Source organism: Saprospiraceae bacterium (genome assembly GCA_016713025.1).
Taxonomy (GTDB): domain Bacteria; phylum Bacteroidota; class Bacteroidia; order Chitinophagales; family Saprospiraceae; genus OLB9.
In genome coordinates, this window is the sequence record JADJPZ010000003.1 from 1 (window position 1) to 461373 (window position 461373).

The 461373-nt window shown below is 37.7% G+C and carries 346 protein-coding genes, 6 tRNA genes, 3 rRNA genes and 10 pseudogenes (1 of these 365 only partly in view); 174 read left to right on the forward strand and 191 right to left on the reverse strand.

Annotation, left to right across the window (positions count from 1 at the left end; translation table 11 throughout):
- Positions 1–416: 416 nt before the first annotated feature.
- Positions 417–554, forward strand: coding sequence for a hypothetical protein (locus IPK35_03050; GenBank protein MBK8052274.1), 138 nt, complete (start codon positions 417–419; stop codon positions 552–554).
- Positions 555–1380: 826 nt separating this feature from the next.
- Here the strand turns inward: IPK35_03050 and IPK35_03055 are convergent.
- The 12 genes and pseudogenes from IPK35_03055 to IPK35_03110 all read right to left on the reverse strand — a co-directional run bounded on the left by IPK35_03055 (position 1381) and on the right by IPK35_03110 (position 7208).
- On the reverse strand, positions 1381–1530 hold the full coding sequence (locus tag IPK35_03055) for a hypothetical protein (protein ID MBK8052275.1): 150 nt from the start codon (positions 1528–1530) through the stop codon (positions 1381–1383).
- Positions 1531–1946: 416 nt separating this feature from the next.
- Positions 1947–2534 carry a hypothetical protein gene (locus IPK35_03060; GenBank protein MBK8052276.1) on the reverse strand — a complete coding sequence of 196 codons (588 nt, stop codon included), beginning with the start codon at positions 2532–2534 and terminating at the stop codon, positions 1947–1949.
- The gene (locus IPK35_03065; protein MBK8052277.1) at positions 2458–2808 is read right to left on the reverse strand and encodes a hypothetical protein; all 351 of its coding nucleotides are present in this window, start codon (positions 2806–2808) and stop codon (positions 2458–2460) included. Before IPK35_03065 ends, IPK35_03060 begins: the two co-directional genes overlap by 77 nt.
- Positions 2738–3452 (reverse strand): annotated as a pseudogene (locus IPK35_03070) (class I SAM-dependent DNA methyltransferase). The gene IPK35_03065 and the pseudogene IPK35_03070 overlap by 71 nt, the downstream one beginning before the upstream one ends.
- A 357-nt stretch (positions 3453–3809) precedes the next feature.
- Positions 3810–4061, reverse strand: a complete 252-nt coding sequence (locus IPK35_03075; protein ID MBK8052278.1) for a hypothetical protein — start codon at positions 4059–4061, stop codon at positions 3810–3812.
- A gap of 30 nt (positions 4062–4091) precedes the next feature.
- Positions 4092–4235 (reverse strand): hypothetical protein, encoded by a 144-nt coding sequence (locus IPK35_03080; GenBank protein ID MBK8052279.1) that lies wholly within the window; start codon positions 4233–4235, stop codon positions 4092–4094.
- A gap of 19 nt (positions 4236–4254) precedes the next feature.
- Entirely contained in the window at positions 4255–4509 is a 255-nt protein-coding gene (locus IPK35_03085; protein ID MBK8052280.1) for a hypothetical protein, read from the reverse strand.
- A gap of 13 nt (positions 4510–4522) precedes the next feature.
- Positions 4523–4915: a hypothetical protein gene (locus IPK35_03090; GenBank protein MBK8052281.1), complete on the reverse strand. Its 393-nt coding sequence runs from the start codon at positions 4913–4915 to the stop codon at positions 4523–4525.
- Between the two features lie 11 nt (positions 4916–4926).
- A complete protein-coding gene (locus tag IPK35_03095; protein MBK8052282.1) occupies positions 4927–5583 on the reverse strand; it encodes an ImmA/IrrE family metallo-endopeptidase in 657 nt (218 codons plus the stop codon).
- Positions 5584–5599: 16 nt separating this feature from the next.
- The gene (locus tag IPK35_03100; protein MBK8052283.1) at positions 5600–5803 is read right to left on the reverse strand and encodes a hypothetical protein; all 204 of its coding nucleotides are present in this window, start codon (positions 5801–5803) and stop codon (positions 5600–5602) included.
- A gap of 144 nt (positions 5804–5947) precedes the next feature.
- Complete coding sequence (locus IPK35_03105) at positions 5948–6211, reverse strand: hypothetical protein (GenBank protein ID MBK8052284.1); 264 nt, start codon at positions 6209–6211, stop codon at positions 5948–5950.
- 772 nt (positions 6212–6983) lie between these two features.
- Positions 6984–7208, reverse strand: coding sequence for a hypothetical protein (locus tag IPK35_03110; protein MBK8052285.1), 225 nt, complete (start codon positions 7206–7208; stop codon positions 6984–6986).
- A 421-nt stretch (positions 7209–7629) separates the two neighbouring features.
- On the opposite strand from IPK35_03110, the gene IPK35_03115 reads away from it, so the two are divergent.
- The 6 genes from IPK35_03115 to IPK35_03140 all read left to right on the forward strand — a co-directional run bounded on the left by IPK35_03115 (position 7630) and on the right by IPK35_03140 (position 11912).
- Positions 7630–8004, forward strand: a complete 375-nt coding sequence (locus tag IPK35_03115; GenBank protein MBK8052286.1) for a helix-turn-helix transcriptional regulator — start codon at positions 7630–7632, stop codon at positions 8002–8004.
- Positions 8001–8600, forward strand: a complete 600-nt coding sequence (gene merTP / locus IPK35_03120) for a mercuric transport protein MerTP (protein MBK8052287.1) — start codon at positions 8001–8003, stop codon at positions 8598–8600. Before IPK35_03115 ends, merTP begins: the two co-directional genes overlap by 4 nt.
- Positions 8601–9226: 626 nt before the next feature.
- Complete coding sequence (locus IPK35_03125; protein ID MBK8052288.1) at positions 9227–9694, forward strand: DUF1905 domain-containing protein; 468 nt, start codon at positions 9227–9229, stop codon at positions 9692–9694.
- Positions 9687–10364 carry a DUF2461 domain-containing protein gene (locus tag IPK35_03130; GenBank protein MBK8052289.1) on the forward strand — a complete coding sequence of 226 codons (678 nt, stop codon included), beginning with the start codon at positions 9687–9689 and terminating at the stop codon, positions 10362–10364. The genes IPK35_03125 and IPK35_03130 overlap by 8 nt, the downstream gene beginning before the upstream one ends.
- Positions 10365–11179: 815 nt before the next feature.
- Complete coding sequence (locus IPK35_03135; protein MBK8052290.1) at positions 11180–11497, forward strand: hypothetical protein; 318 nt, start codon at positions 11180–11182, stop codon at positions 11495–11497.
- Between the two features lie 88 nt (positions 11498–11585).
- On the forward strand, positions 11586–11912 hold the full coding sequence (locus tag IPK35_03140; protein MBK8052291.1) for a hypothetical protein: 327 nt from the start codon (positions 11586–11588) through the stop codon (positions 11910–11912).
- A 176-nt stretch (positions 11913–12088) separates the two neighbouring features.
- Here IPK35_03140 and IPK35_03145 read toward each other — a convergent pair whose 3' ends face one another.
- From IPK35_03145 to IPK35_03155, 3 genes are read right to left on the reverse strand one after another with little or no spacing between them, the layout of a single operon-like run.
- A complete protein-coding gene (locus tag IPK35_03145) occupies positions 12089–12370 on the reverse strand; it encodes a hypothetical protein (GenBank protein ID MBK8052292.1) in 282 nt (93 codons plus the stop codon).
- Positions 12348–12611: a hypothetical protein gene (locus IPK35_03150; protein MBK8052293.1), complete on the reverse strand. Its 264-nt coding sequence runs from the start codon at positions 12609–12611 to the stop codon at positions 12348–12350. The genes IPK35_03145 and IPK35_03150 overlap by 23 nt, the downstream gene beginning before the upstream one ends.
- A gap of 59 nt (positions 12612–12670) precedes the next feature.
- The gene (locus IPK35_03155; protein ID MBK8052294.1) at positions 12671–13084 is read right to left on the reverse strand and encodes a hypothetical protein; all 414 of its coding nucleotides are present in this window, start codon (positions 13082–13084) and stop codon (positions 12671–12673) included.
- Between the two features lie 103 nt (positions 13085–13187).
- On the opposite strand from IPK35_03155, the gene IPK35_03160 reads away from it, so the two are divergent.
- Entirely contained in the window at positions 13188–13772 is a 585-nt protein-coding gene (locus tag IPK35_03160) for a hypothetical protein (protein ID MBK8052295.1), read from the forward strand.
- A gap of 511 nt (positions 13773–14283) precedes the next feature.
- Positions 14284–14481, forward strand: coding sequence for a hypothetical protein (locus tag IPK35_03165; GenBank protein ID MBK8052296.1), 198 nt, complete (start codon positions 14284–14286; stop codon positions 14479–14481).
- Between the two features lie 102 nt (positions 14482–14583).
- On the opposite strand, the pseudogene IPK35_03170 reads toward IPK35_03165, so the two are convergent.
- The 10 genes and pseudogenes from IPK35_03170 to IPK35_03215 form a co-directional block, all read right to left on the reverse strand.
- Positions 14584–15790, reverse strand: a pseudogene (locus IPK35_03170) (IS256 family transposase).
- Between the two features lie 110 nt (positions 15791–15900).
- A complete protein-coding gene (locus tag IPK35_03175; GenBank protein ID MBK8052297.1) occupies positions 15901–16539 on the reverse strand; it encodes an RteC domain-containing protein in 639 nt (212 codons plus the stop codon).
- A 311-nt stretch (positions 16540–16850) separates the two neighbouring features.
- The gene (locus IPK35_03180) at positions 16851–18110 is read right to left on the reverse strand and encodes a site-specific integrase (protein MBK8052298.1); all 1260 of its coding nucleotides are present in this window, start codon (positions 18108–18110) and stop codon (positions 16851–16853) included.
- Between the two features lie 277 nt (positions 18111–18387).
- Positions 18388–18461: transfer RNA gene (locus tag IPK35_03185), tRNA-Arg, on the reverse strand.
- Between the two features lie 106 nt (positions 18462–18567).
- Positions 18568–20025, reverse strand: coding sequence for a magnesium chelatase (locus tag IPK35_03190; protein ID MBK8052299.1), 1458 nt, complete (start codon positions 20023–20025; stop codon positions 18568–18570).
- Positions 20026–20342: 317 nt separating this feature from the next.
- Positions 20343–22082 (reverse strand): hypothetical protein, encoded by a 1740-nt coding sequence (locus IPK35_03195; GenBank protein MBK8052300.1) that lies wholly within the window; start codon positions 22080–22082, stop codon positions 20343–20345.
- Positions 22083–22670: 588 nt separating this feature from the next.
- The gene (locus tag IPK35_03200) at positions 22671–23558 is read right to left on the reverse strand and encodes a hypothetical protein (protein ID MBK8052301.1); all 888 of its coding nucleotides are present in this window, start codon (positions 23556–23558) and stop codon (positions 22671–22673) included.
- 471 nt (positions 23559–24029) lie between these two features.
- On the reverse strand, positions 24030–24173 hold the full coding sequence (locus tag IPK35_03205) for a hypothetical protein (protein ID MBK8052302.1): 144 nt from the start codon (positions 24171–24173) through the stop codon (positions 24030–24032).
- Positions 24174–24671: 498 nt separating this feature from the next.
- Entirely contained in the window at positions 24672–25865 is a 1194-nt protein-coding gene (locus IPK35_03210; protein MBK8052303.1) for an anhydro-N-acetylmuramic acid kinase, read from the reverse strand.
- A gap of 128 nt (positions 25866–25993) precedes the next feature.
- Positions 25994–26080, reverse strand: a tRNA-Leu gene (locus tag IPK35_03215).
- A gap of 239 nt (positions 26081–26319) precedes the next feature.
- Here IPK35_03215 and IPK35_03220 point away from each other — a divergent pair.
- Together IPK35_03220 and IPK35_03225 are read left to right on the forward strand one after the other, a co-directional pair.
- Entirely contained in the window at positions 26320–26835 is a 516-nt protein-coding gene (locus tag IPK35_03220; GenBank protein MBK8052304.1) for a hypothetical protein, read from the forward strand.
- An 11-nt stretch (positions 26836–26846) separates the two neighbouring features.
- The gene (locus tag IPK35_03225; protein MBK8052305.1) at positions 26847–28448 is read left to right on the forward strand and encodes a T9SS type A sorting domain-containing protein; all 1602 of its coding nucleotides are present in this window, start codon (positions 26847–26849) and stop codon (positions 28446–28448) included.
- 888 nt (positions 28449–29336) lie between these two features.
- Here the strand turns inward: IPK35_03225 and rrf are convergent.
- The 10 genes from rrf to pheS form a co-directional block, all read right to left on the reverse strand.
- Positions 29337–29445 (reverse strand): 5S ribosomal RNA (gene rrf, locus IPK35_03230).
- A gap of 145 nt (positions 29446–29590) precedes the next feature.
- A 23S ribosomal RNA gene (locus IPK35_03235) occupies positions 29591–32447 on the reverse strand.
- Between the two features lie 210 nt (positions 32448–32657).
- Positions 32658–32734: transfer RNA gene (locus tag IPK35_03240), tRNA-Ala, on the reverse strand.
- 24 nt (positions 32735–32758) lie between these two features.
- A tRNA-Ile gene (locus IPK35_03245) sits at positions 32759–32832 on the reverse strand.
- A gap of 89 nt (positions 32833–32921) precedes the next feature.
- A complete protein-coding gene (locus IPK35_03250) occupies positions 32922–33074 on the reverse strand; it encodes a hypothetical protein (GenBank protein ID MBK8052306.1) in 153 nt (50 codons plus the stop codon).
- A 14-nt stretch (positions 33075–33088) separates the two neighbouring features.
- Positions 33089–34606: ribosomal RNA gene (locus IPK35_03255) — 16S ribosomal RNA — on the reverse strand.
- The 16S, 23S and 5S rRNA genes sit together here with 2 tRNA genes alongside, the layout of an rRNA operon.
- Positions 34607–35206: 600 nt before the next feature.
- Entirely contained in the window at positions 35207–36157 is a 951-nt protein-coding gene (gene rsgA, locus IPK35_03260) for a ribosome small subunit-dependent GTPase A (GenBank protein MBK8052307.1), read from the reverse strand.
- Positions 36158–36162: 5 nt separating this feature from the next.
- Complete coding sequence (locus IPK35_03265) at positions 36163–36921, reverse strand: geranylgeranylglyceryl/heptaprenylglyceryl phosphate synthase (GenBank protein MBK8052308.1); 759 nt, start codon at positions 36919–36921, stop codon at positions 36163–36165.
- Between the two features lie 762 nt (positions 36922–37683).
- The gene (locus IPK35_03270; GenBank protein ID MBK8052309.1) at positions 37684–38559 is read right to left on the reverse strand and encodes an EamA family transporter; all 876 of its coding nucleotides are present in this window, start codon (positions 38557–38559) and stop codon (positions 37684–37686) included.
- On the reverse strand, positions 38559–39596 hold the full coding sequence (pheS, locus tag IPK35_03275; protein ID MBK8052310.1) for a phenylalanine--tRNA ligase subunit alpha: 1038 nt from the start codon (positions 39594–39596) through the stop codon (positions 38559–38561). The genes IPK35_03270 and pheS overlap by 1 nt, the downstream gene beginning before the upstream one ends.
- 420 nt (positions 39597–40016) lie before the next feature.
- Here pheS and IPK35_03280 point away from each other — a divergent pair, with 420 nt between their 5' ends.
- From IPK35_03280 to IPK35_03290, 3 genes are all read left to right on the forward strand, one after another.
- Positions 40017–40562, forward strand: a complete 546-nt coding sequence (locus IPK35_03280; protein MBK8052311.1) for a hypothetical protein — start codon at positions 40017–40019, stop codon at positions 40560–40562.
- Entirely contained in the window at positions 40525–40962 is a 438-nt protein-coding gene (locus tag IPK35_03285) for an O-antigen ligase family protein (GenBank protein ID MBK8052312.1), read from the forward strand. Before IPK35_03280 ends, IPK35_03285 begins: the two co-directional genes overlap by 38 nt.
- Positions 40963–41552: 590 nt before the next feature.
- Positions 41553–43190: an NAD+ synthase gene (locus tag IPK35_03290; protein MBK8052313.1), complete on the forward strand. Its 1638-nt coding sequence runs from the start codon at positions 41553–41555 to the stop codon at positions 43188–43190.
- Positions 43191–43259: 69 nt separating this feature from the next.
- On the opposite strand, the gene IPK35_03295 is transcribed toward IPK35_03290, so the two are convergent.
- Complete coding sequence (locus IPK35_03295; protein MBK8052314.1) at positions 43260–46001, reverse strand: insulinase family protein; 2742 nt, start codon at positions 45999–46001, stop codon at positions 43260–43262.
- A 235-nt stretch (positions 46002–46236) separates the two neighbouring features.
- Between IPK35_03295 and IPK35_03300 the strand changes: the two genes are divergently transcribed.
- The 6 genes from IPK35_03300 (at position 46237) to IPK35_03325 (ending at position 52139) form a co-directional block, all read left to right on the forward strand.
- Complete coding sequence (locus tag IPK35_03300) at positions 46237–46488, forward strand: 30S ribosomal protein S20 (protein ID MBK8052315.1); 252 nt, start codon at positions 46237–46239, stop codon at positions 46486–46488.
- A gap of 69 nt (positions 46489–46557) precedes the next feature.
- Positions 46558–47652 carry a BamA/TamA family outer membrane protein gene (locus tag IPK35_03305; GenBank protein MBK8052316.1) on the forward strand — a complete coding sequence of 365 codons (1095 nt, stop codon included), beginning with the start codon at positions 46558–46560 and terminating at the stop codon, positions 47650–47652.
- Between the two features lie 258 nt (positions 47653–47910).
- Complete coding sequence (locus tag IPK35_03310) at positions 47911–48381, forward strand: hypothetical protein (GenBank protein ID MBK8052317.1); 471 nt, start codon at positions 47911–47913, stop codon at positions 48379–48381.
- Positions 48382–48394: 13 nt separating this feature from the next.
- On the forward strand, positions 48395–48922 hold the full coding sequence (locus tag IPK35_03315; protein MBK8052318.1) for a hypothetical protein: 528 nt from the start codon (positions 48395–48397) through the stop codon (positions 48920–48922).
- 48 nt (positions 48923–48970) lie between these two features.
- The gene (locus IPK35_03320) at positions 48971–51019 is read left to right on the forward strand and encodes a tungsten formylmethanofuran dehydrogenase (GenBank protein ID MBK8052319.1); all 2049 of its coding nucleotides are present in this window, start codon (positions 48971–48973) and stop codon (positions 51017–51019) included.
- A 436-nt stretch (positions 51020–51455) separates the two neighbouring features.
- Complete coding sequence (locus tag IPK35_03325) at positions 51456–52139, forward strand: DUF2807 domain-containing protein (GenBank protein ID MBK8052320.1); 684 nt, start codon at positions 51456–51458, stop codon at positions 52137–52139.
- Between the two features lie 304 nt (positions 52140–52443).
- Here IPK35_03325 and IPK35_03330 read toward each other — a convergent pair whose 3' ends face one another.
- From IPK35_03330 to IPK35_03365, 8 genes and pseudogenes are all read right to left on the reverse strand, one after another.
- Positions 52444–53880, reverse strand: a complete 1437-nt coding sequence (locus IPK35_03330; GenBank protein ID MBK8052321.1) for a T9SS type A sorting domain-containing protein — start codon at positions 53878–53880, stop codon at positions 52444–52446.
- Between the two features lie 73 nt (positions 53881–53953).
- Positions 53954–54277 (reverse strand): hypothetical protein, encoded by a 324-nt coding sequence (locus IPK35_03335; protein ID MBK8052322.1) that lies wholly within the window; start codon positions 54275–54277, stop codon positions 53954–53956.
- Positions 54278–55284: 1007 nt separating this feature from the next.
- Positions 55285–57006, reverse strand: a complete 1722-nt coding sequence (locus IPK35_03340) for a T9SS type A sorting domain-containing protein (GenBank protein MBK8052323.1) — start codon at positions 57004–57006, stop codon at positions 55285–55287.
- 8 nt (positions 57007–57014) lie between these two features.
- The gene (locus IPK35_03345; protein ID MBK8052324.1) at positions 57015–57440 is read right to left on the reverse strand and encodes a hypothetical protein; all 426 of its coding nucleotides are present in this window, start codon (positions 57438–57440) and stop codon (positions 57015–57017) included.
- A gap of 84 nt (positions 57441–57524) precedes the next feature.
- A complete protein-coding gene (locus IPK35_03350) occupies positions 57525–58133 on the reverse strand; it encodes a T9SS type A sorting domain-containing protein (GenBank protein MBK8052325.1) in 609 nt (202 codons plus the stop codon).
- Between the two features lie 60 nt (positions 58134–58193).
- A complete protein-coding gene (locus IPK35_03355; GenBank protein MBK8052326.1) occupies positions 58194–60986 on the reverse strand; it encodes a S8 family serine peptidase in 2793 nt (930 codons plus the stop codon).
- Positions 60987–62176: 1190 nt separating this feature from the next.
- Positions 62177–62392: pseudogene (locus tag IPK35_03360) on the reverse strand (acyl-CoA dehydrogenase).
- Between the two features lie 293 nt (positions 62393–62685).
- Positions 62686–63908, reverse strand: a pseudogene (locus IPK35_03365) (acyl-CoA dehydrogenase family protein).
- Positions 63909–64058: 150 nt separating this feature from the next.
- Here IPK35_03365 and IPK35_03370 point away from each other — a divergent pair.
- Both IPK35_03370 and IPK35_03375 read left to right on the forward strand, forming a co-directional pair.
- On the forward strand, positions 64059–65201 hold the full coding sequence (locus tag IPK35_03370; protein ID MBK8052327.1) for a PQQ-dependent sugar dehydrogenase: 1143 nt from the start codon (positions 64059–64061) through the stop codon (positions 65199–65201).
- Entirely contained in the window at positions 65198–65602 is a 405-nt protein-coding gene (locus IPK35_03375) for a cytochrome c (protein MBK8052328.1), read from the forward strand. The genes IPK35_03370 and IPK35_03375 overlap by 4 nt, the downstream gene beginning before the upstream one ends.
- Positions 65603–65622: 20 nt before the next feature.
- Here the strand turns inward: IPK35_03375 and IPK35_03380 are convergent, their stop codons facing one another.
- The gene (locus IPK35_03380; GenBank protein MBK8052329.1) at positions 65623–66831 is read right to left on the reverse strand and encodes an MFS transporter; all 1209 of its coding nucleotides are present in this window, start codon (positions 66829–66831) and stop codon (positions 65623–65625) included.
- A gap of 384 nt (positions 66832–67215) precedes the next feature.
- Here IPK35_03380 and IPK35_03385 point away from each other — a divergent pair, with 384 nt between their 5' ends.
- Positions 67216–67971, forward strand: coding sequence for a triose-phosphate isomerase (locus IPK35_03385; protein ID MBK8052330.1), 756 nt, complete (start codon positions 67216–67218; stop codon positions 67969–67971).
- Positions 67972–68244: 273 nt separating this feature from the next.
- On the opposite strand, the gene rnr is transcribed toward IPK35_03385, so the two are convergent.
- On the reverse strand, positions 68245–70404 hold the full coding sequence (rnr, locus tag IPK35_03390) for a ribonuclease R (GenBank protein ID MBK8052331.1): 2160 nt from the start codon (positions 70402–70404) through the stop codon (positions 68245–68247).
- 303 nt (positions 70405–70707) lie between these two features.
- Between rnr and IPK35_03395 the strand changes: the two genes are divergently transcribed.
- The 8 genes from IPK35_03395 (at position 70708) to IPK35_03430 (ending at position 80221) form a co-directional block, all read left to right on the forward strand.
- The gene (locus IPK35_03395) at positions 70708–71775 is read left to right on the forward strand and encodes a hypothetical protein (GenBank protein MBK8052332.1); all 1068 of its coding nucleotides are present in this window, start codon (positions 70708–70710) and stop codon (positions 71773–71775) included.
- Positions 71776–72291: 516 nt separating this feature from the next.
- Complete coding sequence (locus tag IPK35_03400) at positions 72292–73653, forward strand: porin (protein MBK8052333.1); 1362 nt, start codon at positions 72292–72294, stop codon at positions 73651–73653.
- A gap of 34 nt (positions 73654–73687) precedes the next feature.
- The gene (locus IPK35_03405; GenBank protein MBK8052334.1) at positions 73688–74512 is read left to right on the forward strand and encodes a lamin tail domain-containing protein; all 825 of its coding nucleotides are present in this window, start codon (positions 73688–73690) and stop codon (positions 74510–74512) included.
- 655 nt (positions 74513–75167) lie between these two features.
- Entirely contained in the window at positions 75168–75809 is a 642-nt protein-coding gene (locus tag IPK35_03410; protein MBK8052335.1) for a hypothetical protein, read from the forward strand.
- Positions 75810–75813: 4 nt separating this feature from the next.
- Positions 75814–76284: a CYTH domain-containing protein gene (locus IPK35_03415; GenBank protein MBK8052336.1), complete on the forward strand. Its 471-nt coding sequence runs from the start codon at positions 75814–75816 to the stop codon at positions 76282–76284.
- Between the two features lie 21 nt (positions 76285–76305).
- Complete coding sequence (locus IPK35_03420; GenBank protein MBK8052337.1) at positions 76306–77070, forward strand: SdiA-regulated domain-containing protein; 765 nt, start codon at positions 76306–76308, stop codon at positions 77068–77070.
- A gap of 32 nt (positions 77071–77102) precedes the next feature.
- Complete coding sequence (locus tag IPK35_03425; protein MBK8052338.1) at positions 77103–78737, forward strand: anion permease; 1635 nt, start codon at positions 77103–77105, stop codon at positions 78735–78737.
- Positions 78738–78760: 23 nt separating this feature from the next.
- A complete protein-coding gene (locus tag IPK35_03430) occupies positions 78761–80221 on the forward strand; it encodes a hypothetical protein (protein ID MBK8052339.1) in 1461 nt (486 codons plus the stop codon).
- A gap of 280 nt (positions 80222–80501) precedes the next feature.
- Here IPK35_03430 and IPK35_03435 read toward each other — a convergent pair whose 3' ends face one another.
- Complete coding sequence (locus IPK35_03435) at positions 80502–84401, reverse strand: T9SS type A sorting domain-containing protein (protein ID MBK8052340.1); 3900 nt, start codon at positions 84399–84401, stop codon at positions 80502–80504.
- 31 nt (positions 84402–84432) lie between these two features.
- Entirely contained in the window at positions 84433–85710 is a 1278-nt protein-coding gene (locus tag IPK35_03440; protein MBK8052341.1) for a hypothetical protein, read from the reverse strand.
- 151 nt (positions 85711–85861) lie between these two features.
- On the opposite strand from IPK35_03440, the gene IPK35_03445 reads away from it, so the two are divergent.
- From IPK35_03445 to IPK35_03455, 3 genes are all read left to right on the forward strand, one after another.
- Positions 85862–86416 carry a sigma-70 family RNA polymerase sigma factor gene (locus IPK35_03445; GenBank protein MBK8052342.1) on the forward strand — a complete coding sequence of 185 codons (555 nt, stop codon included), beginning with the start codon at positions 85862–85864 and terminating at the stop codon, positions 86414–86416.
- Positions 86413–87048, forward strand: coding sequence for a hypothetical protein (locus tag IPK35_03450; GenBank protein ID MBK8052343.1), 636 nt, complete (start codon positions 86413–86415; stop codon positions 87046–87048). The genes IPK35_03445 and IPK35_03450 overlap by 4 nt, the downstream gene beginning before the upstream one ends.
- A gap of 183 nt (positions 87049–87231) precedes the next feature.
- On the forward strand, positions 87232–87729 hold the full coding sequence (locus tag IPK35_03455) for a hypothetical protein (GenBank protein MBK8052344.1): 498 nt from the start codon (positions 87232–87234) through the stop codon (positions 87727–87729).
- A 6-nt stretch (positions 87730–87735) separates the two neighbouring features.
- Here the strand turns inward: IPK35_03455 and IPK35_03460 are convergent, their stop codons facing one another.
- The 5 genes from IPK35_03460 to IPK35_03480 all read right to left on the reverse strand — a co-directional run bounded on the left by IPK35_03460 (position 87736) and on the right by IPK35_03480 (position 92669).
- A complete protein-coding gene (locus IPK35_03460; protein ID MBK8052345.1) occupies positions 87736–88293 on the reverse strand; it encodes a CHAT domain-containing protein in 558 nt (185 codons plus the stop codon).
- On the reverse strand, positions 88290–90344 hold the full coding sequence (locus IPK35_03465; GenBank protein MBK8052346.1) for a hypothetical protein: 2055 nt from the start codon (positions 90342–90344) through the stop codon (positions 88290–88292). Before IPK35_03465 ends, IPK35_03460 begins: the two co-directional genes overlap by 4 nt.
- Positions 90345–90382: 38 nt before the next feature.
- Positions 90383–91102 carry a hypothetical protein gene (locus IPK35_03470; GenBank protein MBK8052347.1) on the reverse strand — a complete coding sequence of 240 codons (720 nt, stop codon included), beginning with the start codon at positions 91100–91102 and terminating at the stop codon, positions 90383–90385.
- A gap of 188 nt (positions 91103–91290) precedes the next feature.
- The gene (locus IPK35_03475) at positions 91291–91989 is read right to left on the reverse strand and encodes a sulfite exporter TauE/SafE family protein (GenBank protein MBK8052348.1); all 699 of its coding nucleotides are present in this window, start codon (positions 91987–91989) and stop codon (positions 91291–91293) included.
- A gap of 389 nt (positions 91990–92378) precedes the next feature.
- Positions 92379–92669, reverse strand: coding sequence for a hypothetical protein (locus tag IPK35_03480; protein MBK8052349.1), 291 nt, complete (start codon positions 92667–92669; stop codon positions 92379–92381).
- Between the two features lie 492 nt (positions 92670–93161).
- On the opposite strand from IPK35_03480, the gene IPK35_03485 reads away from it, so the two are divergent.
- The 16 genes from IPK35_03485 (at position 93162) to IPK35_03560 (ending at position 112192) form a co-directional block, all read left to right on the forward strand.
- Entirely contained in the window at positions 93162–94919 is a 1758-nt protein-coding gene (locus IPK35_03485; GenBank protein MBK8052350.1) for a peptide MFS transporter, read from the forward strand.
- Between the two features lie 241 nt (positions 94920–95160).
- The gene (locus IPK35_03490; GenBank protein MBK8052351.1) at positions 95161–95610 is read left to right on the forward strand and encodes an Rrf2 family transcriptional regulator; all 450 of its coding nucleotides are present in this window, start codon (positions 95161–95163) and stop codon (positions 95608–95610) included.
- A gap of 259 nt (positions 95611–95869) precedes the next feature.
- Positions 95870–97987 (forward strand): HEPN domain-containing protein, encoded by a 2118-nt coding sequence (locus IPK35_03495; GenBank protein MBK8052352.1) that lies wholly within the window; start codon positions 95870–95872, stop codon positions 97985–97987.
- Positions 97980–98750: a uroporphyrinogen-III C-methyltransferase gene (cobA, locus tag IPK35_03500; GenBank protein ID MBK8052353.1), complete on the forward strand. Its 771-nt coding sequence runs from the start codon at positions 97980–97982 to the stop codon at positions 98748–98750. Before IPK35_03495 ends, cobA begins: the two co-directional genes overlap by 8 nt.
- 29 nt (positions 98751–98779) lie before the next feature.
- Entirely contained in the window at positions 98780–99415 is a 636-nt protein-coding gene (locus IPK35_03505) for a peroxiredoxin (protein ID MBK8052354.1), read from the forward strand.
- A gap of 6 nt (positions 99416–99421) precedes the next feature.
- Positions 99422–100897, forward strand: coding sequence for a TSUP family transporter (locus IPK35_03510; protein MBK8052355.1), 1476 nt, complete (start codon positions 99422–99424; stop codon positions 100895–100897).
- Positions 100898–100900: 3 nt separating this feature from the next.
- Positions 100901–101920 carry an NAD(P)/FAD-dependent oxidoreductase gene (locus tag IPK35_03515; protein ID MBK8052356.1) on the forward strand — a complete coding sequence of 340 codons (1020 nt, stop codon included), beginning with the start codon at positions 100901–100903 and terminating at the stop codon, positions 101918–101920.
- The gene (locus tag IPK35_03520) at positions 101920–102234 is read left to right on the forward strand and encodes a 2Fe-2S iron-sulfur cluster binding domain-containing protein (GenBank protein ID MBK8052357.1); all 315 of its coding nucleotides are present in this window, start codon (positions 101920–101922) and stop codon (positions 102232–102234) included. The genes IPK35_03515 and IPK35_03520 overlap by 1 nt, the downstream gene beginning before the upstream one ends.
- 4 nt (positions 102235–102238) lie before the next feature.
- Positions 102239–102940, forward strand: a complete 702-nt coding sequence (locus tag IPK35_03525) for a phosphoadenylyl-sulfate reductase (GenBank protein ID MBK8052358.1) — start codon at positions 102239–102241, stop codon at positions 102938–102940.
- Positions 102941–103025: 85 nt separating this feature from the next.
- The gene (locus IPK35_03530; GenBank protein MBK8052359.1) at positions 103026–103931 is read left to right on the forward strand and encodes a sulfate adenylyltransferase subunit 2; all 906 of its coding nucleotides are present in this window, start codon (positions 103026–103028) and stop codon (positions 103929–103931) included.
- Between the two features lie 295 nt (positions 103932–104226).
- Complete coding sequence (locus tag IPK35_03535; GenBank protein ID MBK8052360.1) at positions 104227–104703, forward strand: transposase; 477 nt, start codon at positions 104227–104229, stop codon at positions 104701–104703.
- A 64-nt stretch (positions 104704–104767) separates the two neighbouring features.
- A complete protein-coding gene (locus IPK35_03540; protein MBK8052361.1) occupies positions 104768–105613 on the forward strand; it encodes a transposase in 846 nt (281 codons plus the stop codon).
- A gap of 280 nt (positions 105614–105893) precedes the next feature.
- The gene (locus IPK35_03545; GenBank protein MBK8052362.1) at positions 105894–107162 is read left to right on the forward strand and encodes a GTP-binding protein; all 1269 of its coding nucleotides are present in this window, start codon (positions 105894–105896) and stop codon (positions 107160–107162) included.
- A gap of 223 nt (positions 107163–107385) precedes the next feature.
- The gene (locus tag IPK35_03550) at positions 107386–109923 is read left to right on the forward strand and encodes a TonB-dependent receptor (GenBank protein MBK8052363.1); all 2538 of its coding nucleotides are present in this window, start codon (positions 107386–107388) and stop codon (positions 109921–109923) included.
- Positions 109924–110462: 539 nt separating this feature from the next.
- Positions 110463–111530, forward strand: coding sequence for an AAA family ATPase (locus tag IPK35_03555; GenBank protein MBK8052364.1), 1068 nt, complete (start codon positions 110463–110465; stop codon positions 111528–111530).
- Positions 111527–112192 carry a DUF4276 family protein gene (locus tag IPK35_03560; protein ID MBK8052365.1) on the forward strand — a complete coding sequence of 222 codons (666 nt, stop codon included), beginning with the start codon at positions 111527–111529 and terminating at the stop codon, positions 112190–112192. The genes IPK35_03555 and IPK35_03560 overlap by 4 nt, the downstream gene beginning before the upstream one ends.
- 13 nt (positions 112193–112205) lie before the next feature.
- Here IPK35_03560 and hemB read toward each other — a convergent pair whose 3' ends face one another.
- The 11 genes from hemB to ccoS all read right to left on the reverse strand — a co-directional run bounded on the left by hemB (position 112206) and on the right by ccoS (position 122358).
- A complete protein-coding gene (hemB, locus tag IPK35_03565) occupies positions 112206–113198 on the reverse strand; it encodes a porphobilinogen synthase (protein MBK8052366.1) in 993 nt (330 codons plus the stop codon).
- A complete protein-coding gene (gene hemC / locus IPK35_03570; GenBank protein ID MBK8052367.1) occupies positions 113177–114685 on the reverse strand; it encodes a hydroxymethylbilane synthase in 1509 nt (502 codons plus the stop codon). Before hemC ends, hemB begins: the two co-directional genes overlap by 22 nt.
- Positions 114678–115871 carry a 5-aminolevulinate synthase gene (gene hemA / locus IPK35_03575; GenBank protein MBK8052368.1) on the reverse strand — a complete coding sequence of 398 codons (1194 nt, stop codon included), beginning with the start codon at positions 115869–115871 and terminating at the stop codon, positions 114678–114680. The genes hemC and hemA overlap by 8 nt, the downstream gene beginning before the upstream one ends.
- Before the next feature lie 88 nt (positions 115872–115959).
- On the reverse strand, positions 115960–116403 hold the full coding sequence (locus IPK35_03580; GenBank protein ID MBK8052369.1) for a FixH family protein: 444 nt from the start codon (positions 116401–116403) through the stop codon (positions 115960–115962).
- A 34-nt stretch (positions 116404–116437) separates the two neighbouring features.
- Positions 116438–116845: a putative toxin-antitoxin system toxin component, PIN family gene (locus tag IPK35_03585; GenBank protein ID MBK8052370.1), complete on the reverse strand. Its 408-nt coding sequence runs from the start codon at positions 116843–116845 to the stop codon at positions 116438–116440.
- Positions 116846–116847: 2 nt separating this feature from the next.
- The gene (locus tag IPK35_03590) at positions 116848–117069 is read right to left on the reverse strand and encodes a hypothetical protein (GenBank protein ID MBK8052371.1); all 222 of its coding nucleotides are present in this window, start codon (positions 117067–117069) and stop codon (positions 116848–116850) included.
- Between the two features lie 110 nt (positions 117070–117179).
- A complete protein-coding gene (ccoG, locus tag IPK35_03595) occupies positions 117180–118652 on the reverse strand; it encodes a cytochrome c oxidase accessory protein CcoG (GenBank protein ID MBK8052372.1) in 1473 nt (490 codons plus the stop codon).
- Between the two features lie 137 nt (positions 118653–118789).
- A complete protein-coding gene (locus tag IPK35_03600; protein ID MBK8052373.1) occupies positions 118790–119794 on the reverse strand; it encodes a c-type cytochrome in 1005 nt (334 codons plus the stop codon).
- A gap of 54 nt (positions 119795–119848) precedes the next feature.
- On the reverse strand, positions 119849–120013 hold the full coding sequence (locus IPK35_03605) for a hypothetical protein (protein MBK8052374.1): 165 nt from the start codon (positions 120011–120013) through the stop codon (positions 119849–119851).
- A gap of 27 nt (positions 120014–120040) precedes the next feature.
- On the reverse strand, positions 120041–122170 hold the full coding sequence (gene ccoN, locus IPK35_03610) for a cytochrome-c oxidase, cbb3-type subunit I (GenBank protein ID MBK8052375.1): 2130 nt from the start codon (positions 122168–122170) through the stop codon (positions 120041–120043).
- A 20-nt stretch (positions 122171–122190) separates the two neighbouring features.
- On the reverse strand, positions 122191–122358 hold the full coding sequence (gene ccoS, locus IPK35_03615; GenBank protein ID MBK8052376.1) for a cbb3-type cytochrome oxidase assembly protein CcoS: 168 nt from the start codon (positions 122356–122358) through the stop codon (positions 122191–122193).
- 291 nt (positions 122359–122649) lie between these two features.
- On the opposite strand from ccoS, the gene IPK35_03620 reads away from it, so the two are divergent.
- Both IPK35_03620 and IPK35_03625 read left to right on the forward strand, forming a co-directional pair.
- The gene (locus IPK35_03620) at positions 122650–124605 is read left to right on the forward strand and encodes a tetratricopeptide repeat protein (GenBank protein ID MBK8052377.1); all 1956 of its coding nucleotides are present in this window, start codon (positions 122650–122652) and stop codon (positions 124603–124605) included.
- A gap of 244 nt (positions 124606–124849) precedes the next feature.
- Complete coding sequence (locus IPK35_03625) at positions 124850–127750, forward strand: serine hydrolase (GenBank protein ID MBK8052378.1); 2901 nt, start codon at positions 124850–124852, stop codon at positions 127748–127750.
- Positions 127751–127849: 99 nt separating this feature from the next.
- Here IPK35_03625 and IPK35_03630 read toward each other — a convergent pair whose 3' ends face one another.
- Complete coding sequence (locus tag IPK35_03630) at positions 127850–128323, reverse strand: sterol desaturase family protein (protein ID MBK8052379.1); 474 nt, start codon at positions 128321–128323, stop codon at positions 127850–127852.
- Positions 128324–128442: 119 nt separating this feature from the next.
- On the reverse strand, positions 128443–130074 hold the full coding sequence (locus IPK35_03635) for a S41 family peptidase (protein MBK8052380.1): 1632 nt from the start codon (positions 130072–130074) through the stop codon (positions 128443–128445).
- 188 nt (positions 130075–130262) lie between these two features.
- Here IPK35_03635 and IPK35_03640 point away from each other — a divergent pair, with 188 nt between their 5' ends.
- The 3 genes from IPK35_03640 to IPK35_03650 are packed head-to-tail and all read left to right on the forward strand — an operon-like array spanning position 130263 to position 131753.
- Positions 130263–130745: an Lrp/AsnC ligand binding domain-containing protein gene (locus IPK35_03640; GenBank protein ID MBK8052381.1), complete on the forward strand. Its 483-nt coding sequence runs from the start codon at positions 130263–130265 to the stop codon at positions 130743–130745.
- Positions 130746–130802: 57 nt separating this feature from the next.
- On the forward strand, positions 130803–131279 hold the full coding sequence (gene tnpA / locus IPK35_03645) for an IS200/IS605 family transposase (protein ID MBK8052382.1): 477 nt from the start codon (positions 130803–130805) through the stop codon (positions 131277–131279).
- A gap of 9 nt (positions 131280–131288) precedes the next feature.
- Positions 131289–131753 (forward strand): hypothetical protein, encoded by a 465-nt coding sequence (locus IPK35_03650; GenBank protein MBK8052383.1) that lies wholly within the window; start codon positions 131289–131291, stop codon positions 131751–131753.
- Between the two features lie 7 nt (positions 131754–131760).
- Here IPK35_03650 and IPK35_03655 read toward each other — a convergent pair whose 3' ends face one another.
- Together IPK35_03655 and IPK35_03660 are read right to left on the reverse strand one after the other, a co-directional pair.
- Positions 131761–133440: a glutamine--tRNA ligase/YqeY domain fusion protein gene (locus IPK35_03655; GenBank protein MBK8052384.1), complete on the reverse strand. Its 1680-nt coding sequence runs from the start codon at positions 133438–133440 to the stop codon at positions 131761–131763.
- Positions 133441–133473: 33 nt separating this feature from the next.
- Positions 133474–135279, reverse strand: a complete 1806-nt coding sequence (locus IPK35_03660; protein MBK8052385.1) for an arginine--tRNA ligase — start codon at positions 135277–135279, stop codon at positions 133474–133476.
- A 400-nt stretch (positions 135280–135679) separates the two neighbouring features.
- Here IPK35_03660 and IPK35_03665 point away from each other — a divergent pair, with 400 nt between their 5' ends.
- The 5 genes from IPK35_03665 to IPK35_03685 all read left to right on the forward strand — a co-directional run bounded on the left by IPK35_03665 (position 135680) and on the right by IPK35_03685 (position 140588).
- Positions 135680–137071 carry a vanadium-dependent haloperoxidase gene (locus IPK35_03665; protein ID MBK8052386.1) on the forward strand — a complete coding sequence of 464 codons (1392 nt, stop codon included), beginning with the start codon at positions 135680–135682 and terminating at the stop codon, positions 137069–137071.
- 76 nt (positions 137072–137147) lie between these two features.
- Positions 137148–137624, forward strand: a complete 477-nt coding sequence (locus IPK35_03670) for a hypothetical protein (protein ID MBK8052387.1) — start codon at positions 137148–137150, stop codon at positions 137622–137624.
- A 23-nt stretch (positions 137625–137647) separates the two neighbouring features.
- A complete protein-coding gene (locus tag IPK35_03675) occupies positions 137648–137875 on the forward strand; it encodes a hypothetical protein (protein ID MBK8052388.1) in 228 nt (75 codons plus the stop codon).
- Between the two features lie 150 nt (positions 137876–138025).
- A complete protein-coding gene (locus tag IPK35_03680) occupies positions 138026–138880 on the forward strand; it encodes an acyl-CoA thioesterase II (GenBank protein ID MBK8052389.1) in 855 nt (284 codons plus the stop codon).
- A 187-nt stretch (positions 138881–139067) separates the two neighbouring features.
- A complete protein-coding gene (locus tag IPK35_03685) occupies positions 139068–140588 on the forward strand; it encodes a carboxylate-amine ligase (protein ID MBK8052390.1) in 1521 nt (506 codons plus the stop codon).
- Here the strand turns inward: IPK35_03685 and IPK35_03690 are convergent.
- The 7 genes and pseudogenes from IPK35_03690 to IPK35_03720 all read right to left on the reverse strand — a co-directional run bounded on the left by IPK35_03690 (position 140575) and on the right by IPK35_03720 (position 148071).
- A pseudogene (locus tag IPK35_03690) lies at positions 140575–141286 on the reverse strand (YebC/PmpR family DNA-binding transcriptional regulator). The gene IPK35_03685 and the pseudogene IPK35_03690 sit on opposite strands and share 14 nt — an antisense overlap.
- 103 nt (positions 141287–141389) lie before the next feature.
- Positions 141390–141475, reverse strand: a tRNA-Ser gene (locus tag IPK35_03695).
- A gap of 335 nt (positions 141476–141810) precedes the next feature.
- On the reverse strand, positions 141811–142491 hold the full coding sequence (locus IPK35_03700) for a Crp/Fnr family transcriptional regulator (protein ID MBK8052391.1): 681 nt from the start codon (positions 142489–142491) through the stop codon (positions 141811–141813).
- Between the two features lie 242 nt (positions 142492–142733).
- Entirely contained in the window at positions 142734–143714 is a 981-nt protein-coding gene (locus IPK35_03705) for a DUF4249 family protein (GenBank protein MBK8052392.1), read from the reverse strand.
- 89 nt (positions 143715–143803) lie between these two features.
- Positions 143804–146422 (reverse strand): TonB-dependent receptor, encoded by a 2619-nt coding sequence (locus tag IPK35_03710; protein MBK8052393.1) that lies wholly within the window; start codon positions 146420–146422, stop codon positions 143804–143806.
- Between the two features lie 55 nt (positions 146423–146477).
- Complete coding sequence (locus tag IPK35_03715; GenBank protein MBK8052394.1) at positions 146478–147473, reverse strand: FecR family protein; 996 nt, start codon at positions 147471–147473, stop codon at positions 146478–146480.
- A gap of 49 nt (positions 147474–147522) precedes the next feature.
- Positions 147523–148071, reverse strand: a complete 549-nt coding sequence (locus tag IPK35_03720; protein ID MBK8052395.1) for an RNA polymerase sigma-70 factor — start codon at positions 148069–148071, stop codon at positions 147523–147525.
- Positions 148072–148305: 234 nt separating this feature from the next.
- Here IPK35_03720 and IPK35_03725 point away from each other — a divergent pair.
- The 3 genes from IPK35_03725 to IPK35_03735 all read left to right on the forward strand — a co-directional run bounded on the left by IPK35_03725 (position 148306) and on the right by IPK35_03735 (position 152270).
- A tRNA-His gene (locus IPK35_03725) sits at positions 148306–148381 on the forward strand.
- 743 nt (positions 148382–149124) lie between these two features.
- Positions 149125–151752 (forward strand): family 78 glycoside hydrolase catalytic domain, encoded by a 2628-nt coding sequence (locus IPK35_03730; GenBank protein MBK8052396.1) that lies wholly within the window; start codon positions 149125–149127, stop codon positions 151750–151752.
- A 353-nt stretch (positions 151753–152105) separates the two neighbouring features.
- The gene (locus IPK35_03735) at positions 152106–152270 is read left to right on the forward strand and encodes a hypothetical protein (GenBank protein MBK8052397.1); all 165 of its coding nucleotides are present in this window, start codon (positions 152106–152108) and stop codon (positions 152268–152270) included.
- Between the two features lie 413 nt (positions 152271–152683).
- Here IPK35_03735 and IPK35_03740 read toward each other — a convergent pair whose 3' ends face one another.
- From IPK35_03740 to IPK35_03750, 3 genes are read right to left on the reverse strand one after another with little or no spacing between them, the layout of a single operon-like run.
- Complete coding sequence (locus IPK35_03740) at positions 152684–153829, reverse strand: Gfo/Idh/MocA family oxidoreductase (protein MBK8052398.1); 1146 nt, start codon at positions 153827–153829, stop codon at positions 152684–152686.
- 5 nt (positions 153830–153834) lie between these two features.
- Positions 153835–155220 (reverse strand): Gfo/Idh/MocA family oxidoreductase, encoded by a 1386-nt coding sequence (locus IPK35_03745; GenBank protein ID MBK8052399.1) that lies wholly within the window; start codon positions 155218–155220, stop codon positions 153835–153837.
- Positions 155217–156143 carry a PmoA family protein gene (locus IPK35_03750; protein MBK8052400.1) on the reverse strand — a complete coding sequence of 309 codons (927 nt, stop codon included), beginning with the start codon at positions 156141–156143 and terminating at the stop codon, positions 155217–155219. The genes IPK35_03745 and IPK35_03750 overlap by 4 nt, the downstream gene beginning before the upstream one ends.
- Positions 156144–156487: 344 nt before the next feature.
- Here IPK35_03750 and uxuA point away from each other — a divergent pair, with 344 nt between their 5' ends.
- From uxuA to IPK35_03785, 7 genes are all read left to right on the forward strand, one after another.
- Complete coding sequence (gene uxuA / locus IPK35_03755; protein MBK8052401.1) at positions 156488–157639, forward strand: mannonate dehydratase; 1152 nt, start codon at positions 156488–156490, stop codon at positions 157637–157639.
- A 53-nt stretch (positions 157640–157692) separates the two neighbouring features.
- Positions 157693–159006: a Gfo/Idh/MocA family oxidoreductase gene (locus IPK35_03760; protein MBK8052402.1), complete on the forward strand. Its 1314-nt coding sequence runs from the start codon at positions 157693–157695 to the stop codon at positions 159004–159006.
- Positions 159007–159468: 462 nt separating this feature from the next.
- Entirely contained in the window at positions 159469–160833 is a 1365-nt protein-coding gene (locus IPK35_03765) for a DUF1080 domain-containing protein (GenBank protein ID MBK8052403.1), read from the forward strand.
- Between the two features lie 55 nt (positions 160834–160888).
- Complete coding sequence (locus IPK35_03770; GenBank protein ID MBK8052404.1) at positions 160889–162244, forward strand: Gfo/Idh/MocA family oxidoreductase; 1356 nt, start codon at positions 160889–160891, stop codon at positions 162242–162244.
- Between the two features lie 66 nt (positions 162245–162310).
- Positions 162311–163132: an SDR family oxidoreductase gene (locus tag IPK35_03775; GenBank protein ID MBK8052405.1), complete on the forward strand. Its 822-nt coding sequence runs from the start codon at positions 162311–162313 to the stop codon at positions 163130–163132.
- A 346-nt stretch (positions 163133–163478) separates the two neighbouring features.
- A complete protein-coding gene (locus IPK35_03780) occupies positions 163479–165095 on the forward strand; it encodes a glycoside hydrolase 43 family protein (GenBank protein ID MBK8052406.1) in 1617 nt (538 codons plus the stop codon).
- 58 nt (positions 165096–165153) lie between these two features.
- Positions 165154–166506, forward strand: a complete 1353-nt coding sequence (locus tag IPK35_03785; protein ID MBK8052407.1) for a Gfo/Idh/MocA family oxidoreductase — start codon at positions 165154–165156, stop codon at positions 166504–166506.
- A gap of 31 nt (positions 166507–166537) precedes the next feature.
- On the opposite strand, the pseudogene IPK35_03790 reads toward IPK35_03785, so the two are convergent.
- A pseudogene (locus IPK35_03790) lies at positions 166538–167535 on the reverse strand (LacI family DNA-binding transcriptional regulator).
- A gap of 328 nt (positions 167536–167863) precedes the next feature.
- Between IPK35_03790 and IPK35_03795 the strand changes: the two are divergent.
- The 17 genes and pseudogenes from IPK35_03795 (at position 167864) to IPK35_03875 (ending at position 195594) form a co-directional block, all read left to right on the forward strand.
- Positions 167864–171046, forward strand: a complete 3183-nt coding sequence (locus IPK35_03795; protein MBK8052408.1) for a TonB-dependent receptor — start codon at positions 167864–167866, stop codon at positions 171044–171046.
- A gap of 42 nt (positions 171047–171088) precedes the next feature.
- Positions 171089–172855 (forward strand): annotated as a pseudogene (locus tag IPK35_03800) (RagB/SusD family nutrient uptake outer membrane protein).
- Positions 172856–172864: 9 nt separating this feature from the next.
- Positions 172865–175846, forward strand: a complete 2982-nt coding sequence (gene pelA / locus IPK35_03805; GenBank protein MBK8052409.1) for a pectate lyase — start codon at positions 172865–172867, stop codon at positions 175844–175846.
- A 305-nt stretch (positions 175847–176151) separates the two neighbouring features.
- The gene (locus tag IPK35_03810) at positions 176152–179085 is read left to right on the forward strand and encodes a TonB-dependent receptor (GenBank protein ID MBK8052410.1); all 2934 of its coding nucleotides are present in this window, start codon (positions 176152–176154) and stop codon (positions 179083–179085) included.
- 33 nt (positions 179086–179118) lie between these two features.
- Positions 179119–180822, forward strand: coding sequence for a RagB/SusD family nutrient uptake outer membrane protein (locus tag IPK35_03815; protein ID MBK8052411.1), 1704 nt, complete (start codon positions 179119–179121; stop codon positions 180820–180822).
- A gap of 148 nt (positions 180823–180970) precedes the next feature.
- The gene (locus IPK35_03820) at positions 180971–183295 is read left to right on the forward strand and encodes a GDSL family lipase (protein ID MBK8052412.1); all 2325 of its coding nucleotides are present in this window, start codon (positions 180971–180973) and stop codon (positions 183293–183295) included.
- Positions 183296–183309: 14 nt separating this feature from the next.
- Positions 183310–185265 carry a glycoside hydrolase family 88 protein gene (locus tag IPK35_03825; protein ID MBK8052413.1) on the forward strand — a complete coding sequence of 652 codons (1956 nt, stop codon included), beginning with the start codon at positions 183310–183312 and terminating at the stop codon, positions 185263–185265.
- 30 nt (positions 185266–185295) lie between these two features.
- Positions 185296–185727, forward strand: a complete 432-nt coding sequence (locus IPK35_03830) for a DUF4440 domain-containing protein (protein ID MBK8052414.1) — start codon at positions 185296–185298, stop codon at positions 185725–185727.
- Positions 185728–185731: 4 nt separating this feature from the next.
- A complete protein-coding gene (locus IPK35_03835; protein MBK8052415.1) occupies positions 185732–187207 on the forward strand; it encodes a tagaturonate reductase in 1476 nt (491 codons plus the stop codon).
- 1 nt (position 187208) lies between these two features.
- A complete protein-coding gene (locus IPK35_03840; GenBank protein ID MBK8052416.1) occupies positions 187209–188846 on the forward strand; it encodes an altronate dehydratase in 1638 nt (545 codons plus the stop codon).
- Positions 188847–188869: 23 nt separating this feature from the next.
- A complete protein-coding gene (gene uxaC, locus IPK35_03845; GenBank protein MBK8052417.1) occupies positions 188870–190288 on the forward strand; it encodes a glucuronate isomerase in 1419 nt (472 codons plus the stop codon).
- A 41-nt stretch (positions 190289–190329) separates the two neighbouring features.
- Positions 190330–191100, forward strand: coding sequence for an SDR family oxidoreductase (locus tag IPK35_03850; GenBank protein MBK8052418.1), 771 nt, complete (start codon positions 190330–190332; stop codon positions 191098–191100).
- A 70-nt stretch (positions 191101–191170) separates the two neighbouring features.
- Positions 191171–192001, forward strand: a complete 831-nt coding sequence (gene kduI, locus IPK35_03855; protein ID MBK8052419.1) for a 5-dehydro-4-deoxy-D-glucuronate isomerase — start codon at positions 191171–191173, stop codon at positions 191999–192001.
- A gap of 53 nt (positions 192002–192054) precedes the next feature.
- The gene (locus IPK35_03860) at positions 192055–193080 is read left to right on the forward strand and encodes a sugar kinase (GenBank protein ID MBK8052420.1); all 1026 of its coding nucleotides are present in this window, start codon (positions 192055–192057) and stop codon (positions 193078–193080) included.
- A 12-nt stretch (positions 193081–193092) separates the two neighbouring features.
- The gene (locus IPK35_03865) at positions 193093–193542 is read left to right on the forward strand and encodes a YhcH/YjgK/YiaL family protein (protein ID MBK8052421.1); all 450 of its coding nucleotides are present in this window, start codon (positions 193093–193095) and stop codon (positions 193540–193542) included.
- A gap of 24 nt (positions 193543–193566) precedes the next feature.
- Positions 193567–194229, forward strand: a complete 663-nt coding sequence (locus IPK35_03870; GenBank protein MBK8052422.1) for a bifunctional 4-hydroxy-2-oxoglutarate aldolase/2-dehydro-3-deoxy-phosphogluconate aldolase — start codon at positions 193567–193569, stop codon at positions 194227–194229.
- Positions 194230–194235: 6 nt separating this feature from the next.
- Positions 194236–195594, forward strand: coding sequence for an MFS transporter (locus IPK35_03875; protein ID MBK8052423.1), 1359 nt, complete (start codon positions 194236–194238; stop codon positions 195592–195594).
- Between the two features lie 158 nt (positions 195595–195752).
- Here the strand turns inward: IPK35_03875 and IPK35_03880 are convergent, their stop codons facing one another.
- Positions 195753–197594, reverse strand: a complete 1842-nt coding sequence (locus IPK35_03880) for a hypothetical protein (GenBank protein MBK8052424.1) — start codon at positions 197592–197594, stop codon at positions 195753–195755.
- Positions 197554–199077 carry a ThuA domain-containing protein gene (locus tag IPK35_03885; GenBank protein MBK8052425.1) on the reverse strand — a complete coding sequence of 508 codons (1524 nt, stop codon included), beginning with the start codon at positions 199075–199077 and terminating at the stop codon, positions 197554–197556. Before IPK35_03885 ends, IPK35_03880 begins: the two co-directional genes overlap by 41 nt.
- 229 nt (positions 199078–199306) lie before the next feature.
- Here IPK35_03885 and IPK35_03890 point away from each other — a divergent pair, with 229 nt between their 5' ends.
- Positions 199307–199450: a hypothetical protein gene (locus IPK35_03890; protein ID MBK8052426.1), complete on the forward strand. Its 144-nt coding sequence runs from the start codon at positions 199307–199309 to the stop codon at positions 199448–199450.
- 316 nt (positions 199451–199766) lie between these two features.
- Here the strand turns inward: IPK35_03890 and mqnC are convergent.
- The 4 genes and pseudogenes from mqnC to IPK35_03910 all read right to left on the reverse strand — a co-directional run bounded on the left by mqnC (position 199767) and on the right by IPK35_03910 (position 204801).
- Positions 199767–200917, reverse strand: a pseudogene (gene mqnC, locus IPK35_03895) (dehypoxanthine futalosine cyclase).
- 71 nt (positions 200918–200988) lie between these two features.
- On the reverse strand, positions 200989–201840 hold the full coding sequence (locus IPK35_03900; GenBank protein MBK8052427.1) for a hypothetical protein: 852 nt from the start codon (positions 201838–201840) through the stop codon (positions 200989–200991).
- A gap of 41 nt (positions 201841–201881) precedes the next feature.
- On the reverse strand, positions 201882–202664 hold the full coding sequence (locus tag IPK35_03905; GenBank protein MBK8052428.1) for a UDP-2,3-diacylglucosamine diphosphatase: 783 nt from the start codon (positions 202662–202664) through the stop codon (positions 201882–201884).
- 733 nt (positions 202665–203397) lie between these two features.
- Complete coding sequence (locus IPK35_03910) at positions 203398–204801, reverse strand: DUF3943 domain-containing protein (GenBank protein MBK8052429.1); 1404 nt, start codon at positions 204799–204801, stop codon at positions 203398–203400.
- A 173-nt stretch (positions 204802–204974) separates the two neighbouring features.
- Here IPK35_03910 and IPK35_03915 point away from each other — a divergent pair, with 173 nt between their 5' ends.
- On the forward strand, positions 204975–205886 hold the full coding sequence (locus IPK35_03915) for a YegS/Rv2252/BmrU family lipid kinase (protein ID MBK8052430.1): 912 nt from the start codon (positions 204975–204977) through the stop codon (positions 205884–205886).
- Between the two features lie 177 nt (positions 205887–206063).
- Here the strand turns inward: IPK35_03915 and IPK35_03920 are convergent, their stop codons facing one another.
- The 3 genes from IPK35_03920 to IPK35_03930 form a co-directional block, all read right to left on the reverse strand.
- The gene (locus IPK35_03920; protein MBK8052431.1) at positions 206064–207560 is read right to left on the reverse strand and encodes a hypothetical protein; all 1497 of its coding nucleotides are present in this window, start codon (positions 207558–207560) and stop codon (positions 206064–206066) included.
- Between the two features lie 528 nt (positions 207561–208088).
- A complete protein-coding gene (locus IPK35_03925) occupies positions 208089–209294 on the reverse strand; it encodes a transposase (protein MBK8052432.1) in 1206 nt (401 codons plus the stop codon).
- A gap of 17 nt (positions 209295–209311) precedes the next feature.
- Positions 209312–209737, reverse strand: a complete 426-nt coding sequence (locus tag IPK35_03930) for a transposase (GenBank protein ID MBK8052433.1) — start codon at positions 209735–209737, stop codon at positions 209312–209314.
- A gap of 1285 nt (positions 209738–211022) precedes the next feature.
- On the opposite strand from IPK35_03930, the pseudogene IPK35_03935 reads away from it, so the two are divergent.
- The 3 genes and pseudogenes from IPK35_03935 to IPK35_03945 all read left to right on the forward strand — a co-directional run bounded on the left by IPK35_03935 (position 211023) and on the right by IPK35_03945 (position 215074).
- A pseudogene (locus tag IPK35_03935) lies at positions 211023–211775 on the forward strand (isoprenyl transferase).
- 141 nt (positions 211776–211916) lie between these two features.
- Positions 211917–214469 carry a BamA/TamA family outer membrane protein gene (locus IPK35_03940; GenBank protein ID MBK8052434.1) on the forward strand — a complete coding sequence of 851 codons (2553 nt, stop codon included), beginning with the start codon at positions 211917–211919 and terminating at the stop codon, positions 214467–214469.
- Positions 214470–214567: 98 nt separating this feature from the next.
- Positions 214568–215074, forward strand: a complete 507-nt coding sequence (locus IPK35_03945; protein ID MBK8052435.1) for an OmpH family outer membrane protein — start codon at positions 214568–214570, stop codon at positions 215072–215074.
- A gap of 430 nt (positions 215075–215504) precedes the next feature.
- Here the strand turns inward: IPK35_03945 and IPK35_03950 are convergent, their stop codons facing one another.
- Positions 215505–215984 (reverse strand): nuclear transport factor 2 family protein, encoded by a 480-nt coding sequence (locus tag IPK35_03950; protein ID MBK8052436.1) that lies wholly within the window; start codon positions 215982–215984, stop codon positions 215505–215507.
- Between the two features lie 155 nt (positions 215985–216139).
- Between IPK35_03950 and ubiE the strand changes: the two genes are divergently transcribed.
- The 5 genes from ubiE (at position 216140) to IPK35_03975 (ending at position 219665) form a co-directional block, all read left to right on the forward strand.
- Positions 216140–216874, forward strand: a complete 735-nt coding sequence (gene ubiE, locus IPK35_03955; GenBank protein MBK8052437.1) for a bifunctional demethylmenaquinone methyltransferase/2-methoxy-6-polyprenyl-1,4-benzoquinol methylase UbiE — start codon at positions 216140–216142, stop codon at positions 216872–216874.
- Positions 216847–217560: a PorT family protein gene (locus IPK35_03960; GenBank protein ID MBK8052438.1), complete on the forward strand. Its 714-nt coding sequence runs from the start codon at positions 216847–216849 to the stop codon at positions 217558–217560. Before ubiE ends, IPK35_03960 begins: the two co-directional genes overlap by 28 nt.
- 173 nt (positions 217561–217733) lie before the next feature.
- Positions 217734–217961, forward strand: a complete 228-nt coding sequence (locus tag IPK35_03965; GenBank protein ID MBK8052439.1) for a DUF2188 domain-containing protein — start codon at positions 217734–217736, stop codon at positions 217959–217961.
- A gap of 3 nt (positions 217962–217964) precedes the next feature.
- Entirely contained in the window at positions 217965–218474 is a 510-nt protein-coding gene (locus IPK35_03970) for a hypothetical protein (protein MBK8052440.1), read from the forward strand.
- A gap of 81 nt (positions 218475–218555) precedes the next feature.
- Complete coding sequence (locus tag IPK35_03975) at positions 218556–219665, forward strand: IS4 family transposase (protein ID MBK8052441.1); 1110 nt, start codon at positions 218556–218558, stop codon at positions 219663–219665.
- A gap of 496 nt (positions 219666–220161) precedes the next feature.
- On the opposite strand, the gene IPK35_03980 is transcribed toward IPK35_03975, so the two are convergent.
- Positions 220162–222939 carry an LPS-assembly protein LptD gene (locus tag IPK35_03980; protein MBK8052442.1) on the reverse strand — a complete coding sequence of 926 codons (2778 nt, stop codon included), beginning with the start codon at positions 222937–222939 and terminating at the stop codon, positions 220162–220164.
- A 113-nt stretch (positions 222940–223052) separates the two neighbouring features.
- Here IPK35_03980 and IPK35_03985 point away from each other — a divergent pair, with 113 nt between their 5' ends.
- On the forward strand, positions 223053–224318 hold the full coding sequence (locus IPK35_03985; GenBank protein ID MBK8052443.1) for an N-acetylmuramoyl-L-alanine amidase: 1266 nt from the start codon (positions 223053–223055) through the stop codon (positions 224316–224318).
- 566 nt (positions 224319–224884) lie between these two features.
- Here IPK35_03985 and IPK35_03990 read toward each other — a convergent pair.
- Positions 224885–225079, reverse strand: a complete 195-nt coding sequence (locus IPK35_03990; protein ID MBK8052444.1) for a helix-turn-helix transcriptional regulator — start codon at positions 225077–225079, stop codon at positions 224885–224887.
- A gap of 109 nt (positions 225080–225188) precedes the next feature.
- Here IPK35_03990 and IPK35_03995 point away from each other — a divergent pair, with 109 nt between their 5' ends.
- Positions 225189–226298 carry a tRNA-dihydrouridine synthase gene (locus IPK35_03995; protein ID MBK8052445.1) on the forward strand — a complete coding sequence of 370 codons (1110 nt, stop codon included), beginning with the start codon at positions 225189–225191 and terminating at the stop codon, positions 226296–226298.
- Positions 226299–226310: 12 nt separating this feature from the next.
- The gene (locus IPK35_04000) at positions 226311–226799 is read left to right on the forward strand and encodes a DinB family protein (GenBank protein ID MBK8052446.1); all 489 of its coding nucleotides are present in this window, start codon (positions 226311–226313) and stop codon (positions 226797–226799) included.
- 79 nt (positions 226800–226878) lie between these two features.
- Here IPK35_04000 and IPK35_04005 read toward each other — a convergent pair whose 3' ends face one another.
- The gene (locus IPK35_04005) at positions 226879–227712 is read right to left on the reverse strand and encodes a GntR family transcriptional regulator (protein MBK8052447.1); all 834 of its coding nucleotides are present in this window, start codon (positions 227710–227712) and stop codon (positions 226879–226881) included.
- 15 nt (positions 227713–227727) lie between these two features.
- Positions 227728–229068, reverse strand: coding sequence for a signal recognition particle protein (gene ffh / locus IPK35_04010; GenBank protein ID MBK8052448.1), 1341 nt, complete (start codon positions 229066–229068; stop codon positions 227728–227730).
- A 280-nt stretch (positions 229069–229348) separates the two neighbouring features.
- On the opposite strand from ffh, the gene IPK35_04015 reads away from it, so the two are divergent.
- Entirely contained in the window at positions 229349–230389 is a 1041-nt protein-coding gene (locus tag IPK35_04015; protein MBK8052449.1) for a N(4)-(beta-N-acetylglucosaminyl)-L-asparaginase, read from the forward strand.
- A gap of 21 nt (positions 230390–230410) precedes the next feature.
- On the opposite strand, the gene IPK35_04020 is transcribed toward IPK35_04015, so the two are convergent.
- The 3 genes from IPK35_04020 to IPK35_04030 form a co-directional block, all read right to left on the reverse strand.
- Positions 230411–231991 carry an ABC transporter ATP-binding protein gene (locus tag IPK35_04020; GenBank protein ID MBK8052450.1) on the reverse strand — a complete coding sequence of 527 codons (1581 nt, stop codon included), beginning with the start codon at positions 231989–231991 and terminating at the stop codon, positions 230411–230413.
- A gap of 166 nt (positions 231992–232157) precedes the next feature.
- On the reverse strand, positions 232158–239822 hold the full coding sequence (locus IPK35_04025) for a T9SS type A sorting domain-containing protein (protein MBK8052451.1): 7665 nt from the start codon (positions 239820–239822) through the stop codon (positions 232158–232160).
- Positions 239735–243778: a DUF11 domain-containing protein gene (locus IPK35_04030; GenBank protein ID MBK8052452.1), complete on the reverse strand. Its 4044-nt coding sequence runs from the start codon at positions 243776–243778 to the stop codon at positions 239735–239737. The genes IPK35_04025 and IPK35_04030 overlap by 88 nt, the downstream gene beginning before the upstream one ends.
- Positions 243779–244120: 342 nt before the next feature.
- Here IPK35_04030 and IPK35_04035 point away from each other — a divergent pair, with 342 nt between their 5' ends.
- The 6 genes from IPK35_04035 to IPK35_04060 all read left to right on the forward strand — a co-directional run bounded on the left by IPK35_04035 (position 244121) and on the right by IPK35_04060 (position 250186).
- The gene (locus IPK35_04035) at positions 244121–245305 is read left to right on the forward strand and encodes a class I SAM-dependent rRNA methyltransferase (GenBank protein MBK8052453.1); all 1185 of its coding nucleotides are present in this window, start codon (positions 244121–244123) and stop codon (positions 245303–245305) included.
- A 136-nt stretch (positions 245306–245441) separates the two neighbouring features.
- The gene (mnmA, locus tag IPK35_04040; protein MBK8052454.1) at positions 245442–246551 is read left to right on the forward strand and encodes a tRNA 2-thiouridine(34) synthase MnmA; all 1110 of its coding nucleotides are present in this window, start codon (positions 245442–245444) and stop codon (positions 246549–246551) included.
- A 141-nt stretch (positions 246552–246692) separates the two neighbouring features.
- Positions 246693–247439: a hypothetical protein gene (locus IPK35_04045; protein MBK8052455.1), complete on the forward strand. Its 747-nt coding sequence runs from the start codon at positions 246693–246695 to the stop codon at positions 247437–247439.
- A 10-nt stretch (positions 247440–247449) separates the two neighbouring features.
- A complete protein-coding gene (locus tag IPK35_04050; protein ID MBK8052456.1) occupies positions 247450–247959 on the forward strand; it encodes a hypothetical protein in 510 nt (169 codons plus the stop codon).
- Positions 247960–248102: 143 nt separating this feature from the next.
- Positions 248103–248936 (forward strand): hypothetical protein, encoded by an 834-nt coding sequence (locus IPK35_04055; GenBank protein ID MBK8052457.1) that lies wholly within the window; start codon positions 248103–248105, stop codon positions 248934–248936.
- A gap of 338 nt (positions 248937–249274) precedes the next feature.
- Positions 249275–250186: an EamA family transporter gene (locus tag IPK35_04060; protein ID MBK8052458.1), complete on the forward strand. Its 912-nt coding sequence runs from the start codon at positions 249275–249277 to the stop codon at positions 250184–250186.
- A 207-nt stretch (positions 250187–250393) separates the two neighbouring features.
- On the opposite strand, the gene IPK35_04065 is transcribed toward IPK35_04060, so the two are convergent.
- Complete coding sequence (locus IPK35_04065) at positions 250394–254728, reverse strand: hypothetical protein (protein ID MBK8052459.1); 4335 nt, start codon at positions 254726–254728, stop codon at positions 250394–250396.
- A gap of 536 nt (positions 254729–255264) precedes the next feature.
- Between IPK35_04065 and IPK35_04070 the strand changes: the two genes are divergently transcribed.
- The 6 genes and pseudogenes from IPK35_04070 to IPK35_04095 all read left to right on the forward strand — a co-directional run bounded on the left by IPK35_04070 (position 255265) and on the right by IPK35_04095 (position 261000).
- A complete protein-coding gene (locus IPK35_04070; protein ID MBK8052460.1) occupies positions 255265–256284 on the forward strand; it encodes an SGNH/GDSL hydrolase family protein in 1020 nt (339 codons plus the stop codon).
- Positions 256285–257234: 950 nt separating this feature from the next.
- A complete protein-coding gene (locus IPK35_04075; GenBank protein ID MBK8052461.1) occupies positions 257235–257639 on the forward strand; it encodes a C10 family peptidase in 405 nt (134 codons plus the stop codon).
- A gap of 22 nt (positions 257640–257661) precedes the next feature.
- The gene (locus IPK35_04080; protein ID MBK8052462.1) at positions 257662–258126 is read left to right on the forward strand and encodes a hypothetical protein; all 465 of its coding nucleotides are present in this window, start codon (positions 257662–257664) and stop codon (positions 258124–258126) included.
- A gap of 345 nt (positions 258127–258471) precedes the next feature.
- Positions 258472–259158: a hypothetical protein gene (locus tag IPK35_04085; GenBank protein MBK8052463.1), complete on the forward strand. Its 687-nt coding sequence runs from the start codon at positions 258472–258474 to the stop codon at positions 259156–259158.
- 3 nt (positions 259159–259161) lie between these two features.
- Positions 259162–259866, forward strand: coding sequence for a hypothetical protein (locus tag IPK35_04090; protein ID MBK8052464.1), 705 nt, complete (start codon positions 259162–259164; stop codon positions 259864–259866).
- Positions 259867–260129: 263 nt separating this feature from the next.
- Positions 260130–261000, forward strand: a pseudogene (locus IPK35_04095) (SGNH/GDSL hydrolase family protein).
- Positions 261001–261400: 400 nt separating this feature from the next.
- On the opposite strand, the gene IPK35_04100 reads toward IPK35_04095, so the two are convergent.
- Both IPK35_04100 and IPK35_04105 read right to left on the reverse strand, forming a co-directional pair.
- Positions 261401–262798 carry a GIY-YIG nuclease family protein gene (locus IPK35_04100; GenBank protein ID MBK8052465.1) on the reverse strand — a complete coding sequence of 466 codons (1398 nt, stop codon included), beginning with the start codon at positions 262796–262798 and terminating at the stop codon, positions 261401–261403.
- A gap of 134 nt (positions 262799–262932) precedes the next feature.
- Positions 262933–263679: a LysM peptidoglycan-binding domain-containing protein gene (locus IPK35_04105; protein ID MBK8052466.1), complete on the reverse strand. Its 747-nt coding sequence runs from the start codon at positions 263677–263679 to the stop codon at positions 262933–262935.
- Positions 263680–263986: 307 nt separating this feature from the next.
- Between IPK35_04105 and kdsB the strand changes: the two genes are divergently transcribed.
- Positions 263987–264721, forward strand: coding sequence for a 3-deoxy-manno-octulosonate cytidylyltransferase (kdsB, locus tag IPK35_04110; GenBank protein MBK8052467.1), 735 nt, complete (start codon positions 263987–263989; stop codon positions 264719–264721).
- Here kdsB and IPK35_04115 read toward each other — a convergent pair.
- The 4 genes from IPK35_04115 to IPK35_04130 form a co-directional block, all read right to left on the reverse strand.
- Positions 264702–265184, reverse strand: a complete 483-nt coding sequence (locus IPK35_04115; GenBank protein MBK8052468.1) for a cytidine deaminase — start codon at positions 265182–265184, stop codon at positions 264702–264704. The genes kdsB and IPK35_04115 overlap by 20 nt on opposite strands.
- Before the next feature lie 75 nt (positions 265185–265259).
- On the reverse strand, positions 265260–266837 hold the full coding sequence (locus IPK35_04120; GenBank protein ID MBK8052469.1) for an L-serine ammonia-lyase, iron-sulfur-dependent, subunit alpha: 1578 nt from the start codon (positions 266835–266837) through the stop codon (positions 265260–265262).
- A gap of 16 nt (positions 266838–266853) precedes the next feature.
- Positions 266854–269091: a S9 family peptidase gene (locus tag IPK35_04125; GenBank protein ID MBK8052470.1), complete on the reverse strand. Its 2238-nt coding sequence runs from the start codon at positions 269089–269091 to the stop codon at positions 266854–266856.
- 16 nt (positions 269092–269107) lie between these two features.
- Positions 269108–271600, reverse strand: coding sequence for a glycoside hydrolase family 95 protein (locus IPK35_04130; GenBank protein ID MBK8052471.1), 2493 nt, complete (start codon positions 271598–271600; stop codon positions 269108–269110).
- A 258-nt stretch (positions 271601–271858) separates the two neighbouring features.
- Here IPK35_04130 and IPK35_04135 point away from each other — a divergent pair, with 258 nt between their 5' ends.
- From IPK35_04135 to IPK35_04155, 5 genes are all read left to right on the forward strand, one after another.
- On the forward strand, positions 271859–272269 hold the full coding sequence (locus tag IPK35_04135) for a CBS domain-containing protein (protein MBK8052472.1): 411 nt from the start codon (positions 271859–271861) through the stop codon (positions 272267–272269).
- The gene (locus tag IPK35_04140; GenBank protein ID MBK8052473.1) at positions 272262–272351 is read left to right on the forward strand and encodes a hypothetical protein; all 90 of its coding nucleotides are present in this window, start codon (positions 272262–272264) and stop codon (positions 272349–272351) included. The genes IPK35_04135 and IPK35_04140 overlap by 8 nt, the downstream gene beginning before the upstream one ends.
- A 54-nt stretch (positions 272352–272405) precedes the next feature.
- Positions 272406–272807, forward strand: a complete 402-nt coding sequence (locus IPK35_04145) for a hypothetical protein (GenBank protein MBK8052474.1) — start codon at positions 272406–272408, stop codon at positions 272805–272807.
- Between the two features lie 77 nt (positions 272808–272884).
- Positions 272885–275287: an immune inhibitor A gene (locus tag IPK35_04150; protein ID MBK8052475.1), complete on the forward strand. Its 2403-nt coding sequence runs from the start codon at positions 272885–272887 to the stop codon at positions 275285–275287.
- 286 nt (positions 275288–275573) lie between these two features.
- Positions 275574–276698, forward strand: coding sequence for an AhpC/TSA family protein (locus tag IPK35_04155; protein MBK8052476.1), 1125 nt, complete (start codon positions 275574–275576; stop codon positions 276696–276698).
- An 86-nt stretch (positions 276699–276784) separates the two neighbouring features.
- Here the strand turns inward: IPK35_04155 and IPK35_04160 are convergent, their stop codons facing one another.
- The 6 genes from IPK35_04160 to IPK35_04185 form a co-directional block, all read right to left on the reverse strand.
- A complete protein-coding gene (locus IPK35_04160; protein ID MBK8052477.1) occupies positions 276785–277045 on the reverse strand; it encodes a heavy-metal-associated domain-containing protein in 261 nt (86 codons plus the stop codon).
- Between the two features lie 272 nt (positions 277046–277317).
- Complete coding sequence (rplT, locus tag IPK35_04165) at positions 277318–277662, reverse strand: 50S ribosomal protein L20 (GenBank protein MBK8052478.1); 345 nt, start codon at positions 277660–277662, stop codon at positions 277318–277320.
- Between the two features lie 81 nt (positions 277663–277743).
- Complete coding sequence (gene rpmI, locus IPK35_04170; GenBank protein MBK8052479.1) at positions 277744–277938, reverse strand: 50S ribosomal protein L35; 195 nt, start codon at positions 277936–277938, stop codon at positions 277744–277746.
- 113 nt (positions 277939–278051) lie between these two features.
- Positions 278052–279011 (reverse strand): PorP/SprF family type IX secretion system membrane protein, encoded by a 960-nt coding sequence (locus IPK35_04175; GenBank protein ID MBK8052480.1) that lies wholly within the window; start codon positions 279009–279011, stop codon positions 278052–278054.
- A 103-nt stretch (positions 279012–279114) separates the two neighbouring features.
- On the reverse strand, positions 279115–279897 hold the full coding sequence (locus tag IPK35_04180) for an MBL fold metallo-hydrolase (GenBank protein MBK8052481.1): 783 nt from the start codon (positions 279895–279897) through the stop codon (positions 279115–279117).
- A 13-nt stretch (positions 279898–279910) separates the two neighbouring features.
- The gene (locus tag IPK35_04185; GenBank protein MBK8052482.1) at positions 279911–280201 is read right to left on the reverse strand and encodes a hypothetical protein; all 291 of its coding nucleotides are present in this window, start codon (positions 280199–280201) and stop codon (positions 279911–279913) included.
- Positions 280202–280477: 276 nt separating this feature from the next.
- On the opposite strand from IPK35_04185, the gene IPK35_04190 reads away from it, so the two are divergent.
- The 6 genes from IPK35_04190 to IPK35_04215 all read left to right on the forward strand — a co-directional run bounded on the left by IPK35_04190 (position 280478) and on the right by IPK35_04215 (position 284250).
- Complete coding sequence (locus tag IPK35_04190; protein MBK8052483.1) at positions 280478–281014, forward strand: PorT family protein; 537 nt, start codon at positions 280478–280480, stop codon at positions 281012–281014.
- A 16-nt stretch (positions 281015–281030) separates the two neighbouring features.
- Entirely contained in the window at positions 281031–281531 is a 501-nt protein-coding gene (locus tag IPK35_04195; GenBank protein ID MBK8052484.1) for a hypothetical protein, read from the forward strand.
- Positions 281528–282004 (forward strand): hypothetical protein, encoded by a 477-nt coding sequence (locus IPK35_04200; protein MBK8052485.1) that lies wholly within the window; start codon positions 281528–281530, stop codon positions 282002–282004. Before IPK35_04195 ends, IPK35_04200 begins: the two co-directional genes overlap by 4 nt.
- A complete protein-coding gene (locus tag IPK35_04205) occupies positions 281980–282459 on the forward strand; it encodes a hypothetical protein (GenBank protein ID MBK8052486.1) in 480 nt (159 codons plus the stop codon). Before IPK35_04200 ends, IPK35_04205 begins: the two co-directional genes overlap by 25 nt.
- A 176-nt stretch (positions 282460–282635) precedes the next feature.
- Positions 282636–282842 carry a CcmD family protein gene (locus IPK35_04210; protein MBK8052487.1) on the forward strand — a complete coding sequence of 69 codons (207 nt, stop codon included), beginning with the start codon at positions 282636–282638 and terminating at the stop codon, positions 282840–282842.
- The gene (locus IPK35_04215) at positions 282832–284250 is read left to right on the forward strand and encodes a Glu/Leu/Phe/Val dehydrogenase (GenBank protein MBK8052488.1); all 1419 of its coding nucleotides are present in this window, start codon (positions 282832–282834) and stop codon (positions 284248–284250) included. Before IPK35_04210 ends, IPK35_04215 begins: the two co-directional genes overlap by 11 nt.
- Positions 284251–284406: 156 nt before the next feature.
- On the opposite strand, the gene IPK35_04220 is transcribed toward IPK35_04215, so the two are convergent.
- From IPK35_04220 to IPK35_04245, 6 genes are all read right to left on the reverse strand, one after another.
- Positions 284407–284778 (reverse strand): hypothetical protein, encoded by a 372-nt coding sequence (locus tag IPK35_04220; protein ID MBK8052489.1) that lies wholly within the window; start codon positions 284776–284778, stop codon positions 284407–284409.
- A 70-nt stretch (positions 284779–284848) separates the two neighbouring features.
- Positions 284849–285574 (reverse strand): hypothetical protein, encoded by a 726-nt coding sequence (locus IPK35_04225; protein MBK8052490.1) that lies wholly within the window; start codon positions 285572–285574, stop codon positions 284849–284851.
- 17 nt (positions 285575–285591) lie between these two features.
- Positions 285592–285738, reverse strand: a complete 147-nt coding sequence (locus tag IPK35_04230) for a hypothetical protein (protein ID MBK8052491.1) — start codon at positions 285736–285738, stop codon at positions 285592–285594.
- Positions 285739–286324: 586 nt separating this feature from the next.
- Positions 286325–287311, reverse strand: a complete 987-nt coding sequence (locus IPK35_04235; protein ID MBK8052492.1) for a M23 family metallopeptidase — start codon at positions 287309–287311, stop codon at positions 286325–286327.
- 286 nt (positions 287312–287597) lie between these two features.
- Positions 287598–288923 carry a peptidoglycan DD-metalloendopeptidase family protein gene (locus IPK35_04240; GenBank protein MBK8052493.1) on the reverse strand — a complete coding sequence of 442 codons (1326 nt, stop codon included), beginning with the start codon at positions 288921–288923 and terminating at the stop codon, positions 287598–287600.
- A 114-nt stretch (positions 288924–289037) separates the two neighbouring features.
- Positions 289038–289628 (reverse strand): methyltransferase domain-containing protein, encoded by a 591-nt coding sequence (locus IPK35_04245; GenBank protein MBK8052494.1) that lies wholly within the window; start codon positions 289626–289628, stop codon positions 289038–289040.
- A gap of 310 nt (positions 289629–289938) precedes the next feature.
- On the opposite strand from IPK35_04245, the gene folP reads away from it, so the two are divergent.
- Positions 289939–290712 carry a dihydropteroate synthase gene (folP, locus tag IPK35_04250; GenBank protein MBK8052495.1) on the forward strand — a complete coding sequence of 258 codons (774 nt, stop codon included), beginning with the start codon at positions 289939–289941 and terminating at the stop codon, positions 290710–290712.
- Positions 290713–290766: 54 nt separating this feature from the next.
- Positions 290767–292653 carry a TonB-dependent receptor gene (locus tag IPK35_04255; protein MBK8052496.1) on the forward strand — a complete coding sequence of 629 codons (1887 nt, stop codon included), beginning with the start codon at positions 290767–290769 and terminating at the stop codon, positions 292651–292653.
- On the opposite strand, the gene IPK35_04260 is transcribed toward IPK35_04255, so the two are convergent.
- From IPK35_04260 to fabG, 7 genes are all read right to left on the reverse strand, one after another.
- Positions 292648–293157, reverse strand: coding sequence for a class IV adenylate cyclase (locus IPK35_04260; GenBank protein MBK8052497.1), 510 nt, complete (start codon positions 293155–293157; stop codon positions 292648–292650). The two genes, IPK35_04255 and IPK35_04260, sit on opposite strands and share 6 nt — an antisense overlap.
- Positions 293158–293224: 67 nt before the next feature.
- The gene (locus tag IPK35_04265; protein MBK8052498.1) at positions 293225–293953 is read right to left on the reverse strand and encodes a membrane or secreted protein; all 729 of its coding nucleotides are present in this window, start codon (positions 293951–293953) and stop codon (positions 293225–293227) included.
- Between the two features lie 332 nt (positions 293954–294285).
- Complete coding sequence (locus IPK35_04270; protein MBK8052499.1) at positions 294286–295041, reverse strand: rhomboid family intramembrane serine protease; 756 nt, start codon at positions 295039–295041, stop codon at positions 294286–294288.
- Between the two features lie 35 nt (positions 295042–295076).
- Positions 295077–296270 carry a glucose-1-phosphate thymidylyltransferase gene (locus IPK35_04275; protein MBK8052500.1) on the reverse strand — a complete coding sequence of 398 codons (1194 nt, stop codon included), beginning with the start codon at positions 296268–296270 and terminating at the stop codon, positions 295077–295079.
- Between the two features lie 245 nt (positions 296271–296515).
- The gene (locus IPK35_04280) at positions 296516–296773 is read right to left on the reverse strand and encodes a type B 50S ribosomal protein L31 (GenBank protein ID MBK8052501.1); all 258 of its coding nucleotides are present in this window, start codon (positions 296771–296773) and stop codon (positions 296516–296518) included.
- Between the two features lie 130 nt (positions 296774–296903).
- Entirely contained in the window at positions 296904–297284 is a 381-nt protein-coding gene (locus tag IPK35_04285) for a DUF805 domain-containing protein (protein ID MBK8052502.1), read from the reverse strand.
- A gap of 49 nt (positions 297285–297333) precedes the next feature.
- A complete protein-coding gene (gene fabG, locus IPK35_04290) occupies positions 297334–298080 on the reverse strand; it encodes a 3-oxoacyl-[acyl-carrier-protein] reductase (GenBank protein ID MBK8052503.1) in 747 nt (248 codons plus the stop codon).
- 245 nt (positions 298081–298325) lie between these two features.
- Between fabG and IPK35_04295 the strand changes: the two genes are divergently transcribed.
- Positions 298326–298715: a MerC domain-containing protein gene (locus tag IPK35_04295; GenBank protein ID MBK8052504.1), complete on the forward strand. Its 390-nt coding sequence runs from the start codon at positions 298326–298328 to the stop codon at positions 298713–298715.
- A 1112-nt stretch (positions 298716–299827) separates the two neighbouring features.
- Here IPK35_04295 and IPK35_04300 read toward each other — a convergent pair.
- On the reverse strand, positions 299828–300034 hold the full coding sequence (locus IPK35_04300) for a twin-arginine translocase TatA/TatE family subunit (protein ID MBK8052505.1): 207 nt from the start codon (positions 300032–300034) through the stop codon (positions 299828–299830).
- 175 nt (positions 300035–300209) lie between these two features.
- On the opposite strand from IPK35_04300, the gene IPK35_04305 reads away from it, so the two are divergent.
- Positions 300210–300431 (forward strand): PspC family transcriptional regulator, encoded by a 222-nt coding sequence (locus tag IPK35_04305; GenBank protein ID MBK8052506.1) that lies wholly within the window; start codon positions 300210–300212, stop codon positions 300429–300431.
- Between the two features lie 273 nt (positions 300432–300704).
- Positions 300705–301352: a hypothetical protein gene (locus tag IPK35_04310; GenBank protein ID MBK8052507.1), complete on the forward strand. Its 648-nt coding sequence runs from the start codon at positions 300705–300707 to the stop codon at positions 301350–301352.
- 1 nt (position 301353) lies between these two features.
- Here IPK35_04310 and IPK35_04315 read toward each other — a convergent pair whose 3' ends face one another.
- The 6 genes from IPK35_04315 to mscL all read right to left on the reverse strand — a co-directional run bounded on the left by IPK35_04315 (position 301354) and on the right by mscL (position 306503).
- Positions 301354–302025, reverse strand: a complete 672-nt coding sequence (locus IPK35_04315; protein ID MBK8052508.1) for a leucyl/phenylalanyl-tRNA--protein transferase — start codon at positions 302023–302025, stop codon at positions 301354–301356.
- Positions 302026–302100: 75 nt separating this feature from the next.
- Positions 302101–302406, reverse strand: coding sequence for an ATP-dependent Clp protease adaptor ClpS (locus tag IPK35_04320; protein ID MBK8052509.1), 306 nt, complete (start codon positions 302404–302406; stop codon positions 302101–302103).
- A gap of 47 nt (positions 302407–302453) precedes the next feature.
- Positions 302454–302924, reverse strand: a complete 471-nt coding sequence (locus tag IPK35_04325; GenBank protein ID MBK8052510.1) for a redoxin domain-containing protein — start codon at positions 302922–302924, stop codon at positions 302454–302456.
- A 321-nt stretch (positions 302925–303245) separates the two neighbouring features.
- Positions 303246–304727, reverse strand: coding sequence for an aldehyde dehydrogenase (NADP(+)) (locus IPK35_04330; GenBank protein ID MBK8052511.1), 1482 nt, complete (start codon positions 304725–304727; stop codon positions 303246–303248).
- A gap of 10 nt (positions 304728–304737) precedes the next feature.
- Entirely contained in the window at positions 304738–305640 is a 903-nt protein-coding gene (locus tag IPK35_04335; GenBank protein ID MBK8052512.1) for a dihydrodipicolinate synthase family protein, read from the reverse strand.
- Between the two features lie 482 nt (positions 305641–306122).
- Positions 306123–306503 (reverse strand): large-conductance mechanosensitive channel protein MscL, encoded by a 381-nt coding sequence (gene mscL, locus IPK35_04340; GenBank protein ID MBK8052513.1) that lies wholly within the window; start codon positions 306501–306503, stop codon positions 306123–306125.
- 235 nt (positions 306504–306738) lie between these two features.
- Between mscL and IPK35_04345 the strand changes: the two genes are divergently transcribed.
- Positions 306739–308127, forward strand: coding sequence for an aminopeptidase P family protein (locus IPK35_04345; GenBank protein MBK8052514.1), 1389 nt, complete (start codon positions 306739–306741; stop codon positions 308125–308127).
- Positions 308128–308167: 40 nt separating this feature from the next.
- Here the strand turns inward: IPK35_04345 and IPK35_04350 are convergent, their stop codons facing one another.
- From IPK35_04350 to IPK35_04370, 5 genes are all read right to left on the reverse strand, one after another.
- Positions 308168–308761, reverse strand: coding sequence for a hypothetical protein (locus IPK35_04350; protein ID MBK8052515.1), 594 nt, complete (start codon positions 308759–308761; stop codon positions 308168–308170).
- A 762-nt stretch (positions 308762–309523) separates the two neighbouring features.
- Positions 309524–310726, reverse strand: coding sequence for a 3-oxoadipyl-CoA thiolase (gene pcaF / locus IPK35_04355; protein ID MBK8052516.1), 1203 nt, complete (start codon positions 310724–310726; stop codon positions 309524–309526).
- Between the two features lie 557 nt (positions 310727–311283).
- Entirely contained in the window at positions 311284–317967 is a 6684-nt protein-coding gene (locus IPK35_04360) for a T9SS type A sorting domain-containing protein (GenBank protein ID MBK8052517.1), read from the reverse strand.
- Positions 317968–318538: 571 nt separating this feature from the next.
- The gene (locus IPK35_04365) at positions 318539–319087 is read right to left on the reverse strand and encodes a hypothetical protein (GenBank protein MBK8052518.1); all 549 of its coding nucleotides are present in this window, start codon (positions 319085–319087) and stop codon (positions 318539–318541) included.
- Between the two features lie 49 nt (positions 319088–319136).
- The gene (locus IPK35_04370) at positions 319137–319748 is read right to left on the reverse strand and encodes a hypothetical protein (protein ID MBK8052519.1); all 612 of its coding nucleotides are present in this window, start codon (positions 319746–319748) and stop codon (positions 319137–319139) included.
- A 473-nt stretch (positions 319749–320221) separates the two neighbouring features.
- Here IPK35_04370 and IPK35_04375 point away from each other — a divergent pair, with 473 nt between their 5' ends.
- Both IPK35_04375 and IPK35_04380 read left to right on the forward strand, forming a co-directional pair.
- Positions 320222–320449 (forward strand): hypothetical protein, encoded by a 228-nt coding sequence (locus tag IPK35_04375; GenBank protein ID MBK8052520.1) that lies wholly within the window; start codon positions 320222–320224, stop codon positions 320447–320449.
- Entirely contained in the window at positions 320395–321606 is a 1212-nt protein-coding gene (locus IPK35_04380; protein MBK8052521.1) for a transposase, read from the forward strand. Before IPK35_04375 ends, IPK35_04380 begins: the two co-directional genes overlap by 55 nt.
- A 487-nt stretch (positions 321607–322093) precedes the next feature.
- Here the strand turns inward: IPK35_04380 and ltrA (IPK35_04385) are convergent, their stop codons facing one another.
- The 8 genes from ltrA (IPK35_04385) to IPK35_04420 all read right to left on the reverse strand — a co-directional run bounded on the left by ltrA (IPK35_04385) (position 322094) and on the right by IPK35_04420 (position 333403).
- Complete coding sequence (gene ltrA / locus IPK35_04385) at positions 322094–323485, reverse strand: group II intron reverse transcriptase/maturase (protein MBK8052522.1); 1392 nt, start codon at positions 323483–323485, stop codon at positions 322094–322096.
- A gap of 539 nt (positions 323486–324024) precedes the next feature.
- Positions 324025–324315, reverse strand: a complete 291-nt coding sequence (locus IPK35_04390; protein MBK8052523.1) for a T9SS type A sorting domain-containing protein — start codon at positions 324313–324315, stop codon at positions 324025–324027.
- Complete coding sequence (locus IPK35_04395) at positions 324282–325616, reverse strand: hypothetical protein (protein ID MBK8052524.1); 1335 nt, start codon at positions 325614–325616, stop codon at positions 324282–324284. Before IPK35_04395 ends, IPK35_04390 begins: the two co-directional genes overlap by 34 nt.
- Positions 325558–328737, reverse strand: a complete 3180-nt coding sequence (locus IPK35_04400) for a hypothetical protein (protein MBK8052525.1) — start codon at positions 328735–328737, stop codon at positions 325558–325560. The genes IPK35_04395 and IPK35_04400 overlap by 59 nt, the downstream gene beginning before the upstream one ends.
- 566 nt (positions 328738–329303) lie before the next feature.
- Complete coding sequence (locus IPK35_04405; protein MBK8052526.1) at positions 329304–329729, reverse strand: T9SS type A sorting domain-containing protein; 426 nt, start codon at positions 329727–329729, stop codon at positions 329304–329306.
- A gap of 35 nt (positions 329730–329764) precedes the next feature.
- A complete protein-coding gene (locus IPK35_04410) occupies positions 329765–330181 on the reverse strand; it encodes a hypothetical protein (GenBank protein ID MBK8052527.1) in 417 nt (138 codons plus the stop codon).
- Entirely contained in the window at positions 330175–331260 is a 1086-nt protein-coding gene (locus tag IPK35_04415) for a hypothetical protein (GenBank protein MBK8052528.1), read from the reverse strand. The genes IPK35_04410 and IPK35_04415 overlap by 7 nt, the downstream gene beginning before the upstream one ends.
- Complete coding sequence (locus IPK35_04420) at positions 331241–333403, reverse strand: M36 family metallopeptidase (protein MBK8052529.1); 2163 nt, start codon at positions 333401–333403, stop codon at positions 331241–331243. Before IPK35_04420 ends, IPK35_04415 begins: the two co-directional genes overlap by 20 nt.
- Positions 333404–333413: 10 nt before the next feature.
- On the opposite strand from IPK35_04420, the gene IPK35_04425 reads away from it, so the two are divergent.
- The 3 genes from IPK35_04425 to IPK35_04435 all read left to right on the forward strand — a co-directional run bounded on the left by IPK35_04425 (position 333414) and on the right by IPK35_04435 (position 335583).
- Entirely contained in the window at positions 333414–333644 is a 231-nt protein-coding gene (locus IPK35_04425; protein MBK8052530.1) for a hypothetical protein, read from the forward strand.
- 680 nt (positions 333645–334324) lie between these two features.
- Positions 334325–334552, forward strand: a complete 228-nt coding sequence (locus tag IPK35_04430) for a hypothetical protein (GenBank protein MBK8052531.1) — start codon at positions 334325–334327, stop codon at positions 334550–334552.
- Positions 334498–335583, forward strand: coding sequence for a transposase (locus tag IPK35_04435; protein MBK8052532.1), 1086 nt, complete (start codon positions 334498–334500; stop codon positions 335581–335583). The genes IPK35_04430 and IPK35_04435 overlap by 55 nt, the downstream gene beginning before the upstream one ends.
- 399 nt (positions 335584–335982) lie before the next feature.
- On the opposite strand, the gene IPK35_04440 is transcribed toward IPK35_04435, so the two are convergent.
- The 5 genes from IPK35_04440 to ltrA (IPK35_04460) form a co-directional block, all read right to left on the reverse strand.
- A complete protein-coding gene (locus tag IPK35_04440; GenBank protein ID MBK8052533.1) occupies positions 335983–336630 on the reverse strand; it encodes a protein-L-isoaspartate(D-aspartate) O-methyltransferase in 648 nt (215 codons plus the stop codon).
- A gap of 491 nt (positions 336631–337121) precedes the next feature.
- Positions 337122–337277, reverse strand: coding sequence for a divalent cation tolerance protein CutA (gene cutA, locus IPK35_04445; GenBank protein ID MBK8052534.1), 156 nt, complete (start codon positions 337275–337277; stop codon positions 337122–337124).
- Between the two features lies 1 nt (position 337278).
- Positions 337279–338259 (reverse strand): 6-phosphofructokinase, encoded by a 981-nt coding sequence (gene pfkA / locus IPK35_04450; protein MBK8052535.1) that lies wholly within the window; start codon positions 338257–338259, stop codon positions 337279–337281.
- A gap of 190 nt (positions 338260–338449) precedes the next feature.
- Positions 338450–339301, reverse strand: coding sequence for a hypothetical protein (locus tag IPK35_04455; GenBank protein ID MBK8052536.1), 852 nt, complete (start codon positions 339299–339301; stop codon positions 338450–338452).
- A gap of 612 nt (positions 339302–339913) precedes the next feature.
- Positions 339914–341149 carry a group II intron reverse transcriptase/maturase gene (gene ltrA, locus IPK35_04460; GenBank protein MBK8052537.1) on the reverse strand — a complete coding sequence of 412 codons (1236 nt, stop codon included), beginning with the start codon at positions 341147–341149 and terminating at the stop codon, positions 339914–339916.
- 1397 nt (positions 341150–342546) lie between these two features.
- On the opposite strand from ltrA (IPK35_04460), the gene IPK35_04465 reads away from it, so the two are divergent.
- The 5 genes from IPK35_04465 to IPK35_04485 all read left to right on the forward strand — a co-directional run bounded on the left by IPK35_04465 (position 342547) and on the right by IPK35_04485 (position 354275).
- Complete coding sequence (locus IPK35_04465; GenBank protein MBK8052538.1) at positions 342547–343443, forward strand: 3-hydroxybutyryl-CoA dehydrogenase; 897 nt, start codon at positions 342547–342549, stop codon at positions 343441–343443.
- Positions 343444–343658: 215 nt separating this feature from the next.
- Positions 343659–344780: a CoA transferase gene (locus tag IPK35_04470; protein ID MBK8052539.1), complete on the forward strand. Its 1122-nt coding sequence runs from the start codon at positions 343659–343661 to the stop codon at positions 344778–344780.
- Positions 344781–344945: 165 nt separating this feature from the next.
- Positions 344946–345971 carry a PorP/SprF family type IX secretion system membrane protein gene (locus IPK35_04475; protein ID MBK8052540.1) on the forward strand — a complete coding sequence of 342 codons (1026 nt, stop codon included), beginning with the start codon at positions 344946–344948 and terminating at the stop codon, positions 345969–345971.
- Between the two features lie 16 nt (positions 345972–345987).
- Complete coding sequence (locus IPK35_04480) at positions 345988–348438, forward strand: hypothetical protein (protein ID MBK8052541.1); 2451 nt, start codon at positions 345988–345990, stop codon at positions 348436–348438.
- 62 nt (positions 348439–348500) lie between these two features.
- The gene (locus IPK35_04485; protein ID MBK8052542.1) at positions 348501–354275 is read left to right on the forward strand and encodes a gliding motility-associated C-terminal domain-containing protein; all 5775 of its coding nucleotides are present in this window, start codon (positions 348501–348503) and stop codon (positions 354273–354275) included.
- A 24-nt stretch (positions 354276–354299) separates the two neighbouring features.
- Here the strand turns inward: IPK35_04485 and IPK35_04490 are convergent, their stop codons facing one another.
- The 5 genes from IPK35_04490 to IPK35_04510 all read right to left on the reverse strand — a co-directional run bounded on the left by IPK35_04490 (position 354300) and on the right by IPK35_04510 (position 358773).
- A complete protein-coding gene (locus IPK35_04490; GenBank protein ID MBK8052543.1) occupies positions 354300–356105 on the reverse strand; it encodes a UbiD family decarboxylase in 1806 nt (601 codons plus the stop codon).
- A 36-nt stretch (positions 356106–356141) separates the two neighbouring features.
- Entirely contained in the window at positions 356142–356699 is a 558-nt protein-coding gene (locus IPK35_04495; protein ID MBK8052544.1) for a UbiX family flavin prenyltransferase, read from the reverse strand.
- Positions 356699–358024: a bifunctional folylpolyglutamate synthase/dihydrofolate synthase gene (locus IPK35_04500; protein ID MBK8052545.1), complete on the reverse strand. Its 1326-nt coding sequence runs from the start codon at positions 358022–358024 to the stop codon at positions 356699–356701. Before IPK35_04500 ends, IPK35_04495 begins: the two co-directional genes overlap by 1 nt.
- 135 nt (positions 358025–358159) lie before the next feature.
- Positions 358160–358570 (reverse strand): type II toxin-antitoxin system death-on-curing family toxin, encoded by a 411-nt coding sequence (locus tag IPK35_04505; protein MBK8052546.1) that lies wholly within the window; start codon positions 358568–358570, stop codon positions 358160–358162.
- Positions 358567–358773 (reverse strand): hypothetical protein, encoded by a 207-nt coding sequence (locus IPK35_04510; GenBank protein MBK8052547.1) that lies wholly within the window; start codon positions 358771–358773, stop codon positions 358567–358569. The genes IPK35_04505 and IPK35_04510 overlap by 4 nt, the downstream gene beginning before the upstream one ends.
- Before the next feature lie 164 nt (positions 358774–358937).
- Between IPK35_04510 and IPK35_04515 the strand changes: the two genes are divergently transcribed.
- Complete coding sequence (locus IPK35_04515) at positions 358938–361061, forward strand: M3 family metallopeptidase (protein ID MBK8052548.1); 2124 nt, start codon at positions 358938–358940, stop codon at positions 361059–361061.
- Positions 361062–361073: 12 nt separating this feature from the next.
- On the opposite strand, the gene IPK35_04520 is transcribed toward IPK35_04515, so the two are convergent.
- A complete protein-coding gene (locus tag IPK35_04520; protein ID MBK8052549.1) occupies positions 361074–362237 on the reverse strand; it encodes an exo-alpha-sialidase in 1164 nt (387 codons plus the stop codon).
- A 959-nt stretch (positions 362238–363196) separates the two neighbouring features.
- Between IPK35_04520 and IPK35_04525 the strand changes: the two genes are divergently transcribed.
- The gene (locus IPK35_04525) at positions 363197–363532 is read left to right on the forward strand and encodes a hypothetical protein (protein MBK8052550.1); all 336 of its coding nucleotides are present in this window, start codon (positions 363197–363199) and stop codon (positions 363530–363532) included.
- A gap of 2 nt (positions 363533–363534) precedes the next feature.
- On the forward strand, positions 363535–363726 hold the full coding sequence (locus IPK35_04530; GenBank protein MBK8052551.1) for a hypothetical protein: 192 nt from the start codon (positions 363535–363537) through the stop codon (positions 363724–363726).
- A 358-nt stretch (positions 363727–364084) separates the two neighbouring features.
- Here IPK35_04530 and IPK35_04535 read toward each other — a convergent pair whose 3' ends face one another.
- The 3 genes from IPK35_04535 to IPK35_04545 are packed head-to-tail and all read right to left on the reverse strand — an operon-like array spanning position 364085 to position 368377.
- On the reverse strand, positions 364085–364816 hold the full coding sequence (locus tag IPK35_04535) for a response regulator transcription factor (protein MBK8052552.1): 732 nt from the start codon (positions 364814–364816) through the stop codon (positions 364085–364087).
- 6 nt (positions 364817–364822) lie between these two features.
- On the reverse strand, positions 364823–365842 hold the full coding sequence (locus IPK35_04540; GenBank protein ID MBK8052553.1) for a histidine kinase: 1020 nt from the start codon (positions 365840–365842) through the stop codon (positions 364823–364825).
- Positions 365843–365875: 33 nt separating this feature from the next.
- Positions 365876–368377 (reverse strand): TonB-dependent receptor, encoded by a 2502-nt coding sequence (locus tag IPK35_04545; GenBank protein MBK8052554.1) that lies wholly within the window; start codon positions 368375–368377, stop codon positions 365876–365878.
- 454 nt (positions 368378–368831) lie between these two features.
- Here IPK35_04545 and IPK35_04550 point away from each other — a divergent pair, with 454 nt between their 5' ends.
- Positions 368832–369377 carry a sigma-70 family RNA polymerase sigma factor gene (locus IPK35_04550; GenBank protein MBK8052555.1) on the forward strand — a complete coding sequence of 182 codons (546 nt, stop codon included), beginning with the start codon at positions 368832–368834 and terminating at the stop codon, positions 369375–369377.
- A gap of 76 nt (positions 369378–369453) precedes the next feature.
- On the forward strand, positions 369454–369684 hold the full coding sequence (locus tag IPK35_04555) for a hypothetical protein (GenBank protein MBK8052556.1): 231 nt from the start codon (positions 369454–369456) through the stop codon (positions 369682–369684).
- 569 nt (positions 369685–370253) lie between these two features.
- Here IPK35_04555 and IPK35_04560 read toward each other — a convergent pair.
- Entirely contained in the window at positions 370254–371348 is a 1095-nt protein-coding gene (locus tag IPK35_04560; GenBank protein MBK8052557.1) for a beta-lactamase family protein, read from the reverse strand.
- A gap of 236 nt (positions 371349–371584) precedes the next feature.
- Between IPK35_04560 and IPK35_04565 the strand changes: the two genes are divergently transcribed.
- The 3 genes from IPK35_04565 (at position 371585) to IPK35_04575 (ending at position 374421) form a co-directional block, all read left to right on the forward strand.
- The gene (locus IPK35_04565) at positions 371585–372193 is read left to right on the forward strand and encodes a hypothetical protein (protein ID MBK8052558.1); all 609 of its coding nucleotides are present in this window, start codon (positions 371585–371587) and stop codon (positions 372191–372193) included.
- Positions 372194–372265: 72 nt separating this feature from the next.
- Positions 372266–372970: a response regulator transcription factor gene (locus tag IPK35_04570; GenBank protein MBK8052559.1), complete on the forward strand. Its 705-nt coding sequence runs from the start codon at positions 372266–372268 to the stop codon at positions 372968–372970.
- Between the two features lie 2 nt (positions 372971–372972).
- Positions 372973–374421 (forward strand): HAMP domain-containing histidine kinase, encoded by a 1449-nt coding sequence (locus IPK35_04575; protein ID MBK8052560.1) that lies wholly within the window; start codon positions 372973–372975, stop codon positions 374419–374421.
- 120 nt (positions 374422–374541) lie between these two features.
- Here IPK35_04575 and IPK35_04580 read toward each other — a convergent pair whose 3' ends face one another.
- The 5 genes from IPK35_04580 to IPK35_04600 form a co-directional block, all read right to left on the reverse strand.
- Positions 374542–375732 carry an ATP-binding protein gene (locus IPK35_04580; GenBank protein MBK8052561.1) on the reverse strand — a complete coding sequence of 397 codons (1191 nt, stop codon included), beginning with the start codon at positions 375730–375732 and terminating at the stop codon, positions 374542–374544.
- Positions 375733–376114: 382 nt separating this feature from the next.
- Complete coding sequence (locus IPK35_04585) at positions 376115–376489, reverse strand: hypothetical protein (GenBank protein MBK8052562.1); 375 nt, start codon at positions 376487–376489, stop codon at positions 376115–376117.
- A 3-nt stretch (positions 376490–376492) separates the two neighbouring features.
- Complete coding sequence (locus IPK35_04590; GenBank protein ID MBK8052563.1) at positions 376493–376999, reverse strand: hypothetical protein; 507 nt, start codon at positions 376997–376999, stop codon at positions 376493–376495.
- Positions 376929–377177, reverse strand: coding sequence for a hypothetical protein (locus IPK35_04595; protein ID MBK8052564.1), 249 nt, complete (start codon positions 377175–377177; stop codon positions 376929–376931). Before IPK35_04595 ends, IPK35_04590 begins: the two co-directional genes overlap by 71 nt.
- Positions 377178–378198: 1021 nt before the next feature.
- Positions 378199–378705, reverse strand: coding sequence for a fasciclin domain-containing protein (locus tag IPK35_04600; GenBank protein ID MBK8052565.1), 507 nt, complete (start codon positions 378703–378705; stop codon positions 378199–378201).
- A gap of 285 nt (positions 378706–378990) precedes the next feature.
- Here IPK35_04600 and IPK35_04605 point away from each other — a divergent pair, with 285 nt between their 5' ends.
- The 9 genes from IPK35_04605 (at position 378991) to msrA (ending at position 385730) form a co-directional block, all read left to right on the forward strand.
- Entirely contained in the window at positions 378991–379803 is an 813-nt protein-coding gene (locus tag IPK35_04605) for a hypothetical protein (protein MBK8052566.1), read from the forward strand.
- 34 nt (positions 379804–379837) lie between these two features.
- Positions 379838–380218: a hypothetical protein gene (locus IPK35_04610; GenBank protein MBK8052567.1), complete on the forward strand. Its 381-nt coding sequence runs from the start codon at positions 379838–379840 to the stop codon at positions 380216–380218.
- Positions 380219–380383: 165 nt separating this feature from the next.
- Positions 380384–380842, forward strand: a complete 459-nt coding sequence (locus tag IPK35_04615; GenBank protein MBK8052568.1) for a hypothetical protein — start codon at positions 380384–380386, stop codon at positions 380840–380842.
- 255 nt (positions 380843–381097) lie between these two features.
- A complete protein-coding gene (locus IPK35_04620) occupies positions 381098–381511 on the forward strand; it encodes a DM13 domain-containing protein (GenBank protein ID MBK8052569.1) in 414 nt (137 codons plus the stop codon).
- A gap of 39 nt (positions 381512–381550) precedes the next feature.
- Positions 381551–382069: a hypothetical protein gene (locus tag IPK35_04625; GenBank protein MBK8052570.1), complete on the forward strand. Its 519-nt coding sequence runs from the start codon at positions 381551–381553 to the stop codon at positions 382067–382069.
- Between the two features lie 11 nt (positions 382070–382080).
- On the forward strand, positions 382081–382782 hold the full coding sequence (locus IPK35_04630) for an NRDE family protein (GenBank protein ID MBK8052571.1): 702 nt from the start codon (positions 382081–382083) through the stop codon (positions 382780–382782).
- 12 nt (positions 382783–382794) lie between these two features.
- Positions 382795–383814 carry a T9SS type A sorting domain-containing protein gene (locus IPK35_04635; GenBank protein ID MBK8052572.1) on the forward strand — a complete coding sequence of 340 codons (1020 nt, stop codon included), beginning with the start codon at positions 382795–382797 and terminating at the stop codon, positions 383812–383814.
- Positions 383815–383955: 141 nt separating this feature from the next.
- Positions 383956–384660: a DUF547 domain-containing protein gene (locus IPK35_04640; GenBank protein MBK8052573.1), complete on the forward strand. Its 705-nt coding sequence runs from the start codon at positions 383956–383958 to the stop codon at positions 384658–384660.
- Between the two features lie 404 nt (positions 384661–385064).
- Complete coding sequence (msrA, locus tag IPK35_04645) at positions 385065–385730, forward strand: peptide-methionine (S)-S-oxide reductase MsrA (GenBank protein MBK8052574.1); 666 nt, start codon at positions 385065–385067, stop codon at positions 385728–385730.
- A 15-nt stretch (positions 385731–385745) separates the two neighbouring features.
- Here msrA and IPK35_04650 read toward each other — a convergent pair whose 3' ends face one another.
- Together IPK35_04650 and IPK35_04655 are read right to left on the reverse strand one after the other, a co-directional pair.
- Entirely contained in the window at positions 385746–386006 is a 261-nt protein-coding gene (locus tag IPK35_04650) for a DUF4160 domain-containing protein (GenBank protein ID MBK8052575.1), read from the reverse strand.
- Complete coding sequence (locus IPK35_04655; protein MBK8052576.1) at positions 385990–386289, reverse strand: DUF2442 domain-containing protein; 300 nt, start codon at positions 386287–386289, stop codon at positions 385990–385992. Before IPK35_04655 ends, IPK35_04650 begins: the two co-directional genes overlap by 17 nt.
- A 94-nt stretch (positions 386290–386383) precedes the next feature.
- Between IPK35_04655 and IPK35_04660 the strand changes: the two genes are divergently transcribed.
- The 6 genes from IPK35_04660 to IPK35_04685 all read left to right on the forward strand — a co-directional run bounded on the left by IPK35_04660 (position 386384) and on the right by IPK35_04685 (position 392257).
- Entirely contained in the window at positions 386384–387724 is a 1341-nt protein-coding gene (locus tag IPK35_04660) for an FAD-dependent oxidoreductase (protein MBK8052577.1), read from the forward strand.
- A 66-nt stretch (positions 387725–387790) separates the two neighbouring features.
- Complete coding sequence (locus IPK35_04665; protein MBK8052578.1) at positions 387791–388201, forward strand: type II toxin-antitoxin system Phd/YefM family antitoxin; 411 nt, start codon at positions 387791–387793, stop codon at positions 388199–388201.
- An 8-nt stretch (positions 388202–388209) separates the two neighbouring features.
- Positions 388210–388623 (forward strand): PIN domain-containing protein, encoded by a 414-nt coding sequence (locus IPK35_04670; protein ID MBK8052579.1) that lies wholly within the window; start codon positions 388210–388212, stop codon positions 388621–388623.
- A complete protein-coding gene (locus IPK35_04675) occupies positions 388623–389978 on the forward strand; it encodes a 4Fe-4S binding protein (GenBank protein MBK8052580.1) in 1356 nt (451 codons plus the stop codon). The genes IPK35_04670 and IPK35_04675 overlap by 1 nt, the downstream gene beginning before the upstream one ends.
- Positions 389979–390119: 141 nt before the next feature.
- Positions 390120–391607 (forward strand): AAA family ATPase, encoded by a 1488-nt coding sequence (locus IPK35_04680; protein MBK8052581.1) that lies wholly within the window; start codon positions 390120–390122, stop codon positions 391605–391607.
- Complete coding sequence (locus tag IPK35_04685) at positions 391604–392257, forward strand: hypothetical protein (GenBank protein MBK8052582.1); 654 nt, start codon at positions 391604–391606, stop codon at positions 392255–392257. Before IPK35_04680 ends, IPK35_04685 begins: the two co-directional genes overlap by 4 nt.
- Before the next feature lie 242 nt (positions 392258–392499).
- On the opposite strand, the gene IPK35_04690 is transcribed toward IPK35_04685, so the two are convergent.
- On the reverse strand, positions 392500–400716 hold the full coding sequence (locus tag IPK35_04690) for a DUF11 domain-containing protein (protein ID MBK8052583.1): 8217 nt from the start codon (positions 400714–400716) through the stop codon (positions 392500–392502).
- Between the two features lie 731 nt (positions 400717–401447).
- On the opposite strand from IPK35_04690, the gene IPK35_04695 reads away from it, so the two are divergent.
- From IPK35_04695 to IPK35_04705, 3 genes are read left to right on the forward strand one after another with little or no spacing between them, the layout of a single operon-like run.
- Entirely contained in the window at positions 401448–402200 is a 753-nt protein-coding gene (locus IPK35_04695; GenBank protein ID MBK8052584.1) for a tetratricopeptide repeat protein, read from the forward strand.
- A 49-nt stretch (positions 402201–402249) separates the two neighbouring features.
- On the forward strand, positions 402250–403197 hold the full coding sequence (locus IPK35_04700) for a hypothetical protein (protein ID MBK8052585.1): 948 nt from the start codon (positions 402250–402252) through the stop codon (positions 403195–403197).
- Positions 403190–403879, forward strand: coding sequence for an ATP-binding cassette domain-containing protein (locus tag IPK35_04705; protein MBK8052586.1), 690 nt, complete (start codon positions 403190–403192; stop codon positions 403877–403879). The genes IPK35_04700 and IPK35_04705 overlap by 8 nt, the downstream gene beginning before the upstream one ends.
- Before the next feature lie 560 nt (positions 403880–404439).
- On the opposite strand, the gene atpC is transcribed toward IPK35_04705, so the two are convergent.
- From atpC to IPK35_04725, 4 genes are all read right to left on the reverse strand, one after another.
- The gene (gene atpC / locus IPK35_04710) at positions 404440–404688 is read right to left on the reverse strand and encodes an ATP synthase F1 subunit epsilon (protein MBK8052587.1); all 249 of its coding nucleotides are present in this window, start codon (positions 404686–404688) and stop codon (positions 404440–404442) included.
- A 28-nt stretch (positions 404689–404716) separates the two neighbouring features.
- Positions 404717–406237, reverse strand: coding sequence for a F0F1 ATP synthase subunit beta (locus tag IPK35_04715; GenBank protein MBK8052588.1), 1521 nt, complete (start codon positions 406235–406237; stop codon positions 404717–404719).
- Positions 406238–407019: 782 nt separating this feature from the next.
- On the reverse strand, positions 407020–407481 hold the full coding sequence (gene tnpA / locus IPK35_04720) for an IS200/IS605 family transposase (protein MBK8052589.1): 462 nt from the start codon (positions 407479–407481) through the stop codon (positions 407020–407022).
- Positions 407482–408043: 562 nt separating this feature from the next.
- Positions 408044–409201, reverse strand: coding sequence for a threonine synthase (locus IPK35_04725; GenBank protein MBK8052590.1), 1158 nt, complete (start codon positions 409199–409201; stop codon positions 408044–408046).
- 290 nt (positions 409202–409491) lie between these two features.
- On the opposite strand from IPK35_04725, the gene IPK35_04730 reads away from it, so the two are divergent.
- The 4 genes from IPK35_04730 (at position 409492) to IPK35_04745 (ending at position 415241) form a co-directional block, all read left to right on the forward strand.
- Positions 409492–412620 carry a SusC/RagA family TonB-linked outer membrane protein gene (locus IPK35_04730; protein MBK8052591.1) on the forward strand — a complete coding sequence of 1043 codons (3129 nt, stop codon included), beginning with the start codon at positions 409492–409494 and terminating at the stop codon, positions 412618–412620.
- A gap of 28 nt (positions 412621–412648) precedes the next feature.
- A complete protein-coding gene (locus IPK35_04735) occupies positions 412649–414190 on the forward strand; it encodes a SusD/RagB family nutrient-binding outer membrane lipoprotein (protein MBK8052592.1) in 1542 nt (513 codons plus the stop codon).
- A gap of 15 nt (positions 414191–414205) precedes the next feature.
- The gene (locus IPK35_04740) at positions 414206–414982 is read left to right on the forward strand and encodes a DUF4397 domain-containing protein (protein ID MBK8052593.1); all 777 of its coding nucleotides are present in this window, start codon (positions 414206–414208) and stop codon (positions 414980–414982) included.
- A gap of 82 nt (positions 414983–415064) precedes the next feature.
- Positions 415065–415241: a hypothetical protein gene (locus tag IPK35_04745; GenBank protein MBK8052594.1), complete on the forward strand. Its 177-nt coding sequence runs from the start codon at positions 415065–415067 to the stop codon at positions 415239–415241.
- Between the two features lie 469 nt (positions 415242–415710).
- Here IPK35_04745 and IPK35_04750 read toward each other — a convergent pair whose 3' ends face one another.
- The 15 genes from IPK35_04750 to IPK35_04820 all read right to left on the reverse strand — a co-directional run bounded on the left by IPK35_04750 (position 415711) and on the right by IPK35_04820 (position 450591).
- Positions 415711–419337 (reverse strand): fibronectin type III domain-containing protein, encoded by a 3627-nt coding sequence (locus IPK35_04750; protein MBK8052595.1) that lies wholly within the window; start codon positions 419335–419337, stop codon positions 415711–415713.
- 389 nt (positions 419338–419726) lie between these two features.
- Positions 419727–427454 carry an HYR domain-containing protein gene (locus IPK35_04755; protein MBK8052596.1) on the reverse strand — a complete coding sequence of 2576 codons (7728 nt, stop codon included), beginning with the start codon at positions 427452–427454 and terminating at the stop codon, positions 419727–419729.
- Positions 427455–427544: 90 nt separating this feature from the next.
- Positions 427545–433574: an HYR domain-containing protein gene (locus IPK35_04760; GenBank protein MBK8052597.1), complete on the reverse strand. Its 6030-nt coding sequence runs from the start codon at positions 433572–433574 to the stop codon at positions 427545–427547.
- 14 nt (positions 433575–433588) lie between these two features.
- Positions 433589–436609 (reverse strand): carboxypeptidase regulatory-like domain-containing protein, encoded by a 3021-nt coding sequence (locus IPK35_04765; protein ID MBK8052598.1) that lies wholly within the window; start codon positions 436607–436609, stop codon positions 433589–433591.
- Positions 436610–436617: 8 nt separating this feature from the next.
- Positions 436618–438573: a hypothetical protein gene (locus IPK35_04770; protein MBK8052599.1), complete on the reverse strand. Its 1956-nt coding sequence runs from the start codon at positions 438571–438573 to the stop codon at positions 436618–436620.
- A gap of 23 nt (positions 438574–438596) precedes the next feature.
- Positions 438597–440297 carry a hypothetical protein gene (locus IPK35_04775; GenBank protein MBK8052600.1) on the reverse strand — a complete coding sequence of 567 codons (1701 nt, stop codon included), beginning with the start codon at positions 440295–440297 and terminating at the stop codon, positions 438597–438599.
- Positions 440298–440481: 184 nt separating this feature from the next.
- Positions 440482–441711 (reverse strand): MFS transporter, encoded by a 1230-nt coding sequence (locus IPK35_04780; GenBank protein MBK8052601.1) that lies wholly within the window; start codon positions 441709–441711, stop codon positions 440482–440484.
- Positions 441712–441823: 112 nt separating this feature from the next.
- Positions 441824–442945 carry an XdhC family protein gene (locus IPK35_04785; protein MBK8052602.1) on the reverse strand — a complete coding sequence of 374 codons (1122 nt, stop codon included), beginning with the start codon at positions 442943–442945 and terminating at the stop codon, positions 441824–441826.
- Between the two features lie 24 nt (positions 442946–442969).
- The gene (locus IPK35_04790; protein ID MBK8052603.1) at positions 442970–445219 is read right to left on the reverse strand and encodes a xanthine dehydrogenase family protein molybdopterin-binding subunit; all 2250 of its coding nucleotides are present in this window, start codon (positions 445217–445219) and stop codon (positions 442970–442972) included.
- 41 nt (positions 445220–445260) lie between these two features.
- Positions 445261–445719 carry a (2Fe-2S)-binding protein gene (locus tag IPK35_04795; GenBank protein MBK8052604.1) on the reverse strand — a complete coding sequence of 153 codons (459 nt, stop codon included), beginning with the start codon at positions 445717–445719 and terminating at the stop codon, positions 445261–445263.
- Between the two features lie 468 nt (positions 445720–446187).
- Positions 446188–446823 carry an O-methyltransferase gene (locus tag IPK35_04800; protein ID MBK8052605.1) on the reverse strand — a complete coding sequence of 212 codons (636 nt, stop codon included), beginning with the start codon at positions 446821–446823 and terminating at the stop codon, positions 446188–446190.
- Between the two features lie 2 nt (positions 446824–446825).
- Positions 446826–447728: a DMT family transporter gene (locus IPK35_04805; GenBank protein ID MBK8052606.1), complete on the reverse strand. Its 903-nt coding sequence runs from the start codon at positions 447726–447728 to the stop codon at positions 446826–446828.
- 350 nt (positions 447729–448078) lie between these two features.
- Positions 448079–449020 (reverse strand): hypothetical protein, encoded by a 942-nt coding sequence (locus IPK35_04810; protein ID MBK8052607.1) that lies wholly within the window; start codon positions 449018–449020, stop codon positions 448079–448081.
- 256 nt (positions 449021–449276) lie between these two features.
- Positions 449277–449624 (reverse strand): transposase, encoded by a 348-nt coding sequence (locus tag IPK35_04815; GenBank protein MBK8052608.1) that lies wholly within the window; start codon positions 449622–449624, stop codon positions 449277–449279.
- Complete coding sequence (locus tag IPK35_04820) at positions 449608–450591, reverse strand: transposase (GenBank protein MBK8052609.1); 984 nt, start codon at positions 450589–450591, stop codon at positions 449608–449610. Before IPK35_04820 ends, IPK35_04815 begins: the two co-directional genes overlap by 17 nt.
- 262 nt (positions 450592–450853) lie before the next feature.
- Between IPK35_04820 and IPK35_04825 the strand changes: the two genes are divergently transcribed.
- From IPK35_04825 to IPK35_04835, 3 genes are all read left to right on the forward strand, one after another.
- A complete protein-coding gene (locus IPK35_04825) occupies positions 450854–451795 on the forward strand; it encodes a ribose-phosphate pyrophosphokinase (GenBank protein MBK8052610.1) in 942 nt (313 codons plus the stop codon).
- Between the two features lie 116 nt (positions 451796–451911).
- On the forward strand, positions 451912–452520 hold the full coding sequence (locus IPK35_04830) for a 50S ribosomal protein L25 (GenBank protein MBK8052611.1): 609 nt from the start codon (positions 451912–451914) through the stop codon (positions 452518–452520).
- 138 nt (positions 452521–452658) lie between these two features.
- Positions 452659–455031: a GH92 family glycosyl hydrolase gene (locus IPK35_04835; protein ID MBK8052612.1), complete on the forward strand. Its 2373-nt coding sequence runs from the start codon at positions 452659–452661 to the stop codon at positions 455029–455031.
- Positions 455032–455311: 280 nt separating this feature from the next.
- Here IPK35_04835 and IPK35_04840 read toward each other — a convergent pair whose 3' ends face one another.
- The 7 genes from IPK35_04840 to IPK35_04870 form a co-directional block, all read right to left on the reverse strand.
- A complete protein-coding gene (locus IPK35_04840) occupies positions 455312–455572 on the reverse strand; it encodes a hypothetical protein (protein MBK8052613.1) in 261 nt (86 codons plus the stop codon).
- Between the two features lie 315 nt (positions 455573–455887).
- A complete protein-coding gene (locus tag IPK35_04845; protein MBK8052614.1) occupies positions 455888–456133 on the reverse strand; it encodes a hypothetical protein in 246 nt (81 codons plus the stop codon).
- 443 nt (positions 456134–456576) lie between these two features.
- Positions 456577–458220 carry an alpha-amylase gene (locus tag IPK35_04850; GenBank protein MBK8052615.1) on the reverse strand — a complete coding sequence of 548 codons (1644 nt, stop codon included), beginning with the start codon at positions 458218–458220 and terminating at the stop codon, positions 456577–456579.
- Positions 458221–458277: 57 nt separating this feature from the next.
- Positions 458278–458526 (reverse strand): membrane protein insertion efficiency factor YidD, encoded by a 249-nt coding sequence (gene yidD / locus IPK35_04855; protein ID MBK8052616.1) that lies wholly within the window; start codon positions 458524–458526, stop codon positions 458278–458280.
- Complete coding sequence (locus IPK35_04860; protein ID MBK8052617.1) at positions 458526–458984, reverse strand: peptidase E; 459 nt, start codon at positions 458982–458984, stop codon at positions 458526–458528. The genes yidD and IPK35_04860 overlap by 1 nt, the downstream gene beginning before the upstream one ends.
- A gap of 242 nt (positions 458985–459226) precedes the next feature.
- The gene (gene dnaK, locus IPK35_04865) at positions 459227–461146 is read right to left on the reverse strand and encodes a molecular chaperone DnaK (GenBank protein MBK8052618.1); all 1920 of its coding nucleotides are present in this window, start codon (positions 461144–461146) and stop codon (positions 459227–459229) included.
- A 158-nt stretch (positions 461147–461304) separates the two neighbouring features.
- On the reverse strand, positions 461305–461373 hold the 3' end of the coding sequence (locus tag IPK35_04870) for a DUF4249 family protein (protein MBK8052619.1). 927 nt of this gene lie beyond the right edge of the window; only the last 69 of its 996 coding nucleotides appear in the window; the start codon falls outside the window, past its right edge; the stop codon is at positions 461305–461307.

A 461373-nucleotide genomic window follows, 5' to 3' on the forward strand; every position in this document is an offset into this window, starting at 1 on the left:
TTATTATCATCTAAAATATCCGGAAGTATGTCTAAAATTAGATGATCAATATCCCTTTGTTGCCGATCCATATTTATCAATATATTCCAATATCATTTTTTTGTAATGATCATCTTTAAACCCTCTATTCTGATATAAATGTCCTTTTCATTTGTAACTTTGGCCAGACATAGAAATATGAAATTAGGTTTTCTACCTTCTATAAGGCCCTTACTCTTAGTAAAGTTACATCTTGTCATCTATAGGCTGATATTTGACTACTTTATCCATCAACATAATTTCATTCAATGTTAAAGCTGGCATGGATACCAATTTTCTTGCATAATTGATATCCAGTACTTTACCCGTGATCGTGACTTACATTATTATTGGTAATGTCATAATCCGGTAAAGGGAAGAACTTATTTTTTTGTATCATGAAAATTCTTTTTGATACCACTGCCGGTGGTGTCAATCATATTAAGGATGATCATAGCATTTGCCAAAATGGGTTCCTATATCTGGATTCAGGAGCATCAGCCTTGATCACTTGTTCCACGGTGACTCAGGTATAAAGTGTCCCATATTACTAAATACCAATACACCATCTTCTTTTCGACCACATTGATCTTACCATTGTACTCATAATCCTGATGAGCGATACAGTTATTCAAGGCTTCTCTGATGATGTAAGGGTCAAACTGATCTACCTCCTCAGGAAAAAGTGACCCATCCTGATATATCTATATTTTAAATTCCTTATCTTCATTCTCACAGCATCACGGCCACAATATAAATGGGCATCCAAAATGTTCATAATCTTTCTCGAGATTATCTTTATCTTTCAATATCCATGTGATATCCTGGCTTGTGCTGGATTGATAAAATGGTCCGACTCAGTTTGCCAAGAAGTAAAATAGCTGTTCTGGTAATTTTGCCCTGTATGGTTATTTTTGCTTTATTCAGAAAGGTGATATCATCCCAGCCAAGTATTTCTCAGACTCAATTTTTCGATTCTTCTCACATATTGTTTACGACCGAAATCAATGGCTTCCTTTGACAAATCATCAATGCTTTGCATCAGGAAGAATTTGAGACGACCAGTCACAAGACACATTTTGTGCCTTTATTTTATCTTCGTTCATAATCATTCAGCGCACCCAAACTTTCACCATCCCTACCATAGCAATGTCCTTTCCAAAGAAACTGGTTGTCCTTTGGAGCTGTGATTTCTAAAACAATGACATTTTTGCCATCTTTCTATTCTAATCAAGTTGACCCAAAAGAAAGCCGAGGGCTTGTATGTTGAGCCATTTCATTTTATATTCATTGAGCTCATGGTCACTGATCGACGTACCTACAATCGATTTATCATTCTTAACAATTCAAATAACACATATTCTACTTCCACACCTTTAAGTTTGCTTCATTGCTAAGTGCAGAGAAATACTGACCCAGTTTATCTTTATCATACCTGTTTTTTGCTTCTTTAAACTCTACCACTTCTGTTTCTGTGGATAGCGTCAACAAATGATCTAATATTTCTATCATTTCTTCTTCTTTAATGATTTTCCTCCGGATGCAAACAACGTACCTTTATTTTTTTCTCATCCCTCTATCATCTGCTCATACATCTTAAACAAATACTCTAGTCGCTCCTCATCACTCAAAGGGTTTGCTCCGGGTAGCATCGTTCCATGGCCAGATCATTTTGATGATGCTTCTCTCAGCCCATCGGGCATCTTGTCCGGATCATAAAGCTGTGCAAGGGTCTTTTCGCTATGTTTCTCCCGTTCTTCAAGGATGCGATAAACATGTTTTTCTAGCTCTTTTTTTGGCCGTCGGATATGTGGGGGAATGGGAAGGTATTGTATGCAATGTTCACAGAATATCTAATACGAGATTCCAATTTACCAGACACTGCTTGAGTCCAAATCATATGAATTCTTGAAGATAAAATTCCATAATCAAGATTCAGAATCATAAATTACAAAAACACCATTACTAACGATTGCTCTATTTGTTAAGAATCCAACTGGTAAAAAAAGTCTTCTTTCAGAGCTTGTCATCGGTAGAATGATGGCATCCTTTTCTTGATGTTTCCTATAAAAAAATCTATGCGGAACATTCGCGGCTTTTTTTGCATCGCGTCCGGCAGTCAAACGATAATTTTTGCATTTTTCAATTCTATCTTTTATTAAATGAATCTTTAGAGCTTCATCAATTAATGAGTCATCAATCCATAAACAAAATCTTTCAGTGCCATCAATGAAGTCCCCTCCACCAATGAAAGTCTTAATAAATTTTTTAGCCAAAGGATCATCTTTAATAAATGTCTCTTTTTCATCTTTTGTGAGTATTAAGTGACCTCCATCTATTCCACTACTACCAAGAATCATTTCCGGAAATTTTGAAATTGAGCTATTTCTTTGTGACATTATTATGGGGTTTCCTTCAATTAAATATGGACTTATACTTTTAACCATTTTCTTTCGATTGTCGCTGTAAATGTGTTTTTCTCCTATGTTTGAGTTTTGAATTCCAAGAATAAACATGTAACTCCAGCATTTCCTTTTGCATTATTCGACCATTTAAATGGTTTGAAAGCAAAAATATTTCTTGATTTTTAGAAAATACGCTAGGCCACAGTAAGCTTACTTGCTCGCCTTGACAAATTGAATTAGTTGAAACTAAAGCATATTTTGAATTGAAATTATTTATATAGTCAGAAGCTTTACAAACCAACACCCAATGTAATCTAAACGTTGAATATTCCAGAACCATTGAGAGCAAAATCCATATCCAATTTTTGTTCTTTACTTCTTTCATTAAATCCCAAATACGGTGGATTCCCTAATATATAAATCTCATCATCCTTCTCCTTTGGACACACCGCTTCCCAGTCCACTCGCACGCATTCCCATGTACGATATGGCCAGTCTCCATCAGTGGCAATGCAGGTCTCGACATCCCGAATGCCGCAAAAAATGCCTGATTCATCTGATGTTCTGCAAGCCATAGAGATAATATCGCCACCTCATGGGCAAAATCATCCAGCTCTATACCATAAAAATGACTAAGTGTGATCATAGACAGATATTCCGTACCGAGATCGAGACTACCACACCTTGATGTCCACGTAGCGCTTGTATGTCGCGTATGATCAGCATTTCCAGTTTACGCAATTCCTTGTACGCTATGATCAGAAAATTGCCACTACCACAAGCGGGGTCAAAGACCTTGATTTTGCTGATACGCAGCCTGAGCTCATTGAGCTTTTTTGAGATTTCCTTTGGCACTTCCATGCTCCGTACAGCTCATTCAGAAACAAAGGTTCGATCACCTTCATGATATTCGGCACACTCGTATAGTGCATGCCGAGACCACCTCTATGCTCAGGTGTGATCACGGCGTATCATAGAGCCAAAGATGTCCGGATTGATAGCCTTCCAGTCCAGTTCTCCCATATCTATCGCCATCTGCCGGCTACGCCTGGTAAACATAGGTGCAGCATACTGATGACGGAATAGACCACCATTTACATACGGGAAAGCATCGAGATAGGCAGGTAAGTTTTGTCTTTGCCTTTTGTCAGTATTCATGACATCCCATAGCGTGTCCAGATAGCTATGCAGATCACTACCATCTACCTGAGTATGACTACTGATGGCACCCGTAAATTGTCCTTGTTCAAAAATACCAGTATCCTCCGCAAAAAACAAAACAACATCCTGGACAAAACACATTCAGACTATGTACTTCCGCCTCCGTACCGGTAGGATTATCCTTGCTGATTTCATCATAAAACTTAGCCATTTTATCTGCAGCCCTTACGTCAGCAATAGTCTCTTCCTTACCTTCAAACTTTTCCATCCCTGCCCATGGCAAAAGAAATCAAAATGATTGATCAATTCTTTGATAGTTATATCCAGCACATCTTTAGTTTTAGTATCTAGTGCTCTGATATGAATACCATCAGTCACTACCACAAATCTGGGATCATATTTCGTCACCTTGGGGTCTGCAAGCACAGTTTCATATACACTTCCTACATCACCAGCAGATACAAACTTGTAGTACAATTTTTCTTCAGTATGATTTCTCCATCATCCTTAGACAGATTCATACCACCTTTCGAGTCTGCTGATGGTAGTCTTAGGTAGCCCATAAGCCTGCAGTAGATCAAAGACAAATCGCTCCTTGTCCAATTCCTTGATTACCTTCTCTACATTTTCCTGTATCTGAGTGATGTTCATATTTCTTATGACAGAGATCTTATCTCCTTTTATTGGATTGAGACAATAATGATGCTGCCATTGATTTAGTCAAATCATTGTATTTATCGCTTTTCAATGCATTAGATGCTTTTGTTTCCATTGCAGCACCAGTTTCCTTTTTAGTGTTGGATTGTGATATAATGGATCCTGCAAATTGTTTTGCTATCTTTGATGCACTATTATCTTTTAATACTTTACTTGCTTCAGAAGCTATGGTTTTTGATGATTGTTTCACATTTTCATTTTCAAATATTTTACGTTAAAGATTAATTACGAATAATTTTAAGTTTTACATTATCGCTATAATACAAAGCATTCAGGTCTTTTACATTGATATGTAACATATTGGCAAGTTCATCTTTTGTGTATCCCAATTCATTGATATGCAACTCAAGCATTTCCTTAAACAAAGTCGCTTTTTCTGGTGACACATTAAATTCTGCAGGTTCTTTTGTCTTATAACCTAAAGATGCCATTTGTTGCCACAAATATCTATATTGATTATCGGTCACTTGTGCCAATTCTTTTGATTTGTACAAAAGTGCACCCATAGATATTTTCCAATACCTTTTCATATTACCCAAATTCTCAAGACTAATTGTTTCAAGATCTTGTAAAAATTCGGAAGCAGGTACAAGTAATTCAGAAGCAAATTGCATGGCTTCTTTTTCTACATCACGGACTTGGGCTTTTGCTGGCCAATATGCATAACCAAATGACCCAATTCGTGTGCTAAAGTTAAACGTTGCCTATCTCCTGGCATTTTGTTGTTGATATATATGATTGGGTGTCTATCTTTAGAAATTAAACTTAGACCATCCATTTTTTCAGAACCAAAATCAAATGGAACAACAACTATCCCATTATCTTCAATAATCTTGGTTAGATTCTCTATTCTGCCTTTTGGAATTCTCCATTTTTGTCTTACCCATTTTGCTGCTGCTTTAGGTGCACCATGGACATCAACATCCCATAGTGGTAGATTAAGTTCTGGAAGCTCTACACTTGTCATTAGATTTTCTAAATTCATCCTAACGAGATTCATGCTGCCCTCTGCCTTTAGTAAATCTCTTTTTTTGATTACTATTCTTTTTCGATAATAGGATAAATTCGGTTCAAAAATATTATTTGTTTGTTCAAAAAATGACATCGGAAATTCGAGGACATTACAAATATTTGTAAAAATTTCTTCTGATGGTTTGTTTAAACCTTTTTCAATTTTTGACAACATACCCTGTGTCAATTGAATAAGATCAGCCAATTCACTTTGAGAAATACCCCTTATCTCTCTCGCCAACACAATCATTTCTGGATTTATGGATTTCATTGACTTTATATTTTATTTACTTAGTTCCTGTCTTTTTAATTTGATTATCTTTAACTTTTACTCTTTTTTGGATGGTCACTTCTTCTTCTGATCTGGATGGATTGAAATTGATAATATTCTGTTCTATGGACCCATTTAAGCCTATTTGCCACTCTAAATTATCACCAAGTTTACAAAAAATACAAATATTTTTAAGACTAGTCCAAGTTGAATCAGGCAAATATCCGGCATATAATAAAGTAGCAGCATCTGGAATCCCAGGAATTTCTATTTGATTTTTTATAGTCAGAAGTCTGTTTTGTTAAAATATTAGATGTACTATAGTCTTTATTTATCTTTTTAAATCTGATAAAGATGTTATCCTTTATTTGAATACCAAAAACTCCATTAAAATTACCACTTCTAACTTCTGAATCTCCTTCAAACATTTTTTAATTCGAGCCCTTATAAGTCCATGAATAATATTAGCCTTCTCTTTCTTGTTAAATGCGACATAATTTCCATTACTATGGTGAAAATTAATAGTGGCTAAATGGTCGTTAAACCCACTTTCAATAGCCTCTTGAATTTTTAAAAGATAAGGTTCTAAAATTATTTCCGCTTGTTGTTTTGATAATAAATGCTTCATGTAATAAAAATTAATACTGCAAAGGTAATGGATAACTTTAAATAAACTGCAAAATCGTATAAAAATATTCATATAATTGTATTAAATTTATTCATAAAATTATAAATCATTGTAATACAATAATATACAATTAATAGATTTTATTGTAATTTTATAAATTTAGGAATAAATATTACTTAAAATGCAGATAACTTTTTATCCCCCATCCTCCGGCACACCTTCTTCACTCCGTCATTCAGTCACTTCCATTTTACTTCGCTACCTGCGTCCGCTACGTTCCATTATCGCTCCTTCCATTCATTCGTTCATCAGGATAGCCTCCGGATTCCCGCAGCATACGTATCTCCGTCACTTCATTTCACCTCAGGCTATACGAATTTCGTTTCGCAGGCAGCATTAACGCATATCACAAATCCTGTACTTCGGCTAATGCTACCTTTGCTCAATCAAAAACCCTTTGTTCGTTTCATTTCGTTCCTCCTATACCCATGCTTTTCAGCTCTGCTCTTTTGCCTGCCCACAATGCTATGCTTCATATACTGCGGCTACGCCTGACTTATTTGTCGGGTGCTTGCTCCATTGCATTCCGCTGCGTTCACCCTTTTGCAGGTAAAGCGGCATACTGTCTCAGCCATAGACCATCCTGGCTCTGCCACTGACTTTGCTCATATCGTACAGCTGTACAGAGTGTGCCTAACTTTTATCCCACCCAAATACACACAGTCCAGCTGTCCGCTATCTCCGGCTCAACACTTCAGTGGCAGAGACGCAGTTACAAGTATAAGCCATATAGCGCGGTGCCGTAGCTTGGAGCTACTATATGCCACATATCTCCACCTTGCAGGTAGTATATAATGTCATATTTCTGGTCATTATGGCTCATATACTCTGTAGTACTGTGCTCCGGGATGGCGGCTATGGCTGGCAGTATTTCCGGTGCTTCCTGTGCCTGATACAGAGTGCCCATTCCGCCAGCTACATACGCACCCTGTATCATTCACCGCACCTCCTTTTATTTGTTTTGGGGGCAGCCATGCAGGGGCATCTGGTACGTACAGCCATGAATCGTTCCTCTCATTACTCCTGTACGCACCATCTGCCCCGCTGCCCCTGGTGAATTCTTACTTAAACCCGGATTATGCAATAGAACTTCGTCATGAGGGTTGAAAGTACAAGAAAATAAGTGATTTCGTGAGTGAATCATAGTCACTACTATGGTGAGTGAGGGAAATCAAGTTTACGCCTTATTTTGCAGTAATTTCAAGCCGGAATAGATTTTGTATTGCATAATCCGGGTTATAGTTTTACCACCTCTGGTGGTATGTTTTTAGTTGCATAGTCATTGCTGAAGGCTCTTTTACCTGAGAAAAATGTATTTAAGTAGTTGCTTAAATAAACAAATTGACTACCTTTGTGCTATGGACAACATTTCTTGTATTAGACAACAGGCGGACATTAAGCAAATCAACCGTTGCAAAGACCGAGTTTCAGAACTGAACGGTTCGTTTGACTATTTATCGAACGGACTTGAATTGGCGGGTAACAACGTAAGACTGAAAATCCTGTTCCTGCTTTACGAAGAGAAACAACTTTGTGTTTGCGACTTGAGTGATATTCTTGGTATGACCATTTCGGCAATTTCACAACATCTGCGAAAACTCAAAGACAGAAAACTCCTTGAAACGGAAAGGCAAGCACAAACCATTTTCTACTCATTGACCAAAGAGTATGAAAAAATGCTCAAACCGTTTTTCAAAATACTTCACGAAAACAAAATTTTAGAAACAATATGAAAACAGACAAAAAATTAATCGGTGCAGGACTTTTGACAGCATTTACTGCTTCACTTTGTTGCATCACACCAGTATTGGCTCTTGTTGCAGGGACAAGCGGACTTGCCTCTACTTTTTCGTGGCTCGAACCTGCAAGACCTTATTTTATCGGTTTGACAATTTTGGTTCTTGGTTTTGCGTGGTATCAAAAGTTAAAACCTCAAAAGCAAATTGACTGCAATTGCGAAACGGACGAAAAACCAAAATTTATTCAATCGAAAATGTTTTTAGGAATTATAACAGCATTTTCAATAGTTATGCTTGCCTTTCCTTATTATGCTCACATTTTTTATCCAAAGGCAGAAAAGCAAGTCATTGTGGTTGACAAATCAAATGTTCAGACAGTTGAGTTTTCTATTAGCGGAATGACCTGTGCAAGTTGTGAAGAACACGTAAACCACGAAGTGAATAAACTTTCTGGAATAATCAAATCAACTGCTTCATACGAAAATGAAAACGCAATTGTTGAATTTGATAACTCAAAAACGAACATTGCCGAAATTGAAAAAGCCATAAACGGAACAGGATATTCAGTAACAGACAAAAAGGAAAAATAAAATGGAAATCATATTACAATCAACAATCACTTGCCCAAACTGCGGACACAAAAAGGAAGAAACAATGCCGACAGACGCTTGCCAATATTTTTACGAATGTGAAAATTGCAAGACCGTTTTAAAACCACAGCAAGGCGACTGTTGTGTTTATTGCAGTTATGGAAGTGTAAAATGTCCGCCAATTCAACAAGACAAGAAATGCTGTTAACAAAGGCTAAGTAAATGTTTTAATAAAAACCGAACTGCAAAAATAAACCATCCCATGGCTTGGTAAAGATCAAGCCTTCCAGGCTTAGGTGTAAAAAATGGCTTGGTTGAAGTGTATGGACACTTTCCAGTTTAAGATACAGTATTATATTGGCTTTATCTTCTGTTTATTAGTTCCCCACGAACAAAAAACCTTGTTATGTCTCTAACAACCCTCTATATTTGCCATCAATAGCTATTTCGTGAAGTATTTAAAAACTTATACCATCCATTTAAAAATGAATCACATTAGCAAACTTTCCTATTTTAATAAAATTCAATATGTATTATAAATCAATTAGTTATAATTTTAAAATTGAAAATAGAGTTGAGTATAACACCTTGGTAGTGGAAAGGCTAAATAATAAAACGCGCATAAAATGGAATACTTAGTAAAGGACGAAAAACTTGAATTAAAATATCAACCAGGCAAAGGTGCTTGGACTTATCATATTCAAATTCCCAACACGAAACACATTGTTGGAAAATGGGGATCAATGAAAGTTTCAGGTACTATTGATAACTACAAAATAGAAAGTATTAACCTAGCGAAATTAGGAGACCAAGACAAGCTAATTTCTATAAATGACAAAATCAGAAAATCAATTAACAAAAGTGGTGGAGACACTGTAACTGTGACACTTTACTTGTTGACTTCAAAGGAGCAAATAACTGAGAGAGAAATTTTAGAGACATTAAAAGAATCAGGGGTATTAAAAGCGTTTAAAAAACTAACGGAAGCCGAGCGGAATGAAATGATTAGAAAAATCACCGCACTTAAATCGGAAGACGAGCAAGTTAAAATTATTTTGAAATACATTAACCAACTAAGTAAAAATAATGATTAAGCAGACATCTCTTGACTTCCTTTCAAAACTCAAACTAAACAATTCAAGGGAATGGTTTGAACAAAATAGAGACTTGTACGAAAATTACAAAAGCGACATACTTCAATTAACTGAAAATCTTTTGAAAGAATTATCAAAGATAGACCAATCAATTTTACAAGCCAACTTAGACCCTAAAAAATGCTTGACGAGAGTAAACCGAGATTTAAGATTTTCAAAAGATAAGACACCTTATAAAAACTATGTCTTAGTAGTTTTTAATAAGAATTATCCACAACCAAACAAAGCAGGATATTTTATTCATATAGAACCAGGCAATTGTTCAGTTGGTGGTGGAGTTTGGCAGACAACACCTGAATATTTAAAGAAAATTCGTCAAGAGATTGACTACTCATTTACAGACATCAACAAAATCATTACTGCCCCTGAATTTCAAAAATCATTCCCAAACGGAATACAAGGTGTTGGAAAACTTAAAAAAATGCCAGACGGATATGACGAAACTAATCCAGCAAGTGAACTTCTGAAAATGAAAGGATTTTGTACAAAAGAACCGCTTAATGACAAGATAATGACAAGTAAAGACTGTATTAAAACTGTTAGGGACTTTTTCAAAACAACAAAACCAATTATTGACTACATAAACAAAGCAATCGAGTATGACGAGTAATAGCCCATTCGCTAACATTAAGCCGTTTTGCAACAGCGGGGCTTTCGTAGTTCTATGAAACTAAAGTACTAAATTCAATCTTGTTTAGCTAATGAAGTTTAGTCCTAAAAATCCCAGCCTTCACCAAACGCCAAAATCGTTTCAGTTTAAATATTTCCCACTTTTTAGTTAACAAAAAAAAACCGATCCGCAAATCTAATGCTCTTCTGGCTTAGTAAAGTTCAAGCCCTGTGGGTTTTGATGATGAATGTCTGTTTCGTAGAAAAATTGACAGCGTCAATTTAAGACATGAACCGTGCTGCACATCAGCACGGCGTATTGGAAAGCTTTATCGGATGACATTCATCACCAAAAAACTTGACAAAGCCGCCCGCCCGCATTTTTGCTGCTTATCGGTTTTTATTTATGATATGTCATGTTTTGGGGGGGCACCACTGGACCAACAAGAAACTTCAAATAACTGCCAATCAACAAACTACATTGACTTCAGCATAATGCCTATTGATCAAAGTGAGCATTCCAAATCATATCAGCATCTCCAAATTAGCAGATCCACCAAATTAGCAAATCGGCAATTAAAGCAATTCCGCAAATACACCAAATTAGCAATTCTGCATTCCATTAAGCAGCAGTTGTAAACCCGCCCGCTTTTCTACCACACAAAACAGATACAAAGTTAGCTACGGGAACTGAAACGTGTATGGTCCACTACGTTCTCCACCATACACTTATTCATTCCCTCACGCTGTCAGGTATCCGTTAGTATGGTCTAGTTGGCTGTACACTTAGTTTTTCATTTTTATATTCCTATTATTATGAGTACAGTAGTTGCTTCAGTTCGCCGTTTTGATTATGGCTCGTTATTTACCAGTGCCACAGTATTTAATGCTAGTTGTGAGCATGTTCCTTTTGGTGAGTTCGTTCGTTCATGTGTTGCTCGTCATTTAGCTTGTGATTGGGGTGATTGTTGTCCAGATGATGCTGCCCTCAATGATGCTGCCTTGGTAGATGGTAGTCGTATTTTTTCAGTATATCATATTCCATCAGGTTTGTATGGTTTAGATAGTAAGATTTGGATTATTACAGAGTCTAGTAGAGAGTACACTACAGTTATCTTTCCATCAGAGTATTAGTCCAACATCATTAGTAGTCTTGGGTATTTTGCTCGGGACTATTTTTTTATTTCACTTATTTTTATTTCACCTATTTAATTTTATACGTATGAGATATACACATCCACTTCCTGAGCTTACATTTGAGCTTGGTAGTATAGTTTTTAGTCCTGGTATTAAAGCAGGATTATTGTCATCATCAGGATTACAGCCTTATTTAGATCATTTCCTAGAGTGTCATGCAGCTACAGATTTTGGTATTATTTCCAGAGCCATGAGATTTGATAATGTATTGGCTGCGTTGATGGATACAGTTGAGTTGACTTCGAGATTCTTCATTCATCCATCTATCTGTCCACCAGAGACAGTTGTCATTGTCACTACCCATCTGGATGAGCGTACTACCACGATCAGGTTTGTATCAGAGCAGCTTTAGGTAGTCCATTAGGTAGCCTTGGTTTTTGATCAGGGCTATCTTTTTTTTTGGCAGAATATCTTAATGGCATTTCAGCTTAATGGTATTGCAATTTTAAATTGCAATCTTAATAAACGAAAAAAGGCCCCGAACCAGCGTCCGGAGCCCAACCCATGCAAAACAAATCAAACTAAAACTCAATCTCCATCCAGTTCGTCAGAGCGTCCACGCTCTGATGCAGTATCATCAGGTTTCCTGCCTGAATCTTTACCGCTCTTTTCCTTTTTGAAGGGAAGCTCCACATTGCCAGGAAATATCTTATGCAATCCCTTCGACACGCCAAAACTGACCATCGCTCCCACACATGCCAGGATACCAGTCTTGATGATATCATGGCCATCTACGATGCCGATGAAAGCGATCAAGGTACCACCGAGTGTTCCCATCGCCTGATCACTATGATGAATTGCCATCCCCATCAGACCCTCCTTCCTTTTTTTCGCCGATGGCATCATCACTTATATTAGTAATCTGACTTACAGCTGTGGCCACACCGCCAGCTGTCACCAGGTACCCACCTAAAGTGACCACCGCAGCTGGAAGCGATACAGGTGCCGTCAACAATACCGTGCCCACACCTGCCATGATCAATCCAATATTTCGCAACACCCTAAAAAATTTGGGCGTTGGTGCCTTCGCCCTATCCATGATTTCACTCATCTTATTAATTTTTTATTTCCAGTTTTCCACCCCTGAAACACTGCATTAGCTCCTCTCTTTTAAGAGAGGCGGGGGTGAGTTTTACTAGAACTGATTTTTAAATAATGTTCCTTCTCATCACTAATTCGCAAATTCTCAATGATATAGTTCAATGCTAATCTGGAATGTTGCCCTTTGCCGTTCCCACTCAAAGAAAACACCGGAGCTATACAGCCCCGGAGTTCCTTCTGAGCATCATTGGCCACATGTACCAGGATACCTGATCTGCCTTTCACACCATCTAGTCTCAGGCACTCTCCGTGTTTTGGATGTTGAATGATGGCCACAGGATAAACTCCTTCCTGCACACACGATATATTTCGCTCATTTTTGGCCCATCTCAATTCAATACTCCGACACACTAGGATACCATTGATCAGCATCTCCCCATCAGTCCAGCCATCCCTATACAACCTTTGAAGCTCAATTACCATCTCAAATCCTTAGATTACATCGATAACTGCCAATGAATTATACCCACCATTCTTGAGAGAATACTGCGTACCATTCACTTCCTGATAAAACTCAATCTGAAGTGTGAACACATGGATACCAGTCGCCAAAGCTGGCGGAGCTGCATGCGTCAGATTGATGTCCACAGACGTGTTGTTGATCTGGATGTTCACAGAGTTGCTGATCAGCGTCTCGAACTCTCCCAACTGGAAATCCATCTTTGACCATCCCGCCTTAAACGTCACATGCGTAGATCCTGGAGCCTTCACCAAGTCCATCATTGGTACCACACCAAGGATGTCCAGCGCACCAGTAGTAGTGTTCAGAGCAAAAGTCTTGAACAAAATACCACTCAAAATCGCGCGATTGTTGAAGTTAAAACCCTTCAGCACAGCTTTACCTTCAGGAAGGTCAAACCCCTCATGGACATGTCTCTCCCCACGGTCATTAGCCGCATCCAGATTTTTCACATCCGTCATCAATCTGGTCAATCTCGACACAACCCGATTGTCACTGGCGGTCATCATTAGATTTCTCAATGCTGTTCTCAACAGCTTCCCTGCACTCGCTGACATTCCGAATTCAGCGCCATTCTCCCTCGTTCGCTGGAATGTAGGATCATTTGCGATCCTATCAGCAGAAACTCCACCTTTGGTCCTTACCAAATAACCATCAGTACTCTTGTAAAATGATAGGTCATCAAGCTTTCCCACCACCTTCAATAATCCACCTTGTTTAGCCATAATGCCACAATTTAAAAAGTTAAATAATACGACAAAGATATAGTCACATTTCCCACGTTACGCCACATTTTAATGCTCTGATATCATAAATGACAATATTTTGCATATATTATCAAACAATAACATATATCTTTAACCGTTTTTTAACATCATTTTCCCACATACAACTTACTTTTGTTCAGTAATTAAAATTCAAACCACTTACACAAAGTGTTTTTACCAACATCTGAGATTTAAATACTCGAGAAATTACACCCACCCACGAAAAACCCTCATAGCATGTATAGTTTATTTAGGATTAATTGTTTAACCTGTATAGCTATTTTAGGACGAGACACCTAGCGAGATGATGTATAGATAGTGTATAGATAGTGTATGGATAGTGTATGGATAGTGTATGACAATAGTATCACCAATTATGGCAAATAAAGTGTAGTATGAGCAAATTTTCAAGACTGATTATATACCCCAAAGATGTCTCCGCCATCACTGGTAAGAACTACAGGACTTCCTGGCTCTTATTAAATAAGATCAAAACCTACTATGGCAAGAAAGATCATCAACCCATTACGGTATTAGAATTTTGTGAATACATGGGTTTGAAAGTAGAAGATGTAATTTCAGTCATGAATTAGAGCACTTATTGTTTACCAAGGGGGAATGGCATTAGGGCTTATTGCGGTGTCTTTTTTGTTTGGAGGCTGTAAAATATTTTGTGTAAACAAAACTTCAAAGAATTATGGCTGAATCAAATTATCCTCAAAGATAATTAAAATTTCATTATGAGTAATATGCCAGTTATGAATTGGCATTGTCCATTTAACTTGAATTTGCTGAATAGCAAGATATACAGATTTCAAGGCTGCCTGATCATTTGGAAAAAGTGTTTTGGTTTTGGTAAATTTTCTGATGGCTCTGTTGAGGCCTTCAATGGTATTAGTGGTATACATAATTTTACGAATGTTAGTAGGATACTGAAACATGGGAGATAGATTTGACCAGTTTGCTTCCCAACTTTTAATGGCATAGGCATATTTAGACCCCCATTTTGCTTTAAAAGCTTCAAAAGCAATGAGAGCAGTTTCCATATTTAAAGCGGCATAAACAGTTTTTAAATCAGCCAGGAAGGCCCTTCTATCTTTCCATGGGACAAACTTCATAGAGTTTCTGATTTGATGAACGATACAAAGCTGGGATACGGTATCGGGGAAAGCAGTTTGAATGGCCTGAGTGAATCCTGTAAGATTGTCAGTGCATGCAATGAGCATCTTTTAACGCCCCTGTCTTTGAGCTCATTTAAGACAGAAAGCCAAAACGCGGCAGACTCGTTGGCGCTCATCCAGATGCCCAAAACCTTTGATCCCATTGGTTTTCAGTCCTATAACGATATAAATACTCTTGTTGATGATTTTATTATCCTGCCGGATTTTAAAACAAATACAATCCATCCAAACGATGTAATAAGTATTATCCAAGGTCTGTTTTGCCATTCCTGGATAGCCGGAATCATTTTGTTTGTAATATCTGAAACAAAGGTTTTAGAAACGTCTAAGCCATAAATTTCCTGAATTTGAGCTGTTATGTCATCGGTGCTCATACCTCTGCTGTAAAGAGATGTAATGACAGATTCTACTTTCTCAGTGGTAGTTTGGCCCTTGGGAACAATGATAGGCTCAAATTCACCGTTACGATCCCGTGGAATATCCAACTCTACCTGTCCTTGTGTAGTGCGTATCTTTTCTTATAAGACCCATTCCGGGAATTACCTGAATTAATCCCATCGGGCGAGTGTTTTGAATAGCCTAAATGATGACTTAGTTCAGCTTTTAAAAGTTCTTGAATGCCATCTTTGTAAAGGCCATTCATAACATTGTCAAAATCATTAAGAGACTTGACATCCTGAAGAAATTCAGAGAGATTAAGATTAAATTTGTTACTTTGCATAACTATTAAATTTGTTAGGTTAAAAATGTGTCTGTACTTGGTCGCACAAACATATAAGTTTTCCATCTGTGGGGGGTACCCCCCACAGATGGAAGCCTAACTCCTTGATACTAGTTTACACAATCTTTCTTACACTCCCTTTGTTTGTCTTGGAGAGCTTTCGCTTTCTTATTACAAAATCTTGCAGGGTCCTGACGTTCCATTATATCATGCGAAGTACCATCAAAATCAGTAATATTCACTTCAAAGAATAATTGAAATCGCTCATGTAATTCCTTCAACGTAACATCACCATTATTGATCACTTTTGTCTCTTTCCAACTTGTTAGCTCCTCCACATACTCAATCTGCAATCCTGTCCACTCTAATTTCCTAAAATCGGCAATCTTATCTTCTATTTGCCTACTGTCCAATTTATTATCCAAATATTTTTGCAACATATAAAGTGCTTTGATTACGGCAAAAATATTACATTTTTCCGATTTTTTGACAAACCATATATTATCTTTTTCCGCACTATCCAAACGATAGTACTTTAATTCTTCCACAATGGTCTTAGAATCGTCATGCAGACTGGTTTCAAGTTCCTTGTAATATTTCCGCTCTTTACCAATTGGTTTTTCAGACTCAAGATCCAGCAACCTTTCGTAATATATACCATACTGAAATAATTTTGGTCTTTCATTACGGTAATAATTGATCTCTTCTGCTTCAGATTGAAAGGGAAATGTGTTTTCCAGCTCAACCATCTTGGATATTTGTGATACAATGAAATTTTTCCTTTGCTTTATCGTTTCCAGACTTAATAAAGACGTATGCCCTACATCATTGCAGAATACCTCGAAGGCATTTATAACGGAATGTAGCTCTTTTAAAAGCATAGGCTATATCAATCTTCACTTAACAGGTTTAGGGTAAAACTTACGATCAATCAAAAACAAATAACGAATAAATTTCGCACCAAAGTATATCATTCTTGACTTTAACAATTACTAATCTATACAACTAAAAAAGGCAGTATGTCACCAGTACTGCCTTTTTTTTGAATAAATTTAAATCCTTATTGTGCCTTTTTTGAGTCTTCATTCTTTGGAGAAAAAAGTTTCTCACTCAGTTGGTCCATCTCAGCTCCAACTCTACTTTCTACAATCTTACCATAAATCTGTGTGGTCTTTATGCTTTTGTGGCCAAGCATTTTGCTTGTAGCTTCGAGACTCACACCATTTGTCAATAGAACAGTAGTCGCAAATGTATGCCGGGCAATGTGCGTGGTCAATGGTTTTGTAATGCCACATATATCTGCCAATTCTTTAAGATAGGTATTTAGCCTTTGATTGCTTTTCATTGGTAGAAGGCGATTCTTGCTCACACATACAGGATGCTCTTTGTACTTTTCTATAATATTTAGTGCTGGTTCTAGTAAAGGAACATTACTCACATTATCATTTTTCTGTCTAGAAGTATATATCCATTTCTTACCGTTGATGCCAGTAACTAAATGATCAGAACAAAGAAGTGAAGTATCTTTGTAGGCATATCCTGTATAACAACAGAAAACAAAACAATCTCGCACCTCACTTAATCTAGGAATAGTAATTTCCTTTTCAACAATTCGCTGCAACTCTTCAGCGGTGAGATATTCCTTTTTTGTCTCTTTGGTATGTGCCTTATAAGATGACAATACATTTTTGACTAAGTAATCATATTTTACACCATAATCAAGTACTCGACTTAGATATTGCATAAACTTGACCAGTGTATTTTGATGAAGCTTTACAATAGATTTTAGGTATATCTCATATTCCATCGCAAAAGAATATTTGATCTGATCGATCTGGATATCTGATACTTGGTATTTGTACACAAGAAAATCTAGAATCCTTCCTTTGTACAATTTATAGCGATTGAAAGTAATCTTTCCAATCCCTATTCCCACAAGGCCTTCATATTGCTGATTGTGAAGCTCACATAATTCAGAAATGGTGATGGCATGTTTTTTTGAGACTTCATCTTTACCCATTAAACGATTACGAATTTCATCAACAGTAATATCTTCCTGGTTGGCCTTCATAGTATGGAATATTTGTAGTACATCCATTTTCATAGTATCCAAATGCAGATTGATGGTGCTAACCTTTTTAGAGCTGCCTTTGACCCTGCCAAAATTGGAATCCCATTCATCAAAATTTACTTTGTGGCCAGTTCCGATGTAAGCGCGCCGACCTGACAGGTACAATTGCATCATCACAGGTGATGATCCTGAATTCTTTTTATCCGACCGAAGGATAAAACTTACCTTAAGAATTTCTAACTTTTTCATTTGTATTGCATGGTTTTAAAACGTGAAAAATTACTTTCCTGTTGCCATGCAGCGTAAAATAAGTGAAGAATTGTCGCGTATAAACATTTGCGACAGCTATTTTGGTATTTGCGACGGTCGCAAATGTGTCGCAAAATAGTATGCTTTTTGACCCTTGTCGCTGAATTGTCGCATTAAATTCAGTTTAAAAAACATCAATTTAGCAATGTATTTATTCATAACTCCTTGAAAAACAAATGCCAAACAAGAAATTCATCTTGTTTGGCATTCATAAGGGTGATCCCGACAGGATTCGAACCTGTGACCCACAGATTAGAAATCTGTTGCTCTATCCAGCTGAGCTACGGAACCGTAGATATCGGATTTCTTCAAATCGGCTGCAAATGTAGTTATTATCCAGCGATTGGAAAAGAATATTTAAAAAAATATTTTTCAAAACCTGTTATGCTGTACGTGATCAGTTATTGAGATCATTGAACATATCTGACAATGGGTCCGAAAAAGATAGGCTGTTGTCCACTATATTTTTACCTATAACTTCGGATTCAGAAAGTCCGAAAAGCACTAATTCCATCATGGGCATCAGCTCTGTTTCCTTAGGTTTATATTCTTCGGTCAATTTTTTTAATCCCGCTATATTTTCTATCTTTGTTTTAAACTCCGTATCTGAATCATCATTGAGTATTTCTATGGTATTTCCACCTGAAAACCAGGCCTTGACCACGCCATAAACATCTCTGATCTCACGTTTTAGCTTTTGGTTTGGGTCAGGAAAATAAGTTGTAAATAGTTCCTTGCAAGACTTAAATATAAGATGCATAGCTACATTATAATGTCCCTCCTGCTCTCCTTCATATACAAGTTCCACCTTGCCGGTGATGGCAGGAATGACTCCCCAGAAATCGGTAATTCTCGTAGTGGTTTTAGTTTCCCCATTCAGAAGCATCCTCCTTTCTGCCGTACTGTAAAGGTTTTCAAGAGCAGATATACTCAATCTTGCAGATACACCGCTTTTGGCATCAACGTACTCACTTTCCCTGGCATTAAAACTGATCATCTCGATCAATCTCAGATGAAGCTCGGGTACATGTATGGCTTTCTTTTGGCTTTGGTGGAGTTTTGATTCCTGAGCAGTAATAGTCATTGCTGTTTCAATCGTCCTTGGATAGTGGGTCAGTATCTGACTCTCTATCCTGTCCTTAAGCGGTGTGATGATACTGCCTCGGTTGGTATAATCTTCAGGATTGGCAGTGAATACAAAAGAAATATCCAAAGGCAATCTGACTTTAAATCCTCTGATTTGGAGGTCTCCTTCCTGAAGAATATTAAATAATGATACCTGAATCCTGGCTTGTAGATCAGGTATTTCATTGATCACAAAGATGCACCTGTGGGATCTGGGTATCAACCCGTAGTGGAGTACCCGCTCGTCAGCATATGGCAATTTTAATGTGGCTGCTTTGATAGGGTCAACATCTCCTATCAGGTCTGCTATACTCACATCCGGGGTTGCCAGTTTTTCTACATATCTATCAGACCGGTGCATCCATGAGACAGGTGCGTCGTCACCTTTTTCTGATATCAGATCTCTGGCATAGCGTGACAATGGAGCTAATGGGTCATCATTGAGCTCTGATCCTGAAACTACAGGAATATACTCATCAAGCAGTGTAGTCAGCAATCTGGCAATCCTTGTTTTCGCCTGACCTCTCAGCCCTAGTAAGATGATGTTATGACCTGATAACACTGCTCTTTCGATATCAGGCAACACGGTATCTTCAAAGCCCAAGATACTGTCGAATACTTTTTCCTTTTTCTTCAATTTCTTTATGAGGTTATCACGCATTTCTGATTTTATAGACTTGGGCTGATATCCTGAAGCTTTAAGTTGACCAATAGTTTGAATATTTTTCATTTGATTTTTTATCTATATTATTATTTTTTTTTGCTGTTATAACTGTTTCGATGAACGGCGAAGCAGTTACTACAAAGAAGGATTTATGCTAATTCCAATTTTTAATATTACCGTAAGTGTAAGAGAACACATATTATGTCAATAGGTTTTTGGAATTAAGGTAAGGTATGCTAGTTTTTTCGATCCACCTTGATACTGCTCAGACTGAATAAATGATTTTTACGGTAAAATAAATGCAAAATAAAGTAATCATTTTGCCACAATCTTTTAAATTCAAGCCCAATTCTGATTGCACCAAGCAAAAAACAAAATCTTTTTTATTTCGCTTTTTTGCCTTTTTTCTTTTTTGGTTTATACTTGATATCAAATATCTGAAAACTGTCAATTCCCGTTAATTCATATACTCTGTCATTCCATTCTTTTAATACATCCATATCCTGACCCAACTTCGTTTCTTTGTTGTATCTTGTGATCAGTGATTGCAGATCTTTCTCAGCAACTTTATATGCATTTTTCATAGCAGTCACATCACGGAGCATTTTAAGTTTTTCATCCAGATTCACCCGAATGATTTCTGCTAAATCAAATAGAATATTTTGGTAAGCCAGATTTTCTTTAGTTCGGGGCAGGTTATATTTGCTGTTTTCGATGTCCAGCGTGGTGAGCGTAGTATACAGAATAGTGTCGGCGTATTTATTGACATCAAAGTAGATAGAAATGGAAGGTTTTGATATTAAAGTGTCAGATAAAATATTTGTTACCTGATCGAGATAATTGTCTTTATTCCACACCAAAACTCCTTTTATTGCGAGTAACATGTTTTCAGAGTCCTTCTTGTCAGGAGGGTAATAGTTGGACTGAAACGCTTTCAACCATATATGTCTCACTTTGTTGAGTTGACTTAGGGTCATGGGGATCACATTTTCACACTTCCAAAAAGTACTATCATAAGGAGTGCTCAAGATACGAAAATACAACTCTTTGCTAGTATTTTCATTATTAGTATAAAAAGGCCGGTTATAGTCATAATAGTGAATGATTCCATTGTTTTTAAAATGGTTTTGTTTGACTTGTGTTTTATTGGTCATCGGATATCGGTAAGAATAACTGAAGTTGGTGAACGTCAGATTTCCCATATTCTTTTCAACATCGGAAAATCTGTAAACCAGGTCCATATCTACATCTTCAGGCCATTGGGCATTGAGAAATGGATTAAGATTAGTGCGATCTATCTGTAGTTTTAATTGTTTGACCGTCCATGTTTTGTTGCAGATCCATATTTCTCCATAAAAATGTCCTGTCGAATCTGACACGGCGGGTTCAAACTCCAGATGCAATGTATTTTCAGAATTCTGTATTCCAGGTGTAAAATGCCATAAACTATCCAAAGATTTTTCCACATAAGACAGTAGCGGATTTGAAGGCATTCTTTTGCTTCTATGTAGTGGAGAATGGATAATCATAGCGATAGAATGCCAGATATCGGGTGTGGAAGCCAAAAATCTATTAGGCGCAACAGCTGTCAGAGATTTTTCAATAATTGCTGTTCTACCGTTTTTATATTCCAATTTGAGCACTTTTGTACCCTGTACTGTGGTGTTAAAGTACAAGCCTGTCATTTCAGTATTACCCAAGACGTCTTGTGTCTCATAATAAAAATAGGCCCGACTTTGAAACAATTGTTTTTTCCTAAGCTTTTCGATGGCAGTTTTTAACTTTTCTTTTTGTTCTTCGTTTACTTCATCAGTGTCAGAGGCCAGAAATTGTTCCTCTTCCAGCATGACCACAGCACTATCCTTTATTGTGCTTACAGGCAGGAGTTTTACTGAAAACCCTATTTTTGAAAAAACCAGGGTATCATCTGAAATGACAAAGGGAATTTTGAATACACCTTCTTCATTGGTAAGAAATGTTTCTCCGGATTTCAAAGATGTCACTACGCAGTATGATATCTTTACCGAAGTTTCCTGTTCTGAAACAAATGCCACTAAAGGTCTTTGGCCAAAAACGAAGGTGAGCTGCCAAATCAGAAATAATGCAACATAGATACTCTTCATAAGCTTATAATAAATGGTCAATTACTTTGAAATTACAAAAATCCGCTAATTATTTGATACAAAAGGTGAATTTGAACTAAATATAGCCTCCTGGACTCAAAAATAGATAAAAAATCACGGAAAATTAACATTTATAATTGAAATTGAAAAGAACTATAATATTACAAATAATTATAGTGGACAGAAAATATTCTGCGAAAAATATAAAACATAATGTATTGTAAATTAAATAATTATGATGGTAAATTTTCGCATTTAATTTTCTATTTGGTATAATAATTTGATTCATACTTCACAATCAGCTTATCCATCAGATCATAATTCCTTGCTAATACTCTCTTTTTGTTAATGGGTTTATTTTTAAAAAGGTCAATATTTGAACTACTTCGAAAATAAATATTTTATGATAATCAAACGTTTTTACCATCTCCCTTGCCTAATTGGCAGGCAGGCTAAAATGGAAACGCATGATTATCAATGCAGTAGAAATCACTTTTGTTTAATTTTAATTCATCCACGACTTTTTAGGGATGATTAATATTTACATTTCATCATTAGCCATCAAGAAGCTAGTGCAGGCTTTGGTTTTTACTTCTTTTCAAATGTCCATACATCATTGTCGTATCTGAAATCTGGATGATTAGGTGTACCCCCATATTTTCCCCCAGTCATAATAATTTTATTTTTGTGGACTGTAGCAGCGATTCCACCGCGAGGAAGCCAAGGGGCTGTATGTGTTAGCCATTTTTTCCCATTATTACTAGACAAGATTTGGCTTGAAAACTGCCCATTTCGGTTGCAGCCAATTAGCCAAATTTCATTGTCAAATACTTGTGCAGAATATCCGTATATTTGTTCACCCTTTACAATCTCGTGAGATATTTTTTGCCAATTCAAAGCATCAGTTGAACTCCAGACATCATTGTCAAGCAAGTAAAGTGTATTGTTCAACATTACGACTTGACTTCCGCTTCTTTTGCCTAATGGCAGGTTTTCTTTTTGCTTTATCCAAGTAATTCCGTCTGCCGAATTCCAAATGTCGGAGAATTTATTGTCTTTGTCTTCTCCACCAATAATCCAGATTTTGTCGTCAAAGATGAATGGATGATAGAAAAATCGTTTTGGCAAATTACTTGTCTTTGAAATTGTTTCCCATTTCTTAAAGTCAGTAGTCTTAAAAATTTCAGGTTTAAACTCAAATTGTTCAATGTTGCCCTTAAAATATCCAAGCCCGTATATTGCTCCATTGAATTGAACATAGTCTAAAAATGCAAGATTGTTGATTGAGTTATAAAGAAGAGATTTTGTCCACCTTTTACCATCTGTTGAAAACCAAGTTCCGTCTGGATGAAATACCCAAATTGTATCTCTTTGGCTGAACATTTGGAAGTTATAATTCTTTCTCCATTCGGCACTATCCAATAGTTTTGTCCACACGTATGAAGTGTCAATTATCCCTTTTTCTGCTTCAAACACTTTCTCATTCTTTGGTTTGTTTTGGCAGGAAAATAGAATTAGGAATAGTAAAGAGTACATATATCTCATGTTCTAAAGTCTTTTACTGTTTGCGATGAAGTAAAGTTTGCCACTAAGTTTGGGTGTTGCCGAAGGTTGGGATTTGGATTATGTCAGGCCAATTTTAGTACATAATTTTAATAATTGAATAACCTTACAATTACTTCCTGCTGTCCAACTTTTGCAAAACCGATGTGTGTACTTTGAATGACAAATATACGAGCAAAATCATAATCATCCAACTCTTCGCAAAACAAGTAGGCTAAAGAGTGAAAGCCCGTAGGAAAAATATCCAACTGTTTGAAAGTCTGTCACTCATACGCGGGCTTAATGTCCTGAAGTTTTAGCAAGATCCAGTTATCTTAAATTGATCTATACACTGAAATGATTTGCATTCACGAACACCATAAAGAATAAGTAATACCTAAAAATCTAAAATGATAATCTATTATGACCTCCAAATACTTCAAAATCAGTCGCTTTGCTCACTTTTAGCTTCGCACCATAGTGGTGACTATGATTTGTCGCTAAAAGTGCTGATTTTCTTGTATTTGAAGCTCTCACTACGAATCTCATTTTAGATATTTAGGTAATAAGGAAAGTGGGTGATTAAACAGAAATAACCATGAATGTTGCGAAGTAAAAACGTGATACGAAATCTCATTGCATAGAGGCAGGAGAATTTAAAAACCTGACGATATCTCCATTCTATAAAATTTAATGTTTCATGTCTGACACCGCTACCAAGACTGCCCGATCTCAATTGTGAAGTATGATAGTGCTACAAGGGAAGAAACCATAAAACTGGGTGGAAAGGGTTCAGCAGGGTTTTTATGGATTGTGTTCCGAGCACAAAGGAAACTTATTTGTTGTACTTCGTTTATTATGAAAGAGATGCATGCAGGGCTGCTGAAGGGAAGATTGGTGCAGCGCCTTCAAAACTCCTTAAAAAATGGATCATAGGTACTTACGTCAACTAAATTAGATGTTCAACCATAAGATTAAAACTCGTCATCTCTTAATTCAACCCGCTTTAACTTTTATTTAAACCACAAAAATCTCTTAGAAAAATGATCATTCAGGGAACGATATTTTTCCCATACAGACAGACGGTACTCCTTCTCTGCTTCCAAAATTCACAGGGTTGCCTGCAATTGTTTCGTTGGCCAGTACAGCGAACAGCACAGCCTCTTTAGCATCACCTGATATACCCAACTCATCACACAGAGAAAATGTACACTCTGGCAACATGCACTTCATTGATGCCACCATCAGTGGATTATGCGCACCGCCGCCACTCATGTAAACTTTAAAATGGTGTGCACCGATCACATTTCTGATGGCATCAGTGATAGTTTCAGCGCTTAGTATGTTGAGCGTAGCCATGATATCTTCATGTGAGATATCAGTCAGATTTTCTTTTTCCAAAGCATCATGAACATATTGCAAATTAAACACTTCCGGTCCGGTGGTCTTTGGAAATTTTAATCTGAAGAAATAATGATCCTTTAGAGATTGTACCAGTTTATTATTGACCATACCTTTGGAAGCCATTTGAGCATTTTTATCAAATGGCAGGTTATAATTTTTTTTCATAAAAGCGTCCATCAGTGTATTGCCTGGTCCTGTATCTGTTACAAACACCTTGGAAGCATCTCCATCTCCCGGCAAATATGTAAAATTGCCAATTCCACCCATATTGAGCATAATTCGGTCTTCTCCCGGTTCTGAAAAGATGAGATAATCTCCATAAACTGCGAGCGGAGCTCCTTCACCACCGGCAGCAAGGTGTTTTTGTCTGAAATCACTTACTGTAATGATACCTGTTTTGACAGATATATGGTCACCATCGCCTATTTGCAATGTAGTATTTGGAAATCCTTCCTGCATATGCTGGTGCTTCGGGGCGTGCATGACAGTTTGACCATGACTGGCGATAAGATCTACATGTCCGTGGTCTATTTTATTTTTTTCCAAAAATTCATTGATCATCTCACCATGGAGTAAACCAATCCATTCATTGAGCATAGCCATGTAAGGAAAATTGATAGTCTCCTTGGCAAATATTTCTTTTATTCTGTTTTTTATTTCGTCTGAATAATCGGTCGTTTGAAAAGCAATAAGGCTGACTTGTGTATATCTGCCGGCTCCTGATACTTTACAGAGTGCTATATCGAGTCCATCAAGTGAGGTGCCGGACATAAGACCTATGATCATTCTGGAATCAGAAGATGCCATAGCATGCAGTTTTCTAATGTTATTATTCATAACTTTCAAATTTGTTCAAGCAAATATAATGAATTATGGATGAAATCCTGATATCGATATGGTACTTCTTAAAAAATAGAAAGGTATCCGTTATGATACCTTTCCTGTAATTATTAAATTTGCTTTAGTGGTGCCCGGAGCGGGACTTGAACCCGCACGTCCTAACGAACACATGCCCCTCAAACATGCCTGTCTACCAATTTCAGCACCCGGGCTTTTTTTCAGGCTGCAAAAATACTCTGTTTTTTCTATTTTTAAAATAATTACATTCATTATCGAAAATAAATTTTTCGCAATATAAGTTTTCATTTTTTTTTAGAAAAAATGGTACCCGGCCAATGAGCTATTAGTATGTTTACAATTAAACTTTTACTAAAACAAGCTGTCTTCTTACTTTATAATACAATATTCCATATATTTGTAAAGTTTTTATTTTTGGTAACTTCATATTATTTTGAAAAAATCATTTGTTTTTATTGGTGTATTTATTTTTCAGTCTTTGTTGATGTATAGCAAAGATAGTATCACTGTGTACATGTTTTTACTTGACGAATGCAGAATATGTCAGGAATTATCACCAGAAATGAATGCCATCTACGAAAAGTATGGGAATGCAATAGGTTTTATCGGATTATTTCCCAACTTTTCATCAAAGAAAAAAGGAATAGATGCATTTAAGAAAAAATACAACATAAAATTCAACACAAAAACAGATTACTTCAAAACTCAGGCCACTAAATTCACCGCAACCATACTTCCTGAAGTCATAGTCTACAATGAGACGACAAAAGAGATCATTTACAGAGGTAGTATCAATGACTTATTTTATTCTCCGGGAAAAAGAAGACAACATATCGCCAATCACTACCTCCGTGATGCATTGCATGCAACACTAAAAAATCAGATACCGGCTATCAGGGAAACTAAACCTGTAGGTTGTTTTATTAATTTTAACGATGCTTTAAATTAAATTTAATTATTATGTATAATAATTTTATAATCATTCTTTTGTTTGCATTTTCATCCATTTCGATCGAGGCGCAGCCCACATTTTCAAAAGATGTAGCTCCCATTATATTCAAACATTGTACTGTATGTCACCGACAAGGTGAAATAGGTCCGATGACACTCACAAACTATGAAGAAGTCAAAAACTGGGCATCGACCATCAAGTATGTCACGACAAATAAAATCATGCCTCCATGGAAGGCAGATCAATCATATTCAAGATTTGTGGATGAAAATTACTTATCATCATCACAGATCAAAACCATTTCAGATTGGGTAGATGCAGGCTCACCGGAAGGAAATCCTTCCAATACCCCCAAACTTCCCGAATTTCCTGTCAATTCATTACTAGGTACTCCGGATTTGGTTTTGCCTTTCAAAAAATCCTACATCCATAAAGGAAACGGCAAAGATGAATATCGTTATTTTGTGATTCCGACAGGACTGACTGAAAGCAAAAAAATCAAGGCTATTGAACTCCGTCCCGGCAATAAAAAAATAGTACACCATGCCCTATTTTTTGCTGACCAGACTGGAAAAGCCAGGCAATACGACGAGAAGACGCCTGAGTACGGATTTTCACCCGATGAAAATGCTGACTTTCGTGTTTTTGAAGTGATCACAAGAGAACAATACCCAGGATATGTACCCGGTCAGAAACCCAGAAACTTTCCGGATGGACTTGCTCAAATTCTTCCGGCTAATAGTGATCTGGTCATACAAATGCATTATGCACCGTGGAGTGTGGATGAAGCCGACTCTTCAACTGTAAATATATTTTTTGCCAAAGATAATGAAGTGATAGACCGTACTGTCAAGGATTACATTATGCTTCCTTTCAATTTAGTCACCGGTGCAGCAAGCTTTGTGATCCAGGCAAATCAGGTTAAAAAATTTGAAGGAGTATACTCAGTGCCTTCAGATATCAGCCTGATAGGTATATTTCCACACATGCATTTATTGGGAAAAAACTGGGAGGTATTTATAGAAAATACAGATGGGTCAAAGACAAACCTGATCAAAATCAATGACTGGGATTTCAACTGGCAAGGCGGCTACTATTTTGACAAATACAAAATAGCTAAAAAGGGCAGTAAAATCAGAGCTTTTGCTACCTATGACAATACTAAAAATAATCCTAATAATCCCAACAACCCTTTAAAACCTGTATCCTGGGGAGAAGGAACAAAGGATGAGATGTATTACCTTCCACTCTTGTACGTGCCGTATAAACAAGGTGATGAAAATGTGGTTTTTGATAATCATGTAAGTCCAACAAATCAAGTAATAGACAAAACAACCATAAAAGCATCGATACAACCAAATCTTGTAGGACGTAACAATGCGACACCTGTACACATCACCTTCGAAATGGAAAGAGGTATGCCTGCTACCATATCTATACGCAATATGATGGGACAATTGGTCAGGACTCTTCGTGACAATGAGTATTATTCACAAGGAGAACACATCGTTCATCTGGAGTCACAACACTATGCAAAAGGTATGTACTTTATCAATATCACAGCCGGACAACAGCATGTTTCGTTGCCGCTGATCATAAGTGAAGATTGATGTGTTGATAATAAATTATATAGCCGACGTATAATGATCCGGCTGATCCGGGATAACATAGCGAAAGCTTATATTTTACCTTTTGTTAATAAGTTGAAGAATAATAATTCAAGTGGTGAAAATACCTACTTCTTTTGAAATTCATTAGAATAAGTTTTACCTAAAAATCTAAAATGGTAATCTATTACGACCTCCAAATACTGTATTCTGATTTAGAAACAACATGACCATGCCGTCAGGTGTGCTGACGGTTCCTTCACTAACTTGAGCTCCCACTCAATTTTGCTGTTGCACCGTTCAGTCATATACCATAACTTGTGCCGCATTGGCGGTAGTGGTGACTACAGTATAGCTGCACACAGTATGATTTGTCGCTAAAAGTGCTGATTTTCTTGTATTTGAAGCTCTCACTACGAATCTCATTTATTCAGGATTATTATTTTTAGCGCAACTGAAATAATTTATTTTTGAATAGGATAACTCAATGATCTCGTCTATGACATAGAACAGAGTAAAGGATATACTCCATAATGTGTTGCACTGAGAGTAACCAAGGGACTGAACTGAGCTAAGTCGAATTGTGTTGTAACTGTGATAGCCTCTCTCATCCAATCAAAGGCTAGTTAGCTTCCTATCATTAAATCGGGATAAATAGACAAAATTAATATTAAATTTGTGTAATAAAGTGAAAATTTTGGGTAGCTTCAATATGACAAAGTTGGTGGTCAGAAGATACAAATCATGAAAGAAAATGGGCTTACATAAAATTTAAGCCCTACAATTTTCATTGCAAGGCTTTCATAAAAAGATTGCAATAGCACCACACGGACTACTTTTCGCACTAAAAAGGAGAGAGCCGTACAACTTTCGCTGGACGGCTCTCATCAAAAAAGGCGGTGACCTACTCTCCCACTTTCGCAGTACCATCGGCGCTGAGGGGCTTAACTTCTCTGTTCGGAATGGGAAGAGGTGGAACACCCTCGCTATAACCACCTATATCTTTAGGCTTTCTCTCACACTTATCCATGTTCCACTCCAGATAAGTATTTCCTCTATTATTTCTTTTTTCTTCTTTTCAATGACAGTATGGAGACAAAGTTTCGATTCACAGTCCGTAAAAATCTTTGCTCTTTTTTGTAAAAAAAAGGAAGCATTCAGGTAATTAGTACTACTCGGCTCCATACATCACTGCACTTCCACCTGTAGCCTATCAACGTCGTCATCTGCAACAACCCTTTTAGTCTTGCGACAATGGAATACTCATCTTGAAGTTGGCTTCGCGCTTAGATGCTTTCAGCGCTTATCCTTTCCATACATAGCTACCCAGCGGTACACCTGGCGGCATAACTGGTACACTAGAGGTATGTCCAACACGGTCCTCTCGTACTAGTGTCAGATCTTCTCAATATTCCTACGCCCACAGTAGATAGAGACCGAACTGTCTTGCGACGTTCTGAACCCAGCTCGCGTGCCACTTTAATGGGCGAACAGCCCAACCCTTGGGACCTTCTCCAGCCCCAGGATGTGACGAGCCGACATCGAGGTGCCAAACCTCCCCGTCGATGTGAGCTCTTGGGGAGATAAGCCTGTTATCCCCGGCGTACCTTTTATCCTTTGAGCGATGGCCCTTCCATACGGAACCACCGGATCACTTTAGCCGACTTTCGTCCCTGATCGACCCGTCGGTCTCCCAGTCAAGCTCCCTTATACTAATACGCTCTTCGCATGATTACCGACCATGCTGAGGGAACCTTTGCAAGCCTCCGTTACTCTTTTGGAGGCGACCACCCCAGTCAAACTACCCACCACACAATGTCTGGCGCTTGTAGCGCCATTAGAACCTAAGCATAAGAAGGGTGGTATTTCAACGGCGACTCCATCACCACTAGCGTGACAACTTCATAGTCTCCCACCTATCCTACACATCTTATACTCAAGCTCAATGTGAAGCTATAGTAAAGGTGCACGGGGTCTTTTCGTCCCACTGCGGGTAACCGGCATCTTCACCGATACTTCAATTTCACCGAGCTCATGGCTGAGACAGTGCCCAGATCGTTACACCATTCGTGCAGGTCGGAACTTACCCGACAAGGAATTTCGCTACCTTAGGACCGTTATAGTTACGGCCGCCGTTTACTGGGGCTTCAGTCAATACCTTCGCTTGCGCTAAGCACCTTCCTTAACCTTCCAGCACCGGGCAGGTGTCAGACCCTATACATCATCTTACGATTTCGCAGAGTCCTGTGTTTTTGCTAAACAGTCGCCTGGGCCTTTTCACTGCGGCTCCATTTTTACACGGAGCGCCTCTTCTCCCGAAGTTACGAGGCCATTTTGCCTAATTCCTTAGCCATGATTCACTCGAGCGCCTTAGGATACTCTCCTCGACTACCTGTGTCGGTTTACGGTACTGGCTCTGTATACCTGAAGCTTAGCGGTTTTCTTGGAAGCTTACTTGGGGACATTATCAGGGTCTTGCATGCAAAACCCTGTACTATCGTGCCTCAGATCATCGGCGGATTTGCCTACCGAATCAACTCCTACACACTTCAACGAACAATTCCGTCTGTTCGCAGTCCTTACGTGTCTCCGTCACCACATCGCAGTATACACAGGTACCGGAATATTAACCGGTTTCCCATCGGCTTCGCCTCTCGGCTACACCTTAGGCCCCGACTAACCCTGATCTGATTAGCATAGATCAAGGAAACCTTAGTCTTACGGCGGGAAGGGATCTCACCTTCCTTATCGTTACTTATGCCTACATTTTCTTTTCTAAGCTCTCCAGCTCACCTCACAGCAAACCTTCGCCGACCTTAGAATGCTCCCCTACCATCCGCCTACGGCGGATCCAGAGCTTCGGTAACTATCTTGATGCCCGATCATTTTCCGCGCAAGAACGCTCGACTAGTGAGCTGTTACGCACTCTTTAAATGAATGGCTGCTTCCAAGCCAACATCCTAGCTGTCTGTGCATTCTCACATCGTTTGTTCAACTTAGATAGTATTTGGGGACCTTAGCTGCTGGTCTGGGTTGTTTCCCTCTCGGCTATGGACCTTAGCACCCATAGCCTCACTGCCGGTGCAGTGTAATGGCATTCGGAGTTCGTCAGGGGTTGGTAGGCAGTGACGCCCCCTAGCCCTATCGGTAGCTCTACCTCCATCACACTCTCGCCGACGCTGCACCTAAATGCATTTCGGGGAGTACGAGCTATCTCCCAGTTTGATTGGCCTTTCACCCCTACCCACAAGTCATCCGAAAACTTTTCAACGTTTACCAGTTCGGTCCTCCAGTGGGAGACTATCCCACCTTCAACCTGCTCATGGGTAGATCACTAGGTTTCGCGTCTACCCCCACTAGCTCAGCCGCCCTGTTCAGACTCGCTTTCGCTCCGCCTCCGGACCTGAAGTCCTTAAACTCGCTAGTGAGGAGTAACTCGTAGGCTCATTATGCAAAGGCACGCCGTCATACGCCATAGGCGCACTCCGACCGCTTGTAAGCGCATGGTTTCAGGTTCTTTTCACTCCCTTTCTTAGGGTTCTTTTCACCTTTCCTTTACAGTACTGGTTCGCTATCGGTCTCTCAGTAGTATTTAGCCTTACCAGATGGTGCTGGCATATTCAGACAGAATTTCTCCGGTTCCGCCTTACTCTTTTCTCACTAATATATCCTTTCGTATACGGGGCTATCACCCTCTCCGGCCAACTTTCCCAAGTCGTTCCACTCTCTATATATTAGCTTTTGGGCTCCACCGCTTTCGCTCGCCACTACTTACGGTATAACTATTGTTCTCTTTTCCTCCGGTTACTTAGATGTTTCAGTTCTCCGGGTTTTCTCCCGCCTCGCGGTCGGGTTGCATATCTTCAATATGCAGGGTTGCCCCATTCGGACATCTACGGATCAACGCTCGTTTGCAACTCCCCGTAGCTTTTCGCAGCTTACCACGTCCTTCGTCGTCTCTGAGAGCCAAGGCATCCACCATACGCCCTTATTTGCTTCCTAATCTTAAAAATTATTTTCCGTCCGGAATTCTCATCCCAAACTATTTTTACACTCGTGTTTCTACTCTTTTCTTTTTCTCCAAACTTGTCAATGAACTTTTTTCCTACTCTTACAATTTCTTAACCCCAATTACTATCAAGGCAATCCAATCATAATTTCAAATTTCTTCTTTATATCGCCTCCTTCCTTCGATGGAGTCTTCTTTCTCTTTGGTGGAGGATAAGGGAGTCGAACCCTTGACCTCTAGAATGCAAATCTAGCGCTCTAGCCAGCTGAGCTAATCCCCCGCTTTGACTCTTTCTCTTTTTCTGTAGTCTCGGGCGGACTTGAACCGCCGACCCCTACATTATCAGTGTAGTGCTCTAACCAGCTGAGCTACGAGACTCTCATATTCCCACATACAAGTCGTCTCATCTTCGCTACTCTTTTTTCCTTAACGCAGCTGAGCGATCATCTATCTCCTTCTCTCTCTTTCTATCTCTTTTCTCTTCTCTCTTCTTTCTCTCTTCTCTTCTTTCTCTCTCCCCTCTTTCTCTTTATCCACCAACACGAGGATGCAATACTTAATGCCTTAATATATTCCGGTAAAAATTCTTCCAATACCTCCATATCTCTCTTCCATCTCAACGGCCTCGCTCTTAAAAGGAGGTATTCCAGCCACACCTTCCGGTACGGCTACCTTGTTACGACTTAGCCCCAGTTACTGATTTTACCTTAGATAGCTCCCCGTAAAGTCACCATCTTCAGGTACCCCCAGCTCCCATGGCTTGACGGGCGGTGTGTACAAGGTCCGGGAACGTATTCACCGCGCCATGGCTGATGCGCGATTACTAGCGATTCCACCTTCATGGAGTCGGGTTGCAGACTCCAATCCGAACTGGGACCAGCTTTTTGGGATTGGCTCCACCTCGCGGCTTGGCTACCCTCTGTACTGGCCATTGTAGCACGTGTGTCGCCCTAGGCATAAAGGCCATGATGATTTGACGTCATCCCCACCTTCCTCGCGGCTTACGCCGGCAGTCTCGCTAGAGTCCCCAACTTAATGATGGTAACTAACGATAGGGGTTGCGCTCGTTGCGGGACTTAACCCAACACCTCACGGCACGAGCTGACGACAACCATGCAGCACCTTGTTTCGTGTCCCGAAGGAAAAGCACCTTTCAGTGCCGGTCACTCACATTCTAGCCTAGGTAAGGTTCCTCGCGTATCATCGAATTAAACCACATGCTCCACCGCTTGTGCGGACCCCCCGTCAATTCCTTTGAGTTTCATCCTTGCGGACGTACTCCCCAGGTGGCTAACTTATCGCTTTCGCTTGGACGCGCAACCTCATAGCCCACACATCGAGTTAGCATCGTTTAGGGCGTGGACTACCAGGGTATCTAATCCTGTTCGCTACCCACGCTTTCGTGCCTCAGCGTCAATCAAGGCCCAGTTAGCTGCCTTCGCAATTGGTGTTCCATGACATATCTATGCATTTCACCGCTACATGTCACATTCCGCTAACCTCAACCCAATTCAAGAAAAACAGTATCAATGGCAGTTCTATCGTTAAGCGATAGGATTTCACCACTGACTTATTTTCCCGCCTGCGGACCCTTTAAACCCAATAAATCCGGATAACGCTTGGACCCTCCGTATTACCGCGGCTGCTGGCACGGAGTTAGCCGGTGCTTATTCCGCAGATACCGTCACTCCACCATAAATGATGGGTCTTCGTCTCTGCTAAAAGCAGTTTACAATCCATAGGACCTTCATCCTGCACGCGGGATGGCTGGTTCAGACTTCCGTCCATTGACCAATATTCCTTACTGCTGCCTCCCGTAGGAGTCGGGTCCGTGTCTCAGTACCCGTGTGGGGGGCCACGCTCTCACGCCCCCTATTGATCGTAGCCTTGGTAGGCCGTTACCCTACCAACTAGCTAATCAAACGCACACCCATCTCTAAGCGCCTCAGCTTTAATAATAAATCTCTATATCTATTATCACATCCGGTATTAATCCCAGTTTCCCAGGGCTATCCCAAACTTAAAGGTAGGTCATGTACGCGTTACTCACCCGTGCGCCGCTCTCAAGCCCCGAAGGACTCTACCGCTCGACTTGCATGTATTAGGCCTCCCGCTAGCGTTCATCCTGAGCCAGGATCAAACTCTCCATAGTATGATCTTTAGCGGCTCTATCTCTTCTTAAAGAAATCGCTACTTTTTTCTAATATTTTCTTAAGGTCCGTCTTAATATCTTCTTTTCAAGGGGATTCCAAATCCTCCTTACCTATATTCTCTTATTAAGTACTACTATCCAATCGTGTCAATGAACTTTTTCTTTCTATATCTATCACCTCAATCCCTTCGGATCAGGCATCTTTATATACTTACTCTATCTCCCCAAAATCCACATCCCTATTCTCTCTCTTCATCTCTTTGGGGCCGCAAAGATAATACTTATTTCCTCTATCAGCAAAATATTATCCACTTTATTTTTAAATCTTTTTCGAAATATTCAGCAGACCCCTTCAATTCTCTCTCCTCCCACTCTCATTCATCTATCATCATACCCCTTCCACAACTCCTATAATACTCCTTCTAATACTTTCCCCGCTTTTGGGAGCGCAAAGGTAAGGGGAAATTGTAATTACTGTCAAATTATTTTATATATTTTTTTCTAATATGAAAACATATTTTTTTCTATATGTATAGAAAATTTATTATAAGTGGTTTAAGTATATGATATAAGGGTATATATATCCTGAACACAATAGTCCTACACATCGCCATGTCGTTCCCAGTAGTTTTGGTCTTCCACTTCTGCTATAAGACTCAGATAAGACTGATACCTTAAATAGTTGATTTCTCCATCATTGACAGCTTTTATTATGGCACAACCAGGCTCATTTCGATGGGTACAATTTGAAAATCTGCACTTCTCAGAAATTTTAAAGAATTCTCTAAAATTATGTGCTACATCCATAATTTCAAGATGCGTGAAAGATAAAGATTTGATGCCGGGAGTATCAATGATGCTTCCACCTCCTGACAAATCATACATTTGTGCGAAAGTAGTAGTATGTTGACCTTTTCCTGAAAAATCTGATATTTCTTCTGTTTTCAGGTTCAAATCAGGCTCGATACAATTTACAAGTGTGGATTTCCCTACACCAGATTGCCCTGCCACCATAGTGGTCTTATCTTTCAGCAGTTTGGAAAGCAGATCGATTCCTTCCAAAGTGAGAGTAGACGTATGTAATACTCTATGACCTATCTTTGTATAAAGTTCATTCAAAATAGAATATTGACTAATTTCATCATCAGAATATAAATCAAATTTATTAAAAACAATAATGACAGGGATAGAATAAGGTTCAGTCATAATTAGAAACCTGTCTATAAAGCCCAATTTTAGATTAGGTTCCCGCATTGTTACAATTAATAATGCCTGATCAATGTTACTTGCAAGCAGATGGAGCTGATGTTTTTTCCTTGGTGATTGTCTTACGACGTAATTTCGTCTTGGTGAGATATGTTTAATAATGCCCTTATTGCCTCCTTCATCTGATTCCATTTCAAAATCTACTTCATCACCAACAGCAATAGGGTTAGTTAATTTTTTATCATCCAGTTTGAGTTTACCGACTGTGCGGCATTCGATGATTGCAGATTCATGAGTTTTTACATGATACCAACTACCCGTAGATTTGACAACTATACCTTTCAAATGTTTCATATTGAAGGTGATTGCTCATGGACAGCAATTGAAATTTCTTTGATCAAAGCCGGACTCTTCTCAATAGCATTGCCCACGACGATAATGTCCGCACCTGCAAGTGCATTGGCAGCAGCTTTTTCCGGTGTAGAAATACCACCTCCAACTATCAATGGAATACTGATACTACTACTTACAGCAGAAATCATAGACTCTGATACCGGAATATTTGCACCACTACCTGCATCTAAATATATTTGTTTGAGCCCCAGCATTTCTCCAGCTACTGCTGTACATAAGGCAATGTCATCCTTATTTGATGGTATAGGGTAGGTATTGCTCATATATTGTACGCTGGTCATGATACCTCCATGCACCAGGATATACCCTGTAGAGATAATTTCGAGTGGGCTGATTTTTAAGAATGGAGCCGCAACCACGTGATTTCCTATCAGTAATTCCGGATTTCTTCCGGATATCAATGACAAAAACAGGATAGCGTCTGCTTTGTAGCTTAATTGAAAAGAATTGCCCGGAAATAAAATGAGGGGAATCGGACACAGTTCTTTAATGGATTTTAGCACATGATCTAACATATCATTGACTACTAAGCTGCCACCAATAAAAAAGTAATCGACGCCGGCATCCAAAGATTGTTCAATAATATTTTGTATATTTGCCAGCCGCATTTTATCGGGATCTATCAATACTGCAAATCTTTTACTCCCTGATGATTTAGCAGCTGAAAAGCCTGTATATATATTATTGTCCTTCACTAACTATATTTGAATACTTTAAAAAAAATGTAAAACACCATTAATTTTTTAACACTACGAATCCTTTAAATTTCCCCACTCCAAATCATAATGACCAATGATCGTTTTTTGGATCGTTTTCTTTAAGGAGTAAAAATCATTTACTCTGGATGGGAGCTCAACATTCAATCATCTCCTTCCTTACCTTAAAGATGGCTTAAAAAAGGAAGAAGTTTTTTTATATTAATTATTGATTTTAGATAACTCGATAATGCCATAAGTGCCATAAAGGTAATGAATTTTTATACCTTTTATTTCAATGTCGTTTAGATAAGGAATTTTTCTTTGTTTTTACCCTATCTAAATCTTTCCCTTACAAGGGAAAGATTTCATAATGAGGCCTTAACTAAATGACATTGCTTTTATTTATTTTGGTTCAGGGGTGAATAACAAATTGCATAAATTCATATTTTCTTCCCCGCTTCCCTCATTGCTAAAGGGACGAGCCACTCAAGCTAACCACATTTTTACCGAATTATAAGAATAATAGTGAAAACGTGCAATTTGTTATACATGCTTGGTTCAGAGTACGTTTAATGGCTGTATCCCATTTTGCACTAAAATTGTTTAAACTGCCCGCTACCCTCATTCCCTAAAGAGCCTGTCAAGCTACGCTTGAGACGTCCCACCCTTTAACACTTAACTATTAGGATAATCCACTAAATTGGAAACTTAAAAATTATATAATATAGTGCAATTTTGGGATACACCCCATTTAATTTTTCAACTGTTTTTATAATACGGGTATGCTTGAGAAAACTTTTTTTCTTTAATTTCTATCCACCAAAGTCTGAAAGCCAAGGCAAATATAATAATTATCCCACCTGAAATAGCCCACCATCCTGGGTTTTCACCATATCCGATAAATACCCAAACCGGATTCAGTAGTGGTTCGAGCATAGCGATGAGTGAACTTTCGATGGCAGGTAAATACTTCTGACCATAAATGAAAAGAAAATAACCCATACCTAACTGCCCAAAACCCAAGATCATCAGATAGTTGTTTTCAATCATAGTTGGAAAAGGTGATTTGAAAAACCATGGTAAAGTGATCATACAGACCAAAATATTACCCAAAAAGACGGCTCCGGGTTGAAATTCCGGTTTATTCATTTTCTGAGTGACCAACAATCCGGTAAGGACAAGTCCACTTGCCAGGGCCAGCCAAATACCTAGCCAATTATCGGGTTTTGAAAATTGCTCTACGAAAAATAAAGCCATTCCAATAAAACATACTACTACAGTGAAAATATTTATTTTCTTGATCTTACTCCTAATCAGATATGGCTCCAGGATGAGTACGAATGCTGGAGCAGTATACTGAAGAAATATTGCATTGGCGGCTGTGGTAAGTTTTGTCGCTGTGACAAATGAAATCAACAAAGGTGCATAAAAAAAACAACTTATCAAGGACAATCTATTGAACTTAAAAAGGGATTTTCTGAATATCAAAAGAAAAATAACAGCTGCGTAAAGACTCCTGTAGAACAAAATAGTGAAAGCATCCTGTGGCAGCAATTTGATAAACAACCCACCTGTACTCCAAAGGATAGCAGCTACAATGGTAGCGAAAATTGCGTAAGTCCTTTTATTGTCCATCAAATCACACCACTGAACTGCTTTAAGAATCTGGCGTCATTTTCAAAAAGTTGTCTGATGTCCGTGATTTTAAACTGAAGCATAGCTTGTCTTTCTATACCCATACCAAAAGCAAATCCACTATATACTGTCGGATCAATACCGCAATTTCTTAAAACATTTGGATCGACCATACCACAACCCAAAATTTCAAGCCATCCTGTCCCTTTGGTAATTCTATAATCATCATCCGTCTTCAATCCCCAATAGACATCCATTTCAGCACTTGGTTCTGTAAAAGGAAAAAACGAAGGTCGAAGTCTGATATCTGTTTTTGGTCCATACATCTCTCGTGCAAAATACAAGAGAGTTTGTTTCATATCAGCAAAAGAGACACCTTTATCTATATATAATCCCTCTACCTGATGAAACTGACAGTGTGATCTGGATGAAATTGTTTCGTTCCTGTATACTCTGCCCGGCGCGATAATTCTGATCGGTGGCTTCTGAGTAGTCATAATTCTGGCCTGAACGGATGAAGTATGGGTGCGGAGCAATTCTATGGTTGAATCCTTCAAGTAAAACGTGTCCTGCATGTCTCTTGCCGGATGATCTTCAGGGGTATTCATAGCTGTAAAATTGTGCCAATCATCTTCTATTTCCCTTTCTTCAGCAATGGTGAATCCGATACGCTCAAAAATACCAATAATCCTGTTCATGACAATGGAAACCGGATGTCTGGAACCTGAAGAGAAGGGTTCACAAGGCGCTGTCATGTCAATATCAGTATTTTCATTGTCACCCATTACATTGCCCAGAGATGATTTCAATATCTCATATTTGTCTTCAGCTGACTGTTTGACATCGTTTAGTAATTGTCCAAACTCTTTCTTACGATCATTTTCTACATTTTTGATCTCGCCAAAAAGTGACTTTATTTCATTTTTTGAACCTAAATACTTTATTCGGAAGGATTCGAGATCATTCAGGTTTCCAACTTTTTCATTTTGTATATTGCTAAGGATTTCTCTCACTTTGGAAAATACATCTGCTGACATTTCGAAAATATTTTTAATCATTAAAGATGCAAAGGTAATGATTAGGTCTTAGAGTTGGGCAATTGGAGTTTATATTTTATCTTTGATTTCAAGAGCTTATTATCTTATTTTAGCAATTTTTACGGCAATGTTTGGCGAAAGTCAGAGTTGATAAAAAAATTTCAGGAGCCGCATCTGATAAACTTTATTCTATTTTGGATTTTACTCTTCCTGCTTACATTTCAAGTCGAAGGTATGAACCACTGGCCGCAAAGTGATGTGCGCTCAAGACAATTATATAACGCTGGACGTAATAAAATTTGCCACTTGGAGTCAACTGAAAAAAAATTTAAACATACTCTTATTTAGATATTTTTGAATACATGAGATAATAATCAGCTAAAACCATACTTTTGAGACTCAGAAATATTTTGGAATTTCATGCATTTACACTTTCAGGGAAAAGCAATAAAACTTCTTGAAATTACAGCTTTGGCTGGAGTGGTGCTATTGTTTTATGGATTTTTTTTCAACAGAGTGGCCAATAATTTAGGTTCGATTCTCATTGGAATTTATACCCTTGCTAAAATCAATGATAACAGGAAGCTTTTTCTTCAACCATGGATGTTATCTTTTATTTTTATCAGTGTTATACCACTTTTGAGCGATATCATCATGGAAGGATTTGAATTTTATAAGCACCGTGGCATAATGAAATTACTACTGATCCTTTATCCTGCGTTTTTTTTCTGCTTAAAACCTGACATTCAAGTCCTGCAAAGATTCATGCTTGGATTCATAATTCTCATGTTTTTTTCGTCCTGTTTCAGTCTGTTTTATTACTTTAAAGATTATGATGATATGTTCATCACATACAAGCAGTCGAGGGTGGTCCGAACGCTATCATTGGGAGATCATATCAGAATAAGTTGGGCTACAGTAGTGAGTTGTGTTATGGCGCTCTACTACATGGGAAGGTCTAAGTGATGCGATCAGGTTTTATTCTTTAAAGGCTGGTAAGGCCATCATAAATGAACATCCTTGGTTTGGAGTCGGATTCAGCAGGTTGCAAAACCAGACCAATGAATGGTTTAAAAAACAAATGCCACAAATTAGTAAAGAAAGTTACTTTCTGCCATCAAGTCAGATAGTCATCTATTGGGCTGCTGGTGGAGTCTTTTGCCTTCTGGTCTTTCTATTTCATCTTCTATATCCTTTTTTTGAAGTGAAGTTGAGAGGCAACAAGTGGTTTATGATGTTTTTTATACCTGCTGCCCTTAGTTTTACATACGAAACCCACCTTGAAGGACAATTACCCTTATTCTTTTATGGGTTTATTGTTTCTTTTTTCTGGTATCTTGGTTTAAAACCTAAAAATCTTAAATGAATTTCCTATTCCAGACCAAAATTACTGCAAAATAAGGCACTACGTTCATTTTTGACTTCGCACCATAGCGATGCTATGATTTGTCGTCAAAAATGCTTATTTTATTGTACTTTTGATCTTCATTACGGAACTCATTTTAGATATTTAGGTTAAAGATGATGATACCTCTAAAAGTATCCATGCTACTATGTAGAGAACAGTATATTCTACCCTGCCTTCGCGCGTTGACTGGCAGGCTCAATCCATCCTATAGAGCTACACTTGAGACGACCCACCCACTATCCTTCTTATTGATACGTAAATATGTTTTATATCACTTGCAATCATATCTTGATATTATCGTAAAAGTGAAATGTGTGGCAACCGGGCTCATTCACTGAGTACCAGTATATTCTCCGCGCAACCCTCATTCCCTTAAAGGGACGACCCACGCTAACAGTTAGAAAAATGTATCCCCTTCGGTAATGTCGTTTATTTTTGTCATTATCAAAAAAAGTGAAATGTGTTAAACACACAATCATGCGTTTTTCATGGTACTTATGCACAAAAAATGTAATTTCGCCCTTTGTAGTAGTTATAAATATATACAAATGAAAATAACGATAGCTCAACTCGATTATCACATAGGAAATTTTGAAGGTAATACTGCAAAAATGGTAGAAGCTATTCAGAAAGCTAAGGGCGCAGGTTCAGATATCGTTTGTTTCAGTGAGCTTGCTACCTGCGGTTATCCTCCCAGAGATTTTCTGGAATTCGATGATTTTATCAGGCTGTCAGATGAGTGCATTCAGACATTGTGCAGTCATGCTTACGATATTGCAGTGGTAGTGGGTGCACCTTCACACAATAAAAATCCGAAAGGCAAAAGTTTATTCAATTCGGTGTATTTTCTGGCCGAAGGAAAGGTTCAATTCACCCAGCACAAAACACTACTTCCTACTTATGATGTTTTTGACGAATACAGGTATTTTGAACCGGCAAATTCATGGGAGATCTTCGAATATAAAGGACGAAAAATAGCTTTGACTGTATGTGAAGATATATGGGATGTGGGAACGAATGACCCGTTGTATACTATCATTCCACTCGATGAAATGGTGAAATATAGTCCCGATTTTATCATCAATGTTTCAGCATCACCATTCAATTATGATCATGCAAAAACCAGAATTCATACTGTCAGAGCAAATGTACAACGATATGGCATCCCTATGTTTTATATTAATCATGTCGGTGCTCAGACAGAACTTATCTTTGATGGAGGCAGTATAGTGATGTCACCTGATGGCAGATTACATGATGAACTACCATATTTTGATGAATGTATAAGGCATTATGATTTGGAGGAGGTATTAATAAGTCAGAGATCTTCAGAACAACCGAAAGATAAAATAGCCCTGATACATGATGCTATTGTTGTGGGTATCAAGGATTATTTCAGGAAACTTGGTTTTAAGCAGGCAGTTTTGGGTTTGTCAGGTGGTATTGATTCAGCAGTTACTGCAGTATTGGCTGCAAGAGCATTAGGAAATCAAAATGTGAGAGTACTCCTTATGCCTTCTCAGTATTCTACGGGACATTCGGTAGATGATGCGATGGCACTTGTCAACAAACTTGATTTACCATATGATATCATAGCCATCAAGGATATTTATGACTCATTTATACAAAAACTGAGCCCTGTATTTGGGGATATGCCCTTCAATATTGCAGAAGAAAACATACAGGCAAGGGTCAGAGGAATACTTAATATGGCTGTAAGCAATAAATTCGGCCATATACTACTCAATACCACCAATAAATCAGAAATGGCTGTAGGATATGGGACATTGTACGGTGACTTATGCGGTGGACTATCTGTGATCGGCGATGTATATAAAACTGAAGTATATGAACTTGCCGCCTACATCAATAAAGATGAAGAAATAATTCCGGTTAACTCAATTATAAAACCTCCGTCGGCGGAATTGAGACCAAATCAGAAAGATAGTGACAGCCTGCCCGAATATGATATTCTGGATCCGATTTTATATCAGTATATAGAAAAGAGACAAGGTCCGCAGGATATTATAGACATGGGATATGATGCGGCACTGGTAAGAAGAATCCTACGATTGGTCAATATTAATGAATTTAAGAGATATCAAACTGCACCTGTGCTCAGAGTCAGTCCAAAAGCATTCGGAATGGGCAGAAGGATGCCAATTGTGGGAAAATATCTGAATTAAAAACTAAAAAGAATACCTCCACTTTTGGGGTGGAAGTATTCTTTTTATTGAAGGTCGTTGTTTTTAATACTATGGTTTTACAACCTTAAAAGCTTTTTCAAAGTCTCCGGCTTTGACATAAATCATTTTTTCAGGATCCAAATATTTAGCCATGACTTTATTGATATCTGAGACAGTGAGTTTCAGCATTTTTTCTTCTATAGCCTTATCCCAGGTCATATCTCTATCAAGCCTTAAGTTATTGGCCAGTTTGCCCAGTAAGGTCCTGTCCTGGGCTCTATTAACCATTTGGCCCTGCATCCATCCTGATCTTGCAGCATCCAGTTCAGCCTGGGTGAAGCCTTCGGTTCTGACTTTCTGGATTTCTTCTTTGAATGCTTTCTGTACTTTATCCCTGTTTTCGGGAGCGTAGATAGCATACCCGCCAAGATTGCCTGAATCATCGAGTGAGCTTGCATTAAAAAATGATCCTACGCCATAACTGAGACCATCTTTCTGTCTGATTCTCGTCGCAAGCCTTGAGTTGAGAAATCCGCCACCTAACATAAAATTGCCCATTACCATGGCAGGATAATCAGGGTGACTATCATTTATCTGCAAAGGCAATCCTGCTATAAACACAGCATTAGCCTTATCCGGGGTATTGATATTTTCGTCAACAGGTTTGATCTCGACATATGGATCAGTGATACGAGCATATTTTGAAGGAGATTTCCAGTTGCCAAAATATTTAGTTAGTTTAATGCTAATTTTTTGTTGTTCAAAATCTCCAACCACGGCTACCGTTGCCTCGCTGGCACCATAATTTTCTTTGTAGAATTTTTTAACATCATCCAGGGTTGTTGCTTTCATCTCGTCAATCTCTTCCTTCAGTGACTTTGGATATCTTACATCACTTTTGGGATATGGATTGGTGATGATATCAATACGGTTGAAGGCGATAGCCTGAGGTTCAGATAACTGTTCTTCCATTGAAGCTAATCTTTCATTTTTAAGCTTTTCGAACTCTTCTTTTGTGAACGCAGGATTTAAAACCATGTCACCGACCATGTCTATGACTTGCTCAAGGTTTTGATTGGTAGTTTCTATACTGAAAGTCATATTTGAAATACCGCCAAATACGCTGACGCGTGATTTTATGGCATCAAGTTTATCCTGAATCTGTTGTCGGGACATGCTCTTTGTACCTTTGTCTATCATGGCAGCTGTAAGCTGAGCTATTGATGATTTTCCTAGCAGTGAGGAAGGTGTTCCATATCTGAGAGTAATGTTGGCATTGACAGCATCACCTCTGTTTTGTTTTGGAAGCAGCGCAAATTCCATCCCTGACTTTTCTTTACCTTTGATCGTTCGCTTTTCAATATTTTCAAAGGAAGGATCAAATGTTTCTCCCTGAGCTATCAGTTCTTTGCCTTTATATGAATTGACCAATGTAGCCAGATCCGGTGCAGATGGAGTTTCTACCCTGTCTGATTTTTCTTCGGGGATGAACATTCCTATGGTTCGGTTCGAAGGTTTGAAATATTTATTAGCTGCAGTTACTACATCTTCCAGTGTTACTTTTTCTACAGCATCTCTAAATAAGAAATATAAACGCCAGTCACCCTGAGCTATATACTCACTGATATTAAGACCTACCCGATCAGATGAATTGAAGCCAAGCTCCCACTGCTTTAAAATTCTGCCACGTGCCCTCTCAAGTTCTTCTTTTGTAGGTTGATTTATTTTCAGGCTGTCAAGTGTTGCCAACATAATATTCTTGGCATCTTCCAGATTGTCTTCTTTTCTGATAGTAGTATTGATATATAAAAATCCCGGCTCCTTCAGGCTTGGAGCAAAACTCCATACATACGAAGCTTTTTTAGATTCAACTAATGACTTGTAAAGCCTCCCCGATGGTTCATTGGAAAGTAATTCATCAATGATAGTTATAGCAGCATAATCTTTGTGAGACCCAGGGCATGTGTGATAAGAACAGCTTACCACCTGTACATCTCCTGTTCTTTTTAACAATACCTGTCTTTCTCCATCCTGAATAGGCTCCTTGGTATAAGTAAGTTCTACTTTTCTTTCAGGTCGAGGTATTGGTGAAAAATATCCATCAATTAGTTTTAGAGTAGCAGCGGGATCAAATTTTCCAGTCACCGTCAATATTGCATTGTCTGGCTGATAATATTTTCTGTAAAAGGCCTGCAGTCTCTCGATCGGAACATTTTCAATGTCAGCCCTTGATCCGATAGTACTGTTACCATAGTTATGCCATAGATATGCTGTACTCAGGACGCGCTCCATTAGTACACCTGATGGATCATTTTCTCCTGATTCAAACTCATTTCTTACCACGGAGTATTCGCTGTCAAGATCTTTTTTTGCAATGAAGCTATTTATCATCCTGTCAGATTCGAGGTCGAGGGCCCATTTGAGGTTTTCTTCGGTAGCATTAAATGTTTCGTAATAGTTGGTGCGGTCATACCATGTGGTGCCGTTTGGTCTGGCTCCGCGCTCTGTAAGCTCCTGTGGTATATTTGGATGTTTGGGTGTACCTTTAAAGACAAGATGCTCCAGTAAATGTGCCATACCTGTCTCGCCATAACCTTCATGTCTTGACCCTACCATATAAGTAATATTGACAGTAATGGTAGGTTTTGACTGGTCTGGAAACAAGAGTACCTTAAGTCCGTTTTTAAGCTGATATTCAGTAATCCCTTCCACAGATGCTCCTTTGGTAATACCCGTCGGAATTGCCTGAGAAAAACCAAAATTGTACATCGCGAAAAAAATCAAAAATAGGGAAAGAAATTTGTGTTGCATGTGTAATGATTTGATGTGATTAATAATTGATTCTAAAATAAGATGTTTTCAAAACTAAATTATTTGTTAATTTAGTTTCTATAGACCGATCATTAATACAAAATTGCAATAATTTTTACACTATTTTTCCATATTGTAAAATAAGTCTTTAAAATTGTGAAAAATATTTTTTACTTCAGAATAAAAATCATAATTTTGCGCTCCATTTAAGAAATTGTATTAAACATCATAATATATGGCACAACATAAGTCATCCAAAAAGAGAATCAGACAGGACATCAAGATAAGGCTACGTAACAGATATTACAAAAAATCTGCGAGAACGTCGATTGCTAAATTAAGAGAAATGACTGATAAACAAGAGGCAACTGTATTTTTACCTAAGGTAATCAGTATGGTTGACAAACTTGCAAAGAAAAATACATGGCATAAAAACAAGGCTTCAAATCTTAAGTCTAAACTCTCAAGATACGTCAACAGCCTGTAAGCCGAAAATAATATTATACAAAATTTAAGGTGAGTACAAACCAGTACTCGCCTTTTTTGTTTTAAGGCTATGAAATTCTATCAATGTGTTTTTTTCAGTTTAATTTGTATTCCATTTTTTGGATTCGCGAGCGTAAATTTCAAGCATAATTCATCTGAAGACACTATCAAAAGGAATCAATTACTGGCATATCCTATCGTTTTTTTTCTTCCTGAGACCAAATGGGGCTTTGGTGCTGCGGGTTTGTACAATTTCCGATTTAAAAATGAATCAAAAGACTCCAATCCTTCTCAAATCCAATTTGCGGCATCATATACTCAAAACAAGCAAATCATACTAACATTTCCATTTGAACTATATTTCAACGAAAACATTTGGAAACTAAAAGGTGAAATAGCTTTTTACAAATATTCATACAAGTATTATGGCGTAGGAATACATTCTAAAGAAAATGATAAAGAGTTTTTCCTTGCAAGGTATCCGAGAGTTAAAGCAGATTTTCTCAAAAGATTTGACAAAACTTTTGTAGGAGTACGATTTCGATATGATAATATGTCCATCGTAGAGAAAGGAAACCTATTGGAAAGTAGTGGCAATACCGGAAAAGATGGTGGCGTTAATACTGGTGTGGGCTTCATAACGCAGTGGGATATCAGAGATTTTATTTACAACCCGTCAAAGGGAACCTACTTAGAAGCAGAATTGTATTTTAGCGGTAAATTTATAGGAAGTGATTTTAATTATCAGCGTTTCGCATTAGATGTAAGCAGATATTTCCGTATTGCAAACAATCACACTATGGCTGTTCAATTATATAATGCAACCATACAAGGTGACCCTATTTTTTATGAAATGTTATTTTTTGGCAGCCCCAGACTACTGAGAGGATATCAGGATCGTCGCTTTATTGATAAAAACATCCTCGTAAGTCAGTATGAATACAGATTCCCATTGTACAAACGAATTCAGGGTGTATCATTCTTATCCTTTGGTACTGTTGCTGCAAGTTATGCTGCGCTTTATTCAAATCCCTACAAATACTCCTACGGAGCAGGTCTGAGGTTTGTACTCAATAAGAAAGACAGGATAAGATTACGACTGGATTATGGTCAATCGAAAGATGAAGGAGGGTCCATGTATCTGACTATTAATGAAGCGTTTTAATGTAAGTTTAGATTAAAGCACTTTTTGATCCTGAATTCAAATAATGCATTTATTATCATTTCTTTATTATGATTTTTCATCAAGATTTGCATTTCTTTAAAAGCAGACAATACAAAGACAATACAAAGACTGAGATATCTAAGTAAAAATATTATTTTTATCATGCAGTAAAGTAGTTGTTAAAATAAAAAATGGCATACATTAGCGGCAACAAAACATCTGATTATGGCCAGCTTTCGTATACGTCCAAAATTTGAGATGACTACATCCAAAACCATGGAAGAAATCATCTCCCTTGTCAAAGCAAAACTACTCACTAATACACATCACCTGCACGGACAGGCCATGCATGATCATATCACCATCAGGGTCAATAAAGATCACAGACACTATTGGTCTCCGCAACTCAGCATTTTGATGTATAGGGAACCAGAAGATACAACTACCAGACTTGTAGGTGTTTATGGACCCATGCCTAATGTTTGGACACTTTTTACTTTAAGTTATCTGGCTATAGGAGTGCTGATTACATTTATATCCATCATAGGATTCTCTCAACGTGCATTGGGCAATGAAGCGAATATACTGTGGGCATTGCCTTTTTTGGTGATATTGGCTATCGCACTTTATTTGGTCAGCCAACTGGGACAAAAGCTCGGCGCCGCGCATACGTATCTTATACATTATTTTTTTCAGGATGCCTTAGGAGAAGAGATTCCGGAAATATAAGTGAGAAAGGAGCATGGAACATGGAGAAGGGAGAAAGGAGAAGGGAGAAGGGAGCATGAACATGGAGAAAGGATCATGGAGAAGGGAACATGGAGAAGGGAACATGGAGAAGGGAGCATGGAGAAGGGAGGATGGAGAAAGGAGAAAGGAGGATGGAGAAGGGAGAAGGGAGCATGGGGAAGGGAGAAGGGAGAAGGGAACTTGGAGAAGGGAGAAGGGAGAAGGGAACTTGGAGAAGGGAGAAGGGAACTTGGAGAAGGGAGAAGGGAACTTGGAGAAGGGAGAAGGGAACTTGGAGAAGGGAGAAGGGAACTTGGAGAAGGGAACATGGAGAAGGGAGAAAGGAGAAGGGAGAAGGGAGCATGAACATGGAGAAAGGAGAAGGGAGAAGGGAACTTGGAGGGAACATGGAGAAAAGGAGAAGGGAGAAGGGAACATGGAGAAAAGGAGAAGGGAGAAGGGAACATGGAGAAAGGAGAAGGGAGAAGGGAACATGGAGAAGGGAGAAGGGAGAAGGGAGCATGGGGAAGGGAGAATTTAATTTTTACATCCGTTTTCATTTGAGTATAAGTATTCCTATTTTTGCGGTATGAAGCCAACACTTGAAAAGGAAACTCTTTTTAGGGCATTTTCGCTGCTCTGCACCGCCAAAGCTATCACCGAGATATATGATGACCAGTTCAGGCTCGTGTCAAAGTATGTACATGCCACATCGAGAGGTCATGAAGCGATACAGATAGCTGTGGGTATGCAACTGACGCCCAAAGACTATGTGGCACCCTATTATCGGGATGATGCCATGTTGTTAGCTTTGGGAATGAGGCCGGAAGAGATCATGCTGCAGGTATTTGCAAAAATAAATGATCCCTTTTCAGGTGGTAGGGCATACTACTGCCATCCAAGTCTGCGAGACGATGACAAACCCAAAATCCCACACCAATCATCTGCCACGGGCATGCAGGCGATACCTACTACCGGAGTGGCGATGGGTATTCAATATAGGGATATCGAAGGTTTACCTCAAGAAGATGGTGCATTGGTAGTGTGTTCATTTGGTGATGCATCAGTCACAGAAGGAGAAGTAGCTGAAGCGCTCCAAATGGCTGCTCTAAAACAGTTTCCGATCCTGTACCTTGTTCAGGACAATGGCTGGGACATTTCTGCCACAGCAGAAGAAACTAGAGCTATGAATGCGTATGAGTATGTCAAAGGATTTCCGGGTATTGAAGCATATAGTATCGATGGTACGGATTTTGAAGCTTGTTATACTACTATTGAGAAAATATTTAAAGCTATCAGAAAAGAAAGAAGACCTTTTCTGCTGCATGCTACTGTACCATTGCTCAATCATCATACCTCGGGGGTAAGAAAGGAGTGGTACAGACATGATCTGGAAGTCCAAAAATTAGATGATCCTTATGATAAACTAAAATCTTCCTTGCTTGAATATGGTTTTTCACTGTCAGAAATGGAAGAAATCGAAAACAATGCTAAATCTCAAGTAAAAATAGATTTCCATAAAGCGCATGAATCAGCCGATCCGGAACCAAACGATCTGTTTACCCATGATTTTGCCCCAACACCCATCACAGCAGAGCAAGGAATCAGAGAACCAGCAGATGCTGAAGAAAAGGTGATGGTTGATTGTGCCTTGCTGGCAATACAGGAGCTGATGGAAGATCATAAAGAGTGTCTGCTATATGGTCAGGATGTCGGCAGAAGACTTGGTGGTGTATTCAGAGAGGCGGCTACACTGGCCGAAAAGTTTGGGGATCACCGAGTGTTTAATACAGCCATACAGGAAGCATTTATCGTCGGGAGCACGGTAGGGATGTCGGCCGCCGGACTCAAACCTATAGTGGAAGTACAGTTTGCAGACTATATATGGCCTGGTTTGAATCAATTATTTACGGAAGTGAGCAGGAGTTGTTACCTCTCCAATGGAAAATGGCCTGTCAGCATGATACTTCGGGTACCGATCGGAGCATATGGCAGTGGCGGACCCTTCCATAGTTCCAGTGTAGAATCTGTCCTTTGCAATATCAAGGGCATCAAAGTGGTATATCCCAGCAATGGAGCTGACCTAAAAGGGCTCTTGAAAGCAGCATATTACGATCCAAATCCCGTGGTCATGTTGGAGCACAAAGGACTTTATTGGAGTAAAGTAAAAGGTACAGAAACAGCCCGCCGCAAACCACCTGCAAAAGACTATGTTTTACCCTTGGGTAAGGGCCTGATGATCCAGGAATCAGCTCTTGTGAAAACCCAAAACTGTGTATTGATTGTCACCTATGGTATGGGTGTACATTGGGCACTTAACATTGATGATGACATTAAAGATAAAGTAGGGATTCTTGACCTCAGGACGTTGTATCCATTGGACGAAGATCTTATTTTTAGCAAATCCAAAGAGTATAGCAGAATAATCGTTCTGACTGAAGAGCCTGTCCATAATTCTTTTGCCCAGAGTATAGCAGCAAGAATTCAGGAAAACTGTTTTGAGTACTTAGATGCGCCAGTCACAACTATTGGGTCAGAAAATATGCCGGCAATACCGCTCAATGAAGTCCTTGAAAAAACTATGTTGCCCAATGCTGAAAAATTAAGTGCTGTTGTCAGAAAAATATTATCGTATTAAATGCAACCTCTCTGAAGTCATTTACGTCTTTGAATATATTGATTTTACTATAATTTTAATGGAAAGTTAAATTTTGATATGAAGTAAAGGTAGTCTCACCCCAGGGCATGACAGGTTCTTTAGGGAATGATGGTTGATGGCAGTAAAATTGGCTTTTCAAACCCCCTAAAGGCCCCTAAAGGGGAGTCCTGCGCTCTAGGATGCGGTTTTGGGGTTTTGGGGTTTTCACTTTTGGCTCCGCTACCCCTGCCCTTGAAGGGGAATCCTGCGCTTCGATTTTCAGAATTGGGTAGGTCGTCCCTTCAGGGATTGAGGGTTGCGGGAAGATATTTTGCCTTTTTGTGAATCCTCCCAACTTCATCAGCTAAAACTTTCATTAACATCGCAGTAGAACTCAATAAAATATTAATTAACCCTTTATTAAAAATTGTATCCAATGATGACAAGACTTTTTATTTTCACTTTCTCCATTTTTGTATGTGGACAGGCTATGGCCCAAAGTAAATCACTTCCTTCATTTACATCGATCTCGACGAGTGGTAGTGTGCAGGTCGAGTTGGTCAAGAGCAGTGTATCCAAAGCTGATTACACCATTCTGAAAGGCGATGAAGATGACCTGTATATCGAAGTCAAAGGCAATGAACTCTTTGTAAAAATTAAGCCGCAGGTTGGATTTTGGAATAGCTCCAATACCAAAGCCAAAGTGACTGTACATTACCAAAACCTTAATAGTATAGATTGTGCTGCGGGCTCCAGTGTAAAATCTGAATCAGAAATTGTAACGGACAATATGGATATAGAGTCTTCTTCAGGAGCGAGTTGCAGTGTAGTGATCAAAAGTACTGATTTGAGTGTGGATGCTTCATCAGGATCAAAAGTTGCTGTCTCTGGAAGTGCCAAATCTGTCAACTATGATGCTTCATCAGGTGCAAGGATTGATGCTGCCAGCCTGCTGGCTTCAGACGCTATCGCAGATGTTTCGTCAGGTGCAAGTATATCATTGTACGCAAGTAAAAAACTCAATGCAGATGCCAGTTCAGGTGGAAGCATTAAGTACAAGGGAGATCCAGAAAAAACCAATATTTCTTCAGGGATTTCAGGTAGTATCAGGTCATACTAAAAGAACATTGAATTAACATATCAAAAATCTCCAATGGTCGCAGATGGCATCTGCTATCATGTTTTTTACTTACCTGAGATTCATAAGAGATTACAAAATAATCAACATACAAAGTTAGCAAAAGTAAGGAACCAAAAAGCACATGGCAAAGAAAAATAGCGCATCACAAGTAGAACCTGCGATGTGCTATTTTTAGTACTTTGCTTACAATCAACGCATTGCAAATGCTTGATGTATGGGATCGAAGTTACAAACTTCGACCATCAGGATGGATATGACCAATAACATTAAAAAAATTTAGGAGTCATAATCTCACCCAGAGCTTCGAAAAAAATTCTTTGCCATCTTTATAAATTTTAATGACATATGTCCCTGATGTCAGGTATTGTAAATCAAACTGATGGCTGCCGTTTGCCAAATCACTTTCGACATAAACATTCTTACCTACGGTATTAAATATTCGCATTTCTACATCTGTATCAGATCCGGTTATTTCTACATGCAAATATCCGGAAGTAGAAGGATTTGAAAAAAATTTGATGGCTATAGTACTCATTTTATCCTGGTCATCTGTCCAGGAGACAGTGCCGTTGCCATCAAATTTTATCAAGTGGTTTCTGAATATTTTATCACTCAAAATATCAAATCTAGCCCCATATACAATCACTCCTCCGTCACTGGTAGCCAAAATGCCAGTAGGTGTATATCTGTATCGCGGATCCTGAGTAAAATAAACTTCCCACTGTTTGTTCAATAAAGAATCAAATTGCAAAACATAGAATCCTCTGTTTTTTCTAAAAAATACATCATCCCCTCCACCTATAAATAATCTATTTCTCTCTACGTAATCAAATACGGAATTGGGAAATCCAAAAACGCTAGCTTGCTTTAAGCCATTAGCTCTTATTCTAACGAAGGCAGTATCAAATTCCTGAAATAATACATTGTAATCTCTTAAGTAGGTATCACTAAAGCCTGCGCCTATAGAGGACCCTACTAAATATGAATTTTCTTTCCATTTTATGATTTTAACCTGATTGTCCATTGTAATATAGTTGTCTTTTTTACTGTATCCCAAATGTCTAAAATTTTGATCCAATCTGTGTAAAAAACCACTGAGACAAATATAACCATCTCGTGCAATATCTTTGACTATGGAATAGCAATGGCCGAAGTAACTTCTTTCCTTTAAATTTACCAATTGTGCATCAATATTGTAAGTCAACAAATCAATATTAAAGAACCATATTTTGGAGTTTTCTGATTCATTATGAAATCCGTTCCATGCGTTTCCTACCATCAGTAGTCTTTCTTTTTCTAATATCCCGTCCAGTAGAGCCAGATGTTGGCTATCATGCAAAGTGTCATGTTTGGCAAATGTAATATTTAGGTTAAGATCCATTTCTGTCAATGTAAAAATATTAGGTGCAGCTGATCCTAAAAGAAGTAAGCGTTCCTTAGATGGCAAATAAAATACTCTCAGCAATTGATGCTCCAATGAGCTAAAACTGAAGTTCTTTTGTTTTAATAAGAAACCTTCTTTACTTAATATTTCTATCCTACTTTCCGTTTTGGATTGATATGATATGAATAATAATCTCTGATCCATCAATTCAATCCCGCCTTTATAAATAGAATAATTTCCATCATTTTGTATCTTTTCCCACAAATAATCTACTTGCGAAAGCCCCTCCATAAGTAGTGCCAAAAGAAAGAAGACAATTTTTAGAAAGTTTTTCATGCCTATCATGTTATTAATTGAGAATATTTATTTCATTTTAAAAGGGCGGGATTTACCAATAATTAACATTTTATTAAGTACCAGGTAAAGGATCAGGATATTGATATCTCCATATTATATCTCCTATGGTCAAGGTTCCCAACCATCTCTCTTTTCTAAATGGATGTACAAGTAGAGAGCCTTGCCAACTAGTAAAATCAACCACATCTTTATTTTCATTAGTTGCTATTTGAAGGCAATTTGATTCTAATACATCAAGATAATTATTTAATTCATAAGAATCAAGACAATAAATGTCATATCCTTCTTGAGTCAAAGTTCCATCAGCAGCTTCATAATCACTACAATTAAGGTGTTCATTATCTGGTAAAGGAAAATTTATTGATTGACAGTCCATACCCAAGATTATAAAACTTAGTATTCTCTGTCACAGGTACTTCTGAAACATTGGTAGTTTCTACTCCCAACAACTGGAAATAGACCTTATGACTTACTTCCTGCCCTAAAGCGACATAGGGAGTTAGAAAAAGATAACGAATACCTTAATCAACTTTGCTAAATTTAATCTTTGTTGTTTCATTTTTGTCGTTTTTTATTTTAAATCATACTTTGGACTGAAATATGCATATGAGGATCAAATAAAATTTGAAACAATATTTTATTTAATATATTTTTATCCATCATCATTTTGGTGCATAAAATTACTATTTTTGATAACACAATATAACTTAAAAAGTAAATCATTATTATGCATACACATCAAAGTCATATTCATTCGCTAAACAGTAATCTCATCATATTGATCATTATGATTTATTGGTAATGCAAAGGTAAAAGGAAATATCTCCTTTAAGTTATGACCGGAATCACTTTAGAGTATGATTTGTTTCAGATAGATATGACACCAGTTCTCCGATGGTCGCAGATTGCATCTGCGAACCAATATCTTAAGATTCTGTGACTCAATATAAGTTGCTATAACATAATCAAAATGACAACGATAACAACAGTATCAACCGAAAAGCACATGGCAAAGAAAAATAGTGCACCACATGTAGAACCTGCGATGCGCTATTTTTAGTACTTTGCTTACAATCAACGCATTGCAAATGCTTGATGTATTGGATCGAAGTTACATTTATCTGCCTTCAGAAGGGTTAAAGTTCTCTAAAAAATATCGATGGGCTAAGACAATATATCTTAACCCATCGTAGTGACATTTTTCGTCGAACATCTATTTTATCCCTGACAAGTTTCTCCCCATCAGAACCTAATTCCACTTCAATAGACATTACAAAGGTAAAAGGTAACAATCAAATTTGTTCAAAATTCAGAAAAAAACAGACTACTTTTTGTCCATTATAACAATTTATTTGATGATCAATTATTTTTGTATATTTATGTTCAAAATGAAAATTTCACCCACTTATTACCTATTCTATAACCGTTTTCATATTCAAATACAATAATGTAAGGCCCTGATTTCCATCCACTAACATCAATTTTGATAGTTGGTTCGCTAACCACATTTCCTTGGTACACTTCTTCACCCAAAATATTAAATATAGTATAATAAATAGGATAAATATTTGCATCTCCAAAATCAATGTTCAGTAAATCAGATGTCGGATTTGGATATATTTTAGTCTGACTAACTATTCTTTCAAATTTAAGTGTAGATAATAAACATTCCTGACTCAGTGGATGCTTGTACTTCAAAATGCCTCTGTCATGGTAACATGTCAATGTTTGGATTGTACCACTTTTAAGGTCGTCCTGATATAAAAAACCAAAATTTATCGCCCCAATTCCTTCAACCCATATCATTTTACCAAACTTTTTATCCAATTCAGCATTTTCAAATTTCAGTATTAATCTTTTTTTGAAATGTCCATTTGAAAATTGTATAGAGTCCACTTGTTTTACAAAAGCTAAGCCAAGATTTTCAGGAAGTACAAACTTATCATTTTCTTTTAGAGCAAAATCATACAATAATTTTTCATACCTCCATTCTTTTAGGTGTGTAACTGAGTCAACCTGAGCGTAATACACCTGGCCTCGTTCATCCCATCTCACAGCTCTCCGATCTTTGAAGGTTTGATTTTTTTCATCACGATAATGGATTGATCTATAAAAAAAATTTCCTTTGCCAATAGCAAATAAACTAGAATCTCCCTTAAAAGTAAGCTCAGTAGACATTTGACTGCCAACCGGTGAAATGCATGAGTAATAAAATATTTTGTGCTGCATGGTAGGTTGATCATAGAAACGCAAATCAGAGTTAGTTTTAGTTATGACAAAATCATTGCAAGTATTGTCATCGAAACAGCCGATGCTGTCCAATTTTAATAAATAATAATAGTAAACAAAAGGCTCATATGTAGTCTGCACTAATCCACTGCCTAAAAAAATATTCCCATCCTTTATTCCTAAAGTACCTGCAAATCCATGAAAGGTAGCAGGCTTATTAAAATATTTATTTATCAATCCATCGCCTAGAAAATTTCTAAAAGTCCTATACCACTTTTGATTCCCTGAAATATCAAAAGCAGATAAGAAAGCTGCATTATGCAGTGCTGCTATAGAGTCCACAACACTAACTGTACTAAAAGCATATATAACATCTCCTTCTATATATAATCTACATGGATTACTACTATCTATAAGTGGCAGGTCTATTGGCGTTTTTATCTGAATTTTATTTTCTAATTTACCTTCATCGTTTACTATAGATACTGAATTAAAATTATCTGGGTAACCCTCGCCAATAGGGCGGTGAACTTTTGCAAAGTATATCTTGTTGTTTTTATCAATCACAGAGTTGGGAATAAGACCTAATCCGGACAGTTCTGTGTCTTCCCATCTCCAAATTTCCTTTTTTTGATGATTGTATTTAATAAATCCATTATAACCTTTAGCCCAAATTGAAAAATTTGGGTTGTGATATTGTCGTAGGTATTGCACTATAAGTTGGTTGTTTTTGTCTTTCTGCACGTAAATGTTAAATAGATGACCTGTGGTATTCTCGTCCCATAGAAGCCTGATGGTTTTTACCCCTGTTATTTTATTGTACCATGCTATGAATGGTATCCAGTATTCATGGTTATATTTATATCCAATATGCATATTTCCACCTATGATAATTTCATCACCAATTTCGACCACAGAATTTGCACCCCAAGCAACCCAGTATCTACTTCAAATGTAATATAGGATATATTTTCCATATATTCATCCAAGATAGCTAAGGCCGGTCTATCATTTTGATAGCCTGCGATATAAGTAGTCTTTTTATTATCACTAATTAATAATACTTTTGTACCGCCTCGCAGATTAAAATCTAAAATCTTTTTTTTACGTATTATGGCACCTTCCATGCTTATGTCTTGGATTTCCAGGTATATAGGAGTATTAATTAAAGTCCTAACATAGTTGTTTTGAAATGCCAAACTTTGAACATAACTGGAGTTTACTATACTATCAATAATATTAAAGTTTACCTGACCGCCTACATCAAGGGAGATAGCTACTAATAGAAAAACAGGAAGAGATATTTTCATTGGTTTAAATTTTAATAAACATGATTGGGGCATATACCCCAATCAAAGCTATTTTTGATTTTTTTAAAAACATATAATATAACACTATAATTTTACAAATTTTTTTACCTGTGGTTTATTGCTTCCGGATGTTTGAATAGTATAAATACCCGGTTTCAGATCCGAAATATCCATTTCATAGTAATGAGTATTAGAACCTACTAATGCCTCTTTTATCAAAATACCTTCTGCTGATATAATCATTATTTTATGATCTGTTGTTCCAGTCAATAGAGATATCCTTAATTTGGTATCAGATGGATTTGGATATAACGTAATTTCTTCGGAAATGTCAGCTTTTGATTCGGACCTTGATTCTACACCCTTATCAGGCAATGGATGTGAATGTTCAATATATTCACCAGTTATTTTGGTATAAATGCCTCTGGCATAGCCAGAAATTGGGTGCAGTTGTTGTCCAAATTTAATTAATAAGGCTTTTTTACCAGGAGTAAGTTTATAATCTTTTGGATTTTCCAGCCATTCCAAATTAATTTTCTGTGCTTGAACAAAACCTGCTTCCTTTTCGGATTTAGTATGTATCTTATCCAAAAATTTATTCGCTGTGTGATATTCGCTTTTGTTGACCAACGCACTAAAATAATCAATAGCTACATCAAAGTCTGATTCTGATTCTACAATAAAAGATTCCATTTTTTCTTTTAATTCCTTTGTATTTTGTTTGAAAATCTCCGTTCTCCTTAAAGTATTATATTAATCCTTCTTTTGTAATAGATCTGTGTTTAGTGTATTAAGTACATTCATTTTATTAGGGTCGGACACTTTAGTTTTGGCAGAAATTTCTTGATTTAAAGTTTCAATTTGACTTTTTAACTCTTTCAGTTTGTTGTAAGGCAATTCTTCTACATTACCAAAAATAAATTCATTGACATTTGATAAGGGGCGAAAACCACCACCTTCACAGAATAGAGACGCTTGAGGTTTATCATAAGATAAATTACATATTCCAAACGTTCCGGAAGGCACTTTTGTACTTGTTGGGGAAATGTTTATTTTAATTTTATAGGTAAAAATAGACCAAGGTGCGCCCCACTGATGATAGATGCGATTAAATGAAGCTATTCCACCAGTTTTTGCAAAAACATTGCCTGCTTCGGTATTAAAATCTAACTCTTGCGTTGCTCTTACACTACCAGGATAGCCTGGAGGAGCATAAAACACCACATCATGGTTTGATGGAGAAATATGACAGTTCTCTGTAAATGATAAATTTTCGTTACTCGCTTCAAAATACTGACCTATTTCACCGGATGAGTATTTATTTCTATAAAGTCTATTTTCACCCGAACCTGTAGCCAAATTTAATGAGCCAATGGTGTTGAAATTAAAGAAATTTTCGAAGATTTCAGATCTAGTTGAACCTGATTGGTAAGTGCCATAATACAAATTATTGAAGGTATTACTAATAATTTTTATTAAACCAATGTTATTACTTGCTTCAGAATGAATCCCATATAACCCTCCATTAAAAATATTATTATTTATCTCTGAGGCATTTGTTGATACAATTGTTTGAATTAAGGAGACACTCTTTGATGTAGTATTACCGTTAAATACATTATTGTTTTCGACCGAGACATTTGCATCATATGCTGTTATTCCGGTTCTCGTGTAATTATTAAAATTGTTGCCATTAAAAATAATCCCATCAGCATCCCAAATTGTAACACAATCATTTTCTGTAAAAAAATTGCAATTCAGAAATTGACTTCTTTCAACTCCAATATTCCTCATAAAAGCACAAGCTCTTCTACAATTTATAAAATTAGCATTATTTGCATAAACTAATCCCCCCCAATAATTTTGGAATTCTGGCCACGGGTAATCATTATTTAACATTTCTATTCCTTCATATGCATTGCTTATTGTTGCACCATTTATAAGTACAATTGTTCCTGCTTGATTTGATGAAGGCATAATAAACGGCGATGCAGCTTGTCCTACATTGGGGTTTCCTTCTAAATCAATACCTTGCCATTTATCACCACAATTTACAGTTAGTGTAGCCGTATTTAAAACAAGTTTTGCACCTCTTTTTACCAATATTCTGGAATTAGGATTAAACTTTATTATTGCATTGGAGTTTATTGTCAATTCAGCCCCAGCTTGAATTATTAAATTTCCTGAGATTACTTTATCTGTGTTATAAGTAGTATTTTGGCTTATATAGACATTTGTTCCTTGATAGTTTTGTGCCATTTGTACAGCAGCATAAGCATCAATTATTCCGTTGGTTATTAGTCCATTATAATGGGAAGCATTATTAGGTAGACCTGAATGAGTTGTTTTTATAATATGTTCGATATCTTGCGGTGATAGACATGGATTTACCGCCTTCATTAAAGCTACAATACCAGCGACAGAAGGCGCACCGAATGAAGTATTGCCTGAGCCAACTGCGCAAGTATTGTGTGCTTGTAGTCTTGGCACATTGACGCACAAAGCAAAAATGTCCATATTTGGTGAGAATGTATCGCCTAGAGGACCATATTCAATATAATTTCTATTTATATCTGCTTGTCCAACATATATGACACCATTTATTTGTCTAATGTTTGAATTATTATCTCCGAAGGCGGTAACTAATAGAGTGACTCCATTGTCAACCATTTCCTGTGCTTCTGATGTTGTTAATCCTGTACCAGAATAACTAATACTTATTATCTTATGCCCATCTTGGTATGCTTGCCAAATTCCAGAATTAGGATTTCCTGACGTACAGTCTGAAGCCACACAATACCCTGCAACTTTTGTAAGATTTCCAGTTCCAGCAGAACATATATTATTATTTATAATGGCTGAAACTGCTCCGGCAACCATAAACCCATGACCACATCCAACAAATATAGGATTACAATTCCCTTTTATGCTTGTAAATTTTCCTAATAAGTCAGAATGAGAATTGTTAAAAAATTGATCTACTACAGCCACAGTAATTGATGGACTTCCTTGTGTAATCATCCATGCACAGGGAACATTCATTCCTGTCAAATACCAATCACCACCACCTTGTAGTAAAGGATCATTATAACCAATTGGATTATTACAACTATTCATATCTTCATTGGTTAAGTGACATTCATTGATTTGCTTGTTTGATTTACTTTCCACAAGCGTTTCTAAAGAAATTTCATCACAAATCAATGTGACTTCATCTATAAAAGGACATAGTCTTAATTTTTCAAACAATGTTGAATATTCGTTATTATCAGATAATTCTATTCTAAATAAGTCTTTAACTCTTTTAGATTTACCATCTGGTCTATGCTGAATAATTTTTTTTACCTTATATTTCTGAAAAATATTATTTAAATTTGTGTTTTTTGTTTCTTTAGTTTTAACATTCAATGGTTTTTCCATTTCAGTTAAAGCACGATAAACAATTCCATAGCATTGTTTTGGAGTATATTCTTGAGAAAAAACCTTTTGGATAGAATTTAGCATCAGAAAGAAAAATACTATTATACTAATTATAAACTTTCTCATTTTTTTAAAATTTTAAATTTGTTAATAAATATTTTCAAAAATTACTCCCTACTTTCTTTCTGTCAAGGTGGTGTTCGGGAAATAAATCCACCTCCATAAACATATTATGGTTTGAAAAAATGAAAAAAACAAACCTATAATAAAGAAAGCCGTTATATTTGCACTTTGTATCCTCGACGATACTACGGAGAGTCTGCAGCCCCTACTAGGGCATACATAGCAGGCTCTTCTTTATTTTGGAAAGTCCTATTGAATCTTTTTCTATTTTTGTTTTGCGAAAATGAGTTTTTAAAACCTCCCTTACTCTTTGTCTTTTCACTAAGAACTTTGTAAAACTAATAGGATTACTGCCTTTTGTCTTCTACATTGTAACTCATAGCGTCTTTCTCTTGATTTTGTCCGCTATTTGTTGAGCTTGTGTCTACATATCAGATACTCCGGGGGCTTCCTTTTAGCTATGTAGAAATACACTACTTTTAGCGCATTTTTTAAGGTATTTCCGTACATTCTAACATATTTTTGCATCCCGTTGAAAAAATGCAAGATAATAATCGGCTTCTCTTTAAAGCCAATTTACTACACGGTCACAATATTTATATATGATGTGACCAACAATAACACTGTAATAAGACGAATGCAGACGCATTTATCCTATACTTATTCCAAACTTAATTCTCTCAACGGGTGCAGATATACAATACTTAGGATTTTAAATTCTCACAGTTTTCTATCTTTTACAGTATTCTAAGTAAAGTTACACAAATATACTTAATATATTTTATTCAAATGTCAATTTTTTATTATTTTACATATATTTTTACAATATATATATATATATATACGAAATCAATGTGTTATAAAAATGTACTTTAAATATTTTTTTTGATTCTCGTCTCTTAATATTCAAGAATTAGCGCATCACATGTATATGCTGCAATGTGCTGTTAATTACAATCAACGCATTGCAAATGCTTGATGTATGGGATCGAAGTTACAAACTTCGACCATCAGGGTTTGTGTCAGATATAAATGATACTATTTCGGACGCCATCATCTCTCGCTGAGATGCGCTTTATTCAATATTCTGATTTCAATCAAAGCATGAAAATGCAATATTTATATGTAGTACAGTTTTGTCCGTATCGCTCACCAGTCCTCCTACGTCGGCTTAGTGGTCGAAGGGTTTTCACCTATCCAAAAGCATTAAACCCTGTCACATCCATACCTGTGATGAGCAGATGGATATCATGTGTGCCTTCGTAAGTCACTACAGACTCCAGATTCATCATGTGGCGCATGATTGGATATTCGCCGGTGATGCCCATACCACCGTGGATTTGTCGCGCTTCTCTTGCTATCTCGAGTGCCATATTGACATTGTTTCGTTTTGCCATCGATATCTGTGATGCGCTTTATTCAATATTCTGATTTCAATCAAAGCATGAAAATGTAATATTTATAGGGTGTATTTCCTATTTTCGCTTCATATTAAAAATCACCATTTTATTATTTTGCGATTCAGGCAAGATATCTTCCTATATTGCATCGTAGCTGTAAGCTACGACGAACAAACGAAACTTGATAAGAAATCGAGCAAAGGGCGAAAAAAATGAAATGCACCCTATTTATATGTAGTACAGTTTTACCCGTATCGCTCACCAGTCCTCCTACGTCGGCTTAGTGGTCGATGGGTTTTCAGTTACCCAAAAGCATTAAATCCCGTCACATCCATGCCCGTGATGAGCAGATGGATATCATGTGTGCCTTCGTAAGTCACTACAGACTCCAGATTCATCATGTGGCGCATGATAGGATATTCGCCGGTGATGCCCATACCACCGTGGATTTGTCGCGCTTCTCTTGCTATCTCGAGTGCCATATTGACATTGTTTCGTTTTGCCATCGATATCTGTGCAGGAGTGGCTTTACCGTCATTGGCCAGTGTGCCCAGCCGCCATGCCAGTAATTGTGCTTTGGTGATTTCTGTGATCATCTCAGCAAGTTTTTTTTGAGTGAGCTGAAACTGACCTAATTTTTACCAAATTGATCTCTTTCTTTACTGTATCTTAAGGCAGAGTCATAGCAATCCAATGCCGCACCGATAGCTCCCCAGGCGATGCCATATCTTGCTTTTGACAGACATCCGAGCGGGCCTTTCAGACCTGATACATTAGGTAGTAGATTGGCTTTGGGAACACGTACATCTTCAAAGACCAGTTCGCCAGTGACTGACGCACGAAGAGACCATTTGCCATGAATCTCAGGTGCCGAAAAACCTTTCATATCCTTTTCTACTATCAGTCCTCTGATGATGCCTTCCTTGTCTTTTGCCCACACCACCGCGATATCGGCAACCGGAGAATTGGTAATCCACATCTTTGCACCATTGAGTATATATGCATCACCGTCATCCACTATATTGGTCACCATTCCTGAAGGATTGGACCCATGATCGGGTTCTGTAAGGCCAAAACATCCTATAAACTCTCCACTTCCAAGCTTAGGAAGGTATTTTTTCCTTTGCTCTTCGTTACCATACTTATAGATGGGATACATCACCAAAGACCCTTGTACAGAGGCCATAGAACGTATTCCTGAATCTCCACGTTCGAGTTCCTGCATGATGATGCCATAGGCTATCTCGTCCATACCGCCACCACCATATTCAGCAGGGAGTGATGGTCCGAATGCACCCACATCTGCCAATCCTTTGAATAAGTGAGCAGGACAGGCGGCCCTATTGGCATAATCTTCTATGATCGGGCTGACTTCCTGTTTTACCCAATCCCTGACTGCATCCCGAGCTAATAAATGATCTTCACTTAGTAACTCATCGATAGCGTAATAATCATGGTGTTCATACAAATCTGTCTTGGCTGATTTTTTAATTTCGTGGCTCATATTCAATGTTTTTTTTTGCATTATACAATACTGTAGCAAAGGTAACTTTAAGTAAGCAAATCATTGATCAAAGCATAAAAGTATCTTTCAATTTTTTTCAGATTTGGGTTAATTTAAATTTTTAAAAAAGTACATCAATTCAAAACTAAATCGCATGATAAAGCATTTTAAATGAATAAATTATTAAAACATCTTAAAATGAGATTTTGCATTTTTGTAATTCTGTTGATGTATTCATCTTGTTTTTTTGGCCAGGGTGAAGACAAAACCATAGTAACACAGGAAAAAATCAATTACAAGACTGAATTGGTAGTGCCGGAGCTTTCGATTCCCTGGGGTATGACATGGCTTCCTGACGGTAGTATGCTGATCACCGAAATCAAAGGTAAACTCATCCATTTTAAAGATGGGAAGAAGACTGAAATAAGCAATTGTCCTGAAGTTGTAGCACGGGGACAGGGCGGATTTTTGGACATAGAACTTCACCCGCAATACAAAAAAAATGGCTGGATTTATTTTACATACTCTTCGCCTGATGGTGAAGAAAAGGGTTCAAATACTGCCCTGATGAGGGCAAAACTTATAGATGGCTCCCTCACTGAAAAAGAATTGTTATATAAAGGCTCACCCAATACCGGCAGAGGTCACCACTTTGGCAGCAGGATAGTTTTTGATGATGCCGGATACGTGTATTTCACTATCGGAGATCGAGGCGAACATTTTGTCAATCCTCAGGACATCACCAAAGACGGTGGGAAAGTATATCGCCTGAAAGATGATGGAACCATACCGGCAGACAATCCATTTTACAACAACGAAAATGCTAAAAAAGCCATATGGAGTTATGGCCACAGAAATCAGCAAGGTATGGTCATCCATCCTGAAACCCGTCAGATATGGACACATGAACATGGTCCTCAGGGTGGTGATGAAATCAATATCATCGCCAAAGGTAAAAATTATGGTTGGCCTACCATCACTTATGGTATCAACTATGACAATTCGATCATCACTGAAAAAAAAGAAATGGAAGGCATGGAACAGCCGCTCTATTATTACATTCCGTCTATCGCACCAAGTGGTATGGCATTCATCAATTCGAATAAATATCCTGGTTGGAAAGGCAATCTGCTGATAGGGTCATTGAGATTTCAGTATCTGGAAAGGCTCGAAATCAAAAATGGTAAAGTGGCATATCGTGAAAAACTCATCCCCGATATGGGCAGGGTCAGAAATGTGAAAATGGGTCCGGACGGCTTCATTTATGCAGGTGTCGAAAATAAAGGTATCATCAAAATAGTACCATCAAAATGAAAATAGTCGTTGTCTCATTGATTTTTACCTTAGGTTTAGCAGGTACGTTGTCTGATGTTCAGAACCCCAAATTGGCCGAAAGCATAGAACGAGGAAAAGAAATCTATACTGACTTCTGTGTAGTTTGTCATAAAGTCAATGGAGAAGGCACTATCAAAATATTTCCGCCATTAGCTGGTTCCGATTATCTGCGAAACAATCAAAAGGAAAGTATCAAAGGCATCAAATATGGTCAAAGCGGCAAAATAAAAGTCAATGGCGTAGAATATAATGGTACTATGACTGACTTGGGATTATCCGATGAAGAAGTGGCAGATGTAATGAATTATATCAACAATTCCTGGGGAAATAAAATAAAAGAGATAGTCACACCTGAGATGGTCAAAAAAATAGGAAAATAATTATTCCTGCTATGGGTGTGTCATTGATCAAAATGTTTTAAAATCAACCTGTCCAGCCTGTAGGCCATCCCGACGCACATCAACACTAAGATAATACTGATATATCCCAGGATATTGTAATTGTGAATAGCATACTTCTCATCGCTGTATGTGATCCAACCACTGGTCAGTGTCGCAAAGCCCGAACCTAAAGACTGGACACAGGAATTGAGACTCATAAAACTTCCTCTTGACTGTGTAGTAACTGCCTGTGTGGTCATCGCCTGACCAGGTACCGTCCTTCCTGTAGCAGTGCTAAACCAAAGTGAAAATGTGATCAAAACTACAAAAAGCGGCATTGCCGGCATGTGAGTGATGAACAATATAAATCCTGTGGATATAAGGGCTGACGCAACAAATACTTGCCTTTTACCAAATCTGTCAGCAAGCTTACCGGCTATCTGTGCACTGACCAAAGCACTGAGTCCTCCGCATAAATATATCAAAGGAGTATATTCCTGAGGCACTCCTACATTGTACACCATAAAAGGATTGATGAGTGGGATAATGATAAAATGTCCCATTATCATCAGCATGCTGAAAGCAAGTGCGGTCAGTTGCGTTTCGTTTTTGAATATCAGGAAAAAATTGGTGATTCGCTGCCTGAGTGCCACAGGATGAGATAGATGTTCATTAACATTGGGAACATATCTGAGCAAAAACGGCAATAAAAAACTTCCAACAACCGCCACAACTATAAATGGAAAATACCAGTCGTAACTGTTGGCAAGAAAAAGTCCGAAAGGTACACCCACTACAGAAGCCAACGCAAAACCTCCCATCAGCATACCCATCGCCTGACCTCTCCTTTCATAAGGAACAATGTCCCCGATGATACTCAACACCTGTGCACCGATAAGACCACCAAAAATTCCGGTAACGATACGCGCCATAATCATCGTCAGATAGTCGGTGGCAAAAACACAACCAAAAGTGCCTATTAAAAAACCTGCATAAGCAAATAACAATAGTTTTTTGCGATCAAATTTATCAGCAAAAAATATTGCTCCGAAACTACTGACAAAAGCAGCCAAAGAATAACTTGAAACTATCACTGCAAACTGAGATGTCGTCAGTGACCATTTGGGCATCAGAATATTGCCCAAAGGCATCATAATCATAAAATCCAGTATATGGGTAAAATTCAATAATGCCAAAAGTGTGACCAGGATGATTTCGCTGCGTTTCAAGGGATAGATGTGTTAATAGAGCATAAATTAAATATGAAAAACAATTATAATATGAATAAGAAAATTTCGATAGAATCAGTTACTAATGATCGTCAATCAAAATACTTATTTTTTAAGATTTAGGGGCAAAACAAAAGTAGTGTAACATAAAATCATTCAATAAGTTGGTTATGTGACTATATTATACTAGACAGAAAATATTGTGCGAAAAACTTAAATCACAAGTCATTAATTTTCAAATAATTGTGATTTTTAAATTTTGCAAATCATTTTCTGTAGGGTATAATAGTATGAAGATCAAAAAATACAATTTTCCCAATTTATTTTCAATACGTACAAATAGTTTTACCTTTGTGACTTTCTAAAAATATAAATGTAAAAATCATGGCAAGAAAAAATATTGCAGCAGGTAACTGGAAAATGAATACGACCATATCTCAGGGCATCGATTTGGCACAAACCTTGGCAGATGCCGAAAGAGATAAAAATACACTCGTAATACTGGCAGTGCCGTTTACACATATATTTCCATTGCAAAAAAAGATAAAAGCAAGTTCAAAAATACAGCTTGCAGCACAGAATTGCCACCATAAGACATCCGGAGCCTACACAGGTGAAATTTCACCGGCTATGCTGGCAGACATGAAAGTACCTTATGTGGTGCTCGGTCACTCTGAAAGAAGAGAATATAATCATGAAGACAATGCACTTCTTGCAGCAAAACTCAGAGCAGCGCTTGATGCTGGACTGAAAGTCATCTTTTGTTGTGGTGAAGCTTTGGAAATAAGGAAGGCGGGAAAACATGTCGGGCATGTCAGGACACAGCTTATAGAGTCACTATTCAAGTTGGATGCTAAAGAAATGAAAAATATAGTAATAGCATATGAACCTATATGGGCAATAGGAACTGGTGAGACAGCATCACCTGCTCAAGCTCAGGAAATGCATGCAGCAATACGCAACATGTTGCAAAAAAAATATGGCAAACGAGTGGCGGACAATACCAGCATCCTATACGGTGGTTCAGTAAACGGTGGTAACGCAAAGGAACTCTTCAGTCAACCTGATGTAGATGGTGGTCTGGTAGGAGGTGCATCACTAAAAGGTCAAGAGTTTGTTCAGATTATCAATGCTTTTTGAGTAATTAGGCCTATCTAAACTTTACTACCTAAATCATACCTAAATAAGAGATTATTTTGTTATTACAGTTTTGATGAATCAAACTTAACAGTATTAGAGATCGTTGATATGAGAAGAAATCCTAAATTTATAAGAAAGTTTGAAGAATAAAAAATCAAAGAAACTATAAATTATCCCGTCTTCAGCGGGTACACAGATTTTGAGTCAACATGCCACTCAATCAAGACGGCACATCACAAAGCCAAACCTTTAATGATCATGAAATTTTAGGTGTTAGGATTCTTCCAGTTCCATATCCGTTCTTCTGCTATCCGGATCAGCGGCCTTGATTTTCACTTTTACTTTCTGACCTATGGAAAATTCTGTGCCTGAGAGTCTCGATTTTGCCCGCAATCTGCCAGCTGTAACATTAAATATTTCTCCCATACTGTCAAAAGTGACCAATCCCTCCACCTTTGTGTCAAGAAGCTCCACAAAGATGCCTTTTTCTATTATGCCTGAAACCACGCCTTCAAAAACATGACCTACATAGTTTGATATGTATAATGTCTGAAAATATTTTATGGATTCCCTTTCTGCTTCAGAAGCCTTCTTTTCCTGATCAGAAATATGTTTTGTTTTGGATTCCAGTTTCTCTTTATCTGTCCTGAATATCTCAGACAAGTTTTTGAACAGCAGTCGGTGCACCAATACATCCGAGTATCTGCGTATAGGAGACGTAAAATGAGTGTAATACTCAAATCCCAATCCATAGTGCCCTATATTATTGGATGTATACACTGCTTTTGCCATAGTACGGATGGCTAATGGTTCCAGGAGTTTAAGTACTGGATTTTCGTGCGTTGCCACCGCCAGCCTGTTGAAAGAGTCAGCGATTTGCTCAGGAGTGTCCATCCGGAATTTAAATCCCATTTCGGCCGCAAACAAAGCAAAATCAGAAAGTTTTTCAGGATTGGGCAGATCATGCACCCTGTACACAAATGGAATTTCTGGCTTTGTCTTTTTGGCTATAAATGTGGCCACCCTTTTGTTTGCCAGCAACATAAAATCTTCGACCAGCATGTGGGCATCTTTTCGTTCCTTCACCTTCATACCTGTGGGCATGCCATTTTCATCCAGAACAAACTGAACCTCATCAGATTCAAAACTGATAGATCCTTCAGCATACCTTTGCAGCCGGAGATGTTTGGCCATATGGTCCAAAGTGCGTATTTCCTTTACGAAATCTCCTTCCCCGGTTTCAATTCTTTCCTGAGCTTCTTCATAAGTAAATCTCCGGTCTGAATGTATGATGGTTTTTCCAAACCACTCTCTGATGATTTTATTATCTTTATCAAAAACAAACACTGCAGAAAAAGTCAGTTTGTCTTCATGCGGATTGAGAGAACACAAGTCATTGCTCAGCTTTTCAGGCAACATAGGACATACCCTATCCACGAGGTATACAGAAGTGCTCCTGCGGTAAGCTTCCTGATCAAGTGCTGATCCTTCTGCCAAAAAATGGGTAACATCAGCAATGTGAACTCCTACTTCGAGTTGATCATCGTCCAGCCACCTCACAGAAAGCGCATCATCAAAGTCCCTGGCTGTCAAAGGATCAATGGTAAATGTGATAATATGCCTGAAATCCCGCCTGACTGCAACAACATCATCGGTTATCTTTGAATCAACAGCATCTAATTCTCTGATGACATCTTCACCGAATTCCGGGTCAAAACCATTGGAGTATAAAATCGCCTGCATATTCATCTCCACATCAGAGATATCTTCCAGGACTTTGATCACCTTTCCCCATAGTGCTTTGTTTTGTCCACGACCCCATGAAATGATCTCAGCTACTACTCTGTCATTGTCACTACTATCCAGGATATCATCATGGTGGATCAAAATTTCAGGAAACAATCTTGCGTTATCAGGGCTCAGGATGGCATAATTATTGAAAATTCTGATATGTCCTATGATCCGGGTATGAGCCCTTTTGTCGATAGATACCACCACTCCTTCCGGCCTCCTGTGTGCTTTGCTAAGCGTAACTGAAACCGTCACTTCATCTTTGTGAAGGGCACCTTTGAGATTTCTGGCATGGACGTATATATCCTCAACTGATTCTGAATTGATGATGTATGCCGCTCCGGAGCGGGTCATGTCTACGATACCCGTATACAGGATGACATCCTCTTTCTTCTGTTTTCTGGTATTGGCTGGCTGATCCTGATATCTCTCCCATTTAAATCGGCCCTCTGAGAGTTTTACAACTTTTTTTTCTGCCACCAGTCTCAGTAATGACTGCGTGATAGAATCAGGTGGGTTGGCTACGTTTATCTTTCGGGATATCTGCGTGACATTGTAAATGATCTTTGGATTTTTTGAAAGTAGCTTTTCAATCTGGTTTCGCAGGTCTGATTCTTTAAGTTGCCTGGGTTTTCTGTTCATACCTTAAATAAGGTTTAATGGTGAATAATTTTTTAACTCTGGTGAGGAGAAAAAAATTTACAAAATTTCAAATCTCAAAATTCTAATTATCCAATAAAGATGATTTTGAAATGCTGTAAATCATTTTCTGTTTGTATATCTGTATGGAGAATAAATGTCCAAGATTATAACCTATTGTCATGCCATATAGTTCACTTTTATTTCATATAAATGGGATAGTCAGGTTGGGATAATAATTTGAATTTCGATTACTACTTTTTTTGTAATTTTGTATTTATGTTAATAAGAAAAATTGTTGGTAAAATGAAATTGAAAACTCATTTTCAACCCTGCAAATTCATCGTAGTATATTATCTTGTGATATCCTGTACTTCATTGTATAGCCAACAAAAAACCGAAATTTTTGACTTGGTGGCAAAACTGACAGCAAAATCAGAAACTGATGATAAAAAACTCCAAGCCATTTTTGATTGGGTCACTTCAAATATCAAATACGATCACAAGGCTGCTAAAACGGATATTTCTAAGTTCAAACCAATAGCTGAAATCCTTCAATCTAAAAGTGCTATTTGCACAGGTTATGCTAATATGATGAAAGAAATGTGCGCTATTTCAGGAATAGAATGTCGTGTTGTTTCTGGCTATGCTCGTAGTTCCTCTGATCAAAAAATAAGTGATGCGCCTGATCATGCATGGAATGTGGTAAAACTGGATGACAAGTTGTTTCTATTGGATGCCACATGGTCTACGCAAAAAAATGGGCCACAATATTATCTGACAGATCCGGAAGTCATGATTAAAACCCATCTACCTGCACAAAGGTGGTGGCAATTGATGAAACATCCTGTTTCATATTATGACTTTAATAATGAAAATATGGAACTCATGGATTCGCTATCTGAATATCATTTTGCAGATACTATCACAAATATTTACCAGGGAAGTCAGGTCGAAATAAAAATGAAAGAAGCAGAAGAAGCTGCATTATTTTATCCATCAGCAAAAAATAAAAGAGAATATGCTGCTGTAATCATGGAAATAGCCGGTGAAGCATCAGATGCATTGTCTTCGGTCATGGATACCACAGATATTGGATGGTTGCATGGCCGCTTTGAATATATTCTGGACCTTTGCAGGAAGTCCTCCAAACTGACCGATCTGCTACCCACACAAAAAGAGCTTTATGCAGAAGTTTTACTCAATTACACCGCTTCACTGTACAATACATCAAGAAAGCGCTCTGAGGAAAAACTAAAACACTTGGTATCAGAAGCCAAAAATGTTTTGGATAATACCCCAAATTCTTACTATACCCAGCATGCCAGACAATTATTGATTTCATATGAAGAAATTATAGGTCTCAAAAAGTAGGCTGCATCCACAAGCGGGTTTCATGACAACTGTATCCTCAAGTAGCTTCGGCTTCGTTATCACCGCCAGCTACCCCGTTTCATTTCAAAGTCGGTGGTTGAGCGCATCCGCTGTGGCGGAGGAGCCGAAACCACTTAACAAAGCTTCTTTTCGCAAAAGGGTTTCGTGACAGCTGTATCCACAAGCGCCTTCGACTACATTATAGTGGACAGAAAATATTCTGCGAAAAATTCAAATCATAATATATTGTAAGTTAAATAATTATGATTATGAATTTTCTCAATCAATTTTCTGTTTGGTATAACTTTACTTATTCACCGGTTTCAAGCAGGGATTTCAAGAAAATAAGTTCATTAACCGCTAACAAATCATACAAAAAATAAATGATAAAAGTCATAGCCTATTATATTTAATATCATTTATTGAATTTAGATTAATAGGTTACCTTTGCCATATCATCCGAATACAATGGTCTTGGGATGAAATTATCTAATTTACAAAATAAAACAAAAACACATGAGGACATTACTTTTATTGGGAGTGTTATTTTTTTCCTTAAATAATGCTTTTACACAGGAAGTTAAAGACACTGCCTTAAGATTGGACCAATATGGCAAGGTCGTAAAAAGAGTGCCATTGGGAGCAGAAGCCAGAAATGGTATACTCGTATTTGAGTCTGCTGATCAGGATTACAAACTTTGGTTTGATTTCAGGTTGAATATTGATGGGCAGGTTACATTTGGAGAAAAATTCAATGAAATCGGTGACGGTGCTTCACTACGAAGAGCCAGGTTGGCTGTTAAAGCTGATATATCAAAAAACTGGTATGGTGAGTTGGACTTGAGTTTTAATAATGCAAAATTAGAGTTAAAAGATGCTTACGTAAGTTATGATTTTCAGAATGGATTGGTGGCAAGTTTGGGTAATTTCAAACAAAGATTCTCAATGTCCAGAACTGAGTCGTCCAGATACGTCAAGTTTATGGAAAGATCTATGGCTATCAATGCCTTGTCTCCCAACCGTAGTATAGGATTAGATATGACATACGAAGGTAAACGTTTTTTTGCAGTAGGTGGTATCTTCTTTCAGGAAATAGAAGATGCTGAAAAAGCGGTCTTTGTAGAAGATAATAATAAAGATTTCGGTCGTGATCAAGGCACTGATTTATTGGCCAAATTAGTTATACAACCTTTTGGGGACAATAAAAAACAAGGTTTACACTTAGGATATACAGTATTATATCGTACACCCAAGACCGAAGTGGCTCCCGGTGAATACGGATTTGCAAGATATAGCAACAGATCTCTCAGCAATATAAACAGGAAAAAATTTCTTGACACAGACCTGATAGCTGACTTCGATCATTCAGTCAATACCAATATCGAGCTTGCTGCATATCATAAAGGTCTGAACGTTGTGTCAGAAATCTTAAGCAATCGAACTTTCCGTAAAAACAACAAAGAGTCCTTAGATTTCGGTGGATTTTATGTTCAGGCAGCATATCTTCTTTTTGGTGGTAATCAGGTTTATAATAAAGGTGAAGCTGAATTTACACAACCTAACAGAGGAAAATCCTGGGGTGACATAGAGATAGCTCTCAGATATGATTACATCACACTCAACGACAAAGATGTGTTGGGAGGATCGGGTGAAGGTATCACAGCCGGAATCAATTTTTATACCGCTAAAAATGTAAAGTTTATGCTGAACTATAGCATCATCAATCATGACCGATATGCAAGTGGCAAAGGAAAAATATTTGTGGGAGAAGATGTCACAGGAGCATTGACAAAAGATCCTAAAAAAGTTGCCAATGCTACCGGAAACGGAGGTGAAGACTATAGTCAATTGGGCGTAAGATGCGAAATAGCATTTTGATCATAATATTATTTAATATCAAAAAATTTAAAAAATGAAACTTTCATATTTGTTTATTGCAATAATGATGTCTGCGACAATCTTCAGCTCATGTGTCAAAGATGAGATATTTGACGGACCGGCATCTATTAGTGATGTTGTGGCAACACCTGCCGCACCCAAATCTACAGAACCAGTCACCGTATCTGCCAAAGTTCTTGACCTGCAGGGAATCACAAGTGTAAATTTGTTGTACAGGACAGTCACCGGAGGCGCATTTACAACTGTAGCCATGACAGCCGGTGCCAATAATACTTATCAGGGAACTATCCCGGCTTTGCCCAAGGATACTAAAGTGGGATACTATATCGATGTAAAAAACGTAAAAGGTAAAACCACTGTTAGTCCCGCAGAAGCTCCATCAAAACTGGCAGAATACACTGTCGGAGCTTCCAATGTAGTAAAATTATTTATCAACGAGGTTTTTGCAGACGGAACAAAAGATGCATCTAATCCTGACTGGGTGGAGATATACAACGATTCTGATATTCCGGTGGACATCAGTGGATATGCTTTTTACGATGAAGGGATTAAAACCAGCGCTAAGCCCAAAAGGATCCTGAATACCGGTACCATCATACCATCAAAAGGTTTTCATATTGAGAGCACCGAGTTTACGGAAGGTAAATATACGATAGAATTTGGCTTAGGAACATCGGGCGATGCCATGTACCTAGAAGATAAAAATGGGGTATTAGTAGCTTCGCTTGATTTTCTGACCATAAATCTTTCAGGTAAAAAGTCTTATGGCAGAAAACCTGACGGGTCTTCGACATTGGTCACATTTGACACACCTACCAAAGGGAAATCAAATAACTAAACTGAAATCATAAAGAGTGTCAAAGTTTTCCTGACTTTGACGCTCTTTTTTGTTTTTGGCGGGATAGTCAAGTTTCTTGATAACCAGTTTGATTGCTTATTTGTAATGCCATCTTCGTTCTGTCAAAGTCTTACCTGACTATGGCGGAATCAATTTTATGGTCTCTGACCGATAGTGAACCAAATTCTCAGGTCATGAGACCGGCAGATACCAGTCCATAAGTCAGAGACCTTTGTACAACATCATCTGATCACTTAAAGTAGTTGTAAAATGCTGATTTTAAACTGATTATGTATTGATACTGAGGCTTTAAATTTGAGTCTACTCCGAAAATAAAACACTTTTTGATCATCAACCGATTTTTACCCGAATGCTAAGGGAAACGTTTGATCAGCAATACCATAGAAATTATTTTTTTTCTTTTCATTAAAAATTTTTCGGAGTGAACTCAATTTTATAACTTGCAACTTTTCAACTTTAGTCTTAAAGCAATTAAAAACATAAATGTCAAGAAAATTAATGAATCAAGTGCTCATTAATTATTTTATCGTCAGAACCATAATCTCTTGATTTACAACTAAGAAAAATTTTAAACATACTCTAAGTCATTCATCATTTAAAAAATATTTTACATTTAACCTATAAAAAATTAATTATGAGTAAGGAAGGTTTAGCAATAGGGGAAATTTCAAAACCAAGGTTTGAATTTCGTACTTTTGGTCAGAATTTTGATAACGCAAATAAAAGAATGGCACGTCTGTCCATGCCGGTACCTGAGAAAGTATGGGAAAGACACAGTGATGAGATCTATATCTTATCCCGGACCAATGACGTCAATAATACCAAGATTCGGGATGGAAAAATGGACATAAAAACGTATGTTCAGACAGTAGATGGACTCGAACAATGGAATCCACTGATGAAAGGTGAGTTTCCGATTGCTGCCAAAGTCCTTACGGAAGAAGTATTTCCGGCTTTTATGGTTACTATGCCTTCATTGGATAAAGATGTCATCACTTATGATGAGTTTATAAGCATGATAGAGGCTCACCCTGACCTGCAGGCTGTAAAGGTACATAAAGAAAGATATGGGTATATGGTCAATAATACCATCTGCGAGACCGGTTCTGTACTGATCAACGGAGCAAGGGTCGAAACTATCAATTCTGAATCAACAGAAGTAGAAGATATCAAAAAAACCATTAATGACGTAGGACTGGCAGGTGTAGAAAATATCAATTACCTTCAGGCCATCAAGAGAGTCATCGGATTGATTAATAAACCATTAGCAAACTAACATCATGGCACAGGAAATAGAAAAAAAATTTTTAGTAAAATCAGAAGATTTTAAAAGTTTGGCAAGCAAATCTACGAGAATAACTCAAGGCTACCTTTCGTCCATCCCGGAACGCACAGTAAGAGTGAGAACAAAGGGTGATCGCGGATTTATAACCATAAAAGGTATAGGTAGTGCTTCTGGAGCATCGAGGTATGAGTGGGAGAAAGAAATCCCGGCATCAGAGGTGGAAGAACTTCTCAAAATATGTGAGCCTGGCGTCATAGACAAGACAAGATATGAAGTGAAAGCAGGCAATCACACTTTTGAAGTGGACGAATTTTATGGCGAAAACCAAGGTCTTACCGTAGCTGAAGTGGAGCTATCTTCAGAAGATGAGGGCTTTCAGAAACCCGAATGGCTTGGTGCTGAAGTGACCGGGGATACAAAGTATTACAATTCTATGTTGATGAAACATCCTTTTACAAAGTGGTAACAGGTATCAAGTGCACGTGTCATGAATTGTAAAATTATATGTATCACTTTACTGGTTTTTATTACTTCTTCGGGTTGTTTTCTGGACAATAAGATTGATCAGGGAAAAAATAACGAAATTAAAACGGAAGCTTTCAATTTGTATCAAGCCGGAATTACAGGATTTTCAGGAATCTGTCCCGGCAAGGTAAAAGATACTTTTTTGGCTGTAAGTGATAAAACAGGAATTTTTGAGATAGACAACGTCGGAAAGATCATCCGTAAATTGCCATTTTCGGGAAGTTATGATTTTGAAGGTATCACGATCAATCCGGCAACCAACGAAGTATATCTGGCTGATGAAGGTCAAATGAAGATATATAAACTCTCCAATGATGAAAAATCAATCGAACTCATCACTGATGTAAGAGTCACAGGCGGAGTTTTCAATAAAGGGATAGAAGGTCTGACCTACGGTAATGATACACTATATATAGTCAATCAGGAGTCGCCCACCATCATGATAAAATACGATCTGAAGTCGCGAAAAGAAACAGCAAGGCTGGCATTAAATTATGTCCAGTTTCTTTCAGACATTTACTATGACAGTTCCGATAAGACACTTTGGATTTCAGACAGCAAACAACAAAAATTCTTTCATACCGATCTCAATGGCAATGTCATTGCCTTCCAATCAATACCATATATCGCAAAGCCAGAAGCCATCACGGTGGATAGTGCTGCAAAAATTGCTTGGATAGGATGTGATGAAACCGGATTTTTGTACAAGGTAAAACTTGAAATCTAATAAATTATGTTCAATTCATTTAAGTCTGAGTCATGAGCACATTAGATAAGCAATCAACGTCCGGCATTCCGTTCGATCCTTTGGATATGAACAATTATAAAGTTGAAAAACTCAAAAAAGCGGATAAGGCGGGATTTGAACGAATGATGGAGATATGGGGTGGTCCTTTGGCAATCCTTGTTTTTGTGTTGATATATTTTGTAGCAGATATTACATTTCTCAATGAGATCAATACTGAAGGCCTTAAAGAGGATGCTTTAAAAAGATTTAAGGATCTGGGCAATGAAAAATTTGTCAGGATCAACTATGCCATGTTGGCCATATTTGCAGCTTCTATCATACTATGGATTACAGAAAGTGTGCCGAGTTATTTGACATCATTACTGGTGATCATAGCCATGGTACTGACCGGAGTGACCACAGAAAAGGTGGCTTATGCCCAGCTTGGGCACCCTGTGATGTGGTTGAATATCCTGTCTTTTGTGCTGGCCAGTATGCTTGTAACGACCAGAGTGGCAAAAAGATTTGCGCTGTGGTTTGTACTGAAGTTTGGTAAAAATGCTTTCGGTGTGTTTTTTAGCTTTATTATAATCAATATCGTTTTATCTATTTTTATTTCGGCAACTACTGCCAAGGCGACCATTCTATTACCGATTTTTATGGTGATAGCAGCGATATATGGTGCCACATCTGATCATAGAAATAACTTCGGACGTAATATTGTACTTCAAAATCTGTTTCAGATCAACATTGGTGCCAGTGGTTTTATCACGGGTTCCGGAGCCAATCTGCTGGCAGGTTCTCTCATCGCAGGAGCTATGGGTTGGACCATGTTTGGTTATCAGGACTGGTTTGTAGCAGCATTTCCTTTGTGTTTGATTTTTATCGTGATAGGATGGTATGTAGGTAATAAATTGATATTTCCTATGTCTGCCGATGAACAAAATCCACAGATCGAGGGCGGTATGCAAAGACTCAGCGTTGAATACCAAAATCTGGGTAAAATGACTTTCAATGAGTACAAGTCTATTGCACTGTTTGTAGTAGTATTATTGCTTTGGGCCACTGACAAGCAACATGGTATATCTCAAACCGCTGTTGCCTTCATGGGTGCTGTATTCGCCCTACTGCCCGGTATTGGTATCATAAAATGGAATGATGTGGATATACCCTGGCACTTGATGCTGTTCTCAGCCGGTGCATATACACTTGGTGCTGGACTCGAAGCCACAGACCTTCCGGCAAATCTTGTAGATGCTACATTTGATTATTTCGGTGTTTCAGGTTCAACCCCGTTTTGGGTACTGTACTTAGGATTGACTTTTTTGATGTTATTCAGTGGAATACTTTTTCAATCCAAAACCATGAGGACTTTGATTTTTGTTCCTATCGCCATCGGTATAGCTCAAAAATTCAATTATCCCATCTTAAGTCTCGCCTTCCCTGTCGCTTTGCTTATTGAGCATGTATACGTTTTACCTTTCAATAGCAAACCTTCAGCATTGTTATATACCACAAATCACTACAGCATGAGTGATTCCTTCAAGTTTGGATTTACGATGATGGTGATAAGCTGGTTTGTCATCATCCTGTGGGGAGAGACCGTATTAAAATACCTTGGCTACACCAGCAATGGCGTATTCTTGATATTTCTTAATTTTGCATAATACCTAAAAAATGATATTGGAGTGTGATAGAACAAAATGTTAAATTTCATGATAAGTTTTCAGTAGAACTAAAACTGGGATTTATAGCCCGAAAAAAGGTATTAAAAAATAATTTTACGCTTAACTTGTGGATGTTTATCCCGGAGAGTCTCGATATCAACAGATTTACCTACTCAAAAGAAGACTTTTATACTGATATCAAGTCCAATATCAGACTCATCACTCCCGTATTTCTATTGAGAGATATAGCTGAAAGAAAATGTCCCGTTTTTGAAAACCTTGAAACATCTTTTCAGCAGCTTGCTTCAGAACCCACTCGATCACACAGAGCAGAATACGAATATCAGATTAAAATGTTCTTGTCAGTGCTCAAAAGTTCTCTGCGAAGTGAAATAAATCACATATCCAATTGCAAGGAGGAAGATTTGGAATATTTGACTGCACACTTTCTTGACTATCTGCGTGGTATCACCGCGCAATACCGGTCATTGTATTTTATCATAAATGTGCCTACTATCACAAGTGAATTGATGGAATATTTCAATTACGGGGATGAATTTATGAGCAATCTGGCAGAGTCCAACACTTTTATACTGCTTAGAAATGTAAAAGGTAAGCACTACATAAAGTTTGATGATTTAAAAAATAGTTTGCTTACATACGTCGAAGAAGAGATAGAGTATAAAAAATCAAAAAACTTTCTGATAGTAGATCGGGACAATAAAAAGGAGAACACAGGCATTGTCTTCAGACTCGGGGTGCTCAAAAAATATATGGAAAGCCACTTATTTCTCAATACAGACAAACAAAAAGATGGTATCATTGCCGAACAATTATTGCTGAGTCTAGCCGCAGGTATTTCTATGGTTTTTGCTACTTTTATAGCTTTCTCCGTACAGCAGAAATATGGAAATCTTACCATGCCGCTGTTTGTGGCGTTAGTTGTCAGTTATATGCTCAAGGATCGTATCAAGGAGTATGGACGATACTATTTGGCTCACAAAATGAGTACCCGATATTTTGATCATAAGATCAGTATGAGTGTAAGTGAACGTGAAGTAGGCTGGGTAAAAGAAAGTATGGATTTTATAGATTACGGAAAGATACCGATAGCTGTACAGGAGTGCAGACAAAAATTCTCAATACTCCAGAGTATATCCAGAAAGAGCAGTGAAAAAGCTATCCTGTACAGAACACAAATGTTTATAGACCGCAATAACCTTGACGATAGCAGCAAGTATCATATCACTGGTATCAACTCGATCATAAGGTTCAACTTTACCACTTTCCTCAAAAATATGGACAATCCTGAATTTCCTATGTTTTATCCTGATAAAGAAGAAGGTTTCTTGATGGTCAAAGGACTAAAATTGTATTATATAAACCTGGTCATGGAGAAAATCTGCGAAGATCAAAATGAACTGGTCAAGTATCGTATTGCCATCAATAGGAAAGGTATTCATTCGATTGAGAAGGTGATATGAAGTTGTTTAAAATCATTGAGGTGACAACCTTAAATATCCGTACCATTTTTTCAGGTTAATCTTAAATTTTCGTACTAATCATTCAGGTAGAAGGTCTTGTTTTGAAAAATGTATCAGACAAAGATCATTTGCATGTGATGTAAATTAAGCTATGTAATAATTAATTTTTGATGGCTAATACATTTCCTATTATTGGCATGAATATGCCAGAAATTCCAAAAAAGAAAGGTGGCAAATCACCACCTTTCTTACAATCAAAACTTTTTTTGTACTTTTTTCCCTATTTAACAATGATGACTTTCCTTACAAAAGGAACATGGGACGCATGGCCTTTCAGCTGGTAGATTCCCGGCAGCAGGTGCGAAGCATCTAGCGAGTTACCTTTTAGCTCAGGAACGAATAGCATCAGTTTTCCATCAAGACTTCTGATTTCCAGATTTTTTAAGTCCTGCCCATCTGAATTAAATAAAATGATTCCGTTTGTCGGGTTGGGGAAGATGCTTACACTTTTGGCATAATATTGATCAATTGCAGAGGATGGCACCGCAATAGAAATAGTTCCTGAATTTATCTTAACAGGTGTATCTGATCCGTTTACATCCAGAAATTTTGCATTTTTGGGTGTGATACTATTTTGTATAGAGGCAGTATTATTATTAGCACCTAATATTTTGAATCGGAGTTTGTACACTACGCTGTTGTCTGTCAAAGTATTTCCTTTACTAAAATCGTCTGTTTCCCATATGAAGCCCAACTTACCGGAAGACAGTAAGGTTTGATCAAGACTCGTAGTGCCTTTTATGACTATATCATCACCAGATGGAACACTTAAAAGCTGAAGCTTGTCTGTCGGCCATTGAAGTGAAAACTGCATCACAGCCCCTTTGCTGAAATTTTTACAATTGACTTCAACAGTAATATTACTTCCTGAAGCAGCTGTCAATCCCTGAATATTCAATTCCATATCTGAAGCGCTCCTGTTTTGTGTAAAAATACCATTAAACTGCACAGCACTATGATCAAGATCGCCATATTTTACCCCGATAAAATCCTGATTGACTTTGTTTTCTGTCAGTGGATTATAACTCAGAGCATCAGGAATGGTACCTGCCAATGGATTGCCGGTCGTCGGGAAACTGTAAGATTTTGGAACAAATCGCCATGTATTTACTTTGTCGGGTAATTCTGTTATTAAGCCTTGCATAATTCTACGGAGAATAAACAAATCAGAAATGTCGATAACTTTATCACGATTCAAATCAGCTGCCAGATAAGTATAAGGGTTATTGAAAAGATTTAACCCTTGCATATGTCGTCTGAGTAAAAACAAATCTGAAATATCAATACCTCTGGAGACGGTTTCATTATGGCTTGGAGACATGGTGTAGGTCTGTTCGTTCAATATATCATCAAATTTAAAACTGCCATTTGCAGTGGATTTAGATATTTTTATTTCTTGGTTCTGATTTTTTATGTTCACTTCAATATTCTCTAAAGGCACATTGGATGATTTAGAAACAGTTCCATTAATATTGGATGTTACTACTTTTATACAGACTTCCCCAGCTGTAACATTTATGTTGAATTTTGAACCGGTGTTATCCAGAATAAAAATTTCACCTTCAAAAACTAAACTTGTCTTAGTGTTTATTTCACCATTAAGTCTTACATTCAGATTGAATAAGATAGCATCATCAGGTAAAGTTTTAGCTACATCAGCATATGTCAGCACTAATTTCTTATTAACCACCGCAAAATCAATCGATGAAAGTCCGGAGTTCGGATGGATATTACTGACACCGGTTATTTCTGCTATTTCGTTATTTCCTGAAGCAATCTTGAATTGTAAACCTGCCACATCAGAATAAGACTTTACTCGTACCGGAACTTTTAATTCTGATCCTTTTCCACCGCAAGATTGCTTATCTATCGAAACAATAGTTGAGACCGTTTTACAAACGTCAGCTTGTTGTTGGGGTTTATCACTATATAAACCCTTATTGTAAAAATTGTCCCAGTCATAGATGATATCCATCCAGTTTGTGAGGTATTTTGTTGACCTGATTCCGGAAATATTGACTTCTTTTTTCGCTTCACCATATTGTAAATTATCTATTTTGAGCTTATTTCTTTTGAACATAAAATGGCCTTGATGATCGCAGGAATGGGAACATATTTCAAAATCATAACCTGTATCTACAACAGACCTGGTACTGGGACGATTATCAACAATCTGATTGCCATATCCGGGCATACTTTGCATCCAGGCCACATACCAGAATGCTTCAGCATGTATGTAAATGTGATCCAGTGATTTGCCAAATCTATCTTGATACACGTCTTTAATCCATTTGTAATTAACTTTTTCCCAGGTTTCTTTATTAACCGGAGTTTTGGTGCCTCCTTCAGGCTTCCAATCCATGATATCACTTTCGATTAATCTTGTGTTTTGATAATCGTAATCACTGACTGCATTAGGCGGATGATGGGTATCTCCGCTTCTGCCTAATGGTCGTTCATTATTGGGTCCAACGCCAACAAAATTTTTCCAAAAGAAATTGGTATTGCCATCCTGCAGCCAATTGGCGTGAGTCAACATTGCTTCGATCTGGTGACCATGGTTATGAACAGCTTCGTTGCCTACACGAGAATAGTTATATCCATACCAAACATAAGTGTGGTTATATACAGGTAAATCATCGTTGTACCTAAAACTATTAGATACATCACCGGTTTTGGGACTTGACATATTTGATTCAGGAAAATTGATTGAAAAATTACCCACCTGAAATACCCAAAACTCTTTTACACCAAGGTTATTTACATAGTTTGACCCGTTTATTCTATCCATGGCATTGACTTGCTCTATAAAATACTTGTATTGGCCGCCATCAATTATATTCCTATTTCGAGGTATCGGTTCATAAATAAAAATGATATCAATCACTTTGTAACCAATGTAGGGATTTGCATTCGGGTTTTTATAGCCCCTAAACTTACTGCCCTCTTCAAGCATAAACTTGGCATCTTTTGCAATACCAATGATTCTTTTTTTTGTATCAGCCACTAATGTAAGATCCTCAAGAAACCATTGATCTACTTCTGTTTTGTCAAGATAAATGCCATCTTTTGTTGGAATATATGCCACCATCACAACAGGTATGAGTTTCTTATGACAGGATGCAGGAGTTAAGAGGAAGTTATCAATTTCCGAAAGTTTTTCCATTTCCTTGAATGGTTTAAGGACATTAACCTTGATTTTTACTTCAATATTTTGATATTTCCCTTTCAGAAAAGTTGTTCCGTAGTTTACTGTCTCCAAATCGCCATTGATGAGTTTGGCAACTGTAGTATCTTCAACTGTCCAGGATAATAATACATTAGGGATTTCTATCTGCTTACCATCGACTGTAGAAATCAATTTTGGAGTTTTCCACCAGTCGGCCCTATTCATATACACTTTCCAGGTCTTGAAAAGGTCAATAGATGTGGTGTCTGTTAATTGCAGATTGGTAATAGCAATATTATTTCCTTTTAAAAAATTTTCATAGATTTCATCTGCACCTCTGGCTATATTACTAATCCTGAGTTCATCGATTCGTCCTATTAGCTGATCATTTGGAATGTGACTTGAACCAATATTGAAATGAGGTGATTTAACCACTGGAAGACTATATCCCACGTTAGTTGAAGTAATAAGCAGGCCATTTTTATATAATTTTAAAGTATTGCTATCCCATGTAAATGCAAGGTGATACCACGTATTTGTTTCGTAAATATTATTGACAGTAACTGTTCTGGTCAAACCAGGTACACCAATATTAATATCCATAACCGTCCATGTACCTACACCTATGCGCAACCCGCCATCCACAGCCATTCCTAAAGCTGTGCCAGGGCCCTCAGGCCGTATCCAAAATTCATAAGTGCCTTGCTGACTATTAAAATTCCTTGTCGTATCAAACCTTAAAGTCGTGTTGTTACTGATATAAAGGGCCTGACCATGTATCCCTGTTTGATACGAGAGATTTTGCGATTGGATGGGAAGTTCGCCGTCCGCTCCCGTAACATTGTTATTAAAATTGAGCAAAAGCAAAGTATTGGCATCTTTTATGAGTGGTTGTGTGAAAGCTGATAAGTTAAGGAAAGTAATAAGGATGAAAAGTAAAAGGTGTTTCATGGCTCTTTTGTTTCAATTGATTAATAATTGGTTATCGAAAATTAGCTTGGAGTCCTGCTTTAATCATAGGTCGTACAAAGTCTTTTTGAGTATTGAATCTATCAAAACTGTCATTGAGGAATATAAAATTTAAGTCCACAAACAAGCCAAGCCCACCAATCGGTGAATGATCTGTTTTTAAAAACATTCTAATACCTAGATCATTAAATACTTGATTGTAGCCAGGAATATTAAAATTTGATCTGTAAGATTCTACATTTGTAAAAGGCTTAATCCAATTGAAATTATAGTATGTACTTAAGACATCTTTAAAGATAAAATATTCTAACCCAAACCTAGTCTGCAACCTGAAAAAGTTTAACTGCTTGTCGTTGTCTAAGTCATAAGTACTTTTTTCATGGGCGTGTATAGCATAATGTAGCCAAAATTTTCCCTGATATTTATTTTGAAATGTTGTGTTCAAACTGATATAACCAGTTCCATAAAACCCATACTTGCTGAATTCAGGTATGATAATTGAATTGACTGAAAGGGTATCTCCTTGCCCGTTACCAATGTACGCACCGATTGAATGAACCCCTTTATTATTTATCTGAGCGCTACCCAATAAGGTAACAGAAGGTTTTACTTGTTCAATGATATCGAATATTTGTGGGAGCGCTGAGATGCCTGCCTTTTTTTTTAAATCTTCATTTTTCTTATCATTTAATTTTTTTTCAGCATCATTGAGTTCAGCAATATTTGCTTTTAATCTTTGTTGTCTTGTATTAAAATTTGAAATTAGCTTTTGTACAATTGTATTGAGATTGGGGTTAGAAAACTCCAAATCTTTTAGTTGGCTAAGATCTCTTATCGCACCATTTAATTCACTGTCAAATTTATTCTTTAATAAATATGCACTTCTTAAATTTGCAGCTTCGCCATCTTTTAATGTACTTTTTAAATTAAATTCAAAAACTTGTAAGTTAATGATGGAACTCCTTATACTATCAATCTGCTTGGTTATTCTTTCAATCATTTTTGGTTTATCCTGACTGAAAAATATTCCACTGCTGATATAATTAACCAAAGAATCCCTGGCACTACTCGAGGAAGGACTAGCATTATGATATTTCGAAACAGTATCAATTTGACAAGTAAATTTTGGACAACTGTCAATGGAATCTAACGTTTGGTGAACCAATTTTATAACATTAAACTCACCGGTTTGAGCTGGTTGTGATTTACCTGTTTGAACTTTCAATGAGCATAATAATAAGATCAGAAATATAACTTTGAATAAATTTAGGGTTTGCATTCTCGTTTTCATTGAAATAAAATTTAGATTATACTCCTTTATTGGAAGATCTATCAAAAGGTAACCTCCTCCACACCAAGAATTTTTTTTCTCAAAAAATAATATTCCAATTTTATTTTATATCACAATTATATATCTTCACCCTGTCAAACCCCAAACCATCGTGCAGGATTGGATCGAAAAAATCAAAACAAACGAAAACGCAGCACTTAAGGAGATATATACCTTGTGCAGGGAGGAGTGTTTGATGTGGCTACGCAAAGACTTTGGCTGCAGTGATGAGGATGCTTTGGACATTTTTCAGGTGGCGGTGATGATATTGTATGACAATGTGATGACAGGCAAACTGTCGGTACTCACTTCCAATATTAAGACATATGTCTTCAGCATCGCCAGAAACAAAATATTGGAGTTGCAGCGGAGCCGGAAGAAGTACTCACGGGATGATGCCGTATCTATAGCTTCATCCTATGTCGTTGATGCAGAGCCCGATATGACCGAAGAGCAGTTGCTCATCAGCACCCGCTCGATCGACGAACTCGGCGACCCATGCAAAACTGTCCTGATACAATACTACATCCATGACAAAAGTATGGATGAAATCACCGCCTTGATGGGTTACAAAAACACAGACACCACCAAAAATCAAAAATACAAGTGCCTCAAAAGGTTACAAAACATCTATTTTGGTCATATACAAAAAAGTCTTGAATATTGAGAAGCGCACAGGAAGATATCACATTGCTGGATGATTACATCAAAGGACGTCTGGATGATGAAGCCAAATCAGCTTTGGAGTTGCGTCTGGCAGCTGATCCGGACCTGCTTGCAGACCTGTCAGACCTGAAAGTGCTGCAGCAGGGAATGCGGGTAAAAGCTTTGGCCGGTAAACTGGAGATGATGAGGGGATGGGAGGAGGAAGGAGTCGGAAAAGGTAGCGGGAACTGGAAAAAATGGATGATCATCATATTTTTTATGGCTGCATTGGGTTACCTTTTGTACGATGTTGCATTAAAACCAAAGAATGGAATACCGGATGCGTACCAATCTTTGTACGCAACACAATTTGACAGCAAACTGATACTTCACTCGACAAAAAGGTCAGCAGGACAACAGGATGTACTCACTCCCGTCCAAAGAAGAGCGTATGAGATGTACAGCATTCAGTTGTTTGATGATGCGATACCATTGCTGACAGACTTATGGGAGACAAAAAAAGACACGTTGGCTCTCTTTTATCTCGGAGTCAGTCAGGTGGGTGCAGGTCATACTTCCGAAGGTTTGGAAATATTAAAAAAACAAGAATTAAGAACCTATTCAGAACAAACAAATTTATTTTTTAACCACTAAAATCAGAATGAAAATGAAAAAATTAGGAATTTTTGCTTTATTTTCTATTATTTTATTAAATTATTCATGTAAAGATTGTAAACATCGAATAAAAACTGAAAAGGGTATAATTACTCCATATATAAACCCCTCCAGAGTATTACCTTCAACCTTTAAAGAAGTACTTTTCAATAATCAGTTAGTATGCCGTTTGATAGTAATTTAATTAGGTCAAAACCTGGTGTTAAAATAGAAGTATATAAATTTTATGCGTCGTTTCCAACTGGAACTTTTGATAATCAAAAGGATACGATTGAAGGTTGGTTTATAGAAGCGGTTAATACAAAAACAACAATACCTCCTCCAGATTCTGTATTCTCTGCATTAGGAGACTATGGTTGTATACCAACGTTTATTGTCAGTAATGGCAGTTTATTAAGAACAAAGTATGGCTCAATACCATTGATTGTTGCAGTGCACCCTCAATCACCAACTAATGAGCCAATTCAACCAACCTTGGAGCTTTTTCCTATTGAAAACGATGATTATATAAAGCTCAATGATTTAATAGTCAATAATCCTAAAATTAAATATGAAGGGGGATTAGATGACCCACCTTCAATCAAAAAGATGATAGTATACAAAAATAGAACTGAAAAGGCTTTATGTATTAATATTGAGCAATCTGGATGTCCCAAATAATTTGACTTAATCCTCCACATCCCAATAATTAAATACAACATCCGTCGCGCCGTTGATCATAAAATAGCGGGGAAGGGAAAACAAACCTTCCCCTTTCACATAGGATCCAAGCCCCGACTGACAGGCGGATAGCACTATTTTTTTACATCTGCTTTTGTATCGGAGCAATTCATAGCCGTACAAGCTGTCCAGACCACCCTCCGATGTTCTGAAATACAATTTAACATCGTCCTTTTCCGCACTGTTGGCGATGCCATGCAGCGCAAGATGAATGTATTGCACACTTGTATCCAGATAGGCTTGAAGAAAGTTTGCCTTTGTGGCCGTTGTTCCTGCATAGATGTCTGTGTCAGGGTATTTTGATTTCAAAGCAGTGGTTTCTTTGTAGGTACCTGGCAACTCGATGAGACGGGTTCTGTATTTTGACCTGATAGTGTTTGGATCGGAAAAGGCAAAAAGGGCAGTTTTACCATTTTTGATTTCTTCGGGAAGGAAGTCCTTCAATAACCTTATGGCCGGTAAGTGAATGATTTTATTGACTGGTCGTTCCAAAACTGCATTCAATGGAAATCTATGAAAAATACCATCCGCAATATAAAAATCGTGTTTTGAAGCTTTGACTTAACAGTTGATGGTATTAGAGATGTGATTTTTTTATTACTGATTTTACCTTCTGAGCTCTGCAATGCGGCAATCAAACTATCTACTATTTTGAATGATTGGGGTTCCAATTTCTGCCTATCTACCCATACTTCATCCTTATTGATGACTGTAAAATACCAGAGTTCTTTCGTTTCGTCTATACTTAGGATACATTGATTTTTTTTAAGCGAAGTTTTGATGTCACTGATATCTAGTTTTTCTGTAACTAATCCGTGGGTAATAAATTTTTTATTGATTTTTCCTATTTCATCCTCAAGATCATAATATTCGTCCATCAGAGTATTAAATCTTGCATTATCCCGCAATCCTTTTCTTCTTTCTTCCTTAATGGATGACCTTAGTGATATTTCCTCTTTCAAAATTTTTTCCGCAATATTGACTTGGCTTTGTGCCATTTGTTTGTCACGATAGAGTAAACTATTTTTATGCTTGTCACTATAATGTACAAATGCATGAAGGAAAGTTGTATCATTTGTTTGTTTCCACAATGTATAATTAACATCCATACCTAGTTCAAAATACTTTTGACCGCTCTCGAGATAAAACTGCAGGATGGCATTTTCATCCATCACTTTAAATTGTGCATAAATGACTTCATCCAGCCTGTTCAGAATTTTTTTTGATTTTTGTAAATCTTCTTTGCTTTGTCTGGATTTGTATTTAGCATGATATATTTCTGCACTTCTGAGTACAGCCACAAAAGGATAGGTTCTTTGGATGTTTAAATACTCCAAAAGTGCAGCGTCAGAATATTTTTCAATACCTATATTTTTAGCTATATAGTTCAATGCCTCATCATAATTTTCTGAATTTTCATCACATTGTGAAAGTAAAAAACAAAGGGTGGAAAACCGTGCAGAATGTTTGTGACCCTTTTTAAGTTCAGTATTTAAAGCAAGTTTCAGGAACGGTATAGCCTTCTCGTATTTTCCCTGAGAAGTATAATATTGCCCATACCACCGGTTCATTTCTACATAATCATTTCCTGAAAGCCGGATATTCTGATTGATTTTATCAGCTGTCGCATGCCAAAGTGAATCTTGTCCCCGAAGCATGTAGATAACTAAATAAGACTTCATCAAATTTTGATATAATTCCGGGTTCCTGTCGGGTCTGATCAATGAAAGTCCGTTTTGAATATCTTCCTCGGTGCCTTTAAAATCTCCTTCACGAAACATCATAAACGCTCGGTTGGCAAAAGCTCTTGCCATATCAGCACTATCAGCAGATGGCAGATATCTTTCAAAATCAAACATAGCATTGGCATGTCGGATAGCCAGCAGGTTTTTTCTCTTATAAGTGCAAAAGCCACAAATCTTTTTAACGCATTCCTGATATTCAGGAGTAATGACTTTTTTATCTTCAAAAGCATTTTTCGCAAGCATGATATAGTGCCACGCAGAGTCCAGATCGTTTTTCCGTTCATCAAAATATTTTGCCATTGTAAAAGCAGCTTTTCCTTTGTAATATGCAGGGATATCTGCATTTAAAATCCTTCTGAGTGTATTCAACTGCGAAAGGTTTCTTCCTGTCTTGAGTTCAAATTCTGATAATTCGACCCAAAGAAGAAAAAAATTATCCTTGCCATAACTTGTTGTCAATTCCTGATATATCGCATTTGTCCTTGAAGTATCTTTACTTAAATTGAGTATTTTAGCCTTGACGTATAATTCTTTTACCTGATCAATATTTTTGCTATCCAAAATATCAAAATACAAAGCCAAAGCCAAATCATCCTGACCAATAAATTGTAACGAATCTGATGAAAATATTTCCTGATCATCATGAATTTCAGGAACCGCTGTCAAATCATGAATTGGATTTTTCTTGAAATTTTCAGTTGTACAACCTGTAACGGAAATAATAACAAACAGAATCACAATCAACCGAAAAGCTGGGTTGTTGTGCAATGTATTACACCAGAAATTATTATCGTGCTCCAGACTTATCAAAATACAAAATTAATTTAAACATTTAAAAACCGAAAATATCATTCTGATTGGCTCTTTGCCTTTTCCTTGAAGTGCTCTCTTTTTACACGTGGAGCTAAATCCCAGCTGCGATGGTATGATTTGTACGTATTTTTCCGGCCAAACATTTTGTCCAATTTAACATTCAGATTGTGTGCGTCCATATAATTGTTGATATACTTCAGTTCTTTCTCAAGTTCATTATCTATCTGACGGATGTGCGTGATCATATTGGGCTCAACTGTAAGCCTGAACCGCCATGGTTGAGAGAAAACATATTCTTTTTGTATCCTTTTGAATTGATGATAGTAAACATCTTTCAACTCAAAGCAAGCTCTCTCCTGATCAGTGAGTATCATTTTAGGATTTTTTGACCATTCATATTCTGTCAGATTTTTTAGAAATTGAGGCTTGTCCACATATACTCTTTTTCGCTTTCTTCTTTTTTTGGTTTGAAATTTTTCATCTGGATGATACTGAATGGTATTTATCTTATCCAGAATATTTTGATAAAAATGCTCTTTATCACCATGGGCTATGTCATTTTTTAAAACAAAATAGCGTTTATATCCTCTTTGGTAAGGTTGCTCTAATTCGATAAGTGGAAGATTAAGTATTTCATCCCAAAGTTCATTTCTTCTCCTGCTCAGTTTTATTAATTTTTTTTCAAAGGAATCTTTATTTTGCTTTCTTTGAAGACGACTATTATTGATGACTTCCTGCATGTTTAATTGATCCATTTTCCCTATTTTCCTTAGTAATTCTAACAAAAATACAGAATTCTGTTAAATAATATAATACAACCCTTGAAAATTTCAGTATTTTATACTGGTTTACAGATGACTTGGGGGTTTCAAACTTACAGCACTATTAAAAATTGCAAAATAAAATGAAGAAAAAGGATATATTTTCAATTTGACAGCCTTTATCAATGACACATCACCGGATTTTTCAGCGCTTCGAAGAAGTCAAGTTCAAGGGGAAGCTTGGACATAAAACCCCTGTAAATCAGATAGACACCCATGACTAAAGTGATGATAGGGTAAAGTCGCTTTAGTGATACACGTAGTTTTTGGCTTACAGCCTGATGACCTAATGTCACGCCCATCATAGCAGGAAAGGTGCCCAATCCAAAAAAAAGCATGAATCCCATACTACCCCAGATATTGCTCAAAGAAATGGCTCCGGCGATGGCGATATATACCAGTCCGCAAGGCAAGAAACCATTGACCACACCCAGATATAGGGAAGGCACATGTGCACTCTTGCGAAGCATGCCGAACAAACGTTGACTTACAGACTGATAAAAACGGTGGAGTGTCGGCAAACCGGAGATAAGCTGGTCTGGATTAACAGAAAAGATGAAAAATAACACCATAATCACTCCTAAAACAACTGAAACAACTCTCTGAGCACCACCTAAAGCTACTGCACTACCTAAAAGTCCAAACAGCAGCCCAAGACTGATGTATCCGATAGTACGCCCTGCATTATATTGCAATGACCCAAAAAATGCAGGAAACCCTTCATTTTTTTTGCTGGTATGTACTGCCAAAGCCAATGGACCACACATGCCGATACAGTGCAGACTACCAAAAAAACCGAGTGTGAATGCTATCCAATACACAAATAAGTGTGTTTGATTATAAGAGTATTTTTAAACTTTTATCATTTGTCTCCTAGTGGCAAATTTAATTTTGTCCAGCGTTATATTTTTTGCCGTAGCTTCCGGCAGATTCAGTATGCGCTGCGAGCCGTTGTTCGCAGTTCACTCATTATTGAGTAAAGTATTTTACTCAATACTCGTCAAAGACGAGACCATTCAATCATCTTGTCCAAAAATAAATTTTCTCACTTTCGCTCAAACATAAAAATTTAAACATACTCTGAAATGATAACAGAGAGAAATCAATTTGGGTTGTGTCCTTTGTCAAATATTTAAAATAAACGCGACGATTGCATTAAGGGTAATAACGTAATCATTTGAAAGAGCGACCTGATATCTAAAGCTTTTGTTTACAATACAAACAAATAAATCAGTAATACAATTATTATAAAAAATGTAACGACAGTTTTAATCCATACACCTCTATAATATGCCCGCATTTCTAATAAAGTATTTTGATGCATAATTTCTAACTCGGCAGGTGTTTTTGTTTGATCTATATTGGTTTCTGAACTGAACGCTGATTCCTTTGAGTGGATTTTGATATGCTTATTTTTGAATCTTTCCCGATTCTGAAGCTGCATGGCTCTGTTGGCTGCCTGCCTTTTTAGCATATCAAAAACATGTCCTGCAAAGCTCATTTTTTGCTTTTTATTTATAGAAAAACAATTCATTCAAAGTTTAAGTTCCTGAAAAAGAAGTGTGTATAGCAAAATTGAAGCTAATGCATTCGTTAAAGAAAGTCATTGCTAACTTGTCCTTCGTAAGAAACAAGCCTATATGCAAAAAAATATATTTCAAAAACTGGGGTTTTCCATAATTAATAATCAAAGTGTTATGGTTAGTTAGATGGAATGGTATTTTTTTCAGTGTTCTTCTTAATAAACGGTAAAAAAGTGTTTGAATTGGGTGGGTCGTCTCAAGCGTAGCTTGACAAGCTCTTCAGGGAATGAGGGTAGCGAGGAAGAAAATATGAATTTATGGAGTTTGTTATACATACGAAAAAGATTTTATCATATTTTCTTTGACAATCTTTATTACATTTGCAATGTTAAAATCTGGCTATATATCCATTTATATATAAAAAGGCCGATCAACCCATTGTCAAACAACCATTAAATAACGTTTCATCTATGTCACCCAACACATCTTCAGGAGACTTTTTTAAGACCAATGTCCTGGGGCATCCGGCAGGTCTGTTTACCCTGTTTTTTACCGAAATGTGGGAACGGTTTTCGTTTTACGGTATGCGTGCTTTGCTCGTACTTTTTCTTACTTCCTCACTGCTGGACGAAGGTTGGGGCTGGCCCAGAGCCAATGCCCTGGCGCTGTATGGAACCTATACTTCCATGGTATATCTTACACCTATCATCGGAGGGATATTGGCTGATAAATTTCTGGGGCACAGACGAGCCATCATTATAGGTGCTACGCTGATGACACTTGGCCACGCATCTATGGCTATGGAAAGCCCGGTGTTTTTATATATGGGACTAGCTTTTCTGATTTTTGGCAATGGATTCTTTAAACCCAACATGACATCCATGGTGGCAAAACTGTACAAAGATCACCCGGAGAAAAAAGATGGTGCTTATACTATATTCTACATGGGAGTCAATTCAGGTGCTTTTCTGGGAATCATGCTGTGCGGATACATTGGCGAAAAAGTAGGCTTTTCCTGGGGTTTTGGTCTGGCAGGTATTTTTATGTTTTTCGGAATGCTGCAATTTTATTTGTCTCAAAAAATATTTGGAGATGTAGGCTTACCACCGGATAGAAATGCGGTGGCGGCTATATCCGGCTCTGCTGATGATATGTCTACAGAAGCCAATGGTGGGAAACTCAATCCTTTTACAACATTTGATCTGACATTAGTGGCGATTACAGCGATCGGTGCACTCACATGGATCATCAATGATCCTATGTCAAAAGTGTATGAATACAATCTTTTTGGCAATAGTTCTAATGCAGGTTATGTGATCCTGGGATGTTTATTGTTGTTTTTGTTTATACTTTTCAGCCGTATTTTCAGATATTCCACAGTCACCAGAGATCGGATGCTGGCCGTATTTATAATAGCTGTTTTCTATATGTTTTTCTGGGCGTCTTTTGAGCAGGCAGGTGGATCCATGACGATCTTTGCAAAGGATTATATGGACAGGTCTCTGGAGGGCAGCAGTGCTATGTTATTCAAGATATTTAATACCCTTCTGACCGTTGTTCCTTTACTTATTATTACTTACGTTTTGTGGAAACTATTCACCCAAACCTTTTCCAGATTTGCTGTGGCCAATATATTTTTAGGCACCAGTTTTGTCATCATCTGGGGCATTGTAGTATGGATGCTCATCAATGAATTTAATCAGACGAATACGGAGATTGCCGCTACCTGGTTTGGCATCCTCAACTCATTTTTTATCATAGCATTGGGGCCATTATTCTCTAAGATTTGGGAAAGCAAATACAACCCATCAGCCTCAGTAAAATACAGTATCGGACTTATGTTTCTTGGTATAGGTTTTCTGGCATTAGCTTACGGATCATCAGGCATTCCCTTAGGCGCAAAAACCGCTGCTGTAGGCATTATCTGGCTGGTGATTGCTTATTTATTTCATACGCTGGGTGAACTGTGCATCTCGCCAGTGGGTCTTTCATATGTCAGCAAACTGGTACCGGGTCGCATGATCGCGGTCACCTATGGTATATGGTATCTGGCCATAGCGGTAGGAAATAAAGTAGCCGGAACAATGGGTGGCATGATAGACAGTATTTCAGACGAGCATGGTATGTCCAATTTTTTCCTGATCTTTACATTTGTTCCTATGGCAGCGGGCGTCGTGATATTAGTATTGAGCCCGGTTTTAAAGAAACTGATGCATGGGGTGAGGTGATTTGTTATCAATCAAATATTTTCACCTAATGACAATAGTATCTCGATGCTCTTGTGATTGAAGGTCAATACAGCTTTATTATCGCAGGATCCGTCACCATAATTCCGGCATGCGTCAATTTTGTGGCGGACATCTTCGATGATTTTTTAGTGTTGTCGGTGATCCATTGACTAACTGTATAGCCACTTTAACACTGGATGAAAATAAATTGACTATATTTGCAATGAATATATCTTAGCCAATGCTTCCAAAAAAGACAAGATATGCTATAAAAGCGCTCATGGTACTTTACCCTACCTTTGAGAGTAAACGACCTATGCGTATATCTGACATTGCTGAAAATGAACATATCCCAAAAAAATTTCTCGAAGCCATACTTTTGGATATGCGCAAAATTGGTATTGTCAACAGTAAGATGGGGGCACATGGAGGTTATTATCTCTCCAAACATCCTGATGAAATTTTCCTTAGTCAGGTGATCAGATTTACAGGCGGCCCCATAGCATTGGTCCCATGTGTAAGTCTCAATTTTTATGAGAAGTGCGAAGAGTGTGCTGATGAAACTACCTGCGGCTTCAGAGATGTGATGCGGGAAGTGAGGGATGCAAGTCTGCATATCTTATCCAAAACCAGTCTTTCTGATCTGGTAAAAAGAGAAGAAAATTTGGAAAATCAAAAAAAGTCAGATTGAACTTCTGGTCATCTATTATTTAAAAGGCAGAGGTAAATTAGTATATAATCTACTAAATAGATAGAATATGTATAATAAAATGTTAAAATACTTGTACGATTCAAAAAATGGCCTTTTCTTTGCGTTAGATTCATTAAACCCATAGTTTTTATTTTTAATCTTTTTTAGAGATATAGTGTGATACAACTTTTGGTACAACACCAGAAGTTTTTTTTGACCTTGGTATAATAATCTACTAATACAATAGAATTTATAGATAATGCAAAGTTTCAGATCAGAATTAGAATTTATCCCTGCTTCCAGAAGAGTTTTGGTTGAAAAAGACTTAGTGGATCTTGAGCAGAAAATATTCAAATTCAGAAATGGTCAGATAGATGAAGAAAAATTCAGAAGTCTTCGTCTTGCCAGAGGTGTTTATGGTCAGAGACAACAAGGAGTACAAATGATCAGGATTAAAATACCTTTTGGCAGACTTAACACCAAACAACTTCGCAAAATTTCAGATATCAGCGACGAATATTCCAATGGAAATCTCCACCTCACCACCAGACAGGACATACAGATACATCATGTAAGTCTCGACCGTACTCCTGAATTGTGGGCAAAACTGGAACAAGATGATATTACACTTCGCGAAGCATGTGGCAATACAGTCAGAAATGTTACCGCATCGGCTGAGTCAGGTATTGATCCCAAGGAAGCATTTGATGTATCCAATTATGCTTATGCAGTCTTTAATTATTTTCTTCGTCAACCATTTTGTCAGGAGTTGGGCAGAAAAGTAAAAATCGCTTTTTCCAATTCTGAAGAAGACACTGCTTATACTTTTATTCATGACATTGGTTTTATTCCCAAATTAAATAGTGATGGCGGTAAAGGCTTCAAAGTGTTGATAGGCGGTGGATTAGGCGCACAACCCTTTTTGGCTCAAACAGCTTATGAATTCCTTCCTGCCGATGAAATTTTGACTTTTGTAGAAGGTGCACTTAGGGTTTTTGACAGACATGGCGAGCGCACAAGCAGACACAAAGCCAGAATGAAGTACCTCATTCAAAAAATTGGCATCGATGCTTTTAAAGAATTGGTAGTGTCAGAATCTGCTGCTATCATCCCTGTCGCAGTGGTAGATTATTTTCCGAAGGTTTTGGAAACATCTGATATAAAATCATTTGATTCTACAAGTGATTTTATTGGCTCTGGTGTTTATCAGGAATGGTTGGATACCAATACTTTTAAACAAAAGGACAACGAATTATTTGCCGTTTATGTCAAAATACAATTGGGAAATATTCCATCTTCTACTTCCAGGGTTTTGGCAGATATTGTAGAAACATTTGCAGACGAAAAAGACATCCGGATTACCATTAATCAAAACTTTATCCTTAAAAACATACATCCATCCGCACTACCTCATTTATTTGAAGCTCTTCAGCATATTGGTCTGGCTGCTTCAGGTTACGGCTCAGTAGCTGATATTACTGCATGCCCAGGTACAGATACCTGCAATCTTGCCATTTCCAATAGCACTCACATTTCGATAGCTCTTGAAGATGTCATTCGCAACGAGTATCCGCATCTTGTTCATAATAAAGATATTCTAATAAAAATCAGTGGATGTATGAATGCTTGTGGTCAACACAGTCTGGCACAAATAGGTTTTCATGGCAGCTCATTCAAAATCGGGACAAATGTGGTACCTGCTGTTCAATTGCTTCTTGGAGGTGGCAAACTCTCTGATGGTAGCGGTCGTATTTCAGATAAAATCATCAAAGTAGCTTCTAAGCGTACACCTGAAATTTTGAGATTCATTTTTGATGATATGGAACAAAATAGCCCGGATGATGAATCATTCAATGAGTATTATGATCGTGTAGGCAAAGATTATTTCTACCAATTGCTCAAACCATTGGCTGATAATGACACCTTGCAGGATGATGACTACATTGATTGGGGTGCAGATACTAAATTTCAGACAGCCATAGGCGTTGGCGAGTGTGCCGGAGTAGTAATAGATTTGGTGGCCACTTTATTTTTGGAATCAGAAGAAAAACTGGATAATGCCAGGTATGCATTGGATGAGAATCGGTATGCAGATTCTATTTATTACAGCTATGCTGCCTATGTAAACACTGCCAAAACTTTGCTACTCATCAAAGACATTAAGACAAATACCCAACATGGTATCATCAATGATTTTAGTGAACATTTTGGTAACGAATTTACAAACTTTGAAACATCTTTTAAAGAAACGGTTTTGCAGATAAACCAACACGTACCTGAAAAATCTTTTGCAACCACCTATTTGGGGCAGTCAAATGATTTTTACTCAGCAGCAAAAGCATTCAAAAACAATTTAAATCAATTAGCAAATGTATAATAAACCACCCAAAGTAAGCATAGTAGGTGCAGGTCCTGGCGATCCGGATTTATTGACCTTAAAAGCCATCAAAGCCATCAATAATGCAGATGTGATCCTATATGATGCATTGGTGAGTGACTCTATATTGGCATTGGCAAAATCTGAAACAGAATTGATTTATGTGGGTAAAAGATCAGCTCAACACGCTTACAAACAAGAAGAAATTCATGAACTTTTGGTAAAATGTGCAATGCTATTTGGTCATGTCGTCAGGCTGAAAGGTGGAGATCCGTTTGTGTTTGGACGTGGTGGAGAAGAGATGGAATATGTAAGAGATGCTGGAATAGAAGTTCAGATTATTCCAGGCATTTCAAGCTCCATTGGTGTACCGGGAAATGTAGGAATTCCGGTGACGCATCGAGGGTTGAGTGAAAGTTTTTGGGTATTAACAGCCACCAACAAAAAAGGAGAGTTGGCCAATGATATACATCTCGCTGCTCAAACCAATACTACTGCAGTAATTCTGATGGGACTAAACAAATTGGGAGAGATTGTTCAACTATATACAAATCATCACCCTTCAGATTGGCCAATTGCAGTGATTCAGGATGGCACACTACCTACCCAAAAAGTAGTTACCGGTACATTAGCAAACATAATTTCCAAAGTTCAAAATAAGGAAGTTAAGTCACCTGCGATTATCGTCGTAGGCGAAGTGGTTTCACTCTACCAAGAACCACAGTTAGCAAATTTTAGTAATGAATATCAATATCATAATTAGTAATTTTTAAACACAAAATACATTATAACATGGCATTACAATTAGGAGATTCAGTTCCAAATTTTCAGGCAGAAAGTACTGTAGGTAAAATTGACTTTTATGACTATTTGGGAAGTAGTTGGGGTGTATTGTTTTCACATCCGGCAGATTATACACCTGTATGTACAACCGAGTTAGGTTCTGTATCCAAACTTCAAAGCGAATTTGCATCCCGAAATGTAAAAACAATTGCTTTGAGTGTAGATCCTTTGGCATCTCATTTTGAATGGATCAAAGATATCAATGAAACTCAAAATACAGAAGTGACCTTCCCATTGATTGCATATCCAAATTTTGAAGTTGCCAATTTATATGGAATGATACATCCGAATGCATCCGAAAAATTTACGGTTAGGTCAGTGTTCATCATAGTACCTGATAAAAAATTGAAACTCACTTTAACTTATCCGGCTTCTACCGGAAGAAATTTTAATGAAATACTTAGAGTGATTGATTCATTACAACTCACGGCCAATTACAGTGTTGCGACTCCAGCCAACTGGAAGGATGGAGAAGATGTCATCATCATACCTGCGGTGAAAGACGAAGATATAGCAGATAAATTTCCCAAAGGATATACACGTGTGAAACCTTATTTAAGGACAACACCTCAACCCAACAGATAACCTGTTATGACACCAGGTAGCAACCATAATCACCTTTTTCCGGTGTTTCTCAAACTGGAACAAATGCATCTCTTGCTCATCGGCGGTGGAACAGTTGCATTGGAGAAACTTCATGCCATCATCCAGAATAGTCCGGCAACAAAGGTTAAAATAGTGGCTAAATCCGTCAATCCCGACATAGAAGAAATAGCTGAAACACACAACAATATTTCCATCCATCACAGGGCATATCATGTGACGGATATGGATGATGTGGATCTTGTCATTTCTGCTTTGGATGACCCTGCAGTGACTGAAACCATTAGAAATGATGCAAAAAATGCAGGTTTGCTCATCAATGCAGCTGATAAACCGTCATTATGTGATTTTTACCTTGGATCAGTTGTAAAAAAAGGTCAGTTGAAGATTGCAATCTCTACCAATGGTAAGTCGCCGACTGTAGCAAAAAGAGTAAAAGAAGTATTGAATGATTCATTTCCAGAGGAAATCAACGAGACTTTGGAAAACCTGGCAGAAGTTAAAACGTATCTCAAAGGTTCTTTCAGAGATCGCGTACTCGAGCTTAATAAAATTACAGGCAGCCTCACCGAAAAGGAGTACAACAAAAATTATTTGAAAGGACTTATTGTGAGATGGTCGGTTATTTTTGCTATCCCGGTTCTTTTTATCACTGGTTACTTTTTGGGAAATTATTTTCCGGCTGCAGAAGCAGCAGGTGTCTGGGCTTTATTTATGAGCCACCTGGACGAAAGCATCTTAATATTTATTTTGGCGGGTTTTCTGGCATCTGCTATTGATGGGGCACTAGGGATGGCATACGGTATCACTGCCACAACGGTATTATTGTCATTTGGGTTAAGTCCAGTGGCAGCTACCGCCAGTGTGCATACTTCTGAGGTATTTACCAGTGGTGTTTCGGGTTTGAGCCACCTTAAATTTGGAAATGTCAATAATAAACTTTTTAGAAATTTACTTTTTCCCGGTGTAGTAGGCGCCATTCTTGGAGCATTTTTGATATCCTATTTTGAAGAATACAACAATTTGATCAAGCCTTTAGTATCAGCGTATACACTGTTTTTAGGGGTGATCATATTGCTCAAAGCCCTGAAAAAAGACGATCAGATCAGGAGAAAAGTGAGAAGACTTTTTCCATTGGCATTTACCGGAGGTTTTCTGGATTCTGTAGGTGGTGGTGGTTGGGGGCCAATAGTGTCTTCTACACTCATAGCACAAGGCAAGGCACCGAGATACACCATAGGTTCGGTAAATCTTACTGAGTTTTTTGTTGCTCTGGCCAGTTCTATTACATTTTTTGCAATGATAGGCACGACTCATCTGAACGTAATCCTGGGGCTCATATTGGGTGGTGTAGCAGCGGCACCATTAGGCGCATTTCTGACCAGCAAAATACCTGCAAAAAGCATTATGATTTTAGTCGGCATTATAGTCATTATTTTAAGTATAAAACGAATATTTTTTTAGCACATGGCACAAACAATACAAACAGATATAGCCATCATTGGCGCAGGTCCGGTAGGATTATTTGCCATATTTGAAGCAGGACTCTTCAAAATGAGATGTCATCTGGTAGATTACCTACCACAAGCCGGCGGGCAATTGTCTGAGATATATCCTAAAAAACCCATTTACGACATTCCCGGATACCCCACAGTGCTTGCTCAGGAGTTGGTAGACAATCTGGTCAAACAAGCTGAACCTTTTGGTCCCGGATATACTTTTGGTGAGCGCATCGAGACCCTTGAAAAGAGGGATGAAAGAGATTTTTTACTGGTCACCAATCTGGGAACTTCCATAGAAGCTAAAGCTGTAGTCATTGCAGGCGGATTGGGATGTTTTGAGCCCAGAAAACCTGAAGTAGAAGGTCTGACAAAGTTTGAAAATGGAAAAGGGGTCAACTATATGATTCTGGATCCTGAAAAATATCGGGATAAAAAACTGGTCATAGCCGGTGGTGGAGACAGTGCGCTGGACTGGACGATTTTTCTGAGTGAAGTATGTGCGGAATTGACCCTGGTACACCGTAGTGAGTCATTCCGAGGAGCGCCGGATAGTGTAGACAAAGTGCTTCAACTAGCAGATGAAGGTAAGATCAATCTTCATCTGAATACCAATCTTTCCAGTGTCAGTGGCAACGGAAAGCTCAATAGTGTATCTTTATTAAATACCAAAAACAGCGAGGAAATATTGGTAGAAACGGATTATTTAGTACCACTTTTTGGTCTGAGTCCAAAGCTGGGCCCCCTTGAAAATTGGGGACTTAATATCAATAAGAATGCGATCGAAGTGAATACTGATGATTACTCCACTAATATTTCCGGCGTTTGGGCGATTGGCGATATCAATACTTATAAAAACAAGCTGAAATTAATATTGTGTGGATTTCATGAAGCAGCATTGATGAGTCATAGCGTATACCAATACATTCATCCCGGAGTAAAATACACCATGAAATATACCACTGTAAATGGGATCAATAGTTTCTGATGATACAAATAAATATACATTCGGATAACGATATAAATACATTGGAGATACCAAATGACATTGGTATCAATCTAATGGAATTGCTAAAAGCGGAAGAATATGAATCCATAGAAGGAACCTGTGGTGGAATGGCGCTTTGTGCGACCTGTCACGTCAAAGTTACAGAATCAATTCCTTCATTACCGGAACCATCAAATGATGAATTGGACATGCTCGAAACCTTGCCAATTGTCTATCATGATTCAAGACTGGCCTGTCAGATAAAACTGAATGAAGATATTCAGCAATTGAACATTGAAATCATCAAAAACTAATGTCATGGATAGAATCAGCAGTTTAAGTTCGCTGGTAGAGACCAACAATCCATTGGAAATATTAAAATCTATTGCCCAAATAAAGGGTGAAAAGATTGTCTTTTCTAGCAGTCTGAGTGCAGAAGATCAGGTGATAACGGATATGATTTTTCATAATAATCTGGATATCGAGATTTTTACACTTGATACCGGGCGGATGTTTCCGGAAACTTACCAAACCTTACAAAAAACACTTGAAAAATATCAGAAAGAGATCAAAGTATATTTTCCGGACGCTGATGAAGTAGAAGTATTGATGACAAAAAAGGGGGCGTATAGTTTTTATGATTCTCTGGAAAACAGGAAAGAATGTTGCGAAATCAGGAAAGTAAAACCATTAAAAAGAGCACTTCAAGGTAAGACCATTTGGATTACAGGTATCAGGTCTGAACATTCGCAAAACAGAACAGAAATGCAAAAATTCGAATGGGATGCAGCCAATATCATCACAAAGATTCATCCATTGCTACATTGGTCAAACGATGAAGTTTGGACATATATTAAAGCAAATAATGTTCCATATAATGTCTTACAGGACAAGGGTTTTATCAGCATAGGATGTCAACCCTGCACGAGAGCGGTGCTTGATGGTGAAGACTATAGAGCAGGCAGGTGGTGGTGGGAAGATGCATCAAAAAAAGAATGTGGACTGCATAATGTAAAATGACGAATTATGAATGACGAATTTAGAATTTGGAAAGCAATTATTAAACAATTTACTAACCTTCAACCAATAATAATTAAACTTAAACATGGCAGCATTTGATTATTTAGACCATCTGGAAGCGGAAGCCATCCACATCATGCTGGAAGTAGCAGGACAGTTTGAAAGGCCGGCACTTTTGTTTAGCGGAGGCAAGGACAGTATTTGTTTAGTCCATCTGGCGTTAAAAGCATTCAGACCAGGTAAATTTCCTTTTCCTTTGGTACATATTGATACCGGCCATAATTTTCCGGAAGCCCTTGATTTCAGAGATCAATTAGTGGATGAAATTGGTGAAAAACTGATCGTCAGAAAAGTGGAAGATACCATTCAAAAACGAAAACTGGTAGACGCATCAGGCAAGTTTCCGAGCCGAAATGCACTCCAAACCTACACCTTATTGGATACAATTGAAGAGTTTGAATTTGATGTTTGTATCGGAGGTGCAAGAAGAGATGAAGAAAAAGCAAGGGCAAAAGAAAGAATATTTTCAGTAAGGGATGACTTCGGTCAATGGAACCCTAAAAAACAAAGACCTGAAATTTGGGATATTTACAATGGCAGAATCAACAAAGGAGAAAATGTAAGGGCTTTTCCCATTTCCAACTGGACAGAACTGGATATCTGGCACTATATCGAAAGAGAAAAAATAGAACTGCCAAACATCTATTTTACGCATAACAGACAAGTGGTGCAGACGGACAATGGGCAATTGATGGCATATTCTCAATACCTGAATCTGGACAGCACCGACCTTGTGCGGGAAGGAAGGGTGAGGTACAGAACTGTAGGAGATATGACTTGTACAGCGGCTGTCGTAAGTGAGGCACATACCGTGAGAGATATCATAGAAGAAATCAAGATCGCTAAAATCAGCGAACGGGGGGCCACAAGAATGGATGATCGAATCAGCGAAGCAGCCATGGAAGACAGGAAAAAAAACGGATATTTTTAGTTTTTAGCAAAGGTCGACCATTTTAGGGGAAGAAGGTTGCTGGCAGGAGAATTGTTGCACTTCATACCCCCGACCCCTTATATGTTTGCATTTTAAAAATTAATGGTTTCAAGATAAACAAATAATTTATAACTTGGCGGTTGAAGGGGAACACCCCTTGATACTTAGATATCGTCCTTTAGTGTCCCTTTCGCCAAGCTTAATCATGAGGTATAACTTGATACATTGATATCGTATAACATAAGGGAATGTAAGGCTTGACACTTTTTTTAACACATTTTAAAGTAATTTATGTATGAAAGTTGGATTTGGAGGACTGGACGCAAGCAAAGGTTATTGTGATTTCAGTTTAATTTCGAAGGGTAATGAATTTACCAATCGCAGGATGAATTTTATTGATAATCAATCCGGTCTTGATGAACTCAAAAAAGTCTTATCACAGGCACTTTTGTCTATTGATAAAATTTATTTGGCTATTGAAAGTACCGGTGGGTATGAAAACAATTGGTATAATCAATTGGTAAGTTTTGATAAGCGAATCATCATGTTCAGGATTAATCCGTTGCGGACACATCATGAGTCAAAAAAGAATATGCATCGCAATATTAATGACGCCATCAGTAGTGAAATTATAGCTAGGCATGTATCTGAAAATTATGAGGAACTAGAGAAAGCCAAGCCTAGATCCTTACATTTTTATACTGCGAAACAGATGCACAAAACTATACAAGGATTTATTAAACAAAAAGACGAGAAATATCAACCAACTTGAGAAAGTAGTGTATAGTTGTATTCCTGGTCTTTTAACTTTTAGTAAAAATGGCATGCCAAAATACATGTATAAATTACTTCAAAAGTATCCATCAAAGGCAAAGATATTAAATGCGAAAACAGCTTCTTTGGCTAAAATCAAAGGGTTAACCATGGAGAAGGCTGAGGCCATCCAAAAAGCGGTGAAGCTAGATTCAGGGTCGGGTAATACGATACTTACTGAGCTAAATATTAAAACATTGGCCCAAACTATTAACTTATTCTCCACCCAGATCAAAGAACTTCAATCAGAGCTTGCTAAACACGGAGCCAACGACTTAGCGGATTTCTTAGTCACAATTCCTGGTTGCGGCATCGAGTCAGCAGTGTCATTAAGCATAGAAATAGAAGATATAAATCGATTTAACAGTGCCGCATCACTTTGTTGCTATTTTGGAGTACACCCAGAAAACCATACAAGTGGTGATATATCAAAGAAACCTAAAATGAGCAAAAAAGGAAGTAGTTCATATAGGGGTACAATATACATGGTAGCTAAAAATGCGATTATGTATGACCCTTATTTTAAAGAGGTATATTCAAATCAAAGAGCGAAAGGTAAGACCTATAACGATGCTTTAGGTGTAATAATGAACAAGTTAACAAGAGTGATCTATGGTATGCTTACAAACAAAGAGGCATACGATTCATCAAAACCTAAAACACAAAAAAACAAACCAGTAGACGCAGATCAGCAAATAGAGAAGTTGGAAAAAGAAACCGCAGATTATAAGGCAGAGCTAGAAAAGATGCAAAACGCACCAGTTTCTCGAAGAGCAGAAAATAAAATAAAAAAGGCAATGGAAGAGTCTCAAAACTCAATTGAAGAGTTGCGCACGAGATCAAAACCATTACCAAGAGCAAACATATAAATTTGTTTGCACTTAGTAATAAAAAAACACCGCCAAATATTATAAAATCAACGGTATAACTAAAGGGGAGACCATCGCTGAGCGACTTTTAATGAGGGAGGGTCGTCCCTTCAAGGAATGAGGGTAGCGGGCAGGGAACCTATTTGACGCCAAGCGACTTTCAATGAGCGCGGGTCGTCCCTTTAGGGATAGAGGTAAAGGGAAGGAAAAAGATTTATCTCTTAAGAAATAGAAAATAGGAAGAGAGAAAATATATATTGTTTTATAAAACCAAGAAGACATGGATATTTTAAGATTTTTTACAGCAGGAAACGTGGATGACGGTAAAAGTACACTCATCGGCAGGTTACTTTTTGACAGCAAATCCATCTCAACGGATATCATAGAAACCATCACCCGCCAGAGTAAAAACAAAGGCAAAGATACGGATTTGGACCTGGCATTGCTTACCGATGGATTGCGTGCAGAAAGAGAGCAAGGCATCACCATAGATGTTGCTTATAAGTACTTCACTACAGCCAAACGCAAATTTATCATTGCCGACACACCCGGGCATATTCAATACACACGCAACATGTTTACCGGTGCATCTACGGCTGATGTGGCTATTATTTTGATTGATATCGTCAATGGTATTACAGAACAAACCAGAAGACATTCGATCATCGCGTCAATATTGGGTATACCAAATGTACTGATTTGTATCAACAAAATGGATCTGGTAGGTTATGCTGAGAATTCATATACGGAAATTATCAATGAATATAAAAAATTTGCACAGGGGCTAAATCTTCGGAATGTAGATTTTATTCCTGTGAGTGCATTGGAAGGTGAAAATATGATCACCCACTCAGATAAATTAGCTTGGTATGAAGGTTTCCCATTGTTGCCCTATTTGGAGAATATCGAAACAATAAACCTTGATAAACAAGAAGATACAAGATTTCAGATACAATATGTCTCCAATTTTGTAGACCCAAAGACCAATGAAATAACCAGAAGATTCATAGGAAGAGTATTGTCCGGTACATATAAAAAAGGAGATTTGGTGGAAGTATTACCTGAAAAAATAACTACTTCTATCTCTGCTTTAGAAAAATACAATAAACCCGTCATTATTGCACAAAAAGGGGATATAGTTTCTATACAGCTTTCGGACGATATAGATGCCGGCAGGGGCAAAACGATCGTACCTATACATCAAAATCCAATAATGACCAATGAAATTGAAGCTAATATTTGTTGGATGGACAATACATCTTTCAGACCAGGTCAAAAACTAATCATTCAGCACCTGAGTCACACGACAAAAGCTAAAATAAGTGAAATTTTATATAAAATTAATATTCACACCAATCAACCTGACTTTGAGCACACTGACAGTATCGCTTTAAATGAAATTTGTAAAGTCACCATACGTACTGCTGAATCTATAGCAGCAGATACTTTTGATCAAAACAGAAGTACAGGAATCTTCATCCTGATTGACGAAAATACTAATAATACAGTTGCGGCAGGCACGATCTCTTCGTGTTGTCAGGAGGAATAATAGCTCCTGAAATCTTATACCAGATTTAACAAATAGTTCGGGTTATCAATTCAGGATAGAAATATATATCTGAGCCACTGCTTTATCCAAATCATACTATATATTAATCGTAAACAATTATTTTTTATATTATTAAACATTAAATTATTTTATTATGAAACATTTAAACAACTTTGATTACCAGAAATCATTTGAGACGAATTCTTTAATTCTGACATTATTAATGGTGTGTTGTTTTTGTTGTCAGATGATTGCTCAAAAGCCTGAAACTATCATCAATGCGACTTTTAGCGGAAGAGTCATTGATGAAGCAACAAAAGATCCATTGGTAGGTGCATCCATTCAGATTCAGGGTACTACACATGGAGTAATAACAGATGTTGAAGGTTATTTTTATTTCCAGACAGGACAAAAATTTCCTATTTCTTTGATTGTAAGTTATTTGGGATATAAAACAACAGAGTTTATTGCCAATTCAAATAATATTACCATTACACTAAATGAAGATATCCAACGTCTGGGTGAAGTTACCATCACATCCAGACGTAGAGAAGAGACAGCCCAGAGTGTGCCTATTCCGATCACAGTTGTGAGAGGTGTAACCATAGAAGACCAGGGTGCTTTTAACGTAAACCGGTTAAAGGAGTTGGTACCTACTGTCCAGCTGTATGCATCAAACGCAAGAAATACCACACTAAATATCAGAGGACTGGGTTCTACCTTTGGTTTGACCAATGATGGTATCGACCCTGGAGTTGGTTTTTATGTGGATGGTGTATATTATGCTCGCCCGGCAGCAACAGCACTCGATTTTATAGATATCGATCAGGTGGAAGTTCTTCGAGGGCCGCAAGGTACCTTATTTGGAAAAAATACAACAGCTGGTGCATTTAATATCACTTCCCGTACTCCGTCATTTTCACCGGATGCAAACTTTGAGTTGAGTTACGGTAATTATGGATACATACAGGCGAAAGCTTCTTTGTCCGGACCAATCAGCAAAAAATTAGCAGCTAGAGTATCATTTTCTGGTACACAAAGAGATGGTTTGTTGTATAACCCACGCACACAATTAAATATCAATGACATTAATAATATTGGGGTACGTGGTCAATTATTATATGTTCCTACAGATAAAATCAGATTTACTTTAATTGCTGATATTACAGATCAAAAACCAACAGGTTATGGATGGCCTGTGGCAAAAGTGGTAACCACCAAAAGAGCGGCTTATCGGCAATTTAATGCCATCATTGCGGATTTAGGCTATACACTTCCATACCAGAGTGCATTTGAAAGAATAGTAGATCACGATACCCCTTCAAAAGCGGATAATCAATTGGGTGGTCTTTCATTAAATGCAGATTTTAAAATTGGTAAAGGTACTTTGACATCCACCACTGCTTACAGATACTGGAAGTGGGTGCCGTTGAATGACCGTGATTATACAGGTTTGCCTTCGTTTACCATTTCATCCGGAAACTCCAAACATGACCAGGTTTCACAGGAAATCAGATATTCGGGTCAGCTAAACAATAAAATAAGTGGAGTGATTGGTGCATTTGGATTGTGGCAGGATTTAAATTCAGACCCCGTGCAGACAGAAGAAGCAGGCTCTGCACAATGGAGATTTGCTCAGAATAGTACCAGCGCACTTTGGAAAACACCTGGTTTATTTGATAATTTTGGTATCAGAACGACCAATAGGATACAGTCAGCCAGTTTAGCACTTTTTGCTCAGGCGGATTATGCTATTACCGAAAAATTGCATGTGTTGCCGGGGATCAGATACAACAAGGATACAAAAAAGGCCAATTACAGCAGAGTGAGATACGGTGGTTTGGAAACGACGGATCCTGCTCTTCTGGCTTTAAAAAATGCAGTATATACCAATCAGGCATTTAATATTGATGTAGAAGAAGACAACTTTTCAGGTCAGTTTACTTTGCAGTATAAATTCAATAATAACTTTAATATGTTTGCCACCTATTCTGTGAGTTATAAACCTGTCGGAGTAAATATTGGCGGTTTACCAACAGCAAGCGGAGAAGTTTTGATTGATTTGGCAAGGGTGAAACCTGAAACAGTATCACACTTCGAATTTGGAATCAAAACCCAACCGTCAGCAAATTCAGTTTTGAATATTGTGTTGCATAATACAGACATTAAGGACTACCAAACCCAAGTTCAAACCCCTGAACCTGGGGTTAACAGAGGTTATCTGGCAAATGCAGAAAAAGTCAGGGTGCTTGGTTTTGAAATAGATGGAAGCATCAAATTAAACCATCATATCACCTTCAACGGAGCTTTTGCTTACACTGACGGAAAGTATCTTACATTTACCAACGCCCCTGTTCCTATTGAAGAAGTGGGAGGCCCACAGGCATTTAAAGATATTTCAGGTGGTCAGTTGCCGGGGATTTCAAAATATGCGGGATCATTAGGTACTGATTTGAATACAAAAGGAACTTTTTTAGGCTTGAAGGGAAGTTATTTTGGAGGAATTGATGTGTATTACAGATCTACATTTTCTTCCAGTCCGTCACCTTCAGCCTTTTTGGATATCGAAGGATATGCTCTGCTCAATGCCAGAGCGGGTTTCAGAGCTTCAAATGGGATTTCTTTCTTTGTTTGGGGTAGAAATCTGAGCAATAAGGATTATTATGAACAACTATTGGTAGCACCGGGAAGTGCCGGCCAGATTGGTGGTGTTTTGGGTGATCCAAGGACTTACGGATTGACTTTAAGATATACGCTTTGAGATTTTTTTGAACAAAAGGAGCAGGTTTCGGCCTGCTCCTTTTATCTTATAAAAAAGGTATATGGATAATTTTGCAAGTATAAACTATTTCATTAAATCATCTAAGATAGCCAGGAGTTATCTTAAGGCTCGTTCCCTATGTAGTTTTTGTATTTTATTCATTTTATTTAATCATTTATCCGGACAGGATACCATCAAAAAAAGCTTCAATATTGATATCGAAATCAGGCCGCGAATAGAGTATTACCGTGATTATAAACAATTGGTTACAGATACTTTCACCAATGATTTTTACAATATTCAACGAAACAGACTCAATGTAATTTAAATGATATGAATAAAATGCTGTGCAGATTCTTTCTGATTATTTATTACAATTTTGTTGGGTATATTAAAAATTGATAAATGGTCAATTGAATTTGCCAGGTTTTACAAAAAAATAAAATATCCAATAGTAAGAAATAAGTATCTTTGGCATTAATTTATTTAAATCTAAACATTCAATTATATTCGGGTTGATCCCATCTAAAAAGGTAAGAATGCTTTTCAATATTAAAATTGAAGGTTTTAAGTCGATCAGAAAACTTGAACTTAATCTTAGTTCTATCAATATTCTGATTGGTGCAAATGGGGTAGGAAAATCTAATTTTATCTCATTTTTCAAACTTTTAAACAATATATATGAGCAAAGACTTCAACAATACACTTTAAAAAGTGGTGTTGATAATCTTTTATACTATGGTCGCAAAAATACAAGTGAAATTTACGGTTATTTAGCTTTTGATAATAATGGGTATTCCTTTGAGTTGTTACCATCTGATTCTGATAGTCTTTTTATTACTAAAGAAAAAAGTTATTACTATAACGCGGAGAATAACCGGTCATTTTACAATCTAAATCTTAAGGAAAGCCAGATTAAAGGATCAACCACTATCCGTGACAAATATTTGGCTGAGCATTTGGAAAGTTATAAAATTTATCATTTCCACGATACAAGTAATAATGCACCACTGAGATCTAAAGCAAATATTAATGATAATAGATATCTGAAAGAAGATGGTGCAAATTTGCCTGCATATCTTTATTATTTGCAGGAAAAACATCCTATGAATTTCAAAAGGATAGAGAGAATAATACAATCTGTTGTTCCATTTTTTGATAGATTTAATTTATCACCATCTTTATTGGAATTTGAAAAAATACAGCTCGAATGGAAAGAAAAAGAATTTCCGGACACTTATTTTAATGCATATCATTTATCTGATGGAAGTTTACGATTTATTGCTATCGTTACACTTCTCTTACAACCTAAACTACCGAATGTAATTATAATAGACGAGCCTGAATTAGGATTGCATCCAACCGCTATTAACAAACTTTCAGGTTTAATAAAATCAGCAGCTGAAAAAGGATGTCAGATAATCATTTCCACCCAATCGGTTAATTTAATTAATAATTTTGAAGCTAAAGATATTATTACAGTTGATAAGGAAGATAATCAATCTGTATTTAAACGTCTGGATGATGACTCATTAACGGGTTGGTTAAATGATTATTCTTTGGGAGAGTTATGGACAAAAAGTGTCATTAAAGGTCAACCTAAATGAAAAGAATAATAATTATAGTGGAAGGAGATACTGAAAAAGAATTTATTGATAAAGTGCTTTCTCCTTATTTTCATACTAAAGGCATCTATGCAGTTGATTGTTTTAAGATAAAACACACAAAAGGTGGATTAACAAAATATCAACATCTGAAAACCGATATCATAAACTGTATTTTCGAATCAAACGTAATTGTTACAACTTTGATAGATTATTACGCATTGCCTAAAGATTTCCCTGAATTTGAAGATTCAAAAAAAATAGTCAATAAAAGTGAAAGAATTTCATTTCTGGAAGAAGCCATAACTCATGATATTCAGAATTATAAAAAGATTGAATTCAACAATTTGATTCCTTATATACAACTTCACGAATTTGAAGCTTTAGTTTTTGCCTCATTGAACGGAATTTTAAATCTATATACTGATTCCCAAGCTAAATTTACTGAAATTAACGATATTCTCAAGCAATATACAAATCCGGAAGACATAAATGAAGGTTCAGATTCTGCGCCTTCCAAAAGATTAAGAAATCTGATACCGGGCTACAATAAAATCGTTGATGGAATTATGATTATTGAAGAAAATGGAATTGAGAATATACTAAAGAAATGTCCAAGATTCAATAGTTGGGTAAATTTTTTTATTGCCAAAGCATTAGAATGAGTATCTAAAAAGCTCACACTTCCATCCTCCCGATCCACTCCTTTGCATGTCGTGATGCATAAGAGATGATAATATCTGCGCCACTTCGTACCAAGGCAGTCCATGTCTCAATATGCCCCTTTTCTTTAACCAGAAGACCTGCATTGGCCATAAGTTCTATAGAAGCATACTCACCGGACACATGATAGGCTGCTACAGGTTTATTGGTATTCTGTTTTATAGCAAAGATGATATCATTGTACAGGGCAGCAGGTTTGACCATCAGCACATCAGCACCTTCAGCCGCGTCCCGGAAGGAACTTTCTAATGCATCATTTATATTTTGCGGGGAGATCTGATATGTTTTTCTGTTTTTTAATCCATGGCTATTGGGTGCTGAATCGCATGCATCCCTGAATGGCCCATAGTATTGTGATGAAAATTTGGAAGAATAACTCATGATACTAACATGATCCAGCTCATAATTGTCTAACATCTGCCGAATAGCCTTGATACGACCATCTGTCATATCACTGGGTGCAATGCAGTCTGCACCTGCCCTGGCCAGTTTGAGTGCATAATCAGATAACAGAGTGACAGTCGGATCATTGAGTAGACGGGTATGATCAGGGGATAGGATTCCGCAATGTCCGTGCGAGGTATAGCTGCAAAGACATAGATCACACGCCAGCCAAATATTTGATTTAAATTCGGCTTTTATTTCTTTTACTACTTTTACTGCGAAGTCAAAATTGAAATCATGGTCATATTTATCTTTTGGTACCGGAAAAAGGAGAAACTTGGTGACTCCATTCTTCATGTCGCTTTTGATCGTTTCCTTTACCGAAGTAATGGTGTCTGACCAGATGTCACCCATTCCCGGCACTGCTTTACGCTCTGTCAGATTTTGATTGACAAAAAGAGGTTGAATAAATTTTTTATAATCCAAAACAACTGTAGAAGCCAACTCACGAATATGAATATTAGCTCTCAGACGGCGTTGATTCATTGGATATTTGTTCTCCATTGTTCAAATGATTTTATGGTAGGAAATATGATGGGTTTTATGCCTGATTCAATCATCAATGTAGCTGTTTCTCCACCTGCACAGCTATGTATGACGGATGTTTTAGTAAAAGAATTGTATGTTTTAAATTGTGAGAAACTACTCCAGAATACCATATCTGCTTCTTGGATAGCCTTAATGATACCTTGGTTATTTTTCGCAATCAAATTATAGTAACCAACAGCTTTTATACCTTTTAGTTTCCACCTTTGTGCGCCGGTATGATGTGACAATATGGTAATGTCATTCAGCTTGCTTTGAATAAGAGGCATCTTAACGATTGACTCCAGATATTCAAAACCCATTCCATCTGTTGAACCTGATACCCAAATGCCTGCTTTGGCCAGATCGTACCACGTTTTGCTACCTGCAGCCCAGAAATTTTTATATTTTATGGATTGCAGAATATCTCTGTTTTGCGCGATTTTGGGATTAGCCACAAAAACATGATTGGTTGCGATTTCATGTTTTTTGTCCGACCATTGATAGTCAAAAAAATCTTTCATGACTTCATTGGTGGCAAATATATGAGTTAATCCAGACATAGATTGCGGCAGATTGGTCCATTCACTGATGGTATTTCCAGCACCATCAATACCGGCTGCATAGATGTGCTCTCCATAACGTGTAGAAATGGTGGTCACCCCGAATTTCTGACTACATCCTGATCCAAATGTTCTGGCTTTAGATTTTTCGGCAACAGCCGTTTGCATCAAAAGGTCATCAGATATTTTTTTAAGTAAGGTACAAATAGCGGCATTATCCGGCTTTCCTTCTGCTACTATCATACCCTGACATGGAGCAGGTGTACATTCTATTAGTGGCAGGATCATGATTTTTTTAGTATCCAGCAATTGCCTTAATTCCCCTTTTTTATCACCATAAGTCAACAATCTGTTCAGCCCGGCTGTAGCCAGTATGATGCCATCGTAATCCCCATTATCCAGTTTTTGGAGCCTGGTATCTACATTGCCACGTATAGATTTTGTTTCTATTTCTATTTTGTCATGCAACTGAGGCAAAGCCTTTTTCAGAAACTTAACCACCATTTCTTCACGTCTTGGCGAAGAAGTTCCTATGATGACGTTTTGTTTGTTTATTAATTTTTGGATGATATTTTCATTAAATATTGCCACGTCCCGATGGTCATTCCTTTCGATGAGTGCAAAAGCATCATGACTAAAAAAATGCTCCGAACTCATATCTTTTAGCGAGTGAACTGCAATGTCAGCTTTGCCTTCCCGGAGCTCCTGGAATATGTCCGCGGTAAAAAAGTCCATTCCGTTCAAGGAAGATAATGGCAGATCGACCAATCGGTCCCCTTTGCTGGTCATACCACGAATGACTACATCAGTTTCAGGTTTAAGTTTTATTATTTTTGACCTGACCAACTCAGCCTGTATCAGACTCAGCTTACTCGCCCTGCACACAATAGTAATCTTATCCACCAATACACTTTTTTAAACTTTGCACAAGATGATAAATCTGATCTTCATTATGTGCAGATGTGATGATGACTCTTAAGCATTCTTCACCCAGCGGAACTGTCGGATAATTAATAGGTTGAATGTAAATAGCGAAATCACGAAGCAATTGATCAGCAATAGACTTACACTTTTCAGGATTACCTACTTTAATGGGTGTTATATGTGATTGGTTAAAAGTGAATGGTATGCCTTCTTCAGTCAACAAATTCCTGAATAAATGTACCATAGTCTTCATTTTATGCACACGTTCTTTATCTTTTTTTATTAATTCAATACTAGCTTCTGCTGCATTGCAAACTGCCGGAGGCAGTGAGGTAGTGAAGATAAACCCACTGCCAAAACTGCGTACAAAATCCACCACTTCAGCAGAAGATGCTATGTATCCCCCAAAAGTTCCGATGGCTTTGGACAATGTGCCATTGATGATATCAGGCTTTATTGCAGCCAGGTCTTTAAAACTATATCCCGCATTTTTAACTCCATACATCCCCACGGCATGGACTTCATCAACATAAGTCATGGCCTTGTATTTTTGAGCTAATTCTATAATTTCGGCCACTGGAGCAACATGACCATTCATACTGTAAATGGATTCAAAAACTACAATTTTTGGCGCATAGGGGTCAGCTTTTGATATTTGATATTCCAGATCACCGATATCATTGTGCCTGAAGACAAATTTTTTATTTCCGGCTGACCGTATTCCTTCGATTAGTGATGCATGGTTCTTTTCATCAGAGAAAAAGATGAGTTCAGGTATCCTTCTCCCCAATGTTTGCAAAGTAGCGAGATTGGCCATATAGGCACTGCCAAAAAGTAAAGCTGCTTCTTTTCCGTGCCACTGGCTCAGTGTTTTTTCCAATGAAATATGAGCATTCGTAGTACCAGAGATATTACGAGTGCCACCGCTGCTCACTCCATATTTTGAACCTGACTGAACAAAAGCCTGAATGACCTCCCGATGGGTACTCATACCAAGATAATCATTGCTGCAGTAATTTACAGCTTTGACCCAGGTGCCGTCTTTATTATATTTTATAAAGGGATTACCTGCATCGTCTTTTACCTGATGCAAAAAGTGCCTGTAATTGCCATTAATCTTGAGTGCGGTCAGGTGCTGAGAAATGTGCCGGTGTATATCAAACATTTTCTGATTTATGCCAGCAAAGATATGGTAAAATAAGTTATACAGTTCGCCAAAACAAACTTTAATGCCACCTTGAACCAATAGTACCTTACAATACAATCTCCTCTTCCTGATAATACTCTTTATCTCCCTGTTGCCAGTTGATCTTGATCTTCCATCTCCCTGGCTTTACTTTATCTACAGGAAATGTGTAAGTAGCTCCTTTACCCAAATCAAAATCGTACTTGACATCTGAATATTCTGAATACGGATTGTAAAGCAAAATCTTTCCTGATGTAACTGATGATGAGTCTGTAGGAAAAGTCAAGACAACTTCTTTATTCTCTTTTTTATATTCTGACTTTACCTTTATGGCCAGATCAGCAGTATTTTGCTTTTTATTATAATGTTGCTGATAATTGATGTCTTCGTCATAATAGTTTTTTACAACAAGGCTATCATGTACCTGACTTGATTGGTACAATACAAATGCCAATGTCCCGACAAAGAGTATAAAAAATATCACCAGTCCTGTTCCCCAATTGAATTTCATAAATGTTTTTGATTTAAAGGTTATATTTAATTTGCTATTTATTGAACCGTTTTAAAAACTCTCCGGAAGAGATGTAAGAAACATTTGGAAAATCAATATGCTTTAACTCGTCAAAATGTTTATCTTCAGTTATAATATAATCAGCATTTCCTGCGACAGCACAATCGACAAACTTATTGTCATCAGGATCTTGAACAATCAAATTCCATGAATAATATGGCCTTACATAAATTAAAGATGGTAGTTCTAAAATAAATTTTAAATATTTATCTGCTATAAAAACCCCCATTTTTTTTGTAAAAACTTCTTCATATTCCAATAAAATTTCATTTGATAAGCACAAAGAAATATTTCCTGATTTCAACATCAAAAATAAAGGATGTAAAGATGATTTAGGAGAAGGACATACTAACATCACATTTGTGTCTAAAACAACCACCATTTTCATGAAGAATTCTTAATTAGATATGGTGTTCGAAAGTGTTCATTCAGTAAGCCATCAGGATGAATACCCATTTCTTCAAACTTTTCATCAACTAGTTCACTTAACTCTTTTGCGCGATATTCAAGCAAATAAGCTTTGAACTCCTTCAATTCTTTTTTACTCATTGGACTGGAAAATATTTTTAATATTTCAAGTTGAGCATTGGTCAATTTGCTTGTCATAACATAAAGTTTATTGTAAAAATAAAATGTAACGATTTTAAGTTAATAAAAAAGCCTGTGATTGCGACTTATGGCATTTTCAACAATCAACAGGCTTTATATGTTCATGATCACTTTATTGGACCAAAAAAAGTCGTCTTGACCTTAGTGACCAGCTTACCTTCTGAATATACTCCAACTACAATCTTGTTTTTACCTCCTTCAAGTTGTCCCTTTGGAATTTTGATAAAAAGAGCACCTTCGGCTTTGTTATTTTTTTCTACTGATGGACTCTTACCGCCTACTATTTCAAATGTTCCGGATGATGGTTCCAGCATTCTGAATTCCATCTTATAAGTATCATTGGTTTTATTGATCATCTGATAGTTGTACAGATTGCTTATGGTGCCATCAGCATTTTCCTGAGACAATAAACCACCGGTTCTAAGCAATAATACCTCGACATCGGATCTCAGACTAAATAAAACCACTTCCAGAATGATCAATCCCAACAATACCCCGGTATAGGCAATACTTCTTGGGTTAATCAGTTTATTCTCCTTTTTTGTGATCCCTTCTATACTATCTATACGAATCAAACCTTTAGGCCGATCAATTTTTTCCATCACTTCATCACACGCATCCATACACGCTGTACAGTTGACACACTCGAGTTGTGTGCCATTTCTGATATCTATACCTGTAGGACAGACATGAATACAAAGCTTGCAGTCTATACAATCTCCAAGTTTATTCTGCACTGAGGCTATATAATCTTCGGTAGCATCGACAGTAGCAATAGCAGCGGGTTGGGAGATGGTTTTATTTTTTTGAATTTTACCCCTTGGCTCACCCCTTACAAAATCATACGCTACTACCAGTGATTTATTATCCAGCATCACTCCCTGTAGTCTTCCGTATGGGCAAATTGTAGTACATACCTGCTCCCTCAATCTGGCAAAAACAATATAAAAAGCAAATGAAAAAATAATCATGGCAATAAATCCACCCATATGCTCAGCAACAGGCTCCTGTATGATTTTTACCACATCATCAAGTCCTATAATATAAGCCAAAAATGTATTGGAAATGAGTACAGCAATACCAAAAAATATCGCTTGTTTACTTACCCTTTTGATGATTTTGTCCGCTGTCCATGGTGCGGCATCCAGTTTTTTCTGTGCGTTGTAGTCTCCATCTATGGCATACTCTATCCTTCTGTAAACTAACTCCATAAATACAGTTTGCGGGCAAATCCACCCACAAAACAATCTTCCGAAAATAACCGTAAATAAAATGATGAAGACCAGAAGAATGAGCATTGCTATAGCAAAGAGATAAAAATCCTGTGGTCCGAAATGGATTCCAAACAAGATAAAATTGCGCTCGAGGATATTGAATAAGACAAATGGTTCGCCATTAACCTTAATAAAAGGCAGTCCAAACAAGATGATCAGAAACAAATACGATAACCAAATTCTGTAATTCGTAAATTTGCCCGATGGCTTCTTTGGATATATCCAAATCCTTTTTCCACTTTTGTCTACAGTAGAGATTTTATCTCTGAACTGCTCATCCGCCGGATTATGTATATCTGAAGACATTGAATATCAATTTATTGATGCAAATTTATGTTAAAATATTGACCCGTTTTGTAACTTTTGTTGCTTAAACAAAAAATGACAGGATGTATTGTAAACTTCCACCCTGTCATTCAACTCATATTATTCAAAAAATTTATCTATTTGGCTGGTTGAGCCACAGCTGTTGTATCTGATTTTGCAGGACTTGCCTGACCCACGGAAACAGTATCCGTTGCTGCGCCACCACCTGTAGCACCGGGCTCATACAAGTCGCCCTGAGGAGCTTTCGGATTGGCCGGATTACTTCCTTGCAATGACAAAATATAACTAGCTATTTTTTGCATAGAGCCTGGCTTTATTTGTGCTTGCCAGGAAACCATACCTTTTTCTGGCACACCATAATTAATGGTCTTAAATAAATCATTGATGCTGCCGCCATGAAGCCAGTATTTATCAGTCAAGTTCGGACCAATGGCATTACCTTCCAAATTTTCCCCGTGGCACGTTTTACAAGTATTGGCTGCAAAGAGTTCTTTCCCTTCTGCTATAGCTGCTGCATCTGTAAGCAAAGTTACAGTCTTTTCATCAACAGCATTAGCTTGAGTTGCAAGAAATTTGGCTTTTTCAGCTTCACCCATTTCCATAGCTGCTATATATTCCTGCTCCTGGCTTGGACCTTTATCAGATACATGATAGTACCATAGATATACTGCAGCCCAGATAATCGTACCATAAAACAACCATAACCACCAAGGTGGCAGCGAATTGTCCAGTTCGCGAATACCGTCATACTCATGACCCAGATCTATATCCTGCTCTTTGTCTTTTGGTACCAGATTCCAGGCTTTTTCTGATATGGTGCTCCAGATAGACCCTGATGCTGTCAGGTTTGCTTTTTCCAAACCTTCAGGACCATATTTTTCCAGAAGTTTCATCTTTTGAATTTCTATCAGTGCCCATATAAGGCTTAGACCTGCCAATATAACACCTATCAATACAAGCACTGCAAGTACCAAAAATATGTTATTGTATGCGAGATTAAATACATTTGGAGCAGCTTGAGCTCCGGCATCTTCAGCTGGCGCAGCATCCTGTGCATAGATACTTACAGCTCCTGCTAAAGTTGTGATATATAGTATGATGGTTATAAAAAGCTTCTTCATCATTTATTTTTTGTTTTGTGAATAAATTATTTAAATTCTTTTTGACTTTCAATATCAAGCGTCATCATCCAATGGAAGGCTTTCCATATGTTTTATCGCCTGTGTATCTTTTCTAAGTGCTAACCACACTCCGATAGAAAATACTGTCAAAAAAGTCAGTAAGGCGAAGATGGCCATCCAATTGAAATTGCCTGCTTCCTGTAATATATATTTTGCCATTTTTTACCTCTTTAATTTGTAAGGAGTTTATTTAGATGGTGTTTTTACCTTAATATCAGTACCCAATCGCTGCAGATAACTTATCAAAGCCACAATTTCTTTGTTTTCCAATCCTTCCTGTGAGATCTTATCTTTTGCTAAATTTTCACTAATCTTTTTGGCCTGCGCTTTCAGATCATCAACAGCTTTTTCAGCATAGCCATCAGGATATGGTGTCCCCAAAGACTGCAATGATTTGATTTTAGCTGCGGTATAGCTTGTATTAAGATCTTTTTTAAACAAGCCAGGATAAGTCGGCATGATAGAACCCGGTGCCATAGATGTAGGATCATACATATGGTTATAATGCCAGCTGTTCGAATATTTTCCACCCACTCTGTGCAGATCTGGACCTGTACGCTTACTACCCCATTGGAACGGTCGGTCGTAAATGAATTCTCCAGATTTTGAGTATTCGCCATATCTCTCTGTCTCTGATCTGAAAGGTCTCACCATCTGTGAGTGACAAGTATAACAACCTTCCCTGATATATATATCCCGACCTTCCAGCTCAAGGGGTGTATATGGTTTTACTGATGCTATTTTAGGCACATTGTTATCGATCATCATCATAGGTGCTATTTCTATCAATGTACCTATAAGTATCAAAACGGCACTAAGCAATAACATCTGAATAGGTCTCCTTTCTATCCATTTGTGCCAGTATTCATTATTATGCGCTTCGTATGTTATTCTTGCCGGAGCTGATGCCTCCTGATTAGCGATAAGGCTACCGGATTGCACTGTTTTATACAGGTTGTATATCAATACAAAGATACCTGAGAAAAACAATGTACCACCTATGGCCCTGAGCATATACATTGGTAAGATTTGTGTCACTGTTTCAAGGAAGTTTCCATACTGGAGGAAGCCATCAGGTGTAAACTGCTTCCACATCAATGATTGTGTCCATCCTGCCCAATACAGTGGAATAGCATATACCAATATACCCATCGTACCGATCCAGAAGTGAATATTTGCAAGTTTATTGGAATATAGTTTAGTGCCGTAAATTCTTGGTATCAGCCAATACAGCATACCGAAAGTCAACATACCATTCCAGCCCAAAGCACCTATATGTACGTGACCAACAGTCCAGTCAGTATAGTGCGTGATGGCATTCAATGATTTGACAGAAAGTAGTGGTCCTTCCAGTGTAGCCATACCATAAGCTGTAACAGCTACCACAAAAAACTTAAGAACAGGGTCTGTCCTCACTTTGTCCCATACACCTCTCAGTGTCAAAAGACCATTCAACATACCACCCCATGAAGGAGCGATCAGCATGATAGAAAATACTGTACCCAATGACTGTGCCCAGTCAGGAAGTGAAGTATATAATAAGTGGTGAGGTCCAGCCCATATATATATAAATATCAATGCCCAAAAGTGGATGATGGACAATTTGTATGAATAAACAGGTCTGTTTGCAGCTTTTGGCATAAAATAATACATCAATCCCAAATACGGCGTAGTAAGGAAAAATGCCACCGCATTGTGACCATACCACCATTGGATCAATGCATCCTGCACTCCCGCAAAGACTGAATACCCATGTGTAAGACTATAAGGCAGTTGCAAACTGTTTACTACGTGAAGGACAGTAACTGTGATCCATGTAGCAATATAAAACCAAATGGCTACATAAATGTGATTTTCACGTCTTTTGATAAGTGTACCAAACATATTGATACCAAACACGATCCACACAACCGCTATAGCAAGGTCTATAGGCCATATCAGCTCTGCATATTCTTTACCTGAAGTGAGACCCAATGGTAAAGTGATCGCCGCAGCCAAAATGATAAGTTGCCAGCCCCAAAAATGGATATTGGACAGTGTGTCGCTAAACATTCGGGTTTTAAGCAATCTTTGGAGAGAGTAATAGACTCCCGTAAAAATACCATTTCCTACAAACGCAAAGATCACAGCATTGGTATGAAGCGGTCTTAGCCGGCCAAAAGACAACTCGGATACACCTAAGTTGAGTGAAGGAAATACTAATTGAAAGGCAACAATGACACCCACTAACATCCCGATAACTCCGAAGATAATCGAAGCCCAGGCGAAGTTGCCTACTACCTTGTTGTCGTAACTAAATGTTTCTAAATTTGCCATAAGTCAGATTTTAAATATTATTAATTGGTTTTGTCTTCTTTGTTGATCATATCGTCATCCAAAAGTATACGAACACTGGGTGTGTATTCATCATCATACTGCCCGTCGCGTACAGCCCAGAAAAATGCCGCTAGAAATCCTCCCGCAACCACCAGACTGATGACAATTAAGTAAAGAATTACATTCATATTTTACAATTTGGGTGCAAAATAGAAAAGAGATTTTCTTTTCTTGATGATATTTGTCATCTTTTTATCTGATATTTATTACTTTTATTCAGATCTATTTTATAATATTGATAATCTGAGTATTATACATTATATTAAAAATAATTTTATATAGATAATTTTGATTTTTTTTTGATGAGTTAAATTTAAGTCATTTTTTTCATTCATTTTAGTTATAAAATACATAATCATTGAATACAAATAAATTCATTTATATATAAAAAAATATATAATATTTATACCTTTGTATTTATGAAAAGTAAAAATTCATCTCCAATGACTTCTTCTGTTAGCTTACAGAATTCATCGTCATCGTTTAATTTAAAAAAATCGTTGGGTTGGCTGGTATTTGCCATCGGATCACTCGTATATCTCAATACTATATTGCATGAATTCACACAAGATGATGCCATTGTAATATACGACAATATGTACACTACAAAAGGTGTATCAGGGCTCAAAGGTCTGTTCACAAAAGATACTTTTTACGGATTTTTTAAAGAAGAAGGAAAAGCAAAAGTCGTTTCCGGAGGAAGATACAGACCTTTTACTCCGGCCATGTTTGCTATCGAATATCAACTAGTAGGCAAAAAACCCTGGTTGGGTCATCTCATCAATATACTGTTGTATGGTTTTCTATGTATGATGATTTACAAACTTCTGCAATCTCTGATCAATTATAAAGATGCACATGAAAGAAATACATGGATGATTTTTGCTGCAACTTTATTGTACGCTACTCATCCGTTACATACTGAAGTTGTTGCCAACATTAAAGGTCGGGATGAAATCATGAGTATGCTTGGTTCCATCCTTGCACTGTATTTTCTGGTAAAAAACCATGAATCCAACAATTTCAAACATATCATTATCGCCTGCTTTTGTTTTTTTATAGCACTTCTTTCAAAAGAAAACGCCATTACTTATCTTGCAGTAGTGCCTTTAGCATTTTATTTTTTCAGAACTCTCTCGATATCAGGTGCACTGTCCAAAAGTCTTTATCTTATTGCTCCTGCGATTCTTTTTTTAATGATCAGAGCAGCCATCCTAGGTAATGATTTCGGTGGTACTCCGATGGAATTGATGAACAACCCATATCTGGAGTATGTCGATGGAGTATATAAGCCCATACCTCAGGGAGAAAAATTTGCCACTATCACTTTTACTTTGGGAAAATATATCCAATTGTTGTTATTGCCACATCCGTTGACACATGATTATTACCCAAGATACATTGATATAAAGTCATTTGGAGACTTTGATGTATTGTTAAGCCTGTTGTTGTATGGCTTTTTAATTTTTATTGCAGTTAGAGGCTTCAAAACCAGATCACTCCCAGCTTTCGCTGCCGGGTATTATTTAGTGACACTCTCTATAGTTTCCAATATCATTTTTCCTATTGGAACCAATATGTCAGAAAGATTTATGTTTATGCCGTCTTTGGGTTTTACGCTTTTATTGGCATACTTGCTAGACAGATTTATTTATTCAAAATTCGGAAAAAATGCATTTCTGGCTGCTGTAGGACTCATCATAGTATCATATTGTTTTAAGACCATCACCAGAAATAATGTATGGAAAAATGATTTTACCCTATTTACCACCGATGTAAAGACATCGACCAATAGTGCTAAGGTACTTAATGCTGCAGGAGGCGCTCTTACTACGAATGCTTTTAGCGAAAAAGATGAAAATAAAAGAAAAGAAATGCTGACACAAGCACTTCAATACCTTACTAAAGCAATCGAAATTCATCCTTTATATAAAAATGCTTATCTTATCACCGGTAATGCGCAATACCACTTGGGCGAATATGAAAAAAGTGTGGCTTCATACAGGAAGGCCTTACAGTTGGATCCCGGATATAAAGATGCTACTGTCAATATGGCTGTTGCTCTTCGTGATGCGGGCAAAATCGCCGGAGAAAAAGAAAACAATCTGGCAAAGGCTGAATTGTACCTCAACGAATCCCTAAAAATTACAACTAATGATCCTGAAACATACAGATTGATGGGCGTACTGAATGGTGTCAAAGGCAATCACGCAGAAGCTATCAAATATTTTTTGAAGGTGGCTGAAATTGATTCTTCAAATGCAAATGCTTACTTAAATCTTAGTCTTGCATATCGGAATGTGGGTGACAATGTTAGTGCTGACAAACACTTGGAAAAAGCTAAATCGTTGAATCCAAATATATTGAACCAATAACCTCAATAATCATTTTTGATGGTGCTCTGCCAGGAGTAAATGACTTTTTAATCGTATTTTATTTCAATTTTATCATTTTTTTTAGGAAATTATTTTTGATTTCACCGTTTATGAAGTAATATTGCACCGAGCTACCCCTTACAAATAGTAACCAGAAAATGCACAGCTAAATAGTTTTATTTTGGTGCATGACTAAAAACCTGATTTTTTCACTGATAAATGACATTCAATTTCATAACCTGATATGGTGCAAAAATACAATTTTGTAGAATGGTTTCTTTTCATATTTTTATTGATACCGCTTTCGGTGATCTACTCCCAATCCTACAAGGAAAGGGAGGACATTTGGGTTAGGGCCAGAATGGAGCAGATGACCCTGGAACAGAAGGTGGGACAGATATTTATGGTCAGGGCCTACTCAAAAGGCAATATTGAGGAAGACAATATTATTGCTGATTATATTAAGAAATTTCATATCGGCGGTATCTGCTTTTTTCAGGGCACACCTACAAATCAGGTAAATCTCATCAATAAGTACCAAGCGATGTCTTCAACACCCATGCTGATGGGAATAGACGGAGAATGGGGACTTGCTATGAGGTTTCCCAACGAGACTGTATCTTTTCCTAAACAAATGATGTTAGGTGCCATAAAAGATGATAAACTCATCTTCGAAATGGGTAAAGAAATAGGACGCCAATGCAAACGAGCCGGCATCAATATCAACTTTGCACCTTCCATTGATGTCAACAACAATTCCAAAAACCCCGTGATATTTGATCGATCCTTTGGTGATTCTCCTGAAAATGTAGCACAAAAAGGGCATATGTTGTGCAAAGCTATGGAAGAAGAAGGAATTCTTTCGTGCGCAAAACATTTTCCCGGCCATGGAGATACGGAGATTGATTCTCATGTGGATTTGCCATCTATCAATCATGACATAGAACGCCTTGAGAGCCTGGAGCTTTATCCGTTCAGAAGACTTACCAGCCTTGGTATCAGCGCCATGATGGTGGGACACCTGAATGTTCCCAGCCTCGAAACCCAAGCCAACAGACCTGCTACTTTATCATCTTCTATTATACAGAATTTTATACGTGATGGCATGAGTTTCAATGGACTCCTCATCACAGATGCCATGGACATGAAAGGGGTGACTAAATATTTTCCAAATGGCGTCGCAGAGGCTGAGGCTTTTCTGGCAGGCAATGACATCATTCTTGTTCCTGAAAACTTACCATTAGCCATCCGCAAAATAAAAGAATACATTTCTTCCGGAAAAATTACTACAGAAAGGTTAGACCAAAGTGTTGAAAGAATTTTGAGGGCCAAGTTTAAAGTAGGATTGAGCACTTTCAGTACCTTGCCATCTGAAGGAATTAATAACTTCCTGAAGCGAAATCAACTTGTGGCTATAAAACAAAAACTCACTGAAGCTGCTATGACTCTTGTTGCAGACCAAGAAGGTCTCGTACCTATACGTGAAACATCCGATGTTCATATCGGAACCTTAAGTATCAATAATATACAGCAAACAAAGTTTCAGAATCGAATCAGTGATTATGCAGATGCCAGACATTATCAGATCATGCCCGCACAATTTGCGACAAAATATACTCAAATGTTGCAGACATTATCGCAATTTGACCAAATTATTGTGGGCATACACACTTCCGGTAAGCTCAAAGACTTCACTTACGACATCAGCTTACCTATGATCAGTTTTCTGAAAGAATTACAAACCAGGAAAAAAGTCATATTTGTCCTCTTCGGAAGCCCGTACTTACTTAAAAAAATGGATTTTGCACATCATGTTTTGTTGGCTTATGATAATGATCACTTGACTCAGGATGTTGCTGCACAAACATTATTCGGAGTCAACGATATCAGCGGTACACTACCGGTAACTGTAAATAATATGTGGCCATCCGGACATGGGATAGACAGACGAAATATTCAGAGACTGGGATATGCAAAACCTGAAATGGTGAGTATGAGCAGTGATACTCTCAACAAAATAGATAGCATCATGGCAGAAGTTATACGACTTCAGGCTTCGCCGGGAGGCCAGATTTTGATAGCAAAAGACAATAAAATCATATTCCAGAAATCATATGGAAAACTCAGTCAGAATGGCTACTATGTTAACAATAATACCGTATATGATATTGCCTCGATCACCAAAATTCTTACTACCACATTGGCCACTATGAAATTGGTTGATGACGGAAAAATAAATATACATGACCCTCTCAAAAACTACATATATAATATTGATACTACCAATAAAGCTGATCTGGTCATCAGAGACATACTGGCACATCATGCCAGACTTCTGCCATGGATAGGCTTTTATCAAAATACTACTTTGCCAGCGAAAAGTTTTGGCTACAATCCCAATTATTATAGTGGCATCCTGCAAGACAGATACTCTGTACCGGTTGCTAAAGGTATGTTCATGAGGACTGACTACGTAGATACAATGTTCCAATCTATCTTTCAAACCAGACTCAGGGATAGCGACAATTACAGATATAGTGATCTGGGCTTTTACCTGATGCAAAAAGTCATCGAAAACAAAAGCGGAAAATCTCTGGATGCATACGCTTCTTCTTCATTTTACAAACCATTGGGATTAAAATATACTACTTTCAGGCCTTTATTAAACCACCATGAATCTATCATCGCGCCTACTGAAAATGACAATTACTTCAGAAATCAAACCCTCAAAGGTCATGTTCACGACATGGGTGCGGCCATGCTGGGTGGTGTAGCTGGACACGCAGGATTATTTTCTACTGCAAAGGAAATGGCAGTTTTGATGCAAATGTTGTTAAATAAAGGAAGCTATGGCGGTAAAAATTATATATCACCACAAACCGTAGAATTATTTACCACAAGACATTCGAGATCCACCAGAAGAGGATTGGGTTTTGATATGAAGGAATTGGCAGGTGAAAAGTTACAGAATACTTCACACCTGGCTCCGGCTTCTGTATTTGGCCATACAGGTTTTACGGGAACCGCAGCATGGGCAGACCCAAAAAACAACATAGTATATATCTTTTGTGCCAACAGAACTTATCCGGAGGTAACAATCAGACTTTCAACAAAAGAGAATATAGAATTAAAGTTCAGACCCTGATCTACAAAGCCCTTTCAGGTTATTCGGACTATATCTACCTTTGATGCTATGTGCGAATATAAACTCATATAGTAAATAAAAAATCTCCCCTGAAGCCTTTCAGGTTCCGGCAACCTTACGCTTTTTCATGTAATACTTAGGATTTACTATCAAAAGGCCAAATGACTCTCCGTCTTCCTTTTTAGTTTTTGCATGATGAGCTCCATGAGCTTTTAAGATGGCTCTGCTGTATCTGGAATCAAGCTGTCGGAACCATTTGAATCTCTGATGAATATATACATCATGTATCAAAAAATATATCAAACCATATATAGAAATGCCTATACCTATATATAGTGCCCAACGATAATCTACATATAATGTTCCCACTATATAACAAATCATACTCGGTATTGCAAAAACCAGAAAAAACAAATCATTTTTTTCAAAAAATCCTGTCTTTTCATAATGTGGTTTGTGGTGATCCTCATGCCAGATCCACAACCAGCCATGCATAAGATATTTATGAGCAGACCATGCGACAAATTCCATCACCAATACAGTGAGCAGTATGATTCCGATATTTAAAAACATTTCAATCCATTTTTGAGAATAACAAGGATTGTTGTAGTTGGTTTATGGAATGATGCAAATTAATTGATTTATGTAAAGATTTGGAAATTCTGAAAAACAATTTTTGTTGTTACAAAAGTTTATTTAAAATCAGCAGCACCTTTTTTATTTTTGATGGCTTTAATTGCTTCTGATACAAACTTATCATTTGTAAAATCGGTCGCATTCTCCTTTTTAAACAATATATTGCGTATTTGTTTTTTGATTTCAAGCTTAAAATACGGCCATAGGTCTTTACCTACTATAAGTTCGGTCTCGACATTGGCTTTTATGAAAGCATTAAGCTCATTTATACCTTTGTCAGGAAGTATCCAGGAATCAAAAGCTTTAATATCTGTTGGGATAGATGTATGATATTTTGCAGCATATCTGAATGAAAATTCCTGTAAAAAAGCAAATGCTTCCAGGTAATTTCCATTTTTATAAACACTATCCATGGCCACAAACAAATCCGGGGTGATGCCACCAGAACCTTCGACGGTACGTTTGAGTAGCAATGTAGTATACTTACCTCCATTTTTTATAAGCGTACTGTCCTTGTGGAAAAGGTCTCCGTTCTGATATCGTGAATGGAAATCATCATCATATTCATCTCTGTCGACGTAGTCTCTCTGAATGGATCTGCCTGAAGGGGTAAAATATCGGGCTACCGTCAGCCTGACAGCTCCACCGTTGTTGAGTTTGTATTGTTCCTGTACCAATCCTTTGCCAAAAGACCTTCTGCCGATCACCAAACCCCGATCCCAATCCTGAATTGCTCCGGCAATAATTTCACTTGCAGATGCTGAATTTTCATCAATAAGGACTACTACCTGATCGATTGGGAAAAATCGTTTTCCTGTGGATTTATATTCATTTTTTTTATTTGAACGCCCCTCAGTATACAACAACAATCTTTCCTTTTCTTCAAAAATCTGGCACAAAATATTGGTAGCTTCAGGCAAAAAACCTCCCGGATTATCTCTCAAATCAAGTATGATGTGTTTTGCATTGTTTTTGGAAAAGTATAACTCAACGACATCCATAAACTCTCTGTAAGTATTGTCTCCAAATCTATCTATTTTCACAAGGACAGTTTGTATATCCTTTAGATATTGAGCTGATACAGTTTTTACTTCGACCTCACCTACTGTAACATCCAAAGTAACATGAGCAGGTCCTCTCATAAAAAGTATTTTTACTTTTGTGCCGGGTTTCTGTTTTAGCAGGTTTCTTACATCAGTGTATTTTGTGTCCTTGCCTGTTACAGGATTGCCGTCTATGGAGATAATTTTATCAAAAACCCTGATTCCGGCTTTTTCTGCGGGACTATTTTTTAGTACTGCAGATACACGGACTGTATCGTCGATGATGAAATTTTCTATACCTATGCCATCATACTCACCATCCATTTGGTCATTGACAGATTCGGTTTCATCCGGAGACAAATATATTGAGTGTGGATCAAGTTCTTCAAAAACACCCTTCAAGGCAGCTGCGATCAGTTTTTCGCTGTCCACTTTATCTACATACTTGTTTTCTATAAAACGGATGAGTTCCTCTACCCTGCCCGTCATCATGAGACTGTCGACAGGATAATCCATGGTGCTTATCAATGCATTTTCGGGTTTATCATTCATTTTATACCCTATCATCATACCTATAGCTATACAAGCCGAAAGCATCAGCGGCTGTATGATTTTATATGTTCCTTTGACCTCTTGTTCCTCCATCAATGCCGATCATTATTTTATGGTAATATTTGCTACTGCATATTTCCTGCCAAAAATAAAAACATCAAAAATATTTGACTTCAAAACCCGATGATTTTAAGTGCTTTTTTCAATTTAAGCAAGAAAGCAAATCTGCTACTCGTACAAAAAATATGTTTATTTGTTTTATCTTTGTTCAAAATTGACATATGATTTCAAAAAAAAAGCATTTGGAGCTGGATGACATAGATTCAAAAATTTTGTCTATTCTGGCGAAAGATGCACGCCTTTCGTATGCTGAAATCGGAAAAAAATTGTTTATTTCCCCGGGTACTGTTCATGTCAGAATCAAAAAACTCACTGATGCAAAACTCATAAAGGCAATCAGAGCAGATCTTGACTATGGAAATCTTGGATTTGACATCACTGCATTTTTAGGTATTTACCTTGAAAAATCCAATATGTATGAAGGTGTCAAAGCTGAATTGCTCAAAATAAAAGAAGTAGTCGATGCTCATTATACTACCGGCAATTATAGCATTTTTGCCAAAATAATATGCAAAGATACCGGACATCTAAGGGATGTTCTTTCCAAAAAAATTCAGAATATCAAAGGTATTCAGCGGACAGAAACCTTCATATCACTTGAAGAAACACTGTCACGTCCACTATTTCTCACTGAAATAGATTAGGAGTAAGAGTTTAAACTTAGTTATTTTTGTTTTTCTTATTAAAAAACAACTTTATAAATGGCTAATACTTATACGCAAATACATATTCAAGTAGTTTTTGCTGTTCAAAACAGGGAATGTATTATTCTAAAATCGTGGAAGGATGAATTATATAAGTACATGACCGGCATTATACAAAATCATAATCATAAAGTTTTAGCTATAAATGGTATGCCTGACCACGTTCATATTTTGTTTGGTATGAGGCCTACGCAAGCATTGTCAGACTTAATGCAAGACATAAAAGGAGATAGTTCAAAATGGATCAATCAGAAAGGTTATATAAAAGGAAAGTTTTCGTGGCAAGAAGGTTATGGTGCTTTCTCTTACAGCAAATCACATGTAAACTCAGTTATTGATTATATCAAGAATCAGGAAAATCATCACAAGAAGAAAACATTTATAGAAGAGTATCATGATTTTTTAGAAAAATTTGATGTGGAATATGACAAAAGATATGTATTTAAACATGTAGGCTATGATATCGAGCTATAGTCTTTTATATTGTCATGTTATAGTGCCGTAGGCACAAAATATGGTAAGAAAACATTTGATTTTGTCTTTGATTCGTCCCCTACGGGACGAGACATACTGCCGTTCTGGTTTTTTACCCGTATAATATCCCTGACGAGATTAATAAGTATAGGTTATACAAATTTTGCTGCATCATCTTATAGTGCCGTAGGCACAAAATATGGTAAGAAAACATTTGATTTTGTCTTTTATTCGTCCCCTACGGGACGAGACATACTGCCGTTCTGGTTTTTTACCCGTATAATATCCCTGACGGGATTAATAAGTATAGGTTATACAAATTTTGCTGCATCATCTTATAGTGCCGTATGCACAAAATATGGTAAGAAAACATTTGATTTTATTTTTGATTCGTCCCCTACGGGACGAGAGATACCGCCGTTTTGGTTTTTTACCCGTATAATATCCCTGACGGGATTGATGATTTTTAGCTAACCGATGCCTATCCCTTTTTCACTTCTTTTGCAAAACTGTCTTTCAGCCCTACCGTCTTATTGAATACAATGTGGTCAGAAGTGCTGCTCTTATCTACACAAAAATATCCTTGTCGCAAGAATTGAAATTGCATACCTGGCTGGGCACTCATCAGGGATGATTCCATTCTGGCATTTAATACCAATTCCAATGATTTTGGATTGTAAAATGACAAAAAGTCAACATTTTGGTCTTCAGTAGGATCCGGCACTGTAAAAAGTCTGTCATACAATCTTATCTCGCAAGGTTCCGAATCTGCAATACTTACCCAATGCAAGGTGCCTTTAGGTTTGATGCCGGAGACATCTTCGCCTGATTTGCTGTCAGGATAATATGTGGCAGTAATCTCAAGTATATTTCCATCATTATCTTTAGTAACTCCTGTACAGTGCAGGATGTAAGCGTGCTTGAGCCTTACATCCGATCCGGGAGTCATTCTGAAATATTTTGGTGGGGCATTTTCCACAAAATCTTCCCGCTCTATGTACAATTCACGACTAAATAAAACATCTCTGTGTCCCGACGACGGATCTTCAGGATTGTTTTCGGCTTTGAGTATTTCTGATTGCCCTTCAGGATAATTGGTAATGATCACTTTTACAGGATCGATCACTACCATGGCCCGCAAAGCAGTCCTGTTCAATTCGTCGCGCACGCAAGATTCCAATAGGTTGATCTCAATGGTATTTTCCCTCTTGGCCACTCCGGCTTTATCACAAAATGTCCTTATGGCAGCAGGCGGGTATCCTCTCCTACGCATTCCGGATATCGTGGGCATTCTTGGATCATCCCAACCTTCCACAAATTTTTCGTTGACTAATTTCAACAATTTGCGTTTTGACGTTATCATATATTCCACATTCATTCTGGCAAATTCTATCTGCCGTGAAGGAAATATTTCGAGCTTTTCTATAAACCAGTCATAAAGTGGGCGGTGATGGATAAACTCCAGCGAACATAAGGAGTGCGTGATCCCTTCTATAGAGTCTGACTGACCGTGTGCAAAATCATACATAGGATAAATACACCAATCATCTCCTGTCCTGTGATGATGTTCTTTTTTGATTCGGTATATGACAGGATCTCTCATCAGCATATTAGGTGATGACATGTCTACATTGGCACGCAGGACTTTCGACCCGTCCGGAAATGCACCATTTTTCATTTTTTCAAAAAGCATCAGATTCTCCTCCTTACTTCTTGATTTGTAAGGGCTTTCAACACCCGGAGTGGATGGTGTTCCCTTCATTGATGCGATTTCTTCCGGAGTACTGTCATCCACGTATGCCAATCCCTTCTCAATGAGCCGGACCGCAAACTCATACAATTTATCAAAATAATCTGATGCATACAACGGCTCATCTTTCCACTCAAATCCGAGCCAATGAATATCATCCATGATAGAGTCCACATATTCGGTTTCTTCCGTAGTGGGATTGGTATCATCAAATCTGAGATTGGTCCTGCCTCCATACTTTTTAGCCGTTTCAAAATTGATACAGATGGCTTTGGCATGTCCGATATGCAGATATCCATTGGGCTCAGGCGGGAACCTTGTCAGGATCCGTCCGTCATGTTTGCCTGACTTTATGTCTTCATCAATGATTTGCTCTATAAAATGGAGAGATTCTTTCTTTTCTTCCGTCATGATTATATTATTCCTGATATTTTTTATAAAAATCTACATTCTTACCGGCATTTCTATTCCCAAAAGGTCGAAAGCTGAATATAGTACCTTCCCGACCTCATCGCTTAGTGCTATCCTGAATGCCTTTGCTTCATCTGTCTCAGCATTCAGTATGCGCACATCATGATAAAACCTGTGAAAATCCTTGGCCAAGGAGTACGCATAATTGGCTACAGAAGATGGATCATATGATGCCCCTGCTTGTTTTATTACTTCAGGAAAGGCAATTAAGTGTTTCAATAACGCCTTTTCTTGCTCACGGTGATCTTTATACCCTGTGTAATGGATCAGTGTATCATCTGCTGCTTTTCTTTTCAAAGATTGGATCCTGACATAAGCGTTTTGGATATATGGACCAGTTTGTCCCTGCATATCCACCGATTCTTTAGGATCAAAGATCATTCGCTTTTGCGGTTGCACTTTGATGATAAAAAACTTAAGTGCACCCAACCCTATTTGCTTCAATATATTCTTTTGTTCACTTTCCGATAAGACTGCGATTTCTCCTCTTTCCGCTGACATTTCACTAGCTTCGTTGATGACTTCAGCTATCAGATCATCAGCATCCACGACTGTGCCTTCGCGTGATTTCATTTTTCCGGTTGGCAAATCTATCATGCCGTAAGACAAATGAAACAGACCTTCAGCATAAGGTTCTCCCAGTCTTTTTAATATTTCAAAAAGCACTTTAAAATGATAATCCTGCTCATCTGCCACAGTATAGACCATGTTGCTGATACTGTAATCTTCATACCTTTTTTGTGCAGTACCTATATCCTGCGTGATATAAACGGCTGTTCCATCACTTCGCAGCACCACTTTTTTGTCCATACCGGCATCTTCGAGGTTTACCCAGACACTTCCATCATCTTCTTTGTAAAAGACACTTTTGCTCAGTCCTTTTTCCACAGCTTTTTTGCCCAGTAAATAAGTGTCGGACTCATAATATAGGGTATCGAAATGTACACCCAATGCTTCATAAGTCACATCAAATCCAGCGTACACCCAGGTATTCATTTTCTTCCAGAGGGCAGTGATTTCGGGGTCTTTTGCTTCCCATGCCAATAGCATTGATTTTGCCTGAGCCCCAAGTTCACTATAAGTATTGAAATAGGTATTTTTATACTCTTTAAAAAAAGCGATATTGTCCTGTCCTTCCTTTTTGCACTTTTCATATACTCCAGAAGCCAACTCTGTAAGTTGAAACTTTTCATACTCCTCCACAAATGCTTTTTCAAAGAGGACATAATAGTCTCCAACAAAATGATCTCCTTTGATACCCGTTGATTCCGGTGTCTTACCTTCTCCAAATTTTTGCCATGCGAGCATACTCTTGCATATAGCTATGCCTAAACCATTGGCTTCCAATATTTTACTGCAAGACCAACCAAGCAATATATTCCTTATGTGCCCCAGGTGAAGCGGTTTATTAGTGTTGGGAGATGAAAATTCCACCATTACTTTTTTCCCATTCGGCTCCTGATATCCCAGTCTGTCTGTCTTGCTGATACCTTCCAGTAAAGTTGTCCAAAACTCGTCCTGTAAGGTAAAATTAAGAAACCCTTGTACTATTTCGTAATCTTTAAAACTCCTTTCGTTGGCTTTCATCCATTGACCCAATAATTCTCCGATTTCCTTTGGAGATTTTTTTAAAGACTTCACTAACGGGAATATCACGAATGTAAAATCACCATTGAACTCTTTCCGGGTTTCATTGATGCTTATTTCATCTGGTGACATACTTATGTCAAAAAGAGAAAGGATGGCTTCAGAAAATTTACTTTGTATCGATTCGAGCATGAAATTGTAACTATTATCGTTTTTGAAGGTGCAAAAGTAAACAATATCCCTTTGTAAATCATACAATCAAACAGGAACTTAAAATAAGGGCCAAAAAAACCATCACTTTCCAAATTTGGATAATTGAACTATTCCTATTGTGGCGAACCTATTTCAGAATAACAAATTGATGGCAATAAGGAGTCCTTATGCAAGAATAAACAATAATTATAAGAATGCATATACAAAAAAGCAAATGCATATACATAACTATAATAATACCTTACATAGATACAAAAGAAATTGATATATTTTTCTTAACTTTTGATAGTCAAATATTTGTATATTTTAATAAACTGCGTACTTTTGCAAAGTTTTTAATAACCTAAAATAAATTATTAAAACTCTAAAATTTGTTATAATGAAATTTTATACCAAAATTCTTTTACTCTTTATATTTGCATTATCTATATCAAGTTGTAAAAAAGACATTACAGATGAAACAACTACTGCTGTAAAAACAGTAGAACAGTTTGATTTTAAAGTAGTTAGTGAATGGAATAACCTATGGATGGAAATCGAAAGACATGCTGCAGGTTACAGACCTTGTCCTACTGCCAATGCTTTAGGCTATCTGGGTTTGGCAGGATATGAAGCTTGCGTATCAGGAATGCCGGAATACAATTCGTTGGCTCCGAGATATCAGGGACTGAATGTGCCTAAAGTTTTTCCTAATCAGGAGTACCACTGGCCAACAGTGGTCAATGCTGTCAATAATTTTATGTTCAGCAGATTGCTTCCTGAAGTTGACAAAAAACTATATGCGCGTATTAAAGAATTATCTGACAAGAATGAAAAATTATTTCTTGATCAGGCTGGTCAGGAAATTTTTATAAGATCAAAAAATCACGGAGAAGCCGTAGCTGCCGTTTTTTGGGACTGGATGAAGACAGACGCAGCTACTTTTGATGGTTACAAAGACCCATTCAAAGAAAACAACTGGAGAGACAGATTGAAGCAACCAGGAGCATGGACTCCAACTGTACCAGGGCCAGGAGAAGGCATGTTTCCTTACTGGGGTAAAGGAAAAACCCTTGCCATCAAAGATGATATGAAAGTATGCAGAGATTATAAATATTATGTTGGGGAATATAGCGAAAATCCAAACTCCACGCTTTATAATCAGGCTTTGGAGGTAATGAGACAAAATACACCTTCACTTTCTTATCAGACGGAGTGGGTAGGTGAGTTTTGGAGTGACGACCTTTTAGGACTTACTTTTTCTCCACCTACAAGATTTATTGCTATAGCCAATCAGGTATATGAAAATGAAAATTGTAGCCTGGAAGAAGCAATCGTAGCTAATGCCAAAGTGGGCATGGCACTTCATGACGCAGCAATAGGATGCTGGAATTCAAAATACGTTTATAATATCGAAAGGCCTGAATCATACATCAAGAGATTGATAGATCCAACATGGGAACCAAATCTGGAAAACCCTAATACAGGTGACAAAGGCATTTCCCCTTCATTCCCTGCTTATCCGTCAGGTCACGCCACTTTTGGAGCGGCAGCATCTGAAGCTTTAGCAAGTGTATTTGGTTATTCTTATGGTATGACCGACAATTGCCACAGAAACAGATCTGAATTTTCCGGGTATCCTCGTACATTCAGCAGCTTCTTCGAAATGGCAATGGAAAATGCCTGGTCAAGGGTTCCACTTGGTGTACACTATAGAATGGATGCTGATGAAGGTGTGAGATATGGTACTGAAATAGGCAGAGTGGTAAACAGGTTGCCTTGGAAAAAATAAAAATTAGTTAGTTATAAAAAGGGTCTGTAAAATGACCCTTTTTTGTTTTGCGAAAGTTGAAATGAAAAAAAATCTTATGATAAATAAAATATTGGCTAGTACTTGCGTTGCGGTGTTGATTTTATTTGGTTGTAAAGGGGATCAACAAGCCACCAATAGAAGTGATCAGGAAATAAAGGAAACCTACGGAACAGGAGAGATTTCCAGAGTCTATACACGTATCAATGGAAAAATTGAAGGTAAAATGACAGACTACTACCCCTCAGGAGCAATAAAAGGGGAGCGATTTTTTCAAAATGATAAGCAGGATGGAAAAACAACGCTATATTATGAAAGTGGTGCTTTGAAAGAAGTTCAATACTATATCAACGGACTGAGGAATGGAGGAGATACTATATACTACGAATCGGGAAAATTACAATATGTAAGCATGTTTAAAGATGAAAAAAACAATGGTTACTTACAGAAATGGTCTGAAGACGGAGACTTGATTTATGAAGCAAAATTCCAAATGGATTCTTTAGTGGAAGTTGGCGGCAAATCCATCAAATAGCATCGTTACAGTTAAACCTAAAAATGAAAAATATACTTTTTATCAACGGCATCATAGAAGGTTTGGCAGGTTTTGTTCTCATTTTTCGGCCGCAGCTGTTACTTTCACATGCTCAACCTGACATACAAGGAGTCATTGTTGCAAAGCTGTATGGGATAATAGCTCTTTGTTTTGGTATAACATCTTATTTACTCAGCAAGATTTTCATTATCATTCTGATGTATTTAAGAGAATTGTGCTCGTCGTTATAGCGTTTCATTTTGCTGTAGGCATGTTTATGTATGGAGTATATCAACAAAATATAACGTCTCATCCTGGAGCGTCTTTATTACATACTGTTATAGCTGTGGTATTCTTAATGATATATCTTAAAAATATGCATCATTTCAAAGAAGAAACCGATGAGCCAGCTTCCTGAATTATTAGACATCCTCACTCTCACGCCAATCGAAAGGAATACTTATAAAGGGACAAGCCTGTTTATAGGAAGCCCCAATGTATATGGTGGACAAGTCCTTGCACAATCGATAGCTGCTGCTCATGAGACAATAGAAGATCATAAAGTACTTCATTCGATACATTCATACTTTATCAACCCCGGAGATAATGATAAAGACATCCATTTTAATGTACAAGTCATCAAAGACGGTCGATCATTTAACACAAGGAGAGTGGTGGCTACGCAGGAAGGTCGTGAGATTTTTATATTATTTGCTTCATACCATACACCTGAACCAGGCATAGAACATCAGGATATCATGCCTAATGTGGCAAGACCCGAGTCCCTTACATCGTTTTCTGACCTGTTTGCAGAGTTTGCGTCAAAATTTAATATAGAGCCAAGAGGGATATTTGCCCCAAACGGACCATTTATCTTTTTCCCGGTCGAGCACTACGATCCATTCAATCCCAGAATAAGGCCTGCCATAAATCATACATGGTTTAAGACAAATGGTGTCCTGCCAGATGACAATAAATTACATCAAACTACCCTCGCATATGCTTCTGATTTCAATTTATTGATCACGGCACTCTTCCCTCACGGATTATCGTTTTTTACCACGCCCATGCAAATTGCAAGTTTGGATCATGCGATGTGGTTTCACAGACCGGTCAAAACCGATGATTGGCTGCTTTATGCGGTAAACAGCAGCAACGCCAATGCGGGACGAGCGTTTTGTTCCGGAAAGATCTTCAACAAAGAAGGATTACTTGTTGCCTCCACTGCACAGGAAGGACTTATCAGAAAACTCTAGTCCTCATAATATATCTGTTTTAATAAAACAAAATTTTAATCATCAGTAAAAATGACAGTAATCATACTTCACAATGACAGAAATTCACTATTTTCGCTAAATATTATAAAAAGAGATTAAATTGCAAAGATTTTGGTGAGGGTGTCAGGTTGAATGAGTTGAAGTACTTTTAAAAATCTTAAGACCATTGTATAATCAATTACATATTGATAATTTGTTTCACAAATTGCAGGAGGAATTTGAGGAACAATATTTGTCAGTATTTCACAATGATCTGGCGCCAAAGGCGGTTGTAGTAATACCAAGTCTCACTTTGGATCATCATATTCTTTCTAAAGTCAGAGGTCATTTTTACTATGAAGAAAGGATGCTTTGTATGCTGATGCTATTGCGTATGCCTGAAACCCGCCTTACCTTCGTGACAAGTATACCGATCTCTCCACTCATTATTGATTATTACTTGCACATGCTTCCGGGCATCACGTCTCATCATGCACGCAATCGACTGACATTATTGAGCTGTTATGATGCTGGAAATATACCACTCACAGAGAAGGTACTGCGTCGCCCGAGATTGATAAGCAGGATAAAAAAAAGTATCAATAATGGTGATCCTGCCCATATTATGTTCTTTAACGTGACTGAAGCAGAAAAAGAACTGGCTGTAAAACTAAATCTACCTATCTACGGTTGTGATCCGGCACTCAACTATTTAGGTACAAAGAGTGGATCGCGAACTATTTTCAAGGAGACTGGCATACTTACACCCCATGGATTTGAAAACATTAATTCTGTTGCGGAAATAACTGATGCTATATACCAGCTGAAGATAGCAAAACCACAATTAGAGAAGGCAGTAATAAAACTGAATGATGGCTTTTCCGGAGATGGCAATGCCATTTTTTACTATATCAACGCACCATCTGACGAAGAAGAACTTAAGTCATGGATTCAAGTAAACCTTAAGAAGAATACAAAAGTAGTTGCCAAAAAACTTAAGTTTGATAGGTTCATTGAAAAAATGGAGGTAATGGGAGGCATAGTAGAAGAATTTATAAATGCAGAAACTATCACCTCTCCATCCGTTCAAGTCAGGATCAATCCCGAAGGAGAGATATGTATCATATCTACCCATGATCAGGTATTAGGAGGCGAAAGCGGACAGGTTTTTATAGGAGCTACATTCCCTGCCAAAGAAGATTATGCAGTAGAACTAAGTAAAATTTCAATAAAACTGGCCGAAAAAATGAAATCCAAAGGTGTTTTGGGCAGGTTTGGAATTGATTTTATGAGTATCAAACAGTATGGCCATTGGCAGCATTATGCTATAGAAATTAATCTGCGAAAAGGAGGAACGACGCACCCGTTTCTGATGTTACAATTTCTCACCAATGGAATGTATATACAGGATACCGGTGAATACATACTGCCTGATGGCAATAAAAGGTATTACTTTGCTACAGATAATCTGCAAAAGGAGCAGTATAAAGGAATGACACCACCTGACCTTTTGGACATAGTGATGTATTACGGACTCCACTATGATCATAAAAAGGAAGAAGGAGTCATGTTTCATCTTATTAGTGCTTTGTCACAGTTCGGAAAGCTAGGTCTAGTCAGCATAGGCAAGACTCCTGAGAGAGCCATGGCATACTATTTTAAGGTGATAGAAGTGTTGGATAAAGAGACGGAGACTAAGCAAGATTAGTGTACACAGCCTGTACATCATCATCATCCTCGAGCTTATCTATCAATTTTTCTATGTCTGTCATCTGGTCATCAGTAAATTCCACAGGTGTAGTAGGAATTCTCTGCAGATTGGCTTTTGTGATATTGATACCTTTTTCTTCAAATCCCTTAGTAAGCGATCCAAAATCGGTATAATCCGCATAGGCATAAACTGTACTCTCATCTGTTTCATAACTTTGCAGGCCATAATCTATCATCTCAAGTTCAAATTCATCCAGATCGAGATCTGCAGGCTTTTCAAATTCGACCACTGTTTTGCGGTCAAACATAAACTCAAGCGAACCCGTGGGTACCAAAGACCCACCTGTTTTATTAAAGTATGATTTTACATTTGCAACAGTTCGAGTGGTATTGTCAGTAGCACATTCTACAAAAACCAATACCCCATGAGGACCCTTTCCTTCATAATTTACCTCTGTAAAATCATCTCCATCTTTGCCGGCTGCTCTCTTTATGGCATTATCTACATTGTCCTTTGGCATATTTGCAGCTTTCGCTGCCTGAATGGCTAATCTGAGCTTTGAGTTGGTCTCTGGGTCAGGTCCGCCTTCACGAGCAGCGATAGTGATAGCTCTTGATACTTTAGGAAATACTCTGGACATAGTTGCCCATCTTTTTTTCTTTGGCGGCTCTTCGGTATTCAAATGCTCTTCCCATGATACGATTGTTTAAACTGTACTGATATCTTATAGATATAAAAAATATTCTTTTAACAAAAAAAGCATCTCATAAGGTTTACTTACAGGATGCTTTTATATTTCGGAAGAGGAGGGATTCGAACCCCCGGTACCCTTTCAGGACTCCTGTTTTCAAGACAGGTGCAATCGGCCGCTCTGCCACTCTTCCGGAACTGCTTTCTTCTAAAGCGACGCAAAAGTAACGAATTTTTTTAAAAGGAAAAAACAATTTTAAATAAAAAGAAAAAGTAGGTACACTTTTGGACCTACTTTCTTAACTAAATTTCAGGTATAACTAAATTATGAGAATACTACTAGTGGTATGTTAGTGTTGAATGACGCATCAATTATTAGTAGATTTTTCTTTTGATCAAGTCGATGGTTTCCAAAATTAACTGTAGATAAAGATGGGGTTCATCAACGAAGAGCAAATGGAAAAGATACTTTAAGTCATCCGCCAATTTACCTTAATCATAACACTATTGTTATGTTCAATTTATATAATCAGCTCAAAGCTTCAATATCTCTGATGAGTATAGATTTGCGCTTAAAATATATTTGATTGTGTTTTTTCAAATCATTCAATACTGTTGTAACTGTCTGTCTGGATGTCCCTGTAAAATTTGCTATATCTTGCTGTGTAAAATCATGTTTTAACAAAATTTCAAATCCTATCGTTTGCCCAAAAGACTGGGCATTGATTCTCAAAAACTGAATGATTCTTTCCCTGGCATCATTGAATGCCAATGACTCTAACCGGTCTTCAGTATACTTTAATTTTTTGCTTAAAAACGCTATAAGGTCTATTGAAAAATTAGAATTTCTTCTAATAAGCTCTTTGATTATGTTAATTTTAACGGCTAAGACTGTAGTGTCAACAGACATTGATATGGCATTATTGGTATGAATACTTTCTCCTGTAAAACTTTGCTCACTCAGCAATGCCTTGGGATGTAAGATCATTTTAATAACTTCTCTACCTTCAATTATATTGGATGTAACTTTTACTGAACCTTTGAGTAAAAAATAAATTTCATCACTATCTTCTCCTTGTCTGAAAACAAAATCTAATTTATTAATCACTCTCAGATCACCTTCTTCGACCAAATAACTCAATTCATTTTTTGTCAATGATGCCGCTACCGGGAAATCTTCAATAGATTCAATTATTTCTACCTGTTGCATAAAAAATGTGTGATATGGTACAATACAATGACACAATTTCAAGGTAATCCCCCTATATGAAATGTACAATATTTTACATTTTAATTTTTTCATTAATTGTGGAGTAATTGTCAACCTTAAAAGGCGAAGCTATTTTGTTCAATTACAGGCAAATAAGAGTCCTCACCGCGACTAAGGTTGCAACAAATGTTTTCATTTTCAATAAAATAAAAACTCAAACAGGCTATAAGAAAAAGGGAGTTTTATTTAAATCTGACAACTGTTTGCGTCATAGATTTGGCACTAAAAGACCCATATGCCTTCTCAGTCTTGATGTTAAAAGCTGCAATTGGAGGGGATTCATTGGTAAGAGACCCTGTGTTATTGGACATATAGTAGTTATACTCGTAGAAAGATTTTGAAGTATTTAATAAACTAAAAGCAACTTGTGATGACTCTTTATCGTCTGAAATTTCTAAAATTAATGCGATATTGTCATCCGATACACGGGAATAATCCACTAAAAACCCAGGTTTGTTTTTTAACCGTTTACAAGCCGAGTGGTCTTTAAGAAAAGATTTTACCTGATATGTATTCTTGGTTTCATTGACAGGTATGATATAAAAGTAAGACTGATTATTTACTGGTTTGGCAATTTTGATCTCGCATTCCAGTTGAGTCAAATGTTTACCATCGACGATCGACCTGATGACGTTTTTAACGATAACTGTATCTGTTTTGAGACTTTGAGGAATTGTAATCACTGGCTCACCAAGATTTTTAGTGATCCCAATACCCCTGAACTTATACTTTTCTCCTGTGACAAGTTGTAGTAATTCCCTTTTAATTACAAATTTTTTGATCGCTTTATCATATTGAAAAGGAATGCCAAAATCCTTTTCTCCTTCTGAAATTGAAAAATCAAATGTATCCGGTCTCATTATTTGGCTAGGTGATACACCTTTTGTGTCCCCGGTAAAAGTAATATCAGCAATAATGTCCTGTCCGGCAGTCATTTCGCAAACAACAAACAATTTCATAACATCACTTTCTGATTGAAGCGGAAAGTCTTCAATGCAGGAAGTAATACAAAAGGTAAAAAATGTTATGTAAAGTAAAACTCTAATAATTTTCCAAATTTTAAAGCCACAAATATGACTAAAAAATATCGAATTGTCACAATTTGTACAATTGTTTTTTATTTTTGATATCTTTATGTGAACAGAAAATATTATGTGAAAAATTTATATCATAATGTATTGTAAATTAAATAATTAGGATTACAAATTTTAGAAATCAATTTTCTCCTGTTTGGTATGAAGGTTTACTTTTATCAAATGGATATACTATAACTTACGGTAGGCAACACAGTGAGAAGACTAAACTGCCTGAATTCATACCTGCCCTCATTCTTGGGATCGCGTACGAGATCAGTATAAAAAGGATTATTGCGATTATAAGCGTTGTAAATTCCAATAAATAATTTTGTTCTACCCCACTTATAGTTGTTATATAAACTAAAACCTGCGTCCAGCCTATGGAATGGAGCAAAAGAAGCATTATTCTTTTCAGGAAAAATTACAATAGGATTTGTAGATGTATTAAAAGTTACATTCAATGGTTTTGAAAAGTAGTTTCCTGTCTGATATGTCCAATTTACCAAAAACTCAGTAAACTGTGAAATCCTGTAATTAAATGAACATTTTAAGCTGTGATTTCTGTTTAAATTGAAGGGAAAAATATTACCATTATTTAGATCAGAGAACAATCTATCAGAAATAGAGTAAGTATAATTTACATTGAATAGCGTCTTTCCATAAACTTTTTCGAAATAAGTTTCAAAACCATAAGCGTTGCCTTTTCCAACAGGTACTTCAGACTCCCAATCATTTTCTGAGCTGATATCTATATCGCTTCCTTCTTTAAAACTTGAAATATTTTTGAATGATTTATAATACACTTCTGCCCCAAAACGGAGTCCTGAATTAAGTCTGTATCCAAATGAAGTATTAAAAATCCAAGATGTTTGTGGCGCGAGTATATTGGATGAAGGGAGCCAGACATCAGCTGGTAATCCCAGTCCACTGTTGGTCAATAAATGGATAAACTGTTGCATTTTAGATGCTCCAATCTTGAAATGAACGTTTTCGCCATCTGCCAATAATGCAAACCTGGGTTGGAGAGCGCTATACATATTATCATCTGCTGAAATTAATAGTGAGTAATTTAATCCCACATTCATCTGAACACCGCTACCAAGTGAAATATTGTCTTCAGTGAATATATTGACTTCATCCCCGCCACCACCATTACTAGTTCTAAGTGAGCGCAAGTATTCCCTACTTGGTTCCTTGGAGATATCCCTTTCAGAAACTGCCAATGCCAAAGGAGCAAAACTTCTTGATTGGTAGTTGACTCCTAATTTTAATCTGTGATTGTGCGAAACCATCCAGTCAAACTCATGTTTTAATCCTGATTCATTTATTTTTGATGCATAAAGTGAAGCATTGAAAATAATAGAATCCTGATGAATTTTCTTAGTCCCAAAAAGGTTATTCTTATAACTTTCAAAGTTATAGTTGGTAGTATAAGCCACTGTTCGGGAGAAAAGTGACTTTCCCCAATCTCTGTGCAAACGAATTGAATAAAGGCTATTGCCCCAATTTATCAAATTTGTATTTTCTTCTCGTAGCTCGTCGGGTTTAGATTTGATGTCATTACTAAATTCATCATTGCTGTGAAGCGATTGTAACAAAAGCCTGGTTTTCTTATTGAGTCTGATATTCATTTTAGCATTGATGTCACCAAAAAAATAATTGGCATTTCCGACTTTGTTATTTCCTCTGTTAATCTGCTTTGTTAATTCTTTTATCCATACATCCATAAATGTGCGTCTGCAAGAAATTATAAAGCTACCTTTATCTTTGATGATAGGTCCTTCTATGGTACCACTCATAGCAATGGTACTCAAATTGGCGTTAACTTTGAGTTTCTGAAAATTTCCATCACGAGTATGAACATCTATTACTGAAGATAACCTACCGGCATATCTTGCAGGTATTCCACCTTTATACAAGCTCACACTTTTGATCGCATCAGAATTGAATACTGAAAATATTCCAAGCGCATGTCCAGTGTTATATACTGGTACATCATCAAGAAGTACAAGATTTTGATCTGCAGATCCACCGCGGATATTGAGACCGCCTATACCTTCAGCAGCTGTACTTATTCCGGATTGAGAAGCAAGATACCTGAATAAATCAGCTTCTCCCCCAAGATGGTTGGAAGACCTTATTTTGTCAATGTGAAGGTTTTGTTGATCCGCTGGTTGTTCATGCACTTCTTCCATAAGGTCGTCCAATATCACAATTTCATTCAACAGACCATCTGGCTGAAGGGTGATATTTAACATAGTATCCCTTAATGCATTGAACTCCACAATTTGAGATTTGTATCCCAGATACGTAAAATGAATCCTATGACGTTGTTTGTCTATTTTTATAGAATAATTTCCTGTTTCGTTGGTAGATGTACCCCTTTGACGGTCGTGCAAAAATACATTGGCACCTATCAGGTACTCTCCGGAAAGCTTATCTCTCACTTTACCATAAATCCTAATCTCACCGAGGGTGTATTTACTCTCGTTTTTTACAACAACTAACTGATTACCAACAATTTGGTATGTAAGGTCGTAATCATCCAGTATAACAGTCAGAATTGTTCCTATAGTTTCATTTTTTGCATTAATATTGATTTTTTTTTCTGAAGGTATCCGTGAGTCAGAAAATACAATATTCACTCCTGAGATGGAAGAAAGATCTCTTAAAACTATGTAAAGTGGTTTTTGATAAGCTGAATAGGAAATATTTATTGCATCAGGACGTACCTGTCCTTTTACAACAAATGCAAAAAAAATAAAAAAAACTACGTATGAAACGTTTCTAAACAAAGTTTCTCAGTTTATACCTATAACACACAAAGGTACAAAAACTCTGCCAAATATATTACCTACACTTCACCTTCGAAATCTTGAAGCGCTTATCTTCAATTTTTACACAATCCAACTCATAGGTGAGTTTGAGTGTAGTGATGACTTCATCCAAAGTACTGTTTTTAAGAGATCCTGATGTAAAGGTACAGTTGCTCCAATCTCTGCCTTGAGGTATTTCAAACTTTACTGCAAAAAAATCTGACACATCTTTTATTACTGCATCAAAAGGGGTCTTGGTAAATGACAAACTCTCATTTAACCATAATCCCGAATTATAAAAATTCAAGTTTTTAACATCGGAAAGTGCACCTTGCTGAACATGTACCATTTGATCGGCAATCAGCCTTTGTTGCTCATCATTATAATATACTTCAACGATGCCTTCTTTTACGTAAACGGCTTTTTCCTTTGAGTCGACGGTAAAAATAGTACCTACTACTCGTACTTCCAAACCATCTGCAATGACTGTAAGTGGTTTTTGATCGTCTTTGGCTACTTCAAAATAAGCTTTCCCTTGTAATTCTATAAGTCTGCTGTTAGATTTTTCTTTGAACTCAATTTTTGACCCTTCTTTCATCCATACTTTCGATCCATCTTCAAGTGCGGCGATCGATGATTGTTCAGAATCGTAAATCTTTCCGTTACTATTAACAATTATAAACCATGCAGCTAGTAATAAGATAAAAGATGCCGCAATGGCAAGTAAGGGGGAAAGTGAATATATTTTTGATTGGTTTTTTAATTCAATGGATGATGGAAGATCTTTAACGCCATTTAATACTTCTATTTCATTATCTAATAAGGACTTATGTCTAATTAATGCTTCTTTTGTATCAAATTTTTTTAAAGGTAAAGAAGACGATGCTGTCCAAATAGCCGAAACTTGAGAGAAAATCTTATGATTTCTGTCGTCAGCTTTGACCCAGATGTTAAATTCAGCTGCTTCTATTTCGCCCATTTCACCAGATAAGTACCGATGTATAGAAGTTAATTCACGACTATTACTCATTTCTTAAACATTTCTATATTAAAGACACAAATTAAGATTTTCACCCCTATTAGATTTCATTTTTGTTATAAATATTTTCCCTTAATACCTTTAGAGCTTTGGAAATGTGATTTTCTACAGTTTTTACAGAAATATTCAACTCTTTGGAAATATCTGAATAACTCATCTCTTCAAATCTGCTTAAGGCAAACACCAAACGGCATTTTTCAGGCAGATTACCAATTACTTTGTTTATTCTGTGTTGTAATTCATCAGCGGCGAGGTATTCTTCTGCAGTAAATCCTGTATCTATTTGCTCATTAAGCTCACTTTCATCCTCCCAATGCAAATTATTACTTCTGATATAATTTAGTGTTTTATTTCTGCAAGATCTCCTGAGATAAGCTTCCAGTGATGAGTTAATGAATATTTCATCTCTTTTACGCCAAATTTCAAAAAAAACATCCTGAACAATATCTTCCGATACAACACTATCTTTAGTAATTCTATAAACAAGATTACATAACTTTTCATAATAATTGTCATAGATGTATTCCAATGCTTTATCGGGACTGGACCACATTAACGATGAATAATCTTCAGTACTTAAAGATTTCAATATTTTGCTTTTATGCTTAGTTAGGGCACAAATATAGTAATATTGGGAAAATACTGTTATCGGAAATTTAGAATAAATTATTTTTAATTAAATATATTAATCACTCAATGCCATGTAACAGGTCTCGAGAAGCAAATTATATCATGAAAGCTAATTTAAAATTTTTATTTTTTTGACTACCCAACTTCTTTACATTAAAAGAAATTTTCTACCTTTGCGACTCCAATTTATTACGGATGCTATAGCTCAGCTGGTTAGAGCATCGGATTGTGGTTCCGAGGGCCGTGGGTTCAAGTCCCATTAGTCTCCCAACACAAAAGCGGTAAATATTTTTACCGCTTTTTTTATTCATGGTTTGACCCAATTTCTACTTGGCCATGTCGAAAAATTCCTCCAGATTTACCCATCCTAAATGTGTCCACAAGCCGACGTTTGTGGTTCCTTCATTATTGAGTGAAATCGTTCACTCAATTTGCTTTGCAACCATTCAGTCATCCTTAAAATGGAAGGACTTTTGAAGTCCCTTGAAATGATTTATCCAATAAATTTATATGCCTGTCTTTTCAACGGCTTTTTTATGGTACTTAATTTATATATGTTGTGTAATAAATTATTTGCTTAATACCTTAAAATCTATATTGTGAGTATGTTTAAACTTTTAACATTTGTCTCCAAGTTGCAAATTAAATTTAAGCCAGAGTTATATTTTTCGCCGTAACTCGTCAAGCTATACTTGAACTTTCGGGACGTTTCTATCCCAGTCAAGTCATTTTTTTACAAAATCGTCTTGACTGGTTATATTCTGTATTCGCTGCGAGCCTGACTGAATGATGCGAAGTTAAATCGTGATAGACATCAAGATTTAATGAAAGGAACCTATTAAACCTTTGATCGCATGGGCAGCTATCGCAGTTCGTTCGTTATCGAGTATAGTTGTTTACTCGATTCTCGTCATTGACAAGACCACTAAGTCATCTTTTCAAAAAATATATTTCATCACTTTCCCTTCAACATAAAAATTTAAACATATCTTTAATCATTCACCAAACCTGTATGAAAAATACAATAATCTTCTCAGCTTTTTTATTTGTTTCCTTGTGTACAAATATACAAGCTCAGCCTCTTCATCTCCGTTGTGAATTTACTAAAAATCCAATCGGTATAGATGTTACTTCCCTTCGCTTTAATTGGGAGGCTGATGTAAATGAAAAACCTGGTTTACAATCAGGATATAGAGTAATGGTGGCAACGCTTCCCGCACTATTGACAAAAGGAAAGCCGGATATATATGACTCGGGTATCACTACTTCAGAGAGTCAAGGAGTCACACTAAGCATTCCCAAATTGGTTTCGTACACCCGGTATTATTGGGTTGTTACGGTCTTTGGCAGAAATGACCACAAAGGCATGGTTTCTAAGGTGGAGTGGTTTGAAACTGCCAAATTACAGGGAAAATCAGGTTGGCAAGCGCAATGGATTACCGACGGACACGATAAAGAATTCAGACCAGCTCCTTTGTTTCGTAAAACTTTTAAGCTAAAATCTAAACCCATCTCCGCGCGGATGTACATTGCCGGTTTGGGTTATTCTTCCATTTTTTTGAATGGCTCTAAAGTGGGAGTTGGAACACTAAATCCGGGATACACGGACTATTCCAAAAGGGTGTTGTATTTAACTTATGATGTGACCAAACAACTAAGTCAAGGGTACAATGTAATAGCAACTGAATTGGGAAACGGATGGTTTAATAATCAAACCCCTACCGTTTGGAACTACAATTTAGCTCCCTGGCGAGCAAGACCACAAATGATATGTGAGCTGCATGTTAAGTATAGTGACGGAACACAAGAAATTATTTCGAGTGATAAAACATGGAAGACTTCAACAGGGGCTTTGCTGTATGACAATCTATATGTAGGGTCCACGTATGATGCCAGACTGGAACAACTTGGGTGGCATAGTAAGAATTTTGACGATACAAAGTGGAAAAGTGTTACCCTAACCAAATCTCCCGCACCCATTATTCAATCTCAAATGATGCCTGAAATAGGTGTTTCCAGAATATTTAAGCCGGTTCAAATGAGAAAGATAAACCCAAACACCTATGTCTATACGATGGGTGAAAACATAGCCGGTGTAGTTAAGCTAAAAGTAAAGGGAAAGGCAGGAACCAAAATAACCATCCGATACGGTGAGTGGCTTGATAGCATCGGAAGGTTGGATCAGTCCAATATTAATATGCATTTGCGTGGCGTGTTTCCAAATGAAAAAGTAATTCAGCGCGATGAATTCATTTTAAAAGGGAAGGGCATGGAAGTATATATACCACCTTATACCTACCATGGCTTTCAATATGTAGAAGTTACCTCAGAAGTACCTATCAACCTGAATACCAATAGTATAGAATGTGTGGTGCTTCATTCACTGGTAGATTCCATTGGAAGTTTTTCTTGCTCTAATGGGTTGTTGAATAAAATATATGACAATTGTAAGAGGTCATATCTCGCCAATTTATTTGGTATCCCGACTGACTGTCCTCATCGCGAAAAAAACGGGTGGATGGCAGATGGTTTTATGGTGCAGGAAGCAGGAATGCTAAATTATAATAGCAGGAATATTTACAGCAAGTGGGTGAATGATATGGTAGATGCACAAGAACCAAATGGAAATGTCCCCGGAGTGGTACCCACGTCTTGGAATTGGGACTCAAATTGGGCTGGACCTATATGGGATGCTGCCATATTTATTGTTCCTGATTTATTGTATACGTATTATGGTGATACAAAACCCTATGCTGCTATTTATGAAACCTGCAAAAAATATTTGGTATTTCTTGATAGTTGTAGGGATAGCAAAGGCTTGCTGACCAAAGGTTTGGGAGATTGGTTGTACTATAAATCAATAACTCCGGTTGATTTTATGACATCTTGCTACTATTATGATGATTGTATAAAAATGGCTAAAATGTGTACCTTACTCAACAAAGGTGATGCTGATTATTATCTGACTAAAGCGGATAAGATGAAGAAGAATATAAATGACATTTTTTTTAACGTTGATAGTATTTCATATGCTAATAAGACCCAACTTTCTTTTGCACTCCCACTATATATGGGTATAGTTCCTAAAGAATATGAAAAAAGACTTGCGGAAAAATTGGCAAAAACCATTCGCGATAATGATTATAGTTTAGACTTCGGTTTTATTGGAAGTGCAGTCATTCCGCAAGTCCTGTCAGATTATGGCTATAATGATGTCATGTATCAACTCATCACAAAAACCACCTTACCATCATATGGTTATTGGATCGAAAAATGGAAAGCTACATCTTTGTTTGAGGCATGGGATATCACCAAAAATATTGGTGATGCATCATTGAATCATCCATCGATGGGAAGCGTTAGTGCCTGGATGATAAAATCGCTTGCAGGCATTAATATTGCAAATAATGCCGTTGCTTTCGAAAAAATTGTCATTAAACCTTCATTTATTGATGATCTGTCATTTGTGAAAGCTTCTCATAAGTCGGTCAACGGTTTGATTGCTTCTGAATGGCAGCGAAAAGGGGCTGTCATTGAGCTAAAAGTAATTATTCCTGCCAACAGCAAAGCTTTGATTGTATTACCTTATAAGGAAATTGAAGTTAACGGGGGAAAGCATACTTTTAAAATAAAAATATAGACTTCCGCTAAATAAGTCAAATCTTTCAATTTAGAGACAGCTATTGGTGTGTGATTTCGTTTAAAAAAACCAGCGATGGTGAGTAGAGAGTAAAAAGTGCGTCTATCGCCACAGCAGAATATATTTAGGGTCTAATGAATATTTCAAAATTGACTAATTTTAGAAATTTGGTGAGCAATGGATCCGTTCAAAAAACAAGCGATAGTGAATATGAACGGAGTGAAGTGCATGGCACCAAAGGCAATGAGCCTTTGACGGAGTGAACCGCTTGCGGATGGGTAGGAAAAGTGCGTCTATCGCCAAAGTAGAACATTAAAGTTAAACGATTGATAATTAAGGCGATAGAATAATGCATGACTGAACGATCCTGTAAGCTGAACGAAGTAAAGTACAAAGTACCAAAGGCATGTGCCTTTGACGTAGAGAACCGTGAAACGGATGGGTGGGCCATGACAATGCGAGAAGTGAAGGAACCCGAAAGGGGTGGGCAGGTCGGAAATGAACATTATGACACCTAGCTGATTTAAGTTTAAATCAGTGCCTTCATTTTTGAGTGATTTCGTATCACTCAAATGCAGCGAAGCCGCACCATTCAGTTACCTTTTTTTGAACTAGCGTTTTTTGGTTACTTTTTTTCTGGGTAAGCATTCCAAAGGAATATGTGAGAGCAAAAGATGCAAAATAGTAACTGCCGCCCGCATAGGGCAAGCCAAGATCACGTGCAAATGTTTTTACAAAAACGCACAAAAAACTGCTCTCTGGCAATCCTAAATAAATTTATATTAAATTGATAATCAATAATTTAATAAGAACCCAGCCGGCCCTATTTAGCTCATGAAAATGATATTCAAGGCGATAAAAAAATGCAGGTTTGAACGATCTTGAAAGGTCGGGCATAACAATTCGAGAAGGAAGGAATCCGATTAATAAATTATCGTGACAAAACATTAGAACTATTGACTCTTTTCGCTTTTTTCTGGGCTACCAAAGCCAGTTCAGTAGCTAAAAAGCAATGATGCTGATTCATAGCCGTTTCGGTGCGGTTTATAATATCATTAACGAATAATTCACCAAAAGGCAATGGTTCCTTATTGCAATCAATATATCGGGTTTCTTTTTGATTGACTAAGTATAGGTGGTTTCCACCTTTTTGGCCAGCAATATCTACGTATTTACGCAATTCTATGTAGCCATCGGTGCCCAAAATTGTCAACCGACCATCTCCCCAGGTATTGAGTCCATCCGGAGTAAACCAATCCACTCGCACATATCCAGTTCCCTGATCGCCTTTGATCATAGCATCTCCAAAATCTTCAAATTCAGGATATGATAGATTGTTTAGATTACCTACTTGTGATGCTACGATTTCGGCTTTTGTAGACCCTGTAAAATAAAGAAATTGATCCATCTGATGTGAACCTATGTCTGTGATGATCCCACCAAAATATTTCTTGTCAAAAAACCAGTAAGGCCTCGATTTTACATTCATGCGGTGTGGTCCCAGGCCGATAGTCTGAATAACTTTACCAATAGCTCCGTCTTTTATTAAACTTCCTGCTTTTACAGTCGCCTGATTTTCATGTCGTTCGCTGTACATGATCGAATAGATGCGTTGTGTTTCTTTCTGAACAGCTCGTATCTCTTTCAATTGTTTTAAGCTGATAGCGCCAGGTTTATCCGAAAGGTAGTCTTTGCCGTGCTGCATCACTTCTATCCCCAAAGGTGCACGCTCGACCGGGATACCAGAACTTAAAACAAGCTGAATAGACGTATCTTCAAGTATTTCTCTTTTGTCTTTTGCCAATTTTGCATAAGGATATTTTTTGGCAAAAGCGTCGATTAACTCTGGTTCCTTGGCATAAAAAGAAACCAATTGACCACCACCTCGAGTCACGGCATCTACCATACCATAGATATGGGCATGATTCATGTTGATGACAGAGAAATTTATTTTAGGTTTAACTTCCACTTGTGAAAAAGGTAGATTTTTCGGAAAAGTCGTCATCAGGGTCATTCCCGTCGCAGCTTTGGCGGTGTCTTTCAAAAAACTGCGTCTGTCAAATTGTTTACTTCCCATTTTTATTACATATTTTTAGCAAAAATCTTATCCGTACCATAAGGCGCTCTCTGACTTCTGCTTAGCATTTTATTTGCTTTTTCACTATTCATAAATTTTTCTCGTTTAGGATCCCAAATCAGTTTGCCGGGAATTTTCATAGCAATATGGCTTATGAGACAAACAGAACAAGCGCGATGGGCTTTTTCGACAGGTGAAATTACCGGTGTTTTATTCACTATCCCTTCCAACCAATTCAAATGATGCTCTTCACTGACTTGCAATTTTATTTCATTGTCCTGGATGACAGAAGACAGAATTTTTGGGTCACTGGCATCAAGAGCTTTAGCACTATTTGCTATTGAGACAGGATCAGAAGCAGAAGCTACATAGTTGCCGCGTGATACAAATATCCAACCTTCTGTACCTTCGTACCTGATACCATTTGTAAACCCTCCACTTGTGTACATCGATATACCATTAGCGTATTCAGCCTTTACCATAAAATCCCCATGCACATTCCAGAGTCCTGACTTCGGAAATTGAGCTACCGCTTCTACAGAAGTGGGTCCGGTAAGTTCGGTATCCATACCCCAGGCAGCAGAGTCAAAATGATGCTGACCCCAGCCAGTGATCATACCGGAGCCATATTGTTCGAGTCGCAACCAACCAGGTCTATCATATCCTTTTTGCGGATGTACACCTATTTCAGTGTATGGTGTCATGGGTACTGACCCTACCCACATATCATAGTTTAACCCTTTAGGCACTGGCATTGGTTCTGCTTTTGGACCTGATGGATCACCTGGTAGCCCTATTTTTACCGTGTGTATTTTTCCTATTCGACCGTTGCGGACCAATTCTGCAGCAATTCTAAATTGGGCAGACGACCGCTGTTGTGTGCCCATTTGGAAGACTACGCCAGTCTTTTTTACAATATTTGCAAGTTGTCTCCCTTCTGTCAAGGTCAACGATGTAGGTTTTTGTAAATAAATGTGCTTACCGGCTAAGGCTGCTTCCATGGCTGGTTGTGAATGCCAGTGATCAGGTGTGCTTATCAATACTGCATCGATATCTTTGTTGAGTAACATCTCCCGATAGTCATCATACATTTTTGTATCCATGTATTTATCGTTGCCTGTCTTTTTAGCATAAAAACCATCTATAAGTCTTTTACCATCTTCCATTCTATCGCGATCTACATCACATGCCGCTACTATCCTGGCAACATCATGTTTTAGTGTCTCAGCCAGATCGTGATCACGAGCTATACGTCCACAACCTATCTGACCAATGTTTATCTTATTGCTAGGAGCGTTTTTCCCAAAAACATAAGATGGGACGATCGTAGGTAAAACGATACCCATGGCAGTGGCCTTTACTGCTTTATCTATAAATGTTCTCCTCTTCATTTACTATTTTTATAAATTTCAAAATGTTCTGCTATTTTTGCTTGCATCACATCACCGGAATGTACGATGACACGATATTTAAGCTTTTTGGTTTCTCCTTTTTTTATTATCGTTTCTTGATCGTTTTCAGGCCAATACATAGGTGTCGGTGAAAAAAATCCATAATCACGTGTAAACCACGGAGCAGGGTACCACGCATTGGAAGGATGTTGTATGATGGCCATTCCTTCTGTTTTATTACCGCGTTTGCCATAAAAATCTATCCAGGGTGATTTCTTACCAAAGGTACCTTTTTCATTTTTTTCACCTTCGGCATTGATCATAGTACCACCATTGGTCACTGCAAGATCAGGGTCCATCCGACCACTAAAGAGAGAATGATTCGTTTTTAAGATAGAGACATCCATTAACATTTCCATCGTAATCTCAAAATCTATCTGATAATGATCTTTGGAAGGAGCTGTTATAGTAATTTTTCGAAGATCTTTTATAGGAGCATTGGCGTTTGGTCGTCTCCAAATACATTCATTTTCTATAATTACTTTTGTACTGTCTGAAGATAAGATATCTGCTCTCAAAGATATAATTTGCCCTCTATCCAAACCTTCTTGCCAATAATTGCCACCATTGACTCTATCACATCCAAAAAACAAAGAACTATGATGTGGGTAGTTACTATTTCTCATTGATGTGACACTCCCATTGGACGGGCCATTTACAGGAAAAAAAAATGGATATTTTTCCTCATTGGAGAAAATATAACTTGTGAATAGATTATTATTGATATTGACATCAATTTTGGATTGATATTTTGTAGCTGTTATTTTGTTCTGTGCAATCATATTGACTGCGGGAATCAATATAATTATCAAAAATATTGAACAGGATAAGTAATTTTGGTTGTGGTGTACTGAGTCTTTCATGTGATATTACATTGTACAACTTTAAGTTAAATCCAGCTCGACGCTGCTACAGATAAACTAAAATTCAAAATTGATTTAATCTCAAATGGCATCATTTTTTAAAAAAAATTGATTTCAAGTGTTGACCAACTTTCATTTGGTTACAAAATCTTTTGCAAACATAACTAATAATTAATATTAGTGCAATCTATTGCCATTTTAGTCAAAAAACATTTAAATTTGTTCTTTTACAAAATTATAGTAAACAGGATGATTAATGAGAAAGAGTATGTTCAAATTTTTATGTTGGAGTGAAAGTGAGAAAATGTCTTTAAACAGATAGTATGCATTCAATGATTCAGTGTATGAGATGGTTTGGTCACCATGATACCGTCTCACTGCCAGAAATAAAACAAGCAGGTTGCGAAGGAGTAGTAAGTGCCCTGCATCAATTTAAACCCGGTGAAATTTGGCCATATGAAGCCATTTCTAAATTCAAAAGATATATCGAAAGTTTTGGATTGAGTTGGGAAGTCGTCGAAAGTTTGCCTGTCCATGATCATATCAAACTCGGATATCCTGATAGAGATGTATTGATAGACCATTATATTGAGTCATTAAAAAATCTAAGCCGAGCGGGAGTATATATCGTCACATACAACTTTATGCCGCTCTTGGATTGGTTAAGGACGGATGTAGCATACAAAAGAGAGGACGGTACTGAAATATTATATTATAAAAAACTGGATTATCAGGCTTTTGATATCCATATACTAGAACGAGAAAATGCGAATAAGGACTATAGTGCCGAAGAATTGGACAGGATTGCCGATCATTATAACTCGCTGACAGAAGAATATAAAGAAAAATTAAAAAACAATTTTCTACTTGCATTGCCGGGAGACACTCAAAATTTTACCCTAGAGTATATCCGTGAAAAAACAAAGGAATACGGCAAAGTAAGCAAAGAAAAAATGAAGGAAAATCTTCTATACTTTCTAAATCGGATTTGTCCCGTAGCGGATCAATGCAATATGAAAATGGCTATCCATCCCGACGACCCACCTTTTTCTGTTTTTGGATTGCCTAGGATCGTAAGTACCGCAGATGATTGTAAATTTTTATTGGAAGGAGCAAATTATAACAGTAATGGCCTGTGTTTTTGTACAGGGTCATTTGGTGCCAGAGCAGACAATGACCTGGTAAATATGATCCAAGCATTTGGAAATAAAATACATTTTCTCCACTTGAGAAACACAAAAAGGCTTGAAAATGGTGATTTTTATGAAGCAAATCATTTAGAAGGGGACGCTAACTTTTACCAAATTGTAAAGGCAATATTAGACATAATACATCAGGAAAATCGCAGAATTCCTATGCGGCCGGACCATGGTGCAAAAATGCTCGATGACTTGAATAAAAAATGCTACCCGGGATATTCAGCTATCGGTAGGCTCAAAGGACTTGCTGAAATCAGAGGATTGGAATATGGACTTATAGCTTTGACAAACAAATAAATTGTCAATTATAAGTTATTTACAAAACAAGATGTTTTTTTTAATATTAAAAGATGATAGAAATTAAAAAAAGGCGAAAGTTTCTCAAAGAAAGTGGAGCAGTTTTGGCAGGCTTTATGATTGTACCGAGATTCGTACTAGGTGGAACCAAAATGGATGGTACGAAATATCTTGCACCGAGTGATAAAATAAATCTTGGTCTGATAGGTGGAGGAAAGCAAGGTAGAATTTTGTCTAGTTCTTTTTTAAAGACAAAAGAAATAAGATTTGCTGCACTCAGTGAAGTATATCAGGACAAAGTAAAGGTTACAATAGACCATATAAAAGGTTTGTATGAAAAAAATCCCGATTATGGTACATACGAAGAGATTAAAATCATGAATGATTATCGTCAAATGCTGGAAGATAAAAGCATAGATGCCGTAATCATAGCAACTCCGGATCACCAACATGCAGTAATGACTATCAATGCGGCTAAGTCGGGTAAAGATATTTTTGTAGAGAAACCACTTGCTAATACCGTCAGAGAAGGAAGAGCAATGGTAGAGGCAGTAAGACTTAATAAGAGAATTGCTCAGACAGGTAGTATGCAACGATCATGGAAAGAATTCAGGCAAGCTGCGAACATAATTAGAAATGGATATTTAGGCAATATCAAATCCGTAAAAGTTAATGTAGGCTTACCACCAAAAAAGTTTGATTTACCTGGATTAGAAATTCCAAAAGGTTTGGATTGGAAAGCTTGGTTAGGGCCAAATAGTTATTCTCCTTTTCATACGGAACTGGCACCTCCTATCACCAATGATATTTATCCTGCATGGCGTGATTATATGGAGTTTTGTAATGGCAGGTTTGCTGACTGGGGCGCTCACATGTTTGATATAGTGCAATGGTCACTAAATATGGATCATTCCGGGCCGACAAAAATCCATTACCCTGATGGTAAAGACTTTCAAAATTTGACTTTCGAATATACAAATGGAGTAACCATGGCTCATGAAAAATGGGAGTGGGAAAATGCCATTCATTTTATCGGTGATGAAGGCGAAATGAAGTTAAAAAGAGGCCAGATAGAATGCTCTAATCCTCTCATATTAACCAAAGATATGTCTCAAAGTGAAAAAAATGTAATTGAAAGTGTCAATCATTATTCTGATTTTCTTAATAGCATGCGTACCCGTAATAATCCAATTGCAGACGTAGAAATAGGACATAGAACATCTACAATTTGCAGCCTGGGCGTTATTGCTTATAATCTAAAAAAATCATTAGTTTGGGATCCGACAAAAGAAACAATAGTAAACAACAAAAAAGCAAAGAAGATGCTGACCAGGAAATTAAATAAAGAATACGGAGTAAAAATTTAAAAGAAAGGCTTTTGCTTAAACGACCTGATCAAGGGCCCAAGATCCTTGATGCTATTAATAAAAAAAATTTATACCGGATATTCGGTCATTGGCAGACTCAAAAAAATTGATAAAATCAGAGTATTGCAATATGGATTTATTTGTCAGTAAACAACTAATTCTACTTTGTCACCTTCAAAAATCAAAGTCAATTACACTTTCATCAAAATGTAATGGACCCGGTAAATGTATTGGTTATTTTGGGTCATAACTGTTGGGTTAACCCAACAGTTTCCAATCAACCAGAAAGTCCGGATAATTTAACAAAGTAGAACTAAATTATCAATTTTAAGTTATTAAACTTAAAGTAAATTTGATTGCTAAAATTTGGAATTTTAATTGACACATTTTCAATGAATTAAAATCAAATTTTTTCGCAATCAAATTTCTTTTAACAATAATTATTAAGTTAAAAATATCATCATGAAATCTTTACAAGTCCTATTTTTTTTTACTGTAAGTTTGTCTTCATTTGCCCAAAATAAGGAATGGCAAAACCTGTTTAATGGCAAAGACCTGACAGGCTGGAAGGTTCTCGGTGGAACAGCCACTTATAATGTTGAAAACGGAGTCATAGTAGGTACCACAGTTGCGGGTTCGCCCAATACATTTTTAGTGACAGAAAAAGAATATGGTGACTTTATACTGGAAGCGGAAGTGATGGTGGAAGCTGCAGAAGGCAACTCAGGTATCCAGACCAGAAGTCATTTTGACCCAACTGCATCCGGTGGAAAAGGAAAAGTTTATGGCCGTCAATGTGAACTGGATCCCAGTCATCGAAGGTGGACGGGTGGTATCTATGACGAAGGTCGCAGAGACTGGTTATACCCAATAGACCTAAATGCAACAGCAAAAAATGCATACAAAAAGGACGAATACAATCACTTGAAAATTGAATGTATCGGCAATGAAATGAAAACGTGGGTCAATGGAATTCCAGCTGCTCATTTGATTGATACCTTAGACCCAATAGGATTTATAGGCTTACAGGTACATTCTGTCAATAAACCCGAATTGGTAGGCAAAAAAGTATTTTTTAAAAATATCCGCATCAAAACCAAAGGCCTTAGACCGACACCGTTTGCAGAGAATGTTTACACTGTTAATCTTGTCCCAAATCAATTAAGTTCTGCTGAGAAAAAAAGCGGATGGAGATTGCTTTTTGACGGTAAGACAAACTCAGGATGGAGAAGTGCAAAAGGAAAATCATTTCCTGAAAAAGGCTGGGAAATAAAAGATGGTATATTGTCAGTATTGAGTAGTGACGGAAGCGAATCGACCAATGGTGGTGATATTGTTACAAATGAAAAATTTTCGGCATTCGACCTATCTTTTGATTTTAATTTTACACCTGGGGCAAATAGCGGAGTAAAATATTTTGTTACTCTGGCTGAAGAGACTAAGGGATCAAACATAGGTCTTGAGTACCAGATACTGGATGATGCCCTGCACGAAGACGCTAAAATGGGTCGAGATGGCAACAGAACGCTGGCTTCATTATACGATTTGATGAAGGCTGAAAAGAATCCCAGATTTACCAAACTGGCAAGTCAATGGAATAAAGGAAGAATCATAGTGTATCCCAATGACAAAGTAGAACATTATCTGAACGGTGTCAAAGTTTTGGAATACATCAGAGGTTCAAAAGAGTACAGAGATCTGGTAGCCATCAGTAAGTATGTCATCTGGAAAAATTTTGGGGAAGCCGCCCAAGGTCACATATTATTACAAGATCACGGAAACACAGTATCTTACAGAAGTATAAAAATTAAGGAGCTGAAATGGTAATCTGATCAGGATAAAATAAGTATTTAAATCATCTTTATTAAAAATCATAAAAATCATGTCCACATCAAGACGTCAGTTTGTCAAAGAGAGCGCTATGGTAGCCGCAGGTATCTATACTTCAGTGGGATTTAGTGCCAGTAGTTATAAAAATATCATAGGAGCCAATGACCGGGTTCGTTTAGGTGTTGTCGGTTTTTCTGACAGGTTTAAACATTCTTTGCTGCCATCTTTTATGCATCATCACCAGGAGTTGAATTTTGACATTGTTGCGGTAAGTGATATATGGAAATTGCGAAGAGAAGAAGGTGTCGCACACCTTAAGGATAAATTGGGTCATGATGTCAAAGAATGTGTAAATAATGATGAGTTGTATCGTCTCAAAGATATCGATGGAGTGATCATCAGTACGGCTGACTTTCAGCATGCTATTCACACGATTGAAGCCGTCAAGGCAGGAAAGGATGCCTATGTAGAAAAGCCATTTGCAGAGACCATGGAAGACAATAGAAATGCACTTAAAGCTGTCAAAGCCAGCAAACAAATCATTCAGGTCGGATCACAAAGAAGAAGTGGCGGAAATTATACTGCTGCGGCAGAATATATTCAGTCAGGCAAGTTTGGCCCCATCACCATGGTGGAACTGACATGGAATGTCAATCAGCCTGGAAGGTGGCGCAGACCTGATCTGGTCGCTAAATGCAGAGAGCAGGACACAGACTGGAAACGATTTCTCATCAATCGTCCTTTTGAAAAATGGGATCCAAGAAAATATCTGGAATACAGATTGTTTTGGCCTTATTCATCTGGCATGCCAGGTCAGTGGATGAGCCACCAGATAGATACCGTGCACTGGTTTAGTGGACTAAAGCACCCTCGCAGTGTGGTGGCTAATGGCGGTATTTATATGTGGAAAGATGGCCGGACCAATTGGGATACCACCACTGCAGTTTTTGACTATGGGCCTAAAAATGACAAAACTTCCGGATTTCAGGTCACCTTTGCATCACGCATGCACAATGGTAATGAAAATCCTGCAGAAATCTACTTTTCAAACGGAGGTGAATTGAATCTGATGACCAATATGGTATCACCTAATGGTGGACTGGGTGAAAGACATGCTTCTGCCATGGGTATGAAGCCCAACTTGCTTTCTGAAATGAAACTTGTGGAAAAGTCAGCCAAGGTCGTTGCGTCTGCCAATACAGGCTCAGATATCCTGACCAGCAATCACATGCGAAACTTTATGGAATGTATGCGTAGTCGTGAGAATACAAATGCTCCTGTGGAGGCTGGATATTATCATTCTATAGCAACTATCATGACAAATGCCGCTGTCAGAACAGGAAAAAAAGTGACATTTGACGAAAAGAAGCAGGAAGTGATGGCAGATGGCAAAGTCTTCCATTTATAAAATGTTTAATTCTTTTAGGTTCAACTTTGTTACTATCAAATTTTTTAACCGTAAACTAAATTTAAAATGAAAGAACAAGATACTTTTTCATTAAAAGACAAGGTGATTGTTGTGACAGGTGCAACCGGAGTATTAGGACATGCATTTATAAAAGCACTTTCATCAGCCGGTGCGAAAGTAGGAGTACTGGGAAGAAATGAAGTTGTAGCAAATGAAAGGGTAAAGGAAATCGAAAAAAATGGCGGTATGGCCATAGCTTTAATTGCAGACGTACAGGATGAATCATCATTGAAAGCTTGTTGCGAAAAAATCATCAAAGCATATGGAAAAATCGATGGGCTTGTCAATGCTGCAGGTGGAAATGTACCTGAGGCTGTATTGCAGCCCGCTGATGATCTTTTTTCAATGAATATAAATGGCATGAAAAAGGCAATGGATGTCAATTTATGGGGTACAGTATTGCCTACATTGATTTTCGGAAAGAAGATAGCTGAAAATGGCGGTGGCAGCATTGTCAACATTTCTTCAGTCAGTGTGCCCAGAACATTGACAAAAGTATTGGGGTACAGTATGGGGAAATCTGCGGTGGAGTCTTTCAATAAATGGTTTGCTGTAGAGTTGGCCAACAGATATGGTGATAAAATCAGAATGAATGCATTAGTTCCCGGATTTTTCCTGACAGAACAAAACCGAACACTGCTAACCAATGCTGATGGTACTTTTACCAGCCGTGGCGAATCAGTGATCAGACAGACTCCTTTCAAACGTTTTGGGATTCCGGATGAATTGGGTGGTGCATTGGTCTGGTTATTAAGCGATTCGTCAAGGTTTGTTACCGGCACAACAATAACCGTTGATGGCGGGTTTACAGCATTTAGCGGTGTTTAAAAAATATATATTGAAGATTACGTGGGCTTGCAGAAACCAGAGGTCTTGAATTAGGGATATTGAGAAGCATAGAATAAAGAAATAAGAAGTTTGGCTTCAACTACTCAGTTTGTGGAATAAGTTTTATGCATTATGCTTATTAATTCGCCATAAAATCAGGAGTCATCATCGCTTGTATCAATATTTTACATTTTTATATTGTAATGGCAACTTGCCGGATATAAGTTAAAATGCAAACGTTCCCGTAGATTTTGGATGGAATTGAGTAGTAAAAATTATTCTATTAATGGTGTGACATATATATTTGAAGTTTCAATTTTTCAGCATCTTAACTTTCAGAATTTTGATACTTCAATTTATTCAAAGAGTCAAATATAGTTTTTTAACTGTAATCATTATACTTAGCATTACTTTATCAGCTTTTGCTCAAAAAAAAGCGTCAAATAAAGGATATCAAAATCCCATCATACATGCTGACTACAGCGATCCTGATGTAGTAAGAGTCGGAAATGATTATTATATGACGGCATCGTCATTTAATCATGTTCCAGGCCTTCCTGTTTTGCATTCAAGAGATCTTGTAAACTGGACACTTAAAGGCTATGCATTAAAAAATCTGTATCCGGAAGAGCACTTTAAAAAAGTGAGGCATGGAGGTGGCGTCTGGGCACCAAGTATCAGATTTCATCAGGGTAAATTTTATATATATTACCCAGACCCTGATTTTGGCATTTACGTCATTACCGCTCAAAATATCAATGGACCATGGTCATATCCCATACTTGTTGAATCAGGAAAAGGATTGATAGATCCCTGCCCGCTTTGGGATGATGATGGAAAAGTGTATCTGATACATGCTTATGCTGGCAGCAGAGCGTCAATAAAATCTATATTAGTACTAAAAGAAATGAATAAACAAGGTACCAAAGTCACAGGTTATCCGGTCATGATTTTTGACGGACATGATACAGATCCTACAGTTGAAGGACCTAAAATTCATAAAAGAAACGGGTATTATTACATATTTGCACCAGCAGGTGGCGTTAGCACCGGTTGGCAGCTTGTTTTGCGATCAAAGCATATCTTTGGGCCTTATGAAAGAAAGATGGTCATGCATCAGGGAAAAACCTCTATAAACGGGCCTCACCAGGGTGCGTGGGTAGATACACCATCCGGAGAAAACTGGTTTTTTCATTTTCAGGACAAAGGAGCATATGGTCGTATCGTACATCTCCAACCGTTGAAATGGGTAAATGACTGGCCTGTCATAGGCGAAGATCTGGATGGTGACGGATGTGGTGAACCAATATATACCTATGAAGTTCCAAAATCGGATCGTTCCGAAAAAATAAACAATATTCAATGCAATGATGAATTCAACTCAACAAAAATAGGAAAGCAATGGCAATGGCAAGCTAATCCGGAACAATACTGGGCAATGGCTACATCAAATGGTTTTTACAGGATGTATTCAGTACTGGATACAGCACAGCTGACCGATGTTTGGAATTATCCCAATATTTTCGGGCAAAAGTTTCCTGCCGAAAAATTTTCTGCAACTTTGAATATTGCCTTTAAACCTAGATTTAATGGAGAAAAATTCGGTTTTGTAGTATTAGGAACTGATCTTGCCTATGTTTCACTTGTGAAAAAAGAAGATGGAATTTTTATTGAGTATATACACAGAACGAATGCTGAAAAAACATGTGAAGAACGAATTTTAGACGCTCATAAATTGTCATCTGGAAGTGTAATTGTTAAAGTCGATGTAAGTAGTGGAGGACGGTGTCAGTTCAGTTTCAGCGAGGATTCAGGACAAAATTTTAAAAATTTCAATCAGATATTTACAGCAAAACCCGGAAAATGGGTAGGAGCAAAAATCGGAATGTTTATGTCCAGAAATAATATCACAAACGATGCCGGTTTTACAGATATTGATTGGTTTAGAGTGGAAACAAGATAACATATTTTTGATCACATTTACAATTATTTAATACAGCCATTTCTTAAAAAGATTCAATATGAACAGAAGAAAATTTATTCAAAATTCAACCACAGTAATGACTGCATCTGTTCTTGCAACACATAGTATCGCTAACAATACACTTTTTACTTCTTCGGGAAAAAAGAAAGTAGCACTTATCGGTACCGGGGTAAGAGGCATCTCCATGTTTGGAAAAGGTATCATGCAAAATTATACCGATTATGTTGAGATTGTAGGTCTGTGTGATATCAATCCGGGTAGATTAAAAGTTGCAGCTGATCTCATTGGAGCCAATTGCCCGACATTTACAGATATGGAAGAACTCATCAGACAGCAGAAACCAGATACGCTTATTGTCACCACAACAGATGCTGCCCATCATGAAGTTATCATCAAAGGGCTTGAAATGGGATGTAATATTATCACAGAAAAACCTCTGACAATTGATGAAAAGAAAGCTCAGGCAATAATAGACGCTGAAAGAAAATCCGGAAAGAACGTGATCGTTACCTTCAATTACAGATATCCACCTTACAGAGCCAAAATCAAAGAATTATTGATGTCCGGTATTGTAGGCAAAATACAAGCTGTAGAATTTAACTATTATCTGGACCATCAGCATTTAGTACAGTATATGCAAAGATGGCATGGACAGACCAATAAAGGAGGATCATTATGGGTACATAAGTCTACCCATCATTTTGATATGGTAAACTGGTACATCAATTCAGAACCCGAACAAGTCTTTGCATTTGCATCCTTAGAAAGGTTTGGTAAAATGGGACCTTACCGTGGAAAAAATTGCAGAAATTGTGATCATACAGATAAATGCCCTTATTACTGGGATATCAACAAGGATGAAAGTTTAAAAAGGCTCTATGCAGACAATGAGAATCATGATGGGTACATCAGAGATAATTGTGTATTCAGGGAAAATATTGATATTTATGACAAACATAGTGCCATGGTAAAATATGCAAATGGAGTTCAACTTAGTTATGTACTTACAGGACATAGTGACAATGAAGGCTACTTCATGGCTTTTGATGGTACTGAAGGAAGGCTTGAAGTTCGGGTAGGCGGACATCCTCAGAAAGACTATAATGAGCTCATTTTCATCCCTGAATCGAGATTCACGGACAGGAAGGCAGAGATCATTAAAGCAGAGCATAAACCTGGCGGACATTGGGGAGGTGACCCGATCATGATGGATAAGTTGTTTAAAAATCCGGAATCAGTAGATACTCTAGGTCAGCAAGCGGGTGTAAGAGATGGAGTCATGTCTATTTTGATCGGAATTGCTGCAAGAAAAAGTTGTAAATCAGGAAAACTGGTACATATCAAAGATTTGACTGACTTAGTACCAAAATCAATAAGAAGTACATCCTGAATACAAGATCTGTTAAAAACAAAAATATCTTCTAAGTTCTGATTACAAGTTCATTTTTTAAACTGATCGTCTGGAATGGAATTTTTCGATTTTTTGCATTAAGAATACTGAATAATAGTTCCGCTGCCTTTACGCCCATTTCGAATGCTGGTTGTACTACTGTTGAAAGCGTTGGGTTTAATAAATTGGCAGTTTTCAGGTTGGTATATCCTACTATTGTTATGTCTTCAGGCATCCCATTTTTTTATTTTTTAGGACTTCAAGACAATTCAGTGCCAATCTGTCACTGCACACAAAAAAGCTATCTGGTTTTTGAAGTTTAATAAGTTCATCGATGGTATTAAATGCCTCTTTAGGCTCGAAACCACAATATTTAATTAGGTCTTCATTGATTTCAATTCCATTATCAGTGAGCGCCGCTTTATAACCTGACAATCTTTCCCTTGTAATAGACAACACTGGTGGGCTGGTAATATGAGCTATTCGCTGTTTTCCTTTTGATATAAGGTATTCAGTTGCCTTATATGCGCCTTCAAAATTGTCTGAGACCACTTTGTAAGCATTGTCTATTGGAGGAACCCTATCAAAAAATATAATCGGAAATCCATCATCCATGGCTTGGTGAAGATGCTCAAAATCGTTTGTGTTGCTCGATAAGGACATGATCAAACCATCGGCCTTTCTGGAAAGTACATGCTGCACATTGCTGATTTCTCTTTCGTATGATTCGTGGGATTGGAATGTGACTACATGATAACCGTGTGCATATGCAACAGAGTCTATGCCATTGATGACTTCCGAAAAAAAATAATTTGCAATTTCAGGTACAATAATGCCTATAGAATGAGACTTGTTTTCTTTAAGGCTCAAAGCAATAGGATTTGGAGAGTATTTTACTGATTTTGCGTAGTTTAGTATTTTTGTTTTAGTCTCTTCATTTATTTCATAGCTATCACGCAATGCTCTGGAAACCGTAGAGGTTGAAGTGCCCAATGCTTTAGCTATATCCTTGATAGTGACTTGTGACATGTTGGATCTTGATAGAATATTAGACGTGAATAAAATGTAAATATATTTATTTCATTTGATTTATACAATGTTTGATTTAGCTTATTTGCTGATAATATCTTTGACTGATACTTTCGGCAACGTTCCCGACATCGTTTGCGTAAAAATAATCACCTTGGTTTATAAGTCATTCACTAAATAGTTATAATTTTATCGTACTAAAATTTTGAATCGTTCATTAAAAATCAGCAACTTTTATTTAATACAAAGAAAATAAAAAGTGTACATCCTTTTCAATGAATGGGTTGAAATATTTAAAGAATTTTAATTTATTTTGAATTAGTTTATTATGAGATCATTAGCCACAAGTTTGTTTTTTTTCGTATTTTTAAATATTACATTTGGGCAAAACCAGATTACGGTTTCAGGAAATGTAATTGACCAGGCCAGTAATCAACCGGTCATAGGATGTAATATTTTGGTAGAAGGTACCGGAACCGGCACAATTACAGACATCGACGGTGCATATTCACTCAAAGTGGACCCTGGCGCCACGCTCACATTTTCATATACAGGGTATAAATCACAATCTATCCAGGTATCAGGAAAAACGATCATTAATGTGTCTTTGGAAGTTGATTTTGTTACATTGGATGAAGTGGTTGTCATTGGATATCAAACGGTCAACAGGAGGGACGTAACAGGCTCAGTATCATCCATCAATTCATCACAGATAAGGGATATACCGCTTACCAATGCAGCAGAGGCGATCACCGGTCGGCTCGCAGGTGTTCAACTGGTTACATCAGAAGGTGCTCCAGGTGCTGACATCCTGGTCAGGGTAAGAGGGGGTAGTTCGATTACTCAGGATAACACACCGATATATGTTGTGGATGGAATACAGGTCGAGGACGCATTAAGATTTTTATCCCCTCAGGATATAGAAAGCATTGACGTTTTAAAAGATGCTTCGGCCACTGCCATATATGGGGCAAGAGGGGCAAACGGAGTAGTCATTATCACTACAAAATCAGGTAAAGGTGGGAGAACGTCCGTGAGCTACAATGGTGCCTTTGGACACAGAAAGATATTTAAGACACTGGATGTATTGAATCCATATGATTTCGTTCGTTGGCAATATGAACGAACACGAGGATCTATTGCCGACTCCTCAAGTTTTGCAAATCAATATGGAACATGGGCTGATTTAAACAAGTATAATAATGTAAATGAAATAAATTGGCAGGAAGAAGTTTTTGGCAGGAATGCTCCGTACCAGAATCACAATTTTAGTATAAACGGTGGTAGCCAAAATACTAATTATAACCTGAGTTTAACCTATAACAAAGAAGACGGAGTGCAGCTTGCATCATCCTTCGATAGGAAATTAATCACTTTCAAGCTCGACCATAAAGCTAATGACAAATTCAAAACAGGCTTTAACTTTAGGGTGATGCAGCAAACTATAGATGGTGCCGGCACTACAGAAAGCGGAACCAGAACCACAAACAGGTTGCGGCATTCTGTACAATACAGACCATTTAATCAGAATGAAAATCTGCCATTGGATTATTTTGATAATGAACTTTTTATTTCTTCCAATCAACTGATCAATCCTATCCAAATAATAGATGCAGAATACAGACAAGGACGAACCACAAACTTTAATACCAGTGGGTATTTACAATACAATTTTACCAAACAACTGAGTTTTAAGACTACGGTGGGTTATGATAATAATGCCCAGGTAACGGATTTTTTCTTCAGTAAGATTACATCAAGAGCGCGTAATTTTTCAACTTTGCCAGTAGCACAGGTTAATACATTTGGCAGCGGTACGATCAATAATTCAAATGTGCTGCAATACAATAATACCTTCAATAAAAAACATGATTTTAACGCGTTGATTGGCCATGAAATTTTCCAGAGAGATGTACAGTCATCGATCATCGAGACAAGATATCTGCCATCAGATATTACCGCAGACAAAGCCCTTGCCAATCTTGGGCTTGGCGCACCTCCTACAGGGGCTACTCAAGCGAGACCTATCACAAATAACCTCCCGTCAAATCGTTTGGTTTCATTTTTTGGAAGGGCCAGTTATACTTTTGACAATAAATATATCGCAACTTTTTCGCTTAGATCTGACAGGTCTTCCAAGTTTAATTATGAAAATGGATCCTTATTGTTTCCTTCAGGATCTGTGGCATGGAGGTTTTCAAATGAAAAATTTGCTGAAAACCTTAAATGGCTGAGTGATGGAAAAGTCAGAATTGGTTATGGTACAGCGGGCAACAACAGAATTGAAGACCTCCTGTTCAGACAATTGTACAATGCCAATGGAGAATATTCTTTAAACAGTGTTGTTCAACCTGGTTTTTCGCCGATTTCTCTGGCCAATGAAAATCTTAAATGGGAGAAAAACATTTCTCAAAACATAGGTTTAGACCTCGGATTTCTGGGTAACAGGATACAAGTGACTCTGGATGCTTATAAGAATAAAGGACAGGATCTGTTACTTGCTGTAGCCATACCTCCTACCACGGGTTATGCTTCTCAAATACAGAATCTTGGAACCACATCCAATAGTGGTTTAGAAATGCAGATCAACGCCAATATCATCCAGAAAAAGGACTTTAAATGGTCATCAAATTTTAATATTTCTACCAACACAAATGAAATGTTAAGTTTAGGACCTATCACCCAGCAAACCCGTAATTCCGGCTGGCAGGGATCAGATGGCACCGATGATTATTTAGTCAAAGTAGGGGATCCGGTGGGACAAATGTATGGCTTCGTGACTGATGGTTTTTACAAAATAGAAGATTTTACTTACAATGCAGCGACAGGAGTGTACACCATAAAACCCGGTATCGCAGTTAATGCTGTATATGGTACCCCTGCTCCCGGAATGCTCAAGTGGAAAGATCTGGATGGGGATGGCGTCATCACCGCTGATAAAGACAGAACTATATTAGGAAATGCTAATCCGGATTTCCTGGGTGGCTGGAATAATCAGGTGCAGTATAAAAATATTGACTTAAGCATATTTGTCAATTGGGTCGTCGGTAATGATATCTATAATGCAAACAAGATAGAAATGACCGATGGATCCTTTACCAATTTGAATATGCTGAATATTATGAAAAACAGATGGACAAATATAAATAATAATGGACAAGTTGTAACTAACCCTGAAGAGCTCGCAGCGCTTAATGTCAATGCTCAAATTTGGTCACCTGTTAGGGTGCAAAGATATTGGCTGCATTCTTGGGCAGTAGAAGATGGATCATTTCTTCGTATCAATAATCTTACACTTGGGTACACGTTTCCTAAATCTTTGCTAAGTAAAATCAGAGTTGCAAATCTCAGAATTTATGGCACCGTCAATAATCTGGCTACATTTACCAAATATACAGGATATGATCCAGATGTTAATACAAGAAGAAGTGACCCTTTGACTCAAGGTGTTGACTTTGCAGGTTATCCTCGCGCCAGAACATGGGTTACCGGTATAAATTTGAATTTTTAATTAAATGATCCGATCATTAAAAAACAAAAAATAAATTAAGGAATGAAAACAATAAAATATGTATATCGATTTTTCTTAATGACCAGTGTAATATTACTTGCTGGTTGTCGTGACTACCTTGAAGTGGAACCCCAATCACAGGTTTCCATAAGTGAAGCTTTTTCAAGCGTGGCGGATGCAAGAACATCACTTATCGGAGCTTATGATGAGTTTATGGGAGATAATGGGTATGGTATCAGAATAAATTTATATTATCCGTATGATAGTGATGAAATGATTGTCACAGGCAATATAGACAATGGCAGAAGGGGTATAGGAAGATACCAACTACTTCTTACTAACGCAGAGTTACGAAACCCCTTTTTACAATTGTACAGAGGTGTCGAAAAATCCAATTTGTGTATTGAGCAGATTCCAGTGATGAGCCTGTATACCAGTGGAAGCGATGCAGATAAAAAGGAACTCAGACGAATGCATGGAGAAGCATTGGTGCTCAGAGCTCAATATTTATTCGAACTTATCCGCAACTGGGGTGATGTTCCGGCATCATTTGAACCAGCATATAAGACCACCGACTTATTTATCCCTCAGACTGATCGGGATCAAACTTATGATAGATTGCTCAACGATTTGAAGACAGCTATTGAACTGTTGCCATGGAGGACAGAGGTGACAAGAGACGAAAGAATCACAAAAGGTGCCGCCAAGGCATTAAGAGCCAAGATTGCTCTTTTCAGAGGTGGATTTTCTCTGAGGGCAAACGGTAAGATGGAAAGAGGTGCTAATCATACACAATATTACCAGATAGCTAAAGAAGAATGCGAAGGACTAATGGCCAACAGAAGTCAACATACACTAAACCCAAAATATGAAGATATTTGGAAAAAACATTGAAGTTCCTTCCAGAGGGACCCGTGTGGTGAAATCGTTTTTGAAGTCGGAGCCGGTGGTTCCCATAGTAATTCAGATAGCAGAATGGCCAATTATAATGGGCCAAGATGTGATCCGGCTTCGAGGGTTGGAACTGGCGGTGGAGGTCTTCAGGTACTTCCGAATTATTTTTATAGTTTTGACTCAACGGATGTCAGACGTGATGTAAGTGTCACCCTGTATGCTATACCTGCCAATAATATCAAAACAACGAGGAGACTTGGTGAGTTGACTGATGGTAAATTCAGAAAAGACTGGAGAAATCCTTTACTGCCGGGTACCGCTTTGAATGTCGGATATAACTGGCCATTGATAAGATTTTCTGATGTTTTGCTCATGTTTGCAGAAGCTGAAAATGAGCTAAATGGACCTACGGCTGCAGCTATAAGTGCTTTTGAAGAAGTAAGGAAAAGATCATTGACAAATACAGGTACAACTCCGACTACAAAACAGGCATTCTTTGACGCCATTGTGAAAGAAAGATTATTGGAATTTGGTGGAGAGGGTATAAGAAAATACGATCTTATCAGATGGAATCTCCTGGAGGCTAAAATCAAAGAAACAAGATCTGTGATAGAACAAATGCGAAATGGTACCGGACCATTTACTTTTTTACCCAGGTATATGTTTTGGTCAAACAATGGGGAAGAAATCAGGTGGCATAACTCATTTTATCTTCCGACTAGTCTCACTACTGCACCTACCGGGCAGTTCAGATTGGACTGGAGGCAACACCTTACAACCAATCTCATAGATGGTATGACATTAGATAAAGGCATAGCCAGTTTTTTTGTGACCGGAAAAAGTGAACTATTTCCATATCCCCAAACGGTAATTGATTCATATCAGGGGAAATTGAAACAAAATCCCGGTTATTAAAAAATGACTTTGAGTAAATATAAATGGACCTTTCTTATTGTTTTTGTCTTTGGCATTATAACTCCATGCCGAACATCAACGGTCATAGTTTCAAAAGACGGGAAAGGCCATTTTACTTCTATTCAGGCTGCAATTGATGGCATTCCATCTGAGAGTAATTCACGCCACACTATTCTGATAAGAAGTGGAGTGTATAATGAAAAGGTGTTTATTTCAAAAAACAACATCCATCTGAAAGGTGAAAAGAAACCGTTTTTTGGCAAATCCTGGTCAAATTACCAAAACATTATAAATGGAGAGAACCAAGGAAAAGACGGTGTAATTATCATTTTTAGTCAGGCAAGGGATATACACCGATGCACCTATAATGACGATTGGGGTGCCGCAGTCATGAATGTCAAAGCAACAGACATTACCCTGGAAAACCTTACCGTTGTAAATGATTATGGGTTTCAGACCATAGAAAACAGGTATATTCCCTGCAATGATGGTACAATAAAGGAAGTGCGGCATGACGGCCATCAGTTCGCATTAAGGTGCATGCCCAATACTCAAAGATTTGAAGCCATCCATTGCAATTTTTACAGTAAAGGAGGAGATACTGTTAGTCCCTGGGATGTTGAAAACGGTACATTTTACTTTAAAAAATGTACTATGGAAGGTGGAGTTGATATGTATTGTCCCCGTGGATGGGCATATGCAGAAGATTGTCATTTTGTTTGCCATAATCTAAATGCTGCAATATGGCATGATGGCACCATGTATGAATCATCAAAAAGTGTATTCAAAAATTGTTCCTTTGAAGGTGATCCCGGATACAAATTGGGCCGATATCACAGACCCGCACAAATATTTTTAATAGGTTGCAGTTTTTCAAAGGAGATGGCCGATGCCGATATATATCAGATAAACAAAGACAGCATTCTGCAATGGGGCAAAAGGGTTTACTATTTTGATTGTAAAAGAGAAGGGGGAGATTATGCATGGCATAAAGACAATATAGACAGAAGAAATGCGCGAAAAATCAACAGGCATTGGACATTGGCTGAAAGATGGGATAAGTTTGTAATGCCCACAATATCTGTCGATTATAAAATGCCAGAAGCGTCAAATGCCATAGATTCCATTGCTGAACGTGTATTGTTTGTGCAGCGGCAAAATGGAGGTTGGCCTAAAACCCTGGACGGAAAAACACAACCGGTGCCTTATACCAAGGTATGGTCCGAAGAATTTATATCGTATGTATTCAAAAATAATAAACCCCAAGACGCCACTATAGATAATGGTGCTACAACAAGAGAGATAAACATCCTTGCTGCTGCTTATTTGAAAACAAAAAATAATAAGTATAGAGCAAGTGCTGAAAAAGGCCTTCGATATCTGCTGAAGATGCAGTATGGTAACGGAGGATTCCCTCAGTTTTTTCCGGATACTTCCGGCTACCATAAACATATCACTTATAATGATAATGCCATGGTAAATGTGCTGGAACTTTTCAAAAAAATAGAGGACAAAAAAGCACCATTTGAAGAAGTAGGACAAACTCTCTCAGAAGAAATAAGTATAGCTCTACAAAAAGGGATAGATTGCATTTTAAAAACTCAGGTAAAAACAGAAAATAAGAGGACTATTTGGGGAGCACAGCATGACAAGGATGATTTGAAACCCGCAAAAGCAAGAGTTTATGAACATCCGTCCTATGCTGTAAGCGAAAGCGCATCAATCATCAATTTTTTGATGACAATAAAAAATCCTGACTCACTGGTTCGAGCATCGATCATAGAAGGAGTTACTTTTTTGGATAAAATCAAAATTGAGAATAAATCTATCAAACCAATATTGAATGACCCCAAAGACTACGAGCTGATTAATGATGAAAAAGCTGGTCCATTGTGGGCAAGATTTTATGACATCACTACCTTGAAGCCAATTTTTAGTGGCAGGGATGGTATTATAAAATATGATGTATCTGAGATAGAAAGAGAGCGTCGTTCAAATTACAAATGGCACGGAGACTGGTGTATTGAAACCTTCACAAAATATGAGAAATGGGTCTCAAAATGGGTGAAACCATCTTCTGCAGGTTTAACTATGAAAAGAGATACCAGCTATAACCTTAATGCAGCATATAAGGAGGTATCGTCAAAAAATAAGAATATCAAAATGGCAGTCAGCAGCCATCAAAAATTTATCCTGAAATCGAATGTGGTCTACAAAGACCGTGATGGAATAACATTAAGAAATGATATTTATATCCCTTCACCTAATAAAAAAATCAATGGTCAGGCTATTATAATGATTCATGGAGGTGGCTGGAGAAGCGGTGACAAAAACATGCATGCTGATCTTTGTAAATCCTTAGCCGGTCTTGGTTACATTTGTTTTGTGCCAGAATACAGATTATCCACACATGCTTTGTACCCGGCTGCAGTGCAGGATTTGACCTGGTATGTTTCATGGGTAAAAACAAAAATTAAAGAAATATATCAGGGACCAGCAGACATTGCCATTATGGGATTTTCAGCCGGGGCACAGCTGGCATCACTCATAACGCAAAAACCTCAAATCGACAAATTCTACGAAAGCCCCGGTTCTCTTAATGATCTTAGCAGCATCAATGCCTTAATCAACCTGGACGGAATAATGGCATTTATCCATAAGGAGTCAGGAGAGGGAGATGATTCGAAAAAAAAATCTGCAGCAACACTATGGTTTGGATATGATCGCCTGCAAAATCCTGCTGTATGGAAAGAAGCATCTCCTTTGACCTATGCCGGAAAAGATTCTCCTCCTACACTTTTTATCAACAGTTCGGTAGATCGGATGCATGCAGGCAGAAAAGATTATACCGACACTCTTGATAAATATGGTATATACCATGAGATTTACGAAATAGGTGATGCCCCTCACTCATTTGTATTTTTCAATCCATGGTTTGAAAAAACGGTATCTTATATCCATCGTTTTTTGGTGAAAGTTGGTCAGGATTAACTTTTTTCAAAAGGCTTATTCATTCTATACAAGAAATTTCTATAATTGAACCTTGCTTTTATCTGTAGATTAATTTTATATAGTTATACGGAAAAATAACGCAAATATCATAATCTTCATCCGATTATTCGGCAACGTTCCCGATAACGATTGCGTAAATAAATAGCTCATTTTATTGCATTTATGTATTAGAAAGTGGCAACTTAGCAGGGAAATTAAATCATTTTTGAAAGGATAAAGCTTTTTCAGGCTTCATTTGATCCGAATGGTTTATTAATCAGGCTTAAATTAAAATCATTAAAAACATGAAATCATTATTAACCACATTTTTATTCATTTCATTCCAATTTGTTGTCTTTGGGCAAAAAGGTATCATGGTCAATGGAACAGTTAAAGATCAAAAGACTAATGAACCGGTTATCGGTTGCAGTATTGCATTAAAAAACTCTACTGAAGGTACCATTACAGATGTTGATGGAGCGTTTTCCTTTCAGGCTTCTGCCGACGGAATACTTGTTTTTTCATACATAGGTTATGTTACGCAGGAAATTCCGATTGGCGGGAGAACCCAGATAGATGTCATCCTTGAAAATGACGCTATCACCATTGATGAAGTTGTAGTCATCGGCTATGGGGCAGTAAAAAAGAGCAATGTAACAGGATCAATTGTTTCTGTCAAACCTGCTGAACTTAAAACTGTTCCAACTACCAATGTGATGGAATCACTTCAAGGAAAGTTACCCGGAGTAGACATCACAAGATCGAGCGGAGCTGCAGGTGCAGGAGTCAATGTTCTTGTAAGAGGTAACCGATCACTCACGGCATCAAACTCACCACTTTTTATCGTCGATGGTATTCAGTACAGTAACATTCAGGACATCAACCCCAATGATATTGAAGCCATGGAAGTACTCAAAGATGCCGCATCTACCGCTATTTATGGTTCAAGAGGAGCAAACGGGGTTATCATCATCACTACAAAAAAAGGAAAAGCCGGTAAAACTAACATTTCATTTAACGCTTACAGTGGTGTTTCTCAACTCACAGGATATCCGAGAGTGATGGGGCCGGAAGAATATAAACAATTCAGACGTGAGGCCAACAGAACAACAGGGAACTGGACATCAACAGCAGATGATACAAAAATATTTGGCAACTTACTGAATAATAAAGGCACTTACTGGCCGGACATATTTCTACAGGATGGAAAGCAAAGCGACTACCAGCTAGGGATATCCACCGGTACTGAAAATACCAATGTTTATGTTTCATTAGGCCTGTTTAATGAAGCCGGTTTGTTTGAAAAAGACAAATTGAGCAGATATAGTTTAAGGGCCAACATTGATCATAAGATTTCTAAAGTATTTAATATTGGTACCCAAAATCAAATAACTTACTACGACCAGGATTTTAGAAATGACCCATTAGGTACAGCCAATAAACTGGTACCACTTGAAGAACCTTATGATGCTCAGGGAAATCTTATTTTACTGATCAATAACGGCAGAAATGTCAATCCATTATCAGACGTTCTTGAAAATAATTGGGAAAACAATACCCGTACAAGCAGATTATTTACGTCAGCTTATCTGGGAGTTAATTTTATGGAAAACCTGACATTTAAAACAAATTTAGGTATTAATCTTACCTCATCAAGAGAAGGACTTTACGCAGGGTCTCAAACCAATTTCAGAAACGGAGCACAACCTTTGGCAAGATATATTGCAGGTAATTCGACTGGTCTGAACCTTGAAAACATTTTAAATTATAATTTCAGTATCAATAAACATAGTTTTGTGCTTACTGGTGTTCATTCAGTTCTCACCAATCATTTTGAATCATCCACTGCTGAAGGAACAAACCAGTTGATCAGCAGTCAATTGTATTATGGCCTTGCCAATGCCAATTCACAAGTATCTATAGGTGCCGCACTTAAAGAAAGTGCATTGATTTCTTACACCGGACGACTCATTTACAATTACAATGATAAATATCTGATGACACTTACTGCCAGGTCTGACGGGGCATCACAGTTGAGCGAAGGAAACAAGTGGGCATTTTTCCCATCTGCATCTTTTGCCTGGAGAGTGTCTCAGGAAGACTTTCTGAAAGATAACAGTGCTATTTCAGACTTGAAACTGAGAGCCAGCTATGGTATTGCTGGTAATTCTGCCGTGGAGCCTTACTCCACACAAAGTGTTTTGAACAGAGTACCGTTTGCATGGGACGAAGCGGCAGCAATAGGATATACTTTTGCTCCTCAAATTGGAAATACTAACCTTAGGTGGGAAACGTCAGCAACTGCCAATTTTGGGGTTGATTTTGGTTTATTAAATAACCGGATCACGGGTACTCTCGATTTATTTCAGACCAGGACAAAAGATCTCTTACTCCAAAGATTGCTTCCGTTAAGTTCCGGAGCTGTGTCAACAATCGAAAATGTGGGTGAAACAGAAAACAAGGGCATAGAACTTGGAATCAACGCCATTGCAGTGGACAACAAAACATTTAAATGGAATGTAGGGTTGAATTGGTTTAAGGTGAATGAAAAAATTTTAAAATTGGCTACAGAGTCCAATGACGTCGCAAATGGATGGTTCATCGGTCAGACTACTCAATCTTTCTTTGATTATGAAAAGATAGGTATCTGGCAAACCGGTGAAGCAGAAGCTGCAAAAGCTTTCAATCAGGTGCCTGGAGATATAAAAGTGAGGGATGTTAACGGCGATGGAAAAATTGATGCTACTAATGACAGGGTAATTTTGGGTAGCGGCAGGCCTTCATGGATCGGCAACCTCAATAATGACTTTAAATTTATGAATTTTGACTTGAATATTCAGCTATTTGCAAGATGGGGACAACTGCTCAGATATGCTTTTACTGGAGTGTATGATCCACAAGCCAATGAAAACAGCTTAATTCATAATTATTGGACACCAGAAAACGCATCTAACGATTTTCCAAGGCCAAACGCAAGTAAATCGCAAAGTGCTACCCTTTATTATTCTTCTTTGTTTTATAAGGATGGTTCTTTTTTAAAGCTGAGAGGTATCACATTAGGGTACACATTGCCTAAATCAGTGGTGAATAAGATTCATGTAAGTAATTTACGAGTTTATGTATCTGGTCGAAACCTGTGGACATATTCTAAAATAGAAGATTATGATCCTGAAAGAGGTGGTAATTTCACCAACCCAATGACAAAACTTTTTGTAGGTGGTGTCAACATTGATTTTTGATAATTTTTTATAAAATTTAATAAATAAAGAAAAATGAAAAAGTTAAATATATATTTTCTTGCTTTGGCAATGTTGGGTACAATAGGTTGTTCTGACCTTCTGGAAGAAGAAAACAGAGCTGGCCTTACGGGGGAGACAGTGTATACCAGCCCGGCAGGATTTGAATCTCTGGTAAATGCAGCATATTCGTTTACCAGAGCTTGGTATGGCAAAGAAGAAGGCTATAATCTCATGGAAATGGGCACAGATCTATGGTTGCCTGGTGTGGACAACAGAAGAGTGGACTTGATGCTTTATAATAACCTACAAGGATCTGAAGCAGGATTAGCTGCTACTGAGACATTTATCGAAAGGTTATGGCAAAGATCATATCAGGCTATTGGTTTATGTAATACAGGCATTGCAGGAGTTAAAAATTCTGGCCTCTCTGCGGCACTTCAAACAACACGCGAAGCAGAGTTGAAATTTTTACGAGCTTTTTATTATTTTATTCTTACAGAACAATGGGGTGATGTACACTTCATCACAGAACCATCAACAACTGCTCAAACAACAGCCAATAAAACATCAAGGGCAAAAATTTATGAATTGATACTTTCCGATTTGGATTTTGCAGTAACAAATTTACCAGCTACTACCACACAATATGGTCGTGCTACAAAACCTGCGGCAGAAGCCATGTTAGCCAAAGTACAATTGACTCTGGGCAATAATCAGGCAGCTTCTACTCTAGCCCAAAAGGTTATTTCCGGATACAGCTTCAAGTTAGTCACAGGATACAATACACTTTGGTCTATGACAAATCTAAAAAATACCGAAGTCATCTGGGCATGCAATTATACAGCAGACCTCACACTTTCCGACCTGGTAAATCCTGTAACAAATCCTGATGGACACCCAAGAGGCGGGCATAATGGTCACTTACACTTTGGTATGGCTTATGAAAGGACTGCCGTAGGTTCTATTGGCATGCAAAGAGATGTTGCCAATGGACGCCCTTTCGTAAGATATATGCCTTCAAAATTTTTATTGAATTTATACAATGAAAATGATGATGCGAGATATAATGGTACATTCAAAACAGTATGGTTATGCAACAGGGCCGGATCATACAAGAAAAAAGTCGGAACTACAGATGTAGATATAACCCTCAAAGTAGGAGATACAGCAATCGTAGCTACCAAATATGAAATCAGTGATGATATAGACAGAACCAGAAAATACCTGATCATTGACGAATCTAAAATGTATAAAGCAGACGGCACAGCAAATGGAAATGCGATGTTTGTAGCTCTTCAAAAATTTGATGATCCTACCAGACCTACATTTAATGAAGCACAGAGCGGCCGTGATGCTTTTATTTTAAGATTAGCAGATATTTACCTGATTGCAGCTGAAGCAGAATTGAATCTGGGAAATAAAGCCAAAGCTGCTGAATTGATCAATGTAGTCAGAACCAGGGCTGCTATGCCAGGAAGAACAGCCAATATGCAAATTACGGCTAATGATGTTACCATTGATTTTATCCTGGACGAAAGAGCAAGAGAACTTGCCGGAGAACAATGGAGATGGTTTGATCTTAAAAGAACAGGAAAACTGATCGATAGAGTAAAAAGGTTCAACCCAATGGCTGCTCCATTTATTCTGGATTTCCACACTGTCAGGCCTATACCTCAAAAACAGATTGATGCAGTTACCAACAAATCTGAATTTGTTCAGAATCCCGGATATAAATAAAACTTGTCTTTTAAATAATGAGTTAATGATTTGTCCTCCGTCCTGCTTTGATGATTTTTCATGGACGGAGGATTTTTAGAAATATTCCTCAGATTTATGAAATAAATCGGTTTCTTTTTACCTTTAGGAAATTCAAATTTAAAGTGCAATGAAATTTTTTTCCATATTAGTGGCTTTCGGATTGGCTCCTTTTTTAGTTACCCAATCTACTCAAAAGGTTTTTCTCATTGGTGATTCAACCATGGCCAATAAAAAAAGTTCCGATGCCCCTGAAACCGGATGGGGACAGGTTTTTGGAGAATTTTTTAATGCAGGCATAGAAATCCACAATCATGCTGTGAATGGCAGATCAACGAAAAGTTTCAGGGATAAGGGACATTGGAACGAAGTATTGTCAAAACTTAGCAAAGACGATTATGTGATCATACAGTTTGGCCATAATGATGCAAAAAAAGATGACCCGGAACGATTTGCAGAAGCTAAAACCGATTATAAATCCAATTTAATTGCTTATATTTCAGAAATCAAGGCTAAAGGAGCAATTCCAGTATTAGCAACACCGGTATTCAGAAGAAAATTTGATGAAAAAGGTACTTTGATTGATGGTCACGGAGATTATCCGGCAGTTGTCAGGGATATTGCAAAATCGCAAAATCTAGACCTGCTGGATATGCATCGTGCCACAGAAAAGATGTTTAAAGATCATGGCCCGGAGCTCTCAAAACATATCGTCATGCACTATCCCGGTGGAGTTTTTATAAAATTTCCAAATGGTGTGAAAGATGACACTCACTTTTCACCTTATGGTGCTAAATTGGTTGCAGCATCTGCCTGCAGACTATTGATGGAACAAAAACACCCATTGAGAAATTTTCTTAAAAAATCTGTATTTCCTTCTAAATTGCTGTACGAATTGCCACAAGTAATAAATACTACTTTTCGGAAAGATACTTTTGATATCACAAGATACGGAGCAAAATCAGGTATTGGTCATTTAAATACATCTTCTATTCAGGTAGCTATTGATAATGCATTCAATGCCGAAGGCGGAGTAGTGCTGATACCTTCAGGACTTTGGGTGACAGGTCCGATAGTATTAAAAAGTAATGTAAATCTTCATCTATCGCATGGTGCCTTGCTCCAGTTTTCAGAAGACAGAATGCAATACCCTATTATCGAAACCACATGGGAGGGTCAGGTGGCTTACAGGTGCCAGGCGCCAGTTTCAGCTAGAAATCAATCCAATATAGGCTTAACCGGCGCAGGAACCATCGATGGAGCTGGCCATGTCTGGAAATCTGTAAAAAGGTCAAAACTCACTGAAAGTCAATGGAAAAGCCTGATTAAAACCGGTGTGAATGATGGTAATACATGGTATCCGACTGCCGCATCAAAAATCGGCCACGAATCTGATTGGGCCAAAAAGATTACGGCCGGCAAAACCTTTCAGGATTACGAATCCGTAAGAGACTTCTTACGGCCTAATATGGTAAGTTTTATCAATTGCGACGTAGTGCTGATAGACGGTCCGGTTTTTAACAATTCTCCAGCCTGGACTTTACATCCTTTGATGTGCAGGCATACTACTGTCAAAAATACTACAGTGATCAATCCCTGGTTTGGCCAGAATAATGATGCTATTGACCTTGAATCGTGCAGGTTTGGTATCCTTGATAATTGTACCTTTGATACTGGTGACGATGCGATCACTATAAAGTCAGGTCGTGATGCCGAAGGTCGTAAAAGGGGCATTCCAACATCCGATTTTATCATTAAGAATACAAAGGTACTTCATGGCCATGGCGGTTTTGTAATTGGAAGCGAAATGTCAGGTGGAGTACACAATATGTATGTCAATAATTGTACTTTTTTAGGAACAGACATTGGACTGAGATTCAAGACCACCAGAGGACGTGGTGGGTCTGTTCATGATATTTATATCTCGGATATACATATGACAAAAATTGTTGGTGAGGCAATACTTTTTGACATGTATTATGCGGCTAAAGATCCTATTGCCCTGATAGGAGATGAATCAGGACCGATAGAAATCAAAGTTGAACCAGTGACCGAAGCAACCCCTGAATTCAGAGACTTTTATATGGAAAACATTTACTGCAATGGTGCCAAAACAGCATTGGCTATCAATGGTTTACCCGAGATGAATGTAAAAAATATACAGATAACCAATGCCGGGTTTGTCTCTGAAAAAGGAATTTCTATCAATGACGCCAATGAAATCTCTCTAAAAAACATCCACTTAACGCACAAATCAGGAATACCGGTTTCAATCAATAATGCCCGGATGATCACATTGGATAATTTCGAAATTACCGGTGCTCCCAGTGAAATTTGCCAAATCAATGGCGACAAAAGTAAAAATATAACATTCACCAATTTTAAACAAAAACTGAATAATGGTTCAATAAAAATAGATCCGAAATCTGATAAAAAATCTATATCAATAAAATAAAAATATTTAAAAAAATGATGACTTTCAGAAACATTGTACTTGTATTTTCTATGCTGATGCTGCACTTTATTGTTGTTGCACAAATAGATCTTTCAAGGGAAATGGCCAGAACTATCATGGAGCAATACCGCGATTCGCTGGTGGTAAAAAAATATATCAATCACCTGATGCAAGATAATCTTCTACAGTCAAAAGAAGAGAAGGATATTGAAAAAGCAAATCAAAGACCAGCCAACTGGAATTATGAAATTGGGGTAGTACTGACAGGTTTTGACCGCTTGTGGAGGAGTACCGGAAATCCGGAATATCTGAAATACACAAAAAAAATTATAGATCATTTTTTGGATGCCGAGGGCAATATTAGAACTTACCATATGGATGAATTTAATATTGACAATATCCCGCCAGGAAGGCAGCTTATCTCACTATACAATGTATACAAAGACAAAAAATATCTGAAAGCAGCAGAAAAGCTGAAATACCAGTTGGACTGGCAACCACGCACAAAACAGGGAGGATATTGGCATAAACTGAGATATCCATACCAGATGTGGTTGGATGGCTTATATATGGGACAGCCCTTCAGGACGGAATACTTGTTGCTGAGTGGAAATAATGCAGAATGGGATGACGTAGCCAATCAATTTATATGGATGGCAAAAGGAGCCATCGATCCTAAAACCGGTTTGATGTATCATGCATTTGATGAAAGCCGTGTACAAAGATGGTCCAACCCCAAAACTGGGCATTCTCCGGAATTTTGGTCCAGGGCTATGGGTTGGTATATCCTCGGTTTAATTGATGTGATAGAATTATTTCCAAATGACCAAAAGAAGAAAAAGGAACTGATTGATATTTATGTAAAATTGGCCGATGCGCTTGCCAAAGTACAGGACCCTGCTAGCGGTGTATGGTGGCAAGTAACCGATAAAGCCAATCAAAAAGGCAATTATTTGGAAAGTTCGGGTTCATCTATGTTTGTAGCTGCTATGCTGAAAGGTTTGAGACTGGGTTATCTGCCGGAAAAATTCAGAGATGCAGCAAACAAAGGCTATCAGGGAATATTGAAGGAGTTTGTAACAAAAGACGATAAAGGTTTCTACCATTTAAACCGAGCTGTGGCAGGAGCAGGTCTTGGCGGATCGCCTTACAGAGACGGATCGTACGAATATTATGTCAACGAACCAAAACGCGATGACGATCTCAAAGCTGTGGGTCCATTTTTACAGGCAGCTATAGAATATGAATTACAAGGTTTACAGTCTGTAGGCAAAGGGAAAACGGTGCTGTTGGATAGATATTTTAACAGCGAATATAAAGATGGAAAAAGATATCACTACACCTGGGATGACTATCATGATAGTGGATTTTCCTGGGTGGGTCAGACCTTCAGGGATCGCGGAGCGCAAACACTGCACCTCGATGAAGCTCCAAACGGAGTAAATCTTAATGATGCACATGTTTATATCATAGTAGATCCTGATCATGAAAAGGACAATCCAAAGCCCAATTTTATTACAGAACAGCATTGTGATAATATTGACTTCTGGGTGAAAAATGGCGGTACACTGATACTTATGACAAATGATACCACCAATGCAGAAATTATCCGGTCCAATAAGTTGGCAGAAAAGTTTGGTATCAGCTTCACCATGAAAAATATCAATTTTGTCAAAAATGATAACTATCCGGATGGTGTTGTCCTTGCAGATAAAGACAATGGCATATTTACTCCCGGCAGCAAATTTTATATCAAGGAATTGGTTACATTAAAAGTGAAAAAGGGAGTAAAGAAAATAGCATCAAAAGGAAAGGATATCATCATTGCAAGTACTACTCATGGTAAAGGCAAAGTACTTATAGTTGGAGATCCATGGTTGTACAATGAGTATGTCAATGGAAGAAAACTTCCTGGAGATTTTGACAACTATAAAGCAGTCGTGGAATTGATAAATTGGGCTTTAAAATAAAATATTGTGTTGAACTAAAAATTTAATGTGATGATGAAGATATTTTGTATTATCGGTTTAATGTGCTGTAATGTTATGCTTTACAGTCAGTTTAAATCACTCATTGAAGTCGGGGATTCTGTAGAGATATTGCGAAAACTGATGATTGACCCCGATTCTATAAGACTAAGTAATTTACTTTCGGAACAACTTTCATACGGGCATTCATCCGGACGGATTGAGTCCAAATCAGAGTTCATTGCCAATTTGCTAAATGGTACCTCAGATTTTACTGAAATCACATTATCGGATCAAAAAATGACTGGAACAGGAAATTCAGCTGTGGTCAGACACAATCTCACTGCAAAAACTAATGATAAAGGTGTAACAGGAAATGTAAAATTGCATATCATGACAGTATGGGTAAAAGAGAAAAAACAATGGAAATTATTTGCACGTCAGGCCACCAGATTAAACCCATAAAAGCATGAAAACTCCATTACTAAATAAAAAATTTCTGGAGACAAGTCAATATTATGATCTGTTGAAGTTGATGCAACTACCAGAAAGAGTTATTCAATTCGGAACAGGTGTGCTCTTAAGAGGTCTGCCAGACTATTATATTCACAAAGCTAACCAAAACGGGATTTTTAATGGTCGAATAGTGATTGTAAAATCAACCACTCATGGAGATATAAAGAGTTGGGAAGATCAGGATTTCCTTTTTACACACTGTGTCAGAGGTGTTGAAAATGACACTCTAATCTCTTCAAACCAGATCAATACATCGGTCAGCAGAGTGTTGCAGGCTCAAACTCAATGGACTGACATATTAGATTGTGCAGCAAATCCGAACATCAATGTTTTATTATCCAATACAACCGAAAAAGGACTTGTTTATCAGGAGGAAAATTTACTGAATGGCATTCCTGAATCATTTCCCGGTAAGGTATTAGCGTATCTATATCATCGATATTCAACATTGGGCGATATTCCTGAGGCAGACATCGTCATCGTTCCGACAGAATTGGTAGAAAATAATGGTGATTTATTACAGTCATTTGTATTCAAAGCTGCGGAATTTAATAAGCTTGACAGCAGGTTTTTACAATGGTTGTCTGATCATGCTTTCTTTTGTAATTCGTTGGTGGACAGAATCGTACCAGGTAAGCCGGATATGCAATTTTTGGCAGATATCAAACAGAAATCAGGATACATTGATGAATACCTGATTGTCTCCGAACCATTCAATATATGGGCAATAGAAGGGGATGAAAAGGTCAAAAGAATATTAAACTTTCAAACAGGAAATCCCGGAGTAAAAATTGTAGACGATATTAGTTTATTCAAAGAATTAAAACTTAGACTCCTGAATGCAACCCATATACTTACATGTGGCACTGCCATAATGCAGGGTTTTAACACAGTTTCAGAAGCTTTAAGTGACCAAAATTATCATAATAGAATTGCAGACATAATAAAAGAAATAAAAGTCTCTATTCCCAAACAAATAGAACCTAATCTTATCGAAGAATTTTCTGCTTCTGTAATCAGTCGATTTATGAATCCTTATATTCAACATAATTGGATTTCAATTATACTGAATTACACGGATAAAATGAAAATCCGAGCCATTCCTTTGATAAGCCAATATTATACTAATTTTGCCCAACTTCCCATGATGATGACAGAAGGATTGGCAGCCTATTTTTATTTGTCGATTCCAGATGGGGAGGAAGACGGACAGTATTATAAAAATATTGGAGAAAAGAAAATTCAGTTAAATGATCCATTTTGTAAAATGATCTACAATCAAAATCAGATGAGTGGAGTAGAAGCCACCATCAAAAATACATTAAATTATTTATTTTCAGACATAGATTTTTACTCAGCATTTAAGGATGAACTTGAAGTTTCTGTTTTAAATAAATACAATCAAATCAAAACTCCTGTATTGGCTTGATATGAATTTGACTGAATATATAAAAATTCATCATAATGATAATGTAGCGGTTGCTTTACAGAATTTAAAAGCAGGCACTCAAATTTCGTTTGGCGAAATAACGTTTATCTTGCCTGAAGATATTCAGGCCAAGCATAAATTTACTCTTCATTCTATTTCTAAAGGACAAACATTGATCATGTATGGCATTGTTGTCGGTACGGCAAAGATGGACCTGATGCAAGGAGCTGCGGTTAAAGTTCAAAATGTGGAGCATCAAACATCACCTGTCGTAAACAGACAGCCTATTACACATTGGGAAAAACCACCCGTAAATCAGTGGCAAAATGTTACTTTCAAGGGATATCACCGGAAGGATGGTAGTGTAGGTACAGCCAATTATTGGCTGGTGTTTCCTTTGGTATTTTGTGAAAATAAAAATATTGAAGTCATTAAGGAAGCTATCAATGATGCACTTGGATATAATCAATATAATAAATACAAGGAATTTGCCAAAAAACATCTGCAGCAGATGTTAAACCATGAAAAAAGTGTTGATGGCGTACATACAGAGGTAATTATTAATACCCGTCCATTCGAGAATGTTGATGGCGTAAAATTTATCACTCACCAAATGGGTTGTGGATGTACTCGGCAGGATGCACAAGCCTTATGCGGTCTTTTGGCAGGTTATCTTACTAATCCGAATGTAGCAGGTGCCACTGTCTTGAGCTTGGGATGCCAGAATGCACAGTTCGAAATACTCAGAAATGAAATCTTGGCCAGAGATACTCAATTTGACAAGCCATTATTCTATTTTGATCAGCAAACTTTAGGTACTGAAGATGTTTTGATAGAAGAAGCTATAAAAGCAACACTTGAAGGCATGGCTTTGGCCAATAAAGAAGAACGTAAAGAAGCTCCCTTAAGTAAATTGGTCATTGGGCTTGAATGTGGAGGATCAGATGGGTTTTCTGGTATCTCTGCCAACCCAACAGTGGGTTATGTATCCGATATGGTAGTTGCGTTAGGAGGAACTGCCGTACTTGCGGAATTTCCGGAATTATGTGGTGTGGAGCAGGAACTTTGCAACAGATGTGTTTCGGACCAATTGGCTGATACATTTTTAGACTTAATGCAAAAATATGAAAAGGCAGCAATCGATGTCGGATCAGGGTTTGACATGAATCCTTCACCCGGCAATATCAAAGATGGACTGATCACAGACGCCATGAAGTCAGCTGGCGCAGCCAAAAAAGGTGGAATATCTCCTGTTACTGACGTCTTGGATTATCCTCAAAAAGTAAGAAAACATGGCTTAAACCTACTCAATACACCAGGTAACGATGTGGAATCAACGACAGCCTTGGCTGGCAGTGGTTGTAATATCATTTTATTTACCACCGGACTGGGTACTCCTACTGGCAATCCTGTAGTTCCCGTGATCAAGATATCCAGCAATACAGCCCTGTCCGCCAGGATGTCTGATATAATCGATTTTAATGCGGGTACTGTGATTGAAGGAAAAAATACCATTGGCGAAGCAGCAAACCAGCTCCTGGATTATATTGTAAAAGTGGCAAGTGGAGAAGTGCTGTCAAAAGCAACAATTAACCAACAAAATGATTTTATTCCTTGGAAACGAGGGGTATCTCTTTAGTTTTGTAAAAAAATATCTGAATTATGTACGCTATAACAAACAGTAAAACCTTTCTTGACGAAAACTTCCTGCTTCACAGTGACACCGCAGCCCGTCTTTACCATGATTTTGCTAAAGAAATGCCGATCATAGATTATCACAACCACCTTCCGCCCGATCAGATTGCCACAAATCACCGGTTTGATAATATCACACAGGTTTGGTTATATGGCGATCATTATAAATGGAGGGCAATGAGAACTATGGGAGTAGATGAGTCGTACATTACAGGCGTAAAATCAGACAAAGAAAAGTTTTTAAAATGGGCTGAAGTTGTACCATTCACGCTTAGAAATCCTCTGTATCATTGGACACATCTGGAGTTGCAGAGATATTTTGATGTGCATGAAATATTAAACAATAATACTGCTGAAAATATATACAATAATGCATCGGAAATTCTAAAGCATCCATCCCACCATGTGCAGGGACTGCTTGAACAGATGCATGTCAAAGTAGTCTGTACTACTGATGACCCAACTGACAATTTGAGCTATCATATCGCTTTTGCTGCTGCTGAACATCCTTCTTTAAAGATGTTTCCTTCCTTCAGGCCTGATAAATTTATACACATAGAGCAAAGTACGTTTATACCGTTTATAGAAAAGCTTTCAGATGTAACTACTTCATCAATTGGAACCTTTGATGACCTTGTTAATAAACTTAAATATAGGGCACAGTTTTTTGCAGAATTGGGATGCAAGGCATCTGATCATGGCCTGGAGTACATTTCAGATACGCCAGGTACAAGGGAAGAAATTGAAAAGATATTCAAAAAGCGTATCAACCATCAGCCATTAAGCAATACAGAAATTGAACAATATAAATCAGCTATGTTGTATGAGTTGAGCCTGATATATCATGAGTTGGGTTGGGCGCAGCAGTATCATCTTGGCGCGTTGAGAAATAACAACTCCAGAGCATTAAACGCCCTGGGTCCGGATACTGGATGGGACTCTATAGGTGATTGGTCACAAGCAAAAAATTTATCTTCTTTCCTCAACAGACTAAATGAAACCAATCAATTGGCTAAGACCATTATTTATAATCTCAATCCCGCTGATAACGAAGTAATGGCTACGATGATCGGCAACTTCAATGATGGCTCCTTAAAGGGTAAAATCCAGTTTGGTTCCGGTTGGTGGTTTCTTGATCAGAAAGACGGAATGGAAAAACAAATCAATGCGTTGTCCAATATGGGCTTACTGAGCTGTTTTATAGGGATGCTTACAGATTCCAGAAGTTTTCTGTCATTCCCCCGGCATGAATATTTCAGACGTATTTTGTGCAATATTTTTGGCAGTGAAATCGAAAAAGGCGAGTTGCCAAATGATATAGAATGGACCGGCAAAATCATACAGGATATTTGTTATAACAATGCAAAAGAGTTTTTGAACATATAAAAAAAGACATTTAAAGAACTTTTTAAAATCTAAAACTATAAATGCAAACATTAGATTTATTTTCCCTTAAAGGCAAAACAGCACTTGTCACAGGATGCAACAAAGGTATCGGACAAGCCATGGCGATCGCATTGGCAGAAGCTGGTGCTGACATTATCGGGGTATCTGCAACACTCGCATCATCAGGTAGCGAGATAGAAAAAGAAGTGGAAAGTCTTGGAAGAAAATTTAAGGCATATCAGGCTGATTTTTCAGACAGGGACAGTATTTACACTTTTCTTTCGCTTTTATTCAGCGAAAATCCTGAGATAGATATATTGGTCAATAATGCAGGTACTATCCTGCGGGCACCTGCCGCAGATCACCCTGATGAATATTGGGACAAGGTACTTAGTATTAATTTGGATGCTCAGTTCATTATAGCAAGAGAAGTTGGCAAAAGAATGATTGTAAAAGGAGGTGGAAAGATAATATTTACGTGCTCATTATTAACTTTTCAGGGAGGAATTACCGTGCCGGGATACGCAGCAAGTAAAGGTGCGATCGGAAGCCTTGTGAAATCATTAGCCAATGAATGGGCATCCAAAGGGATTAATGTAAATGGAATTGCTCCGGGTTATATAGCTACTGATAACACAGACGCTCTAAGGAAAGACCCTGAGAGAAGCCAGTCCATACTTTCGAGGATACCAGCCGGACTATGGGGCCAAACTGAAGATTTTAAAGGTGCTGTTGTTTTTCTGGCATCTGATGCATCTTCATATGTACATGGCACCATACTTACAGTTGATGGCGGATGGATGGGGCGATAAAACGCTTTAATGGTCTGATAATTTTTGTAAATTTTGCAAAATTTTATTAAAAAGTGAATAAATAAATAATATGAAAATCAGATTTCAAAATAGCCCAAAGGAAACCAAACATATGGTTACTGAGGAACTTAAAGAAAATTTTTTAGTCCAAGATTTAATGTTGCCTGGTAAAATAGATCTTACTTATACACATTATGACAGGATGATCATTGGTGGGGCAGTACCTCAAAATACATCTGTCTCTCTTCCATACGAAGAAGAGCTCAAATCCGGTTATTTTTTGGAAAGAAGAGAAATGGGCATCATTAATGTGGGCGGTAATGGATCAGTAGTTGCAGATGGAATTGTTTATAATCTCTCAAAACTGGAGTGTTTATACCTCGGCAGAGGGACAAAAGAAGTAAGTTTTGCAAGTGATGCCACTGACAATCCGGCAATTTTTTACCTTCTGTCAGCGCCAGCACATCAATCATATCCAAATCGTAAAATGACCAAAGCCGAAGCATCACCAGTAAATATGGGTGACATCCTCACTTCCAATAAAAGGACAATTTATAAATATATCCACAACGATGGTATTCAAAGTTGCCAATTGGTCATGGGTCTGACGGTATTGGAAGAGGGTAATGTTTGGAATTCAGTACCACCGCATACTCATACGAGAAGAATGGAAGCCTATTTCTATTTTGACCTTGCAGAAGGACACAGAGTGATGCATTTTATGGGCGAACCACAGGAAACAAGGCATATAGTCATGGCAAATAATGAAGCGGTCATTTCTGCACCATGGAGTATGCATTTCGGTGTAGGTACATCCAACTATGGTTTTATCTGGGGTATGGCTGGTGAAAATAAAGAATTTACAGATATGGATCAGAAACCTTTGGCTTCATTGATGTAAACAAGCTTAAAAAACAATAATTTCTTTTTAAAAATAAACTCAAAGATAACATTATGTCAAAAAAAGTAGTAACCCTTGGAGAAATCATGCTGAGACTTTCCACACCTGATTTCAAAAGATTTGTACAGGCAGATACCTTTGATATTACCTATGGTGGTGGTGAAGCCAATGTATCAGCAGCCTTGTGTAATTATGGACTTAACGGCACATTTGTAACAAAAGTTCCCAATAATCCAATAGGTCAGTCAGCCATCAACCACCTGAGAAGATATGGCGTAGATACACAATACATAGCGAGAGGCGGAGAAAGATTGGGTATATATTTCCTTGAGACAGGAGCATCTATGAGGGCTTCACAGGTTGTATATGACAGAGCGGGTGCATCTATAGCAGATGTGGATGCTTCAGAATTTGACTTTGACAAAATATTTGACGGTGCAGTATGGTTTCATACCACTGGAATCACACCGGCGTTGAGCGACAAGGCTGCTGCATTGACAGAAGCCGCACTCAAAGCTGCAAAAGCTAAAGGTATCACCACAAGTATTGACTTGAATTACCGTAAGAAACTATGGTCAAAAGAAAAAGCGCGCGAAGTGATGACCAGACTTTGTCAGTATGTAGATGTATGTATAGGCAATGAAGAAGATGCAGATACCACGCTGGGATTTAAAGCTGCACATACTGATGTCACCAAAGGAGAACTCAACCTTGACGGATTTAAAGATGTCTTTCACCAGATGAAAGAAAAATTTGGCTTCAAATTTATTGCTTCATCGCTACGGGAGAGTTACAGTGCAAGTGATAATGGTTGGAGTGCTTTAGTGTACGACGGTAATGAATTTTATCATTCCAAAGAGTATAAAGTAAGAATTGTGGACCGTGTAGGAAGCGGAGACTCCTTTGCAAGCGGACTCATCTATGGATTGGTGACGGGTATGCCTATGCCTGATGCCGCAGAGTTTGGAGTAGCAGCAAGCGCATTAAAACATACCATACCTGGAGATCTGAACCATGCCACGTTGGGCGAAGTCAAAGACCTGATGAAAGGAGATGGCAGTGGAAGAGTTCAAAGATAAAAATGTATTACAATGATAATAGATACTATAGGCAATGCTTCAAAATATGAAGGTGTACATCCACTTTTTAACGAAGCTTTTAATTATATTCGCACCACTGATTTCAATGAAATGCCGGATGGTAAGTTTGAAATTGCAGACGGATTAATAGGAATACTTAGTAAAGCTCCTGGTAAGATAAAAGAAGCCAGCTTGTCAAAGTTTGAATGTCATGACAAAAATATAGATATTCAATTGTGCATCAAAGGGCAGGAGACCTTTGGCTGGAAACCAAGATCAACCTGTAAGCTCAGGAACGGAGAGTATAACGAAGAGAAAGATGTGCAGTTTTTTGCGGATAGCCCTGACATGTTTTTTGAATTAAGTGACGATCAATTTGTCATCTTTTTTCCGGAAGATGTACATGCGCCTATGATAGGAAATGGAGACATCAAAAAATTGGTCATTAAAGTCAGAATCTAAGAAATCCAATAAACTTTAATATTTATGAACAATACAGAAAAAATTACCAAAGCGATTATAGATCAGGGCATGTTACCACTGTATTTTAATGCCGATGAGACAGTAAGTATAGAAATACTCAGATCATTGTACGAAGGAGGAGTAAGAGTGCTTGAATACACCAATAGAGGAGAAGCCGCCAAGGCAAATTTTAAAAAAATGGTGGAAGTGCGCAATGGTGAATTACCTGGTATGTTGCTGGGAGTTGGTACCATAAAAAACCTCAGGACAGCAAAGGACTATCTGGAAATAGGAGCCGACTTCCTGGTGAGTCCCGGTTATGTTCCGAAAGTAGCAAAGTATGCTGTAAAAAATGATATATTTTATGCACCCGGCTGCATGACTCCGACAGAGATTATAGCAGCTGAAAATGTAGGAATCCGATTCATAAAATTATTTCCTGGCAACATGCTTGGACCTGAATTCCTGAGTTCGATAAAGGATATTTTCCCTGGTTTGTATTTTATGCCTACGGGAGGTGTGGATACCACTCTAGAAAATATCAGCGGATGGTTTAAAGCCGGAGTTTGTGCGGTTGGGATGGGTAGCAAGCTCATCAGTAAAAAATTGATGGAAGATCGTAATTATATGACCATCCAAAGTGAAACAAAAAAAGTCCTCGAATTAATTCAATCAATTAAAAAATAATTAAAAATGTTAAAAACAATAGGTAAATATCGCTGGACAATATGTTCACTACTATTTTTTGCCACCACCATCAACTATCTGGACAGACAGGTACTTTCCCTATTGAAACCAACGCTGGAAGCAGAGTTTGGGTGGACCAATAGTCAGTATGCAGATATTGCATCTGCTTTTCAGTTTACCTATGCTATTGCCATGCTATTTGCAGGCAGAATCATCGATAAATTAGGAACAAAAAAAGGATTTATCTGGGCTATTGTACTATGGTCATTAGGTGCTATGATACACGCCTGGGCAGTCCCGATTGGTGACGGACTGCTCAAGGTATTAGGTTGGGTAGGCATCATCAGCGTACCTGCATCCGTACTTGGTTTTATGTTTTCAAGGATGGCATTGGCAGTGGGTGAAGCGGGCAATTTTCCGGGAGCAATCAAAGCTACTGCAGAGTATTTTCCAAAAAAAGAAAGATCATTTGCCACAGGAATTTTCAACTCCGGAGCCAATGTAGGGGCTATATTAGCGCCACTTTCTGTTCCCTGGATAGAGAGTCATTATGGTTGGCAAGCAGCATTTTTAGTTGTTGGAGCCATTGGGTTTATATGGTTGATTTTCTGGATGGTCTTATACGAAAAGCCTGAACAGCAGACCAGAATGAGCAAAGAAGAATTAGCTTATATTCAGGCTGGTGATGAAGTGATAGAAACGAAAACAGACGAACCGCACCAACATATCCCATGGGTAAAACTATTGGGTTACAATCAGACCTGGTCATTTATTATAGGCAAGTTTATGACTGATGGTGTCTGGTGGTTTTTCCTGTTTTGGTTGCCGGCATTTCTCAAAGACCAGTATGGCATGGAGAAAACTGAAATTATGTTACCTTTAGCAGTGCTCTACTCCCTGACGATGTTCGGTAGTATAGGTGGCGGATGGTTTCCTACATTTTTCATCAATAAAGGCTACGAAGTCTATTCAGCAAGAATGAAAGCCATGTTCATGATCGCGGTCATTCCCTTGGTAGTACTTGCTGCACAGCCTCTGGGACATATTACTTTTTGGATTCCTGTTTTGCTGATCGGCATCGGTGCATCGGCACATCAGGCTTGGAGTGCCAATATATTCACCACAGTCTCAGATCTTTTTCCTAAATCAGCCATAGGCTCAGTGGTAGGCATGGGTGGCATGGCCGGTGGATTAGGAGGAGTACTGATTACAAAGATAGCCGGAGCGCTATTCGATCATTACAAAGCATTGGGTCACATCGAGACGGGATACACCATTATGTTTACATTCTGTGCAGTGGCATATCTGCTGGCATGGGCGATCATGAAGACATTGGTTCCGAAGTTTAAGCAGGTGATGCTGTGATCACCTTTATAAGTTTTCAACATATTTTTTGGACCGGGAATGAAATGTTTTGAACAACATGTCTCAATTTGTAGAAATTTTGGTCTGGAATAGGAAATAAACATACTCTAATTCCAATGATTTCCACTTTTAATTTCATTTGGTCTAATATGTTGATTTCATTTTAGAAAAACCATTTTTTCTATCAATAGCTCATTTTCACGATGATCATTGGGTGTGACTACCAATTGGTAGTCTCTTTTTCCTGGTTGCGCGGTATTGATGGTGATGTTGTTATTGCCTCTGTCACGAACTGTTCCAGTGCCCATAACCTTTTTTGTGGCTTTATCTATGACTTGAAGATCAAATGTACTTTTGGGATCTGACTTTTTTCCTGCGATGTTCAGTATGATGTTTTTGATCTTAAATAAATCTATATTCTTCAATTCCATGACACCACCGTCGGGAGGCAATTGGCAATACTCCTTATTATTCACGTTTTTCCTGGTGAATCCATTTTCTTTGGGCAGAAAATTTGCATTGATTTCATTGTATTGAAGTTTTATAAAGGCAGATGTTAAGATAGGTTTTGATTTGTTGTCAGGCAAGTCAGTATATGAAGCTTTCAAGAACAACATGTTTCTGTTTTTATCTTTTACATCCGGTTTGGCATTGATACTTCCGGACAATGGCAGACTTTTTTTCAAGGTAGATTCCGGTTTTGCCAAACTCAAGATCCATTCTGTTATCATTTTTGCATCTTCTTCAGAAATGGTTGGATGGGCTGCCATGGCTACTTCTCCCCATTTACCTGAGCCACCTAGTCGTATTTTTTCGGACAGATATGCCACTGCATTCTTATCTTCTGCATACCGCTCAGCAATAGCTATATATGAAGGACCTATTGATGTGGTATCTTTTTTATGACATGACTGGCAGTCAGATATGGCCATAAGATTTTCGCCAAATGATCCATTGGAAGATTCGACATGTCCGAGTTTATTCCAGGGAGCATTGATTTCCTTAGACACCATCACATTTTTTAATATGATATCTTTGTCATCCTTGATATCAATACTGTACCTCACAGGTGTATCTGTAAAGTAAAATGTCTGATTACCATCGACCGAGATGTTAATTTGCGGCGCATCATTACCGGAATTAAGCACCAGAGTTTCTGATGTTGATATATTGCCTGAAGCGTCGCTTACTTCGCATTTCAGTAGAGATTGGCTCACAGAGTTGATACTTTTTGAAAATACAGAATCTGTGGAACTAAATTTTTCTCCATTTAGGTACCATGTATATGTCAATACATCTTTATCAGGATCAATAGCATCCACTACAGCTCTGAATGTATGTGGAAGTACACTTTCTGTTTTGTCTACTTTGATTTTATTGATGCGCGGCACCCTGTTTTCAGGCGCATAGTTAACTCTTGAAAGTCCCGAATCACTATTTTTTAAAAACCATCCTTTTCCATATTCCAATATATAAATCTGGCCATCGTCTGCCATCTCTATATCAATGATATTATTAAATTTATATTCTTCCAAAAATGGTTCTATAACATTATCGGAGGCTACATCAACCAATTTTATCCAGTCACGTATCCAGTCATAAATGAGCAATTTCCCACTGAAATATGTGGGCAGTTTGGTCTTGCTTTGATACAAGTCTTCATAGTAAACCGGACCAGCCATAGCATTGCGTCCACCACTGCCCAGCATAGGGAATTCGTCTGACTTGTCGTAAGGGTAGTATATCAAGGCGGGTACTGCAGGTGGTAACTCTTTTAATCCGGTATTGACTCTCGATTCATTGATCGGCTTAGCAGGGTCATATTTGACCCCTGAAATACCGGTATCGTAATCGTACATGTTGTAAGCATAATTATTCCCTACAAATAAAGGCCAACCGAAATTTCCGGGAGCTTTGGCTTGATTTATTTCGTCATATCCTCTTGGTCCACGACTATCACTATTTGTACCTGCATCCGTACCTACTTCTCCCCAGTACAAGTAGCTGTTTTTTTTTATCCACCGATATCCTATAGGGATTCCGGTTTCCCATGACATAAATTTCCGGCCTTGCTTTAGGGTTTCCGGGCTTAAAAAGATTATCTTCCGGTATAGAAAACGTAGCATCGGGGTTTCTTTTTAATCGTAAAATTTTCCCGCGTAAATCATTGGTGTTGGCCGAAGAGCGTCTGGCGTCATACTGCTCAAATCCCGGTCTGTCATCCTGAGGTGCATACCCGTTATTTACATATTTCTGATCTAATTGATCAAAGGGTGTGGCATTATCTCCGGTACTCAGAAAAAGATATTGCCCATCCCCTGAAAAAGCAACAGAACCGCCTGTATGGCAACATATTTCTCTCTCCGACTCTACTTCGAGCACCGCTACCTCCGATGCCATATGTAGAGAATCACCTTTAAAAACAAACCTTGATAGCCTGTTGACAGGTTTGTCCACTGCCGCATAAAAAAGGTAGACATAATTGTTTTTGGCAAATTCAGGATCTTTTGTCAATCCCATAAGTCCTTCTTCTACATTGACTCCTTTTTTTTTTGACTGGTGATAGACATCCAGTTTTCCTACTTCAGTAATTTTTTTTTGTGACTCACTGTATAGCATCACTTCGCCTCTACGTTGTGCTATCAATACATCTTTGTTGGGTAAGATGGTCATTTCTGTAGGTTCAAATAACTGTCCTTGGATCAACCTTTCCAAGGTTAATCTGTCGTTTTCAGGTCTTATAGGTGCTTTCGCTTTTTTATAATTTCTTTTGTTTTTGCCTACGGCCCACTTTATGCCGCCTAAAACGTGCTGCAAAAAGGCTTCTTCCTGAAAGGATTCATTCGTATGTCCCAAACCAGTGTACCAGGCTCTTCCACCATCATATTCGTGATACCAGGCCATAGGATGGTTTTTTCCGTTTTTTCCGCCTTCATAGCTGGTTTCATCGATTTGTATCAGCACTTTCACATCCGGATTCATAGATTTGAAATCATACCACTCATCGAATCGGGCCCACTCTTTGTTTAAGTGTCTTGTGCTTTCGTGAGTTTGATCCATTACGATAAGTTTCGCTTTCTGTTGTTTTGGGTGGCTCATAAAATATGCTCCGGCCAGCTTATTGAACCATGGCCAATGATATTCAGCATCGCAGGCCGCATGAATACCAACCCATCCGCCACCTGCTTGAATATACCTTTGAAATGCATTCTTTTGCCCGGCGTCAAACAATTCGCCTGTCGAATGCATAAATAAAAGCGCACTGTATTTCTTTAAATTTTCTTCATTAAATTTTTCAGAATCTGAAGTAGTGTCAATAGTAATTCCATTTTCAAGACCCAATTTGAAAATGGCTGCTACACCAGCTTCGATGGATTGATGTCTGAAAGTTTGAGTTTTTGTAAAAACCAATATCTTGACTTCCTTCTTGGTACAAGAAAATAGAAAACAACAAAAAATTAACAGGAATATGACTTTGTTCATGATCGTTAATGAGTATAAATGTTCAAAATGTATGATCTATGAGCAAATGTAAAGGAAAATAGTTGTTAATTGTCAAAATGTAATTAAAAATTAAACAGTAAATATAAACATATTAATACCTGAGAATCCACTTACAAACTTTGCTGATCAGGTACCCGAAATTAGAGTATGTTTAAATTTTTATGTTTATGTGAAAGTGAGAAAATTTTATTATACCTAAATATCTAAAATGAGATTCGTAGTGAGAGCTTCAAATACAAGAAAATCAGTACTTTTAGCGACAAATCATAGTCACCACTATGGTGCGAAGCTAAAAGTGAGAAAAGCGACTGATTTTGAGGTATTTGGAGGTCGTAATAGATTATCATTTTAGATTTTTAGGTTATAGACAAGATGACTGAATGGTCTCGTCTGTGTCGAGAATTGAGTAAAATACCTTACTCTATAAAGCGTCGCATTGAGCGTAGCCGAAGCGATGCACTGAGCTAAGTCGAAGTGTGAAGGAACTGCGAGCAGCTCATTAATAAAGCCGGTCAAGACGATTTTTAAAAAAATGTCTTGATCGGGACAGAAGAGTCCCGAGAGCTCAAGGTTAGCTTGACACGGTACGGCGAAAAATATAACGCTGGGCAAAAAAAAATTGCCACTTGGAGCCAAATGATAAAAGTTTAAACGTACTCTAAATCATTTCAATCCACCATCATTATTTCTCTATCCAATCGCTGTTGTTTCATTTTTGAAGGTAGATCACGGTACTCATACTGCTGATTTCTCAATTGAGGTGTAAACCCAGCTTCTTTGATGGCATTCTGGATACCTTCAGCAGTAAATCTGAATGAAGCACCGGCAGCTGACACCACATTTTCTTCGATCATGATACTACCGAAGTCATTAGCTCCCGCGTGAAGGCAAATCTGGGCTGTTTTTTCCCAACAGTAAGCCAGGAAGCCTGTATGTTGATGATATTGGGCAGCATAATTCTGCTCATTGCTATCATCCGTATATATTCATCACTTGTACATTGATTTCGGGCTCTTTTTATTTTTTTGAGTATGGTATCTTCATCCATAAACGGCCATGGGATGAATGCCAGAAATCCTTTAGCTTGAGCCGGTTTTTCTGATTGCACTTCTCTTAAAGCAACAAAGTGCTGCATCCTTTCAAAGTTGGTTTCTATATGCCCAAACATCATGGTTGCAGATGTGGTGATGTCCAACTGATGTGCCGCTCTCATCACATCGAGCCATTCCTGTCCACCACATTTACCTTTGGAGATCAATCTGCGTACTCTATCGTCCAGAATCTCTGCTCCCGCACCTGGAAGTGAGTCCAGTCCTGCATCTTTCAGTTCCTTTAACACTTCCGTGTGTGTAGATTTTTCTAGTTTGGTGATGTGTGCAATTTCAGGTGGTCCTAGTGCATGAAGTTTTAATTTGGGATAAAGGGATTTTAACTCTTTAAATAAATCTACATAGTACGCCAAACCCAGGTCAGGATGATGACCACCTTGCAGCAATAATTGTTCGCCTCCGAGGTCAAAAGTCTCTTCTATTTTTTGTTTGTACTCTTCTATGGTGGTGATGTATGATTCTCCATGCCCAGGTCTTCTGTAAAAATTACAAAACTTACAATTGGCGATACACACATTGGTCGTGTTGGAATTTCGGTCTATGATCCAGGTGACTTTATCATGTGGCACATGGTGTTTTTTTATGGCATTTCCGACAAACATCAAGTCAGTGGTGGACGCATTTTCAAATAAAAATAGACCTTCTTCGGCTGTCAGAAACTCAAGATGGAGGGCTCGGTTAAGTAGATTTGATATTATTTTAGTATCCATTACTTGTGCAAAGTTATGGATACTAAACTAAATTTAATCATTATGGTTTTTAAAGCCATACCACAAAATCATCACTTCTTGTCACTCTTGTAAACATTGATTCCGTTTTCATTGATTTCGTAGTAATCTCCTGAGGCATGGATGACATATTTCATGCCCTCTTTCCCGACGCTAAATGGTGTGCCCATTAAGATTCTTTCTTTAAACTTGATGGAATAGCTTTTCATTCCGGTTCCTGTGTAGTAATAAATATTTCTGCCATCAAAGGTAAAATGTTTGATATCCTGAGCCTCAAAATGATATTGATATTGACCTAAATTGTCAAAAATATAAAAGCCTTGACTTTTATCACACAACACGACAATGTTATTTTTTTCACGAATGTCATATATACGGGCGTCTTTCATTCCAAAATCATTCACATTGGATGTTTCCAGAATTACCGTTCCATTGTCTCTTATCTTGATAAGTTTAAACTGTACCGGATCATAAACCCAAAAGTTGCCATCATTAGATACTGTACAGGCAGTGATATCAGCAAACTTGTCGCTAAGATTGAGTTCTGAAATCAGACTCAATGTATTGTCCAGGATCACAGCTTTGTTGAAGTCATCACTAAAAACCACTATCTTAAGAGGATTGCTGACATCTATTCTGGAGATAAACCCCGTTTTTTTATCAGCATACCTGTATTGTTCTGTAAGATCAGGTTTGTAATTGATCAGCCTGTTTTTGTTATCGACGACATATAGCCTACCCAAATTATCAACTTCAGCCAGGAATGGTTTTACTTTCAAATGAAAATCACCTTCACCTGGTAATGATGTCGAAACAGTTTTTTTTGTAGGACTACAACTTATCAATATCAAGAGATATAATAAACCGTGGAAACTCAAGTTCCTTTTGGGGCAAAATTGATTCATGATTGCAGAATTATTAGATATCTTGTTTAATATCTACCAAATCACATGCCATAAATCTTTGTATGTTCTGATTTGTAAAATTTTACATGAAATTCTTTTCCATCCCAGACTCCATATGAGCAAACGTACAACCATTCGCCCAGATTGACATACCTGCTTACTCCATTAGAAAGCTTATAATCAACAGGCAAATGTCTATGACCAAATATAAAATAATCTATATTGTCCTTTGCTTCATAGTTTTCGCAGTATTGTACTAACCACTCTTTGGAAGGATCAACAAATGGTGCTTCATCACCTGTGTATTTCCTACTTTTTGAACTGAAATATTTCATAAGACCAATACCTGCATCTGGATGAAGAAGGCTAAATAGCCACTGGCACACAGGATTACTGAAAATGGTTTTTATAATTTTATAGCCTTTGTCCCCTGGGCCCAAACCATCTCCATGTCCGATATAAAATGTTTTGCCGAAAATTTCTTTAATAATCGGCTTTCTGATGATGGGTATGCCCAATTCATCTTCAAAATATCTGAACATCCACATATCATGATTGCCAGTAAAAAAATAAACAGGAATCCCCTTATCTCTTAATGCTGCTAATTTTCCTAAAATTCTAGAGAATCCTTTCGGTATCACTTTCCCATACTCAAACCAAAAATCGAATACATCTCCAACTAAGTAGAGTTCACCCAATTCATCTTCAATTTCTGACAACCAACTCACGATCTTTTTCTCTCGGGCTTCTGTGCAAAGCAAGGCATCTGCTCCAAGATGAAAATCTGAGACAAAAAATACTTTCTTATGTTTAGGTTCGGTCAAAATATTCTTGTGAATAATTTTAGATATTTAGGTTATTTATATTTCAGGTAAGAGTATAATAGGCGGGCAGGTGAACTAAATAAGGCGAATATTTTGAAGCCAGGTTCATAATACATTGATTTTAAGGCAATAAAAATTTAAACATACTCTTAATTTCATCCAGGACTTTTCACAATGGGTTCAACTTTAAACAACATGTTATCAATGCACAAAAACAAAAATATTTGCTATCCAATAGCATTTCTATATCACGTTGCAAAGATACAATTTCCTCTGCTATTTTTAACCCCCATTATGCGTTAGAACTTCGTAATGAAGACCACTACGTTGCAGGCGAGCAGGTAAGATAAGAATTTTCGGAAGCGAATCATAGTTACCACAATAGCAGAGCTGCACGTGGTTTTGTGAGTGATTGAAAATTAGTAGAGTTCCTTATTTTGAGTGAATTTCGGCATGTAATCCCTGCCTCTTGATTGATTGGCAGGCAGGAATTTTTTAATGCATAATGCGGGTTTAAGCTTAACACTTCACAGTAATGCAGCACAATTTCCATGTGCCTGTAATTTACTGTTGCTTCTGCATTGCAGTACTTCAGCCCTCCATCTGGAACAACTGCCTACTATTCATTAAACTATCAAGCACCAATAATCATTCTTTTTTGTAGCTTGCAGTCAGTCTAAGTATTTCATCCTTGAGTTTTTATTTGTTTCTTTATATCTGGAGGCTATCATGTTTAGAAATAAAAAACTAATAGCAAACTTAGATCATGAAAGCTCTCTGATTGATTGAATGTTTCTCCGGCATTTTTGAAATCTGCCTTGCTGTGATAGTGATCATATTGGAAACCTGCATTGATATTTTGATAGATCGGAATATTATATTTTGACTTTATCAAAGTTATGTTTTTTACGCCCGTGGGGTTGTCCTTAGAATTGATTCTGTAGAAATTTAATATGAATTCCAATAATCCATTTTTTTTAAAATCAAATAAACTTTCTGCTTCCAGCATAAGACCATGACCATATATATAATCCCTGTTAAATCTTGGAAAAATATCAATATGTACAGGTACTACAAAGTCAGAATTGCTGCTACCATAGATAATCAAACCTAATTTGGCAGCTAAATGTACATCTGAGACTTCTGAAGTCATCAATAGTGCACCATCTCCGGTTAGACCAATAATACTGAGTTTATATCTGTCATTTTGTAAAAAGTCATAGTGTTGACTCATGCCTGCCAATAGAGATGTGTTTGACGCGAGGCTATATTTTTTACCTAAAATAATCGCATCTGATTGAATATTAAAGTAAGTGTTTCTGCTACCAGATTTAAAATGGTTGATATTCCACAACCATGAGTTGAATCTAAAATGGTCAAAAGCATTATATTTTATTTTGGTTCTGTCGTATATATTTCCATAGCTCAGATCAAAACCAATCCTTTGACCTGCAGCACTCGTGTTCCCCTGAGTTGGATCAAAGCGGTAATTTAAGCCTGTTTTGAGTGAAAACTTCAAAGGTGTAAATGAATTGGCGGTGACAGACAGGTTTTTGCCCAGTACCCACCTGTTGATAGCTGCTACCGGGTTGATCAAACCGCCGATCACCTTTCTGAAGATGGGGTTTTTGAATTTTGAAGGATGGTTCCAGGAGAAATCAGTAAGTCTGTATGTTATCTCACCAAGATATATTCCACCGAAAGTGGTTGTATAGAAATCAATAATACTTGGAGGTTCTGTTTCCGCAAAATATTCCCACAAAAGGCTGTGACCAACAACATATGAAGTGGACTCATAAAATGCTAAATTCTGCATTCTGGCTGCATTAAATGCAAGAGAGCCATGATAAGGATGACCAAACCAGTTTGTTGCAAAAGCATCTCCGTCAGTCATAAACCCACGGTTAATATTGATCCACCATGTGGAAGGGTTTACATCTGCCCAAGCCAATCCCGAAACGTGATAATCAAACCGGTTGATGATGAGGTTTATTCCAAAAATATGATAAATAGGTGTAATGTAGTCTTTTTTAGCCGCCGTATCAAGGATAATGTTATCAATAGAACTCTGAGATCTTGGGTATATCACCGTTCCAAATATTAAAACTACTGACAACCATATAAAGATATTTTTCATATGCCAAACCTGTATTATAGCGAAACAGGTGTTTATAGTAATTATGAGTACGTCAGATTTTTCATGTTTAAGTAAAATTCAAGAAATTTTATAACATACCCTATAACTCCAAACATAAAAGTATCACTATATTTACACAATTTTGATGATCCGGATCAGCTCAAACGATGATAATGAACCAAAATATCGATTCCATCTCTTGTATCATAAACGGGATCAGACCGATCTCAAAAGATATAGTGTCATTTTTTGATGCATTAAAGACAAATTTTAAAGGAAATATTTCATTCTTTTATACAGAATTTCACGGTCATGCCACTGAAATTGCCCGAAATTGCAGTAAAATTCAGGAACATTTGATCATTGCTGTCGGTGGAGATGGAACTTTTAATGAAATAGTCAATGGTGTATTAAAGTCTGAAATGCCAGACACAGCCATTTGTTTGGTTCCAAATGGCACAGGAAATGATTTCTGCAGAGCACAATCCATCAGGTTTGACAGCGATAAAATTCTTTCAGCCATTAAAAATGCAGCTTTTAAATATTATGATGTTGGTCTGATATGCCAAAGTGAACAGAAAAGGTATTTTCTCAATGTGATGGATGCCGGATTTGGCGGATATGCTACCATGCTGCTGGATCGCCAGAGACAGCAAGGATTAAGAGGAGGGTTATCCTATTCTCTGGCTATCTTAAGGACCTTTTTCTGTTTTGAAAAACCTGAGGTAACTATATATATTGACAATGAAATATATTATACCGGAAAATTGATGATGATCGCTGTTAGTAACAGCAAAAGTTTTGGCAACGGACTTATCATATATCCTGATTCCAAACCAGACGACGGACTGCTGGGTGTGACCACCCTAGGCAATGTCACTATCATAGACTATCTACTCAATCTGTCAAATCTAAGGAAAGGCAATTATATCAAACATCCGGCTATCCTGTATACCACATGTTCCCGACTTTCTGTAAAGATCATTTCCGGCGCAGCTCCTATAGAAGCGGACGGAGAAGTCTTTGGAACGGGAGATGTGCATATTGAGGTAGTGCCCTATGCTATCAGAATTATGCAATATTAGTAGTTGTACTTTAGAGTTTGTTTAAAATTTTTCTTAGTTGCAAATCAAGAGATTATGGTTCTGACAATAAAATAATCAACGCAATTAGTGAACTAAATAAATAAGGCTACTATTTTGAAGTCAGGTGTCGTAATACATTGATTTTAAGGCAATAAAAATTTAAACATACTCTTTTACTTATTTATACTTTTCCAGCAAATCCATGACCACCTCCCATAAATAATCATACGGAATAACCTCTACTTGAGAACTTTTTTCGTCGGTTACAAGGCTTGATTTTTCCAGTTTTTTTTGAAGGTCTGCAGTATATGTTCTCGTTCTCAAAGGATGAAAATCTGCTGAGATCATTTTTAGTAGCATTTTAATAAAACAATTGGACCTGAATGTGTCATCATTCTTAAGATAACGATAAGAATACTGCTTCAATGCATCGATCCGGTCTATGATTTTGTCATATTTTTTATCTGTGAGTAAAAAGAGTATTTGGATGATGATGATAGTAATATTTTGTCCGGATTTATCCTTTGAGTGGAGTGGTACACTATTCAGGAACTTTCCAATTACGAATGGTTTAAGTGATTTTATTTCTGCATCAGTTAGCTGGATTATATCGGCACGGATCAGAAAATGTAAAAATGCCTCTCTTATTTTCCATTGTTCGTTGAAGTATGGATCTTCAGTCAAATATCTATTGGAGAGTACTTCAGATGATAATTCAAATAGCTTTTTATAATCATGAAGATGTACATAGTTTACATATAACAAACTGGTAATAAACAGCCAATATCTGGATTTTGTAGAGGGAAATTCTTTAGCTTTATAGAGCCATGTGATAGAGTCACTAAAATTATTAAGTAATAAATGTGCGATGCCTATGTTGCGATAAGCTTGAAATAAGGAAAATCCGTCATTATTATTTTTAATTTCTTCTAATGAATTTAATGCTGTTTCTAGGGCTTTGGGGAAATTTTTGATAGTCTGAAAATAATAGAAAGAAAGGTCATTTGTGTAGTGGACAATAAAATATGTTTGATACTTAATCTTAAGTTCATTCATTTTCTCCACACGATTCTTTATTATGGACAGATTATCAGAACTTAATGCTCCTTTGTGGGACACATAAATATGAGATATAATTGTATTACTTTCTTTGACATAGCTCTCAGCTTCTAGAATCAAGATCAGTTCTCTGTTTTTTTTGAGATAATATTCCACTTTCTTTTTATCGATATCTACAAAGCCATAGTGACCTGCCAGAACATCTCCAGATTGAAAGGCATAATTGAAATAGTGGAATTTTTCTGACAATCTAAAACATTTTTCAAATAAAGAAATAGCTGGATTTCTATAGTTTTTCTTTATTAATACTGATGCAATGTAGAATAACTTACCGATGACGATATTGGCACTTATTCTTGAATGAAGGGTTTCTTCTTCAGATGCAAGACTTATTACATCATTGATAAGCCTTTCTTCCATCCTGTATTTAAGAGATTTGTACGTGCTGGTCAGGTTTTTCTTTTTATAAAGTCGACTACAGTATTCTTTGTCATCAGTGCTCTTAATACTTTCGATGATGGATTCGAATTCATCCAATTTTTTACTGTAATTAAAGTCGTTCCTTCGTATTGATAATGTTTGTTTAAGTTCTTTCAATACTAATATAAGTTCCATATTTCATTGATTTGATATATTATTTATACACATTTTGTAGCTGATCAACATATTTGTATTTTTATATCTTGTTGTTTTTTAAAACTTTAAGTAATTATTTTATCAAAATATTTAGATTTTTAAATAAATTTATCTTCAAAAAAGTGTTAATGTTGGGTATTTATTATTTTCTTACATTTGTCTTATGAAACAACAAACATACATTTTCTTCTGAAATATAATGTATAGAAAATGTATGTTTTCAGCAATAATTAAATACAAGTAAAATCCTATTTGATTGATTATCTAATTATTGTAATCTATTTACGTTGTAAATAAAGATTTTAGCGTAAGATTATTTAGTGTGTTTTGTTAAGGTTTGGTTGGTTTTTAACTATTACTTTTGTCTTATCAATTAAACAAAACTTTTTCTAAACCACTAAATTAATTCAAAATGGACATAATAATATTAATTCTTATAGCTTTAGGTATTGTTGATGATGACTCTACAGGCTTTTAAGTATGAGTCCGCTCCGAAAAGCTCTATTTTTAAAAATCGCATAAAATAGTACTCTTGGGCTGACGGGATAAAAAATTGACATCTTGAAATAAGGTTTTTATAATCTGACGCCTCGTATAGACCATCACAATTGTTTTGATGAAATTTAGGGCAATATTTGGCAAGTTTTGGCCATTTTCTGTCACAAAATTTACGATTCGGACAAAGTTCACCCATAAACATCTCATGTTGGCCCACATTTGATGTTTGCTTAATCCCCTATACCTACTCTTTGCATTGGGGTAGTGATAACTTACCTGAAATATGGTGGCTTCAACATTGTTTCTTCTCTGTATTTCTTCTTTTGGTGTAGATTCTATTTTCTTCCTGATCTGGTAGGTATCTATTTCTTTTTGCGTGATATATCTGTATGATTCGCCTGTCTTTATTCGCCATTTTTCAGTACCATCTTTACTGATTACTTTTATACTTTCTACTTCTTCACCAGTTTGTGTATCTTTTACTTGCAATGTTTGGTCTTCCGTCATTTCCAACTCGTATCTTCCTTTGGCTCCTTGTATTGCTTGTAGGTTTAAGTCTATATCGTTGTCTTTACAATAGTTTTGATTTTCGGGACTATGGTAGGCACCATCTGCATACACTGATTCTATCTTATCTGATATGATTTCCTGTGTTTTTTCGGTATCTTCTTTTAAGAAGTCAGTGTCAGGAGTACTTACTACTTTAACATTGACATTCGTAATTAAATTTAGATTTTCATCATCGCATGTCTCCGTTACATTCACACTGTAGCCTTTTACTTCTTGTTTTTTTTGTCCATCGTTACCTCCTTTGCTACGGTAGGTACTGTCGGTATCGTGTGGCGATTGTACAGACTGCGCCGATATGGATTCTTTTTCTTTGGCTACTATCATTTTATCTTCGGTGATCTCGTACTGTTCGGTGAATACTCTTTGTAATGTTTTGTAACTGTCTGTTTGTGAGCCTTCGGTTAGCTCTAATACTTTCGATATCAGGGTACCTAACTCTTTTAATTTACTCTTAACTTCCTGGCTCGTATGGGTGTACACTACTTTGTCTCCTTGCATTTTTAGTGCGTCTTCCAGCTTCTCTTTAAGTGTAGCTTCTAAGTGAGCATTGTCTTTTATTTCCTTGTAATAAAGCTCTAACGTTTTATGTATCAATTCGTAACGGCTCAACCATGCTATATTACTTCCCAATAACTTACTGTCCATTCTTATTTTCTTGCCGCTTACTCCAAATTCAATACATTGATCCTTTGTCGTCTGGGCAAATACTTCTGCAAATAGATTTTTCCGTTTTCCTTGTCATAAGCTGCTACATTGTGCCGAAATAGATAGTAAGTGGATTCTGTAGGTATGGTGTCGCTTAAATTTAATAACCCTAATGCACTTCGATATAACAAGTTGAATCTACAGTTTTCAAATATCTTCTCATCACTCAAACCATCTGCTTCCTTCAATATCATCATCCCTATCATTACTCGTATGGATGCATTTGGTCTGCCTTGACTATCACTATATAAAGGACTGAACAACTCCTCGTCTATGCGCATAATCACTTCTTTGCGAAATAGATTATGCCAGGCATCAGGATTTTCATACACTGTTTGTACCTTGCCACTAAATAATGAAACAGGGCTTGAAAACATATCCAACTGTAGGTGCTTTGATGATTTTTTAGCATCCGGATTAAAGTTATTTTGATATCACAAATTTAAAACATATGTTCTTTTTTATACTATATTTGTGAATCAATTATTAAATACTTTTCGGAGTGGACTCAAGTATAAATAAATATTCTTTAATAAAAATAAACGGGTGCGTATGGAGGAATGGCGAGCACCACTAGGTCAGTGCCTTCCTCCATATTTCAGATAAAAGTATTTGGAAACCGTATAATCTCAACATTTTTAGGTTCATGCGAAGGTTTTCTGACCATTTGATTTAGAAAGCCTTCGTATTTTTTACTTTAGATTATGTATAAAATTTCATCATTTAGCTCCAAGCGGTAAATTTAAACATACTCTTATTCTGAATGAAACAATTTGGCTTTATCCCATTCTTGTATTCTCTGGTTATAATTTTTTTTTGCATCTCTTAGGCCTGCCGATTAGGCATAGGATGAAACAAAACAAAGTGAGTTTTTAATTTAGTACCATTTTTTGGGATACGTTCCACAATTTTAACTCAAAAATTTTAAAGATACCCCAATTACTTCAATTGATCGCATTTTATGTAGCCGCTTGATTATTTGTCCAAAAACATATTTAGTATGTCAGCTTTGGACAAAGCTTTCGGTTCATAATTAAAAAAGGTACGAATCGTACCTTTTTTTTATATTTTTGAGTCCACTTCGAAAAACACTTGACAAGGGTTGTAAATAAATATTAATGTATAATACATTAATATTCAATATATTCATTTTATTTAATAGAATAATAAATATTTGAATATTAGTATTCATTTTTGTAATATGCTTGAATGGAACAGTTCAGCACCCGAGGGGTTTAAAACCTTCAAAATAACAATAATTTATAATAATTGAAGCTATTTCATTTGAAATAGATAAGAAACTTAAACAATTTCGAATAACTTAAATTATTTGTTTTCGTAGTCAACACATTGTAAATACATCATTTTGCTTAAGCACCAATATGTCATCCATCATCCTTTATTAATTGAGGTATAACATTGGTTATATTCATTTAGTTGGATTAAGTACGACGGCACGTTTAATCTTTATCCCTTAAGTTAAAGTGAAAAAAAGGGAAACAGGTCTCGCAGCGAATCTCATTTTTAGAGTTTTTGTTCAAATTTTAAAGTATTCCCACCAAAACTATTATATGGCGTTGACATTCAAATAAATAATGTGAAAAAAATCTTCCTACACACAAAGTTTTATTACTTTTGCGCTTCTTTTTAAAGTTGATACTTTACTGAATGTTTTCCACCAGAGACAAAATAGATTTGAGTAAGCTACCCAAGCACATTGCTATCATCATGGATGGTAATGGAAGATGGGCCAAAACACATGGGAAACCAAGGGTTTTTGGACATAAAAACGGAGTAGTTTCAGTCAGGGAAGTAACAGAAGCTGCTGCGGAATTAGGAATTGAATACCTTACTCTGTATGCGTTTTCTACTGAAAATTGGGCAAGACCACAATTTGAAGTCAATGCACTCATGACTCTACTTGTGGAGACAGTCAAAAGCGAGGTGAAGACATTAATGAAAAACAATATTCGTCTGCTATCCATTGGTGATTTAGGTAAGCTGCCGGAAAAAACGAGAAATGCTTTACTCAGAGCAATAGATGAAACCAAAAATAATACAAGAATGTCTCTTGTATTGGCACTCAATTACTCTTCAAGATGGGAAATTGTGGAAGCGGTAAAAAAAATATCTCAGGAAGTGAAAGCGGGTACTATCGTTGCAGATCAAATTGATCCTGCTCTTTTTTCTACTTTTTTGACCACCAGAGACATACCTGATCCAGAACTTATGATCAGGACCAGCGGAGAAAGGAGAATCAGCAATTACTTGCTATAGCAAGCAGCCTACGCTGAATTGTATTGTACAGATGTCCTCTGGCCTGATTTCAGAAAAGAAGATTTCTATCAGGCTATCTTTGACTATCAACACAGAGAGAGAAGGTTTGGAATGGTCAGTGAGCAATTAGAAAAATCATTTTAACAACATTAAGAAAATGTTAAAAGAAAATTTGATAACAGCGGTTAGAGTAACTATAGCGTTTGAAACTGCAGAACAAGTTAATAGCAATTTATGAAAATTTATTTCAGGTACATATTTTTTCTAACAATATTCTCCATTTGTATGTGTGCCGTTGCACAAGCACAGCAAGAAAATACTGTGATAGACTATAGCAGCAAAAATACATACGAAATCGGAGGCATCACCATCATAGGTTCAGAAAACAGAGACCGTAATGCAATAAAATCTATCTCCGGGCTACGTGAAGGTGGCAAAATCCAGATACCTGGTCCGGCAGTTGGTGCAGCTATCAAATCACTGTTGAAGCTCCGCTTATTTGATGATGTTCAGATATATGTCGAAAAGACGGAAGGTAATGTGGTATTTTTAAAAATGATCCTGATCGACAGACCTGCCCTCTCGCGATGGTCATTTTCAGGAGTCAAATCCGGTACACACGATGATCTCAATGAGGCGCTAAAAAATATTCTCACAAAAGGCGGTATCGTCACTGATGATCAGAAAGAACTGGCTAAAAGTAAAATTGTCAAGTATTTTGTTGATAAGGGAAAGCTCGACACTGAAGTCAAAGTTAAAGAAGTAGTGGAAGAAGGCAAAACATCTTCAGTAAGGTTGGAATTTGCGATTGATCCCAAAGAGCGTGTAAAGGTTGAAGATATCGTTTTTGATGGAAATAAAACGTATTCTGACAAGAAACTGAGAAAAAAGATGAGTAAGACAAAAAGAGCAGGAACACTGTTCAGAAAGTCAAAGTTTATCGAAAAAGAATATCAGGAAGATTTAAAATCTCTGACCAAATTTTATCAGAATGAAGGGTTTAAAAATATGACCATCATTTCAGATACAACATATCGCGATGCCGAAGGTAATATCATGGTTAAAATCAAAATGGATGAAGGCCGTAAGCATTATTATCGAAATATCACCTGGAAAGGTAACTCTTTATATACAGATGAACAGCTGTATACGGTTTTAGGCATCTCCAGAGGTGACATATACAACCCCGAAATGCTGACTAACAGACTGAAATTCAGTCTTGATGGCAGAGATATATCTTCCTTGTATCTGGATGACGGATATCTTGGTTTTGATATTCAGCCTACAGAAATAGCCATAGAAAACGACTCCGTAGATCTCGAGATGAGGATATTTGAAGGGCCACAATTTACAGTGGAAAATGTAGTTATCAAAGGAAATGACCGCACCAATGAGCATATCGTACGTCGGGAAATAAGAACCAGACCCGGTCAAAAATTCAGCAGAGGTGAGATCATGCGGTCTCAAAGAGAAATCATCAATCTGGGATATTTCAATCCTGAAAACCTTGATATTGGCACCAATGTAAACCAAAACCGAGGTACAGTAGATATTGTATATACTCTCGAAGAGAAACCTTCGGATCAGCTGGAATTATCAGCCGGATATGGAGGATTTAGTGGATTGATTGGAACACTCGGTGTCGTCTTTAATAACTTTTCTATCGGCAATATTAAAAATCGGTCCACCTGGAGTCCACTTCCTCAAGGTGATGGTCAGAAATTGTCTGTACGACTACAATCCAACAGCAGGTTTTTCAGATCATACAACGCATCATTTACTGAACCATGGCTCGGCGGTAAAAAACCGCGATCCTTTACTATAGGCGGAGTACATACAGCTTTTGATTACTCTCTGTCAGGGCAAGGAAAACTCGGCATCACAAGAGGATTTATTGGAATTGGATCTCAGTTGAAATGGCCGGATGACTTTTTTGCAAGTAATACCACTTTGAATATTGAAAAAATAGCTTTGGATAATTTTAGGTCCGGTGGATTTGCTATATCAAAAGGTACATTCAACAACTTCAGTATCCGACAGACTTTCACCCGTAGTAGTATCAATGATCCTTTGTTTCCACGCCGTGGATCTAGGATGACACTTTCATTACAGGTGACACCGCCGTATTCTCTATTTAGAAAAGAGAAATTTTTTGAAGTCTCAGAAGCACAAAAAGAAGAAATACGTCGGGAACTTGCATTTGAAAATGGACCTGCGCGTCCTGTGGATGAAGCATCTGTAAATGCAAAAATTGAAGAGTTGAAAGAAGGAAGCAAATTCAGATATCTGGAATACCATAAGTGGAAGATCAGTGCAGAATGGTACTTCAACATCGTAGACAAACTGGTAGTAGCAACCAACATAAAAATAGGTATTTTGGGTGCATACAATCGGGACATAGGCATACCACCATTTGAAAGATTTGAACTGGGTGGAGATGGTATTAACAATCAAAACGCCGGATTGCAGGGTAAAGAAATTATAGCATTGAGAGGCTATGATACCCGAGATATCACCGGCAACGGAGAACAAACCAATACAGGAGGATTTCAGGGAGCACCTATATATAATAAATATACTGTGGAGTTCAGATATCCACTATCTCTGAATCCGAACTCGACCATCTTTCTCACCAGCTGGATTCAGGGCGGAAACGCGTACCGGTCAGCCAAAACCTTTAATCCTTTTGATCTGAAGAGATCAGCTGGATTTGGTGCCAGGGTATTTCTGCCCATGTTTGGATTACTTGGGTTTGACTACGGTTGGGGATTTGACAAACAAGTCACAGATGGTAAATACGGAAGATTTAATATTGTCCTAGGTTTCGAGCCTGAATAATATTAAAATTTAGTTAAACCAAAAATTCTAAGTAACAACATACACTAATTATCCAGTCTAATAACAAACGTTAAATTTTTAAAAACAACTTAAACAAAATGAAATACGCACTTTTTACAATTCTGTTTTCGATTTTTACTTTTTTCACTGCAGATGCTCAGAAATTTGGATATGTCAATACTCAGGAGTTATTGAGCAACATGACCGAAATGAAACTGGCAGACAATCAGATACAAGCTTTTCAAAATGAACTTGTATCAAAGGGAGAACAAATGGTGATAAAGTTTGAAACAGAATACAAAGCCTATATGAATGAAGCCAATGGCGGTACCCTTTCTAAGGTGCAGATGCAGCAGAAGGAATCTGTATTGGTCGCCAAGCAGGATGAAATCAAAAAATATGAAGTAGAAATTCAGCAAAAAGTGGCTGCAAAGAAAGAAGAACTGTACAAACCTGTAATCGATAAAGTAAAGGCAGAAATCGAAAAATTGGGCAAAGCAGGTGGATATACCATCATCTTTGACTCTGCACCAGGTATGATCCTTCATGCTGCAGATTCTGAAAATCTGATGCCTGTATTGAAATCAAAATTAGGTATTCCCTGATATTTATAAAGAAATAGTTTAAATATTTCTACTTTGTCACCTTCAAAAATCAAAGTGAATTACACTTTTATCAAAATGTAATAGACCCGATAAATGTATTGGTTATTTGGGGTCACAACTGTTGGGTTAACCCAACAGTTTCCAATCAACCAGAAAGTCCGGGTAATTTAACAAATTACAAATATTTAAAAGCTCTTAAAAGCCTGAATCAAATGCAATCATTTGATTCAGGCTTTTTACTACATAAAAATCTAAAATGAATTTCCTATTCCAGACCAAATTTACTGCAAAATAAGGCACTATGTTCATTTTTGACTTCGCACCATAGCGATGCTATGATTTGTCGTCAAAAATGCTTATTTTATTGTACTTTTGATCTTCATTACGGAACTCATTTTAGATATTTAGGTACTATTTATAGTATTTGCTATTATGGCACACAGTCGGTTTTTCTCCTTGTATCAGTAATTGATACGATTTTCCAAAAACCATTTATTTTGGCCATTAAAAATACGTTGACGCCACAGTGACTGAAGACGTCATTCAAGTAAAATCTGTAAGGTGTCCATGCCATCGCCAAATCCCTATCAATTTTGATGTCTATACTTGTGAGTCTTTCGTCATACTTCACACCTTGTCGTTTAGTCCCTATAGTATTTAGAAAATCCTGTGCAGACTGATCTCTGACTCTAATACCCGCATCTGTTAATGTGACGACAGACTTCAATACAAAATTTTCAGCAAAAACTGATCTCACCATAGCAGAGTCAAATATGGCCATCCCATCAAACATGGTCAAAATACTTTTTTTTATAAGGTCCTCATCATCTTGAGCATTTAAGTGATAAGTTGGAAAAAAGGCACTAAATATCAAAAATAGGAGTAGATAATAATTTTTAATTTGGCTCATAATGAAGGTGTTTATAAAAAAAAATACAATCAAAAATTAAAACATCCTGCAAATAAAATATTTTCAAGCTGATGTTTTATATTTAATACATTAATTTTGCTAAAATTTTCAACAAACATAACTTAAGTTTGTAAAGGATAAAATTAAATCGATTTATGTCAGTATATAAAACCATAACACCATACGAAGACGATACTTCCAAAAAAGGTCAAGTCACAAAGATGTTTGATAAGATAGCACCTTATTATGATCATCTCAACAGAGTCTTATCATTGGGTATCGATGTTTTGTGGCGCAAAAAAGCTATCAGCATTTTGGCCAAAGAAAAGCCCCGAACTATACTTGACATTGCTACCGGCACAGCGGATTTAGCGATAGAAGCTGCTCGTGTGATCAAACCTGAAAAAATCACAGGTCTGGACATATCAGCCAACATGCTCAAAATTGGAGACCAAAAAATCAATAAACTCGGATTGAACGATATCATTACATTGGAACTCGGAGATAGCGAAAATCTGAAATATCAAACTGAAAGTTTTGATGCTGTGATGGCAGCATTTGGTGTCAGGAACTTTGAAAATCTGGAAAAGGGTCTGGCTGAAATGTACAGAGTGCTCAAGCCAGGAGGCACCTTATTAGTACTTGAATTTTCCAAACCGAGGCATTTCCCCTTAAAACAAGGCTTCAATATATACTTTAAAAACATTTTGCCCGTTATAGGTAAGATAAGATCAAAAGATAATAAGGCTTATAAATATCTGTATGAATCGGTACAAGTATTTCCTGATTACGATGATTTTATAAGTATTCTCATCAAACTTGGGTATTCCGAGGCAAATTTTAAAGTATTAAGCGCTGGCATATGTTGCATTTATTTTGCAAAAAAATAGTCTTCATCATAGTTTTGGTTCTCCTATCAGAGGCGTCTTATGGCCAGGTGAGTGGTAAGGATAATCGTAATTTTAAGGATTTCAATAGAAAATCATATTACTTCGGTATCAACATAGGATTCAACAATTCAGGATACAAACTGCACCAATCCAGTTTTTTTATCAACAACGACAGTATCAGGGTCACTGAAGGTCTTAATGAGATAGGTGTCAATATGCACATGATCACCAATCTGAAATTGGGGGAATATTTTGATTTCAGGTTTTTACCGGGTTTCTCTTTTGCTCAACGTGGATTTGAGTTTTCTGCCGTGTCTACTCAAGAAAGAATTGATGTCAGAAAGATTGAATCCGTATTTTTTGAACTTCCATTTCATCTGCGGTTTAAATCTGAGCCATATAAAGATAAAAGGATGTTTGTAGTAGCCGGATTAAAGTATAGCTATGATGTCCAGACCAACTCTAAATCCAGAAAGACATTGCTGAAAATAGCCCCGCATGACTTTCAGTATGAGGTAGGAGTCGGAATGCAGATGTTTTATCCATATTTTATATTTTCGCCTGAGATAAAATTTTCCAGAGGCATATCCAATATATTACTCTACGACAGGGTACAAAATGAAGCTCGTGTCCTCGAAAACGTTGCATCACAGATATTTACGATATCATTCAATTTTGAAGGGTAGAAGACTAATATAAATGAGTGAATGATGAAATATAGAAACAACCCAATTTTAATTTGTCATTCAGAGCATTTGATTTTGGTAAAAGTAAAAATTTCTCAAAACGAGTAATTTTCTACAAAAATAGGAAACTAAAAAGTTCGTGTATTTGTTATCCTGTCAAATAGTTATTAGTGATGAAACAAACAAATCATGTAGTACCTTCCGAAACCCAAGGTAGATGGACTGTTAAGAAATCTGGTTCAATAAGAATTTCCAGATCATTCGATCGCAAAGAAGATGCAGTTAGATACGGAAGAGAATTAAGTAGAAGAGAAGAAACTGAGCTATATATACATAAAAAAGATGGATTGATTCAAGAGAGATACTCTTATGGAAAAGATCCTTTTCCACCAAAAGGATAAAAAATGGCAAAACACCATAATTATGACATAAATATATTTGTTAATTGCCCATTTGACGATAAATACTTTGACCTTTTACAAACGCTTGTTTTTACCATTACCTATTACGGATTCATTCCCAGAATTAGCTTAGAAAGTTCAGATTCAGGTCAACCAAGGCTTGAGAAAATTGTTCAGTTGATTTTGGAATCCAGATATTCAATTCATGATCTTTCAAGATTACAATCTAAATCAATTAACGAGTTTTATCGTTTAAATATGCCCTTTGAACTTGGAGTAGACTATGGACTTCGGAAATTTAATCAGGAATATGCAGACAAAAGGTCACTTATTCTTGAAACCGAAAGATACGATTACATGAAAGCTATTTCCGATATCAATGGATTTGATATTAAAAATCACAATGATACCCCATTTGAACTCATTCAATGTCTTAGATCTTGGTTTTCAGAAACTTTGAAAGTGTCGGATTTAAATGGGTCAGCTAAAGTTTATATTGATTTTCACTACTAACCGACTTAAAAAATAAAAAAGCGGGTTAACCTCAAAGATTAACCCTTTTGTCATACCTTTTGGCTACCAAACACACTAAGTATGACAGTCAAAGATAACTCAAAAAAATTAGTCGGTCAGCCAATTTTCAAACAATTGATTGATTTTATACCAAAAGATAAGTTTGCAGTATTAGCACTAACCCACAAAACAGATAAGCATTATAGGTCATTCCCTGCTTGGACGCAACTGATCACTATGCTTTTCGGAATATTTAGCAGATGTGATTCTATGGGTGAAATATGTGATGGAATGATGGGAATGCAAGGTAAATTAAATCATCTTGGACTTAAATCGTCACCTGCCAGAAGTACTGCTGGTGATGGATTGAGAGAACGAGACAACGTGTTTTTTGAAAAGCTGTACTTTGAACTTCTGCAACATTTTAAGCCAATTTTGTCGGTCAGCCGCATTAATAATGTATCATTCAGCGACCTATTTATCTTTGATTCGAGTACCATTAGACTATTTTCTGATATTATGAAAGGTGTGGGGCGCAATCCAAAGGATGACGGCAGGAAGAAAGGTGGGCTCAAAGTCCATATGCTCATTGATGCACACGCTGATACCCCTGCGTTTGTAAAGATCAGCGAAGCCAAATGTCATGATAAAACTTTTATTCAATACCTAAACCTTCCCGAGCATAGTATGGTGGTGTTTGACAGGGCTTATAACCATTACCTCCAATTTGCTAAATTTACAGGCAAGAAGATCAATTTTGTATGTAGATTGAAGAAAAATGCAGTGTATGACATCATAGAACAAACATATTGTAAAGAACTGAACGACACAGAATATGGTGTCTTGAAAGAAGAACACATACACCTTAAATACAAGGACAACGGAGAAGAAAAAGCGTTGTGCTTGAGGAAAGTCACGTACAAAGACGAAAAAGGAAGGGTATATGAGTTTATCACCAATAACTTTGAAATAAAAAGAGAAGAAGTAGCTTATATATATAAACTCTGGTGGAATATAGAGCTCCTGTTCAAGAAATTGAAACAAAATTTTCAATTGCACTTTTTCTATTCAGAAACAGAAAACGGGATAAAGACACAAATATGGTGCACATTGATAGCACAATTACTACTCCTGATACTAAAAGTAAAATCCGAAACAAAAAAGCCTTCTCTACAGTGGCAGCATTGGTGAGGATCCATATGATAAGCCTCATAGATGTAATCTGGATGGTTGAAAACAGCCGCAGAACTTATGTAAAAGCCACAAAGACAAAAAATAAATCACCCTGTCCTCAATTATCGATCTTTTAAAATATGGGGGTACTAAAGGAAGTCTTAAACAATGGTCATTGACAGTCAGTTGTTTATAGGTGAAATTTGATGAATTATAATTTAAGTCGGTTAATAGTGATTGATTTTATTAATTTTAATACTTGGTTGTTTCAAATAAAATTGACAAAATATTTATTGTCCCACAACTCAAATGATTCAGAAATATTTGCTAAAAAAGAAATTGAAGAAATGACAATACCTGAATATATTGAAAGTATAAATGCCTGGAAAAACAGAGGGTAACTTAGAGTATGTTTAAATTTATATTGCTTTATAATCAATGTATTATGAACCTGACCTAAAAATGATAGCACTATATATTTCACTTGCCGCCTCTAATGAAGTTTTAAGACCGTTTACCTCCGGCCTGTAAACAAAGTATTGGCATTTCTCTGACCATAGTCGTATTTCAGGAAGCTGAGGGTGCTTGATTTGACTCCTATGAAAAAACTATACACTCCATTGGATGGTGCCCAGGTAAAATTCATCTGCCAGCAATGGAGGTCTCTGGCAAAACTAAAATAGGGATAAACAAAAGATTTTGATTTAAAATCATAAGCTATATTACCTATATTCATATTCCAGTTTTTGGTCAGAGGGATAGATCCTGAAATGTTGATCGAATGACTTTGGACAAAAAAAGTATCCTTAGATTTTAATCTGGCAATATCGAAGTTGAAGGCATGTGAGATATTAAAATTTTCAAACCACTGAGCCAATGAAGTTTCTTTTTCAGCCTCTTTTTCTTCAGATGGAGGATCAGGATTCTGTCCGGCACTTCTGTCCTGCGAAGGGGATCTTGATGGTTGGGACGACTGCTGAGGTAAAGGAGTAGCATTTTTTTGTTTGGCCCCTGAAAATATCTCTCTGATACGACCGAATGATATGCTGGTAGAAAACTGCCCCGAGAAATTGACAAATTCGATAGGCCGTTTTTTATTGTCCCAAACGGTTTCCTTGGTCCTTCTGTTGTTGACATCATACACATATGGACTATAGGTAGCCCTGAAATTAAAATTGGTAAGTCCTTTGAGCACAGTGGTATTTCCCGAAACAAAAATATCACTGAATTTAAATGAATCTGCAATAAAATTGTATGTACCATTGACACTAATATTGTCAAATAGACGTACAATTTTTTCCGTGGAATCTTTTTTAGACCAGTGTTTGGCTTCAAAAATATTGGTGATGCCGTAGCTGATACCCCCTTGTTCTTCGAAGCCCTGCAGTTTACCAAAAGGACTATTGCTGAAAATGCTGTAAGTTCTGGGATTGTTGAACTGCGGTCGGGTATCAGTATTTACAATCGCTTCGTATCTTTCTTTGTTTCCTGGCTGATAGTAAAAACTCACATTAGATTTTGCCACATGCCTGACACCCCGTATCAATCCCTTACTCCATTTTTTTGTAAAAAATCTCTGTGTATTGAGTGAAATGGCGGCTGTAAAATTGCGGTGGGCATTAAAACCTGAAGTAAATGATTCGGTCGGTGCTTTGAATCCCAAAGTATCCCTGGTGATGGCTTCCCTGATGACACTATCAGGATTGAATGTAAGATTGTATTTTTTCAATAACCAAGTTTCATCAAAGTTGACTGAAGGAGATATGTTTATATATGTAAATAATCTCGTATTGAAGCTTAATGAAGCACGCTGTTGTAAACCTGTCTGTATATCCTGCAGTGTCTGATTGGTAAATAAGGTAGTATCTGTGGTTTTTACAAAATTTCTGAACTCTGAGCTATAGGTCAAAGCAATATTGTCAGACCACACTTCTTTAGTGCTGTTTTTGCGTTTGAAGGGATAGATCGTATTCATCCTGAGACTCATATTGGGAAGAGTGATATCCATGACACGGGTCTGTGTATTCTGACTATGTCTGAATTCAGCATTGAACCTGAATGGTGTCCCGGGCATATCATGCGATAATGTAAAATTGGACGAATATGTATTGTTCAGTGCAGCAGCGGGGTTTTCAAATGTCCTCTGATCATATCTGTTGGTCTGGATATTGATTGAGCCACCTAAATTTCTATAAGGATGAGCCTTTGAATCCTGCCTGTGACTTATACTAATAGAAAATGATTTGGCTGAGACCTTTGAACCATCCTGATCATTGTCCCTGATGTTGTTGGAATAGCCGAAGAGCACATTGCCCGAATATCCATACCTTTTTTTATAAGTAGTATTGACACGAACACCATGTGATCCTCTGGTGTAGATATCACCTGTCAAGCGCATATCCATATGTTCATTGATCGGCCAGTAATATCCTACTTCCCTGAATCCTAAGCCGAGTTGATCATTGTATTCATAACTTGAAGGGAAGATCAAACCCGAAGATTTACCCTGTATAAGTGGGAAGAAACCGAAAGGCAGAATCAGAGGTGTAGGAATTTTGGCTATTTCAAGTTGTGCCATACTCATGACTGCGACTTTATTGGGAACAAATTTGCCGCGGCTTGCTTTGATGCCGAAATGCGGAGGGTCATGCGTACAGGTGGTGATGATGGCATCTTCATTAAAAATCTCATCATCACTTTTTACACCTGATGTATCTGTAGCACCGGTAACAAATTTTGTTTTGTCACCTACGATATTAAATTCACCTTGCTGTGAGATCGCATGGTCCACCAATCCTTTTTTGGATTTGAAATTGTATTTTATTTTTCTGTATGTAAATGTATTGTCACCATCAGAAAAAGATGGTTTTTCTGGATTTATTCTGACTTTAATACTGTCTTTGGTGTGGAATCCTTCTATCAGATTATTGGCAAAGTCGATGACCATATAGTTGGCAGATAACTTAATTTTTTGATACTCGACTTTTGCACCTCCGTATAGGTGTATTCTGTCATTGACCAGGTCCACATGAGATGAATCCTGAGCCTCATAAAGGACTTCATCATCCAGAGCGTCCTTAGAAATTTTGTAATCAGCAACTGAATTGCCCGGTAAGGAATCTCTCAATCCGGTAAGTGAATCTCTTTCAGATACAGAATTTACAAAATCTTTTGGGACAATTTTAGAAAAATTTGATTTTAAAGTATCAATTGGAACGATTATTGTATCAGATATATTAGAATTATTTTGAATACGTAATTGCCGGTTATTTTGGGTAAATGAAATTTCCAAAATACACATTAAATAAAATGATACTATATAAATTACTCTATTCAAATAAATTATGAATTATATATAAAATTAATTTAATACATTTACATTTTCAAACGGACAAAAATACACCAATGGTCTCAGAATTCATTCAAAAGAACGTCACAATCTTACGGATATTGCTATTAATAACGGGATTGATCTATTATGTGTCTTCTACAATGCGGGCATCTGATGTTAATTATTTGCTAAATTCAGCTCCACTTTCTGGAGATAAAGTGGTTTTAAAAAATAAATCAGAAGCTCCGGCGTTGAATTATTCAAAGCACAATTTACCCAAGAAAAAAGGTATCAGGGTAGTCATCGACGCAGGTCACGGAGGGCATGACAGCGGTGCTGTGGGCAAAAACTCTTTGGAAAAAGACCTCGTTCTCAAGATGGCTTTAAAAGCAGGTGGCATTATTGAGAAAAGATTTCCAGATGTTGAGGTATTCCAGACTAGGACATCTGATGTTTTCATTCCGCTGTTCAGAAGGATTCAATACGCAAATGAGTTGAATGCGGATATATTTATTTCAGTACATTGCAACTATATCAGCAATCCTAAAACAAGAGGCACAGAAACCTTTGTCCTCGGACTCAACAGAGCAGCTGACAATCTTGAAGTGGCCAAGCGTGAAAATGCTTCTATGCTCCTGGAGCAGAATTATCAGGCAAACTATGAGGGATTTGATCCCAACTCTGCTGAAGGGCACATTGTGACTTCTATGTACCAGAACAATTACCTTGAAAAGAGTATCGAACTTGCTGCAAACATAGAAGATCAGTTTGGTCAGCGTCATTTGAGTAAGAGCAGAGGAGTTAAACAGGCTGGATTTGCCGTATTGCGTCGGTCCAGTATGCCGGCAGTACTGCTTGAAGCGGGATTTCTGAGCAACGAAATAGAAGAAGCTTTTCTCCTATCTGATGAAGGACAAAATGCCATAGCAGAATCCATTTCCAAAGCATTTGAGACATTTTACAATAATAACCTAACCAAAAATTCAGAGATCAACAATAAAGTTCAAAACCTGTCAGAGATCGTGGCAGACAACGGCCTCAGAAAAAATCAGCAAATTCAAACGGGTAAAACACCTCCAGCTAATCAAAAGGTAGTAGTTGAAAGCTCAGACTTGCCTATGCAAAAATTTAAGGTACAAATTGCCGCCATCAAAGGAGAAAATATCGACATGGATAGCGAGGAAATTAGAAAAATAGGTGCCCTGACTGTCAAAAAAGCTCCTGAAATCAATAAATACATGGTCGGGGATTTTGTTAGCAGAGCATCTGCTGAAATAGCCCGTGAAAAACTCAAAAACCTTGGATACACAGGAGCCTTTCTTGTGGCTTTGGTGGACTGATCTTATACTAAACAGAAAATTGATTGCGTAAATTTATAATCATAATTATTTAATTTACAATATATTATGATTGATATTTTTCGAAGAATATTTTTTGTTCACTATATATTTATCCGGAAAAATATTGCGTTTTGCATTGATACGTATCCGTACAACATGCCAGCGATGAGATTTGGATGCTCAGGTTTCAGTTCGACATCCAAAATCCATTAATGCTTTAGTCCTTTAATAAATATGTACATGTTGCACTTTTGGCAAATGTAGAAAGGTCAGTAATAACTGTATAGCTTTCGGTTAACTGCATTTGTTTTGCACTTGCTTTGAAATATATGCCGCAAAAATAAATCTATTGCACCCATATAAACTATTCTTCTGTGTACTACATATAGCCTCTCAAAAGCACTCACTCTGAATATCAAGTAATTGAAAAATAAAACATAAAAAGTAATTCCAATTGCGCAGAATTATGTGGATAACTTTTTTTACACCCCACTTTTTTAACCACTTCTGAGCAATGTGGGTTAAAATCAATACATTATGAACCTGACTTCAGAATAATCGACTTTTTAGTTCAGCAGCCTGACAAGCACAGACCGTCTCATTCTTGTATTTATACCATCAATACTTCGTTCCAACTCTTTGAAACGTTTTGTTTCGTTTATCAGCACATAAATAATGGGTAAAGTCCATTTACCTCCAATCAGTTCCATTGTTCGGGTAATAGGACATTGAGATAAATCTGACTTTTTTTTATTTGCCATAATCATTTATTTTTCAGTATTACACTACTTTATATTACTACTTTCCATTTTAGTAACTACTTGCAAAAGTAAAGTATGAGATGTATGTTTGCAAAAAATATAAAATAAAATGACGAAAGTTTTTTCAACTTTAACGTTCAATAAAGAGAAGATATTAAAAAATAGATTGGTAGTTGCACCAATGACGACGCAGCAAAGCAATCCAGATGGTAGTATCAGTAAAACCGAAGCGGATTGGCTTACAAGACTTTCAGAAGACGGCTTTGGAATGGTCATTTCTTGTGCAGCATCTATATCTGACACAGCTACCACATTTTACAACCAATTGAGTTTGGCACATGATAAGTTTATCCCTGACCTGAAAAAATTGGCTGATAAAATGAAAATAAACGGAAGTATTAATATCATTCAACTGTGCCACGCAGGTTCCAGAGCCGTTGAAGCACTCACAGGTGAAAAACCTCATAGTGCAAGTAGTTATGATTTACCAATGATTCCAGGATTTGTTCCACCTATTGCTTTAACAAAAAATCAGATTGAGCAAATTGTTGCTGACTTTGCCAACGCTTGTGCAAGGGCAGAAAAGGCAGGTTTTGATGGTATAGAAATTCACGGAGCAAATGGATATTTGTTCACACAATTCATGAGCACGATGACAAATTTGCGCACAGATGAGTATGGCGGAAGTTTGGAGAACAGAGCAAGGTTTTCAAGAGAAGTCATCAAGGCTTGTCGTAATACAGTTTCCCAAAATTTCATTATTGGTTTCAGAATAAGTTTTGAAGGTGCTGGTTTAGAAACAGGTTTGGATATTGACGAAAACATTCAAATTGCCAACTGGCTTTTGGAAGACAGTATTGATTATATTCATTCCTCGCAAATGCACTATGCTGTAAATACAACAAAGTATCCCGAAAAATCAACCATTGAATATTTAAGGAAAAATTTAAACCAAAAACTTCCTTTGGTCATTCCGGGAAGCATTTCAAGTATTCAAGATGCAGAAAAAGCAATGGAAATGGGTGCCGACATTATTGCCATTGGAAGAGCAGCCATTGGCAATAAAAACCTTCCCTATCATTTTGAAAACAGGCAGCCCCTTCCCAATCATACACCTTTTACTGAAAGTCACTTGAGGAAAATTGGTGTTGGTGAAGGACTGATTGACTATGTGAAAAACGCTCCACCTTTAAGAAGTTTAAATATTGTTCAACAATAAATCTCACTCGAAATGAATATAAACGCAATCATTGCTCAATATGATTTACAGACAAGTTGGTTTCTGAACGCTTTGGAAAATATTTCAGAAGAAGAAAGTAATATGCCATTTGCTGAAAATCTAAATTCCATAAAATGGGTGGCAGGACATTTGGCAGACGCAAGAATGACAATTTTTAGTATTGTGTCGGACACTCCGATAAACGAAAATTATAAAAAACTCTTTGGTAAAGGGACTTTTTCCCAATCAGATCTAACATTTCCAACAATAGAACAAATAAAAAACGACTGGGCAACTATTTCTTCTGATATAAAAATGACTTTGCAAAATTTATCAGAAGAAAAACTACTTTCAAAACCACCATTTCAAACTTCTATTCCTGACGGAACTTTACTTGGACTTGTTGCTTATTTTGCCATACACGAAAGTTTTCATATTGGACAGCTTTCCATACATAGAAAACTCATAGGAAAAGAAGCAATGACAATGGGACGAAAATAATGAATCCAGGCCACTATTTACAAGGTGCGAATCTCTTACTCAATCGACACAAACCACAGGATAGCCCCATTTTAGTACATCATTTTACCAATTCAATTCCTGTTTCTGAAATAGTAATAATCCTTTGTTTGAAGAGATTGCCGATACTTTGTTTGAAGGCTTTCTTACTGATCCCAAAAATTCTGTAGATTACTTCAGGATCAGTTTTGTCATTGTAAGGTAAAAAGCCACCTGCTTTGGTAAGTAGTGTCATGATAGATTGGGCTGTGCTATCGATCTTTTCATAGCCGGGTTGATCTAAGACTAAGTCAATTTTCCCGTCTTCCCTGACTTTTTTAATAAAAGCCTTCATTTTCTGGCCGGTAGAAAGTTTTTTAAATACTTCATTTTTGTACAAAACTCCCTGATACTTGCCATTGACGATAGCCTTGTATCCGATTTCTGTCGGTGTCCAAACTATGATGTCCACAGGTTCATTTTTTACAAATGGCGGTGTACCAACTGTAAAAAATTTCTCGAGTTTCATAGAAGCAGTAATGCGATCTGTCACTTTATCGATATATACGTATACCAGATATGATCTTCCTTCTTCCATCTTGATTTTCTGTTCACTGAATGGAACTAAAAGTTCTTTGCTAAGTCCCCAGTCCAAAAATGCGCCAGCGTTTTCTATTTTATTGACTTTTAGCCATGCAAAATCACCTACTTGTGCCAGAGGCCCTTCTGTAGTGGCCACATATCTCTCTTCTCCATCCAGATAGACCATTACAGTGACTTCATCCCCATCTTTCATGTCAGATGTTACATATCTCTTTGGCATAAGAATCTCACCTAGATTTTGTCCATCCAGATAAACTCCAAATTCCACATGTTTGACGATAGTTAAAGTATTGATTTTACCGAGTTGTGTCATAGTTAGGTTACTGCATTAAAACTTCTTTCCTCCTGGCATGCCTTGCATGAATCTCTCCATTCCCTTGCCTTTACTCATCATGTGCATCATCTTCCTCATGTTGTCAAACTGTTTGATAAACATATTGATTTCATGAAGATTTTTACCGCATCCGATGGAAATTCGTTTTTTCCTGGACATATTCAGAAGATCAGGATTGGCTCTTTCTTTTGGAGTCATAGATTGGATTATGGCTTCAACTTTTGAAAAGGCTTTGTCATCAATGTCGAGATCTTTTGTCATTTTAGACATCCCCGGTATCATATTCATGAGAGACTTGATGTCACCCATTCTCTTTATCTGATGCAATTGACCCAGAAAGTCATTGAAATCAAATTTATTTTTTTTGATTTTTTTCTCTAATCGGGCAGCTTCTTTTTCGTCAAATTGTTCCTGTGCTTTTTCAACAAATGACACAATATCACCCATACCCAGGATACGTTGTGCCATACGTTCAGGATGGAAGACATCGAGCGTATCCAATTTTTCACCTGAGCTTACAAATTTTATTGGTTTTCCTACTGAATATTTGATAGATAGGGCTGCTCCACCTCTTGTATCACCATCCAGCTTTGTAAGTACTACTCCATCAAAATTGATTCTTTCGTTAAATGAAGCAGCTGTATTGACAGCATCCTGCCCTGTCATGGAGTCAACGACAAATAGTGTCTCGGTAGGATTTATTGCATTTTTGATGTTTTCTATTTCCTGCATCATTTCCTCATCGACAGAGGTCCGTCCGGCAGTATCTATGATCACTACATCGTGTGTATGACTCTTGGCATACTGGATAGCATTGAGTGCTATTTGGACAGGATTTTTACTTTCAGGCTCTTTATAGATATGCACACCTATTTGATCTGAAAGTACGGAAAGCTGGTCTACTGCTGCAGGTCGGTATACATCACAGGCTACAAGCAAAGGTCTTTTGGATTTTTTTTCTTTCAGAAACTTTGCCAGCTTACCCGTAAAAGTGGTTTTACCTGACCCTTGCAGACCTGAGATAAGCACCACACCAGGATTACCTTTGATATTGATGCCTTCAGACTGGCCTCCCATCAATTCTGTCATCTCGTCCTGAACGATTTTCACCATCAATTCTCCCGGCTTGATGGAAGACAGTACGTTTTCAGTACCGAGTGCTTTGTCCTTTATTTTGTCGGTAAACTCCTTGGCGATCTTATAGTTTACATCCGCAGCTACCAGTGCCCTTCTGATTTCCTTTATGGAATTAGCTACATTTAATTCAGTAAGCTTGCCTTCGCCTTTAAGACTTTTGAAAGCAAAATCAAGTTTTTCACTTAAATTTTCAAACATGAAATTCAGAATTTAAGCCGCAAATATACATTGTTCCTGCCATTAGTTTTTTATCATTCCACATTTTAAGATGATAAATTTTAAAAATTTAAAAGAAAATAATCAATCTCTTAAAAAATATCACCCAAATCTATACTTTTACCTTTTAATCCAATGCCGTTTGGATAATGCCACATTATGAAGTCCTTCCCTTCTAAGGGAAGGATTTAGGATGGGTATAAACAGATAAAAATTCTTATCTAAACGATATTACCTTTTAATCGAAAAAAAAATTAGTGATATGTCTTCAAACCGCAGAAAGTTTTTAAAACAAAGCGCTATTGTGTTGCCATCCATTGCATTACTAGCTTCATGTGACAATAAGGCGGCCACAAAAGAAACCAAAAAACCTATTGTAGTTTCTACTTGGGATAGTGGTCTGATGGTCAATAAAGTAGCTTGGGAGATCATGAAGACAGGTGGAAAAGCCATAGATGCTGTAGAAAAAGGTGCGAATGAGATAGAAAATTCTATCAATTGCTGTGTTGGCCTTGGAGGCAACCCTGATCGTGATGGCAGGGTCACACTTGATGCATGTATCATGGATGAAAAATACAATTGTGGCAGTGTTGCTTTTTTGGAAAAAATTAAAAATCCCATAAGTGTTGCCAGAAAGATCATGGAGAAAACCCCTCACGTCATGCTTGTCGGGCAGGGTGCATACCAATTTGCCATAGAAAATGGATTTACATCTGAAAATGGTGAGCTTTCAGCAGATGCAAAAAAAGAGTATGAAAAGTGGCTTGTAAAATCAGAATACAAGCCTGTCATGAATATAGAACAACAACAATCCAAAGCTTTCCAAACACAAACTGCGCCGGCAAAACTTGATAACGGAGACACCAATCATGACACCATGGGCATAGTAGCATTGGATAAAAACGGAGATTTGTCAGGATCCTGCACTACAAGTGGGATGGGATTTAAAATGCGCGGCAGAGTAGGTGATTCGCCCATCATCGGCGGTGGTTTGTACGTTGATAATGAAGTAGGGGCTGCAACGTCTTCCGGTCAGGGAGAAGAAGTGATCCGTATCTGCGGTACCCACCTTGTAGTAGAGCTGATGCGGCAAGGCAATAGTCCAGAAAATGCTTGTAAAATTGCTGTAGAAAGACTCATCAAAATCAATCCGGAAAAGGCAAAAAACTTTCAGGTAGGTTTCCTGGCACTCAACAAGTATGGTGAGCATGGGGCTTATTCTATTCAGCCTGGATTTGTATATTCAGTGACAGATGGAGATGATGGAGGCAAAGTTATTAAATCAAAGTCACACTTTAGCTGACAACAAAGCCTTTAAAATACTCTAAGCATAGGTGGTGATAAGTTGTTTGGTAATGCTATGTTTGGGATTTTCGAAAATTTCAGTCGCACCACCCTGCTCTATTATCCGACCACTATCCAACACTATCACTTCATCGCTTATATATTTAATAAGCATCGGATCGTGAGAAATAAAAATAGTAGTAAATTGATATTTATTCCTTAGTTCCTCTATTAAGGTAAGGATTTTAATTTGATTTCCCATATCAAGGGCTGAAAGTGATTCGTCAAATATGATGACCGAGGGACTGAGGAGTAATGCTCTCGCTATTGCCAGCCGTTGTCTCTGCCCACCGGAAAGCTGTGATGGGAGTTTTGTAAGAGTTTCTTCAGGAAGCCCAAATTCAACCAACGTTTTCTTAATGAGTTCTTTTTTGTCTTCTTCAGCAGGTGCAAGTCTGTATTGATCAATCACTTCTGATAAAATATCACTGACAGAGTACAAAGGATTAAAAGCATGGTACGAATCTTGTTGAACAAGTTGTACTGATCTTCTCAATGCTTTATTTTGTTTAAAGACATCAACATTGACCGGGGTATCATTTACTAAAACACTTCCATTAGTAGCATCAATAACTCCTGCCAGAATTTTAGCTAAGGTTGATTTGCCACTGCCCGTTTTTCCAATAACACCCAGTACTGCTCCTTTATTTACAGAAAAACTGATTTCCCGTAAAATTACTGATGTATTTTTTTTCGAAAACCACCAACCGGAGTTGTATGATTTACATATTTGTTTGAGCACTATGAAGGGCTCAATGGATTCAATTTTGGTTATTTGTGTTTTTACTGGCAGTGTCATTTTAAAATATGACTCCACATAATCTTGGAATGGAGCAGCGATTCCGTTTTGATTGGAAATGTCATCAACGATCAGCCCATCCTTTATCAGTACTATTTGATTAGAAATTTTACTCAATAATCTGACATCATGAGAAATAAAAATCAGAGAACACTTATTTCTTTTTTTGATATCAAGCAGTAAGTTTATAATTTCTGATGAAGTAGAGGCATCGAGATTTGAAGTTGGTTCATCAGCAATGATGATATCAGGTTGATTGGCTATGGCTATGGCTATCACAATTCTTTGCTGCTGACCTCCCGAAAGTTCAAAAGGGTAAGCATTCAAAATGTGTTCAAAATCATCAAATCCTACACTTTGAAGTAAATCTATGCATTTTAGGTTTAATGTTGCTTTAGAAGCTTTAGGTTGGTGGATTTTTAATATTTCCTCGATTTGTTTACCACATTTTATTACAGGATTCAAGGCAGCATCCGGATTTTGGAATATGATCGAAATCTTATTGCCTCTGATAGTAGCATACTCCTTTTCGGATAAGCTTAACAATTCACTTCCATTAAAATTTATTGAACCGGAAATTTTCAATCCATCAGTTGGATCATGTAGGTTTAAAATGGAAAGAGCCGTCATGGACTTGCCGCTTCCTGACTCTCCGGTAATCCCCAGTATTGAATTTTCTTCCAATTCAAAATTAATATCTTTCAAAATCGGAATTTCTCTTCCATTTGAAAAAAAATCAATTCTTAGGTTTGAAATTTTCAAGAATGACATTTTGTTCGCTTGAATTAAACTGTAAAGTAATGAACAAATTTTAAATTAAGTACAATAAAATAATCATACTTTGATTTGTCCAAGATATTGGTTTAATCAAAAAACCCCTGCAAAACTCTTTACAGGGGTCTATGGGGTCAATCAACTACAGTATTATTTATCTTATATTCAACATCTTCATCGTCTTGACTTCATTACCAAAAGTGATATCATAAAGCAAAACTCCTGACCCATTGAGCTGGTCAGCGTTAAGAATGATAATATTTTCACCTTTGTTCATATATTCTTTACACGAATAAATCACCCTACCAGTGATATCTCTGACCCTTACAGCAACTTCCCCATTAGATGGTATAAGGAATTTGATTTCTGTGCTTTGATTCCATGGATTTGGTGTATTACCAACGATCATAAACTTATCAACATCAATTTCAGCATTTCTAAATCCTAATGTATGCGTTTGATCTCCTTCGGAATAAAGCTCAGGCTTTATAAGTTTTGTCAAAGAGAGCTTATTCTGAATATTTTCAGAAGACTTTAACTCTATATTGAACATTACATCACCTTTGCTGACTTTGATACCTTCAGGATTGTGCCATGACATTCGTAATATCCCGTCAGCATAGGAGTAATGATAATCATGGACATCCATCATACCTGCATGAATCCTGACATTTTCAATTGCACCGACAAAAGCACTAAACTGAATTCCTGTTATATTCTGGTCAAATCCGGCTGATACCGGTATTGACTTACCCGTCAATGTGCTCACCGCCTTATTCAAAATAAGGTTGTAATCGGCAGCTCTGCTTACTGTGATATTATCATTTACATTGGCTGTATAACTGCCGTTGACATCACCTATCTTCACTCCTACCCAGTTTATCTCCATACTATTGTCAAGAGAATTGATATGATATTTCTCAGGCAATGGTGTACTATGTGGTGAAGAAGGGTCAGGAAACTTATGATTCTTGTCCACCATTCTCCAGCTCTTGTTATCACCAAAGTGGTCCTGAACACCCAGAATTACTTTTCTCAACATAGTAAGGTCAGCTGCTGTAATTCTGTAATCTTTATTAACATCAGCTGCTAACAGTTGATATGGAGATTTGAGTGATTCTATTCCAAGAATATGCCTTTGAATGAAGATCAAATCCATAGTACTTACTCCATCGAGAATACCAGTATTTTTAGCAGGAATGACATCATATTTACCCCCTGTTGGCATGTCAGGAAATTTGTATTTACCATCGACATCACTCATCACAGGAGATCCGTTACTACCTTCCAATACGACAGCAACATCTTTTACGGCCTGATTACTTTCAGTCTTCACATTTCCAGAAACAACAGGACGAAGGGTTCCGCAAAAGTTATTTGGATCCAAAGTTCTGGAAAGAGCATTATTACAAGAAAAGAAATGATTTGACTGCCCTTCATGAAAAAAGTATATGCTAAAGCTAAATACTGTATTAATATCGGAACAATTCCAACGCTTTATATTATCATTTTGATTACTTGAAGAAAATGATGCAATTACTTCCCGATTATCATCACAGTTTGTTGTAATTTCATAATACATTGAAACTGGGGCATCTACAAAAAGCTGATCAGTCATTTCTGGAAATGCTTTGATACATCTAATTCGCAATTGAGTTGTATCTGTCACCTGAACTATGACATCTCTTGTAACTATATTATTACAGGCATCTCTTACAGTGAGGGTCACAGTGGTTGAACCTACAGGATATTGTCCGGATATGTTGAAAGAAGGTAAGTCATTTTGACTATTGCTTAGTAATGTTAGATTACAACCTGTTGCATTATGAAAAACACCTTCAAGGGTACCGATACACTCTTCATTGTCAGCAATAACATTTAAGACAGAAGGACCATTAATAACTGGAGGTTGATTGGTAATCGTAATAGTTTGATTAAAACTAAAAATACCATTATTGGTGCCTGCTAATAGTTGACATGTATCGACAACCCTCCAGGTTCGGGTTATGACTTGCGCACATAAAGGATTTTGAGGTGGCGGATTGTCCGTAAATGAAATTGATACTCTTGAGCAAAGACCTAAAGTTCTTGTAATCCTTGCCCTTCCAGTCCTTGATGTGTCAATACCCTGACAATTGGTCACTGTGATATTTGGAGGGAAAGCAATATCTGCCAGAGTCAATATCCCTGAAATTCTTACAGTAATTATTTGAACACATTGAGTAGAATTGCCACTCCTGTCCGTCGCGACAAATGTACGAATAATCTGACCAGCATTGCAAATATTTAGATTTCTGATCACAGGACCTTCAATTATGGTTAAACCCACAGGACAGTTATCTGTAGCTGATGCATTTCCATAGGTGGATAAAGGTGCATTAGGGTCAAAAGATTCACAATTTACAGTTAGGTTGGCTGGGCATGAGATGACAGGATCTATTGTATCACGTACAGTGACTTGAGCTGTGCAAGTAAGTGAGTCGTTCGTTATGGTATTTTTTACAATCAATGTGACCGTAATAGTTCTATCAGCATCATTACAGAAAAAAGTTGCTGGTGTAACTCTCGCTGTTATATTTGGGCACGATCCCATAGTTCCTGTACTGATATCAGCCGGACTAATTGTCACAGATCCATTTGGACCCAAATGAGCTGTAAAATTGCGCGTAGTACATATTAATGTTCCTGGATCCACTGATACGGTTGTTGTTCTGCTGGCAGTACAACCTTTGATATCAGTGACAGTTACTGTATATGATGTTGTGACAACAGGTGATACCGTAATTGAATTAGTAGTTGCTTGTGTATTCCATATGTAGCTTACACCTCCTGTAGCAGTGAGGGTAGTAGATTCCCCAATACAAATAAGCAAATCTCCTGTTACAGTTACTGTCGGTGGAGTAAATACATTCACAATTTTGCTTGCAGATGCAGAACAACCGCTATTGTTAGTTACAGTTACAGTATAAGTTGAAGTTGCGTTGACTGTTACATTGATAAAAGAAGTGGTCGCTCCGGTACTCCATAAGTATGTACCTCCGCCACTGGCAGTGAGTAGTGTACTTGTAGAAATACATACAGTATCGGCACCAACTATAGATGCTGTTGGAGCACTGCTTATATTTACAACAATACTACTAACGCCGGTACATCCATTAGCTCCGGTTGCAGTAACGGTGTATGTTGTAGCTATTGTTGGTTTTACAGTGATTTGAGTGGTGGTAGCACCTGTACTCCACAGATAAGTATTACCGCCTGATGCAGTCAAAATAGTGGAATCTCCTAAACAAATAGAATTATTTCCGGTGATTTGAATATTTGGAGGCGGTATTATATTTACTGCAGCCGAAGTAGAGGCTTTACATCCATTATTATCTGTCACAGTAACCGAAAATGTCATGTTGACTGTCGGGTTTACGACTATTACTGCAGAAGTGGCTCCGGTACTCCAAAGAAATGACATACCCCCAGAAGCAGTTAACGTAGTGGATCCACCGGAACATATTGATAAGTTTCCTGTAATTAAAGCATTTGGAGGTGTTCTAAGCGTTACCGTCCTTGTTAAAACAGCCGTGCAACCATTTGGCACTGTGACTGTAACAGAGTAAGTTGTTGTAACACTAGGTGATACTCGAATTGAATCAATTGTACTTCCGGTACTCCAAACATATGAAGCTCCTCCTACCACTCTTAGAGTGGTTGAGTCTGCAGGGCAAATAAGATTGTTACCTGTAATTAAAACATTAGAAAGATCTCCTAAGGTAACTCGTATTGTGTCAGTATCTATACAACCAAATGAATCAGTACCTGTCACTCTATACACAGTTGGTGCAGCTGGACTTACTGATATACTCGAAGTCGTCTGGCCTGTACTCCATAAATACGTGGTAGCACCTGAAGCTGTTAATGTGAGAGGACTTCCCGGACAAAAAACGCTTCCCCCACTAATGGTAACAGTAGGATTAGGGTTCACAATCACAGTTTTAGAAGTTATTCCAGTACATCCATTAATATCTGTGACAGTGACTGAATAAGTTGTATTCACGCTTGGAGAAACAGTAATTGAAGTGGTTGTAGCATTTGTAGTCCATCTATAACTTATACCTCCAGATGCAGTTAAAACTGTAGATTCACCAATACAAATACTGGTATCGCCAGTTATGGCAGGATTGATTGTTAATCCATTTACTGTCACCGTTATTGAACTCGATGCAGTACATCCATTAGAATCAGTAGCTGTTACTGTATAAATGGTATTTGAAGTTGGACTTACTGTTATAGACGTTGTAGTTGCTTGTGTACTCCATACATATGAAGTCCCGCCTGACGCTGTCAAAGTAGTTGATTGATTGATACAAACAACAGTATTTCCGGATATTGTAACCACGGGAGGTTGTGTCACAACCACAACTCTTGACAGCGATGCAGTACATCCATTAGTTGCTGTTACAGTAACGGTGTAAGTGGTATTGACCACAGGACTTACATTGATCGCAGCAGTAGTTGCTCCGGTATTCCAAACATAGGTACCGCCACCACTTGCAGTTATTGTTGTAGATCCACCCATACAGATATTTGCTCCGGTAATACCAACCTGAGGAGATGGTATAACAGTAACTATTACTGAAGCTGTATCAGAACAACCAAACGGACCTGTACCAATCACAGTATACTCAGTCGTTTGCAAAGGACTTACTGTAATTGAAGATGTATTCGCTCCTGTACTCCATTGATAACTTGATCCTCCTGATGCTGACAATGTAGTTGATGTTCCACTACAAACATTAGTATTGCCGGAAATAATTACAGAAATTGGGTTGTCAACACATAAATTCCTGCATATGTTGGAATTATTATTATCCTGTACGTCAATTTTGACATTTACGAAATCAGTTTTTCCATTACAATCATGTACCCATAATTGAATAGTTATGTTTTGACCAACATGTCTGCAATCAAAACACATCTTGGTAGAATCTGGATTGGCAGAGAAGCTAAATCTCAACGGCTTCCCTTCACAACATGTCGAATAACTACTAGCATCAAGCGAAGCAGCATTTATACAGACTTTCTCGACATCAGGTACTCCATCTCCATCAACATCCCAAGGCTCTACACTTACACTTATTTTTTCCAAAGCTACGGCTACAGGTTTTCCACTACTCTGTACCAGGATAAATTGATCTCTTGTAATAATATTGCCGCATGCATCTTCAAATGACCACTGAACTCTAGTGATACCTACCGGAAAGCTCCTGTTTGTAATCCTGTTGATATGTCCGACACCGGTTATAGAATGCTCATAACTGCCATCATTGCCATGATCGATTTTTACAAGTCTTCTTAATTGATTGTCAGGAGTACATAAATCTCTTCCAGTAACTTCAAGATTTACAATTGCATTTGTACAGTTACCATCTGCAGTTACAAAAGTGTCCCTTTCAGGAATGTCTCCTACAAAGAATGGAGGTACAGTATTATTAACTTTAATGGTTTGTATAAATTTTTGAGGAACATAGCTTCCGCCTAATCTCTCCATTTCACACCAATCTATTACTGTCCACGTTCTCAATATTTTATAACATGCACCTGTTGCAAAAGTAAATATTTCATCTTTATGAGTAGCCGATGCCATACTGCAAGCTGTCTGACGTATCACAGGTCGACCATGTCCGGCAGGTAAGTTGTCCGGCTCCAGATCAGCTACTGAACATTTGTCTTTTACTTCATAAAATTCATTTGGAAAGTCTACATCTCTTATAGGGTTAAACCTATTTATTTCGTCACTTGTCACTGTAATAATCTGAGTGCATGTCGCAGAATTTACACCATCATAAGCTCTGAATGTTCTCTCGATAGTACCAACTCTACATGGATTTAACTTGAATACCGGACGCAACATACTATCCTGAGGATTACAAGCATCAATTACAGTCGGCCTTCCGAACCTTGTAAGATCCATACCTTCGTAAGCCTCACTGCAATCTAAAGTAGCATCATCCGGACATGTTATCTTTGGAACAAACTTGTCCTGTACTGTCACATTGACCATACATTCATTCCAGTTTCCTGATTTGTCAACTGCTCTAAATACTACAGTATGCGGATTTGTCACCACATCTTCGCAGCAGAATTTTAATGATTCGCTAAATCCACATGGGTTTTCAATTTCAACGATATAAAGATATTCCAAACTTTCATTACCAAAATTGACCCATTTGCCATTTGTATGTTTTGTTCTGACATATATTGAGTCATTCCTTTGATTGATTGGTGTGATGTTTACATCCACAGGAAATCCAGTTTCCCAGTTTATATAGCTTAAAGGCTGGTTATTATTATACCATCTGAATTCTCCTTTTCCAACAGCATCTCTCAAACCAATGATGTAATCTTCAGCTGTATTCCAATCCAGATATTTGTTTAGTACCCACTGATTTTCATTTGCATTGTTCATCTGTACAAGATATCCGCCAACTGCAGCTGCTGTTTTTGCAGCAACACCCGGTGTTGCCCTATGTTTGGATACATAATAGTGATGAGGGGCATTTTTTCCTGGATTTAAAAATTCTCCGACGTAAGTAAATCCAGGAATTTTTGGAGCATCACATGGAAGGCAATTAGTAGGATTCATTCTCCTGATAAGAATTTTACTCAAATCACATTCATCATATGATCCGTCATTGACATGATGAGCATAAACATAGGCTTCACCTTTTGAGTTCAACCCAGCTACAGTTTCTCCTTTGCAAATGGCCGTAGGAGCAGTATTGTCTTCGACTTTTACTGTATATGATATTTGGTGGGAGTTTAGACACTCGTCATAAGCCCTAACAGTGATGACATGTGCCAATCCTGATGCAGCAAGCTTAATCTTTGTAGGTTGTTTGATATTTCTAATAATACCACCCGGATAGATGATATCAATTGTCACTTCATTATTGCAAGTATCTATTGCAACGGGTACAGGAACAACATACTCACCTGCACAATCATGCCCTGAAGTTGTTATTGTGACATTTGGAAGCGGCTCAATTCTTGGGCCTTTATTATCCAAAATTTCAATCACTTGCTCATGTGTTCGGTGTTGATATAATGAACCACACTGCTCATACACGTGCCATGTTCTGATAATTTTTTTAACACAACCTGCTTTTAGCTCTTTATCCGTAAACCATGAAACAATATTACAAATTTCTGTACCTGTAGGGTAAATATGATAAGGTCCATATTTAGGTCTTCCGTATTCGACAGGACTTGGTCTGCCTTCATCGTCCAATTTGAGAGAATCACACGATACTGCTGTCATTTTGATTCTATCAACAGGGAATGTCAATATGCCCCTGGCAACTGATAGATTTGGCCTTAAAACCGTAATGCGCAATCGGCACGTATCTGATCTGTTTCCAAATTTGTCAGTGGCCAGATACACTCTGTCAATATATTTTAGGATAGTGTCATGACAGACGGGTGTGACTGTCTCACTAACGATTACATTTTGTACTGGTCCTCCACAATTATCTCTTTCAAAGGGACCATCAAAGTTAGCTAAAGCAAAACATGTCAATTCTATGTTCTTACAAAGAGATACAGGTGGCATCTTATCTTCTACAGTGATCCATGACCAGCATGAATTACCACTGCATATTTCTATTAATTTTGCCATCACTTTTGTACCGGCATGTTCTTTAGTAACTGTTCCATTTGGAATTGGATTACCTTTGGCATCTGTTAGCATAACCAAATAGGATGTTTCACTAGGCAGGATACCAGCGGCCAGCATTGATGGTGTAACCAGCGTTGAACAATGTTCTCCCAATCCAATTTTATATCTCCACTGCAGACCATAGACCCAGTTGGGGCATTGCTTACAGACACATTTAACTCTCCAGGTGAAGTACATTCACCTCTTGCAAAAACTCTGATTTTTTGATTTCCTGTAACTGTCCACAGTGTATCTAAGATGGGACCTCTATTCCATAATGTGTCAGTGGATTGAGAAGAACCATCAGCATCTACTACCCAATCATAAATAATAGGGCTACCGGAAGTGGAAACTGCAGAACCAACATATCTTGATGACTCACTACCTATACATACTCCGGCAGGGCCATTAAGGCTTACTTTTGTTAAACTACAAAAGCCTGCTAGATTTGATATAGTTTCTGTTTCTCCAAATTTATTAATAAAAGTTACGCTGAAACCTTTACCATCTATTTGAAGTGCTTTAAATACATAATCATCATAATCATCTGTATGATATTGAGTTTTTAGGATATATGGATTAGAAAGTGTAAGGGGATTTCCTCTCGTACTCAAAGTATCATACAGCCCTTCAGACTGAAATACACGCCATTCATCACCTTTGATACCGGCAAATTTGATATATGTTCCAATCATTCCGTTAACTGATGTTGTACCTACAACACACTGACCTGAGCAAAAATCAATGACTGGAGGGCAAATTAACGAAATATCGTATGAACTTACATCATCATCGGTGAGTCCCTTTTTTTCTATAATGTCATTATTGTCAGCTGGTAGAGAACTTAAATCGAAATTCGATTTTTGAATGCCGTATTGATCATATATTTCACCTATAGCAGCCTTATTTTTAATGATAATAGGATGTACTGCCCGGTCATTTACCTGACATCTTATTGTTGCCCTATGTGTTTCTCCCGGTTGTAAATTACCTGGAAAAGTTATTGATTTTTGAGCAACATCACCTGAGAGAGCCCATGAGCTGTCAATCAAAGTTAGATATACTGGCAAATAATCTCTTAGTAAAACTCTGGATACCGATGCCTGACCTAAGTTTTTGATATCAAGAAAGTAATTAACTATAGTACCCACAACCACTCTACGCAGCACCGCATGTTTTCTTATGGACAAATCTATAAATTGCACATTCACTGTAGCCGGATCGTGGTCGTCCTCATCAATTATATTATGATCAGTGATTAAATTATCAGTTTCAGTATTGGGTTGACCTCCTTTATCATTTTTATTATTTCGATCGGGTGTTGAATCAAAATCAAGATTTGCAGAAGTTCCGGAGCACTGCATACCATTGATTTCTGCATAATTCACAATTTGAGTAATAGTGGAATCAGTGCTTAACTTATATTTGATGTTGTAATCCCTACAAGTGTTAGGAGATAAAGTCTGTGTATCTCGATATATTAAGTATTTCCTGTCGGTAGACATAACCCATTTTAAGGAGTTTTCAGCAGCAATATAGGTGAGACTATCACTGGTGTAATTAACAATTTCGATTACTTTTGCATCCAGATTTCCTTGATTACAGACGGTGGATGTAATAGTTGCCGAAGATCCGGGTGAAAGAATTTTATCTTCAGCGAATCTATGCATCAGAGCCAAATCACAAACTTTTGGAAAATCTTTACTAAAACCATCTTCCGGAACATTGAAACAAGTTTTAATATCATTGATTTGAATTCCATTCCCATCGATAGCGGACAGAATGGATGCTTCATTATCAAAATTGATATTTTTGATGCTTGGATCAAATGTCAATGATAAAAAAGAAGTGTCAGTATCACCAGGAATTAATTTTTTATTTTTAACAATTTTAAGTACACCTCCGGCATTTGTCCAACCTGGGTTGACACCAGATTCAAATATATATCCTGGAGGAAGTTTGTCCCCAATCTCTATGGATGACATATCAAAACCACTATTATTTTTCACAACGATCCTGAATCTCACTACATCTGTCACTTTGGCAGCCTTGTCATTCAGTACTGTTTTAGTGATTTTCAAATCACAGTTTCCGGCTGGTGATAGTCCTATGTCAAAATTATGTCTGATATTTTCAACATAAATTTCCATGACACCACAAGGAAGGGTTGCTTTTCCATCACTATTGATATGATCCTGATCGACAACATTACCTGTAAGATTATAGTAATGTGAATTAAATACATAGCTGAAAGTTGATGTATTGAAATGTTTTGGATCAATCCCAACATAGTATTTTCTATTACTAACTATTCCTTCAGCAACATTTGAATCATTAAAATAGTATCGACCGGTTGCATCAGTAACTGTGGACGAGACCAATGTACACTGATCGTCATATAAATGTAAAGAGACATTGGCAATACCCGATTCATCTGCATCCTGAAGGCCATTCTTATTAGAATCAACCCAAATCAGATTACCAATCTCAGTAACTGCACTAGGACAAATAGCCGTAATATCCCCAAAACCTGATGCTTTCCCAAAAAGGACTTCGGTTTGTCTGGTATATAGTTCTTTTGCACCTAATAATGTACCATTACTGGTACTGTATCTGTGTAATCCACCGGAATATGATTCTCTATGGGGATCAAAAACGGCCGAAACCACAGATCCTTGGCCAGGCATCACATAAATACCACCCAAAGTAGTTTCAGGATGATATCCTGGGTTGTCAACCCAAAAATCGTAATTAAAAAACTCTTTGCCAGGGACACTTCTGTCCTCAAGTTCCCAACCATTATCTTTTTTAAATGCTATGATCAAATCACCTTTTTGCTCATCCAGTCTGCTCTCGGCCGTGTTACAAAACATATGCCCTATCCTATCTGATAATGCAAGAATCATATCTCCCTTATCACTAAAATCTATATCCGTCAACCAATGATAAGGTACTGAATTAAGTATTGGATTATCAACCCAATTTGCACCAACGCTTACAGTCACACCTGTCTCTGAAAAAGTCTTCAAAACCGGGTCAAAGACCAATACTTTTGCAACATCTCCTGGCTTTGTGATGCCAAGGTAAATTTTACCCTCATAAAACTTCAGAGCAAATGCATGATATCCCGTGCCTGGTATCTGAAAAGACTCAGTTGATCCTTTTGTAGGATTGTCGATATCAATCTTTACTAATGTATTATTATATATATTTACCACATACAAAAATCTATCATCTGGTGAAACAGAAATTCCTCCTAATCCGATTTTGCCAACCTGATGACCATAGTTACATTTCGTTTCGTCAGTTTCAGTCAATGTACCTACATCAACTCCTAGATCCTTCAAATTTACAAAAAGAGTGGTAGAATACATCCCGCCATTTATCTTTGATATAAAAATGGCATCATGTCCTTCCTTCAATCCGGAATGTTGTTTTACAAATGAAGAACTGAAAATCTCTTTGGTACTCCTTCTGTAAGCAAGACCCCAAATTGACCCTGTCTCTCCATGCATGGCAAATTTTCTGGCACCTGTCAGGGTGTCAAAGCCATATTTGATAGCTACGATAGTGGGTTCAGTTACATGACCCGTGGTTGTAGAACCCCTCACAAAACATGTAGTGATTATTTCTGTTTCTTCATTACACAATGATTTTTGCTCACCAACTCCATAACCAATATTACATGCAGGTACTTGAACAAATTGTACATTTGTGCCATTACTAACACCTGATTTTGTATGACCATAAGGTGATACATCTCCAAATGTCAACCGGACTTTTGTACCATCTATAAGACCAGCAATACTAAAGGATCCGGAATTTCCTGAAATGGCCGAACCAAGTAATTGGTTTTCAGCACCATATGCCTGGACCAAAATCCCGGATTTTCCTATCTCAGATGATTCAAAAATACCATTTAGATTGTTGTCAATAAAGACCAGACCCTCTACAGTTTTGCTGGCGGGGGAGCACTGAGAAAAACCTCCGGTAGGAAGTAACATGCTAAAGATGGCAATTATTACAAATACGTAATAATTTAGTGTCAGGATATGACACAAGTGTTTCATACTGTTTTTCATTATTTGACCTTAGTTTAAAAAAAACATCAAACGATCTGCATGACCGAAATGGCAGAAAATTTGAAAAAAATAAAAAATATTAAGGAATAACTTACTAAAGAATTAACCGAAATAATCTTCAGATGTATTCAAAAAATACTTTACTGTTTTGTGTGGGACACTATTATTTTAAGTAACAAATATAATAGATGGGGCAAATATATAAATTTGTTTTAATATGAAGTATTTTTTATTCAAAAAAAATTAAAAAAAACATTTATATAAAATTTATTTCAGGCTGCATATTGACAACTTATCATACTTTTGTTCCAATAAAAATAAAAATCTATCATGCTTTATTCAAAAATCACACTGAAAAAGGGAAAAGAAATATCAGTTTTGAGAAAGCATCCCTGGGTTTTTTCAGGAGCTATCTCCACCATTGAAAATGGGGTGAAGGATGCTACCATTGTTGAAGTCTTAAGCTGGGATAAATCATTCTTAGGTATGGGACACTATCAAAGTGGTAGTTCGATAGCTATCAGAGTTATTTCTTATGAACCTACAGCAATCGACTTGAATTTTTGGAAATTGAAAATTTCAGCCGCAATACGATACAGAAAAGCTGTAAACTTACCGAACGCAGAAACTAATTGTTACAGACTGATACATGCCGAAGGTGATGGTCTACCTGGTTTGATTGTCGATATTTATCGCGACATAGCGGTGATCCAATGTCATTCTGCAGGAATGTACCTTGCAGCACATGATATTGCAAGCTCCATTTCTGCATGTATGCCCGAACAGATTCGGCATATTTATCTCAGAGCTAAAGATACCCTTCCCGATTCACTAAAAACAGATATTAATGATCATTTTATTCTGGGAAATAAAAATGAAACCATAGTAAAGGAAAATGGAGTTAACTTTAAAGTCAATGTAGAAAGCGGACAAAAGACCGGCTTTTTCCTTGACCAAAGAGAAAACAGATTATTAGTAGGCTCAGTTTCTGAAGGAAAGCATGTGCTTAATTGTTTTTGTTACACAGGAGGTTTTTCACTATTTGCACTTATGAGAGGAGCACTGCAGGTTGACTCTGTGGACATTTCTCAAAAAGCAGTAGATCTGATGGAAGAAAATGTAATATTAAATCAATTTGCCGGAAGGCACCATAGCCACTGCGAAAATGTGATGACCTTTCTAACCACTCCAAATGACATAGAGTATGATATAGTAATCGTGGATCCACCGGCATTTGCCAAAAGTCTTCATAAAAGGCATAATGCTGTTCAGGCATATAAGCGACTAAATAGCTTAGCTTTAAAAAAAGTAAAGCCAGGAGGTATGCTCTTTACTTTTTCATGCTCCCAGGTGGTGGGAACACAGCTTTTCTATGACACCATCGTAGCAGCAGGTATGGAATCAGGAAGAAATATCAGGGTAGTGAAATCATTAAGTCAGGGTCCGGATCATCCTATAGGGCTCTTCCATCCCGAAGGCCACTATCTCAAAGGGCTTCAGCTTTTTGTGGATTAAACCAATAATTTTAACTTAACTGTAAAACTTTTGAACTACCAATAATTCATCTCTTATAATGATTGACAAATTGCCAGCACGATACTTTGGCAGAAAAAACCTTATCTTTGCGCAAATTACCAATATCTGATAATAAATGAGTAAAAATGGCCGTGTGCTGGTAGCAATGAGTGGCGGTATCGATAGTACTGTAGCTGCGATGATGCTCCACGAACAAGGGTATGAAGTGGTTGGAATCACGATGAAAACATGGGATTACGCCAGTGCCGGAGGATCAAAAAAAGAAACCGGTTGTTGCTCCCTTGATTCTATCAATGATGCCAGACAGGTTGCTGTCAATATGGGTTTTCATCATTTTATAGTGGATATTCGTGATGAGTTTGGTGACTATGTCATCGATAATTTTGTAGAAGAATATATCGCCGGCAGAACACCAAATCCTTGCGTCCTATGTAATACACATATCAAATGGAATGCCTTGCTCAAGCGTGCTGATGCTATGGATTGCGAATTTATTGCCACCGGCCACTATGCTATCATCAAAGAGATGAATGATAGAAAATTTATTTCAAAAGGACGGGATGACCGCAAAGACCAGTCCTATGTACTATGGGGACTGACTCAGGAATGCCTCGAAAGGAGTTCATTTCCTTTAGGCACATTTAGTAAACCTGAAATAAGGCAGATGGCCAAAGACTATGGTTATGAAGAATTAAGTAAAAAAGCCGAAAGCTATGAAATCTGTTTTGTACCTGATAACGATTACAGAGGTTTTCTGAAAAGACGGGTTCCTGATCTGGAAGAAAAAGTCAAAGGCGGCACCTTCGTCAATGCTGCCGGGGATATTTTGGGTATGCATGATGGATATCCTTTTTATACTATAGGACAAAGAAAAGGATTGGGTGGTGGTTTTAAAACACCTATGTTTGTTACTGAAATCATACCTGATACAAATACAGTGGTTTTGGGCGAAATCGATGAATTGGTCAGAAATGGCATGACTGTAAGTCAAATCAATCTCATGAAGTATGAAAACCTGATAGAAGGCCAGGAGTCTGTCACTCAGGTGAGATACAATGATAAAGGTGTGATGTCTTCTTTACATGCTGATGGTGATAATATAAGAGTCGAATTTTATGCCAATGTCAGAGGTATTGCTCCGGGACAATCGGCAGTATTTTATGAAGGAGATGATGTAATAGGAGGTGGCATTATCGTAAACAGCTCAAGAAATACGATGGTATAAAATAATTTTACAGAATAAATTACTGTTTTTTACGTTATGCTATGATTATGGATTTTAGAGTATAGTCATTATGCTCTTAGCATCAAAATCATAACATATTCTTAATTACATCTTTTGACATTCATTTCAAAATTTTACTTTATGAATCACAAGTATATAATTACCGTATTCCTTTCTGCATGTATAGGGTTGGGTTTATTACAATCTTGCAGTAAAGTGACAGAAGAAATCGATCAGGAAAGTTTTGGTTATGATTATTTTCCGGTGGCAACAGGAAAAAGCTGGACATATATGTCCGACAGTGTTATCATCAGAAGTAGTGGATTGAGAAGAGACACTTTGAGATCATTTATCAGGGAAGAAATAGGAGAAAGATATAAAGATGCCGAAGGCAAAGATGTGTATAAAGTATTCAGGTCATTCAGAAAAAAAGAAACTGACGCATGGCAGAGTCTGAACACCTGGACGGTTCAGATTGATCAAAACAGAGCAATAAGGACAGAAGAAAACTTAAAGTTTATCAAACTCATATTCCCTTTTTCCAAAGGCTTGAGATGGGATGGCAATGCTTTTATCGATACGGACATCAGAGTACAGGCAGGTGATGAAATTATTCAGCCGTATAAAAACTGGAAGTATCGAATCGAAGACACGCAAGCTGAAATAACCTTCAAAGGTCAGAAAACCAAAGCTTTAAAAATAAATTTAGTTTCCGACACATCTATCATTGACTTGCGAAATGTAACTGAGTTTTATGGAAAAGGAGTAGGTTTGATACGCAAAGAAATGACAATTTTTGATACTGACAATTCCAAACCGACAGCGTCATGGAGTGTTAAAGCTCAAAAAGGTTTTACTCATATCCTGACATTGATAGATTTCAAATAAAACTCATCATATGTCATCAAAATATACTCCAATCGGAAAAATAAATAAACCATTGGGTACTCAAGGTGAAATGAAGATATTTATTGAAGACATCTTTTTATCTGACCTACTTGAATCTGATCATATTTTTGTAAAAATCAAAGGATCCTTTGTTCCTTATTTTATAGAAGATATGCGGGAGTCAAATCATTTACTTATCAAAATAGAAGAGATAGATGATCCGGAGTCAACCTTGGCATTGGTCAACAAAGAAATATTTCTTAAGACCAGTATGATACATTCTTCTGCCTTTTCATCTATCAATGAAAAACAGGGGTACGAAGGTTACACTATATTGGATAAAAATGAACGAGTGGGCATAGTAGAAACTATCGAACTAATGCCACAACAAGTGATAGCTTGGGTTGTCGTCAATCAAAAAAGAATAGCTATACCTTTGGCAGAAGGTTTGATACAGGATGTTGATGATCTTAAGAAAAAAATCTATATGGACCTTCCGGAAGGAATTTTAGATCTGTAATTTTGATTATTCATGTTTTTCACCATTTATTGATCTTTTGTCATTAATTTTACTTATTATACCATTAGATCAAAATAAAATTTGTCAAACTGCTTATTTTTGTAGATTTGTGCGTAGAATCTAAAAATCCCGATTTACAAAGAATGTGGTTAAGAATTTTATTTTTGTGTATTGGTGTGATTATTTTTAATCTCATTATTCCTACGAGTATTTGTGGACAAAATGTCTATTTTAAATCTTACGGAGGGGTTTTTTATTATCAGGGGGATCTCACTCCTAAGCCTGTGGACTTAAGTTTTGGGCCTGGCAACTGGGCATGGGGTTTTTCAGCCGGATATGGACTTTCAAAGTTTTTAAATATTCACCTTCTGTATATGAACGGTAGTATTTCAGGAAACGATGCTCTGTCTGATAACTATGAAAAAAGGAGCCGCAACTTAAGTTTCAAATCTCCACTGATAGAATATGGCACCTACTCTGAAATCAGGATAAACCACTTCTGGAAAGGCTTGGATAAGTATAAACTCAGATTGAATGCCTCTGCAGGACTAAATCTGATCACCTTCAATCCTCAGACAATCTACGATCAAAAGTGGGTTTATTTACAACCTTTAGGCACTGAAGGACAAACTCTGCCTTCTGGCGACCAGCAGGCATATAAACTAAGTAACTGGTCAAGGGCATTAGGCTTAAGTGTAGAGTTTGATTTTTCAAAAAAGATAGCTCTTGGTATAGAAGTAAATGCAAGAAAAACCTGGACTGACTATCTAGATGACGTAAGCACTCAATATCCTGATAGAGAAGCTATGATAACGGCCGGCAATATCCTAGGTGCAAAACTCTCTGATAGGTCGGGAGAGTTTTTGGGAACAGGCGTGCCTAAAAATGCTCCAAATACACCACGTGGGCGTTCAGACAAAAATGATTGGTATTCTTTTTTTGGAATGTATCTGAAACTTACATTTGGACCATCGTAATACTTCAAAGTATTTCTTCGATTTTTTGGGTGTATCCCATTTTTTCACTGAAATTTTGTAAACTGCCCGAAACCCTCATTCCCAAGCATAGCTTGGCAGGCTCTGAAGGGACGACCCACCCTTATAATCCTAACTATAAAGATAATCCACTAAATTCAGATCTTAAAAATTATATAATATAGTGCAATTTTGGGATACACCCTATTTTTACAATTTGTTACAGCCACAAGCAATTTCTTAAAACATAATTTATTTACCTTTATGCCTAAATCAAGGATTTGAAGAAATTAAGAAAAATAAGGCAGCGGATACTTACTGATGCATTTAACGGATTTTCTATTGTTTTACCAAATAAGTTAAGATTAAAAGGATCGGACTTTTTAGCAATCCTTGCTTTAGGTATAGTCAGTATCGTCTGGGGTACTACATGGGTTGTCTCAAAAGAAGGTGTCAAGTATATTCCGGCACTACAGATGGCCGGATTAAGACAATTTCTTGGTGGTAGTTTATATTTATTATACTTTATTATCCGAAAATATCCCTTACCAGAAAAAAAAGACCTGTTTCCGCTTCTTGTGCTTTCTATACTCAACTTTGTTTTTAGCAATGGCTTGAGTACCTGGGGAGTGAAATACATTTCTGCCGGCCTGGGTTCGATCATCGGAGCAATTTTTCCCCTTTGGATAGTCATTATTGGCATACTTGGAGATAAAACAGCACCTCCCAACAAAGCCATCTCGGGATTGATCATTGGGTTTGCAGGGATATGTATTATTTTTTACGATCATCTGGAAGATTTTATAAATCCGGATTTTCGTTTTGGTATCATGCTATCTCTTATTGCTACCTGGACATGGGCTTTCGGTACTATATACACCAAAAGACACGCCAAGGTATTCAATCCATATTTCGGTCTTGGCTTCCAGATGACACTTTCCGGTATCATACTATCACTTGTATCTATGACAGATCCTGCTCACACTCCGATACATGAAATTCCGGAAGTCACCTGGTTGGCTATATTTTACCTTGTCATTTTTGGTTCTCTGATAGGCTTTATATGTTATCTGTATGCTTTGCAGCATCTCCCAACTGAACAAACAGCCATCTATGCATATATCAATCCAATCGTGGCCCTCATCACCGGATGGATATTCCTGGATGAGCAACTAAATCCTGTCATCATAGGAGGATGTTTAGTGACACTTTCAGGCATTTATTTAGTCAATTCCAGCTTTAAATCCGGCTAAGGGTGAGGTAGATTTCAGCTTGCTTATAATACAAGGAATTTATGATAAGTAAAGCAAAATCAATCATACTCTCTTCAAAATTTAGACCTGAAGAGAAACGTATTGGTTTATCCGGGGTACAACTGTTGGGTTGACCCAACAGTTTCCATCAACCGGAATGTATACATAGTCTGACGAAGTAAAAGTAAGTTGAACCTTTTGTGTGTTTTATTTTATTCTGATAAACTTAATACTCTGATCACCACTATGATGATGCAATCGCAATATATAAACGCCTGGTTTGATGTGGTCGTGTAATGTGATAGTGGATTCATCTTCTATAGAAATATTTCCTGAACCTACACTTTTACCATTGATATCAATGATAGAATAAGCAAGATGACGTAACACGGAAGTTGAAGTGTTTTTCACCACCAAAGTATGGTACACAAGATTGGACAATAGTCTGAAAGTAGCAAAAGACTGGCTTTGGGTTTCATATTTTTTAAGATGGATGATACTTTGTCTGTCTGCGTTATATGTTTCAGATAGTTTGTTTTTTTCAAATCCAATTTCCTTTATTTCCTGATCATGATCATCCAGGATGACAGAGAGCAATATTTCATTATTTTTGACTTGCTGCGCAACATTGCTGTAGCCGATTATACGCAGAAACTGTCCATCAGCAAATACATCACTTTCTGTAAAAAAATCGGAGATCACCTCTGGACGATGTCCAAATACAGTCTCTGCTTCAGGTATATCCAAAAACAATTGAAATCCGTCTATAAATGCATTTTCTCCAGCCCGGAGATGTAAATAAGCTTTCCCGTCCTTCTGTTCTCTTTCCCAATGTATTAAAAACTTTTTCTGTGTACGGTTTTCCACTACCTGATCTTGAAGATTTAAGGCTGAAAAGTTTACATCGCCCATCTTTATTGCTACAAAATCAGCATTAAGTACATCTCTTTGAAGTACTCCGGTTTCTATTTTACTGATATATTTATAAGGATTTTTGGGATCAGGTATACCGTTTTCTTTGTCTAAAAAGACCCATGATGTCAATCCTTTTGGAAATTTATCTGTGATGCCAAGAATGAGCTTTCTTATTTCTACCAAGTCACCTGCAGTGATAGAAGACGAGCTGTTGACATCAGCCGCAATGAATTTGTGAGGATTGTCAAATGGCTCAATATCCAATATATGCCGTTGAATTTTGATGAGATCAAAAGTGGATACTCCATCTATGGGATCCGAATTCAAAAATGGCTTTATCGTATATGCCTGACCTGGCTTGAGTTGTTCCGTCAGGTATTTTCCCGTTTGATTATTTGCTGACACAATACGTTGAGACTCCGGTGTTTCTATATTGACTTCAATATTTTGTGGTACTTTCCCATTGCTTGTAAAGATGGAACCTGCAATACTTACGGAAGTGATGACATCAGGGCAGTGGTCTGTATTGTCCTGCAATATAAGCTCGATGATACACGAATCCTGATTGCTGTTGTGATCTGTGACGGTCATAGCAAGTGGAATTTTGGCAGATTTTCCATCGGGGATATCACCACAATCAAAATACAATCCTGAACTCCTGATTTGAGGTATCCATCTTTGCGCTTTTCCGGCTTGATATTCTGTCTCATTGCTCAATACTCCTTTTCCCTTAAAAAAGTGTGACGAATGGATCATGGAAGATACAGGCACCTCGCCACGAAAGGTAAACAGTAAACTATCTTTTGAAGTACAATTATCTGAACTACCCTTATTAAAATCTTTGGCCCAAATCTCTACTGACCCTACACCCTGCATCAATGAAATCGTCAATGATGAAAGGCAATATGGCACAGGATTTTTGCAATCTTTGACAGTGATATATTGTGAACAAGTATTGAAATTGCCGCATTGGTCTTCCACCTTCCAGGTGATTTTATGTTTACCTAATGGCAGGTCTCCCTCAAAGTCATTTTTCACTCCTGTAGAGTCAATCTTTCCGTCGTTGAAAATATCAAGTTCAAACTTCCAAATCAAATCAGACACGGCCGTACAGGAATCCTTTGCACTTTGGGATACACTGACTCTACCAGTTCGACATTTGTCATCATACGAACAAACGATCGTATCCTTGCATGCTTTTAAAAATTCAGGAACATCGTGGTTGTGCAATTTTATGATCTGTATATATGGTCCCCACTTGCCTTTGAAATTGACAGGAGCAAACTGGCACCAATCGACCACAGTCCATTTCCTTATGATTTTCACACAGGCACTGTCTGCAATATAGAATGGTGTATCTTCATAGGTGGCAGCAATCTGCCCGCATGCGTCATTTGTAAATGCCGGCCTTCCCGTGATAACCGGATCAATGCCTGAATTTCTGCAACCTTGCCCAATATAATCTTTTGGCCATATCAGTTGGGATGGATCATTACCGTTAAATGGATTTGGATTTTTGACCGTGATGACTTGTTTGCAGGAATCCATCAATCCACTGCTATCTATTGCAATAAATGTTCTGATGATCGTTCCTGTATCACACTTGATATCTGCTATGAATTTATGGGAAACAGTTACTTTACAATTATCTTTAGCTAAGCCATCTTTACCGACGATGCCATTGTGGTAGTGGTTTATTACTGTTATATCTCTCACATCCGATTGCTTGGTCACTACCCTACCGTAAATGTCAAGTTTGTTTAAATCAACTGCTTCAGTACAGGAAAGAGTTAGATTGGGCGGGCAAGTAATCGTAGGTTTTAGCTTATCTTCAATGATGACTTCAACCATGCAGGTATTGTTATTCCCATAGATGTCTGTCACCTGAAGTGCTACCATCACGCGTGATCCGATTTCTTCACAGCAAAAATCCACATGATCAGCAAAAACAGTATTGAATCCGCACTTGTCCGTCATTTTTCGCACTTTAAAGGATGCTATGCCACAATTGTCTATACTGCCGTCGTCAAAGGTCTGTGCTAATGCCCTGCCGGTACCGGTTATACCAAGAGAAACTTTTGTCACCTGATCGCATGATACACTTGGTGCTATCTTATCTTCTACGATGATGACCGTCCTGCAAGATGCTGTATTTCCGCATGTATCAATAGCCACATTGTTTAAATAAAAAACTCCTACAGGCAGATTGGAAAGGTGATGTTTACCTGCCAGAAATAATATGTGTTGCTGAAGATTATTTCCAATAGTATCTTTCAAAGTATAATGTAAAGAAAATTTATTGCAATCGGTACCTTTAATCAATTCCGGAATGATGGTCTGTGTAGATGAACAACTGTAAACTCCTGTCTGAATTCTTAGTGAATCCACACATTCGATGACAGGTGGCTTGGTATCTGAGACCATGATGATCTGGTTTTTCGTAATGCTTTCAGACGTGCACCAGTCTATCACAAACCATGATCTCGCAATCTTAAAAGTACTGCCACAGAGATCAAATCTGACATCCGTCATCTTGAACTGCAGGTGAGTACAAAATCCAATGCCAGGTATACCTGTAGTATCCGGTGAAGGATGACCATTGGGCAAAACCGGAAAACTCTGACCACACTCCAATGCAGGTCTCTCTTTATTGTCGTAATGCGGTGGAAAAGTGACAGCCGACAATGGTACTCTTTTGACTACAATTCTTTGATCACAAGTGGACACATTACCTTTTGCATCTGTGGCTTTCCACTTTCTGATGACTGTTCTGTCTGCGTCACCGACACAATTGGCCTTAAAAATTTCTTCAGTATAATCCAATGTCACATTACTACAGGCATCCCATCCTGCGATGACATATCGGTTACCCACTGATGAAACAATAGCTGAGCCAGCAGGTATGGGAAGACCAACGCTCTCAGGCGTGATTGATTTTGTACATGGGATGGTATCATTTCGGCAAACGAACAAAGGCGGAAAGTAATCTTCCACCTTAAATTTTCCCCAACAGATATTGGGCGTACATTGATGACCCAATCTGTAGGTGATTTCTCTGTCTATATGATCTCTTGTGAGTGTATTGTTGGGTATGATTTTACCTGAAGCATCATACAGTGTCACGATATAATGGCTCAAAGGTGGTGCAGGGTTGGGCTGAAGCATGGCTGCTGTGACTACCTGGATACAGTTTTCATTGAGTGATATATTGATATTGCTGGCACAAAACAGCGGTGGTGCAGATTGTAAGGTGATGCGGACTGGTGCAGGAGTAGGACCAGTGTCTGGTACTAAGAGCAACTCAAATTGCCGATTTATATTTCTGTCAGCATTGCCAGGAACATATACAATATTGTTGAATTTTGCATGCGAAAACCTGACTGTTGTCAAGTTTCCAGGCTGAAAAAAACCATCGCCTATCCTAACCCAAAGCCCATCACTCACTTCACCTTCGATACTCGCATTGAGTATATTTAATGTCAAAGATTGATTGATACAAATAGTAGTATCACGCCCTGCATTGACAGTGATACCCATAGCTGTGGATGCACTATCATACCAATATAGTGACCCAAAAGCCATCGCTGTGGACAATACAAGTGAAAATATGTATCCTTTGGTACTCAACTAAATATTATGTTTTTATGCAACGTATTAATAATTAAAATATAATTCAATACATATTATAAATATTTATAATACAATAATTATACCAAAGTAGACAGATGATGGTGAGTGTGCCCGGTTTGGTGGGCTATTAATGCAATAATTTATTATCCTACTATTGAATTTCAGATTCGTGAAATTCAGGATCGCAGATGCCATGCGCGACAATCTGAGTAAAGATACTTCTGATATTAAGTTCACAAGATGGTCGAAGTTTGCAGCTTCGGTCCCATACATCAAGCATTTGCAATGCGTTGAATATCATTGTCTTTTTGATTATGTTATTGCAACTTATATTGAATCACAGATTCTTAAGATATAGGATCGCAGATGCAATCTGTGGCCACCAGACTGGTGTAGTAGCTATATGATACAAATCATTCTCTAAACTGAACCTGATGGTCGAAGTTTGAAACTTCGATCCCATATATTAAGCATTTACAATGCGTTGATTGTAAGCAAAATACTAAAATTGCGTATTGCAATATTCATCTGTGATGCACTATTTTTCTTTTGCCAATGACTCATCGTTTCATAACTGTTGTTACCTTTGTCATGTTGATACATTTTTTGAAGAGAAACACCCTGCATTGAAAAATATATTCTTTATTATACTTTATTTGATCGGACTTCATTTACCAATAAATGCTCAGGATGGATATAAAATACCTGACAAGGTTAAAAAAATACTTTTTCTTGGCAATAGTATAACATATGGAGGTCAATATGTGGCTTACATTGAGACAATGCTGACATTACATCATTCAGATGTACGGTATGAATTTATCAACGCAGGTTTGCCAAGTGAAACTGTTTCCGGATTGTCAGAAAAAAACCATGCAGGTGGCAAGTTTGAGCGACCTGACTTACATGACCGACTGAGCAAAGTGTTGATGCTTACAGATCCGGATCTGGTGATAGCATGTTATGGTATGAATGATGGAATTTATTTGCCTTTTGATGATCGTCGATTTAAAAAATTCAAATCAGGTATCATCCGGCTGCACGATCAAATTACAAAAACCGGGGCTTCTATCATCTTTTTGACACCACCTGTGTATGATGTACGTAAGAATGTGGCTTACTCTAATGTACTCGATTTATACTCTGATTGGCTTATTAGCAAAAGATATACTTCCAAGTGGGATGTTGTCGATCTCCATTGGCCCATAAAAAAATATCTTGAAGATCGACGAGCTAATGAGTCTGGTTTTGCCCTGACACCGGATGGTATCCATCCTGATGATACAGGACACTGGCTTATGGCCAGGGAAGTTTTATTGTATCTGGGAGTAAAAAACGTAGCACAAACAGATGACATCAGTACTTTGCTGCCACTTTACAAAAATGGACAGACTATTTATCAACTTATTTCACAAAAGATGAACATAACCAAAGATGCATGGTTGACAGCCGCAGGACACAAAAGACCCGAAATGAACAAAGGTATCCCCCTCGCTGATGCCAAAAAAAAGGCATATGAAATAGAACTCCAGATCAGGGATTTGCTGAAATAATAAGCCCATCGTTTTGATCTACCACAAAGAAGATGATTAATTCTACTTTGTCACCTTCAAAAATCAAAGTCAATTACACTTTCATCAAAATGTAATAGGCACGGTATATGTATTGGTTATTTTGGGTCACAACTGTCGGGTTAACCCAACAGTTTCCAATCAACCAGAAAGTCTGGGAAATTAAAAAAGTTGTGATGCGCTATTTTCCCTGGCCACTTGCTCATTGATTCATAACTGTTGTTAACTTTGTTAAAATTTTTCTTGTATTTTGATAGTGGTGTATGTTTGAATAAAAAAATTCATAAAATACTGGATCGCAGATGCAATCTGCGACCGTCGGAGCTTCCGAAATAATATCATATCTATACGATACAAATCATACACTTAAATGCTTCAGGTCATCACCTGAAGGATATATATCGTTTAACTTTGTACTACAAAGAAATCAAAGTCATCAATGTGAAGAGATTACATTTGAGCAAAAGAAGTTGACTTGGATCCGTACCTAAAAAAGTTGCACCCGTTGTTGAATTAAGAGTATGTTTAAATTTTTATGTTTGAGCGAAAGTGAGAAAATTTAATTTTGGACAAGATGAGTAAGTGGTCTCGTCATGGACGAGAATCGAGTAAAAAATTTTACTCGATAACGAAGGAACTGCGAACTACGGCTCGCAGCGAATACTGAATCTAGCAGGAAGCTCAAGCATAGCTTGATGCGGTACGGCGAAAAATATAACGCTGGCTAAAATAAAATTTGCCACTTGGAGCCAAATGATAAAAGTTTAAACATACTCTAAGTTTGAAAAATCGCAGGATAAGTATGTACTATACTTGCCGATGATAAAAATTATGTTGTCATCAGGTAGAGAAGAAAAGTCTCCTCCGCCAAAGATGACAGCTATCAAAAGTGGGCATTCCCACGACGGTAGTTGGTAGATATTGGGTGTAGTGTGGACATGGATTATGGCTGCGATGGTTCTAGTGCATCAGGAAGCAGTATACCACAATCATTCATAAATGCATTTGGATATAGCTCAGCAAGCAGAACAAGTTATGGATCAGGTAGTTACCAAACAGTAGTCGCCAATATTAATGCGGGTAAACCTGTGATTTTGGAAGGATGCAGAACTCGAAGTAGAAATTTCCCATGGCTTTGGTATACTTACTCCAACTGCCACGCATGGGTTTGCGATGGATATAGACAATCATCAAATAATTGTTACGGATATTTACACTTTTATATGAATTGGGGTTGGAATGGCTGGGGAGATGGTTGGTTTGGGTTCAATGATTGGAGTAGCCCTAATGGTACTTATCAATATGCACAAGACTTTACACATAATATTAATCCATAATTTCAAAATAAAATAAATTAAAATGAAAACAAGTATTTTAATAACAGCTATATTTTTCTTACTTGGGTGTTCAAAACATAGTACTTCAGAAAATGTAGATGTAATAATACGAATATTAGTTGAAGACAAAGAAGCCAGATCACTGTTAGATCCTGCGCACAAAAATTACATTGATGTGAGCAAAGTAAGAGTCTATTATTTGATAAATGGTCAAAAAAAGTATCAATATGAACCTAACTGGAGTTGCCCGTCTCATTTTTGTGCGATATCTGATGATGGAAAAAGATATGTAAAGCTTTCGCCCAATATATCTATTACTGAGGACTTTCCAATTACTTATATTGAATGGTCAGAAAATGAAACTGATAAAATAAAATGTCATTTTAATAGAACAGAGAATTCTGTTGTATGTGATAAAGTTTGGTTTAATCAGGAATTAGTTTATCCAAATGATACTAAAGATAGAATTTTCAAAATTATTAAATAATCCGAGAGGCATACGGACCTATTGATTGTCGGAGTACCGCTAAAGTCGGTATTAAAAATTGAAGAAGCGATACATATTATATGAATTTTCAATTCCATAGCTTACTTAGTTAAGGAATATTTTGGCATTTGTGACAACGAATTGCAAACTGAGTCAAGCTTTAGCATGATTCGTAAAGAATAGGATTGAAGGCACACAACTTGTGACGATATAGCGTTACTTCGACTATCGGGGACAATTGTACTCATTGACCTCCATTGCGTCCGAAGGACAATTGAACTAATTGACCTGCATTGAACGATTAGTAACAGTAATAATAATTATAATAATGTTATACTCCTAAATATGAAATATCTAATCTTCATCATTTTTCTCTATTTTTTAACATCTTCACATTACCTGATATGTCAATCTTTCACATTCCATGGTGGCATAAAACCCAATAATCTCTTGGGCACCCACTTTTCAGTAAAAGGTGATTTGATAAAAAAACAAAAATGGATTTATTCGATCAACTACAGTTTTGTAAAGTATAAGGATATGTTTTCACATCCGCGAAATCTTCAGCCTAACTTTCATATTGAAAATGAGAGAGATCAAACATTCATATATTTTCCTCAATTGCGCAGAGGAAATATTATCCAGATGAACGACCGTGATTTCAGGCCCAGAAGTTTGATTCACCGGTTCAGCTTGTTTGCAGGATATGAATTGTTCAATTCAAAAGACTTTGCAGTTAAAACCTGTTTAGGTCCTCACTATAGCACCAGCCGAACTATCATGTACTACAATGCTTACAACTTTGCTGAGGTAATTGTAAACAAAGGAGATGTGATTAAAGTAATCCCTTATCATGACTTTCAAATATTCAGAACTTGGGATATTGGCCTTGGTGTAAGAATCGATACAGAATATAAGGTTTTTAAGAATGTTTTTCTGGGCATCAGTGGCCAAATGTACTTTGATGTAATTGGGGAAGGTATAGATTTGATTGTGGGTGGAGGTTTATCGTATCATTTTAATATTGAATAGGTTATGAAAGAATTATTGAATATAAAAGGTGCAATAGTAATTTCAATCTTACTACACTTTGGCTATACAATCCACAGTCAGTCATATATAAACGTCAGTGGAAACTTTAATTATTGGAAACACACAGAATTATTTGGCCCCGGCATAGGTTTTGGCTATAGTTATAAGCATAAAAGATTTACTTATTCTATCAATTATGATTTTGGCTATGGTACTATCAATAGATTTAAAAAAATAACTGGAATTAATTATGATCAATGGAGTACTGTCTTTATTAAACAAGATCAAGGCAAATGGAATGATTATCTAATTTTAGGAGGAATTACAAATGTAGTAAATGTAAGTTCCGATTATGGAAAACAACATCAAGTTTCCTTACAATTAAATTACCCAATAATTCAGCATAATGATTTGGAATTTAGTATTAATTCCGGTATCTATTCAGCTGTCGTCGAGCAGTTTTATACTTTTACTGTTGTTCCTATCCACAATATTCTGTTGCCTACTACTTACTCAGGTCCATTAAATTACATTCCATCTACATTACAAAAAATATTTACCTATGGCTTAAATATAGGCCTATCGGTCAATAAATCCTCTGGTTCTAAAATATGGTCTCCATATATTATGGGAGGTATCGGACCTAATCAAGGTTCCTATATTAGTTTGGGTTTAAAGTTGAGTACTATGTTAAGGAAAAAATCATGATGCAGAAGCAGGTCATATACCTATAAATCAGTTAACTGCCGATTTTTTAGATTGGTTCTTTAATTAACACAAGATGGTCGAAGTTTGCAACTTCGATCCCATACATTAAGCATTTGCAATGCGTTGATTGTAAACAAGATACAAAAATAGATCATCTCCCCATCCGTCTGTGATGCACACTTTTCTTTACGATAGCCTCATCGTTTCATAACTGTTGTTACCTTTGTCATGTTGATACATTTTTTGAAGAGAAACACCCTGCATTGAAAAATATATTCTTTATTATACTTTATTGGATCGGACTTCATTTACCAATAAATGCTCAGGATGGATATAAAATACCTGACAAGGTTAAAAAAATACTTTTTCTTGGCAATAGTATAACATATGGAGGTCAATATGTGGCTTACATTGAGACAATGCTGACATTACATCATTCAGATGTTCAATATGAATTTATCAACGCAGGTTTGCCCAGTGAAACTGTTTCAGGATTGACAGAAAAAAACCATGCAGGAGGCAAGTTTGAGCGACCTGACTTACATCACCGACTGAGCAAAGTGTTGATGCTAACAGAGCCGGATCTGGTGATAGCATGTTATGGTATGAATGATGGAATTTATTTGCCTTTTGATGATCGTCGATTTAAAAAATTCAAATCAGGTATCATCCGGCTGCACGATCAAATTACAAAAACCGGGGCTTCTATCATCTTTTTGACACCACCTGTGTATGATGTACGTAAGAATGTGGCTTACTCTAATGTACTCGATTTATACTCTGATTGGCTTATTAGCAAAAGATATACTTCCAAGTGGGATGTTGTCGATCTCCATTGGCCCATAAAAAAATATCTTGAAGATCGACGAGCTAATGAGTCTGGTTTTGCCCTGGCACCGGATGGTATCCATCCTGATGATACAGGACACTGGCTTATGGCAAGGGAAGTTTTATTGTATCTGGGAGTAAAAAACGTAGCACAAACAGATGACATCAGTACTTTGCTGCCACTTTACAAAAATGGACAGACTATTTATCAACTTATTTCACAAAAGATGAACATAACCAAAGATGCATGGTTGACAGCAGCAGGACACAAAAGACCCGAAATGAACAAAGGTATCCCCTCGCTGATGCCAAAAAAAGGCATATGAAATAGAACTCCAGATCAGGGATTTGCTGAAATAATAAGCCCATCGTTTTGATCTACCACAAAGAAGATGATTAATTCTACTTTGTCACCTTCAAAAATCAAAGTCAATTACACTTTCATCAAAATGTAATAGGCACGGTATATGTTTTGGTTATTTTGGGTCACAACTGTCGGGTTAACCCAACAGTTTCCAATCAACCAGAAAGTCTGGGAAATTAAAAAAGTTGTGATGCGCTATTTTCCCTGGCCACTTGCTCATTGATTCATAACTGTTGTTAACTTTGTTAAAATTTTTCTTGTATTTTGATAGTGGTGTATGTTTATAAAAAAATTCATAAAATACTGGATCGCAGATGCAATCTGCGGCCAACAATCCTCACTTCAAAACTTCAACACCTTTGCACCTTCATGCCTCTCCAACCACGTCATGATGATCTGATTGCACTCAGGATTGGGGTTCAGGTATTTGATAGACTCTTTGAGTTCTTCTACGCCGAGGCGAATGTCTCCGGAAGGAATAAAGCCAAAACCCAGATAATGTCCATCTTCGATAAGTACCAATCCACACTCTTCGTTGTCTCTGCCTTCGGTGATGATAAAAAAATTACCATCAAAAGACTTTTTTAGCTTTTCTACAGCCAATTCGGCCCTTAGATTGTATTCTTCAGAAGGTTCTTTCTGCTGGCAGGCACCACTGCAGGCACCAGTCTGATAATAAAAACAACCACCTTCAGGCTCATACAGCCCTGTCAGCCCCGAACACAAACCCATCAACTCCGTAACTCCGTAAAGGCTGCCTCTGGCGCCCGCTTTAGAGCTATAGTGGTTTAATATACTTTTATCCTTTCTGGACTTTACACTCGATTTATCCCACCCAAATCTGATATATCCCTGACTGTCAGTGTAATGATGGACAAAATAAGGATAGTCCTTGCTCCGTTGTGCTTTATTGATCTCGGGCTGCAACATCTTTATTTCATGGGACTCCAGTAGCATGGCGATGAGTTCTGATCCGGTGAGTTCATAAGTCATGTCGGCTACTTTGGCTATAAATTTGTCCGTTTTGGAATCAATGTTTCCGAAATGCTGATGAATCCTTTTCCTGATGTTGATGCTTTTGCCAATATATATGACATTGCCATAAGTATTGTAAAAATAATATACACCTGCTGTTTCGGGCAATTGATTGATACGGTCATATGAAATGTCCTGCGGAAGATGCGATGCCCTGATGCCTGCGGAAATCATCCTGTCAGCCCGGGATTTACCTTCTTCATTGCTAAGTGCCCGTGACAAAATATCCACCGTGGCCATAGCATCATCCATGGCCCTGTGGCGATTTTCGACAGTGATACCAAAATGCCTGATGAGATTGCCCAAGCTATAAGATCTCAACCCGGGAAATGATTTCCTGCTCAACACGACTGTACAAAGCTGCCTTCTGGTAAAGGTAAATCCCAATGAAGAAAACTCTTCTCTCAGAAAACTGTAATCAAATCTGACATTGTGGGCCACAAAAATGGCTCCTTCGGTCATCTCCACGATCTTTCTCGCTATTTCATAAAACTTCGGAGCATGCTCTACCATATCATCTGTAATGCCTGTGATCCTTGTGATTTCGTAAGGAATGGATCGCTCCGGATTGATCAGAGACTCAAATCTGTCTATGATCTGCTCCCCGTCAAATAAAACAATTGCAATTTCGGTAATTCTGTCCCGTCGAGCCATACCACCCGTGGTCTCGATATCCACCACAGCATACAGTTTTTTATTCTTCATGGCATAATTTACCAAAAGCAAAATGATTACATCCTTATCAACTGAAAAATTGTCGGATTGTTTTTATGTGGTGTTAGGTAGTATGTATTAGGTGATAGCTAAGAAGGTTTAGACTAAAGGCTAAAAGCTAAAGACTAAAGTCCAATATCAATTTTATCAGTGGCTTTCTCATACTTGATATTGACCATATATCGGGTATCGAGTATTCTCAGATCTTTTACTGCTGCCGGGCTGAGGATGATCTGGACATCATCTTTATATGTATCTCCAGGAATTTTTCCAATGACTTTAACTTTGATGTGGCTTTTCATCATGGGGTTGTAGATATCTATGAAAGAGCCCGATTTTGCTTCATTATGAAGTGCAAAATAACCATCATGTGCTTGTGATGACTTATCCCACCACCCTATCACATCGGATACATAATATTTGACTGCAGGATTTGTTTTATCAGACACCAAAGTGTCGGGCTTAAAAATTAAAATATTCTGCTTTTTTAGTTCATCTGCTACTGCAGGTGCAGGATCTGTTTTTTTGATCCGAGTCTCTTTGATCTTCGTTTTGTCTGAAGGTTTTATTATTTCAGGAAGCATGTACCATCCTATCAGCAGTTTTTCTCCCGAATAAATACTACTTTCTTTTTTATTATTGATGGCCAATAAAACTTTCAGGTCTAAATCAAAATATTGATGGCACACTTTAAATGCTGTATCCCCTTTTTTAGCAGTATAAAATACAGGGACAAAAGTTTTTTTACCGGAAAGTTTACCTTTGTCTTGTGTGATCAAATTTTGTTGAAAAGGTATTTTTACAATCCTGCCGTCATTGATCGGTTGAGTGGGATTCAATTTATTGATTGCATAAATTTTTTCAGCTTTCAATTGAAAAACTTCGGCAAGATTGTAAATACTAATACCTTTACTAAAAGGGTGTCTATAAAAAATATCATTCCCAGGGAGAACGTCTACGACGAACTCTGCACTGGAAAAAGAAATGAGGTTGTCAGTTTTTTTTTGCGATGAAACAACGGAAACCACAGCTAGAATTAAAAAAACTGTACTTTTACACTTTGATAAATAATGCAATTTAAATCGGTTCATCGGGTAATCATTGTTAAATGACGGGACAAATATATTAATTATTTTTATAATATGTATTTTTTATAATTTTTTTATGAAAATTTCAATTATCATTCCTTCAAGACTAGGTTCGACCCGTCTTCCGGAAAAACCACTGGCCGATATCATGGGCCGGAGTCTGATCATGCGGGTCTACGATCAGGCATCAGCTGCAAGGCTTGCTCATGAAGTCATTATTGCTACTGATCATCAAAAAATTACAGATCATGTGCATGAGCATCATGGACGTGTGATCATGACTTCACCGCATCACCAGTCTGGTACTGACAGGATTGCTGAAGTAGCGCGGTCACTGGACAGCAATATCATCATCAACCTTCAGGGAGACGAACCACTGATCAATCCTACCCAAATAGATGAGCTGATTGATAAAATGATACAACAGGACATCTCTATCGGGACACAATGTTCAGAAATACTATATGAAGACGAACTATTTGATTATAATGTCGTCAAGGTAGTGAGGGATATACATGATAAAGTGCTCTATTTCAGCAGGCAAGCGATTCCGGCAGATCGCGATCTTCCATATCGGGAATGGTTTGGTAAAACAAAATACTACAGACACATAGGTATGTATGCATTCAGAAGAGAAGTATTGATTCAATTGACATCATTGCCGCAGTCTACATATGAAAAAGCAGAATCTCTTGAGCAACTCAGGTGGATGCAGCATGGATATCCTATATATTGTTTTGAAACCAAACACAGATCAATTGGTGTTGATACTCAGGATGACCTGGACCTTGTCCGGGATTTGGTGCTTAAAGGAATGTTCCGTTAAAACCCAAAGGCAGCAGATCTTCTACAGATCTTACCTCATATATCTCAGGGCTGTCTGACTTTAGCAAAATTCTTATGGGTTGTTGGTGTCGGAATTCAAATTCTGAAATCACTTGTCTGCAAGCGCCGCATGGTGATACAGGTTTGTCGATCGTCATATTCTGATTTTTAATTGTAATGGCCAGTGATTCGACCGGTTGAGCGGGTTTATACACAGCAGCATTGTACAGTGCTACTCTTTCTCCACACATACAAAGTGGGTATGAAGCATTCTCCTGATTGGAACCTTCATAGATACTCCCGTCATTCAATCTGACTGCTGCGCCGACATGAAATCTGGAATATGGGGCATACGCAAATTCAAGCTGTCTGATTGCCATTAACATTAACTCCCGGTCAGCTTCAGCCAATTCATCCATTGAATCGTAAATCTTAAATTGAAACTGATTATCTACTATTTTCATGCTGAAAAAAATATTGGAAATAGTATAGTTCAAAAACTGCACCAAAAAATTAAGAGTGCAACTTTTTTACTACCATTAACAACTCTTAAAAAAACTCACCTCCATTTCTGCCAGTTTCACTTCTATGGCTTTGGCAGCGGGTGTAACACATAAACCACCGAGATTGGTGCATCTCAAAGTATGGTGGATTTGATCACCGACAGCCTTCATTGTATCAATCACCTGATCTAAAGGCACCAAATGTTCATAATTGGCAAGTGCCATATTTGCACATGTCAAGGCATTGGAAGCTGCCATGACATTTCTTCCAAGACAAGGGGCTTCGACCCGATTTCCAATGGGATCACATATTATACCCAAAGAATTTTGAAGCGCTAATGAAGATGCTGCTATGCATTGGGTAAAAGTACCGCCTTGCATCTGCACAATAGCAGCTGCTGCCATACCACCTCCGGAACCTGTTTCTGCCATACATCCGCCTACTTCGGCAGCAAAAGTAGCATGAGCTGCAATAAATACACCTATCAATCCGGCGGAGAGCATGGCTTTTACCAATTCATCTTCCGGCAACTGAAGGGAATCTGCCACAGCAATGAGCGCGCCTGGCAAAGCACCGCAACTACCGGCAGTGGGAGCCGCTACAATCACACCCATACTACTTTTTACTTCCATAATAGCTGTTACATACATGACAATTCGATTGATCAGATCTCCTCCGGCCAGCTTACCTTCTTTGTATCTCATATTAAAATTTGGTGATTGGCTGCCAAGTATACGATCATCATAATGAGTCCCCGCCAAGCCAGTTTGTACTGCTTGTTTCATTATGCGCACAATAGTTCTCATTTTTTCAAATACTTCATCTGCCGTGATGTTTCCCCTTGCTTTTTCATAGTCTATAGCCAACTGCCAGAGAGGTAAATTTTTATCACTGTTATAATCCATCATCTGCTCACAAGTGGTAAAGGGTACCTTCAGGTTTTTCCTGGCCATCACCGGTAAAACAGGATTCAATTGTTTGATGTATTGAACTCCTTTCATCAGGCTGATTTCGTTTATTAGCCCGGGATGAAGAAATGACTGAGACTTTATTTCAACAAACGATATGTCACCCTTTCGGTATGAAATATCATCATACGAAATGGATGCTTTTAAAAATGTTATGATATCTTCAGCATGGTCACAATAAATGAGTGTCTCGAAATAATCACCTGCCATAGAGACCTGCACACCGTCTATAACAATAACTTCTATCATGCCGCCTCCAGTAGATATGGCAGTTATTACTCTTGTTTCTTTTGCATTGGACAATGTAACTTTGTATAAATTAGGATGGCCATTTCCTATATCTACAATATTTATAACAACATTAATTCCACTTTCGCTGATATATTTTTCAGAATCAGGCAGTCTCTCATCATGCGCTTCCCAACCAAGAAATCCTCCAAACAACCCCATGTCTGATCCCTGACTCTTATGGGTTGTAGCCAGAGAGCCTTCAGGGTCAAACTCAATGAGTATGTCCTGAATACTTTCATCCATCAGATCTCTGCATAAACGGGCTATACGCAAAGAAGCTGCACAATGGGAACTGGAAGGACCTCTCATGACAGGACCTATGACATCATTGAAAATACTTGGATAAGTGCTCATGCTTTTAAATTTTAATTTATAAATTGTTTTTCCAATACTGTTCCATAGTTCTTCTTAAGTGAAGTGTTGTATTTGCTCTCTGATTGATACCATGGTCTCTCATAGGGTAAGACATCATGCTGAATAATTTATTATGTTTTATCAATTCATTTACGAGCATTTCAAAATTTTGATAATGCACATTATCATCTGCTGTACCATGCATAATCAAGAGATTGCCATTTAGTTTTTTTACATGTGTGATGGGCGAGCCCTCCCTGTAACCATCCACATTGTCTTTAGGTAATCCCATGTATCTTTCCTGATATATATTGTCATAGAGGGTTTGATGAGCAACAAATGCAATGGCAATAGCATTTTTAAATACATCGCCATGTCTGAAAATACAATGCAGGGACATCTGACCACCTCCACTCCAGCCCCAGATGCCGGTACGACTACCATCAATAAAGGGAAACATCGCCATTATTTTTTTGGCTGAAGCTGCCTGGTCATCTGCAGCAAGCAGTCCTATCTGCCGGTAAATACATTTTCTGAATTCCCGACCTCTTGGCACCCGAGTTCCACGATTATCTATACTGATGATAATCGTATTCAATTCGTTGGAAAGATACTGATGCCAGAGATTATCACCCGTGCCCCAGTTGTCCTGTACGGTGGATCCTGCCGGCTCTCCATATACATGAAAAATGACCGGATATTTTTTTTGGACATCAAAACTCTTTGGTTTTATCATCCATGCATCCAGTACTACGTCACCTAAATCCACTTTAAAAAATTCTTTATTCCGTAATTTCAATCCATCAATTCTACTTTTTAAACCGGCATTGTCTTCAAGTAATTTTATTTCAGTATGAGTGGTAAGATTGATAAGTGAAATGCGTCGCGGTGTTGTGGAATTTTCAAAACTATGTATTGCATATCTTGCATCGCCGGAAATCTGGTAAGTATGCTGGCCAAGCATGCTTGAAGGAGACACTTTTTCTGCCTCTCCGCTGCCATCCAAACGGCTGCGATAAAGGTACCGCTGTGTAAAATTTTCCGGGGAAGCAATATAATAAACATATCCTCCTTCAGGATCTATGCAGTTGATGTTTACCACATCAAAATTTCCTTTTGTGATGAGCTGTATTTTTTGTCCGTTTCTCGATACTTTATACAAATGTAACCAACCATCCTTTTCACTTGTCCAGGTAAATGATGAGGTTTTATCCAGCCACACTGTATTATCATGAACATCCAAAAAAGCATCATCTTTGTCAGTCAGAATGTTTTTTAAATCCATAGTTTTTGTATCACCAACCCAAACTGAGTTGGTATTCTGCAAACGGTTGAGTTGTTGTATCATCACTTCATCAGAATCGGGAATGTAATCCATCCGGGCCAGATAATTATTTCGTGGATCACCAGGCACTTTAAACCATTTTGTTTTTCCTCCGACCGCTGGGATCACACCCACCTTCACTGCTGAATTGGTAGTCCCCACTTTGGGATAAGGTAATGGAATCGGAACTGAATAATTAGAATCTACATTATTGATCATGTAAAAAGTACCTACTCCTTTTGTATCCGATTGCCAGTACGCAATATTTTTCCCGTCGGGGCTCCAGCGAAAACCATCTCTGCAATCCAACTCTTCCTCATAAACCCAGTCAAATGTGCCATTTATTATGTTGCCGCCACCATCTTTTGTCAGTTGAGTAATTTTTCCGGTTGCAATATCTTCTACATAAATATTCATCTTGCTTACGTAAGCCACCCTTCCGCCATCCGGAGAGAATTTGGCAAACATCAGTGTGGCTTCTTCCAGTCCTCTCCCAAGTTGTCTTAATTTTCCAGTATTGAGGTTCAATACCCAATAATCACCCCTTGTATTATACCGCCAAACTTTGCGGGTGTTGGTAAATATCAACAATTGATTATTATCTCCTGACCAGGCGTAATCATCAATGCTCAAGGGTTGAGTTGCACTTGTATTTGGAAGTAATTGTTTTGCATTCACTAAAACTGATCTTATTCCGTTAGTTACATCATAACTAACAATATCAGTTCCTTTGGTGGCAGGATTAAATTCAAGTGTTGAATAGCTTTTGTTATCTTTCATCCAGCGAAGTTGTCCTATGCCTTTTGCACGGTACAGCCCATTTGTATAAATATCTTCTAAGGTAAGATTTTTATTTTGGGCAATGATACAGGCGCCAAATAAACCTGTAGATACAAAAAAAGCAGTAATTACAAATTTAAAATATGTCATATTTTTTTTTAAAATTTCACTTTGAAAATCGAACTTGATACATATCCCCTTTTATGGAATTAAATTCTGCATGACCATGTTTCGAAATCTGAAAATTTACTTTTTTCCCATTTAAGCTAATTTTCATTCCGGGTCGGTATTCAAGAGAGCATTTTCCACCCATTTTGGATAATATATCAATATTGGTAACCATTTTATTTTTCCAGGCATAGTCCAGTTCAAAAGCTCCTCTTGCACATACTCCCTTAAAATCTCCTTCACTCCATTCATCCGGCAAAGCAGGCAATAATTTGATCACACCTTCATGAGATTGCATCAGCATTTCAGTGATTGCCGCAGTGACGCCGAAACTTCCATCCACCTGCAAAGATTTAAAGCACAATGCAAATAAAGATGCTGTACATTGATCTTTGAGATAGCCTTTATAAATTTTATTTGCCCTGTTTCCATCATTGAGTCGTGCCCATAATGCCATTTTCCAGGCTCTTGAAAAACCCGTCGACGCATCACCTCTTTCCTCCAAAACTTTTTTATAAGCTTCAATCAACGCAGGTGTTCGTTTTTCTACCAGCACAATTCCGGGATACAATCCATACATGTGAGAAAAATGTCTGTGGTTTTTTTCCAAAGATTTCCAATCGTCTGCCCATTCCTGAAGTGATCCATCCCGTCCTATTTGTGGTGGTACTAATTTTTCACGCGCTGATTTTACCTGTTGAACAAAAGTATCCCTTTTACCTAGAATTTCTGCAGCGTTAAGATAATACCCAAAGAGATCATACAATATCTGCATATCCATAGATGCTCCTGCGCAGATAGTGGTTCCTTCCCTGAAACTTGCTGTCACTTCATCAAAATAAGGTTTGTTGCCACCACCATCAGGAAAATTTTCAGGAGAGGTAGAAGGATTGGTTACCAACCATTTTCCATTGGGATGCGGTACTAAAAAATCCATAAAAAACTGAACTGAACCCTCTATCAAAGGAAATGCTTCTTTGAGAAAATTGTGATCAAGGGTGTATAGATAGTGCTCCCACAGATGTGTGCAGAGCCACGCTCCGCCAACTGTAAACGTGCCCCATGTTGGCCCATCCATGGGTGCTGCTACCCGAAATAAATCCGTGTTTTGGTGAAACACCCAACCCCGGGCTCCATAATGTTCCTTAGCAACCTGTGCTCCCTGTTCACTTAGCTCCCTCACCATTCTGATCAAAGGTTCAGCACATTCTGACAGATTGCCACTTTCCACAGGCCAATAATTCATCTCTGTATTGATATTAGTAGTGTATTTTGAATCCCAGGATGGATTCATGTCATTGTTCCATATGCCCTGTAAATTAGCTGGTTGTGTGCCGGGTCTGGATGACCCAATCATCAGATAACGGCCAAATTGATAACTTAAGGCTGCCAGAGAAGGATCAGCAACCGTTTGTATTTTTTGAATTCTTTCTGGAGTGGGTAAAAAGGAATTTGAAGTAACAGGCAACTCCAATTTAACTCTGTTAAAATACTGCTGATAATCTGTAACTGCCGACTCTAATATTTCCTGATAGGTCCTTTGTTCTAATTTGAAAAAAACATCATCCACCCGTTGATGCTGATCTGCACTTACATCTTTATAATTTACAAAATTTGTAGCTGCTGCAAAATACAAGGTTACTGCATTTGCATTTTCAATAATTAAGTCAACACCATTCGTTTTCATGGTACCACCTTCAGGTACAGCTTTTATTCTTGCTTCATATCTGATTTTCCCTTCCACACCCAAATAATCCGTTGACTTGCCGGTCAGCACCAATCCATCATTGCTGTAAGGATTCATTTGGAAATAATCTGTTCCGTAATTTGAGTGGGCCTGATTTCTCTCTCCACGCAGGTTGGCCTTAAAAGAAATTTTTCCGGGCTTGTCAGCAGTTAAACGAACCACTATGACCTGGTCAGGAGCGGAAGCAAAAACCGCTCTTTGATAAGTAACGTTATCCGCAGAGTACGAAATACCCGAAATACCATCTTCCAGGTTTAGCCATCTTTTGTAATGAGAGACGCTGTCCTGGTTTTTAAAAAATAAATGGAGATTTGCAAGACTTTGATATTTCATCTGCTCAACGGGATAGCCCATTAGGTTTCTGCCAAATAAATTATGGGCATCGAGATATTTTTTTTCAAATACAAGTTTCTGAATTTCAGGCAATACTTTGTAACCTCCTTTGACAACGGACATGTATGGCCCGCCGGACCAGTAGGTTTCCTCATTCAATTGGATTCGTTCTTCTCCCTTATTTCCAAAGATCATTGCTCCCAGACGGCCATTGCCAACAGGTAGTGCTTCGTCCCATTTTTTGGCGGAAAGTTCATACCAAAGCAATGTAGAAGGGTTAAAAGTTTTAGCAACTATGTTCTCAGGAATATTCGATTGTTGTGCAAAAATATGAGAGCTAACCAGAAGAAAACCTGATGAAAGTAAAAAAGTAAAATATTTGAAAAAACGAATTATCAGTAATCTATTCATTTTCTTTGCTTGACAGGGTATGTACAATATGTTTGTAAAATTATTGAAATTATTCAATTTCTTAAGATGGCCATTCTTAGAGAAACAAATATAGAAATTCATTCCCATTATTCAGGTATCATCCGGTAAACATGTAAAAAAATCAGCGTAATTTTACCATGGTTGCTAAATTCATATTCATTTTATACCATACTTTGATCATCATCAATGTCACTGATGATTTGTATCATATGTATCAATGTAGTTAAATAACTATATTTGCTTCACACATTCAATCTGCAAAATAATCCTGATATGAATACCCACGATCTTTTGAGCCTGAAAGTCAAGGAAGTAATGAGTACAGAACTTATTACCGTTCAGCCCGATGCTATCCTGAAGGATGTCAATCTCATTTTTGAAAAAGAAAACATCCACCATATCCCTGTCATAAGTACGGATGGAAAATTCAAAGGAATCATATCTAAATCCGACATGTTGTTACTGATGGATTGGGGTACAAAACTAAATCTGCCTGCAAGTCTCAGAAAGAACACCTTTCTCCTTACCAGCAACCTTGCCAAAGACATCATGGAGACCAATGTCATCCGCATCAGTCCGGAAGACAGAATCAAAAGATGTGTCCAGATATTCAGAAAACTATTTCAGAGCTCTCCCGGTAGTGGATGATAACGATTTCCTTATAGGTATTATCACCACATATGATCTGATGATCCTGGCATACACGGAAATGCCCATGATAGAAAGTTAGTCATTTTTCTTTTTAATTGATTCGTTACTCCTTATTTACAGAAATATTTTTGCCATGAAAATTCAAAAAACATCCACTGTTCAGCATATATTTGACCAATTCAACAATGTGTTTCCTTATCTAAAACTTGAATTTTTCAGTAAAGGGCATGAAGATCATAAAGGTAATAAGCCTGAGGATATCATCAGCCACAGCACGTTGTTATCCTCTATCAATCCTGAATTGCTGGAAAAAGATTTTATCATCAGTGAAGAAATGACTGTATCAGCTTTTGAGCAAATGATGAAAGATAATTTTAATCTCAACGTCCAGGTTTTCAGAAAGTCCAATGACCTATGGCTTCAGACTACTGCCACAGATCACTGGACACTCCAGAAACAAAACGGTAAAGGTCAACGCTCGACCGTCAAATATGATATTGACACCATAGATATTACAGATTTTGATGTGGATTGATATATTTTAAATAAATCAAATATATCAGATTTTTACCATGGTAATTTTGTACTTTTGCCCAAAAGTATCAGTATCCCATGATTATCAGAACTTTATACTGTCTTCTGATTATTTTTTTAGCTCAAATCATTCAGGGTCAAAACCTTGAAAAAAGCACTTACCATAAATTAAAGATAAATATTACAGGAAGAAATATTCAGGATCTGACCAATGCCGGTTTAGAAACAGATCATGGAACCTATGTGAAAAATCGTTTTTTTACCAGTGACTTCAGCGAAGAAGAAATAGAAGTCATTAAAAAACTTGGCTTTGAATACGAGTTCCTAATAAACAATGTTTCCAAATATTATAGTGATCCATCCAGATCATCAGAAATTTCCTCACCCCAATTACAATTACGCAACAATTGTTTTGCACCTTCCATCACAGCGTACAATTACAAAACTCCATCCCAATACCGAGCAGGAAGTATGGGCGGATATTTTACACTAAAAGAAATGTATGATATCCTGGATAGTATGGCCATCAGATATCCAAAACTTGTGACCATAAAACAACCCATAAAAGATTTCAAAACAATCAACGGCAATCCTATCTACTACATCAAGGTATCTGACAATGCCGCTTCTGATGAAGCTGATGAGCCAAAGGTTCTTTATACAGCATTGCATCATTCCAGAGAACCCAACTCACTTTCTCAGATGATATTTTTTCTTTGGTATGTGCTGGAAAATTATGAAACAGACCCGATGGTCAAAAAGATAGTGGACCATACACAAATGTATTTTATACCTTGTATCAATCCGGATGGCTACGAACTAAATCAAAAAAACAATCCAAATGGCGGTGGCTTATGGCGTAAAAATACATGGAAAGACTCAAATGGAGACCTGAAAGGAGTGGACCTGAACAGAAATTATGGCCATACGTGGGGAAAAGACAATACCGGCTCATCACCCAATCCAAACTCATTGACATTCAGGGGACAATCTGCTTTTTCAGAACCGGAGACACAGGCAGTCAGGGCATTTTGCATAGACCACGATTTCAAAATTGCGCTTAATTATCATACTTTCGGAAATTTTCTGATCTATCCCAAAGTCGAAATCAAAGATGATCAATCAGGTGACGTCTTATTCAGGACTATGGGACAAGTGGTCAATAAAGAAAATAATTTTAGCCTGGGTACTGATCTGCAGACGGTGGGTTATTCTGTCAATGGTGACAGCGATAACTGGATGTATGGAGAAAATGGCGAAAAAAACAAAATTTTTGCATACACTCCGGAAGTAGGCCCATCATTCTGGCCCGCACAGGTCGACATTGATTATCTCAACAAATCATGCATTTGGATGAACATGTCTGCAGCTTTACTTACATTAAACTATTATGAAGCTGAAGAAATACAAACGGGCAACTTTCTTGATCAGGTCAATAAGTACATCAAAATAAAGGTAATCCGCGCAGGACTGCAGGCAGGGGACGCCATCGTATCATTAACATCAAAGGAAAATGAAGTCAAAGTCATCAACCCGATAAGGAAAATTAACTTACACGCAGGCAAAGATTCAGCTTTGATTTTTGGCATCGAAATGAATAAAGGCCAGCGATTTGATGATGGCTTTTCATTTGATCTGTCTATAGAGAGCGATGGTATTAGACAACATAAAACAATAAGAAAAAACTGGTCTGAGTGGCCTTTTATAGCAATTTTTTCTGATCGGTCTAATGACACTTCTCTGTATGTATCCAATGGCTGGACAAAGACATCCACTACATTTGAGAGTGCTCCCACTTCATTTACCGACTCTCCCGGTGGATCATATCCTCCTAAATTCAGATCAGCTATCACTCTAAAAGACCCGATAGATCTTAGCAATGCTCAGCAAGTCTTGTTACAATTTGATGCAAAGTGGGATATTGAAGACAATTTTGATTTTGTACAGGTAATGGCTTCAAAAGATAACAAAGATTTTATTCCTCTTTGTGGATTATATACCAATCCAGGCACAAAAGATCAAAGTCTATCGAGCCCATTATATGATGGAGTACAACAAGAATGGGTACGGGAAGAAATCGATTTATCATCATTTACAGGTTCTAAAAATCTTTGGATTAGATTTTACATACAGACGGATGATTATGAACAGAGGGACGGTTTTTATTTTGACAATCTGGAGGTCAAGGTGGCTGCGAAAACATCCTCTACAGATGAAAAACTACATCATCCCATCTATTTAAGTCCAAACATCCTATCTGATGAGAATCATATCACCGTAAAGGGATTGGAGCAAAATGAAGCATATCAGGTAGAAATATTTAATATCAATGGTCAATCGGTAGCAGATGCCATGATATCCGAGAGTTATCCTGAAGTCAGGCTTCATGATATCTCAAAAGGGATATATTTTTATACGATAAGTAACCGAATAAACCCTCACAAAAAGTTTTTGAGCAGGGGTAAGATTTTGAAGATGTAAAAGAGGAAGGATTGCCAATAAAACCCGACCTACTGCGTGTCATTTATATAAAGTTTTATTGAAAAATCCCCTGAATTCACAAAAAAATAATTTATATTTGTCTTTGCATAAAATATACTCACCCGTTGTTGTTGAGAAAAATAAAAGATCAAAAGAGATATATTAAATTTAACTTATTTAAAAACCTATTTACAGTATATGAGCATTTGACTTGATCATCCTTTGCTTAGTATTGTTTTAATTATATTTAGCTGTATTAAATAAAAATCACACAAAATAGATTAACATGAAATACCTGTTTTTCATTTTGCTATTTTCAACTTTATCCTGTCATCCCAATGGTTTTGTTATCATGGGAAAGCTTACAGATAATATATCAACCAAGTTAACATTATTAACGTATCATCATTCCAGTCCAAACCCTATTAAATTAGATAGTGTGGATGTCAAAGATGGCATGTTTTTATTTAAAGGAAGTATAAACAAAATGCAAATTGTTGCACTTGCTGATGAAAAACTTGGAAAGTATTCTGAACCTTTTTTTATTGAAAATGGTAAAAACAAAATCTACCAGCTTGCCCCTGACAGCACATGTAATTTTTGTTTCTATACTGAAAATATAAGAAGCAATTATGATAAAAAGAGATTGGACTTAATCACAGAAAATTATGAAATTAAGCACCGGGATTTTTATAATAAATATTATGAACTCAGTGGAATCGAAGACAGTGTCATTTTATCGTCAAACGAATATTATGAGTCCTTAAATGCTGCCGAAAGAAAAATAGACTCTACTAAAAAGCTGTTATTGGCTGAACAGATGAATTATATTAAATCATGTCCTACATCGTATTACAATGCGTTTTTTCTTTTTTTCCGATTTGGGTTTCAAGGAAATCTGGATCAGAAATTTCAATTGTATAATACATTCGACAGTAAGGTTAAAAATAGTCATTATGGTAAACTACTTTCAAATACTCTGTTTCTGGAAGGAAAAGTTGCTCCTGAATTGATTGGAGTTACTATAGCCAATCAAGACTTCAGGCTGAGTAATTTGAGAGGGAAATATGTATTACTAGATTTTTGGGCCAGTTGGTGTGATCCTTGCAGGGCATCTCACATCGACATGAAGACGCTCTATGAAAATTACAAAGAATATAATAATTTTGAAATCGTCAGTATTGCCTTTGACGACAATAAGCAAAATTGGCTCAAAGCTGTAGAAAAAGATAAAATAGGAGATTGGTATAATTTAAACAAAAATGATATCATTTCTGGATTAGAGAATTATTATATATCACTTTATCCGATCTCATACCTAATATCTCCTGATGGGATTGTTATAAAACAATTTCATGGAGAGCATGATTTCAATAAAGTGAAGAGTATTCTCAACAATAAAAAGAAATAAGAGATAAAATTAGGACATCAAATAAATGAATTAAAAAATTATAAGAAAGATAATCCTTCTTTTAAATTTATAAATGATACAAATCCTTAGGTAGTCACTCTACCTATCATACAACTCACAAAAGAAGTGGCTGTCGTAAGTCCAGAACCTTTACCTGGCTCGGGATACCCCATAGAATGTAGTTTTGATACAATCTTATGTTTGTCGACCGCTTCGTCAGTACTAAGTGATACGATCCCATTTTCGATATCCACATTTACATCCTTCACTCCATCCATCTTTGACAGGCCGCTTTTGATGGATCCGGCACATCCGTGGCATTTTATATTTTCAACCTTAATTTCCATGATTTTTATTTTTATACAAACACTATAACAAAATACTAAGGTAAATGATTCAAAATATTTTGTAAAAAGTCTAAATCAATACAACCTTAGAAACCTTACCAATAAATTTTCCTTGCGGATGCAAACTTGAAATCGGGATCGCATGATAACCATTTATCAGCTTGGGTTCAGCATCGGAGAGAATTCAACACAATATCCCAAAAATAGCATAAAAAAAAGAGGGAGTCACTGCAGCCAGCAACTCCCCAAATAAAAAATAGGTGCGTAAATCTTTACTTTACAGAATCTATAACTGCCTTGAATGAATCGGGATGATTCATGGCTAAATCTGCAAGCACTTTTCTGTTTAAATCAATATTCTTTTGACTTAAAGCATGTATAAATTTTGAATAAGACAATCCATACATACGTGTTGCTGCATTAATCCTTGCAATCCATAATCTTCTGAAAGCTCTCTTTTTATTTCTTCTGTCTCTGTAAGCATAAATGTAACCTTTTTCAAGGGCATTTACCGCTACAGTATAAACTTTACTCCTTGCTCCAAAGTAACCTCTGGCAGCTTTAAGGACTTTTTTTCTTCTGGCTCTTGAAGCCACCGCATTCACTGATCTAGGCATAAATATTTTTTTTTAGTACAATACAGGGATCAGTATTGATTCTTTAATCCTGTATTCTCGTTAAATAATAAAATTTCTTTTTTACAGACAAAGCAATTTTTTTACTTTGGCATAATCTCCGTCACTTACTAACGCAGAACCAAGTAATCTTGTTTTAGCTTTATTTGATTTTTTTCTCATCAAGTGTCTGGCATTGGCCTGAAATCTCTTGATCTTACCTGTTCCGGTAAGACTGAATCTCTTCTTGGCACTTGAATGGGTTTTCATTTTTGGCATAATACTAATCTTTTACGGGCTGCAAAAGTAAACACTTTTATCTTACCAACAAAATTATAACAATTTTTTTTAACTACAAAATTCTAAATTGAAAAATTTCGTACATTCGAATATTACATATCCCTAGGATTATAAATAATTTTAGGTGGCAAGCCCAAACCTATTAATTTCTGTAGATTGTATGAAAGCATGATGTCATGTGTGCCCTGATGCGCAGTCCTCAATGAAGATAATCCAAAATCATAACTATAATACAGTTTATATTTGGATCCGATATTGGTACCCATCAGAATAGTTATGGCATCAAACGATGATGTACTGTAACCTCTCATGCCTACACCTCCTATGATATTTCTGTCCAGTATTGCCACCAAGGATATGTCGGCCTGGACTACAGAAGGATCTGCCTTGACCAAAAGTGAAGGATAGAATTTTATCCTGTCATCCCATTCATATTTGTATTCTGCAAAAATACTACCGCCCCATCTTCTGGTGTAAGAAGCATTTCCCAATCCATAACTGTGAGATGGAAACTCAGATACAGTAATTCCACCTTGCCACTGAGCGCTCATAAAATATGTTCCTATCTCCCATGAAGGTCCCACTCCATTGAAAACATTTGCCTCAAGCAAAGGGTCCTTGTGGTTGATAGTGGCTTCATAGTCACCATCCGGAGTTATGATCTTACGACCATCAAAATTCATATAATCCAAACCCAATCTGCCACCAAAAGAAAGGAATCCGGATTCCAACCCCATCACATAATTATATGAAAATCTAAAGTTAGTATTATTTAAGTGCCCTGAAGACTGATTGTATAATGAAAAACCTATAGCCCCATTCCATAAATAAAACGGAAGATCTGCACCTAAATAAAATGTACGTGGATTGCCCGGGAAGCTATTGTATTGGTCTCTATAGGAAGTAAACACACTCAAGGACCGTTCCAATCCGCCATAAGCCGGATTTTCATAATACTTATTAAGCATATATTGACTGAACTGCGGTCTTTGCTGTGCATATACCACAATGCCAGAAATATAAACACAAAATATTAAAAAAAACCATTTCATTTCAAGTCCCGATATGATAAGAATACAATAATAAGGATTTTTTGTTGAAAGTAGTCTTATGCTTAACAAAAAAATATTAAAAATTGATAAGAATTTTCGCTGGCTACTCTATTATATCTATTGTTTCTAACACCAATCCATCGTGAGCCGGAAATATTTTTTCAGGAAAATTGTGTTCCATATCAGTATGCAATCCCATTTCATGAGACATATGTATAAAGTATGTGGCTTTGGCCTGAATATTTTGAGCCATTATGATTGCTTCATCATAAGAGAAGTGAGAGTAATGTTTTCTGTGTTGCAGTGCATTTAAGATGAGGATATCCAGTCCTGCAAGCATTTTAAGTGCAGTTTGATCCAGATAAGATGCATCGGTGATATAGGCCAGATTTCCTATACGATATCCCAATATAGGAAGTGTGCCATGCATCACATGGATAGGTTGGACGATGATCCCGGGGAAAATTTCAAGATCTGTATGGTTACTTACAGCATTAAGGACGACCCGCGGAGCACCAGGATAAGGGCTCTCTACAAAAATATAGGCAAACTTCAACCGAATATCATCCAGCACCCTTTTTTGCCCGTAAATCGGCATGTCTATCTTTTGTCTGAAATTAAAAGGTCGGATATCATCCAGCCCTATGATATGGTCATTGTGTTCGTGGGTAAGAAGTATGGCATCAATATGTGTGATTTTATGGATCAACATCTGTTGTCTGAAATCAGGACCTGCATCAATAAGAATATTATATTCGCCGATACTGATTAAGGCGGATGTCCTGAGTCTGTAATCTCTTGGATCATCAGAAGTACACACCGTACATCGACATCCGATTACAGGTATACCTTGTGATGTTCCCGTCCCGAGAAGTGTAATTTTCAATTAAAATCAATCTTTATTTCTTCTGATTATATATTACCTCATGATTTCTGAGCAGATTTTTATAAAAATGCCTGTATTTTTCATTCAGCAGATTTTCATTTTCAACGATGCTTTCCAGAATAGTCATCAGAACATTGACCCTTCCGTCTGTATCATAAAATTTATTGATGACGACTACTTTTTTATCTTCTACCAAGCAGTAACCTGAATTGAAAGTACCCTTTTCATATCTCACAGAATATCCCAAATCTCTGAATATTTCTTCAAGTTTAGTTAATGTAGGTTTGGTATGCTTAATGATCATTGTTGATCCTTATTAAATTGCAAATATACTTTTTTATATACAATGAAGGATAAAAAAGTTGGTGCTTTAAAAAATATCCCTGATTTTTTTTGATCAATTATCACCTTTATGCGTTTTGTTTATAAACTTCTGAAAAATCAATATTTTAAAAAAACCATAACTTTTTGTCAATAAAATCTTAGCTTGCAATTTTTTCAAATAATTTTTATTCATCATCGCATGCCACAAAAAATTTTAATATTGTGCAGTGTCTGTATACTATTACAGGTCAATGACATGAAAAGTCAGAGGTTTCAATTTGCAGGTATTGCAGGCGCTAACGCATCACAAATCGATGGTGACAGTTTATTTGGATATAAAAAAACAGGATTACATATTGGCGGTCGTATCTCCTACATCAACCAAAACAGTTTTGACATAGCACTGGAAATGCTGTTTAGTCAAAGAGGTGCTGCAAAATCATTTACAGAAAACAGACCTAAAGACATCATCCAGGCTGATTATATAGAAATTCCATTAGTATTTAATATCAGGGATTGGTACAATAAAGCTGGTAAATATCACAAAGTCAGGGCTGAATTTGGTGTCTCTTACGCACGGCTGGTTCGTATTGAATCCGCAAAATTTGATGTCGATAACTTCAATCGAAGTGATGTCAGCTGGTTTTTAGGTTCTGGATTAAGATTTTCTCCTCATATAGGAATAGCCCTCAGATACACTTCTTCTTTTCTCAATATGTATACTAATCCATCAGGCAAAACAGAGAGATTTAAATCATATTTTCTTACCTTTAGGGCTGAATACTTCTTTTAATTCAAACTCAAAAAACATGTATCGATATCTTCAACTTTCTTCATTGACACTGTGTGTATGCCTAATTGGGTGTGGTGAAAAAAAATCAGAGCCTACCACAGAAAACCCAAAATCTGAGATCTCTTCCGGCCCTATGATACCCGGTATCAATCAGGAAACCTATACAAAATTGCTTGACAGCTGTTCCAATATTGATTACATCTTTCATGACATGCCATTTAGCCTGAGCCAATCTGATGATCCGGATATTAATCAGAATATTATGTTTATAGATATCAGCAAGCCTGTAGGGCAACTGGTACCCGGTTGTAAACCTATTGGAAGAAAATTTTTTCAAATCAAAGGAAATATTGTTTATGATGCGGATGTATATCTATCGGACAAATGCAATTTTTATGTATTTGTAGATAAATCGAACAAACCCTTATTTGCCAATCAGATGACTGAATCAGGTCGTAATTTTTATAATAATATCATCAAACAAGTTACCGGAGCAACTTCAACGGGTACACAATGATAAAAAGATTTGGGGTAATAGATTTAGGGTCCAATACATTCCATTTACTCATTGTTGATCAAACTGAGGGTTCTCGTTTTAAAGCAGTGTTCAGAAAAAGAATTTTTACTTCACTTTCTGAAGGTGGTATTGACTTTATAAAGACTGAAAGAATCGAAGCCGGCCTGAATGCCCTGAAAGAATTTAAAAAATATATCACCCAATACCATTGCACACACACAAGGGTCTTAGGTACAGCAGTGCTTCGTACAGCTTCCAACAGTATGGATTTTATTGGTAAGGCTGAAGATATCCTTGGAATCAATATTGAAATTATAGATGGAAGCAGAGAAGCAGAATACATTTTTCAAGGTATAACACTATCTCCGGAAGTCAACACCGGTACCCATCTGGTCATGGATATAGGCGGTGGCAGTACTGAGTTCATACTGATCAAAGCAGGAAAATATTGTTTTCGAAAAGTTACAATATAGGAGTTGGTGCTTTACATGCGATGTTTCATAAATCTGAACCTATCAGTGCCACGGAGACTGAAGATATGATGGCGTATATACTAAATAAAACAGCCGATCTGCAAGCAATAATCAAGGAGTATCACCCTGAATATTTAACCGGTGCATCCGGATCATTTGAAGTATTGGAACTTATGACCGACAGATCTATTGATGGAGCTACGGTGAATCTGATAGATCCCGAGGCATTTTTGCAGTTGTATTCAAAAGTAGTGCGTGCAGACGAATCAGAAAGACAAAAAATGAAGGGACTCCCAAAAGAAAGAGTAAAATTGATCGTAGTAGGTATGATCCTGAAAAGAGTTATTTTTGATCTGGTACATCCTAAAGGCATCTATGTCTCCCCGTTTGCACTCAAAGAAGGCATCATCCGGGAGATGATCACAAATGCACCTAATATGATTATGATAAAATAAAATTTTATTTTTCTTAAAAATAGTTCTTCTGTTTGAGAATATATGCCTATAGACAAAATCATATCCTGTCATGACAATGATCACATCACAAAATTACTCTGAGAATAAAAATATCCTTACCTTCGCATCAGAAATTCAAGTACATTTTAATCATAAGCCACTTTAAATAGAAATTGATGAAGAAAATACTTTCAATTATTATTTTATATGTTTTGGTATTACCGACTGTTTCTGCTCAGGAACAGGATTTTTTAAGGAGCACAGGTAAGATTTATTCAGTAGTGGCTGTTATCTTAGTCATCTTTGTCGGCATAGTATTTTTTCTATATCGGCTCGATAATAAACTAACCAAATTAGAAAAACAAATTAAAAATGAGCAGTAAACAAGCAAAATTTTTTGAAAGTGTGCAGCGCAATTTTGATCGTGCAGCAGCACACACCAACATCCATCCAGGATTGCTGGCACAAATTAAGGTATGTAATGCTGTATACCAGATGAATTTTCCTGTAAAAATCGGAGATTCGTACCAGGTGATAGAAGCGTATCGTGTGCAACATTCACACCACCGACTTCCTACAAAAGGTGGTATAAGGTTCAGTCATCTGGTAGATCAGGAAGAGGTAATGGCACTCGCTGCGTTGATGACTTATAAATGTGCTATAGTTGATGTACCATTCGGAGGTGCTAAAGGAGGAGTAAAAGTGAGTCCGAGGGCATATAGCGCCGAGGAACTTGAAAGAATCACAAGAAGATATACTGTAGAACTCATCCGAAAAAATTTCATAGGACCAAGCATTGATGTTCCGGCCCCGGATTATGGAACCGGCGAACGTGAAATGGCCTGGATCCTGGATACCTACCAAACATTCAAAGGTGGTGAAATCGATGCTGCCGGTTGTGTGACAGGAAAACCTGTAAGACAAAATGGTATCAATGGCCGAACAGAAGCCACCGGTCGTGGTGTATACTACGGATTGAGAGAAGTGTATAATGATGCCAACCTTCTGAAAAGAATAGGAGCAACAAAAGGAATGGCCGGTAAGACCATGGTCATTCAGGGTCTTGGAAATGTGGGTTCATACGCAGGTCTTATATCACAAAATGAAGGAGATGTAAAGATCATCGGACTTTCGGAGATTGAGGGTACAGTATACAGTGAGAAAGGCATAGATATGCAAACAGCATTGGACTATCGCAAAGAACACGGAACAATACTTGGACTACCAGACACAGTGACTCTTCCTAACAGAGGTGACTGGGTCAGTATAGATTGTGATATTTTGGTGCCAGCAGCACTTGAGTCTGTTATCACAGAAGAAAACGCTCACCTTGTAAAAGCCAAAGTCATCGGTGAAGCCGCCAATGGACCTATCACAGCAGAAGCCGCAGATATCATCATCAAAAACGGAGCTGTAATCATACCTGACATGTATCTGAATGCAGGTGGTGTTACCGTCTCTTATTTTGAGTGGTTGAAGAACTTATCCCACATGAGATTCGGTCGTATGGACAAAAGATTTAACCACAATACATATGAAAGCATCATCAGTACTGTGGAAAATCTGACCGGCAAAAAAGTCGGAGATAAGGAAAGATCATTTATCACCAGAGGTGCTGATGAAGTCGATCTGGTGAGATCCGGACTTGAAGAGACGATGATCAACTCCTTCCATCAGATCATGGAAGTCTACAACGGATATGAAAAAGTAAACAATCTCAGAGACGCTGCCTTTATTACTGCATTGAATAAAGTAGCTGGTGATTATATGACACTGGGTGTATTCCCATAATTCCAACCATACAATTGAAAGCGGGGCAACAATCAGATTGTTGCCCTATTTTTTTCACTTTTGGCAATCGAGTAAGAGACAAAGGTAATTAAAAAAATAGATTACCTTTGTCGTCTTCTCACACCACCGTATGTACTTACGTGTACGGCGGTTTCTTTAGGTGGATTTGTGCAGATGGTTGTAGTTGGAGACTAAATCGTAGTATCCAATCTTTGTAAACCACTCGTTATTCATCCCGATATTGGTGCCTGGAGTGTTTGATAGACGCCACCAGCCTTTGCCACTTAGGGCTGTCAGCCAGCTCAATTTCTCACTTACGCCTTGGCTCCTTAGGAATCTGACAATACCAATCTTGCGTTTGCATTGTTTTATCCTAAAGCATCTTATTCGTCTTTTCAGCCAGCTGTTGATTCTTTCTATCTTCGATTTCATTTCTGATCTCTTGAAGTATTGTAACCAACCACGCAATAAGCTATTTACTTCCTTTATCAACTGATCCAGACTGATCCCACGTCGACGTGATGTCAGATCTTTTAGCTTCGACTTAAGTCGTAATTCGCTCGGCTTACTTAGATAAAGGCGACCACCACCACCTAGACTATGACCTAAAAAACGCTACTTCATGTACTTTCCGTACTCCGCTCTTTTCTACATTTACTTTCAGACGCATTTTCTTAGTTATGTATTCGCTGATGCTAACATATACCCGTTCGGCACTTTGTTTACTTCTTACAAAGATCAAAACGTCATCTGCGTATCTTACATAACTCAGTCCACGCCTAGCCAGTTCTTGGTCCAGTTCATCTAATACGATGTTGGATAACAACGGACTCAGTGGGCTTCCTTGTGGTGTCCCCTTTATCCGTTGATGCGATACGCCACCTAACAGTATGCCACTACGTAGTATCTTTCTGATTAGGTCTAGTAATCGTTTGTCACCCATCCGTAAACTCAGATGCCACATCAATCGGCTATGATTCACTTCATCAAAGAATTTCTCTAAGTCGATGTCGACTACTCGTGTCTTCCCTGTTTTAACGTGTGACTGGGCTAACTTTAGTGCGCTCTCTGTTCCACGGCCTGGCCTAAATCCATGGCTGCTTTCCGTAAATGTAACTTCATAATACCTTACCATCACTTGGCTGATTGCTTGCTGTACAACTCGGTCTTTTACCGTCGGTATGCCCAGTAGCCTTTTGCCCCCTTTGGGTTTCGGTATCTCTACTCCACGTACTAATGAAGGGCGATAGTCTCCGTTTAGGATTTCTGTCTTTAGTGCTCCATGGTGCGTTCTAAACCATTTTCCGAACTCCTTGACATCTATTCCATCTACTCCCCGGACTACCTGCGTTCGTTTTCACGTGTCGGTAGGCTTTTACTAGATTCCTTAGCGACGCTATCTCTTCCAGTACGTTCATCGTCTGTTCTCTCTCTTGCCAGCATCTGGAAGTCCACTTCGGACATACCTTTCCACTTCCGTCGTACCATACGGGTAGTTCATCATTGAATAGGCTGCTATTATTTCCTTCTCCCTGTCCAGCAGGTTGCATCGGTTTAGCATTTTCCTTGTCCTTAATCATTGGCCTTTACCATTACTTTCAAAAAAATTAACATCCTAAAGATTCGATCCTTCGCTCCACATCCATTACAGATGATTCTTCACTACTATGATCTCTGCTGACTTCCTTTAAATAGTCCTTTACTTCCCTTGCGCTTTGTTCCGTCTCAGGTCGCTATTTATAGGATCTCCCAAGGTAAGTTCAATCTCTTTCCGTGTAACTGACATATTTTACTACCATTGTTTACGTCCGACTATTGGGCTTCGCAATCTATTGCTCACTTACCCACAATGTAAGCCTTATAATATGTTTCTGTTCGTTCAATCACACTCTTGCCGCCTGCTTCCTTCAGATTCTCAATTACTCAAGACACCCTTGCTATTGGCTAACGATTCCTATCGGCTGGCTCGTCGAGGACTTTCACCCCTTAGATATTAAACATGCTTGGCGCACAAAAATTAAGGGGTAAATGTTGCTGAACATTTACCCCTTAGTTTTTCATTCACTTAGCTCTATTAATCTAAAGACTGATTATCAGTGGTAGCTCTTTTGACCAGTTCCTGATATTCTTTAGGTGTCAGGCCATCAAGACAATAATCTATAGGATTGATCGCGACACCATTTATCCATACTTCATAGTGCAGATGCGGTGCTGTAGATGCACCTGTACTGCCCACTAATCCTATCTTCTGACCTTTTTTAACTATTTCTCCTTCTTTGATATTGATAGAATGCATATGTGCATATAGTGTCTTGTATCCATATCCATGGTCGATGAGCACATGTTTGCCATATCCGCTTCCTGTTTTGTTGATAGACAATACCCTTCCATCTCCTGTAGCCTGAATATCAGTGCCTTGCGGGGCCGTAAAGTCTATTCCTTTGTGAAATCTTCTCAACTTATGGATTGGGTGAATTCTCATGCCAAATCCAGATAAAAACTTAACATCCTTTTTCAATGCTGTTTCCCTGACTGGTTTGATAGAGGGGATGGAAGCCAATTTTTTCTCTTTGGTGGCCGCTACTCTGTACAAGCTATCCAATGACTTTTTCTGTATGTCTATTTTAAATTTCAATTCGTCCACTTTGATGAGGTTGGCCTTGATAAGTGCTCCTGTTTCCTTCATATTGGAGAGAAAATCATACTTGTCATGACCACCTATACCACCATTCCATACATGATCATCTATCGGCTTGGACCCCAGGATCATCCTGTTGATTTCATTATCCTTCTCGTGGAGGGCTTCTATCTTTTTTGATATTGTCTGATATTCGTCTGTCAGTTGAGTGAGATAAAACTCAAGTTGCTCTTTTTCCTTGGTCATTACTTTTTCCTTTGGGGTAGGAAAGTATTGATAAGCTACTACAAACATTATGACTGCTGTCAATACAACGGCTGATGTATAAACCAGACTCATCCGGAATTTATCCCGGGCTGATAGTTTGTGTGGTTCATACTGAAGGGTGTGCTCGTTGTATACGTATTTTACATTTTTCATCAATAGATGTATAATTTTGTGACCGAAAAAATCCATTTGACCGGATCGATCAGAAATACGAATACCTTATGGCTATTAAAAACAGTGTAAAGATAGCCTTCCGGCATGTATCTACCAAATAATTCGTATCTTAAATTTTAATATATTTTTTAATTTTACGAATATATCTCTGCTTATAATCAATGGAGAATCATATAGATACAACTTTAACAACTCTAAATGTAGTCAAAATATATGCGCAATTTTTCTATGTATTAAAAAATTTGCTTAAAAATAATTTACTTTTTTTTTAAGGTTTAACTACCGGCTTTTCTTTGTTCTGAATAGCGGCTAAATTACTGCCTTCGGGTTGAAGTTCATTGAGCCTGACGAGCAGTTTATCTCTGTGTTCAAAAAAGTCAGGAAGCTCCTGCATGCTCATGGGTTGTGGCGGTGGCAATTTTTCTTTGAGGTGATTGACTTGTCTGCCATTTTTCCAGAATCGGAAACAAACATGAGGTCCTGTAGCAAGACCTGTGGCTCCCACATATCCTATAGTCTGTCCTTGTCTTACTCTTACACCAGGTCTGATTCCTTTGGCAAATCTTGACATATGCAGATATTGAGTTTCATAAACATTGTCATGTTTCACTTTTACAAAATTACCGTTACCTCCATTGTATGCGGAAGCAGTTACAACACCATCAGATACAGATCGGATCTCTGTACCATATGGTGCAGCATAGTCAGTGCCTAAATGCGGTATTGTTTTGCCTTTGATGGCATGAAATCCTCTCAGGTTATAGTTGGAAGAAATGCCCGTACATTTAACCGGAGCTTTCAAAAAAGATTTTCTGGCTGGTCTCCCTTCTGCATCAAAATATCCCTCATAGTCCTTTGATTTATACAAAATAGAATAGTTAGCACCGTTGTCATTGATATAACATGCTGCAATCAACCTACCGAGTCCGGTAAGCCTTCCATCGACATATTTATTTTCATATATCAATTTGAACTCATCACCTTTTCTGGTATGATAAAAGTCCACTGAACTTGAGAGCGCTTCTTCCATAAGGTCAATGATCGCCGGATTGATACCCTGAGCTTCGAGTGTTCCCCACAAAGAAGATTCTATTTTACCGGAAACGACTTCTTCGCAAAGTTCTATTTCTTTTTCGACAAGTGTGACTTTGACAGATTCTCTCAGATCACAGACGATGTATTTAAAATTATCGGGTTCATAAACTATAGCTACGGGAGTGTCATCACACTCATGTTTTTTTACAACATGATAAGGCTGCCCTACTCTGATGTTTCTAATATTGAAGATATCTTTTGCTTCGTGTTCCAGCAGGAGCGTAAGGTTGGTATTGACACCATGAGTGTTCAGGATATTTCCAAAGACATCATTTTTTCTGATAAGATTTTTTTCAATATAAAATGAATCTGTATTAAATCCAAATAAAAAAGATGCACCCCTCTGAATATCTTCACTATCTTCAGATGTGGTATTTTTTTGGTCTGATTTATTATCAAGGTGATATGCTAATATAAAAACTGTTGCCAGAATAAATGACAAAAAAATGTCTGTAACACGCTTTGGCAACTTACTTCCTTTTAGTGTTGTAAGTTTCAAAATCTTTTAGGTTTACGGTTATGAAAATGGTCAAAAAGTTAAGTGTAACGAAGTTTTGACACCGCAAGATATGTTTATGAACTTTTTTAAACAAATATTTAATGTTAATATTTTCTAAATTAAATCTTTTTTACAAATGAAAAACAATTCATTCCCGCTTCTTGGCTCTACAGAATTGTAACACATTTCAATAAGATGAATATGTAGTTTTGTACTGAATAGAGACTTGTATTCATATTCTGAGCCACCAAAAGGTGGTCCTGATCTGTCAAAATGCGATGCGAATAATACACCTGTCAAGGTACCATTAAGATTAAGCAGTGAGTACATTTTATCAACATATTTTTCCCGCAAAGATGGATGAAGGGCACAAAAAAAAGTTTGCTCCAAAATAAGATCATAATTTCCTTCAATATTAAAAAAATCCGCGCACAAATATTTGATCTTTGGATAATCATGCAATACAGATTGGATGTTGTGAATAGCAGTCGGCGAAATATCACAAATCGTGATATCATCAAATCCGTGTTCAGCAAGATATGCCGCTTCATGAGGGTGTCCTGCACCAGGTATCAATACAGCGATCTCTTTATTTTTGATCTGATCAATGTATTCTTTTATCGGGGTTGAAACTAATCCTATATGCCAGGGAGTATCGCTATTTTGGTGCCTTTCTTCCCAATAATTTTTATCCAAAAATTCCATAGAGATGCCTTATTTTAATGACTTGTTGTAAGAATATGTTTATACCGACGAGAATTTATTTTTCTATAGACGATGATACACATGTCTTCATTATAAAAATAATTCTGCCTCCATTATGCTCAAAATGACTACAAAAGTATATGAATTTTCGCAAACCAATTTAGAGTATAAACTATTTGAACTACAGTTAAGTTTTGAATACTAAATAGTTTATTTTTGCGACCATTTTCAATGTTTTTTAAAATATCGACATTTGATATATTCTATCAACTTTAAAGGCACTCTTATCAGCCTTGATCGTCCGCTGATCATGGGAATCATCAATGTCAATCCGGATTCTTTCTTTCAGGATTCCAGAAAAACAGATATAAAAGCCATACTTGACACTACGGAAAGGATGCTAATGGATGGAGCTGATATCCTCGATATTGGTGGTATGTCATCCCGGCCCGGAGCGCAGCTGATTTCTGAAGAAGAAGAGTTGAGAAGAACAGTAAGTCCAATAACTGAAATTATAAAAAGATTTCCCGAAGCCATCATTTCAGTAGATACCATGCGCAGTAGAGTAGCATCTGAAACAACGGATGCAGGTGCAAAATGCATTAATGATATTTCGGCAGGCAATTTTGATCCAAAAATGTTTCAGTCAGTTGCAAAATCAAAGGTGCCATTAATCATGATGCACATGAAAGGGTTGCCATCTGATATGCAAGATAATCCAAATTACGGAGATGTAGTCATGGACATCATGGCATTTTTTAAAGAAAAAATCGTTATGGCCAGAAAAGAAGGTATTCATGATATCATCATTGATCCGGGATTCGGATTTGGAAAAACTTTGGAGCACAATTATACATTGATGCGTCAATTTGAAGTGTTCAGTATTTTTGATGTGCCCTTACTGGCAGGTGTCTCCAGAAAATCCATGATCTGGAAAAAACTGGACATCACACCTGAACAAGCGCTCAACGGCACTACGGCATTGCACATGCACCTACTGGGAAAAGGTGTCCATATATTGAGAGTTCATGATGTAAAAGAAGCCAAAGAGTGTATCGAATTGTATAGAATGCTGGAAATATAATCTTTTGAGCCTCTTTCAAAATCAAACAAAATAAAATCAAAACAATTATTTTTTATGCTAAAATCTGAGCTATTATTTATTTTCTGTTTTCTGATACTACTGAATATACATCTGGTGGCTCAGGACACAACATTATGGATACAGGAAATCACCATAAAGGAAAACAGAATTGAAACCAGGCTGAAGGAAGCCAACAGAACTATAGAAATTATACCGCTTTCATCCATCAAAAATGCTCCGGCACGGAATATTGCAGAACTATTGAGCTATGTCAGCGGTGTAGATATGCGCCACAGAGGTGTAGGTGGTGCTCAGGTAGATTTGAATATCAGAGGAGGTACTTTTGATCAGGCTTTGATACTGATAGACGGCATACCTCTTTCCGATCCTCAGACAGGTCACCATCTGATGAATCTCCCTCTGAGTATATCAGATATCCAACATATAGAAATACATAAATCAGGTGGCGCCAGGATATTTGGTCAAAATGCATTTGCAGGTGCTATCAATATCATCACAAAAAGACCTGGAAATACAAAGAGTCTGGAAGTAGAAACATCTTATGAGTCTTTTAAAACATTTCAGATAAGAGGTGCCGCCAATATTGCAAGCGCATCATTACCGACCAGGATATCTGTTCAACATCAGACTTCAGCCGGATATCGGCCCAATACCGACTATAAGATCTCCAATGCCTTTTTACAAAATCGTATAGTTGCAACTAAGTGTCTTCATTTTGATGTAATGGCGGGATACAATACCAGAAAATTTGGAGGCAGCGGCTTCTATGCTGGTCCGGCTCCATCTTTTGCAGCTTTACCTATTGATAACAATACTCAGGAATATGAAGAAGTAAGTACTTCCTTTGCATCCGTAAGTGTACCGATAGGCAATGATAATTTCAAAATCAATCCGAGATATTATTTCCGCCAGAGTATAGATGATTACTATTTCACACGCGGCCAGGCTGTCTTCAACAGTACTAAAAGCAACGTGCATACCTTCGATATCAATTCCGGATTTCAGTCTGATTTAGGTCGGACTGGTTTGGGATTATTGTATCAGTTTACCGATTTCAGTAGTTTAAGGTTAGATACGACCACCAGACATCAGATTGCTTTTTTTGCTGAGCATAAATATACATGGAACCAACTGGATATCAATGCCGGCATTCAGTATAGTCATTATTCGGATTTTGGTGGAGCAATTTATCCGGGTATAGAGGCAGGCTTTAGGTTTTCTGATGATTTAAAATTGTTTGGTTCGTGGAATCAGGCATTCAGAATTCCTACATTTACAGATTTGTACTTCAGAAACGGGGCTAACAACAATAATCCGGATCTTCAACCAGAACGAGCAGACAATTTCGAGTTGGGGGCAAGATGGAGTAAAGCCGGATATTTGATCTCTGCATCTTGGTTTTCAAGAGTTGGTGCTGACATCATAGACCGAATCAAAACAGATATCACCCAAAAATGGACACCCATGAATCTGAGTAATCTCACAGTATCAGGACTGGAAGCCATGGTAAATTATCAGAATGCGGACGATAATCATTTTATCCAAAAAATCAATATCTCAGGCACCTACCTGTACAGGGTGAAATACCACACTCCACAAGAGGTAGTCCTCTCAAGATATGCAGCGGATAATCTCAGATATCAACTCAGCCTGAATGCAGATTTCAGATTATGGTCAAAAATGGGATTCAGCTTCAATACCCGCTACTTTGAGCGTTTCACACTGATCAAAAATTATGAATCATTTTATAAAGGTATGGTGGCAGACACCAGAATATACTGGAAAGAAAATAAGTGGATGATGTATGCTCAGGTCAATAACCTGACCGATAAAAAATACGTAGAATCCAACGGTATTACTATGCCGGGAAGGTGGTTTGCAGTTGGAGCAAATATTAGAGTTTGGGGCAGCAATTTATAAAAGCATATCACTATATGACTTATCTATCAATTGATGCTGTGAGATATTAAAGTACTGTAGGTAATAATTGCATTGCTCCCTGAGTTGGTCTGTGGACGTGCTACCATCCTGATCTATGGCTTCTACTTCTATGAAAGTTCCCAGATTATCGACTATATCAAAATGAAATTTGACATTGTCTATAAAGTATATTTTGCGCTTTTTGTCTACTACAACTTTGATACCCAATTGTCTTATTAAAATGTTTTTCAACCCCTGATCCGGCTGATGTTGGTACAGTATGATGTCAGAAACTTTTGCACCGGCGGTATCTCCGCGTTCATAATGAATGAGTGCATTTTCAATATTGCCTTCTCTCAGCTTCAGTCTTCCTATAGATGTATTGAAATATGTATCAATCTGATGATCAGTGCCTTGAAATTCAGGATTCAAGTAAAGCAACTTATTTTCATATCTTTCGATATCATCCACTCTGGCTTTAAATTCAAAATTTTTTAGATGCATGGTATTAAGCTTTGATCACTTCTTTAAGGCAATTACATTAATTGGACAAGTTTAAATCATATCCGGTCTACTTCTTCCTCATACTCCAAATTTCATATATCGGCTCACCGGCCGAGCTAAGACCGGAATGATGCCAGTCACCTCCCTGCTTGTCAAAATCGAATGTTAATGTGGCCCCTACCCTTGCATTATTTCTTGAAAAAAATTCAATATTTTCTGAATATTTTCCATTGATGGCTGAATAACTACCGCCACCTGTCCCGAAAAATTCTCCTGTCTCAGTATTGTAAGCTATCCAGTGAAAGCGGTTGCCGGTGAGAATTTTCATTGTTTTTCTGGGTTGATCTGTATTCCTCCTCGTGATTTCTCCTTTTTCTTTTCTTCCTGAAAATAGATATGTTCCTGTCAACGGTGTAGAAGTCTGTTGATCAAAGCGCGTTAATGTTCTGCTTTTTTTAGCTGACCGAAGTGATAGCTGATCTCCATTTTCTTTGTAATAATAAGTGGAAATAGCAGAAGCCTTCATCTTATCAAATGAATCAAATTCATAGTAAAATCGGACGCTGTCACCCATCATTTCATATTTGCCTCCTTTGGTCTGTATAAATCCACCATTATCGGTTCTGTATCTGGTTTTTGTGAAATATCCATCACTCATCACAAAAAGATAATGTGCTTCACAAGAGTCAGTCATCTCTGTGGTGTGCCATACTTTGAAGTGGACTGAACTCTGACTGAATATATTTCCGGTCAAGGTCGAGAGAAATAAGAATAAAAATCCAAATGTTTTCATCATGATTTTATTTTTATTGTAAAAATATCAACAGTTGGTGAAAATCAACAAATAATGGGTGAATTTAACAGTTTTTGACCAAAATATATAACAAAAGTTATATTGCGCAACCTCAGAATAGCACATACCTTTGTCATTGAAAATTGACTGCATATCGACCCTCCGCTATGTAGTGTAATATGACGATGTTTTTAATCCTGTACACTATTAATATTTACTGTGGACATTGAAATTGACTCTCCGCATAAGATTTAAAAGTCTTATGCGGTTTTTTTTTTACAATATTCTGCCAACTACTTTATTTCAGGTTTCATTTTAAGACATGGAGGTAGCAATCATGCTACAAATTCATCGCTTTTGTAGTCGATTTCTGTTTTAACAAACTGTTTGAGATAGATTCCTGCTACCAATCCAAACACAAATCCGCCGATATGTGCCCACCATGCTACGCCTTCGCTGGCGGCACTTGAAGTACTCAATGAGCCAAGTCCCGAAAAAAGTTGCTGAATAAACCATAATCCCAAAAACACCAATGCCGGCACATAAAATGATCTGAAAAACAACAATACTAATACTTTAATCTGTGACTTGGGAAACATCAGTAAATAGGCTCCAAGGACAGCTGATATAGCACCACTGGCGCCCAATGAAGGTATTACTGCAGCTGAAACTTTCATTCCATCTGCACAGGGATTGGATGCCGAACAAGGCAGACAAGCTATCTGGCTCAATTCTGCAGCGGTGGTACTGAAATATATATGGGCAAAACTTGCAAAAAAGCCCCCAGCTAAATAAAATATTGTAAACTGAAGACTGCCGATCTTTGCTTCTATATTATCTGCAAATACCCATAAAAAAAGCATATTTCCAATGAGATGCATCCAACCTCCGTGCATAAAAATACTGGATAGCAAAGTAAAGTAACCTTCACCTTTGACAATGTCTATCGGAATGGCAGAAAACTGACATATCAAATTACCGGGTGTAGAAATCTGTATCAGAAACACTACAACATTGATGACTATGAAAGTGTAACTGACTATTGGTTTGTGTCCTCCTGAGACCTGTGTATCACCTATAGGAAAAAACATCTTTAATAAGTTTTGCTTTTGAAAATGGCCTAAAGTTAATTATTTCTCACATGTGCTGTATTGAAAAATATATGTTCCAAAATTCTTCTATCTGTTTCAGTAAGCAGTAAATTTTTTCTGCTTAACACCAATTCTGCGGTCTCGATAGCCTTTTCAACTTTGTGAGTGCTAAAACCAGCTGCACCTCCCCAGGAAAATGATGGGATAAAAGTCCGTGGAAATCCGTCTCCGAAAACATTAGCCGCTACTCCTACGACAGTGCCTGTATTAAACATTGTATTGATACCGGCTTTAGAATGATCCCCCATGATAAGACCACAAAACTGTTGTCCTGTGTCCATAAATTTTTCATGCGTATAAGACCAAATTTTTACAGGCAGGTAATTGTTTTTAAGATTGGATGTGTTGGTATCTGCACCAAGATTACACCATTCACCGATAACACTATTACCCAGATAACCGTCGTGTCCTTTGTTGGAATTGGCTTGCAATACAGAATTTTTCACTTCACCACCGATCACACATCCCGGGCCTGCTGTAGTCGGGCCATAAATTTTTGCACCCATTTTTACCACCGTATGGTCACAAGCGGCAAAAGCACCTCTGATCATCGAACCTTCCATAATGATGGCTTTTTCTCCCAGGTATACCGGGCCTTCATTTGTATTGATTATACAATGCTCCATCACTGCACCTTCTTCAGCAAAAACAGGATACTTACCTGTAATTCTGTTGGTATCAGAAATCAACGCAGAATTTCTGCCTTCCGTTATCAACTTGAAATCACTGATGATTTCCTCCCCATTCTCGATAAATATATGATAGGGTCTGGTGATCCTGCGGAAGGTGATGCCTGATTCATTGGAAAGATCGATTCCTTTGAGATTCTGAAGGGCATCCTTGTCCTGACTTAAGGTATCAAATTGCAATTCACTGAGCCTTGCTGCGATCAACTCAGATCCCAATAAGAGTGCTTCGTTGGGCCGGAGCTGGAAAATAAAATTTACGAGTTGTTTGTCAGGGAGAAAAGTACTGTTAATCAGGATATTATCCTGAGCAATGCTAATAGGATACTTCTCAGCAAGATAGTCCTGAGTGATATAACTGGCGTTGCCATTCAAATGTTTTTCCCATTTTTCCCTTATGGTAAGGATGCCTACCCTCAACTCACTGATAGGTCGTGTAAATGTCAATGGCAACAAATCGTACCAATGATCATCACCAAACATGATTATATTATTTGGAAAGTCGCTTTTCATAAAATAATGTATAAAAAATATAACGAAGGAAAATCCATAATGTCACAAAAACGAGTATGACATCTAAGAAAAACTACTGGTATTATAACAATATTTTAATCAAAGTAGTATTTTTATAAGCATTATTTTTCAAAATGCTGAGTTAAAAGCATAAAAAAAGCCCTTACTTTTTACAATAAGGGCCTTTATATTTTCATGAAAATATGCAATAAGGTTTACTTATTACCAAATTTTGCAAATTTTTTGTTGAACTTATCGATTCTACCTGCAGTATCCACAAATTTGGTCTTACCTGTAAAGAACGGGTGAGAGTAAGATGATATTTCCATCTTAATTAAAGGATACTCTTTACCATCCGTAAAAACGGCAGTATCTCTGGTTTTTGTACAACTTCTTGTAAGAAACATCTCATCATTTGAAATGTCTTTAAACACTACCATTCTGTAATCCTGAGGATGTATGTCCTTCTTCATCTTAAGAAAAATTATATTGATTTAAAGTGATAACTAACTCATTCCTTAAAAAAGGAACGCAAAGGTAAAACTTTATTCTGATATTTCAATGATCGAAGTAAAAAAAGTGTTAGATTTTTTTTAAGCTGTCTTACACAAAATCATCTTTTCCTAAACTTTCCAATTCATTGGTTGGATTCTTTGGGTCCGGTCCATACTTATTAAAGCCTTTTTCTCCTTCTGTAAGTGCTAAAATCAGATTATAGATAGGAATCAGAAAATACCATCCACTTTTTCCTACATCATGCATCCTCCTTATGATAACTGCCAGAATTGGAATGAAAAAAGTTATTATCAAGATGGATTCAAGTACATTATCTCCTCCTTCAGAAGTAGAAAAAAACAATTCATCCAACTTTTTTACAGGAATGGAAATAATGTTAAAAAACAAGATAAACATCCAGTACTCCTTTCTTCTTGCCCGTCCATTAAAGTCGGCGAATTTTTTGAGAGGCATTAACATGTATTCCATAATTATAATTGTTTAAGTCAGTAATTCTGTAAAAATAATCAGATATTTATTAAACATTTAAACCACCGCAAACACTTAGCACCTGTCCTGTAACATACAGAGACATATCCGAACCCAGATATACACAAGCCTGAGCCACATCATCACCCAGACCCAGTCTCTTTAGCGGAATGCTGTCGGTGTATGCCTTTTTCTGCTCATCTGTGAGTACATGGGTCATGTCCGTTTCGATAAAGCCAGGAGCGATGACATTACACCTGATATTTCGGGATCCTACTTCCTTAGCGATGGATTTTGAAAATCCTATGATGCCTGCTTTTGATGCAGCATAGTTGGCCTGACCGGCGTTTCCAAAAACACCAACCACTGACCCCATATTGATGATGGAACCGGATTTGTTTTTCATCATCGGTTTGAGTACGTGTTTGGTCAGATTAAATACTGACTTGAGATTGACATCCATGACCTGATCCCACTGCTCCTCAGACATTCTCAACATAAGGGTATCCTTAGTGATGCCGGCATTATTGATAAGTATATCGATCTTTCCAAATTCTGCAGTCACATCATTGATGAGTTTTTCTGCTTGCTGATAGTCAGATGCGTCTGATTTATAAGCAATAACCTTGACACCAAAATTCCCGGCTTCTTTGGCGACTGCCTGAGCGTTCTCTTCTGAAGAAAGATATGTAAATGCGATATCTGCTCCTTGCTGTGCAAAAGTGAGTACAATGGCCTCACCGATTCCTCTTGATCCACCTGTGATTAAAGCTACCTTGCCCTGAAGTAATCCCATATTTGTGATATTTTGCACAAAAGTACCTTACAACGATTAATAATGCCGGCTTTTTTGTAAAATTTTTATAACGCAAGGGTACATTTTTAATAAATAGTCTTTTATAAAAAACCATTTTTTGAGGTAATTTTTTTATTCAGTGGATTGGACTGTGCTTTAAAATTTGTTAATACATGCAACATTATTGCATTTTTAGTGTTATTGTTGTATATTTGCATCCAGTTTTTTAAATACATTTATAACAAATGAAATCCTTTTTTAAATTACATCCGGATTCTGCGGGATTTTTTACATCTATGTTATGTGCAATCCACTGTTCAGCAGTACCCTTACTGATTTCTACAGGATTATTGAGTTCAAGTACGTGGTTACACAACCATGCTATTGATTGGGTAGTAATTTTAACGGGGATTTTCATTGCATCCTACTCTCTGGTAGGTGATTTTATTAAAAAGCATAGAAACTATACACCTGTCCTTCTAGGTGGTGTGGGATTTGCATTTTTGCTCATAGGCATGATCGATCACCATGGATGGATGCTTGTCTTCAGTGTCATGGGAGGCCTTATGGTGGCCACGGCACATGTGATCAATCACAGACTTGGAGCAATGTGCACCGCAAAGAGTCATTCCTAATGAAATTCCTTCTTATTAATTTTTTTGGGTGTATCCCATTTTTGCACTAAAATTGTGTAAACTGCCCGCTACCCTCATTCCCAAGCGCAGCTTGAGACGAGTCTCCCGTTAAAACTTAACTACTATAATAATCCACTAAATTGGAAATTTTATAATTATATATAATTATAAATTATAGTGCAATTTTGGGATACACTCATTTTTTTCACTTTTATTACGAAAAATTTCAGTGATTTTGATAGTGATTAAAATTACATTTTGAATGTTTAATTCAATGTCGTTTAGTTAAGGAATTTTGCTTTGTTTTTACCCTAGTGCTACAGGAACAAAATAAATACCTATAAAACTTGATCTTATTCCCAATATCAGCGTTGAAAAGCCTCGCCATAGCTATTGCTATGTCTGTGTTTTTCGCCTTGATCTTGAAAATAATCTACTTCGTTTTATTATGTACTTACTTCATTCCTGTAGCACTAGCTAAATCTTTCCCTTACAAGGGAAAGACTTCATAAAGATGTCTTAACTAAACGACATTGATATTTAATTAGGTACATCTATCTCTGTAAAGGGAAAAGTTCAGGTCACAAAGGGTTTAAACCCCATGAAATAACCACAATTGTCAAAAAATGACTCCATTAAATTGAATTTGGAAGGAAGCCTAAACCATTACTCATTTTGAATATTATAGTGAAAAGAAAATATTCCACAAAAAAAATTAAAATCATAATGTATTGTAAATTAAATAATTATGAATATATATTTTTGCTATCAATTTTCTGTTTGGTATAAACATACTTTTTTTGCCAATTTTTACTAAAGTATGTATAAAATATTTTTCATTTGACAAGCGGTAAATTTAATTTTAGCCAGTGTTATATTTTTAGCAGTACTGTGTCAAGCTACGCTTGAACTTCCGGGACGCTTTTGTCCCGATCAAGACATTATTTTTAAAAATCGTCTTGATCGGCTATATTCAGTATTCGCTGCATATCCTGAATAAAAAAATGAAGTCACTCTGTATTTGACAAAGTAACTTCATTTCTTTATTGAGTGAAGGATAATACTTCAAGTGAAAGTCTGAAGACCTGAAGAAATAAAAATTTGACCGTCTTTTATTGACTATTTTTTTTCGAATCCAGATCTTTCATATTTTCCTTAACTTCAGCTTCTATGTTATTTTTGGCATTGTTAAACTCTCTTATGCCGCTTCCTAAGCCACGCATCAGTTCAGGAATCTTTTTACCTCCAAAAAAAACTAGAATTATCAAACCAATGACCAACAACTCCTGGCCACCCAATCCAAAAACGAGATTAAACATTTATTTAAATTTTAAGATACAAAGATAATACTTTTCAATCAAATTCAGGAACAGGTATAAATTAATTTGGATAGTAGCACGGAATAATCTACCTTATCCTTAAAAAAGGTCAAAGATTTACACTGATATTGTAAACATTTTTTATATTGCAAATGTTTTTCTTAAAATACTGAAAATGTCTGTCATTCAAAAGTTTATACAACCTATTGTTGAAAAATATAGCTTTGGTGTATGTAGTTACCTCGCTCAAAAGTGGGGTCTGAACGAATCAAAGGTTAGGGTGTATTTTGTATATACAAGTTTTGTCAGTTTTGGTTCTCCTGTCATATTTTATCTTGCTGCCGCATTTTGGATCAACATAAAAAAATATCTGAGAGGCGGTGTCAGAGTCCAATAAGCAAGATATAGTGGACAGAAAATATTCTGCGAAAAATTTAAATCATAATGTATTGTAAATTAAATAATTATGATTGTAAATTTTCGCAATCAATTTTCTGATTGGTATAAGTATTCAAAATTATTTTCTGTCTACCTGCATCAAAGCTATCACCTAACTCTTTGTATTTTTTTTTTAACCGCCTATACTTATCGATCATTTACCCATGATGTGGATTGGAAATATTGCATTTGCGTGTCTTTGGCGACTTTCCTACTGTACAATTACTATCCTTTGGTCAATATCAAATTGAAAGATTTTGGTCATTTTGTTATGAGGAACTTGCCTCTATTTTTACTTATCATATTGAGTGGCATCATGGGAACTCTACTAATGTATGACGATCTGATGAAGCTCAGTTCTCTGTCCGTGGCGTTGGTGATTACATACTTTTATTTTAAAAAACATCCGTCGGGGGAATGGTCAGGAAGGGATCACTATCTATATAAGCCAGTGGCAATAGGTTTTGTTTACGCCATCCTTACGCTGTTCATACCTGCTCAGGATGTTGGTTTATCTGTAAGTGAGTCTTTGTTGCTTGCTGTCGGAAGGATGAGTTTTATCATGGCATTAGCATTAATTTTTGATATATGCGATATCAGAGAAAATACAGATGTACACTACCCTACTTTTCCGGAAATGTTCGGTATCAAAAAAACTAAAATGATAATAAGCGTACTGATTTTCATGTCTTTTATCATTGAAACTATAGCAGTATGGTCTTTCCTGACAGAGATCAAATCATATGTTGCCTTGATGATAACCCTATTTCTGACATTCATACTGAGTATCATGGCACATCGTTACAGACCTTTCTGGTTCAGTTTATTGATCACTGATAGTATGATGATGTTGCCCTATTGTATCATCATCCTTTTATGATTCAGTAACATTGATTTTTCAGCCATTCCTTTCTGTTTTTACCAAGAATCTCTTGAAATTCATCTCCTGAAATGAATTCACCTCCAAGGCTTTCAAGGTAAGCATTTGGTTGCTGACAGTCGATGATGTAAAATCCTTCAGACTCAAGCTTTTGGGCCAATGATATAAAACCAAATCGGGAGGCATTGCTTTTTTTGCTGAACATAGACTCGCCATAAAATACCTTTCCAATATGGACACCGTAAAGACCACCTACCAAAATATCATCATCCCAAACTTCTGCAGAAGTAGCATATCCCATGCGGTGAAGGCAGATATAGGATTGTACTATGTCTTCATTTATCCAGGTACCATTTTGTCCTGATCGGGGATGGTTCTGACAATTTCTGATCACTTCTTCAAATGCCTGATTGTATGTGACCCTGTATTTATTCTGGTTAAAATAGGACTTTATACTTTTGGGGACTTTGGCTCTTTCAGGAAAAATAACATATCTCGGATTGGGACACCACCATATGATAGGTTCTCCCTCGTTATACCATGGGAATATACCATAATGATAGGCCAACAATAATCGTTCAAATTTCAGATCTCCGGTGATAGCAAGAATTCCGGAAGGCTTTACTGCTTTCGGGTGCGGAAAAGATATCTCATCATCAAGGACATAATACATACTTTTTAAAATACAACAAAGGTGAAACATCTTTTAAGATGCCACCTCAATAATTTCATATGAAAGAAGTGTTTATTAATCTTCAACCAATGTTTCTATGACAGCAGAAAGACCTCTGTCGATCAGCGCGTCTTTCATAGGTTTCAACAATGAAAATGACCCGGTCTTGACAGTAGCTTTGCCTTTGAAGTGCACTAATATCGATAGTTGTTCAGATTGTTCCTGAGTATGGTCGCATACATCCATGAAACACTGAATCACCCAATCAAATGTGTTGTAATCATCATTGTACACTACTAAATGCGATCGCTCACCTGTCGAAATGACATCCTCAACAAGTACATCTTCCTTTTCATCAAATTTTGTAATGTTATTCGTCATTGTTTTTGATTGTTGGTCTAAAAGTAGGAGTATGATTAAACTTTACGTTATGACAAAGACTTTAAAGTGTCATTAATGGCTGCAAAGTTAGGAAGATCTCCGGCACTTTCCAAAATTTCTGCGTATTGAATTTTGCCATTTTTATCCACTACAAAAGCAGACCTTTTAGCTACGCCTTTCATACCTAAGACAAACTCATCATACAAAGCCCCATATGCTTTCGCAGTATCCTTGTTCCAGTCTGAAAGCATAGTAAAGTTATACCCCTGAATTTCTTTAAATTTTCCTAAGGTAAAAAGCGAATCAACAGAGATAGCCAGAATTTCAGCATTGAGATGATCATAATCAGATTTATTGTCTCGTATAGAACAAAGTTCATCAGTGCACACTCCGGTAAAAGCAAGTGGAAAGAATAGGATGACAACATTTTTACCTGAAAAATCGGATAGTGAAACGTCTTTTTTATCTGTGGACTTTAAAGTAAAAGGTGGAGCTATATCTCCGATTTGTATACTCATTTTATTTTAAGTTGATGGTTTGGATTGATTAGTCTGTTGGTTTTAGTGCTCTGTCAAGATAAAGAACTTAATTAAATGTGGTTCTTTTTCCGAATATCTGCGTTAAAAATACTCGCCGTAGCTACGGCTATGGCTGTGTTTTTTGCCTTGATCTTCAAAAAATTAACTCCCATTTTAATTTAACCACGTTGGAGTTCGAATTTTAGAAATTAAGCTATTTTTTCAATTCATTCAATAACTCCTACGTGGTTAACTTATTATCTGGACAGAGCACTAGTGCTCTGACTAGATAAAGAATTTAAAAAATTTAACACTAAACGCTTAAGAAAGTTCAACCTTTAATGGATTTCTTCCATATACCCCGTTGGTTTTTCTCATTATACCTAAGGGATTCTCATTTTTTAATTCCTCCGGCAGAAGTGAGTCAGGGCAATCCTGATAACAAATGGGCCTCACCCATCGTTTGATAGCTTCCATACCAACAGATGTAAATCGACTATCTGTTGCAGCAGGATATGGTCCTCCATGTACAGTGGCATTACTTACTTCCACACCAGTTGGCACTCCATTAAAAACTATACGTCCAGCAATATTTTTTGCAACGTCAATTAGATCTTTATTCACTTCGAGGTCATGGTCAGTGCCCATGATAGTGGTAGTAAGCTGACCTTTTAGCTTTTGCCATACGTGCATCAATTCTATTCTGTTTTCACAAACTATGATCATAGAAAAAGGTCCGAAAACTTCATGATGGAGGTCAGGATTGGCCAAAAAAGTATCAGCCGAAACTTTGGCAAGTACGGGACTTGCAGACATGGCTTCTTTCTCATGTGCATGATAAACTGTCTCCACACCTTTGTCCATCAGTATTTTATCCAAAGCTGCATAATAACTCTGATGTATACCTTCATGTAGCATTTTGTATGCTGGTATCATGGACAATTCAATGGCAAGCAAACTTATAAAATGATTGAGCGGACTACTTTTTACTCCTATCATGATCCCGGGATTGGTACAAAACTGACCGACTCCGATTGTAATTGATCCCGCAAAAGCTTTAGCCATCTCAGGTGCCCGATGGACAAGAGCGTCCTTTAGCAAAATGACGGGATTAGTACTTCCCATTTCAGAAAAAACAGGTATCGGTACTTCCCTTTTCTGAGCATAATCAAAAATAGCTCTTCCACCTGTGAGGCTTCCGGTAAATCCCACCGCAGCGGTCAGTGGATGCTGAGTGAGGGTTTTTCCTATTTCAAAAGATGTCCCTCCTGCATGTTGAAATGTATGAGGATGTAGGCCACAATCATGTACCGCCTGCGTAATTGCACCTGCTACCAATTCAGAAGTCTTTGGATGCGAAGGGTGCCCTTTTACTACCACAGAGCAGCCTGCGGCAAGAGCAGATGCTGTATCACCTCCAGCTGTTGAATATGCCAATGGAAAATTGGATGCCCCAAAAACCAATACCGGGCCCATAGCTATTGTCATCTTTCTCATGTCTGGTCTGGGCAAAGGCTTTCGGTCAGGTATTGCAGTGTCAACGACTGCCTCAACCCAACTGCCTTCGGCCACCATGTCACCAAATGCCTTTAATTGTGCACATGTACGTCCTCTTTCTCCCTGAAATCGGCCTATGGGTAAATTGGTTTCTAAAGATGCAGTTTCCAATAAGTGATCACCCAAATTTTCAATATTTTCAGCTATTTTGTAGAGAAACTCTTTTTTTACAGCACCGGAGACACTCTGGTATTGTAAAAAAGCTTCATACGACTGTTCCATTATTTTATTGAGTTCACTATACATATTTTCAAAATTAAATTTTTGGTAATGCTGGTCTTATGGCTAAGGCATCCCGTATGATTTTCTCAATCTCATCACGCTCTTTCCCTATCAAAGGCAACCTTGGCTCCCTGACATATTCCGAACCAATACCTTCTGCCACTTCAGCCAGTTTGATATATTGGACCAGCTTGGTATGTATGTCCAATTCCAGTAATGGTAAAAACCATCTGTAAATTTTCAAAGCTTCATCAATTCTATTTTGCTTAATGAGTTTGTATATGACGACCGTTTCTCGGGGGAATGCGCAAACCAAGCCTGCAACCCAGCCATCTGCACCCATGACCAACTCCTCCATTGCAAGGGTGTCTACTCCACACAGAATTTTCAGCCTGTCGCCAAATTTGTTCTTTAGTCTGGTCACATTTGAAATATCCCGCGTAGATTCCTTTATGGCCTGTATATTCTTACTTTCGATCATTTCTTCAAACATCTCTAAAGTAACCTCCGTTTTATAATCTACTGGATTATTATAGATCATGACCGGCAGATCTGTCGAGTCTGCCACTGTTCTGAAGTACGTGACACACTCTCTGTGATCTGGTTTGTATCTCATCGGCGGCAACATCATCAAGCCCTGAGCGCCCCATTGTACTGCAAGTAATGCTTGTCTGAGCGCTTCTCTAGTGGACCCTTCAGCAATATTGAGCACTACAGGAATCCGTCCTCCCACTTCTTCAATAGTGGTTTTGACAAGGATTTCTTTTTCGCCTTCTGTGAGCGTGCTGGCTTCTCCCAGAGTTCCACCAAGTATGACACCGTTTACTCCTGCAGCAATCTGTGCGTGCAGGTTTTTTTTGTACAATGTGATATCTATTTCAATATTCTTATTAAATTTTGTCGTCAAGGCAGGGAAGACTCCATTCCAATTGATCATAATAATTTTTGTTATTTCTACAGGTAATTGAATAAACCACAAAAATAGATTATTTCAACCTGTGAACAAAAAAATATCCATCAATAAAATGGCTCATCACAAATAAAAAGGGTGTATTTCATTTTGTCGAGCCTCATTAAAAATCATCATTTTATTCGTGATTCAGGCAAGATGCCTGAAAATATTGCATCGTAGCTAGAAGCTACGACGAACAAACGAAAATAGTGTTATGATAAGATTAAATTGACGGATGACTTATTATATCTTTTCCATTTGCTCTTCGTTGATGAACCCCTTCCTTAGCTACGGCTAAGGTCGGGAACCATCGCCTTGATCAAAAGAAAAATATACTTATAATTGATCCGTCATTCAACACTTAACATAGCACTGGATAAGAAATCGACCATTGTGCGAATAAATGAAATGCACCCAATAAAAAAGCCCCGAAAATTCGAGGCTTTAAAATTCTATAATATGAAATCTTATTTTTTCAATAAATCTCTGATCTGAGTAAGTAATTCTTCCTGAGTTGGTCCGGCAGGAGCTGGTGGAGCTGGTGGGTTTATCTTCTTGTACACTTGCATGACATAATACAGGATAATTGAAAGTATCAAAAAGTTTATTATGGTATTGATCCATTTACCATAGTTAATCGCAACTTCAGGTGCATCACCTTCTGCAGCTTTAAGTACAAACTTCAGATCCCCAAAATCTATTCCACCTACAAGCAAGCCTAATGGAGGCATGATGATGTCTTCAGTAAATGATGATACAATGCTACCAAAAGCACCGGCAACAATGACGGCAATGGCCAATTCAAGGATATTTCCTTTGAATAAAAAGTTCTTTAATTCATTTAGCATAATAAGTTGTTTTAAAAGTTAAAAAAATTGTTTTGTTATGACGAAGATACTCAAGAAAGTAACAATATTTATTAAATATTAAAAAAAAAATGTGCTCAAACAAATTTTGAAAGAAAAAATTGTTAAAATTGTTCTTGATTGTTGACTTTTCGTAATGCTGAATTGCATGTAAGCTTGAGTAGCATCACGGAGGCATCTCTTTAATTTTCCTAAAATAATATAAATGCATTTCAGAATATTTTCATCAGACACTTATCTCAACAGAAGAACAGTGCTCAGACATGGTCTTGAGTCAGGATTGATAGTACTCCTGGGCAATCAGGAAGCCCCAATGAATTATAAAGACAATACATATCATTTCAGGCAAGACAGCACCTTTTTATATTACTTCGGCCTTGATGTACCGGGTCTGTCTGCCGTCATTGATGTGGATGCAGGGCACGAATGTATCTTCGGCACAGATCTAAGTATTGATGATATCGTGTGGACCGGGCCTCAACCCAGCGTCAATGACATGGCTCAAAGTGTAGGTGTACATTCGACTCAGGATTACAACCACATCGAGTCCATCATCAAAAAAGCACTGAAATCAGGCAGGAAAATTCACTATTTGCCACCTTACAGGCATGACAATATCATCAGGTTGGCTCAATGGTTGGATATCTCTACTGAAGAAGTGATGCTCCAACCTTCCTTACCTTTGATCAAAAAAGTCATAAGTCAGAGGAGCATCAAAGAGGATTGTGAGATTACTGAAATAGACCATGCAGTAAATATAACTACGGATATGCACCTGGCGGCTATGCAGCATGCAAAACCGGGACTGAAAGAGTATGAGCTGGTTTCGTTAGTACATCAGGAAGCAATAAAAGGTGGCGGCAATCTTGCTTTTCCCATCATCCTGACAACAGATGGTCAAACCCTTCACAATCACTATCATGGCAATACTCTCAGAGATGGGCAAATGATACTCTGTGATGCAGGTGCAGAAAACGACATGCATTATGCCGGCGACATGACCTGTACTTTTCCGGTTGGACCTGCATTTACGTCAAGACAAAAAGATATATATCAGATTGTATTGGATACGCACACAAAGGCAGTAGAAATGTTGCAGCCAGGTATTCAATATCGTGACATCTATCTTCAGGCATGCAGAAATATCTTCAACGGATTAAAGTCACTCCATCTTACCAAAGGCGATGCTGACGAAGCAGTAGCAGCAGGTGCGCATGCTATGTTTTTCCAGTGTGGTCTTGGGCATATGATGGGATTGGATGTACATGACATGGAAGATCTTGGCGAACAATACGTAGGCTATACCACCACTCTCAAAAAAAGCACTCAGTTTGGTATCAAATCACTTCGGCTTGCCAGGGAATTGCAATCAGGTTTTGTCCTTACCGTAGAGCCGGGTATATACTTCATACCTACACTCATAGATATGTGGCGTGCTGAAGGCAGGTGCAGAGATTTTATCAATTATGAAGTCCTCGAGAAGTACAAAGACTTTAGTGGTATCAGAGTTGAAGAAGATTTTCTGATCACGCAAGACGGATATAGACTATTAGGACGGTCGCTGCCCAAAACTATTGAAGAAATTGAAGATCTAAGGCGTAAGTAGTTTCATCAGCTACCTACTTTATTCCAGCAATACCAGATCACTAAGGTATGAGACTATGATAGAGTTCATTACTTATTGAAGCCTTACCTATTCCTGAAGGAAAAGTGATATCAATGATTCTCAGATTACCATTCTTCCCGATTTTGAAGGTACGCTTGGATATGACCTTCTGCATCAACCATCCGATACCCAAAGCTACCGCACCTATAGCAAATGTTCCGGTAGTAAACGAATACTTTCCTGCCAAAGAAGCTATACCGCCAAAGACAAACCAGCCGCTACCAAAACCCAGAAATAAATGACCAAAGGCTTTAGCTGTTCTGTTGTAGATTCTAAAATGAGTTATGTCCTTTAATGGTACCATACCATCCTCGAAAACTAAAAGATCGTCACCATGTATGATATAGTCGATCGTCCTTTTTTGCCATTCATTGGGTCTGTCAGATGATTTGAAAGTGATCTCATCACCCGGAGCAAACTTTATTGCTTCTACCTGATGAGGCACTTCCAGCTGAAGGAGAATCTGTGCATGGCATTTTTCGGAAAAAAACTGACTGAAAACTAAAAATAAAACCAAATACAAAGGTGTGCCTAGTTTTGCATTAAGAACTTCGAAAGAAAAATATTTTAACATTGGCTTGAAAATATATATTTTAGGGTGTACTTCATTTTTTCGCTCCACATAAAAAATCATCAATATTTAATTTCGCTCTTCAGGAAAGATGCCTGATTATATTGCATCGTAGCTTAGAAGCTACGACGAACTAACGGATATCAGATTCTTTAAAGTAAAATTGTAAGGCTTTAGCATTGTGTATTAACGTTTAAAATGAATACAAAGTTTAAAATGGAAATGGGTTAGTGAAAAGTGCATAATAATCAAAAACATGGTGGCATATTATCTAAAAAAAGCTAGCTCAAGTGGCTTCGGTTTCTCCGCCGCGGCGGATGCGCTCAGCCACCAGTGATAGGAAAACTGAATGAAATGAAGCATAAGCAAGGTATTGGCTTAGTGATAATATCTAAAAAAAAGCTAGCTCAAGTGACTTCGGCTTATGATATGATACAGTTTTCTGCAAAATGGAGTTCTGCAGAGTTGTAGTAATCGCTCACCAGTCCTCCTTCGTGGGCTTAGTGGTTGATGGGCACTAAGATCGCTCACCAGTCTTCGCTTTGCTCAGCTTAGTGGTCGATGGGGATACCATTTTTTGAATTGTAAATTCTTAAAATATAGTATCGAAGTTGTAAACTTCGACAATCAGGCAATCAGGAAAGTGGCTTCGGCTCCTTCGCCGCAGCGAATGCACTCAGCCACCGTCTTTGAAACAGGTGATTGATTAATTACGGATTTTAAATTGGTCACCAGTCCTTCTTCGTCGGCTTTGTGGTCGATTACTTATACTTTCTCCAAAATGACAGCATATCCCTGACCTACTCCCACACACATGGTGACAAGGGCGTATCGCAAATTTTTTCTTTTCAACTGCAGTGCAGCAGTAAGTATGATCCTCGCCCCAGTCATACCTAATGGATGCCCCAGTGCGATAGCGCCACCGTTAGGGTTGACTCTCTGATCGTCGTCAGCAACGTGCAAGGCTCTAAGACATGCCAATACCTGAACCGCAAACGCTTCATTGATCTCAATGATATCCATCTGGTCCATGGTGAGGCCAGCTTTTTTAAGGACCTTATTGCTGGCTTCCACAGGGCCGATGCCCATGACTGAGGGTTCAACACCTGCAATTGCTGAGCTCACAATTCTTGCCAATGGTGCCAGGTTGTGGTGCAATAATCCATCTTCAGATGCCAATAGGAGTGCTGCAGCTCCGTCATTGATGCCAGATGCATTTCCTGCTGTGACACTTCCATCCCTGAGGAATGCCGGACTTAATGCTGATAGTGCTTCTAATGTCGTTTCAGGTTTTATATACTCATCATCCTTGAAAATCCGGCTTTGTTTGCCTTCTTTAATGCTCACCGGAACGATTTCATCTGCATATATGCCACTTGCAAGAGCTTCAGCAGCCTTCTTCTGAGACCAAAGTGCAAATATGTCCTGATCGTTGCGACTAATCCCATATCTGGCAGCAAGATTTTCAGCCGTCACTCCCATGGCATCAGTACCGTACATAGCGTGCATTTGGGGATTTACAAACCTCCAGCCAAAACTGCTGTCAAACAGTTCTTGATGACCACCATATGGTATCCCGGATTTAGACATGACCAAAGGAGCCCTAGTCATGTGCTCTACGCCCCCTGCTATCACTAACTGAGCATCTCCACATACGATAGCTCGGTGTGCCTGTACCACTGCCGACATCCCTGAAGCACACAATCTGTTGACTGTCTCACCAGGACAAGTATATGGCAATCCGGCAAGCAAGAGTGCCATACGAGCCACGTTTCTATTGTCTTCACCAGCCTGATTGGCACACCCTAATATGACATCATCTATCAAAGCAGGGTCAAGTGATGGGTATCTCTCCAATAAAGTTTTCAATGGAATGGCTGCCAAATCATCAGCACGCACGGATGATAATGCGCCACGGAGTCTTCCTATCGGAGTTCGTACTCCGCCGATGATGTAAGATGTTTGCATAGGTTGAATGAGTGAATAAGTGTGAAAATGTATTAATGAATCAGTCGCGTTTGATTTATTATGAATCGCTCTCCAGTCCTCCTTCGTCGGCTTAGTGGTCGATACACCCTTTCGACTGAGAAGCGTCCCAAAGGGCGACTCTTAAGCGAAAAGGGTTGAATTATGAATCGCTCACCAGTGCTTCTCTGTCGGCTTAATGGTCGATGGTTGCAAAGATCGCTCACCAGTCTTCGCTATGCTCAGCTTAGTGGTCGATGGGTACCATTTTTTGAATTGCAAATTCTTAAAATATAGTATCGAAGTTATAAACTTCGACAATCAGGTTTTTATATGTTGAATTATGAATCGCTCACCAGTCCTCCTTTGTCGGCTTAGTGGTCGATGGGTCCAAGATCGCTCACCAGTCTTCGCTTTGCTCAGCTTGGTGGTCGATGGATAAATTTAAAAAGCCCCCTTCAATTGCTCGAAGAGAGGCCATCCCAAAAACCGATTTATCAAAAAGTGGAGGTCGTTTCCAACCTCCACTTATGTTTAGATTTTCAGATCATCAGCACCGATTACTCGATGATGATCATTTTCTTAGTTGCTGTGAAGTCACCGCTCTTAAGTGTGTAGTACATCACACCACTTGCTCCCAACTGCTCTCTTGTGAATGTTTCACTGTTCAAGCCTTTGTTTGCGTTGATGTTTCTTACTGTCACTACTTTACCAGTTACATCATATACACTTAAGGAAGCTGCTGCTGCCTCAGGCATGTTGAAGCTTACTGTAGTCTGACCCTTGAATGGGTTAGGCTCGTTTTGCATCAACTCGATAGCTGTTACTGGAGCTGTTCTTACTTCTAAGCTTACTTTGCCCACTTTAAGGTCGCTAGTGTATGCTTCTGCTGAAGTCACTGCTGATCCGATTGAAAGCATTTCGCTTACTTTCACTGCTCTGTCTGCTTTTACTGTGATAGTAAAGAGTACTTCATCATTAGCTACTGTAACACCTTTGTCAGATGCATAAGACATAGTTACTACGTCATTTGCAATCACTCCGATGTTATTGTCATTGATTCCTATAGCACCACCATCGATACCTACAAAGCTTGCACCTTTAAGGTTCATAGTGTACTGGAAGCCTGCTACATCATTGAAGTTGGCTGCTGTAACTGCGATGTCTACTACATCACCTGCTGCGATAGTTTGCTCTGCTACAGTCATAGCAACTGTATTTGCGCTTCTGCTTTCTACTGCTGGGCTAGCAACATTGGTAGTTACATTACCATTGACATCTCCTACCTTAACAGCTACAAAGTTTTGGTTCATCATATCTTTGTCCAAAGAAGAGATTGCTATCTTCTCAAGATAAGGGAATGGTGTACTTGCATTCATTGTCTGAGATGATATAGGGAATCTCCAGCTTGCGTTGTTTGGCAACTCATTGTAGATACCTAAGATCAATTTTCTCAACTCTGTAAGATCCTGAGCTGTTACTTTACCATCATTGTTTACATCTGCTGCAATCATTTTGTATGGTGAAGATAATGTCTCAATACCCAAGATATGTCTCTGAATCATCACAAGGTCAAGTGTACTTACTCCATTGATGTAGTCTCCACCTTTGCTCGCTGTAACTTCGTAATCGATTCCGTTTGGAACACTCTTCTCAAATGTACCATTCGAAGGAGTGGTTACTGATACTGGGTACTCAGTGATATTGGCATCTATTGTCACAGTGACATTGCTGACAGTCTGATTTGATTCAGTTGCTACTGTACCTGCTATTCTAGATCCTGCACCACCTGTAGGACATCCGTTACCATTACATACTAACTTAAGATTGACCATACAGAAGTCTGTATTCAGATTCCAATCCCATACGCTTACGTTTACTTGTACTTCATTGGAAGACTTACCTTGTAATGCGTCGCTTGTCCAGATTTTGCCTGAAGTCTTAGTGGCAGGTAACCATTTCTGTGCTGTTCCTGCAGCATATTCAGCAGGTGTAGCTGAAAGTCCTTTTCCTTTGAATAAATGCTCTGTATTCAAGCTTGTCAATATCGGGTGCTCACCATTGAATGTAAACAACAAGTCTTTTTGTGCTGTACATGGCCATGCAAGGTCTCCGTCAAATGATCCCTTATCAAAGTCTCTTGCCCAAAGCTCTACCATTGGCTTAGCAGTGCTTCCTGCCGGTGTTGCCATCAGTGCTGTGCTCAGGTGTACACAATAAGGTGTTGGTGCTTTTTTGTCTTTCACCTCGATGGTCTCTGTACATGCACCGAAATTATGACATCCGTCTGTTACTTTCCATGTCACTTTATGGTAGCTGTGCTTACCTTCAATGATATTAGGGAATGTAATTGTAATATTATCTTTTGGCTTGCTCGGAGCTACATATTTGGCAGGTACCCAAACTCCCGGAGAAACCTGAAGTGTTTGTCCACCACCAAAGTTCCAGTTGGTAGGTACAAATGAACTATAAGCATAGTCAACAGTACCATCTGCCCACTCGTCAATCACAACATACCACTTCAACCATCTGTTAGGATCGTTAGGAATACAGCCACCATCATCATTTGCTGATTTTGTCAAGGTCACTGTAGTCTTACAGTTTGCACCAGCTGCGATACATGTATCTTTACATGCTACTACCGGAGCTATCACATCTTCAAATACAAAGGTCTTGTAGTAACATACTTCTTTATGATCACACCAGTTGACAAATTTGTACTTCACTACCCACTTTCTACATACTCCATCCTCGAAGTCAAACTGCTCAGGCTGGCTTACGTTCAATCCGATCACATCACATGGTGCCTGTACATATTTTGGTTCCCATGCAGCTATGTCTGCAGCTGTAGGTCCGGTACATGCTACCGGCGCAGGGGCGCCTGTTGGTGCATTACAAAATACAGTTTGGTTAGTATTTACTGCAGGTGCAGTATGAGAGTATCTGCTGTCTGCAGCAAAATTCCACACCTGTGTGCTGTTGCTTTGAAGTACTCTGATATTTTGTATACACGTTATGTATTGTACGGTTGTTGAACCTTTAGGAGTGAATGGTACTCTGAAGGTTCTTCTAATCCAACCAAGATCACACTTATCAAGTTCTTCTGCATCGCTGAATTCAACAGCAGGATTTCCGCAAGCTCCGTTAGCTTCTGCTACTCCTGTCTTGTCGAAGTTTACTCCAGCCACAGACTTCCAAACACCTACGCTTGTCTCTATCGGCCAGTCACAGAAGATCGTGGCATCTTTAGGACATACTAGGATCGGTGGATTGTTGTTTTCAACTCTTACAGTTGACCACGTCTCATTGAAGTTGTCTTGCTGTGGATTTGGATTGGCATCTGTTGCTAATACCCAACATCCGATACATCCGTCTTTGTTACCATCATCCCACACTCTCATCTGTACATCATGTGATCCAAACGCCTGACCGGCAGGTATGTCCTCACAACAGAATTTCACAAACTTACCACCGTCAGTATCTAAGAAGTTGTGTAACTTAGTAGCATCTGCTCTGGTAATATTAGCTCTGGATGTTCTCCATGTTGATCCTGCACCTACTGATCCTGTGTAGTCCCAGAATTCAGGTCTTACTACAGTAGCTCCACTTACTACACTCATATCTCTCCATGTCCATTGTCCTTGTGCCTCATCTATCAATACTACTTTCCAGTTCATATTGGTTGGACTTACTCCGGCATCTCTTGTACGTGATCCACTACTGCTTGTCCATGTCCAGGTGATATTGGCTGTAGGAGATGAGCTAGTGGAGAAATTAATACCAGGCATACTGCTGTATGTTCTGTTATTATTGTGTCCGTAATATCCTATATTTGAACATAAAGGAGAATCCAAAGCTCTTCTGATCTCGATTCTTACATCACTACAGTTGTCATGTGATCCGTTGTCTACACTTGGTGCAAACAATTTAGCACTTGCATCTGCTGTACCATGTGCATCATATCCGGGAGTAAGACCTACTACGATATTTTGCTTAGTCACAGGTACTGGTGCTGTTCTGTCAGCTACAGTAATATCCATAAGATGTATTGTCTCATTACCACAACAGTCAGTGCCTATGTACTTAAATGTGGTTACTCCGCATGGTACTCCTGCTGCTCTCCATCCTTTGCCTGCTACCCAGGTCACTGTCAAACCATGAACGATATCAGCTGCCTTAACTGTGATAGTTGGGTTGTGGTCACAATTGTCATGAAGTTCCCATACCTCAGGCATCCAGAAGTCTGCTGTACAACCCCATGGATTGGTACTTACTGTCTCATCGTTCACTAAGAAGGTAGGTCCTTCACTATCGATAGACTTGATGACCTGTGTACACTCATAAAGATTACCAGTACACCAGTCAAGTGTTGTCCATCTTCTGATCACTTTATTGTTGCCTTTACAGCCTACTGCACATGCTTCAAGATTCTGATCTGTATAAGTAGATATGAACTTACATACACCATGTAATCTACCTTGTACTCCTGCTAAATCAGCAGTCTTCAACCAAGGGTATACACTTCTTGTCGCTTCTGCATCGCTGCCAGTCACATCTTTGATATGAGCCCAGAGATATTCAGGTTCTAAACGAACACCACATGTTACCTCAACATTGTCAGGACACATGATACGTGCAGCATCTACTGGCAATACATCGATTCTGTCTTCACACGTTGCTGTGAACCCACCACAATCTTTGATAGACCATTTTCTTAGTATAAATCCACCACAGTCTTTAGTAAAGTCGTGGATGGTCATTTTTACATCTACTATACCACAATTGTCATTCATCACAGGTCTGTTCCAAGTAGTGGTTGAATTTTGTGAAAGGATAGTACTTACCGCATCACAAGATATAGTCATAGCAGGACGGCATATGATAGTAGGAGCAAATTTATCCTCAACAAGGATTTTTCCCCAGCATTTATTACCAGTCGCGTTGTTTGTCACTGAATAAGTCCAGTTTTTGCCAATGTGTCTCTTATCTACTCTGTTGCCACCGAAAGGCTCGATAGATACTGTGAATGCACTGTTACAAATACCTGGTGTATTCAACAATAATTGAGGAGTGATCTCATCATTACAGCTTTCACCGACAGAGTAGTTCAGTTGTCCTATACATACTAACTGTGTAGGCGTAGCTGCCTGAGTCACGATGATACGGAAGTCTTCCTGACGTGTTCTGCCTGAGTTGTCTGTAGCTGTTATCAAAATATTGTGGGTACCAACAGGGATATTACCTAAAGTAATACGCTGTCCACCGGCAGACAATGAAGTTGCTCCGGTAATTCCAACTGGAAAAGAAAGAGTACCACTAGCTATACCACAATCATCGATCAATGAAACCTCAAATGTAGTACTTGCTACAGATGGGCCGCAAGGATCAAGATTGATAGAGATATCCTGAGAAGGGTGTACTATGATCGGTGCGATCAGGTCAGGCTGAGATACTACTGTGATCTCAGGCAATACGAAAACCTGTGCTCCAACCGGAGGTGTATATCTGATATTAGCAAAGTAAGAAACTTCAAATGGACTCGTCAGGTTTGCATCAAGCTGAACCTGATACTCACGATAAAGTGTCCTGTTGCTTCCAACAGTTTGCTGAAAATATAATGAAACATTTGTCGCTCCAGGTATAGAGAACAGAATATTTCCAGGAACGATGTCCTCACAATCATCAGTCACGGTAAACCCGTAAACACTGATCACATCACCAAAACACTTGGCAGCTGTGAAAGTCTCTGCTGCAGCTATGATTTTAGGAGGCTGGTTTTCAGATGCTTTTGTCACCGTGATGACCTGATCTATAAATCCGGTATTTCCATAGGCATCGATGTATGAAGCTGCTACCAGGTAAGAGCCCACAGCAGGGAAAGTAACAAGGTACTCTCTGTAGTTATTGCCTGTAAAGTTCAATACTCCGGTAGCGCCGCCAAAATTAGGAACGAAATTAGCCCAGTTAACAGCATTCTGATCACACAGATCGTCGATCTGGAATGTGACGATACCGGTGATTGTAGTTGCACACTGAGGTATCACAAACTGTGAGCTGCTGAGGATTTTGACCACAGGATCAGTATTGTCTATCACATTTCTGGTGAGCGTAACGCTGGCAGTATTGCCTGTCGCATCCTGAAATGAAATGGTCACTGTAGTCTGACCTACAGACCAGAATACATCTACAAGATAAAACCCTAATCCATCAGGTGTCACTGTCACCTGGGTAGCAGGAACGACAGTAGCAGGTGTAGTTGATGAAGTAGCACTCACCGCATTTGCAGCAGTGACAGATCCACTACATCCGTCAGTACCATACACATAGTACTGGTCTTGTCTGCCACATGCTCCCTCAGGGATAGTGGTACTACCAAAGTTTCTGGCTGCACCAGTAGCTGTAGCACCATCATTGTCAGCAAGAATATTGCCAAGGACATCTGTCACATAAAATGTAGGAGCAGTTGCATCCACACCATTTGGTACAGTCACTAAAACCACTAAAGGATCAGTAGGAGGATTGCAAGCGCCTGTTTCAGTTACAGTCACTGTGTACTGACCTGCACCCGCATTGGCAAATAAGAAGTTACCTGCAGGAAAACCAATGTAAGTTACAACTGTAGTACTAGGAGGAGTAGATCCGGCAGGACCTGATCCGGCTACAGGAACAGCATTAACGGTATAAGTACCTGCACAGGTAGAACCATTGGTCACAGCTACTGTAAAACTACCGTTAGCTACATAGTTTGCTGTGCCAAAAGGACATGTAGGTCTTATTGTCGTAGCAGATACAGTGTACTGTGCATCTAAAGTAATAAATGCTAACGGACCTGTACAAACTGAAACGTTAGCAGGAGTGCCTATGCCATTGCAGGTTTCTGATACAAAAAACTCGTAATCAGTACCTGCCTGAAGGCCATTTACCACTGCAGTAATCACTTGACCGGCAACTGTAAAAGATACGGCAGGATTGTTTGAAGTAGGAACACCACCGTTGTTGCACAAGGTAGCTACTACTGAAGCCTGACCTGTGTTATTACAGTTGGCTAACCCCTGACCGCCAACTACCAAAGTCCAGCAGTTGTCCAGAGGGGTGTCGTTGGACGTCCAACGCAGTGAAGCGGAGTTTTGGCCTATATTCAGAGCAGACAATGCGGTAGGAGCTGGGCACTGCGCATTGGCAGTCTCCACCGATAGTACACTCATGCACAGAAGGCCACAAATGAATAATAAAAATCTTTTCATGAGATTGAGTTTTGGTTAAAAAATAAATAAGGTTATAAAAAATAGTAATAAATTAGCCATAAACAATATCAAGACATAATACAACCATGCGCGTCATGTATAAATCACACGACACGATGCATCATATTGTTCAGACCTTAGATGACGTATAAATGGAAAATTATAAATGGTGTTTGATTTCGTCTTTATTTATAATAGTGCATATATACAAGAAATAAAAAACGGGTCGGGATCATCGGGATGAATTGATTTTCGAAATTGTAGGGATGATGATCGTCACCGGTGTAGTTTTCTTATTTCTTTTCGTCTTTATTACAATTAAACCATGTACAAGTCCTTTGACTTATACTTTTCAGATGGCAAAGCTACATAATCTTATATTATGTTGTATCATTTTACCAAATATTTTTTTAAATTAGGAATAATTTTATAATTTAAAAAGCTTCCAAATGTCATAAATATTACATCTTTCATCTTTATGAAACTCTTGATGATATGGTCATCATTTTTGGAGATATCCATTTCGATCATATATCGATTTACCTGTATAGGTAATATATACATCATAGTATCAATGGGAAGCACCCACAAAATATAAAGACTTTTTACCGATAGACTGTATATCTACGATGACTTCGATGTTTTTTGCCTGCTTAAGGCTCTCCAGAATTTCGGCAGAGTTGCTGACCGTCATGATCCCGGGCCTGGATGAATTTTCTTCCCTGATGGCTGCGTTGATGGTCTTACTTTTATCCATCACAAAAGTGATTGTATAATTATTGAACTTTGCCATAGGCAACTGGAAATACAGCTGATCGACATCTGTCTCATGATCCACTACCTGCAGAGAAGGCAAAGTGTTGATACCTCCGGGCAATAATACAGCGCTATCTCGGGCTGTAAATAAAGTAGTGATGTCTTGTTTTTTGCCATCAGCACCAGTGATGGTATTGATGGAAGATGTGGGACCCTTTTGTTCTGAGGTGACAGATGGTTGTTCTGTGGTAATTGTTTCAGGAGTTTTTCCGGCAAGATCCGTAGACCTGAAACCAAAATACCATATAAGGAGCGCTGCAATGATCAGGAGCAATAGTCCAAGAAGAATATTTTTATTTTTCACTTTGTAAAATTTATTTTGAAATAATGGTGATCGTTAATATGTTAAGACCTTATCTGTCCCAAAAAAATCCAGTAGTGGCAAAATCAAATTTTCTGACTCCGATATTCTTCAGATTTACTTCGATGGTCACTTTGTTGGATTTTTTTATTTTCTCAAGCAAGGGTGCCGGATTATCAAGCACTATAGCTCCAGGATTGTCACTAGGGTCTTTTGTAAAGTTGACTTGCTGAGCATCCTTCCCCTCAAAGGTGATTTTCAATGAATTGGAAGCATATTCTACACCGGGTATCTGAAAGAATAAGACGTTGCCCTGGTTGTTATTATTAGTAACACGCATAGCAGGATACATAGACTGTCCATTGGGAAGAGTAAACGGATCTTTTTTATTTACAAATACAGTATTCATAAACAACTTTTCTCCCGTTGGGGCGCTGATGACTCTGTATTCCCAGGCACCTTTACTCTTCGTCGAATCAACATAGACAGAGACTTGCTCTCTCATAGTAGTATCCACTTTGATATTCTCCTTTTGAATAAATACATTATTGCCGGCTGGTTGTTTTCCCTTCACAAAATAGTAGGTGACTGCTGCAATAAGTAATAATAAGAGGACGAGCCAGAGCCTTTTGTCTGCCAAAAAAGATTTATTTTTATTTTCCACTTTTCAGGTTTTTAAAAAATTAAGCCGCAAAGATACACATTATTCTGAAAGAGAAAACTAAAATCAGATATAAAAGTTTGGACTTGTGGCTTTGGTCACTGCGCTGCTACCCCTGCCCCTAAATGGGAATCCTGCGCTCTACCGATGGATAATAGTCCTAAAGCCTAAAAGACTTTGGACAACAGAGGGGCTCACAACTCCTTTTTGAAAAGCTTTGGATTTGTGACTTTGGCACTGCCCTGCTACCCCTGCCCCTTATATGTTTGCATTTTAAAAATTAATGGTTTCAAGATAAACAAATAATTTATAACTTGGCGGTTGAAGGGGAACACCCCTTGATACTTAGATATCGTCCTTTAGTGTCCCTTTCGCCAAGCTTAATCATGAGGTATAACTTGATACATTGATATCGTATAACATAAGGGAATGTAAGGCTTGACACTTTTTTTAACACATTTTAAAGTAATTTATGTATGAAAGTTGGATTTGGAGGACTGGACGCAAGCAAAGGTTATTGTGATTTCAGTTTAATTTCGAAGGGTAATGAATTTACTAATCGCAGGATGAATTTTATTGATAATCAATCCGGTCTTGATGAACTCAAAAAGTCTTATCACAGGCACTTTTGTCTATTGATAAAATTTATTTGGCTATTGAAAGTACCGGTGGGTATGAAAACAATTGGTATAATCAATTGGTAAGTTTTGATAAGCGAATCATCATGTTCAGGATTAATCCGTTGCGGACACATCATGAGTCAAAAAAGAATATGCATCGCAATATTAATGACGCCATCAGTAGTGAAATTATAGCTAGGCATGTATCTGAAAATTATGAAGAACTAGAGAAAGCCAAGCCTAGATCCTTACATTTTTATACTGCGAAACAGATGCACAAAACTATACAAGGATTTATTAAACAAAAGACGAGAAATATCAACCAACTTGAGAAAGTAGTGTATAGTTGTATTCCTGGTCTTTTAACTTTTAGTAAAAATGGCATGCCAAAATACATGTATAAAGTACTTCAAAAGTATCCATCAAAGGCAAAGATATTAAATGCGAAAACAGCTTCATTGGCTAAAATCAAAGGGTTAACCATGGAGAAGGCTGAGGCCATCCAAAAAGCGGTGAAGCTAGATTCAGGTTCGGGTAATACGATACTTACTGAGCTGAATATTAAAACATTGGCCCAAACTATTAACTTATTCTCCACCCAGATCAAAGAACTTCAATCAGAACTTGCTAAACACGGAGCCAACGACTTAGCGGATTTATTAGTCACAATTCCTGGTTGCGGCATCGAGTCAGCAGTGTCATTAAGCATAGAAATAGAAGATATAAATCGATTTAACAGTGCCGCATCACTTTGTTGCTATTTTGGAGTACACCCAGAAAACCATACAAGTGGTGATATATCAAAGAAACCTAAAATGAGCAAAAAAGGAAGTAGTTCATATAGGGGTACAATATACATGGTAGCTAAAAATGCGATTATGTATGACCCTTATTTTAAAGAGGTATATTCAAATCAAAGAGCGAAAGGTAAGACCTATAACGATGCTTTAGGTGTAATAATGAACAAGTTAACAAGAGTAATCTATGGTATGCTTACAAACAAAGAGGCATACGATTCATCAAAACCTAAAACACAAAAAAACAAACCAGTAGACGCAGATCAGCAAATAGAGAAGTTGGAAAAAGAAACCGCAGATTATAAGGCAGAGCTAGAAAAGATGCAAAACGCACCAGTTTCTCGAAGAGCAGAAAATAAAATAAAAAAGGCAATGGAAGAGTCTCAAAACTCAATTGAAGAGTTGCGCACGAGATCAAAACCATTACCAAGTGCAAACATATAAATTTGTTTGAACTTGGTAATAAAAAACACCGCCAAATATTATAAAATCAACGGTATAACTAAAGGGGAATCCTGCGCTCTACCGATGGATAATAGTCCTAAAGCCTAAAAGACTTTGGACAACATATCTTTTTAACTGCGTTTGTCAAAGTCTTACCTGACTTTGACGGAACCTATCTTACGGTCTTTGACCGGTTGCGGATATGTATTTCGGTCTGAAGACCGATGGATAATAGTCCTAAAGTCTAAAAGACTTTGGACAACAGTGTTTTGGGGTGCGGCTTTCGCATTCGACCCCTGCTACCCCTGCCTTTGAAGGGGTATCCTGCGCTGGATGTGGTGTTTTGGGGTGCGGCTTTCGCATTATCCTGCGCTCTGCGTTTGGGGTTATGCTATCAATCGAGTAAGAGACAAAGGTAATTAAAAAAATAGATTACCTTTGTCGTCTTCTCACACCACCGTATGTACTTACGTGTACGGCGGTTTCTTTAGGTGGATTTGTGCAGATGGTTGTAGTTGGAGACTAAATCGTAGTATCCAATCTTTGTAAACCACTCGTTATTCATCCCGATATTGGTGCCTGGAGTGTTTGATAGACGCCACCAGCCTTTGCCACTTAGGGCTGTCAGCCAGCTCAATTTCTCACTTACGCCTTGGCTCCTTAGGAATCTGACAATACCAATCTTGCGTTTGCATTGTTTTATCCTAAAGCATCTTATTCGTCTTTTCAGCCAGCTGTTGATTCTTTCTATCTTCGATTTCATTTCTGATCTCTTGAAGTATTGTAACCAACCACGCAATAAGCTATTTACTTCCTTTATCAACTGATCCAGACTGATCCCACGTCGACGTGATGTCAGATCTTTTAGCTTCGACTTAAGTCGTAATTCGCTCGGCTTACTTAGATAAAGGCGACCACCACCACCTAGACTATGACCTAAAAACGCTACTTCATGTACTTTCCGTACTCCGCTCTTTTCTACATTTACTTTCAGACGCATTTTCTTAGTTATGTATTCGCTAATGCTAACATATACCCGTTCGGCACTTTGTTTACTTCTTACAAAGATCAAAACGTCATCTGCGTATCTTACATAACTCAGTCCACGCCTAGCCAGTTCTTGGTCCAGTTCATCTAATACGATGTTGGATAACAACGGACTCAGTGGGCTTCCTTGTGGTGTCCCCTTTATCCGTTGATGCGATACGCCACCTAACAGTATGCCACTACGTAGTATCTTTCTGATTAGGTCTAGTAATCGTTTGTCACCCATCCGTAAACTCAGATGCCACATCAATCGGCTATGATTCACTTCATCAAAGAATTTCTCTAAGTCGATGTCGACTACTCGTGTCTTCCCTGTTTTAACGTGTGACTGGGCTAACTTTAGTGCGCTCTCTGTTCCACGGCCTGGCCTAAATCCATGGCTGCTTTCCGTAAATGTAACTTCATAATACCTTACCATCACTTGGCTAATTGCTTGCTGTACAACTCGGTCTTTTACCGTCGGTATGCCCAGTAGCCTTTTGCCCCCTTTGGGTTTCGGTATCTCTACTCCACGTACTAATGAAGGGCGATAGTCTCCGTTTAGGATTTCTGTCTTTAGTGCTCCATGGTGCGTTCTAAACCATTTTCCGAACTCCTTGACATCTATTCCATCTACTCCCGGACTACCTGCGTTCGTTTTCACGTGTCGGTAGGCTTTTACTAGATTCCTTAGCGACGCTATCTCTTCCAGTACGTTCATCGTCTGTTCTCTCTCTTGCCAGCATCTGGAAGTCCACTTCGGACATACCTTTCCACTTCCGTCGTACCATACGGGTAGTTCATCATTGAATAGGCTGCTATTATTTCCTTCTCCCTGTCCAGCAGGTTGCATCGGTTTAGCATTTTCCTTGTCCTTAATCATTGGCCTTTACCATTACTTTCAAAAAAATTAACATCCTAAAGATTCGATCCTTCGCTCCACATCCATTACAGATGATTCTTCACTACTATGATCTCTGCTGACTTCCTTTAAATAGTCCTTTACTTCCCTTGCGCTTTGTTCCGTCTCAGGTCGCTATTTATAGGATCTCCCCAAGGTAAGTTCAATCTCTTTCCGTGTAACTGACATATTTTACTACCATTGTTTACGTCCGACTATTGGGCTTCGCAATCTATTGCTCACTTACCCACAATGTAAGCCTTATAATATGTTTCTGTTCGTTCAATCACACTCTTGCCGCCTGCTTCCTTCAGATTCTCAATTACTCAAGACACCCTTGCTATTGGCTAACGATTCCTATCGGCTGGCTCGTCGAGGACTTTCACCCCTTAGATATTAAACATGCTTGGCGCACAACAAAAAGCACAAACCACCAATGCCGTGGTTTGTGCTTTTATGAGTGGTCTGACCATCATTATACAAATAATATTTTATTCTACTGCCAATCTGGTTTTTTCGGATTTGCCATTATCAGATTTGATCATGACTATAAATATACCCGGCTTTTCGGGAGTCTCAATGAAGATCTTTTGATCTGCTGAATACCTCAATTCTTTTACTATTTTTCCTGCCACATCAAGGATTATGATATTGCCATCTGCCTCCTGCATCAGACTCGAGTTGATGATAAAATTGGAAGAAGTATTGGCAGGATTTGGAAATACCTGAAGTATGTTCTCAACACTCTTTACCTGGTCCTGATTGCTGCCATTGTTGATGATACTGCCGAAAAGACCCTGAAGCCACTATTTCCAGTACTGAAAGCTGAGATATTGGATCCTCCATTATCAGATGCTGCTCTTACCCAGTAGAAGTAGGTTGTCCCTACATTGGGCGTAAAGTCATCATAACTCATGGTATTTTGCCAGCTGCCCAGAGCGGTTGATCTGCTTATATTATTAGTATTGGAGCGATATACTCTGAACCAGTTACCGGAAGTTCCTGTCCAGGTCACTCTTACTCTGTCGGAAAATGTTCCATCTGATGCCTGTACATTAGCAGGTACGGTAACCGTACCCGGAGGGCTTGCCCTGAAACCAGTATCTCCTGTGCTGAATGCTGAAATATTGGCTCCGCTATTGTCAGATGCGGCTCTCACCCAATAGTGGTAGGTCGTACCGGCTACAGCGGATGCATCATCGTAGGTAGTAGTATTCTGCCAGCTGCCAAGTGCTGTCGCTGTGCCTGAGTCATTGGTGGTATTTCTGTACACTCTGAACCAGTTGCCTGAGGTACCGGTCCAGGTGACTTGAACTTTGTCGGTAAAGGTGCCGTCTGATGCCTGTACACTTGCAGGTACTGTCACCATTGGACCTGATGTGGCGCGGAAGCCGGTGTCTCCTGTACTGAAGGCAGATATATTGGCTCCGCTATTGTCAGATGCGGCTCTCACCCAATAGTGGTAGGTCGTACCTGCTACTGCGGATGCATCGTCGTAGGTTGTGGTATTCTGCCAGCTGCCAAGTGCTGTCGCTGTGCCCGAATCATTGGTGGTATTTCTGTACACTCTGAACCAATTGCCAGCTGTACCGGTCCAGGTGACTTGAACTTTGTCTGTAAAGGTGCCGTCTGATGCCTGTACACTTGCCGGCACTGTCACCACTGGACCTGATGTGGCGCGGAAGCCGGTGTCTCCTGTACTGAAGGCAGATATATTGGCTCCTGTATTGTCAGATGCGGCTCTCACCCAATAGTGGTAGGTCGTACCTGCTACTGCGGATGCATCGTCGTAGGTTGTGGTATTCTGCCAGCTGCCCAAGGCGGTAGAAGTGCCGGAGTCGTTAGTTGTATTTCTGTATACTCTGAACCAATTGCCTGAGGTACCGGTCCATGTCACCCGTACTTTGTCGGTAAAGGTGCCATCTGTGGCCTGAACATTGGCAGGGACAGTGACTGTAGGTCCGCCAAAAGTTCTGAATCCTGAGTCTCCTGTACTGAAGGCGGAAGTATTGGCTCCTGCATTGTCAGCAGCTGCTCTTACAAAATACCAGAAGGTAGTGCCTTGAGGGCACAGTGCTGTCATCAAAAGTCATTCCAGTCTGCCAATTTCCCAAGGCTGTTGCTCTGCTTGAGTTGTTGGATGTGGATCTGAATACTCTAAACCAATTACCTGATGTACCTGACCATGTGATTTGAACTTTGTCTGAAAATGCACCGTCAGTTGCCTGCACATTAGTAGGTATGGTTACGGTACCCGGAGGTAGTGCTCTGAAACCTGCATCTCCTGTACTGAAGGCCGATATGTTGGCTCCCGTATTGTCAGATGAGGCTCTCACCCAATAGTGGTAGGTCGTACCCGCTACGGCTGAGGCATCATCATAAGTAGTAGTATTCTGCCAGCTACCCAAGGCAGTGGAAGTGCCGGAGTCGTTAGTAGTATTTCTGTACACTCTGAACCAGTTGCCGGAGGTACCTGTCCATGTCACTCTTACTTTGTCGGTAAATGTGCCGTCTGATGCCTGTACACTTGCAGGAACAGTAACGGTAGGTCCTGATGTGGCTCTGAAGCCGGTGTCTCCCGTACTAAAGGCAGATATATTGGCTCCCGTATTATCAGATGCGGCTCTCACCCAATAGTGGTAGGTCGTGCCTGCTACAGCTGAAGCATCATCGTAAGTAGTGGTATTTTGCCAGCTACCCAATGCTGCTGCTGTACCTGAATCACTGGTGGTATTTCTGTACACTCTGAACCAGTTGCCGGATGTACCTGTCCATGTCACTCTTACTTTGTCGGTAAATGTGCCGTCAGTAGCTTGTACACTTGCAGGAACGGTAACGGTAGGTCCGCCTCCGGTTGAAAAATATACCGGTGTTTCCCATAATCCCCGTCCAAAAGTTGCTGCCCTAAGGATAGAATTTTCCGGATTGGCTGTGTTATAAAATATTTCCAATTCACCGATCTGTACATTGGCAAGATTGGTATTGTATGCAATCCAGTTGTCATTTCCCTTTTTGAAATAAACTCCCAGTTCAGAACCTGCATACAGGTGGGTCTCAGTGGTAATCTGAGTATTCTGAATAACAGAATAAATTGGCAGATTTGGTAATCCTGCAGAAATATCTGTCCAGGTATTGCCACCATTGGTAGATTGGAAAACTCTCGTAGCATTATATCCGCCAAAAGACATCCAGATATGATTTGGATCATTGGATTTGATAGCTATGGAAGTAATCACCAATCCTGCGACTGCTGTTGGCAAAGAGGAAGTCAGGTTGTCCCAATTGGTGCCGCCGTTGGTGGTTCTGTAGAAATTGAATTGGTCTGATGTATAAATTACCTGATCGTTGGTCTGAGCAACGACCAGATTGCGCAATCTGTCTGATGAATTTATCGTAGAAATCGCAGTCCATGAAGTACCACGATTGACAGATCTGTACACATTACTATATCCTGAGAATAGTATCTGAGGGTTTGTAGGGTGAATGACATATGGAGTCACCCATGCGCCAGATTGTCCCGGAGGTTTTATGTTTGTAGCAGAAGCCCAGTCGTTGGTCGTTCTGCGCAATTCGCCACTTTGTATACATCCATACTGTACATTAATATCTGTATAATCTATGGCGCACTCCATACCGTCGCCACCCAGAACATCTCTCCAGGTGCCAGTGCTGGTTCTTTGTTTTGTACCGTTATCCTGAAGGCCGGCAACAACAACACCCGGTACTGTCACCGAATTGCCCAGTTTATACATTTGAGAGATGATCATACCATTTGTTCTGTCAGTCCATGCTGTTCCGTTATTGGTTGAAGAGTACACACCTCCATCATTACACTCAAATAGTAAGCCATCAGATGGCCTGTATCTCAACATATGTTTGTCAGCATGTACTGCCGGTATAGATCCGTCACCACCAGTCCAGTGGTTGACAATCGACCATGCAGTACCACCATTGGTAGAACGCCAGGTGTTTACGCCACCGACCAAAAGTGTATTGGCATTGGTAGGTGACGCATCGATACACAGGTCATACCATGCCTGGCCACCTGAGTCAGTGCCGGACTGTTCCCAGCCAAGCATGTTTATCGGACCAGTATAGGTAGTATTAAAAGATGTACCTGAATTGGCTGAAGTATATATGCCCAGCAATCCGTGATTGCTAGAGCGTCCTATAATTGCATACACGATAGAGGGGTCAGCCGGAGTTACTGCTAATTCCACACGACGACCCTGGCTATTAACAAAAACCTGAGTCCAGGATGTGCCTCCGTTGGAAGACATATGTATAGCTCCACCAGTCAAAGTACCGCCATAAAGTGTATTGAAATCACCGGGCTTGTGCTCTAAATCTGCAAAGGCGAGTGTGGTAAGTTGAGTCCAGGAAGCGCCTCCATTAGTGGTTTTATAAACCCCTATACTCGTAGAAGCCAGAATTGTGTTCGGATCGTTAGGATCCTGCAGGAGTTTTGTCACTCGTCTGCCATCTCCGATGTTGAATGAAAGTCCTGTGGTGTTCCAGGTGTTACCACCATCGGTAGATTTCAATACTCCAACGCTGTTATTGTCCAAAGCATTTTTATCTCCGGTAGCAAGATAAATTGTATTGGAGGTAGCAAAGTTGGAAGGGATGAGGATATCACTGATCCCGAGAACAGGGTTTTGATCTGTCAGCACCGTCCAGGTACTACCACCGTTATTTGTACGCCAAAGACCACCGGCAGGAGCGCCTACCCAGTAAGTATTGGGATCTGTGGGATGAAAAGCCACGCAATTTAATCTGCCTACTCCGGCATATCCTCCGGTCGAACTGTTTGGACCAAGATTTGTCCAACTTGCAGTGGTAGCACGCGCTCCATTTCTATTATTTCTTTGGTACTCTTTATAAATTTCAAAGGCAGTTTTGTTGGGCAAATATCCTGTTTTGTAGTCAATTTTTCTTTCCATCTCCCATTCCCACCGTTTGAATTGTTTCCAGCCTGCAGCCTTCTTCCGTATACCGTTTTCAACATAGTAACCATTATGGTCTATTTGTTTTCCTTTCCAGTAATCATAAAAGGCCTTTTGATGATCTAAAAAAGATGGTTTTTTGCCATCAGCTCTGGCGGGAATGCGGTCAACCCAAGCTTGTCCTGAAACGATAGTAGCAGACAAAAAACCAATAAGAAATAAAAAAAAGAGTTTTTTAAGGTTTAATACAATTTTCATACAATCTAAGAGTATTTTAAAATATTTAATAATCAATCTTTGCTGGAGATTCCTTAGAATCAATTTATTTTTATTCTAATTATTAATTTTTATTCTAATTATTTAAGAGTATGTTTAAATTTTTATTGCCTTAAAATCAATGTATTATGAACCTGACTTCAAAATAATCGCCTTATGTAGTTCACTAAATGCGTTGATTATTTTATTGTCAGAACCATAATCTCTTGATTTACAACTAAGAAAAATTTTAAACATACTCTAAAACACAAATTAATTTATAACAAAAGTCGCACCAAAAATTAAGAACTGACAAAATTATTGATTTTTTCATATAATACAAATATTTATATTAAAAATAATAGAAAAGGGGTAGTTCAAAAGAAGATTTCAGTGTATTTTCTCATGGAATCTACTGATAAGGTGAAGTCCCAATTTGATTATCATAAAGAAAATCTTTTTTGTCCTATGGGTATAAACAATTGAATGTATACTGAAACTATGAAAAAAGGCGAACATTTTTGGGGTTCGCCTTTTAAATATTAGGAAAATCTTATGCAATAACTACTCTAATCCACAATAAATCTTGCGGATTCGGATTTGCCATTATCAGATTTGATCATGACTATAAATATACCCGGCTTTTCGGGAGTCTCAATGAAGATCTTTTGATCTGCTGAATACCTCAATTCTTTTACTATTTTTCCTGCCACATCAAGGATTATGATATTGCCATCTGCCTCCTGCATCAGACTCGAGTTGATGATAAAATTGGAAGAAGTATTGGCAGGATTTGGAAATACCTGAAGTATGTTCTCAACACTCTTTACCTGGTCCTGATTGCTGCCATTGTTGATGATACTGCCGGAAAAGACCCTGAAGCCACTATTTCCAGTACTGAAAGCTGAGATATTGGATCCTCCATTATCAGATGCTGCTCTTACCCAGTAGAAGTAGGTTGTCCCTACATTGGGCGTAAAGTCATCATAACTCATGGTATTTTGCCAGCTGCCCAGAGCGGTTGATCTGCTTATATTATTAGTATTGGGCGATATACTCTGAACCAGTTACCGGAAGTTCCTGTCCAGGTCACTCTTACTCTGTCGGAAAATGTTCCATCTGATGCCTGTACATTAGCAGGTACGGTAACCGTACCCGGAGGGCTTGCCCTGAAACCAGTATCTCCTGTGCTGAATGCTGAAATATTGGCTCCGCTATTGTCAGATGCTGCTCTCACCCAATAGTGGTAGGTCGTACCGGCTACAGCGGATGCATCATCGTAGGTAGTAGTATTCTGCCAGCTGCCAAGTGCTGTCGCTGTGCCTGAGTCATTGGTGGTATTTCTGTACACTCTGAACCAGTTGCCTGAGGTACCGGTCCAGGTCACCTGTACTTTGTCGGTAAAGGTACCATCTGATGCCTGGACATTGGCAGGGACTGTCACCATTGACCTGATGTGGCGCGGAAGCCGGTGTCTCCTGTACTGAAGGCAGATATATTGGCTCCGCTATTGTCAGATGCGGCTCTCACCCAATAGTGGTAGGTCGTACCTGCTACTGCGGATGCATCGTCGTAGGTTGTGGTATTCTGCCAGCTGCCAAGTGCTGTCGCTGTGCCCGAATCATTGGTGGTATTTCTGTACACTCTGAACCAATTGCCAGCTGTACCGGTCCAGGTGACTTGAACTTTGTCTGTAAAGGTGCCGTCTGATGCCTGTACACTTGCCGGCACTGTCACCACTGGACCTGATGTGGCGCGGAAGCCGGTGTCTCCTGTACTGAAGGCAGATATATTGGCTCCTGTATTGTCAGATGCGGCTCTCACCCAATAGTGGTAGGTCGTACCTGCTACTGCGGATGCATCGTCGTAGGTTGTGGTATTCTGCCAGCTGCCCAAGGCGGTAGAAGTGCCGGAGTCGTTAGTTGTATTTCTGTATACTCTGAACCAATTGCCTGAGGTACCGGTCCATGTCACCCGTACTTTGTCGGTAAAGGTGCCATCTGTGGCCTGAACATTGGCAGGGACAGTGACTGTAGGTCCGCCAAAAGTTCTGAATCCTGAGTCTCCTGTACTGAAGGCGGAAGTATTGGCTCCTGCATTGTCAGCAGCTGCTCTTACAAAATACCAGAAGGTAGTGCCTTGAGGCACAGTGCTGTCATCAAAAGTCATTCCAGTCTGCCAATTTCCCAAGGCTGTTGCTCTGCTTGAGTTGTTGGATGTGGATCTGAATACTCTAAACCAATTACCTGATGTACCTGACCATGTGATTTGAACTTTGTCTGAAAATGCACCGTCAGTTGCCTGCACATTAGTAGGTATGGTTACGGTACCCGGAGGTAGTGCTCTGAAACCTGCATCTCCTGTACTGAAGGCCGATATGTTGGCTCCCGTATTGTCAGATGAGGCTCTCACCCAATAGTGGTAGGTCGTACCCGCTACGGCTGAGGCATCATCATAAGTAGTAGTATTCTGCCAGCTACCCAAGGCAGTGGAAGTGCCGGAGTCGTTAGTAGTATTTCTGTACACTCTGAACCAGTTGCCAGGTATCTGTCCATGTCACTCTTACTTTGTCGGTAAATGTGCCGTCTGATGCCTGTACACTTGCAGGAACAGTAACGGTAGGTCCTGATGTGGCTCTGAAGCCGGTGTCTCCCGTACTAAAGGCAGATATATTGGCTCCCGTATTATCAGATGCGGCTCTCACCCAATAGTGGTAGGTCGTGCCTGCTACAGCTGAAGCATCATCGTAAGTAGTGGTATTTTGCCAGCTACCCAATGCTGCTGCTGTACCTGAATCATTGGTGGTATTTCTGTACACTCTGAACCAGTTGCCGGGATTGCCATTCCATGTCACCCTAACTTTATCATTAAATGTGCCGTCTGATGCGAGTACTCCTGAAGGTGTAGCAACTCCAATGCAAGATGGTGGAAGGTCAAAAGCCTGAGTACCATCTGAACGGCTGGAAGACAGTCCCTGAGAAGCACTAAATCCAAGCCCTCGTCGAGCGAATACCTGCCAGATAAGACAGACATTAGCTCCTCCGTTCAATGCCATATCAGCCTGAATGATTGCATTTCTGCCATCTACAAAACCTGCATTACAAACCTGAAGTTTTAGGCCTTGATTTACCAAATTGATAGAAATGTCTGTGCCTGCTGTAAGTCCATGTCTGTCTCTCAATGCCCAAGTAAGATCCCAAAGCATCGTTGCCCAGACAAATCCAACACCATGAGGAATTGAAGCAGTTTTAATAAAATCATAGGTAACTTCATTTACTGTCATATCCGGAGTGTACCTTCTGGGTCTTATCCCGGCACCTGTCGTAGGTTGTCCAAGCACATAGGTTCCAATACCTCTTGGAGTATTGGCCACATCGGTAGGCAAGGAAGTAGTCATCAAAGAATAATAATCGCTCCATCCTTCTCCCATCTGTTCCTGACCACTCAAGCAAGCTGTGGTAGCTGGGCCACCTGCCAATCTTGTAGAAATACCGTGAGCATACTCGTGAGCTATGATTCCATTATCAAAATCGCTATCCCTGTTTGGGTTAGTATTTGTCCATACAAACATGTGCATTCTGGGTCTCTGGCCTTCCGGAAGTGTCAGAAAAGTAGCATTATTGGTAGCTGAACCATCCTGAGCTTCGGCTCTGACATCATCACCACCTGTGCCGCCTCTGCCATAATTATTTACCTGAAAATTGCCACTGGCTTCATCAAAGCCATATTTATGAGCAAAATCATGCATATAATTATTCCAATAAAAAAGATTGACTACCGCAGATGGTCTATATGTAGTAGGTCCCATAGTCAAATCCAATGGTGTATTAAAATCCAATCCTGCACCTCCATCAGGTGAAGTCCCCGGATCAGGAATATCATTTGCGTCAAGATCTGTATATGCATGTGTATTATTGCCCCTGGTGATCGTAAATTCAGCGCCGGCCACACCATCAGTGTCATGCCAACCGAAAGGAGAGGCAACAGGATGAGCTGGTTCAACAGCAATAGTCCTGCCATCTGCGGGTGATACCGTGCTTGTGTGAATAGGGCTTTCAGCCGGTTCTCTAAAAACTCTGTAACTGCTGCCATCCGCTGGGCTTAACATCTCCATCTCTTGTGAGAATTCTTCCTTAAAAGCTGTCGGTGGCATAAATGTCCTTTGGATATTGTGCTCCACTTCTGAATGATTACATTTTGCTTCTGAAATGCCAAAACTGCATGTGATCACCATGTTATGTTTGTCCAAAACTTCACCAGAATTAGCATCTATTCTGACTGACCAATAATTAGCCCCATTGGGTTCATGAATCTGAACCTGCCAGCACAATGTTGCTGTTGCATTTCCCAAAGGAAGCCAAATCAATTCTACCGGTATGGCATCCTGAGATACATCTCCACCAAAATAAACTGTTTTTCTGTTTTTACCAACAGCTTGATTTTTTATTTTAAATTCAGTCGGGACAATATAACCAAAATGTTTGGAAGCTATTCTTATAGCATTTTCATGAGTTACTGCAGTTTCAGATATACTAAGGCTACCTTCAGCTACATTTATAAATGTAGAAGTTTGCGAAAACAAGGTATTATCTGCTTTAATATGAGCTCCCAAAATAGCGTTGTGTACAGGTACACCATCAAAATATTGCTGAAAATAAACATGATTCAATCGAGACGTTTTGCTGAAAGTTTCTGAAGAGACTTTCATGTCTTCAAAGTTTGAATTAGCAAATGATCCATTTAGGGACAAATTTGACAAAAGAGCTCTTGCAATTTCTGCCTTTGATTCAAATTGTGCACTTGAAGTAATACCGGTTAAAATAAAACCCAGGAAAAATAAAAAAGTAGCAATGGGGAAATGGCTTCTCATCATGTTGAAATTAATTATTTTGATAAAGGTACAAAAATAGGATTTTTGCTTATATAATTAAAAATAATGCATATAATTTTTTTACAATATAAGTAAATAACAGAATTATATAGAATTATATATCTAAGATGAGGCATTCTGAGCTTGTCAGGTGCTTTAAAGTGAACAGAAAATATTTTGCGAAAAATTTAAATCATAATGTATTGTAAATTAAATAATTATGATTATAAATTTTCGCATTCAATTTTCTGTTTAGTATAAAATAAAAAATATGGGTTGGCTTTGGGGTTTGGATACTGCTCTGCCACCCTGGGTCACTTAAAGCTCTCTATGTGGGGTTTACTTTGGGATGTGGATTTTGGGATTTGGGATTTTTACATTTGGCTCTGCTACCTCTGGCCCCTATAAGGGGAATGCAGCGCTCTCGGATGTGGGGTTTGAGTTTTGGGATGTGGATTTTGGGATTTGGGATTTTCACATTTGGCTCTGCTACCCCTGGCCCCTTATATGTTTGCATTTTAAAAATTAATGGTTTCAAGATAAACAAATAATTTATAACTTGGCGGTTGAAGGGGAACACCCCTTGATACTTAGATATCGTCCTTTAGTGTCCCTTTCGCCAAGCTTAATCATGAGGTATAACTTGATACATTGATATCGTATAATATAAGGGAATGTAAGGCTTGACATTTTTTTAACACATTTTAAAGTAATTTATGTATGAAAGTTGGATTTGGAGGACTGGACGCAAGTAAAGGTTATTGTGATTTCAGTTTAATTTCGAAGGGTAATGAATTTACTAATCGCAGGATGAATTTTATTGATAATCAATCCGGTCTTGATGAACTCAAAAAGTCTTATCACAGGCACTTTTGTCTATTGATAAAATCTATTTGGCTATTGAAAGTACCGGTGGGTATGAAAACAATTGGTATAATCAATTGGTAAGTTTTGATAAGCGAATCATCATGTTCAGGATTAATCCGTTGCGGACACATCATGAGTCAAAAAAGAATATGCATCGCAATATTAATGACGCCATCAGTAGTGAAATTATAGCTAGGCATGTATCTGAAAATTATGAGGAACTAGAGAAAGCCAAGCCTAGATCCTTACATTTTTATACTGCGAAACAGATGCACAAAACTATACAAGGATTTATTAAACAAAAGACGAGAAATATCAACCAACTTGAGAAAGTAGTGTATAGTTGTATTCCTGGTCTTTTAACTTTTAGTAAAAATGGCATGCCAAAATACATGTATAAATTACTTCAAAAGTATCCATCAAAGGCAAAGATATTAAATGCGAAAACAGCTTCTTTGGCTAAAATCAAAGGGTTAACCATGGAGAAGGCTGAGGCCATCCAAAAAGCGGTGAAGCTAGATTCAGGGTCGGGTAATACGATACTTACTGAGCTAAATATTAAAACATTGGCCCAAACTATTAACTTATTCTCCACCCAGATCAAAGAACTTCAATCAGAACTTGCTAAACACGGAGCCAACGACTTAGCGGATTTATTAGTCACAATTCCTGGTTGCGGCATCGAGTCAGCAGTGTCATTAAGCATAGAAATAGAAGATATAAATCGATTTAACAGTGCCGCATCACTTTGTTGCTATTTTGGAGTACACCCAGAAAACCATACAAGTGGTGATATATCAAAGAAACCTAAAATGAGCAAAAAAGGAAGTAGTTCATATAGGGGTACAATATACATGGTAGCTAAAAATGCGATTATGTATGACCCTTATTTTAAAGAGGTATATTCAAATCAAAGAGCGAAAGGTAAGACCTATAACGATGCTTTAGGTGTAATAATGAACAAGTTAACAAGAGTGATCTATGGTATGCTTACAAACAAAGAGGCATACGATTCATCAAAACCTAAAACACAAAAAAAACAAACCAGTAGACGCAGATCAGCAAATAGAGAAGTTGGAAAAAAGAAACCGCAGATTATAAGGCAGAGCTAGAAAAGATGCAAAACGCACCAGTTTCTCGAAGAGCAGAAAATAAAATAAAAAAGGCAATGGAAGAGTCTCAAAACTCAATTGAAGAGTTGCGCACGAGATCAAAACCATTACCAAGTGCAAACATATAAATTTGTTTGCACTTAGTAATAAAAAAACACCGCCAAATATTATAAAATCAACGGTATAACTAAAGGGGAATGCAGCGCTCTCGGATGCCGGCTTCTGGTCGAAAGGTTTTTTTGACTGATGAGCGTCACGACGGGCGACCCTTAAACAAAAAAAAAAACGCTTTGATGTTTTCGCATCCTTCGCAAAGGCAAATACTAAACTTGGACATTCGATTCATGTAGTGGTAGCATCGCTCACCAATCATCCTTCGTCTGCTTAGTGGTCGAGGGCTTAGCCCTGGATACCTTTCAGGAAGGGGACGAATCTGTAGTTGCCATAATTTTCTTCTCGGATGGTGCCGTCTGTGTTTTTGATGATACGCTTCATTTGCTGGATATCACCGCTTCCAAGAGGGACGACCATGATGCCGTCAGGTTTCAGCTGGTCGATGAGTTTTTGTGGTATTTCGGTGGCTGCGGCTGTAAGCAGAATTTTGTCAAAGGGAGCAAATCGCGGAGCGCCAAGATATCCGTCTCCGTATAGCGTGCGCACTTGTCCGAAACCGATATCGTGGAGAAATCTCGATGTTTTGTCAAAAAGTTTTTTTTGTCTTTCTATGGTATAGACTTTGGCTCCAAGGTAAGACAAGACACATGCCTGATAACCTGACCCGGTGCCTATCTCCAGAATTTTATCTCCTTTTTTGATATCCAGAAGAGTCGTCTGCACTGCCACGGTGTATGGCTGTGAAATCGTCTGGTCTGCATCTATAGGGAATGCTACATCTTTGTAAGCCCAGTCAGAAAAAGCTTTGTCCAAAAAATAGTGTCTGGGTATGTCCATGAATGCACTGAGAATACGTTCGTCAGTGATGCCTTTGGTGCGCAATTCATTGATGAGCTTTTGTCTCAATCCTTTATGTCTGTGGGTATCTTGCAAGTGGGTTTATGATTTTATGGGTTTATGATTTTTGGGTTTATGGGTTATGGGTATTTCTTTCTCATTAGGCTATGCTACCCCTTGCCCCTGAAGGGGAATCCTGCGCTATGGGTTTGGTATTTAGGCTTTGGGTGTTAAGGTTCATGGGTTTTTCTTTCTCATTAGGCTCTGCTACCCCTTGCCCCTGAAGGGGAATCCTGCGCTATGGGTTTGGTATTTAGGCTTTGGGTGTTTAAGGTTCATGGGTTTTTCTTTCTCATTAGGCTCTGCTACCCCTTGCCCCTGAAGGGGAATCCTGCGCTATGGGTTTGGTATTTAGGCTTTGGGTGTTAAGGTTTAAAGGTGATCATGTTGGTCAACCAATCAAAATAGGCGGCATTGCATCTTGCAGACCATCGGATGATGGCTGATGTCTGGAAAGCATGTAACATTTCAATTTGTTTGTCCACAATTTGTTCCATTGATGGCAATGTTTTAAGGATGCCAACCCATTAATTTTCCTTGTTGATATTGCCATCCCAAACGAAAAGGCTATGTGAGGAAATGACATTTCCACAAGCTATCTTACCAATGTCCAATAGTTTATTTACTAAATATTCAGCATCATCTTTTGAACCACACGGCACATAAAACAATAAGATTTCCATATCAGAGTGCGAGGATCTCCGCCATTTTAACAAGGTCTTTATTCAGTGTTTTATTTTTGCTTATGGCATCCAAAAATGGAGTGTAGGTGATCTTGTCATTGATGATACCGAGAGCAACACCGCCTTCGCCTCTGATGAGGGCTTTGACAGCGGAGTGTCCCATCCTGCTGGCCAGGACGCGATCCATGGCAGTAGGTGATCCTCCTCGCTGAAGATGGCCTATGATAGTCACTTTTATATCAAAATGCGGATTTCTGCTTTTTATTTCATTGGCCAGCTGGTGAGCATCTCCATTAGTATTTCCTTCCGCTACGATGACGAGATTGAAAAGTTTCTGTCGTTTTACTGATTTTCGGAGTGTGCTGTTGAGTTCATCGATAGTGGTCTCCGTTTCAGGCAGGAAGATAGCACCTGCGCCACTGCCAATACCCGTGTGCAAGGCAATAAATCCCGCATGTCTCCCCATCACTTCCACAAAAAATAAACGGTTGTGGGAGTCTGCGGTGTCCCTGATCTTATCCACCGCTTCGATGGCTGTATTGATGGCTGTATCAAATCCGATGGTGTAGTCTGTGCCAAATATGTCATTATCGATGGTGCCCGGAAGTCCAACAAAAGGTATTTTGTACTCCTTCATAAATATATCAGCACCGGTGTAAGTACCATTGCCGCCGATAGCTACTACTCCATCAATATCATGTGCTGTCAGAGATTCAAAAGCTTGTTTTCTGCCTTCAGGTGTACGAAACGCCTCACTTCTGGCTGTCTTTAGTACCGTACCACCACGCTGAATGATATTGGCTACATCACCGACATCCAGTCTTTTGATATCACCATTGACCATACCATCGTATCCTCTATATATACCATATACATGCAGATCGTGATATACGGCTGTTCTGACGACGGCCCTTACAGCTGCATTCATGCCGGGAGCATCTCCTCCTGAAGTAAACACTGCGATTCTTTTTACACTACTCATATTTGTTTTGGTGTTTAGGTATTTAAATATTAGGTGATTTTAGGGGTTATATATGTTGTCTTTAGATATTAGTTTGTAATCAATGTGGTTTAGATAAAGTATTTTTAGTTGTTCTTACCCATCCTAAATCCTTCCCTTGGGAAGGACTTCATAATATAACCTTATCTAAAAGACATTGAGTTTGTAATTGTCATTCTACATTGGACATTTGTAATTTATCATTCAAATGAAATTGTATCAATTGATGTATAGGTTGCTTAATAATCAGCCCGGCCCGAATATCAAATTCCAAAAGTACATCTTCAAGATAACTCCTGTAATGGTAAGCAATGGAACCTGCAAAAACCACCGGGAATCCACCAAAATTTTTATATTTTAGTATACGCAATTGGACAAATTCTCTGAAAACTCTTTTGATCAGAGTATCTTTCCAAATACCATCTGTATGTGAAAGAAACTGCGCAAATGAAGCGATATATCTGCTCCCTGCTTGGTTTCTGTACACTTCCTGTATTACCTGAGCTTTGGTAAGGTGATACATGTTGTCGAAAAGAGATTTTTCAGTTTGGGACATATTGCCATAAAAATAATCTTTTATGATTTCCTTGCCCAGATGTACGCCTCCTCCTTCGTCGCTAAATATATACCCCAAAGACGGGATGGCTTCAATAATTTCAGTGCCATCATACACACATGAGTTTGAGCCCGTGCCCAGAATACAAACTATACCCGGCTGATGTCCGCAACAGGCTCTCGCCGCAGCATAAAGATCAGATCTAACCTCAGTTTTTCCGGCAAAACCATATGGAGCCAGCCATTTTTGAATGCGCCCCGGACTTGAAGGATCATCTGCCCCGGCACCGTAAAAAAAGATGTCATTTGCTTTTGTAACTGCATCCACAAGTGCCTGATCAGACAATAACGGAAACTGAACCTGAGTAGATGGGTTGATGCCATTGGTTTTGAAAAACTGATGTCTTCCATCCATTTCAACAGCTACCCAGTCTGCCTTGGTCGAACCACTCTCTACAATGATGAACATAAAATCTTAATGTATGAATGACACTATCTCTTAAATTGTACAGGCAAAGATAATAATATTACATTGTTTCCTGCCAAATACCTTGAATTTTCAGTGATATTTTGCTGAAATTGGTATTTGGTCTTAAAGAGTATGTTTAGAGTATGTTTAAATTTTTATCAATTGGCTCCAAGTGGCAAATTTTATATTCTGTTGCAACATCAACTTCGTTTGTCAAAGTCTTATCTAACTTTGACGGAACCTATCTTAGGCTCTGTTAAAAAATAACTGATACATTTTGTCTCGTTCTTTTGCTCTTTTTCTGTGTTGTAAAATCGTTAAATAGTGTTTGCTAAATATATTATATGTTGCTGAATTTCAATATTTTATTCAATTATATTTTTATACAAGTGCAAGGTTTTTTGATGTATAATGAGTAAAACCTTTGCACTTTGATTTAACATTGTCCTATGCGGACGGCAGTCACTTTTTTGCATCTTTTGCTCTCACATATTCCTTTGGAATGCTTACCCAGAAGTCGAGTAGGCAAGCGGGAGTTTCACCCGCAAGCCTCTCACGGAACCGTGCTTGAAGATCTCCCTTCACACGGCTCTTGATGCGGTTAAAACCTTTTCAACAATACCCTTTTGACCAATGATAGAAAAGCTCTGGCTTTTCTTTTCTTATCATTTCATACATGTTCAACGCTTCTTTTGACCCTGTTTTATACTTCTTTCTAATCCACTTCAATATCCGTTTATTAAAATTATAAAAGCAGGTGTTTAGTCCACGTTTTGTGAAGAGACCATAATAATTTGTCCATCCAATCAATTTGCTATTTATTCTTGCTGCAATGTCCTGTATTTCTAAATCAGTATGTTTCATCGCTTTATTAATTCGAAACTCTTCCATTATCTTTTTCTTACTGCTTTTGCTGATGTCTCCTAAGAATCCTAACAAGATTTGTTTGTCTTTCATTATCATCTTGGAAGGTTTAAAGCTAAAGCCCAGAAAATCAAATGTTACATGTTCATGGTTTGCTTTCCGTCGATAATCTTTGCAATAGGCTATCTTTGTTTTGCTTTCTTTGATGCTTAGTTTCACTTCTCCGAGACGTTGCTTGATTTGTGTAAGTATATGTTGTGCTTGTCGTTCACTTTTACAGTGGACTACTACATCATCCGCATATCTTACAAATCTTACATCAGGATGGTTTTTGTCAAACCATTTATCTAATGTAAAGTGCAGATATAAGTTTGCTAATAAAGGGCTTATAACTCCGCCTTGTGGAGTGCCTTTGCCTTCCTTATTCCTTATACTTCCATCTTTGTCTTGGATTGGCATTTCTAACCATCTTTTAACATACATCAATACCCATTTCTCAGGCATAACATGTGCTACTGCCTTTAGCATGATTTCATGGTCTATCTCATCGAAGAATTTACTGATATCCATGTCTATCACCCAATCATATTGATAGCAATTCTTAATTACTGTTTGTAATGCTTGATGTGCGCTCTTTAATGGGCGATAACCATAACTATCTTGGTGAAAAATTCCATCTATGCGACTTTCCATATATTCCTTCACTACTTGTTGACTGATTCTGTCTCGTATTGTAGGAATACCCAACTTGCGCTTCGTTCCGTCTTTCTTTGGGATTTCTACTTCTCTAACTGCACTTGGATGGTAGCTTCCTGAAGCCAGTCGGCTCCATATACTATGGAGATTACTACTTAACTTCTTTTCGAATGCCTTCCAAGTTTCTTCATCTACTCCAACGGCTTTCCCGCCCTTACGCAGCTTTAAATATGCCTGCGTAACCCACTGACGTTCGATTGGTATGCTTTGGTTTACTCTTACTTCCATTTCAATCTTCCTCCTCTACGGAGTTGTTTAATGTTAAATAATATCCACATCCTAAGCCCTTCGCTATTACCAACTTTCATTGGCCTTTAAAGCACTACTATGACTTAGTCCGACTACCACATAACGCATCTTCCGCGCTGCCAAATGTGGTTCTCCCAAGTTTTATATTGAAGCCCAATATACATTCATGTCGTCTTTACACCGATGGATACATTGCCAGTAATTAGGCGTCCGCAATGCTTATCTCTGAGTCCTTTTTACAACCCGATTTTATCCATATCTCTGTTTTTTCGATGTTTCATCAACGATTCATTCGCATTCATCTCTGTATATCATACCTGACGTTTTAATACGCCTTTTCTCTTTACGCTTTCTACATTTCAATTACTCGTTTTGCAGAAAAGAGCGGTTTGACAAGTTACCCTAAAATCCCTTGCCGATACTTCGCAACATGGTCACTCATGTTGTTGTATCATCTTCAATATAACATGGTAGGCTTTCACCAACCTACCTTCATGGCACACAAAAAGTAACCAAAAAACGCTAGTTCAAAAAAAGGCGATTGCGAAGCAACGTTCTCTCTCATGTCAAAATGCTTTTTCTATTGCCTTGATTATCTATCCTTTACATCAAATATTTATCATTGGCAATAGACGCACTTTTTCTGCCCATCCGCTAGCGGTTCACTTCGTCAAAGGCTTACACGCCTTTGGTGCTTTGCACTACACTACGTTCATGTTCACTATCGCTTGTTTTTTGAACAATTAACCACACCAATAGCTTTATAAAAATTGAGTGATGCTACTTTTTCAGCAGACCCTAAATAGCTAAGGCTATTCGCCTCATTTACGCTTTGAAAAAGAACAAATTAATTTCGCCAATTCTGCACCATTTATTTATTAACAGAGCCTTACGGTCTTTGACCGCTTGTGGACAATTTACTCCGGTCATGAGACCGATAGATAAAAGTCCAAGAGTCGGAGACTTTGGACAACAGAGGATTTGATATTTGGACGTAAATTTGAACTACAAATCAAGTACCATAAATATCGGCCTTGAATTGACATAGATGATAGCACAAAAGACACCTAATGAAAAATGTGTTTGCAAAAAAATCAATAGGCAATAAATAAAATAATCACGCTACATTTGCAGTTTAGTTTAAAATATAACGTCGTTTGGATAAGGAATTGTTCTTTGTTTTACCCTATCTATAGTGAACAGAAAATATTGTGCAAAAAATTTAAATCACAAGTTATTAATTTTCAAATAATTGTGATTTTTAAATTTTGCAAATCAGTTTCTGTTGGTATAAATCTTTCCCTTACAAGGGAAAGACTTCATAAAGATGTCTTAACTAAACGACATTGGTTTAAAAAATAAACTTAATAGAAATGATTCAAAAGGTTGCAGTAATAGGAGCAGGTACTATGGGAAATGGGATTGCGCAGGTATTTGCTATGCACCATTATGATGTTATCCTTTGTGATGTGTCGGCAGCTGCATTGGCCAATGCTATGAAAATCATAGAAGAAAATCTGCATCGGATGGCCAGAAAAGAGCTGATACAGACAGATACCATACCAAAAGTCCTCAGTAAAATCCAAACCACAGAGTCCGTAGAATTGGCTGTAAAAGGTGCAGATTTAGTCATCGAAGCGGCGTCAGAAAATCCTTCTGTCAAAGCCGGAATATTCCATAAGCTTGATACTTTTGCTCCTGAATCCTGCATCCTGGCGACCAATACATCTTCTATTTCAATCACAAAACTGGCCGCTGAAACAAAAAGACCAAATAAAGTAATAGGAATGCATTTTATGAACCCAGTGCCTGTGATGAAATTAGTGGAAGTGATCAGAGGTTATGCGACTTCGGATGAAGTTTGTAATGCCGTGATGGAAATGTCCGGAAAATTGGGTAAGATACCTGTTGAAGTAAATGATTACCCGGGTTTTGTAGCCAATAGAATACTGATGCCTATGATCAATGAAGCCATCTATACATTGTATGAAGGAGTGGCAGGTGTATCTGAGATTGACAACGTCATGAAACTGGGTATGGCACACCCGATGGGGCCATTAGCACTTGCAGATTTTATAGGGCTTGATGTATGTCAGTCCATATTGGGTATCATGTATGAGGGATTTGGCAATCCCAAGTATGCACCATGCCCTTTATTGGTCAATATGGTGACTGCCGGCAAACTGGGTAAAAAGACTGGTGAGGGGTTTTATACTTATAGCACAGGTCTGAAAGAGTCAATAGTCTCGGCGAAGTTTTTGAAAGCTCATTGAGGGTTTGAAATGAAATAACCTGTAAAAAACCAAAAATCAAACAGTCATTTTGAACACTTTTAATAGAAACACACAGAAACATACTCATAAGTGTATAAAATTTCAAACGCTAATTTACGCCGATTTCGCTAATTGTTCGTAACATTCCTAAAAGTGTGTATAAAATCCCATCATTTGACTCATTTCAACAAATAAAATCGAATAATATCAAATGAATGAAAAATGAATCAAATCAACTTCTGACCAATCTGCTTTGCAAAGGGCTCAAAGTGCTGGATCTGTCCGGAATCCTTGCCGGACCATTGGTAGCTTCTTTTTTTGCTGAGCTGGGTGCTGAAGTCATCAAGGTAGAAAACAAACTTACAGGCGGGGACGCTACCAGACAGTGGAAACTGCCGGCTGAAAAAAAGGAAGCTACATTTTCTGCATATTATCATAGTGCCAACTATGGCAAAAAAGTACTCATGAAAAATATGACCGACGCCAAAGACAGGTCAGATGTTGAAAAAATCATGTCAGAAAGTGATATTGTCATATCCAATTTTCAAAAGAAAACAGCTCAAAAACTATCATTTGTGCCCGAGGAAATCATTCAAAAATACCCGGGAATCATTTTTGCTCAATTGAGTGCATATACATGGGATGATCCACGGCCGGGTTATGATCTGGTCATGCAAGGCGAGACAGGATGGATATCCATGAACGGAACAGATAGCGAGCATATATCAAAAATTCCCGTGGCCGTCATTGATATTTTTGCAGCCCATCAAATGAAAGAAGCTATACTATTGGCTATGTGGAAGAAAGCTATTACGCACAAAGGCAGTGTTATACATGTGTCGCTCTACAAAAGTGCTATATCCGGATTGGCCAATCAGGCTTCCAACTATTTGAATGCCAATCATGTGCCAAAACCCATAGGAACACTGCATCCAAATATTGCCCCTTACGGCGATTTATTTACTTCAAAAGACAATATAAAGTTTCTGCTCGCGCTGGGAAGTGATGATCAATTTAAAAAACTATGGTTTACCCTGAATATGGATCAAACAGCATATCCTAACTTTGAGAAAAATTCTGACAGGGTTAAAACCAGGTCCGCCTTACAGCAAATCATGCAACAGATTATGTCAAAGCTAAGGTTTTCGGAGATAGAGCAAAAAATATGTGCCATCAATATACCATTTTGCAAGATTTTAAACTTAAACGAAGTATTTGAAAATCCATTAGCACAAGACATGGTCCTTCAAAATGAAACCATAGAATCGTCAAAATATTATATCAGTAATGTTGCTTTTGAATTGATCAATGACTCTGCAGGACAGAGGACTATTTGATCAGTTACAAAAAAAATCAGAATATAATCGCTAAAAATATCATTTTAGTACGGTTTTTGTATAAAATATAAAGGTAAGGTATTGAATATCAATTAAAAAACGTATATATTTGTCTTTAAATGACTTATATATTTGTATATTTTGTTACAATAAAATAATCTGATTTTGAGAAGAAATTTCATCCTTAATACAGTGATCTTGATGTGTATATTTTTTATATCAAAAAATACATATAGTCAGGACCTACATTACAGCCAGTTTTACAATTCACCGCAGAATATCAATCCTGCTTTGACAGGTGTATTTAATGGCGACCACAGGTATATGGTATCAATGCGAGATCAGTGGAGATTTGTGCCGGTACCCTGGTTTACAATGAGCGGTGCATATGACAGAAAACTCTATGTGCTCAAAGGAGATCAACATTTTCTGGGTATAGGAGGCAGCCTAAATCATGACAGACAGGGAGATTCAAAGCTAAATTTGACTTCACTCAATGTAAACGGAGCTTATCATCGGATACTCAATGCCAATCATATCGTCAGTGCAGGCTTGACATTGGGACTTGCATCAAGGGGATTTAACACTGCGTTGCTTACCTGGGATAAACAATGGGATGGTGAAGCTTTCAACAGTGCCTTGCCTACTGGAGAGTCATTCAGCAATCTCGAGAGAGTCAATTTCTTAGAGACAGGATTGGGTATCAATTACAGATATCAAAAAGACAAAAGAACATATGCTGATATAGGTGCATCAGCATTGCATCTACTGAAACCTAATTCGGCATTTTACAATAATGACGTAGCCAATCTACCACGAAGAATGACACTCTCAGTCACGGGGCAGGTCCAAGTTACAGGCTTCCTTGATGTCCAGCTCCATGCACTGCACCAGATACAGGGTCCATACAATGAAACGATATTCGGAGGGCTCGGCAAAATCTATCTAAGTGAAAAAAAAGGGAAAGAAATTCAACTTCATGCAGGTTTGGGATATAGGACGGCACAATCATTTATACCTACCATCGCTGTTCAGTACAATAACATTTATGCCGGCCTAAGCTATGATGTGGATACCAACAACTTTAACGATATAGTCAACTCTAATAAAGGTGGACCTGAGATTCATATAAGGTATATTATTGCCAATGTGAGACCAATGAGAGAAGCCAAAGTTTGTCCAATCTATTAGTAAAAAGAAATTGATAATGAGATTTGAACTTATAAAAACAATTGCTATAATTTGCTTATTGGTGCCGGCACTATCGGGTCGGCTGGATGCACAGTCACCTTCAAAAAAGCAATTTATAGAAGCAGCAGAGAGAGAATTTGCAGACAAAAATTATTACGCTGCGCTCATTTATTACAATGAAGCATTGGAATTTGACCTTGCAGACAAAGATGTTCTTTTCAAAGCAGCGGAGTCGGCGAGGTTGTTTAATTCCTACTCAAAGGCAGCAGAAAAATATCAATATCTGGTAGACTCACTGAATGACGACACCATGCCATTAGCTATCTATTGGTTGGGCAGCATGAAACAACATATGGGGAAATACGAAGAAGCCAGAAAATATTTTGATATGTACATCTCAGAATACGGTGGATTAGATACCTTGTATACAGCCCGGGCTAAGAAGGATATAGCCTCAATAGAATACGCAGCAGCCCAGACAAAAAATTTCAAACGCAATATCAGTTTTGAAAAATTGGGCGATGACATTAATACAACCGCTTCTGAAGTGGCCGGACACGTTTTTAAAGATGAATTTTACTTTACATCGATGAGGTACAAAGAAGAAAAGCCATTATTAATTCCTGCAAGAGAAATTTCAAAATTATTAAAGAAGAATCGGGATAGCCTTGTGGTTCCTCTCGATGGTTACATCAATCAACGCGACTTTTCGGTAGCTAATTCCTCTGTCAGCACTAACGGAACTTATCTATACTATACAGTATGTGAATATATCAATGGAAGTGATCTGCGGTGCGATATCTACCGAAGCAACATTGATGCTTCCGGAAATTTAAGTAATGAAATGAAACTGCCCGATCCCATAAATATACCGGGTACCACATCGACTCACCCGCATGTGACTACCGACAAAGTTACCGGAAAAGAAATTTTATACTTTGTTTCTGATCGGAAAGAAGGAAGAGGTGGAATGGATATATGGTATAGCCTTATCGACATAAAATTCGGATATTCGCAACCTATCAACATTAATGAAATCAATACACCAGACGATGAAATTACACCTTATTACAATAATGGTTCTGATTTTCTATTTTTCAGTAGTAATGGGAGAACAGGTCTCGGAGGATTTGATGTGTTTAAGGCCGGCAGAATAAATGATACTTTTGGTGGTGTGGTGAGTGTAGGCGTACCTGTAAACTCCAGTTATCATGATATTTACTATTCTGAAAACAAAGAAGGCAACACAGCATTTTTATCATCCAACAGAGATGGTTCTTATTATCTCGACAGTTATTATGAGTCATGCTGTTATGACATCTACAAAATGGAAATCAAGAAGATAGAACTGGATCTCAACGCATTGACTTTTGACAAACTCACCGGAAGGCCCTTAAAGAAGGCTACGGTAATACTCATAGATCAGGATACTGGTCTGGAGCTGACCCGATTCAGAAATGATGATGGTCATGATCATAAATTTCAGATTGCTGAAGACAGAAATTATATCATTGTGGCACAAAGAGAAAACTACAACCCTGATACAATAAAGCTGTCCACAATAGGCATAGATCAGTCAGAATCCATCATAAGGAAAATGTACCTCAGTACAGATATGATGTTGTTGGATGTATTTACTTTTACAAAAATCGGAAAAATACCTTTAGAGGGAGCCACTGTGACCCTTATAGATATGTCAGACAAGTCAAAGAGGGATATCACGGAAGTTAATCTGCTTTCAAATGAATTTAACTTTATGCTGGATCGTGGTAAAATGTATAAAATTATCGGTAAAAAGGATGGATACACCGATGCCGAAGAAATCGTAGATACGCGACCTTATGACAAATCCGGACTGATCACAAAAGAATTATTTCTGGATAAATTTGTTTTGCAGGATCTCTTGCCGATCAGTTTGTTTTTTGATAATGACTTACCGGATGTAGACAGTAAAAACACCAATACAAAAACTAAATACGGAGAATTGGTCAACAATTATATGTTCAGAAAATCAGAATATAAAGAACGCTACACCAAGCCGCTGGGAGATGCGACGAGAGAAAATATTCTAAATGATTACGAAAACTTTTTTGAAGGGGATATAAAAGGAGGATATGATAAGTTTAAAATGTTTATAAACAATGTGATTCAGGAGCTTGAAGCAGGTAATAAAGTAGAACTTGTGCTCAAGGGATTTGCCTCACCGAGAGCAGATTCAAAATATAACCTTTCTCTTGGTCAAAGGAGAGTCAATTCAGTCAAAAATGAGATGGTATTTTTTGATAATGAGGAGTTGAAAAAATATTTTTTGGCAGGTCAGCTGATCATTACTGATATATCTTTTGGTAAAGAACTTTCTCCACCCGATGTTGTTGGCGATATCAAAGATGAGAGAAACTCTATATACAGTCTCAAAGCTGCCAAAGAACGACGGGTGGAAATCATCAGAGCATCAAGAAATAATTGATTAAATAAAAAAAATCCATCATAACGGAACATCATATAAAAATTATATTTTTCAGAATAATATTGATTCTTCCTGCAGTATGGTGTATCAGTACCACAGATGTAGCAGCAACACACATTGTGGGAGGAAACCTTACTTACAAACACGTCTCCGGAGACCTATATGAGGTTAAAGTTGTATTAAGGAGAGACTGCTTTTTGGGCTCACCGGAGGCTGATTTTGACAATCCTGCTTCTGTGGGTATTTTTACAGCAGGCGGATCACTTGCAGTATGGCTTGCAAATAATGGACAGATAAGGATGCCTTTTATGTCTTCTGATACGCTCAATGAGTTCATCAGAAGTGATTGTGGTTTTGAAGGTACTCAAGTATGTGTTCATGAAACTACGTACAGAGGACTTGTCAATCTTCCTGACAGACCAGGCGGTTATTTTCTCGCATATCAGAGGTGTTGCAGGAATGGTTCGTTAAATAATATTATAGATCCGCTTGAAACGGGAAGTACATACTGGGCTCATGTAACTGATGAAGCTTTAATTGTCAAAAACAGCACACCAGAGTTTAAGGCTTGGCCGGATGTATATATTTGTGCCAATAAGCCGCATGAATTTGACCATTCAGCGATAGACAGAGACGGTGATTCATTAGTGTATAAGCTTTGTGTCCCGTCTTTAGGAGCGACAAAGGCATTTCCGAGACCACAACCGCCAGGATTCCCTCCTTATGACAATGTAATATGGAGATCACCTTACGGGCTTTTGGACATGATGGGAGGTATTCCTCTAAAAATTGACAGTAAAACCGGAAGAATTACTGCCACTCCAAATCTCGTTGGCCAGTTTTTGATAGGAATCTGCGTGGATGAATACCGCAATGGTGTAAAAATTGGGGCAGTACGTAGAGATTTTCAGTATAATGTCAGAGTCTGCAGTCAGCCACCATTAGCCAGATTTACCACTACAGAGACCAATTGTGATGGTCTAACTGTAGATTTTTTTAACAACAGTCTCAGTGCAAGTGCTTTTGAGTGGAATTTCAACTACCCTTCTAATGATCCTGCCTTTAGGTCTACAGAAACAAATCCTAAATTCACCTACCCATCTATCGGCACATACAATGTAAGACTCAGAGCTACAAGGGGTTCTGATGGATGTTTTGACACTATCATTCAAAAAGTAATTATATTTAACAACAAGATCAGCCCTGACTTCATCTTTTCACTGTCAGATTGTAACCATTCCAGTGACAGTCTCAAGATACAGTTGTCAGACAAATCTGTATTTACAGAAGTGGGATATACCTTGAATGAATGGAACTGGACGGTCACCCAAAACGGTATAACAAAAAATTATACAGGACCCAATCCTACTGCATCTCTATCTTTTAACGGAGACATATCCGTAACTTTAAATGTGAGTGCAAGTAACGGTTGTCGATCTACGATATCCAAACAAATAAATTCAAATGATATAAAACCCAAGTCTGACTTTAGTATAGACTATCCTACATGCCCTGTCAATGATGTCTTAAAAATAAGACTCATCAACCTGTCAAAGCAACAAAATCCTTATGCCGTAGTTACATCCACTCAATGGACCATAGGAGCTTTAACAGTTTCAGGAGATACGGCTATAGTGAACATTCCTTTTACAAATGATAGTATTTCTGTGACCATGCGTACAGCTTTTCAAGGCTTGTGTACATATACATTTACAAAAAAGATCAAACTTCTTGCTCCACCTATGGCAGATTTTTCTTTAGGAAGTGAAGTTTGTGGCGGCTTGAATCTTTCTTTTAAAAATAACAGCACTAATTCTGATACTTATCAATGGAATTTTAATCATCCATCGGCTGATCCGATATTCAACTCTACTATCAAGGACCCTTCATATGTATATACGACTAGTGGAAAATATCAGGTACAGTTGATAACCACCAGAGTTGCAGATGGTTGTCGCGATACAATCATCAGAGAAGTCGGCGCATATGAAAACAAGATAAATCCAGATTTTAATGTATTGCTGACAAATTGTGAACAGTTTCAGGATAGTCTGCGCATCAGACTTACTGACATCTCGGCAACAAACGAACCGGGTCAGGGTATCGTGACAAGGGAATGGAATATCACTCAAAATGGAATAACCAGAAGACAAACAGGTGTAAATCCTGAAATAAATGTTACTCTAACAGGCGATATTTCTGTAACCCTCCAAGTTACATCAGACAATGGTTGTAGTGCATCCAAAACAAAAGTTGTAAAATCAGATGACTTAGTGCCAGAGCTTGATTTCAAAACGGAAGCAATAGGCTGTCCAAGAAAAGATACCATAGATCTCAGGCTCATCAATCTATCCGCTCAAAAAAACCCATTCAGTAAAATACAGGACACAAAATGGATCATTGGAAATAGGTCAGTAACTGGGGATTCAGTAATTGTTTCAGTTCCTTACAATGCATCAGGCGTCAGTATCATGCTGGAAAATTCCTTTCAAGGCAACTGCAGAAAGAGTTTGGTAAAAAATATTCCTCTTACAGCTCCGGCATTGGCTGATTTTAATGTTTCAAGTGCTGAATGTTCAGGTTTTAATGTATCTTTTGAAAATAAAAGTACAGGTGCGATTTCATTTGAATGGAATTTCAATTTTCCAGATACATCAGGGACTTTTAAATCTACAGTTGTGAATCCATCTTTTACATTTAGTAAAGACGGAGTATATAAAGTCCAGCTCAAAGCAACGAAGGCAGATGGTTGTTTTGACACCAATATCAAAAATATATCGGTATTTGAAAATAATATCAATCCTAAGTTTACTACGACACTGAATGGATGCGATCCTGCGACTGACAAGTTGAGTGTAACTTTGTCTGATATCAGCTCATTTGCACAGTCAGGACACAGTATCAATAAATGGGAATGGACAGTGGACCAAAATGGTAAAATCACAAAATACACGGGCAAATCTGTTGAAATTTTATTGTCATATACAGGAAATTTTGAAATAACCCTCGATATAGCATCAACAAATAATTGTACTGGTAAAAAAACACATACATTTAAAATTGAAGACTTTATACCAAAAGCAGATTTTGTTCTGGCTTTGGTGGGATGTCCAACTGGCGAAGTTGCAGAAATAAAACTTAAAAATCTTGCCGCAACATTGAATCCATTTGCAAAAATAGATTCTACATTTTGGGTTGTAAATGGTCGCCCATATACAGGTGACTCCATCATCGTACAGCTGCCCCAAAGTACAACAACATTTGACGTTCTCCTTACTACATACCTGAATAAAGAATGTAAGGTCACTGTGTCCAGAAATCTAAGTCTACAAAATATACTGCCAAAAGCAGCATATCAATACAAAGGCGAAGAGTGTCCCACAGATGATTTGGTAAAAATTTCACTTTCGTTTGTGGATAGTTTGGGTCGCAATATACCACTTTCATCCATCCAGTGGCAGGTGACAATAGGTACATCGGGACAAACATTGAATGGTACACCTGTGTCCCTGAATATCCCGAAAGACAGTTTGGTAAAACTCGATTTTACAGCTGCATTTGCCAATGGATGTACAGATAGGGTGCAAACAACTTTCCTGCCGGGCCCATATGCTTCCGTAAAATTTGAGACTGAGCCACTGGTACTTTGCCCCGGCGAGAGTAAGTATCTTATCAAAAATTCTAATCCCGCCTGGACTTATACATGGTCGCCGTTGACGGGATTGGACTTTACTGAACCAAAAAATCCTAAAGTTTCAGTCAATAATAATACGACCTACTACATAACGGTAAGTGATGGATTATGTACTGTAAAAGATAGCATTCAGGTACTGGCTTTAATTGCAGGTGTTGAGATTAAAATAGATTCTGACAATTTTACCTGCGATGGAAATGTCACACTAAAAAGTAGTGGTGGTATTGGATCAGGAACTTATACATGGTCTAAAAGTGAAGACTTCAAGGATATCATCGGTCAGGGAGTATCCATAACATCTTCATTTACAGGGAGAAAACAGGATTATTATGTAAAATTTGAAGGTACGAGCTGCTCATCTAAACCAGCAAAGATTACAATTAATAATGAAAAACCACAAATTATAAGACTTTCACCAATCAATTTATGTCCATTGGATTCCAATCAATTGATTACATTTAATGACAACAGTACACATGTAAATAATTTTGTCTGGAAAAATGATCCTCATATCATCAGAGGTGGCAATACGAGCAGACCTACCATTTTGATAGGTCCTGCTGAAAAAGATTCTTTTTCCCTCTACTTTACAGCAACTAATCAATTCAATTGCTCAACTGAAGATTCTATCAAAGTAAGAATTAAAGAAAATCCAAGCATGAATTTCGATGTCAATTTGAAAGAATGCGGCAAGTATGAGGTTTGCTTTAAATTGGAACGAACCAATTATTTGGGATTTGTTGAGTGGGATTTTGGAGATACCAATACTTTTGATGACAGATCATTGGACAATGCACCTTGTTATACTTTTAAAAATCCGGGAACTTACAACGTTAAGTTAATAAATCTAACTTCATCATGCCCGTTTATACCCATCACAAAATCAGTGATCATCAATCCTCAAGTGACCTTAGCTCGAGTGAGAGATACTACCATTTGTAAGGGTGCCGAACTCACCATGAATGCATCCTCCAATCTTCAGAATGTATCGTATGAATGGTATGATGCAAATGGTAAATTATTGTTTTCGGGTCAAAAATATTCTTCAAAATATACTGCCAACACTAAAATTGTATTGAAAGCCATTGATATATTTAAGTGTTCTGATACAGATACAATTAATGTAAACGTCCTTGATTTTAATTTCAATATCGAAGCCAAAGACAGTTTATGTATTAATGAACCCAGCCAAATAAAACTAAATATTCAAAATCCCACACAGTATGTGATAAATTGGTCTCCGGCAAATAAAATTGTTTCAGGTGGCAATACGACAATGCCAACTATCACAGTTTCAGATTCTATAGACTATAAAGTGGTATTGAGGCACATTGCCTCTGGGTGTATAGATTCATTAGTGTTTAAGCCCAAGGTGACAAAACCATTTGTTTTTACTGTCAAAGCACCTGAACAACTTTGTCAAGATACGCCTACTGAAGTTACACTGACCATTACAAATCCATCTGACTATACCTACGACTGGACTCCAAAAGACTGTGTAGCATCAGGAGGCAATAGTATCAACCCTAAAATAAAAATTTCAAAAGATAAGACGCTGACTGTCAAAGTTACCAACAAAGTAAGTGGTTGCAGCCAATCCATGAATGTCAATGTCAAAGCTGCTGCCAAAGTTGATGTAACGATAGATGCTATCCCTGATTTGACAATTTTTGAAGGAGAATCAGTAGATCTCCTGATCAAAAACCCTATCAATACAAACAAATATGTATGGAGCACAGGAAGCACAAATACAACTATCAAGGTCTCTCCGGTTTTGACCACCACATACTCAGCAACTGTCACTGACAGAAATGGATGCATTGGCGTAGATCAGGCGACTGTAACAGTGAGAAATGCAAAATGTGACGAAACGGACGTCTATCTTCCAAATGCTTTCTCTCCGAATAATGACGGTAACAATGATGTGTTCAGGCTTCGCAGCAATTTCATAGACGAAATGGAGCTTATTATTTATAACAGATGGGGCCAGGAGATCTTCAAGACCAAAGATGATCAGCAAGGCTGGGATGGCACCTTCAAAGGCGAAGAACTCCCTCCAGACGCTTATGCTTATTTTCTTAGAGTAATTTGTATCAACAAAGAAGTATACACTAAGAGAGGAAATGTAAATCTGCTCAGGTAGTAAAACTTTATCAACAATATTCGATCAGAAAGTCAACCATTCTGCCACTGACTTTCTGATCGTTTCATCTTCAATCAATTCAGGAGCATGATGAGGTTTTTTTCTAGCATCGATGATGAGGCTACCTTTACAGCCCCAATGTTTGTATCGGATAAAAGAATTGATACCGTATATATCATGCGATGGATTGGACCTTGTAAAAGTTACCCATACAAAATTATTGATATTGGCTGCAGTAAAATCAGAATCATCTGAAAGAATGATTAGTGGGAAGCCACCTAAGTCCTGATTTTCCAGAAAAGTACAAAGTGCTCCTATTTCTGATTCAGCCTGCGTCTGTGTTGTAAATGGCTGGATGGTCAAACCCAAAATGCCGGATTGGATCACTGATGCTGATTTTAATGAAGGAGCATGGAATCCTGATGGCAACTCAATGGCCAGATTTCTGATTTTTGGTCCGCGACATGCCATTACCACTTTTGAACCTCCATTCCAGGAGTCTCCAGAATAATCCAATGTATCAATTGTCGTTTTAGTTTGGAAATGTAAATCTCTTGCCCAATCCACTCTTTCAAGAAAATGATGAAAAAAATGTTCAAGGTGATGAGTATCCAGCTGTGGATCATCGCCATAAGCTGCAATAATTAGATATTTGGCGAGAGAAGTCTGTCCTGACCCCAAAATCCTATTGGCAATGGTAAGAATCTCTTCGGGTTTTTCATCTCTGAATGGCATGTATCTTTCCTTTCCAATAGCCAGCAGTAGCGGATGTACACCAGAAGCATCCACAGCATGCAACTCAGACAAACCAGGAAATTCCTGAGAAGTCAGATCTTCTACAAGTTTGTGAATCAGGTATCCAAAGCTGCTGTCTTCCTGTGGCGGCCTGCCTACTACAGTGAAGTGCCAGATCGGATTTTTTCTGTGGTATACCCTATCCACTTTCATCACCGGAAAGTCATGAGTAAGACTGTAATAACCTAAATGATCTCCAAATGGCCCTTCAGGTAGTTTAAAATTTTTCAAAATTGTGCCGGTTATGACAAAATCGGAATCGGTAGAAATAAAGTGCCCCTGATCATCAAAGGCGTATCTGAACCTCTTACCTCCTAACATGCCTGCAAAAGTCAATTCACTGATACCCTCAGGCATAGGCATGATGGCAGAAAATGCATGTGAAGGGAGACCGCCAACAAATACGGAAGCCTTAAATGGCTGGTCACTTTTGTTATACATCTCATGATGTATGCCGATCCCTCTATGCAATTGATAGTGAAGTCCGATTTGCTCATTTATTTTGTAGTCATTGCCTGATAGCTGAATTCTATACATACCCAGATTGGAGTGCATGGGATTTTTTGAACCGGGAGGAAGTGTAAAAACCTGAGGCAAAGTGACAAATGCTCCACCATCCATCGGCCAGGATTTGATCATTGGTAATTTGTCGATAGATGTTTGGCCGTACATCGCTGGTTTTGAAAAAAAAGCCTTCATAGGAAGTGCTGTAAAGGCTGTAATAGGTGTGGTCAAATATTTCAAAGGATTCCTCAATACAACTGAGGGATCGGCTTTGATTTGGATGACTTTTTTTACTTTGGGAATAGTTTTTCTGAACAGAAACTCTGTTCTGTCCACCGTACCATACAAATTGGACAAACCCTGAAAAGGGCTCCCTTTAATTTTTTCAAATAACAATGCAGGTCCTTGTTTGTCATAAGTTTGGCGGTGAATCTCTGCAATTTCCAGATCAGGATCAACTTCCTTCGTGATTCGTAGTATCATTCCTTTCTTTTCAAGGTCAGCGACTACTTCTCTCATGCTATTGTACATATGGGATCTTTTATTTTTTTTAAAAAAATGGTATTGTTATTCACCCCACCTGAAAGTGGAAATATCGATTCCTGCAAGGTCAAGAACTCTGTGCACAACTGTGTCTATAATGGCTTCCAAAGATGTCGGCTTACTATAAAAAGACGGAGTCGCAGGACAAATGATAGCTCCAGCTTCTGTAAGGTTCGTCATATTCCTGAGATGGATCAGATTGTAAGGCATTTCACGAGGTACGATGATCAATCTTCTTCTTTCTTTCAGCATAACATCAGCGGCTCTAGTGATCAGATCATTGGATATGCCCTGACTTACTCTGGCCAAAAGTCCCATAGAACATGGACAAATGATCATCGTATCATACCTGGCAGAACCTGAAGCAAATGGTGCAGAAAAGTCATTTTTGGTATAAAATTTAAATGGCCAATCGGATGCATTAAACGGGCTGATTTCGAGTTCCCAATTGGTGATGGCATTGTCAGACATCACTATACCAATGGTTATTTCATGATGATATGACGACAATATTTGCATCAACCTCTGAGCGTAAATAGCTCCGCTTGAACCGCCAATTGCCAAAACTATTTTTCTGCTCATTAATTAATCTTTTGTTTTTCAATATAAGTCTTTAAAACTTCCCCCACTACAAAAATACTCCCTCCAATAAAGATGGTGTCGCCCTTTTTCGCTTTTTTCTTTGCTGCTGCAAATGCTTTTCTTACAGAAATGTAAGAATTTCCTTTAAGCCCGGAGTATTTTGCCTGATTTTTCAATTCTACTGCATCTAGTCCTCTCGGGATGTTTGCTTTGGCAAAATAATAAATAGCGTGCTGAGGCATCATGCTAAGGATTTCAGAGATGTCTTTATCATTTACAAAGCCTATGATGATATGCAACCTGCCCTCTTTTAATTTTTTGAGTTCTTCAACCACGATAGAAATGCCACCTGTATTGTGCGCACTGTCTGCTATAACCAAAGGACTTTTCTCCAGAATTTGCCAACGACCCATATAGCCTGTCCTCTGGTGGATCTCAGTAAACCCATTGACCACCTTATCAAAATCCAAGGGAATATGTGTACTCAATTCTTTTAAAGCATATAGACCTGTTATGATATTTTTGCTTTGAAAAGGCCCGATCAAATCTGTTTTTAGATCTTTCAACCACAAATTTCCATCACTATAGACATCATACACCAGCTCTCCTTTGGATCCGGTCTTTTGACTGAGAGTCAGATGCTGATCTGCGTATCGTATATCTGCATGAAGTTCTTCTGCCTTTTTGTAAAATACATCACTCACTTCAGCCTGAGTTTCTCCTATCACTAGCGGAATAGTTTCCTTTATGATTCCTGCTTTTTCGGCGGCAATGAGTGACAATGTGTGACCTAACATGGATTGGTGATCGTAGCTGATATTGGTGATCACCGAAACCATGGGTGTGATGACATTGGTAGAATCCAGTCTTCCTCCCAGGCCTGTTTCAATGACTGCAAAATCTACTTTCATATCTGCAAAGTACCGGAATGCCAGAGCTACTGTCAACTCAAAAAATGATGGTTGAATTTTTTCAATTGCATCAATATTTGCGTTAATAAAACTTATAATGTATTTTTTTGAAATGTATAATCCATTGATCTTTATCCTTTCCCTGAAGTCCACATAATGGGGTGAAGTATAAACACCAATATTGTATCCCTGAGATTGCAATCCGGATGCTATAATATGTGTCGTTGTACCCTTTCCGTTAGTACCTGCGATGTGTACACATTTTAGCATAAGATGTGGATTACCACATGCTTCGCATAGTAAGATGGTATTGGTGAGGTCTTTTTTATAAGCTGCTGCACCAATTCTTTGAAACATTGGCAGCCGCTGGTACATAAAATCCAGGGTTTCTTTCCAGGTTTTTAATTTTTGCATATTGCAGCATTAACAATGGAATTTCACATTGGGTTTGATGAAAACAAGATATATTTTAAAAAATTGTCATAGCCACCAAATGCGATTATTGAGACATGTTAAGTACAATCTTCAGGAATGGACTTAAAAAGCATCTCAAGAGAGATAATCCATCACTATATTAGCTTCAAACCAAGACTGACATTCTTCCAGGCTGATCATACCTGAAGCTACATTTATGGTGAAGTTGTAAATTTCATCTAATTCTAAATTTTGTGAAATATTAAATCCATTTATTCTTAAAAAAACAATTGCAGCTTCTAAACCGGTACGTTTATTTCCATCCTGAAAAATATGATTGGCAATGATGTTGTACATATATAAGCCAGCTTTATCACTCAAATCAGGATATAATGGTTCTCCAAATAACTCAGCACTAACTATTTCCAATAAATAATCCAGATTGGATTCGTTTAAAAAATTGGCAGGTTCAATATAGTTTCCACCATGTGCTTTAACAGTTTTTTTATTAACAGTTACAATGAATTCTTTTGTTAGATATTTCATGCCAATTTTCTAAATACTTCATCATATCGTTCAAAGTCTTGTTCAATAAGTTTTTCAATATATTCCATTGAAATTTCATCATTGGGATTGGGCAAAAGCCTGTCAAAATTAGACTTTAATTCCTTATTGTGTTTGAGTATATCCATAACTAATTGATATTGTTGTTCCTTACTCAAAGTCCTGACATCGATAACACTGTCCATAGTGGTTTTAATTTATTTATAAGTAACGAAAATACCCTGTGAAAAGTTCCGTGACAATCCAACAGCTTTTATGACCGGAAACAATATAATCGGTAGATATTTTATACATTCTGAACTCAGAATTTACCTATCTTTGCCAATTAATTCACTTAAAGCCTGTCACAATGAAACTTCATTTAATATCCATCAGTTTGTTACTACTTACTATTACTTTTTCTTGCAAAAATAAAGATATGAACCAAAACGCATCAACTGCCGAAAACCCATTACTTTCATCATTTACAACACCATACGGCGTTCCGCCTTTTGACCTGATCAAAGATGAACATTACAAGCCTGCATTTGAAGCGGCAATGGCTATTCATAAATCAGAAATTGATTCTATTGCAAATATTACTGCTGCGCCGGATTTTAACAATACCATCGTAGCCCTCGATGGAGCCGGGTCAATGCTTTCAAGGATTTCCAATATATTTTTCAATATGACAGGTGCACATACCAATGATACTTTGGAGAAAATATCGGTTGAAATGGCCCCTGTTCTTGCTAAACATTATGATTATATAGCACTTCATCAAAAATTATTTGAAAGAGTAAAATCTGTATGGGACAACAAAGCTTCATTCCAACTCAATGAAGAGCAAAATGAACTACTCGAAAAAACCTATAAATCATTTATACGTAATGGGGCACTTCTCGGATCAAAAGAAAAAGAAGCAATTACAAAAATCAATGAAGAATTGTCGTCACTTACTGTAAAATTCGGACAAAACACACTTGCTGAAGTCAATGATTTTAAATTAGTGATCGATAAAAAAGAAGATTTGAAAGGACTTTCAGAAGACCTTATATCTGCTGCTGCAGATGCTGCGAAAGATCAGAATATGGAAGGTAAGTGGCTTTTCACCTTACATAACCCGAGTGTGATGCCTTTCCTTCAATATGCTGAAAACAGAGGTTTGCGTCAAAAAATATGGGACGCTATGCAGAAAAAAGGCAGTAACGGAAATAAAAATGATAACAATGAAATCATCAAAAAAATAGCCAGTCTCAGAGTACAAAGGGCGAATCTACTTGGTTATCCTACACATGCGCATTATGTACTCGAGGAGCAAATGGCAAAAAATCCTGACAACGTCAACAAACTTCTGAGTGACTTGTGGAAACCGGCCATTTCAAAAGCCCGAAATGAAGTAAAAGAAATTCAGGATTTTATCAAATCAGAAGGTGGTAATTTTACTGTAGAACCACAAGACTGGAGGTACTATGCCGAAAAAATCCGGCAACAAAAATATGCGCTGGACGAAAATGAAATCAAACAATATTTCAGTCTCGAAAATGTCCATCAGGGCGTATTTTCGACTGTCCAAAAGTTATTCGGCCTTACATTTAAGGAAAGAAAAGACCTGCCTACATATCATCCTGAAGCCACAGCATATGAAGTCAATGACGCCGATGGCTCATTTGTAGGCATACTTTACATGGATTTTCACCCGCGGGAAAGTAAACGTGGTGGTGCATGGATGACCTCATTCAGCGATCAGAAAATGAAAGACGGAAAAAGAGTCCCTCCTGTGATCTCAATAGTTTGCAATTTTACAAAACCAACTGGCGACACACCGGCATTGTTAACATTTGATGAAGTGTCCACATATTTTCATGAGTTCGGTCATGCTCTTCATGGATTGCTTTCCAATGTCAATTATACCTCTCTGGCGGGTACCAATGTACCTACTGATTTTGTAGAACTCCCATCTCAAATTATGGAAAACTGGGCATTAGAACCGGAAGTATTGAAGAGTTTTGCAAAACACTACAAAACAGGTGAAGTGATTCCAGATGCATTGATCCAAAAAATAAAGACTTCCGGCACCTATGGTCAGGGATTTGCTACTACTGAATACCTTTCAGCATCTATGCTGGACATGGATTACCATACTCAAAAGCAGATAATGGAAATGAACGCCACAGATTTTGAAAAGAAAAGTATGGATTCCAAAGGGCTCATCAGTGAAATCATACCAAGATATCGCAGCACCTATTTCAATCATATTTTTTCAGGCGGCTATTCTTCAGGATATTACAGCTACATATGGTCTGAAGTTTTGGATTCTGATGCTTTTGAGTCATTCAAATCCAAGGGACTGTTTGACAAGGAGACGGCCATGTCTTTCAGAAAAAACATCCTGGAAAAAGGAGGTACCGCCGATGCTATGGAACTGTACAAAAGATTTAAAGGCGCTGAGCCTAAGATCGATCCATTGCTGAAAAAGAGAGGGTTGAATTAAGGAGATCAATAACTATTTTGATTCCAACCAAGGAAGATTGAAAATGGCCATATTTGCACCCACATACTGGCCATTTTCGATTTTTTCATACAGCAGATAGATCAATCCTTCTGTCGGGGTACCCGGTCGACCTGCATACAGAGATGAATAGGCAAAACCTCCTGAATCGATTACTTTTTTTACAGGCCATGATTTTGCTCCATCTCTACTCAGCCATACAGCCCCGTTTCTGCGGTCGCCCCATCTGTTTTCAAAAGCCAGATCTTTTTGATCAGCAGTTTTAGGTATGTCTATGTTGCTGAAAACCAAAACATCACCATCTACTGTTGAGATTCTGGTCAACCCACCCATGAGGCCATAATCACTATATTGATTGCCATCAGGGAGTACTTTGCTGACATTCATATTTTGCCAGGTGTGGCCGCCATCCTCACTCCATGCTTCATATCTCCATCGGGGATCAAGCCCATCCGTGGACTTATGTCTTCTGGAATTGTAGTACAATCTGCCATCAGACAATTGTTCTATACATGCTTCACCAGTACCCATCACCGGAAAAGGTTCACTGGTTTTCCAAGACTTACCACGATCATCGCTGTAGATGGCATTGGTGTAGTGCTGATCCCAGTAATTCACATCATTGCCTTGACCATAATACCTTGTGGGCCTGATCAGCCTGCCTTTGTGTTTTCCGAATTTAAGTATGATACCATGTTCATTCATGTGTAAAGATGGCATATTCCCTTTTGAATCTGGAGTAATACTCAAGGGTTCTTCTTTCCAGGTCTTACCATCATCCTTACTTCTGAACATCTTGCCAGGTGTTGGAGGGTGTTTGTCATCCATGAAAACCAAAATATCCCCGGACACTTCATCAGATATCACACCACCACCATGAAATCCCGGTTGATGTACTAATATGTTGTCACTCCATGTGATCCCACCGTTTTCACTCCTTTTCACTACAAAATTTTCTCTTCCAATGGTTGCGATCACTGTTCCTTTTTTTGACACTACCACATTTGGGAATCTTTCGCCTTTGAACAGCAAAGGGTGGATGATAAAAAATGGTTTGTGGGAATCAATCAGCAGTTTTTGATTATTGAAAGAACAGGAAATGTTCGTAATCAATATAAAAAGCAAAAGAGTATACCCAATTTCCCGAAAAGCAATCATAAATATAGAAAAGTATTATTGACCTTCAAATGATGCAAATGTAGTTAAAATTCTCATTGCCAATGCAGGACTTGAGTCCCCAGTTCTTAATTATTTTTGACATGATTTTGTCGACCAGTTTGTTTTGACAAAGAATTCAGAAATTTCTAAATAATCAATGTCTTTTAGTTAAAGTATTTTGATCTGTTTTTACCCATCCCTGCCTCGTCGTACCGTTGGGCAGGGAGGCTAAGTCCTTCCCCTGCCTTGCCGTCTGGCAGTCTTGAAAGGGAAAGGACTTCATAATGTGGTCTTATCTAAATGACATCGACATAAATTTTTAAAAAATAAAAGGACAGATCCATTAAATCTGCTCTTTTTGTTTTGTGATGGATGGCAAGATCACAATCAGATAAAAAAGTATACTCAAAATAAATTGGTTTGAGAAAAATGGATTAACCAACATCTTGATTTTTAGAATAATGAAGACATAATTTTTCTCAAAAAAAATTATCGTCTGTATAACATTTAAATGCTGGTTGTAGCACTCATCTAAGGTTTTAAAGCAATATCCAACATAAAAAATGAACAAAGAAAAAGATGGAAGGAAATGAAAATGTTGGGAGAAGTTCTCTTTACAACAAAGGACTATTAATTCAACAGAGTACCTGATTTTTTATAAAAAATCTGAAAGTTCTGATTAGTTTTTTTCGTCTGATAGAAAGTTGGTGGCTCATGAAACAAAAGAACTCAGTCAACTTAAAACTGACCCCAACAAGTAAAATAATGTAGTAAATGCTTCTAAAATGCCATCAGGACTTCTTATCTTTAGCCTTCAAAATGGACAAAAGGTTAAAGTTATAAAGAAGTAGTTGGAGTTACCGAGATATCAGATAAGTACAAACGAAGATCAAACAATTTTTTGGTTTACAAGTCATGGACCCAAAGGCAATATTGTTAAGGTTGTTATTTTCACACCTATGAATGAACCAGGAGTTTATAATCTTGCTTTAGGTGATTATAACCCCGAAACAGATAAAACTGATTTCGAAAATATTTCAAATAACAGTGATCGAGATAAAGTATTGGCTTCTGTCGTTGACACTGTATATGGATTTTTTGCCAATAAACCAGAAGTTGTACTTCATTTTAAAGGGAGTGACAATGCCAGAACTAGGCTTTACCAAATGGCAATTGCCGTATTTATTGAAGAATTATCCAAAGATTTTGATATATTTGGGAAACTCAATGGAAAAATCCTGCGTTTTACAATAGGTATCAATTATGATGCATTCTTAATACAATTAAAAAAATAATCATGAGAGTAGAAGATTTGACTAAAAGAGATTTAAAGAAAAATCCATTAATGGTTGTAGATAAGACTCTTGATAGATTTAAAAATGTGCCTATCCCACAGGACAAAATTGACTCAGCGAATTCAGCGATCGGAGCTTCAAATTTTTATGAAGTATTTCCACATTTAAAGAAAGAATTAATCACGAAGCCATGACCTGTCCAGTCTTTAGCGGGAACACAGGCTAACACGGACATCTCGCCCTATCGGGACGAGCCGTCGGGTAGCCAAGCCGTTAGGGGCAATAATAAGAAATATGAAATCATGAATGTATTCACAAACATAATTCAAGGGCCACTAAATATAGCCAAAAAGCCAGAGGACTTAATTGAACAAGACAAGTTGTTTGTTGAATTTGCTTCGCACCATTCAGTCCGGCTCGCAGCGAATACCGTATATAGCTGGTTGCTCAAGCATAGCTTTACGCGGTACCGCAAAAAATATAACTCAACAGAAAATAAAATTTGCCGCTTGGAGCCAAATGATAAAACTTTAAACATACTCTTCACACCTCCTAAGGGCGCTTAGTATTTAAAATGCGCATAAAGTTTTCATGATGGGCGTCACTTACGGGTATGACAGATGATCCGATGATAATATTTTGGTTTCGTACTGAATCTATCATATCCAGATTGACGATAAATGATTTGTGTACTTTCATAAATTTTTTTTCCGGTAGTCGATCTTCAATACCTTTTAAAGTACTTTTTGTGATGATAGGTTTTGAAGAAACAGATGTATATATCTTGACGTAATCTTTCATGCTTTCTACGTAGCTGATAGTACTGACAATAACTTTTACTAATGCATATTCACTGTTCACAAAGATAACGTCATCATCTGCGGGTAGGCCTTTTGTTTGGTTCTCCTGTATCAAAGCCACATTTTTCTGTTTCTCTTCAAGGGCCTTATAGCAAGCTTTTGTAAATCTTTCCTGACTAACCGGCTTCAACAGGTAGTCAACCACGTCGAGGTCATAACTTTCCACTGCATAATTGGCATAAGCTGTGACAAATATGACCATCGGTCTATACCTCAAGCCCTGTAAAAATGTAGTACCCAGCATACCAGGCATCTGGATATCCAGAAACATAAGGTCTACATCTTTTTCCTGTAGTACCTGCATGGCTTCAAATGGATTTTTGCAAGTGGCTGTGAGCTCCAGAAATGGCAAATGGCTGATATTATCTTCAAGAAGTTTTCTTGCAAGGCTTTCGTCGTCAACTATGATACACTTAAGCTTCAAGGTTTATCACTTTAAAGAAAGTTTCAATAATACATCAAAGTCGCCTCCATGGGAAGATGTGGTCAATTGGTGCGTTTGCGGATAAATCAGGGTAAGCCGGCGCTCTACATTCTTAAGACCTATGCCGGTACTTGTATCCTTTTCACTGGCAGTTTCAGGCGTGATTTTATTTCTGACTGAAAATTCGAGATCAGCATCCTTGATTTTTACAAAAACTGAAATAGAAGGATCTTGTATCAATCCGACACCATGTTTAAAAGCATTTTCAACAAATGGAATCAAAAGCATTGGCTCAATAATTAAATTTTTAGGATCACCTTCCACCTTATATTCAATAAGCACATCCTCATCGAAACGGATTTTTTGCAAATCTATATAATTATTCAGATAGGACAATTCTTTTTCTAATGTAATACGTTCATTGCCTGTCTCATAGAGCATGTATCTCATGAGTTCTGAAAGCTTTAATGTCACAGCTTCGGCAAGTTGAGTATTGGACCTGATCAGAAAAATGATACTATTCAGCACATTAAAAATAAAATGCGGACTGATCTGAGACCTTAAAAAGGAAAGTTCTGACTGAAGTTTTTCCTTTTCTTTCTCTTCCTTAATCCTTGACTGCTGAGCAAAATCGTTGAGCAAACCATAACCGGTACTTATTGCTGCTACAAGTATGATAGCTATGATACCTTTATAAGATTTATACCCTCGTTTCATCTCTACCCCAAGCATATCATTGACTGTGTGGAAAATGAAGCTATGCACAAAACTTATCAGAACAATGGCAGCAATCAGGGACCAAAAATAATAATTGACCCCTTTTTTATGAAGTACATTGGGTATAAGCCATTCTGTATTAAAAACAAACAATGGCAAATGTGTAAAAATGATCAAAGAAGCAATGAGTACAAACCTGTTGTTGAAATCAGCGTCATTGACATTGGATAAAGTCAGATATAACCATAATCCCCACAAACTGATGTGGAAGAATATTTTTTTTTGAATATCGGACAGACTTATCTTCATCTTGTATTTTAGTTCATGAGATCATTCAAATCATTAATATTCTTCATCATTCTGATCCTGTCTTTCACCTCTTTTTCCTGACCTCTTGAATAACGATCCGTCTGCTTTTCCAAAAGGCACCTGTACGGTCAACCTGAAAAATCTGGTCTCTCTTCTTCTCATAGACTCCTGAATATATGTCGGCTGGTCGTAGATTGTTATATCCCTTCTGCTATTAAATACATCGCTCACATTGAATGTCACACTTGTACCATTTTTAAACAAGGTTTTCTTTAAAGCAAAATCCGCAAATGCGATACCCTGCCGCTCGCCTTGTGGAATTGGTCTGTTACCATCATAACCTCCATTGATCTGTATAGAAAAATTGGCTGGTAGTTTATAATTTACGGTGGCTTTGGCATTTCCTGTAAATCCTGAATTTGTAAATGTGTCCACAGCAACATTAAATCTGAAAAAATTACCATTGAGCATCACCTCCAGCTTTTTGCCAAATGCAAGTCTTAAAGTATTGTCCAATCCATAAGTGATTTCGTGTTCACCATTGACAAATGTCGTCACCAGAATAGTCGGATCAGTCGGAGATGGCAGGATCAGGGGCTTCAGCGTATTGGTTTCGTTGCTGAAATAAAATGTAGAAAGCCAGTTGTTTTGACCAAACTTTTTATTAAAGTTCAATTCTGCAAGATTGATAAATTCTGGTTGCAGATTTGGATTACCTATAGTGATATTTTGCCTGTCAGCAGACATCACGCCAGGCATCAGCATCCTGTGGTTGGGACGTTGTATTTTTCTGCTGAAATTCAAGCCTATCTCAGTATTTGTGTCTATTTGCTTTGTGATATACAAAGATGGAAACAAAGATCTAAGTATATCTGAAGCATTACCTTTAGGATAGGTATAGCCAAAATCCCCAAAACCTTCAAGCAGTGACTTTCCGTTCATATCAGAATATTCAAATCTCAAACCAGCCTGGTACAAAATGTTATATTTCATCTTGCCTGAATAAGTTACATATGCTGCATGAATATTTTCATCTATGATGGTATTTTGAGAAAACTGTTTTTGTAGTATATATTCGTTGGTGGTGTTGTCCAACTGATTGAAAAAATAAACCTGATCTCTTGAGCTGACAAAACTTCTGATTCCCATTTCAATTCTCGAACTATCGCTCAAAGGATTGACATAATCCAATTGCACAACCCCTTGTTTATTATCATTATAACCATTAATGTCTACGTATTCAGGGAAATCAGGTAAAACGGTACTTTCGCCATTAAATGCTGATGTCACCCAATCTCCGGTATTTGAACCATTACCCCAGGCATAATTAGCCATTAGTGTAAGTGATTTATCCTTTTTTGTGTAGTTTTTACGCCATTGTGTTTCTACGTTGTTTCTTTGAAAATCAAAATTAGATTTCTGCAATCTTGTGCCATATTCTTTCCTTTTTGACTCTGATGTTAAAAACTCATAATCCTGAGTTGTAGCATTATTAAACTCACCTTTGTTGATTGATCCGCTAATAGTCAAGGTATTTCTGTTATTAAGCTGGTAGTCAAAATTGACCCGACCTGTATGAAATTGATTTTTGGAGTCTATATTGCTGTATTGGTTAAAAAAATCAGTGATTTGTCTTTGGCCATTGAAATTTGTTCGGTTGAGAAAACCGGTATTTGGTACATTTGATGTATTATAACTATAGAATGATGACAGATTCCATTTACCTTCATTCGTATTTAGATTGGCAGAACCATTGTATCTGTCCTGATTGCCCACTCCCAAGCTTAAAGATCCGTTGTAACCTGCTTTTCTGTTTTTCTTAAGAATAATATTTACTATACCTCCTGTGGTTGCAGCCTCGTACTTTGCCGAAGGGTTGGATATAACCTCCACTGATTCTATCTGGTCAGCAGGAATCTGATTGAGAGACATGAGCGACGGCTTACCATCAACATAGATGGTTGTGTTTTTATCACGTAGTTTTGCACCTCCATCCATATCAACAGTAATAGATGGTACATTTTTAAGGATGTCTTCCGCAGTACCACCTGCTGCTGTGATATTTTTATCCACATTAAAGACCCTCTTTTCAAGGCTTATCATGGCAGCCACTTTATCAGCTTTTATTTCTACTTCAGAAAGCACCTGCGCATCGATTTCCATCACAAGATTACCAAGATCTATTTCTGTATTATTGGGTGGGGTCAGTCTCACTTTTTTGATGATGTCCTTATTGCCTACATAGTTGATTTTAACTGTCAGTGGGCCTAAAGGAAGCCCTTTGAAATTAAATTCTCCATTTTCCTCAGTAAGATTACCTTCGATCATTTTTTCTTCACCATTAGCTTCGGTTCGAACGATCACCACAGTTGCATAAGCCAGTGGATGTTTTCCTGTATTGTCGAGAACTTTACCAAATACCCTGCCTATTTTCATTTCGGTTCTATCTCCTGATGGTTTTTGAGCGGTCAAAGTTAATGTACCAAAGATCATCAGGACTAAATATACTAAATTTAAATTGTTTGATAATTTCATTGTTTAATTATGTGTTTACGAAACTTAGACAGATTATTAATAAATATGTTGTTTTAGTCCAAAGAAAAGTAGACGATTAAGACAATTTTGGCGATGAAAAATTTAGTTTAAGGATTAAATATGCCTGGCAACAGATACAATACAATCTAATTTTTTTTAATTTAGTCAATTGCGTCAATAATTCATTGTGCTAATACCTTTTACCATAATTCTTGCATTTAAAATGTAAAAATATCGCCACAATCTGAGTTGATTGCCCATACATAATGATGAATAAAAATCCACTATGATTCATATTTGATATCTTCATTGGTATTTTTGTGAGGTTAATTATACACACAACACAAACCGTAATTTCATATTGTAAAAAAAGTCCTACTTTTGCCGAAGAAATTAAATCAACGTGTCTAAAAGTAAAAGTGAGCAAATTTTTGAAGAAGAATTGTTTCCCCACATGGAAGCATTAAAGACTTTTGCATACCACCTTACTTACAATGAAGATGATGCTAATGATTTGGTACAGGAGACCTATCTAAAAGCACATAAATTTTTAGAAAATTATGATGCGGGAACTAATGCGAAGGCTTGGTTGTTTAAGATACTTAAGAATGCATATATAAACGAATACCGGAAAAAAATCAGGCAACCAATCAAGGTTGATATTGATGAAGTATCGGGTTACAAGGATAGTGAAGAAGGAAGTAAAGGTGCATATAATGATATACGCCAGGATATATTTGATAATTCAATGGGGGATGAGGTAACAATAGCGCTCAATGCGCTTCCTTATGAATTCAGGACAGTAATTCTTCTATGCGATATTGAACATTTTTCATACGAAGAAATTGCCAAAATCCTTGAACTGCCGATTGGGACTGTCAGATCAAGACTATTCAGAGCTCGGAATATGCTAAAAGAAATGCTCAAAAAATATGCACTCAGGATGGGTTATAAAGATATGAGAGGGCCTAAGAAACACGATATAAACGAAGAAGAGTAAATAAAGCCAGGCATTTTTACACGAAAACTTGCATCCTGAGTATTGTAAAATAATGAATTGTTAAAAATAAAAAAACATGAGAAGTTTTGACTCGGTAAAATCACTTCGCCAACAGATAAATTTATATCTTGACAATGAATTGTCAGCTGAAGATCAAAAAACTTTTATAACTCAGGTCGAGTCAGATCCTAAATCCACACGGATACTCAATAGTGAGAAGGATTTTAGAGAGTTTGTGCGCAATAATGTCAAAAGACCTTCAGTTACTCCTGATTTCATCAGAGATTTAAAAAACAGAATTCGTTAAGATACTATAATGGGTTTTTAAATTTTTACCTTTTGATATAAGAATGATCAAAATCGGTTTTCTGCCTACCATGTCAGTTTCTATTTCAATCTTTGTTTTGCTGATAGTGCTAAAGAATATTTTTGGGTAAATCCCAAAATTGCGCTTTAATAAAAATTCCTTTTGTATTGCCTCATTACATGCCTAATCAACAGGCAGTCATAAAGCGCGACAAAATGAAACACACAGCAATTGTATGAAAAAATGGGGTGTATTTCAAGTTTTTGCTACACATTAAAAATCATCATATTTTTATTGCGCGATTCGGGCAAGATGTCTATAAATACAGCATCGCGCAGTAGATCTTTTAAGAGGCAGACTCACATTACATTGAAATTAGAGTATGTTTAAATTTTTATTGCCTTAAAATCAATGTATTATGAACCTGGCTTCAAAACAATCGCCTTATTTAGTTCACTAAATGCGTTGATTATTTTATCGCCAGAACCATAATCTCTTGATTTACAACTAAGAAAAATTTTAAACATATTCTTAGGGAAGTACAATCTTTAGTTAATCCCATATATATATTAATGAGTTTCCTCATGCATTTTCCTGTATGAAAAATCCTTAGATAACCACCCAAATGATTTCAGAGCTTTTTCAATAAGTAAAAAAGAATCATGATGATCGGCAAGATTTGTAAAATAAACAATGGCCATCTCCTTTTCAGGTATTTCTATAACAATATTGCTGAAACCACATGTTGCACCTGAATGAAGAATAACTTTAGGAATATTATTCTTATCATGTTCATAAAACCATCCATAAGCGTAAGCATGTTGATCTGTGATAGTAGACGATGATGATTGGATCATTTTATTAAAGTCCATGCCTAGAATTCTCTTCCTTCCTAGATACCATTTACTATAGTCATTAAGTGAAGTATAAAGTCCTCCATCGCCCAATGTTGCACTGGTCAGGCTTTGATCTCTGAATACTATTTTTCCTTCCTTATCCCTGGCATATCCATAGACCCTGTTATTAATATTAGGGCCATACCAAACGGTATTTTTCATGCCCAATGGATTAAAAATATATTGCTTACAAAAATCGTGTAATGTCATATCAGAAGCCTTTTCTACTATCAATGCCAATATACAATAAGCTGTGTTTGAATACTTAAATTTTTCACCGGGAACAAAGTATGTTTTTTCGATTCCTTTTACCATATTTAATATGTCCAGGTCGGACAATTGAATTTTCATACTATCATCAATGAGCTCTTCATAATCCTTAATCCCTGAAGTGTGAGTCAACAAATGATGGACTGTAACCTTTTCCCCTACAGAAGGTGAAAACTCAGGAAAAAAATCTGAGAGTGGTTGTTGCAGATTCAATTTCTTTTGTTGTTCAAGTAAAAAAATAGCGCCCGCAGTAAATTGTTTGCTTACAGATGCCATCCGGTAATTACTCCTTTTGTCAGATTTTATCGATGATTCTTTTTTCAAATTTCCGACAGAATTTTGATAAATAATCTTTCCTTTACTGATAACCATCAGACTATATGATTGCCCTGTAGAATTGTGCTGTTCATTTAAAATTTTATCCAATCCGACATTTAAATTTTGACTGTTCACAGAAAGAGATAATATCGTAAATAAACCATATAATTGAGTTCTCATGTCATTCTAAAATTATTTAAAAAATCAAATATAAACGAACTTTAAATTTCAATAGTATTAACCTGAATTTAAAATAATAAATTCTCAATTAAATAACTAAAACTGCCACAAACAACAACCTGAAAATGTCACAGCATAAAGAATAATCATCAAAGTTAAAACAATTTTGTTGCAGAACTTTGTTATGTGTAATAAATATCTCCTAATCCTATTTTGTGCAAACTAAAAAATCGGCAATGAAAAACAAATCTTTAAGGTATTTTGCATTACAATTATTTATCATTTTATCTATCAACGTGCAGGGACAAAAAGAAATAAAAAATGACTCTCTACCCTTTCAGGATATCACCGATTACCCAAATTCATATTCAAGTGAAAATATAGTGGCCAGAATGATAGATGGACTTGGATTCAGGTTTTTTTGGGCAACTGAAGGACTTACAGATGCAGATTTATCTTTTCGCCCCAATCCTGATGCCAGATCTTCAGATGACACTATAGATCACATTTTGGGACTTTCTGGAATGATTATCAACACTATAAAAAACAAACCCAACTTGACATCAGGAGATGAAACGTCGCCAAAAACTTTTTCAGAGAAAAGGAAATCAGTTCTTATCAACTTATTTGAAGCGAGGCAACTACTTGCCACCTCAGTAAAAGTTGAAGACGTTAAAATTGTCTTTGTAAGAAATAATATCAGGACAGAATTGCCTGTCTGGAATCTGATCAACGGGCCTATTGCGGATGCCATCTGGCATACTGGCCAAATAGCATCATTTCGCCGAGCTTCCGGAAATCCATTCAGTGCCAAAGTGAACCTAATGATGGGAAAATTGAGATAAATTTGTGATAATTGATATGTTATTTTGTACAGTGTTTCAAGAACTTTATCGTATTTATAAAAATCTTTGAAAATAATGTCCATAGCCATCATAGAAGACGATCCCAATATCAGGAGTCTTATAAAAATAGTTCTTTCACCATTGAATGTACCGATCGACGAATACGATAATGGGTGGAAGGGACTAGATGCACTTGCTCAAAAAAAATATAGTTTACTCGTACTTGACCTGATGTTGCCCGGCGTCAATGGCGTGGAAATCTGTAGAAAAGTCAGACAGACCAATAATCAAATGCCTATACTAATGCTTACAGCAAAATCTGAGGAAGAAGATAAAATTGCAGGATTAGACATAGGCGCGGATGATTACCTGACAAAACCATTCAGCAATGGAGAATTACTCGCTAGGGTAAAAGCACTACTCAGAAGATCAGAAGCAAAATCTGTTTCCGATAAAAAGGAAAATCAAATCATCTCAATAGGTAGTTTGAAGCTGGATATTTCAAATCGGGTACTTATAAAAAACGATATTGAAATCAGCCTAACGGCCAAAGAGTTTGACCTTATTCATCTTTTTATGTCCAATGCCGGTAGGAATTTTACTAGAATGGAAGTTCTGGAAAGGGTTTGGGGAGAACATTTTGAAGGATTGGAGCATACGGTCAACTCCAACATCAACAGATTAAGAAGTAAAATAGAGGAAGATCCAGCAAAGCCAAATTATCTTGTGACAGTATGGGGATTGGGCTATAAATTCAATAAAAATCCTGAAACCTGATCATGATCAATTCTAATATCTGGAAAAACAAAAGGCTACGGCAAATCCTGCTTCTTGTAAGTGGTTCTATTGTTATTCTATGGATGATAATGGCTATCCTTTTTTACAACTTTACAGTATCAAAATATGAACGATCTACGCTTATGAGGCTAGCTGGCATTGCCAATTCTCTGGCATTACAAATAGATGGTGATGAGCACAAAAAACTTTTTCAAATCCATAAAGCGAAAGATGACATTTTAAATATCGAACAAGATGTATTGTACTTTAAATTGCACCGCCTTTTGAAATCCAATTTTATAGCCAATATGCTCAAAAGTCCAATATATACTATTTCATCTAATGGAAGTGATATGTTTTATGAGTTTGGCGTAACTTCTGATAGTGTTCCTTATTATCGGCATCCATATAAGTCATACCATCCTACACTCAATGAAAACTATAAAGTTGGCGGTATGATACCAGAGTATAAAGATGAGTTCGGTATGTGGTTATCGGCATTTGCTCCTATTAAAGACAGCCAAGGAAGTACTGTGGCAGTAGTCATGGTCGATGAAAAACTTGATATTTTTCTTGCGTCTGTAAGGTCAGAACTACTAAAAGCATTTTTTATATCCATTGCTGTCTTTAGTATCATGATCATATTGCTCCTTTGGCAAATGAGAAAGATACTCACAAGAGAACAAAAGGATAAAAACATCATCGAAGAATCAAGCACTGAAATCAACAGGATGAATAGAGAATTGTCAGTAGCCAATGCAAAACTAAGTAGTCTCGATCTATTCAGAAAGGAAATGATTTCCAATATTTCCCATGATCTGCGTACTCCAATGGCAAGTATTATAGGATTTTTGGATTTGGTAAGAAATCAGCAATCTGCCATATCTGATGAAGACAAAAGCAAATTTATCAATGTTGCCTATGCTGAAACTAAGAGACTCAACAACTTAATATCTGATCTTTTTGAGTTGAGTAAACTGGAATCAGGGCAAGTCAAAATCAATCCTGAAGCATTTAATATCTATGAACTGGTTTCAGATATTGTACAGAAATACCAAATGAAAATTAAATCAAAACATGTCGATTTGAACTTTGAAATTCATGAAAATCTTGGATTTGCTGTGGGTGATATCAAATATATTGACAGGGTATTTCAAAATCTCCTTGACAATGCTGTCAGGTATGTAAATGGAGGCGGATATATTAAAATATCAATTTTGGATGTTACAGACTACTTTAAGGTTAAGATTTGTAATTCCGGAGATTTGATACCTCAGGAAGACCTGGATGTTATTTTTGATCGATATTATACTAATGAAAAAACTGATCAAGCACGCACAGGACTAGGATTGGCCATTGCAAAAAGCATTTGCACTTTGCATGGCTGTACGATAAAAGCTGAATCCAATGAGTTTGTCAATTCATTTTGGTTTACAGTGCCGAAAGTTTGAGAATGAAAAGTTCATGAAGTGGAAAATTATTAACTCCAAAATGTGGCATTTGTCACTATAATATGTGAAGTTCTTTATTTAGTTAGTGTACTAGTTGTGAAAAATTTAATATATACATCCCTAATACATAAATCCGAATAGCCATAACGGTATTCTATTTTTAAAGCCAAGCGGCATTTCATCTATGGCTAAATAACTATTTTTTATGCCGGCTATTTGATGGAAACTTTTACTGGCCCCTCCTACTTCAAAAGTGTATGTATCATTTATCATAAAATCACCTTGCTGGGCCAGAGTTAATTGGTGTTTGATCCCCAATTGATTGGCAAAAAAGGTTTCTCTGAGTGTACCAATATTTACATTCGATTGAGTTAAAAAAAGCAAGTTTGTATTTTGTAAATATATTTTATCAGGTTTAGTCAGCTGGGTGTAAATCTTGCCATTCAATCTCACCAAAGTAAGCACTGATGCTTTTTGCAGCGAATTTAAGTAGTTGAGTAATGTTATCCTATCGGTTTCTAAAGCTTCCGCCAGTTTAGTAATATTGGGTTGATATGGTGCTTGGGTAGACAACAAATATATCAACTTTCTGATCTTAGGAATTTTAGTTAAATCTACACCTTCTATCAATGCCAAGTCTTGTTCCAATACTACATTCAAAACATTCCCTAATTTATGATGATAGTTTTTTATTCCTTCCAAATAAAAGGGAAAAAAACCATATTTAAGGTAGGTAGAAAAATGCTGTAATGGCTTAAAATGATCTAGTAATTGTGGAACGATAATTTCATGATCTGTGATGATATCAGCAAGTGAAAATATAGGTAAATTGAGTTTCAACTCAATATTCACATACTCCCTAAAGGATAAACCATGCAAGGTGTACACCACACTTCGTCTGCTCAAATCAGCATTTCCTTTTTGTATATCCAAAATAGAAGAGCCGGATGCAACCACTTTCAATTCTTTTATTTTATCACGAATGTTTTTTAGTTCCTGGCTCCAGTTCTGGTACTTATGTATTTCATCTACAAATAAATGCGTACCTCCTTTTTGAGCATGAGTTTTTGCAATGTCCAATAAACTAAGGTTAGCCAATGCCAGATCATCCATACTAAGGTATAATGCAGTAGAAGATGTCGCAAATTTTTCCTTAATATATTGTAGCATTAAGGTTGTTTTCCCTACACCCCGTGAACCCAGGATAAACAGTAAGGGCTCTTCCCAATCTATTTCATCCATAAAATCCCTTCTAAATCTTGGCTTTAATGCAGCTAATGTTTCTTTGTGTTCAATATAAATCTGATCCATTTTATAAAACATTTGATGCTGCAAAGGTACATTATTTGTTTATAGAAAACAACATTTAATAAATAAATATGTTAGTTGCAATAAACATATTCGTATAATAAATGTATATACTAAATTACATTTTATCGAATAGGAATACTTACAATCTTTTTAGAATAGCATTAATTGTAATAGTAAATAGATAATTGTGTATTAAGTAGAACGAGTTACAAATCGCATCAAAGTTTATCAAACTAAAAGCATGACGTGCACTGGCAGTGCATATAAAGGCAGTACAAATTGTTATTATCAGGCTTAGAAAAGACTGAAACTTGCGCCAGTATAGGGGTTTACGGTTCAAAAGGCTTGAGTTATTTTAAGTAGTTACCGAATTTTATAATCATCACTCCATAAAAGGAGTGAAAATCTTCTTGTCATATTTATAAAGTCCTGTAGCTCTTGTACCTATCCAATAGTTGCCTTTTCTATCTTCAAGTATACACCAAGTAGCACCATTTTTCAAATCATCTTTTTTTGATACATTTTGAAAATTTTTTCCGTTATACTTCCATACACCACCACCATTTACTTCTCGTTTTGATGCTTCACCTGTTTCAGTAGCAAACCAGATATCACCGTTAGTGTCTTGAATCATCTGAGATACCACACTGACATCAAATATACCTTTTTGCGCAATCTGTGTAAAGTTAGTTCCATCATATCGAAACACACCTCTATACCTTCTGCCAACCCAAATATAACCATCTTTATCTTCCAAAAGTCATCTAAACCAATCTTCATTATTGGGTTTGTAGTTTAAAAGTGTTTTGCCATTATAACAAAATATTCCATCAGTTCTTGTTGTAAACCATATATTTCCTTTTTTATCAGCAAGAAGGTTTAGCACAAGTTTAGGATCATAATTATTGGGATTTTCCACCTTCGGTTTGTCAATTAAACGAGTAAATAATTTGCCATCATAACAAAAAATACCATTTTCAGCAGCAAACCAAAAGATGCCACTTTGGTCTTCTACCATGTTGTTTAGAAATATATCAGAGGCTGGTTTTTGGCTAAAATGGTCGATATAATTTGTATTGGTAAGGGTGACATTAAATGGTTTGATTGTATTTCCATCATATATACATATTCCCTTATCCGTGCCTATCCATATATTACCTTTCCTATCTTCATACAATGAAAATACACCATCGCTGTTAAGGCCATCTTTTGTAGTCAGGTGGGTAAAAGATACCATCGTCAGTTGTAGCAAACCATAAGTTTCCATCCTTATCCATTATACTACAGTGTACATTATCAGCTGGATTTTTGTTTTTACTTTTGATTAGCTTCCATTCAGATTTAGAACTTTTTTTCAACAACTCTTTATTTAAGCTACGCGCATTTTGGGTATGACAGGATGAAATCGTCAATAATAAATAAAAAACAAAACTAAACTTCCACATAATTTAAAATTTTTACTCTGCAAAATTATCCTTTGTACTAAAAAAGAAATTATTTATATGGTAAATAATAGTAAAATAAAAGTAAATAACGTGAATTAGGGTTAAGAGAATTGAAGCAAATGTGGTTTATGCTCAAGTCTTTAGGAAAAAAATTAGGGTATTGAGTTAATATATTAAAGTAGTTTTATTAAAAGAAGGAGCGTTAGCTCTGATATCTTTGTAAAAAGAACTAATTAATTGGTAATAAGGGGTGTAGCCCTACATCTTTAATGATACTGAAATTGTTTTTAGATTACAGGGCTAACGCCCCTGATTTTATGTTTTGGGACTCTGATTACAAAGATCACAAAGCTACGCCCCTATTTATTTAAATCAGTAAAAAAGTACGATAAAATACCTTATCCCGAATTCACGATAAATAATGGCAAAAGTAAATTTTATTTTAATTTTTAAATAAGTTATTTAGGGTCTGCTGAAAAAGTAGCATCACTCAATTTTTATAAAGCTATTGGTGTGGTTAATTGTTCAAAAAACAAGCGATAGTGAACATGAACGTAGTGTAGTGCAAAGCACCAAAGGCGGGTAAGCCTTTGACGGAGTGAACCGCTAGCGGATGGGCAGAAAAAGTGCGTCTATTGCCAATGATAAATATTTGATGTAAAGGACAGATAATCAAGGCAATAGAAAAAGCATTTTGACATGAGAGTGAACGTTGCACCGCAATCGCCTTTTTTTGAACTAGCGTTTTTTGGTTACTTTTTTCTGGGCAAGCATTCCAAAGGAATATGTGAGAGCAAAAGATGCAAAAAAGTGACTGCCGTCCGCATAGGACAATGTTAAATCAAAGTGCAAAGGTTTTACTCATTATACATCAAAAAACCTTGCACTTGTATAAAAATATAATTGAATAAAATATTGAATTTCAGCAACATATAATATATTCAGCAAACACTATTTAAAAAAAAGAGACACCCTGAACTCAATCAGAATGTCTCTTTTAAGATTTAAATAATTCCAAATATTATTTTGGCATCACTACTCCATCAATTACGTGGATCACACCATTTGTACCTTTAAGGTCAGTAGCCGTAACAAAAACAGAATTTCCTTTTTCATCTGTCAATTTTACTTTTCCTTTGTCCAATGAGCCTGTCAGTTTACCACCTTGAACAGTAGTCAATACAGCTTTTCCTTTTCCAGCTTTGATAGCAGACATCACAGCAGCAGCATCCACATTTCCACTTACTACGTGATATGTCAGAATTCCTGTCAGTGTTCCTTTGTTTTCTGGCTTCAGCAAAGACTCTACAGTTCCGGCTGGTAACTTTGCAAAAGCAGCATTACTGGGAGCAAATACTGTAAATGGCCCGGCACTTTTTAGTGTTCCAACCAAATCAGCCGCACCCACTGCTGCAACTAAAGTAGTATGATCTGCAGATCCTGCAGCGATGTCTACTATGTCTTTTCCCTGTCCAATAGCAAATGTTGATGCAACACTTACAAGTAATACAATCATTAATGATTTCATTTTTTGTTTAATATTTATGTTAATAATGCTCAACAAACGTGTGCATTGTTTTAATGTTTAGGTTTTATGATTTACTTAACACATAATAATAAATAGCATATATATTCTATTATATATGAATATATAAAATCATATTATATGATACTTTGGTTAAAATAAATTTAGTATGGAGCATATAGGAACATAAAAACTCTGTTTTGTAACTATTTGCTTTTGTGATACTTCTGTGATACTTCATCTCTAAAATTGTGATATTATTCAATCAGTCATTCAAATTTTTTAAAAATGAAATCTATTCTTAATATTACATTGGTATTTCTAAGCATTACAGGTGCTTTTGGCCAAGCATGGACCAAAGAAAAAGGAAAAAGCTTCCTAAAGCTTGACTTTACAACCATAACCGGCAATAAAGTATTCAACGACAAATCAGAGGTAGTCGATTTTCAGGATTTTAGCTTTAATACAGCAAGCCTTTATGGAGAGTATGGTATTACCAATAAGCTTACAGCTGTTGCTTACCTACCATTTTTACAAAGCAATACATTGAAAGCATCGGCATTAGGCCCTGAAGCTTCCAATTCCGGTTTTGGTGATGTAGATTTAGGGTTTAGATATTCCATTTCAAAAGAAAAATTTCCATTAGCTGTTACCTTAATTTTGGGAATACCTTCAGGAGATAATGACGACTCAAATCAGTTATATACCGGTGATGGCGAGTTCAACCAAATAATCACTCTTGGTTCTGGTGTGGGAAAAGGAAATTGGTGGTTGCAAGGAAGTGTGGGTTATAACAACAGAAGCAATGACTTTTCAGATGAGATGAGATTCAATGCTGAGTTTGGATATAAACTACTAAATAGTAAACTGTTAGCTATGCTGAAATTAGGTGTAGTGTCGCCATTGGACAACGGCAAAGCTCCTTTGACACGAACAGGCTTATTTTCGAATAATGTTGCTTACTTCTCTCCAGCAATAGAGTTGATGTATTACATAAAGCCAAAATTCGGAATAGCACTAAGAGGAGCAGGTGCCAGCCCAACGTCACGCAATATCCAGGCGACACCATCACTTTCTTTTGCCTTTTTTGGTGATTTTTGATTATATCGTGTGAGAGTAAATTGCCTTGTAAAAAATGTATAACTTAAAGCGAGATAATACTCCGATTTGGCTTGGAAAGTTAGTCAACTATGAATATTGGCCAACTTGGTTTTTCTATATTCCGATAGGGGTTTACGTACTTTATTTGATGGCAAAATCCCGTTCAATTGTTTACTTTACAAATGTCAATCCTTCAATAAAAGATAGTGGCATCTACAGATACAGTAAATTTGCAGTATTGGAGCATATCTCTGAAAAATACAAACCCAAAACCATATTAATAAAAAGCGGAGAAAAACCGGATATTTTAAAGAGTGAATTTACCTTTCCATTGATCGCAAAACCTGATATGGGTGAGCGTGGAAAAGGAGTCTCATTGATCTCAGATATGTTATCATTGAAAAAAAATTCTTAAAATATCCAACAGGATTTTATCATCCAGGAATATTGTGATTTCCCCAATGAGGCTGCCATATTTTATATAAGAAAACCATCCGAAGAAAAAGGTAAAATCACATCATTCACCACTAAAGAATTTCTTTGTGTAAACGGAGACGGACTTAGCACCATCAGACAGTTAATGTCAGCATCATTCAGAGATAAACTCCAAATATACAGACAGACTCCAGAATTTCTCAATACTATTCCTCGATTAGGTGAAGTCGTCAAAATAGAACCCATAGGAAATCATAACCGGGGTACCAGGTTTATCAATGCTAATCACTTGATTTCGGATGCGCTTACCGACATTTTTGATAAAATTTCTACATCTATCCCAGGTTTTTATTATGGGAGACACGATCTTAAATTTAAAAATTTACAGGATCTGGAATCAGGCAAAAACTTCAAAATTGTAGAGCTCAACGGCATCAATTCAGAACCGGTACATATCTATGATCAGCGTACCGGATTATGGAATGCCTACAAAGATTGTATTAAGCATTATAAAAGCATGTATGAAATTAGTCAGGAAAACTACGCGCTGGGACATAAAAGAAGTGGTGCTTTAACGTTTTGGAAAACTATTTTTAAAACCTAAATATCTAAAATGAGTTCCGTTATGAAGATCAAAAGTACAATAAAATAAGCATTTTTTGCGCCAAATCATAGCATCGCTATGGTGCGAAGTAAAAAATGAACGCAGTGCCTTATTTTGCAGTAATATTGATCTGGAATAGGAAATTCATTTCAGATTTTTAGGTAAAAAATAAATCGTATATAGATGGGGTGTGATACTTCTGTGATAATTGCATACCATATTTGTTATATTATTTAATATTAAAAAAGTTCTCATATGCAAAAGTTACTTTTATTATTTATAATTATAGTCAGCATAGGCTGTTCTAAAACCGAAGTAGAAACTGTAAATGAAGTGATAGACACTAACAATGCTAAAATACTTTATACAGGACAGTTCATGAATGGGAGTAGTTATAGTACGAAAGGGACACTTACGATCACCCAAAGTTCCGACGGCAAACGAATGGTCAACATGATGAATCTTATGTCTGACAACGGACCTGACTTGCGACTTTATTTGGCAGAAAATAAAGAAGCGTTAAATTTTAAAGAAATCGACCCGAAGTTCAAAAATGGTACTTACAGTATTGAAATACCGAATGACATAGATTTTGCAAAACACAAATTTATATTAGTTTGGTGTAAAAGATTTTCTGCCTTATTCGGTAGTGCTGAGCTCAGTAAATAGTACTTACCAAAAATTATTAAATAATATCGACTCATCCTTATGCTAACTTCAATCGCTTCAGACACCTTTATTCAGTTAAAATACATCATAGATCAACTGAGCAAAGAACAATTTTCAGAAAAGCTGGAATTGCTTAACAATAGTAGTATTGGCCAGCATGTAAGGCATGTTTTGGAGTTTTATATATGCTTATCACAAGGTATCAAAACCGGGTATGTAAATTATGACAATCGGGTAAGAAATCTTTCGTTGGAGACAGACCCCAATTATGCAATTGTGATTCTGGATGAATTATCTGTAGTTTTTTGTTGTGATGAAATAGAAGATACTGTTTTGACAAATTCCATTGAGTATAAAGGGGTAATTATAGAAGCAAACAGTTCAGTGAGCAGAGAATTAATTTATTTGATTGAACATAGTATACATCATTATGCTATTATAGGCATTGCATTGAGAAGCCATTTTATCCATGTATCTTTACCACACAATTTCGGCATAGCATATTCTACTGCCAAGCATAAGGAAAGTATGGAGCATAATTCCATTCACCATCATTAAAGTATTATTAAATGTGCTGTCTTACCATAGTAAAAACAAAGGATCACAAAGTTGTCATTACACACAACAGAGATGAGCAAATGTCAAGACAATTCTCTTCCAATCAGTTAGTGCCTGAAATAGTGAGTGGTAGGAAAGTATGGATGCCTAGAGACAAACAAACTTTGGGTACCTGGATAGCGACTGATGGAAAAATGGTTGGCGCCTTACTCAATGGTTACAAACTAAATCACGTTAAAAAAGATGCGTACAAGGCGAGTCGCGGAACTATCATTCCAACCCTTTTCAACTCTCATAATTCAGAAAAATTTATTAGTGAGTTTGATCCCGAAGGGTATGAACCATTTACTTTATTGATGGTGGACACAGAAAAATCCTTGATAGAATATGGGTGGGATGAAAAAAATGTTCATGTAAAGCATCTTGACTTCCTACAGCCATATATGTACTCTTCATCTACTTTGTACAATAGCGAAGTGAAATCTCAACGTGAAATGCTTTTCCACGATTGGATAATAAATGATTGTACCGAAAATGATCTTTGGTACCTTCATGCTCTAAAAGGGAATAATCACGGTCAATTTCTTAATGTCGATTATTCAGAAGAAATTAGTACCGTATCTATAAGTCAGATTATATTAGGAAACCGTCCTTTGTTTCACTATCATTCTTTAAACAATATTGTAAAGGAAACTATATATTTGTTGGAGTAAAAATTATTTAAGATGACACATTTTTTTAGAAGTTCAATTAGTTTAGCTTTTGTCACCTTTTCTCTTATATGTAGTTATGCTCAGAATGTAACAAAAAAAGTTATAGTTGAGCATTTTACAAATACGAGATGCAGTGTTTGTGCCAGTAGAAATCCAGGTTTTTATTCAGCATTAAATCAAAATCCTGAAGTAATCCACATTGCATATCATCCCAGTTCACCATATAGTACGTGTTTGTTTAGTATACAAAATAAAATTCAGAATGATGCCCGAACCAATTATTATGGCATCTATGGCGGCACACCAAGATTTATTATCAATGGCGAAGAAAAGACAGGAACAGAAGTACAATCTGCTACCATCTATAATGAATCCAAAAGTCAAACTACACCCGTAGAACTAAAAGTATCCGTGTCTAAGTTTGGGTCAGATCAAATAGAAGTCGCTTTTGATGTAAAGGCCATGACAAATAATACCGTTGGTACCGTCAACTACTTTGTTGCTTTGGTTGAAGATGTTGTTCTTTATGATGCGCCCAACGGAGAAAAAATTCATCATGATGTTTTCAGAAAATCATCATCCAGCAGTACAACCTTACCTTCTTTTATTGTCCCGGCTAATGCAGGAAATGTTTTAAACTTCAAAGATAAAATAAAAATAGAGCCATTTTGGGACCTTTCAAAAATTTATGCCATTGTAATACTCACAGATGCAAATAAAAAGGTAGTCCAAGTGGCTGAATCAGCTTTATTCAACCCAAATGTGTTATCTTCAGCTGATGATAAATTGGCAAAAGAAAACCTATTTAGCTTATCGCCAAACCCTGTTACTTTATCGTTAAACATCCAATATCATAATAACAAATCTGTAAAAAACATAGTTATATATGATACAATGGGACAAGAAATGTTAGCGACAAAGTCAAATCAGGAAAATGATATCATTGATGTAAGTAAATTGCCAAATGGGACCTATCTGCTTCAAGTAAAGTCAGACAACGCTACTGCTGTCCGAAAATTTATAAAAATATAAAATATGAAATGAGCATGAACCATCTTTGTGGTACACAAACCTTGATGATTATTTTCATGCGAAACGTAAGTTCGATAACACCAAAGATGGAGATAAGTTATCAATTCCATCTGACAATAAAAATCAAATAAAAATAAACAGATGAAAATTTTTATCCTTTTTTTAATCACTATTACAAGCTTTTATTCATCGTTTGCTCAACCAGACTATAAGTCTTGGGATACATTTTTAAAAAAATATGTATCCGCAGCAGGTGATGTAAATTATAAATCTATCAAGACCAATAAAAAAGAACTGGATGCCATCACTAAGGCTTTTTCGGAAGCTACAGTATCACCAAGTTGGAGCAAAAATGATCAGATGGCATTCTGGGTCAACGCTTACAATGCCTTTACCATAGATCTCATAGTCAATAATTATCTGGTGAAGAGCATACAAAATCTCGATGGTGGCAAGCCATGGGACGTCAAAAGGATAACTATCGGAGGTAAAAAATATTCATTGAACAACATAGAAAATGACATCATTCGTCCACAATTTAAAGATGCAAGGATTCACTTTGCTGTAAACTGTGCTGCAAAATCATGTCCACCACTTATGAATGCTGCATTTGTGGGAAAAACGCTGGAGAGCCAATTGGAAGCTGTGACAAAAAAATTTATTAATAACACAAAATATCAAACGATAACCCCAACAAAATTAACTTTATCGAAGATTTTTGATTGGTACGCTGTGGACTTTGGAGATATCAAGACCTTCATCAATAAATACAGTGCGAAAAAAGTAAACAATAATGCGGTTGTAATATTTAAAGAGTATGACTGGTCATTAAATGATAAAAAGTAAAAACAAAAAACATGATAAGATTTATTTCAATTATTTGGACAACAATAGTTTTTAGCGCGTGTGCACAGCAGAATAAAAAAGTGGCATCTTCATCAGCATCAAAAATGGATTATGAAAATATTACAATAGACACCACGTGGACAGAGAAGGTAGTAAAACCTGATGCCGAATGGAAAAAATCCCTCACGCCTAAGCAGTATTATATACTCAGGGAGCATGGTACCGAACGTCCTTTCAGCAGCGAACTATATGAAGTCAAAGAAGAAGGTACATATGTTTGTGCAGGTTGCAAAAATCCTTTATTTTCCTCCTCTACCAAATTTAATTCCGGTACGGGATGGCCATCCTACTTTCAACCGTATTATACAAGAAGTCTCAATGTAGGTACCGATAACAGTTACGGTATGGTAAGAGATGCCCTGACTTGCAAAAGGTGTGATGGTCATCTGGGACACGTCTTCAATGATGGCCCAAAACCTACCGGATTGCGATATTGTATAGATGGTGATGGGTTGTTGTTTGTTCCTAAAAATGCTAAGACAACAACTGCAGTTGCCACATTTGCCGGTGGTTGTTTCTGGTGTACCGAGACCATTTTCGAAAGCATCAAAGGAGTATCAGAAGTCATCTCCGGTTATTCAGGTGGCAAAGAAAAAAATCCGACATATGAATCTGTAGGTGCCGGCAGAACTAGCCACGCAGAAGCATTTCAGGTATATTATGATCCCAAAGTAATCTCTTACAAAGATTTAGTAAGGGTGTTTTTTGCATCTATAGATCCTACTATCGTCAATGGTCAGGGACCTGACAGAGGTGCCCAGTACCGAACTATAGCCTTTTACAGTAATGACACTGAAAAAGCCATCATCGAAGCTAAGATAGCAGAAATATCGAAGGAATATTCTAAGCCGATTGTGACCCAGGTAGTCCCATTTGAAAAATTTTTTGAGGCAGAAGAGTATCATCAGGATTTTGTCAAGCGCAATCCCAATCAGGGGTACGTGAGAGCTGAAAGTATACCCAGAAGAGAAAGGACATTGGCGAAGGTGAAGGATTTGGTGAAGGAGTGATAATACAAAAGTGTATTATTCCAAAGGATCTATTTTGAGTAATTGAATACCATTGATGGCTCGGTCCCAATTTATTAATAATTCTTGGGAATGAATGGATGCCCATTCAACCACCAATCCAAGTGCTCTACCAGGTAATTTACCTTCCATGACAGAATAATCATAAATATTAATGATTGCAGAATAATCGCCGTAAAAAGCATGAAAATGTGGTGGATTGTGATCATCATAATACATACAAATGATGATTCCAAAAAATTTACTGATTTGTGGCATATTTTACTCGGGAAAGTTGATCAAGATATTCCGTATAATTCAATTTCCTTAATTTTAAATAAAGATTGTCCGGACACAATTCGATTTCTTCATCCCAAGCAACCGATTTGTTTAGAATATTTATATATACTTTATTAAAAAAATCAGGTGATTCCCATTTTCGGAAAATTGGTTTTTCTTTGAGATAAGACAAATCTACAGCTCCTTCTATTCCATCACTGTAGGAAATGAAGATTTGGTATTGCCCGAGAGATTTAACTTCTAATGGTATTGGAAAGCTCACAATTTTATTATTTTAAACAAATTTAGTTCATAATAATCAATTTTCAAGTGATATAGGAAAGATATTTAATGAAAACTCACATAAACAACATAAAATGCACATCATCATCATAGGCAATGGTATAGCGGGTTCTACAGCAGCAAGATATATCAGAAAAAACAGTGATCATGAGATCACCATGATCTCAGGCGAAACGGAGTATCCATTTTCCCGTACAGCATTGATGTATGTCTATATGGGTCATATGAAATTTGAACATACAAAGTTATATGAAGATTGGTTTTGGGCAAAAAATCGGATTAATACTATAAAAGCTTGGGTAAAAAATATAAATACAGACGGTAAATCACTTTTGCTAGACAATGGTCAAAACTTAAAATACGACAAACTCATTATCGCTACCGGATCCAAATCCAATAAATTTGGATGGCCAGGACAAGATTTAAATGGCGTACAAGGTCTGTACCATATGCAAGATCTGGAAACCATGGAAGCGGCAACTCAGCAAGGCATTAAAAAAGCAGTCATCATCGGTGGTGGCTTGATAGGTATAGAAATGGCAGAGATGTTTCATAGTAGACATATACCTGTGACTATGCTGGTGAGAGAAGAGAGTTTTTGGAACATAGTCTTACCCAAAGAAGAATCAGAAATGATCAATCGCCATATCTTAGCCAATGGTATTGACCTTAGACTCAATGAAGAATTATTGGAAATAAAAGGCACTGACGGCAAGGTATCTTCTATCGTTTGTAAAAATTCGGGTGAAGAGCTTGCTTGTGAGTTTGTGGGATTGACAGTAGGAGTAAGTCCTAATATCGATTTTGTAAAGAATTCAGGTATATCAACAAATCGAGGAATCATTGCTGATGAATACTTAGAAACATCGGCAAAAGATGTATATGCGCTCGGAGATTGTGTAGAACTTTCCACTCCTAATCCTGGCAGAAGGTCTATTGAAGCTGTATGGTACACCGGTAGAATGATGGCCAAAACCGTTGCGCAGACTATATGTGGTGAGCCTACAAAATACAATCCTGGTATTTGGTTCAATTCCGCAAAGTTTTTTAATATCGAGTATCAGGTTTACGGAGATATACCTGCCAAAACACCTGAAAATATTACCAGTTTATATTGGCAACATCCTGGAGAGAATAAAGCGATACGAATCAATTTTGAAACATCAACAGGAGCTGTTACAGGTTTCAATCTTATGGGAATAAGATACCGTCACGCAGTCTGTGAAAAATGGATAGCCGACAAAACACATATAGAGACGGTCATAGAAAATCTTTCTTTAGCCAATTTTGATCCTGAGTTTTTTGATCAGTACGAAAATGCATTTTTGGTCATGTACAATCAGAAAACAGGTAAGTCATTGTCCTTAAAATCCAAAAGGAAATTGAGCATGGTGGAACAATTTTTGTTTGGGTGATTTTTTTAATCATAATTAAGAACTTAATCAACTTAACGTACGTTTTAAGTACTAAAATAAGTCATCATGGAAGTCATCAATTATTCAATCTTAAGAAATAATCTAAAAGAAGTACTTGATAAGGTATCTGAAGATCAGGAAACCTATATTGTTAATAGAGGTAGTTCCAATGCTGTTATAATATCGCTAGAAGAGTACAATAGTTGGAAGGAGACATTACGTTTAATGGAGACTGAATCCAATAGAAAAAGACTGAGTGAAGCAATAGAAATAGATTCTATTGTTGCAGAAGAAGTTGTTGAGTATAAGAAAAGAACAATAAAGGAAGAAAAAACCAATCCCATTGGATCAGGTAAAAAAAGCAAGGAGAATAAGAAGTTAACCGGTAAAGAATTCGTAGAAAAGTGGCGAGGAGTAATCAAGGGTGCTGATGATAGCAATCTTAGAGAATCTTATTTGAATAACAAGTACAAATAAGAAATTTCATGAATTATCTAATCGATACTAACATCATACTTGATATTGCTTTAGAACGGATGTTATTTATTGAAGATTCTGTCCAAATATTTTTAATAAAAGAGACAAATAATATAAACTTGTTCATATCTGCATCTTCAGTTACAGATGTTTATTTTATTATAAAAAAAATAAAGGGACATCAGATAGCTATTTCTTTTTTAAAAGATTTGTTTCAGGTTTGTTTTATTTCAAAAGTTGACGATAACAATATTTTTGAAGCAATAAATAGTGAAATTAAAGATTTTGAAGATGCTGTTCAAGTTTCTGTAGCTAAAAATTTCAATGCAAATGGCATTATCACTAGAAATTCGAAAGATTTCATAAAGAGTGGTATCACCATTTTTACACCAAAAGAATTTATATCTAAATATAAACATTAATGCAACCATACAAATCCATCTCCATAACAGCTCATCATCATACTGAAACTATAAAAGTAGGCCAGAAATTGGCTTTGTCTCTTGTTGGCATTGGCTTATTACTCCAAATGGTTTTTTGGTTGAGTTTTAAGTCTGATGATGCAGGATTATGGCTTTGGTCATCTTTAGGATTGGTTACTGTAGGATCGTTATGGTATACCGCTGAACAATATAAAAATACATTACCAGGTATCAAAAACAACCATAATTGGTTTGCATCACTGACATCTAGGGGAAACTTTGCTTGGATACTAGCTATTTTTTTGACAGGATTTTATGTGTTGCTTTATTGGTCTCCAACTCTATTAGGACTAGGAAGTGACGGTGCCGCAAATACTGGTTTAGTAGCCCTTTTTGATCCGCTAAGTATTTTTCTTAAAGGAAAACCAGCCAGCCAATGGTTTGTCTATGGTGCCATGTATACCATGACCATTTTATTGATGGGCGTCAAGTTTATTTATAAATATAGTCACAGCAAATATCAAGTATATCGGACGATGTCTATCATGTTTTTTCAGACAGCGATCGCTTTTATCTTACCTGAGATCATGCAAAGTCTCAATAAACCATACTTTGATTTAAAAAATATATGGCCGCTCAATTATTACTTCTTTTTTGACTGGAATATTGATGCTATGTTGGCAGCAGGTACACTCGGTTACTTTATGTTGTTTTGGGGCATTCTTTCCTTTTTGGTGATTACGCCAGTACTGACCTATTTTTTCGGCAAAAGATGGTATTGTTCATGGGTTTGTGGCTGTGGTGGACTGGCTGAGACCGCAGGCGATCCATTCAGACATTTGTCAGATAAGTCTCTCAAAGCATGGAAGATAGAGCGATGGATGATACATAGCGTACTGATTTTTGTGACGATGATGACGGTTGCTGTATTGGTTACAAGATTTACTGGTTTTAGAAATATTTTTATCATCGATAGCGGCACCTTGAGCAGTTGGTATGGATTTTTTATTGGCGCTGCATTTTCAGGGGTGGTAGGTGTAGGTTTTTATCCACTATTGGGCAGTAGAGTATGGTGTAGATTTGGCTGTCCTATGGCTGCATATCTCGGTATTTTACAGCGATTTACCATCAAATTGCCTTGGAATAAAGAAGCCAAACGCATGTCACAATTCCGCATCTCCACCAATGGTAGTCAATGCATCTCATGTGGCAATTGCTCGACTTACTGCGAGATGGGTATCGATGTCAAATCCTATGCGCAACGTCAGGAAGATATCGTGCGGGCTTCGTGTGTAGGTTGTGGCATATGCAGTGCGGTATGTCCGAGAGGTGTGTTGAGGTTGGAGAGTTTGTAGGATTTCTATATTAAAACATTAAGCCGTTTTTTTTTAGTTATTATGTACTGCAAGATTGGCAACCAATAAAGGTGCTAGATGCTTTAATTTCACAGTTAAAAATTTTGCATTATATTTGCAGTTAAATATAAAAAATATAGAATGGATAATTTGTATTTACAATCGATTTATGTTTATACTAATTATGTTGACAGGCACTTTAGTATTGATATTTTTCCTAGTAAAAATATTGAGTTTAAACATTTATTGTTAACCGGAAAAAATGGAAGTGGCAAATCAACAATTTTAAAATGTATCTATAAAGAATTACTAAACCTAAAGTCGGGACTAAAATCATCTTCGGTATATTTTAAACAACCCAAAGAAAAAGCACCAAAATCTGAGATTCAATCTTTAATTGATAAGATGGGGTACAAACATCCAAAAGTAGAGCTATCATTTAATATTGATGAAGAAAAGATAAATGATAAAACTGAAAACCTTGTTGTTTACATCCCTTCGCAAAGGAGGTTTAATTCAGACAAAGCCGATGCCAATAAGAAAATGTCTTTTCTCGATATGCTCCAAGATCAGCAAAAATACATTACCCAATTAAATACCAATAATAAAAATGTAATTTCAAAAAGGGCCCTAATCAATAATTTATTAAATAATAATAAATCTGCTTTCTTACAAATTGAAAACTACCAAAAGTCAAAAGATAAGATATTAAATGAAGATCCAAACCCTGAACAAAAAATTCAATCAATCCTTTTAAATATTAGTAATTTCAAAGCTCAGATTGATAATAATCTTAACCAAATTGAAAAATTAAATACAGAGGTATTAAACTTTGAATCTAACTTTACCACCAATGAGCCAAATATTTCGGTAAGTAAATTTTTCCAACAGTTTTTGGTTCAAAAGAAAAGAGAACAAGCATATGCTATAGCTGATGGAGATCAAAAACTAGCAAATATTCACACCAATTGGTTTCAAAAATTTGATAAACTTATTCAAAATTTATTCGAAACTCCTGACATTAAACTGAGACATGAATTAAAAACATCATCATTCTACTTCGAAATGGGAAAAGGAAGGACTTTTGGTTTTAATCAATTGGCAGATGGATACGGAAGTGTTATTTTTATATTAGCGGAGATAATCCTTCAACAAGAAGCCTACAAAGATACCAATGGATTAAACGAAGATCCTGCAGGAATAGTATTAATCGATGAATTAGAGGCTCATCTTCATATAAGTTTACAAGAAAAGATCTTACCTTCATTGGTTGAAATTTTTCCTAAGCTACAATTTATAGTTTGCACCCACTCTCCACAAATACTTACAAGTGTAGAGAATGCCAATATTTACGACCTTTCAAGTCATGAGTTGGTAACTGAAGACCTTGGTGGTATATCTTATGACGTCATTTCTAAAGAACATTTTGGGCTTAGTTCAGAATATTCCTTGAGAGCTACAAAGTTGTTAGACAAGGCCAAATCACTTTTGAAGAAAAAAGATCTAAACGATAATCAGAAAAAGCAACTTAAAGAAGTGTATGAAGAGTTAAATATCTTATCTCCGGAATTAGGATATGAAATCTATTTGCACTTAAATAAAGCTACAAAATCTGTTCAAGAAGTATGATAAATGCTGATAGAACTAGTGCGAGGGAGCCAAACATTTCAAATGACTATAGAACGATAGAAATCTTAGATGCATTAGGTATAGTTTTTCGCAACAAATGTTATTTATGTGAGAAAAAAGATACCCATCCGGGCGTGTTTGATGTTGAACATTTTGAAACTCAAAATGAAGCTGGCAACAAAAGGTACAACTGGACTAATTTATTTTTAGCTTGCCATATCTGCAATGGTATCAAGCCACGAAAAACACCAACTGATGGATATTTAGATGTTTGTAATCCAGATCATGATGTAGAGTCTTTTATTAGTTATGGATTTGATCCTTTAGAGTATGATACACCTATATTTTCTGCAATTGAGCAATCTAAAAAGACTCAAAATACAGTACATCTCCTTAAAAGATTACATTTTGGCCATGATAAAAAAACTAAATATCGCACAGCATCATTGAGAGATGCTATAAAAAGGCAAGCACAATCTGTAATTTCAAATATCGCTAAATATAAAAGAGCTGAAGAAATACAAGATCAAAAAACTTTAAATAAAGAAAAAGTTAAATTAATAAAATATTTCAGCAAAGGAAGTCCATTTACAATGTTGATTCGAAGTTTTGGGATAGAGTATAATTTGCATTTTTTATTTGATTCATGATAACTAATTACTCAGAATATGTTTAAAATTCCATAATTTGACTACAAGCGACAAATTATATTTTATTCTCAATATCAAGATGTTGGTGACACCATTTTTCACAAACCAATATGTATTTTTTTCTTTTTACTATACAAAGAGACCTTTATTCTGTTGCATCTTTCAGAATAAAGGTCTCTATATTTTCTACGCACTTTATGATACTCTTCAGGATAGATCCCTGATGATAACTCGTAGGAACACTATTGTGTGTTCAGCAACTTTATGGTCTTTGAATCCTTGGATGTACTCAATGTCATAAGTAAAACCCCGGTTCTATTATTGATTTGATTTCGGGTTAGAATCACTTCATTTTCACCGCTCTTCGCATCTATCCTTGCTGTGTAAACCAATTTTCCGTCAACATCATGAATCGCCATTTGCACCATTTCATCTTTGCTGATATAGTATTTAACAGAGGTACTTTCTGCAAATGGATTCGGATTATTTTGATAGACTACAAAGTCGTCAGATCTTACTGATTCTAAGGTATTCTTATATCTCAGCTGAATAGGTTTGGACTCCATCGTTCCGTCCACTACTTCACTATTTGGATGTGATGGCGATAAAGTTACTGCTTTTGTGGAATGTACATCCTCCTTCACAGTAAGGGTCAAATCAAAGAGTACATCATCCTGCGATACTTGTATTTCTGCATGATTACTCCAACATATATTCAGAATCGTTTTATTTTTTGATTTTGAAATATGGTAGTTAGATGTATTCAACATTAATTTGTCTGAAATCAACTGGATGTTTTCAGATGTGCCTGGAAGCTCGATACTGAGTTGCAATCCATTTAGCGATTTTATTTCTCCTGCTTTGAAAGATACTTTGTTCTCCACATCTTTAAGTAGATTCATATTGGTGACATTCATATAAAGATGTTGATTCCTTTTCTGAAGACTGCCATCCTGCAATGATACCTGAGCATTCATGTTCATATCACCTATCTTGATTCCGGTAAAGTTGTATTCATACTTAGCATTAAGATGAGCTACAAATTCCACCTTTTCTTTCATCAAGTTATCTTTTTCATTGACAAAAATCCATGATCTGTTATTAGGTAATTGAGATGTGACACCAAGAATAAGTTTTCTTAATTCCACTAAATCAGAAGCGGTTATTTTTCCATCTCCATTTACATCAGCCGCCATCTGCATTTTTCTGTCATTTAAGTCATCAAGACCTAAAATGGATCTTTGAATCATCACTAAGTCGACTGTGGATATACCATTAAGAGGGTCGTCATATTTTTCCGGGTAAATCATGTATGGCATATTGTCCACCATGACATCATATCTGTAGTTACCCTGTACATCAGATTTGACAATTGTGGTGTCCTTATTAGTGAGATTTTCTATTATTTTTGTTACTACACCACTCATAGGTTTCCCACTTACTGATGTTATATTACCTTCCACCACTATGGCGTCGGCATTAGGGCATTTTCCTGAGTTGTCCTGAAGACGTATCCCAACATTACAGTAATCTGAGTTGCCGGCTTGATCCCACACATAGATGCTCAATCGGCGAAGACCCAAACTATCACATGTAAATTCAAGAGATGATGAATTTTCTGCAGGATCCCAGGTTTCTGTATTGCCATATGCATTGGTATAAGAATGTCTTATATTGAATCCTGAAGGAGGCCGTGTGGGGCTAAAAGTAAACCGCAGAGGTCCACTACAATTATCTGTAGCACCATGGTCATAATCTTTTGCCCAAATGCTTACTCTAAGATTACTTGGCATCAAAACCGTTGAAATTGCAGAGAGACAATATGGCGTCGGTTTCTTGACATCTACCAGCGTAATGGATTGGATGCAAGTGTCTTTATTGCCGCATTTATCTTCTACTATCCAAGTCAGTCTATGATTACCTATCGATAAATTCTGAGAAAAATTTTGAGATTCTACAAATGTACTTCCGTTGATCGAGTATCTGTATTTTAGTTTATCCGGAGCAGTACATGAGTCTGAGCCATTGCCCTTTATAGACACCTCTGCGCTACAACCTGTTTTTACCTCTACAATGGTATCCCTGCAGATAGCATGTGGTTTCTGAGTATCAATCACCTTGATCTCTTGCCGATGTCTGCGTGATGTGGAAGGTATAGCAATATTATGAGTACACCAATCAATGACGGTCCATGTTCTCACGATCTTAAAGCAGGCATCTTCTATATTTTCAAAAACTTCATCTTTGTACGTTGCGGCAACTTGAGCACAACCTATCTTGACCCACGTAGGATATCCTCCGGAAACAGGGTTTTCAGGTTTAAAGTCATTGGCACTATTACACTTATTTATCAACAGTTTATCTTCAGGAAATATCACTGTTGTAAGATCGAAAGGTGTGAGGTTTTTGACATAAATGGACTGAGGACATGAAGACACAACCCTATGTGTACCATTCTCTTTGACAGTCCAGGTCCTGGTGATAGTCCTTTCACCACATGTCCCATTAATGGTAACATCAGAATGATCAAGATAATAAACAGGACACCCTGCTACAAAGGTGGCAAATGAATTCAGTGCTGTTGGTGTTGTACCAGCCTCGCAATCTACGGTGACATCGCCGGGACAGGTAATGACAGGGAGAATTTTTTGTTGGATTTCTACGTCGGTCATGCAAGTATTAACATTTCCTGATGTATCAATGACTATCAACTCTACCATCTGTTGATTATTTATTTGGTCTGAACAACAAAAGTCAACAAATGTGTAATAACTATTTCCTTCGTAATTTGTGACAAAGACTGCATCAGATGGCACACCACAACTATTGTTCATTCTTCTGATTCCAAATTTTACTTCAGAGCAGTTGTCATGGCTTCCATCATCAATGGTCCTGGCAAAAAGTCTGGCTTTGCCATTACGATCAAGACTGATCACTGTATATGCATCACACACAGCTGTAGGTACTACATTGTCTTTTACTTCTACTTCTGTAAAACAGTAAGCCACATTGTCGCACGCATCTTTGACTGCATATCTCAGCCAGGTCCTACCCAATGGCAAGTCTTTTATTGTAAATGTGCTATCATTGGCCACTACATTATCAGATATATACGTACCGTTGGCCGGTGCAAGCCCATTGTTGTCTGCCAGGAGGTAAGCTACTGTCCATGTCGTGGAGTTACAGTCCATGATGCTTGTAGGTCTTGGTACATAAAAATCAGCACTACATTTTGACCTTTCTGTATATATGATGTAGGTATGAGTTGATCTGCAATCTACGATAGGCGCCTCTGTGTCTTTTACTTCTATTAATTGTGTATGCTGCATGCTTTCCCTGTTGCACCAATCCAATGCTGTCCAGGTCCTAATGATTTTGAAGCTATTGCCACAAAGCTTAATCTCGGTGTCACTAAATGTGACATTGATTTTGCAATAGGAATTTGACAATACTGTGTTGTTATTATTGGCAATGGCAATATTGTGTCCATCGATGGTGGGTACTCCGGTCTCACTGACATCAGGATAATTATTATTATTGGTATCCCAAACCGGATATGAAGGTGCAATACGACAGGTCAACGATCTGTTAGATGGCCATACTATCGCACCAATGTTTCTTTTTTGATACCACACATTAAATGTACATGGCCGGGATACATTCCCGTATTTGTCTTTTGCGATATAGGTCAATGTTCTTCTGGCTATAAAACCATCATTTCTTCCGCACTCCAGTTCTGTAAACACATCACTGACTTTTTCGATTTTGGCATCAGGGTCGCATGCATCCCCGAATACAGGGACTGGCGGATTGAAACCTGAATATGCACAACTCACGGTATAGTCGGCAGGACAGGTGATGACAGGTGGCAACTTATCTTCAATAAAGGCTTTGCCCCAACAAGAATTACCATTAGTAGTATTGATAGCTTGAACAGTCAATTCCTGACCTACATAATTACTGCCAATAGGGTTGACGATGACTTTTCCATCTTTATCCGTGATCTTCAATATATATCGAGGGTCATCATACTCGCAGGCCAAAACCATAAATGGCTCCAATGTCACCTTACAATCACTGTCCAAGCTCACATTGATTTTTTCATTACAGACTTCTTCGCATTCTCCTTCGAGAATGATAGCTGCTGCTACAGACGACTGAAGACAAGCATTAGCGACATCGGCTCCGTGCTTGATATTGGCTCGATATTGAGTCCTGTGAAGTGCATTGGTCACCTCATCAAAACAAAGGCTTGATGTGGTAGCACCTGCAATGTCTTCCCACGTACCATTGTTGTTTCGTTTTTGCCATTGGATGACAGGATTGGTAGAAAGGTTGGCATTTACCTGAACATCAAGACAAATATGATCTGCACCGGCGGACACCGTGACATCAGAAGGCACCGAAGACAGCTGCGGTTGTGGCGTCAAATCCAAATAGACCGTGGATATGCCCAGACATTTTGTGGAATCATCCATTATTCTTGCAAAGAGTGCCAGGTTGGATCCTACATTTACCTCAAGTGATTTCACACTTGTATCTGATGAAGGGCACTCTTCTGTACATGTAATTTTGTCATTTCCAAGGCCATTATTTTCAGTACAGACGATGATCTTTTTAAACCGGCATGTTGATACAGGGCTTGATGCCGGCATCACTTTGACGGTATCTAAAGGATTGATTCCATATCGTGCATCTTCCCTAGACGAATGTACAGACAAGGCCACTACCTTAGGGTTGTCCGGTACAAAATTTTGCATAAAAGCCGGAGTATTGACCCTAAGTCCGTTTTGTGCAATTGCACCGCTCACACATTGAGTCATTATCTTGTTGACACCTGAGAGTTGACAGATAGACACATACTCATAATCAAATGTATCCTCATCATCAGGATTGTCTTTATCACATGGTGGGTCTGCAGGAACTAAATCCGGATTTCCATCCTCCTCCGGAAAATATTCGGGATTTGATTCGTCGCATATATCATGCTGTCTCTCATTCGGAGGATCGTTAGGCGGAAAACCAGGTGGAATACCGGGTGGGAGTTTATCTTCATCTATTGGATCTTCTTTAGTCCTTCCGTTTACCCTACTTTTTGCAGACGAGATCCACGCATTATTGCGCATGATCGGGTTGGAAGGATTGTCAGCTATCCGCAAAAACACCACTAAAGTATCTTTCTGTCCGGATGGCAAGGAAGGAATACGGGTGGTCAGTACACGTGCGTTGACTGAGTCCCACGTCGTAGGGTTTCCTGTCATGGATATCGTATTGGTAGCCAGTGTATAGCTAAGATTTTGATCTAAGCTGTCCCTGATTATCACATCGATGGCATCTACCTCTCCTTGATTAAATACTTCGATGTTGTACGCCACCAGATCTCCGGGGTAATACAACTGATTGGGGTTTTTCAGGGTTTTTCTGATGGCAAGATCGAAGCATGGACTTAATGTCACTATGACATCAGCACTTTTAGTACAATTATTATTATCAGTAACTAGTAAGCGAAGTGTTGCCACGCCTGGCGTCAAACACCATGCGTCAAAATCCTGAATGTTGTCGTCTGTTGTTCCTGTCAAAGCTGCAGGCAATGCACCTGTCGATCCACCATTTTGAAGCGTCCAGTTATATCTATATGGACCCGTCCCACCAGTTGGATTTGCTATGACTTGAGTAGTATGATCCAAACATACACTCACTGGACTTGCATTTGGAGATATACTTGTAGGCTGATTTACGGTGATTGAGCAAGTAGTAGTACAATTATTGGCATCTGTAACAGTAAGGCCATATGTACCTGCTGCAAGTCCATTGATCATGGATGATGTACTTGATACCGGACCTTCAGATGTACCATTGCTCCATGCATACCTGAATGGAGCTGTACCTCCTGACACTGTAGCAGTCACACTACCACTTTCGTTCTGGAAGCATGTTAGGTCTGTTTTATTAAGTGAACAGGATAATCTTTGGGGTTGGAATATAGTAAAATCACAACTATCTATACATCCATTTCCATCTTGTACATATACTTTATAATCTCTAGATAATACCAATGGATCATTTCCTACTCCAAGACCAGTAAACATAGAAGAAGTTTGCCAAGGTCCATTTTTGCTGCTAAGACTATATCTAAATGGTCCTGTAGCTGAAGGGCTTACACTAATATTTCTGGAAATATTCATATCACCAAAACATGATACTGTGACATCTCTAGGTGAGCACACAATTCCTATGGAAGGGAAAGATCTGATAACTACAGTATCATTTAATGTACACTGAAGACCACCTACCGTAAGTGGAGGAGTCGTCACTGCAATCAAAAAAGAATCTGCAGGTAGATTGGATTGTTCTCTTCCTATAAATATTTGACCTGTTCTTTTTCCTCTCCAAGTAAAGGTGTACCCAGTGTAATTGGTAACATTTTCGACAGATAGATTGACTCGAGCACTACTCACTCCGAAACAGGTGACATCTGAGAGTACTTCTGAATTTACTTTAGGGAGCTCGAAGACTTGAACTAAACCAGAATCTCTGTTGCTGCATAGATTGTTTTGTCTCACCTCTACAATATATCTTCCAGACAGATTTACTTCATCAATACTTATATTTGGTGTATTTCCTATGATTGATGCAACACCACCATTTGGCCTAAAAAACCATGTATACGTCAAAGATGCCGAACCATCAGTCGAGTTTGATGTTGAACTAAGATTTATACTTTCTTTTTCACATACTTGCTGATCAAAAGTATTGATACTCACTCTTGGGAAGTCTAAAATAGTAACTGTGGTTTGAGCTACTTTAGTACAGGTCAATCCTGAAGCATTGTTTTGGGTATACTGATAAAAATATGTGTAAGGCACATTTATATCCAAACCTGTACTGTCAATTATAAAGAATCTATTGGTACCTACATCTCTAAAACCTAATTGAGTTCCTGGCCCGGACAACATACCGCCTATAGGATTGGCTCTGAGTTCAAAGGTTGGAAAATTACCACAAATTGGAATTGTCGAAGGTCTGAACTGTGGATTAATAGCCTGAACATCAAAAAGAGCTTCATACTCTGTACTACCAACGGTATAATATATTGTATAATTACCACTACCATTGATCGGATTGAAGTAAAATTTGCCCAATGCATCTGGTCCCTGAATTCTTGCCGATTCGTCTCTACCATTCAAAGGACCAACTGAAGCATTTACTGCTCTGTAAGTTCCTCCAGTTGGAAATGGTAAGGATGATGTACACGATATGGGCATCAACTCTACAGGTGGACTATTATCACATGCTTCGGAAATTCTCAAACAAAATTCTGGGGCTAATGGATCTAAAAGAATACTACTTCGAGCTGACCCAGATGCAGAACTAACTAAAGCAAATATTTTGGTTTCCTTATCACTTATATATTCATCGATCCTTTGAATTTTTGAAGACATATTTGCATCAACATAAAATGCTACATCAAATATACTTCCATCCAATCCATCTCCATCCATATCACCAAATGCAATGTCTAAAGCTTTAGTAAGATCATAAGTATACTTCCCGTCTTCGATTTCATTTTCAGCTTGGATTGTCACATCATTGACTTTCCAATTTTTAGGTGCTGTTTTTTCAAATTTAATTTCCTTGGTGATGACGCATCCATTCTGATCCATCACATTCAACTTATGCATTGCATCCACTGAGCAAATGATATGACTTTTGTCTTCCCAGAGACCTAGTCCATTATCATCCCAATCATAAAGGTAAGATGCTTGACCACCTTTTACTTCCGCTTTTATACAATGAAAAACTTTATCATCTTCAACAAATGACAAAAATTTGGGCTCGATGCTAAGTGGTTTTGGCTCTTTGATATAAAAATTTTTGATTTCTTTGCATCCATTAGAATTTTCTACCGTAACATGGTAGTCACCAAAATGCATACCAGAAACAAAACTTTTCTTTTCTCCGGACTCCCATACCAGGTCCATGCCTGCCAGAGATTCAGGCATCAGCTTGGTCTCGCCATCAATCTTGCCGTGACAACTGATATCTTTAGTCAAGATTTCATATTTTGGCATCGTTCTTAGCTTTTGTGACACGGAAGAGTAGCACTTGCCTTTGTCACAGTGAAACTCTAATTGGTATATCGCATCTTTTACCGGAACAATACTGATAACATCACTGAAAAAACCTTCAGCATTAAAAACCACTTCTTTGTCCACTACTAACTTTCCATCTTCAAATACTTTGACCCATTTGACACCAGCTCCGGAAGCAATGGGTTTAGAATATATGTAATACCCTAATTCAGTCTCACTGGTCTGCCGGACACAATCTTCCGTAAGGAATTTCATTACAGGCTTGCAATCGCAAATTACTCCCTGGCCAAAACCAATGGAGCATATAAAAAAAACAATAAAAATAGTATAATAGAAATTGTTTTTGGGAGTAATTCTGAGGTTCATTATGACTGTATTTAGCTTTGGGAACATTCTACTTTGATAAAATAAACAAAATCTATGCCAAACATTAAAAAAAAAGAATATATCAAATATAACCAGATCAGTGTAAGTTACTCATAATTACTAGTTTTGAATTGAAATATTTTTGACACTTCGAATCATAATACATAGTTTTAAAACATTTTACACATCACTAAAATAATTAATGTGTATTATTTTATTAATATTAAGCGATAATGCATATTTGATTGATTATTAATTAAATACGAAGATTGCAATTTTACTATACAAATTGTCAAAAGATATACTTCAAGCTTGTATTTCACTTTTTTCGCGCAACTATTTAGGTCATTGCCCTGTAGGGGCAAAATATTAGTAACGACGGGTAAAGCCCGTCGTTAAAAGAATGGAACTCTTAGTTTTGGCGCTATTTTTGCCTGAAAGTTGCAAAAATCGTGACAAAAACTATTCATTTGACTAAGCACCTAAACAGTTACTTTTGTGTGTATAACAAACTGCACAAATACTTAAATTCCCTCGCTACCCTCATTCCCTAAAGAGCTTGTCAAGCTACGCATGAGACGACCCACGCCAATTCAACCACGTTTTTACCGTTTATTAAAAAGAACACTGAAAAAGTGCAATTTGTTATACACACTCAGTTGCTCTCTTCAGAACAATAATTTGCCAAAAACCGTTTAAGATTAAACAATTTGGTATTTATGATTTCAAAATTGAAGATTTTACACGTTCCAATGGTATTGATAGTCTGGATGTTTAGTATTAATACCGGCATTGGACAAAAAGATCATCTTATCGCCGGTAATGATGCGTTCAAAAAAGGATTGTATCCACAAGCCCTCGAAGCTTATAAAAAGACAGAAAATCTTGGGTATGTCGGTGCAGGTCTATATACCAACATGGCAAGGATTCACGCTCAATTAAAAAATGATGCACATGCTATACTTTATTATGAGAAAGCGTTGAAAATCACGCCAAACGACGAAGTACTTAAAACTGAATTAAGTAATATCATAAAACGCAATCCTGAACTTGATGAATTATCAGATGATTTTTTCTTAGTGAGGTGGTGGAGATTTTTTTCAGGATTATGGCTGCCTGATACCTGGGCCATCCTTTCATTTGTAATGCTTGCAGGAGCCGGATTGTTTATTTTATTGGACATCAAATTACCAATAATCCGTCAATACAGGAAATATATAGTAGCGGGTGCTTTTGCTTTTTTTATAATCTCAACATTCGCTGCTTACAGCAGATATAAAACAATGTTGGATAGTGGTCTATACATTATCATACTGCCTGATGCAAAACTGAAAGCAGGGCCTGATGACTTAAGCCCAGAAATATCACCACTACCACCGGGTACTAAGGTACGCAAAAAGGACAATTTAGGTCAATGGATGCTAGTGATTTCGCCATTTGGCGACACTGGTTGGATCAAGACTGAGACCATGGCACTTATATGACCTTCAAAGAAAATATTCATATATTGGACTCATAATTAGTATTTATTTAATGAAAAATAAATTAATCAGTCTTCTTACACTTCGTTTCAGGCAGGTTTTCAGACTACTGAGTACCGTGGGTTGGGGATTAGGATTGGTTTTTTTGTTTGTTGGTATTGGCATATTTTTTCCAGCTCTTAATAATATCCTAGGTTTCGATAGTTTATATTCAGTTATTTTTACCGGGGTATTAATATTCTCGTTGGATTACATCAGAAAAGACAAACTGTTTTTAATGTCTATTTTTCCGAATAGAAGGCATGTACAGTTGTTCGTAATGATTGAGTACTTCATTTTGACTTTGCCGATCTTAATTTTTCAAGGTTTTATCGGTCATTATACGCTCATTTTTTTTATCATTTCAACGTGTATATTGATCGGTATCATTTCACCTGCCATCAAGCCTAAAACTACAGGATCGAACAAAATAGCATTACATTTTATCAAGGTAAAGTATTTTGAATTTAAATTTCATGTGGAGTCAGGTGGTGTCCTTTGGATAATAATATGGTTATTAGGTTTTGTATCTTATTTTCATATAGGATTTTATATATTCTGGATATTTGTTATATCAATGATGCTGCCCGAGATGTTCAGACCATATGAGAGCAGAGAAATGCTATACTGGCGACAAGATTTTTTGCAAGACAAAGTGCTTTCATACATTTTTTTATTTCTTTTATTTGTAGGATTGCAGACATTGACCACATTAATATTTCATTTTGATACGATTTGGATTATATTGTATTGCATTATATGTCTTATGACGGCTATTTTGATGAACATATCAATAAAATATGCGGGTTATACACCTATACATTCTTCAGGATTTGGTCAGAATACCAGCGGACTGCTGACAATGCTGATGATCCTCCCGGGTGGTGTATTAATAACAATGGTGTACTGTATGATAAAGTATTTCAGAGCCAAATACAACCTGCAATCATTATATGCTTAAAATTAAAAATCTATCATTTGCCTTTGGCAAAAAAAGTATTTTCAACGATATCGGACTCTCTTTTGAGGAAGGTCAGATCACTGGAATTGTTGGAAAAAACGGAGTCGGAAAGACCACATTATTCCGTATCATGACAGGGATATATAATCAGCAAAGTGGGGAAATAAATCTAAGAGAGCAAAGATTAAAACCATCTGATATTTCATTTATGCCGACCGAACCATACTTTTATCCATACATGAAAGGTTGGGAATATCTTGAAATCGTAGCTTCAACCGATGTTGAAAAAATGAAATCCAGGCACTATGCCAGTTTTATGGATCTGCCACTTGATGAGCTTGTAGATAATTACTCCACCGGTATGAGAAAAAAACTGGCTTTTTCAGCCCTTTTTGCACTCCATAAGCCTGTAATCATCCTTGATGAACCTTACAACGGTGTAGATCTGGACGGAAATGAAATCATCAAACATATCATCAAATCTGATAAAAGCGAGAAAATTATAATTCTTTCTTCTCACATATTGTCTACCATCACAGATGTCAGTGAAAATATATATCACATCACAGAGTATTCAAATATAGATCACTACAGAAGTGATGAGTTTGGCCTACTACAGTCCGCATTACAAACAAATATGGCCAATAAACTTTCGCAATTAGATATACCCAACAGAAAATGATTTGCAAAATTTAAATCACAATTATTTGAAAATTAATAACTTGTGATTTAAATTTTTCGCACAATATTTTCTGTTTACTATAAAATAAATATGAAATGGAGTAAAATCTGATAGATATTTAGGTATGTTGGAGTTTTGATTTGTTGAGTGTATCACAAAATTGCACTTTAATCCTACTTTGTCAAATTATACGGACTTTACATTGATTGGAAACTGTTGGGTTAATTCAACAGTTGTGACAAAAGGAATTTTACAACGATTGAATGAAAAATGGGATACACCCGATTTGCTTAATCATTGATTTTTCTCAACCCAATTTGTTCTGAGTCTAAAATTTGAACTTAATTGAACCCTAAAGCATATTTGTAAATAGTTTTCAGTGTGATTACTGTAGTGGACTGAAAATATTTTCCAAAAAATATTAATCATAATGTATTGTAAATTAAATCATTATGATTGAATATTTTCACAATCAATTTTCTATTTGGTATAAAAAAGCCTGAATACAATCCACTTGCATTCAGGCTCGATTTATGATTTAAAGGTAAAATACTACATACTTACTCCTTTACTCCTTGTACTAAAAGTGAAATTTCATTTTTTAATACTTCGATGAAGCCCTTTTTGATTTTGAATATCTTCTTTTCGCCTTTATCATCCAGAATACGCACATCACCTTCCCCCAGTGCTGCCACAATCGGTGCGTGATTAGTCAGGATTTCAAACTGTCCGCTTATTCCGGGTACTTTCACAGAAGTTACCTTTCCTTTAAATATTTCCCTTTCGGGTGTTAAAACTAAAATATTCATAGATGGATTACTAATTGTTCAATAAAACTTATGCATTTGCTTCAGCATCTGCCAACATTTTTTCGCCTGCTGTCACCACATCTTCTATCTTCCCTTTGAGGTTGAATGCAGCTTCAGGATATTTGTCCAGCTCTCCATCCATGATCATATTGAATCCTTTGATAGTATCTTCAATCGGAACCAATACTCCCGGAATACCGGTAAACTGTTCTGCTACGTGGAATGGTTGTGACAAAAATCTTTGTACTTTTCTGGCTCTGTACACCACAAATTTATCTTCTTCAGAAAGTTCTTCCATACCCAGGATGGCTATGATATCCTGTAGTTCTGTATATCTCTGAAGTAACATTTTTACTCGCTGTGCGCAGTTGTAATGCTCATCACCGATGATAGCGGGATCAAGAATTCTTGATGTCGAGTCCAATGGATCTACCGCAGGATAAATACCCAAAGAAGCTATCTTTCTGCTCAGTACTGTGGTGGCATCAAGGTGTGCAAATGTAGTCGCCGGAGCAGGGTCTGTAAGGTCATCCGCAGGTACATATACTGCCTGCACTGATGTGATAGACCCTCTCTTAGTAGATGTGATACGTTCCTGCATAGAACCCATCTCACTTGCTAAGGTAGGCTGATATCCTACTGCTGACGGCATCCTTCCGAGTAGCGCTGACACTTCTGAGCCCGCTTGAGTAAATCTGAATATATTGTCGATAAAGAAAAGAATGTCTCTTCCGCCATTGGGATCAGTCATATCACCATCTCTGTAATATTCTGCCAATGTCAGTCCTGAAAGTGCCACCCTTGCACGTGCTCCCGGAGGTTCATTCATCTGACCGAATACGAAGGTAGCTTTGGATTCTTTCAGTTTTTCAGTACTTACTTTTGACAAGTCCCAACCACCAGCTTCCATAGAATGCATAAAATCTTCACCATAGTTGATGATACCTGACTCAAGCATCTCGCGGAGTAGGTCATTTCCTTCACGTGTACGCTCCCCTACTCCTGCAAATACAGAAATTCCATCATATCCCTTGGCAATGTTGTTGATCAGTTCCTGAATCAATACTGTCTTTCCTACACCGGCTCCACCAAACAACCCAATTTTTCCACCTTTTGAATAAGGTTCGATCAGATCTATTACCTTGATTCCTGTATATAATACTTCCTTTTCAGTCGAAAGATCTTCAAACCGCGGTGGTTTATTGTGTATACTATATGTCCTTTTTCTATCTAATGCCATCAGACCATCTATAGGTTCGCCTACTACATTAAAAACCCTTCCCTTGATCTGATCTCCTACAGGCATGGCTATCGGAGCTCCTAAATCCAACACTTCCAATCCTCTGGTAAGACCGTCTGTGGAGTCCATGGAAACAGCTCTGACACTATCTTCTCCAAGATGCTGCTGCACTTCAAGGATGAGTACCTCTCCGTTGTTTCTTGTTATTGATAATGCATTCAGGATGTCTGGAAGTTTACTGTTTTCTCCTGCAAAACTTACGTCTACAACCGGTCCGATGATCTGTTTAATATGCCCTATGTTAGCCATGATTTGTAATGAATTTATTTATGTAAATAAGGATGGTTTTTAAAATTTGCCGCAAAGATAAACTTAATTCCACTAAATTACGAATTTTGAAATATGATTTAGAATAAATTTTTTATGGGCATATTTTTGAATTTTAAGAAGAGGCGTATCCCTGATATCTTAATAGAAAAATAATTCAATACACCAGCGTAGGGGCGTAGCCCTGATATCTTTCTATTCGTACCATTGTTTTATTTGATGTCAGGGCTACGCCCCTTTTATTCTTATGTTTATGTTTTTATATTACGAAGATAATAGGGCTAACGCCCCTTTGTTACAAAATCATGTATTATTCGTACATATTATACACCCTCTTTATTATTCAAACATGTTATTCCTACGAAGATGTCAGGGCTACGTCCTTTGTTAAAAAATCATGCTAATAGAGGTGTAGCTTTAATATCTTCGTAGAAAAATAATTCAATACACCAGCGTAGGGGCGTAGCCCTGATATCTTTCTATTCGTACCATTGTTTATTTGATGTCAGGGCTACGCCCCTTTTATTCTTATGTTTATGTTTTTATATTACGAAGATAATAGGGCTAATGCCCCTTTGCTACAAAATCATGTATTATTCGTACATGATATACGACCTCTTTATTATTCATACATGTTACTCCTACGAAGATGTCAGGGCTACGTCCTTTGTTAAAAAATCATGCTAATAGAGGTGTAGCCTTAATATCTTCGTAGAAAAATAATTCAATACACCAGCGTAGGGGCGTAGCCCTGACATCTATTTCTAATCGTACCATTCAAATAAATATTTTGGATCATATTCTATATCAAATTTATGAAGCAACAATAGATATTCATCTTTGAATGATTGCTTTTTATGGTGATTAGGTTGATTTAATACGTATTTCACCACATTGTCAATATGTGATTTGGAATATGTAAATGCTCCGTATCCGTCTTGCCAACTAAATTTACCAAGGATTAGTTTTTTATCATTGATCCACTTTGAAGAGCCAGATTTAACCTGTTCCATCAAATTAGAAGGCGAAATTGTTGGGTGCATACCTACAAAAATATGGGTATGGTCAGGATTGCAATAGATAGCGTATGTTTTACATTTATGATTTGTAACAATGCCACATATTACCTTTTCTAATTCATCGCGGAATGATTCTTTGATTAGATTTTTTCGTCCTTGTACCGCAAAGACGAATTGAGTGTAAAGTTGTGTGTATGTATTTGCCATTAGAAATATGTTTTATTTGATGTCAAGGCTACGCCCCTTTTATTCTTATGTTTAGGTTTTTTATATTACGAAGATAATAGGGCTAACGCACCTTTGTTACAAAATCATGTATTATTCGTACATATTATACACCCTCTTTATTATTCATACATGTTGCTCCTACGAAGATGTCAGGGCTACGTCCTTTGTTAAAAAATCATGCTAATAGAGGTGTAGCCTTAATATCTTCGTAGAAAAATAATTCAATACACCAGCGTAGGGGCGTAGCCCTGATATCTTTCTATTCGTACCATTGTTTATTAGATGTCAGGGCTACGCCCCTTTTATTCTTATGTTTATGTTTTTATATTACGAAGATAATAGGGCTAACGCCCCTTTGTTACAAAATCATGTATTATTCGTACATGATATACGACCTCTTTATTATTCATACATGTTACTCCTACGAAGATGTCAGGGCTACGTCCTTTGTTAAAAACTCATGCTCATAGGGGCGTAGCCCTGATATCTTTTCTATTCGTACCATTCTTCTATTTTCCACCCTCCGCTTCCCTTTTCGTCCTTACAAATTCTCCACATATTTGTACGGTGAGCCTGTATTGATCAGTACAACTTTGTCTTTGGGGCCGATAAATCCACTCCGGACAAGTTTAGTAAATCCTGAGTACACAGCTGCACCTTCAGGTGATAAAAAAATACCTTCTGACTTGCCAAATTCATAAATAGCGGATTTCATATCTTCCTCTGATACGTCCAGTGCAATTCCCTTACTTTCATAAATCGTTTTCATGATGAGACGATCGCCAAAAGCTTTGGGTACACGCAATCCATTGGCTATAGTTTCTTGAGGGTTTTCGCAGAGGTCGCAAAAACCCTGACCGGCTTCAAATGCTTTGACTACCGGATTGCACCCTACAGTCTGCACAGCCACCATCCTTGTGGGTATATGTGTGACCCATCCCATCTCGAGCATTTCCTGAAAGGCTTTCCAAATCCCTATTAGCCCGGTACCTCCTCCTGTAGGATAGATGATGACGTCGGGAAGTGACCAGTTCAATTGTTCGGCTATCTCATATCCCATAGTCTTTTTGCCCTCGAGCCTGAAGGGTTCTTTCAGAGTAGTGATATCCCACCACCGCCCTTCTGCATTATCACTTGCCATCGCAAGACCTGCATCCCTTATGCTTCCATTGATTTTGGTCACTTTGGCACCCATCACTTCGCAATCCAACTGAAAAACCCGAGGTGTGGCTTCAGGCATATAAATAAAGGATTCACCATCCATTGCTGCCACATATGCTGCCAATGCACTACCGGCATTGCCTGCCGTAGGAATACAAAATGTTTTGATGCCCAGTTCCTTAGCTTTGGAGACGGCCATACCTATACCTCTGGCTTTAAATGATCCGGTGGGATTTAACCCCTCTTCCTTCATATACACCACTGACACACCAGATGCCGCGGCAGTTTTTATGAGGTCAAGCATGGGAGTCCATCCCTCTCCAAGTGTTACTATATTTTTTTCATCTTCTATAGGTAGCAGGTCAGCGTATCGCCACATACCAGACTGCTCTTTTCTGATGATCTCTTTTGGGATACCTGGATGAAGGGAATATTTTGCTGTCAGCGGTTGTGTACATTTTTTACAATAACTGTGGATGATAGTTTTATCATATTTTTCACCACACTGATGACATTCAAGATGTGAGTAGTAAGACATTATTGTTGGTTATGGTAAAGGTTAAAAATTATCGTGATCGGGCGATGATGTAACAAGCTTCAAAGATAAAAATTATACTCAGAGTCAATACGCAAATCGTCATTCAAAATTTCCAATTTTGATAATTAAAAATTCCAAACACCTATCCGTTTTGCAAAAAAATATGTGAATATTAGGACAAAATATTATTTAGATTCGTTTATATTTTATAATTTTAACGTTTTATTAAGGGAATTCACTTAGATATTTTCTTAACATATTTATTATCAATCATTTCAAATACATTTTTTATGACTAAGAGACTTTTTATACTTGGTAAAATCAAAAACTTTTGTCTGGTGTTATTGATGGTAACGGTAGGGCAGGGTTTAACCGCGCAAGTAAAAGAAATTAAGGGAGTTGTACGTTCTGGAGGAGCCGTAAATGAACCTTTAATTGGGGTTAATATTGTCAATAAAGCAGATCAGACCGGCACTATTACAGATGTTAATGGAAACTTCACCATCAAAGCATCGAAAGGAAATGTTATCTTATTTTCATACTTAGGGTATGAGGAAAAAGAAAATGTAGTCGGTGATGGAAATACAATGAATGTTTTCCTTACATCCACTTCACAAAAAATCGAAGAGGTAGTCATTACAGCCTTTGGTATCACAAAAGAGAAACGGGGCTTAACTCACGCAGCAGCATCAATTAAAGGCGATGATATTGCAGAAACTGTCAGAGAAAACTTTTTAAACTCCTTGACAGGAAAAGTAGCCGGTTTGACAACTAACATATCAAGTGGTGCGCCTGGAGCTTCAACACAAATTGTGCTTAGAGGAATCAACTCTCTGAGTGGAAATAATTCTCCATTATTTATTGTAGATGGACTTCCTGTTCAGAATAGTGTCGTTGACCAAAATAATCTTGTGTCACAAGGATCAAACAGAGGTGATGATTTTACAAACAGGATTGCCGATTTAAATCCTAATGATATAGAAAGTGTGACTATATTGAAAGGTCCTGAAGCTGCTGCCTTATATGGTATTGATGCCGGTAGTGGGGCAATAGTCATCACTACAAAAAAGGGGAAACAAGGATCTTTAAGGATAAATTATGACAATAATTTCAGAATAGATCAAACCATCCGATTTCCTAAAGTACAAACTTTATTTGGGCTTGGTATACAAGGTAGTGCTGATTCAAGAACGATGTCTGCATTTGGGCCAAGAATTCCGGAAGGAATTCAGGTATATGACAATGTAAAAGGATTTTTTCAAGATGCTTTGACTATGAGACATAACTTAAATTTTGAAGGAGGAAAACAAGGTATTTCTTACAGAATTTCTCTAAGTTCAGTAAATCAGGAAGGCACAGTACCTACCACAGGTTACAACAGGTACAATGGCAGAGGTACAGTGTCCTACATTTCACCCAACAAAAAATTAGATATTTCAGGGACTGCGGCTTATACTAAATCTACTAATTTCAAAACCTTAAGGGGAGCAGGTGGCTTTTTACAGGCATTATTATATTGGCCTGTAACAGATGATGCAAAAAATTATATAAAAGATGATGGTACCAGAAGAAGATATTTTGATGATACAGGATTTGCAGAATTAGATAATCCTTACTGGCAGGTAAACAATGATAAGTCTCAGGACAAGACAGACAGATTCAATTATAATTTATCCGGTACTTATAAAGTGTCGGATTGGTTGTCAGTCACTGCCAGAGGGTCTATAGATCAATACAATACTTTAGGCTTCACTTTTAATCATCCTGAAAGTAATACCTATTATACTCAAGGTGGGCAGATAGAAAAGTATACTGAAAAATATCTGGGTTTTAGTGGTGTTACTTATGCTTCATTACAGAAAAATATTGGTAAAATAGAGAATACCTTGAGAATAGGCGCTGCTGTAGATGATTTCGAAACCAAGTTTTTTTCTGAACGAGGTCAAAAGTTAAGAACACCTACTGAAAAATTTGATCCGACTTTTGCAACACTGGATCAAACATTTGCACGAATTGATTCAGCAACTTACGCCAATAGCAGAACTGTTGGTCGTGATACTTTGCGTATCAGAAGATTGGTCGGCCAATTCTTTGAGTACAGTTTTAATTATGACAGATGGTTGTATTTCAATGTGGCAGGGAGAAGAGATCTTACCTCTACACTACCAGAACAGTCAAGGTCATTTTTTTATCCTTCTGCAGGAATATCGATTGTATTTAGCGAACTTTTAGCACCTGATTCAAAAACATTTGATTTTGGTAAAATAAGATTTTCATACGCAGAAACTGCAAAAGATATACAGCCATATGGATCTCAATCTGTGTATGTAATACAAACCTCAAGTGGTGGTGGAGTTGGGCTTGGATTTACCAATAACAATAAGGATATCAAACCTGAACGGCAAAAAACTTTTGAAATAGGCACAGAATTAAACTTTTTTAACAACCGACTTGGATTTGATTACAGTTATTACAATACCAACAACATAGGTCAAATAGTCCGATTGGTAAGGCTGAGTTATGGAACAGGATTTATTTTATCTACACTCAATGTGGCTGATACACGCAACAGAGGCATGGAATTAGTCATCACAGGAAAGCCAATCTGGGGCAAAGATTTTGGTTGGGAAGTTAATTTAAATGGAGCAGGCACAAGAAATGTTGTAAAAAATTTACCATCCAATATTCCCGAATACTATAATTCTGATTCTTGGGTCAGTGCTTTCAGAAATGGTATTGTACCAGGTGGCACTACAACCACGATTACAGGCAATGATTACCAAAGAAATAATAACGGACAAATACTTATAGACCCATCATCGGGGGTCCCTTTACTCTCCAATCCTGCTTATATCAAAATCGGGGACAGAAATCCTGACCTGTTAGGAGGCTTCCTGAATACTTTCAGGTACAAAAAATTATCTTTGACCATCAATACAGATTTCAGAATCGGTGGAGACATAGTCAACGGTACAGAATATGCCATGGTGCTCAGAGGTGTGAGTACAAGAACTTTGGACAGAGAAAAGCTGATCATAGTACCGGGAGTTTTAAATGATGGATTGCAAAATACCGCTAATCCCACCATCAACACCATAACAGTTGACCCATACTTTTCAAATTATTACTCAGATGGAAGACTGTATGCAAGTAATTTTGTTGAGAAAGATATCAAGTGGTTGAGAATACGGGAAGTAATTTTGAGATATAATTTTCCGCCTTCCAAATATTTTAAAAATCTTTCCGCCTTTATCTCTGGTACAGATCTTGCCATATTTACCAATTATTCAGGTGCCGATCCTGGTGTCAATGCCAATAATGGGGCTACTTCAGGAGTTGGATCTTTTGGTATGGACTTTTTTGGTGCTTCAACCCCCAGAGGGTTTAGTGTAGGACTGAAAGCATCCATTGGAAAATAATATTTCATATAAAAAATATAATTATAAAATGAAAAAGTTAATAATCTTATTTATTTTGATAGTAAATTTTGGTTGCTCAGAATATGTGGATGATGCATTTCTCAATCCCAATGCAAGCACAACAGCTAAGCCTGAGACAGTCCTTCCATCTATTGAGGCCAATATAGCCAGAGGGTACCAATTTGACTCCAGATTTTTGGGCAGATATGTGCATTACTGGACAATCACTACCTCCGGCGGTACATGGGACAGGATGGGTTACGATCCGGGATCAGACAATGGTGGCGATAAGTGGAGAAGTCATTATTGGACATCCGGTATTAATGTATTGAATATGATTGCCGATGCAGAAAAAGAAGGTCAGCTGGATTTTGCTGGAGCAGGCCACGCCATCATGGCACATGGCTGGTTGACTTTGACAGATTACCATGGTGAAGTCATCCTAAACGAAGCCTTCAATACCAGTGCACTAACTTTCAAATTTGACCCTCAGGAACAAGTGTATCAAAAAGCCCTTGCTGAGTGCGATTTTGCCATTCAAAAACTGAATAAAGCCAAAGAAAAAGGAGCATCAGAATCCTTCAAAAAAGCAGACTTCTGGATGAACAAAGGCAATCTGGATCAATGGATAAAGTATACGAACGGTATCAGAGCAAAGGTGCTGCACAGATACTCCTTAAAATCATCCTACAAACCGGATGATGTCATAAAGGCAGTCGATGCTGCACTGGCTAATGAAAACGACGATGTGATGATCAATTTCGAAAATAATCCAATCAGCACTCTATCAGCTAACTTCTACGGACCAATCAGACAGAATTTACCGGCTTACAGAGCTAGTGATTTAATCATAAGGTATATGGATGGAACCGTATTTACAGGTGCAATAGATCCGCGGATGGCATATATCTTTAAACCGTCCACCGATAATAAATTTAGAGGAGTCAGAGTAGCATCAGGCGAAGCAACGAGTGTACCTGCAGCCCAGAAAACATTTAATTTTTATGGATTTGTGGCAACAGCATCTCCTGCAGCTGGTATAGATACTGCTTCCCGGACCTATTTTAAAAACAGATCACCTTTTCCTATTATGACTTATGCTGAGCTACAGTTTATCAAAGCAGAAGCTGCATTTTTGAAAGGAGACAAAGCTACAGCATTGGCCGCATACAAAAATGGAATCAGGGGTAATATGAATGCGCTGCTCAAACATTTTACAGGATACACAACAATGACCACAGCTCAGATTGAAGATTTCATCAATAAGGTGAGCCCAGCTAATTCATCAGACCTTACTCTAAGTACCATCATGATGCAAAAGTTCGTGGCCCTTTGGGGATACGGCTTTGAAGAAACGTGGGTAGACCTAAGAAGATATCAGTATAGTCCGGATATTTATGCTACTTTCCAATTTCCAACAACAATTTACCCTGACAATGGAGGATTGCCAGTACAAAGGGTAAGGCCTAGATACAATTCAGAATATTTATGGAATTTTACCGAATTGGGTTTAATTGGCGCTAATGATGCAAATTATCACACTAAACCTGTATGGTTTTCTCAAAAATAATAAAAACCTTAAACAATGAAAATTAAAATATCTAAAATATTATATAGTCTCTTTGCTTTCACATTATTGATATCCTGTGAAAAAAATCTTATTGATCAAAACCAGGAATGGCAATTTGCAAATGAAAATGCTTCGAATATTAAAATCATTAATACTTATTCACATGTTTTAAAGACTGCCACAACTACCCGTTTCTTAGGTTATTTAAATAATAACCTCATTATGGGCAATGGATTGGCAGCTCCGGGTGTATGGCCTGGTAGTACTTATGCGCAGGTAAATCCCGGTACTGGCAACATATTGTTATTGCAAGACAGAAAAGTGGCAGCAGTAGGTACTACACCTGCATCTATTGCGCCTCCGATAGCAGGTGATACAGCGATTCTAAAATCTGTAACCTTAGATGCGAAGAAGTACTATTCGATATTTATGGCAGGAGATAGTATTGCCAGAGATTTAGTCGTAGTGGAAGACAAGCTTGAAGCATTGGATACAGTTACTTATGCCCTGAGATTTACTAATTTAGTGGTGGCATCACCAGCCCAACCAGTAAGATTATTTTCGAGAAGAGAAGGAAAAGATATCTTTACCAATATTGACTATAAACAGGTGACAAATTTTGTAAAACTAAAGTATGATACCACCGTAGATACTTTGGATGTATTTTCTGGTACTACAAGGTTATATAGTATTAATGGCTCTCCAAAAGGTAGAGGTAAAATGTACACTGTTTATACACAAGGGAAGACGGGAGTTAGGACACCTACCGTGAATTGGTATACAAATAAGTAGAATATAAAAACGGGATGTTTTTTTTATAATTTTACAAATGATAAAGTGTAACATCTATATTCAGTAATTAAAGTATTCAAAAATGAAAACATTAATTAATTGTTTTATCTGGATATTTATACTCCTGAATTTAAACAGCCTTTTTGGGCAAGCTAGTAATAACAATAAACCAGTAATTTTATGGAATGACTCAGAGCTTTATAAAATGGCGATGGCATATAATCTTCAGGATAGTTTTTTTGAACTCAAATACAATTAAAGAAGGGTATACACTACTACGATTTTACCCAAAAGAGGAAGTTTTGAAATATTACAATCAAAAAGTAATAACTGATGAAAAAAAGAAGGAATCCTATAAATTTGATGAAGACTTTAAGCTTTTCAAAAGGGAAAGTAAAAATGTTCAGTCAACTTTAGAGTATATTAATCTTTTAAATAAATATCCAAACGTCAAGAAATTTATTATTGAATCCAATAATAAAACGTCGGGATATTAAAATATTGAAAGCAAATTAATTTCAGGAAAAGAAAGAATAAAAAGACTTAAATCAAATGGTGAAATAGTTTTATTAATTTTTGAAGAAACTGAAAAAGACATTGTCTTGCCAATTAAATAAATATTTTAAGATACTTTCTTTAGTGGGTAATATGTATGCTATCAATGATAGATACAAAAAAGCCGGAATCAAAATTTGATTCCGGCTTTTTTATTTTTACATTTTCAGCTTTCAATCTACTATCAAAAGTTTATGATGGAAAATGCGATCTTTGATCTGTATGACAAGGTTGTACATCCCTTTTTGCAATGACGAAGTATTCAATTCAAAGATCTGAACATCGCCAGTCATTTTTTCACTCATATCTGAAATGACCCTTTGTCCAGACATATTAAATAATTTCACTCTTACATTATCTTCAGTGTTGCCTTCGATTTGCAGATGTACTAAGTTGGTGGCCGGATTGGGTGATATACGAGTCTTGACATCGGTGTCACCTGTAACTTTGATAGCTATCTGATCACTCAATGTCTCCGTCCCGTCATAGTCCACTTGTCTGAGCCTGTAAATGTGTACCCCTGTAGGGGCAATGTCATGGTCTGTGTAGGAGTAGAGATTGGGTCTATTGATTCCCGATACTTTTCCTATGGCTTCAAAATCGCCATTGCCAATGCTTCTCTGAATCTCAAAATAATCATTGTTATATTCACTGAGTGTGGTCCATTGTAACTGATTTACATGCTGGCTTGCAAGATACTTTCCTGAAAAATCCACCAATTCAGCAGCAAGCGGGGCAGCAGGTCTCAGAAAACTTATAGGTATGTCTAAGCCAAGCAGACCTCCCTCATATAGGATTTGTAATTTAAGATTTTGGCTGAAGGACGTATGAGGTATGGTGGGATGAGTAAATTTGGCTACCAATTTATCGTGCGCCACGGCAAAAGCCGTATCTAATTTTCCGAATCTCGCCAAATCAAGTGTCCTATTGCTATCCGTAACTACCCTACCGATGCTGTCTACCACTCTGAATCCAAAACTTCGGGCATTGGAAGCAGTCAATGTAAATCTAGTTGAAGTGGAACCATCAGATAGCAAGTGCATCAATGGTATAGATTCATCAAAGTCCCTTATAGTATAGAATGGTATTTGAATCTCTTCATTATTGGAATTCAAACCGGCCTCAGATCCCACAAAAGAGCTCATAGCAGGCAACACCGTAATTGTTCTTTGACTTGAAGGATTATTTGTAGAGTTAATGATATTATAAACAGAGTTCACTCCACTACAATTTGCTTCAAATATTCTAACCCAAATGGTCGAATTTAAAGGAAGTCCGGTCACAGTGACATTATTGCCGGTGCCATTATATACTATTTGTTCGCCTGAACCGGAATAATGGCTATTGGGAGTCGGGTCTGAACCGTTATTAGGAAGGGTAAAACCATTTAATGTATTGATCTTGACTATTCTTCGTGTTCCGTTTCCATTTGTCCATTGAATTCTAAATTGCTGTGGACTTACATTTGAAAATGAAATATTGCTGGCCTGTAAAGAAGGAGCTACACAACCACCCGAAGTTGTAAATGCTGCTGATGTAGCATAGGAGGAAACTGAACCATTACAGTCCGTTCTGGCATAAACTCTAAGATAATAGGTAGTGCCGGACTGAAGATTATTTAAACTAAATGAAGTTAGTGCAGTATATCCTTGTGTCATACCATTTCCATAAGTTACTGAAGATGAAGTTCCAATCACCCAATAGTAAGTAACAGTAGGTGATCCGGCAGGAGAACCGCCAGACCAGTTTAGATTTGCCGATGTAGAACCAGTGACTGTCGCACTCACACCCACAGGTGTACCCGGTGTGACACACGATGGACCACCAGGCGTCGTAAATGCTGCCGATGTGGCATAGGAAGAAGATGAGCCATTACAGCTCGTATGGGCATACACTCTCTGATAGTAAGTTGTACCAGGAAGGAGACTGTTGACCCCAACCCAGGTGGAAGATGTATTTCCTTGTGCAACTGCTCCACTACTGTTGTAAGTGACCGAAGCACTCGTGCCCACCACCCAATAATAAGTGACATTTGGAGATCCCGCTGGTGAGCCCGCAAACCAATCCAGACTCGCAGAGGTCTGTCCGGTAGCTGTCGCAGTCACACCCACAGGTGTACCCGGTGTGACACACGATGGACCACCAGGCGTCGTAAATGATGCCGATGTGGCATAGGAAGAAGATGAGCCATTACAGCTCGTATGGGCATACACTCTCAGATAATAGGTCGTGCCTGGCAGTAAGGAATTCACTCCTACCCACGTCGATGTCGTAGATCCCTGAGCTGTACCACTACCCCAGGCAACTGATGGCGAGGTGCCCACCACCCAGTAATAGGTCACAGTAGATGATCCCGCTGGTGAGCCCGCAAACCAATCCAAACTCGCAGAGGTCGGTCCGGTAGCTGTCGCAGTCACACCCACAGGTGTACCAGGTGTGACACACGATGGACCACCAGGTGTCGTAAATGCTGCCGATGTGGCATAGGAAGAAGATGAGCCATTACAGCTCGTATGGGCATATACTCTTAGATAATAGGTCGTGCCCGGCAGTAAGGAATTCACTCCTACCCACGTCGATGTCGTAGATCCCTGAGCTGTACCACTACCCCAGGCAACTGATGGCGAGGTGCCCACCACCCAGTAATAGGTCACAGTAGATGATCCCGCTGGTGAGCCCGCAAACCAATCCAGACTCGCAGATGTCGGTCCGGTAGCTGTCGCAGTCACACCCACAGGTGTACCCGGTGTGACACACGATGGACCACCAGGCGTCGTAAATGCTGCCGATGTGGCATAGGAAGAAGATGAGCCATTACAGCTCGTATGGGCATACACTCTCAGATAATAGGTCGTGCCCGGTAGTAAGGAATTCACTCCTACCCACGTCGATGTCGTAGATCCCTGAGCTGTACCACTACCCCAGGCAACTGATGGCGAGGTGCCCACCACCCAATAATAGGTCACAGTAGATGATCCTGCTGGTGAGCCAGCGAACCAATCCAGACTCGCAGAGGTCGGTCCGGTAGCTGTCGCAGTCACACCCACAGGTGTACCCGGTGTGACACACGATGGTCCACCCGGTGTCGTAAATGGTGCCGATGTAGCATACGAGGAAGATGAGCCATTACAGCTCGTATGGGCATATACTCTCAGATAATAGGTCGTACCCGGTAGTAAGGAATTTACTCCTACCCACGTCGATGTCGTAGATCCCTGAGCTGTACCACTACCCCAGGCAACTGATGGCGAGGTGCCCACCACCCAATAATAGGTCACAGTAGATGATCCCGCTGGTGAGCCCGCAAACCAATCCAAACTCGCAGAGGTCGGTCCGGTAGCTGTCGCAGTCACACCCACAGGTGTACCAGGTGTGACACACGATGGACCACCAGGTGTCGTAAATGCTGCCGATGTGGCATAGGAAGAAGATGAGCCATTACAGCTGGTATGTGCATACACTCTTAGATAATAGGTTGTGCCCGGATACAATGAAATCACTCCTAACCATGTATCTGTAGTTGTACCATAAGCGATTCCATTCCCATAGGTTACATCAGGAGTAGTACCTATCACCCAGAAATATGTGATTTCAGGTGAACCGGCTGGTGAGCCTGGTGACCAGTCAAGAATTGCTTGATTGGGAGAAAACGCATTTCCTGTCGGATTTAATGGAGTTCCCGGAGTTATACACATATTGTCTACTGATTCCTTTTCAGCATCAAGGCGAACACTTGTATATCCTGGTAAAAATCCTAATAAAAGAATAAAAAGTAAAATCGGGTGTATTAAGTTTTTCATCGTAGGGATGTTTTTGTTTTGCAATTTTTTCAAAAACTTCCTTAAGAAGGTAGTATTTTTAAAATTACAAATTTTGAAGAATGAGATTTCAGTTGTAAAATTAAAAACTAAATCTCACTTTTGCATCCCTGGTATCTATATATTTTATTTTATAATATATTGATATATAGTGATTTATAACACTTATTTATAATATGAAAAAGGAAAATGGAGATCAAATCCCGTTACTAAAGCCATTGTTATGTTGTGGACTGATCAGTCAAAAGAAAAAGCAAAAATTTTAAATCTTTAAAATGCAATTGATCTAAAATTTTTGCTTTTATCTTAGCCAAAATCAAAATTTCTTAGTAGAATGATAGTTTTGAAGGATGATTTCTGACTCCAATATTCTACTCAATAATGATCATTTTGTTGGATTTTGATTCATTCTTGTACTTCAACGTATAACTAAATACACCAGATGGTAAGCTACTCTTTTTCAAAATCCATTCATTGTATCCCTTATTAAAATAAGTACTATTTTGATAAACGATCTTACCATTGACATCTCTTATTTCCAAATCTACTTTGTCGTCAGAATAAATATTAAAACCTATGACAGTTTGATCTTTCCATGGATTAGGAATATTTTGGAAGACTATAAAAGCGTTTTCATCATTTGGCAGGAGAGTTTTCTGTAATTTGATTGGTGCAATATGTAAGTCATCAAATAGATAGGCTTCATTTTTCCACATATTTGAAAGTAACTCAATTCTATTTGCATCATCTGCTATAAATCCAAATAATGGTTTACCGGAGTTGTCGTTGATTTTAATATTGGATAAACTCAGCCTAACTTTATTCCCTGTAATATGATACTCACTATCGTCAACAATCATTGAACCATCTATAAAGTTTAATTTTCCTTTATCCCCTACGTCAAATCCTAATTGCAATCCTTTAAGATATTGTATATCAGAAGAATAGAACCTGATCAACGATTGTCCACCTACTTCCAATGGTTGAATATCATAGTATAAAATGAATGGAAGTTGGCTTCTCGCTTCGGTAATAAAATTATTTGAGTTCGCACTGGCACTCGAATTAATATCACCAGTTTTTAAAGCTATAAAGTCAGCATTTACCACATCCTGTTTTGATTGTTCTATCATCAGGTGGTTAGGAAACAGCCATGGGTTATTTATATCAGTAAATCGGAAATTTTTAGGTACAAATATCCATGAAGATTGATTTGGGACAGTTTCCTGAATACCCAAAATCAATTTTCTTAATACTACCAAATCAGCAGAAGTAACCTTACTATCATTATTTACATCCGCGGCAAGTAACAAGTATGGATTTTTGATTTGATCCAATCCTAAAATATGTCGTTGAATTAAAATAAGATCTAGCGTTGATACTCCGTTGAGCCAATTCTTATCATATTCGGGTTGAATTTTGTATACTTGCCCTTCATGATTATTTAGAAAGCTAAATTTTCCACTTTGATCGGTATAAGTAACTGTATGAGGTAATTCACTTCTTTCCATTGAAGAATAGAGCTTGACATCTTCCATTCCATTACCTGACTCAGTATGTACTCTACCAGAAATCGAATTGGTCACCCCACTTAAATCAGGACATTGATTGGCATTGTCCTGAACACTCAGATTAGCAGCACATTGAGATTTGTTTCCTTCTTTGTCTGAAACCCATAGTGTAATAGGTATCAATACTGAAACTCCATTTGGGATATCTGAGCAATTGAAACGCTTCACACTATCTGCAATTACATTAGAGAAAGAAAAATTCAGAAAGTTTGCTTTACCACATGCATCAGTACTTCCATTGTTAAAATCTTTAGCTTTTAAAACAATGCCATCCTGGGTATTAGAAAGAGAAATAGCAAGATTCTTACAATAAGTCAATGGTGCTTTTTTACTGACAACATTGATCAGTTGATTGCACGTGCTCGCATTATTGCATGCATCCCTGACCGTCCATTTTACCATGAGGCGACCAATATTGGCATTTATAAGTTTATATTTTACTTGATTTCCATGTAAAGTAACTGTTCGGTCTATAGTTCCATCATCATTGATATCAATTTCAACATTCCAGGTCAAATTGTGATTCAATACACAACCACTATCTACGGCAGATGCAACAATATCTAAGGTATCTAAAGAACACCCTGAGTGTGTTATTTCCACATTCTGACACGCTTGAATGACCGGAGCTTTATTATCAGTAAATTTGATAGTCTGTGTATGAGTCCATTTTCCTTTATTTGGATCCAGCTCACGTTGACACCAATCTAAAACAGTCCAATGTTTTAAAACTTTGTAACATCCATCTTGGGTACTGCCGATGGTATCCACTTTTACAGTGACACCTAACTGATGACAAAGACGATCAGGTATAAAAGGAACGCTATTGTAATCGGTCTGCGTACAAAACAATGTTGTATCTAATGGCCATTTTATAGAAGTTTCATCAATCGATGAAATTGGTGTCATAATGATCTGTTGCTGACAACTATTCTGCGGACGGTCAGCTTCGTACCACCGTCTTGTCACATGACCGATGCCGCAACTATTTAAAGCTCGGATATCATCTTCAAATTTTAGCTGTGCCAAGTTACATGCTTGAGATACCTTAGGCTGACCAGTCAATCCAAGGTTTTTGTAATCCCGATCACAAGTCAGGGTGACAGGATCAGGACACTTAAATTCTGGTGCCAACTTGTAGTCCACAATAACTGAACTCATACATTCCGCATAATTGTCGCCTGGTGACCCAAACACACCATCTTTATCTGCATCATCCCAAACACGTAATACAACCATCACCGGACTAAGAGCAATGTCATCACAACACAAGTCAATGTGTTGCGAAGGCAAGGTATCTTTACTGCCGGCACATGAAGTGTTTCTCCTATAGATCTGGTAACCTATAGAAGTACAATTATCATAACTACCCCTGTCAAGAACCGAAGGCACCAGTCGGGCTTTTCCATCTGACGACAAAGAAACCCTGAGATTTCCGTTGCATATTGCTAATGGTGGTGTTTTGTCCAGGACGGTTATTTTAAATATACACAACGCACTATTGCGACATTGATCCATAGCTCTGATTTTTACGGTGTGTTCTCCAACGGTTAAATTTGTAAAAGCATAATTTTTGAAAACACCTGTGCCGGTACTTACCACAGTTCCTCCATTGACAGTAACTGAAATGCTTCTGATACTACCACAACCATCTTCGATCAATCCTGACAAAGCTGGTAATTTAAATTCACCAGTACAATTTTTATCACTTGTAGAAATCGTTACATCATCAAAACACCTTTTAAATACCGGTGGTTTTTTGTCATTAACTTTGATAAACTGAATGTGTCGCAACGGGTTTTTATTTAATTCCACAGGCCTGCATTCGTCTCTGATTATCCAATGTCTCAAAATTTCAAAACTGCTTTTGCAATTTGCATCTATTAACTTTTCATCCCAATATCCTATATTGAATTCACATAAATGATCTCCAAAAACATCTTTGCCACTGATTGTTGGATACCCTGTACTGTCTACACTTATGAGATCAGGATTTTTTGCTACGTCGTCACAATCATACGAGTCATCCAAAACATAATCAACTGGGAATCTTATTGAATCCAATGAAAATGGCAATACTACGATTTTTTGATTGCAGGTAACCTCATTATTATCTATATCCCGTATAGTCCAAATCCTGTCAATGACTGCCCTTGGATTGCCGCAATAATCATTTTCGTCATAGTCATCAACAAATGAAATTTGAATATTCGGTTCGCACGATTTTAAGATTGGAGCACCGGTAAACAAAGGATCATCACTCTCGTTACAATTGATAGTGATGTTTTTTGGACATTCTACCACCGGAATGTTTTTGGCTTCAACCTTGATGGTAGCCCAACAGCAATTTCCGTTACCACTACAATCCTGACATACTTTTGCAGTGATGATTTTACCAATATGATCTTTATTTAGTATATTAGTGAGATTGGCAGAAGACCCTATGACTTTGCCTGAAGCATCCATTAAGGTAACACAATAATCAGCCAAACACCCATAACTTGTTCCAGTCAATAATATTTCAGGGCCTATAACACTCTGACAATTTCCATCAAGTGACACGTTGATATTCGAATGGCAGGTCATTGAATTTGTGGAAGGAACAAAAGGTAGCACAGTTACTGTAAAATTACAAGTATCAGCATTGCCCGCTTTGTCATACACGATCAGCATCACACTATGGGTACCTTCTTTAAATCTTGTCCCTGCAGGTGGTGAATACACAAACCTTGTAATACCACAGTTGTCATTGGCTGTCAATACGGGATAAGGAATGCTTATTTCACATTGTGTCGGATTCAGAGCTGCAGTGAGGTTTTGGCAAGATGATGGATTAATTTCAGGTCTTTCGCTATCCTGAACCGTAACTTCAAAACTACATCTGGACACATTTCCTGCCTGATCGGTCAATGTATAAGTGATGACGGTAGTACCCACTTCAAAGTATTGGCTGGTCACCTGACCACCCAATCCCGCTAAAAGTCCGCTTCCTGGGACATTTATGCCATCCGAAGTAGTATAGTCCACCCGAATCGTACCCATACCACAGTTGTCAGCCAATCTGGGATGTTGCCACCTAAAATTAGCACCGCACCTTCCTGTTTCATTGGACAAAACAGTATCCTCCTGAGTGTAAGTTGCTGATCTTACAATTTGTAGTTGCCAATTGGTAAGTTGTCCCGAATGAGTACCGGTTGTAAATACTTCAAGTAACCAGGTTCCGTCAGACCTTTCACCAAAAAACTGTCTAAGAAGCTGTGAAGGTCTGAATGTGTTGTTTTGGCCAACCGGGGTAGTACATGCAACTGCTGAAATGGAAGTTGATGCTTCATCATCAAAATTTATATCAAAATTTGCTGCAGAGGGACAAACCCCTGACATAAGTGTTACTTCCTTACCTGCAGGACTCACTAATCTGAAGACCAAATCTCCAACATTTGGATAAGTGCCTTCAAGATTGATGATATTAATATCAGTGATTATATTATTTGGGCTCACCGGCACAGAAACAGCAGAAGCCGTGCAAAGTCCGGAAGTGATGTTCGCAGGCAATCCAGGAGCACTGTACGTTATGGTGTCTGAAGTAGAGCAATATGGAAATTCTGCATCTCTGACATTGACATTAACATTACATACAGCTATAGAAGGTGGTCTGCTCTGTAGTGACGTGGTGTCTCCATTGTCAGGCATGACCGGCAGTCCGGGATTAAACAAACCAAATGAGTGAGGATTGCAACCGTCTATTGTTCTGAAATCCTGACTATTGTCTGTATCACAAACCCTGTGTCTGTAGGCAGTACCTGCAGAGAGGGTTCCTGTCCATGAAAATGCGGTGGGCGAATATCCATTGGTTGCCACTCCATCGATCATGTTATCCATAAACCTGATCATATATCCAGAAGGGGAGTTTGCCGGAATATTGGTAAATAAATGTGTGTACACACCGCCTACCCTTAGTACCGTATCTTCAACGGTATAGATTTCAGGCGTTGTACCCAATCTTTCAACAGACAAACAAGCAATATTTACAGCTGCTGGTCCAAAATTGGTTATTTCAACACCGTTTCTAACTCCATCGTTGATCACTTCGGTGATAAGCAAGGTCGGCTGGTCTTTGGCAGTGTAACTGACAATATTATTTCCTACAGGAAACATAAATCCGCTGGCATCATTAAATCCACAGGATATGATTGTATTGTCTTTATCACGAATCGTATAAGATACTGTCACATTATTGCTGCAATTATCCTCTACTTTGGTGGGTTTGAGTCCATTCACTATGGCTCCACACCGCAATGGATCGTTATTCACGGTGACAGAAGGCGGGCAAGTCATGACCGGAGGTACATGAAAATCATTTACAATAACTTTCAAAGAACAAGTATCTGCGTTGCCACATCCATCTTTAGCTTCAAAGTACAGAATTGTAGTCCCAACGGGGAATAAACTTCCTGATTTGTAACCGGTATTATCAATTTGTCTGACTGTAACAACACTACAATTATCAGTTGCTGTCATAGGTGAAAAATTAGCGAAGGCACTACACCATCCCTCAGGAGCATCAACGATGATCGGTGGTCTCGGGCAATTGGTAAAAACAGGAGGAGATACATCACCCACTCCAAATCTATACCTTACGGAATCCACATTACCACAGATATCAGTAGCATAAAATTTAACAAAAACGAATCTTGCATTTCCGCATTGTGTCACACAATTGCTTGGATGATAATTATTACTCCAGGTAACTCCACCGCATACATCTGCAGCTTTAGCACCTGCATGATTGGTTAACCAGAAATCAAACTCCGGATAATTACCTGCTCCTGTACTGGCACAGTCACCGATATTGCTGTCAGCTCCAGGTGTGATCAATGGTGCAATAGTGTCAATGATAGCAAATTCAGCTTCTGCAGAAATGCTGTTGCCACACCGGTCAGTGGCTGTAAATTTGTAACGCCCATTTCCTGTAAGTCCGCATAAATCTGTTTCATTTATCAAGGTTCGGGAATAGGTTACAGGACCGCTGCAAACATCTGAAACCCTAAAACCTCCAAAATCGCCTAGCCATGTTGCCAGGACACCTGTATTGCCGCTTCCATTGCACTGTACCACTGTGTCACGAGGCAATTGTATCACCATCGGAGGCATGGTATCTCTGATTATAAATTTGGCGATTGTTTCAACTGAAGTATTATTGCAAGAATCTGTCGCCGTAAAAGCGTATCTGATTTCACGAGTCAAACCACAATTTAATATAGTATCAATACGACGATAATTCCAGGTTCTTACTCCGCTGCATCTGTCTGATGCTATAGCCCCACCATTGTTTTGAAGCCAGATGTTTAATTGTGAAATGTTGCCTGACCCATTACAGTTTACAATTGTATCTTTTGCCGGACTTTGAATAGAAGGAGGAGTGATATCCTCAACTACTACTGTTGCTCGTAATGAATCGACATTACCACAAGCATCCCTGCCATAAAAAGTAACCGTGGCGTTACCGGTATTTGCACTGCATCCATTGGATAATCGTGTAAAATTATTGCTGTAGGTAACTAATGAACAACTATCCGTAGCTAAACCACCTCCAACAGTATTGAGCCACGAAGTGATGCCTTCATTAGGATTGGAAGTACCGTCACATGTCAATCTCAGATTTTGAGGTGCAATGACCCACCTTGGCGCTATTGTGTCACGGATAGTAAATATTGCTGTTGTTGTATTTCTATTGCCACATATATCAGTAGCAGTAAACGTAACATTGACAGCACCTGTCGTTCCGCAAGGGCTGGAGATAGTCCCATAATCGTTGGTCCATGTCACGCCATTACAAGCATCAAGAGCAGAAGCAAAGCCATTATTATTGAGCCAGTTTAATATTTGAGAAGCATTGTTGGATCCGTCGCATTGTACCTGAAAATTAACTGCCGGATTCACTATCACAGGTCTTGTTGTATCTTGTATGATAAAGTTTGCTTCGGTATAATTGGTTTTGCCGCAAGCATCCATCACAGTAAATCTATAATGTTGTGTACCGGTTCTTCCACAATTTTGTGTTAGTCTCACCAGATTGTAACTCCAAGTCACAGGACCACTGCATATATCACTAGCGATAGCTCCACCATGTGCAGAAAGCCATCCTGAAAGTTGTGCATTATTTCCTGCACCATCACACTGAACAATACTATCTTTGGCAGGGACAGAAATCATCGGAATTGTATCATCCAAAATACTAAATGTTGCAAATGAAGGAAGTGATTCATTACCACAAGCGTCTGCTGATACGAATCGATAAGTATACACCCGTGTACCGCCACAATTATTTAAAGTGTGTATCAAAACAGGCGTTGTCCAAGTCAACGATGATAGTACACTACAAGTATCTCTGGCCAATGCTCCTGCCTGATGCCTCAACCAGGTGTTCAACTGGCTCAAATTGCCCGTTCCATCACATTGGGTCACCGTATCTCTCGGTGGTGATGTAATGATTGGTCTTTGTGTATCTATTATCGTGATTGTCCTCATGCATGTAGTCACACTGTCACATGCATCACGCGCTGTAAATGACACTGTATGGACTCCTGTATTGCCACATCCTGCAATAAGAGTGCCCGGCTAATTATTGGTGAGAGTAACAGTGCCACTACAAATATCCTGAGCTGTAGCTGTAGCAAGCCAGTTGCTGATTACAGCGCTATTCAGTGTGTTTCCACATTCAATAGTAATATTTTCGGGGCAAATTAAAACGGGCCTTGATGTATCTCTAATTGTGAAAGTAGCAGTTGTTGTACTATCATTTTCACAATCATCTAATGCTGTAAATCGAACTGTCACTGCTCCTGAATTTCCACATAAATCAGAAAAAGTTCCAAAATTATTTGTCCACCTTACATTTCCGCAACGATCTGTACCTACTGCACCCCCATTAGTATTCAACCAATTGAGTAATTGTGCAGTATTGCCTTGACCATCACACTCCACCAAAAGATTGGAAGCTTGTGTAGTAATTGCCGGTTTTATAGTATCTCTTACGATTACTTCAGAAAAACATGAAGCTATATTGTCAGCAGTATCTCTCGCTACAAAATAATAAAGACGCCTTTCACTATTACCGCATTGGTCCACTGTAGAAATCAAAGTGGATGTAAATTGTATATTGACAGTACAATTGTCAGAGCCGGTTACTGAGTTTCTCCAGGTCAAAATAGCTGCATCGTTGCCCGAATCATCACATTGCAAAGTGAGGTTTGATGGACATTTGATGGCAGGTGGTGTACAATCATTGACTATTACATTAAACTGACAAGTATCCCTTTGTCCGTTGGCAGCAATGACGATATATCGTATCGTAGAAGTCCCTAAATTAAATGTGGTAGACAATGGAACCGAACCTGTACCAGTACCTGAAGTTTGGCCAGTAATCAAGTATTCGATATTTGCTCCCGGACAATTCTCTATACCTGAAGGGTTGATTGCAGTTGTGCTGAGCCATACACAACTTGAATTGGCACATACGACTACATCATTGCCCGGGCATTGTATTCTTGGTGCAATGGAATCCTGAACCGTGATGCTAAATCGACATGTATCTCTTACACCACAAGCATTGATAGCTTCAAATTCTATCATAGTCGTACCCAAAGGAAATCTACTTCCAGATGCTAAACCTGTTATTCTTTGCACATTTACAGATCCGTTGCAGTCATTTGCCACTGGAGTACTATAAATTACATTGGAAGAACATAAGTCAGCGTCCACATTGACTGTTAAATTCGGTGGACAATTTACAAATGTAGGTTTGTTATTATTTAATGCGACAACAATATTAGCTGAGGCTGTGTTTGTAGCACCACATCCATCCGTAACAGTCCACATAACCGCTTGTGATCCGCCGCATAAATTTGGTATCTGACCATCATAATTATTTGTGATAGTGTAGGTTTGGCAAGCTTCTGTTACTGTATAACCATTTAGCCAAGGGATCAAAGCCGCTCCAATTTCCTGACCACATGAAATTGTCAAATCTGCCGGAGCTACAATATTTGGTCTTACATTATCATAAATTCTGAATGTGTCCCTTCCTGTAGAGATAATTCCACAACCGTCAGTAGCCGTAAACAAATATATATGTAAAATATCTGTTTGATTATTTGTTCTGCAAATTCTTTGTGTGTTTATGAGAGAGGTGACCACATTGACATTTCCCTGACACAGATCAGATGCACTTGCATTATTTAACCATGTGTCCAGAGCCTGTTGTGCTGAAGTGTTGGGATCACACAGTACCGAGTCGACTACAGTAGGTAATGTTATAATCGGAGCTGATGTGTCAATGGTAATCAAACTCGCAAATGTTGTGACAGTATTGCCACAACTATCTGTAGCAGTCAAAGTGTATAATGTGTTTGCGGTTGACCCACACGTTCTTATAGGAGTAGCCCCAGTAAAAGTATATGTCAGGCCTGGTGCACATTCATCTGCAATCATAGCTCCGCCTCTTGTATTTATCCAGTTACTTATGGTGCTGACGTTGTCCTGACCACACTGTACAATCAAATCTGAAGGTGGTCTCATGACTACAGGTTTCAAAATATCCACCATGGTAACAGTCGCCATGCCCTGAGCAGTTCTTCCACATGCATCCGTTGCTGTAAAAGTCACTACCCGTTGATTATTGGGTGCCACACATGTATTGGGAAGAGTTGTAAAATCATTGGTAACAGTTACACTTCCACACATATCCAGTGCAACATAGCTTTCCAGCCACCCACTGATGATCGAATTATTATTAGTATTGCCACATGAAAGTGTAAGATTGGAAGGTACAGTTATCGTTGGAGGAGTGGTGTCTTCTATAGTAAATGTCGCCGTGGTTTGTCTGCTATTGCCACAGTCATCTGTTACAGTAAAAGTAACCACTGCGGATCCCGTACTACTACATAGATCGCTAAGGCCATTAAAATTATGAGACCATCGGATCTCATTTCCACATCCTGCATCAGTTGCGACAGCACCCCCATGATTGGTCAACCAAGCCATCAAAGAGTCTATGTTGCCCACTCCGTTACATTGTACAGTTCTGTTTGATGCTGGTGTTACAATCACTGGTCGTATGGTGTCAGTTATTACAGCTTCCACAAAACACGATGATTGATTATTGGCAGCATCGGTCGCTGTGATTTGATACAGCCTTCTTTCTGTATTACCACATTGATCAACAGTACTAATTCTATTTACGGTTCTTGAAGGTGTTGGGGCACAATTATCAGAAATGCTTGCGGTATTCAACCAGGAAGAAATATCGGCTTCCAAAGTGGCATTGCCACATAGAAACAATGGCTGAGCCGTTGGGCAAGTAATAACCGGTGTCTGACAATCTCTTACAAGTATTGTAAATCTGCAAGTATCTCTTTGCCCATTTGGGGCAGTAATAATGTATTGAATTGTAGATATACCCAACCCAAAACTAGTATTCAACGGAACACTATCATTTCCGCTACCTGAAGTTACTCCTGAGATAGTGTAACTAATGGTTGACCCTGTACAGTTGTCCACTCCTATAGGATTTGTAGCTACAGTCGAGGCCCATGTACAAGTACCCGGATCATTACAAACGGTAATATTTTGAGGGCACCTTACACTTGGTTTCTGGCTATCTGTTACTACGATATTAAATGAGCATGTATCCATATTTCCACATCTATCCCGCGCTGTAAACCTTACCAAGGTAGAACCAAGAGGAAATACTGAACCTGATATTGGACCTGCAATCTGTGCATATGTAACAGGACCATTGCAATCCGAAGCTATTGGCCGAGAAAAAATAACATTTGCACTACAGAGATCCACGTCCACATTTACAGTCATATCTGAAGGACAATTGATCCATGTTGGTCTTGCATTATCATTAGTTACTATGATCATAGCAGACGTACTCCCTGTAGCGCCACAACCATCAGTCACAGTCCATGTTACAGTTTGCATACCTCCACATAAATTTGGAATCTGACCATTAAAATTATTTGTGACTGAATACGTCTGACAAGCTTCTGAAACGGAGTAATTGTCTAACCAATCTACTACAGCTGCTCCTATGTCTTGACCACAACCTACCGTAAGATTGGTTGGTGCAGTTATCGTAGGTGGAGTATTGTCAACAATAGTAAATGTATCTCTGGCTGTCCGGAAGTTTCCACATGAATCTGTGGCAGAAAAATTATAAACATTCAAAACATTTGTTCCATTGGTGGCAGTACACACTCTTTGTGTTGTAACCAGTGCATGACTTACCCTGATAGTCCCTTCACAAGCATCGGACGATGATGCACTGTTTAACCAATTGGCCAAGGCAGTATTAGCTGCTGTAGTCGGACTACAACTTACTGTTTTTGCGGTGGTAGGCAATGTCAATGATGGGGCAGTCCTGTCTAATAATATTACATTGCCATATGCCACTTGAATATTACCACAGGCATCTGTTGCAGTAAAACGATACTTTGTATTCGTTGTGCCTCCACATGTATTATTTACCTCTTCGATTGAATTCATTATTGTGACAGAGCCTCCGCAATTATCCATGACCACTGATTTTCCATTTTGGGTAAGCCATGTATTTATAGCAGCAGTATTTCCACTGGCACCACATTCCAAAATGATATCACAAGGTGGCGTCATAAATACAGGCTTGATACTGTCAACTACAGTATAGATAACAGTGCAAGTGTCCCTCTGAATGCCTATAGGTGTTATTCCACTGTCAGTAATGATATATCTTCTCATTATCACTCTTGGGCTGGCTGCACATCCTGTACCTGTGACTATATCAGAAGCAGTTATAGTTGGTGTACTGCAAAATCTTTCGATGGCATTGACTCCAAACTGACTGTTGAATGCTGCTACTGTTGTTGCAGGCGCTGGTACTTGACTGAGACAAGAAAAATTCCCTTGATTCGGAACAGGACAATTGACTTTAAGAAAGCAAGTTGGAAGGCTCACGTTTGCTTGGGCTGTATCTCTTACTATGGAATCAAATCGATCTTTACCTGTGGTAATAGCTTCGTTAACCAATGGATTGACTGGGTCGACATCCATAAGTTCGAGAGTTAGTCTCACCTGTATCGATTGTGTCGGCGCCAAAACTCCAGTCATACCATTAAAAATCTGATGGTTGACACCACCATTAAATGCAGTATTTAAAACAGGATTTGTTGTTGCTGTTGATGAAAAAATCGATGGCATATTTACAATTCGAATAAAACTACCACCAAACTGAGCTATAAAATTGTCTGAAAGTGTCAGCATAGTCAATGTTTCGTTGCCTGGATTTTGGAGTGTCAGGGAAAAAGTCACATCGTTATTGGCAACATTTCCACTTGATGCAGGTGCTATGCTTACAACAGACTTCTGTAGAGATATGACAGGAATGGCTACTCTGGCTACGTCCATATTATCTTCATCGCCTGCTTCTGGACTACCCGTTCCGGTACCATTACCATTTTGAGCATTATCAGAAGGTGTATCCGGCATCCCACCTGGATCATTGGCTGGATCTGAATCAAAAATTCCATCAAAATCAGTAGCTGACATTCCTGCGCTATTGGTGGCCGCAGAGATTTCAGCTATGTTTACGTATTGGTTTGATGCTGCACTTTCGATGCGTAATATTATTGGTATCGTTGTACTTGTTCCGGGAAGTAAAGGATTAACGATGGTCCTGGTGGCTACACCTGATGAGTGACTCCATGCAGGGGAATTCACTGGTCTGTAGCTGTATCCTGATGGAATATTATCTACTACTGTTATGGTATTGGCTGTTTCATTACCCTGATTTATAACAGTAATGTCAAACTGTACATCCTGTCCAAAAGTGTATGGTGGCGGAGTAACGATTGTTTTAATCAAAGCCAGATCGAAAATAGAGAATCTTGCTCCATCATGATCATCTGAATCATCTGTACCGTTTCCATCCAAACGATTATCATTTGCTGTTCCTGGTTGACCTCCAGCATCATTAGAAGGGTTTTTATCTGGTGAGCTATCCACATCATAATTACTTCTGTTATTACCCGCATTGTCTTCTGCATAGGTTATTTCCGCAAAGTTTGTCCATGCATCTGTGCTGCCTGTATGCATTAATATTCTATAATAAATATCCTTAAAAACAGACTGTCCTGGCAATATCGGTCCGGGAATAAACGCTTCTGCATTATTCTGAGGGTTTAAAAACCAATCTGGGTTTTGTGCCAATACAAACTCAAGACCCACAGGTTTATAATCTATGATGTTAATATTTGCTGCAGGAATTGTACCTTGATTAAATACTTCTATTCTGTATTGTAAAACATCACCATATTTATAAGCTGGTGAAGTTGGTGTCACTATTGTTTTTCTCAAAGCCAAATCAAATGTACAAGGACCAAAACTGCCCGGACTTACATTGTCAGAACACATTGGCGCATATCTAAAAGATGCAGTCGCACTTACCGTTGTATTCATTGTAGGTTGCCAGTCAAAAGTAAAAGAATGACTGCCATCTACTGTATTGATCGGCACTTTGAAAGTCCTGCCTAAAACATCCACCGTTATGGTGTCACTACCATTCAAAAAAGCATATGTATACACGTTATCTTCCCAATCTAAATCCACTGTAACCACTCTTTTTAAGGTAGTGGTTGTGGCGGACCAACGGTTACATTCATTTCCAGATTACACATGGCGGTCATTCCTGCATCCACATACAATGTTTCGCTATCCAATGGTAAAAAATAATTAGGCGATCTTCCTGTGGTAATATTGGCTACACTATTTACACCTTGTGTCCCTAGATTTGGAGTAGTGACCATAAACCCATTTAATGGTACAAATTCTACAAAATAATTGCCTTGCGGTAAATAATCAAATAAGTAACTACCATTTGCATCCGTCGTTGTAGATGAGACAATCGTTCCATTATTCGCATTATAAAGATTGACAGTCAGTCCAGATATAGGAACTTCTCCAGAGTCCTGAATCCCGTCTTTATCCAAATCAAACCAGACATAATCGCCAATCCTTGTATTAGCTGTGCCACAATCCGTGCCTGTAATTTCATAATTGTAACTGGCAGGACAGCCATTGGCATCCGTGTAAGTTAAGCTATAATTAGTTACACCTGGAGCTACGGAAGTAATATTTGCATATCTATTGTCAGGTCCGGGAAAGGTAAGCCCTGTCGTAGGCGTCCATACATATCCAGTGCCTGAAATTGTTGCAGCGGGTAGCGAGTATGATTGATTTTGGCAAGCTTGCAAGGAAACCATATCCATAAATGCAGGAAAAATAGTTATAGCTACGGTATCATAAACATAACAATCATCACCTGCACTCGTACGAATCGCATATTTTACTATCTGATTCATTCCGGTGGTATTGACCATCCTAAAATTGGTAGGAGTAGTGGTAGTAGATGATAATAAAGCCAGATTTGAACCGTCTATGCTAACCCATTGGACTGCATATCCTGTGGTAGCTGCAGGTCCGATTGCCAATATTGTATTACTGCAAACTTCAGGCTCAGTATCCATCGTGATGTTGATCTCAGGTGTTACCTTAAATGATGTTTCTAAATCACAAGTGCATGTAAATGCAGGATCTAATACAGCTATCACTGAACAAATAGATGGAGTACCTGCGGTGTATGTACCCATACCCATGATAGAAATCGTTTGGTTTGGTAATAGTACTGAAGCATTTGTACCTGATACGGTGGTGATAAATACATCTCCAGCGCTTAATGATCCATCACCATCTCTATCATCATAAATACGCATATTGATAGTAGATCCGGCTTGCAATGCTGCACCCATGTTGAGTATTGTAGCATTAAATACAGCCTTTACTTGATTGGCTGGCGCCGGGAGTAACGTGAGAGAACCGGTGAGGCTTTGAAACTTTAGTTTTGGTTTTACGATGGAGACTTTCTGTGTACCTTCTCCTGCTATTACTCCGACATTACATGTTTGTGTACCACACAAATCATTGATCGTAGAGTATGCTTGTACCACGATCGTATAATCAGTACATAGCTGACCAATGTCAACTGCCTCCACCTGAATGCTAAAAGAGATATTGGAGTTCAATCCTAGTCCGGGTCTAAATGGCCATGCCAAAGTCTGAACACCGCCAATATTGGATATCAAAGGTGGTGAAGATACAGCATTGCTGATAGGTGTATATGATCCAGGTACATACACGATACCCGGTGGCAATATATATTTGATAGAGTCATTTACTGATGGCGATCCACTATTGAGTACCATATTCACAACAGAAAGGCCTCTCTGATTATTACAGGCATTGAGTGTCAAATCACCAAGTGCCAGGTTCACATTAAAACTTGGAGGTTCTGAAGTTACTCTGATTCTGGCAGCTGTTTTTGATATTGCAGTAAGTGGGTCTCCACAGGCACTGTTTGCAGTTGTAAGAAATCTCGCCCTCGAACCCGATGCAAAATTGCAGGAAGTCACTGTCCTGAATCTTAAACTCACTTTATTTCTGGTCAGTTGTTTTGAACCCACCAATCCTACTGTATTTAATACATTATTGAGTGGAGACACATCCATGTCAAAACCTCCTAAAATGGGATTTGGATTTGTAACATTAGTGTATGTACCTCCATTAGTCACGGAGGGATAAGCTAACTGCATACTCCCCGGCACAAATGTTTCATTTGGTGCAAATTGTGCCTGAAAATATATATCTCTCAAATATCCTAAATTGGTACTTAGTATTTCCACTTCATAAGTGACCTCATTGCATAAATCTGTAATGATATCCACTGCAGGTGTCAAAACATTCATATTGAGTCCAGACCCTGCAGGTATAAAGTATATTTTAGATGGATCTGCACAAAGTGCCTCTTCTACAGTGGTAGGATAACTTTCGCATCCCCAACCGGCAACAAACTCCAGGCTGTCTCTCAAACAGTTATTTGTCCTGACTCTCAAGATAAGGCCTTTTCTGCCATTTGGCCCAATATTGCCCAATGGATAAATGCCAAACGGTAATGGGGTTATGACCATATTATTACTTGAATCTATCAAATCAAAGCCCACCAATCCTCCACTTGGACTTCTTAAAGTGACAAATGAATTTGGGGCATTAAAATTGGTAATGTTTCTAACATTTAGGCTGACATCTTCACTGGCAGAACAGATGCTCACATTTACAGAAGATGCTGCTGCTACAAGTTGTGCTCCACCTAGGTATTCAAATGTTTTGGTCATTGAATTTACTTGCAATGTATCTTTGCCAAACAACTCACTGTCAACCCCTAATATTTGTTCAAACATGTAAGAATACATACCTGGCAAAGACTTACATGATCCTTGAATTCTTGGATAGTAGTCAATTGTAAATCCTTCATCTGTAGGTATTCTAGGATTGCCAAGACTATTCAGATATGCTTCTGTGTTTAGTTTTAACTCATTACTGTTTATAGTAATGAATGACGATGGTATGGTGCCATTGACTAGATTTACAATATTAGTACTTCCTGGACTAATGTTTTGGGTCAAACGAATGCCCAAGCGATCAGGTCGATGAACGAATTCGTCTGGTTTTGTAAATGTAAACTCTTTGGGAATACCGATTTGTCTGATTTCATAAGGAAACTCATCTGTTCCCCTTCCACCCAGATACAATCTTTCTCTTACAAAAATTCTGGCAAATCACAAGCGCCAAAATTGGAAGCACTCATTTCTCTTTCTCTCTGAATGCCAATCTGAGACACTCTGTCTTGTCTGACATTACACTGGTTTACAGTACCCAATCCAAATCGCATATTGGACAAGTAAAATTGGGTGGGTACAGTGATTAATCGTTGTATTCCTGAAAATGGATCATTTATTTTGTAATTGATGTTAACGATGACTCTGTCATTATTATCAAAAGTATATGTATTAGGTATGGTACATCCTAAGGCATTTAATGCTGCTGGTGAAAAATCAGCAATGATTCTAGTTCCTGTAAAATCAGCGGTCAAAGGCACAGCATTGCATGTGTAGGTGGTAGATGCACTTACATCTATTATCATCACTGTAGCACTTAAAGGAATGAAATTGGCATGATCTAAATCTACAACGGCAAAACCATGTGTAAAAGTGGAAGAATTATTGGCCACAGTCCCTTCAAAGTAGGCATTGAGTGTGTCTCCTGTGATAAATCTATCTCTTTCTACCAATGCGAGATTTATAGATGCACCATCAGGGGTACGATCATTATTATTATCAGGAATACCAAAGTTGGTTCTCCGTACTCTAAAATCGTCAAATACCATACCCTGACAAATACAAGGACCAGGACCAGGGCAATGTAATCTCATGTTTAACGCTGGATTTGCCCATATACATCTCGTCCTACAATTGGTACAAGTAGTATCTATGGTAAGATCTGTCTGAGCGGTGATATCAAGATCCCAAAATTGTGAACATCCAGTCGCCGTCCTTTCTGTGCAATCACTTACAACATTAAACCGGAAGTTGTTACCTCCACTAAAGATAAACCCTAAAGGACGCAAAGCATTATTCCAACGAACAACAACCGTATCAGGTGCTCCAGCGGTTCCATCTACATAAGTTTCTGAAGGGTTAGGAAATTCTAACCCATTAGGATCCGTCCAAACTATCGAATTTGGAATATAATCTATGCCTTGAGGCAGTATATATTTAGTTTCAATGTATGCATTTGGATAACTTCCATTAAACCAATCCAACTCCATGCTTGTAGTAGTATACTGTACACTTCCTGATGTGAATAAATCCTGGGTTCCTTCTACATATCCACCGATATATGCATCAAAGTCTGCTGTCTCTACCCTGCTATCAGAAGTAAATCTAAAACCACAATTTTCAGTATAGCTATTGATCCTGACACTGCTATTATATATGTCATTGGTACTACAGCCTGTTGTACATAAACAACTGTGTAATAAAGAATATTGAATTTCAATATAACTACCTGCCGGGATATCAACATTTCGGATTGTATCTCTGACAGATCGAACACCACCTGAACAATGGGCTGGGGAATTGCTAACATCAATCATCTGATCCATCACTAACGCACCCATTTGATTCCTGATCTCTATAGACGCTACATTTATGGCATTGTTTCCTGCAGTAATAGTATACACCAGCTGGGCTAAAGGAGCAGTTCCTGTGTTGGATACCCTTACAGTAACTACAGATGGATTGTCTACAAAACATGCTGGTCTGGTAGCAGAAGTAATAGACATAGAAACATTAGGAATGGCGTCTCCAAAACTTATACCTGTAGGCCTTGTATTTGATGTCTGGCATGTTTGTCCATAACAACCAAATCTGGCACTTCTTAATAAATCCTGGGCCGGAAAAGCACAACTGTTAAATGTCCAGGTTTCTACTACTTGAATGGTATTGCCCATATAAGGTACACCAACGCCTAATGCTGCATCAAGAAGGACTCGATTTATAATATAACAGTTTTGGGTAGGTGTAGAAGAAAACAAAGGAATATTCATTCCCCCGATAGTTATCCCTGTCAATGTTGCATTAGGATGAATGTTTAAACAATAAAAGACAGAATCTATGGCACCATTACCACCATTAGCCACAGTGTTGGTGATCATGTAGGTTCCCCCTGCAAAAGGAGTTAAAGTAGCAGGAGTCGAAGCTGTAATGGATAAATCGGCCGACTGAACAGGAATAAAGCTGGTGTTGACTTGGTGAGCATTATTTTGAATACATGGTTGTGTTGTATTTTTGCAAAAAAACTAAAAGAATATGAACCTGAAGCCACTGTGCATGTTGCCCTGACGAGAATATAAAATTTTGCAGAATCCTGAGGTAAAATATTTGGAATAGAGATCGAATCATTGATACCCGTATAAATCACGCCCATACCTGACACCCCTATTTGCACAAATCCTGCGGGTAGATTTAATCTGGAAATAACGTTTTTCAGTGTGTCGTGTGGGCCTCCAGTATTTCTTATGGTCACATGGACAGTATCCACTGCACCACATCTGGATAGTAAAGATGGTGTGCGTGTATCTATCCGCATACTGTTGGTTGGGATCAATACATTGACCTCATTGCTGGTTGTAAGCGTAGTTCCACAGGTCATGCTATTACATCCAAAATTGGATAATCTAGAGATGGTATTGATAGTAGGTAAATCACAACCAATGACCCGCCACTTTTCTGTGATCATTACATTTGCACCGCTACCCAATGTTGGCAAATTGAAGCAAGTAAATCCGACTGGTGATGATGAGGATGGTGTCAGTGGCGTGCCAGACACTTCTACACCGATCAGCTGTATGTTTGGAGCACCTTGTACACAATGCCTTGCACTATCTGTCGCTCCAGGGCCTGCATTATTGATGGTCATAGTATACATTAGGGTATCTCCCCTATTTACATTTGTGGTACCGGACGGAGCACCAGATATTGACAAACTTGCACTATTTACGGCCACGCTCGGCGAAGTGGATGTTACCAATACATCTGTTCCTGGACAAACGGGATTGTGCAAAATAGAAATACTATCCTTTGTAGTTCCAGTCACAGAACAATCAATCTTCTTTGTATAACAAATGACGACTGCTTGGCCATCATTCAGGCTAAAAGGTGATAATGCCTGCGTGACAGAATTATATGTAATAGTAGCTGGAATAATAGTCACACCCGAAATAATGGTACCAGAAGGAAAAAAAAGCGAAGCTCTGATATTCTGCACATCAAAACCACTGCCTGAAACATTTCGAATGGTATCACAAAACATAACAGGAGTATTACATCTACTTATGGATGTAGGACCTGAATAGGTCATCTGCAATTGTGGTGAAGAAGGCCGCAATACGGTAACCAGATTTGTCACCGGAGCAACTGAACCTCCTCCATGATCAAAACTTGTTGAGATTGTATATGGTCCTCCTGAAAGATGGATAGCATTCGTACGAATCGATAACACAAATTCAACAGAATCCATGTCATTAAGTATCCCATCAAGCTTAAATGTGTCACGGACTCCTGATATGTAATTGATATTAGGAGATGTTGAAGATCCCGTTTTGCCAACAAATGTACTGAAGACCAAAGTACCCAAGTCGACAACAAAGCGTCCATCTGATATTGATGAACCGGTATTGTTGACTAATTTGACAGTGAGCCTGGCTGTGTCTCTGCATACTTTTAGAGACGATATATCTAGTCTGGTAGTCAATGTCTGACCAAAACTAATGGATAACTGAATGAAAAAGACAAAACAAATCAGAGCTATCTTGTATAAAACAAGATACTTCTTCAAAGCAGTAAATTGGGGTTGCTTGAATAAAACTGTGTTTGTCATGAATAGAATTTTTATTAAATAAAATTCTACTTCATTCTCTTTACCCTTAAAACAGGTATTTCAACTATTTACGCTAATAGTTTCAGGTTGGAAATGCAAAGATATATATTTACACATTAAATATATAATAATATATGTTTTTTTTGAAAAATATATATTATTGCTGAAAGATAAACTCCAAAAATCACTTCTCTAAAAAATCCAGGTCTCTGTCGTGTGTTTCCGGAATGGAGTATACAGAAATAAATCCTAGAGTAAATGTCAAAACACCAACTATGGCTCCGGCAATAATCACACCCATGGATGGTTTGGCCGCCATGTAGATGGAGGTCATGATGACCACTGTTCCTCGCACCATATTAGGGATAGTCGTAGCTGCGGTAGCCCGAAGGTTGGTGCCAAACTGTTCTGCACCGATAGTAACGAACATAGCCCAGTAACCGATTCCAAATCCCATCCATAAACAAAGCATATACAGTGATGTAGCTGACTTGATTCCGGCAAAAAGATAAATGATACATCCTGCTAAAGTAAACAGCATCATATACCCCACTGCTTTTCTTCTTGATTTTAACGCATGGCTAAAAAATCCGCTGATAAGGTCCCCGGTAGCAAGACCTACATAACACCACATGATGGCCAATCCTGGTTTAATAATCTCTTCTATCCCTAATGCTTTTCCAAACTCATTGCTGAAAGTGGCCAGAATACCTATGACAAACCACGTAGGCAATCCAATGGCTATACATTTAAGGTATAGAAGCAGTCTTTTTTCGTTGGAAAAAAATGCAAAAAAGTTTCCTTTAGTAACATGCCCTTCCTGTCTGATATTTTTAAACAATCCGGATTCAAATACGCCTATTCGCATCAGTAAGAGGAGCAAACCCATACCACCACCTATAAAGTATGCATTTCTCCAGTCAAACAGATCAGCTGTAAAGTAAGCTACTACAGCACCAAAAAGTCCGACACCGGCAACCAATGAAGTTCCGATAGCTCTCAGCCTTTTAGGCAAGATTTCAGAAACGAGTGTGATCCCGGCACCCAATTCTCCGGCCAGGCCTATGCCTGCAATGAAGCGTAATATTTTATATTGTTCAGGTGTCTGGACCAAGCCACAGGCAATATTGGCAAGAGAATACGTAAGTATAGAGCCGAACAGAACGGACAGCCGGCCTTTTTTATCACCCATGACACCCCAAAGAATACCACCCAACAGCAGCCCTGTCATCTGCCAGTTCAGGATACTTGCACCCTGAATGGACAATTGTTCTTCATTCAGACCCATAGATGTAAGGCTGGGAATGCGTACTATACCAAATAACAACAGATCATAAATGTCTACAAAGTAGCCCAAGGCGGCCACAATAACAGGAATACTTAAAAGGTGCTGAAGGTTTGTTTTTTTTGTCATGTGTTGATGGCTTTGTAATGATCCAACAAATGTAATGGATTTTTTTTCTTATTGGAGTGATCAATACCAAAAAATACCATAACCAGCACAAAATGTGTTGGGTCAAGTAAGCTTACGCATGAATTGGCGTCGGCTTTGAGCGAAGGTGGGTACCCTTTTTATCTTCATGCACAGCTTTGATCTCAGCGATAACAGATAGAGCAATTTCTTCTGATGTTTCTGCCCCAAGATCTATACCTACCGGACTGTAAAGGGCATGTATCTGGCTATCAGTGAGGGGACAGCCTTCATCAATGAATTCCCGGAGCATTCTTTCCAGTTTTTTTCTAGGACCTAACATCCCTATATATTTTGGGTTGATGTTGCATAATTCTTTTATCAGTGCTTTATCGTAGTTGTAATTATGAGTCATTAAAACAAAGTAGGTGTAATCATCTGCTATGATTTGTTTTAATATTTGATCTGGTTTGGCAACCATCACTTGACAAGCTGAAGGAAAACGCTCTTTTTTAGCATAATTGGATCTTCCATCTATCACCAAAGCATCCCAACCCATGATGGATGCCATGTCTGTTACGGGCTGTACATCATTCCCGGCACCAGCTATGATCAACTGGATAGCAGGCGGTACAAATTCCAGGAATATGGTTTTCTTTTGATCATTTCCCTCCACATCCAACCAAATACTCCTCTTATTTTCCAAAACTTTATGGCAATTCTTTTTTATAATTTGCAACAGATGATCTGATATATCATGAGTAAATATTTTTCCTGACTCATCTATACTCAATTTGGTTCCTGAAGTAGTTTGAGATTTTTCGCTGTTGGAAAATAAAGTAACCACGACTGTTGCTAATCTTGTCTGGCTGATATTTTGTAAAATTTGTATTGGATTTGCAGGATCAGAATGGTTGATAGGTTCTATCAGAATTTTGATGATTCCATTACATCCCAGCCCAACACCGATGATGGCGTCATCTTCATCCATAGTGTCGTAGGTGACCAATGAAGGTTGCTGACTATTGATGACAAGCAGCGCTTTTTTCATGGCATCACCTTCCAGGCATCCGCCACTTATGGCTCCTGAGAGCATTCCGTCTTCTGAGATCAGCATCCTTGCGCCGGGTCTGCGGTAGGCAGATCCTTCCACACTGATGACAGTGGCTAATGCACATTTTTTTTCTTGAGATTGCCACTTGCCAAAATTTACCACAATGTCCCTGATCTCTTTCACTTGATGGCCATTAAGGTTATTTTCTTATCCTATTATTTTTTGCTCTCCAGCAAATGGTTGGTTGTAATATCTTTTACCTGTCGCTTTGTACAATGCATTTGCCAGTGCTCCTACGACAGGTGGATTCAGTGGTTCTCCAAGTCCTGTCGGGTCTATTTGATTTTCAACAAAATGTACATCGATGCTCTCGGGAGCTTCATTCATTCTGATCAGGTGATAACTGTTGAAATTGGATTGCTCTGCAATTCCATCTTTGATGGTGATAGCACTATACATGCTGTGACCTATTCCGTCGATGATACCACCTTCACAAAGGTTGGTAGCTGCAAGTGGATTGACTACTATACCGCAATCTACGGCAGCGGTGACTTTTTTGATCACGGGTTTTTTGTCTTTCATTTCTATATCCAGCACCTGGGCTACATAAGAATTATGGCAGAAATAGGCTGCAATACCTCTATGAATGCCCGGGTTTTTTTTGCCCCATTCGGATTTTTCCTTCACCATTTTGAGTACACCAGCATATCTGTCTGCATCATAATCATTATCTTTACCTACAGGATTTATCTTTGCCCTTTCCAATAACTCCAACCTAAGATCAATAGGATCCTTTCCCATAGTCTCGGCAAGTTCGTCTATAAATGACTGTTCGGCTCCGGCTATAAAGTTGGATCCGGGAGCTCTGAAAGCACCGGTACTGACATTGGATGGAATTATAAATTCTTCTGCGAGATAATTATCCACTGATCCGGCGGGAAATCGATTGGCAGAAAGTGGGCTATCCTGCATACCTCCGCATTTGACATGAAAAGCGGTCAGCTTTTTATTTTCGTCCAGTGCAGCCCGATACATAGCATAATAGGCCGGTCTGTATATTCCGCACGTCATATCATCTTCTCTTGTATATATCAACTTGACAGGTGCTTTTAATTTTTGGGATATTACTGCCGCTTCTATCAAAAAATGACCATACAATCTCCTTCCAAAGCCTCCTCCCATGCGGGTCAGCTGAATATCAATCTTTTCAAGTGGCATACCCAATCTCGCAGATACTGATTTTTCCATCACTTCAGGGGTTTGGATAGGTCCTACTAACGCTGCTTTTTCATCAGTGACATGTGCAAAAAAGTTCATGGGCTCCAGGGTATTGTGTGCCAGGTATGGGGCTGTGTAGCTGCGTTCGAGGATAGTGGCTGCTTTCTTAAATGCGCCTTCAGGATTACCATCTTTTCTGACTGTATTTTTTGATGTGGTTACAAAAGATTGCATTATTTCTGATTGCTTTTCAGAACTTTCCATACCAGCAGGAGTGACCACATCTTCAGTATTTCCCCACATGGATTTGGTTTCTTTACTTGTTTTTATTGGTTCCCATTCCGTTTTGATTTTCTTTTTTGCATTCATCACTTCCCAGGTAGTATTTCCTACGATTACCACCAGATCATTAAAAGTAATGGTGTCCAATCCACCTTTAGTAAAATCATCATTATACACTTTGATCTTAAATATATCTTTAATACCGGGCATTGACTTTACTTCTGTGTCATCATATGATTTTAATTGAAGTCCAAAAGCGGGTGGATGAACGATCATAGCTATCATCATACCCTCTTTGTAGTAATCCAAACCAAACAATGGCTGACCGGTGACTATCTTTTTTGCATCGACATTTTTTCTGGGTGTACCTATGATTTTAAAGTCTTTGATATCTTTCAGTTTTACTTCTTTTGGTACAGGAATGGTTGCTGCTGCTGATGCCATCTCGCCGTAGCCTGCTGATTTTCCACTGGTTTTATGATGTAAAACACCAGCTTCTGTGGTGATTTGTGATATCGGGACATTCCATGCTTTTGCTGCAGCTTCTTTGAGCATATGCCTGGCTGTAGCACCTGCCATTCTCAGAGGTTCCCAGCTCTGACGTATAGCCTGACTACCACCGGCAATCTGCCGTTTAAATATACTGACATCCAATGGAGCCTGTTCGACGATGACATTTTTCCAGTCTATATCCAATTCTTCAGCCACAATCATCGGCATAGAAGTTTTAACATTTTGGCCAATTTCAGGATTTGGTGACATGATGGTTGTCACACCGTTATTCCCGATTTTAAGATATCCGTTGATTTTAAACCATTCATCCGGCATTTTCAGTAATTCTTCGGTGGATGATTTGCACGATGCCAACCAACTAAATCCCAGCATCATACCTCCACCTGCCATCACTGAACTTTTCATAAAAGTCCTTCTTCCAACGGTTGTTTTGAAAAGTGTCATATCTTGTTTATATTTAAATTTGAAGGATTTTGGCATAATGTTTACATATTTTTGGCTGCTGATTTGATGGCAGCTTTTATTCTGGTATAAGTCCCGCATCGACACAGATGACCACTTAGGGCAGAGTCTATGTCTTTATCATCGGGATTGGGGTTATCTTTCAGAAAAGCGGCAGCAGTCATGATCTGGCCAGCCTGACAGTAGCCACATTGAGGTACATCGTGCTCCAGCCAGGCCTGCTGCACAGGGTGGCTGGCATCAGCTGAAAGACCTTCGATAGTTGTAATGTCTTTATCTCCAACAACACTTATGGGTAAAATACATGACCTTGTAGCTTCACCATCGAGATGCACAGTACAGGCCCCGCACAAGGCTATTCCACAACCATATTTTGTGCCTGTAAGTCTAAGGTGATCGCGAAGTACCCAAAGCAAGGGAGTAGTAGGGTCGATATCTAAGTTATGTGTCTGACCGTTGATTTTCAATGTATATGCAGCCATAATGGTAAAATTTTCGGATTGTCAAAAATAATGTACAAATATAAACATTTTTTTTGATTTTTGAAATATTTAATATTTAAGAGTGTGTATAAAAAACCGCACAAATTCAAATTTTCTTCCTCGCTACCCTCATTCCCAAGCATAGCTTGGCAGGCTCTGAAGTGCCTGTCAAACAACGCTTGAGACGACCCGCTCAATTCAACCACGATTTTATCGTTTATTAAAAAGAACACTGAAAAAGTGCAATTCCATCTAACTCACCAAACACATTGTTTATTAATTATGGAAAAACCCAGCTATCGTAATATATTTTTTTTGCATATAGGCTTGTTTCTTACGAAGGACAAAATAGCAATCAGTTTCTTTAGCGAAGGCATTAACTTCTATTTTGTAATACACACTATTTAGGATAAATCAAATTTTTATCCGTTTTACAGAGTTAGGATATCCTGAAAAAAGCATCACCACTCATTTTTTAATCATCATATTCAGACCATCCCTGAATGGAATTATAAAATTTTCTACTCTGACATCCTGTCTTACCATATCATTAAAATCGTGCAAAGCTCTGGTCTTTTTATCCATTTCCTGATCGAGTACCTTTCCGCTCCACAACACGTTGTCAGCTATAATAAGTGCCCCTGAATTACATTTGGGTAACACCATATCATAATACTGTCTATAGGATTCTTTATCTGCATCTATAAACACCATGTCAAAACTATGGTCGAGCGCCTGAATTATTTGTCGGGCGTCGCCAGTGATGATATCTATTTTTTGTTCATATAGCGAGCCTTTGATCAATGATCGGGCCAGATCAGCATTTTCAGAATCATATTCTACGGAAATTATTTTACCATTTTCAACCAATCCCTTTGACAGACAGACAGCTGAATAACCAGTAAAAGTGCCAATTTCGAGAATTGTTTTTGGTTGTTTCAGAATGCTCAAAAGTGTGAGCAAATGACCCTGCAGATGGCCTGAAAGCATGCGAGGCGATAACGTTTTGAGATGCGTCTCCCTTTCTATTTTCAGAAGCAAATCATCAGAAGGTTTGGATTGATTTTCAGCATAACTGTATAGTTGTTCAAGAATATCCTGCATAGTCAATGATTTTTAAGATTGAATTTTTTATTTAAAAGAGGATACAAAATCACCGTCAAAACGATAATGGTTGCACCAATATAAAACATAAGGTTTAGCTCTTTATGTTCTTTCAAAATGAAGGCAGCAAGTAAAATACCATACACTGGCTCAAGATTTACTACGAGATTTAAAGCAAATGCACTTAAATGTTTTAATGCCTGTAATGTAAGTACCTGAGCTAAAGTTGTACAAAGTAAAGCAAGCAAAATCAGATATAACCAGTCAGAAAGTGTCGGTGGCATCAATTCCCCTGTCGAAAAGCCTGCAAAATGGATAACTACCAGCAAAATAGTGATCATCATCCATGCACCTGATAATTCAATAAATGAAATGGTATAAGGGTCAGCTTCCTTGATATAAGCCTTGTTTAATGTGGAAAAAACAGCCGCCAGAAAAGCAGAAGCAAGACCTACCCAAACACCTGCCATATATTGAACATCAATGTTATTGACCACCAGAAGCATGCCCGGAATGACAAGGAAACCCATAAAAAGATTCAATTTATTGAATTTTGTTCTTGCCCAAAATGGCTCTATGACAGATGTAAAAAGCGAAGTGGTACTCATACATATAAGGCAGACTGATGCATTTGAGAGTTTTACAGAACCATAAAAACAGATCCAATGCAGGCCTATGATGATGCCAATGATGATATAAATCTTTATCTGTTTTGCGCTCAGATTTTTTAAAGTTTTTCCAAACCTTATGAGAAAAAACAAACTTATAGAAGTGATGAGTACACGCCACCATACTATAGATATCGCCGGCAAATGTATGAGGTCACCCAAGATGGCTGTAAAACCAAACAAAATTACGGCGATATGTATTTTTAAATAAGCTGATCTCGGGGAGGCATCATTCATCCATTAATATCCATTGTGGATGCACAAATGTAATGAAAACTCACTACACATTTAGTATTATCCATCTTTAGAAAAAGTACACATAGATTATCTGGAAATTTCAGTGCTCTGTCAAGTTTAAGTTCTAAAATGAAGATGTGAGATATTTTTATATAAATCAAGAAGATCGAAAAGAAATTATAGCAAACGATTTTAGTTGTGACCTATAGTCACCGTGCCAAAGCTAAGACAAATCCTATGGTTTGCTTTTTAACGCTGATATTGAAAATAAGGTCAAATTTTGGTGGTATTAATTTTGTCCATGTAGCACTGGTAATCATAAAAGGAAAACATAGCTGTGTCAATCAGATCTAGTAACCAGTAATACTTCCACCCGGTTCAGCAATGATTGCCCCATTTGAGTTAATACTTAATGTATGACCGGAAAAACCTAGAGAACCAAAAACCCTCACAATACCATTCCTTCTGACACATGCTCCGTATATAGTATTTGAAAATCCCGAGTGTGGAAATAAAATTTCACCATTGGGTGCCCGGACTATAATTTCTGCATTTAATGATGAGGCCATGTCTCCGTTTTCAGCAAACAATATACAATGTTGCATGTTAATAGAATTTGCCATGTCTACTCTCGCTTCTATGACCATTTTGCCTTTGTTGTTATACAGTGGATGTCCTCCAATGGCGTTTAATAAAAAAGGATTGTAGATAGGATCATGCTTGATTGTAAGACTGTCAATATTATTGGGGATCACATTTTTTATTCCATCATATGTCATATCATTTATTAGACCTCCATACATTCTAAAAATATATTCATTGTGAATTCCTGTTGCTAAATTTGCTATTGTTATTGATTTGGGCCAACCTCCTGGATTCATGCTAAAAATGCCGCCATGCCTATTATGTATTCCTATTGCAGTAGAATTTGACATACCAGTGTGTTCAATGTCAATTTGTGCATTTCCAATAATAACTCCTGAATTAGCTATACCAAAAGGTGCTGTGGGGCCAGGTCTGACATTTAGGCGTTGATTGATGTTCAATGATGCATTATTACTTGTCTCCAAAGAGTGACACCATGCTTCTACATCAATGTTTATTGAAGTGACACTTGAAGGCGCAATGATTACTATGTCATTAACGGTAGGTACTCCTGCTGGGCTCCAAAATGCCCCATTGCTCCAAACATGTGGTGGACTGCCACCAATCCAGTTTTTGGTGGTTTGTGAAAAAGAAGACTCCAGTCCAAAAATAAATAAAGATGTGATGATCAATAATATATTCTTCATATTAAAGTGGGTATTAGATGAATTCAATAAAATTAGAATTTTCAATACAAAGCTAAATCTTATAATTACAATGTAAACAACTATTATTTCAACGTAGTCATTTTTTTAGTGAATGGTTATAATTAGAATATAAGCAGTAGGTTGCATCATTTCATCATGCATCGCCTAGGACTTGTTTTAATTTTAAAAATACATATTTAAATTGAAAAAATCAGAATAAAATGAATTGAAAATTTGTAACTACTCAGGTACAAAGTTAAGCATTAGCTAATACTTGGAGAACGTTTAGATTTCTTTTTATAGCAGTATCAATAACTGATCTTAGGACTGCATAATATGAAGCACCTTGGTCTGACCTAAACTGACCGCTAACCTTGAGTTTTACCTTTACGTTTCTGATGGCTTGTTCGCTAAAGTTGTTGTCTGGTGGTACTTCCATTACTTTTAGAAAAGTAAGTAGATATTGTTGGTGTTTGTTTAGTCTTTTTTGTAAAGTATGTAGTTTTTTATCTTTGGAATGTATCTCTTTATTCAGTATGTGGTTTAGTGTTTTTTCAATTTGGTTGATTTGTGTTTCATAGTTGGCTTCAGCATTTGTAAGCATTATTTTTTTTTAGAGCCAAGGCTTTCCATATTAATTTAGTCAACTCGTAAGCCCATTTATTTCTCTTTTCAATAAAGTATTGTAATTCTCTAAGTATATGGCTTAGGCATATCTGACGTCCTTTTGCCCCTATGATGAAGTGTGCCTTCCAGCAATCATGGACCAATATAGTATTAACAAATCCTTCGCCAAAGTACTTCTCAATAGTTTCAAAGCCTCTATTTGATGAAACTACTATAAAGGTGACTAATCTTGTTTGCCATGCCCACAACCATCGCAACTTACCGTTTACCTTGCCTCCTGTTTCATCTGTTCCCACACAGCTACTTTGTTGTACCTCTTTTTGTATTTCTTCATACTGTGGCATACATCTTTGTGCCAAAGACTTTATTTTATTGACAATTGTTCCTTCGCTGATGTTTAGATTGAATACGTCTGCAAACATCTCTCGTATTCTGGATACGCTCACATACTGTCTGGCTGAAAAGTATCCACATAATGTCTCAATGTTTCGACCATAACTTATCGGACTCTTTACATGGTCAGGAAAAGAACTGACACAACAAGCTCCACAACTACAACGTCTTTCGTACACCCTATGCTCATATGTTTGTATGGCAATGGGCGGTATGTCTAAGACTTGTCGCCTTTCTTTCAATGTTGGAACATCGATATAAATTGTTCCGCATACTGGACACGTCTGGTCAATGTGATCAATTACCTCGGGTTCAGAGTGAAATTCTAATGTAGTTCCTTCGTGACCAGTTTGGCCTCCTGTTTTCTTGCCACTTTTTTGTCTGAGACTTTTTGTTGTTCTTTGTATATCCGTTGAGGGAGGAAGTGAACTGTTTGAGCTATTCTTTTTATGACTCAATTCTATTATCCTTGCCTTTAATTTTTCGTTATCTTCTTTGGTAAGACGTAATTCTTCTTTGGTAAGACGTAATTCTTCTTTTACCTCGACCAATTCTTGGCGAAGCTGCTCAACTAAAACTAATATGTAAGATAAATTTTCGATATTTTCTTGATTTTAAATCAAGTTCTATATCAATACTTTAAGGTTGGTCGTACAAAGTTATAACTCTTTTTGTATTTTTACAACTTTATTTTTATGCTTTTATACCTGAGTAGTTACGAAAATTTAAATTAATTCTCAATTTTCAAAAATTGACATTGTAGGGTTTGTTAAATTGACGTATGTTTGTGGGCAATTACTAAATAAACCAACCATGCCTGATGTCAAACTTTTTTCCGGGACCAATTCCCGGTATCTTGCCGATAGAATTTCTGGCTACTACGGATATCCTCTGGGGGATATTTCTGTCAAAACATTTTCTGACGGAGAGATGCAGGTAGTCATCAATGAATCCGTAAGAGGGACATACACTTTTTTTATTGCATCAACCTTTGGATCAGCTGATAACATCATGGAATTACTCCTTATGATAGATTCAGCCAAAAGGGCATCTGCAGGATATATAACTGCAGTAATTCCATATTTTGGTTATGCTCGTCAGGATAGAAAAGATAAGCCCAGAGTACCTATCTCTGCTAAGTTGGTTGCCAATATCTTACAGGCTTCAGGTGTGAATCGTATCATGACTATGGATTTGCACGCTGAGCAGATTCAGGGATTTTTTGACATTCCGGTTGATCACCTGAAAAGCGAAGCCATTTTTATGCCATATCTGGCAAAACAAGACCTGAGCAATGTGACTTTTGCATCGCCTGATGTAGGAGGTGTAAAAAGGGCAAGAAGTTATGCTAAATACTTCGAAAGAGACCTTGTCATCTGTGATAAAGAAAGAAGGGTAGCCAATGAAGTAGCAGGTATTACAGTCATCGGTGATGTCCAGGGTAAAGATGTCATTCTGGTAGATGATATCATCGATACTGCAGGTACCTTGTGTAAAGCTGCGGATGCATTGATTGAAAAGGGAGCAAAAAGTGTAAAGGCCATGCTGACGCATCCGGTTTTGTCAGGTAATGCATATGAAAACATACAAAACTCCAAAATTACAGCGATAATCGTAACTGATAGTATTCCGCTCAAACAAAAATCAGATAAAATTCAGGTACTCTCATGTGCCAAATTATTTGCAAGAGCGATAAGGAATACACATGAATATAAATCTATAGCCGCATTGTTTGTTGAAAAAAATGGATTATAAAAGGTGATTCATAGATGATTTATATTCTTTGAAAAAAAATTATCTAAAATGGGCACAAATAAACGCTGAAAGTCTTATCTTTGCGGCTCTTTAGAAATAACGACAATATTTTTGATATGACAACCATTGAAATAAAAGGGACAACAAGATCAGATTTTGGCAAAAAAGGCTCCAGAATAGACAGATCTAATGGTTTGGTTCCAGCAGTAATGTATGGTGGAGATGATGTAGTACATTTCACTGTCACGCCAGCATCAGTAAAAAATTTGGTATATACTCCTGATTTTAAAATTGCTGAAATTGATTTGGATGGAAAGCATTACAAAGCCATCTTAAAATCTGCTCAGTTTCATCCGGTTTCTGACCAGTTATTACACATAGATTTTTTAAAACTTATCGAAAAGACACCTATAAAAGTGGAAGTTCCTTTACGTTTTAAAGGCAGCTCACCGGGAGTAAAATTGGGTGGTAAACTTATACAGCAAATCCGTAAAATCAAGATCAAAACGACTCCTGAGTTTTTGGTGGATGAGCTTAAAGCTGATATCTCAAAACTTGATTTGGGTCAGGCATTAAGAGTAAGAGAAGTTACTGTACCTAAGGGTGTGGAAATTTTAAATAACGCAGCTACTCCGGTAGCACTTATCGAGATACCTAGAGCACTTAAAGCTGCTGCTGCTGCTGAAGCGAAAGCTGCAGATAAAGGTGGTAAGAAGAAAAAATAAACTTTTATAAGCTATAAGAAATTGTAAAGAAAAGGGTTGGTCAGGTCGGGTCAACCCTTTTTTTATTGAATTTTAATGGACACTTTTAGACATAGTTATTATATTTACAAAATTATTTGACTTAAAAGTTTTGAGATCATGAAGTTTCCTGTGTATGTAGTCCTGACAATCTTTTTTTTATCGTATTCAATTATTGATGCACAAAAACTACCTGTCGATTACGTCAGACCCAATTTAGGTTCTTATCATGCTCGATGGTTTTTTTATACTCCAGCTTGTGTGCCGTTTGGATTGGCCAAACTTGCTCCACATACCAATGCCTACGGTAGTATCGGGAGCTGGTTGCCATGTGGCTATAGTGACAGCCACTCTTCTATTGAGGGTTTTGGCCACTTTCATGAGTTTCAGATAGGAGGATTGGTGACCATGCCTACTACAGGAAAATTGCAAACTGTGCCGTCTACGGATGAGAAGCCTGATGAGGGATACAGGTCGAGATTTGATAAAAAAGATGAACAAGCAGAACCAGGTTACTATTCTGTCTTGCTCAAAGATACGGGCATCAAGGCAGAGCTCACAGCTACTACAAGAGTGGGATACCACAGATATACTTTTCCAAAATCCGATGCTGCATATATCATCTTTGATATAGGTCATAAGCAAGGTGAAAGTGGAGATGTGATTGATTCATATATCAAATGGGATGGAAAAAATACTATAGAGGGGTATATATACACCTATCCGGAATATGCTAAGTTTTGCGATCCCGGGCAGTATGTAAAAATGTACTTTTATGGAAAACTTAGTAAAAATGCTGCATCGTCAGGAAGTTTTGTTGACAGTATCATCACACCTGGTCCGAGCATGTCCAAAGGAACACATAATGGTTTGTATCTTAAGTTTAAAACCCTGAGCAAAGAAGTCATAGAAATGCAAATGGGACTGTCATATACCAGCATTGAAAATGCAAAAAATAATCTCATAACAGAAACAAAAGGTCAAACATTCAATACTGTAAGAGCTTCAGCCAAAAATAAGTGGAATGAAAAATTGGCAAGAATCAAAGTCACAGGTAAAAATGAAAATGACAAGATAAAATTCTATACAGGATTGTATCATGTGCTGCTGGGTAGAGGATTGGCCAATGATGTCAATGGTCAATACGCTCTTCCGGGAGGTAATACAGGAAAATTACCATTGGACAAAAAAGGACTTCCGGTAAGAAATCACTACAATACAGATGGTATGTGGGGCGGATGCTGGAATCTCGGCCCACTATGGGCGCTAGCTTATCCTGATTATTTTTCAGATTATATGCAATCCAATATAGATTTTTCTGATCACTCCGGCTGGTTGCACGACGGGCTGGCTGCGGGGGTTTATACCAATGGCGTACAGACCAATTTTATGGGATTGATGATGGCATCGATGTATCATAGTGGCATCCGTGATTTTGATATTCAAAAAGGCTATGAAGCATCAAGGAAAACGGAATTGGTGTATGAAGGCAGGAATCTGGGAAACGGAAAGTATGATCTTGAATATTTTATAAAACAAGGATATATCCCCAATTACGAGTACAAACTTTCTAATGGCTGGATATTTACATTTGGTGCATCACATACCCTGGAATATAGTTTTACATCTTACGCTGTAGGACAGTTTGCCAAATCACTTGGAAAAACAGATGACTATAAAAAGCTCACAAAGATGGCGGAAGGATATAAATTGTTGTATGACCCTGAGACTAAATTTATGAGGCCAAGAGACACGACCGGAGCCTTTATAAAAGACTTCAATGAAATGACAGCCTGGGTGGGATTTCAGGAAGGAAATGCCTATCAATATACTTGGTATGCACCACATGATGTCAAAGGTCTTATCGGTTTGCTGGGTAAGGATTACTTCAATAAAAGGCTGGAAAATATGTTTACAGTATCGCAGAAGTCGGGTTTTGGTGGCGGAAAGGAAATTCATAGTTTTTCCGGAATCGAAAAGATGTACAATCATGGTAATCAACCCTGTCTGTTCAACTCCTGGCTGTTTAATTATTCCGGCCAACCATGGCAAACGCAAAAATGGACCAGAGCTATCTGCAATGAATTTTATGGATTGGAAGCCATCGATGGTTACGGGTATGGCCAGGATGAAGATCAGGGACAGATGGGAGCATGGTTTGCACTTACTTCTATGGGGCTTTATGATGTACAGGGCCATGCAGCATCCAAGCCTACTTTCCAGATAGGAAGCCCACTCTTTGATAAGATAGAGATAGACCTGCATCCCAAATATTATGGTAAAAATAAAGTCACTATCGAAACCATCAATAACAGCTCATCCAATATATACGTGCAATCAGCCACACTGAATGGAAAAACACTGGACAATAGCTGGTTTTACAGAGATGAATTGATGAAGGGCGGAAAACTTGTATTAAAGATGGGTGACAAACCCAATACAGCGTGGGGCGTGAATATCCCACCACCATCTATGAGTGATGAAAAAGAATAAGAATTTTTTAAAAAGTTGTAAAGCCAAATAATAAAAGTTTAAACATACCTTAATTCAAAACCTGCAAATTTAAACAAAAAAAAACTGGAATACAACTATAAAAGGTCAAAGCATTTTTCACCAAACTTATTTTCTTAAAAAAGAAAAATCACTTATGATTAAATTACTACTCCAAAATCAACCTATCAATATCAGATACTGGAATGTTTAATTTTGACGCGATGTCAGACTTTGAAACTCTCAATTCAAGCAGGAATTTTATTGCTTCCTCTTGCTTTCTTTACGCTTCCTCTCTTAGTTTACGCTCATCAACAATTCTATTTTCATAGTCCTGAAGTTCTGAAAGGAAGTCGTCCTCCACAATCATAATGTCCCGAACTTCCTGTTCCTGGGTTGCACTTTGTAATCTGCGGATGATGGGTCTGAATTTCTCTGGAAAATCTGTCTCTTTTACATTCATTATACGATGATTTTGTGCTCTGTTGTCCTGATCAAAGATGCTTAATAAAACTTCCAGCTCATCGCGACGAGATTTGCGCAATGAAGGAATATTTATAATGATACCTTCATGAAAAAGGGCGTCTATGAATTTGGTTTTGGATGCTAATACTTCATTCGAATACCTATCTTTTACTGTCCGGGTGATATGGATGACAAGATAATTTTAAAATTCTGAAAATGACTCTCCTAAAAAGTAAATAGGTAATATCGGTATTCCAGATTTGAATGTGTTTTTGGCGTGATCATCGGCCCATTCAAACAAATTTTCATTCATATACTGTTTTCCGAGGTACTTTCTGAATCTCATGTTTTCATTAGTGAATTTGGAATTCTGTACTTCGATGATGATCAGTTTTTAATTGCCATCTTTTTCCTTAATACGGGCTGAGAAATCCAATCGATAGATGGATAAATTGAAAACAGTATAACGTTTTGATAATTTTTTATCATCATCAACTTTGAAATGACTTAGCTCTTGTGGCAAAAATTCTAATTCGATGATGTCTAAATCTGTAAGTGTGGACAATATAATTTTGGCCACCTTATTGTCTTCCATCAAGTATTTAAAAACGACATCATATATGGGATTTGCTATCTCCATTCTCCAAATTATATTACAAAGATATAACAAAATGAACAATCATAATATGATTTTTTTTTGAAGCATTTGAACAAGCCCCAATGGTCGCATTGAATCATAACAATTCATACATATGAACATCATATCCATTTTGAAGCTTAACTTTTCTGGGTGTATCCCATTCTTTCATTCGATCGCTAAAGGTTCTATATTTCTCCCTTCAGGCCGGTCTACCGATTAGGCATGGTATTGGGTAAAAAATGGTTGATTATAATAATATATTTGTTTTCGGGGCAAGCTCAAATTTAAAATTTTGACAAAAGATGTTTACCTAAACAGAAAATTGAATTAATAAATATTAATACATAATTATAAGATATACAATATATTATGCATTATTTTTTTGCAATTTTTTTCTGCCCACCATTAGTTAAGGTATACTCAGATAAATAAAAAGCCCACTGCTATCTGATAGCCTCCAGTAAGACAATATCGAACGCCGAATTGACAGCAGCACTACCATTTTTGACTTCTGACGCCAAACCTGAATAATGATCCAAAAGCTTTTGCCCATCTTTAAAGATGGTACTTACTGGTATGGATTTATTGCCTTTCAGCTGATTGACAGCTATAATGACTTTATCTACAAAGTTACCCTCAGAGTAGCTTCTTGAAAAAACATCCTTTTCAATCAGAGTATGTTTTCCTGCTCCTATGGCAATGTGCTTCCTTCTGAATGTACCGAGTTTTTGCCAGTGTACCAGCAGGTCTTTGGTTTGGGATGTACCCGTGTCTTCCCAGTTCATATAGGATCTGAGTGTGGCATCACCTTGAGCCTGAACATCAAGCCTTCTTCCTGTCTCGTCACCATAATAAATCTGAGCAATACCGGGAGCAAGCAATAGCTTAGTAGCTGATTCGTATGTTTTTGTTCGCAACTTGTCAAAAGGACTACCATCATCATGAGAAGAAACGTAATTCATTACAGATTTTCCTTTCAAGGGTCCGTTAAGTAGCTGATCATACTTTTGAAAAAACTCGGTCGCAGGTTTTGTGGCATCATATTTAAAATCAAAGTTGATAAGTGCATCAAAACCATTGGCAAAGTAATCCACCGTTTTATCTCCGAAATCAAAATTTCTTCCGGATCCGATGTTGTAATTGTACACTTCGCCCACCATAAAAAATGGCTGATTGTGCTGCAAATCAGACGGGTTTGCTTTTTTCCAAGTATCAAAAGCATTGACTGATTCTTCATATAAAGTTTTCCAAACTTCTTCTTCTGTATGTTTTACAGTATCTACCCTGAAACCATCAATTCCATATTTTCGTATGAGGTCAGTCAGCCATTTTATAATGTAATAATAAGGTCTGCGCGGATATCCTGTTCTCTTGAAAAATGCATCCAGTTCTGCTAATTCTTTTTCGTATCTTCCTTCCTTTTTCCATTTTTCTACAAGATGGGGTGGTAGCTGTACTTCCAGGGTAGATTCAGTTTTGACATCAGGGAGATTGTCCACAAGTGTACAGGTAATAGTAGAATTATATCCCTTGTAGGTGCATTTGGGGCTTGTCCTAACCCAATCATCCGGCCATTGAATATCAGTTGCTGTAACAGGTCCGGTATGATTGATTACGGCATCCATCAGGATACGAATGCCTTTTTTGTGGGCTGCTTCAACCATATCTTTGACATCTTTTTCTGTACCCAGTCTGGTATCAATTTTAGTCCAGTCTTTGGTCCAGTAGCCATGAAAACCATAGGAAAATCCGGTTCCTTCATCAACGCCTTCCGTGATGTTCTCTACCAATGGAGTCATCCAGATGGCATCAACTCCCAGCTTTTCAAAATATCCATCATTTATTTTCTGAGTGATCCCTTTTATATCTCCTCCCATAAATCCACGATATGGAGCAGGAGTCTTTGAGTGATTAAAATCATTGCTTTTATCGCCGTTATTAAACCTGTCTGTCAGCAAGAAGTACACTGTAGCATTGCTCCATGAAAATGCATTTTTTTGTTGATGACTTGTCAATTGTTTTGGCGCATTACATGCCGTAACTAAAAAAATCACCCATAAAAAGGTCAAGAAATTTCGTACTACCATGATTACTGAATAAGTTTTTTGAGTTGCAAATATAGTAAAAATTTAGGGCTATACTCTTTATAGTTTGGGTGCAGATTCTTTTTTTTTGGGTACGGGATCATGACCGTGGCCGCCCCAGGGATGGCAACTCAATATTCTTTTGACACCCAACCATATACCTTTCACCGGACCCCATTCTTCTATTGCTTCGATCATGTACTGCGAGCAGGTAGGCTGGTATCTGCAGTTCTGCCCTAGTAATGGCGAGATCAGCATTTGGTAAAGTCTGACCGGAATTACAAAAAGTCTTTTAATCATTTGATACATCATAGCAAATAGGTTTCTGTGACTTTTTTATCATCAAATATTGTAAAAAACTTTTTCTTTTTGTTGACTGTGAAGTCCACGATATTTTTTTGATCGTTGAAAAGCTCTGTCAGTATCTTATTTTCTATTTCAAAGGTTTTTATGCCGCGCACTCCGGATATCTCAAGATAGCACCAAACAGCGATTTTGTCTTTGGACAACTCTTTACCTAACATTTCAGCGGTGTAAAATTTGCCATTGACTTTTAGGTTTAGTTTTTTGTTAATATAATTTTCAATGACTTCATCACAGTCTTTGCTTTCCTTTTCTGTAGCTATAAACAAGCCTTTTCTGCCTGTAAGTGCAATTGCATTCTCCAGATCGTCCAAAAAGATGTGAGCTGCTATCTGTACATCTCCTGATGTGGTTTCATAGTTGATCTCACATCGGCTGAGGTGGAAATCATGCGCAGTTTTCATCTCATTTTGATACTCCGTTTTTATACAAAGCAACATACAATATAAAGCTACAATCATATCAGCTTATCACATGATGAATCTTAGTCTAACACGGATTTCAGATTGATTGTTCCTCAAAGGCACAAAAAAAAGCCGGCATCATATGCTGATAGCCGACTTTTCAAAACTATTATTCACCTTTTAAAAGTCAAAACCTGATCTTAGGATTTGATACGATATAACCTTTACATCGCAACAAGCCCTTACTTTTTATCTCCGCTTACTTCTTCAAACTCTACATCTGTGACATCATCTGCCGCACCTTGGTTGGTACCTGCATTTTGCTGTGTATCCTGAGGACCACCGTTGCTTTCTGCATTTTGCTGCGCAGAATAGATGTCCTGAGATGCCGCCTGCCATGCAGCGTTCATTGCTTCTGATGCTTTGTCCACTCTTGCGAGATCTTCTAGCTTATGCGCTTCTTTGAGTTCTGTAAGTGCACTTTCTATAGCTGCTTTTTTATCTGCAGGTATCTTGTCACCTATTTCTTTCATCTGCTTTTCTGTCTGGAAGATAAGACTGTCAGCCATATTGAGTTTTTCGGCTCTTTCTTTGGCTTGTTTGTCTGTATCAGCATTGGCAGCAGCTTCTGCTTTCATTTTAGCTATTTCTTCCTGTGACAATCCTGTGGATGCTTCGATTCGGATATTTTGTTCTTTACCCGTACCTTTATCCTTTGCTGACACCTTGAGAATACCATTGGCATCCATGTCAAAAGTCACTTCTACCTGCGGAACGCCTCTAGGTGCAGGTGGAATACCGTCCAAGATAAATCTTCCTACACTTCTGTTGTCTCTGGCCATAGGTCTCTCGCCTTGCAATATGTGGATTTCCACACTCGGTTGGTTGTCAGCAGCGGTAGAGTAAGTTTTTGTCTTTTTTGTAGGTATGGTACTATTGGATTCGATGACGATGTCAAATACATTGCCCATAGTCTCGATACCCAGAGATAGTGGTGTTACGTCAAGAAGTAAGACATCTTTTACATCACCGCTCAATACTCCACCTTGTATAGAAGCTCCCAGAGCGACTACCTCATCAGGGTTAACACTTCTGTTCGGTTTTTTGCCAAAAAAGTCTTCTACAGCTTGCTGGATGGCAGGTATCCTCGTGGATCCTCCTACCAGGATAACTTCATCAATATTACTTTTAGACAATCCGGCATCTTTCAATGCATCTTCGCATGGTTTTAATGTACGCTTGATAAGGCTATCAGCAAGACTCTCAAACTTAGCTCTTGATAGTTTCATAACTAAGTGTTTTGGAACTCCGTCGACGGCAGTCACATATGGCAGGTTGATTTCAGTTTCTGCAGAAGTTGACAATTCTATTTTTGCTTTTTCAGCGGCATCTTTGATCCTTTGAAGAGACATAGGGTCTTTTCTGAGGTCAACATTTTCCTGTGACTTAAACTCATCCGCAAGCCAATCGATGATGACCTGATCGAAGTCATCTCCTCCGAGGTGAGTATCTCCATTTGTAGATTTTACTTCAAAAACTCCATCACCCAATTCCAAAACTGAAATATCAAAGGTACCACCACCAAGATCAAATACTGCGATGGTGCTGTCTTTATGTTTTTTGTCCAATCCATAAGCCAAAGCTGCTGCTGTAGGCTCATTGATGATACGCTGTACTTTCAATCCGGCAATCTCTCCCGCTTCTTTAGTCGCTTGTCTTTGTGAGTCATTGAAGTATGCAGGAACGGTGATCACCGCATCTGTCACTTCCTGACCAAGAAAATCTTCGGCTGTTTTCTTCATTTTCTGAAGTACCATGGCTGATATTTCCTGAGGAGTGTACAATCTGCCATCGATGTCTATTCTTACGGTATCATTGTCACCTTTGACTGCTTTGTAAGCTACTCTGCCTGCTTCTTTGCCCACTTCACTAAACCTATTGCCCATAAATCTTTTGATGGAAGCGATGGTTCTTGTAGGATTTGTGATGGCCTGTCTTTTTGCAGGGTCACCTATTTTGCGCTCTCCGTTGTCCAGAAAAGCTACTATGGAAGGAGTGGTTCTTTTGCATTCTTCATTGGCTATTACCACTGGCTCGTTGCCTTCCATTACTGCAACACAAGAGTTGGTGGTTCCTAAGTCTATTCCAATTATTTTACCCATTTTGAATTATGATTTTTATATTTTTTTGTAATGTAATTTTGTAAAACTGTAATATCATAGACAATCTGCGTGCCAACCGAAAATGGGCGTTTGTTTCTGCCAAAATGAATGCATTTGTGGCACAAAATTGGGATACAAACTGACAGAACGTCAGAAATTTATTGAAAATTCAGACTTTTTGTGATCTGTCCCCTTCTGAGTGAATCAAGGGTAACCGGAGTGAGTCC

Excerpts from the sequence above, each read along its gene's own strand:
- IPK35_03050 (MBK8052274.1), top strand. The coding sequence starts at position 417 with ATGAAAATTCTTTTTGATACCACTGCCGGTGGTGTCAATCATATTAAG.
- IPK35_03055 (MBK8052275.1), bottom strand. The coding sequence starts at position 1,530 with ATGATAGAAATATTAGATCATTTGTTGACGCTATCCACAGAAACAGAA.
- IPK35_03060 (MBK8052276.1), bottom strand. The coding sequence starts at position 2,534 with ATGTTTATTCTTGGAATTCAAAACTCAAACATAGGAGAAAAACACATT.
- IPK35_03065 (MBK8052277.1), bottom strand. The coding sequence starts at position 2,808 with ATGAAAGAAGTAAAGAACAAAAATTGGATATGGATTTTGCTCTCAATG.
- IPK35_03080 (MBK8052279.1), bottom strand. The coding sequence starts at position 4,235 with ATGAACATCACTCAGATACAGGAAAATGTAGAGAAGGTAATCAAGGAA.
- IPK35_03090 (MBK8052281.1), bottom strand. The coding sequence starts at position 4,915 with ATGCAATTTGCTTCTGAATTACTTGTACCTGCTTCCGAATTTTTACAA.
- IPK35_03095 (MBK8052282.1), bottom strand. The coding sequence starts at position 5,583 with ATGAAATCCATAAATCCAGAAATGATTGTGTTGGCGAGAGAGATAAGG.
- IPK35_03105 (MBK8052284.1), bottom strand. The coding sequence starts at position 6,211 with ATGAAGCATTTATTATCAAAACAACAAGCGGAAATAATTTTAGAACCT.
- IPK35_03110 (MBK8052285.1), bottom strand. The coding sequence starts at position 7,208 with ATGATACAGGGTGCGTATGTAGCTGGCGGAATGGGCACTCTGTATCAG.
- IPK35_03115 (MBK8052286.1), top strand. The coding sequence starts at position 7,630 with ATGGACAACATTTCTTGTATTAGACAACAGGCGGACATTAAGCAAATC.
- merTP (MBK8052287.1), top strand. The coding sequence starts at position 8,001 with ATGAAAACAGACAAAAAATTAATCGGTGCAGGACTTTTGACAGCATTT.
- IPK35_03125 (MBK8052288.1), top strand. The coding sequence starts at position 9,227 with ATGGAATACTTAGTAAAGGACGAAAAACTTGAATTAAAATATCAACCA.
- IPK35_03130 (MBK8052289.1), top strand. The coding sequence starts at position 9,687 with ATGATTAAGCAGACATCTCTTGACTTCCTTTCAAAACTCAAACTAAAC.
- IPK35_03135 (MBK8052290.1), top strand. The coding sequence starts at position 11,180 with ATGAGTACAGTAGTTGCTTCAGTTCGCCGTTTTGATTATGGCTCGTTA.
- IPK35_03140 (MBK8052291.1), top strand. The coding sequence starts at position 11,586 with ATGAGATATACACATCCACTTCCTGAGCTTACATTTGAGCTTGGTAGT.
- IPK35_03145 (MBK8052292.1), bottom strand. The coding sequence starts at position 12,370 with ATGGGGATGGCAATTCATCATAGTGATCAGGCGATGGGAACACTCGGT.
- IPK35_03150 (MBK8052293.1), bottom strand. The coding sequence starts at position 12,611 with ATGAGTGAAATCATGGATAGGGCGAAGGCACCAACGCCCAAATTTTTT.
- IPK35_03155 (MBK8052294.1), bottom strand. The coding sequence starts at position 13,084 with ATGGTAATTGAGCTTCAAAGGTTGTATAGGGATGGCTGGACTGATGGG.
- IPK35_03165 (MBK8052296.1), top strand. The coding sequence starts at position 14,284 with ATGAGCAAATTTTCAAGACTGATTATATACCCCAAAGATGTCTCCGCC.
- IPK35_03175 (MBK8052297.1), bottom strand. The coding sequence starts at position 16,539 with ATGGTTGAGCTGGAAAACACATTTCCCTTTCAATCTGAAGCAGAAGAG.
- IPK35_03180 (MBK8052298.1), bottom strand. The coding sequence starts at position 18,110 with ATGAAAAAGTTAGAAATTCTTAAGGTAAGTTTTATCCTTCGGTCGGAT.
- IPK35_03190 (MBK8052299.1), bottom strand. The coding sequence starts at position 20,025 with ATGAAAAATATTCAAACTATTGGTCAACTTAAAGCTTCAGGATATCAG.
- IPK35_03195 (MBK8052300.1), bottom strand. The coding sequence starts at position 22,082 with ATGAAGAGTATCTATGTTGCATTATTTCTGATTTGGCAGCTCACCTTC.
- IPK35_03205 (MBK8052302.1), bottom strand. The coding sequence starts at position 24,173 with ATGAGATTCGTAGTGAGAGCTTCAAATACAAGAAAATCAGCACTTTTA.
- IPK35_03210 (MBK8052303.1), bottom strand. The coding sequence starts at position 25,865 with ATGAATAATAACATTAGAAAACTGCATGCTATGGCATCTTCTGATTCC.
- IPK35_03225 (MBK8052305.1), top strand. The coding sequence starts at position 26,847 with ATGTATAATAATTTTATAATCATTCTTTTGTTTGCATTTTCATCCATT.
- IPK35_03270 (MBK8052309.1), bottom strand. The coding sequence starts at position 38,559 with ATGGACAATAAAAGGACTTACGCAATTTTCGCTACCATTGTAGCTGCT.
- pheS (MBK8052310.1), bottom strand. The coding sequence starts at position 39,596 with ATGTCAGCAGATGTATTTTCCAAAGTGAGAGAAATCCTTAGCAATATA.
- IPK35_03280 (MBK8052311.1), top strand. The coding sequence starts at position 40,017 with ATGCATTTACACTTTCAGGGAAAAGCAATAAAACTTCTTGAAATTACA.
- IPK35_03290 (MBK8052313.1), top strand. The coding sequence starts at position 41,553 with ATGAAAATAACGATAGCTCAACTCGATTATCACATAGGAAATTTTGAA.
- IPK35_03295 (MBK8052314.1), bottom strand. The coding sequence starts at position 46,001 with ATGCAACACAAATTTCTTTCCCTATTTTTGATTTTTTTCGCGATGTAC.
- IPK35_03300 (MBK8052315.1), top strand. The coding sequence starts at position 46,237 with ATGGCACAACATAAGTCATCCAAAAAGAGAATCAGACAGGACATCAAG.
- IPK35_03305 (MBK8052316.1), top strand. The coding sequence starts at position 46,558 with ATGAAATTCTATCAATGTGTTTTTTTCAGTTTAATTTGTATTCCATTT.
- IPK35_03310 (MBK8052317.1), top strand. The coding sequence starts at position 47,911 with ATGACTACATCCAAAACCATGGAAGAAATCATCTCCCTTGTCAAAGCA.
- IPK35_03315 (MBK8052318.1), top strand. The coding sequence starts at position 48,395 with ATGGAACATGGAGAAGGGAGAAAGGAGAAGGGAGAAGGGAGCATGAAC.
- IPK35_03320 (MBK8052319.1), top strand. The coding sequence starts at position 48,971 with ATGAAGCCAACACTTGAAAAGGAAACTCTTTTTAGGGCATTTTCGCTG.
- IPK35_03325 (MBK8052320.1), top strand. The coding sequence starts at position 51,456 with ATGATGACAAGACTTTTTATTTTCACTTTCTCCATTTTTGTATGTGGA.
- IPK35_03330 (MBK8052321.1), bottom strand. The coding sequence starts at position 53,880 with ATGAAAAACTTTCTAAAAATTGTCTTCTTTCTTTTGGCACTACTTATG.
- IPK35_03335 (MBK8052322.1), bottom strand. The coding sequence starts at position 54,277 with ATGGACTGTCAATCAATAAATTTTCCTTTACCAGATAATGAACACCTT.
- IPK35_03340 (MBK8052323.1), bottom strand. The coding sequence starts at position 57,006 with ATGCATATTGGATATAAATATAACCATGAATACTGGATACCATTCATA.
- IPK35_03345 (MBK8052324.1), bottom strand. The coding sequence starts at position 57,440 with ATGAAAATATCTCTTCCTGTTTTTCTATTAGTAGCTATCTCCCTTGAT.
- IPK35_03350 (MBK8052325.1), bottom strand. The coding sequence starts at position 58,133 with ATGGAATCTTTTATTGTAGAATCAGAATCAGACTTTGATGTAGCTATT.
- IPK35_03355 (MBK8052326.1), bottom strand. The coding sequence starts at position 60,986 with ATGAGAAAGTTTATAATTAGTATAATAGTATTTTTCTTTCTGATGCTA.
- IPK35_03370 (MBK8052327.1), top strand. The coding sequence starts at position 64,059 with ATGAATAAATTATTAAAACATCTTAAAATGAGATTTTGCATTTTTGTA.
- IPK35_03375 (MBK8052328.1), top strand. The coding sequence starts at position 65,198 with ATGAAAATAGTCGTTGTCTCATTGATTTTTACCTTAGGTTTAGCAGGT.
- IPK35_03385 (MBK8052330.1), top strand. The coding sequence starts at position 67,216 with ATGGCAAGAAAAAATATTGCAGCAGGTAACTGGAAAATGAATACGACC.
- rnr (MBK8052331.1), bottom strand. The coding sequence starts at position 70,404 with ATGAACAGAAAACCCAGGCAACTTAAAGAATCAGACCTGCGAAACCAG.
- IPK35_03395 (MBK8052332.1), top strand. The coding sequence starts at position 70,708 with ATGAAATTGAAAACTCATTTTCAACCCTGCAAATTCATCGTAGTATAT.
- IPK35_03400 (MBK8052333.1), top strand. The coding sequence starts at position 72,292 with ATGAGGACATTACTTTTATTGGGAGTGTTATTTTTTTCCTTAAATAAT.
- IPK35_03405 (MBK8052334.1), top strand. The coding sequence starts at position 73,688 with ATGAAACTTTCATATTTGTTTATTGCAATAATGATGTCTGCGACAATC.
- IPK35_03410 (MBK8052335.1), top strand. The coding sequence starts at position 75,168 with ATGAGTAAGGAAGGTTTAGCAATAGGGGAAATTTCAAAACCAAGGTTT.
- IPK35_03415 (MBK8052336.1), top strand. The coding sequence starts at position 75,814 with ATGGCACAGGAAATAGAAAAAAAATTTTTAGTAAAATCAGAAGATTTT.
- IPK35_03420 (MBK8052337.1), top strand. The coding sequence starts at position 76,306 with ATGAATTGTAAAATTATATGTATCACTTTACTGGTTTTTATTACTTCT.
- IPK35_03425 (MBK8052338.1), top strand. The coding sequence starts at position 77,103 with ATGAGCACATTAGATAAGCAATCAACGTCCGGCATTCCGTTCGATCCT.
- IPK35_03435 (MBK8052340.1), bottom strand. The coding sequence starts at position 84,401 with ATGAAACACCTTTTACTTTTCATCCTTATTACTTTCCTTAACTTATCA.
- IPK35_03440 (MBK8052341.1), bottom strand. The coding sequence starts at position 85,710 with ATGAAAACGAGAATGCAAACCCTAAATTTATTCAAAGTTATATTTCTG.
- IPK35_03455 (MBK8052344.1), top strand. The coding sequence starts at position 87,232 with ATGCCGTTTGATAGTAATTTAATTAGGTCAAAACCTGGTGTTAAAATA.
- IPK35_03470 (MBK8052347.1), bottom strand. The coding sequence starts at position 91,102 with ATGGATCAATTAAACATGCAGGAAGTCATCAATAATAGTCGTCTTCAA.
- IPK35_03480 (MBK8052349.1), bottom strand. The coding sequence starts at position 92,669 with ATGAGCTTTGCAGGACATGTTTTTGATATGCTAAAAAGGCAGGCAGCC.
- IPK35_03485 (MBK8052350.1), top strand. The coding sequence starts at position 93,162 with ATGTCACCCAACACATCTTCAGGAGACTTTTTTAAGACCAATGTCCTG.
- IPK35_03490 (MBK8052351.1), top strand. The coding sequence starts at position 95,161 with ATGCTTCCAAAAAAGACAAGATATGCTATAAAAGCGCTCATGGTACTT.
- IPK35_03495 (MBK8052352.1), top strand. The coding sequence starts at position 95,870 with ATGCAAAGTTTCAGATCAGAATTAGAATTTATCCCTGCTTCCAGAAGA.
- cobA (MBK8052353.1), top strand. The coding sequence starts at position 97,980 with ATGTATAATAAACCACCCAAAGTAAGCATAGTAGGTGCAGGTCCTGGC.
- IPK35_03505 (MBK8052354.1), top strand. The coding sequence starts at position 98,780 with ATGGCATTACAATTAGGAGATTCAGTTCCAAATTTTCAGGCAGAAAGT.
- IPK35_03510 (MBK8052355.1), top strand. The coding sequence starts at position 99,422 with ATGACACCAGGTAGCAACCATAATCACCTTTTTCCGGTGTTTCTCAAA.
- IPK35_03515 (MBK8052356.1), top strand. The coding sequence starts at position 100,901 with ATGGCACAAACAATACAAACAGATATAGCCATCATTGGCGCAGGTCCG.
- IPK35_03520 (MBK8052357.1), top strand. The coding sequence starts at position 101,920 with ATGATACAAATAAATATACATTCGGATAACGATATAAATACATTGGAG.
- IPK35_03525 (MBK8052358.1), top strand. The coding sequence starts at position 102,239 with ATGGATAGAATCAGCAGTTTAAGTTCGCTGGTAGAGACCAACAATCCA.
- IPK35_03530 (MBK8052359.1), top strand. The coding sequence starts at position 103,026 with ATGGCAGCATTTGATTATTTAGACCATCTGGAAGCGGAAGCCATCCAC.
- IPK35_03535 (MBK8052360.1), top strand. The coding sequence starts at position 104,227 with ATGAAAGTTGGATTTGGAGGACTGGACGCAAGCAAAGGTTATTGTGAT.
- IPK35_03540 (MBK8052361.1), top strand. The coding sequence starts at position 104,768 with ATGTATAAATTACTTCAAAAGTATCCATCAAAGGCAAAGATATTAAAT.
- IPK35_03545 (MBK8052362.1), top strand. The coding sequence starts at position 105,894 with ATGGATATTTTAAGATTTTTTACAGCAGGAAACGTGGATGACGGTAAA.
- IPK35_03550 (MBK8052363.1), top strand. The coding sequence starts at position 107,386 with ATGGTGTGTTGTTTTTGTTGTCAGATGATTGCTCAAAAGCCTGAAACT.
- IPK35_03555 (MBK8052364.1), top strand. The coding sequence starts at position 110,463 with ATGCTTTTCAATATTAAAATTGAAGGTTTTAAGTCGATCAGAAAACTT.
- IPK35_03560 (MBK8052365.1), top strand. The coding sequence starts at position 111,527 with ATGAAAAGAATAATAATTATAGTGGAAGGAGATACTGAAAAAGAATTT.
- hemB (MBK8052366.1), bottom strand. The coding sequence starts at position 113,198 with ATGGAGAACAAATATCCAATGAATCAACGCCGTCTGAGAGCTAATATT.
- hemA (MBK8052368.1), bottom strand. The coding sequence starts at position 115,871 with ATGTTTGATATACACCGGCACATTTCTCAGCACCTGACCGCACTCAAG.
- IPK35_03580 (MBK8052369.1), bottom strand. The coding sequence starts at position 116,403 with ATGAAATTCAATTGGGGAACAGGACTGGTGATATTTTTTATACTCTTT.
- IPK35_03585 (MBK8052370.1), bottom strand. The coding sequence starts at position 116,845 with ATGGTGGTTGTTTTAGACACAAATGTGATGTTAGTATGTCCTTCTCCT.
- IPK35_03590 (MBK8052371.1), bottom strand. The coding sequence starts at position 117,069 with ATGACAAGCAAATTGACCAATGCTCAACTTGAAATATTAAAAATATTT.
- ccoG (MBK8052372.1), bottom strand. The coding sequence starts at position 118,652 with ATGTCTTCAGATATACATAATCCGGCGGATGAGCAGTTCAGAGATAAA.
- IPK35_03600 (MBK8052373.1), bottom strand. The coding sequence starts at position 119,794 with ATGAAGAAGCTTTTTATAACCATCATACTATATATCACAACTTTAGCA.
- IPK35_03605 (MBK8052374.1), bottom strand. The coding sequence starts at position 120,013 with ATGGCAAAATATATATTACAGGAAGCAGGCAATTTCAATTGGATGGCC.
- ccoN (MBK8052375.1), bottom strand. The coding sequence starts at position 122,170 with ATGGCAAATTTAGAAACATTTAGTTACGACAACAAGGTAGTAGGCAAC.
- ccoS (MBK8052376.1), bottom strand. The coding sequence starts at position 122,358 with ATGAATGTAATTCTTTACTTAATTGTCATCAGTCTGGTGGTTGCGGGA.
- IPK35_03620 (MBK8052377.1), top strand. The coding sequence starts at position 122,650 with ATGAAAAGTAAAAATTCATCTCCAATGACTTCTTCTGTTAGCTTACAG.
- IPK35_03625 (MBK8052378.1), top strand. The coding sequence starts at position 124,850 with ATGGTGCAAAAATACAATTTTGTAGAATGGTTTCTTTTCATATTTTTA.
- IPK35_03630 (MBK8052379.1), bottom strand. The coding sequence starts at position 128,323 with ATGTTTTTAAATATCGGAATCATACTGCTCACTGTATTGGTGATGGAA.
- IPK35_03635 (MBK8052380.1), bottom strand. The coding sequence starts at position 130,074 with ATGGAGGAACAAGAGGTCAAAGGAACATATAAAATCATACAGCCGCTG.
- IPK35_03640 (MBK8052381.1), top strand. The coding sequence starts at position 130,263 with ATGATTTCAAAAAAAAAGCATTTGGAGCTGGATGACATAGATTCAAAA.
- tnpA (MBK8052382.1), top strand. The coding sequence starts at position 130,803 with ATGGCTAATACTTATACGCAAATACATATTCAAGTAGTTTTTGCTGTT.
- IPK35_03655 (MBK8052384.1), bottom strand. The coding sequence starts at position 133,440 with ATGACGGAAGAAAAGAAAGAATCTCTCCATTTTATAGAGCAAATCATT.
- IPK35_03660 (MBK8052385.1), bottom strand. The coding sequence starts at position 135,279 with ATGCTCGAATCGATACAAAGTAAATTTTCTGAAGCCATCCTTTCTCTT.
- IPK35_03665 (MBK8052386.1), top strand. The coding sequence starts at position 135,680 with ATGAAATTTTATACCAAAATTCTTTTACTCTTTATATTTGCATTATCT.
- IPK35_03670 (MBK8052387.1), top strand. The coding sequence starts at position 137,148 with ATGATAAATAAAATATTGGCTAGTACTTGCGTTGCGGTGTTGATTTTA.
- IPK35_03675 (MBK8052388.1), top strand. The coding sequence starts at position 137,648 with ATGAAAAATATACTTTTTATCAACGGCATCATAGAAGGTTTGGCAGGT.
- IPK35_03680 (MBK8052389.1), top strand. The coding sequence starts at position 138,026 with ATGAGCCAGCTTCCTGAATTATTAGACATCCTCACTCTCACGCCAATC.
- IPK35_03700 (MBK8052391.1), bottom strand. The coding sequence starts at position 142,491 with ATGCAACAGGTAGAAATAATTGAATCTATTGAAGATTTCCCGGTAGCG.
- IPK35_03715 (MBK8052394.1), bottom strand. The coding sequence starts at position 147,473 with ATGAGTAATAGTCGTGAATTAACTTCTATACATCGGTACTTATCTGGT.
- IPK35_03730 (MBK8052396.1), top strand. The coding sequence starts at position 149,125 with ATGAAAAATACAATAATCTTCTCAGCTTTTTTATTTGTTTCCTTGTGT.
- IPK35_03735 (MBK8052397.1), top strand. The coding sequence starts at position 152,106 with ATGACTGAACGATCCTGTAAGCTGAACGAAGTAAAGTACAAAGTACCA.
- IPK35_03740 (MBK8052398.1), bottom strand. The coding sequence starts at position 153,829 with ATGGGAAGTAAACAATTTGACAGACGCAGTTTTTTGAAAGACACCGCC.
- IPK35_03745 (MBK8052399.1), bottom strand. The coding sequence starts at position 155,220 with ATGAAGAGGAGAACATTTATAGATAAAGCAGTAAAGGCCACTGCCATG.
- IPK35_03750 (MBK8052400.1), bottom strand. The coding sequence starts at position 156,143 with ATGAAAGACTCAGTACACCACAACCAAAATTACTTATCCTGTTCAATA.
- uxuA (MBK8052401.1), top strand. The coding sequence starts at position 156,488 with ATGAGATGGTTTGGTCACCATGATACCGTCTCACTGCCAGAAATAAAA.
- IPK35_03760 (MBK8052402.1), top strand. The coding sequence starts at position 157,693 with ATGATAGAAATTAAAAAAAGGCGAAAGTTTCTCAAAGAAAGTGGAGCA.
- IPK35_03765 (MBK8052403.1), top strand. The coding sequence starts at position 159,469 with ATGAAATCTTTACAAGTCCTATTTTTTTTTACTGTAAGTTTGTCTTCA.
- IPK35_03770 (MBK8052404.1), top strand. The coding sequence starts at position 160,889 with ATGTCCACATCAAGACGTCAGTTTGTCAAAGAGAGCGCTATGGTAGCC.
- IPK35_03775 (MBK8052405.1), top strand. The coding sequence starts at position 162,311 with ATGAAAGAACAAGATACTTTTTCATTAAAAGACAAGGTGATTGTTGTG.
- IPK35_03785 (MBK8052407.1), top strand. The coding sequence starts at position 165,154 with ATGAACAGAAGAAAATTTATTCAAAATTCAACCACAGTAATGACTGCA.
- IPK35_03795 (MBK8052408.1), top strand. The coding sequence starts at position 167,864 with ATGAGATCATTAGCCACAAGTTTGTTTTTTTTCGTATTTTTAAATATT.
- IPK35_03810 (MBK8052410.1), top strand. The coding sequence starts at position 176,152 with ATGAAATCATTATTAACCACATTTTTATTCATTTCATTCCAATTTGTT.
- IPK35_03815 (MBK8052411.1), top strand. The coding sequence starts at position 179,119 with ATGAAAAAGTTAAATATATATTTTCTTGCTTTGGCAATGTTGGGTACA.
- IPK35_03820 (MBK8052412.1), top strand. The coding sequence starts at position 180,971 with ATGAAATTTTTTTCCATATTAGTGGCTTTCGGATTGGCTCCTTTTTTA.
- IPK35_03825 (MBK8052413.1), top strand. The coding sequence starts at position 183,310 with ATGATGACTTTCAGAAACATTGTACTTGTATTTTCTATGCTGATGCTG.
- IPK35_03830 (MBK8052414.1), top strand. The coding sequence starts at position 185,296 with ATGATGAAGATATTTTGTATTATCGGTTTAATGTGCTGTAATGTTATG.
- IPK35_03835 (MBK8052415.1), top strand. The coding sequence starts at position 185,732 with ATGAAAACTCCATTACTAAATAAAAAATTTCTGGAGACAAGTCAATAT.
- IPK35_03840 (MBK8052416.1), top strand. The coding sequence starts at position 187,209 with ATGAATTTGACTGAATATATAAAAATTCATCATAATGATAATGTAGCG.
- uxaC (MBK8052417.1), top strand. The coding sequence starts at position 188,870 with ATGTACGCTATAACAAACAGTAAAACCTTTCTTGACGAAAACTTCCTG.
- IPK35_03850 (MBK8052418.1), top strand. The coding sequence starts at position 190,330 with ATGCAAACATTAGATTTATTTTCCCTTAAAGGCAAAACAGCACTTGTC.
- kduI (MBK8052419.1), top strand. The coding sequence starts at position 191,171 with ATGAAAATCAGATTTCAAAATAGCCCAAAGGAAACCAAACATATGGTT.
- IPK35_03860 (MBK8052420.1), top strand. The coding sequence starts at position 192,055 with ATGTCAAAAAAAGTAGTAACCCTTGGAGAAATCATGCTGAGACTTTCC.
- IPK35_03865 (MBK8052421.1), top strand. The coding sequence starts at position 193,093 with ATGATAATAGATACTATAGGCAATGCTTCAAAATATGAAGGTGTACAT.
- IPK35_03870 (MBK8052422.1), top strand. The coding sequence starts at position 193,567 with ATGAACAATACAGAAAAAATTACCAAAGCGATTATAGATCAGGGCATG.
- IPK35_03875 (MBK8052423.1), top strand. The coding sequence starts at position 194,236 with ATGTTAAAAACAATAGGTAAATATCGCTGGACAATATGTTCACTACTA.
- IPK35_03885 (MBK8052425.1), bottom strand. The coding sequence starts at position 199,077 with ATGAACAAAGTCATATTCCTGTTAATTTTTTGTTGTTTTCTATTTTCT.
- IPK35_03890 (MBK8052426.1), top strand. The coding sequence starts at position 199,307 with ATGAGATTCGTAGTGAGAGCTTCAAATACAAGAAAATCAGTACTTTTA.
- IPK35_03900 (MBK8052427.1), bottom strand. The coding sequence starts at position 201,840 with ATGAATCAATTTTGCCCCAAAAGGAACTTGAGTTTCCACGGTTTATTA.
- IPK35_03910 (MBK8052429.1), bottom strand. The coding sequence starts at position 204,801 with ATGAAAAATATCTTTATATGGTTGTCAGTAGTTTTAATATTTGGAACG.
- IPK35_03915 (MBK8052430.1), top strand. The coding sequence starts at position 204,975 with ATGAACCAAAATATCGATTCCATCTCTTGTATCATAAACGGGATCAGA.
- IPK35_03920 (MBK8052431.1), bottom strand. The coding sequence starts at position 207,560 with ATGGAACTTATATTAGTATTGAAAGAACTTAAACAAACATTATCAATA.
- IPK35_03925 (MBK8052432.1), bottom strand. The coding sequence starts at position 209,294 with ATGGACAGTAAGTTATTGGGAAGTAATATAGCATGGTTGAGCCGTTAC.
- IPK35_03940 (MBK8052434.1), top strand. The coding sequence starts at position 211,917 with ATGTGTGCCGTTGCACAAGCACAGCAAGAAAATACTGTGATAGACTAT.
- IPK35_03945 (MBK8052435.1), top strand. The coding sequence starts at position 214,568 with ATGAAATACGCACTTTTTACAATTCTGTTTTCGATTTTTACTTTTTTC.
- IPK35_03950 (MBK8052436.1), bottom strand. The coding sequence starts at position 215,984 with ATGAGCCAAATTAAAAATTATTATCTACTCCTATTTTTGATATTTAGT.
- ubiE (MBK8052437.1), top strand. The coding sequence starts at position 216,140 with ATGTCAGTATATAAAACCATAACACCATACGAAGACGATACTTCCAAA.
- IPK35_03960 (MBK8052438.1), top strand. The coding sequence starts at position 216,847 with ATGTTGCATTTATTTTGCAAAAAAATAGTCTTCATCATAGTTTTGGTT.
- IPK35_03965 (MBK8052439.1), top strand. The coding sequence starts at position 217,734 with ATGAAACAAACAAATCATGTAGTACCTTCCGAAACCCAAGGTAGATGG.
- IPK35_03970 (MBK8052440.1), top strand. The coding sequence starts at position 217,965 with ATGGCAAAACACCATAATTATGACATAAATATATTTGTTAATTGCCCA.
- IPK35_03975 (MBK8052441.1), top strand. The coding sequence starts at position 218,556 with ATGACAGTCAAAGATAACTCAAAAAAATTAGTCGGTCAGCCAATTTTC.
- IPK35_03985 (MBK8052443.1), top strand. The coding sequence starts at position 223,053 with ATGGTCTCAGAATTCATTCAAAAGAACGTCACAATCTTACGGATATTG.
- IPK35_03990 (MBK8052444.1), bottom strand. The coding sequence starts at position 225,079 with ATGGCAAATAAAAAAAAGTCAGATTTATCTCAATGTCCTATTACCCGA.
- IPK35_03995 (MBK8052445.1), top strand. The coding sequence starts at position 225,189 with ATGACGAAAGTTTTTTCAACTTTAACGTTCAATAAAGAGAAGATATTA.
- IPK35_04000 (MBK8052446.1), top strand. The coding sequence starts at position 226,311 with ATGAATATAAACGCAATCATTGCTCAATATGATTTACAGACAAGTTGG.
- IPK35_04005 (MBK8052447.1), bottom strand. The coding sequence starts at position 227,712 with ATGACACAACTCGGTAAAATCAATACTTTAACTATCGTCAAACATGTG.
- ffh (MBK8052448.1), bottom strand. The coding sequence starts at position 229,068 with ATGTTTGAAAATTTAAGTGAAAAACTTGATTTTGCTTTCAAAAGTCTT.
- IPK35_04015 (MBK8052449.1), top strand. The coding sequence starts at position 229,349 with ATGTCTTCAAACCGCAGAAAGTTTTTAAAACAAAGCGCTATTGTGTTG.
- IPK35_04030 (MBK8052452.1), bottom strand. The coding sequence starts at position 243,778 with ATGAAACACTTGTGTCATATCCTGACACTAAATTATTACGTATTTGTA.
- IPK35_04035 (MBK8052453.1), top strand. The coding sequence starts at position 244,121 with ATGCTTTATTCAAAAATCACACTGAAAAAGGGAAAAGAAATATCAGTT.
- mnmA (MBK8052454.1), top strand. The coding sequence starts at position 245,442 with ATGAGTAAAAATGGCCGTGTGCTGGTAGCAATGAGTGGCGGTATCGAT.
- IPK35_04045 (MBK8052455.1), top strand. The coding sequence starts at position 246,693 with ATGAATCACAAGTATATAATTACCGTATTCCTTTCTGCATGTATAGGG.
- IPK35_04050 (MBK8052456.1), top strand. The coding sequence starts at position 247,450 with ATGTCATCAAAATATACTCCAATCGGAAAAATAAATAAACCATTGGGT.
- IPK35_04055 (MBK8052457.1), top strand. The coding sequence starts at position 248,103 with ATGTGGTTAAGAATTTTATTTTTGTGTATTGGTGTGATTATTTTTAAT.
- IPK35_04070 (MBK8052460.1), top strand. The coding sequence starts at position 255,265 with ATGCACTATTTTTCTTTTGCCAATGACTCATCGTTTCATAACTGTTGT.
- IPK35_04080 (MBK8052462.1), top strand. The coding sequence starts at position 257,662 with ATGAAAACAAGTATTTTAATAACAGCTATATTTTTCTTACTTGGGTGT.
- IPK35_04085 (MBK8052463.1), top strand. The coding sequence starts at position 258,472 with ATGAAATATCTAATCTTCATCATTTTTCTCTATTTTTTAACATCTTCA.
- IPK35_04090 (MBK8052464.1), top strand. The coding sequence starts at position 259,162 with ATGAAAGAATTATTGAATATAAAAGGTGCAATAGTAATTTCAATCTTA.
- IPK35_04100 (MBK8052465.1), bottom strand. The coding sequence starts at position 262,798 with ATGAAGAATAAAAAACTGTATGCTGTGGTGGATATCGAGACCACGGGT.
- IPK35_04115 (MBK8052468.1), bottom strand. The coding sequence starts at position 265,184 with ATGAAAATAGTAGATAATCAGTTTCAATTTAAGATTTACGATTCAATG.
- IPK35_04120 (MBK8052469.1), bottom strand. The coding sequence starts at position 266,837 with ATGAGCACTTATCCAAGTATTTTCAATGATGTCATAGGTCCTGTCATG.
- IPK35_04125 (MBK8052470.1), bottom strand. The coding sequence starts at position 269,091 with ATGACATATTTTAAATTTGTAATTACTGCTTTTTTTGTATCTACAGGT.
- IPK35_04130 (MBK8052471.1), bottom strand. The coding sequence starts at position 271,600 with ATGAATAGATTACTGATAATTCGTTTTTTCAAATATTTTACTTTTTTA.
- IPK35_04145 (MBK8052474.1), top strand. The coding sequence starts at position 272,406 with ATGAAAATTCAAAAAACATCCACTGTTCAGCATATATTTGACCAATTC.
- IPK35_04150 (MBK8052475.1), top strand. The coding sequence starts at position 272,885 with ATGATTATCAGAACTTTATACTGTCTTCTGATTATTTTTTTAGCTCAA.
- IPK35_04155 (MBK8052476.1), top strand. The coding sequence starts at position 275,574 with ATGAAATACCTGTTTTTCATTTTGCTATTTTCAACTTTATCCTGTCAT.
- IPK35_04160 (MBK8052477.1), bottom strand. The coding sequence starts at position 277,045 with ATGGAAATTAAGGTTGAAAATATAAAATGCCACGGATGTGCCGGATCC.
- rplT (MBK8052478.1), bottom strand. The coding sequence starts at position 277,662 with ATGCCTAGATCAGTGAATGCGGTGGCTTCAAGAGCCAGAAGAAAAAAA.
- rpmI (MBK8052479.1), bottom strand. The coding sequence starts at position 277,938 with ATGCCAAAAATGAAAACCCATTCAAGTGCCAAGAAGAGATTCAGTCTT.
- IPK35_04175 (MBK8052480.1), bottom strand. The coding sequence starts at position 279,011 with ATGAAATGGTTTTTTTTAATATTTTGTGTTTATATTTCTGGCATTGTG.
- IPK35_04185 (MBK8052482.1), bottom strand. The coding sequence starts at position 280,201 with ATGATCATTAAGCATACCAAACCTACATTAACTAAACTTGAAGAAATA.
- IPK35_04190 (MBK8052483.1), top strand. The coding sequence starts at position 280,478 with ATGAAAAGTCAGAGGTTTCAATTTGCAGGTATTGCAGGCGCTAACGCA.
- IPK35_04195 (MBK8052484.1), top strand. The coding sequence starts at position 281,031 with ATGTATCGATATCTTCAACTTTCTTCATTGACACTGTGTGTATGCCTA.
- IPK35_04200 (MBK8052485.1), top strand. The coding sequence starts at position 281,528 with ATGATAAAAAGATTTGGGGTAATAGATTTAGGGTCCAATACATTCCAT.
- IPK35_04210 (MBK8052487.1), top strand. The coding sequence starts at position 282,636 with ATGAAGAAAATACTTTCAATTATTATTTTATATGTTTTGGTATTACCG.
- IPK35_04215 (MBK8052488.1), top strand. The coding sequence starts at position 282,832 with ATGAGCAGTAAACAAGCAAAATTTTTTGAAAGTGTGCAGCGCAATTTT.
- IPK35_04230 (MBK8052491.1), bottom strand. The coding sequence starts at position 285,738 with ATGGTACGACGGAAGTGGAAAGGTATGTCCGAAGTGGACTTCCAGATG.
- IPK35_04245 (MBK8052494.1), bottom strand. The coding sequence starts at position 289,628 with ATGGAATTTTTGGATAAAAATTATTGGGAAGAAAGGCACCAAAATAGC.
- folP (MBK8052495.1), top strand. The coding sequence starts at position 289,939 with ATGGGAATCATCAATGTCAATCCGGATTCTTTCTTTCAGGATTCCAGA.
- IPK35_04255 (MBK8052496.1), top strand. The coding sequence starts at position 290,767 with ATGCTAAAATCTGAGCTATTATTTATTTTCTGTTTTCTGATACTACTG.
- IPK35_04260 (MBK8052497.1), bottom strand. The coding sequence starts at position 293,157 with ATGCATCTAAAAAATTTTGAATTTAAAGCCAGAGTGGATGATATCGAA.
- IPK35_04265 (MBK8052498.1), bottom strand. The coding sequence starts at position 293,953 with ATGATGAAAACATTTGGATTTTTATTCTTATTTCTCTCGACCTTGACC.
- IPK35_04270 (MBK8052499.1), bottom strand. The coding sequence starts at position 295,041 with ATGTTTTTTCCTATAGGTGATACACAGGTCTCAGGAGGACACAAACCA.
- IPK35_04275 (MBK8052500.1), bottom strand. The coding sequence starts at position 296,270 with ATGTTTGGTGATGATCATTGGTACGATTTGTTGCCATTGACATTTACA.
- IPK35_04280 (MBK8052501.1), bottom strand. The coding sequence starts at position 296,773 with ATGAAGAAGGACATACATCCTCAGGATTACAGAATGGTAGTGTTTAAA.
- IPK35_04285 (MBK8052502.1), bottom strand. The coding sequence starts at position 297,284 with ATGGAATACATGTTAATGCCTCTCAAAAAATTCGCCGACTTTAATGGA.
- fabG (MBK8052503.1), bottom strand. The coding sequence starts at position 298,080 with ATGGGATTACTTCAGGGCAAGGTAGCTTTAATCACAGGTGGATCAAGA.
- IPK35_04295 (MBK8052504.1), top strand. The coding sequence starts at position 298,326 with ATGAAATCCTTTTTTAAATTACATCCGGATTCTGCGGGATTTTTTACA.
- IPK35_04300 (MBK8052505.1), bottom strand. The coding sequence starts at position 300,034 with ATGTTTAATCTCGTTTTTGGATTGGGTGGCCAGGAGTTGTTGGTCATT.
- IPK35_04305 (MBK8052506.1), top strand. The coding sequence starts at position 300,210 with ATGTCTGTCATTCAAAAGTTTATACAACCTATTGTTGAAAAATATAGC.
- IPK35_04315 (MBK8052508.1), bottom strand. The coding sequence starts at position 302,025 with ATGTATTATGTCCTTGATGATGAGATATCTTTTCCGCACCCGAAAGCA.
- IPK35_04320 (MBK8052509.1), bottom strand. The coding sequence starts at position 302,406 with ATGACGAATAACATTACAAAATTTGATGAAAAGGAAGATGTACTTGTT.
- IPK35_04325 (MBK8052510.1), bottom strand. The coding sequence starts at position 302,924 with ATGAGTATACAAATCGGAGATATAGCTCCACCTTTTACTTTAAAGTCC.
- IPK35_04330 (MBK8052511.1), bottom strand. The coding sequence starts at position 304,727 with ATGTATAGTGAACTCAATAAAATAATGGAACAGTCGTATGAAGCTTTT.
- IPK35_04335 (MBK8052512.1), bottom strand. The coding sequence starts at position 305,640 with ATGATCAATTGGAATGGAGTCTTCCCTGCCTTGACGACAAAATTTAAT.
- mscL (MBK8052513.1), bottom strand. The coding sequence starts at position 306,503 with ATGCTAAATGAATTAAAGAACTTTTTATTCAAAGGAAATATCCTTGAA.
- IPK35_04350 (MBK8052515.1), bottom strand. The coding sequence starts at position 308,761 with ATGTTAAAATATTTTTCTTTCGAAGTTCTTAATGCAAAACTAGGCACA.
- pcaF (MBK8052516.1), bottom strand. The coding sequence starts at position 310,726 with ATGCAAACATCTTACATCATCGGCGGAGTACGAACTCCGATAGGAAGA.
- IPK35_04360 (MBK8052517.1), bottom strand. The coding sequence starts at position 317,967 with ATGAAAAGATTTTTATTATTCATTTGTGGCCTTCTGTGCATGAGTGTA.
- IPK35_04375 (MBK8052520.1), top strand. The coding sequence starts at position 320,222 with ATGAAAGTTGGATTTGGAGGACTGGACGCAAGCAAAGGTTATTGTGAT.
- ltrA (MBK8052522.1), bottom strand. The coding sequence starts at position 323,485 with ATGCAACCTGCTGGACAGGGAGAAGGAAATAATAGCAGCCTATTCAAT.
- IPK35_04395 (MBK8052524.1), bottom strand. The coding sequence starts at position 325,616 with ATGACAGCACTGTGCCCTCAAGGCACTACCTTCTGGTATTTTGTAAGA.
- IPK35_04400 (MBK8052525.1), bottom strand. The coding sequence starts at position 328,737 with ATGAAAATTGTATTAAACCTTAAAAAACTCTTTTTTTTATTTCTTATT.
- IPK35_04405 (MBK8052526.1), bottom strand. The coding sequence starts at position 329,729 with ATGAGTTATGATGACTTTACGCCCAATGTAGGGACAACCTACTTCTAC.
- IPK35_04410 (MBK8052527.1), bottom strand. The coding sequence starts at position 330,181 with ATGGTGACAGTCCCTGCCAATGTCCAGGCATCAGATGGTACCTTTACC.
- IPK35_04430 (MBK8052531.1), top strand. The coding sequence starts at position 334,325 with ATGAAAGTTGGATTTGGAGGACTGGACGCAAGTAAAGGTTATTGTGAT.
- cutA (MBK8052534.1), bottom strand. The coding sequence starts at position 337,277 with ATGGAAATCTTATTGTTTTATGTGCCGTGTGGTTCAAAAGATGATGCT.
- pfkA (MBK8052535.1), bottom strand. The coding sequence starts at position 338,259 with ATGAGTAGTGTAAAAAGAATCGCAGTGTTTACTTCAGGAGGAGATGCT.
- IPK35_04455 (MBK8052536.1), bottom strand. The coding sequence starts at position 339,301 with ATGTTCATCATTGTAGAGAGTGGTTCGACCAAGGCAGACTGGGTAGCT.
- ltrA (MBK8052537.1), bottom strand. The coding sequence starts at position 341,149 with ATGGAAGTAAGAGTAAACCAAAGCATACCAATCGAACGTCAGTGGGTT.
- IPK35_04470 (MBK8052539.1), top strand. The coding sequence starts at position 343,659 with ATGAAAAATGAATCAAATCAACTTCTGACCAATCTGCTTTGCAAAGGG.
- IPK35_04480 (MBK8052541.1), top strand. The coding sequence starts at position 345,988 with ATGAGATTTGAACTTATAAAAACAATTGCTATAATTTGCTTATTGGTG.
- IPK35_04490 (MBK8052543.1), bottom strand. The coding sequence starts at position 356,105 with ATGTACAATAGCATGAGAGAAGTAGTCGCTGACCTTGAAAAGAAAGGA.
- IPK35_04495 (MBK8052544.1), bottom strand. The coding sequence starts at position 356,699 with ATGAGCAGAAAAATAGTTTTGGCAATTGGCGGTTCAAGCGGAGCTATT.
- IPK35_04500 (MBK8052545.1), bottom strand. The coding sequence starts at position 358,024 with ATGCAAAAATTAAAAACCTGGAAAGAAACCCTGGATTTTATGTACCAG.
- IPK35_04505 (MBK8052546.1), bottom strand. The coding sequence starts at position 358,570 with ATGAAATATCTAACAAAAGAATTCATTGTAACTGTTAATAAAAAAACT.
- IPK35_04510 (MBK8052547.1), bottom strand. The coding sequence starts at position 358,773 with ATGGACAGTGTTATCGATGTCAGGACTTTGAGTAAGGAACAACAATAT.
- IPK35_04515 (MBK8052548.1), top strand. The coding sequence starts at position 358,938 with ATGAAACTTCATTTAATATCCATCAGTTTGTTACTACTTACTATTACT.
- IPK35_04520 (MBK8052549.1), bottom strand. The coding sequence starts at position 362,237 with ATGATTGCTTTTCGGGAAATTGGGTATACTCTTTTGCTTTTTATATTG.
- IPK35_04525 (MBK8052550.1), top strand. The coding sequence starts at position 363,197 with ATGAATGAACCAGGAGTTTATAATCTTGCTTTAGGTGATTATAACCCC.
- IPK35_04530 (MBK8052551.1), top strand. The coding sequence starts at position 363,535 with ATGAGAGTAGAAGATTTGACTAAAAGAGATTTAAAGAAAAATCCATTA.
- IPK35_04540 (MBK8052553.1), bottom strand. The coding sequence starts at position 365,842 with ATGAAGATAAGTCTGTCCGATATTCAAAAAAAAATATTCTTCCACATC.
- IPK35_04545 (MBK8052554.1), bottom strand. The coding sequence starts at position 368,377 with ATGAAATTATCAAACAATTTAAATTTAGTATATTTAGTCCTGATGATC.
- IPK35_04550 (MBK8052555.1), top strand. The coding sequence starts at position 368,832 with ATGGAAGCATTAAAGACTTTTGCATACCACCTTACTTACAATGAAGAT.
- IPK35_04555 (MBK8052556.1), top strand. The coding sequence starts at position 369,454 with ATGAGAAGTTTTGACTCGGTAAAATCACTTCGCCAACAGATAAATTTA.
- IPK35_04560 (MBK8052557.1), bottom strand. The coding sequence starts at position 371,348 with ATGAGAACTCAATTATATGGTTTATTTACGATATTATCTCTTTCTGTG.
- IPK35_04565 (MBK8052558.1), top strand. The coding sequence starts at position 371,585 with ATGAAAAACAAATCTTTAAGGTATTTTGCATTACAATTATTTATCATT.
- IPK35_04575 (MBK8052560.1), top strand. The coding sequence starts at position 372,973 with ATGATCAATTCTAATATCTGGAAAAACAAAAGGCTACGGCAAATCCTG.
- IPK35_04580 (MBK8052561.1), bottom strand. The coding sequence starts at position 375,732 with ATGGATCAGATTTATATTGAACACAAAGAAACATTAGCTGCATTAAAG.
- IPK35_04590 (MBK8052563.1), bottom strand. The coding sequence starts at position 376,999 with ATGGAAACTTATGGTTTGCTACAACTGACGATGGTATCTTTTACCCAC.
- IPK35_04595 (MBK8052564.1), bottom strand. The coding sequence starts at position 377,177 with ATGTGGAAGTTTAGTTTTGTTTTTTATTTATTATTGACGATTTCATCC.
- IPK35_04600 (MBK8052565.1), bottom strand. The coding sequence starts at position 378,705 with ATGAAATCATTAATGATTGTATTACTTGTAAGTGTTGCATCAACATTT.
- IPK35_04605 (MBK8052566.1), top strand. The coding sequence starts at position 378,991 with ATGAAATCTATTCTTAATATTACATTGGTATTTCTAAGCATTACAGGT.
- IPK35_04610 (MBK8052567.1), top strand. The coding sequence starts at position 379,838 with ATGTATAACTTAAAGCGAGATAATACTCCGATTTGGCTTGGAAAGTTA.
- IPK35_04615 (MBK8052568.1), top strand. The coding sequence starts at position 380,384 with ATGTCAGCATCATTCAGAGATAAACTCCAAATATACAGACAGACTCCA.
- IPK35_04620 (MBK8052569.1), top strand. The coding sequence starts at position 381,098 with ATGCAAAAGTTACTTTTATTATTTATAATTATAGTCAGCATAGGCTGT.
- IPK35_04625 (MBK8052570.1), top strand. The coding sequence starts at position 381,551 with ATGCTAACTTCAATCGCTTCAGACACCTTTATTCAGTTAAAATACATC.
- IPK35_04630 (MBK8052571.1), top strand. The coding sequence starts at position 382,081 with ATGTGCTGTCTTACCATAGTAAAAACAAAGGATCACAAAGTTGTCATT.
- IPK35_04635 (MBK8052572.1), top strand. The coding sequence starts at position 382,795 with ATGACACATTTTTTTAGAAGTTCAATTAGTTTAGCTTTTGTCACCTTT.
- IPK35_04640 (MBK8052573.1), top strand. The coding sequence starts at position 383,956 with ATGAAAATTTTTATCCTTTTTTTAATCACTATTACAAGCTTTTATTCA.
- msrA (MBK8052574.1), top strand. The coding sequence starts at position 385,065 with ATGGTAAGAGATGCCCTGACTTGCAAAAGGTGTGATGGTCATCTGGGA.
- IPK35_04650 (MBK8052575.1), bottom strand. The coding sequence starts at position 386,006 with ATGCCACAAATCAGTAAATTTTTTGGAATCATCATTTGTATGTATTAT.
- IPK35_04660 (MBK8052577.1), top strand. The coding sequence starts at position 386,384 with ATGCACATCATCATCATAGGCAATGGTATAGCGGGTTCTACAGCAGCA.
- IPK35_04665 (MBK8052578.1), top strand. The coding sequence starts at position 387,791 with ATGGAAGTCATCAATTATTCAATCTTAAGAAATAATCTAAAAGAAGTA.
- IPK35_04670 (MBK8052579.1), top strand. The coding sequence starts at position 388,210 with ATGAATTATCTAATCGATACTAACATCATACTTGATATTGCTTTAGAA.
- IPK35_04675 (MBK8052580.1), top strand. The coding sequence starts at position 388,623 with ATGCAACCATACAAATCCATCTCCATAACAGCTCATCATCATACTGAA.
- IPK35_04680 (MBK8052581.1), top strand. The coding sequence starts at position 390,120 with ATGGATAATTTGTATTTACAATCGATTTATGTTTATACTAATTATGTT.
- IPK35_04685 (MBK8052582.1), top strand. The coding sequence starts at position 391,604 with ATGATAAATGCTGATAGAACTAGTGCGAGGGAGCCAAACATTTCAAAT.
- IPK35_04690 (MBK8052583.1), bottom strand. The coding sequence starts at position 400,716 with ATGAACCTCAGAATTACTCCCAAAAACAATTTCTATTATACTATTTTT.
- IPK35_04700 (MBK8052585.1), top strand. The coding sequence starts at position 402,250 with ATGAAAAATAAATTAATCAGTCTTCTTACACTTCGTTTCAGGCAGGTT.
- IPK35_04705 (MBK8052586.1), top strand. The coding sequence starts at position 403,190 with ATGCTTAAAATTAAAAATCTATCATTTGCCTTTGGCAAAAAAAGTATT.
- atpC (MBK8052587.1), bottom strand. The coding sequence starts at position 404,688 with ATGAATATTTTAGTTTTAACACCCGAAAGGGAAATATTTAAAGGAAAG.
- IPK35_04715 (MBK8052588.1), bottom strand. The coding sequence starts at position 406,237 with ATGGCTAACATAGGGCATATTAAACAGATCATCGGACCGGTTGTAGAC.
- tnpA (MBK8052589.1), bottom strand. The coding sequence starts at position 407,481 with ATGGCAAATACATACACACAACTTTACACTCAATTCGTCTTTGCGGTA.
- IPK35_04725 (MBK8052590.1), bottom strand. The coding sequence starts at position 409,201 with ATGTCTTACTACTCACATCTTGAATGTCATCAGTGTGGTGAAAAATAT.
- IPK35_04730 (MBK8052591.1), top strand. The coding sequence starts at position 409,492 with ATGACTAAGAGACTTTTTATACTTGGTAAAATCAAAAACTTTTGTCTG.
- IPK35_04735 (MBK8052592.1), top strand. The coding sequence starts at position 412,649 with ATGAAAAAGTTAATAATCTTATTTATTTTGATAGTAAATTTTGGTTGC.
- IPK35_04740 (MBK8052593.1), top strand. The coding sequence starts at position 414,206 with ATGAAAATTAAAATATCTAAAATATTATATAGTCTCTTTGCTTTCACA.
- IPK35_04745 (MBK8052594.1), top strand. The coding sequence starts at position 415,065 with ATGAAAACATTAATTAATTGTTTTATCTGGATATTTATACTCCTGAAT.
- IPK35_04750 (MBK8052595.1), bottom strand. The coding sequence starts at position 419,337 with ATGAAAAACTTAATACACCCGATTTTACTTTTTATTCTTTTATTAGGA.
- IPK35_04755 (MBK8052596.1), bottom strand. The coding sequence starts at position 427,454 with ATGAGGACAATCACGATAATAGATACACAAAGACCAATCATTACATCA.
- IPK35_04770 (MBK8052599.1), bottom strand. The coding sequence starts at position 438,573 with ATGATCACCAACACTGTGGCTAATGGTGGTAATGGTGCCATAGATTCT.
- IPK35_04775 (MBK8052600.1), bottom strand. The coding sequence starts at position 440,297 with ATGACAAACACAGTTTTATTCAAGCAACCCCAATTTACTGCTTTGAAG.
- IPK35_04780 (MBK8052601.1), bottom strand. The coding sequence starts at position 441,711 with ATGACAAAAAAAACAAACCTTCAGCACCTTTTAAGTATTCCTGTTATT.
- IPK35_04790 (MBK8052603.1), bottom strand. The coding sequence starts at position 445,219 with ATGACACTTTTCAAAACAACCGTTGGAAGAAGGACTTTTATGAAAAGT.
- IPK35_04795 (MBK8052604.1), bottom strand. The coding sequence starts at position 445,719 with ATGGCTGCATATACATTGAAAATCAACGGTCAGACACATAACTTAGAT.
- IPK35_04800 (MBK8052605.1), bottom strand. The coding sequence starts at position 446,823 with ATGCAGGATATTCTTGAACAACTATACAGTTATGCTGAAAATCAATCC.
- IPK35_04805 (MBK8052606.1), bottom strand. The coding sequence starts at position 447,728 with ATGAATGATGCCTCCCCGAGATCAGCTTATTTAAAAATACATATCGCC.
- IPK35_04810 (MBK8052607.1), bottom strand. The coding sequence starts at position 449,020 with ATGAAGAATATATTATTGATCATCACATCTTTATTTATTTTTGGACTG.
- IPK35_04815 (MBK8052608.1), bottom strand. The coding sequence starts at position 449,624 with ATGCTTACAAATGCTGAAGCCAACTATGAAACACAAATCAACCAAATT.
- IPK35_04825 (MBK8052610.1), top strand. The coding sequence starts at position 450,854 with ATGCCTGATGTCAAACTTTTTTCCGGGACCAATTCCCGGTATCTTGCC.
- IPK35_04830 (MBK8052611.1), top strand. The coding sequence starts at position 451,912 with ATGACAACCATTGAAATAAAAGGGACAACAAGATCAGATTTTGGCAAA.
- IPK35_04835 (MBK8052612.1), top strand. The coding sequence starts at position 452,659 with ATGAAGTTTCCTGTGTATGTAGTCCTGACAATCTTTTTTTTATCGTAT.
- IPK35_04845 (MBK8052614.1), bottom strand. The coding sequence starts at position 456,133 with ATGGAGATAGCAAATCCCATATATGATGTCGTTTTTAAATACTTGATG.
- IPK35_04850 (MBK8052615.1), bottom strand. The coding sequence starts at position 458,220 with ATGGTAGTACGAAATTTCTTGACCTTTTTATGGGTGATTTTTTTAGTT.
- yidD (MBK8052616.1), bottom strand. The coding sequence starts at position 458,526 with ATGTATCAAATGATTAAAAGACTTTTTGTAATTCCGGTCAGACTTTAC.
- IPK35_04860 (MBK8052617.1), bottom strand. The coding sequence starts at position 458,984 with ATGAAAACTGCGCATGATTTCCACCTCAGCCGATGTGAGATCAACTAT.
- dnaK (MBK8052618.1), bottom strand. The coding sequence starts at position 461,146 with ATGGGTAAAATAATTGGAATAGACTTAGGAACCACCAACTCTTGTGTT.